The organism is Pedobacter sp. L105 (assembly GCF_009765875.1).
Classification (GTDB): domain Bacteria; phylum Bacteroidota; class Bacteroidia; order Sphingobacteriales; family Sphingobacteriaceae; genus Pedobacter.
In genome coordinates this window covers 1-461,373 of the sequence record NZ_LMUP01000014.1, presented here as the reverse complement: position 1 = coordinate 461,373, position 461,373 = coordinate 1, and the positions used below count along the sequence as shown (strand labels likewise).

408 protein-coding genes, 2 tRNA genes, 1 pseudogene and 3 riboswitches (1 of these 414 only partly in view) are annotated in these 461,373 nt (G+C 40.0%); of the genes and pseudogenes, 178 read left to right on the top strand and 233 right to left on the bottom strand.

The window, feature by feature from the left end; translation table 11 throughout:
• Both GSQ84_RS25100 and GSQ84_RS25095 read left to right on the top strand, forming a co-directional pair.
• Positions 1-284, top strand: partial view of an SDR family oxidoreductase gene (locus tag GSQ84_RS25100; RefSeq protein ID WP_158800116.1) — the 3' portion only. 451 nt of this gene lie to the left of the window's left edge; only the last 284 of its 735 coding nucleotides appear in the window; its start codon lies beyond the left edge, outside the window; its stop codon occupies positions 282-284.
• 106 nt (positions 285-390) lie between these two features.
• Positions 391-1,215: a siderophore-interacting protein gene (locus GSQ84_RS25095; RefSeq protein ID WP_158800115.1), complete on the top strand. Its 825-nt coding sequence runs from the start codon at positions 391-393 to the stop codon at positions 1,213-1,215.
• Positions 1,216-1,376: 161 nt separating this feature from the next.
• On the opposite strand, the gene GSQ84_RS25090 is transcribed toward GSQ84_RS25095, so the two are convergent.
• A complete protein-coding gene (locus GSQ84_RS25090; RefSeq protein WP_158800114.1) occupies positions 1,377-2,171 on the bottom strand; it encodes an SDR family oxidoreductase in 795 nt (264 codons plus the stop codon).
• A 308-nt stretch (positions 2,172-2,479) separates the two neighbouring features.
• On the opposite strand from GSQ84_RS25090, the gene GSQ84_RS25085 reads away from it, so the two are divergent.
• The 5 genes from GSQ84_RS25085 (at position 2,480) to GSQ84_RS25065 (ending at position 6,168) form a co-directional block, all read left to right on the top strand.
• Positions 2,480-2,845: a helix-turn-helix domain-containing protein gene (locus GSQ84_RS25085; protein WP_158800113.1), complete on the top strand. Its 366-nt coding sequence runs from the start codon at positions 2,480-2,482 to the stop codon at positions 2,843-2,845.
• Between the two features lie 68 nt (positions 2,846-2,913).
• On the top strand, positions 2,914-3,111 hold the full coding sequence (locus GSQ84_RS28135) for a helix-turn-helix domain-containing protein (protein WP_254070979.1): 198 nt from the start codon (positions 2,914-2,916) through the stop codon (positions 3,109-3,111).
• A gap of 167 nt (positions 3,112-3,278) precedes the next feature.
• On the top strand, positions 3,279-4,127 hold the full coding sequence (locus GSQ84_RS25075) for a helix-turn-helix domain-containing protein (protein ID WP_158800112.1): 849 nt from the start codon (positions 3,279-3,281) through the stop codon (positions 4,125-4,127).
• Between the two features lie 76 nt (positions 4,128-4,203).
• Positions 4,204-4,968: an SDR family NAD(P)-dependent oxidoreductase gene (locus GSQ84_RS25070; RefSeq protein WP_158800111.1), complete on the top strand. Its 765-nt coding sequence runs from the start codon at positions 4,204-4,206 to the stop codon at positions 4,966-4,968.
• Positions 4,969-4,989: 21 nt separating this feature from the next.
• Complete coding sequence (locus GSQ84_RS25065; protein WP_158800110.1) at positions 4,990-6,168, top strand: MFS transporter; 1,179 nt, start codon at positions 4,990-4,992, stop codon at positions 6,166-6,168.
• A 123-nt stretch (positions 6,169-6,291) separates the two neighbouring features.
• On the opposite strand, the gene GSQ84_RS28290 is transcribed toward GSQ84_RS25065, so the two are convergent.
• Positions 6,292-7,074, bottom strand: a complete 783-nt coding sequence (locus GSQ84_RS28290; protein ID WP_158800109.1) for a LuxR C-terminal-related transcriptional regulator — start codon at positions 7,072-7,074, stop codon at positions 6,292-6,294.
• A gap of 297 nt (positions 7,075-7,371) precedes the next feature.
• Here GSQ84_RS28290 and GSQ84_RS25055 point away from each other — a divergent pair, with 297 nt between their 5' ends.
• Positions 7,372-8,169: a hypothetical protein gene (locus tag GSQ84_RS25055; protein ID WP_158800108.1), complete on the top strand. Its 798-nt coding sequence runs from the start codon at positions 7,372-7,374 to the stop codon at positions 8,167-8,169.
• Between the two features lie 68 nt (positions 8,170-8,237).
• On the opposite strand, the gene GSQ84_RS25050 is transcribed toward GSQ84_RS25055, so the two are convergent.
• The 4 genes from GSQ84_RS25050 to GSQ84_RS25035 all read right to left on the bottom strand — a co-directional run bounded on the left by GSQ84_RS25050 (position 8,238) and on the right by GSQ84_RS25035 (position 11,782).
• On the bottom strand, positions 8,238-8,711 hold the full coding sequence (locus GSQ84_RS25050) for a Dps family protein (RefSeq protein ID WP_158800107.1): 474 nt from the start codon (positions 8,709-8,711) through the stop codon (positions 8,238-8,240).
• Between the two features lie 324 nt (positions 8,712-9,035).
• On the bottom strand, positions 9,036-9,617 hold the full coding sequence (locus GSQ84_RS25045; RefSeq protein WP_158800106.1) for a Crp/Fnr family transcriptional regulator: 582 nt from the start codon (positions 9,615-9,617) through the stop codon (positions 9,036-9,038).
• Between the two features lie 273 nt (positions 9,618-9,890).
• On the bottom strand, positions 9,891-10,265 hold the full coding sequence (locus GSQ84_RS25040; protein ID WP_158800105.1) for a tautomerase family protein: 375 nt from the start codon (positions 10,263-10,265) through the stop codon (positions 9,891-9,893).
• 248 nt (positions 10,266-10,513) lie between these two features.
• Positions 10,514-11,782, bottom strand: coding sequence for a hemolysin family protein (locus tag GSQ84_RS25035; protein WP_158800104.1), 1,269 nt, complete (start codon positions 11,780-11,782; stop codon positions 10,514-10,516).
• Positions 11,783-11,964: 182 nt separating this feature from the next.
• Here GSQ84_RS25035 and GSQ84_RS25030 point away from each other — a divergent pair, with 182 nt between their 5' ends.
• The 3 genes from GSQ84_RS25030 to GSQ84_RS25020 all read left to right on the top strand — a co-directional run bounded on the left by GSQ84_RS25030 (position 11,965) and on the right by GSQ84_RS25020 (position 14,483).
• Positions 11,965-12,582 carry a TetR/AcrR family transcriptional regulator gene (locus GSQ84_RS25030; protein ID WP_158800103.1) on the top strand — a complete coding sequence of 206 codons (618 nt, stop codon included), beginning with the start codon at positions 11,965-11,967 and terminating at the stop codon, positions 12,580-12,582.
• Positions 12,583-12,643: 61 nt separating this feature from the next.
• A complete protein-coding gene (locus GSQ84_RS25025) occupies positions 12,644-13,876 on the top strand; it encodes an MFS transporter (protein ID WP_158800102.1) in 1,233 nt (410 codons plus the stop codon).
• 40 nt (positions 13,877-13,916) lie between these two features.
• Positions 13,917-14,483 carry a cysteine hydrolase family protein gene (locus tag GSQ84_RS25020; RefSeq protein WP_158800101.1) on the top strand — a complete coding sequence of 189 codons (567 nt, stop codon included), beginning with the start codon at positions 13,917-13,919 and terminating at the stop codon, positions 14,481-14,483.
• 105 nt (positions 14,484-14,588) lie between these two features.
• Here GSQ84_RS25020 and GSQ84_RS25015 read toward each other — a convergent pair whose 3' ends face one another.
• A complete protein-coding gene (locus GSQ84_RS25015) occupies positions 14,589-15,428 on the bottom strand; it encodes an alpha/beta fold hydrolase (protein ID WP_158800100.1) in 840 nt (279 codons plus the stop codon).
• A gap of 110 nt (positions 15,429-15,538) precedes the next feature.
• Between GSQ84_RS25015 and GSQ84_RS25010 the strand changes: the two genes are divergently transcribed.
• Positions 15,539-16,375, top strand: a complete 837-nt coding sequence (locus GSQ84_RS25010) for an AraC family transcriptional regulator (protein ID WP_158800099.1) — start codon at positions 15,539-15,541, stop codon at positions 16,373-16,375.
• A gap of 204 nt (positions 16,376-16,579) precedes the next feature.
• Positions 16,580-17,755: an ATP-binding protein gene (locus tag GSQ84_RS25005; protein ID WP_158800098.1), complete on the top strand. Its 1,176-nt coding sequence runs from the start codon at positions 16,580-16,582 to the stop codon at positions 17,753-17,755.
• Here GSQ84_RS25005 and GSQ84_RS25000 read toward each other — a convergent pair.
• The 12 genes from GSQ84_RS25000 to GSQ84_RS24945 form a co-directional block, all read right to left on the bottom strand.
• On the bottom strand, positions 17,752-18,855 hold the full coding sequence (locus GSQ84_RS25000) for a PAS domain-containing protein (RefSeq protein ID WP_158800097.1): 1,104 nt from the start codon (positions 18,853-18,855) through the stop codon (positions 17,752-17,754). The genes GSQ84_RS25005 and GSQ84_RS25000 overlap by 4 nt on opposite strands.
• 118 nt (positions 18,856-18,973) lie before the next feature.
• Positions 18,974-19,495: an alpha-ribazole phosphatase gene (cobC, locus tag GSQ84_RS24995; protein WP_158800096.1), complete on the bottom strand. Its 522-nt coding sequence runs from the start codon at positions 19,493-19,495 to the stop codon at positions 18,974-18,976.
• Complete coding sequence (locus tag GSQ84_RS24990; RefSeq protein ID WP_158800095.1) at positions 19,480-20,277, bottom strand: adenosylcobinamide-GDP ribazoletransferase; 798 nt, start codon at positions 20,275-20,277, stop codon at positions 19,480-19,482. Before GSQ84_RS24990 ends, cobC begins: the two co-directional genes overlap by 16 nt.
• Entirely contained in the window at positions 20,274-20,780 is a 507-nt protein-coding gene (locus GSQ84_RS24985; RefSeq protein ID WP_174238693.1) for a bifunctional adenosylcobinamide kinase/adenosylcobinamide-phosphate guanylyltransferase, read from the bottom strand. Before GSQ84_RS24985 ends, GSQ84_RS24990 begins: the two co-directional genes overlap by 4 nt.
• A gap of 5 nt (positions 20,781-20,785) precedes the next feature.
• Positions 20,786-21,379, bottom strand: a complete 594-nt coding sequence (locus tag GSQ84_RS24980) for a cob(I)yrinic acid a,c-diamide adenosyltransferase (protein WP_158800094.1) — start codon at positions 21,377-21,379, stop codon at positions 20,786-20,788.
• Between the two features lie 14 nt (positions 21,380-21,393).
• Positions 21,394-22,422, bottom strand: a complete 1,029-nt coding sequence (locus GSQ84_RS24975; protein WP_158800093.1) for an ABC transporter ATP-binding protein — start codon at positions 22,420-22,422, stop codon at positions 21,394-21,396.
• A complete protein-coding gene (locus tag GSQ84_RS24970; RefSeq protein WP_158800092.1) occupies positions 22,422-23,450 on the bottom strand; it encodes an iron ABC transporter permease in 1,029 nt (342 codons plus the stop codon). Before GSQ84_RS24970 ends, GSQ84_RS24975 begins: the two co-directional genes overlap by 1 nt.
• 10 nt (positions 23,451-23,460) lie before the next feature.
• The gene (locus tag GSQ84_RS24965; RefSeq protein ID WP_158800398.1) at positions 23,461-24,624 is read right to left on the bottom strand and encodes an ABC transporter substrate-binding protein; all 1,164 of its coding nucleotides are present in this window, start codon (positions 24,622-24,624) and stop codon (positions 23,461-23,463) included.
• Positions 24,625-24,652: 28 nt separating this feature from the next.
• Positions 24,653-24,839, bottom strand: a riboswitch (cobalamin riboswitch).
• Between the two features lie 117 nt (positions 24,840-24,956).
• The gene (locus GSQ84_RS24960) at positions 24,957-25,493 is read right to left on the bottom strand and encodes an AAA family ATPase (RefSeq protein WP_158800091.1); all 537 of its coding nucleotides are present in this window, start codon (positions 25,491-25,493) and stop codon (positions 24,957-24,959) included.
• On the bottom strand, positions 25,493-26,428 hold the full coding sequence (cbiB, locus tag GSQ84_RS24955; RefSeq protein ID WP_158800090.1) for an adenosylcobinamide-phosphate synthase CbiB: 936 nt from the start codon (positions 26,426-26,428) through the stop codon (positions 25,493-25,495). Before cbiB ends, GSQ84_RS24960 begins: the two co-directional genes overlap by 1 nt.
• Positions 26,410-27,426, bottom strand: coding sequence for a histidinol-phosphate transaminase (locus GSQ84_RS24950; protein ID WP_158800089.1), 1,017 nt, complete (start codon positions 27,424-27,426; stop codon positions 26,410-26,412). The genes cbiB and GSQ84_RS24950 overlap by 19 nt, the downstream gene beginning before the upstream one ends.
• A gap of 4 nt (positions 27,427-27,430) precedes the next feature.
• A complete protein-coding gene (locus GSQ84_RS24945; RefSeq protein ID WP_216849030.1) occupies positions 27,431-28,909 on the bottom strand; it encodes a cobyric acid synthase in 1,479 nt (492 codons plus the stop codon).
• A 171-nt stretch (positions 28,910-29,080) separates the two neighbouring features.
• Between GSQ84_RS24945 and GSQ84_RS24940 the strand changes: the two genes are divergently transcribed.
• Both GSQ84_RS24940 and GSQ84_RS24935 read left to right on the top strand, forming a co-directional pair.
• Positions 29,081-30,313 carry a TlpA disulfide reductase family protein gene (locus GSQ84_RS24940; RefSeq protein WP_158800088.1) on the top strand — a complete coding sequence of 411 codons (1,233 nt, stop codon included), beginning with the start codon at positions 29,081-29,083 and terminating at the stop codon, positions 30,311-30,313.
• Positions 30,314-30,342: 29 nt separating this feature from the next.
• Entirely contained in the window at positions 30,343-30,507 is a 165-nt protein-coding gene (locus tag GSQ84_RS24935) for a hypothetical protein (protein ID WP_158800087.1), read from the top strand.
• Between the two features lie 67 nt (positions 30,508-30,574).
• Here GSQ84_RS24935 and GSQ84_RS24930 read toward each other — a convergent pair whose 3' ends face one another.
• A complete protein-coding gene (locus tag GSQ84_RS24930; protein ID WP_158800086.1) occupies positions 30,575-31,786 on the bottom strand; it encodes an inositol-3-phosphate synthase in 1,212 nt (403 codons plus the stop codon).
• A 299-nt stretch (positions 31,787-32,085) separates the two neighbouring features.
• On the opposite strand from GSQ84_RS24930, the gene GSQ84_RS24925 reads away from it, so the two are divergent.
• The gene (locus GSQ84_RS24925) at positions 32,086-32,805 is read left to right on the top strand and encodes a type 1 glutamine amidotransferase domain-containing protein (protein ID WP_158800085.1); all 720 of its coding nucleotides are present in this window, start codon (positions 32,086-32,088) and stop codon (positions 32,803-32,805) included.
• A 49-nt stretch (positions 32,806-32,854) separates the two neighbouring features.
• On the opposite strand, the gene GSQ84_RS24920 is transcribed toward GSQ84_RS24925, so the two are convergent.
• Entirely contained in the window at positions 32,855-33,739 is an 885-nt protein-coding gene (locus tag GSQ84_RS24920; protein WP_158800084.1) for an AraC family transcriptional regulator, read from the bottom strand.
• 341 nt (positions 33,740-34,080) lie between these two features.
• Positions 34,081-35,865, bottom strand: a complete 1,785-nt coding sequence (locus tag GSQ84_RS24915) for a DUF885 family protein (RefSeq protein ID WP_158800083.1) — start codon at positions 35,863-35,865, stop codon at positions 34,081-34,083.
• A 276-nt stretch (positions 35,866-36,141) separates the two neighbouring features.
• Between GSQ84_RS24915 and GSQ84_RS24910 the strand changes: the two genes are divergently transcribed.
• Complete coding sequence (locus GSQ84_RS24910; RefSeq protein ID WP_158800082.1) at positions 36,142-36,513, top strand: VOC family protein; 372 nt, start codon at positions 36,142-36,144, stop codon at positions 36,511-36,513.
• Positions 36,514-36,554: 41 nt separating this feature from the next.
• On the opposite strand, the gene GSQ84_RS24905 is transcribed toward GSQ84_RS24910, so the two are convergent.
• From GSQ84_RS24905 to GSQ84_RS24885, 5 genes are read right to left on the bottom strand one after another with little or no spacing between them, the layout of a single operon-like run.
• Positions 36,555-37,343 carry an SDR family oxidoreductase gene (locus tag GSQ84_RS24905; RefSeq protein WP_158800081.1) on the bottom strand — a complete coding sequence of 263 codons (789 nt, stop codon included), beginning with the start codon at positions 37,341-37,343 and terminating at the stop codon, positions 36,555-36,557.
• Between the two features lie 9 nt (positions 37,344-37,352).
• Positions 37,353-38,210, bottom strand: a complete 858-nt coding sequence (locus GSQ84_RS24900) for a fumarylacetoacetate hydrolase family protein (RefSeq protein WP_158800080.1) — start codon at positions 38,208-38,210, stop codon at positions 37,353-37,355.
• A gap of 8 nt (positions 38,211-38,218) precedes the next feature.
• Positions 38,219-38,983, bottom strand: coding sequence for an SDR family NAD(P)-dependent oxidoreductase (locus GSQ84_RS24895; protein ID WP_158800079.1), 765 nt, complete (start codon positions 38,981-38,983; stop codon positions 38,219-38,221).
• 8 nt (positions 38,984-38,991) lie between these two features.
• A complete protein-coding gene (locus GSQ84_RS24890) occupies positions 38,992-40,656 on the bottom strand; it encodes a UxaA family hydrolase (protein WP_158800078.1) in 1,665 nt (554 codons plus the stop codon).
• Positions 40,657-40,659: 3 nt separating this feature from the next.
• Positions 40,660-40,989, bottom strand: a complete 330-nt coding sequence (locus GSQ84_RS24885; RefSeq protein ID WP_158800077.1) for an L-rhamnose mutarotase — start codon at positions 40,987-40,989, stop codon at positions 40,660-40,662.
• Positions 40,990-41,181: 192 nt separating this feature from the next.
• Here GSQ84_RS24885 and GSQ84_RS24880 point away from each other — a divergent pair, with 192 nt between their 5' ends.
• The gene (locus GSQ84_RS24880) at positions 41,182-42,087 is read left to right on the top strand and encodes an AraC family transcriptional regulator (RefSeq protein WP_158800076.1); all 906 of its coding nucleotides are present in this window, start codon (positions 41,182-41,184) and stop codon (positions 42,085-42,087) included.
• Here the strand turns inward: GSQ84_RS24880 and GSQ84_RS27830 are convergent, their stop codons facing one another.
• Positions 42,088-42,261 carry a DUF6496 domain-containing protein gene (locus GSQ84_RS27830; RefSeq protein WP_174238692.1) on the bottom strand — a complete coding sequence of 58 codons (174 nt, stop codon included), beginning with the start codon at positions 42,259-42,261 and terminating at the stop codon, positions 42,088-42,090.
• Positions 42,262-42,454: 193 nt separating this feature from the next.
• On the opposite strand from GSQ84_RS27830, the gene GSQ84_RS24875 reads away from it, so the two are divergent.
• The 8 genes from GSQ84_RS24875 (at position 42,455) to GSQ84_RS24840 (ending at position 53,025) form a co-directional block, all read left to right on the top strand.
• Positions 42,455-43,321, top strand: a complete 867-nt coding sequence (locus GSQ84_RS24875) for an Rpn family recombination-promoting nuclease/putative transposase (RefSeq protein ID WP_158800075.1) — start codon at positions 42,455-42,457, stop codon at positions 43,319-43,321.
• A complete protein-coding gene (locus tag GSQ84_RS24870; RefSeq protein ID WP_158800074.1) occupies positions 43,318-43,518 on the top strand; it encodes a hypothetical protein in 201 nt (66 codons plus the stop codon). The genes GSQ84_RS24875 and GSQ84_RS24870 overlap by 4 nt, the downstream gene beginning before the upstream one ends.
• 206 nt (positions 43,519-43,724) lie before the next feature.
• A complete protein-coding gene (locus GSQ84_RS24865) occupies positions 43,725-44,306 on the top strand; it encodes an RNA polymerase sigma factor (RefSeq protein WP_158800073.1) in 582 nt (193 codons plus the stop codon).
• A 157-nt stretch (positions 44,307-44,463) separates the two neighbouring features.
• Entirely contained in the window at positions 44,464-45,645 is a 1,182-nt protein-coding gene (locus GSQ84_RS24860; protein WP_158800072.1) for a FecR family protein, read from the top strand.
• 244 nt (positions 45,646-45,889) lie between these two features.
• Entirely contained in the window at positions 45,890-49,246 is a 3,357-nt protein-coding gene (locus GSQ84_RS24855) for a SusC/RagA family TonB-linked outer membrane protein (RefSeq protein WP_254070978.1), read from the top strand.
• 11 nt (positions 49,247-49,257) lie between these two features.
• Positions 49,258-50,730 carry a RagB/SusD family nutrient uptake outer membrane protein gene (locus tag GSQ84_RS24850; protein WP_158800070.1) on the top strand — a complete coding sequence of 491 codons (1,473 nt, stop codon included), beginning with the start codon at positions 49,258-49,260 and terminating at the stop codon, positions 50,728-50,730.
• 10 nt (positions 50,731-50,740) lie between these two features.
• The gene (locus tag GSQ84_RS24845; RefSeq protein ID WP_158800069.1) at positions 50,741-51,589 is read left to right on the top strand and encodes a DUF4843 domain-containing protein; all 849 of its coding nucleotides are present in this window, start codon (positions 50,741-50,743) and stop codon (positions 51,587-51,589) included.
• Positions 51,590-51,609: 20 nt separating this feature from the next.
• On the top strand, positions 51,610-53,025 hold the full coding sequence (locus GSQ84_RS24840; RefSeq protein WP_158800068.1) for a PKD-like family lipoprotein: 1,416 nt from the start codon (positions 51,610-51,612) through the stop codon (positions 53,023-53,025).
• Positions 53,026-53,099: 74 nt separating this feature from the next.
• Here GSQ84_RS24840 and GSQ84_RS24835 read toward each other — a convergent pair whose 3' ends face one another.
• Entirely contained in the window at positions 53,100-53,774 is a 675-nt protein-coding gene (locus GSQ84_RS24835) for a lipid-binding SYLF domain-containing protein (RefSeq protein ID WP_158800067.1), read from the bottom strand.
• Positions 53,775-53,964: 190 nt separating this feature from the next.
• Entirely contained in the window at positions 53,965-54,117 is a 153-nt protein-coding gene (locus GSQ84_RS24830; protein ID WP_158800066.1) for a hypothetical protein, read from the bottom strand.
• A gap of 117 nt (positions 54,118-54,234) precedes the next feature.
• Between GSQ84_RS24830 and GSQ84_RS24825 the strand changes: the two genes are divergently transcribed.
• Positions 54,235-55,302 carry a sensor histidine kinase gene (locus tag GSQ84_RS24825; RefSeq protein WP_158800065.1) on the top strand — a complete coding sequence of 356 codons (1,068 nt, stop codon included), beginning with the start codon at positions 54,235-54,237 and terminating at the stop codon, positions 55,300-55,302.
• A gap of 4 nt (positions 55,303-55,306) precedes the next feature.
• On the top strand, positions 55,307-56,032 hold the full coding sequence (locus GSQ84_RS24820; RefSeq protein ID WP_158800064.1) for a LytTR family DNA-binding domain-containing protein: 726 nt from the start codon (positions 55,307-55,309) through the stop codon (positions 56,030-56,032).
• Here GSQ84_RS24820 and GSQ84_RS24815 read toward each other — a convergent pair.
• The 8 genes from GSQ84_RS24815 to sufB form a co-directional block, all read right to left on the bottom strand.
• Positions 56,013-59,000: a lantibiotic dehydratase gene (locus tag GSQ84_RS24815; protein ID WP_158800063.1), complete on the bottom strand. Its 2,988-nt coding sequence runs from the start codon at positions 58,998-59,000 to the stop codon at positions 56,013-56,015. The genes GSQ84_RS24820 and GSQ84_RS24815 overlap by 20 nt on opposite strands.
• Before the next feature lie 185 nt (positions 59,001-59,185).
• Positions 59,186-59,827, bottom strand: coding sequence for a metalloregulator ArsR/SmtB family transcription factor (locus GSQ84_RS24810; RefSeq protein ID WP_158800062.1), 642 nt, complete (start codon positions 59,825-59,827; stop codon positions 59,186-59,188).
• A complete protein-coding gene (locus tag GSQ84_RS24805; protein ID WP_158800061.1) occupies positions 59,827-60,138 on the bottom strand; it encodes a DUF59 domain-containing protein in 312 nt (103 codons plus the stop codon). The genes GSQ84_RS24810 and GSQ84_RS24805 overlap by 1 nt, the downstream gene beginning before the upstream one ends.
• 13 nt (positions 60,139-60,151) lie before the next feature.
• On the bottom strand, positions 60,152-60,571 hold the full coding sequence (locus tag GSQ84_RS24800; RefSeq protein ID WP_254070977.1) for a SufE family protein: 420 nt from the start codon (positions 60,569-60,571) through the stop codon (positions 60,152-60,154).
• 4 nt (positions 60,572-60,575) lie between these two features.
• On the bottom strand, positions 60,576-61,799 hold the full coding sequence (locus GSQ84_RS24795; protein WP_158800060.1) for an aminotransferase class V-fold PLP-dependent enzyme: 1,224 nt from the start codon (positions 61,797-61,799) through the stop codon (positions 60,576-60,578).
• 12 nt (positions 61,800-61,811) lie between these two features.
• Positions 61,812-63,143, bottom strand: a complete 1,332-nt coding sequence (gene sufD, locus GSQ84_RS24790; protein ID WP_158800059.1) for a Fe-S cluster assembly protein SufD — start codon at positions 63,141-63,143, stop codon at positions 61,812-61,814.
• A 2-nt stretch (positions 63,144-63,145) separates the two neighbouring features.
• Complete coding sequence (gene sufC, locus GSQ84_RS24785; protein ID WP_158800058.1) at positions 63,146-63,919, bottom strand: Fe-S cluster assembly ATPase SufC; 774 nt, start codon at positions 63,917-63,919, stop codon at positions 63,146-63,148.
• 20 nt (positions 63,920-63,939) lie between these two features.
• Complete coding sequence (gene sufB, locus GSQ84_RS24780; protein WP_216849028.1) at positions 63,940-65,388, bottom strand: Fe-S cluster assembly protein SufB; 1,449 nt, start codon at positions 65,386-65,388, stop codon at positions 63,940-63,942.
• A 228-nt stretch (positions 65,389-65,616) separates the two neighbouring features.
• Here sufB and GSQ84_RS24775 point away from each other — a divergent pair, with 228 nt between their 5' ends.
• On the top strand, positions 65,617-68,121 hold the full coding sequence (locus tag GSQ84_RS24775) for a M1 family aminopeptidase (protein WP_158800057.1): 2,505 nt from the start codon (positions 65,617-65,619) through the stop codon (positions 68,119-68,121).
• A gap of 396 nt (positions 68,122-68,517) precedes the next feature.
• Here GSQ84_RS24775 and GSQ84_RS24770 read toward each other — a convergent pair whose 3' ends face one another.
• The 4 genes from GSQ84_RS24770 to GSQ84_RS24755 all read right to left on the bottom strand — a co-directional run bounded on the left by GSQ84_RS24770 (position 68,518) and on the right by GSQ84_RS24755 (position 70,769).
• Positions 68,518-68,901, bottom strand: a complete 384-nt coding sequence (locus GSQ84_RS24770) for a DUF3037 domain-containing protein (RefSeq protein WP_158800056.1) — start codon at positions 68,899-68,901, stop codon at positions 68,518-68,520.
• Positions 68,879-69,676, bottom strand: a complete 798-nt coding sequence (locus tag GSQ84_RS24765; RefSeq protein WP_158800055.1) for a HipA family kinase — start codon at positions 69,674-69,676, stop codon at positions 68,879-68,881. The genes GSQ84_RS24770 and GSQ84_RS24765 overlap by 23 nt, the downstream gene beginning before the upstream one ends.
• Positions 69,677-69,821: 145 nt before the next feature.
• Complete coding sequence (locus GSQ84_RS24760; RefSeq protein WP_158800054.1) at positions 69,822-70,019, bottom strand: hypothetical protein; 198 nt, start codon at positions 70,017-70,019, stop codon at positions 69,822-69,824.
• 15 nt (positions 70,020-70,034) lie between these two features.
• The gene (locus GSQ84_RS24755; RefSeq protein WP_158800053.1) at positions 70,035-70,769 is read right to left on the bottom strand and encodes a hypothetical protein; all 735 of its coding nucleotides are present in this window, start codon (positions 70,767-70,769) and stop codon (positions 70,035-70,037) included.
• A 164-nt stretch (positions 70,770-70,933) separates the two neighbouring features.
• Between GSQ84_RS24755 and GSQ84_RS24750 the strand changes: the two genes are divergently transcribed.
• Genes GSQ84_RS24750 through GSQ84_RS24735 form a run of 4 tightly spaced genes read left to right on the top strand, consistent with a single transcriptional unit; the run spans position 70,934 to position 73,615 of the window.
• Positions 70,934-71,554: a hypothetical protein gene (locus GSQ84_RS24750; RefSeq protein WP_158800052.1), complete on the top strand. Its 621-nt coding sequence runs from the start codon at positions 70,934-70,936 to the stop codon at positions 71,552-71,554.
• Between the two features lies 1 nt (position 71,555).
• A complete protein-coding gene (locus GSQ84_RS24745; protein WP_158800051.1) occupies positions 71,556-72,197 on the top strand; it encodes a hypothetical protein in 642 nt (213 codons plus the stop codon).
• On the top strand, positions 72,173-72,958 hold the full coding sequence (locus tag GSQ84_RS24740) for a sensor histidine kinase (RefSeq protein WP_158800050.1): 786 nt from the start codon (positions 72,173-72,175) through the stop codon (positions 72,956-72,958). Before GSQ84_RS24745 ends, GSQ84_RS24740 begins: the two co-directional genes overlap by 25 nt.
• Before the next feature lie 3 nt (positions 72,959-72,961).
• Complete coding sequence (locus GSQ84_RS24735; RefSeq protein ID WP_158800049.1) at positions 72,962-73,615, top strand: response regulator transcription factor; 654 nt, start codon at positions 72,962-72,964, stop codon at positions 73,613-73,615.
• A 22-nt stretch (positions 73,616-73,637) separates the two neighbouring features.
• On the opposite strand, the gene GSQ84_RS24730 is transcribed toward GSQ84_RS24735, so the two are convergent.
• Both GSQ84_RS24730 and GSQ84_RS24725 read right to left on the bottom strand, forming a co-directional pair.
• Entirely contained in the window at positions 73,638-75,149 is a 1,512-nt protein-coding gene (locus GSQ84_RS24730; RefSeq protein ID WP_158800048.1) for a RagB/SusD family nutrient uptake outer membrane protein, read from the bottom strand.
• 16 nt (positions 75,150-75,165) lie between these two features.
• A complete protein-coding gene (locus GSQ84_RS24725) occupies positions 75,166-78,195 on the bottom strand; it encodes a SusC/RagA family TonB-linked outer membrane protein (RefSeq protein WP_158800047.1) in 3,030 nt (1,009 codons plus the stop codon).
• A 152-nt stretch (positions 78,196-78,347) separates the two neighbouring features.
• Between GSQ84_RS24725 and GSQ84_RS24720 the strand changes: the two genes are divergently transcribed.
• The 3 genes from GSQ84_RS24720 (at position 78,348) to GSQ84_RS24710 (ending at position 81,015) form a co-directional block, all read left to right on the top strand.
• Positions 78,348-79,175, top strand: a complete 828-nt coding sequence (locus GSQ84_RS24720; protein WP_158800046.1) for a DNA-binding response regulator — start codon at positions 78,348-78,350, stop codon at positions 79,173-79,175.
• A 64-nt stretch (positions 79,176-79,239) separates the two neighbouring features.
• Positions 79,240-80,139: a carbohydrate kinase gene (locus GSQ84_RS24715; protein WP_158800045.1), complete on the top strand. Its 900-nt coding sequence runs from the start codon at positions 79,240-79,242 to the stop codon at positions 80,137-80,139.
• A gap of 87 nt (positions 80,140-80,226) precedes the next feature.
• Positions 80,227-81,015 (top strand): DUF1080 domain-containing protein, encoded by a 789-nt coding sequence (locus GSQ84_RS24710; protein ID WP_158800044.1) that lies wholly within the window; start codon positions 80,227-80,229, stop codon positions 81,013-81,015.
• Positions 81,016-81,065: 50 nt separating this feature from the next.
• Here GSQ84_RS24710 and GSQ84_RS24705 read toward each other — a convergent pair whose 3' ends face one another.
• The 10 genes from GSQ84_RS24705 to GSQ84_RS24660 form a co-directional block, all read right to left on the bottom strand.
• A complete protein-coding gene (locus tag GSQ84_RS24705; RefSeq protein WP_158800043.1) occupies positions 81,066-82,175 on the bottom strand; it encodes a hypothetical protein in 1,110 nt (369 codons plus the stop codon).
• Positions 82,176-82,180: 5 nt separating this feature from the next.
• Positions 82,181-84,478 (bottom strand): family 20 glycosylhydrolase, encoded by a 2,298-nt coding sequence (locus GSQ84_RS24700; protein WP_158800042.1) that lies wholly within the window; start codon positions 84,476-84,478, stop codon positions 82,181-82,183.
• Positions 84,479-84,555: 77 nt separating this feature from the next.
• Positions 84,556-86,457: a beta-N-acetylhexosaminidase gene (locus tag GSQ84_RS24695; protein ID WP_158800041.1), complete on the bottom strand. Its 1,902-nt coding sequence runs from the start codon at positions 86,455-86,457 to the stop codon at positions 84,556-84,558.
• A gap of 261 nt (positions 86,458-86,718) precedes the next feature.
• A complete protein-coding gene (locus GSQ84_RS24690) occupies positions 86,719-86,943 on the bottom strand; it encodes a CDGSH iron-sulfur domain-containing protein (RefSeq protein WP_108157071.1) in 225 nt (74 codons plus the stop codon).
• 202 nt (positions 86,944-87,145) lie between these two features.
• Positions 87,146-87,331 (bottom strand): hypothetical protein, encoded by a 186-nt coding sequence (locus GSQ84_RS24685; protein ID WP_158800040.1) that lies wholly within the window; start codon positions 87,329-87,331, stop codon positions 87,146-87,148.
• A gap of 424 nt (positions 87,332-87,755) precedes the next feature.
• Positions 87,756-88,406 (bottom strand): HAD family hydrolase, encoded by a 651-nt coding sequence (locus GSQ84_RS24680; RefSeq protein ID WP_158800039.1) that lies wholly within the window; start codon positions 88,404-88,406, stop codon positions 87,756-87,758.
• Positions 88,407-88,475: 69 nt separating this feature from the next.
• Positions 88,476-91,373, bottom strand: a complete 2,898-nt coding sequence (locus tag GSQ84_RS24675; protein ID WP_158800038.1) for a tetratricopeptide repeat protein — start codon at positions 91,371-91,373, stop codon at positions 88,476-88,478.
• A 296-nt stretch (positions 91,374-91,669) separates the two neighbouring features.
• A complete protein-coding gene (locus GSQ84_RS24670; protein ID WP_158800037.1) occupies positions 91,670-92,848 on the bottom strand; it encodes a peroxiredoxin in 1,179 nt (392 codons plus the stop codon).
• 133 nt (positions 92,849-92,981) lie between these two features.
• On the bottom strand, positions 92,982-93,356 hold the full coding sequence (locus GSQ84_RS27950; protein WP_216849027.1) for a hypothetical protein: 375 nt from the start codon (positions 93,354-93,356) through the stop codon (positions 92,982-92,984).
• 232 nt (positions 93,357-93,588) lie between these two features.
• Positions 93,589-94,098: an RNA polymerase sigma factor gene (locus tag GSQ84_RS24660; protein WP_158800035.1), complete on the bottom strand. Its 510-nt coding sequence runs from the start codon at positions 94,096-94,098 to the stop codon at positions 93,589-93,591.
• Positions 94,099-94,457: 359 nt separating this feature from the next.
• Between GSQ84_RS24660 and GSQ84_RS24655 the strand changes: the two genes are divergently transcribed.
• From GSQ84_RS24655 to GSQ84_RS24630, 6 genes are all read left to right on the top strand, one after another.
• Entirely contained in the window at positions 94,458-94,907 is a 450-nt protein-coding gene (locus GSQ84_RS24655) for a VOC family protein (protein WP_158800034.1), read from the top strand.
• 262 nt (positions 94,908-95,169) lie between these two features.
• The gene (locus GSQ84_RS24650; RefSeq protein ID WP_158800033.1) at positions 95,170-96,219 is read left to right on the top strand and encodes a fatty acid desaturase; all 1,050 of its coding nucleotides are present in this window, start codon (positions 95,170-95,172) and stop codon (positions 96,217-96,219) included.
• 105 nt (positions 96,220-96,324) lie between these two features.
• Positions 96,325-97,308, top strand: a complete 984-nt coding sequence (locus GSQ84_RS24645; RefSeq protein ID WP_158800032.1) for a hypothetical protein — start codon at positions 96,325-96,327, stop codon at positions 97,306-97,308.
• Positions 97,309-97,444: 136 nt separating this feature from the next.
• Entirely contained in the window at positions 97,445-97,588 is a 144-nt protein-coding gene (locus tag GSQ84_RS24640) for a hypothetical protein (RefSeq protein WP_158800031.1), read from the top strand.
• 137 nt (positions 97,589-97,725) lie between these two features.
• Positions 97,726-98,163, top strand: a complete 438-nt coding sequence (locus GSQ84_RS24635; RefSeq protein ID WP_254070976.1) for an RNA polymerase sigma-70 factor — start codon at positions 97,726-97,728, stop codon at positions 98,161-98,163.
• Between the two features lie 8 nt (positions 98,164-98,171).
• Entirely contained in the window at positions 98,172-99,146 is a 975-nt protein-coding gene (locus tag GSQ84_RS24630; RefSeq protein ID WP_158800030.1) for a FecR family protein, read from the top strand.
• Here GSQ84_RS24630 and GSQ84_RS24625 read toward each other — a convergent pair.
• The 6 genes from GSQ84_RS24625 to GSQ84_RS24600 form a co-directional block, all read right to left on the bottom strand.
• Positions 99,090-99,956, bottom strand: coding sequence for a hypothetical protein (locus tag GSQ84_RS24625; RefSeq protein ID WP_158800029.1), 867 nt, complete (start codon positions 99,954-99,956; stop codon positions 99,090-99,092). The two genes, GSQ84_RS24630 and GSQ84_RS24625, sit on opposite strands and share 57 nt — an antisense overlap.
• A gap of 42 nt (positions 99,957-99,998) precedes the next feature.
• The gene (locus GSQ84_RS24620) at positions 99,999-100,508 is read right to left on the bottom strand and encodes a hypothetical protein (RefSeq protein WP_158800028.1); all 510 of its coding nucleotides are present in this window, start codon (positions 100,506-100,508) and stop codon (positions 99,999-100,001) included.
• A 25-nt stretch (positions 100,509-100,533) separates the two neighbouring features.
• A complete protein-coding gene (locus tag GSQ84_RS24615) occupies positions 100,534-100,806 on the bottom strand; it encodes a hypothetical protein (protein WP_158800027.1) in 273 nt (90 codons plus the stop codon).
• Between the two features lie 576 nt (positions 100,807-101,382).
• Complete coding sequence (locus tag GSQ84_RS24610; protein ID WP_158800026.1) at positions 101,383-101,685, bottom strand: hypothetical protein; 303 nt, start codon at positions 101,683-101,685, stop codon at positions 101,383-101,385.
• Positions 101,686-101,746: 61 nt separating this feature from the next.
• Positions 101,747-102,991: an NAD(P)/FAD-dependent oxidoreductase gene (locus tag GSQ84_RS24605; protein WP_158800025.1), complete on the bottom strand. Its 1,245-nt coding sequence runs from the start codon at positions 102,989-102,991 to the stop codon at positions 101,747-101,749.
• A 31-nt stretch (positions 102,992-103,022) separates the two neighbouring features.
• Positions 103,023-104,243 (bottom strand): hypothetical protein, encoded by a 1,221-nt coding sequence (locus GSQ84_RS24600; RefSeq protein ID WP_158800024.1) that lies wholly within the window; start codon positions 104,241-104,243, stop codon positions 103,023-103,025.
• 316 nt (positions 104,244-104,559) lie between these two features.
• On the opposite strand from GSQ84_RS24600, the gene GSQ84_RS24595 reads away from it, so the two are divergent.
• From GSQ84_RS24595 to GSQ84_RS24585, 3 genes are all read left to right on the top strand, one after another.
• Entirely contained in the window at positions 104,560-104,811 is a 252-nt protein-coding gene (locus GSQ84_RS24595) for a hypothetical protein (RefSeq protein WP_158800023.1), read from the top strand.
• A 137-nt stretch (positions 104,812-104,948) separates the two neighbouring features.
• The gene (locus GSQ84_RS24590; protein WP_158800022.1) at positions 104,949-105,863 is read left to right on the top strand and encodes an AraC family transcriptional regulator; all 915 of its coding nucleotides are present in this window, start codon (positions 104,949-104,951) and stop codon (positions 105,861-105,863) included.
• A 65-nt stretch (positions 105,864-105,928) separates the two neighbouring features.
• Positions 105,929-106,675 carry an SDR family NAD(P)-dependent oxidoreductase gene (locus tag GSQ84_RS24585; RefSeq protein ID WP_158800021.1) on the top strand — a complete coding sequence of 249 codons (747 nt, stop codon included), beginning with the start codon at positions 105,929-105,931 and terminating at the stop codon, positions 106,673-106,675.
• Positions 106,676-106,725: 50 nt separating this feature from the next.
• Here the strand turns inward: GSQ84_RS24585 and GSQ84_RS24580 are convergent, their stop codons facing one another.
• Together GSQ84_RS24580 and GSQ84_RS24575 are read right to left on the bottom strand one after the other, a co-directional pair.
• Positions 106,726-107,256, bottom strand: coding sequence for a DUF3347 domain-containing protein (locus tag GSQ84_RS24580; RefSeq protein ID WP_158800020.1), 531 nt, complete (start codon positions 107,254-107,256; stop codon positions 106,726-106,728).
• Between the two features lie 190 nt (positions 107,257-107,446).
• Entirely contained in the window at positions 107,447-108,283 is an 837-nt protein-coding gene (locus GSQ84_RS24575) for an aldo/keto reductase (RefSeq protein ID WP_158800019.1), read from the bottom strand.
• A gap of 274 nt (positions 108,284-108,557) precedes the next feature.
• Here GSQ84_RS24575 and GSQ84_RS24570 point away from each other — a divergent pair, with 274 nt between their 5' ends.
• The 6 genes from GSQ84_RS24570 (at position 108,558) to GSQ84_RS24545 (ending at position 115,239) form a co-directional block, all read left to right on the top strand.
• On the top strand, positions 108,558-109,493 hold the full coding sequence (locus GSQ84_RS24570; RefSeq protein ID WP_254070975.1) for an alpha/beta hydrolase: 936 nt from the start codon (positions 108,558-108,560) through the stop codon (positions 109,491-109,493).
• 99 nt (positions 109,494-109,592) lie between these two features.
• Complete coding sequence (locus tag GSQ84_RS24565; protein WP_158800018.1) at positions 109,593-110,279, top strand: RibD family protein; 687 nt, start codon at positions 109,593-109,595, stop codon at positions 110,277-110,279.
• Positions 110,280-110,698: 419 nt separating this feature from the next.
• Entirely contained in the window at positions 110,699-111,223 is a 525-nt protein-coding gene (locus tag GSQ84_RS24560; RefSeq protein ID WP_216849026.1) for a DUF4402 domain-containing protein, read from the top strand.
• 74 nt (positions 111,224-111,297) lie between these two features.
• Positions 111,298-112,170 carry a molecular chaperone gene (locus tag GSQ84_RS24555; protein WP_158800017.1) on the top strand — a complete coding sequence of 291 codons (873 nt, stop codon included), beginning with the start codon at positions 111,298-111,300 and terminating at the stop codon, positions 112,168-112,170.
• Between the two features lies 1 nt (position 112,171).
• Positions 112,172-112,648, top strand: a complete 477-nt coding sequence (locus GSQ84_RS24550; RefSeq protein WP_158800016.1) for a DUF4402 domain-containing protein — start codon at positions 112,172-112,174, stop codon at positions 112,646-112,648.
• Positions 112,648-115,239, top strand: coding sequence for a carboxypeptidase-like regulatory domain-containing protein (locus GSQ84_RS24545; RefSeq protein ID WP_158800015.1), 2,592 nt, complete (start codon positions 112,648-112,650; stop codon positions 115,237-115,239). The genes GSQ84_RS24550 and GSQ84_RS24545 overlap by 1 nt, the downstream gene beginning before the upstream one ends.
• On the opposite strand, the gene GSQ84_RS24540 is transcribed toward GSQ84_RS24545, so the two are convergent.
• The 3 genes from GSQ84_RS24540 to GSQ84_RS24530 all read right to left on the bottom strand — a co-directional run bounded on the left by GSQ84_RS24540 (position 115,225) and on the right by GSQ84_RS24530 (position 119,525).
• Positions 115,225-115,725 (bottom strand): hypothetical protein, encoded by a 501-nt coding sequence (locus GSQ84_RS24540; RefSeq protein WP_158800014.1) that lies wholly within the window; start codon positions 115,723-115,725, stop codon positions 115,225-115,227. The two genes, GSQ84_RS24545 and GSQ84_RS24540, sit on opposite strands and share 15 nt — an antisense overlap.
• Positions 115,726-116,003: 278 nt before the next feature.
• On the bottom strand, positions 116,004-116,162 hold the full coding sequence (locus tag GSQ84_RS24535; protein ID WP_158800013.1) for a hypothetical protein: 159 nt from the start codon (positions 116,160-116,162) through the stop codon (positions 116,004-116,006).
• A gap of 93 nt (positions 116,163-116,255) precedes the next feature.
• Positions 116,256-119,525 (bottom strand): hypothetical protein, encoded by a 3,270-nt coding sequence (locus GSQ84_RS24530; RefSeq protein ID WP_158800012.1) that lies wholly within the window; start codon positions 119,523-119,525, stop codon positions 116,256-116,258.
• A 306-nt stretch (positions 119,526-119,831) separates the two neighbouring features.
• On the opposite strand from GSQ84_RS24530, the gene GSQ84_RS24525 reads away from it, so the two are divergent.
• Positions 119,832-121,121 carry a DUF4010 domain-containing protein gene (locus tag GSQ84_RS24525; protein WP_158800011.1) on the top strand — a complete coding sequence of 430 codons (1,290 nt, stop codon included), beginning with the start codon at positions 119,832-119,834 and terminating at the stop codon, positions 121,119-121,121.
• A gap of 75 nt (positions 121,122-121,196) precedes the next feature.
• Here the strand turns inward: GSQ84_RS24525 and GSQ84_RS24520 are convergent, their stop codons facing one another.
• The 12 genes from GSQ84_RS24520 to GSQ84_RS24465 all read right to left on the bottom strand — a co-directional run bounded on the left by GSQ84_RS24520 (position 121,197) and on the right by GSQ84_RS24465 (position 133,902).
• On the bottom strand, positions 121,197-123,572 hold the full coding sequence (locus tag GSQ84_RS24520; protein ID WP_158800010.1) for an ABC transporter permease: 2,376 nt from the start codon (positions 123,570-123,572) through the stop codon (positions 121,197-121,199).
• Positions 123,573-123,722: 150 nt separating this feature from the next.
• Complete coding sequence (locus GSQ84_RS24515) at positions 123,723-124,184, bottom strand: RES family NAD+ phosphorylase (RefSeq protein WP_158800009.1); 462 nt, start codon at positions 124,182-124,184, stop codon at positions 123,723-123,725.
• Positions 124,181-124,672 (bottom strand): antitoxin Xre/MbcA/ParS toxin-binding domain-containing protein, encoded by a 492-nt coding sequence (locus GSQ84_RS24510; protein WP_158800008.1) that lies wholly within the window; start codon positions 124,670-124,672, stop codon positions 124,181-124,183. The genes GSQ84_RS24515 and GSQ84_RS24510 overlap by 4 nt, the downstream gene beginning before the upstream one ends.
• Positions 124,673-124,746: 74 nt before the next feature.
• Positions 124,747-125,535: a hypothetical protein gene (locus tag GSQ84_RS24505; RefSeq protein WP_158800007.1), complete on the bottom strand. Its 789-nt coding sequence runs from the start codon at positions 125,533-125,535 to the stop codon at positions 124,747-124,749.
• A gap of 155 nt (positions 125,536-125,690) precedes the next feature.
• Positions 125,691-126,464 carry a tetratricopeptide repeat protein gene (locus GSQ84_RS24500; RefSeq protein WP_254070974.1) on the bottom strand — a complete coding sequence of 258 codons (774 nt, stop codon included), beginning with the start codon at positions 126,462-126,464 and terminating at the stop codon, positions 125,691-125,693.
• Positions 126,454-128,262 (bottom strand): BatD family protein, encoded by a 1,809-nt coding sequence (locus GSQ84_RS24495; RefSeq protein ID WP_158800006.1) that lies wholly within the window; start codon positions 128,260-128,262, stop codon positions 126,454-126,456. The genes GSQ84_RS24500 and GSQ84_RS24495 overlap by 11 nt, the downstream gene beginning before the upstream one ends.
• Positions 128,263-128,282: 20 nt before the next feature.
• Positions 128,283-129,014 carry a tetratricopeptide repeat protein gene (locus GSQ84_RS24490; protein ID WP_158800005.1) on the bottom strand — a complete coding sequence of 244 codons (732 nt, stop codon included), beginning with the start codon at positions 129,012-129,014 and terminating at the stop codon, positions 128,283-128,285.
• Positions 129,011-130,051 (bottom strand): VWA domain-containing protein, encoded by a 1,041-nt coding sequence (locus GSQ84_RS24485; RefSeq protein ID WP_158800004.1) that lies wholly within the window; start codon positions 130,049-130,051, stop codon positions 129,011-129,013. Before GSQ84_RS24485 ends, GSQ84_RS24490 begins: the two co-directional genes overlap by 4 nt.
• A gap of 4 nt (positions 130,052-130,055) precedes the next feature.
• Entirely contained in the window at positions 130,056-131,054 is a 999-nt protein-coding gene (locus GSQ84_RS24480; RefSeq protein ID WP_216849025.1) for a VWA domain-containing protein, read from the bottom strand.
• Positions 131,047-131,991: a BatD family protein gene (locus tag GSQ84_RS24475; RefSeq protein ID WP_254070973.1), complete on the bottom strand. Its 945-nt coding sequence runs from the start codon at positions 131,989-131,991 to the stop codon at positions 131,047-131,049. The genes GSQ84_RS24480 and GSQ84_RS24475 overlap by 8 nt, the downstream gene beginning before the upstream one ends.
• Positions 131,992-132,034: 43 nt before the next feature.
• Positions 132,035-132,916, bottom strand: a complete 882-nt coding sequence (locus GSQ84_RS24470) for a DUF58 domain-containing protein (protein ID WP_158800003.1) — start codon at positions 132,914-132,916, stop codon at positions 132,035-132,037.
• Between the two features lie 23 nt (positions 132,917-132,939).
• The gene (locus tag GSQ84_RS24465) at positions 132,940-133,902 is read right to left on the bottom strand and encodes an AAA family ATPase (RefSeq protein ID WP_371416436.1); all 963 of its coding nucleotides are present in this window, start codon (positions 133,900-133,902) and stop codon (positions 132,940-132,942) included.
• A 315-nt stretch (positions 133,903-134,217) separates the two neighbouring features.
• Here GSQ84_RS24465 and GSQ84_RS24460 point away from each other — a divergent pair, with 315 nt between their 5' ends.
• Entirely contained in the window at positions 134,218-134,604 is a 387-nt protein-coding gene (locus tag GSQ84_RS24460; RefSeq protein WP_158800001.1) for a DoxX family protein, read from the top strand.
• A gap of 83 nt (positions 134,605-134,687) precedes the next feature.
• On the opposite strand, the gene GSQ84_RS24455 is transcribed toward GSQ84_RS24460, so the two are convergent.
• From GSQ84_RS24455 to GSQ84_RS24430, 6 genes are all read right to left on the bottom strand, one after another.
• Complete coding sequence (locus GSQ84_RS24455; protein WP_158800000.1) at positions 134,688-135,416, bottom strand: MlaD family protein; 729 nt, start codon at positions 135,414-135,416, stop codon at positions 134,688-134,690.
• A 5-nt stretch (positions 135,417-135,421) separates the two neighbouring features.
• A complete protein-coding gene (locus GSQ84_RS24450) occupies positions 135,422-136,201 on the bottom strand; it encodes an ABC transporter ATP-binding protein (RefSeq protein ID WP_158799999.1) in 780 nt (259 codons plus the stop codon).
• A 3-nt stretch (positions 136,202-136,204) separates the two neighbouring features.
• Positions 136,205-136,978 (bottom strand): ABC transporter permease, encoded by a 774-nt coding sequence (locus GSQ84_RS24445; RefSeq protein WP_158799998.1) that lies wholly within the window; start codon positions 136,976-136,978, stop codon positions 136,205-136,207.
• Positions 136,979-137,339: 361 nt separating this feature from the next.
• Positions 137,340-138,713, bottom strand: coding sequence for an NAD-dependent succinate-semialdehyde dehydrogenase (locus tag GSQ84_RS24440; RefSeq protein ID WP_158799997.1), 1,374 nt, complete (start codon positions 138,711-138,713; stop codon positions 137,340-137,342).
• Between the two features lie 12 nt (positions 138,714-138,725).
• A complete protein-coding gene (locus tag GSQ84_RS24435; protein WP_158799996.1) occupies positions 138,726-138,977 on the bottom strand; it encodes a hypothetical protein in 252 nt (83 codons plus the stop codon).
• Between the two features lie 63 nt (positions 138,978-139,040).
• Positions 139,041-141,479, bottom strand: a complete 2,439-nt coding sequence (locus tag GSQ84_RS24430; protein ID WP_158799995.1) for an outer membrane beta-barrel family protein — start codon at positions 141,477-141,479, stop codon at positions 139,041-139,043.
• Positions 141,480-141,705: 226 nt separating this feature from the next.
• Here GSQ84_RS24430 and GSQ84_RS24425 point away from each other — a divergent pair, with 226 nt between their 5' ends.
• Together GSQ84_RS24425 and GSQ84_RS24420 are read left to right on the top strand one after the other, a co-directional pair.
• The gene (locus GSQ84_RS24425) at positions 141,706-142,737 is read left to right on the top strand and encodes a sensor histidine kinase (protein WP_158799994.1); all 1,032 of its coding nucleotides are present in this window, start codon (positions 141,706-141,708) and stop codon (positions 142,735-142,737) included.
• Position 142,738: 1 nt separating this feature from the next.
• Complete coding sequence (locus GSQ84_RS24420; RefSeq protein ID WP_158799993.1) at positions 142,739-143,458, top strand: LytTR family DNA-binding domain-containing protein; 720 nt, start codon at positions 142,739-142,741, stop codon at positions 143,456-143,458.
• 94 nt (positions 143,459-143,552) lie between these two features.
• Here GSQ84_RS24420 and GSQ84_RS24415 read toward each other — a convergent pair whose 3' ends face one another.
• On the bottom strand, positions 143,553-144,800 hold the full coding sequence (locus tag GSQ84_RS24415; RefSeq protein WP_158799992.1) for a hypothetical protein: 1,248 nt from the start codon (positions 144,798-144,800) through the stop codon (positions 143,553-143,555).
• A gap of 198 nt (positions 144,801-144,998) precedes the next feature.
• Between GSQ84_RS24415 and GSQ84_RS24410 the strand changes: the two genes are divergently transcribed.
• On the top strand, positions 144,999-146,147 hold the full coding sequence (locus tag GSQ84_RS24410) for a hypothetical protein (protein WP_158799991.1): 1,149 nt from the start codon (positions 144,999-145,001) through the stop codon (positions 146,145-146,147).
• Between the two features lie 227 nt (positions 146,148-146,374).
• Here the strand turns inward: GSQ84_RS24410 and GSQ84_RS24405 are convergent, their stop codons facing one another.
• From GSQ84_RS24405 to GSQ84_RS24395, 3 genes are all read right to left on the bottom strand, one after another.
• Positions 146,375-147,148: an HAD-IIA family hydrolase gene (locus GSQ84_RS24405; RefSeq protein ID WP_158799990.1), complete on the bottom strand. Its 774-nt coding sequence runs from the start codon at positions 147,146-147,148 to the stop codon at positions 146,375-146,377.
• Between the two features lie 98 nt (positions 147,149-147,246).
• Complete coding sequence (locus tag GSQ84_RS24400; RefSeq protein WP_158799989.1) at positions 147,247-147,714, bottom strand: OmpA family protein; 468 nt, start codon at positions 147,712-147,714, stop codon at positions 147,247-147,249.
• 158 nt (positions 147,715-147,872) lie between these two features.
• Entirely contained in the window at positions 147,873-148,748 is an 876-nt protein-coding gene (locus tag GSQ84_RS24395) for a beta-1,6-N-acetylglucosaminyltransferase (protein WP_158799988.1), read from the bottom strand.
• 227 nt (positions 148,749-148,975) lie between these two features.
• Between GSQ84_RS24395 and GSQ84_RS24390 the strand changes: the two genes are divergently transcribed.
• Positions 148,976-150,034 (top strand): acyltransferase, encoded by a 1,059-nt coding sequence (locus GSQ84_RS24390; protein WP_158799987.1) that lies wholly within the window; start codon positions 148,976-148,978, stop codon positions 150,032-150,034.
• Positions 150,035-150,050: 16 nt separating this feature from the next.
• Here the strand turns inward: GSQ84_RS24390 and GSQ84_RS24385 are convergent, their stop codons facing one another.
• The gene (locus GSQ84_RS24385; RefSeq protein ID WP_158799986.1) at positions 150,051-151,637 is read right to left on the bottom strand and encodes a right-handed parallel beta-helix repeat-containing protein; all 1,587 of its coding nucleotides are present in this window, start codon (positions 151,635-151,637) and stop codon (positions 150,051-150,053) included.
• A 289-nt stretch (positions 151,638-151,926) separates the two neighbouring features.
• Here GSQ84_RS24385 and GSQ84_RS24380 point away from each other — a divergent pair, with 289 nt between their 5' ends.
• The 9 genes from GSQ84_RS24380 to GSQ84_RS24340 are packed head-to-tail and all read left to right on the top strand — an operon-like array spanning position 151,927 to position 162,725.
• Positions 151,927-152,727 carry a polysaccharide biosynthesis/export family protein gene (locus GSQ84_RS24380; protein WP_158799985.1) on the top strand — a complete coding sequence of 267 codons (801 nt, stop codon included), beginning with the start codon at positions 151,927-151,929 and terminating at the stop codon, positions 152,725-152,727.
• Between the two features lie 4 nt (positions 152,728-152,731).
• Positions 152,732-155,056, top strand: coding sequence for a tyrosine-protein kinase family protein (locus tag GSQ84_RS24375; protein WP_158799984.1), 2,325 nt, complete (start codon positions 152,732-152,734; stop codon positions 155,054-155,056).
• A complete protein-coding gene (locus GSQ84_RS24370; protein ID WP_158799983.1) occupies positions 155,056-156,603 on the top strand; it encodes a lipopolysaccharide biosynthesis protein in 1,548 nt (515 codons plus the stop codon). Before GSQ84_RS24375 ends, GSQ84_RS24370 begins: the two co-directional genes overlap by 1 nt.
• Positions 156,604-156,607: 4 nt before the next feature.
• A complete protein-coding gene (locus tag GSQ84_RS24365; RefSeq protein ID WP_158799982.1) occupies positions 156,608-157,369 on the top strand; it encodes a glycosyltransferase family 2 protein in 762 nt (253 codons plus the stop codon).
• Positions 157,369-158,694: an O-antigen ligase gene (locus GSQ84_RS24360; RefSeq protein WP_254070972.1), complete on the top strand. Its 1,326-nt coding sequence runs from the start codon at positions 157,369-157,371 to the stop codon at positions 158,692-158,694. Before GSQ84_RS24365 ends, GSQ84_RS24360 begins: the two co-directional genes overlap by 1 nt.
• Before the next feature lie 14 nt (positions 158,695-158,708).
• Entirely contained in the window at positions 158,709-159,764 is a 1,056-nt protein-coding gene (locus GSQ84_RS24355; protein WP_158799981.1) for a hypothetical protein, read from the top strand.
• The gene (locus GSQ84_RS24350; protein WP_158799980.1) at positions 159,764-160,609 is read left to right on the top strand and encodes a glycosyltransferase family 2 protein; all 846 of its coding nucleotides are present in this window, start codon (positions 159,764-159,766) and stop codon (positions 160,607-160,609) included. The genes GSQ84_RS24355 and GSQ84_RS24350 overlap by 1 nt, the downstream gene beginning before the upstream one ends.
• 17 nt (positions 160,610-160,626) lie before the next feature.
• Entirely contained in the window at positions 160,627-161,553 is a 927-nt protein-coding gene (locus tag GSQ84_RS24345; protein WP_158799979.1) for a glycosyltransferase, read from the top strand.
• On the top strand, positions 161,553-162,725 hold the full coding sequence (locus tag GSQ84_RS24340; RefSeq protein WP_158799978.1) for a glycosyltransferase: 1,173 nt from the start codon (positions 161,553-161,555) through the stop codon (positions 162,723-162,725). The genes GSQ84_RS24345 and GSQ84_RS24340 overlap by 1 nt, the downstream gene beginning before the upstream one ends.
• On the opposite strand, the gene GSQ84_RS24335 is transcribed toward GSQ84_RS24340, so the two are convergent.
• Together GSQ84_RS24335 and GSQ84_RS24330 are read right to left on the bottom strand one after the other, a co-directional pair.
• Positions 162,697-164,091 carry an undecaprenyl-phosphate glucose phosphotransferase gene (locus GSQ84_RS24335; RefSeq protein WP_158799977.1) on the bottom strand — a complete coding sequence of 465 codons (1,395 nt, stop codon included), beginning with the start codon at positions 164,089-164,091 and terminating at the stop codon, positions 162,697-162,699. The two genes, GSQ84_RS24340 and GSQ84_RS24335, sit on opposite strands and share 29 nt — an antisense overlap.
• A complete protein-coding gene (locus GSQ84_RS24330) occupies positions 164,088-164,873 on the bottom strand; it encodes a WecB/TagA/CpsF family glycosyltransferase (protein WP_158799976.1) in 786 nt (261 codons plus the stop codon). The genes GSQ84_RS24335 and GSQ84_RS24330 overlap by 4 nt, the downstream gene beginning before the upstream one ends.
• A 495-nt stretch (positions 164,874-165,368) precedes the next feature.
• On the opposite strand from GSQ84_RS24330, the gene GSQ84_RS24325 reads away from it, so the two are divergent.
• The 4 genes from GSQ84_RS24325 to GSQ84_RS24310 all read left to right on the top strand — a co-directional run bounded on the left by GSQ84_RS24325 (position 165,369) and on the right by GSQ84_RS24310 (position 167,872).
• A complete protein-coding gene (locus GSQ84_RS24325) occupies positions 165,369-165,707 on the top strand; it encodes a hypothetical protein (protein WP_158799975.1) in 339 nt (112 codons plus the stop codon).
• Positions 165,708-166,109: 402 nt separating this feature from the next.
• Complete coding sequence (locus tag GSQ84_RS24320; RefSeq protein WP_158799974.1) at positions 166,110-167,099, top strand: hypothetical protein; 990 nt, start codon at positions 166,110-166,112, stop codon at positions 167,097-167,099.
• Between the two features lie 212 nt (positions 167,100-167,311).
• Positions 167,312-167,545, top strand: a complete 234-nt coding sequence (locus GSQ84_RS24315) for a hypothetical protein (protein ID WP_254070971.1) — start codon at positions 167,312-167,314, stop codon at positions 167,543-167,545.
• Positions 167,546-167,557: 12 nt separating this feature from the next.
• On the top strand, positions 167,558-167,872 hold the full coding sequence (locus tag GSQ84_RS24310; protein WP_158799973.1) for a hypothetical protein: 315 nt from the start codon (positions 167,558-167,560) through the stop codon (positions 167,870-167,872).
• Between the two features lie 307 nt (positions 167,873-168,179).
• Here the strand turns inward: GSQ84_RS24310 and GSQ84_RS24305 are convergent, their stop codons facing one another.
• Both GSQ84_RS24305 and GSQ84_RS24300 read right to left on the bottom strand, forming a co-directional pair.
• Positions 168,180-168,950 carry an SDR family NAD(P)-dependent oxidoreductase gene (locus GSQ84_RS24305; RefSeq protein ID WP_158799972.1) on the bottom strand — a complete coding sequence of 257 codons (771 nt, stop codon included), beginning with the start codon at positions 168,948-168,950 and terminating at the stop codon, positions 168,180-168,182.
• A 64-nt stretch (positions 168,951-169,014) separates the two neighbouring features.
• Positions 169,015-169,536 carry a protease gene (locus GSQ84_RS24300; RefSeq protein WP_158799971.1) on the bottom strand — a complete coding sequence of 174 codons (522 nt, stop codon included), beginning with the start codon at positions 169,534-169,536 and terminating at the stop codon, positions 169,015-169,017.
• Positions 169,537-169,622: 86 nt separating this feature from the next.
• Between GSQ84_RS24300 and GSQ84_RS24295 the strand changes: the two genes are divergently transcribed.
• Positions 169,623-170,990, top strand: a complete 1,368-nt coding sequence (locus GSQ84_RS24295) for a BamA/TamA family outer membrane protein (protein ID WP_254070970.1) — start codon at positions 169,623-169,625, stop codon at positions 170,988-170,990.
• Positions 170,991-171,199: 209 nt separating this feature from the next.
• Here GSQ84_RS24295 and GSQ84_RS24290 read toward each other — a convergent pair whose 3' ends face one another.
• The 3 genes from GSQ84_RS24290 to GSQ84_RS24280 all read right to left on the bottom strand — a co-directional run bounded on the left by GSQ84_RS24290 (position 171,200) and on the right by GSQ84_RS24280 (position 173,339).
• Positions 171,200-172,045: a class I SAM-dependent methyltransferase gene (locus tag GSQ84_RS24290; RefSeq protein WP_158799970.1), complete on the bottom strand. Its 846-nt coding sequence runs from the start codon at positions 172,043-172,045 to the stop codon at positions 171,200-171,202.
• 194 nt (positions 172,046-172,239) lie between these two features.
• On the bottom strand, positions 172,240-172,698 hold the full coding sequence (locus GSQ84_RS24285; protein WP_158799969.1) for a GNAT family N-acetyltransferase: 459 nt from the start codon (positions 172,696-172,698) through the stop codon (positions 172,240-172,242).
• A 26-nt stretch (positions 172,699-172,724) separates the two neighbouring features.
• Entirely contained in the window at positions 172,725-173,339 is a 615-nt protein-coding gene (locus GSQ84_RS24280) for an alpha-ketoglutarate-dependent dioxygenase AlkB (protein WP_158799968.1), read from the bottom strand.
• A gap of 220 nt (positions 173,340-173,559) precedes the next feature.
• On the opposite strand from GSQ84_RS24280, the gene GSQ84_RS24275 reads away from it, so the two are divergent.
• From GSQ84_RS24275 to GSQ84_RS24265, 3 genes are all read left to right on the top strand, one after another.
• Positions 173,560-175,185 (top strand): amidase, encoded by a 1,626-nt coding sequence (locus GSQ84_RS24275; RefSeq protein ID WP_158799967.1) that lies wholly within the window; start codon positions 173,560-173,562, stop codon positions 175,183-175,185.
• 110 nt (positions 175,186-175,295) lie between these two features.
• Positions 175,296-176,111 (top strand): SDR family oxidoreductase, encoded by an 816-nt coding sequence (locus GSQ84_RS24270; protein WP_158799966.1) that lies wholly within the window; start codon positions 175,296-175,298, stop codon positions 176,109-176,111.
• Positions 176,112-176,190: 79 nt separating this feature from the next.
• Positions 176,191-177,081: an AraC family transcriptional regulator gene (locus tag GSQ84_RS24265; RefSeq protein ID WP_158799965.1), complete on the top strand. Its 891-nt coding sequence runs from the start codon at positions 176,191-176,193 to the stop codon at positions 177,079-177,081.
• A 65-nt stretch (positions 177,082-177,146) separates the two neighbouring features.
• Here GSQ84_RS24265 and GSQ84_RS24260 read toward each other — a convergent pair whose 3' ends face one another.
• Positions 177,147-177,746, bottom strand: coding sequence for a TMEM175 family protein (locus GSQ84_RS24260; protein ID WP_158799964.1), 600 nt, complete (start codon positions 177,744-177,746; stop codon positions 177,147-177,149).
• Between the two features lie 173 nt (positions 177,747-177,919).
• On the opposite strand from GSQ84_RS24260, the gene GSQ84_RS24255 reads away from it, so the two are divergent.
• Positions 177,920-179,758 carry a M61 family metallopeptidase gene (locus tag GSQ84_RS24255; RefSeq protein ID WP_158799963.1) on the top strand — a complete coding sequence of 613 codons (1,839 nt, stop codon included), beginning with the start codon at positions 177,920-177,922 and terminating at the stop codon, positions 179,756-179,758.
• 251 nt (positions 179,759-180,009) lie between these two features.
• Here the strand turns inward: GSQ84_RS24255 and bcp are convergent, their stop codons facing one another.
• On the bottom strand, positions 180,010-180,531 hold the full coding sequence (gene bcp, locus GSQ84_RS24250; protein WP_174238691.1) for a thioredoxin-dependent thiol peroxidase: 522 nt from the start codon (positions 180,529-180,531) through the stop codon (positions 180,010-180,012).
• A 319-nt stretch (positions 180,532-180,850) separates the two neighbouring features.
• Here bcp and GSQ84_RS24245 point away from each other — a divergent pair, with 319 nt between their 5' ends.
• From GSQ84_RS24245 to GSQ84_RS24225, 5 genes are all read left to right on the top strand, one after another.
• Positions 180,851-183,076 carry an ATP-binding protein gene (locus GSQ84_RS24245; RefSeq protein ID WP_158799962.1) on the top strand — a complete coding sequence of 742 codons (2,226 nt, stop codon included), beginning with the start codon at positions 180,851-180,853 and terminating at the stop codon, positions 183,074-183,076.
• A complete protein-coding gene (locus GSQ84_RS24240; protein WP_158799961.1) occupies positions 183,070-183,501 on the top strand; it encodes a response regulator in 432 nt (143 codons plus the stop codon). The genes GSQ84_RS24245 and GSQ84_RS24240 overlap by 7 nt, the downstream gene beginning before the upstream one ends.
• A gap of 4 nt (positions 183,502-183,505) precedes the next feature.
• Complete coding sequence (locus GSQ84_RS24235) at positions 183,506-183,871, top strand: response regulator (RefSeq protein WP_158799960.1); 366 nt, start codon at positions 183,506-183,508, stop codon at positions 183,869-183,871.
• Between the two features lie 67 nt (positions 183,872-183,938).
• Entirely contained in the window at positions 183,939-184,802 is an 864-nt protein-coding gene (locus GSQ84_RS24230; protein ID WP_158799959.1) for a DMT family transporter, read from the top strand.
• An 86-nt stretch (positions 184,803-184,888) separates the two neighbouring features.
• On the top strand, positions 184,889-186,505 hold the full coding sequence (locus GSQ84_RS24225) for a Na+/H+ antiporter (protein WP_158799958.1): 1,617 nt from the start codon (positions 184,889-184,891) through the stop codon (positions 186,503-186,505).
• A gap of 35 nt (positions 186,506-186,540) precedes the next feature.
• On the opposite strand, the gene GSQ84_RS24220 is transcribed toward GSQ84_RS24225, so the two are convergent.
• On the bottom strand, positions 186,541-189,063 hold the full coding sequence (locus tag GSQ84_RS24220) for a PAS domain S-box protein (RefSeq protein ID WP_158799957.1): 2,523 nt from the start codon (positions 189,061-189,063) through the stop codon (positions 186,541-186,543).
• A 372-nt stretch (positions 189,064-189,435) separates the two neighbouring features.
• Here GSQ84_RS24220 and GSQ84_RS24215 point away from each other — a divergent pair, with 372 nt between their 5' ends.
• A complete protein-coding gene (locus GSQ84_RS24215; RefSeq protein WP_254070969.1) occupies positions 189,436-190,620 on the top strand; it encodes a GAF domain-containing sensor histidine kinase in 1,185 nt (394 codons plus the stop codon).
• Between the two features lie 235 nt (positions 190,621-190,855).
• Here GSQ84_RS24215 and GSQ84_RS24210 read toward each other — a convergent pair whose 3' ends face one another.
• The 6 genes from GSQ84_RS24210 to GSQ84_RS24185 form a co-directional block, all read right to left on the bottom strand.
• Positions 190,856-193,981, bottom strand: coding sequence for an efflux RND transporter permease subunit (locus GSQ84_RS24210; RefSeq protein ID WP_158799956.1), 3,126 nt, complete (start codon positions 193,979-193,981; stop codon positions 190,856-190,858).
• Positions 193,982-193,992: 11 nt separating this feature from the next.
• The gene (locus GSQ84_RS24205; protein ID WP_158799955.1) at positions 193,993-195,051 is read right to left on the bottom strand and encodes an efflux RND transporter periplasmic adaptor subunit; all 1,059 of its coding nucleotides are present in this window, start codon (positions 195,049-195,051) and stop codon (positions 193,993-193,995) included.
• A 3-nt stretch (positions 195,052-195,054) separates the two neighbouring features.
• Positions 195,055-196,389: a TolC family protein gene (locus GSQ84_RS24200; RefSeq protein WP_158799954.1), complete on the bottom strand. Its 1,335-nt coding sequence runs from the start codon at positions 196,387-196,389 to the stop codon at positions 195,055-195,057.
• Between the two features lie 191 nt (positions 196,390-196,580).
• Positions 196,581-197,342, bottom strand: coding sequence for a LytTR family DNA-binding domain-containing protein (locus GSQ84_RS24195; protein ID WP_158799953.1), 762 nt, complete (start codon positions 197,340-197,342; stop codon positions 196,581-196,583).
• Positions 197,317-198,342, bottom strand: a complete 1,026-nt coding sequence (locus GSQ84_RS24190; RefSeq protein ID WP_158799952.1) for a sensor histidine kinase — start codon at positions 198,340-198,342, stop codon at positions 197,317-197,319. Before GSQ84_RS24190 ends, GSQ84_RS24195 begins: the two co-directional genes overlap by 26 nt.
• Positions 198,343-198,781: 439 nt before the next feature.
• Positions 198,782-198,955: a hypothetical protein gene (locus GSQ84_RS24185; protein WP_158799951.1), complete on the bottom strand. Its 174-nt coding sequence runs from the start codon at positions 198,953-198,955 to the stop codon at positions 198,782-198,784.
• A 100-nt stretch (positions 198,956-199,055) separates the two neighbouring features.
• Here GSQ84_RS24185 and GSQ84_RS28505 point away from each other — a divergent pair, with 100 nt between their 5' ends.
• Positions 199,056-199,172, top strand: coding sequence for a winged helix-turn-helix transcriptional regulator (locus GSQ84_RS28505; RefSeq protein ID WP_158799950.1), 117 nt, complete (start codon positions 199,056-199,058; stop codon positions 199,170-199,172).
• A gap of 21 nt (positions 199,173-199,193) precedes the next feature.
• On the opposite strand, the gene GSQ84_RS24175 is transcribed toward GSQ84_RS28505, so the two are convergent.
• The 4 genes from GSQ84_RS24175 to GSQ84_RS24160 form a co-directional block, all read right to left on the bottom strand.
• Positions 199,194-199,649 carry a DUF6326 family protein gene (locus GSQ84_RS24175; RefSeq protein WP_158799949.1) on the bottom strand — a complete coding sequence of 152 codons (456 nt, stop codon included), beginning with the start codon at positions 199,647-199,649 and terminating at the stop codon, positions 199,194-199,196.
• On the bottom strand, positions 199,630-200,364 hold the full coding sequence (locus GSQ84_RS24170; protein ID WP_158799948.1) for a DUF4386 domain-containing protein: 735 nt from the start codon (positions 200,362-200,364) through the stop codon (positions 199,630-199,632). The genes GSQ84_RS24175 and GSQ84_RS24170 overlap by 20 nt, the downstream gene beginning before the upstream one ends.
• Positions 200,365-201,347: 983 nt before the next feature.
• On the bottom strand, positions 201,348-204,671 hold the full coding sequence (locus GSQ84_RS24165; RefSeq protein WP_158799947.1) for a TonB-dependent receptor: 3,324 nt from the start codon (positions 204,669-204,671) through the stop codon (positions 201,348-201,350).
• Between the two features lie 589 nt (positions 204,672-205,260).
• Positions 205,261-205,914: a DUF4142 domain-containing protein gene (locus GSQ84_RS24160; protein WP_158799946.1), complete on the bottom strand. Its 654-nt coding sequence runs from the start codon at positions 205,912-205,914 to the stop codon at positions 205,261-205,263.
• Between the two features lie 185 nt (positions 205,915-206,099).
• Between GSQ84_RS24160 and GSQ84_RS24155 the strand changes: the two genes are divergently transcribed.
• A complete protein-coding gene (locus tag GSQ84_RS24155) occupies positions 206,100-206,603 on the top strand; it encodes a hypothetical protein (protein WP_158799945.1) in 504 nt (167 codons plus the stop codon).
• Positions 206,603-207,298, top strand: a complete 696-nt coding sequence (locus GSQ84_RS24150) for a hypothetical protein (RefSeq protein ID WP_158799944.1) — start codon at positions 206,603-206,605, stop codon at positions 207,296-207,298. Before GSQ84_RS24155 ends, GSQ84_RS24150 begins: the two co-directional genes overlap by 1 nt.
• On the opposite strand, the gene GSQ84_RS24145 is transcribed toward GSQ84_RS24150, so the two are convergent.
• The 3 genes from GSQ84_RS24145 to GSQ84_RS24135 form a co-directional block, all read right to left on the bottom strand.
• Positions 207,291-207,968, bottom strand: a complete 678-nt coding sequence (locus tag GSQ84_RS24145; RefSeq protein ID WP_216849024.1) for a DUF1345 domain-containing protein — start codon at positions 207,966-207,968, stop codon at positions 207,291-207,293. The two genes, GSQ84_RS24150 and GSQ84_RS24145, sit on opposite strands and share 8 nt — an antisense overlap.
• A gap of 87 nt (positions 207,969-208,055) precedes the next feature.
• A complete protein-coding gene (locus GSQ84_RS24140) occupies positions 208,056-208,583 on the bottom strand; it encodes an RNA polymerase sigma factor (RefSeq protein WP_158799943.1) in 528 nt (175 codons plus the stop codon).
• A gap of 689 nt (positions 208,584-209,272) precedes the next feature.
• Positions 209,273-209,343: transfer RNA gene (locus GSQ84_RS24135), tRNA-Cys, on the bottom strand.
• A gap of 141 nt (positions 209,344-209,484) precedes the next feature.
• Between GSQ84_RS24135 and GSQ84_RS24130 the strand changes: the two genes are divergently transcribed.
• On the top strand, positions 209,485-212,874 hold the full coding sequence (locus GSQ84_RS24130; RefSeq protein ID WP_158799942.1) for a DEAD/DEAH box helicase: 3,390 nt from the start codon (positions 209,485-209,487) through the stop codon (positions 212,872-212,874).
• Positions 212,875-212,909: 35 nt separating this feature from the next.
• On the opposite strand, the gene GSQ84_RS24125 is transcribed toward GSQ84_RS24130, so the two are convergent.
• From GSQ84_RS24125 to GSQ84_RS24090, 8 genes are all read right to left on the bottom strand, one after another.
• Complete coding sequence (locus GSQ84_RS24125) at positions 212,910-213,581, bottom strand: hypothetical protein (RefSeq protein ID WP_158799941.1); 672 nt, start codon at positions 213,579-213,581, stop codon at positions 212,910-212,912.
• A gap of 75 nt (positions 213,582-213,656) precedes the next feature.
• Positions 213,657-214,466 carry a DUF4249 family protein gene (locus tag GSQ84_RS24120; protein ID WP_158799940.1) on the bottom strand — a complete coding sequence of 270 codons (810 nt, stop codon included), beginning with the start codon at positions 214,464-214,466 and terminating at the stop codon, positions 213,657-213,659.
• Positions 214,467-214,470: 4 nt separating this feature from the next.
• Positions 214,471-216,795, bottom strand: coding sequence for a TonB-dependent receptor (locus tag GSQ84_RS24115; protein ID WP_158799939.1), 2,325 nt, complete (start codon positions 216,793-216,795; stop codon positions 214,471-214,473).
• Positions 216,796-216,855: 60 nt separating this feature from the next.
• Entirely contained in the window at positions 216,856-217,638 is a 783-nt protein-coding gene (locus tag GSQ84_RS24110) for an FHA domain-containing protein (RefSeq protein ID WP_158799938.1), read from the bottom strand.
• A gap of 17 nt (positions 217,639-217,655) precedes the next feature.
• A complete protein-coding gene (locus GSQ84_RS24105) occupies positions 217,656-221,609 on the bottom strand; it encodes an FtsW/RodA/SpoVE family cell cycle protein (protein WP_158799937.1) in 3,954 nt (1,317 codons plus the stop codon).
• On the bottom strand, positions 221,606-223,099 hold the full coding sequence (locus tag GSQ84_RS24100; protein ID WP_158799936.1) for a PP2C family serine/threonine-protein phosphatase: 1,494 nt from the start codon (positions 223,097-223,099) through the stop codon (positions 221,606-221,608). The genes GSQ84_RS24105 and GSQ84_RS24100 overlap by 4 nt, the downstream gene beginning before the upstream one ends.
• A gap of 94 nt (positions 223,100-223,193) precedes the next feature.
• On the bottom strand, positions 223,194-224,150 hold the full coding sequence (locus GSQ84_RS24095; protein WP_158799935.1) for a hypothetical protein: 957 nt from the start codon (positions 224,148-224,150) through the stop codon (positions 223,194-223,196).
• A 23-nt stretch (positions 224,151-224,173) separates the two neighbouring features.
• Positions 224,174-225,511 (bottom strand): serine/threonine-protein kinase, encoded by a 1,338-nt coding sequence (locus GSQ84_RS24090; RefSeq protein ID WP_158799934.1) that lies wholly within the window; start codon positions 225,509-225,511, stop codon positions 224,174-224,176.
• Between the two features lie 441 nt (positions 225,512-225,952).
• On the opposite strand from GSQ84_RS24090, the gene GSQ84_RS24085 reads away from it, so the two are divergent.
• Complete coding sequence (locus GSQ84_RS24085; RefSeq protein ID WP_158799933.1) at positions 225,953-226,912, top strand: bifunctional 2-polyprenyl-6-hydroxyphenol methylase/3-demethylubiquinol 3-O-methyltransferase UbiG; 960 nt, start codon at positions 225,953-225,955, stop codon at positions 226,910-226,912.
• 25 nt (positions 226,913-226,937) lie between these two features.
• Here GSQ84_RS24085 and GSQ84_RS24080 read toward each other — a convergent pair whose 3' ends face one another.
• From GSQ84_RS24080 to GSQ84_RS24070, 3 genes are all read right to left on the bottom strand, one after another.
• The gene (locus GSQ84_RS24080; RefSeq protein ID WP_158799932.1) at positions 226,938-227,285 is read right to left on the bottom strand and encodes a hypothetical protein; all 348 of its coding nucleotides are present in this window, start codon (positions 227,283-227,285) and stop codon (positions 226,938-226,940) included.
• A gap of 93 nt (positions 227,286-227,378) precedes the next feature.
• Positions 227,379-228,617: a glycosyltransferase family A protein gene (locus GSQ84_RS24075; protein ID WP_158799931.1), complete on the bottom strand. Its 1,239-nt coding sequence runs from the start codon at positions 228,615-228,617 to the stop codon at positions 227,379-227,381.
• Between the two features lie 61 nt (positions 228,618-228,678).
• Positions 228,679-229,926 carry a hypothetical protein gene (locus GSQ84_RS24070; protein WP_158799930.1) on the bottom strand — a complete coding sequence of 416 codons (1,248 nt, stop codon included), beginning with the start codon at positions 229,924-229,926 and terminating at the stop codon, positions 228,679-228,681.
• 299 nt (positions 229,927-230,225) lie between these two features.
• Between GSQ84_RS24070 and GSQ84_RS24065 the strand changes: the two genes are divergently transcribed.
• From GSQ84_RS24065 to GSQ84_RS24035, 7 genes are all read left to right on the top strand, one after another.
• Positions 230,226-231,818 (top strand): thioredoxin domain-containing protein, encoded by a 1,593-nt coding sequence (locus GSQ84_RS24065; RefSeq protein ID WP_158799929.1) that lies wholly within the window; start codon positions 230,226-230,228, stop codon positions 231,816-231,818.
• A 2-nt stretch (positions 231,819-231,820) separates the two neighbouring features.
• Positions 231,821-232,243, top strand: coding sequence for a cysteine peptidase family C39 domain-containing protein (locus tag GSQ84_RS24060; RefSeq protein WP_158799928.1), 423 nt, complete (start codon positions 231,821-231,823; stop codon positions 232,241-232,243).
• A 129-nt stretch (positions 232,244-232,372) separates the two neighbouring features.
• Positions 232,373-232,582 carry a hypothetical protein gene (locus GSQ84_RS24055; protein ID WP_158799927.1) on the top strand — a complete coding sequence of 70 codons (210 nt, stop codon included), beginning with the start codon at positions 232,373-232,375 and terminating at the stop codon, positions 232,580-232,582.
• Between the two features lie 209 nt (positions 232,583-232,791).
• Complete coding sequence (locus GSQ84_RS24050) at positions 232,792-235,200, top strand: carboxypeptidase-like regulatory domain-containing protein (RefSeq protein ID WP_254070966.1); 2,409 nt, start codon at positions 232,792-232,794, stop codon at positions 235,198-235,200.
• A 288-nt stretch (positions 235,201-235,488) separates the two neighbouring features.
• The gene (locus GSQ84_RS24045) at positions 235,489-235,860 is read left to right on the top strand and encodes a hypothetical protein (protein ID WP_158799925.1); all 372 of its coding nucleotides are present in this window, start codon (positions 235,489-235,491) and stop codon (positions 235,858-235,860) included.
• A 12-nt stretch (positions 235,861-235,872) separates the two neighbouring features.
• A complete protein-coding gene (locus GSQ84_RS24040) occupies positions 235,873-237,387 on the top strand; it encodes a S8 family serine peptidase (protein WP_158799924.1) in 1,515 nt (504 codons plus the stop codon).
• Positions 237,368-237,613, top strand: coding sequence for a hypothetical protein (locus GSQ84_RS24035; protein WP_158799923.1), 246 nt, complete (start codon positions 237,368-237,370; stop codon positions 237,611-237,613). The genes GSQ84_RS24040 and GSQ84_RS24035 overlap by 20 nt, the downstream gene beginning before the upstream one ends.
• An 8-nt stretch (positions 237,614-237,621) precedes the next feature.
• Here GSQ84_RS24035 and GSQ84_RS24030 read toward each other — a convergent pair whose 3' ends face one another.
• Positions 237,622-239,406: a glycoside hydrolase family 9 protein gene (locus tag GSQ84_RS24030; protein ID WP_158799922.1), complete on the bottom strand. Its 1,785-nt coding sequence runs from the start codon at positions 239,404-239,406 to the stop codon at positions 237,622-237,624.
• Between the two features lie 205 nt (positions 239,407-239,611).
• The gene (locus GSQ84_RS24025) at positions 239,612-239,998 is read right to left on the bottom strand and encodes a hypothetical protein (RefSeq protein ID WP_158799921.1); all 387 of its coding nucleotides are present in this window, start codon (positions 239,996-239,998) and stop codon (positions 239,612-239,614) included.
• A 188-nt stretch (positions 239,999-240,186) separates the two neighbouring features.
• On the opposite strand from GSQ84_RS24025, the gene GSQ84_RS24020 reads away from it, so the two are divergent.
• Positions 240,187-241,827, top strand: coding sequence for a carboxylesterase/lipase family protein (locus GSQ84_RS24020; protein ID WP_158799920.1), 1,641 nt, complete (start codon positions 240,187-240,189; stop codon positions 241,825-241,827).
• A gap of 84 nt (positions 241,828-241,911) precedes the next feature.
• Here GSQ84_RS24020 and GSQ84_RS24015 read toward each other — a convergent pair whose 3' ends face one another.
• Positions 241,912-242,400 (bottom strand): pyridoxamine 5'-phosphate oxidase family protein, encoded by a 489-nt coding sequence (locus tag GSQ84_RS24015; RefSeq protein WP_158799919.1) that lies wholly within the window; start codon positions 242,398-242,400, stop codon positions 241,912-241,914.
• A gap of 121 nt (positions 242,401-242,521) precedes the next feature.
• The gene (locus GSQ84_RS24010) at positions 242,522-242,998 is read right to left on the bottom strand and encodes a GAF domain-containing protein (protein WP_158799918.1); all 477 of its coding nucleotides are present in this window, start codon (positions 242,996-242,998) and stop codon (positions 242,522-242,524) included.
• A gap of 103 nt (positions 242,999-243,101) precedes the next feature.
• Here GSQ84_RS24010 and GSQ84_RS24005 point away from each other — a divergent pair, with 103 nt between their 5' ends.
• Entirely contained in the window at positions 243,102-243,353 is a 252-nt protein-coding gene (locus tag GSQ84_RS24005; RefSeq protein WP_158799917.1) for a hypothetical protein, read from the top strand.
• 350 nt (positions 243,354-243,703) lie between these two features.
• Positions 243,704-244,354: a hypothetical protein gene (locus GSQ84_RS24000; protein ID WP_158799916.1), complete on the top strand. Its 651-nt coding sequence runs from the start codon at positions 243,704-243,706 to the stop codon at positions 244,352-244,354.
• Here GSQ84_RS24000 and GSQ84_RS23995 read toward each other — a convergent pair.
• A complete protein-coding gene (locus tag GSQ84_RS23995; RefSeq protein ID WP_158799915.1) occupies positions 244,351-246,378 on the bottom strand; it encodes a sensor histidine kinase in 2,028 nt (675 codons plus the stop codon). The genes GSQ84_RS24000 and GSQ84_RS23995 overlap by 4 nt on opposite strands.
• Before the next feature lie 249 nt (positions 246,379-246,627).
• On the opposite strand from GSQ84_RS23995, the gene GSQ84_RS23990 reads away from it, so the two are divergent.
• Positions 246,628-246,927, top strand: a complete 300-nt coding sequence (locus GSQ84_RS23990) for a hypothetical protein (RefSeq protein WP_158799914.1) — start codon at positions 246,628-246,630, stop codon at positions 246,925-246,927.
• 27 nt (positions 246,928-246,954) lie between these two features.
• Here GSQ84_RS23990 and GSQ84_RS23985 read toward each other — a convergent pair whose 3' ends face one another.
• The 6 genes from GSQ84_RS23985 to GSQ84_RS23960 form a co-directional block, all read right to left on the bottom strand.
• Complete coding sequence (locus GSQ84_RS23985) at positions 246,955-247,821, bottom strand: hypothetical protein (RefSeq protein WP_158799913.1); 867 nt, start codon at positions 247,819-247,821, stop codon at positions 246,955-246,957.
• Between the two features lie 69 nt (positions 247,822-247,890).
• A complete protein-coding gene (locus tag GSQ84_RS23980; protein WP_158799912.1) occupies positions 247,891-248,628 on the bottom strand; it encodes a (Fe-S)-binding protein in 738 nt (245 codons plus the stop codon).
• 12 nt (positions 248,629-248,640) lie between these two features.
• The gene (locus GSQ84_RS23975) at positions 248,641-249,963 is read right to left on the bottom strand and encodes an MFS transporter (RefSeq protein ID WP_158799911.1); all 1,323 of its coding nucleotides are present in this window, start codon (positions 249,961-249,963) and stop codon (positions 248,641-248,643) included.
• A 22-nt stretch (positions 249,964-249,985) separates the two neighbouring features.
• Positions 249,986-250,693: a head GIN domain-containing protein gene (locus GSQ84_RS23970; protein WP_254070965.1), complete on the bottom strand. Its 708-nt coding sequence runs from the start codon at positions 250,691-250,693 to the stop codon at positions 249,986-249,988.
• Between the two features lie 21 nt (positions 250,694-250,714).
• Positions 250,715-252,607 (bottom strand): ATP-dependent DNA helicase RecQ, encoded by a 1,893-nt coding sequence (locus GSQ84_RS23965; RefSeq protein WP_158799910.1) that lies wholly within the window; start codon positions 252,605-252,607, stop codon positions 250,715-250,717.
• A gap of 3 nt (positions 252,608-252,610) precedes the next feature.
• The gene (locus GSQ84_RS23960) at positions 252,611-253,801 is read right to left on the bottom strand and encodes an aminoacetone oxidase family FAD-binding enzyme (RefSeq protein ID WP_158799909.1); all 1,191 of its coding nucleotides are present in this window, start codon (positions 253,799-253,801) and stop codon (positions 252,611-252,613) included.
• Positions 253,802-253,858: 57 nt separating this feature from the next.
• On the opposite strand from GSQ84_RS23960, the gene GSQ84_RS23955 reads away from it, so the two are divergent.
• A complete protein-coding gene (locus tag GSQ84_RS23955) occupies positions 253,859-254,998 on the top strand; it encodes a 5-(carboxyamino)imidazole ribonucleotide synthase (RefSeq protein ID WP_158799908.1) in 1,140 nt (379 codons plus the stop codon).
• Positions 254,998-255,489 (top strand): 5-(carboxyamino)imidazole ribonucleotide mutase, encoded by a 492-nt coding sequence (gene purE, locus GSQ84_RS23950; RefSeq protein ID WP_158799907.1) that lies wholly within the window; start codon positions 254,998-255,000, stop codon positions 255,487-255,489. The genes GSQ84_RS23955 and purE overlap by 1 nt, the downstream gene beginning before the upstream one ends.
• 35 nt (positions 255,490-255,524) lie before the next feature.
• On the opposite strand, the gene GSQ84_RS23945 is transcribed toward purE, so the two are convergent.
• Complete coding sequence (locus tag GSQ84_RS23945; protein WP_158799906.1) at positions 255,525-256,088, bottom strand: YqgE/AlgH family protein; 564 nt, start codon at positions 256,086-256,088, stop codon at positions 255,525-255,527.
• 49 nt (positions 256,089-256,137) lie between these two features.
• On the opposite strand from GSQ84_RS23945, the gene pdxH reads away from it, so the two are divergent.
• The 3 genes from pdxH to ruvB are packed head-to-tail and all read left to right on the top strand — an operon-like array spanning position 256,138 to position 258,729.
• Positions 256,138-256,788 (top strand): pyridoxamine 5'-phosphate oxidase, encoded by a 651-nt coding sequence (pdxH, locus tag GSQ84_RS23940; RefSeq protein ID WP_158800382.1) that lies wholly within the window; start codon positions 256,138-256,140, stop codon positions 256,786-256,788.
• An 18-nt stretch (positions 256,789-256,806) separates the two neighbouring features.
• Positions 256,807-257,697: a 3-hydroxybutyryl-CoA dehydrogenase gene (locus GSQ84_RS23935; RefSeq protein WP_158799905.1), complete on the top strand. Its 891-nt coding sequence runs from the start codon at positions 256,807-256,809 to the stop codon at positions 257,695-257,697.
• Positions 257,698-257,706: 9 nt separating this feature from the next.
• Positions 257,707-258,729 (top strand): Holliday junction branch migration DNA helicase RuvB, encoded by a 1,023-nt coding sequence (ruvB, locus tag GSQ84_RS23930; RefSeq protein WP_158799904.1) that lies wholly within the window; start codon positions 257,707-257,709, stop codon positions 258,727-258,729.
• A gap of 100 nt (positions 258,730-258,829) precedes the next feature.
• On the opposite strand, the gene GSQ84_RS23925 is transcribed toward ruvB, so the two are convergent.
• Positions 258,830-259,057 (bottom strand): hypothetical protein, encoded by a 228-nt coding sequence (locus tag GSQ84_RS23925; protein WP_158799903.1) that lies wholly within the window; start codon positions 259,055-259,057, stop codon positions 258,830-258,832.
• 81 nt (positions 259,058-259,138) lie between these two features.
• Between GSQ84_RS23925 and queG the strand changes: the two genes are divergently transcribed.
• The gene (gene queG, locus GSQ84_RS23920; RefSeq protein WP_158799902.1) at positions 259,139-260,095 is read left to right on the top strand and encodes a tRNA epoxyqueuosine(34) reductase QueG; all 957 of its coding nucleotides are present in this window, start codon (positions 259,139-259,141) and stop codon (positions 260,093-260,095) included.
• A gap of 39 nt (positions 260,096-260,134) precedes the next feature.
• On the top strand, positions 260,135-262,000 hold the full coding sequence (locus GSQ84_RS23915; RefSeq protein WP_158799901.1) for a mechanosensitive ion channel family protein: 1,866 nt from the start codon (positions 260,135-260,137) through the stop codon (positions 261,998-262,000).
• 82 nt (positions 262,001-262,082) lie between these two features.
• Here the strand turns inward: GSQ84_RS23915 and GSQ84_RS23910 are convergent, their stop codons facing one another.
• The 13 genes from GSQ84_RS23910 to GSQ84_RS23850 form a co-directional block, all read right to left on the bottom strand.
• Positions 262,083-263,948, bottom strand: a complete 1,866-nt coding sequence (locus GSQ84_RS23910; RefSeq protein WP_254070964.1) for a M1 family metallopeptidase — start codon at positions 263,946-263,948, stop codon at positions 262,083-262,085.
• Between the two features lie 9 nt (positions 263,949-263,957).
• Entirely contained in the window at positions 263,958-265,019 is a 1,062-nt protein-coding gene (locus GSQ84_RS23905; protein WP_158799900.1) for a 3'-5' exonuclease, read from the bottom strand.
• 213 nt (positions 265,020-265,232) lie between these two features.
• Positions 265,233-265,751, bottom strand: coding sequence for a C40 family peptidase (locus GSQ84_RS23900; protein ID WP_158799899.1), 519 nt, complete (start codon positions 265,749-265,751; stop codon positions 265,233-265,235).
• A 1-nt stretch (position 265,752) separates the two neighbouring features.
• Positions 265,753-268,362: a DNA mismatch repair protein MutS gene (mutS, locus tag GSQ84_RS23895; protein ID WP_158799898.1), complete on the bottom strand. Its 2,610-nt coding sequence runs from the start codon at positions 268,360-268,362 to the stop codon at positions 265,753-265,755.
• Between the two features lie 98 nt (positions 268,363-268,460).
• Positions 268,461-269,186 (bottom strand): menaquinone biosynthetic enzyme MqnA/MqnD family protein, encoded by a 726-nt coding sequence (locus GSQ84_RS23890; RefSeq protein WP_158799897.1) that lies wholly within the window; start codon positions 269,184-269,186, stop codon positions 268,461-268,463.
• A 5-nt stretch (positions 269,187-269,191) separates the two neighbouring features.
• Positions 269,192-269,803, bottom strand: coding sequence for a histidine phosphatase family protein (locus GSQ84_RS23885; protein WP_158799896.1), 612 nt, complete (start codon positions 269,801-269,803; stop codon positions 269,192-269,194).
• A complete protein-coding gene (gene mqnE, locus GSQ84_RS23880; RefSeq protein WP_158799895.1) occupies positions 269,803-270,996 on the bottom strand; it encodes an aminofutalosine synthase MqnE in 1,194 nt (397 codons plus the stop codon). Before mqnE ends, GSQ84_RS23885 begins: the two co-directional genes overlap by 1 nt.
• A 90-nt stretch (positions 270,997-271,086) precedes the next feature.
• Complete coding sequence (locus GSQ84_RS23875; protein WP_158799894.1) at positions 271,087-271,554, bottom strand: sterol desaturase family protein; 468 nt, start codon at positions 271,552-271,554, stop codon at positions 271,087-271,089.
• Positions 271,538-272,062, bottom strand: a complete 525-nt coding sequence (idi, locus tag GSQ84_RS23870; protein ID WP_158799893.1) for an isopentenyl-diphosphate Delta-isomerase — start codon at positions 272,060-272,062, stop codon at positions 271,538-271,540. The genes GSQ84_RS23875 and idi overlap by 17 nt, the downstream gene beginning before the upstream one ends.
• 1 nt (position 272,063) lies before the next feature.
• On the bottom strand, positions 272,064-272,570 hold the full coding sequence (locus GSQ84_RS23865) for a hypothetical protein (protein WP_158799892.1): 507 nt from the start codon (positions 272,568-272,570) through the stop codon (positions 272,064-272,066).
• Positions 272,567-273,403 (bottom strand): phytoene/squalene synthase family protein, encoded by an 837-nt coding sequence (locus tag GSQ84_RS23860; protein ID WP_158799891.1) that lies wholly within the window; start codon positions 273,401-273,403, stop codon positions 272,567-272,569. The genes GSQ84_RS23865 and GSQ84_RS23860 overlap by 4 nt, the downstream gene beginning before the upstream one ends.
• Complete coding sequence (locus GSQ84_RS23855; RefSeq protein ID WP_158799890.1) at positions 273,400-274,869, bottom strand: NAD(P)/FAD-dependent oxidoreductase; 1,470 nt, start codon at positions 274,867-274,869, stop codon at positions 273,400-273,402. Before GSQ84_RS23855 ends, GSQ84_RS23860 begins: the two co-directional genes overlap by 4 nt.
• 138 nt (positions 274,870-275,007) lie before the next feature.
• On the bottom strand, positions 275,008-275,502 hold the full coding sequence (locus tag GSQ84_RS23850) for a hypothetical protein (RefSeq protein WP_158799889.1): 495 nt from the start codon (positions 275,500-275,502) through the stop codon (positions 275,008-275,010).
• A 649-nt stretch (positions 275,503-276,151) separates the two neighbouring features.
• Positions 276,152-276,265, top strand: a riboswitch (SAM riboswitch).
• A gap of 198 nt (positions 276,266-276,463) precedes the next feature.
• Here GSQ84_RS23850 and GSQ84_RS23845 point away from each other — a divergent pair.
• Genes GSQ84_RS23845 through GSQ84_RS23835 form a run of 3 tightly spaced genes read left to right on the top strand, consistent with a single transcriptional unit; the run spans position 276,464 to position 280,100 of the window.
• Positions 276,464-277,774: an O-acetylhomoserine aminocarboxypropyltransferase/cysteine synthase family protein gene (locus tag GSQ84_RS23845; protein WP_158799888.1), complete on the top strand. Its 1,311-nt coding sequence runs from the start codon at positions 276,464-276,466 to the stop codon at positions 277,772-277,774.
• Positions 277,775-277,800: 26 nt separating this feature from the next.
• Positions 277,801-278,859: a homoserine O-acetyltransferase gene (metX, locus tag GSQ84_RS23840; protein WP_158799887.1), complete on the top strand. Its 1,059-nt coding sequence runs from the start codon at positions 277,801-277,803 to the stop codon at positions 278,857-278,859.
• Positions 278,859-280,100 (top strand): homoserine dehydrogenase, encoded by a 1,242-nt coding sequence (locus GSQ84_RS23835; RefSeq protein WP_158799886.1) that lies wholly within the window; start codon positions 278,859-278,861, stop codon positions 280,098-280,100. Before metX ends, GSQ84_RS23835 begins: the two co-directional genes overlap by 1 nt.
• A 116-nt stretch (positions 280,101-280,216) precedes the next feature.
• Here GSQ84_RS23835 and GSQ84_RS23830 read toward each other — a convergent pair whose 3' ends face one another.
• Genes GSQ84_RS23830 through GSQ84_RS23820 form a run of 3 tightly spaced genes read right to left on the bottom strand, consistent with a single transcriptional unit; the run spans position 280,217 to position 285,649 of the window.
• On the bottom strand, positions 280,217-281,614 hold the full coding sequence (locus GSQ84_RS23830; RefSeq protein ID WP_158799885.1) for a dihydrolipoamide acetyltransferase family protein: 1,398 nt from the start codon (positions 281,612-281,614) through the stop codon (positions 280,217-280,219).
• A 52-nt stretch (positions 281,615-281,666) separates the two neighbouring features.
• Positions 281,667-282,920 (bottom strand): competence/damage-inducible protein A, encoded by a 1,254-nt coding sequence (locus tag GSQ84_RS23825; protein WP_158799884.1) that lies wholly within the window; start codon positions 282,918-282,920, stop codon positions 281,667-281,669.
• 8 nt (positions 282,921-282,928) lie between these two features.
• Positions 282,929-285,649, bottom strand: coding sequence for a putative LPS assembly protein LptD (locus GSQ84_RS23820; protein WP_158799883.1), 2,721 nt, complete (start codon positions 285,647-285,649; stop codon positions 282,929-282,931).
• Between the two features lie 425 nt (positions 285,650-286,074).
• On the opposite strand from GSQ84_RS23820, the gene GSQ84_RS23815 reads away from it, so the two are divergent.
• Complete coding sequence (locus GSQ84_RS23815) at positions 286,075-286,917, top strand: N-acetylmuramoyl-L-alanine amidase (RefSeq protein WP_158799882.1); 843 nt, start codon at positions 286,075-286,077, stop codon at positions 286,915-286,917.
• Positions 286,918-286,934: 17 nt separating this feature from the next.
• Positions 286,935-287,885 carry an MlaD family protein gene (locus GSQ84_RS23810; protein WP_158799881.1) on the top strand — a complete coding sequence of 317 codons (951 nt, stop codon included), beginning with the start codon at positions 286,935-286,937 and terminating at the stop codon, positions 287,883-287,885.
• Between the two features lie 687 nt (positions 287,886-288,572).
• On the opposite strand, the gene GSQ84_RS23805 is transcribed toward GSQ84_RS23810, so the two are convergent.
• From GSQ84_RS23805 to GSQ84_RS23790, 4 genes are read right to left on the bottom strand one after another with little or no spacing between them, the layout of a single operon-like run.
• Positions 288,573-289,484 (bottom strand): ribonuclease Z, encoded by a 912-nt coding sequence (locus GSQ84_RS23805; protein ID WP_158799880.1) that lies wholly within the window; start codon positions 289,482-289,484, stop codon positions 288,573-288,575.
• Entirely contained in the window at positions 289,484-289,873 is a 390-nt protein-coding gene (locus GSQ84_RS23800) for an STAS domain-containing protein (protein ID WP_158799879.1), read from the bottom strand. Before GSQ84_RS23800 ends, GSQ84_RS23805 begins: the two co-directional genes overlap by 1 nt.
• 33 nt (positions 289,874-289,906) lie before the next feature.
• Positions 289,907-290,860: a phosphoribosylaminoimidazolesuccinocarboxamide synthase gene (locus GSQ84_RS23795; RefSeq protein ID WP_158799878.1), complete on the bottom strand. Its 954-nt coding sequence runs from the start codon at positions 290,858-290,860 to the stop codon at positions 289,907-289,909.
• A gap of 52 nt (positions 290,861-290,912) precedes the next feature.
• Positions 290,913-291,875 (bottom strand): PhoH family protein, encoded by a 963-nt coding sequence (locus GSQ84_RS23790; RefSeq protein WP_158799877.1) that lies wholly within the window; start codon positions 291,873-291,875, stop codon positions 290,913-290,915.
• A gap of 102 nt (positions 291,876-291,977) precedes the next feature.
• On the opposite strand from GSQ84_RS23790, the gene GSQ84_RS23785 reads away from it, so the two are divergent.
• Positions 291,978-292,757: an S-adenosyl-l-methionine hydroxide adenosyltransferase family protein gene (locus GSQ84_RS23785; protein WP_158799876.1), complete on the top strand. Its 780-nt coding sequence runs from the start codon at positions 291,978-291,980 to the stop codon at positions 292,755-292,757.
• 69 nt (positions 292,758-292,826) lie between these two features.
• Positions 292,827-293,336, top strand: a complete 510-nt coding sequence (locus GSQ84_RS23780; RefSeq protein ID WP_158799875.1) for a hypothetical protein — start codon at positions 292,827-292,829, stop codon at positions 293,334-293,336.
• Between the two features lie 37 nt (positions 293,337-293,373).
• Here GSQ84_RS23780 and GSQ84_RS23775 read toward each other — a convergent pair whose 3' ends face one another.
• The 6 genes from GSQ84_RS23775 to rpsO form a co-directional block, all read right to left on the bottom strand.
• The gene (locus tag GSQ84_RS23775) at positions 293,374-293,652 is read right to left on the bottom strand and encodes a hypothetical protein (RefSeq protein ID WP_158799874.1); all 279 of its coding nucleotides are present in this window, start codon (positions 293,650-293,652) and stop codon (positions 293,374-293,376) included.
• A gap of 246 nt (positions 293,653-293,898) precedes the next feature.
• Positions 293,899-294,849 carry a D-2-hydroxyacid dehydrogenase gene (locus tag GSQ84_RS23770; RefSeq protein ID WP_174238690.1) on the bottom strand — a complete coding sequence of 317 codons (951 nt, stop codon included), beginning with the start codon at positions 294,847-294,849 and terminating at the stop codon, positions 293,899-293,901.
• Between the two features lie 6 nt (positions 294,850-294,855).
• A complete protein-coding gene (gene serC / locus GSQ84_RS23765) occupies positions 294,856-295,923 on the bottom strand; it encodes a 3-phosphoserine/phosphohydroxythreonine transaminase (RefSeq protein WP_158799873.1) in 1,068 nt (355 codons plus the stop codon).
• Between the two features lie 88 nt (positions 295,924-296,011).
• A complete protein-coding gene (rpe, locus tag GSQ84_RS23760) occupies positions 296,012-296,686 on the bottom strand; it encodes a ribulose-phosphate 3-epimerase (protein WP_158799872.1) in 675 nt (224 codons plus the stop codon).
• A 124-nt stretch (positions 296,687-296,810) separates the two neighbouring features.
• Positions 296,811-298,958: a polyribonucleotide nucleotidyltransferase gene (gene pnp / locus GSQ84_RS23755; protein WP_158799871.1), complete on the bottom strand. Its 2,148-nt coding sequence runs from the start codon at positions 298,956-298,958 to the stop codon at positions 296,811-296,813.
• A gap of 116 nt (positions 298,959-299,074) precedes the next feature.
• A complete protein-coding gene (gene rpsO / locus GSQ84_RS23750; RefSeq protein ID WP_158799870.1) occupies positions 299,075-299,377 on the bottom strand; it encodes a 30S ribosomal protein S15 in 303 nt (100 codons plus the stop codon).
• Positions 299,378-299,476: 99 nt separating this feature from the next.
• Between rpsO and GSQ84_RS23745 the strand changes: the two genes are divergently transcribed.
• On the top strand, positions 299,477-299,896 hold the full coding sequence (locus tag GSQ84_RS23745) for an acyl-CoA thioesterase (RefSeq protein ID WP_158799869.1): 420 nt from the start codon (positions 299,477-299,479) through the stop codon (positions 299,894-299,896).
• A 7-nt stretch (positions 299,897-299,903) separates the two neighbouring features.
• Here GSQ84_RS23745 and GSQ84_RS23740 read toward each other — a convergent pair whose 3' ends face one another.
• Together GSQ84_RS23740 and GSQ84_RS23735 are read right to left on the bottom strand one after the other, a co-directional pair.
• Positions 299,904-300,350: a DUF983 domain-containing protein gene (locus tag GSQ84_RS23740; RefSeq protein ID WP_158799868.1), complete on the bottom strand. Its 447-nt coding sequence runs from the start codon at positions 300,348-300,350 to the stop codon at positions 299,904-299,906.
• Between the two features lie 70 nt (positions 300,351-300,420).
• Positions 300,421-300,984, bottom strand: coding sequence for a Crp/Fnr family transcriptional regulator (locus tag GSQ84_RS23735; protein WP_254070963.1), 564 nt, complete (start codon positions 300,982-300,984; stop codon positions 300,421-300,423).
• A gap of 144 nt (positions 300,985-301,128) precedes the next feature.
• Here GSQ84_RS23735 and GSQ84_RS23730 point away from each other — a divergent pair, with 144 nt between their 5' ends.
• A complete protein-coding gene (locus GSQ84_RS23730) occupies positions 301,129-301,911 on the top strand; it encodes a DUF3575 domain-containing protein (RefSeq protein ID WP_158799866.1) in 783 nt (260 codons plus the stop codon).
• A gap of 51 nt (positions 301,912-301,962) precedes the next feature.
• Here the strand turns inward: GSQ84_RS23730 and GSQ84_RS23725 are convergent, their stop codons facing one another.
• A complete protein-coding gene (locus GSQ84_RS23725) occupies positions 301,963-302,949 on the bottom strand; it encodes a D-alanine--D-alanine ligase (protein WP_158799865.1) in 987 nt (328 codons plus the stop codon).
• Between the two features lie 162 nt (positions 302,950-303,111).
• Here GSQ84_RS23725 and GSQ84_RS23720 point away from each other — a divergent pair, with 162 nt between their 5' ends.
• From GSQ84_RS23720 to GSQ84_RS23690, 7 genes are all read left to right on the top strand, one after another.
• On the top strand, positions 303,112-303,885 hold the full coding sequence (locus tag GSQ84_RS23720) for a PASTA domain-containing protein (protein WP_158799864.1): 774 nt from the start codon (positions 303,112-303,114) through the stop codon (positions 303,883-303,885).
• Between the two features lie 14 nt (positions 303,886-303,899).
• A complete protein-coding gene (gene mltG, locus GSQ84_RS23715) occupies positions 303,900-304,955 on the top strand; it encodes an endolytic transglycosylase MltG (RefSeq protein WP_158799863.1) in 1,056 nt (351 codons plus the stop codon).
• A gap of 1 nt (position 304,956) precedes the next feature.
• Positions 304,957-305,361 (top strand): thioesterase family protein, encoded by a 405-nt coding sequence (locus GSQ84_RS23710; protein WP_158799862.1) that lies wholly within the window; start codon positions 304,957-304,959, stop codon positions 305,359-305,361.
• Positions 305,362-305,370: 9 nt separating this feature from the next.
• A complete protein-coding gene (locus GSQ84_RS23705; RefSeq protein WP_158799861.1) occupies positions 305,371-306,339 on the top strand; it encodes a YihY/virulence factor BrkB family protein in 969 nt (322 codons plus the stop codon).
• Between the two features lie 117 nt (positions 306,340-306,456).
• Positions 306,457-306,546: transfer RNA gene (locus GSQ84_RS23700), tRNA-Ser, on the top strand.
• Between the two features lie 430 nt (positions 306,547-306,976).
• Positions 306,977-307,780 carry an SDR family oxidoreductase gene (locus tag GSQ84_RS23695; protein ID WP_158799860.1) on the top strand — a complete coding sequence of 268 codons (804 nt, stop codon included), beginning with the start codon at positions 306,977-306,979 and terminating at the stop codon, positions 307,778-307,780.
• A gap of 67 nt (positions 307,781-307,847) precedes the next feature.
• Entirely contained in the window at positions 307,848-308,762 is a 915-nt protein-coding gene (locus tag GSQ84_RS23690) for an AraC family transcriptional regulator (protein WP_158799859.1), read from the top strand.
• Between the two features lie 55 nt (positions 308,763-308,817).
• On the opposite strand, the gene GSQ84_RS23685 is transcribed toward GSQ84_RS23690, so the two are convergent.
• From GSQ84_RS23685 to GSQ84_RS23675, 3 genes are read right to left on the bottom strand one after another with little or no spacing between them, the layout of a single operon-like run.
• Positions 308,818-311,049 carry a PAS domain S-box protein gene (locus GSQ84_RS23685; protein ID WP_158799858.1) on the bottom strand — a complete coding sequence of 744 codons (2,232 nt, stop codon included), beginning with the start codon at positions 311,047-311,049 and terminating at the stop codon, positions 308,818-308,820.
• Between the two features lie 9 nt (positions 311,050-311,058).
• The gene (locus GSQ84_RS23680) at positions 311,059-311,502 is read right to left on the bottom strand and encodes a response regulator (protein ID WP_158799857.1); all 444 of its coding nucleotides are present in this window, start codon (positions 311,500-311,502) and stop codon (positions 311,059-311,061) included.
• 9 nt (positions 311,503-311,511) lie between these two features.
• Positions 311,512-313,122 carry an ATP-binding protein gene (locus GSQ84_RS23675; protein ID WP_158799856.1) on the bottom strand — a complete coding sequence of 537 codons (1,611 nt, stop codon included), beginning with the start codon at positions 313,120-313,122 and terminating at the stop codon, positions 311,512-311,514.
• Positions 313,123-314,325: 1,203 nt separating this feature from the next.
• Here GSQ84_RS23675 and GSQ84_RS23670 point away from each other — a divergent pair.
• From GSQ84_RS23670 to GSQ84_RS23650, 5 genes are all read left to right on the top strand, one after another.
• Complete coding sequence (locus GSQ84_RS23670) at positions 314,326-315,516, top strand: 4-hydroxybenzoate 3-monooxygenase (RefSeq protein WP_158799855.1); 1,191 nt, start codon at positions 314,326-314,328, stop codon at positions 315,514-315,516.
• A gap of 253 nt (positions 315,517-315,769) precedes the next feature.
• Positions 315,770-316,645, top strand: coding sequence for an AraC family transcriptional regulator (locus GSQ84_RS23665; RefSeq protein ID WP_158799854.1), 876 nt, complete (start codon positions 315,770-315,772; stop codon positions 316,643-316,645).
• Between the two features lie 367 nt (positions 316,646-317,012).
• Positions 317,013-317,981, top strand: coding sequence for an aldehyde reductase (locus tag GSQ84_RS23660; protein ID WP_158799853.1), 969 nt, complete (start codon positions 317,013-317,015; stop codon positions 317,979-317,981).
• 29 nt (positions 317,982-318,010) lie between these two features.
• Positions 318,011-318,799, top strand: coding sequence for an AraC family transcriptional regulator (locus GSQ84_RS23655; protein ID WP_158799852.1), 789 nt, complete (start codon positions 318,011-318,013; stop codon positions 318,797-318,799).
• Positions 318,800-318,853: 54 nt separating this feature from the next.
• The gene (locus tag GSQ84_RS23650) at positions 318,854-319,051 is read left to right on the top strand and encodes a KTSC domain-containing protein (protein WP_158799851.1); all 198 of its coding nucleotides are present in this window, start codon (positions 318,854-318,856) and stop codon (positions 319,049-319,051) included.
• Here GSQ84_RS23650 and GSQ84_RS23645 read toward each other — a convergent pair.
• Both GSQ84_RS23645 and GSQ84_RS23640 read right to left on the bottom strand, forming a co-directional pair.
• Positions 319,044-319,253 (bottom strand): hypothetical protein, encoded by a 210-nt coding sequence (locus GSQ84_RS23645; protein WP_158799850.1) that lies wholly within the window; start codon positions 319,251-319,253, stop codon positions 319,044-319,046. The two genes, GSQ84_RS23650 and GSQ84_RS23645, sit on opposite strands and share 8 nt — an antisense overlap.
• Before the next feature lie 123 nt (positions 319,254-319,376).
• On the bottom strand, positions 319,377-320,210 hold the full coding sequence (locus tag GSQ84_RS23640; protein WP_158799849.1) for an oxidoreductase: 834 nt from the start codon (positions 320,208-320,210) through the stop codon (positions 319,377-319,379).
• 302 nt (positions 320,211-320,512) lie between these two features.
• On the opposite strand from GSQ84_RS23640, the gene GSQ84_RS23635 reads away from it, so the two are divergent.
• Both GSQ84_RS23635 and GSQ84_RS23630 read left to right on the top strand, forming a co-directional pair.
• On the top strand, positions 320,513-320,731 hold the full coding sequence (locus GSQ84_RS23635) for a hypothetical protein (protein WP_158799848.1): 219 nt from the start codon (positions 320,513-320,515) through the stop codon (positions 320,729-320,731).
• Positions 320,732-321,165: 434 nt separating this feature from the next.
• Positions 321,166-322,494 carry a hypothetical protein gene (locus GSQ84_RS23630; protein WP_158799847.1) on the top strand — a complete coding sequence of 443 codons (1,329 nt, stop codon included), beginning with the start codon at positions 321,166-321,168 and terminating at the stop codon, positions 322,492-322,494.
• 7 nt (positions 322,495-322,501) lie between these two features.
• Here the strand turns inward: GSQ84_RS23630 and GSQ84_RS23625 are convergent.
• Positions 322,502-322,707 (bottom strand): annotated as a pseudogene (locus GSQ84_RS23625) (hypothetical protein).
• A gap of 166 nt (positions 322,708-322,873) precedes the next feature.
• Between GSQ84_RS23625 and GSQ84_RS23620 the strand changes: the two are divergent.
• Positions 322,874-323,332: a hypothetical protein gene (locus GSQ84_RS23620; protein ID WP_158799846.1), complete on the top strand. Its 459-nt coding sequence runs from the start codon at positions 322,874-322,876 to the stop codon at positions 323,330-323,332.
• 454 nt (positions 323,333-323,786) lie between these two features.
• On the top strand, positions 323,787-324,359 hold the full coding sequence (locus GSQ84_RS23615; protein WP_158799845.1) for a Crp/Fnr family transcriptional regulator: 573 nt from the start codon (positions 323,787-323,789) through the stop codon (positions 324,357-324,359).
• Positions 324,360-324,363: 4 nt separating this feature from the next.
• Here the strand turns inward: GSQ84_RS23615 and GSQ84_RS23610 are convergent, their stop codons facing one another.
• Both GSQ84_RS23610 and GSQ84_RS23605 read right to left on the bottom strand, forming a co-directional pair.
• Positions 324,364-324,609 (bottom strand): hypothetical protein, encoded by a 246-nt coding sequence (locus tag GSQ84_RS23610; protein ID WP_158799844.1) that lies wholly within the window; start codon positions 324,607-324,609, stop codon positions 324,364-324,366.
• A gap of 42 nt (positions 324,610-324,651) precedes the next feature.
• Positions 324,652-326,367: an alpha-amylase family glycosyl hydrolase gene (locus GSQ84_RS23605; protein WP_158799843.1), complete on the bottom strand. Its 1,716-nt coding sequence runs from the start codon at positions 326,365-326,367 to the stop codon at positions 324,652-324,654.
• Between the two features lie 99 nt (positions 326,368-326,466).
• On the opposite strand from GSQ84_RS23605, the gene GSQ84_RS23600 reads away from it, so the two are divergent.
• The gene (locus tag GSQ84_RS23600; protein WP_158799842.1) at positions 326,467-326,976 is read left to right on the top strand and encodes an NADPH-dependent FMN reductase; all 510 of its coding nucleotides are present in this window, start codon (positions 326,467-326,469) and stop codon (positions 326,974-326,976) included.
• Between the two features lie 16 nt (positions 326,977-326,992).
• Here GSQ84_RS23600 and GSQ84_RS23595 read toward each other — a convergent pair whose 3' ends face one another.
• Positions 326,993-327,862 (bottom strand): alpha/beta hydrolase, encoded by an 870-nt coding sequence (locus GSQ84_RS23595; RefSeq protein ID WP_158799841.1) that lies wholly within the window; start codon positions 327,860-327,862, stop codon positions 326,993-326,995.
• A gap of 193 nt (positions 327,863-328,055) precedes the next feature.
• On the opposite strand from GSQ84_RS23595, the gene GSQ84_RS23590 reads away from it, so the two are divergent.
• Positions 328,056-328,790, top strand: a complete 735-nt coding sequence (locus tag GSQ84_RS23590) for an SDR family oxidoreductase (RefSeq protein WP_158799840.1) — start codon at positions 328,056-328,058, stop codon at positions 328,788-328,790.
• A gap of 378 nt (positions 328,791-329,168) precedes the next feature.
• On the opposite strand, the gene GSQ84_RS23585 is transcribed toward GSQ84_RS23590, so the two are convergent.
• Positions 329,169-330,287, bottom strand: a complete 1,119-nt coding sequence (locus tag GSQ84_RS23585; protein WP_158799839.1) for a PAS domain-containing sensor histidine kinase — start codon at positions 330,285-330,287, stop codon at positions 329,169-329,171.
• Between the two features lie 552 nt (positions 330,288-330,839).
• On the opposite strand from GSQ84_RS23585, the gene GSQ84_RS23580 reads away from it, so the two are divergent.
• On the top strand, positions 330,840-331,601 hold the full coding sequence (locus GSQ84_RS23580; RefSeq protein ID WP_158799838.1) for a PRC-barrel domain-containing protein: 762 nt from the start codon (positions 330,840-330,842) through the stop codon (positions 331,599-331,601).
• Positions 331,602-331,627: 26 nt separating this feature from the next.
• On the top strand, positions 331,628-332,137 hold the full coding sequence (locus tag GSQ84_RS23575) for a molybdopterin-dependent oxidoreductase (protein WP_158799837.1): 510 nt from the start codon (positions 331,628-331,630) through the stop codon (positions 332,135-332,137).
• 70 nt (positions 332,138-332,207) lie between these two features.
• Here the strand turns inward: GSQ84_RS23575 and glgP are convergent, their stop codons facing one another.
• Positions 332,208-333,872 (bottom strand): alpha-glucan family phosphorylase, encoded by a 1,665-nt coding sequence (gene glgP, locus GSQ84_RS23570; RefSeq protein ID WP_158799836.1) that lies wholly within the window; start codon positions 333,870-333,872, stop codon positions 332,208-332,210.
• A gap of 564 nt (positions 333,873-334,436) precedes the next feature.
• Between glgP and GSQ84_RS23565 the strand changes: the two genes are divergently transcribed.
• Positions 334,437-334,889: an NUDIX domain-containing protein gene (locus GSQ84_RS23565; RefSeq protein WP_158799835.1), complete on the top strand. Its 453-nt coding sequence runs from the start codon at positions 334,437-334,439 to the stop codon at positions 334,887-334,889.
• Between the two features lie 43 nt (positions 334,890-334,932).
• Here the strand turns inward: GSQ84_RS23565 and GSQ84_RS23560 are convergent, their stop codons facing one another.
• Positions 334,933-335,676, bottom strand: a complete 744-nt coding sequence (locus GSQ84_RS23560; RefSeq protein ID WP_158799834.1) for an SDR family oxidoreductase — start codon at positions 335,674-335,676, stop codon at positions 334,933-334,935.
• 301 nt (positions 335,677-335,977) lie between these two features.
• Between GSQ84_RS23560 and GSQ84_RS23555 the strand changes: the two genes are divergently transcribed.
• The 6 genes from GSQ84_RS23555 to GSQ84_RS23530 are packed head-to-tail and all read left to right on the top strand — an operon-like array spanning position 335,978 to position 339,856.
• Positions 335,978-336,847: an STAS domain-containing protein gene (locus GSQ84_RS23555; RefSeq protein ID WP_158799833.1), complete on the top strand. Its 870-nt coding sequence runs from the start codon at positions 335,978-335,980 to the stop codon at positions 336,845-336,847.
• Between the two features lie 8 nt (positions 336,848-336,855).
• On the top strand, positions 336,856-337,254 hold the full coding sequence (locus GSQ84_RS23550) for an STAS domain-containing protein (RefSeq protein ID WP_158799832.1): 399 nt from the start codon (positions 336,856-336,858) through the stop codon (positions 337,252-337,254).
• Positions 337,232-337,648: an anti-sigma regulatory factor gene (locus GSQ84_RS23545; RefSeq protein ID WP_254070962.1), complete on the top strand. Its 417-nt coding sequence runs from the start codon at positions 337,232-337,234 to the stop codon at positions 337,646-337,648. The genes GSQ84_RS23550 and GSQ84_RS23545 overlap by 23 nt, the downstream gene beginning before the upstream one ends.
• Entirely contained in the window at positions 337,641-338,663 is a 1,023-nt protein-coding gene (locus GSQ84_RS23540) for a SpoIIE family protein phosphatase (protein ID WP_158799831.1), read from the top strand. The genes GSQ84_RS23545 and GSQ84_RS23540 overlap by 8 nt, the downstream gene beginning before the upstream one ends.
• Positions 338,664-338,690: 27 nt before the next feature.
• Positions 338,691-338,978 (top strand): 50S ribosomal protein L29, encoded by a 288-nt coding sequence (gene rpmC, locus GSQ84_RS28500; RefSeq protein ID WP_216849023.1) that lies wholly within the window; start codon positions 338,691-338,693, stop codon positions 338,976-338,978.
• Positions 338,909-339,856, top strand: coding sequence for a HAMP domain-containing sensor histidine kinase (locus GSQ84_RS23530; RefSeq protein WP_158799829.1), 948 nt, complete (start codon positions 338,909-338,911; stop codon positions 339,854-339,856). Before rpmC ends, GSQ84_RS23530 begins: the two co-directional genes overlap by 70 nt.
• A gap of 9 nt (positions 339,857-339,865) precedes the next feature.
• On the opposite strand, the gene GSQ84_RS23525 is transcribed toward GSQ84_RS23530, so the two are convergent.
• Positions 339,866-341,839, bottom strand: a complete 1,974-nt coding sequence (locus tag GSQ84_RS23525; protein WP_158799828.1) for a M1 family metallopeptidase — start codon at positions 341,837-341,839, stop codon at positions 339,866-339,868.
• Positions 341,840-341,906: 67 nt separating this feature from the next.
• Positions 341,907-342,131 (bottom strand): hypothetical protein, encoded by a 225-nt coding sequence (locus GSQ84_RS23520; RefSeq protein ID WP_158799827.1) that lies wholly within the window; start codon positions 342,129-342,131, stop codon positions 341,907-341,909.
• Between the two features lie 291 nt (positions 342,132-342,422).
• Here GSQ84_RS23520 and GSQ84_RS23515 point away from each other — a divergent pair, with 291 nt between their 5' ends.
• Both GSQ84_RS23515 and GSQ84_RS23510 read left to right on the top strand, forming a co-directional pair.
• Positions 342,423-345,038: a PAS domain-containing protein gene (locus GSQ84_RS23515; RefSeq protein WP_158799826.1), complete on the top strand. Its 2,616-nt coding sequence runs from the start codon at positions 342,423-342,425 to the stop codon at positions 345,036-345,038.
• Between the two features lie 37 nt (positions 345,039-345,075).
• A complete protein-coding gene (locus GSQ84_RS23510; protein ID WP_158799825.1) occupies positions 345,076-345,441 on the top strand; it encodes a PleD family two-component system response regulator in 366 nt (121 codons plus the stop codon).
• On the opposite strand, the gene GSQ84_RS23505 is transcribed toward GSQ84_RS23510, so the two are convergent.
• Complete coding sequence (locus tag GSQ84_RS23505) at positions 345,438-345,791, bottom strand: two-component system response regulator (protein WP_158799824.1); 354 nt, start codon at positions 345,789-345,791, stop codon at positions 345,438-345,440. The genes GSQ84_RS23510 and GSQ84_RS23505 overlap by 4 nt on opposite strands.
• 437 nt (positions 345,792-346,228) lie before the next feature.
• Between GSQ84_RS23505 and GSQ84_RS23500 the strand changes: the two genes are divergently transcribed.
• Positions 346,229-346,663, top strand: a complete 435-nt coding sequence (locus tag GSQ84_RS23500; RefSeq protein ID WP_158799823.1) for a hypothetical protein — start codon at positions 346,229-346,231, stop codon at positions 346,661-346,663.
• A gap of 6 nt (positions 346,664-346,669) precedes the next feature.
• On the opposite strand, the gene GSQ84_RS23495 is transcribed toward GSQ84_RS23500, so the two are convergent.
• Positions 346,670-347,344, bottom strand: coding sequence for a M48 family metallopeptidase (locus GSQ84_RS23495; protein WP_216849022.1), 675 nt, complete (start codon positions 347,342-347,344; stop codon positions 346,670-346,672).
• 69 nt (positions 347,345-347,413) lie between these two features.
• Here GSQ84_RS23495 and GSQ84_RS23490 point away from each other — a divergent pair, with 69 nt between their 5' ends.
• Positions 347,414-349,753 (top strand): S9 family peptidase, encoded by a 2,340-nt coding sequence (locus GSQ84_RS23490; RefSeq protein ID WP_158799822.1) that lies wholly within the window; start codon positions 347,414-347,416, stop codon positions 349,751-349,753.
• 146 nt (positions 349,754-349,899) lie between these two features.
• Here GSQ84_RS23490 and GSQ84_RS23485 read toward each other — a convergent pair whose 3' ends face one another.
• The 3 genes from GSQ84_RS23485 to GSQ84_RS23475 form a co-directional block, all read right to left on the bottom strand.
• Entirely contained in the window at positions 349,900-351,435 is a 1,536-nt protein-coding gene (locus tag GSQ84_RS23485) for a S8 family serine peptidase (RefSeq protein ID WP_158799821.1), read from the bottom strand.
• A 94-nt stretch (positions 351,436-351,529) separates the two neighbouring features.
• Entirely contained in the window at positions 351,530-352,411 is an 882-nt protein-coding gene (locus GSQ84_RS23480) for a beta-1,6-N-acetylglucosaminyltransferase (protein ID WP_158799820.1), read from the bottom strand.
• 143 nt (positions 352,412-352,554) lie between these two features.
• Entirely contained in the window at positions 352,555-355,476 is a 2,922-nt protein-coding gene (locus GSQ84_RS23475) for a sugar-binding domain-containing protein (RefSeq protein ID WP_254070960.1), read from the bottom strand.
• A gap of 268 nt (positions 355,477-355,744) precedes the next feature.
• On the opposite strand from GSQ84_RS23475, the gene GSQ84_RS23470 reads away from it, so the two are divergent.
• Entirely contained in the window at positions 355,745-357,145 is a 1,401-nt protein-coding gene (locus tag GSQ84_RS23470) for an FAD/NAD(P)-binding protein (protein WP_158799819.1), read from the top strand.
• A gap of 41 nt (positions 357,146-357,186) precedes the next feature.
• Here GSQ84_RS23470 and GSQ84_RS23465 read toward each other — a convergent pair whose 3' ends face one another.
• The 4 genes from GSQ84_RS23465 to GSQ84_RS23450 form a co-directional block, all read right to left on the bottom strand.
• A complete protein-coding gene (locus GSQ84_RS23465; protein ID WP_158799818.1) occupies positions 357,187-358,974 on the bottom strand; it encodes a DUF885 domain-containing protein in 1,788 nt (595 codons plus the stop codon).
• Positions 358,975-359,010: 36 nt separating this feature from the next.
• Positions 359,011-359,532 (bottom strand): GNAT family N-acetyltransferase, encoded by a 522-nt coding sequence (locus GSQ84_RS23460; protein WP_158799817.1) that lies wholly within the window; start codon positions 359,530-359,532, stop codon positions 359,011-359,013.
• Positions 359,533-359,550: 18 nt separating this feature from the next.
• A complete protein-coding gene (locus GSQ84_RS23455; protein WP_158799816.1) occupies positions 359,551-361,401 on the bottom strand; it encodes a hypothetical protein in 1,851 nt (616 codons plus the stop codon).
• Between the two features lie 141 nt (positions 361,402-361,542).
• Positions 361,543-363,408 carry a CocE/NonD family hydrolase gene (locus tag GSQ84_RS23450; protein ID WP_158799815.1) on the bottom strand — a complete coding sequence of 622 codons (1,866 nt, stop codon included), beginning with the start codon at positions 363,406-363,408 and terminating at the stop codon, positions 361,543-361,545.
• A gap of 208 nt (positions 363,409-363,616) precedes the next feature.
• Here GSQ84_RS23450 and GSQ84_RS23445 point away from each other — a divergent pair, with 208 nt between their 5' ends.
• Entirely contained in the window at positions 363,617-365,494 is a 1,878-nt protein-coding gene (locus GSQ84_RS23445; protein ID WP_158799814.1) for a CocE/NonD family hydrolase, read from the top strand.
• Positions 365,495-365,549: 55 nt separating this feature from the next.
• On the opposite strand, the gene GSQ84_RS23440 is transcribed toward GSQ84_RS23445, so the two are convergent.
• Positions 365,550-366,890 (bottom strand): hypothetical protein, encoded by a 1,341-nt coding sequence (locus GSQ84_RS23440; protein ID WP_158799813.1) that lies wholly within the window; start codon positions 366,888-366,890, stop codon positions 365,550-365,552.
• 175 nt (positions 366,891-367,065) lie between these two features.
• Here GSQ84_RS23440 and GSQ84_RS23435 point away from each other — a divergent pair, with 175 nt between their 5' ends.
• The 4 genes from GSQ84_RS23435 to GSQ84_RS23420 all read left to right on the top strand — a co-directional run bounded on the left by GSQ84_RS23435 (position 367,066) and on the right by GSQ84_RS23420 (position 371,118).
• Entirely contained in the window at positions 367,066-368,205 is a 1,140-nt protein-coding gene (locus GSQ84_RS23435; RefSeq protein ID WP_216849021.1) for a Gfo/Idh/MocA family protein, read from the top strand.
• 39 nt (positions 368,206-368,244) lie between these two features.
• Positions 368,245-369,021 (top strand): SDR family oxidoreductase, encoded by a 777-nt coding sequence (locus tag GSQ84_RS23430; RefSeq protein WP_158799812.1) that lies wholly within the window; start codon positions 368,245-368,247, stop codon positions 369,019-369,021.
• Positions 369,022-369,279: 258 nt separating this feature from the next.
• The gene (locus GSQ84_RS23425; protein WP_158799811.1) at positions 369,280-370,086 is read left to right on the top strand and encodes a phytanoyl-CoA dioxygenase family protein; all 807 of its coding nucleotides are present in this window, start codon (positions 369,280-369,282) and stop codon (positions 370,084-370,086) included.
• Between the two features lie 321 nt (positions 370,087-370,407).
• Positions 370,408-371,118 carry an SOS response-associated peptidase gene (locus GSQ84_RS23420; protein ID WP_158799810.1) on the top strand — a complete coding sequence of 237 codons (711 nt, stop codon included), beginning with the start codon at positions 370,408-370,410 and terminating at the stop codon, positions 371,116-371,118.
• A gap of 289 nt (positions 371,119-371,407) precedes the next feature.
• On the opposite strand, the gene GSQ84_RS23415 is transcribed toward GSQ84_RS23420, so the two are convergent.
• From GSQ84_RS23415 to GSQ84_RS23405, 3 genes are all read right to left on the bottom strand, one after another.
• Positions 371,408-371,992, bottom strand: a complete 585-nt coding sequence (locus GSQ84_RS23415; RefSeq protein WP_158799809.1) for a TetR/AcrR family transcriptional regulator — start codon at positions 371,990-371,992, stop codon at positions 371,408-371,410.
• A gap of 411 nt (positions 371,993-372,403) precedes the next feature.
• A complete protein-coding gene (locus tag GSQ84_RS23410) occupies positions 372,404-373,060 on the bottom strand; it encodes a DUF4468 domain-containing protein (protein WP_158799808.1) in 657 nt (218 codons plus the stop codon).
• Between the two features lie 150 nt (positions 373,061-373,210).
• Positions 373,211-373,456, bottom strand: coding sequence for a LytTR family transcriptional regulator DNA-binding domain-containing protein (locus tag GSQ84_RS23405; protein ID WP_158799807.1), 246 nt, complete (start codon positions 373,454-373,456; stop codon positions 373,211-373,213).
• 43 nt (positions 373,457-373,499) lie between these two features.
• Here GSQ84_RS23405 and GSQ84_RS23400 point away from each other — a divergent pair, with 43 nt between their 5' ends.
• A complete protein-coding gene (locus GSQ84_RS23400; protein ID WP_158799806.1) occupies positions 373,500-374,336 on the top strand; it encodes an alpha/beta hydrolase in 837 nt (278 codons plus the stop codon).
• A 65-nt stretch (positions 374,337-374,401) separates the two neighbouring features.
• Complete coding sequence (locus tag GSQ84_RS23395; RefSeq protein ID WP_158799805.1) at positions 374,402-374,788, top strand: isomerase; 387 nt, start codon at positions 374,402-374,404, stop codon at positions 374,786-374,788.
• 84 nt (positions 374,789-374,872) lie between these two features.
• Here GSQ84_RS23395 and GSQ84_RS23390 read toward each other — a convergent pair whose 3' ends face one another.
• The 8 genes from GSQ84_RS23390 to GSQ84_RS23355 all read right to left on the bottom strand — a co-directional run bounded on the left by GSQ84_RS23390 (position 374,873) and on the right by GSQ84_RS23355 (position 382,145).
• Positions 374,873-376,192, bottom strand: a complete 1,320-nt coding sequence (locus tag GSQ84_RS23390; protein WP_158799804.1) for a hypothetical protein — start codon at positions 376,190-376,192, stop codon at positions 374,873-374,875.
• Between the two features lie 228 nt (positions 376,193-376,420).
• Complete coding sequence (locus GSQ84_RS23385; protein ID WP_158799803.1) at positions 376,421-376,708, bottom strand: hypothetical protein; 288 nt, start codon at positions 376,706-376,708, stop codon at positions 376,421-376,423.
• A 144-nt stretch (positions 376,709-376,852) separates the two neighbouring features.
• A complete protein-coding gene (locus tag GSQ84_RS23380; RefSeq protein WP_158799802.1) occupies positions 376,853-377,428 on the bottom strand; it encodes a GrpB family protein in 576 nt (191 codons plus the stop codon).
• Positions 377,429-377,498: 70 nt separating this feature from the next.
• A complete protein-coding gene (locus GSQ84_RS28285; protein WP_158799801.1) occupies positions 377,499-378,146 on the bottom strand; it encodes a CatB-related O-acetyltransferase in 648 nt (215 codons plus the stop codon).
• A gap of 337 nt (positions 378,147-378,483) precedes the next feature.
• Positions 378,484-379,185, bottom strand: a complete 702-nt coding sequence (locus GSQ84_RS23370; RefSeq protein WP_158799800.1) for a hypothetical protein — start codon at positions 379,183-379,185, stop codon at positions 378,484-378,486.
• Between the two features lie 161 nt (positions 379,186-379,346).
• The gene (gene rhaM, locus GSQ84_RS23365) at positions 379,347-379,661 is read right to left on the bottom strand and encodes an L-rhamnose mutarotase (RefSeq protein WP_158799799.1); all 315 of its coding nucleotides are present in this window, start codon (positions 379,659-379,661) and stop codon (positions 379,347-379,349) included.
• Positions 379,649-380,809 (bottom strand): PLP-dependent aspartate aminotransferase family protein, encoded by a 1,161-nt coding sequence (locus tag GSQ84_RS23360; protein ID WP_158799798.1) that lies wholly within the window; start codon positions 380,807-380,809, stop codon positions 379,649-379,651. Before GSQ84_RS23360 ends, rhaM begins: the two co-directional genes overlap by 13 nt.
• Position 380,810: 1 nt before the next feature.
• The gene (locus GSQ84_RS23355; protein WP_158799797.1) at positions 380,811-382,145 is read right to left on the bottom strand and encodes an APC family permease; all 1,335 of its coding nucleotides are present in this window, start codon (positions 382,143-382,145) and stop codon (positions 380,811-380,813) included.
• Positions 382,146-382,871: 726 nt separating this feature from the next.
• On the opposite strand from GSQ84_RS23355, the gene GSQ84_RS23350 reads away from it, so the two are divergent.
• The 5 genes from GSQ84_RS23350 (at position 382,872) to GSQ84_RS23330 (ending at position 390,990) form a co-directional block, all read left to right on the top strand.
• Positions 382,872-383,492 carry an RNA polymerase sigma factor gene (locus GSQ84_RS23350; RefSeq protein WP_158799796.1) on the top strand — a complete coding sequence of 207 codons (621 nt, stop codon included), beginning with the start codon at positions 382,872-382,874 and terminating at the stop codon, positions 383,490-383,492.
• Between the two features lie 340 nt (positions 383,493-383,832).
• Positions 383,833-384,978, top strand: a complete 1,146-nt coding sequence (locus GSQ84_RS23345) for a FecR family protein (RefSeq protein WP_158799795.1) — start codon at positions 383,833-383,835, stop codon at positions 384,976-384,978.
• Between the two features lie 149 nt (positions 384,979-385,127).
• Positions 385,128-388,430 (top strand): SusC/RagA family TonB-linked outer membrane protein, encoded by a 3,303-nt coding sequence (locus GSQ84_RS23340; protein ID WP_158799794.1) that lies wholly within the window; start codon positions 385,128-385,130, stop codon positions 388,428-388,430.
• 10 nt (positions 388,431-388,440) lie between these two features.
• A complete protein-coding gene (locus tag GSQ84_RS23335) occupies positions 388,441-389,820 on the top strand; it encodes a RagB/SusD family nutrient uptake outer membrane protein (protein WP_158799793.1) in 1,380 nt (459 codons plus the stop codon).
• Between the two features lie 69 nt (positions 389,821-389,889).
• Positions 389,890-390,990, top strand: a complete 1,101-nt coding sequence (locus tag GSQ84_RS23330) for a TlpA disulfide reductase family protein (protein WP_158799792.1) — start codon at positions 389,890-389,892, stop codon at positions 390,988-390,990.
• A 45-nt stretch (positions 390,991-391,035) separates the two neighbouring features.
• Here the strand turns inward: GSQ84_RS23330 and GSQ84_RS23325 are convergent, their stop codons facing one another.
• From GSQ84_RS23325 to GSQ84_RS23305, 6 genes are all read right to left on the bottom strand, one after another.
• Complete coding sequence (locus GSQ84_RS23325; RefSeq protein WP_158799791.1) at positions 391,036-392,067, bottom strand: hypothetical protein; 1,032 nt, start codon at positions 392,065-392,067, stop codon at positions 391,036-391,038.
• Positions 392,068-392,544: 477 nt separating this feature from the next.
• Positions 392,545-392,766, bottom strand: a complete 222-nt coding sequence (locus GSQ84_RS23320) for a hypothetical protein (RefSeq protein ID WP_158799790.1) — start codon at positions 392,764-392,766, stop codon at positions 392,545-392,547.
• 274 nt (positions 392,767-393,040) lie between these two features.
• Positions 393,041-393,262: a hypothetical protein gene (locus GSQ84_RS23315; protein WP_158799789.1), complete on the bottom strand. Its 222-nt coding sequence runs from the start codon at positions 393,260-393,262 to the stop codon at positions 393,041-393,043.
• Between the two features lie 76 nt (positions 393,263-393,338).
• Positions 393,339-393,845: a MauE/DoxX family redox-associated membrane protein gene (locus tag GSQ84_RS28495; protein ID WP_371416429.1), complete on the bottom strand. Its 507-nt coding sequence runs from the start codon at positions 393,843-393,845 to the stop codon at positions 393,339-393,341.
• Between the two features lie 62 nt (positions 393,846-393,907).
• On the bottom strand, positions 393,908-395,218 hold the full coding sequence (locus GSQ84_RS23310) for a protein kinase (RefSeq protein ID WP_158799788.1): 1,311 nt from the start codon (positions 395,216-395,218) through the stop codon (positions 393,908-393,910).
• Between the two features lie 338 nt (positions 395,219-395,556).
• Positions 395,557-396,156 (bottom strand): Crp/Fnr family transcriptional regulator, encoded by a 600-nt coding sequence (locus tag GSQ84_RS23305; protein ID WP_158799787.1) that lies wholly within the window; start codon positions 396,154-396,156, stop codon positions 395,557-395,559.
• 519 nt (positions 396,157-396,675) lie between these two features.
• Between GSQ84_RS23305 and GSQ84_RS23300 the strand changes: the two genes are divergently transcribed.
• The gene (locus tag GSQ84_RS23300; protein WP_158799786.1) at positions 396,676-398,574 is read left to right on the top strand and encodes a DUF4153 domain-containing protein; all 1,899 of its coding nucleotides are present in this window, start codon (positions 396,676-396,678) and stop codon (positions 398,572-398,574) included.
• 668 nt (positions 398,575-399,242) lie between these two features.
• On the opposite strand, the gene GSQ84_RS23295 is transcribed toward GSQ84_RS23300, so the two are convergent.
• From GSQ84_RS23295 to GSQ84_RS23285, 3 genes are all read right to left on the bottom strand, one after another.
• Positions 399,243-399,551 (bottom strand): hypothetical protein, encoded by a 309-nt coding sequence (locus tag GSQ84_RS23295; protein ID WP_158799785.1) that lies wholly within the window; start codon positions 399,549-399,551, stop codon positions 399,243-399,245.
• A gap of 96 nt (positions 399,552-399,647) precedes the next feature.
• Entirely contained in the window at positions 399,648-400,757 is a 1,110-nt protein-coding gene (locus GSQ84_RS23290; RefSeq protein ID WP_158799784.1) for a GAF domain-containing protein, read from the bottom strand.
• Positions 400,757-401,827 carry a GAF domain-containing protein gene (locus tag GSQ84_RS23285; RefSeq protein WP_158799783.1) on the bottom strand — a complete coding sequence of 357 codons (1,071 nt, stop codon included), beginning with the start codon at positions 401,825-401,827 and terminating at the stop codon, positions 400,757-400,759. The genes GSQ84_RS23290 and GSQ84_RS23285 overlap by 1 nt, the downstream gene beginning before the upstream one ends.
• Before the next feature lie 364 nt (positions 401,828-402,191).
• Between GSQ84_RS23285 and GSQ84_RS23280 the strand changes: the two genes are divergently transcribed.
• The 4 genes from GSQ84_RS23280 to GSQ84_RS23265 all read left to right on the top strand — a co-directional run bounded on the left by GSQ84_RS23280 (position 402,192) and on the right by GSQ84_RS23265 (position 409,009).
• Entirely contained in the window at positions 402,192-402,764 is a 573-nt protein-coding gene (locus GSQ84_RS23280) for an RNA polymerase sigma factor (protein WP_158799782.1), read from the top strand.
• Positions 402,765-402,841: 77 nt separating this feature from the next.
• Complete coding sequence (locus GSQ84_RS23275; RefSeq protein WP_158799781.1) at positions 402,842-403,969, top strand: FecR family protein; 1,128 nt, start codon at positions 402,842-402,844, stop codon at positions 403,967-403,969.
• Positions 403,970-404,115: 146 nt separating this feature from the next.
• The gene (locus tag GSQ84_RS23270; protein WP_158799780.1) at positions 404,116-407,604 is read left to right on the top strand and encodes a SusC/RagA family TonB-linked outer membrane protein; all 3,489 of its coding nucleotides are present in this window, start codon (positions 404,116-404,118) and stop codon (positions 407,602-407,604) included.
• A gap of 10 nt (positions 407,605-407,614) precedes the next feature.
• A complete protein-coding gene (locus GSQ84_RS23265; RefSeq protein WP_158799779.1) occupies positions 407,615-409,009 on the top strand; it encodes a RagB/SusD family nutrient uptake outer membrane protein in 1,395 nt (464 codons plus the stop codon).
• A 65-nt stretch (positions 409,010-409,074) separates the two neighbouring features.
• On the opposite strand, the gene GSQ84_RS23260 is transcribed toward GSQ84_RS23265, so the two are convergent.
• From GSQ84_RS23260 to GSQ84_RS23245, 4 genes are all read right to left on the bottom strand, one after another.
• Positions 409,075-409,392: a hypothetical protein gene (locus GSQ84_RS23260; RefSeq protein ID WP_158799778.1), complete on the bottom strand. Its 318-nt coding sequence runs from the start codon at positions 409,390-409,392 to the stop codon at positions 409,075-409,077.
• Between the two features lie 3 nt (positions 409,393-409,395).
• Positions 409,396-409,713, bottom strand: coding sequence for a hypothetical protein (locus tag GSQ84_RS23255; RefSeq protein ID WP_158799777.1), 318 nt, complete (start codon positions 409,711-409,713; stop codon positions 409,396-409,398).
• Positions 409,714-409,806: 93 nt separating this feature from the next.
• Positions 409,807-410,127: a hypothetical protein gene (locus GSQ84_RS23250; RefSeq protein WP_158799776.1), complete on the bottom strand. Its 321-nt coding sequence runs from the start codon at positions 410,125-410,127 to the stop codon at positions 409,807-409,809.
• Positions 410,124-410,582 (bottom strand): MauE/DoxX family redox-associated membrane protein, encoded by a 459-nt coding sequence (locus tag GSQ84_RS23245; RefSeq protein WP_158799775.1) that lies wholly within the window; start codon positions 410,580-410,582, stop codon positions 410,124-410,126. Before GSQ84_RS23245 ends, GSQ84_RS23250 begins: the two co-directional genes overlap by 4 nt.
• A 369-nt stretch (positions 410,583-410,951) precedes the next feature.
• On the opposite strand from GSQ84_RS23245, the gene GSQ84_RS23240 reads away from it, so the two are divergent.
• Positions 410,952-411,554 (top strand): Crp/Fnr family transcriptional regulator, encoded by a 603-nt coding sequence (locus GSQ84_RS23240; protein ID WP_158799774.1) that lies wholly within the window; start codon positions 410,952-410,954, stop codon positions 411,552-411,554.
• Between the two features lie 42 nt (positions 411,555-411,596).
• On the opposite strand, the gene fumC is transcribed toward GSQ84_RS23240, so the two are convergent.
• The 6 genes from fumC to GSQ84_RS23210 are packed head-to-tail and all read right to left on the bottom strand — an operon-like array spanning position 411,597 to position 419,055.
• Positions 411,597-413,027, bottom strand: a complete 1,431-nt coding sequence (fumC, locus tag GSQ84_RS23235) for a class II fumarate hydratase (RefSeq protein WP_158799773.1) — start codon at positions 413,025-413,027, stop codon at positions 411,597-411,599.
• An 11-nt stretch (positions 413,028-413,038) separates the two neighbouring features.
• Entirely contained in the window at positions 413,039-413,785 is a 747-nt protein-coding gene (locus GSQ84_RS23230; RefSeq protein WP_158799772.1) for a succinate dehydrogenase/fumarate reductase iron-sulfur subunit, read from the bottom strand.
• A 5-nt stretch (positions 413,786-413,790) separates the two neighbouring features.
• Positions 413,791-415,707: a fumarate reductase/succinate dehydrogenase flavoprotein subunit gene (locus GSQ84_RS23225; protein WP_158799771.1), complete on the bottom strand. Its 1,917-nt coding sequence runs from the start codon at positions 415,705-415,707 to the stop codon at positions 413,791-413,793.
• Positions 415,704-416,381, bottom strand: a complete 678-nt coding sequence (locus GSQ84_RS23220; RefSeq protein WP_158799770.1) for a succinate dehydrogenase cytochrome b subunit — start codon at positions 416,379-416,381, stop codon at positions 415,704-415,706. Before GSQ84_RS23220 ends, GSQ84_RS23225 begins: the two co-directional genes overlap by 4 nt.
• Before the next feature lie 18 nt (positions 416,382-416,399).
• Positions 416,400-417,863: an anion permease gene (locus tag GSQ84_RS23215; protein WP_158799769.1), complete on the bottom strand. Its 1,464-nt coding sequence runs from the start codon at positions 417,861-417,863 to the stop codon at positions 416,400-416,402.
• Between the two features lie 40 nt (positions 417,864-417,903).
• The gene (locus tag GSQ84_RS23210) at positions 417,904-419,055 is read right to left on the bottom strand and encodes a porin (protein ID WP_158799768.1); all 1,152 of its coding nucleotides are present in this window, start codon (positions 419,053-419,055) and stop codon (positions 417,904-417,906) included.
• Positions 419,056-419,214: 159 nt separating this feature from the next.
• On the opposite strand from GSQ84_RS23210, the gene GSQ84_RS23205 reads away from it, so the two are divergent.
• From GSQ84_RS23205 to GSQ84_RS23190, 4 genes are all read left to right on the top strand, one after another.
• Entirely contained in the window at positions 419,215-419,604 is a 390-nt protein-coding gene (locus GSQ84_RS23205; RefSeq protein WP_158799767.1) for a tautomerase, read from the top strand.
• A gap of 89 nt (positions 419,605-419,693) precedes the next feature.
• On the top strand, positions 419,694-420,503 hold the full coding sequence (map, locus tag GSQ84_RS23200; protein WP_158799766.1) for a type I methionyl aminopeptidase: 810 nt from the start codon (positions 419,694-419,696) through the stop codon (positions 420,501-420,503).
• A gap of 198 nt (positions 420,504-420,701) precedes the next feature.
• Positions 420,702-422,183, top strand: a complete 1,482-nt coding sequence (locus GSQ84_RS23195; protein WP_158799765.1) for a PAS domain-containing protein — start codon at positions 420,702-420,704, stop codon at positions 422,181-422,183.
• 438 nt (positions 422,184-422,621) lie between these two features.
• Positions 422,622-423,629, top strand: a complete 1,008-nt coding sequence (locus GSQ84_RS23190; protein WP_174238689.1) for a glutamine synthetase beta-grasp domain-containing protein — start codon at positions 422,622-422,624, stop codon at positions 423,627-423,629.
• Positions 423,630-423,691: 62 nt separating this feature from the next.
• Here GSQ84_RS23190 and GSQ84_RS23185 read toward each other — a convergent pair whose 3' ends face one another.
• The gene (locus GSQ84_RS23185; protein WP_158799764.1) at positions 423,692-425,116 is read right to left on the bottom strand and encodes a DNA/RNA non-specific endonuclease; all 1,425 of its coding nucleotides are present in this window, start codon (positions 425,114-425,116) and stop codon (positions 423,692-423,694) included.
• A gap of 158 nt (positions 425,117-425,274) precedes the next feature.
• On the opposite strand from GSQ84_RS23185, the gene GSQ84_RS23180 reads away from it, so the two are divergent.
• Positions 425,275-426,531: a DUF2252 domain-containing protein gene (locus tag GSQ84_RS23180; protein ID WP_158799763.1), complete on the top strand. Its 1,257-nt coding sequence runs from the start codon at positions 425,275-425,277 to the stop codon at positions 426,529-426,531.
• On the opposite strand, the gene GSQ84_RS23175 is transcribed toward GSQ84_RS23180, so the two are convergent.
• Complete coding sequence (locus tag GSQ84_RS23175; RefSeq protein WP_158799762.1) at positions 426,528-427,685, bottom strand: cysteine desulfurase family protein; 1,158 nt, start codon at positions 427,683-427,685, stop codon at positions 426,528-426,530. The genes GSQ84_RS23180 and GSQ84_RS23175 overlap by 4 nt on opposite strands.
• 59 nt (positions 427,686-427,744) lie before the next feature.
• Positions 427,745-427,845, bottom strand: a riboswitch (SAM riboswitch).
• Between the two features lie 135 nt (positions 427,846-427,980).
• Here GSQ84_RS23175 and GSQ84_RS23170 point away from each other — a divergent pair.
• Positions 427,981-429,153 carry a DUF418 domain-containing protein gene (locus GSQ84_RS23170; RefSeq protein WP_158799761.1) on the top strand — a complete coding sequence of 391 codons (1,173 nt, stop codon included), beginning with the start codon at positions 427,981-427,983 and terminating at the stop codon, positions 429,151-429,153.
• On the opposite strand, the gene GSQ84_RS23165 is transcribed toward GSQ84_RS23170, so the two are convergent.
• Positions 429,150-431,321, bottom strand: coding sequence for an ATP-binding protein (locus GSQ84_RS23165; RefSeq protein WP_158799760.1), 2,172 nt, complete (start codon positions 431,319-431,321; stop codon positions 429,150-429,152). The genes GSQ84_RS23170 and GSQ84_RS23165 overlap by 4 nt on opposite strands.
• 290 nt (positions 431,322-431,611) lie before the next feature.
• Between GSQ84_RS23165 and GSQ84_RS23160 the strand changes: the two genes are divergently transcribed.
• A complete protein-coding gene (locus GSQ84_RS23160; RefSeq protein WP_158799759.1) occupies positions 431,612-434,602 on the top strand; it encodes a glycoside hydrolase domain-containing protein in 2,991 nt (996 codons plus the stop codon).
• A gap of 15 nt (positions 434,603-434,617) precedes the next feature.
• Here GSQ84_RS23160 and GSQ84_RS23155 read toward each other — a convergent pair whose 3' ends face one another.
• The gene (locus GSQ84_RS23155; protein ID WP_158799758.1) at positions 434,618-434,854 is read right to left on the bottom strand and encodes a hypothetical protein; all 237 of its coding nucleotides are present in this window, start codon (positions 434,852-434,854) and stop codon (positions 434,618-434,620) included.
• 162 nt (positions 434,855-435,016) lie between these two features.
• Between GSQ84_RS23155 and GSQ84_RS23150 the strand changes: the two genes are divergently transcribed.
• A complete protein-coding gene (locus GSQ84_RS23150; RefSeq protein WP_158799757.1) occupies positions 435,017-435,841 on the top strand; it encodes an alpha/beta fold hydrolase in 825 nt (274 codons plus the stop codon).
• A gap of 143 nt (positions 435,842-435,984) precedes the next feature.
• Complete coding sequence (locus tag GSQ84_RS23145) at positions 435,985-436,521, top strand: hypothetical protein (RefSeq protein WP_158799756.1); 537 nt, start codon at positions 435,985-435,987, stop codon at positions 436,519-436,521.
• Here the strand turns inward: GSQ84_RS23145 and GSQ84_RS23140 are convergent.
• On the bottom strand, positions 436,518-437,318 hold the full coding sequence (locus tag GSQ84_RS23140; RefSeq protein WP_158799755.1) for a response regulator transcription factor: 801 nt from the start codon (positions 437,316-437,318) through the stop codon (positions 436,518-436,520). The two genes, GSQ84_RS23145 and GSQ84_RS23140, sit on opposite strands and share 4 nt — an antisense overlap.
• Positions 437,319-437,513: 195 nt before the next feature.
• Between GSQ84_RS23140 and GSQ84_RS23135 the strand changes: the two genes are divergently transcribed.
• The 3 genes from GSQ84_RS23135 (at position 437,514) to GSQ84_RS23125 (ending at position 439,235) form a co-directional block, all read left to right on the top strand.
• Positions 437,514-437,897: a patatin gene (locus tag GSQ84_RS23135; protein ID WP_158799754.1), complete on the top strand. Its 384-nt coding sequence runs from the start codon at positions 437,514-437,516 to the stop codon at positions 437,895-437,897.
• Between the two features lie 113 nt (positions 437,898-438,010).
• Entirely contained in the window at positions 438,011-438,241 is a 231-nt protein-coding gene (locus tag GSQ84_RS23130; protein WP_158799753.1) for a hypothetical protein, read from the top strand.
• A gap of 298 nt (positions 438,242-438,539) precedes the next feature.
• Positions 438,540-439,235, top strand: a complete 696-nt coding sequence (locus GSQ84_RS23125; protein WP_158799752.1) for a hypothetical protein — start codon at positions 438,540-438,542, stop codon at positions 439,233-439,235.
• 28 nt (positions 439,236-439,263) lie between these two features.
• Here the strand turns inward: GSQ84_RS23125 and GSQ84_RS23120 are convergent, their stop codons facing one another.
• On the bottom strand, positions 439,264-440,754 hold the full coding sequence (locus tag GSQ84_RS23120; protein WP_158799751.1) for a gluconokinase: 1,491 nt from the start codon (positions 440,752-440,754) through the stop codon (positions 439,264-439,266).
• 23 nt (positions 440,755-440,777) lie between these two features.
• Positions 440,778-442,010 (bottom strand): MFS transporter, encoded by a 1,233-nt coding sequence (locus GSQ84_RS23115; protein WP_158799750.1) that lies wholly within the window; start codon positions 442,008-442,010, stop codon positions 440,778-440,780.
• A gap of 170 nt (positions 442,011-442,180) precedes the next feature.
• On the opposite strand from GSQ84_RS23115, the gene GSQ84_RS23110 reads away from it, so the two are divergent.
• Both GSQ84_RS23110 and GSQ84_RS23105 read left to right on the top strand, forming a co-directional pair.
• On the top strand, positions 442,181-443,923 hold the full coding sequence (locus tag GSQ84_RS23110) for a DNA integrity scanning protein DisA nucleotide-binding domain protein (RefSeq protein WP_216849020.1): 1,743 nt from the start codon (positions 442,181-442,183) through the stop codon (positions 443,921-443,923).
• Positions 443,924-443,984: 61 nt separating this feature from the next.
• The gene (locus GSQ84_RS23105) at positions 443,985-445,883 is read left to right on the top strand and encodes a CocE/NonD family hydrolase (protein WP_158799749.1); all 1,899 of its coding nucleotides are present in this window, start codon (positions 443,985-443,987) and stop codon (positions 445,881-445,883) included.
• On the opposite strand, the gene GSQ84_RS23100 is transcribed toward GSQ84_RS23105, so the two are convergent.
• From GSQ84_RS23100 to GSQ84_RS23085, 4 genes are all read right to left on the bottom strand, one after another.
• On the bottom strand, positions 445,880-446,746 hold the full coding sequence (locus tag GSQ84_RS23100; RefSeq protein ID WP_158799748.1) for an aldose 1-epimerase family protein: 867 nt from the start codon (positions 446,744-446,746) through the stop codon (positions 445,880-445,882). The two genes, GSQ84_RS23105 and GSQ84_RS23100, sit on opposite strands and share 4 nt — an antisense overlap.
• Before the next feature lie 21 nt (positions 446,747-446,767).
• On the bottom strand, positions 446,768-447,139 hold the full coding sequence (locus GSQ84_RS23095) for a response regulator transcription factor (protein WP_158799747.1): 372 nt from the start codon (positions 447,137-447,139) through the stop codon (positions 446,768-446,770).
• Between the two features lie 101 nt (positions 447,140-447,240).
• Positions 447,241-449,853, bottom strand: coding sequence for an ABC transporter permease (locus GSQ84_RS23090; protein ID WP_254070959.1), 2,613 nt, complete (start codon positions 449,851-449,853; stop codon positions 447,241-447,243).
• On the bottom strand, positions 449,825-450,520 hold the full coding sequence (locus tag GSQ84_RS23085) for an ABC transporter ATP-binding protein (RefSeq protein WP_158799746.1): 696 nt from the start codon (positions 450,518-450,520) through the stop codon (positions 449,825-449,827). Before GSQ84_RS23085 ends, GSQ84_RS23090 begins: the two co-directional genes overlap by 29 nt.
• Before the next feature lie 88 nt (positions 450,521-450,608).
• Between GSQ84_RS23085 and GSQ84_RS23080 the strand changes: the two genes are divergently transcribed.
• Entirely contained in the window at positions 450,609-451,307 is a 699-nt protein-coding gene (locus tag GSQ84_RS23080) for an arylesterase (RefSeq protein ID WP_158799745.1), read from the top strand.
• Positions 451,308-451,384: 77 nt separating this feature from the next.
• Here GSQ84_RS23080 and GSQ84_RS23075 read toward each other — a convergent pair whose 3' ends face one another.
• The 4 genes from GSQ84_RS23075 to GSQ84_RS23060 all read right to left on the bottom strand — a co-directional run.
• The gene (locus tag GSQ84_RS23075; protein ID WP_158799744.1) at positions 451,385-454,318 is read right to left on the bottom strand and encodes a TonB-dependent receptor; all 2,934 of its coding nucleotides are present in this window, start codon (positions 454,316-454,318) and stop codon (positions 451,385-451,387) included.
• A 397-nt stretch (positions 454,319-454,715) separates the two neighbouring features.
• Positions 454,716-455,738, bottom strand: coding sequence for a type IX secretion system membrane protein PorP/SprF (locus tag GSQ84_RS23070; RefSeq protein ID WP_254070958.1), 1,023 nt, complete (start codon positions 455,736-455,738; stop codon positions 454,716-454,718).
• Positions 455,739-455,743: 5 nt separating this feature from the next.
• A complete protein-coding gene (locus GSQ84_RS28120; RefSeq protein WP_254070957.1) occupies positions 455,744-460,306 on the bottom strand; it encodes a gliding motility-associated C-terminal domain-containing protein in 4,563 nt (1,520 codons plus the stop codon).
• A 659-nt stretch (positions 460,307-460,965) separates the two neighbouring features.
• On the bottom strand, positions 460,966-461,373 hold a 408-nt coding region (locus tag GSQ84_RS23060), incomplete at its 5' end, for a type IX secretion system membrane protein PorP/SprF (protein WP_158799743.1).

Here is a 461,373-nt window from a genome sequence, read left to right as displayed (position 1 = left end):
CTTCTGTTTCAGGTTATGATAATAAAATGGCTGTATACCAATCGAGTAAAGCGGCATTGAATATGTACACGGTCAATCTTGCTTACGATCTTCGTGATACCTCCTTCAAAGTGAATGCAGTTTGTCCTGGTTATACTAAAACCGATTTCACCAACCAACAAGGTACAAGTACTGTGGAAGAGGCAGGACAACGTATTGCAAAGTATGCGTTAATTGATCAGGATGGACCAACCGGAAAATTTTTCAGTGAGGAATATTTCCCTGAATCAAACTGTCCCTGGTAAACAACAACCGCGCGAACAATACCGCAAATAGTCCTATCATTCCGCCGATACCGCCATTTTATAGGCGTTGAAAAGCACGTTTCTTTGCTGTATTCAAATATACATTATGACACCATCAGATAAAATACAAAAACCACAATCAATCTGTATGAATGCTATTGTCTGTGCCATAAGAGATACAGCAACCCATTTAAGAAGAATTAGCGTTAAACATGAGCTGCTCAAAGAAATTGGACCTATAGCTCCTGGCACTCATTTTAAAGTTTTTATTCCATTAAATAAAAATTCGCGAGCTGTTCTGCCAGATGTATCATCAGGAAGAGCCATCTGGGCGGATGAAGAAGATAAGCCTTATATCCGTACGTATACGGTGCGAAATATAGACCGAGTAAACGGAATTTTAGATGTCGAATTTGTACTTCACGGTGATACCGGTCCTGCATCCGCATGGGCAGGAAATGCTTCTGTTGGCGATTATTTGGGGATTGGATTAAAAAAATCGGGGAAAACACAGGAGAAATCAGATTGTTATTTATTTGCAGGAGACGAGACAGCGATACCCGCTATTTCGGCAATGCTGGAAGTTCTGCCTGCTGAAACAATCGGTTTCGCCTTTTTAGAAGTGGAAACTGAGGCAGATAAATTTCACATTAGAACTGACAGCGCTATTGAAATACGCTGGTTGATCCGCAATGGCATACCACCAGAACAATCACAACTGATATTAAATGCGGTCAAAAAAATTGTACTGCCAAACCCCATGCTAAGATCAAGATATATCTGGATTGCCGGTGAAGATCAAATGGTAAAAGTGATGCGTAGATATGCGGCGGAGGAGCTTGAGTTAAACCGCGAAGAATTACACGCTACTGTTTACTGGAAAGCAGGGCTAAGCGAAGACAACTATTCCAAAATCAGGCTTGCTCAATAATTTATGGTTTAAATATGAGCAAAGGAACTTGTTGCAAAAGGTTTTATAGCAAATGCAGCGGCGTCGGGCTAGTTTATTAAAAATTCAGGTATACAAATCCTCATAGAAGATTAAAGAGGTTTTGTATACCTGATTTTCATCGCTGGGCTGCTTAGCGAACATTAAACAATCGGGAAATTTCCTCCATCAATAACATAATTTGCTCCGGTTATAAAAGAAGCCTTTGGAGAAACCAGGAAATAAACTAATTCTGCCGTCTCTTCAGGTTCTGCCATTCTTCCCATCGGTACTCCGCCAAGTCTTGCCATTAGGTTTTGGGTCATCTCCTCAACGGTAATGCCCGCATTTTTAGCTAAATCTTCCAGGAAGATAGCCATTGCCTGGGTTTTGTTTAATCCCGGGGAAACCGTTACTACCCTTACGCCCTGTGGAGCAACTTCGGTAGACAATGCTTTACTATAGGCATTCAGCGCAGCCTTAGCCGAGCTATAGGCCATGGTAGATTCCCATATTGGCAGCATTCCGCTGGTTGAGGAGATATGAATAATCACACCGCTTTTTTGTTGCAGCATCTTAGGCAATAAAGCCCTGTCCATACGTACTGAAGACAACAGGTTTACCTGCAGTGCCTGGTCCCAATGTTCATCTGTGAGCGTACTAAATCCTCCACCGGGAAAGGTATTTGCACCCATGTTATTGACCAGTATATCTACCCCTCCAAATTGTTCATTGATCTCTTTTACTACCCCGGCAACACTTTTAGCATCTGATGTGTCTGCCGCAATAAAATGATGTTGCATTTCTATTTCTCCGGGATGGTTTCTAGCCGTTACAATAACCCTGGCTCCGGCCAGCGCTAATCTATCTGCAATAGCTTTCCCAATACCTTTAGTTCCACCTGTTACAAGTGCAATTTTGCCTGCGAGATCTCTATTTAATTCTTGTTGATTTTCCATTTTAATATATTGTTTTAGAATTGATATTTATCGGTTATAAAGCAAGTTGTCATCAGCCTATTTTCATCGGTTTTATCATATTCAAGAGTTCCTAAAACCGGTTTATGATGACTTATCGATATTACGTTTGACAGTTTATTTATCATTTTAATTCATCCTGGTAAATTGGATCCGTATATCCATATTTATTTAATTTACTTTTGTTTCACAAAGGAACTAAAAGAAATAAACCCTCACTGGTAAGTTTAGTGAATTAGTGGTTTCAATAAGGTAACTAAAGGCGATTAGTGGTATCATAAATGTAACTAATGAGAAAAGAGAGAAATAACCCCCACAACTGCGCGGTAGTCCGTACTGTGGGATATATAGGTGGAAAATGGAAACCTATCATTTTAATCAGGTTAATTGGTGGCAGCGTCCGTTTTGGTAAATTAACGGTGCAGATGCCTGATATATCCAGAAAAATTTTGACCATGCAATTAAGAGAACTGGAAGAGGATGGGTTGATCATCCGCCACAGCTATAGCGAAAAGCCCCCACGGGTTGAGTATGAATTGAGCACCTTAGGAAAAACCCTTATACCAGTTTTAAAAGCAATGTTTGACTGGGGAGTTCAAATGGAAGATCCTTTGAAACGCTCGTCGTGGAATCCTGTTTTAACGGAAGACAAATAAATAAACGAACTTGTTACTGGAATAGTTTTGCAATAACTATCCAAATGGATAGGTTAAAAAATTGCAGGATGAAAACGGAATGTATTGGCGATTATGTAAAACTGAAAGGGGAAACTTATCCTTGTACGGTGAGCATGACTATGGATTTGGTGGGCGGAAAATGGAAAGCAGTCATTCTTTACCATCTAAAGGACGAGGCAAAAAGATATAACGAACTCCGCAAAGAAATGCCTTCTGTTACCGAAATGACGTTGAGTTTACTGTAACAGTTCCCCCTGTATTGGCAAAAATTAGTTTTAGAGGCCTTACTTCAACGTTTCAACCTGCGGCTAGCTAATTTACCGGAAATGGATCACTTTTGGGAAATGGGTTAGAGAAAACAATGTTTTTCACCATATTTGCATTTACAGCAACTAAATTATCAAGAAGTTCAATGAAAAGCTCTGCTATTATAGTACATAAGGACGAACTGAAATCCAGGGGCGTAGAAATCAAATCTTTCAGCGAGTTAAAACAAATACCGCAAACTCCTCACCGGGATGACCACTACATGTTCATTATCCAGCAAAAAGGCTTTTTTTTATGGGAATTGGATTTTAAAACAGTAAGCTTATCTGGTCCTTCTTTATGTTTTTTAGCACCTGGCCAGGTGCATCATTATCTAAATTACGACCAATGCGAGGGCTGGCTGGTGTTTGTTGATAACGAAGTGATATCCGGCCAATACCGTGATATATTTGATACTTATTTGAATACGCAACAATCGGTAAGCGTTCAAAATGATCATGCCTCTTTTAGCATGCTACCTATATTGGAAAATCTGCTTAAAAAGTCCTCCATCCCGTTGCAAAAAACAATCATCAATTCCCTGATAGAAAGTTTAACAGGACTGATTGCTTTACAAATTGTCCAGTCGAAACAATCCTTAAATCTAATAGGCGGACAAAAATACAATACTGTTATCCGCTTTAAGCGAACGGTAAGTGCAAAACGCAAACAAATAAAGCAGGTTAAAGCTTACGCATCATTGCTACACATCACTCCCCTTTATCTTAATCAGATCGTGAAAGAGATTACCGGATTTTCTGCCAGTTATTGGATCACCCAGGAGATTTTACTGGAAGCTAAGCGAATTTTGTATTATAGTACTCTTGACGTTAAGCAGGTCGCTTATGAGTTGGGTTATGACGACCATGCTTACTTTTCACGCTTTTTCAAAAAGAATACAGGGATGACAGCCCTGGACTTTCGAAACTCAAAACCATTGTTTGTCCAATCATAACCATTGAACAGCCATCTTTTCAGATTTCCTTCCTTCTAATTTTGTATTCGTAAAATAGTTAATCATACGAAACAAAATGACACAAAAAAACAAAATAGCCCTGGTTACTGGTGGGAGCCGTGGCTTAGGTAAAAACATCGCACTAAAGTTAGCTGACAAAGGTTTTGATGTAATCATCACCTACCACACTAAAAAACAGGAGGCTCTGCAAGTTGCTGAAGACGTAATAAAAGCGGGCGTCATGGCAGTAGTAATTCAGTTAAGTGCAGATAAAGTTGCAACATTCCCTGATTTTTTCGAAAGTCTCAAAGAAACTTTGAAAGAAAATTTTAATTCAAGCCATTTCGATTATCTGGTCAATAACGCAGGGTTTGGTTTCAATGCCCCCTTCGCGATCACTACTGAAGATCAGTTTGACCAGTTGATGAACATTCAATTCAAAGGTGTTTATTCTTTCACTCAATACGCCTTACCATACCTCAATGATCATGGTGGCATCGTCAACCTATCCAGCCGCTTATCGCAGGCTTATATGCCGGGATATTCAGCTTACGCAGCCGTGAAGGGCGCTGTTGAAACGCTGACGCGTTACGAGGCAAAAGAACTGGCAGTAAGAGGCATCAGGGTAAATGCGATTGCACCGGGTCCCATTGCAACCGACTTTGCAGGAGGTGTTATCAGGGATAATCCACAGTATAACGCTAATGTAACTGCTATGACTTCATTAGGACGTGTAGGCGTTCCCGAAGATATAGGTGGTGTGGTTGCATTTTTATGTTCTGACGATGCCCGCTGGATCACAGCACAGCGCATTGAGGTTTCAGGCGGCATGAATTTATAATTATCAAACAAGAAAAATTAAATGAATACGATCAATATTAACAGCCCTACCAATAGTTTTGCCAAAATCATAACGCCAATTATCATCTCAGTTTTCGGCGTTTACCTGACGATTGGGATGACATTGGGTGTACTACCGGGCTTTGTGAAAAACGATTTAAAATTTGGCACCCTTACCGTCGGGATCATTATCGGTTTGCAATCCATAGCCACTTTATTTACAAGAGCTTATTCCGGCAAGTTGACCGACACAAAAGGTGCAAAAAAAAGTAACCATAGCGGAATCTTGCTTATCATATTATCTGGTATTATATATATCGCAGCTGCATTTTCCAGCCACAGTGTTTTGCTGGCCCTGGGACTGACCATACTGGCGAGGATGATTCACGGTATATCAGAAAGCTTGTCCATTACCGGGGCATTAACTTGGGGTATAGGCTTGGTTGGGGCGCAAAAATCGGGCAAAGTAATGACCTGGAATGGCATTGCCATGTATGCAGGGATTGCTGTAGGTGCACCTTTAGCCATATGGATGGAAAGCATGTTTGGAATAACCTATGTATTTGCCTTGATTATCCTGCTGTCCGTCATCAGCTGGATTTCAACAGCTAAATTACCTGCCCTGCCAGTTGATACCTCACACGTCCTGACTCCATTTTACAAGGTGATACGTATGATTGCCGGGCAAGGTTTAGGATTGGCATTTTCTTCTATCGGATTTGCCTGCATATCTTCCTTTATCTCGTTGTTTTTTGCCGGAAGAAACTGGGGCAATCCCTCTATGGCCTTTATGGCTTTCGGAGGATTTTATATACTCACAAGGGTATTTTTCTCCTCATTTACGGATCGATTTGGCGGATATAAGATTGCACTGGTGTCACTGGTTATTGAGGTTGCCGGTCAATTGTTAATCGGCTTTTCTACAACAGCAACAATGGCGATTGTTGGGTGTGCGCTCACAGGAGTGGGATTTTCATTGATATTTCCTGCTTTGGGCGTATTGGCGATAAAAAAAGTACAGCCACAAATGCGTGGAACAGCATTAGGTGCCTTTGCAGCTTTTTTCGATCTTTCATTAGGACTTGCAGGACCAGCGGCAGGACTAATAGCAGGCTGGTATAGTTATCAAGCGGTTTATATATTTGGTGCCATCAGTTGTTCGCTGGCTGCTTTTATATTATTATATAATAAAAACCGATGATTTTGGAATGAAATAACTAATTCCAAGTTAAGAAAGTGACCACAAAACAGTGGTCATTTTTTTTAAATTTAGATGTATCAGATATGTTTGAGTATTCAGTCTTTTCCTACGTAGAAGAGATATTTAAATAAGACCAGTTTTACAGGCATATCTAACAAGGGCGAATCCATTTGGACAACCTGTTTTATCTTGCATATTACTCTTATGCGCTTTTACCGTTTTTTCCGAAATATAAAGTTTTTCACCAATTTGTTTATTGCTGAGCCCTGCACTGGTTAATAATAAGATTTCAATCTCCCTTTTTGAAAGCAGCTTATCTTCTTTATTCAAATAAAAAACCTTCCTTTCGAAATACTGATTTGCTGGTTGGTCTAATCGTTGTACAGTTTGGATGATCCGGTTGTCAAAGTGATGATCAGTAATATCTATTAGCATTCCCATACTATACAGTGGATTGCCAAAATCATCTGATATGAAGCAATTTCTTTGTAAGAATTTACTAAAACCTCCCTCACTGTTTTTTACTTGTAAAGTATATGAAAATACGTAATTGTTATGCTGATCAGGAGCCATACCCTTTAAAATAGTTAACCGCTCAGGGAAAATTTCTTTGTTGAATAGATTTAGATGCTGAGGATGAATGATTTCAAGCGTATGGTCCAAGCCAAGCTTTAGAAAACATTCAGATTTATATCCGGCAAAGTTCTCGGCCATCGTGATATATCTACTTTGAGTGTAATCTAAAATATATGTATAGGGCATATGGCTGCGAAAAAAAGGATTCATCATTACATCAGAACCAAAAAAACCATCGAAGCCCAACATTTTGCGTTTTTCAAGCTGAGTCGATTCAACATTTAAGTTGTTCAAATAGTTTAACCAGGTTCTGTTTTTATCGTCCCGCATTTTTTATTGGGGTGGTTTATTGATGTATAATATTTTGCAATAATAGGGCTAAAGTCCTATTGTAAGAAATAATCGGCTGAAATATTTTTGAAAGCATAAAACACTATCAATTAAACATTTAACACGCTCATACATATCTATAAACACAAGAATTAACAATGCAAAAAACATATAGCGATTAAGGTTTTTTTTAACGTTTTAGCACTACTTCAGGTATATCTCTTCTTTCAGCCAATCAATAGCATTCGAAAAAAAAATTAATAAATAAACAATCTCAATTCACAAAATCAATTAAACATGCACTCAAAAATTACCACTAAAAAATTTTATTCATTAACCTGCGTTATTCTGTTTACCGTCTTTCTATTTGACAATATGCAACTCCAGGCACAGGAAAGATCTGCTTACCGGGCTGGTTATATCCGGCTGGGATTCACTAGTCTGGGTAATTCCCTCGATAATAATTTATCACCCCTGCAAAACATTTTAAAAGGAAATTATGGTGCAAGCTCCGGCTTTGTTTTTGAAACTGGAAGAGTGTTTTATTTTATGAAAAAAGATAAAAGAAGATTGGTCAATTTGGGACTCGATTGGACGTATTCCTCCTTAAATTATAATAAAATGGACAAATGGGATGCCTATGGAAAGGCTTCAGGGTCTCCGGAGTACGCTGTAGAGGACACTAAAATAGCAGCCGCCATATCCTCTAAACTCGGTCCAGTAGTGTCCTTTAATCCAATTGAAAATCTGGTGATCGATATACGGGCACAGATTGCACCTACTATCAGGTATTTTGATTTGAACTATACTGAAGATAACGGCAATACAATCACCAGGTATTTTTCATTTGTGGATGATCAGGCTCAAAACGAGGATGAAGGTTTTAATGCTGAATCCATAAAAAACCGGATCGCATTTGGCTTCCAAAAGTCATTCGGCCTAACTATACGCAGAAAAGCGATCGGACTAGCTTTAGATTATATCTCAGGGAATGTCAAAAGCACTTATCAGTCTGAAGACATTTCTGGTTCGAGCCACGGAAAAGCAAATATTCCCGTAAGTAATCTACAAATAAAAGTAAGTCTCACGCTCTAAGTCTACTTCCAACAAATTAAAAAAGGCCTGAATTGGCCTTTTTTAATTTTAACCTGTAGTCATTTACATCACTTTAAATGTGATCTTAGCATCCAGGCCATTTTTTCGTGTGTTTCAAGCAATCCTGTGATAAAATCGCTGGTGCCATAATCCTTTAATCCATTTGCAAAATGATCAATGTTTTCTCTGAGGTGAATGATAAGACCCTCATGGTCTGATAAAAGTTCTTTTATAAAACCATCTGAATTGTTTAGTTCGTGCAAACGTTCTGAAAAATGAGTTAACTCCAGAAAGCTTTTAAGGGTGGCAGGCGCATAATGTCCTAAAGACCGGATACGTTCGGCTACGCTATCAACGATCTCATCCAGTTGTTTAAATTGTACTTCAAAAAACAAGTGTTTGCTATGAAAATCTATCCCTTCAACGTTCCAATGGGCGTTTTTGGTTTTAGTATACAATAAAAACTCATCTGCTAAAATAGCATTCAAAATGTGTGAAACTTCTAAACGATTTTCTGGTGTGATTCCAATGCCTGGTTCCATAATGTAATTGATTTAATTTTGTGTTGATTTTAAATTAGGTATCAGTTTTCTTATATTTTGAGTAAAGATAGAAATTATTATTTCTCAAAAATTAGATTTAATAACAATATCTATTATCTTGACGATAAGTACTATAAGCCAAACGATAGCATATTAATACCTTTTCATGTTAATTAGCAGAGGTTAATGATGCTTACGCAGCTTATGTGGGTTATGCTACCGGGCGGTTGAAAAGAGCCTTCGAATTATAATACAGTAGTATGTATACTTATCTATTAGCAGATATAAAAAAAAGCAGCGCTACTCATGATCAGCAGGTATTGCTTAATTTTGCCTGCTAAATTCTTTTCGTAATCTGCTGACAGTTTCCCTTGATACCCCTAGATAAGAGGCTACCATATGTAATGGCACCCTGTTAAAAACACCGGGATATGTTTTCTGAAATTCATTATATTTTTCTTCAGCGGATGAGCTGATGAGCGAATATATGCGGCGTTGGCTGGCTTCATAACTATTGGCCATCAGGGTTTCCTGGAACTCTTTTAAAGCCGGAATGGCCGTCATTAATTCCGTCCATTTCTGTTTCGTCCAAATGATCACAGTGCTTGCAGACAGTGCTTCGATAGTGAACATAGAAGGCTTCTCGTGATTATAACTTTCCACGTCAGTTACCCACCAATTATCTATACCAAACCTGAACGTATGTTCTTTACCGTCTTCCCCGATTGCGTAAATCCGTAAACATCCGCTGGCGATAAAACAATTGGTCAGCCAAATATCTCCGTCCTGCGCTAATGGCTGCCATTTACGCAAGTGCCTTTCAACACTACCCGCATGGATCAGCTCCAGATCTTCATCTGAAATTTCTATGTGGTTACGCAGGTATTTTGCAAAAACTTCAAACATCTAAGCAAATGTAATAAAAGCCATCGCATTTAATACAGGTGCCCCTATTCAATTTTGATGATCTCTTAAACATAGATACTCATTGCAATTTTTTTAACCTGACTATTCGTGTGCTATTATTGCGCTGTGATAGTAGTACCTGATCCGGATTTGCGTTACAGTTACTCCTGATAATTACCTGAACAGAATGATGATCCCCTTAACATTTACTATTGATAAAAGGAAGAATTACCTGTTAAGTAACTCTTCCGCATGATTGTTTTCAGGTGTTTATTACCAAGGTTCCCCGTTACCGAACGACCAATCCGAGCGGTCAACAAAAACCATGTTGATCATGACGTCATCAGGCCGTACAGATAGCTTACTCTTCAATTCATCAGCTATATAGCGGAAGAAGGCAAGCTTCGAATCTACATTATTTCCTACAGTACTGGTCACTTGGATCAGAATGAAATCAGGCGATCGATCCCAGCCAAGAAAGTTTTGGTCGTAGATTAAATTGTCGGGTGTATGCTCGTTAATGACTATGAAACGGTCGCCATCTGGCGCTTTCAGAACATCTACAATCCCTTTGTAAACGATGTCGGCTACAGTAGCGCGATATTCAGTGGTTTTTCCTTTAAGTAAATCGATACGTGCGAATGGCATAATGTTATCCTCCTAATTGTTTTTTAATACTATTATTTTTATTTTACTGCAATCGTATGACCGATTTGCTGAAACAAATTTGGGGATTTCATGGTTGCTGCAACGAAGGCATATGACACAATTTGAAATTGACATTTGTCACAGCTTTTATATTTTCAATTACCCGGACAGAGAAATTTCGACAGGTTGCTGGAAAATAAAAGCCAGAGATGATTAACCCCTGGCTTTTAGTAGTAGGATATACAGGTTTAACTTCCTGACTTAATTGCAGGCAGTTTGATTTGTATCGTTTGAGGATTATCTTTTGATCCAGCAATGATCTCGAAAGTTACTCCATTCAGGGTAATTGTCCCATCGTCGGTTAGTAAAGCAGTTTCACCGGCAAAAAGATCGGCTAAGCTTAGGTATTTCGCTTCATAATCCCTCAACCAGTTCAGGTTTAGTGTATTGCGGATACGTTGCAAATGAATGAAATTCTCGGCGATCCACACGTTATCAGATTTCTCATATAGATAGGCCTTGTAGTCTTCCAATTCCGGAATATCCCCGAAAACACCTTCCATAATATCCTGCATAGCAATAACACCCAAAAACTTCTTTCCTTCGTCAACAACCATCCCAAAATCAACCTTCTTTTCTTTGAAAATATTAAATACATCCCTTACCGCAGCGTTTTCAGGAACAGCGCAATTATAATTAATACTCTGATGCCATTCGGCAGTTTCATTTAGAAAAAATTCTTTGACATGAAGCACACCGATAATATGAGAAGGATCATCCTGATAAACGGGAAAATAAGAATAAGGGCGCTTCCTGATCGCTTCTATGACCTGTTCCCTTGTCCAGTCATTCGAAAGACAGATGACGATTCGTGCCGGTTTCATGATGTTTCTTGCTTTCAGGTCATCAAAAGCAAATAAATTCTCATGCATCCAGAGCTGTTGTTTACCCAGCAGACCTTGCTTGTAGGCTGTACCCAACATACCTTTTAAATCTTTTTCAGATATTTTTTTATGCCCAGCTTTCTTTATGGATAAGGCAGAGAGAATAAAACGTGTGCTTGCCGTAAGCAATTTTATAAATGGATATAATACTTTGGAGAAGATCACCAAAGACGGTGCAATGGCCAATGACACCCTAAGCGGCATCTGAAGCGCGATAGATTGAGGCACAAGTTCACCGAATACAAGGCTGAGATAAGTAACGGCACCGATGCCAATCACAAGACCTGCAATATGCGCCACAAAGCTGCTCATGCCGAGTAACAGAAACCAGTGATCCAATTGTGCTGCGACCATGCCACCGCCAAAAATCCCCTCCAGTAAGCCCAGTAATGTGGCACCAACCTGTATAGCGCTTAGAAACTCTTCAGGAACTTTGATCAGCTGTAATACCTGGAATGCCTTAGGATTATTTTTACTTTGCTCATCGGCAAGCTCTGCGTTTTTAACAGAGATCAGTGACATTTCTGCTAATGAAAAATAACCATTTAGGATAATGAGTATGATAATAATCATAAAAGCCATAAAGTGTAGATCAATAAATAATAATTAAATATAACAATCTCATGAAGCGGTTTTTATTTTGATTTATCTAAAAATGGGAATAAATCATATTCAAAACATTATCAGATTATCTTTTCGACACAATTTGTTTAAGTGTTTAAAATTACTATATTTGTACCACTATACAATTACCCATGACTGAAAACACCGCCACCAAAGAAGATCTGATCCAGGAGCAAATTCTGCAAGCTGCTAAACAGCTGTTCCTGATGTACGGTCTGGCCAAAGTAACAATGGACGATGTGGCTAAAGCCATTGGTAAAGGAAGGAGCTCACTTTACTATTATTATAAAAGTAAAGATGAAATCCTTGATGCAGTAGTTAATCTTGAACTCAAAGCCATACGTGCAACAATGGCGAAAGCAGTAGATCAGGCAACAACCACCGAAGAAAAAATCAATATTTTCTTTGTCAGTAAACTTAAACTGGTGCGTGAAAAAGGCCCTTTTTTTGATGCCCTGGAATCGGGTATGGATGCTGACGCCATATCAAGTTTCAATGAGGCTAAACTTGTTATTCACCAGGGAACAATCAAATGGGAAGGTACATTGCTGAACAAAATTTTAACTGATGGTATAGCGAATGGTGAATTAAAGGCCATTGAAAAAAACGATCTGGATATCCGGATATTTGTTATGCTTAGTACTTTACACGGTTTAAAACGTGAAATGCGGATGGAGAAAAACGTTCGTGATATTGAACCTGTCATTGATCAATTAACCCAGATGGTCATGCACGGATTATATAAATAAAAAATTTGTTCTGTTTTCGACAAAATAACAAAAAACGTCAAATTGCTTACCCCCATTTAAAATGAAGTCAAACCAAACAGCTGGTACCTTTCGCGCTTTCAGAAATTATAATTACGCTTTGTTTTTTACCGGTCAATCCATATCACAGATCGGCACCTGGATGCAGCGAACGGCTGTAGTTTGGGTAATTTATTCACTTACCCACTCTGCCACAATGATTGGGGTGGCTGTTTTTGCCCAGCAGTTTCCCTCGTTTTTATTATCCCTGTTTGGCGGCGTGGTTGCCGACAGGCACAGCAGGTATAAGATATTGATCATTACCCAAACGGCATCGATGATACAGGCCATATTATTGGCGGCATTGATTTTAACCAATCACTATGTGATCTGGGAAATATTGGCGCTAGGCTCAGTATTGGGAATTATCAATGCCTTTGATATACCTGCAAGACAACCTATGGTGCATGATATGGTTGATGATAAAGCTGATCTGACAAATGCGATTTCATTAAATTCGGCTATGGTGAACATGGCCAGACTGGTAGGCCCGGCTTTATCAGGTATTGTTTTGCAGCAATTTGGTGCAGGCATTTGTTTTATCATTAATGCGGTGAGTTTCATAGCCGTAATTATTTCTCTATTGCTGATGAAGTTCCCGGCATTTCAACCGCCTCTGGTTAAGAAAAAGGTTTTGTCAGAACTAGCAGAAGGTTTTAATTACCTGAAACAAACCCCGGCCATCAGTATGCTCATCCTCCTGCTGACCTGTTTAAGCCTATTGATTTTACCCTATGATACAATGGAAGCAGTTTTTGCTAAAGTCGTTTTCAAAGGAAATGCAGCTACCTACGGCTACATTAGTGGTTGCATTGGTTTTGGCGCATTAATAGGCAGCTTCTTACTGGCTTCGGCAAAAAAGGACATCAATTTAAGAATGGTTCTCCTGCTGAGCATTGCGGTATTGGGCACAGGTTTGATCTTGTTCTCCCGCATGAGCCATTTTGCCATGGCCCTCCCCTTTGCAGTGATATTAGGATTGGGATCAATCACCCCTATGTCTACCAGTATTACCATCATACAGATAGAGGCCGCTCCACAAATGAGGGGCCGGGTAATGAGTTACATGGCCATGGCCTATTTTGGAATGCTGCCCCTGGGAAGTTTAGTAATCGGTACCATCTCTCAAAAAATAGGCGCCCCGCTAACCATGCTTTGCCAGGGAATTATGGCATTATGTATCGCCGCGCTATTCTATAAACTCATATCAAAAGTAAAACCTAACCCAAATCATTAATAATATAACTTTGTCATTTCTTCAGTAAAACAATAAAAAAATGGAACAAAACACTTCAAACACCGCACTTTTAGTAATGGACATGCAGGCCGGTATCGTAGCAATGTTACCTGCAGGCACAACAATTCTTGATAATGTAACTAAAGCGATAGCTACCGCACGCACCAATAATATCCCTGTTATTTATGTAGTAGTAGGCTTCCGTAATGGTGCCCCGGAAATAAGCGAAAAAAGCAGCAAAAACTTTGCCGCCGGCAAAGAGCGTTTTTCAAACGTCGATATGGATGAATTTATGAAAGTGCATCCTGATCTGACACCAGCAGATGGTGAAGTAACTGTAGTTAAACGTCGTGTGAGTGCTTTTACAGGTAGCGATTTAGAAGTAATATTGCGGGCTTTTGGTATCCAGCATCTGGTATTAACGGGCATTGCTACCAGTGGCGTAGTACTGTCTACTTTACGCGAAGCAGCCGATAAGGATTATCAGTTAAGCGTTTTAGCAGACTGTTGTGCAGACCGTGATGAGGAAGTTCACCGCGTGCTGACCACCAAAATTTTCGCTAATCAGGCAGAGGTAATCAACGTTGACGAGTGGCTTACAAAATAGCTATCCTAAAAAAGACGGCAATTCCCGAATTGAGAATTGCCGTCTTTTCAAAATTATTCTTAGAAAAGGTGAGCCTGGATTGAATAAAAACTATTTGACAGACCTTTATATTGATGCAGGCTTAAGAAATGATTGAAGTATCTGCAATAACATCAAAGGTTGTTCCTCAGGTATGAAATGCCCACAATTTACTACGTTTTTAAAACTCCAGTTTTCTGATAAGGCAACTGCAACGTCTTTCATCAGATCACCCACCGCAAATTCGCCACCAATAGCCAACACTGGAAGAGGCAATTTCCGTAACAAGTTTTTATTAATTTGCACACTTTCGTTATAATTCCGGTAATAGCCAAACCCGCTGGAAAGTTTGTCTTTATATAATTGTGCATAATAATCGATATCACTTTCTGTAATAGCCGTTTTGATATGACTTTTGTTGGTGAAAAACCACGAAAAGTATTCTTTTTCGCGTCCTCGAATTAAGAACTCCGGAAGGTCTGCTACGGCATGAAAATAAAAATGCCATGCTTTTTTGTGATTTTGGAAAGAGAAAAATGCATCTGGCAGAATCCCCGGAATACCTGCATCAATCAATACTAAAGACCTTAAATCTTCTGGATACTTTAAAGCATAGGAAGTTGATACCCAGCTTCCAATATCGTGCGAAACCAAATTGAAATGAGAGACGCCCAGGGCTAGGACTATTTTACGGATCCACGCTGCAACAGAGCCCGTGTCACATTGGTCTAAACCATCACTTTCTCCAAGGCCAGGCAAGTCAATAGCCAAAATATAATAATCTTCTACTAAGCCGGGGATGATCTTTTCCCATATTTTAGACGTTTCGGGCCATCCGTGCAAAAACAAAATCGCGGGTTTATCTTTTTGGCCTTCTTTATAATAAGCAAACTGTTTTCCTTCCAGCTCTATATGTTGCATTTTCATATCCTTAACTCTTTTGGTAATTTTGTAAAATTGGGACAACTATTCTATAAAAACAGTGTAGATTTACTTCTTTATGATGTAGATATATTTCTTTGCCTATTCCCTAACCTATGAAACTTGTCCAATTTTTACCGCTGGTGATTGAAGATTATGAAGATGGTGTGCAGCACTTTCCTAAACACAGCCACACTTATTATGAATTGATATATATCCATAGTGGCGCAGGTACACATATCCTTAATGAAAAGCCATTTCTTTATAGTGCAGGAGATGTTTACCTCATCTCGCCGGCAGACCATCACGTTTTTGAAGTAGAGACAGTAACCCATTTCACCATCATAAAATTTACGTTTAATTATATTACCATGCACCCCGCTTTTAATGCCGACCTAAAACTACCCGACCGGATAAAAGAGATGATGCATAACGTTTGGATAAAATATAATAAAATTCAACTAAAAGGTCCCTATAGCCAGATTATTAAACGCACAATCATGAATATGATAGATGCACAGCGCATGCAACTTTCTCTTAACGATGCCTGGATATATCATCAATTTCTATCCCTGATAGACATTGTGCGCAGCAATATTTATCAAACTTTAGGAAAACAGCCGCCCTCTGCTCATATGGATCATCTTATCGATTACATCCATGAGAATATCTATCAGCCTGAATTGTTACTGATTAAGAACATTGCAAATCGGTTTCATATTTCAGAAAGCTATTTTAGCAATTTTTTCAAGAAAACATATGGTCAGTCGTACCGCGACTATAGCCAGAATTATAAAATAAACCTGATTGAAAACCGCTTGATGAACTCCAATACCAACATAAAGAAAATAGCCAAAGAATTTGGCTTTCACGATAGCAGCCATTTTCACCAGTTCTATAAGTCTATGAGGGGTGATAGTCCAATTAATTTCAGGAAAAAAAATTGCGACTAACTTCCGTCAAAAAAAAGCCCTTACCAGTTAATTGATAAGGGCTCAGTCATTTCACAGATAGACTGGAAAATGTGATTGTTCAAATCATTAGTAGAACAGGTGAGGACAGGAATTGTTTCCAAAAAAATAAACGATAAATTTCTACAGAAAAAAACTATAAGAGACCAATCTTGTTAAGCAACTTATTTTACCGGAACAAAGCTTATGAATATCATAGAAACTCTTAAAGCAAAAATAGATTTGCTCATTGATGAAAATAAGGAGTTGAATGAAATTTGTAAAACAGCAACAATCAATGATGCAGCTTCAAAGGCTTATGAAGAAAGCCAGGTCCGTTTTCAAACAGTTTTTGAATGCTCGAGTCTTGGAAATAAAATCATCTCTTCAGACCTGAAGATTATGGAAGTTAATGCAGCAATGCTCAAAGTATTGGGCTACAAAACCAAAGATGAGATTATAGGAACCAGGATATTTGATTATGTACCCGAAGAATATCAAAAAGATTGGAGAATACTACAGCAAAACTTATGGAATAAGAAAACACCCTCCTTCAGCCTGGAAACATGTTTAATGAAAAAAGATGGTACGGTAATCTGGTGCAGGGTAACTTCCATTTTATTTACCGACCAGGGGGAAACATTAGGATATACCATTATCGAAGATATTTCTGAACAACATAAGCTAAGACAACAGAAAGAAGAATTTATTAGTGTGGCAAGTCATGAGCTCAAAACACCAATCACCAGTTTATATGCGAGTTTACAGGTAATGAACAAGCTGTTGAGTAAAGCACCAGGGATTGACGAAAGAATTATTTCTATAGGTAAAAAGACAGAATTGCATACCATAAAATTAACTAACCTGGTGCACGACCTGCTAAATACCACAAAAATCGAACAAGGACAACTGGCATTGAACAAATCTATATTTAAGCTTTCTGATGTCATTGATGGATGCTGCAGCCATGTTGAACTGGAAGGGAAATATTACCTGACCTTTAAAGGCGACCATCACCTGGAGGTTTTTGCTGACGAACAGAAGATAAACCAGGTACTAATTAACCTGATCAATAACGCGATGAAATATGCACCCGATGTAAAAGAAATCATAGTACAAGTTCAAAAAATGGAAAAATGTGTTAAAGTAATGGTTATTGACCAGGGACCGGGAATTCCGGAGGATAGCCTTTCCAAACTTTTCGAGCGCTATTTCAGGGTGAAAAGTGAAGAAAGTACAACATCGGGCCTTGGACTTGGGTTGTATATCTCTGCTGAGATTATCAAAAGGCATGGGGGAAGTATGGGTGTAAAAAGTGAAATCGGAAAGGGATCTCAATTCTGGTTTACCCTCCCCGATGCCGCAGGCTCAGAATATTATTAGTCTTCCAGGATATATTTGCCTTTGGGTAATTCAACATAAAAAGTACTGCCTTTCCCCTCTTCACTTTCAAACCAGATCCTGCCATCATGGGCTTCTGTGAGCAGCTTAACAATCCACATCCCCAAGCCAACCGGAGACTGCCCGTCTATGGCGTCCCTGCCAGCTGTGGTGTATTTATTGAATAATACCGGCTGCAGGCTTTTTGGGATGCCAATTCCATTATCGCTTACAGTTACCAAAAAAGATTCCTCTAATTTTTCTATATGGATCTTGACCTCGCCATTTTCTGGGGTAAATTTGATTGCATTTGAAACCAAATTATTTAATATCTGAACAAATTGCATACTATCAATTTCTGCGTAGATTTTATCATGTGAATAAGTGAGCCTGATAGTTTTTTTAATTTCTGCCTGGGCTTTGATATAAACATCAAGCACTTCATGCACTTCCCATACTACATTTAATCTTTCTTTACTGAGCTGCACTTCGGCAGTTTCTAATATTTCTCTTTTCAGCAAGGATTGGATCAGCTCCATATTGCGGTTGGCCAGGTCGATGATCATGGTACTCAATTTGCGGATTTCATGATCATCCGGCTCAGGCAACCGGTTAGAAATAATGGAGGCCAGCATTTTAACCGTTCCCAAAGGGCCTCTTAAGTCATGGGACAAGATTTCGAGTGTTGAGTTTTTCCAGCCATTTATTCTCTGCATATTAAAAATGCTGTTTTTACGCATCGTATCATCTTCTGCAGAGCCACTCAGGTAACGCACCTTACCTTCTTCTATGATGGGATAAATTTTAGCACGGATCCATCGCTCTGTTTGATCAGGACGAATAATTCTGAAATTGAGCAGGCTGCTTCCTGTTCTGGTGAGCAGATATTTTAGGCTTTCCCTGATATAATCCAGGTCTTCCTGATGTACAATATCCAGCAGTTTATGCGGATCCTGAATGCAGGAATCCTTTTTTATTTTGGCAATGTATTCCAACGCATCATTAAAGTATAAAAAAACAAAATTATAAGGATCAAATATGAAAATCACTTCTTCAGAATGATCATTCATGTGCTTTAAGATTTCAAGTACTTTGTTTTCCATTTTGTATAATACGATATTGAAGGTGTAGAAACTAATAAAGATAAGTATATTATTGTATAATTACTGTGCCAGAATAATGAAACTATTGATGCAGGAAACCAGATTAGGGTTGCATGGTTTAAACAGATAGCCTGATTACTTCAGCCAGGGCTACAGGAATAGTAAAAGCATCTTTTAACTGGATAGAACGGTGCCTGGCCAGCAAGATGCGGATTACTCCGCCATGGGTAACTACTGCCACCCGCTGGTAAGGCTGTTGCAATACATGATTCCAGAAATCCAGAATGCGCTCTTCCATTTGCAGCATCGTTTCGCCATTTGGCGGGGAAAGATGAACAAAATCGTTCATCCACCGGTCGGAATCCTGACGGTTGATCGTATCCCATGTTTTTCCTTCCCAGTCGCCAAAGTTAAGTTCTTTCAAAGCTTCATCTTCCTGATAGGCAGGAGAAATAGCTGCTGCAAGGCGGGCACATCTGATAGAAGGACTTGAGTAAACCCCATCTATAACAGGCGGCAGCTGCCAGAGCACAGTTTCTTTTTCTTCTTCAAAAGTTTCGGCCAGTGGAACATCCAGGTGTCCATAGATCAATCCTTTTTGAATAAGCGGTGTAGTATGCCTGATCAGGTAAATTTCCATAACAGGATATAAGAAAGATAAATGGTTACTTCGGTGAGTTGCTGTACAGCACCCAGGCAATCGCCCGTGTAACCGCCAATCCATTTTTTAAAATAACCGCCCAGGTAAAAACTTAATAAAATAACAGGAACAATGACCAGCGCCATTAAAGGTCTGGATGTATAACAGATCAATGCGAACAAAGGCAATAAGGTAAAACAGCCTGCTAAAATCAAATTGACCGGCCTTCCCTTTTCTACGGCACCGCTGGCTTTGCTTTCGGCAATACGGGCATAACTGTGGTTAAAAACTACGGTAATCGCCGCAAACCTGCTCAGGGAATGTGCCACTACGAACAGCCCGGTAATGCAGATGAAATCCATTGGTTGTGTTGCTGCCCCCAGCAACTGCTGCAATGCCATAAATTTAATACCCAGCAATAAGATCAGCCCGGTTACCCCATAGGTTCCTAAACGGCTGTCTTTCATAATATCCAGGATCTTTTCTTTGGTCCATCCGCCTCCAAATCCATCACATACATCGGCAAATCCATCTTCGTGAAAAGCGCCGGTCATTAATATAGTAGCGGCCATGGATAAAAATACAGCAATGGAAAGTCCAAATAAATAACTTGAACAGAAAAAAACGGCAGCAGCCAACAAACCTGCTATCCAGCCAATTACTGGTAGGTACCTAATGGAATCAGGCAGCTGACCGGCGGGATCCTGATGTGCAGATGCTGGTGCAGGCAAACGGGAATAAAAGGTAAGTGCCGTAAAAAAAAGCCGTATTTCTTTTTTCATTGTTTCAAAAATAATGGAATTCCGGAGACAATAAATACAGCTTCTTTAGACTTTGCTGCAACATACTGATTTGCCCATCCCTGCAGATCGGCAAACTGACGCCCTAAGGCCGTTTCCGCGTGCATACCCATTCCCAATTCGTTCGAAATAATGATAAAAGTACCGGGCAAAATGGCGAGCTGATCTATCTCTTTTTTAAAATCTGACAGTGAAAGTTCGATGTCATTATCCCGCTCCATGAAAAAATTCGTGAGCCAAAGCGTTACGCAATCGATCACTACGGTACGGTTATCCAGCGGAAGCAGATGCAGGTCGCGATAAGCCTCGAAGGTTGTCCATTCCGGCCCTCGGTCATCCTGGTGACGCTTTACCCTGGCTTTAAAATCTTCATCCCAGATCTTCGCCGTAGCTACATAAACCGGATCGGCACAAATCTCCAGGGCACGCTGCTGCGCATAAGCACTTTTACCGCTCCTTACCCCTCCTGTTACAAAAATGAGCATACAGATTAAGGTTTAGTTGCCGGGTCTGTAGTTTTGTAACGCTTGTAAAGGAAAAGCTGCCATTTCTCTTCTGCTACGCCCGCCTTGTCCATTTCTGCACGTGATAAGGTAAAGAACAGGTCAGAAAGTCGGTTGATATAAGCCGGAATGGTTTCATTTACTTCATCAGTTTTGATCAGGCTGGTTAACCTGCGTTCACCTCTTCTCATTTGCGTTCTTACCATATGGCATAAAGCAGAGATTTCATTTCCTCCCGGCAGAATAAAATAATCTGAAGGGTGGGTCATGGCACTTTCCAGTTCATCGATCCAGGTCTCGCAGAACACAGGACCGTCTTCCGGCATAGGATTGGTATTGATCTTAGTGGTATCAGAAGGACGCGCAAGGTGAGACATCATGTCCATCATATCTTTCTGGATCTTATGCAGATTGGGTTGCCATTCATGTGTATTGCCCAGTTTTACCCTAAGCATACCGATAGTAGAATTTACTTCATCCAGCGTGCCAATACATTCTACACGTACATTATCTTTATCTACACGTTTGCCCCCGAAAAGTCCGGTTGTCCCTTTGTCGCCTTTTTTGGTATATATCTTCATTTTGTAGCTATTTTTTATTCTAAATTTTTATTCGATGAATCCTGCAACAGCAGTAGCAATTCAGTGATGGAATGACAAATGCCAGATTCATTATTTTGCATTACGATCCATAAAGTTTCACCAGTTTCGGTAGAAATGATGATGCTTTGCTCCTGATCAGCTAAAATACGATAACCCTTTCTGTTCAGTGCTTTTTTGGTCCAGAAAGCAGCTGCACCGGTTCCTTCTACAGTGATAGCTTTTGCCAGGGATTGATGTAATGGAAAAGTGCCGGTAGCGATATCAAACTCAATTCCGTCTTTATCAAAGGCCTGTTGAAAAGCCCCGTTTAAGATCAGTTCTTCAGGTAGTCCGGCAGCGAAATGGCTGCCGCTGCTCATGAGCCAGATAAAATCGGCCGACTGTAAGGCCAGGTCGAGCTCATGGGTAGAAATCAAAATAGCCTTCCCTGTTTCCTTCGCCAGCTGGTGGAGCAACCGCATTAGCTGGATACGGCTAGGCAGGTCAAGATGAGCTGTAGGTTCATCCAGCATGATCAACGGAGTGTCCTGTGCAATCGCGCGGGCCAGCATTACTTTCTGACATTCGCCGTCACTAAGGCTATCCATCTTCCTGTTCAGAAATTCACTTGTCCCGGTCACTTTGATGGCATAATCAATGGCTTGCTTATCCTCCTCACTTAATGTACCTAACCATCCGGAATGCGGGTAACGCCCCAGGGAAATTAAAGCATATACATCCAGGTTACCGGAACGAACATTATCTGTAAGGACAAGGCTGATTTTTTTGGCTATTTGCGTAGGTTTGAGCTGTGTAAGTTCTTCACCGTCCAATTTAACAGTCCCCTGCAGCGAAGGTTGTAAGCCTGCAATTGTCCGTAATAAGGTAGATTTACCAGATCCATTAGGCCCCAGCAAACAAACCAGCTCACCAGCATAAAGGTTGAGGTTTAAGGTGCCGGCCACACCCTTGGCATTTTTTTTTCCTGCCTGGTAACCAACAACAAGGTTATCGGTATGTAATATGGGCGTTTTTCCGGCCATCAGAACCCCCTTAACTTATTAGGCCCCGCAATGATCCAGATCACCACTGGCGAACCAATCAGCGCAGTGATCACGTTAATAGGCAATACGGTCTGGCTTCCGGGTAATTGTGCAATAATATCACAGCAGAGCATAAGTAATGTACCGATGAGGCAACAGGCCGGAATTAAGATCCGGTGGCTGGAAGTTTGAAAGATAGCACGTGCCAGATGCGGCACGGCAATACCGATAAAGCCTATTGGCCCGCAAAAGGCAGTGATGCCCCCGGCAAGAATACTGGTGCTGCCGATAATGAGGAGGCGGGCACGCTTGACGGTTAAACCCATACTGCGGGCGTAATTGTCGCCTAGTAACAAAGCATCCAGCAATTTGGACGACAAAAATGAAAGTAGCAATCCTGCCAGCACAACCACAGCCAGGATAAGCAGCTGGTTGCCTGTTACGCCGCCCAGCGAACCGAAAGTCCATATCAGGTAATCCTTAATTAGTTCCGGGGCACTAAAGTATTGCCAGATACTTATGACAGACAGGGTAATATTACCGATCATTACACCTACAATAAGCACAACTACATTGTCTTTTAAGGAAGAAGAGAGGGATACAATGAGCACCATTACTAAGGCTGCACCCAAAGAAGCAGCCAGGATAATTAACCAACTCCCAGAAATACCCAGTGCCTGGATGGTATAGATAGTGGTGATACTTCCCGCAGAAAGCATTACCAGTGCTACGCCAAGGCTTGCTCCGGCGGTAATACCCAGTACTGAAGGGTCTGCCAGCGGATTTCTGAACAGCGTTTGCATTTGCAGGCCGCTTACTGAAAGTCCGCAGCCCACAATGATAGCTGTTAATGCTTTGGGTAGCCTGATCTTTTCAATGATATAAGTCCAGGTGGCGTTATCTGAATGTGGCGTAAACAATACCCTTACCACTTCCTTTACAGGAATATGTACTGATCCCAGGGCCACATCCAGTAGAAATGCGGCCAGCAACAGGAAAAGTAACAGGGAAACTTTGAGTTTGTTCAATGCCGTAGAATTAGTTTAGTTTTTTATAATAAACCAGGTGATGGTTGGGCAGCAGATCGGGATGGAGGATAAAGATCAGATCGGCCAGAACCACATCCGGGTTAACCGCACCAGATTCCCAAAAGTCGTTTGCCCCCAGGCTGTTTACTTTTCCATTATTGTTAAACAGGTTGCCATTTTTAAAGGGCTTAAAATCTGCATAGCGAACATCAATGGCCTGTACGTCTTTTTTGGTATTCACCTCGCCCAGGTTAAGCCAAAAGTCGGCCTTTAATGCTACAGGGGCCACGGTCTCGAAATTGAGGGCTAAGCTCCCCTTTTCTTTGGTATTTGCCCACTGATAAGCGGCACCGGCATCTTTAAAAAATTGCACCATATAACTATCGCCATCAGGCACATACCAGGTTCCTTTGTAAGGCATTCCGCTAACCACAGACGGCTTGCTTACCGCTTTCTGTCCCATTGCTGCCAAACGGGTATAAGCGGTTTCTATGCGTTTAAATTTCGCATTTACCGAATCTTCTTTGTCCATCAGCGCAGCCATTAGTTTTACCCATTCGGCACGCCCTAGCGGGGTAGTTTCCAGCCATTCTGAGTTGAGCATCACAGGCACCCCCGCCCCGGTTAAGGTGGCATAAGCACTGAATTTTGCAGCCGGATTTCCAGTTACCATCACTAATCCCGGTTTCATGGTGATCAGCATTTCGTTGTTCATGGTACCCTCCGTTCCTACTTCTTTGATTTTGCCTGCGGCGATGTTTTTCCTGACTATAGCCGAGGTGATATATTGAAAACTACCTAAGCCGGTAATGGCATCAGCACTACCTGCAAATTCAGCAAGGGCCACATGCATTGAAGAAGTAGCAACGAGGCTTTTGACAGGGATTTCTATCAGCTGTGCTTTGTTGTAACCTTCGGGAGCTTTGGTCCCCCGGGGAACCAGCACATATCGGGTAGTATCTGTAGCAGTACCACTGCCGCTGTAAATGCTGACAAGCTTGTAATGATCGTAATAATCGATGCCAAAACCTTTGGCGTATTTGATAGTTGCACTGCCTGTTTTTGCTGCACGGTGTTGTTTAGCTGCCGGAGTACGTTTACAGGAAACAGTACAAAACAGCATAACCAGTAAACAGGAAAGTATTCCTGCCGGAGAAGAGTTTATTTTTTTCATCATCATCATTGGCCTTTCTTCCGAAAGCGTAATTAAACAATTATAAGGCAGGTCTTCTGACTTCCTCTAACCACAACCTTCCCCTCTTTGCAGAAAGTGGCATCACAGCGGTTTTTTAAATGAGGTTTACAGCAGCGGAGACTGTTCCGGATTTACACCGGCATTCCCTATTAAAGTGTTTCCTTAGAAACACTACCTAATGCTGCAAACCTAAAAGAAAAATTTCAACTCTGATTATATTTCGCAATTAAGTTCATCGATGAACCATATTTTCATAATTCATCGAACTCAATGAGTTTAATATACAAGATAATAAGCTACAATTGATCAGGTTACAAAAAAACAGCTTTTAAAACGAACGCTATCCGCTCCTGCAGCGAAACCTTGGGCACTTCAATCAGCTCGAAGCCAAAACCGGAATAGGTATCCCTGATAGCCGTATATATTAATGAGGCTTCTTCAAAACTTTGCCAGCGTTCATTATCATTGATATAAATCCCTTCCCAGGGAGGAAGTATAAATACCTTTTGCGCATAAGGATGCTGTGCTAAACTATCCAGGTAATTTACAGGTACAGGAAGCTTTGCGATATGCAGGTAGGCAATTACATCGGGTATGCCCCTGTCAAAAAAAGTAAGGGAATTAGCAGAAGCCTGCTGCCAGGCTTTGGCCATTTCCAGAATTACCTTATCAGAAAAACAGGCAATATCTTTCCATGGCAGGCAATCAGATCCCCTGGCTACCTCTGCCTGGATCATTTTCCGGGATATTTCTGCAGAACAGGCATAACCTTGCTCCTCTAATCCGGCAACTAAGGTAGATTTACCTGAACCCGGCCCACCGGTGATAATATATTTTTGAAATTCCATTAGCGGTGAAAAAAGTAGATCACGAGTGATAAAACCGTGATTAAACAGACGCCCTGGTTGATGCTGCTGACCACCTTAAATTCTTCATGTTTAATTTCACGGTCGTTGGTTCCGATATAAGGTTTATCTACCATCACGCCGTGATACACATTTGGGCCGCCAAAACGCACGTCCAGAATACCGGCCAGTGCCGCTTCAGGATAGCCGGAATTAGGACTCTTGTGGTGGTGACCGTAACGCAGAACAAACTTACATCCGCGCCAGCTAAATGAAACCAATACCATCAGCACTGCGGTGATCCGCGCAGGAATATAGTTTACCACATCATCCAGAAGGGCGGCAAACTTCCCAAAGTATTCATAACGGTCATTTCGGTAGCCAATCATGGAATCCAGTGTATTGATCATTTTATAAGTCAGCATTCCAGGTACCCCGGCCACAAAATAAAAAAATAAGGGTGCAATTACACCATCACTCAGATTCTCCGACATGGTTTCAAATACCGCTATCCGAATCTGCTGCGCACTCAATGCAGAAGTATCTCGTCCTACAATCCATGACAGCTGTTTTCTTCCCGCTTCAAGGCCCAGCAAATTTAAAGCATCAAAAACCTTTTTCCCTTCGGTGATGAGCCCTTTATTGGCCAGTGCGTAATACATAAAGATAGTGGCAAAGATAAAATACAGGGGTACACAGTAGGTGAGTAAAAAATGGATGGCAGCATAGAAAACAAGGTAAGTACCAGAACAAAGCACCAGGGTAACAGCCATTCCTTTCAGGAATTTCCATTTGCCCTGGTTTAAGTATTTTTCCGCTAAACCGATCAGCGTACCAAAAAAACGGACAGGATGGGGTAATTGCTGAAGATCACCAAAAATAAGGTCGAGCAGGTAACCTGCCAGTAAAGGAATAACAATTATACTATACGTTTCCATTCTGATAAAGCATTGATCAGTAAATTGTTCTTGACAGCACTTAACGTGGCGATACGCACAAACTGAGGGCTAAGCCCCCTGAAATTACTGGCATCCCTAATCAGCAGACTGAACTTTTCCAACAGGAACAATTTCAATTCAGCAGCAGTACCAGCCGTTAATTCTGCGAGGAAAAAATGGGTATGTCCGGGATGAATGAGTATCGGCATACCGGCCAGCGCAGCCATAAAACCTTCCTTATCCTGAAGCATTTGCCGGATAGGAAGCTGAATATTCTTGGAATGTTCAAAAATAAAGTGACCGGCTTCAAGGGCCAGTACATTGACCGACCAGGGTAGTTTCAACGCCTTGAAACGCTGGATCAAAGCAGGGTGTGCAATGATGTAACCCAGCCGTAAACCCGGAACAGCATAAGCCTTGGTCATAGAGCGCATTACTACCACATTATCGTATTTTTGGGTAAGTCCTATAATAGAAGTGATAGACAAAGTGAACTCTATAAATGCTTCATCTACAATAAATAATAATTCTTTATATTTTTTTACATACAGTTCCAGATCTGTTATCACAGCTCCTGTGGGATTGTTAGGATTACAGATAAACAGTAGGCCGTCTTTTGGTAAATTTCCTTCCTTAAATTCGTCCCAGTGAAGAAAACTGAGTTCATGATCATGCATCCTGCAGGCATCTTCATATTCTGCAAAAGCAGGAATAACTATTGCAGAACGGCTGGTTTTAAAAGCCTGGGCAATCAGGTAAATGCTTTCGGTGCTACCATTGGTCACCAGCACATTATCTTCGTCAAAATCATAATTTGCAGCTATTTTTTTAGTAAGACTTTCAGCCAGTACTTCAGGATAGCGGTGTACTTTATCCCATTGGCTAAATACATAATCTTTCAATCCGGCGGGTGAACCTCCCTCCCATACATTGGTACTAAAATCAGCCTTTAATGGCTGGTTAAAAAGATATCCGTCGTCTCCGTGTCCCTGAAACATAGTACTAATTTGCTAACTGCTGATAAACCTGTTCAATATCCAGGTTTTCTCTTAATAATGCGGCCAATTTATCATATTGTTCTTCCCTGAACTGCTCATAATCTACCGTATCTACTTGTTGTGTGGTATAAGGGGCTACCAGATCATTAATCACCACCTGGTTGTCCAGAATGCCATGGAGATAAGAGCCCCAGCATTTTTGTGACAAGAAATATCCATCGGTATGGCCATTGGCTAAACGGGCGGCGGGTTGAAAAGTTTCCGGGGTTTGGGTTTCTCCCATATGAATTTCGTATCCCTTACAACTTTCGGGGAAGTCCCTGTAAGTAAAAGTACACTGACTGGTTTTCTTATCGGCCAGCAAAACGGTGTTGACAGGCAAAATGCCCAGTCCCCGTATTTCTCCCTGGGTAGATTCTACCTGAAGCGGGTCCCTGATCCACTCTCCCAGCATCTGGTAGCCCCCGCAAATGCCGATCACGGTTTTACCAAGCTGGTAAGCAGATGCAATTACTGCTGCCAGTCCGTTATTTTTAAGGGCTTGCAGGTCTTCTATTGTATTTTTACTGCCTGGCAGGATCACAATGTCTGCAGATGAAATCCCTTCGGCGGTATGGGTATAATATAAATTGATGCGGGTATCTTTATCCAGCCGGTCAAAATCTGTAAAATTTGACATCCTTCCCAGCATCACCACTGCAATGTTTACTTTACCAGCTACGGGTTGGTTACGTTTGTAACGCAGCGATACCGCGTCTTCCTCTTCAATAAAAATATCACGGAAATAAGGAAGGATACCAATTACAGGCACTTTGCATAAATCTTCGATCATCTTTTTCCCTTCCAGGAATAAATCCGGATCACCACGGAACTTATTGATGATAATACCTTTTATGCAAGCTTTCTCTTCAGGTTCCAGCAGGGCCATGGTACCGTAAAGGCTGGCAAAAATACCACCACGGTCGATATCCGTTACAAGATAAGTTGCCGCTCCTGCGGCTATCGCCATCCTCATATTGGTGATATCACGCTGCTTAAGGTTGAGTTCAGAAATACTTCCGGCACCTTCCATCACAATGGGAGAATACCTGGAGGATAATCTTCCATAAGCAAGTTTTACTTCCTCAAAAAGCACGGTACGGTCGCCCGACATAAAATATTGCTTCGCCGTGTGGTTGCCTACCGATTTACCATGCAGGATTACTTGCGAAGACTGGTCGCTGGTAGGTTTTAGCAATACGGGATTCATATCGGTATGACAGGGAATACCGGCAGCTTCTGCCTGTACCGCTTGCGCACGGCCAATTTCCAAGCCCTCAGGCGTAGCATAACTGTTCAGCGACATATTTTGCGCTTTAAAAGGTGCAGGCTGATACCCATCCTGCTTAAATATCCGGCAAAATCCGGCTGTGATTACACTTTTACCCACATCAGATGAGGTACCTACGAACATAACGGGCCTGAGTTTCCTTTGCACTTCCATTTGGTGCAATCTTACACTTTTATCTTACAGCTTACAAGTAAGCCCGATGATTTCTTTAAAAACAAATTACGATTTTATTACTCTACATAATTACTAGATTTTATTGAAATATCGTATCTTTGCGTGTCTAACACCGATAGCGGTGAATGATGAAATTAGATCAGAATATATATGTATAAGAAAAGCTGGATTTTAAGTGTATTGACTTTATTTACCCTTTATGCCGCAGCGGCAACGCCTCCGCTTCAGCAGGGTAACTGGCGCGCCGCCCTGTTAAGGGAAGACGGTCAGAAAATCATATTTAATATCGACATACAACAGCAAAAGGGAAAAACAGTATGGTATGTTGTAAATGGCGAAGAAAAGATGCTCGTAAACGATTTAACTGTGGTGAAAGACTCCCTATTTATCAATATGCCGGTTTTTGAATCTTCCTTCAGGGTTAAGATCATTTCAAAAGATAGCCTGGCAGGTGTGTGGATCAAAAGAGGACCAACCAAAGACAATGTAATGCCTTTTAGCGCTACCACCAAAGAACAGTACCGGTTTAGTCCTGTGAACGGCGATGCCTCACAACAGGCGGCCGGAAAATGGAAAATAGATTTTATCAGGGGAAGTAACCATGAGCCAGCTTTAGGGAATTTCTCTCAGAACGGCAACGTAGTTACAGGCTCTATCCTTACTCCTTCCGGTGATTACCGGTTTCTTTCCGGTACAGTAACCGGCGATCTTTTACAGCTCTCTACCTTTGACGGGGTACATGCGATGTTGTTTACAGCGAAGATCAATAAAGATTCGCTAACTGACGCATCACTCTACAGCAGTAGAGCTCCGGTACAACAATGGGTAGGTGTTAAAGATGCCAACGCCCCGGTACCTGAAGGAGAAATTACAAAAGTAAAAGACGGTGAAAGCGGAAAACTGGATTTTAGTTTTAATGACCTGGACGGCAAACAGGTTTCCATCAATGATGCCCGCTATAAAAATAAAGTAGTGATTATCCAGCTGATGGGGTCATGGTGTCCTAACTGTATGGATGAAATGGCTTTTCTAAGCGAATATTATAAACATAACAAACAACGCGGTGTAGAGATCATTGCGTTGGCTTATGAATATACAACCGACGTTCAGCGTTCTACTCTTAGCCTGCGCAAATTCCAGAAGAAATTTGACGTTACTTACCCTATGCTGATTACGCCAACTACTGTTGGTGATCCCTTGCGTACTGAAAAAAGCTTACCACAGCTAACCAGCATCAAAGTTTTCCCTACCAGTTTGATCCTGGATAAAAGTGGAAAGGTCGTTGCCGTCCATACCGATTTTTATGGCCCCGGTACTGGTGAGTATTATACTCAATATGTACAAAACTTTGAAAAGACAATCAATGAGCTACTGAAAAAATAAAATTGTAATCACATAACAAAGCCGTTTGAATGTACAATCAAACGGCTTTGTTATGTAATTACTATTTTGGTGAGTTAGATTTACAGGATCTTTCGGAATTGAATGATCACCATATACAGAACTCTTTTGTACAATATAGAACCGACTGGCATCAGATAGACAACAGGCCCTATCACGCGGAAAAACACCCATAAAAAAAGCTGCCCTTTATGGGGCAGCTTTTTTTATGATCTCACCTGAATAAACAAGTTAATGATTTAATTATACTACAGCAGGCTGAGCTACTTTTAATTGTTTTCTGGTTGAAGCAGTTAACTCGCGTTTTGCCAATGCGTGGCATTCATAGATCGCGTCGCTGAACATCATCTGCTCTGGCGGGGTTTTCTGTGTTGAAGCAGAAGGGCCTCTTAAAGCGCCTACTAATCCTAATTCGCGGGCAACGTATACATACCTGATGGCATCAATTACTACACCTGCTGAATTTGGTGAATCCTGAACAGATAACTGTGCATCAAAGATTACCGGAGCACCCATAAAACCTTCTAATTCCAGACGGAAGTTAGCTACTTTATTGTCTCCGTAAAAAGCGATATACTCTGAAGGACCTGCATGAAGGAAACTGTCTTCAGTAGAGATACCCCTAATGTCATTCTGTGCGCGGATAACATTTTCTTTAGAGATCTTTTTAGATTTCAAACGGTTTTTATCTTCCATGTTCAGGAAGTCTGTATTTCCGCCTACATTTCTCTGAATGTGTGCTTTTACATGGTGGCCTCTTTCGAAAGCCAATTCCTGCAACATTTGAGAAACAATACTTGCACCAAACTGGCTGCGCATGTCGTCACCAATGATCGGGATACCGGCATCGATGAACCTTTGCTCCCATTCAGGATCTGAAGCAATGAACACAGGAATACAGTTTACAAGCGAGATACCTAATTCCAGGCAGATCTCTGCATAAAATTCTGTAGCCAGCTGTGAACCTACCGGAAGGTAGTTGATCAATACTTCTGCATCATGTTTGATAAGTGCTGCAACGATCTCTTTACGTAAATCAGCTACCTGATTTTTGTCGTAAGCAGCAGCATCAATTAAAATATCGGTATGTTTTAATTCGTCTTTGATCACAAACCGTTGTGCTTCAGGATAAGCAATCATTTGTGGAGACACACCATCAATAACAGGCGACCTGTAAATTGGTGCTTCTGACTTCACATCAGGGTTCAATATGATCGTGCAATTAGGTTTAGCTAAAATTGCATCTTTTAATGGTAATCCTATTTTTCTTTCATCAACATCAAATCCACAAACGAATTCAATATTTTCTGCTTTGTAACCACCAATATCATCAGCCATTAAACCTGATGTTCTATCAGTAAAATTAGTATAATATTCTACACCCTGAACGAGTGAACTAGCGCAGTTACCTACGCCTACGATTGCAACTCTGATTTTTTTTCCTTGGTTTTGCATTATTAAACTTGGGTTATTCTTAGTTTATCAAATGGAGAGCTTAAAAGGCAGGGTCATCCATTTAATATCCGCAAAAATAGAAATCTGATTTTTATTTCCAGCATAGTTCTCAACAATATCTACAGAATTAACCTTTCGGGATTAAATTTTACATTCTGACAACTTTAAATTCATACGCCACTTTTATATTTTACTCCATAAGATCGATTTGACTCTGCTAAAACATTGTTAGAAAGTAAACGTTAATAAACTAACGCCAGTTTTTTTTATAAAATGTTGAATTTACTAATAACAAACAAATGAAGATATTGATCGTACTCACTTCGCATAGTGAATTAGGTAATACAGGGAAAAAAACGGGATTCTGGATTGAAGAATTTGCTGCTCCCTACTATACCTTAAAAGACGCAGGGGCGGAAATCTCACTGGCTTCACCTAAAGGGGGGCAGCCTCCTATAGATCCGAAAAGTGCAGAACCAGACAGCCAGACAGCTGCTACACGCCGTTTTGACGGTGATGCAACACTAAAAAACCTGCTGGCACATACAGAAATACTTGCAGATGTAACAGCAGAAGATTATGATGCTGTATTTTATCCGGGTGGTCATGGACCATTGTGGGACCTCACTATTGATGATGATTCTATTGCGCTGATCAGCAACTTCCTGGCAGCCAAAAAACCAGTAGCGGCAGTTTGCCATGCACCAGCAGTTTTACTGAATGTTAACGATAAAAACGGTGATCCGATGGTTAAAGGCAAAAAAGTAACGGGTTTTACCAATAGCGAAGAAGCCGCTGTAGGCCTCACTGAGGTAGTTCCTTTTTTATTGGAAGATGAATTGAAAAATGAAGGTGCCGTGTATTCTAAAAAGGAGGACTGGGCATCTTACGTGGTACAGGATGGCTTACTAATCACCGGTCAGAATCCGGGTTCTTCGGAAGCTGTAGCAGAACATTTGCTGCTGCTCCTGAAACATGATAACAGCACCTTAAATTTTATAGAGAACATCATTTTATAAATATGTCTTGTAAGCCCGGATTAACAGGGCTTACAAGACATCTCGCATATTAATTCGTATTGGCCTGGTAACTGCTCAAATACTGACGCGGCGACTGTGATGTAAGGTTTTTGAATACCCTGTTAAAATTATTGATGCTGTTAAAACCGCAATCATATGCAATCGTGGAAATACTATCAAACTTACGCGAAGCCAGCTTACGGCAGGCCTCATTTACACGTGTCTGGTTTAAAAACTCCAAAAAAGTTTGTCCCGTTTTCTTCTTAAAATATCGGCAAAAAGCATGAACAGACATATTTGCCATATCTGCAATATCATCAAGGGAGATCACCTGGCTGTAATGCAGAATTACATAATTATATACATTTTTAAGACGGCTCTCTTCAAACTCTGCCGGGTTTAGGCGGCTGCCGCTCGACCTGATAAGGGGTTCAAGTGACTCATTCATGTTATACAAACGTTTTAACAGCAAAGAAAAATGGATCAGCTGCTCAATACCTGTAGCATATTGTATATTTAAGATTTCCCTGGAGATCAGATCCCGGTATTCGGTTGGCAATTTAAAACCTACCTGGCTCTGCTGAATAAAAGGCTGCAAGGCCATCATTTCCGGAAGCTGCAGTAAATTGGCCAGTTTTCCTTTTGGATTAAAGAAGATGTTTAATGTCTGTATACTCTTGCTGCTCCCCGGTACAAAATATTCGGGATCACTTTTAAAAAGGTGCTCCTGGTTGGCGCCAAGCAGGTAAATATCTCCTGAGGCAAAACGGTGCAGCTGATTATCCACAACCAGTGTTCCTTCTCCCCTGATGATCCAGGTGATCTGCATTTCCTGATGCTGGTGTAAATAGGGATAGAAAAAAGGCTGGTTATCCTCCTGAATAGTTAAGGTATGCTCTTGTGAACAGGGAACCTGAAATTGCAAAGTTTTCATAAATTACATTTTTACTGATGAACTTACAGACATTACATAAATAAAGCAGGTAGATCTTTATATACTATGATTTTACCAAAGATAATTACATTAGATTATTTGTTTACTCATATTCTCACTGGAATCAGCATGATTTTAACTCCAAAATCTAATTATTCGCACATTTCAACCACAAATAAGAGGAGTAATTGGTTTAAAAATAATTGAATACAGAAAATCTTAGAATAAAAACTACCTGATTTTATATTTAATTACCTTAAAATAGCTGATAATTTAAAATAAAAAAAATCTTAACCCTTATCTTGGGTTAAGATTTAATCACCAATCAGCAGAGTAATAAATTAGCGTGAGCTATAAAACCTCCAGCTTGTTTTAAAGTTTTTATCGATATTCTGATTGGTTAATATTGCACGTACCATTTCTACCGGCATGTTATTTTCCAGCATCACTTTATCATGGTATTCTTTGAGTGTCATTTTACCACTATCTACCAGTTCCTTTTTCAGGGCATAAAATTCCAGACCGCCAATGAGATAAGCTACCTGGTAAAGCGGGCTATATCCGCCTACAAACGAACGTCTCACTTCACCTTCGGCATTTGCTTTCTCGTGTCCTACCCTGTCTACCAGGAAGTCGATACACTGCTGAGGTGTCCATTTACCCAGGTGATAATTCAGGGAGAAGATAATCCTTGCACAGCGGTGCATTCTCCAGAAAAGCATCCCCACCCTTTCTTCGGGCGTAACGGCAAATCCTTTATCATACAACAACATTTCCCAGTATAAAGCCCAGCCTTCAGTCCAGAAAGGGGTATTAAAATCACGATAGTTTTTACTCCTGGAGTTCATGAAATATTGCAGGTTATGTCCCGGCAGCAATTCGTGCTGTACAGTAGGCGTTGAAAAATAAGGGTTATTTCCGCGCATGCTCATCATCTTATCATCATTGCTCATTGTATTGGTTGGATAAGAAATACTAATTTCCTTTCCTCCGGTAAAAAAGGGGTTTACCAGCTGACGCTCGGGAGTCATCATGATCATGCCCCAGGTTTCCTGTGCCAGTGCAGGGATAGTGATCATATCCCGGGAGGTGACAAAGTCTATGGATTTATTATACAGCTTCATGATCAGCTCAGGCTGCTGTCCGGCAGGTACGTAACTGTTCTTTACTTTCTCCAATGCCTTTTTCCAGTCGTTGCCATACCCCATCTCATTTGACGCCTTGAGCATTTCCTTGTCACACCAGGCAAACTCTTTATTGGCAATATCGATCAGTTCTTCTGGTGTATAGTTGATCATTTCTACTTTAAGCTGGCGTATCAGTTCATCATGTCCGATAGGGATACCCACAATTCCACTTTTGTCGTCCTTTTGGGAAGTCTCCACCTTTCCCTTCGTTTTTACAAGCGTTGCATAATTAGTCAGTTTTTCTACCAGTGCAGTATTTGGTTCAGGCACCCACCAGGTGAACAGCGGGTCATAACCATTATAAAAATCATAAACGCTTTTCAGCCTCAGTTTCAGGCCTTCTATACTTACCCGTAAGCGCTCTGCCAGTTTCATATCCAGGGAAGGAACTTTGCTCATGGCATCGGTTGCGGCCTGCACTTCGGTTACCATTGCAGTGAATAGTGCTGCCGTTTTTTGTCCGTCTACAGACACACCCCTTCTGCGTCCTTTTTCCAGCGCATAAATTTTATCAGCGAAAGGGATATACTGACTGATCTGCTGGTATTCTTTTTCATCTGCAGCGAGTAATCTCAATGCCGACTCAATATCACGTTGTGTAAGGATATAATCGGCTTTGCCATTGATACTCATGGAAGCAAAATCCTTACTTTTTAACTGTGTAAGATATAATTCATTGACCTCTGTAAGCCTACGGGACTGTTCTGGTGAATACTGAATAGTATTATAACCTCCGCGCGACCTGTAATCCGGCCTTTCAGGAGAATAAAAATCCTTTATGGCCCTGATGTCTTCTCTATAATTGATCATCAGTCCGGCAGTTTCGCTGGTTTGCGTGAACAGTTCTTTTTCTGTTGCCGACTGTGCTTTGAGTCCGCTTCCGGGAATAACCAGCAGACAACATACAATTATATAATTGCAGGGCTTTTTGATGCGCATGAACATAGTTTGGTTGGTTTTGTTGATCACCTAAATTAAATCTTTAAACCAGTAACCATTACTCTCAAATTGATATTATTTGTGTGAATATTAACCTCAAATTCTTTATAAGGAAAACCAATGCGCAGTTATTTTGTTAATATAACAAGATAGTTACACAAGATACATCATACAGGGGGCGTAAATTTCGTAATAAGTACAATTTATAAAAGTTGCTAAACGATTCCTGGATAAACAATTGAATAACAAGCTACCAAGGCTTATAAAAATAGTGAAATGAAAAACTACAAGGGTCAACAAACTATACTTCCCTATTTAATGCTGGTAAATGCAGCGGGATTTATTGAATTTATCCGGATGGTTTTTAATGCGGAGATACTTTTGCTTAACCTGGCAGAGGATAACAGGACGGTTTTAAATGCCGAATTAAAAATTGGTCATACTATGATATTACTTTCTGAAGCGTTAGACCAATATGGCAGAGCCGTAGGCAATTTCTTTATCTATGTAGGCAATGCCGATGAAACATTTAACAGGGCCGTTTATCATGGAGCTTCTGTTGTAAGCCAGGTTACAGAAATGGATTACGGAAGATGCGGAGGAATTGAAGATCCTTTTGGAAATACCTGGTGGTTAACTACAGCGTAAAATAAAGCCTGCTCTGAAGAGAACAGGCTTTATACATATCTTTATTGTGGACTGATAGAACGATCTAGATGCACATAACCGCCATCTATATAAACTAGCTGACCGGTAGTGTGACTGGATTTTGGAGACAATAGAAACACAACAGCATTTGCGATCTCCGCAGCGGTGGTCATCCGGTTTTCAAAAGGGATCTTTGCAATGATATCCTGTAGTTTCTTTTCCGGTTCTGGCAAAGAGCTGATCCAGGTATGGTATAGCGGGGTATAACATTCAGCAACGATAACTGAATTTACGCGGATACTATAAGGCAGCAATTCTACAGCCCATTCTCTTGTCAGCGCATTCCTTGCACCATTTGATGCCGCATAGGCCGAGGTGCCCCCCTGTCCCGTTTCTGCTACTTTAGAGCCGATATTAACAATTGCCCCTTTACTTTCTTTCAAAAATGGCAGGGCATGCTGGGCCATGAGGTAATAATGTACTACGTTTTTATGCAGACTAGCCATAAAAGCATCGTAACTCCCATTTTCCAGGCCTACTCCATCATTTACTCCCGCGTTGTTAATCAGTCCGTCAATGCGTCCAAATTGAGTGCTTACCGTACTTACGGCGTCAGCAACCTGCTGAGGCTCGGTGAGTTCTGCCACTACCTGGAATGCCTGCTGTCCTAGACCTTTGATTTCTTCTACCAGTGCCTGGTTATCAGCTTTGCTCCTGCCAATAATTACAGGAACAGCCCCTTCTTCTGCAAGCAACCTCACAATTCCTTCTCCTATTCCTTTTGCTCCGCCTGTAACAATAACGACTTTATCTTTTAATTGCAAATCCATTATAATTTATCAGTTTTTAACATAAGCTTTAAGCTCCTGTCTTGCTGTTCCCAATCCATCAATACCCAATTCAACTACGTCGCCTTCTTTCAGATAAACAGGCGGTTTAAAACCTAATCCTACTCCGGCAGGCGTACCTGTAGAGATCACATCTCCCGGCAGCAGTGTCATAAACTGGCTCACATAGGCTACAACAAAAGGAACGTTAAAAATAAAATTGGATGTATTTCCATCCTGCATGGTTTTGCCGTTTACGGTTAACCACAAACGGAGGTTATCAATATCACCCAGTTCATCCGGCGTAGCCAGAAACGGGCCTATTGGTGCAAAAGTATCACAGCCTTTACCTTTATCCCAGGTACCGCCACGTTCTATCTGGAACTCGCGCTCAGAAACATCATTATGCAGGGCGTATCCGGCTACATAGTCCAGCGCGTCGGCCTCTTCTACATAAGATGCTTTTTTACCAATAATAACAGCCAGCTCTACTTCCCAATCGGTCTTTACAGAATTCTTTGGAATAATGATCGTATCGTTCGGGCCTGCCAGTGAAGTAGTCGATTTCATAAAGATAATCGGCTCTGGCGGCAATGCTGCATTGGTTTCTTTAGCATGATCGGCATAATTTAAACCGATACATACAATTTTAGAAGGGCGGGCTACGGGAGATCCCAAACGTACTCCTGTTGGAATTTCAATTAATTTTCCCTTATTCGCTTTTACGAACTCCTCTAATCTTATCAGCCCGTTATTTTCAAAAAAATCTTCATTGTAATCGCCTCCAAATGCAGAGGTATCGTATTTTAGATCATTGATAATGACGCCTGTTTTTTCTTTACCGGCTTCGCCCCATCTAATTAGTTTCATAGCTATCTTTAATTATTTAATTTTATAAATCCTCCGTCAATTGGATAGTCATTTCCTGTAATAAATCCTGCTTCTTCAGCACATAGGTACAAAGCAAGTGCAGCCACTTCTTCTGGTTTACCCATCCTGCCAACAGGCTGGCTTTTAGAGAGCTTTTCAAAGATCTCTTTTTCCTGCCCGGCGTAATTTTTGGCAATAAACCCATCCACAAAAGGCGTGTGTACCCTGGCCGGGGAAATGCTGTTGCAGCGGATGCCGTCAGCCATATAATCCCTTGCTACGGATAGCGTCATTGCATAAATTGCACCCTTACTCATAGAATAAGCAAACCTGTCGGTGATACCTACCAGCGCTGCGATAGAAGCCATATTCAAAATCACCGGACTGGTACTTTTCTTTAAAAAGGGGATTGCTGCAAATAACGCATTGTAGGCGCCTTTAACATTTACTTCAAATACCCTTGTAAAATCCTCTTCACTAGTGGTATCTGCTTTCCCAATATGTGCTATTCCGGCATTATTGACCAGTATATCTATCTGTCCGATCTCCTTAAAAACTGTAAGAACTTCCTGCTGCTTACTCACATCACATCCATAGGCAAACGCTGTACCCTGATGTTGCTTAATTTCGGCAACTGTTTCTGCCGCCGCCGCTGCATTAAGCTCTATAATATGCACTTTTGCACCCTGTTTGGCAAATAACACGGCTATTGCTTTACCTATGCCGCTACCGCCTCCGGTAACTATTGCTGTTTTTCCTTCTAAACTAAACATAAATTAAATTATAATGAAACGCCTCTTTTCCATGGAATAAAATCATCCTGCCCCAGTCCTACAGCTTTGGGTTTGATATTTCCGCTGGCCACTTCGATGACATAATTAAGGAGTCTTTCCCCTGCCTGTTCAATGCTTTCCTTACCTTCAATGATGGTGCCGCAATTGATATCAATGATATCCGGCATTTTATTGAAGAGTGCAGTATTGGTAGATATTTTGATAACCGGTGCTACCGGGTTTCCCGTCGGGGTGCCCAAGCCAGTTGTAAAAAGGACGATATTTGCCCCTGAGGCTACTTCTGCCGTGGTGCTTTCTACATCACTTCCCGGGGTACATAGTAAATTAAGTCCCGGTTTGGTTACTTTCTCCGGGTAATCCAGCACAGCCGTAACCGGGGAATTGCCACCTTTTTTTGCTGCACCTGCAGATTTTATGGCATCAGTAATCAAACCGTCTTTGATATTACCGGGTGAAGGGTTGGCATAAAAGCCGGAACCTGTAGCTTCTGCCAGGGCATTATAGGTTCTCATCAGCCCCATAAACTGCTGTGCAGTGTCCACGTCAGCACAGCGGTCGCTCAATTCCTGCTCTACACCGCATAATTCGGGAAACTCTGCCAGGATCACACTTCCGCCAAGGGTAACCAGGATATCTGACAAATGGCCCAGTGCAGGGTTTGCAGAAATACCTGAAAAGCCATCAGAACCACCACATTCCAGTCCCACGCATAATTTAGATAACGGAGCGGGACTTCTCTCCTGCTGATTGGCCACCATGAGGCCGGTAAAAGTCTGTTTAAGGGCTTCTTCCAATAACTTACTTTCTGTACCTATTTTTTGCTGTTCGAGTATAAACAGTGGTTTTTTAAAATTGGGGTCACGTTTTTTAATTTCCTGTTCCAGGATACCTGCCTGTGCATGCTGGCAACCCAGGCTGAGTACCGTTGCACCCGCCACATTGGGATGGGTAATATATCCGGCCAGTAAACCGCAAAGCGTATCCGAATCCATTCTTGTTCCTCCGCATCCCATATCGTGGTTTAAAAATTTGATACCATCGATATTTGGGAATAGCTGATGTGTAGGCTGTGTCAAGGCCGAACGCTGTAAATCTGCCTGCAGTATTTCCTCTACCGATTTGCCGGTCTGGTATAACGCGATCAAGCTGTCTACTTCGCTCTCATAACTCTTAGGCTTTTTGAAACCTAATTTACCTATCAGTGCTTCTTTTAGCACTTCTACATTGTGGTTTTCACAAAACACAAGCGGGATCACGATCCAGTAATTGGAAGTACCTACACTTCCATCTTCACGATGAAATCCCATAAATATTTTCTCTGCAAAGGCAGTTACATCGGGCTGATGCCATGTAGTTTTTCTTTCCCCCAGCTGATAATCTCCTGCGGCATGGACCACATTATCTACTGTAATTGCACTGCCAAGAGGGATATCGCGACTGGCTTTACCCACCAATACACCATACATATAAATTTCCTGACCCGGTGAAAGGTCTTGTAAAGTAAATTTATGCTTTGCTGATACAGGTGTGACCAGGTCAAATGCTTTTCCGTTGAAATTAACAGGAAAACCAGCGCTCAGGTCCGTCAGCGCAACCAGCACATTGTCTTTGGGATGGATTTGTATATAATACGTAGTTTCTGTTACCGCCATGGTTTAAAGTGTAAATATTTGAGTCATTAACATCCATTTTTCTCCCGGTTTTGCACCTGGCAAAGCCTGCTGATATTTCCACATCAGTGTTTCCCACTCCTGCACTTTTTCGTTCTCTGCATCCATCAGTGATTTCTGCTGAAAACTAAAGCTGTCATTTACTTCCATGATCATCAACAAGCGGTTGGCGAAGCGGTAGATCTGCATCGCTTCAATGCCCGAATTGATAATACTGGAATGGATTTCCGGCCATATCTCTTTGTGCAGCTCTTCATATTCCCTTATCAGTTCGGGGTTATCTATTAAATCGAGTGTAAAACAGTACCTGTTCATATCTGGTTTTTAAAATATACATCACTTAAATTTTAATAGCCTATATGGCCTTAATTCATTTGGTGATGTAAATTTGGTTATTCAAAGAAAGGCAATTTTGATTTTATTTATTTTATCATTTAAACGAAACATTAAATGATTTTGGCATATTTACCATTTATCTGTATTCATTTGTAACAATTATCAACAACAATGAAACCACAACTGCTAAAAGTATCAACTAATCCAATTCATTCTTTCAGCGCCAGGCAGGACAATGTTCCCTATATCAATAACCGCTGGCACTACCATACTGAAGTAGAACTGATTCATTTTAAGCGGGGAAACGGTACGCAGTTTATTGGTGACAGCATTAAGCGGTTCCGCTCGGGAGATGTGGTGTTGATTGGCGCAAATCTTCCGCATTACTGGAGATTTGACGATGTCTATTTCGACGAACAGGTAAATACTACTGCCGATGTACGTGTAATTCACTTTAATGAGAATTTCTGGGGCGATACTTTTTTAAATCTACCTGAGAACAAGCTAATTAGGAGCACGCTGGAAAAAGCGAGAAGAGGTATACAGATAGGCGGACAGGTAAAAAATGATATCGGTGCGATCCTGGAACAGCTGTTACAGTCGGAAGGCACAAAAAAAATCATCCTCCTGATGGAAGCACTAACGAGTATAGGAAATTGCAGTCAGCTAAAGCTGCTTTCTTCTATGGGCTTTAAACATAATTTTGAAGAGACAGAGAACGACAGGATCCATGCGATTTATGAATTTTCACTGGCAAATTTTAAACGTAAGATCCAGACACAGGAAGTAGCTGATATAGCCAATGTGAGTGTCAATTACTTTTGCCGGTATTTTAAAACCAGAACTAGAAAAACCTATTCTCAGTTCATCAATGAAATAAGAATAGGTCATGCTTGTAAACTCCTGATTGAGAACAAGATCAATGTGAAGCAAATCTGTTATGAAAGCGGCTTTTATAATTTCGCCAGTTTCCATAAATACTTCAAGTCTATTACCCATAAAAGCCCGCTCAATTATCAGCGTGAATTTTTGAACGAGCGGAAAGATATCGCTTCTTATTCCCTGACGGGGATTTGATTATTTCTTTTTTGGAACCTTAGCACCTTCTTTCCTGGCTTCTGAAAGGCCAATAGCGATAGCCTGTTTTTTAGAGGTAACCTTTTTGCCGCTTCCTGATTTCAGCTTGCCATCTTTCATTTCATGCATGGTTTCTTCTACTTTTTCACCTGCTTTTTTCGAGTACTTAGCCATAATAGTATTTTTTAATTGATCTGCTGAAGAACAAACCAGCTAAGCACCGGTTTTGATTTTTTTAAATTTTCTGTGTAGTGGAATATGAAACATGATATTATTCCAAATCTTTATTAATATCTATTAAATTAATTATATTTAATTATAATGCAATTTAATTTGCTTATTAAAATACTACAACTTATTTTTGTTGATGTTATTACCTGTACCAGCAAAACCACCCCGTTACATTGACCCACTCTCTGATTTTGGGTTTAAGTATTTATTTGGAAATGAAAGACACAAAGAGATTATGATTGGTTTTTTGAATGCGTTGTTCAAAGGGCAGAAAATGATCACTGATATCTCCTATCAAACAACAGAGTATGGAGGGGATTATGTGGAATTGAGGAAAGTGTTTTTCGATTTAAGCTGTATCACACAGGACGGAGAATGTTTTATCCTGGAGATGCAACGCCGGGAGCAGGAATATTTTAAGGACAGATGTATTTATTATGTCTCCCGTAAGATCAACCAGCAGTTAAGAAGAGGGAAATCAAACTGGGATACGAAATTAAAGGGAGTATATCTTATTGGGCTGCTTGATTTCCGTTTTAAGGATAGTCAGGATGGTCAATATATAAGTGATCATTTGATTACCAATGCGGATACAGGAGCTATATTTTATCAAAAATTAGGATTTAAATTTTTGGAGCTGCCTAATTTCACGAAAAGTGAGAAAGAGATTATTACTCCATTGGATCAATGGGTTTATGTATTAAAAAACATGTCCCGTTTAAAGGAGATACCCTCTTTTTTGAACGAACCTGTTTTTGAGGAAATTTTTAAACTAGCAGAAATTAGTAATTTAACAAAGGAGGAACGTATGTTATATGAATCAGGTTTGAAGGCTAAATGGGATTATGATAACACTATAGCTTTTGCAAGGGAAGAAGGAATTGAAAAAGGCAAGTACGAGGAGAAAAAAAATACTGCTATGAAATTAAAAGAAATGGGGATGCCCATTGATAGCATTATAAAAATCACGGGGTTTACCGATAAAGAGATTGAACAATTATGAGTTTATACGAATCAGGTTTGAAGGCTAAATGGGATTATGATAACACTATAGCTTTTGCAAGGGAAGAAGGAATTGAAAAAGGAGTTGAAAAAGGCAAGTATGAAGAGAAAAAAAATACTGCTATAAAATTAAAAGAAATGGGGATGCCTATTGATAGGATTATAAAGATCACTGGCCTTACTGCTAAAGAAATTTAACTGTTCTAATTTTAATGAAATAAATATTAATCATCTGCTACATGTGGCAATAGTTAAAATAACAAGGAAAACATAGAATAAAAAAAAGGCCCTTTTATCTTGGTAAGATTCGTCAAACTACAAGTAATAGTAATATTATAAAATCAAATAGTTCAAAATTTATAATCTATTCATATTATTTATAGATTTGATCAATAAAGACCATAATGTATCAGAATATTTTCCATAATGCAGAAGATACAGAACTTTTGCTTCAACTAAGCAAGGGAAATAAGGGTGCATTTGATATTTTATATGACAAATACTGGAAACAAGTCTTCAATTCTGCCTATAAACGTTTGAATGATATAGATTATGCTAAAGACATCGCTCAAGATGTTTTTGTACAGTTATGGATAAGAGGTAACAAGTCTCCAATAGAAAATCTTCCCGCCTATCTGTTTGTAGTTGCCCGGAATAGTGTCTTCAAACATCTTGAAAAAGAAAGCCGTTATAGTGCAATACCAGATATGGCACAGCATATCGAAGACCCGCTCAACAGAGCAGATGCAGAGGTGCTTTACGACGAGTTCCTCACAGCTTTTAATCAGCTGATTGATCAGCTGCCAACCCAGCAGCGCATCATTTTCAAAATGCGTTTTGAAGAAGATTTGAGCAGTCAGCAAATTGCAGATATATTGCAGATCTCTCCAAAAACAGTCAGGAATCAATTGGGCAAAGCCCTTTCTACATTAAGAGCATCACTTTTAATGATTTATCTGATTTTATTCTTCTACCAGGGAAAATAGTTTATCTGGTCTACAAAGAAAAGTATATCACCTTAATTACCTAATGAATTTATTTTTAAACACCTCGATTTCCGGGCAATTTGAAAAGAAATAAAAATATTATTCATCCGGATGGGCTATTTCACATTTCAGCACTCATGTATATATAAAGCAAGCAATGGAAGATGTTCACAAACAATATTTTTTAACAATTTTAAAAAAATATAGGCAAGGAAACGCAACCAGGGAAGAGATAAAATTCCTGGAAACATACTATGACCTGTTTGAGGTCAATGAGGATTTGATCAATGAAATAAATGAAGAAGTATATATTACTTTAAAAGATCAGATTAAAAAATCAATTGACATAAATATCCAAAGCCAATCCAGACAAACCCGCATTAAAAAGCTAATGCCGGTATGGCTAAAATACAGTGCCGCTGCTTTGGTGCTGATTGTTTTTTCTCTTTCGGGTTATTTTATACTTCACTCTTCGGAAAAGCACAACCTGAGTGCCCGGAATATTTTACCAGGAGGCAATAAAGCTGTCCTCACCCTTTCCAATGGAAAAAAGATCATCCTGGATAATGCTGCCAGGGGCCAGATTGCCACCCAATCCGGAATAAATATTACAAAAACAGCCAGTGGACAGATTACTTACACCTTAACCGCCGATAATAACAAAAATGCTGATAGAGTTAATAATACCATTTCTACACCTAAAGGCGGACAATACCAGGTTATCCTTCCTGACGGAACCAGGGTGTGGCTCAATGCAGCTTCTTCCCTGAGTTATCCCGCTTCATTTCATGGGGATGAACGCATGGTTAAACTTAATGGTGAAGCTTATTTTGAAGTAACAAAGAATAAAAAAATGCCTTTTAAGGTACAATCGGGGCTACAGGTGATTGAGGTGCTGGGTACCCACTTTAATGTGAATGCTTACACTGACGAGAATGACATTAAGACTACCCTGCTGGAAGGTTCAGTGAAAGTTTCATCAGGAAACCGCACAGGACTCCTTATTCCGGGACAGCAGTCGCTGGTCAATAGAAAAGATCCCGGAAATATATTAACCAGGATGGTAAATACAGAAAAAGAGACAGCCTGGAAAAACGGGGTATTTTCTTTTGCCGGTGATGATCTAAAATCAATTATGCGCCAGGTTTCCCGTTGGTATGATGTAAATGTGATTTACACAGGACCATTGACCGATGAAAAATACTTTGGGGAAATTTCCAGAAAAAGCAATTTATCTGATGTCATTAAAATACTTGAACTCAATAATCTCCATTTTGAGATAGATGGAAAAACGATAAAGATATCCGCTAACCAGGGATATAGCCAAAAGCACAACTAAACAATTAACTGAATTTATAACCTAAAAATATTTTATGATTAGAAAGCTACGCTAAAGAAGACCAAAAAAATCTAGAAAAACCGGAGGTATCTCACTACCTCCGGCAAAAAAAGGTCGGCAGCAGTAGACGATGAAATCCGGCTGCCTTTATTTAACCCATTCCTATCCCAAAAGTATGAAATTAACTTTTCTTTACAACCCCGTATGCCTTATGCGGAGGGTAAAGTATAAACTCTTTTTAGTCATGAAGTTGACTGCTATTTTATTATTGATTGGCACCATGCACTTAGCTGCAGCCAGTTACGGTCAGCGTGTTACAATAACCAGAAGTAATACGACGCTTGAAACAGTCTTTAAAGACATCAAGCAACAAACCGGCTTTTTATTTTTTTATAACGGACAGGTAAATACCACCAGTCACCTCCTTTCTGTAGACCTGAAAAACGTTCCGATAGAAGAAGCATTGGACAAGTGTCTGATAGACCAGGAGCTTACCTATACGATTGTAAATAAAACCATCGTGATCAGAAACAAATTGCTTGCTTCCACCCCTGTAATGTCGGTAACTAACCAAAGCCAGACCACAGGTAAAGTAGTAGAAGGCGATACCAGAAACCCGGTCCCCGGTGTAAACATTGTGCTGAAGAACAATAAAACGATCCACACGCAATCCAATGACAAAGGTGAGTTCACTATTGCAGCTGCTCCGGGCGACATTCTTCAATTTACCTATATCGGTTTTAAACCCAAAGAGCTTAAGGTAATTGATACAAAATTCATTATCGTTAACCTTGAACCACAGGTAAATGCGATGAATGACGTAGTGGTTACCGGTTATCAGACCATAAAAAAAGAAACCTATACAGGAAATGCGATCACTATTACGGGAGATGAACTAAAACGTTTAAACCCGCAGGATATCATTAAAAGTATAGCCTCTTTTGATCCTTCATTTAAGATCCTCGACAATAACCTGCTGGGTTCTGATCCCAATGCTTTGCCTAAAATTAATGTGCGCGGGGCTACTACCCTTCCTCCCCTGCAAAATAATATTTTAGACAAGAACAATCTTTCCAGCTCCTATAACCTGCCCGCCTTTATACTGGACGGTTTTGAAGTTACGCTGGAAAAAGTAACAGACATGGATATCAACAGGATAGCCAGCATTACAATTTTAAAAGATGCTGCAGCTACCGCTGTTTACGGATCAAGGGCCGCCAATGGAGTGATTGTAATTACCACTAAAACCCCAATTCCCGGAAAATTACAGCTCTCTTATAATTATGAGCTCAACATTACGGCTCCCGATCTTTCCGGCTACCATATTCTAAATGCCTCGCAAAAACTGCAATATGAAAAACTTGCGGGCTTATATACAACCACTACAAATGATGCTTACAGTCAGGATCAGTTAGATGCAATATATTACAGTAAGCTAAAAAATGTAGTGAGTGGTGTAAATACCTACTGGCTATCACAGCCGCTGCAAAATACATTTGGCGAAAAACATTCACTTTCTGCACAGGGCGGCGACTCTACTTTTAGATATGGTGTGGATTTGCGCTATCAGACTTCTCCAGGCGTAATGAAAGGTTCTGCACGAAACCGCTATAGTACAGGTATAAATTTCAATTACAACCCCAACTCCAAGATCTTATTTAAAAATGAGATTACGGTAACCCAGGTGAATGCCAAAGTTTCAAATTACGGCGATTTCTCTACTTATGCAACGATGAACCCTTATTATCCAAAAACGGATAGCGTGGGAAATATCATCAGGGAAATTGCAAACTGGAAAGTAGACACCCACCAGTCGGGTAGTGACCAATACAAAAATCAGGCGGTTTATAATCCGCTGTTTGAAGCCAGTTTAGGAAATTTTAATAAATCTTCGAACCTGGAGCTGATTGATGCTTTCTCTGCTGACATGAAGATCACTCCTTCTTTAAGGCTAAAAGGCTTGATGAGCGTAACCAAAACCAAATATACTTCAGATGTTTTTGTTTCTCCACTCAGCAATACTTTTTATAATGACCCCGATGTAGAGATCCAGAATAGAGGAAGTTATACTTATGCCAGTAATGATAGTTTTGGCCTGGATGGAAACATCACCCTGTTATACAATAAGCAGATCAAAGATAATTACTTCAACCTTGCACTGGGGAGCAATATCATTTCCAGAAAAGACGACGACAAAGCATTTGAAGCCACAGGTTTTGCAAACGACAGATTTACAAACATTGGTTTTGCAAGAACTTATCTTCCTGATTCTGCACCTGCAGGTGATGTAATTTTAAACAGGTCCATTGGAAATTTTTTCTCAGGTAATTATTCTTATAAAAACAAATACCTGCTTGATGCTTCATTTAGGCTGGATGGCTCGTCGGCTTTTGGTGCCAACAGCAGATTTGCCCCTTTCTGGGCGACAGGTATAGGCTGGAACATGCATAAAGAAGATTTTATGAAAGAATTCCCTGTCATTTCTAAATTTAAACTGAGTGCCAGCGCCGGGGAAACAGGATCCGTTTCTTTTCCGGCCTACTTATCAAAATCTATTTATTCTTACCAGACTTCTAATTGGTATTCAACAGGTATAGGTGCTGTAGTAGATGGTTATGGCAATGAAAATCTGCAATGGCAAAAAACCACCAATTACGATGTGGGACTTGACCTGGGGTTATTTCACGATCGCTTTTTAATTACCCCACGGTATTATTATAAGCTCACCAAAGGGCTTTTAACGGACATTAACCTCGCTCCTTCCACAGGATTTACTACCTATAAAGATAACCTGGGCAACATCGCCAACAAAGGATATGAGATCTACCTCACCTGGAATGCATATCGTGCAAAAGACTGGAACATCAATATCACAGGAAATCTGGCACACAATACCAATAAACTGGTTAAAATAGCCAACTCTTTAAAAGCATATAACCAAAGTATAGACGATTTTCAGTCCAATCCGGATAATAATGTAGAGTCTAGCCCGCTATTGCGCTACAATGAAGGTCAATCACTCAATACCATCTATGCAGTAAAATCAATGGGAATAGACCCTCAAAATGGTAAAGAGATCTATGTAAAGAAAGATGGAAGCTTAACCTATGTATATGACATTAAAGATACCGAGCCCGTAGGAGATACGACTCCTAAAGCAGAAGGTTATTTTGGAACAAACATTACCTATAAACAATTCATGCTGAGCCTGAGCTTTTACTATCGCTTTGGTGGCGATTTGTACAATCAGACGCTGGTAGACCGCGTGGAAAATGCTGATCCGCGGGGTAATGTTGACAGCAGGGCGCTCGATCAGAAATGGATTAATCCGGGAGATATTACTTTTTATAAGAACATTGCCGACCTAAGCCCTACTTATGCTTCCTCACGTTTTGTACAGAAGGATAACCAGCTGAATCTGCAATCCGTTTATCTATCCTACGATTTCAAAAAGGCCACCGCAAAAAAATTCGGTTTTATGGGTCTCAGGGCTGCAGTCACCACAAATGATGTGCTCCACTTTTCCAGCATTGATATGGAAAGAGGAATTGATTATCCCTATGCAAGAAGCTGCACATTTTCTTTACAAGCCACATTTTAACTATTTAAAAGATGAAGAAGTTTATTTATATAATCGCACTGCTGACAGTTTTTACTTCCTGCAAAAAATTCCTGGATGTAAAACCGGAGTCCCAGATAGATAAAGACCAATTATTTAGTACGGAAGAAGGGTTTAAAGAAGCACTCAACGGCGTATATACCTTCTGTGCTTCACAAAATCTGTATGGAGGGAACCTTACTTTTAGCACGCTGGATATCATGGCGCAGAACTATGATTTTTCTACCAATGCCATCCTCCAGAAAGTTGCTAGTTTTGATTATACCGATCCTGGTACTATCGCTAAAAAGGATACGGTATGGGCAAATGCTTATCGCGGAATTGCCAATTGTAATAACATACTGGGAACCATTGACAGCAAGAAAGCACTGTTTACCGCTAATAATTATCAAATTATTAAGGCTGAAGCGTTAACGATAAGAGCATACCTTCATTTTGATATACTGCGTATGTTTGCCCCCTCCTATAAAAGCAACCCATCCGCCAAAGCGATCCCCTATGTGACTACTGTAATCAATAAAACTATACCCTTTTCTACCGTTACGCAAACGCTGGACCTGATTATTGCCGACCTGAACAATGCCAAAATTCTATTAAAGGAAACAGACCCTATCGTTTCTTCTTCTTACATTGTAGGTTATCCTGATGACCCGCTCAATACCGAAGTAACGAATCCTGATCTTTTCCTGCAAAACAGGCGCCACAGGATGAATTACTATTCTGTTTGCGGGGAGCTGGCCAGGGTATACTTATATAAAAACGATCTAACCAATAGCTTGTCAAATGCCCAGGAAGTAATTAATTCTACCAAATTTCCCTGGACGGCAGAGGCCGATTTCTTTCAAAAAGACAATACCAAGATTGACCGTATCTGTTATAAAGAACTGATCAGCGCATGGTACATTCCGCAGAGCAAAATTGAATTGGAAGGGTTGTTTACAAATGCTAATCCTGACTACAGTGCCACCACTTCTCAAATTGAAGATATTTATGAAAAGGCGCAATCCGGGGCAGACGACTGGAGATTTAAGCAATGGTTCCTGAAAACAACTTCCATAACCGGAGGACCGGAACGTTCCATGTTACAGAAATATGTAAATAACACGACTCCTGTAGTAAATCTTTATCCATTGGTTGCACCAGCCATCCGCCTTACAGAAATGTATTATATCGCCGCTGAAGCCAGCTTTGAGAGTAATCCGGAGATGGCCATGAATTATTACAATACGGTACGTTTGCATCGGGGTATTGGTGCTACGGTAACAGGCTTAACAGATAAACAGCAATTGATTGAGCTGCTGCTCATAGAGGCACGAAAAGAATTTTATGGTGAGAGTCAGATTCTTTTTATGTACAAACGCCTGAACCACGCTGTCAAGGTTTCTTCCACTCAGGTTATCCCTGCCTCTGATAACATATTTGTGTTCCCACTTCCAATTGATGAACAGGCTTACCGAAACAATTAACGCAATCTTTATGAAACGAAATTTATTTTTTATCCTTTTGGCCACTGCAATGCTGTTTGCCTGTAAAAAAGATACTAAACTCACTTATAACTCGCCCGATAATATCTATTTAAATTATCTGGATAAAAATGGAAACCAGGATACAACGAGTTTGACTTATTCTTTCGCCTATACACAGGGCGTGGTAAGGGACACCATATGGCTGCCTGTTATCCTTTCCGGAAAACATGCCGACCATGACAGAAAATTCGCTATCGATGTAGTGGATTTGGCGACAACAGCAATCAGCGGCTTGCATTATGAACCGTTAAAATCTTTTTATATCCTGCCAAAAGATTCAGGAACTGTTCGTGTACCGCTTATTCTTAAAAATACAGATGCAGCATTAATGAACAAATCTGTTTCACTTACAGTACGTGTATCCGGGGGAGAAGATTTTAAAACCAATTTACCGGTTAGTGTCAGAACAAAAGAGATCATCTTTTCTAATCGGCTGGAAGAACCCATCTGGTGGAAATTCTGGGCGCAGTTAGGTACCTATAGCCGGGTGAAACATCAGCTTTTCCTCATTTCATCAGGAACTACCGACTTGATAGATCCCAGTCAGCCTGATGCTTATCTGCAAATCCCGAGAGTCCTGTATTATCTGGAAAACACCCGAGTATTCCTTACCTATCCGTTCGACTGGGTGAAAGAAAACCCTCAAAAGGGCTATGTGCTAACCCAAAGAAACGATGGAACAGGAGATTATGATTTTTATAATACGAGCACCCCTACTGTTAAGTTTTATCTGAAATTTTTCAGCCAGGCCGGCGTATACGTTTTCATTGATGAAAACGGGAACCAGGTGACAATGTAAATCAATCTAAAACCAAGACCATGAAATGTAAACCTATATTTATCTGTGTATTTTTCTCCCTTTTCTTATATGCCTGTAAAAAAGATCTCGGTAATTACACGTATTCTCCCCCTTCACAACCAGTTGTTGCAAACTTTCAGGATTCAACCTTTAATGCTTTAGTGGGCGATTCACTGATTCTAAAACCTAAAGTGACACTTGCAGGGGCTAACCCTTTGACCGACCTGACCTTTTTATGGGCGATAGATGTAACAGAAGAAGCCAGAACTGCAACCTACACAGGTTATCCATTGAGGATGCTTTATAACTTAAGTCCTAAACTCAGGACAGCCAAACTGACCATTACGGATAAGAGAAACGGGATAAAGTACTTTATTCCGTTTAACATCCTGGGAAATACGCAATTTTCGGTTGGCACAACTGTGCTGAGTGTACAGAACGGGGTAACTAAATTATCGTTCGTTAAGCCCGACAATACAATCCTTCCTGATCTGTATTTCGCTTTGAATGGTACAACTTTACCATCCAATCCCATACAGCTATTTCCAAAACCACTGGCTTATCAGCCAGGCACAGCAGAAAATTACTGGGTGATCTGTAATGATCCCGCAAAAAGCAGTGTGGTTATTGATGGGAGTACAATGCTCAGAAAGAATTATTTTACCGATCAATTTTTTAGTCCTCCTACCTCGCTGGTTACTACTTATTTTGAAGCAGCATTAGGTTATCCAACCGGGGTGATCAATGATAAATTGTATGTCAGCATCACTTCTACTGCACCTTTTGCGCCCGACTTCGGTAAATTTGCCAACCCACAATCCGGAAATTATACTTTATCCAGATACTATGTACATACTGCTAATTTTTATTTCGGTTTTGATAACACAGCCAAAGCATTTATTTCTTTTGATTCTGGTGGCAATTATATGGGTACTGATTATACGGTTAGTGGAAATGCCTTTGACCCTAAAAATATTGGCACTGGTGATCTGATCTTTATGCAACCTGTATCGGGTATATCTTACGCATTTTTCAAAGATGCTACAGGCGTACTTAATGAACTGTCTTTCAACTTGAACATGGACGACTATAACAACAGGGCGATCAATCCATTATACAAACGTGTATTTGCAGGTGCCTCCCTGGTGCAGCCCGATACTAAATGGCAACAGTCGGTAGTAGACGTGTTTTATTTCACCTCCAATGATAAGATTTACCGCTATAATCCGCTTAACCAGGATCTGAAGCCACTGGATGCCAATTTCGGAGGTAAAAAGGTAACCATGATCAAACTTAGTGCTGATGGCAAAATGCTTACAGCCGGGGTAGATGGTGCATTGATAACCCTGGATGTTAGTGTAGGAAAAAATGGGACTGTTACTAAAACAGTAAATGGCATTCCCGGAACACCGATTGATATTTTTATTAATAAATAAACTACATTAAACTTGTAATAAAAAAGACCAGCGCTTCAGTAGGCGCTGGTCTTTTTTATTACAAGTTTAAATTTTTATTTCATACTAGTAAGCGTTTCTTTCAACTGTTTAACAGCCGGAGAAGAGCTTGGTGGAGAATTAAAGATCGCGTGTGCGCTCATTGCTTTTTTATAAAAATATTGATCTGCTTCTGCATCGAAATTCAAAGATGCACCATTTAGGGTAATACCAGCAAAAAGTCCTTTACTGCGTGAATACGAATACACTTCAGCTTCCAGTTTATAATCTGTATTTGCTGTAGAGCTTCTGCCTACAGGTCCTGCTGCAACGGATAAGTCACCACCAAGGGTAAAGCTGCTTTTCTTAATTTCTGTAAGTGTACTTCTATGTCTAAAGACCAATACAAGATCAACCGACTGAACACCGATCTGTGCACCTATACTCCCACCTGTCATGGTAACAAAAACGGGATTGCTCCAGCTTCCATCAGGCATTTTAACAACCGCAATACCTTTCCCTCTTTTTCCTCCTACTACAAAGCCTGCATTAATTAATTTAGGAATAACAATGATTCCCTGGGTCACGGCTAATAATTCTGAAGGTATGGATTCCTTCATTTTACTAAACTGGGTAAGCACCTCAGTTGATGACTCAATTTTCTTTTGTTCTTTGTCCTGGGCATTTACTGAAAGGCCAAGAAAAAGCCCGGCACAGATAAACAGGATTCCTTTAATTTTTGTGATTTTCATAGCTTGATTATTTAGTTCATTAACACTGAAGTATAACTTCTTGTTTTTCCAAACAAAATAAAAGCCAGAATTGACCGCTAAAAAACAAAAATTAATTTGATAATTCTGACAGACAATTCTGGCTCAACGGCTCTGATAAATTCATAACTGAACCAGGGGCACTTAACACCTCTTGTACCTGGTTAAAATCTTACCTGGCGTCAGGCTTTTGGAACACGCCGGTAGTTGTAGCTGTCGTGGTGGTAATAGGGTCGGAAAAATTTTGCCGACTATTTTCTGATTTTGAAAATTGGAACACTGGTTTAATTTCCAATTTTAATGATTTTTCTAGTGATTTTTTCATGATGTATAGTTTTGGTATACATCAAGTTTAAGTGTGGCTCAGCGTATTATAAAAGTTATTACACGAACTGCCATAACACCGTGGTAAATCAAGTTATTATCCCTTATATTTGAATATATGATTTTCGCAAAATCCATTAAAACTGCCAGATTCTATCGTATAAGTGCCTTAGTCTGGACGCTGTTTATCTTGTATGAAACGCTCATTACTTACTTTATTGCCAGAAAATTTGGTGCATTTGGTGACTATGTAAATTCATATATGGTAAACATTCTGATATTTTACGTTAACGCGAATATCGTATTACCATATTCTTATAAAAAACCAAAGTATATCCTGTTCTTGTTGATCTTGCTGGAATTTGTATTAAGCACGCTGTTTAAATTTGCTATGGTTGCAGGATTTCTTTATTTAGGGCTCACCCATGAAAATCCGTTTAACGACCTTGTTCTTTTAATTACCAAATCAACCTGGAGATTTATATACTTTATGGGTTTAAGTACAGGATACTGGTTTGCATTGAATATCATCGTTCAGCGGAAAGAGATTTCAGATTTGGAAAATAATAAATTGGTAAATGAGTTGAATAAGCAGCAACTGGAGAAAAAATTGGTGGATTCTGAAGTCGCTTATTTAAAGTCACAAATTAATCCACATTTTTTATTCAATACCCTTAATTTTCTATACAACTCATCAATTAGAACCTCTCCGGAGTTGTCTAAGCCCATTCTTCTCCTGGCAGACATCATGCGCTATGCATTAACCGAAACACCCCAGAACGGGAAGGTTGACCTGAGTGATGAAGTTGAGCAGATTATATCGTTCATTGCAATCAATCAATATAGATACGACCATAATTTAAATTTATCTTTTGATATATCAGGAGATTCAGGTGATTTTAAAATATTGCCTTTAATTCTCTTAACCCCGGTTGAAAATATATTTAAATATGCCGATCTTAAAAGTGCAGAGTATCCTGCAAAAATAAAACTGGAACTGATTAATAATCAACTCCAGTTCATGATCAGCAACAAAAAATTAAAGACCAGAAGGGCAGTAAAAAGTCACGGAATAGGGCTAAAAAATTTAAAATTACGTCTGGATACATATTATCCCAATACACATCATATTGATATATCAGAAAATGATGACCAATATATTTTTGAACTCCAATTAACTTTATAAGTTTATGTATAAATGTTATATAATTGACGATGAGTCACATGCTATCGATACCCTAAAAAGGTATGCCCTGGATTGCGGGCAATTGGAAATTGTAGGATTTTCACAGAATCCAATTGAAGCTGTTAAATTTATAAATGAACATAAAAACATAGACATCACTTTTCTGGATATTGACATGCCTGAAATATCTGGTTTGGATGTGGCAGATCTGATTTATAAAAATACGGCAATCATTTTTACCACAGGTCATGCTGGTTATGCCGTACAGGGATTTGAGAAGAATATTTCGGATTTCATGCTTAAACCAATTTCTTTTGAACGTTTTCTAAAATCGCTGACAAAAGTGATTGATAAACTGGAACACCAGGTGGCGATAGAAGAGCCAAAAGATGATGCTTACTTTTTCGTTAACCCTGGTATAAAAGGAAAAATGCTTAAGATCAACTTCGATGACGTAGAATATGTAGAAGGGCTTAACAACTACGTTGTTATCCATACGCCTCAAAATAACCAGATTATCTACCTGACGATGAAAGAGATAGAGTTAGGGCTCTACCCGGAAAGATTTGTCAGGATACACAAGTCCTACATCGTTAACATTGATAAAGTAACCATGATGGAGGGAAACAAAATCATGGTAGATAAAGCTATATTACCTATCGGATCTTCCTACAAGGATAAACTATTAAAGAAAATCGGTAATTACACCATTAAGACACATCGCTCGTAGTATAATTCAGATAAGCCTGGTGTTTTTTCATAAAATGATAGACCAAATATTCGTATTCTCTTGAATTGTGTTCAAATATCCGGTTGATATGCATATGGACCAGATTGATCAGCAAATTATAACGTTTAGTACTTCCCCAACCCAAAGTTCTTTCGTTTAGCTCTTCCAGGAGTTGCTCATAATAAAAAGAAGTTTTTTGTTTTTTATGTCCCGCCGCCAATAAGCCATAACTGATCAGCTCTTTTTGGAAATTCCTGTATTTCACGTCTAATTTGCGCACAACTTCCTTTTCCCTGCTAAATTCAGCAGAAACATTATTCAATACATCGTTCAAAAAATTGTTACGCCCAGTTTTATCCGGCACAAAATAATGAATTAATTGAAGACTGGTATGTACCGCAAAACTCAATTTAAAAGAGGAACTAAGCTCATGGTGTTTGAAAGCTGAAAGAATAAATTCACTGTCCCTGTAAAAAAAAGATTCCACTGCATCAATTAATACTGGCGAATATTTTTCCAGCTCTCTTTGATAAGTATCCAATATCACATCAGCTATTTTCCCTTCTTTGCTCCAGGGATGAAATTTGTGGATCAGCTCATTCTGTAGTGCATGGCAAGGCTTTCCTCCTGTAAAAAACCTTAGTCTAAGGTGATGCCCATGATCTTCATAACGAATAAAAAACCATTTAAAACCAGGATTATCTTTTTTGTATTTTTTTACAACAGGCAGCACAAGATTTATCAGAATCTCGTTAGTTAATGAATAATGGGCATATATTTTAATATATATCCATTCCTGGCCAGGCAAAAAGGAACGTTTTACCTTCAAAAGATCCCTCGTGGACTTCAGGATTTGGCTCATGGGTAGGTGATATGATTTTGTTTGGTTGATGGCACAGGCCAACAGCTGACTGGCATAGGGCCTACCTTCCGCGTCTTTCAGATTAGCATTTTTTGCATATACATGCTCCATCAAAGTAACTGTTTTTTTACCCTTTACAGATTTTTTGAAGATTTCAAAATCATCTTTACTGTGTTGATTGAAAACAAGGAAATTATCTCCCTCATGCAGGCTGAAATGTTCAGGGATATTCAATTCTAAGACTGAAAAGCCATCCTCTTCGACAATTTTTTTTAGTTGATTTTCATTTAAGATCCAGGTAGCCGGACTAACGACCGCATTTCCAAGCTGCACACGTGGATAATATTCCATGCCAGGAAAAAGATTAGCCAGAGAAAATGACAAATTTGATTTAGTCCCCTGAAATTGCAGATCACATAGAAAACGTATAATGGGAATGGTAGAAAGGCGATAGTTATAAGCTGATGAAAGCCTGGGTATTATATATTTATTAAGGCTAACTGATCTTAAAAAGATTCGATTGTCCCTGACAGAGATCACCAGGTCGTTTAGTTTAATGCTATATTTTTCAGTGAGTGTGGCATGTGTCAACACCGGGATTTCATAGGCATAAAAATGTCCCCTCTGGTTAATATTTGATGCCCTGTCATTAGGCGAATAAGCTATTTCAGCAAATAAGAAATCATTATTGATAGCTATTTCCTGCTCACAGATCTTTTTAAGACAGGACTCTGCTTCCGTTCCTGAAGCAGCGAATCTTCCGCTTAACTCAATTCCCGATACACCACCAATGTTGTCTAGCCAAATCTCTTCATCAATACTGCGAAACAAAATGAACATTCCCGGAGGTAAAGGCTGGCCATTTTTTGGAAGATCAGCCAGATCTTCAGGGTTAATCATAATTTTCTCAAAACCAGGCCGACGAAGACTATTCCATTTTTTAAACAGCATCTTTTCTACCGGGCCCCAGCTAGCACTGGTTTGTCTTTCCTCTTTACTTCTGATATCATCAATAAAATCTTCGCTCTGGTTATCAAAAGCAGTAGCCAGATTTTCATAGCCAATACCACATCCAGGATCAAGTACGATCATCAAAGGCATTTCCCGCTGGTCATATTTTTGAAGAAATTCAGTTTTAAATCTGCTCATGGTATCCAGTTCCTGATCCGCAGTTAACTGATTCATCTGATCAAGAAGGGATAGCAGCTCTGATTGCATGCCATGCCGTGCCCCTCCTGAAATATTACGCTGGTATAATGTGTAAGTAGCATTTTCAATATTCCTGTTTATTAACTGTCTGATATGTTCGTTCAAGTCCGGCAAAGATTGATCATGACTATTGAATTTAGCAGTAAAAGAATTTAATAGTTGATGATCAACTTCCGTATAATTATCCAGCATTGATTTGCAACGCACATTATACTGAGGCCCTGTAACGCTGGGCGTTAAGCCGGAAACGATTACCTGACCTTCTAGTAAACTTCTAAAATACTGATAAACGGGGGCCTGGTCACCGTATTCTTCCTTCAAAAAAACAAATATATCATGGAGGGTTTGCCCCTTACCGATAAATCTTAATAATTTATTTAATCCGGGAACTAGTTTCAACTCGACAATAGCAAACTTATTTTGTGCAGAATAGGCCTGGCTAATAAACCTTAGCTTGCTCGCCGTTTGATAAAGCGAATTGTTAGTATAATACTTAACAGATGGAAATTTTTCTGTTTGAAGACTGTTGATATAATTAAATAAGACCTTATAATCAGGATGGATAACCAATTCGTGATGATCATTAAAAGCGAGCCCATCTCCTTGATCTTCAGCCCACCCTGCAGCCGACCAGGAAGAAAAAGAACCATATGGCAGAGACCTGAAACACATACGATTCAAATATTTCCATAAAGTGACTTTAGCTTGAGGACTGATCTGGTGATAATCAAAATCTTTTTTTTTAAGTTCCACGAACAGACTTTGGCTGGCAAAGAAAATACTTGCCCTGAAAAAATCAGTTTTTAATACCTTTTCTAAGAATTGCTGGTTAAAGTTCCCATAGCTGTAAGCAGGTGCTCTGATGAGCAAAAAGGGATCAATAGAAAAATCAGACATGTGAATGGATATTTGACTGTTAATCATTAGAGTATAACAGGATCCGATTGTTGCCGAAATAAGAAATTAAAACCTCAAATATTTCACAAATTTCAGCAAACATGCCTGCTCATACTAAAATAATGACATAGCAATTTACAATCATTTTTTCACTCAGAATATCTGATTAAGACAAAAAATTTCGGTTATAACGATTTTTTCAAAGAATATATTCTGTACGCGCATCTTCTCCCGCCATCAACGATGTACTCTATACGTTTGATAGATACATGTTCACCAATTACTGTCTGTAATGTTTTAAATTCAGCAATGCAGATGCCGGGGTTGGCATGTGCTGCAGCACCTATCGGGCAGTGGTTTTCGATGAAGATAAATCCTTCTTCATCTTTAATAAATTGAGCCATATATCCTTCCCTGGTGCGGATGGCAACAAAAGTACCGATCCTTTGTTCCAGGTCGTCTATACCCACTAACTGTTCCAGATATTTACTCGTTCCTTTTTCTCCATTTGCAGTAATCACCTTCGATACAGCCACTTCTCCGAGGGTCTCTTTCATGATCTCCATTAGTTTTACGGTGAGTGCAGCATGGGTATCAGGAAAGCGCGACTGACCAGCATTGGTAAGCGACCATAATTGTTGTGGTCTGCCCCTTCCGGTGACAGTTTTATTAGAAGTCACTACACCTTCTTTTTCTAACCTGAGCATTTGAAAACGCGCACCTTCTACAGTCACCTGAAATTCCCGGGCAAGTGCAGATAATGACTGAGGCCCACTGGTTTTCAGCAGTTCCACAGCGCGTTCCCTAAATGGCAGCTTATGTTCCATTATAACCAACCCAACTCTAATTTCGCTTCATCACTCATCATATCCCTGTCCCATGGCGGATCAAAAGTAAGGCGTACCTCAACCTCGTTAAGTCCTTCAATAGCTTTAACTTTTGTTTCCACTTCAGTCAGGATCTCACCCGCAGCAGGACACGCCGGAGCAGTTAAGGTCATATAAATATGTACGTTATTGTCTTCCAACATCTGGATCTTGTAGATCAGTCCCAGTTCAAAAATATTTACAGGTATCTCCGGATCATAAATGGTCCGTATAGCCTCTTCAATTTTATCTCTTAATGATAGCTCATTCATCTTTATTCAATATTTAATTTGAAATAAAACCAGCTGCATACAATTTCATTTGTTGCAACATTGCCAGCAATCCATTAGAACGATTAGGTGACAAATGATTTTGCAGGCCGATAGTATTGATAAAATATAAGTCTGCATCCACAATTTCCTGTGGCGTATGACCCGATAGAACTTTAACCATCATACTAATCAGGCCTTTGGTAATAATTGCATCGCTATCGGCAGTAAACCATACCTTACCTTCTTTATATTCAGGTTGCAGCCAAACACTGGACTGGCAGCCTTTAATCAGTTTTTCAGGTATTTTATACTGAGGATCAATTAAAGGGAGTTCTTTACCGATATCGATAATATTTTCATATTTATCCATCCAGTCAGGGAATAACTCAAACTCCTCAATGATTTCATCCTGTTGTTCGTTAATCGTCATCATTTAATTAAATAAGTATAGCAGCGGCCCTTTTTATACCTGCAACCAATAGATCTACTTCTTCTTTGGTATTGTAAAAAGCAAAAGATGCACGACAGGTTCCAGGGATACCAAAGAAATCCATGATCGGCTCGGTACAATGGTGACCGGTACGTATAGCTATGCCCTGCTTATCCAATAATTCGCCCAGGTCATAAGGATGAATATCTTCAAGTAAAAAAGAGATTACACTGGCACGATCAGGAGCATTACCTATAAAACGAATGCCCTCTATCTTTGCCAGTTGTTCCAAGCCGTAGGTAAGCAATTCCTGTTCTGCATCGGCAATGGCGGTTAAACCAATCTGATTTACATAATCAATAGCAGCACCCAAACCTATCGCACCGGAAATATCTGGTGTACCTGCTTCAAATTTGTAAGGCAGCTCGTTATAAATGGTTTTTTCGAAGGTCACTGTTTTAATCATGTCCCCTCCTCCCTGATAAGGCGGTATCATATTCAGCCATTTGGCCTTACCATACAATACACCAATTCCTGTAGGGCCATATAATTTATGTCCGGAAAAAGATATAAAATCAACATCCAGTTCCTGCACATCTACAGGCATATGCTGAATAGCTTGTGCAGCATCAATTAATACAGGAATATTTTTTGCGTGCGCCTGTTTGATAATTTCTTTTACAGGATTAATCGTACCTAAAGAATTAGACACATAAGTTACTGAAACCAGTTTAACACCCTCATCCAATAAACCAGGCAGCAAATCCATTTGCAAAACGCCATCCTGATCCATTGGAATTACTTTCAGCGTAGCACCGCGTTCTTCGCAGATCATTTGCCATGGTACAATGTTGGAATGATGCTCCAGAGCAGAGATCAGGATACTATCGCCTTCATTTAGGAACTTACGTCCAAAAGAAGAAGCAACCAGGTTAATCCCGTCTGTAGTTCCTTTAGTAAAGATGATTTCATCACTACTTTCAGCATTGATAAAGGCAGCTACTTTTTTTCGTGCACCCTCATAAGCTGCTGTGGCTTGCTGACTCAGCAAATGTACACCACGATGTACATTACTGTTATAGGATGTATAATAGTTTTCCAGTACATTTAAAACCTGTACAGGCTTTTGTGTAGTCGCTGCATTATCAAAGTAAACCAGGTTTTTACCGTAAACTTTTGTATCCAGTATAGGAAAATCTTTCCTTATTTCTTCAATCACTAATTTCCCCATAGCCGTTTTCTTTTAAACGATGGTTGAGAACGAATTTTCCATCTTTTGATAAATCAAGGATTGCACGTGTTCTTTCACGGCTTCATTTTCGATCTTTTGTGTTACATCGAACATAAAGGCTTCTACCAGCAATTTACGGGCAGACTCTTCACTGATTCCTCTTGCACGCAGGTAAAACAACGATTCCGGATCAAACTGCCCTACAGTACAGCCATGACTGCATTTCACGTCATCTGCAAATATTTCCAGTTGCGGTTTAGCAAATACCTGTGCCTTGTTACTTAAGAGCAAGTTATTGTTTTGCTGAAAAGCATTTGTTTTTTGCGCCGGACGTTCAACAAAAACCTTTCCGTTAAATACAGCTTTACCATTTTCCAGCAATACACCTTTATAAATTTCATTGCTTTCGCTATTTGGAAATTTATGGTGTATAGCAGTATGATTATCCGTCAACTGCTGACCGCCTACCAGGTATAAGCCTAATAAATGTGTTTCTGTTGAAGGACCGTTCAATACGATCTCCAGGTTATTACGGATCAGCTCTGCACCGGGTAAATTAAAGGTGAAATTGTCATAGCGGCTATATTGCAGCTGACTCACCTGATTGTAATTAATTAACCTCTCATCAGCAGCATTATCCTGAATATTATATTGTATCAGTTGTGCATTTTCTTTCAGGCTTACTTGTGTAACACTGTTCAGCACTATACGCTGTGTATCCTTAATCCAAACACTTGCTTCAAGCAATTCTGCTTTGGCGTGTTCGTTTACCACGATTAAATGACGTGGCTGGTACCAGGTATTTTCATCGGCAGTATACAAATGAACAATCTGTACAGGTTTATCCAATACTACACTACGGGGTATTTCAATAAAATATCCGTCTGTAAACAGTGCCGTATTTAAAGCGAGTAAAGTGTTATTCTCATCCTGGCTAAATACCGCATTGTCTTTAAATACCTGTGTATCCAAAACACTCTCCAGTGGTAAAATAGTGGCCAGTTTTTCATCAGGAAGAACCGATAAAGCAAACTGGATCCGGCCGTTTAATAAAACCAAAAGATAGGCATCCAAACCAGGGATCACTGCTTTATTTACCGCAGCGATAATAGTCTCCTCTTCAAATCGCCCAGGGATAAAAGAGAAATCGTCATTTAAAAAAGGACTCAGGTTAGTGAATTTCCATTCCTCATTTTTTGTGGTAGGAAAACCTTTGGCCTTGAAAATTTCCAGTGCTTTTTTTCTTGTATTCGATAAATCACCATTATTATTACCTGCATTGTCTGTAATTTCAAACTCAGCAATTAATTTATTGTACAATGGAGCTGTTAACTGATCTACCATAATTATTTATTGTTGATTGATTCATTGCTGTGGAACTCTTCCTTCAGCCAGTCATACCCTTTTTCTTCCAACTCCAGTGCCAGTTCTTTAGTTCCTGAACGAACAATCTGTCCGTTATACAAAACGTGTACAAAATCAGGGACAATATATTCCAGCAAACGTTGATAGTGAGTGATTAGCACAAAAGCATTATCTGCTGAACGTAATTTGTTGATTCCGCTGGAAACGATTCTTAAAGCATCGATATCGAGTCCTGAATCCGTTTCATCCAGGATAGATAATTTTGGTTCCAGCATAGCCAGCTGAAATACTTCATTACGTTTTTTCTCTCCTCCAGAAAAACCCTGGTTTAGAGAGCGGTTGGCCAGTTTAGCCTCAAACTCTACTAACTCCTGTTTTTCTTTGGTCATCTTCAGAAATTCCTTAGCCGAAAGCGGCGGAAGATTACGGTGAATCCTGATCTCACTTAATGCTGTTCTCAGGAAATTGATATTCGATACACCGGGGATTTCCACAGGATACTGAAAAGCAAGAAAAACACCCTCACGGGCGCGTTCTTCGGGTTTCATATCCAGCAGGTTTTTTCCATCAAGCCACACTTCACCTTCGGTAACCTCGTAGTTCTCACGACCTGCCAAAACAGAGGCCAACGAGCTTTTACCAGATCCGTTAGGTCCCATAATAGCATGTACTTCACCTGCTTTAACCTCAAGATTAATACCTTTTAATATTTCTTTTCCTTCAATATTAGCATGAAGATTTTTTATTGATAACATATTATATTTATGATTTAAGATTATCCTACGCTACCTTCAAGCGTAAGAGATAGTAATTTCTGTGCTTCTACAGCAAATTCCATTGGCAATTGGTTCAATACATCTTTGGCATAACCATTTACAATTAAGGCAATGGCCTGCTCTGCATCGATACCGCGCTGATTTAAATAAAATACCTGGTCTTCTCCTATTTTTGATGTAGTGGCCTCATGTTCTACAGTTGCTGTATTATTTTTTGATTCGATATAAGGGAAAGTATGTGCACCACACTGATCACCAATCAGCAATGAATCACACTGGGTAAAGTTACGTGAGTTAGCAGCACGACTTCCCATTTGTACCAAACCTCTATAACTGTTCTGTCCTTCTCCTGCTGAAATACCTTTGGAAATGATCCTGCTTTTGGTATTGGCACCAATATGGTAAATTTTTGTTCCAGTATCAGCGATCTGTTTGTTATTCGTTACTGCAACAGAGTAAAACTCGCCTGAAGAATAATCACCCTGTAATAAAATACTGGGATACTTCCAGGTAATTGCAGACCCTGTTTCTACCTGTGTCCAGGAGATTTTTGCACGTTCACCACGGCATGCACCACGTTTGGTTACAAAATTAAAAATACCGCCTTTTCCATCTTTATCACCAGGATACCAATTTTGTACCGTAGAATATTTAATCTCAGCACCTTTCATCGCAATCAGTTCCACTACTGCAGCGTGCAGCTGGTTTTCATCACGCATAGGCGCTGTACATCCTTCAAGGTAACTTACATAACTATCTTCGTCAGCAATGATTAGTGTACGTTCAAACTGCCCTGTGTTTTCAGCATTGATCCTGAAATACGTAGATAGCTCCATTGGGCATCTCACTCCTTTGGGGATATAAACAAAAGATCCGTCAGAGAAAACCGCAGTGTTTAGCGACGCAAAAACGTTATCGGTATGGGGAACTACTGAACCCAGGTATTTCTGTATCAGTTCGGGGTGTTTTTGTACAGCTTCACTGATCGAGCAAAAGATAATCCCCATTTCGTTCAAGTGTGCTTTGTAAGTAGTAGATACCGAAACACTATCAAATACTACATCAACGGCAACCCCTGCCAGTTGTTTCTGTTCAGACATTGGGATACCCAATTTCTCAAATGTGCGCAGCAGCTCTGGATCTACTTCATCCAAAGAAGCATATTTAGCCTGTTGTTTTGGTGCTGCATAGTAAGAGATCGCCTGAAAATCAATTTCCGGCATTTTAAAATTCTGCCAGTGAGGCATATCCTGCTTTTCAAAAGCATGGAACCCTTTCATCCGCCAGTCAAGCAGCCATTGTGGTTCATTCTTCTTTGCAGATATAAAACGGACAGTATCTTCATTGAGTCCGGTTTCAGAAATATCCATATCAATTGCTGTGACAAAGCCATACTCATATTCGCGGTTTGCCAGCTGGTCGAGCATCATATCATCTTTTTCCATCATTATTCAGTTTAAGGCTTATTACGGCCAGCCGGAAGGCTATTTAATAAGCACGATACAAAGATAAGTAACAACCGTAATAAACAAAGCGATTACTTTGTTTATTACGGTCTAATTACAATAAAAGTAGAATTATTGTAAATATAAATGAATCTAAATCGATTATTCAAAAACAATACTTGTAGTTTATAATTTCTCCGCATAGATTTACCCCGTATTTAAAGATTTAAAATGAATATTAAACCCAAAATTTACCAGCGGGTATTAGCCAGTGCCCTGCTTATTACTGCTACCGCAGCTGCTTTCCCTGTCAGTGCACAGGAAAAAACAGCCGACCCCCTGATGAAGATTTACAGAGAAACACCAGCAAGGATCAATGACCTGATCCACACTAAACTGGATGTTCGTTTTGACTATAAAAAGCGTTACCTCTACGGAAAAGAATGGGTAACGATAAAACCGCATTTTTACCCAACAGATACCTTAAGGCTGGATGCCAAAGGAATGGATATCAAAACCGTTGCACTCGTAAAAAATGGTAAAAATACCCCCTTAAAGTACAAATACGACAATCTTTCCCTGGCTATTAAACTGGATAAAGTTTATGAAAACACGGAAAATTACACCATCTATATAGACTACACATCCAAGCCGGATGAATTAAAAATAGAAGCCGGAGCAGCGATCACTGATGCCAAAGGACTTTATTTTATCAATCCCGACAGCACAGAAAAAGGTAAACCTGTACAAATATGGACTCAGGGAGAGCTGGAAAGTTCATCCACATGGTTCCCTACTATTGATCAGACCAGTCAGAAAACCACAGACGAGATCAGCATGACCGTTCCCGGTAAATATGTTACGCTGTCTAACGGCAGACTGGATTTACAGAAAAAAAATGCCGATGGCACAAGAACAGATACCTGGAAGATGGAATTGCCCCACTCCCCTTACCTGTTCATGATGGCTGTTGGTGATTTCAAGATATACCATGATAAATGGCGCAATAAAGAAGTAAATTATTACCTGGAACCAAAATATGCACCTTATGCCAAAGAAATTTTCGGCTTTACACCGGAAGTTATAGAATTCTATTCAAAAATTCTTGGCGTAGACTATCCATGGAATAAATACTCACAAATTGTAGTGCGCGATTATGTTTCCGGCGCTATGGAAAACACAACAGCCACGTTGCACGGTACTTATGTTCAGGGTACTTCACGTGAACTGGCAGACAGATATTATGATGCAGGAAGAAGCACAATTGTTCACGAATTGTTCCACCAGTGGTTTGGCGATTATGTGACTGCAGAAAGCTGGAGCAACCTAACCGTCAATGAGTCTTTTGCCGACTTTAGCGAAACCCTTTGGGCTGAACATAAATACGGACAGGATACCGGCGATGACCATAATAACGAGGCGTTAGAAAGTTACCTGAGAAGTCCTGAAGCTGCGAAAAAAGATCTGGTACGCTTTCACTATCATGCCGGTATAGATGTTTTTGATGTAGTAACCTATCAAAAAGGCGGACGCATCTTAAATATGCTGCGCCATTACTTGGGTGGTCCGGCGTTCTTTAAAGGATTAAACATATACTTGAAAGCCAATGCTTTCAAAGCTGGTGAAGCACAGCAATTAAGACTGGCAATGGAAGAAGCCAGCGGAAGGGACTTAAACTGGTTCTTTAACCAATGGTATTACGGAGCGGGCCATCCCTTGTTAGATATCAATTATAAATGGGATGAAACTACCCACACAGAATCTGTTTACCTGAACCAAAACCAGGAAGGTAAAGCCTTTATATTGCCAATGGCGGTAGACGTTTATACCGGCGATAAAGCAGAACGCCGCCATGTATGGATGCGCAGCAAAGCTGATACCCTTACTTTTAAATTATCTACAAAACCTAACCTGGTAAACGTAGACGCAGAAAAAATTATTCTGAGCAAAAAGACTGATCATAAAACACTGGAAGAACTGTTATTCCAGTATCAGCACGCACCATTGTACATGGACAGGTATGAAGCCATAGATGCTGCTGCCGGTAAACAGTCAGACCCAACTGCACAGAAGATCCTGCTTGCCGCATTGAATGATAAATATTACGGCCTGCGTTTAAAAACGCTGAATACACTAGATTCCGCCAGTGCAACATTAAATGAAGCTGCCTTGCCTACTATTTTAAACCTTGCAAAAACAGACGATAATAACCTGGTAAAAGCCGCCGCTATTCATGTCATAGGAATTTCAAAAGGTGCCGAACAACAGGAATCATTATTTAGAGAAGGCCTGAAGAGCCAGTCGTACGCAGTAGCCGGCGCTTCACTAAGTGCAATGGCTAATTTAAAACCTGCAGACGCACTTCCTTTTGCCAAATCATTTGAAAAAGACAGCGAAGGAAATTTAACCAACGCCATTATTTCTGTTTACGCTAAAAGCGGAGGAGATGCCGAATGGCCTTATGTATACGGCAAATTCAATGAGGCTGGCCCGCAGGAAAAATTTGACATGGTAAAAGACGTCATCTTCATGACTGCACATATCCCTAATCCTGTTTACGCACAACAAGGAATCAATGCATTGAAAGACCTGGGTATTAAGTACAAAGCCAATGGTTTTGCACCACAATTAATTCAGGTGCTTAACCAGATTAAACAAGTCCGCCAGCAAATGAATGATACTGCATCGGCTAATTTAACTGATGAAGCTGTTAAACAAATTAATGATGCAAAATAACGGGTAAGAGATTATCAATCAGATCGTCTCCTTCAAAAGAGATGATCTGATATAAAAAAAATAGGTATACTGTATTCCGGCTGAAACCTTTGCGCCCTACACTTGCAAAATTTCGAGGCCGTCATACAGCATACCTATTTTTTTTTAAATAGATTTCCTAAACCACCGTGTTATCAAATCCTTACAATGGATGATCTTCAAAAAATTACCCTAAGCCAAACGGGTTTTAGCGGATAATCTTTCAACAGTTACTGTAATGCGCCCGGCAATGGAAGACCCTAAAAAAAATGAGTATGGTATATGACAGCCTAGCGTCTTGCAAGCGAAGCGCAGCATTATGCAGCTGTCATATACCATACTCATTTTTTCAGCGAAGCCAGATGATCTTCGATAAACTTACAAAACCTGCTCTTCCAGTAAAAACACCAGTTTGGCTGCAGGATCACTACAGAAACCAGGATGCACCCTTGAAGTTTGAATCACTGTACTGCGCATCGCTGTCAGCCAGCGAAAACGCGAAGCTAAATCCAGTTCAGCTATGGGGCCTCCCCGTTTCCCTCCGCTACAAATGTGGGTTAACGCATTTAAATGATCTTTCAGCTCCTCCACATCAAGCTTCACCGAAAAAGCTTTAAGTCTATCCTCATTCAACACAAAAACTACCTTAAGGAACTTTTGCCTGGCACAATACAGGATCACACCTACATTCAGAAACTCTTCACGTTCTACCCTGGGCACAACGCGAATAACCGCATACTCAAATAAGTGACGCTCTTGCATTTTTGGCTTCGTTTACAAAAATTTCTGAATTGGCTAACCTGATCTTTAAAAACTGTGCATAAGCTTCGCGGTTTGCTGCCGGGGAATCAAAAGTTGAATCCCTGCCCAGCCACTCTTCCGGGATCAGATCAACAATATTATGGATCAGCTCATCCGTTAACAAGGGCTTGAAAGTTTCATTTACTTCATCCAGCTCTGCTGCCCAGGGTAAAAGTACATGATCTTTAATCAAGGCAAAAGGGCGCTTAGCCTGTTCCTCCCAATTTTGCCAGGAATGATGAAAATAAAGGGAGGCACCATGATCTATTAGCCATAATTCCCTGTGCCATATCAACATATTGGTATTACGCGGAGTACGGTCCATATTAGTGAGCAGACAATCCAGCCAAACAATCTGGGAGGCAAGCTTCGAATCTATAGTGGTAACGGTTGGGTCGAAAGTAATAGCACCTGATAGATAATGCAGCGCTAGATTGAGCCCTATGCTGGCCTTCAGGAGGTCCTGTATTTCCTCGTCAGGTTCTGTCCGGCCAAACGCCTCATCCAGGTTAGCCAGTACAATTTCCGGGACTTTAAATCCCAGCGCACGCGCAATTTCACCACCAATAATTTCGGAGATCAGGGCTTTCACCCCTTGTCCTGCACCACTAAACTTCAGTACATAAAGAAAATCATCATCTGCCTCTGCAATGGCCGGCATGGACCCGCCTTCACGCAAAGGGGTTACATAACGGGTTACATTGACAGTCCTGAGTTGGAGTTGGTTTGTATTCATGATAAAGCAATCCCAGACTGGGACGGCACGAAATTTAGGCAAATAAGTGCAACTATCAGAATAATAATTAGCATTTCCTTCTAAATCAGATACGGCATACCCCTGTTAAAGAACATGCCGTATCGATTTAAACGCGGGATAAACCCTAAAACTTCACATTTAGACTGGCTACAAATGTAGTTCCCAGCTGACTAAACTGTGGACCAACATAAGTAGTGGTAGAATACCTGCCATCGAAGGTCAATAAGTTGGTATAATTAAAGGTAACGTTCTTTGCCAGCAAAATACTTGCACCAGGATCAGTTAATAGTGTTGCAGTAAAGAAATAAGGATGTAAGATCAATTCAATATTGATTTATTAAATGAACATCGATAATAGGTTATTTCTTGTACCGGAGGTATTATGACCGGCATAAATTTTAGATTTCCAGACGATAAAGGTATGGCTGCTCACCAACCTGGAGAAATCCGGATATCCATAATGATTAAGTCCCATACCCAGAACCAGAGTATAAGTTTCAAAACGTTCCAGTCTGCCGAGGATATTATTCATAATAATCTTTCCCGAATTTCTATGAGGATTAACTTTATTGATCGCGATAACATTACTCCCATCATACATACCGGATGTAAACGGTCCATTAAATAAAGCGATCCAGCTATCCGTCCGGCTTAATTTCCTGCAAAATAATACAGGTAGCTGCGCAATCAGAAAATCTGTACCTATTTCATCGGGAATCACCGTTATATTACTTAAAGTTACAAGGAGTTCATCTGTAACAGCAGCATGGGCAGGTAAAATTAAACTTGCACAAACCGCTTCCGTATTGGTATGCAGTCCAAGGCCAAAACCAATGATATAATCATGCCCTAAAGTAAGATCATCAAATACAACCTCACCTGCCTGCTGGTTTGAACCTATCCTGATCACTTGCTGCGATTCCGCAGCCGACAGAAAATCTTGTCCCTTCCAGATCGCAATAAAACACCCCAATTCATGCGGATCAGATCCTGGTAAAACAGAAAATGAAACTAAAAGCTGATTTTCGTTAATTAGCTTTCCGCTGATTTGGATGGTGTTTTGAGCAGACATAGTGAATATTGGTTAATTGATATTTCAAAGATCAATTAGACTTAAAAAAAAAGACAGGGTGAAAACAGCTTTTCTTCTGATTATAATTAGCTATTATAAAGGATAAATATCAGTTTGCTAAAATGATTTATTTACCTAGGTTAGCATAAAAAAAATAAACACTAATGAAGAAAATTTTTACCCTAATCTTTGTAGCTGTAACATTAATGAATTTAACAGCCTGCAAGCAAAACAAACAAGATGCTACCGTAAAAGGCACAACAACTGTTTCACCCGACCCTATCCCCGACTCTGTATTGGTTGACTACCCGACAGCAAAAAAGTATGTTGGCAATTATGCCTCGCATGCAGGTTTTGTAGACGACAAAGCTGGTTATCCTTCAGTTGCAAAAAGACCGGATACCCGCTGTATCTGGTTTAGTAAAGAAAGGTTAAAACAAATGGTGACCACTCTTGAAAGTGAAGGCGGCGATGGCGTTCGGTTTTACCTGATCACTTATGATAATCAGTACAATAAAACTGCAACAAAAAACTGCCCTGATAAACAATACTGGGGATATAATACCTTGCTGATGGTATCTACAAAAGACAGTATCATTAACAAAACTGCAGTGCACCCAGATACGCTGCACCAGGATTACTACACGAATGAAGTCGTAGCTGCTAAAAGAGGCTCAGTTAAAAAACCAGGATTTATTGTCGGTGCAACGCCATCAAATCGCGGAGAATTATGCCCGCCACCATCTGCCTGTCCTCCAACCGGCGCAACCTTATTAGCTGACTAACATGAGAATATTGACCATCAATACAGCCTCAGAATTTATCTGTTTTCTGATTAGCGTATTCTGTCTGCTAAAAGATAAAAACGCATACTGGAGAAGCTTTATGTTTTATATGCTGCTGGTTTGTCTGACTGAATTGGGTGGTCTGTTTTTAAGAAGTATCGCTGTATCAAATTCTATGCTCTACACAGGTTTTCTGATCATTGAATGTTCAATGATCAGTACCTTTTTTTACTATACATTTTACAAATACTATCCAAAAAGCAAATGGATCTACGCCTGGTTTGCCCTGTTTTTAATCGCCTATATCGCCGAACTGGTAGACAATCATTTCAGCATTTTTTCTTACAGAACAACCACATTCATGTCAGTCGCTTTTGTTATTGCCAGTCTGTATTATTATTTACTGATTACCAGGGATGAAAAATTTAGAAAACTGGGATCAGACCCGCAATTTTGGGTAATCAATGGTATCCTATTCTTTTATTTCGGCAGCACAGCATGTAATGTATTCTTTGATTACCTCATACATGAAGTTTCACCCATAAGCCAATCTATCAGATACATCACTTTTAATATACTCAACATACTCTTATACAGTTGTTGGTCTTATGCTTTTATATGCAGATATCGTCAAAGGATTTAATTTACCTGATCACCCTGATCACCTTTATTTTTCTAATTGCCCCATTATTTTTGATTATTTACATTTCCCTGTACAATCAAAAAAAAGCAAAACATGCAGAAGAAAAGGCGGCCTTAAAAAAAACATTCGAACTGGAACTGCTAAAAAGCCAGATTGAAGTTCAGGAGAATATCCTGCAGATGATTGCCAGTAACCTCCATGATAATATCGGACAGCTTTTAAGCCTAACCAGCATGACGCTCAGTTCTATCCAGATGGACAGCAAGCGCGAAGAAAAAATTAAGACGGCCGGGGAACTAACTTTGAGGGCCATACAGGAATTAAGACAGCTTTCTAAAAGAATGAACGGTCAGGAGCTGATCAAAAAAAACCTGGCCCATGCAATCACCTATGAGCTCGACTGGTTAAGAAGAGGCACTGAATATGAGATTAATTTCAGGGATAACACCACCCATTCCATTCCCGAAAACGCAGATATAGAATTGATATTATTCAGGTTATTTCAGGAAACAATCAGTAATATCATCAAACATGCCGAAGCAACAGTCATTGATATTACACTGGACCAGGTGCCCGGACTACTAACTTTACGTGTAAAGGATAATGGAAAAGGATTTGTACTGGCAGATAAATTAAAGACCAGCGAGGGAATGGGTCTTAGCAATTTGAGTAAAAGGGCTGCCATGATGAATGGTACTTTTAATGTTACCTCTTCAGAAGAGGTTGGAACAGAGATATTGGTTTCTATACCCTATATTTAGGCCATGGAAAACAGGAAAATTACCATTGCTGTCATTGACGACCATACATTATTCAGAAAGGGCGTATTGAGCCTATTGTCAGAATCCGACGAAGTCGATATCCTTTTCGACGCTTCAAATGGTTTAGAGATGAAGGAAGTGATCAATCCTGATCAACTGCCCGAGGTTATCCTAATGGATATAAACATGCCCAAAATGGATGGTTATGCGGCAACAAAATGGGTTACCACTACCTATCCTTCAGTAAGGGTATTGGCTTTAAGCATGTACGATGAAGATAAACCAATCATCGAAATGTTAAAAAATGGTGCTGGTGGTTACCTGCTCAAAGAATCTAAAACTACTGATTTAATTATTGCCATAAAAACAATTGCAGAACACGGATATTTCATGAACAATCTGGTATCGGGCAAACTGATCAGGTCATTACAGGACGATAAACCACAAAAGAATAATACTGCCGAACTTTCAGTTAACGAACTCAAATTTCTGCAATTCTGCTGCTCTGAGCTCACCTATAAAGAAATAGCGGACAAAATGATCTTAAGCCATCATACCATTGACAATTACAGGGAATCCCTTTTTCACAAACTGGGGATTAAATCCCGTACAGGTTTGGTACTGTTTGCTATCCGTAATGAATTGATCAAGCTATAGACAACAAACAGCACCCGAATATTTAGTACCCGGTATTCTGTACCAGGTTTGGATTAGCTAATTGATTATCAGGAATGGCAAACAGCAGATATTTAGGATTGTCGGTTGGTTTTTCCTGCCATGGCGTCAAGAACTTGCCAAACCGGATCAGGTCTTCCCTTCTCATCCCTTCCCAGAAAAATTCACGTCCGCGTTCATCCAGCAAATTATCTAGCGTTAAACTGCTCAGTGCACTTGCGCCCCTAACTCCTCTTAACGTATTAACGATAGTAAGTGCTTCTCCGCTCAATCCGGTTCTGAGCTGCGCTTCGGCCTTCATCATCAGCACATCTGCATAACGGTAATAAACCCAGTCGTTTTCTGCTAAATTGGTAGATACATTGGCATAGTCAATTGGATATTTGATTACCCTTACACCTGCTACTTCAAGGTGATTTGGATCACGTTCAATTAAGCTTACCTCCGGCGTAAAAATCAGGTTATTTCCCCTGCGGTCTTTTAGCAAAGCGCCGGTTTGATCTACTTGCTGACCAATCAAAAAACCGGCCTTAACGCCAGAAACATTGGTTACACCAGGATAGGCACCACCCAAGCGGGTATCAGTAGATTCAAATTTATTATAAAAATCAGACAGGGTAGAAAATCCATTATTACCCGGAGGGTTCTGGTTATAATGCAACGGTGCAATCCACATATCTTTTACTAATCCCGCATCTACCCCTCCAATATTTTGTGCAGTAAATATGTTTTCTGTAGACAGGGTATTATTTGCAGGGGCAAAATTATCGTAATAATTGGTTGTTAATTTATACTTGCCGCTATTGATAATTCCATCAGCCAGGGAAATCACTTTAGCCATATCTGCCGGATCAAAAGTAGGGCTCGCACGATTTAAAAAAACGCCCTTATTCAGGTAACACTTCATCAGCAGCACATTTGCCGCATCCTTTGTGGCGTTATAATTTGGCCCATCGGGTAAATCAGGAAGTATCGCTGTAAGTTCTGAAGTCAGGTAAGTCATTTCTTCAGGGCCCTTTCTCACCTTCGAAGGCTGGGTAATATCTTCTCCCGGATTCCGGTAAGGCACTTGCCCCCAGCCATTGAGAATAGAAAACTGCGCAAACGCACGAAGAAACCTTGCCTGTGCAGCCTGCATAGGACTCGGATTAAACTGCAAAACATTGGTACTTACATAACTTACGCTATTCAGATCGGTAAAGGTCTGGGCCATCCTGGCGTGGTCTGGCGCCCAAAGATGGAGAAAAAGCTCACGCCAGGCACCATTATCATCCCAGTCGCCCCCTCTGGTTGGAACGATAGCTTCATCAGAAGTAAATTCCTGAAGGGCCCACCATTCCCATGGTCCCTGGTAAGGGGCACGCATAGCGGTATAACTTGCATTCAAAAGAGAAGCAACATTACCTGAAGAAACTCCCTGGTTTCCAATCTGGCCATTGAGTTTCTCATCCAGTTTTGTACAGCCGGAAAAAGAAAGTATCAAAATAGCAAAAGCTATTGTATATCTGTTTTTCATATGTTTCTATATTAAATTAGAGAGAAAAGTTTACACCCACATTAAACGTTCTGGCCGTAGGATAAGGAACATATTCAATGCCCGCAGAAGGTACTCCGCTTATTCCTTTGTCTACATTTACCTCAGGGTCAAACCCGGTATATTTAGTGATCACAAACAAGTTCTGTCCGTTTACAAAAACATTCATTGCTTTGATTGACCTGCCCAGATTTCCTACGGTATAAGCTATAGTAGCATTCGCTAATTTCACATAACTGCCATTTTCAATATATCTTGATGAAGCTGCAATAGGATTGGCCAGAGACTCCTGCACAGATGAATTGAGCAGGTCTGCCGATACATTTTTTCCGGTTCCCAGATTGGCAATCGGCAGTACCGAATTGGCGGTATTGTTATATATTTTCTGCCCTAATGATCCGTTGAAATTTGCCGTGAAAGACACCTTTTTATAGCGTACATTGGCGTTAAAACCCAGAATTACACTCGGATTCGGATTACCTACATAATAATAAGTATATCCATCATTCGTATATTTGGAGAACCCGGTAGCATCCAATCCGTTATACTGCCTGGTTACCATAGCAAACAGAGGTAGTCCTGCCTGAATCACTTCCAGGGTTACATTACTTAAACCCTGACCGCTCAGCGCACCTGTTCTGATAATGCCCGGAACGTTGGTCACCCTGTTTTTAATGAAAGTAGCATTCCCTCCCAGCGAAAAAGACAGCTCTTTTTTATCGATGATATTGGCATTCAGGGTAATCTCTGCCCCCTTGTTGATAATTTGTCCGGGAAGGTTTACCCAGGTCACCGTTACCCCTGCATTGGCCGGCACCAGGGGTATCTGCGGAAAAAGCAGATCTGTAGTTGTCTTGTGAAAATAATCTACTGTTCCTGTAATCCGATTATGGAAAAAACCAAAATCGGCACCAATATTGGTTTGGGCATCAGATTGCCATTTCAGCTTTTTATTTTCATTGTTCACCCCCGTCAGTGCCTGCGCACCGTTGGAATAATTGATATCATATCTTGCCTGTGCAGACCCTGAGGGGAACTCCTGGTTACCTGTTTTTCCATAACCCGCCCTGATCTTCAGTTGGTCAAGCCAGGATACATCACGCAGAAAACTTTCATTTTTAATATTCCATGCCGCAGCGAAAGAAGGGAAATAACCATAACGGTTATCGGAACCGAACTTCGTAGAACCATCTGCCCTGAATGTTGCTGTCAATAGGTACTTACTGTCATAATTGAAGATGGCCCTGGCAAAATAAGACTGTAATTGTGTTTTGGGATCATTATAGGAAGCCATTGTACGGTTGGCCGGAGCAGTGGCCTGAAACGCATCCGTATAATCTACATCAATATCTCCAAATCCCTTGGCCGTGCTATTCTGTCCCTTGTTGATGTAATTGGTATACTCATATCCAACTACTGCATTCAGGTTTAGCTTATTAATAATCTCTTTATTGAAATTCAGCGTATTGGTGAACTGCTGGGTGATGAGTTCAGTATTCGAATAACTGGCGTAGCCACCCAGGAAATCACCATCTGCCTGTATACCCTGCAAATTGAGATAACTTCTGGTTGAAGACCTCCTGATACCAGTGCTATAGTTGATACTGGCCAGCATGCGGTATTCTAACCAGGGGGTGATCTTATAATAAGGAGAAACACTGCCCAGAATAGTGGATACGGTAGATTTATCACTTGATGCCTGCGACATCGCCACGGGATTGATGGTGGTAGATCCTTTTTCAATAAATACAGATCCATCTGCATTATAAAGGGGGCGCGTTGGGTTCCATGATAAGGCCTGACTGATCAAACTGCCTGTAAAACCTGCATCAGTGGTAATCGGTGGTATATTCTCTGTATACTGGTTACTGATCAGGCTTACATCCAATCCCAGTTTTTTACTATTCAGAAATTTAAAATTCCCATTAAAAGAACCGCTGTATTTCTTAAAATCGGTTTTAACGATAATGCCCTGCTGATCCTGGTAACCGAATGACGCCCTGTACGTATTTCCATTACTGCCACCGCTAATGCCCACTGAATAATTCTGGCTGTAGCCCGTGCGGGTTATGGCATCCATAGCATTCACATTACCGCCATAATCACCTGTTGTCAACCCGTACTTCTTTAAGGCTGCACGGTACTGATCACCATCCAGTACATCAATCTGTTTGGCAATATTACTTATACCGGCAGTTGCACTAAAATCTATTTTGGTATCTCCGCTTTGCCCTCTTTTAGTAGTGATCAGTACAACTCCGTAGGCTGCCCTCGACCCGTAAATTGCTGTAGCTGAAGCATCTTTTAATATCTCCATGCTGGCAATATCAGATGGGTTAATAAAATTCAAAGGATTTCCTGCCGGGGAAGTCCCAATACCACCACTATTGGATGGCCTGGCCGATCTGCCATCAAGGGCTACACCATCAACAATATATAAAGGCTGCCCGGTACCGGTCATGGCGGTGTTTCCTCTTATTCTTACCGTTGAAGCGCCGCCCGGCTGCCCGCTGTCATTGATCATTTGCACACCGGCAACCTTTCCCTGTATTAACTGGTCTGGGGCGGTGAGCGGCCCCTTATTAAAATCTTTTTCAGAGATGGTTACTGCAGCACCGGTTAGGTCGCTCTTTTTTACGGATGCATAACCTACAACATTCACTGCTTCCAGATCGGTCCCTGAATGTAAAACGATATTGATAGTTGTTCTGCCACCAATAGTTACAGTTTGTGATTGAAGCCCCACGTAACTAAACGTCAGCTCCTTTGCCGAAGGCGGAACAGTAATCGTATACTTTCCGTTAGCATCAGTAAGCGCTCTCACAGCAGTTCCTGTAACTGTTACCGTAACCCCGATAAGGGTATTATTTTCATTGTCTGATACCGTTCCGTGCACCGTAGACTGACCGTGGACTGATAAGTTAAAGAGCAATAAAGTGAAAAAAAAGGCAACTGATTTTTGCAACAGAAAGGCTTTAATCTTACACGAAAAGACAAGCCACTTTTTTTGTGGTAAAGACTCGTTCATAGGAATTTGGTTGGTAAAGCCAATTTAGAGTGAAATAACAATCCCGACTATTGATTTAGTACCAATAATCATCAATTAATTTTTGGGACATTTGTCCCTATTGCGACTTTATTTTTCACATAACTTGACAAACACATTGACAGGCTAATGATATGGAAAATGAAATCTATACCGGTAAACCAGATTATACCAAGTATGAACTGCAGCAAAAACCCCAGCATGAACTCTCCTTGCTGGTAATTAATCAGGATAAACACCTGATGGATTTTCTAAAAGAAAATCTTAAAATGAAATATGAGGTTTTTACGGCCAACAATACCAATGAAGGTAATGCTGCCGTTTTAGAAATGATACCTGACCTGATCATGATCTCTGCCGACTTCCCTGAAGGAGAAGGGTTTGAACTGACTTCCAGGCTTAAGGATGGCGATAAGACCGGCCATATTCCTATTATCATGACAGCGGTAGACGGAAATGAAAAACAACAGATCAAGGCCATGAAAAATTTAGCCGATGCTTTTCTCAGGCTGCCTGTTCACCCTATGGTTTTAAAAGAAAGCATCACCAGCCTGCTTTGGAACCGCCGCTTGTTAAAAAACAGGTATTCCAGTGATCTGCCCCTTAAAAAAAGGAGTACCAGCATCACCAGGGCAGATAAATTATTTATCAATGAGTTCACCAGTTATATTGAAAGAAATCTGGAAAATGAACATCTGTATGTGCAGGATATTGCTCACGACCTGGGAATTTCCAGAATGCAGTTGTTCCGGAAAACTAAGGAAATATTTAATTGCAGCATCAACAATTACATTCTGGACAGAAGGTTAAAAAAGGCTAAACATCTGCTGGCTAATGAAGACATGAGTATTTCACAAGTCACCTATAGCATTGGTTTCTCTACACCTACCTACTTTTCTGCTGTCTTCAAAGCTAAATACAATTGTACCCCTACCGATTTTAAGAAGAATATATGCCTTTAAAATTGGCTTTTGAGATCATCTTCTATACCTTGTGTATTCATTAATAGCAATAAACACATTGTATATGAATAAAGAACCTTCAGTGATTTGTTTTGGAGAAATTCTATGGGATAACCTTCCCGACGGCAGAACGGCCGGCGGTGCGCCAATGAATGTTGCCTATCACCTGAATACCATTGGAGCAACCAGCCAGTTGATTAGCCGCATAGGCCACGACCAGCCAGGGGCTCAGCTCAAAAACTTTTGTCATCAGATCAGCTTACCCACTGCACTGATACAAACCGATCAGCTTCATCCTACCAGTGAGGTAAATGCCAAAATTATGGCTAACCATGAAGTGGTCTATGATATTGTATTAAATGTAGCCTGGGATTATATCAGTTATGAACCCCACCTGGGCGATCTGGCAGGAACTGCCGATGCTTTTGTGTTTGGCAGCTTGTCTGCGAGAAATACAACCTCCAGAGAAACCCTGCTGCACATCCTGGACTCAGCAAAATTCAAAATCTTTGATGTCAATATCCGGGCACCACATTACTCAAAAGAAATACTAGCCCTGTTGCTGCAGCGGGCAAACGTTCTTAAACTCAATAATGATGAGCTGGAACTATTGACTGCACTATTTTATAAAAAAGGAGTGGCTGAATCTGAGGGTATAAAATTTATCCAGCAAGAATTTTACATTCCGGAAATTATCATTACCAAAGGCAGTGAAGGAGCAAGTTATTATGACATGGATACAGCCATACACCGCAAAGCCTACCCGGTAAAGGTTGCAGATACTATTGGGGCCGGAGACTCCTTTCTGGCGGCTTTTATCTATAAAAAACTAAAAGGAAAGGCTATAACTGAAGTACTGGATTATGCCCTTGGAATGGGTGCATTTATTGCCTCACAAAATGGTGCCTGCCCTGCTTATACCACCACCGATCTGGATAATTTCATTCACCAGCATAACAACTAATATAATTAAAATCCTATATTGAAAAAAAATTCCTGTCATCAATTATATTCAGGAACTCATAACTAAGTATAACCTAAATTTTTAAACATGTACCTACAGAAAGCAATCATGGCCTCCGTATTCATCGCAGGACTTGGATTTGTAAACGCAAATGCACAAGCTAAACATGAAGACACAGAGTTTTATACTCCAGTACCGATTAAAGTTACCCCGGGAAAAACATTTGCAGATGCACCTTCAGATGCAATTGTGCTGTTCAATGGAAAAAACCTTGATCAATGGGTAATGACGGACGACAGAACGCAGCCAGCTAAATGGATCGTATCAGATAACATACTCACCGTAGACAAAAAAACAGGCAACATTGAAACCAAACAATCTTTTGGTAACTATCAGTTGCACGTAGAATGGAGAGTGCCTCAAAACATTACGGGTGAAGGACAGGCAAGAGGAAACAGTGGTGTTTTCCTGGCTTCCATGGGTAAAGGCGATGCCGGTTATGAATTGCAGGTATTGGACAACTACGAGAACAAAACTTATACTAACGGTATGGCCGGCAGTATTTATAAACAAACTACCCCATTGGTAAACCCATCAAGAAAACAAGGAGAATGGCAAACTTATGACGTGATCTGGACCGCCCCAACTTTTAAGGCTGATAGTTCATTAAACACTCCAGCAAAAGTAACTGTATTCTTTAACGGAGTTTTGGTTCAGAACAACTTTATCCTGAAAGGCCCAACACAATATGTTGGTACCCCATCTTATACCAAAGCACATGGCCCGCTTCCAGTAAAACTGCAGGCACATGGTGATAAGAGCCAACCAGTAAGTTTCCGTAACATCTGGATCAGGGAACTTCCTTCCACCAACTAATTTAAGATATTGTCTCCTGATGATAGATCAGGAGACAATTATCAATCAGCTTAAAGCGCTGCCTGCTCTTGTATATTCTTTCTCAGATAAGTATTCCAATGACCATCTGGTACATGCAACTCCTTTTCAAATATTTCTTTTAAGGTAGTATATTGCATTAATCGTTTAAGACCGGTTAAACCTTCTTTTTTAAACACCATACTGCAAATCATCGCGTTGATAGCACCTCCGGGATTGGTATAAGTATCCGTATACCAGAAATCATCAAGTTTATTCAAATCAGCTTCAGGATGATGTTGTAAATACTCATTAACCCTCTTCAAGTGCCAGTTTAAGGGATGCCCCATACTGCCGGCCATAGTAACTACCAATCCCTCCTGTAAAGGAGAATTAGGATAAAGTGGATTTAAGTAAAGGTGTGCAACTTCATGAAAATAATTCTCTCCTAATCCACCGCAAAACACCTGGTTATCCCTGATATCAGACATACCGGATGGTTTATCCCGGTTACCCATCAGAATGTTATAATCGAATCCGCGTAATTTAATAAGCTCCTCATTGGTATCAGCAAAATAATACCTGACCTGAATTGGTTTTAACGACCAATCTTTTTCCAGTTTAGCAATCTGAAAACACAGGCTATCTGCCCTTATGGTATTGAAAGTATGATAAGCTGGATAATAAAAAGTGATATTACGTACCTTCTTCATCTTCCAGCTCGCAGAATTTATCTTTAAGGCACTTATAAAATATGGTTTTTTAAACTGATCAAAGGCTACATAGTGATTTGTAATACATATTGTGGATATATTCTTCAGGGAATCAACATAACCAAACTGGGTTTTTATCTGAATATATTTTGGGCCTGGCCTTACATATAATATAGTTGGGGTATAACCCAATCCATAAAGGGGATAATCATTGATACCATACATCAGCTGATCCGGAACTTTTCGTTGCTGAAGTTCCTCAGCCGACCAGTAGGCAGACATCTCCGGAAGTTTGCGATGCTTAAAAGCCGCGAAATAACTATTGTAAAATACTAATGCCTGCTTAACTTCCACTACGCTAGTATCTACTGCCCCCATATTTAAATAGATCTGGGCTTTGCTATTGATGGCAAATAGAAAAAAGAATAAAATCAATACATATCTTTTCATGAAGACTAGTGTTTTAACCAACTGGATGGAATATCCTGCGGCTGAGCGCCATTCAAACTATATTTCAACTTCAGGGTATAACCTCCCCCGCCTTCTATAAAATCAAGGCCGATGGGCTGTAATCCTTTTTTCAACGCTACCTGTCCGCTTTTCTCAAACGGCCCATGCGGTCCGTCATTATCAACCACTTCACGGCCGGCTATGTTTAATATACCGCCATCATCACAGTTCAAAAAGAAACTATAAATACCATCCTGGGGAATATCCAGATAACCCTGGTATTTTAAGCCAAAACTTGGTGCTTTAACCTGTTTAGGGACAGCAACGCTATCTACAGTAATCACTTCGCCGGCTTTACCAGCCATTAAACGCGAACTTTTGTAAGAACCCGGATAATAATTACACAATAAACCCGGTTTAGCGGTAAATGTGGCTACAGGCACAGCCAAGTCCTGTTGTTTATAATGCAGATCATACACATCACCTCTTCTGCCCATCGGCGTAAAAGCCGCCAGTTTAACAAAGGTATTCTTGCTAATTACCAGCGGGCCATTCAATACAGCAGAAGTGCTTTTCGGCAAACTTCCATCAGTAGTATAACGAAGTGTGAGGTTAGCTATTGGTTTTTGAGGGTTCAGTATCGCCTGATCGGTAAAAACATTCTGCTCTACCAAACCTGAAATATCTGCCAGGCGATAACTCACATTTAAGGCATCCAGACGGGGGAAATTCATCTTTAACCTTTCCATATAACCTTCATAATCCTTTTTGTTTGTCCATAACACCTCTGCCAAAGCAGTCATCCTTGGGAAAACCATATAATCGGCGCGGTTTTCTGTTGGAATCTTCTCCGACCAGGTATTGGCCTGTGCACCTACAATATTTCTGGCCTCTTTAGCCGTTAACTTTGCAGGAATAGGATTAAAATGATACACTGCATTGAGGGAATTACGATCAGGCTCATTGTCAAAATAAAGCGGGTCTCCGGGCGACATCACCACGAGGTTACCATTCTTACCGGCTTTTATCGGTGCATCAGGAACCCAGCTTCTCCAATACATCACCATGGCCGTAGGGCTGATGCCATCTTCCAGAATCTCGTCCCATCCAATCAGCTTTCTGCCTTTAGCATTGAAGAACTTCTCCATCCGGTTGATAAAATAACTTTGCAGCTGGGCAGTAGTTTTAATATTTTCTTTCTCCATTAGGGTTTTACAGCTATCTGCTATTGCCCATGAACTACGGTCTACTTCATCGCCACCAATATGAATATACTGACTTGGAAAAATAGCCATGATCTCTGTAAATACATTCTGGGCAAACTCAAAAGTAGTTTCCTTGCAGGGACAAATGGGTGTAGTAAATAACGGCCCCCATTTATTTTCTCCGTTACTGGTTAAAAAGGGATAACTATTTATCGCTGCCATCATGTGGCCGGGCATATCAATTTCCGGGATAATATCAATGTGTCTGGCCAGGGCATAAGCCACTACACCTTTCATCTCTACCTGGGTGTAAAACCCTCCATACAGTGTTTTTCCATTTTTATGAATGATATGTTTAGGATCAATTACAAAATCAGGATTTGTTTTTGACCTTTTCATACACACCGTATCCTGGTTGTTAAACGTGCGCCATGCTCCTTCCTCTGTTAATTTAGGATACTTTTTTATCTCTATTCTCCAGCCCTGATCATCTGTTAAATGTAAATGGAACTTATTGAACTTGTATAAGGCCATTAGATCAATAAACTTTTTCAAATAAGCTACAGAGAAGAAATGTCGTGAAACATCCAGGTGCATACCGCGCCAGGCATAGGCCGGCTGATCGGCAATGGAAACACCAGGAAGGGAAATCTTCTTCAACAACACGCGACTGTGTTCATCAGCGGGAAGTAGCTGTCTGATCGTTTCTACCCCTCTGAACATACCAGCTGGTTCTTTTGCCGCCAAAACTATTTTATTACTGGTGATAGTTAAGTTATAACCTTCTGGCGAGGTAACGGAAGCATCATATTTCAACACAATGTTATGCTCTTCTGTAACTCCTTTTTTCAGCGGTTTACCCAGATAACCCTGTAAAAGCAGGTTCAGTTGTACTGATTCATTATCAAAACGGCGACTGGCAGAAACAATTTTAGTATCAGCTGTCAATGCAAAAGCACCTTTCCCGGGTGTAAGGGAAGTAGGGTAAGGAATCAATGGAAATTTAGGATTTACTTCCTGGGCAAAAGTGGCGAAAGTAAGCCCGCAGCCCAATAACAAAACGAGGCCGCCAGATTTAAAATAGGGTTTTTTATTCATGTTGTGGTTATGCAAATGGCATAAGCCCATCTTTTGTCAATAAAGGATGAGCTTATGCCAATTTTTTTAAAGGTAATTTAGTACACGTGGCGCTCAGCAGCGCTTCTTTTGATCAACTCGTCTTTAGTGATATTAATTTGCTTGCCTATTTGTTTTCCATTACGGTAGGTTACAGCATAAATCTGCGTAGCCCCCGTTGGAAAATTCAACACTGATCCGTCGTATTTTGCAGCATGCAAATCGGGTACCGTACTGTCAAACGTATAATAAATATCAAGTCCTGCTACTTCGGTACTCATCGTCAGTGATAAATCCTCACTACCATGTTTCGATGGTTTAAAGGTTACGTTATAACAGCTTTTCGCATAATTGATATCCGCAGCATCCAGCCTCGCAAAATCATACTCCAGCCGGCTAAAGAAATCCGGCCAGTTCTTTTTGGTTTTAGGGCTCCAGTATACTTCAGCTAAAGCGATGGAACGCGGCCATATCATATATTCCATATGCCTGTAGGTGGGCACAGACTCTGTCCACAGGTTACCCTGCCCGCCAAGGATTAGCTTTTCATCAATACCTGTAGGTACAGGTTCAAAGTTATAACTGTCACTCAGCTTGCAAAGTCCGTAAGTATCCGGCTCGGCTGATGGTTCTCCCTGGTAGAGATCCAGGTACACATAATCCCAGGGCGTCATCACTACCTGATGTCCCTGTTTAGCGGCTTCAATCCCGCCGTTCATTCCCCTCCAGCTCATTACCGTTGCTGACGGGGCCAGTCCGCCTTGTAAAATTTCATCCCAGCCAATCAGCTTTTTACCTTTCGACTGCAGGATTTTTTCCAATCTTTTAACAAAATAACTTTGTAACTCTTCTACATTTTTAAGCCCTTTACTGGCCATTAATTTCTGGCAGGCAGGGTTCTTTTCCCAATAACCTTTATAAGCTTCGTCTCCTCCAATATGGATGTAGGGACAAGGGAACAGCTTAGCCACTTCTGTAAATATTTTATCGAGGGTTTTATATACTTCTTCATTAGAAGGATCAAGGGAATTATCGTCCTGGGGAGAAGTTCTCCAGCCAGAATTTACGCTGTACTGTTTTTTGGTACTGCTCAGGCCAGGATAAGTAGTAATCAAAGCCAAACTATGGCCGGGCACATCAATTTCGGGTAATACGGTGATATATCTGTCCTGTGCATATTTTACAATTTCTTTAATCTCTTCCTGGGTGTAAAAACCTCCGTAAGTTGATTTTTCATTGGCCAGTGCCGGAAGGAAAGTACCCCATCTGCCTGTTCTTTTTACGCTCCAGGCCCCTTTTTGAGTCAATTCAGGCAAACTCTTAATTTCAATTCTCCATCCCTGATCATCTGTCAGGTGCCAGTGAAAGGTGTTGTATTTATACTTCACCATCTCATCAATAAAACTTTCTACTTCCTGTTTGTTAAAAAAATGACGGCTTACATCCAGCATTAGCCCTCTCCAGCCGAAGCGGGGATAATCAGTAATTTCAACTGAAGGGATAGTCCAGTTTACATTGTTAACCGCAGTTTTAGCTGCTATATCCGGAGGAAGTAACTGGATAATGGTTTGTAATCCATAAAATGCGCCCGCAGCTGTATTGGCTGTCAAAGTGATGTTTTCCGGGCTAACACTCAATTTATACCCTTCTTTACCAATTGATGTATCTGCCCGTTGATTGATCACAACAGTCATCTTTTTAGTTCCGCCGGCATGGTTAAGGTCTATACCGGTAGTTTTTTGAATCTTCTGGCTAAACCACTTTAAACTCTGCTGTAATTGCTTGTCACCGGATTTAGTGGTAAGGGAAACATTTTTGTCCAGTAAAAATTCTCCGCTTTGTTCCTTAACAGAAACCGGTTCTGGAATAAGGTGGATCCTTCCGCCATCAGCAGCCATTGTTTGCAAAGCGATAGTGGAAACAAAAAGCAATAAGAGGATATTTTTTTTGATTTTTCTCATATCAAAATAGGTTGTTTGGTGTGGTTTAGGTAAAGATTTATAGATTAATCTCTCAATTGCCTAAGATAACACTTGTTTTTTTAGCAATCGCACATCAGAGGCAAGTAATATGTAGCATTATTGATAAAAATACAACCACTATTTTGAAATTATCATAAAACAGAAATGCCGGCAAGCCGGCATTTCTGTTTTATGATAAAAATTAAATTGTGATATAAAAAAAGAGACTATTCATCAAATGAGCAGTTACTTTTTAAATATTTAAACTTTTTTAGGAGGAAGATCAAACGCGATAGCTTCATGCTCAAAATGCCCGTTATGTGCACCATCGCAAAAAGGTTTATTTTTTGAAAGACCACAACGGCAGATAGAAAGTACTGTTCTTCCCTGAAGTCCGTATGTATCGCCATTTCTATCAACGATTTCAAAATCGCCTTCTATTTTCACTGATCCGTTATTATTGATAGTAAGTTTTGTTTTCGACATGTATTTGTTTTGTTTGACCACAAAATTATAACAATACTGTAAAAAGCCAGCATCTGATGTTTATTTAGAAACATTCCTTAAATCAGGATGCCGGGAAATTATCCCACAAAAAAAGGAGCATCTTTTGGAAACTCCCTTCTTTTTATTTCTCTATTATTTTTTTAAGAGAACTATAGTTAATTAGATAACTTGACAGTGATGTTTACAAGATCATTAATCTTGGATTAACTTTCTTTTGCATACCTGATGGCATAACTCCCTTCACCTGATCGGCATGCTTAAATGATGCTGATGCAGTACTGTCCTGATTTTGCAATTGGCCTCCAATAAATAAGGCTTCTTGAGGGAATTTTTCGCTGGTGCTCTGAACTTTGATCTGGTCTTTCATGATATACGGATTTTCATGTTTAGAACAATGGCAATGCCATAAAGTTTTCAAAAAATAAAAAATAATTACTAAATCGTTTATATACTTAAAATTAACCAAATATATTTTTCAGGTTATCTCTTTTAGTAAAGATTTCTTATTTTTAGCAGCTCATGAATCAGGATAAAAAGGACTTAAAAAAGGACATCTTTATCAAATGGATCAAACGAATCGGCGTTTGGGGGTTCCTTTTCTTTTTAGCGAAAGGACTCTTATGGCTTGCCCTGGGCTACTGGATTGTCAAATAGGTTAGAGAAAAAACGCCTATTGCAGACATCTCTTCTCTAACCGTTCCTATTAAAAATACCCTCGTTGGCTGGTCGGCCAAAATTGGTTTTGTTTAGCCTTAGTGGAAAAGGCTGGTAAAGGGTATCGTAGCAAAATATTACGCTTTAGCAGGTTTAACAGCTTTAGCACCAAAACATTCTTCTTTGATCTTTTCCAGAATGGCCTTTGTTTCTTCAAAACTGGTATGGTGATAACCATGCATTCCCATTCTTGTTGCGGTTTCTGCCTGGAATATCCTGTCATCGAAATAGTAACACTGGCTTGGGCTGGCCTGTGCGATACCCAAAGCTAAGGTGAATATATTTGGATCAGGTTTACGCATTTTCACATCACAGGAAGAAACGAAAGCATCAAAACACTCATGCAGTTTAAATTTCTTTACCCTATAGCTGTTCAGCTCCCTTCCTTCGTTGTTAATGGAAATAATCCTGAATCCTGAATCTTTTTTCCAGGCTTTAAGCCATTTTAACAAACCTGGTAACTCAATTGATCTGGAAAACATAAACTCTTTAAAATCTTCACGTGTAAACTCTCTCGGATGATTAAAGATTACCGTATCCAGGTACTGGTCTAAAGTAATCGTACCAATTTCAAAAACGTTAAACACATAACCATGCAATGTATTCAGTTCATCATAATCCAAACCAAATTTCTGTGCAGCCAATTTACGGGAATCGTTTCCCCATCCATTGGTTAATAAAACGCCACCGATATCAAAAAAAATAATTTTAGGTTCTGTATGTTCCATAGTATTTAATATATGCAGATTTAATAATCGTAAACATAGCTAATTACCGCCAAAATCCCCTTTTTTTTATTATTGCTTAGTCACGTGAGTGAAATTTTTCATCGCGGTCTCCAGGTCGGCCGCCTCTTTCGCCTTTCCCGCTACGGTATAATAGTTTAATAAACCTACATAAGCCTTTAGGTGATAAGGGTTTTGTGTAATGGCCATCCTATAACTTTCAGCACTTTGAACGGCTAAAGACTGGGCTTCCTGTAATTTAGCTTTTGTGTAAAAATAATCGGAAAGATAATAAGGATCACCGCTTGTTTTCAAGGTAGACAGCACCACTTTTGCCTGGTCATATTTTTGCACCTGGGTTAACAAACGGACATATCTTAGTTTATCACCTTCTCTAACCACTGTTTTACCAGATAAAAACGGCGCCAGGTAAAACTCTACGCTATCCTTCTGCCCTAAATCTTGAAATAACGCTGCAATCCTCAGGTTATAATCCGAGCGTGCATTCCCTGAAGCATTTAAAATACGCTGCGCTTCACTGATTGTTGCAATGGCTTCTTTGTATTTCCCCTCTCCTTCTAAAGCATCGGCATAATAATTCCGGTATTCATAATGCTGCGGTTTTTGCAACACCAAATGTTTTAATACAGTAACGGAGGCAGTATCTTTTAGTTCGGCCCTCAATACAGCTGCAAAGGCTGTTGCATCATCCCGCTGATCTCTCAGATAAGTTGATACCGTAGCCCCGGTTTTTCCATACTCATCAGCAGTTTTAATAGCTTCAGCAATCTGTCCGTTATCGCGGTAAGCATAACGCAGGGTACCGTTTAACGCCGCCAGTTCCTGGAAATCATTTTCCAGCCGGATAGATTTTTTAAGATAATCTGCCTGTAGCGTAACTGATGATGGTATACCGATATTGGTGGTTTGTGCACGTATGGCTTCCATAGCCGCGTAAGTAGCATAAATTGGCGCATAGGTAGAATCTACTGCCTTTGCTTTTTTCAGCCAGTTTTCAGCACCTTCAAAATTAAGCACCTGCAGTTTAAGGTTTGCTTCCTGCAGGTAAACGGGCAGGTATTTCTGGTCATAAACCAATGCCGTATCCAGGTAACTTGTTGCCAGTTTAATATCCTTTTGTGCTACACTCTGACTTTTATTCAAATAAACCTCAGACCAATTACTGGCCATCGCCTGCTGGTCTCCCGCCAGGTAAGCGCGTTCTTTAGTCACTAAACGATCTATAAAGGCATACATTTCAGGATCTTTAGTTTTCAGGTCGTTAGTGGTGTTCATCGACTTAAAATCCAGCGGATGCACCTTTACCGGTTCAAAATAGGCCGGGTAAGTTTGTGCAAAATATTCATGTTCATTGTTCTGCGAATAATAATCAAGCATTCTTTTTTCCTTCATCGCTTTATAATAATGCGCACGTATTTCCCTCTTTTCAGCATCGGTAAGTACGGTGGTATGAAAAAGGTGTGTATACTCATGAAGGATCACATTGCGTTCCTGAAAAGCACCACGTTCTACGTATTCTATAGCGGCGGCACCACTTCCTACACCTCTGATGTCCATCCACTGACGGTTATCAAAAGTAGTCATGTACCTGAAAGATGGAGAATTCATCACAATAGCCAGATCCAAATGCAACGGCGGGATACGAAAAGTATTTCCCTGTTTAGACAGGAAAGGAAAGTAAACCACAGAAGTAAACAACTGGTTCCAAACCATTGCCTTTACAGTAGACCCTGGATAATAACTTACATCAGGAAACACCTTGGTAAAGTTGTACATATCTGTGATCTTAGTAGTTGCCAGCCTGTTGGTAATCGAGTCAAAGGCTGCCAGATAAGGGATACGCCTGGATTTGATCACTGCCGACAGACCATTGTGTGCCGGGCCATAGTGTTTTTTAATGGCCAGTATTTTGATAAACAATGCCTGGGCAGAATCCAGTCTTGTTGTTCTGTTCATATCAAATGCTATATAATAGATCGAAGCCCTGTGCATCAGAGGTAAAACGGAATGCGGATATAACCTGCCTACCTGCCTTGTTACTTCAATCGCATCATTCACCTGGTTTTTACGGACAAGGTTGTCTGCTTTTTCCAATGCTTTCCTTACGTCATCATCATCCTTCTCGGCATAATCTGCATAAGTTAAGTTGGTATGTCCATTGCCCCAGTGCCAGTTGGTTTGAAAATGCAGCGGATTTACGGCCAGGGCAATTTCCCATTGTGCAGCCATGGCGTTCATCTGTGTGGCATCTATCCTTCTCCAGATGGCGTATCCATAACTAAAGCGGGCGTCAGCATTATAGGGATCTATCGTTAGTGATTTTTTAAGCGGCTCTTCTGCAAGTTCAGGATGCTGGTTCCAAAAATAAACGTCAGCTTCCAGTAAGTAAGCACCAGCGCTGTTAACATTTTGAGATTCTACCTCTTTAGCCAGCTTTAAGGCTTCGTTATATTTTTTCTGCAGCAGCAGTGAACGGCCCAAAAGCAGCCTTGCGGCTTCATTTCCGGGAGCTATTTTTATGATGTTATTGCAGATAGATTCTGCCAAAGGTAAACGCCAGGCCTGGATTTCCAGGGTGGCCTTTAACAGCATTGCCTCCTGATTGGAAGGCTGATCTTTGAGTACACCATTAACCAGCTGTTCTGCGGATTTAAATTCATTATGCAGGATGAGTTCTTCTGCTTTGAGCAGCTTATAATCTGCTTTTGGTTTTTTATTAGCTGCAATAATCCTTGCTGCGTCTGCCCACAAACCGAGCTGAAGCATCTTGTGTACTTTATTTGCTTCTACCCTTCCCTTTTTAGTGCTTTGAAGTAATTCAGCTTGTAGTTCTTTTAAATGCCTGGTTGCTGCCGCAGTGCTATCCGGAGATATAGTCTGCGCTTTTGAGCTTATAGTGGTTAGCAAGGCAAGGCCAAAAAAAGGTAGATAGAATTTATTCAATATCATATTTAATAAGAGGTATAATAAACGGTGAGGTAAATTTAACTTTACCCGGCTGTAATAATATACATTTATTGTTCAATACTTACCTAATATTATCAATATGGGCCTAAATTGAAGGGAATCACCTGTAAAAAAACTGTGGCAAAAAAAATGCGACCTTATCATATTTAAAAATACGAACGGCCAATTCTGTGTGATTGGTATGTTTGGTTGAAAATTCAAATAGTAGCTTTGTGATACAGATTCTTCACTAAATCATTCTGACTTAACAACATCTAAAGATAACGAAGGGAACCTGATTATGATTTTTTGATTAAGTTGTCGATGATGACAGACATCTTTTCTTCAAAATTATCCGCAACACCAATAAAGGCACTTGATATTTTTCCTTCCTGATCAATGAAGTAAAACGTAGGGCCGGCTGTCATATGGTACAATTTGGCTACATCACCTCCATTGGGATAAACTTGATTGCTGATATGTTGACTTTCTTTAAACTCTGTTACTAGTTTCTTACTATCTCTATCGCTGATACTTAAAATTACAAAGTTTTTATTTTTATACTTTTTGTCAAGTTTATCCAAAGGGGCTAAAGTTTGCATACAAGCGCCGCAGCCGACAAAGAAAAAATCCAGTAATACGATTTTACCCTTAAATTGTGATAATGAAGTTTTTTTACCATCAGAATCATATAATGTAAAATCAGGAGCAACTTTACCTGATGCTAATAAAACAACCTGCTCATTAGGTTTTTGTTTAGCCGGATGAAATTCTTCTGGAATAGCAAAATAAGCCAGGTTGACGTTATCCTGATCCATCTTGTAATTAAAATAAAATTCATCTGCATAGTAATTTGTCACTTCTTTTCCATAACCACTAGACCTTGCGCGGATCACTATTCCAACAGGTAAATCAGTCACCTTGTTGATAAAAAGATGCCTTCTAACGTACAAATGATCTTTGTTTACAATGGTATCCATCGTATTAAAAACCAAATGATAACAATTAATTGAATTAATGATGGTATCGGCTGATTGTATAAGTTTAGCTGGATGTTCCTTTGAAAAGGTTTTCATGTAATTTAATTCGCCTGGCAATGAACGGCTAAAATCCTCTGCCTGTGCATTTTTCCTTTGGCTGGTATAATAAGTACTATCTTTAGGATACAATGCGGTAAATTTTTTTCCATCATATTGTTCTATTGAAGGAACTTTCATGTCACCGAAGCTGCTCTCCAATCTAAAAACATACCCTAGTTCTTTTTCTTCGGGTGTTTTTAATAAAAGAAATTTACTATTGAATATTGAGGTATCACCAAATGCCTCTTTCAGTTTATAAACATATTGATAACTAAAATTTTTATAGCTTTCAAGTTTATCCACGGTGCTTTGAAGTATAACAACCTGAGCATTTGCATTTAAACTGGATAAAATAGATCCCAGGCAAATGAGTAACTTAATTAGTTTCTTTAAGTTCATTATAAGAGGTTTTATGTAATGGCTTCAGGAAGTTAAAAAAATATAACCGGATACAAGTGTTAAATTACGTTAAAGCTAATTTAAATGTGCTTTTTAAATTTCTTCATTTTTTTAGACGTACAGATGACGATGATCAAAAGGTGTTTTCTACGTCCTCATTTTCCAACAGCTTTTCTTTCATATATTCCAGATCAGCCATCAGATCATTTAGCTTTGACACTTCTTTCCTCAGTTTTTTAATCCAGAACCACCCGGTAATCCCAAAAATATAAACTGTGATTATGGCCAGAGCTGTGAATTTAAAAGTCGTAGTTCTATGACTGCTCCAGGTATACATCACCAGCGCCAACCAAATTAACACGGTATGTACCCAAATATATTTCATAATGATATTACGCTGCCAGTTCAGTTTTCTAATATGGTAGCTGATGAAGTGAATACTGGAAACCTCAAAGTTTTCTTTTTTAAAGGCATAACTCTTCCAGGATATAAGGCAAATAATAAACATTAAAAGGTTTAAGGAGCCAATACTAACCTTAAATGGCCACCCAAATTCATGATTATGGGAAATATATAACCACGTCAATGTAATCACTGCGGCCAAACAGCCGAGACTCAAAATGATATTAGATCTGAGCAACTTTCGCTGTCGAATTTGCCACTTGCTTTTCTGTTCAGATAGTTTATATGAATCAACATTTGCGTTAACAGGCTGGGCTTGCCAGCTTTCCTGTAGGTCTTTAAAATTCATATTCTGTATTTAATTGCATGAGTTTAAGCAAGCGTCCCTTGATACGATTTATCTTAACACCTACATGGTTGTTTCCCGTTATTTCGGCAATTTCTTTATAGCTCTTATCCTCTAGTACCAGCGAGATGATTAACCGGTCTTGTGGTTCTAACAGACTTATACAATATCTCATTTTATCCAATTGTTGTTCCTGCTCAATTTTTATGGAAAGTGTTTCCTCAAAGGGTGTATGAATAATGTCTGGTAGTGTTATGTGTTCCTTATTTTTGTTTTTTCTGTTAAAATTAATAGCTGAGTTAACTGCAATACGATATACCCAGGTACTCACTTTAGACTTGCCTTTAAAATTTTGGACATTTTTCCACAACTGGAACAAAATATCCTGGTAGAGATCGTCAGCATATGTAATATCATAAAGGTATGCCCGGCAGATCCGATAGATACTAGCATGATTATTCTTAATTAATTCGTTGAATTCCTCTTCGTGTTTATTGAGCATGAAAGATTTTAGTTCCGTAAAATTATTTTGTCATCTAGTCTTATTTATAACATTAGTCAAGACAATGTTCATTTTATTACATCTACAATTATTTTAGAGATGATGTCAGATTAATAATCTTTGACAAAGTACGGCTGGTTTGACAATTATCAATTTGTTTGTATTGATTTTAAAAATTAAACCGGACTATTTTTTTTGAGATTATTGACTTAGTTTATTACTTTCTGACTGTTATGCAGGAAGAAAGAGCGGCCATCAATCAGCAAAATGTATAGCCACAAATTGATTATAAATTTTAATGATGTAACTATCGAAAAACATGATTTCATGTACCGAGGTCTTATCTTTACATTTACGACATGATTAAAGGATTATTTGAAACACATATCGATGTTGAAGATTTAGAAAGATCAGTTGATTTCTATAAAAATGTAATGGGCTTAACCCCCTGTTATTATGAAGAAGGCAGAAGAATTGCTTTCTTTTGGGTTGGACCACCGAAAGGAGCCATGCTTGGCCTATGGGAGAAACCAAAAGATAAGGTTTGCGTCAGACATTTTGCATTTCGCTGCGAGGTGGATGATGTCTTAAATAAATCAATCGCTTTTTTGAAAGCAAACAACCTACAACCTTATAACTTTTTGAAGAGCGATGACTTAGCACCGATGGTTTTTGCATGGATGCCTGCCATAGCCATTTATTTTAACGACCCTGATGGAAATTCGTTGGAATATATCGCTATTTTAGACGGTGAAGCCAAACCTGAGTTAGGTGTTATCTCATACGACGACTGGCTGAATAGCATTTAGGAAAAGTCATTGAAGGCCGCAAAAAAGAATGTAAGAGCTGAGCTTATAATTATCATGGCCCGCATCCCGCCACCCCATTGAAACAGAAGTCTAATTCTGGTAAAACCCTTTAAACGTCATAGTTTAGAGGGTTTTTTATTATTGGAAGATCCTATCGATAACCTACACCATACGTTTCGTACCACACTCCATAAAATTATTTTTTTTCAAAATGAGTCAGGGTAAATGTTTTACAGCGTGTCATGACTGAAATAAAAACAATATGCAACCCATACCCAATACTTTCACAGATCCAGGTTTTGTAAAGCCTAAAAATTATAATCGCCTGGACAATTTCTTTATCCACCTTATCCGCGATGAAAGAGACTTGCCTTTCATTTATTTTACAATCAAGATTATCCTGTTCCTGGTTCCATACGCGGTGTTACTGTACAGCAACTTACTAATTGGGTGGTATTTGCTGGCTGCGGCCGTCATTTACATGATAATGAATGCCGCTTTTTTCATTGGCCGGTTTGCACTGATGTTTCATTGCACCGCTCACCGAACTTTATTTAAAAAGCAATATAATTATCTAAACTATCTGCTCCCCTACTTACTCGCTCCCTTTTTCGGGCATATGGCTGATACCTACTATGCGCATCATATCGGTATGCACCATGCCGAAAATAACCTTCGGGACGACGAAAGTTCCACCATGCCCTACCAACGTGATTCGCTAAAAAACTTCTTGTTGTACCTGGGAAAGTTTATGATTATGGGGATATATGACATTGCTGCCTATTTCAAAAAGAGAAACCGCAAAAAATTAATGTATAGTGCTGTACGCGGAGAAATCCTGTTTATAGTTGTTACTTTAGTTTTGTGCTGCTTTAACAGGCCGGCTACCCTCTGTGTATTTATTTTTCCCTATTTCTTTTACCGGCTGACTGCTATGCTCGGTAACTGGGCGCAACATGCGTTTATAGATCCTACAGATCCCGGCAATTCTTTTAAAAACAGCTTCACCTGTATCAACAGTACATACAACTGGCAATGCTGGAACGACGGATACCATATCTCGCATCATTTAAAACCAACAATGCACTGGACAGAACACCCGGCTAATTTCCAAATGACAGTAAACAGTTATATAGATAATAACGCGGTTGTCTTTATTAAGATAGATATCATGATGGTAGCAGTGTTCCTGCTCGCAAAGCGATATGATCTGCTGGCAAGAAATTTTGTGAACATCGGGAACCGATTTGCCTCAGACGAATATGTTATTGCGCTTTTAAAGGAAAGAACTGCGCGTTTTACTAATTACTAAAAGTTCAATACGCAAGCGGTATAAAAGGATAGGGTACCAAATCCTTCTTAACATCCTTTAAGAAGATTTTCTTTTCAAGGAAATCAAATTCAACACAAAAAAATCATGAAAAAGTATCTATATATTATCCTTTTGATGTTCCTTGCAACATCGCTGCATGCACAAAGTTCTGAATCCACTCCGGAGGAGAAGGTCGTTCCCAAATTGATCACTAATGAATTTCCAGCAACACGCACTTTGGATGTCCAGTTCGATCAATTTGGTGATACCCATTACAAATCTGAATATCGTGGTCAATCTTACGAAACGGGCGACCTAAAAAGTCAGAACAGGTTAAAAGTAGCGTTCAACTTACCGCTCATCGAGAAGAAAAATTGGACCCTAAGTACCTCTTTCCGTTATAAATATGAACAGGTATCTTTTGATAATATAAATGTCCCTTCCGGAGGCATGCCCGTTGTTGCACAACGTGACGAGTTGAGCTTTCATTATATTCTTGGGTCTTTAAACTACACGCGAAACGATCAATTATTCGGAACAACATTTACCTCCAACTTTAGTGGTTTTGGAGATGCCTCTTTCAAAAGCTTTGGTCGTTTTAACGCTACTTATATAGGATCGCTTGTCCTTAAAAATGATACCCAAACAAGAATGACAGCAGGGATTATTTTACAGACCAACCCGAATAGCATATCCCCAATATTACCAAGCTTTTCCTATGATCACAGATTTTCAGACTCTCTCTGGGAGTTGGATGTCATCTTACCTAAGCAGATTTACCTAAGGCGTAAGATATTGAAAAACGATCGTTTGTCTTTGGGGACAGAGTTCGTGGGAGAACAATATTATTTTAATTCTAATTTTCAAGGCCCCGAAAAGGTTTATAACTATAATCGAAATGAGTTAAAATCTGGGTTATTGTACGAGTACAGGATTACTCACCGCTTTACAGGTTTATTTAAAACCGGATGGAATAAACCACTTCATGGCACAATTCGTGAACGTGGGGAAACGGACAGGATCGTTGTTACGAAATATGATCCTAACTTTTATTTCAACTTTGGGATATCCTTTAACTTGATGAAATAGTGTTCTATTGAATAGAATAAAAATTTTGCAACAGGGCCAGGCAAATCATATTCTGTGTTCACAAGTTTCATGCTCATCAAAAACATTGAGTTAGTGGCGTAAGGAACAGAAATTATAAATAACAGATAACAATCATATGAAACTTTTAAGAAAAGTAAAAAATGAAGTCATTAGATTATTTTTAACAGTGGATTTAATTACAGCGGGGGTTGGCTTTGTACAACTGACAGCAAAAGACCTATTCATTTCCGGTGAATATGTTTATCTTGAAAACGTTTAATGAATAATAATGAAGTAATGAACGATTTGCTGTTCAGCAATGAGGCTATTTTTGAGCAACTATACAAAAAATATTTCCGGGAGCTGCGTGCCTATGCTTACTCTTTGTTGGGGGATTGGGATGTGGCGTAAGAAATTGTGCAGACTATATTTCTTAAACTTTGGAAAAAAAATGAAGACTTGAAGATCAGGACATCGGTTAAATCTTATTTATACAAATCAGTATACCACAGTAGCCTCAACTATATAAGGGGGCAAAAGGTTCAGTTGAAATATCAAGTTACTACTACTTCTTCCATAACAGATCATTCCGATGACGCCGATCAAAAATTAACCATGAAAGAGTTGGAACGGCTTCTACAAGACGCTTTAAGCAAATTGCCTGAAAAATGCCGGGCTATATTTCACCTGAGCCGTTTTGAAAAATTGAAATACCAACAGATCGCAGATCAATTGAATATTTCTATAAAAACAGTAGAAACACATATGGGAAAGGCCATAAGGATATTGAGAAAAGAAATGAAAGATTTTTTACCTATCATAGCATTAGTGCTATCTAATATTTTTCGACCATGAAACAACATATGAGCGAAGACCTACTGATCAAGTATTTGCTTGGTGAAGGCAGTAATGACGAAGCACTGAAAGTTGAAGCATGGGCGGCCGCCAGTAGCGCTAATACGAGGAAACTTGAAGAAATAAAGACCATACTTGAAACCAGCAACCGTTTGGCGCAGGTTAGTCCGATGGATGAAACTGAAGCATGGGAAAGATTTAAAAGCAAAAGGGACACGACAAGAAATGAAAAGGTCAGGATTACCCCAATGCGCGTTTATGCAAATTGGCTCAAAATAGCAGCCGTTATGTTCCTGTTGACAGCAGGCGGATGGATGGCTTCTTATTTGTATAGCAGTAAAAGTGGCGAATCTGCCGGCTGGATAACTTTACGAGCTAAAAGCGAGGTACGCGTAGATACTTTGCCAGATGGATCCATACTACATATCAATAAAAATTCCACGCTTACTTATTCGCGTAATTTTAAATCGAAAAGAACGGTCAAACTTACCGGTGAGGCTTTTTTCAATGTTAAGCATAATGATGCGTTACCATTTACTGCACAGGTGGAGGATGTAAATGTACGGGACGTAGGTACCGCGTTTAACATAAAAAGCAGGCAGCATAATACCGAGGTTATTGTGGAGAGCGGGACAGTGAAGGTAAGCAGGGACAAAGATGCCGTGCAGCTAAATGCGCAGCAAATGGTAAATATAAAAGCTGGGGATAAAGGATTTTCGGTCAAAAGGAACAGCGATGAACTATATAATTACTATATGAGCAATACCTTTGTCGCCAACAAAACGCCACTATGGCGATTAATTGACGTATTGAATGAAGCTTATGGCACTGATATTAGGATTGAGAACAGTGCACTCCGTAACGCACCGATTACGATTACCATCAGGCTTCAGGACTCGCTGAACAGTATATTGAACCTGATTAGTTTAACTACACCTGATCTGCATGTACAAAAAGCAGGCGGCACTTATATCATAAAATAGTGCAGATTTAAAACCAAAAAAAAAAGTACTTACGTGCTCATTGTTAAAAGACCTGCTCCATATCCAGCCATTAGTTTTTACCGCATCATCCTTATCGGCTGATGCAAAGTTGATAGCAGGGCCGGCGAATATCTCCCAGTGCTTGTTTAATTTATAGCCTGGAAGAATCATGGCGGAACTGGTTCGAAAACTTTTGTCGCTGAAGTCCACAAAGAACAATACTTCACATTCAGTATCTAAAAAGAACTTTTCGTAGTTCATTACATGGACTCCGATTCCCACGTTGAGCGCATATTGTATCTTTTCAGCGCCCGGCTGATAGCCAAAACCAATCAAACCATATAATACCTTGCCGCCCGACCGAAAATCTGCATGGGTGAAAAAAGATTGATCAGTACTTAAGCTTATACTTTTTTCTCCATTTTTAATGATATTGATAACTCCCACGGCATAATCACTGCTATCGGCCATATTAATAAGTCCTAGCTGGATACCTCTTACTTTTTCGGCAATATTTAAGCTGCTAAACTGTAGAAAAGAAGAATATCTACTTTTATTTATCAATCCGGCTATCTGAATCCTGCTACTGTCGCGGGCAATATTGGTGAGCCCGGCAATCGCTATTCCCTTACTGCCAACCGCACTATTCATCAACCCTGCAAGCTGAATGCCAGCAGCTTGTTGATCCATATTAGCCAGGGTGGCAAACTGTAATCCACCGATAAACCGGGTGGTTTTATTGGCCAGACCTGCAAACTGCAGTCCGGTAGCCTTATTTAAAACCCGGTTATACACACCGGCAAATTGCACTCCCTCAGTACTGCCGCCTACAAAATTAAAAATAGCCGCTGCCTATATAAAGCTCATATCCTTTCGGTTTATATTAAACAGACTTGCCAGTTCAACACCATCTATCCCTGCGGTATAACCGCCGAGTAAGTTTAACGAAAGATGATCAATTACCTGGCTGTTGTATAAGCCGTGTGTGCTTAGGCCGGGAACAAGTGAAATCTGATAAGGACTGGAAGCGAAAAAATTGCCGACATTTAATGCCTGCAACAATTGTTTCGAGCTGATAAAAAACCGTGCGAACCTGCTATGCTCGACATCGTTGCCTGTGGCATTATCGGGGTAATATTTATATTTTTTGTTGGGGCTTTTGTCGTTAACAATAACTTCAGGCAGTAAATTTACTGAAGTGGTACGATAATCTTCCTTACTTGCGGTAAGCGTTACTGATCCTGTAAAATTTTTTAGTTTCAACTCAAAATATCCGCGATCATCAGTAAGTGTAGACAACAGGAGATTTTTTTCGTAAACACTGGCCTGTACTACAGGTCTCTGATCGGAAATATCGCGCACATATCCTTTTAATACGGTCTGCCCCCTAGTCTTTATAACCTTCGGCCAAAATGAATAATTTTAGGGGTGCATATCTTAGTACAATATATCCCGGGACTTCTTTAAACTCGTAACTTTCCCCAAGCATTTTTTCCAGTAAACCCGATAGCGTTCCCCTATAGCCAGACACAGATACCAGGCTGTCTGCCGGGACCACTTTATTATTATAAGCGAAGGAAAAGTTTTGTTTACCCGAAATCTGTTCCAATAAGTGTGCTATCGGCTCCTTTGTTTGCGCCCCGATAGTTAGCTCTTTCATCAGGTTGTTTTGTGCTAACAAGGGGTTATATGAAATAATGAAAATAAAAAATGTATTCAATAATTGTTTTTTACTGATCATTATCAGGTATCTATATTTTATGATCCAAACCAAATTGCATTTAAAAAAGGCAAACTTTCGTTTAGGGAGACTGGTGTGTTCTGTAACCTTACTGTTAACACAATCTAACTGATCTTATGTCTTAGCAACTTCTCTAAAGTTGCCTGTTAGATACCAAAGAAATGTCATTTATTTTAAATATTCCAATTTTTTAGGGCCGAATGTCTGGAAAAGACAATTGATCATCAATTTAAAGTTAAAATGTTCATTACTATACCAAATAAAAGAATGCCGCCATTTGCATTAGCCCCCACGTTTAACAGCTTGTGGGCGAAATTCTCCCTTTTCCAGTTGACTTTGATCAATGGCTACTTAGCCTCTACCTGATGATGCCCCCCTTGCCTTAAGTTAATGCTTCCTACTATAAGGGGCGTTCGGGACTATAACCCCAGAGTTTGTGCACATGCCGGGCACACAACAAAATAGGGCTGTTTCAATGAAACAGCCCTATATAAATTATCTCCAGTGTCCTGGTATCCACATCGTACCCCTGCGGGTATCTTTCCAGTGTCCCTGTACGTAAATTGCTCCGTGACGCGGCGGCGCTGCCCAGTAACCGCCATGCCAAACATAAGTACCATTTTGAGGTACCCAGTCTTCCTCTACCCAAACGTGATCACGTGAGGGAGGCGGTGGCCTTCTGTTAATAACCCTTACAGGACGCTCCGGACGGATACGAACTACAAACTGAGCATAAGACTTTGCCCCTCCAAGAGACAATAGTAACAATAAAACCAGTGTTTTTGATAACTTCATCATAATGTTAAAAATTGGTATCTAACTCTATGACTATGGAAAAATGTGAAGGTTTAACGAAAATTTAGCTCAGCTTTTTAACTACTTGATTGGCAGAGACAATAGTTGCTTCTACTGTGCCCGGTGTATCACCAGCATAAAAGGCCTCGCCTGCAAAGAAAAGCGTTTGCTGTATGGGCTCATTTAATAATACAAGTGCCCCGGCTGTTGCAGGAGTAGCATAACTGTAAGCGCCTGAAAAAGATTTCTCCCTGTGCCAGTTGAAAACCTCTCCAGTGATGAGTTGTGCTTTAATTTCTTCCATTGGCAGATTAAAGATTGCAGAAAGGGAATTAAGGGCTTTTTCCAGCAATTCGTCGCTGCTGAAAGCACTCAATTCAATAGCTTTAGGGCCGCCTGCCCATCCGGTTAAGAATGGAGAATGCTCAGGAAATTGTGTCCACCAGGTAGGGATTTCTTCGCTGCTGTGAAAAAAGGCAGCATCATCTTTCCAGAATTTATGGCGGAATAATAAGATAAATTTAATTACACTTCCAAAACCAATTTGATGAAAAGCTTTGTTATACTCCGCTATTGGCGGCACAAAAACAAGGGACTGTTCTTCGCTTTGCAAGATACCCAATGGCAGGGTAATCAGGCAGCGATCAGCTTCATAAACAGTTTCATCTTCCGCAAATACCTGTACGTATCCTTCTTCCCATTGAACCTTTTTCACACGGGTATTAGTAATTAGCGCACAACCTTTTTTTTTACAATCCGCTACAAGGAATTTGATCAACTGACCATATCCACCGCTTACCCTGTAATCTTCGCCCTGATGCGCCCATTCCTGATAAAGAGACTTTACGCTTACTTTTGTGATATCGGCCAGGTCAAACCCCTGGGCAAAAGTAATCACCTGCTGTCGCAGTTTATCAAAGCCTGTCTTAAAGTGAAGATCCAGGAATTCTAATAGCGTAATATCCTGTTGTACAGTCGCCATTTTTTTGATAAGATCATCCCAGGAAGGGTCATGATGTCCTTCTTTCACCAGCTTCGTATTTTGCAGATGATAAGATTTACCACCTGTTTTCACAAAGCTAATGCCTGCTTCATTCAATAGTTTTATGCTCTCCTCGGCTTTGCCGTGTACAAATTCTGCACCGGCCTCTATAGCCCTCGGAAAGACTTCGTTATTGATAGTATATATTCTTCCGCCAAAGCGGGGTAAAGCCTCCAAAAGTATAATTTCATAAGTGGCGGCTAATTCCCTTGCAGCTACCAGTCCTGATATACCACCGCCTGCAATAATGAGTTTTTTCTTTTTCATGGTTTTATCAGGAGCACCACTTTATAATAGGCTAGAATGCTTCTCCAAGACTAAACATAATGGCGTTGTAGCCTTTACTAAATCCGTAGTCCATCCCAATATTGGTATTGGAACCTTTGTTAAACTTAAGTCTTAAACCGGTACCGGCGGCTGGATGCCAGGAAGTAAACAAGCTGCTGGAACCGCTCACTGAATTTACATTGGTAAAAACTACAAAACCTAACAAGCCATTCTCAGTAATATCCCTTCTGTATTCACCCTCAAAGTAAAACAGGGTTTTACCACGGTAGCGATTTTGGTCTATCCCCCTGCCAGAACGGTTATAAGGATCCCAGCCGATACTTGGCAAATCCAGATACGGTGCCTTACTGTCTAATACGGTCCATAAATAAGACCATACTGCAAAAGTGTTCTGCTGCGATGGTTTGCTTGTATTTAAAGGGAAGTATTTACGTACATCCACGTAAAGGGAATGCCAGTTATTGGAACTTCCCAAAAAAGTCGGGTTAATTCGATAAACTACATTTGCATAGGCACCGGGAAGCGGGTTAATTGAATTTCCACGGCTATCATATAATAAATTTAAACTAACCCCTGATGACACTGAGCTGCCACCTGTACCATAAGCATACCCGGTATAATCTTTCAGAGAAACTGTAGGATCGTCATTTTTAATACTGGTATGATAATCCAGATTATATCCAAAACCTGCAAACAGGTAAGGCTCTATTTTTTTTAACGCACTTTGATAAAAACGGACATAATTATAATCTACCAATGTTTTCTGATCATAACTGTGGTCGCTTCCTAACCCCCAGGTGTATTGCGGATAATGCAGGAACCTGATATCACCCTGGATCACCCAGGTATTATCGGGAAGCCAAACGCTTGAACGCAGCGGCAACCCAAAACGTTTGCCAAAATTCCAGTAAGGCGCAAAAGTTACACTTGAGATGTTAGTGGTACTGCGGTCTCCAAGATACATGCCTGCCGTAGTACTGGTAATTAAAGCACGTCCGTTACCACCTGGAGCAGAACCGCCGACAGGAAGGATAGAAAAATATACTCTTTTTCCTTTTTGTTCTCTAACTTTACCAGGCTTGATCCTGAAAAGATCTTTCGCAAGATCAATTAAATCCGTCTGATTGGCGGTATCTTTTACAATATTTCCCTGCGGCATCATGCCTGAAGTGCTCTGTGCAAACAAAGCTGCCGGTAATAGTAAGAATAAGAGTAGAATATATTTTATCATATGAAATCCTGTTGAGCGCGTTGTACAATAATTCAGCCAGTATTTATCTAACGTTATTGAACAAATAAAGTTTGCCGCCACAACCAATTTAAAGAAATATAATAAAAGAACCCCTTCAAACAATTTCGAATACTGTTTTTATACACTGAAAAACAGGTAATTACCTCAAACGAATCAGGTATTTTTTTTTAAGCTTTTCTAATTAAATTGATAGATCGACCACAACAAACAGCTCTCCTTTCCTGAAAACAAAAAATATATTTTACTTGTTTACATAGAATTCGAAGAGACTTGATAAAAATAGAGGAGAAATAGCATGAAAACGTTTTCAGTGAAATTTAAAGTCCGCAGTCTGGAACTGGATTTGATCATTACCGCATCCGATCAGAATGAAAAATTTAAAGTGGAACTGATTACCGGAGAACCTAACCCCATACGTTTGGAACGTTCTGCCTACGGAAAATGGGTAGTAATAAACCCTGGTTTGAGAAACCTTACCGATCAGGAATTTATCAGTTTACAGCAAGTAATCGACGAGAATTTAAAAAAACACAATATTTCAAAATAAAGCCTGCAACAAATCATTTCTTATCTTAATGAATGGTTTTATTTTCAGCACCTTTTAACCTATCTTTCGAAGAATAAGAGAACACAAATTGCGTTATTATTTGTTATAACACAGAACTCATATACTTCATATAACCAATGCATCACCAAATTATAGATTATAGTATCCGGGATATTATTGATTACAGGGAATTATCGTGGCCGGAGTCAGAAGAATTCCTCTTCCTCACCAAGGTACCTGATAAGTACGAACCCTTTTCTGTTAATCCAACTTACTATTGTTTTGGAATGATTACCCAGGGTAACCTGGAAATTGAAATCGACAAGCAGTATTATAAATTATCTCCTAACTCCCTGATGATCTACAGACCGGGACAGGTATTTAAGGTAATCAGTGTATCTGAAGATACAAAATGTGCGTTAGTATTGTTCACCAGAAAGTTCATTGATGAACTGAATGAAAATATTTTCTCTGTTCAAAGCCATTCTTTTTTAAGTCATGGCATAAAAACAGTAATTGAACTTATTGATAATGACAGGGACAAGATCCTGGGCACGTTTAAGGAGATTTTTGCTTTACTACAACACCTATCCAAACCTCACTGGGAGCTGATAGCGAGAAATCTGACCTCTGCACTGGTTTATGAAACCGATACCCTTTTAAGGGATTATATCGGGAGCGCTAAAGTTGCTGTAAATAAAGAGAATGAATTGTTTATCCGCTTTAAAAACTTGGTGGCAAACCATTTTAAAGAAAGCCGGCAATTAGCCTTTTATGCGTCAAAATTGTGTGTTAGCACCAATTACCTGTATGTGCTGGTCAAAAAGATTTCCGGCCACTATCCAACACAGCTCATTAGCAACCAGGTGATTAGCGAAGCAAAATACCAGATCTGTCAAACCGCCGGCAATTTTAGTGAAATTGCTTATTTGCTGAATTTCAGCGACCCTTTTGCCTTCAGCAAATTCTTTAAAAAACACACCGGCTATTCACCTTCACAGTTCCGTAAACAAGCAGCGACAATGGAGCTGATAGAGGAATTTGACATGTAATATCAGGTTTCTGACATGGCAGCATTAATCTGTTCCCCATAACTTTGATGTATCAATTTATAAATATGGAACGTTTAAAAGGTAAAGTAGCCATCATCACCGGAGCCGCCAGAGGCATGGGTGAATCGCATGCAAAAGAATTTATCGCTCAGGGAGCTAAAGTTATACTAACAGATTTATCAGAAGAAGCTGGTAAAGCCCTGGCCGGCCAGCTGGGTGAAAATGCAATATTTGTAAAACATGATGTAACCAATCCAGAACAATGGGCTCATGTAGTTGAAGAAGCAGAAAAGAAATTTGGCCCCGTTAACGTACTGGTAAACAACGCTGGCATTTTGGGTCCCCTGGCAAAAACAGCAGAACTAACTGAAGCCGATTATCTGAAAGTTTGCGCCATCAATCAACATTCTGTTTTTTATGGAATGCACGCTGTAGTCCCTTCAATGATTAAAGCTGGTATAGGATCTATTGTAAATATTTCTTCCATTGCCGGCATGGTAGCTAATTATGGATTTCCAAATCTTGCCTATGTAGCCAGTAAGTTTGCCGTAAGAGGAATGACTAAAGCAACAGCTGTGGAATATGGAAAAAATAATATCAGGGCCAATTCTGTACACCCTGGTTTTATCAACACCCCAATGATGGTTGAAGCTACCAATGAAGACGGAGGTGATGCGCTTGCTCAAATACCGCTGGGACGCTTAGCAGAAGCCAAAGAGGTATCAAATTTGGTACTATTCCTTGCTTCAGATGAATCATCTTACATCAGCGGTGCAGAACACGTTATAGATGCAGGAATGACTGCACAATAAAATATTTTAAACCCGTGTTTGCCATATAGGTGGGCACGGTTTTAAAATGATTAATTTAGCTCTTCTTTTACAGAACCGCAGTCGGGCATAGATTTACCTAAATAAGGATTCTGAATACCCTTTACTTCACTTAACCATTGCGCTCCTTTATTATTATTGTACATTGGGCAATTGTCATAATATAATTTTTGCCCGGCGCCTATTAATTTTACCATCGCATATACTTCTTTGCTTAACGCCTCAAAATGCTCACGCTGATGGTCAATATTACCCACACTTTTCCCAATATGTTCTGCATTTTCTTTAGCCTGCGCTTCAATGCTACTGTAGGTTTTGGCTTGCGCCGATGTTAATGAAGATTTATTAAAAGCTGTAAATGCTTTTACCATTTCTTTTCCCGCAGCTGCCGCAGCGATGTCATCGTTTTTTACAAAGGCATTTTTAATTTCCAGATATGTGCTCAAAATACCTTTCAACGGACTTGGTTTTGAATTTTCAGTAGCTTCTATTTTTATGGCACCATGAGCGCATACAGTAAATAACAGGATTAAAATACATATGCCCGACAGGAATTTTTTCATCTCTTTTAATTTTAAATGGTGAGTGCATTTATATTTAAAATGCCTGCCCAATTTACAACAAATAGGTTGTTTACGGAGAAAAACAGCTGAAAAAAAACGCCTGACTGACTAAGCACTGCTCCCAGAATTATCTAATTTTTTGGGAGCAGTGCAATCAACTGCCAAGCGTTTTTATTTCAGCAACCTTATGCTATTTGGATAACTCTGCAAATTCTTCCTCAGATAAAACGATATTAGCAGCTTTTAAGTTTTCTTCTAAATGCGTGATGGATTTGGTACCAGGGATCAGCAAAATGTTTGGTGAACGCTGCAGCAACCAGGCCAGTGCAATCTGAGAAGTTGTCGCATTATGTTTTGCAGCGATATGATTGATCTTATCCGCCATTTTAGATGGTCCGGAAGCCAGTGGAAACCATGGAATAAATGCCATTTTGCGTTCCGCTGTATAATCAACTAGAGCCTCCCATTTTCTTTCGCTTAAATTGTACATGTTTTGAACAGATACAATGGGCAATATTTTTAGCGCTTGCTCTACTTGCTCTATATTTACTTCAGATAAACCTACATGTTTTATCTTACCAGCTTTTACTGCTTCTACTACCGGTGCCAATGTATCTTCCAAAGGTACATTCGGATCTATACGGTGCAATTGCCAAAGATCAATCGTTTTTACTTTTAAACGCGAAAGGCTACCTTCTATATTCTCGTGAATAAATTCAGGAGTACCATTTGGTGTCCATGCACCTGGTCCTGAGCGGCTAAAACCACCTTTGGTAGCAATCACCAATCCTTCTTTATAAGGCGATAGCGCATCGGCAATCAGAGATTCGTTAAATTTTGGCCCGTATGCTTCAGCAGTATCAATAAAGTTAACCCCATCTTTTACAGCTGCCTGTAATACTTTGATCGCATTTTCACGGTCTTCTACTTCACCGAATACTCCTGTACCGGTTAACTGCATTCCGCCATAGCCCAGACGGTTAATTTCAAATTCGTTACCTAAGTTAAATGTTAATGAGTTTTTCATGTCAATATATTGGTTTATCAGTAGTAATTATTGTTTTCAAATTGCCCGCGGCGGTTTATCGCTATGAAACTATGATAATCTATTTTATATAACACCTGAAAGATCAGGATGTTTATTACATCTATTTTTATTGAAGGTAAAAATAAATCGAAACATATCAATACTTCTTCTTTTTATCATTAAAAATAAATAATTATTCAAACTATAAATAAAAATCCATAAATTACTGACAACTAACGCTTTATTTGACCTCTCAAAACAGCATAGCTTAAAAATGGCTAAGAAATCAGTTCGATTATTAAAAAAGGTTACACCAAAAGGACTTTCAACAGACCGGAAGAAAGGTGCTGAGGAGAAGTCAAATCATGTAAATAACAATTTATTTGCCAGTAAGCTTAAATCAAAACTTAAACAACATTATATGAAAATCGCAAAGACCAATACGATTGTATTCATTACTGGTGCTTTTGTAAGTAATAGCGGATGGAATGAATGGGAGACTTACTTTGAGCATAACGGATATACTACCCTTGCCCCTGCATGGCCATTTAAAGATGCCCCGGCTTCAGAACTGCGTGAAAGGCGGCCTAACGATACAGATCTGGCCAATCTTACCTTAGCAGAACTGGTAGAGCATTTTGCGGAAATTGTAAAGGCACTGCCGGAAAAACCAATTATCATTGGGCATTCCCTCGGCGGACTGATCACACAGATTTTGGTCAACCTAAACCTTGCAGCTGCCGGAGTAGCTATCCATTCGGTACCGCCTAAGGGCATTTTTCCGTATGAATTTTCCTTCATCAAAGCAGGATGGAAAGCGCTTGGGCTTTTCACTTCTCTTCGTAAAACTTATCTAATGTCTTTTAAAGACTGGCAATATGCATTTGTAAATCAAATGCCATTGGACGAACAAAAAGCAGCTTACGAAGCCAATACCATCCCAGAATCCAAAAGGGTGGCAAGGGGCGGTCTCACCAACGCAGCAAAAGTAGATTTTGAAAAAATGCATGTACCCTTATTACTTACTTCAGGTAGCATAGATCATATCATTCCCGCGCATTTAAATTTTCGCAACTACAAAAGATATAAACATAATGGCTCCATATTAGACTATAAGGAATTTCCCGGGCGGAATCATTTTGTATTGGGACAGCCAACCTGGAAAGAGGACGCTGATTTTATCCTGAAATGGATAAGCCGTTTGTTTTAGTCTCTTTCAATAAACATAGTTGACCAAACATAAATATAATTTCAGGGTTTTAATAATTGCCGGTATAGCTTTTATCGGTGTTTATTAAATGCTATAAAAATGAAAAGACCTTATGTTATTTGCCATATGATGAGTTCCGTAGATGGCAGGATCCTGACCGCTCAGTGGGGAAAGGTAAAGGGAATGAACAACTATGAAGAAACAGGAAGCTCGCACAAAGCTGATGCCTGGATGTGCGGCAGGATTACTATGGAGCGGGACTTTGCAGAAAAAACACAATTAAGACTGAAGAAAGCTGATCACCCGGTAAGCCGGGAAGATTACATTGCCAACCAGCAAGCCAAGACTTTTGCAATAGCCATTGATGCAGCTGGTAAACTAAACTGGCAGAAAGCCGAAATAGACAGCGATCATATCATTTCTGTACTCACAGAAGAAGTAACAGACCAATATCTGCATTACCTCCGGGAAACGGGTATATCTTATGTTTTCGGTGGAAAAAAAGATATTAATTTTTCCCTTGTTTTAGAAAAACTACGCGAATTGTTTTCCATTAAAACACTATTACTGGAAGGAGGCGGCCACCTTAATGGCTCTTTTTTAAACGAGGGGCTGATAGATGAACTGAGCTTTTTACATATGCCTGTAGCAGACGGCAGTCCTGATACCCCCACCCTGTTTGAGGTAACCAAAAATATAAAAAAATCACCCGCAAGCCATTTAAAATTGATAAGTATTAAGCAGCTGGAAAATGACATCGTATGGATGCGTTATAAAATAAAATGATTTAGGTCATTAAATTTCTAAAAAAAAGATAAAAGCCGGTGCAATTAAATTGTTCCGGCTTTTATCTTTTGCAGATATATTCGACAGTTAATATTTGAAATCGGGTCATTACGTAGAGAAATTTCTACATTTTACTAAAAATAAATCTTAATCAATTTTGGTACCATAAATTACTTTACAACTATAAGTTGTAAAGTAATAAAAATTATATTCTTTTATATGTAAATTAACAGCTACTAATACTATAATTATACATTATTATATTTCAATATTAAATATTTTTATAAAATCATATTAATATTTATTTTTAATAATAATATTTTTTATCAAAAAAAGCGTAATATTGCATCATATTTATTAGGGATAGTGATAAAGAATTATTATCATCTGATAAGTACAGAAAAAACCCTTATAAAAAAATGATGGAAAATCTACACAAACTTTTAATTCTGGCCGTAGCTATGACTGGAATTTCAACTGCTTCATTTGCACAAACTGATGTAAAAACTGCAACTGTAACTGCAAGCGCAACTATCATCACCCCTATCACTATTACTAAAACTCAGGATTTGAATTTTGGAAACGTGGTATCAACTACTGCAGGTGGTACAGTGGTTTTATCGCCCGCTGGTGTAAGAACTGAAGCTGGCGTTCAACTTCCAGCTGCAACAGGAACAGTAACAGCTGCCTCTTTTACCGTTACAGGTCAAGACGGTTATGCTTATGCGGTTACTCTACCAACTACGGCTTATTCAATCACTACAGGCACCGGATCAGCAACTGAAGTAATGAGCCTTACTGCTTTTACAAGTAATACTACCGGTACATTGACAGGTGGAACACAAACTTTAAATGTTGGCGCTACATTAAATGTAGTAGCTAACCAAAATGCTGGCACTTATATCGGTGCTACTCCTTTTAACGTAAGCGTTAATTATAACTAAAATTTCCGCAGAAGTACTGCTCAATGGGCAGTACTTCTGTTTTTTACCATCAGAACCACTTATCATCAAATCCCATGTTTATCAAACCTGGTTTCGATAAAAAAACAACAACCCTGCTCAGATATTTTATTTTTTTTGCGGTTATCTTAACCAGTATCTTTTATTCCTCCAATGTAAAAGCCCAGGGAGATCTGTTTATTAATCCCAAACGCATCATTTTTGAAGGCGAAAAGCGCTCGCAGGAAATTAGCCTGGCCAATATCGGTAACGACACGGCAACTTATATGGTAACTTTTGTACAGATCAGGTTAAAAAACGATGGCAACTTCGAACAAATAGAACAGCCCGATTCGGGGCAGCATTTTGCAGATAAAAACCTGAGGATCTTTCCCCGTACCATAACACTGGCGCCTAAAGAAACCCAGACTATAAAAATACAACTCTATCAGAAAGAAAAGCTACAGGCCGGCGAATACCGGTCACACTTATATTTTAGAGGAGTACCTCCAGAAAACCCTTCTGCAAAAAAACAACAAACAGAAAACACCAAAAATGTATCTGTAAAAATAACTCCGGTATTTGGAATCACTATCCCTGTAATTATCAGGATTGGAGAAAACACGACGACAGCTTCAATCACCGACTTAACACTCGGAAAATCCGAAAACCAGACTGATATACTAAAATTAACGGTCAACCGAAAAGGAAACATGTCGCTCTATGGTGATATTACCGTCAACTATATTTCAGCTGCCGGTAAAACTACCAGGGCCGGTTATATCAAAGGGATATCTGTTTACACACCCAATCAACTGCGCTATATCAATTTAACCCTCGATCCAAAAGCAGGTTTAAACTATCATTCTGGCAAACTAAGTGTAAGCTATACAGCTGTAAATGAAGGGAAGTCAGAAAAAATTGCCGCAGCAGAGCTGACTTTAAATTAACATGTCCTCACTCAAATCTTTTCTGTTTTTATGTGCAGTACTGCTCCTCACGTCTTTTAGCACCTATTCGCAAATCACCGTTTACACCATTCAGAATTTCAACTTCGGAACCTTTTACCAGGGAAGTTCTGGCGGAACGATTAATGTATCCACTACAGGAACACGCACGGCTACAGGAGATATTATTTTAATGAATACCTGGAATTCTGCCGCACAGGCTATCCTTGAAATTCAGGCTCCGGCAGGTTCCGTTATTTCGATTACCAATGGTGCCGATGCCGTGTTAACCGGAAGTAACGGAGGAACCGTAAGCCTTCACCTGGAAAGTTCAAACCTGGGATCCCCTTTTACTACAACAGCAGTACCACCTGCACGCACCACATTAAATATTGCAGGAAAATTAACCATCGGCAATAGTGCAACAAGTCCTCCCGGCACTTATCAGGGCACCTTCTCAATTACTTTTAACCAGGAATAATGCTGCAGCCTGTTGTAAATTTCACACAGCATATAAAGGCCCATTCTTTTCTATTTGTAATTTTCGCCTGCCTATTTTCTTCCTTTACTTTTCTTTTTCCCCTTACTGCATCTGCCGGTGACGAGCCGGCCTATGAAGAAATAACAGTTTATATGAACATTCCTGGTTTGGGAGGAACAGATCTCGATGTGGTGATTAAAGGCAAAGAAGCTTACCTCTCAGTTACAGAATTATTTGATTTCCTGAGTATTAAAAACAAGGTTTCTGCAAACCAGGATTCCATTAGCGGCTTCTTTATCACACAAAATAACAACTACCTCATCAATAAGACAACCAACAGCATTACTTTACAGCAAAAGGTATATACACTATCCACAGACGACCTGATCAAAACGCCAACAGGTCTGTACCTTAAATCCGGAATATTTGGTAAAATATTTGGATTAAACTGCGATTTCAATTTCCGAAGCCTTTCAATTAACCTGACTACAAAATTAGATCTTCCTGTGCTTCACGAAAAACGACAGGAAATGATGCGGCAAAACTTAGGTAAGCTTAAAAGTGAAATTATTGCCGATACCACCATACGCCGAAAATATCAGACCTTTAATTTAGGCACAGCCGATTGGGCAGTCTCCTCTACACAACAACAGGGCGGCAGCACCAGCACCCTAATGAACCTTAGATTAGGCGCAATTGTTTCCGGCGGAGAAACCACCATAGACCTTAGTTACAATACACAAGGAAACTTTGAGCTCAAACAGCAAAATTACTTGTGGCGCTATGTAAATAATGATAATCCTTTGGTAAGACAGGTATTGGCAGGAACAATTCCAGTACAATCCGTGTCCACACTGAGCGCTCCCGTTGTGGGGCTGCAGGTAACCAATGCCCCAACCACCATTAGAAAATCAATGGGAACCTATACCCTCTCTGACCATACCAATCCGGAGTGGACCGTAGAGCTATCTATGAATAACGTGCTCATAGATTATGTGAAGGCCGATGCTTCCGGATTCTTCAGTTTCCAGGTACCGATGGTTTATGGAAGTTCAGTTTTACAGTTGCGCTTTTTTGGCCCTTGGGGAGAAGAACAAACCAAGGAGGAAAATATCAGTGTTCCCTATAACTTTCTGCCTAAAAACGAATTTCAATATACGGCCAGCAGCGGAATTGTGGAGAATGGACAGCAAGGCCGTCTGGTGCGCTTTGAAGCAAATTATGGCCTGAGCCGTTTGGTTACTATTGGAAGCGGTACCGAATATCTGTCTTCTGTGAGTTTAAATCCCGTTATGCCTTTTGTAAATATTGCTTACAGACCGGTTTCTACTTTAGTCTTATCAGGAGACTACACGTTAAACGTAAGAACAAGGGCCATTGCTACTTACCAAATGAAGTCAGAACTGACATTTGAATTAGATTACACAAAATACAAAGAAGGACAGCAAGCAATTTTAAACAGCTTTATTGAAGAACGGAAAGCAGTTATATCCAAACAATTCAGGGGAATGAACTTTTCCGGGTTTGCAAGATTTTCAGTGGATGAAGTAATTTATCCAAATGCTAAGCAAACCCTGTCCGACCTGATGTTTTCCTATACCTGGAAAAATCTAAGCAGCAACATCACCACCTATACCATATTGATGGATAAAGATTTTCTGAATACCTATAGCAATCTTGCAGTTGCATGGGCGCTTCCACATCGTTATACGCTGCGTCCGCAATTGCAGTATATGTATACTTCCGGGCGGGTAAACAGTGCAACTATGGAGATAGAAAAACAGCTGTTTGGCAGCGGTTTTCTTAACCTGACGGTGAATAACAATTTAGTGTACCATACAATGAGCGCCACCCTGGGACTGCGTTTTGATCTCTCCTTTGCAAAGGCAGCATTTTCTGCAACGCAGGCCAATAAAAGAACATCCCTCACACAATCATTTAGCGGAGGAGCTGTTTATGACCAGAAAACAAAATATGCCAAACTAAATAACCGAAGTAATGTAGGAAGAGCCGGAATGGTGATTTATGCATTTCTCGATTTAAACGGCAACAACCGGCGGGATAAAAACGAGCCGAAAATCCCCGGGCTTCAGATCAGGGTAAGCGGCGGACGCATGCAGCCCAATGTAAAAGATTCTACGATACAGGTTTTTGACCTTGAACCTTATACCAGTTATCTGGTTGAACTGAACCGAAATAGCTTTGACAATATCGCCTGGCAGTTTAAAAATGCAACTTATAAAGTAGCCATAGATCCTAATCAGCTCAAGCTGATTGAAGTGCCTGTTCAGATAAGCGGGGAAGTATCGGGCACTGTCTATACTTCAAAAACAGACTCCACAGGACAGGGAAGAATAACAATTAATTTTTACCGCAATGGCTCTGTACTGGTTGGTCATGCGTTGACTGAAAATGATGGTTATTTTAATTTCCTGGGGCTTCCCCCGGGATCTTATACCGCTTGCCTGGATGAAGCACAGCTGAAAAAACTTCATCTAACTGCTTCCCTCATGAAAAAGAAATTTGAAATCAAAACCAGTGTAGAGGGAGATGTGGTGAGTAATATCAATTTTAAGCTATTTATTCTTTAGCTGGGCTAAAACAATTGTTGCTTCATCTGGTTTTTGCGTGCCGATCAATACCTTATCGCCATTTTTAAAAACAAGCTGTATCCCCTTGTTACCTGATATATTAAATGCAGCTCCATTCCCGAAAGATCCAAGTCTAATACCCCAGCCTCCGTATTCCATTAATGGATTATACTTTCTAACAAACGCCTCTGAAATAGTATACCATGAATACCGCTTCATTTTTAAATTAATTGGATAAAAACGAATATAAAGGCCGTCAGTTCTTATCTCAGTGTCCATCCTTATCATAAATATAAGTCCCGTAACCAACAAGAGAATAACGATGGTTGTTAACCGGCCACCCGTTAAAGGATTAAGCAAAGGTATTCCATTTGACATTTGCCTGAATGCACCAAAAATACTGATTAGGTTAGCACCAACTAAGATCACCCAAAGCCATACCTGCCTGAATTTCTGCGTTTCGGTAAAAAGGATTTCGTTATTCATGTAATTTAAATATTTGATGAAACCTTGTGGCTATACGTTTATAAATTAGATCGTTGTTACAATGATTTCCTCTTAGGGCAATCTATAAAGAATTCAGAAACATATCAAAGTATATTTTAGGAAAATTGAATAATCTGATTATATTGATAACAATTAACTCTTATAAATAATCTTATGAAACTAAAGCAAGAATTAACAAAAGATTCAAAAAATATCATTGCTACTATTTTTATATTGATGGTGATCATTAAGGTTGCCACCCTTGGTTACGAACTTGGTCAGTGGCTAAAAATACATTTGCTATAATTTCCCTTCCATTCTTCTTTGGTAATTTCAAACCAGTCGTGCGTTTCGCCTTTATAATCAAATTGTTCTATCAAACGCAGACCGCTTCTTTCCAGTGTATGCCTTGAAGCACTGTTTCTAATATTAGCCATAGCATAGATCTTATACTGTTTCAATTTTTCAAAACCATAAGTAAGACACTATACTGGGCATTCTAATCACAAACAACCTCTACGGAAGATGATTTAAGGATTTACAAATTTCCAGGTTCCCCATAAATTTGGCGTTAACTCTGCTTCTGAAGGTACATCTGATACAATTCCTGTAGCCTTGTTGTTCCAGTAGACCCTGGACAAAGTCCTCGTATTATCGCCACGCAAAATACCAATGTCACCCTTAATAGTCAAACCGGCTTTAGGTTTCAGGTCCAATACGGATAAAGGAATTGAAATCTCATAATCACCCGCACTGCTGGCAGCAAAACTCACCTGGGCACTTACATCCTGCACCTGATCAAAAGTGATGGTACGCCAGGGAGAAGAAAATGGCACTTTATCTGTTGGCTTAGCCCCGTTTGCCACTGCACGGTAAAGCAAAGCATAAGGTTTTCCTTTTAACAGGGTAATCAGTAACCGCAAATCACCAGCCACAGGAGCTGTGCGGTTTGGATTCGCTGTTCCATCTGTGCCAATCATTATATCCAATGCCCCACCCGTTTTAAAGGGTGCCATAGGTATCTCACCAGAATTTTTCAGTAATCCGGCATCACCGGTACGGTAAGCAGCATACAAATGATCTCCTGATACAGTGACTGCACCTGCTACATCATAAGGTTTAGAATAAGAATTAAAATATGCCTTGACGCCACGCTTGTCTATGCTTGCCCAATCTGCTCCCGTCCAGTCGTCCAGCTTACCATCTACTGTTACAGGCGTATTTATTAGGTTAACATTTAATGCCCCTGTTCCCTCAGCCTGCTGTCGTGCAGCTTCTGATTTTAGCTGAAAAGAACTGCTTTTTTGAAGGTCTTCTTTGCTTACAACTAACGGCAGGGGAGCTAATCTGCTAATACTTGGCAAACCATCAATCCTCACTATACTACTCCTGCCGCCATCAGTCAGGTAAATCTGTCCATCAGTAGTTTGAGTAATGCTGGGCCAGAAATTTTCTTCACTAAGGCTAAGCCCATTAAGGCTCATTCCTCTTTCTGCAACAGGCATTTTCCATCGTTTACCGGTCCGCATTGGTTCAAACAACGTAGTCACAAACAAGCCATCGGCAGTAAACAGATAAACCATTCCGTGGTTACTGTTAATTGCCCATAACGCTCCGGCATCAGATCCTTTAGGTTCTACCAGTCCGCCCAATAGCCGTGTAGGTGCAATTAATTCGCCCGGAAAAGAAGGAATGGGCGCTTCGTGTGAAGGATGTAATCCAGGCCACAGATTAGGATAGCTCCATACCGCTTTACCATCTTTGGCGCCGCTCAGCGAATACCGTTCAAAAGGAAGAATGCCCTGGGTAACTACCGTCCAGCCATTAGGTGCTGCAATTACCTGGTCACCCCCGTCAGATCCGGGAATTTGTACACCCTTAACCAGTACTTTTCCATGATCGAGCTGATAGACCGGGATACCGGCAGCAGTAAAACTAACCGGTGAAAACTGCATGGCGCTGCCATCCAGATTGGCCACATCAAAAGAAAGATCTGGCGCTATTGTTATCCCATTACCGCTCCCTTTAATAAAATTTACCTCATCAGGCTGTACTTTTGCATCTGCATTCAAATCAGTCCAACTAAAAAATGCAGTTGCTCCTTTTGCCGTTAGATCTACACCTGCCGGCCAACGTGATTTGAATGCTCCGCTTTTTAATATGGGCCAAAAATCTGCCCTTCCCATCGCTGCTGCTGGAAAAAGGGTACCGTTTCTCTCTGTAAAAAGGAAAGCGGCCAAATGGCCATTGGTAGGATTTGAGTTATAACAATCAGTAAAATAGCGTTTTCCTTTATAATAAAGCGGGGTTTCTGGTGAAGCACTGCGTACAGGCAAATCTAAATCTCCCGGCATTCTTCTGTATAATACACTATTTAATTTATAGGTTCCTGTTTTCCAATCTACATCAAATTCCAATGTTCCTTTTTCTTCCTCAGCGTAATAAAATTTGTTCTTGCCGGGATCTAAAGTTCCGCCACCGCCGTATTTAGAAGGGCCATAAAAAGCTTTGATCAGGTTTCCCTCAAGCGACCAAACACTTACCCGTTTAGGTAGGTAATCATGTTCTGTAACCCAGAGCTGCTGTTTGGAGTCGACAGTTATTCCCGCAGGACTATTCATATGTAAAGGATCATATAAACCACCTTTTGATGCACCTGCTTTACCTATTGCACGTACAAATTTTCCTTCAGCAGTAAATACTTTTACCTGGTTACTATTACCTCCATCACTGATGTAAAATTTTCCTTCTGTATCCGCAGCCAATCCTACAGGTGCCTCCAGCTGGGAGGTAACTAACGACTGTGGGGCCGGAAGCTGAGCATTTGTTATATGAGTATATTTTAAAAGATGGTTCCCGGAAAGTACCAGTAAATTACCTTTAGCGTCAAACACCAATCCACGAGGCGCATCTACAGGAGATGTACCAATTACTTTTGCCGTTTTAATATCTATAAAAAGAAGCTGTTTCTTTTTGGTCAGACTAACTACTGCGAGGCCATTATAAACAGCCAGGCCACCTATTTCACCAGCCCCGTCGCCATTGGCATCCAAAGGACCCATAGGGTAAAGTAACAGCGGTTTATTAGGTCTGGTTAGTACACTGAAACGTAATTCCAGCTGTCCGGATAATTTCCCTGTTTCCCATACCGAACCTGCGTAAACCGCAACGCCCGGCATTGGATGATCACCGGCATCCCTTGCGAGATAAGACGCAGCAGTCCACGCCCCACCAACTGCAACTATTCCTCCTTTTTTATGACCATCAAGGTCAACCCATGCCAGGCCGTCCTGCCCTTCACTAACAAAGCAACCTAAAAATACAGACGGCTGTTTAGTTAGAGATTGTTCTGCCGGAACATAAACCGCAGCCTGAGGCTGGGAATGATTGGCCAGCCAGCCACCGGTATGATCATCAGTATCCCAGGGCGGATTTCCGCTGGTATTAACGGCGAATTCGTAAGAAGCTTTAATTTCATCATGTACCAAACCGCGTACAGTATAAGTGCCCGGCGCAACCAGTCTGGATGGAATATGATAAAGCCCATGATGAGCAGCTTCTATATCACGGCCAAGGTCGTCAAGGCCATCCCACCATACTGTATTGGCACCGGCCTTAAACCATGTTTCAGAAATCAGGTTCCTCACCCGCACCCCGTCTTTATCTTCTATTACGAGTGTTACATAACCGGCTGTTTTTAAGTTGAAGGGCACTGCAATTGGCGGGTTATTCTGCTGAGCGCTAACAGAGAAACTTAATATACCGGCCAGGATTAGAATAAATGCTTTTAGCTTTATCATTATATATATTTATATGTTCCCGGGTTTGGCAGCACCCTTTAACATTACGCTATTTTTAGAAATTTGTTTTAATATACAGCAAAAAACAGCCAAAATAGATAATTCTCCAGGATGCAGGCATTGTTTTTGATACCTTTAAAAGTCAGCTTCCCGCATCATTTCTGACCCTGGTCTGTGATTTGGAGAGACAGTGTATTAAAAACGCCCTCATACCTCTCAAATTATCCTGCCAGGCGACGGGTCATTCCCTATTGAATCATTTGAAGTCTGTGAACCCGACTTTAAATAATAATATTAAATTAGCATATGATTAACCTGAATAACAATTTCCTCCACTACCCTGCTGAACCTATTGCATTAAAAATGGCTGTTTCTGTTGGGATAGGCATGCTAATCGGCATGGAGCGTAAGTGGTCTCACAAGGAAGCAGGGATCAGAACATTCTCTATTGTTGCCCTGTTGGGGATGCTTTCTTCTACCATAGGCCAGGATTTTGTAATTACATCCATGATTGGTGTTTTTATCCTTGTTGTTGCCATCAATACCCGCAGCCTGATGGCCGACAAATCGCTGGAAATAACTACTTCTGCTGCCCTGATTGTTAATTACCTGCTGGGCGTACTGGTCGGTCTCGGTCATATATTCACGCCTGTTGCAGGGGCAATTGTGATGACCATGCTGCTGGCCTGGAAAACAGAATTAAACCGCTTTGCCGGTGGTTTATTACCATCAGAGATCAGGAGTGCAATTTTATTGGGATTAATTGGTTTTGTAATCTATCCGATCCTGCCGAATACCTATATCGATCCCTGGCAATTATTTAACCCCAGTGACGCCTGGCTCAGTATCATCGCCATTGCCGGTATAGGTTTTGTCAATTATGTTTTTCTCCGCGTATTTCATACCAGCGGCCTTTACCTGGGTGCCATCTTTGGGGGACTGGTAAACAGCAGTGCCACCGTGGCAGAGATGAGCACAAGGGTACAAAGTTCAGGATTGACATCCAAAATGACCACCTTATGTTTACTCACTACCATCGCGATGTTTGCAAGGAACCTGCTAATCGCAACACTTTTTGTTCCTTTATCTCTCACAGCTACACTGATGCCATTACTGGCGATGTCTGTTGTGGCAGCCCTTTTTATTTTAAGGGATAAAATACTGGAGACCAAAATATCCGATGACTCCGGTCCGCTGGAACTGGATTCACCAATTTCACTTTCTAAAGTATTATGGTTTGGCTTATTGTTTATCATCATCCAGGTAAGTGGCACCCTGCTCACCAAATTCTTTGGCAGCGGCGGGATCATGGCCACTGGTATTATTGGAGGATTTGTAAGCAGCGCCAGTACCACTGCGGCGGCTGCAACAATGGCGATGCACGGAAAGATAACCCCTGCGCTGGCGGGAAGTGTTGCCATCGTATCTTCCCTGGCCAGTGCAATAGTTAATTTGCCTATTGTATGGAAAACCATAAAAGATAAAGCCATAGTCAAAAAATTAACCATAGAATTATCCGTAGTAATTGCCGTAGGTATAGCTGTGGTGGTACTTGACAGGGTCTTCCTGATTTCCGAAATGCTGTTAAGGAAATAGCCTCCTCAATGGAAATTACAACATCGAAAATCTGTTATTATCCTTTCGTTTATAAGAGCAAATAGTATCTAAAAATTATTCGTTCTTTAAGGCATCAACGGCATTGGCTTTAGCTACTTTAAAAGTTTGCAGGCTTACAGTAACTACAGCAATAAGCATAGATAATATCGCTGCAATCAGAAAAGGCCATATGGCTATAGAAACCTTGTAATCATATTTTTTTAACCAATTGTAAGCCAGAATATAGGCCAATGGAAAAGCAATAATGTTTGATAATATTACCAGCTTCATAAAGTCTTTATTCAGCAGCACGAGTATATCACCAAGTTGTGCGCCCAATACCTTCCTGATGCTGATCTCCTTATTGCGCTGCTCGGCCATAAAAAGGGCTAACCCCAGCAAGCCCAGACAAGAGATGAAAATGGCAAATCCACCAAACGAATAAGATAACACACTCAATATCTTTTCATCCTGTAATTTATCCTCCATGCTTTGACTCACAAATTGTAATTCAGCAGGAAAAGCAGGGTTAAGCTGCTCACTTACACTTTTTATGATCTCTATAGACTGACTGAGCGGCTGCGCCGGATTCAAACGCATCAGTAACGTCTTATTATAGGCGGTACTATAATTATAAATGGTTGGAGTAGCCCTTGCACCGCTTTTTTCATTGTAATAATCCTGCACCACACCAATAACCTTTAATTCCGGTAAACCATCCCAGGTAATCTCTGTTCCTATAGGGTTCTTCAATCCCATCATTTTTACTGCCGCTTCGTTAAGCATTACCGAATGGGATGTATCCGCAACAAAGGCCGGGGAAAAGTCTCTTCCCGCAATCATTTTTACCCCGGTTGTTTGGCTGAAATGATAACCTGTCTCTCTAAACGCAATAATGGATTTGTCATTAACCGCTTTACCCGGCCATTTCACATCACTGGTAATCTGCACCCCATCAGTAAAAGAATCCGAAAACTGTGTCGCTGTTGTAATAGCCCCCTGGTTTTCTAAAGTTGATGCTAAAACATCAATTTTTCCAGGCTTAACCATATCCCCTTCTATTTGCATCTGTACCAGATTGTTCTGATTAAAACCTAATGGTTTATTTTTTAAATATTGTATCTGTGTATAAATAATAATCGCGCAGATAATCATACAGATCGATAAGGTAAATTGAAAAACAACCAGGATCTTTCGGACAGGTAATGACCATCTGCCAGTTCCTGTAAATCCTTTTAATACTTTTACAGGAATAAAAGAGGACAGGTAAAATGCAGGATAACTTCCGGCAAGTAGCCCTGTTAATAAAATAAGGGCCAAAAGTACAGACCAGAAGAGGTAAGAACTGTAATCTATTTTTATATAAATATTAAGCAGGTGATTAAAATATGGCAGAGCTACTTCTAAAAGTACAAAAGCAAAAAGCATGGCAATAAAGGAAAGCAAAAGCGATTCTAAAATAAACTGGCTGATCAATGTTTGCCTCGAAGCACCCAATGCCTTACGTACGCCTACTTCCCTTGCCCTTTTTTCAGAGCGGGCAGTGGAAAGGTTCATGTAATTGATACAGGCAATAAGTAATACACATAAAGCCAGGAAAAAGAACAGTTGCACCTGATCTATCCTCCCACCAGAATTTTTACCATTTTCAAATTCGTTATAGAGATGGAGTTTGTGATATGGAAACAAAAATGCTTCTAATATAGTTGCTTTGTCCTTCGCTTTGATCAATTTCCTTAACGAAGCATCAGCCGCTGTTACGTCACTGTTAGCTTTTAACTTAAAATACGTTGAACAAATAATATTACCCCATGCAGAGGTTTTAACAGACGGATCATTTTGCTCATAAAATGCCCAGGGTTGTAAAACATCAAATTGCAGGGATTGATTTTCCGGAAGGTCCTCAATTACCCCCGTTACTTTTAATACCTTCTGATTATTCCATTTAATACTTTTACCTAGCGGGCTTCCTTCTCCAAACAATTTTTTTGAGGTTGAAGCCGTGATAACGGCAGAGTTAGGTTCCTTTAAGGCATTTTTTGAACTGCCATATATAAAATGGTAATCAAATATTTGAAGAAATGAGGGGTCGACGTTTACCGCATCAAATTTAAAATTGTTATTCTGGTAACTAAACAACCGTCTTGAATTGTCATTAGAAAGACGGGCTGCGATTTCTACACCTGGAATCTCCTGTTTTGCTGCCCATGCCATTCCTACTGGTGAAGCATCCGTAGTATATATTTTATTGTTAGCATGGAGATTTATTTTTCCCATATAAATTCGGTCGATGTCTTTGAATTGTTTATTATAACTCCATTCATAATTTACATACAGCAGCAACATTAAACAACACGATAGTCCAATAGCCAGTCCACCGATATTGATCAGTGTAAAACCCTTGTGTTTCCACAGATTTCTAAATGCGATTTTAAAGTTGACAGTATGCATACGATTAGTTTTCTAGCTTTAGGCTAATGTTATGCCAGCCTGTAACACATTGGCAGCTAGCTAATATACAGCGATTTAAAAAAACACACCTCACTAAACGTGTTCATAAACGAACAACAATGTACGTAAACGCACAGCCAATCACGCTGCTTATAATTTTCTTGTTAGCCTGCCATCAAAAGTAAAAGGTTCTACTTTGTCAATTTTAAGCTTCTCAGCTTCCGGATGGCCGGGATTGATCAATACATTCATGGCCAGCTGATCGATCACACTGGGAACAAATAATAGTAAAGAGCTTTTTTTGAGGAGCCATGCATTACCTATTCTTTGCAGTAAGGGAAGCGGAGGATAGGTATTCCATTGGCCAGGCAGGTCGCCTGGGTCCAATTCCAGGCTGCTGTACTGATCAGGAACAACAATACCCATGATCATCAGGTCATGATGGATTTCACTGGGCTTCAACTGAACCAGTTTCTCCAATATGGCCGTTGAGGAATGTACAGAAGTATAAATTACGGGCAAATGATTATGCCATCGGGCAGAAGAAATTGCACCGCCCTTTCCAGACAGATCTTTAGCATATATTTCCCTGGCAATACGGTAGAGGATCATGAATAAAAGCCAAATTCTATCTGGATCAATAAATCATCTACTGTTCTTATTCCTTCGCTGGTATCCATGAGCTCTAGCGGCACCTTTTCTCCAAGCACGATATGGGGACGTGTTAACCAGCTATCCACTGTGCGCGCATCACCCAAAATAGCCAAAGCCCGGGTATAGATCCGTCCAAATTCATATAAAAAGTTGGATTGTTCTGCAGGCAAGCGGTCTAATGCCTCGTAGCGATCCATCTGCCTGGTGCTAATGTGCAACACCCGGGCCAACTGCAACTTTGAGATACTTGTTTTATCAAGCACATTGTTAATTGCCTGTTTGGGAATACCCTCCCTAATCAAATCCATTACCTCAGGAGAGGAACTTTCTTTCTTGACAGCGGCATAGGCTACGCCGGGTTCGGCAAGTATAAAATCAAAAACCTGCTGGCTCTGGGAGTACCCAACATCCAGATCTTTAAGGTTTAATTTAGGACGTATATTCATTTCGATAACATTTGTCAACTAAGATACAGACAAATGCTTTCTATTACAAATTAATTTAAATATTTTTTACGATATTATTTAAACTGACTGATATCTATAATCCTGTTATCATCCGCATTGGCCTTCAAAAAGTAACTACCGGATTTATTGGCTTGCCAGCTATAGTGGCTTTGTATCCATTTTTCTATTTCTCCTGGTGCTTTTGGCATTTTTGGAGATAGAACTTCGGTATAAGATTCATCTGTCAGATAATTCACCTCATACAGGGAATTAGATACCAGGAATACCAGTGTATGTTTATCAGGAGAATTGATAAAATATAACCCCTGGATTCTTTCATCAGGCTTTTGCCTTTTAATCGGGTAAACCTTAGTGGCTACAGTAGCAATAAAAAAATCGTTATTGATCTCATAGCCCGAACGTCCAACCTTTTTAAGTCCTTTGGTAAACCTCCTGTCCTGAGCACCGTTAGAGGCCCTGTAAATACTCACCACATCGGGTTTGCCATCTTTCAGTGAGATCAGGTAAAATGGGGCCACCAAACCCGAGCTGTCTGCTGCCTGAACCAGCACTGTGCTTTTTTCTGTATTGACAAACTCAGCAAAAGCAAACTTTTTTGCAATGACGTTTTTATCTGTCAGGCTGGTTTGAATATCAACAGTGGTATCCTTGTATTTCACTTCAAACAGACTCTTAGGATCAGCAGCGTTTTCCGGAAGAATAGCCAGGGTATCTCCTGCACTCTGCGACACGTTAAAGTTTTCATGGGTAGTTAAGGCACGGGGAACATATGTCTTGGTCTTCTCTTTCTGACAGCTCACTAAAACAGCTGAAAACAGGAATAAATACAATATCGATTTCATAATTTCTTTTAACATTAACACAGGATAAGCGAATATATAAATTACTATTCTTATCAACAAAAATATTACTATAAGTAAAACATTTAATACAAAAATAATACTAAATCAATTTATCAAAACATCTGCTCAGGTTTGAATCACCCTCAAATAATCTTTTATATTTCTTTGAGTTCGACCCCTTTAACCCAGCCTACATTGCCGTTAGCCAGGCTGATCTTCATCCAGCCGTTATTACGCGCTAAAATATTTACTTTAGTTCCGTCATGGATTACAAATAACAGTTTAGCCCTTTCTGCCGGTTCACTTTTCACATTCACAGGACTACTAAATACAATAGCCTGCCGGTTTGCTTTAAAATAAGCTACCTGACTGCTGGTGATAAAAACCGTTACTAATCCCAAAAAGAACAACAGCACAGAAAAATAAAAGGAAAACTTTTTTACAGCTTTTACAGCAGAAAAAAAGTAAAGGATCAAAAAGGCAGATCCCAATAATATAAATACAATACTGAACACAGAAAATGTAGCTGCAGAAAAACTTAAAATAAAATCAGTCCACCACCTGCTCATAAAAAACTGAGGTACTTCATCAATTTTATCCACCGTTTTTAACCCCGCTAACTTCAGGTTAAAATTAATGTCTTCATCACCAGGACTAAGCCGGTTTGCCTTTTCATAATACAGCAAAGCCGATGGAATATCCCCCAGCTTATAGTTGGCATTGCCCATATTAAAATATACTGCAGCCGACTGCTGGTCGTCCTGTAATATTCCCTGATAAACACCTAACGCTTTTTTATACTGGGCTTTTGCATAAAATGCATTGCCTTTTGCAAATAAAACGTCCGATTGCTCATTACCAAATGACAACAATGGCAGCACAATGCCTATCAACAGGTATAACAGCTGCTTTAAGTGATTAAATTTCATTTTCAATCTCATTGATTATACTTTTCGCTTTTTCAAACACTTCTTGTTCTGACAGGGTTACTGGTGCATACCTACCCATTTCGCAAAGATCGAGCGTATCGAGCAATTTGCTGATTAACTGATCATTCACAGCCCTTAATTTCAAGTTCGAAGCAATGGTCTCCTTATTTAAATCCGCTGCTGAAAGATTGAGTTTATCACTTAAATACCCATACATGCCTTTAAAAATGGCATCATAAAACTCTTTTGTATTTTTCGAGGCCAGCTGTTTTTCTGCATTGGCCAGGTGTTTCGCCGCCTCTTTACCAGCCCTTCTGTTTTTAACCTTAACTACATCGCTGTTGTTCTTCCGGTTCCAGTTACGGTAAACAAAAGCCGCAACACATAAAAGAGGACCTGCAGCAAGCAGCAGCACATACCAAACCGATCCATAAAAAGGGTCGCCAGCTGTGCTCAAATCTGCGCGACCAGTTTTAATATACCTGATATCTTTAGCTAATAATTTAACATCACGCTGGTTATCTGCAGCTAGAGAGGTTACGTTTTTCTCCGCTAAACCTTTGTTCACTTTAACCTGAAATGATTTCGACGACACGCTCACGTACTTTTGTGTAACAGGATTAAAGTAAGAGAACTGAACCGGGTCTATGGTATAATTTCCCTGATGTCTCGGAATCAATAAGTAATTATAGATCCTGCTGCCTGTTACCCCATTTTCATTTTCCGTTACCGTATCTGTTACTTTTGGATCGTATTTTTCAAAGTCGGGCGGAAAATTAACGGTCAGCGCTTTCAGCAACTTTATATTGCCGGAACCAGAAATCTTAATCTGATAGTTTAAAGATTCATTGGCTTTCAGCTCTGTTTTATCCACTGTGGTCTCTATAGTAAAATGACCTACTGCGCCAGCAAAACCTGCAGGCTTTCCGGCTTCAGGCAGCGGCTTTACATGAATCACCAAGGGAATACTTTTAGCCTGGTATTTTACATCCTTATAATCGCCAAAAAACTGGTCCATGATATCCCTGGAAGGTGCTGCCAGCCTGGCAATAAAAGTCATTTCAAAAGGATCAATTTTGATATTACCAGAATGCTCGGCAAATAAGATGGTTTGTTTTACATCTGCAACATTATACTTTGACCCTTTGTAGGTTTCTGTACGCCATTGCACCCGTTGCTGCTGTGGGGTTTTAACATCTTCATTATAAAAACCATTCAGATCAGGCAGTTTATCTACGCGGCTGTCTACAATGCCAACACGTGTATATAACCGGTAGTTCAGGCTCAGTTGTTCTCCCTGGTATACTGTTGTTTTATTTGTTGCAGCTCTCAGAAACAATGATTTGGAGATATCAGCTGTGTTACCTTCCATTACACTGTTATCCTGTGTACTTTGACCCTGGTTATTCTGCTGCTGTACAGGTTGTCCTTTTACCACTTTAAGCCTGATGCCATTGGTAGCCAGACGACTGCCGTTAACAATCACAAAAGCAGGGCCGATGATGTAATCCCCTTCCTTTGCGGCCATCAGCACATAACTGATGGAATTACTTACCGTAGTGTTTCCATTGATGGACGTCATACTGGTAGATTGATTGGGTCCTGATAAAACCACAAACCTACTTAAATTAGGTGGTGAAAAATGATCGCCATTACCATTTACCGAAAAAGTAAGCTCAAACTGTTCACCCGTGCCCACTTCGTTTTTACTCACAGATGCCACAAATTTTATATCCTGCGCAAATAAACAATTTGCACAAAACAGTAAAACTGCCAGGATATAATACTTCGTCTTCATTATTTTAAACATAGTTCTGTTTACCAATCTTTGGAGATTCGTGTTTTTTCTCCTTTAAACTTCTTGTTCTTCAACTTATCCTGGGTTTGCTTTTCATCATTATTCAAAGCATCCAGCATTCTTTCGGCATCTTCCTTCGATAGCTTGGAAGGATCAGGCTGCTGCCCCTTCTGGTCGTCTTTTTTATTTGGATCGGGTTTAGACGGGTCTTTTTTATCCTTGTTCTGATCCTTGTCTTCTTTTTTCTGCTGATCCTTATTCTGGTCTTTATTTTGATCTTTATTGTTCCTGTTCTGCTGGTTCTTCTTATTTTGCTGCTGCTGTTTCTTTAGCATTTCCTGTGCATAGGCCAGGTTATAGCGCGTTTCGTCATCCTTAGGATTATTGATCAGCGCTTTTTTATAAGCATCAATCCCCTCTTCCAGCTTTTTGTTTTCTACCAGCGAATTACCCAGGTTATGATAGGCCTGCGCCATTACCGCCTTATTTTGTGCCGGGGATTCTGCCAGTTTATTAAACTGCTCTCCCGCTTCGGCAAATTTCTTTTGCTTGTACAGGGCATCACCTAAATTGAAATTACCTGCAACATTCTGTTTCTTCTTTTCTACAGCCTTACGGTAACTCGCTTCGGCCTCTGTATATTTTTTCTGCAGGTACAGGTCATTTCCCTTTTTCACATAGCCTTTCTCCTGCTGTGCGAAAAGCAGCGACCCCTGCATTACAAACAATGTGATTATGATTAACTGTTTCATGATGATTTTACTTCAAATAGTTTCACCTTACTTAACCGCATACTTTTGCGGCTGGAAAGGAAAAATTCAACAATTAACAGCAAAAAGGCAAAAGCAAAAAAGAATTGGAAACGATCTTCAAATTCCTTGAACGACTTATTATCGAATGTTTTCCTTTGCACCTTACTGATCTGGTCCATCACAATATCCAATCCGCTGTTTGCATTGGTAGCCCCCACAAAAGCGCCATTACCCGCAGCAGCAATTTCCTTACACATTGCTTCATTCATTTTGCTAACCACAGTTTTTCCAAGGCTATCCGTATGGAAACCCGCTTGCTTACCGTTTTGGTAAATAGGTACCGGGGCACCTTCAGCAGAGCCTATACCAATTACATTGACCATTACATCTTTACCTGCCGCATTCTTTGCTGCAGTGACAGCATTATCCTCGTGATTTTCACCATCCGTAATAATGATCATTGCCTTGCCCGTACCATTACTAAAGTCAAAAGACTTCATTCCCAAATCTATAGCAGCACCAATGGCCGTACCCTGTGTAGGCACCATATTAGGATTAATCGTATTTAAAAACAGCTTGGCCGCAGAATAATCTGTAGTTACAGGCAGCTGAACATAAGCCTCTCCGGCAAAAACAACAATACCGATCCTGTCGTTATGCAGGTTATCGATCAATTGCGAGATCGCACGTTTGGCATTCTCCAGACGGTTAGGTGCCATATCCTGTGCCAGCATACTGTTCGACACATCTAAGAGGATCATTAAATCGGCACCTTTCTGTTTTACCTCTTCTAGCTTTGAGCCAATCTTTGGGTCGGCTGTGCCAACAATCAGCAAACTGTATGCTACTATAAACAGGATAAACTTCAGCCATGGCCTTGAAAACGAAACCAGGGGTATCATTAAATTCACCACCTTTTGATCGCCGAAGGAAGCCATTGCTTTCTTTTTCCATCTGCTTACCATCAGGAAAAATATAATAAAGAAAGGGACAGCAGCTAATCCCCACAAAAATTCTATATGTGCAAATTTTAGCATCTGATTAAGTTAAAGCGCCTTTAAGTAATGTGTTTCTTACGATGAACTCTGATAATAAAAAGAATAAAGCGAGCACAGCAAAAGGCAGAAAGCACTCTGTCTTTTTGTGAAATGACGTGACATCAATCTTCGCTTTTTCCAGTTTATCAATCTGTTCATAAATACTTTTTAATTTCTCATTATCTGTAGCCCTGAAATACTTACCACCGGTGATATTGGCGATTTTACTCAGCGTTACTTCGTCCACATCTACAGGGATCTTCTGATACTGCACACCGGCCGGCGTTTGTACCGGATAGGGTGCGAAACCTTTGGTTCCAATCCCTACGGTATACACTCTGATGTTAAACTGTTTAGCAATTTCTGCCGCCGTAATTGGCGGGATGGATCCTCCGTTATTTGATCCGTCGGTCAGTAATATAATCACCTTACTTTTCGCTTCACTATCTTTCAATCGGTTCACCGCTGTGGCCAGCCCCATACCTATGGCCGTACCATCATTCACCATTCCGTTTTTGATATCCTTAAACAGATTGATCAGCACATCATGGTCGATGGTTAGAGGGCATTGCGTAAAACTTTCACCGCTAAAGATCACCAGGCCGATACGATCATCAGGGCGGTTCTTAATAAAATCAATCGCTATATTTTTCCCTGCTTCCAGCCTGTTGGGCTGAAAATCTTCAGCCAGCATACTGCCTGAAATATCTGAGGCAATTACAATATCAATACCTTCCGTCGTGCTGTTCTGCCAGCTTAATGCCGATTGCGGCCGCGCCAATGCAATGATCATAGCAATCAGTGCCAGCGACCTTAAAATAATCCCCAGGTGACGCAATTTCGGCAAGAGGCTCTTTTGTGAAACTGAAAATCCCCTCACCACAGATATACTCAGGCTTCCCTGAAGTTTTTGTGCCCTCCAGATATACCAGGCTATCATCAGCGGGATAAAGATCAGCAGCCAGAAAAATCCCGGATTGGCAAATTCTATTCCTTTAAACATGTTCACCGGTCTGCCCTCCTTCTCTTTTTTCTGGTCGTTCTGCAGGCTGTGTTTTTAACACAAAATCGACTGCATGTTCCATACTTTGCTCATTTTCCACAGGCAATGGTTTTTCCTTTGCAAATTTCACCAGATCTGAAAGTACCAATAGCTGATGCAACATATTTTTATTTTCTGCAGTGATATCGGCTTGTTTTAATGCAGCAAAAATTTCATCAGTTGTCTTTTCATGGGTTTTGATCACATACCTTTTTTCCAGGTACTCACGGATCACCTCACTCAATTCACTATAATATTGCTTCACCTCATTCTGCTGCCATAGTTTCTTATCATTCAGCTCCTTAAGCTGGTTCAACGCAATGGTATGAACAGGTATAATTTTCTTTACAACTTGTACAACAGGTTTCTTTTTAGGGTGTTTCCTAACGTACAGGATTCCCCATACAATCAGCACAATAGCCAATAGCGGAAATACTACCCAGTACCAGTTATCCCTCAACCAATCCGTCCATGAATAAGATACAGCCAAAGGCTGTTTAATATCATAAATGGACTTTGTGGTATCAACTTTAACTGCCTGTACCGTTAATACCAGTTCATTTGTTTTTAAAACACCAGCCTTGTTACCAAACGCAAAAGACGGGATCACATAAGCCCCGGCGTCAAAACTGGTAACAGTAAAACTTTGTGTAACTGTTATGCGGCTATGGTCATTCTGTGCATAAATTGTATCTGCTTTACCACTGCCAACAATCTGGATTTTGTGTGTTAACGTATCGGCCAGCTTTGGGAAATTCACCTGTTCCTTTGCAGGCTGTTCTACCGTAAGGTGCAGCCTGGTTTGGTCGCCAATCCTGATGGTAGTTTGATCCAGTTTGGCAAATACCTGTATATTTTGCGCCCCTGCTTTAAAACCAAAGCAGGATAAAAATATCATTAAAAGCAGGGTATAATTCAAAAACTTATTTATCATATCAAAATCAACGCTTATTCTCCCGTTTTTTAAACAATGTCATTAAAGGTTTTACGTAAGACTCATGCGTGCCTATGGAAGTTGTATCCACACCCGATTTACTAAAAACATCCTTTAACAAAGAATTTCGTTTCAGTGCATCGGCTTTAAACGCATCCCTTACTTTTTTATCGCCCGTATTTACCCACATCAGCTGTCCTGATTCTTCATCCGTTAGAGGAATCAAACCCAGATCAGGGAACTCTTCTTCATGTTTATCATACAACCTTAAAGCAATCACATCATGCTTTTTATTGGCCAGTTTTAATTCATGCTCAAACGAAGGGCTCATAAAATCAGAGATCACAAAAGCAGTGCATTTCTTTTTAATGGCGCGGGTAAAATACCGAAGTGCTTCGGCCACATCAGTGCCTTTATGCTGAGGTTTAAAATCAATCAGCTCCCTGATAATCATCAGGATATGGCTTCTTCCTTTTTTAGGCGGAATAAACTTCTCCATCTTATCGCTAAAAAATATCACGCCTACCTTATCATTGTTCTGTATGGCAGAAAATGCCAGTACGGCACATAATTCCGTTGCCAAATCCTGTTTCTGCTGTCCTACGGTACCAAAATTTCCAGAACCGCTTACATCCATCAGCAGCATCACGGTAAGTTCCCTTTCTTCATCAAACACCTTCACGTATGGATGATTAAAACGGGCCGTCACGTTCCAGTCGATGGTCCTGATTTCATCCCCCACCTGGTATTCACGGACTTCGCTAAAAGCCATCCCCCTGCCTTTAAATGCAGAGTGGTATTCTCCTGAAAATATATGATTACTTAACCCGCGGGTTTTAATCTCGATCTTTCTTACTTTTTTTAACAGTTCTTTGGTATCACGTGCCATCGTATAGTTTAAAAGAGTATGTATTAAGGTACTTCTACTGCGTTTAAGATTCCTGTAATGATATCTTCAGTAGTCATATTTTCGGCTTCAGCTTCATAAGTTAAGCCAATACGGTGTCTGAGTACATCATGACAGATTGCCCTCACATCTTCCGGAATCACATAACCTCTGCGTTTAATAAACGCATAAGCTTTTGAAGCCAGTGCCAGGTTGATACTTGCCCTTGGTGAAGCACCATAACTGATCAGGTTTTTGTAATTGGCTAATTTATACTGATCGGGAAAACGGGTGGCAAAAACGATATCAATAATATACTGCTCAATCTTTTCATCCATGTACACCTCTCTTACAACCTTACGTGCCCTCACAATCTCATCAGGGTGTACAATAGGATTAGGTTTTAACATGCCTCCCGGAGAGATATTTGCCTTGATGATCTTTTTCTCATCCTCTTTAGTTGGATAACCAATCACCACTTTCAGCATAAAACGGTCTACCTGTGCCTCTGGCAACGGATAGGTTCCTTCCTGCTCAATCGGGTTTTGAGTAGCCAGTACGAGGAATGGGTTAGGCAAAGGGAAAGTTTGGTCACCTATGGTTACCTGACGTTCCTGCATGGCTTCCAGCAAAGCACTCTGTACTTTTGCCGGCGCCCTGTTGATCTCATCGGCCAGGATAAAATTAGAAAAAATAGGACCCTGTCTAACAATGAATTCTTCCTTTTTCTGGTTGTAGATCATCGTTCCCACTAAATCGGCAGGCAGCAAATCCGGTGTAAACTGTATACGGCTAAAATCTGCCTGAATAGCTTTAGAAAGCGTATTGATGGCCAGCGTTTTAGCTAAACCAGGAACACCTTCAAGCAGGATATGTCCATCCGCCAGCAAACCGATAAGTAAGCGCTCCACCATGTATTTCTGACCTACAATCACCTTATCCATCTCCATTTTCAGCAGATCAACAAAGGCGCTTTCACGCTGGATCATTTCATTAATGGCTCTTATATCCGTTGAATACGAGGAATTAGCAGCCACAGCATCTGATGATTGATGCTCATTATTACTTTTCAATTCTTCCATTAAATGTTTTATATATTAGATAGGCAAACTTAAACAGTATATTCTTTTCGTACCAAAGAAATATAAGGTTTAAATGTTAAAAAGTGTTAAAATTAGGAAAAAGGGAAGCCGATCTTACTCATAATCAGATTTCGTCACGATTTAAATCCTATTGTTTTTTTGACAGAAATAGATTTTTACATATCTTGATTACGTAAATAACCAAATTAAACCTCTTACATCATGAGAAAAACAAAAGAAATTAAAATCGTCTATTGGGTTAGCACAGTTATACTTGCCCTATTCATCTTACCTGGAATTTTCTTCATCAAAAGTAAAATGGCTTTGGAGGGAACCGCACATCTGGGTTTACCAATGTGGTTCCACTGGGAATTGAGTATTGGAAAATTTATTGGCGGACTGATATTGATCCTTCCATTTTTTCCGGTACGGTTAAAGGAATGGGCTTATGTGGCCTTTGGCATTGACTGTATATCTGCTTTTATTGCAATTTTAGCGGTAGATGGCATCAAAGGAATGTGGTGGAGCCCGATCCTGGTTTTTGTCATCCTGGTCATCTCCTATATCAGCTTTCACAAATTACATCCGTCAAATCCAACTGATGAATAGCCAAATATGACATCCATCTAAAAATAATATTCAAAGAAAAAAGCTTCGCTATAACTCAATAGCGAAGCCTTTTCATGAACAGGTTAATTCTTTATTCTTTTCAGGGAATCGGCCGCCTTCTGCTGCTTTTTCTTTTTAAAGTATCCCCTCAATAAAAAATTATGCTGGGCGGCTTTCAGATCTTCATTTAAAGTAGCTGAAGTTTTATGGACACTGCCTACGGCTTTATTGGCTGATTTAATTGTATTCTGCAGATTGTCTGCCAACTGATCACTATTCAGCAGTCTGCCTAACGTACCTTTGCCTTTGTTCACCTTATCAAACATCTGGGCAAGACTATTTGTGATCCGTTCCGCATTATCTGATACCTTAGACATCTTAGTCATGATCTTATCGCCATCTACAGGGTTTACGGTAGCTAACGCAGTACCATCTTCGGCCTGTTCATGGCTTTTAATGCCGCCGGGGCCTATAGTGACCAGCTTATCTCCCATCAAACCGTCACTACCGATGGCTATACGGGAGTCTTTTTTAATAAACTTCTTTACTTTACTGTTCAGTTTAAGCGTTACCAGTACAGCACTGTCTGATACAATTTCAATACTTTTCACTACGCCCACGTTTATCCCCGCAAAGCGGACATTATTACCTTCCACTAAACCATTTACATTACTGAATGTGCCATGCACACTATAGGTAGCATTAAAGGCACCCTTCTGGCTGCCAATAAAATACACCACCATAAACAGCGCTGCCAATCCTAAAAGACTAAACAGGCCAATTTTTATTTTTTGAGAAGATGTAGATTTCATAAAATTTAAATAAAAAATGATTTTACCAATTCATTGTCTGACGACTGCAATTCGTCATAAGTGCCTTCAGCAATATATTCGCCTTCACTCATCACCAGTATCCTGTTGGCGGTGATCTTTGCACATTCCAGATCGTGAGTGATAATGATAGAAGACGTTTTATATTTCTTTTGTATGTCCACAATCAGGTGGCTGATCTCCCTGCCAGTGATCGGGTCAAGACCTGTAGTAGGTTCATCATATAACATGATTTCCGGTTTCACGATCAGGGTACGCGCCAGGCCAACTCTTTTGAGCATTCCCCCCGACAAATCTGAAGGCATTTTATCTATGGCATCACTAAGACCAACAGAATCCAGCATCTCCTCTATCCGCTGGTCAATCTCTTTCTGGTCTTTAATTTTCAGCACTTTAGTCAGCGGAAAGGAAAGATTATCCCTCACACTCATGGAATCATATAATGCGGCGCTCTGAAACAAAAAGCCAATTCGTTTTCTCAATTCTTTCAGTTCCTCATCATTTAATTCGAGCACTTCCTTTCCAAGTACCTTCACAGAGCCCGAATCAGGTTCCTGCATCCCTACAATACACTGTATCGTAATGGACTTCCCTTCGCCCGATTTGCCCATCACCACTATATTTTCTCCCTTTTTTAAAGTGAGGTTGATATCTTTTAATACTTGTTTATCACCAAAACTTTTACTCAGATGACTTACCGTAATTACTGCTTCAGCGGGAGTATCCTGTGGTGCAGACCGCTCTTCTTTTACTTTTATATCTTCCATCGATTAAAATAATAAGTTAGTGATCAGAACAACTACAATGTCAATAAAGAATATCCAGAGAGAAGCAGTTACTACAGCAGAATTTGCAGCTATACCTACGCTTGCTGTTCCGCGATTTGCGTTGTACCCTTTGTAACAGCCTACAAAACCAATGGCAAAACCAAATAATACGGTTTTAAGCATAGCTGGCAGGTAATCTGTAAAAGTTAAAGAATTAAAAGACTTACTGAAATACAGATAAAAGCTAACCTTATCTGTAAAATTCATGGCCAGATAACCTCCTAAAAGGCTTAACAGATTTCCAAGGATGGTTAGCAAGGGCAGCATTAAACAACAGGCAATGATGCGTGTGGCCACCAGATATTGCATTGGATTGGCACCTGAAACCTCCATAGAATCAATTTGCTCGGTTACTTTCATACTGCCTAGTTCGGCACCTATGCCGGAGGCGATTTTCCCGGCACAGATAATACCGGTAATCACAGGGCCTATTTCACGGAATATGGCAACGGTTAAAATTTTTGGCAGCATGCTTTCTGCACCAAAATCAACCATTGTGGGCCGCAATTGTATAATGAGCACTGTGCCCATAATAAACGAAGTAATTCCTACCAGGGTAAATGATTTATAGCCAATTTCATAACACTGACGTACAAATTCCGACCATTCGAATTCTATAGAGAAGGTATTACGCATAAACTTATAAAAGAAAATACACGTATCCCCTGCAGATTCCAGCCAGGTTTTAACAGCTAATTTATTCGTTTCTATATTCATTTTAACGTGATATTTATGTCTTGAAAAAAAGCTTATCTAAAGTAGTTATCGATTAAACGCATCAAATTGATTGTTAAATCGTGATTGCTTCAACCCAGTATCAGCAAACTAATATTAACCATATCGATTAATAATTGTATTCAACATTTATTTTGTTTAAAAGTTTTAACCTGTAAAACACAAATACTCTTCTGCCTGTCAATTAGAGCTTTAAAGAATATGACATAGATTAACCTGTATAACACATCAATACAAGGATATTATTCCTGCGTTAAAAAACAGATAACCTCAAAAATAAAAATGGAGGAACCTTTAAGATACCTCCATTTTTAACCGTACAACGGCTCCATAATACCTATATCTATTTGATATAAACAGTTTTAATATTTACAAACTCATGGATACCGAACATCCCTAGTTCACGGCCATAACCAGACTGGTTGACCCCTCCAAAAGGTAACGCCTGATCTGATTTTACCCCTTCATTAACAAAACATGATCCTGCATTTAACTTGTTCCTGGCAATATCTTCGGCTAGTGCAGCATTTTGCGTAAAAACAGCGGCGCCCAATCCAAAATTAGTATCATTTGCAATCCTTACCGCATCGTCAGAATTTTCTGCCGTAATGATCGCCGCTACAGGACCAAAAATTTCCTCATCGTAAACCAGCATTCCTTTTTTAATGCCAGTTAAAATAGTTGGCTGATAAAAGGCATGTTCACCCTCAGCTTCAGGAATCTTACCTCCTAAAATACAATTAGCGCCCTGCTCAATACATTTAAGCACCTGCTGATGCAGTTCGTCCCTTAAATCAGCTCTCGCCATTGGCCCCAGGTCTTTACCTTCTTTTAGCGGATCGCCGGTCGTTTTAAGTTCCATTTCTGCTTTAAACAACCGGGTAAATTCTTCTTCCACTTCTTTAACCACAATAAAACGCTTGGCTGCAATACAACTCTGCCCATTATTAATTAACCGCGCATCAGCACAAATTTTAGCTGCTGAAGGCAGATCGGCATCTGCCAGCACCAAATAAGGATCACTACCACCCAGTTCAAGTACAGTTTTCTTTATTAAACTTCCTGCCTGTTCTGCTACCTTTTTACCTGCATTGGTACTTCCCGTAATCGTAACTGCTTTCACTAAAGGATTTTCAATCACCTTAGCTATAGATTTACTGCTGCAGATCAATGCTTTAAACACATCACCTTCAAAACCCGCATCTTTGATCACCTCTTCTATCGCCAGTGCACAACCTGTAACTCCCGAAGAATGTTTTAACAGCCCACAATTCCCGGCCATTAAAGCCGGTGCTATAAACCGGAACACCTGCCAGAATGGAAAATTCCAGGGCATAATGGCTAGCACTACACCTATTGGCCTAAAGCTCACATAACTTTTGCTTGCTTTGGTCTCGATAGATTGATCGGTCAAAAAACCTTCGCCCTTTTCGGCATAGAACTCACATACCGCAGCGCATTTTAATACTTCTGCAACGCCATCTTTAAAGGGTTTCCCCATTTCCAGCGCCATCAATTTGGCTAGTTCTTCTTTCCTTCGGGTAAGCAGTTCGGACACCTTTAACAGCAGTTTTGCCCTTGATGAATAATCAGTATGCTGGTAAGTCAGCCAGGTTTGATGTACCTGCTCTATTTTAGTGTTAATTTCCTGTTCTGTATCTTCTTTATATTCTTTTACTTTTTCTCCGTTTAACGGATTTACAGATAATATGCTCATAAATTAAATTCGCTATTTTGTTTCGTTGTTTTTCTCATCTTCACTTTCATGAGAACCAGGGAAGTCTTTCGAAGAACTCACTGTACCATCTTCATGGCCACTGGTATCCTTTGTTGAAGATCCGGTGTAACCGTCATCCTTTAAAGAATCCTTACCCTGGGTTCCTGTGTTATCAAGGCCATCCCGCGGGCCTTTTGGCTGGAAGGCATCACTTGCTGGTTCTGCAGGTCTTTTAGGAGTTACTTCTTTCTGTTGCTCTTTCATGGTATCTTAATTAGGTTGATATAACAATTGGATAGGATACTGGTTTTAAATAACCCCATTATATTACATTCTTGACCTTTCTTCGCTCTGTGCATCATTCTCATGTTTGCTCTTGCTGGCGAAGGTATCTTTACCAAAACGGTAGGTAAAACCCAGGGAAAATCTTTGGCTATCAGATCTGGTGGTCTGTAAATAATTCGCCTGCGGCAAATCAACCGAACGGTTATGATATACCCAGGAATGAAAAATATCATCTGCCGCTAACCGGATACTGCCCATATTTTTGAATACCTTTTTTTGGATGCCAGCGTTCACAATATACATGCTGCCAGTAAAAGTTTGTCCGTTTAGATCCTTACTGTCAAAATGCCCTCCCAGTTCGGCGCTCCAGGATTGACCGATAGTAAACTGGTTCAATAAATTTAGCCTTGCTAAACTCGTCTGCGGATTTAAATTTACCCCATAAATACTCCCCTTTATTGCCAGCCTGGCAAGCATCAAATCGGTATTGAGTTTCCACCATTTTTCCGGGGCTAAAGACATCCCTGTATTCAGCATCCATATATGTCCCCCGGATACATTTTCAGGTTGGGTAATAAAGATATTATCCACCACCTGGGTAGTCTGAAAGATCAGGTTACTGAATTTATTGTAACTGAATCCTATCCTTAATAGTTGTTTATACTGATACTTGATTTCATAACGGTTTTGATATTCAGGGCCTAACAAAGAATTACCAGAGGTATAAGAATACTGGTCGCGGTACACCAGAAAATCATTCAATAATAGATAACCTGGACGGTAGAGCCTTCGGGTGATGGCGAAGCTAAATGTATTTTTACCCAAAGTATCCAGCTTGTAACTAGCCATCAAAGAAGGAAAAAACCCCGTATAATTCTTTTTAAAACTGGTCTCTGCAACTGTTGCATTTCCAAGCTGATCACCATGAGACACGGTATTCTCGGCACGCAGGCCCAACTGCAGGCTAAAGTAATTCCAGCTTTTCTGTGCATTCAGATAAGCTGCATTAATATTTTCACTGTACTTAAAATGATTGGATTGCCCGTTGTCTATACCCTGATCAGCACCGTCTACCCTGTAATAATCAGACAGATTATCATTGTTCACCCAGCTTGATTTAACACCGGCTTCCAGTTTTGCTTTGTTTTTTAGCGGATGGACATAATCTGCCTTGAAAGTATAAACATGGATGGTTGAAGGCAAATGATATAAGAAATCATTTTTGCCGGTTAATGTACCATCCGGCAGGTTCATCAAATTCTGCAGCGATTGTTCGTTTGTGTTATTGTAGTTCAGGTAATTCAGATCTGCCGACAGCTCCTTTCCGGAATCACCAAACTGGTGCAGCATATTGATATTACCGCCATAATTCGTCCTGTTGTTGGTGGTCTTTGTAGTTCCATTGCCTGTACTATCTAAAGCTCCGCTGTAATTAGCGCTATTGTAACCGAAGTTTCCCTTGTTCCTGCTTTCACTGTAATTAAACTGCATTCCAAAAGTAGTATGGGCGGTGGCTGCATAATCCATTCCTACGTTGGTATTTGCTGCATTATTTTTATTTTGCTGACGATTTTGTAAGGTCACAGTAGATGCAGGTGCACCCTCAGCATTAAAAAAATTCCTGGTCATATCATCATCCGCATAGGTCTTTTCATAACTATAACCCAGGTTCCCGAAAACATTGATCTTTTTATAATTGTAATTTAGGCTGAGGGAATTGTTGCTGCGATCATACTTTCCTTGTGAATAACCTGTAGCAAGACTGCCTGTAAATCCGCCCTGCCTGTTTTTCTTTAGTTTGATATTAATAATAGCGTTTCCGGCAGCATCATATTTTGCTGAAGGATTATCTATCAGTTCAATCTTGTCCAGCTGTGATCCGGGAATGGATTTCAGGTAAGCAGCCAGGTCTTGTCCCGACATATAGGTAGATCGTCCGTCAATCAGTACCAGTACCCCTGTCCTGCCACTTAACCCAATTTCCCCATTCGCACCTACTGTTACCCCGGGGGTTTTAGCCAGTACTTCCAGTGTATTGCTGGTGGTACTGCTGATCATCGCATCTACATTCACAACAGTTTTATCCATTTCCATTTGTATCAGCGGCTTTCTGCTTTGAATCACGACTTCAGCCAGATTATTTCGCTGATCAGCAGACAAGATCATCGCAGGAAGTTCAACTAAAGAATTTTTTCCATCCAGTTCAATAGGGTTGCTTTGAAATAACCTTTGTCCCAGTGCTTTTACCGTAATATAATAAGTACCATTACTGATGTGTACAAAGTGATATTTTCCTGTCTCATCGGTTTTTACTAAACTGATCAATACTGAATCTTTCAATTGTAATAAACGTATAGTTGCACCACTAACCATTTCATTTCTATCGTTTTTCACGATTGATGAAATACTGTTTGATTTGGACTGTGCGAAACCCGCCTGGAATAGGAATAAACTAAAAAGGAAAAGTATACCTGCTTTCATCTGTTGTTATTTAAATTAATGATGAAGCGAATATTGTCTGTTTCCGCTGCCAAAAAAAACAAATATGTTGTACCTTGGCTAACAGCGGACAGAACCAGGTTTTTGGGTGATGAACAGGTCGGAAACCGGAAATAAGGCTTTCGTCACTGATTACCTTCAGTTCGTCAACAGGAACCAAATTGCTCAGCTGTATTTACCAGATTTACGGCTAACCCAATAAAAAAAGATGATAACTAACCTTTTAAAAAACAATCCTTTAACCGGCTTCTTCGGGAGCTACCTCTACTTCCTGCTGTCGCTGTTGATCTGCATTCCGGTTTTTATAGGAATAGACACCTACTTACAGTCTGCGATAGAAGATGTAGACGCTTTATCATTTGCCGGAACAGTATGTTTTATCCTTTGCATTTTTTCGGGAAGATATTTTTCACAGTTCTGGGTTTCAACCTTAAAATCTTTACCAAAACCAGAAGTGTTCATCATGACTACTTTGATGACGATCTGCATCATTTGTATTCTGATTACAGGTAATCTACATGGGAATAAACGCATCCTGTTGTTCTTCCTGCCATGGATCATCTTTTGCCTTTTGCTGGGCATAATGATAAAAGTTATTCATACGGTTACACAAAACCAGCTGCAGGAAGCACAAAGTTTAGCGGCGCATAGCAAAAGTGAACTTCACTTATTGCAATCGCAATTAAGCCCTCATTTTCTTTTTAATACACTGAACAATCTGTACGGCATATCTATTTCCGATCACCAGAAAATCCCTGATCTTCTGTTAAAACTGGCAGAACTACTGCGTTATTCTGTTTACGAAGCCAATGAAATGTATGTACCGCTAAAGGATGAAATGGCTTATATTAATAATTACATAGCGTTTGAAAAGATACGTATTGGCGACAGATTAGTGCTGACCACAGATCTGGAAGATATTACCGATACCCAGATCAAAATAGCCCCGATGCTGCTGATCGTATTTATTGAAAATGCTTTTAAACATTCAAAAAACACCATGGAGGATCAGATTTTTGTCGATATTAAATTGAAAGTCTGGGGAAACTCCATTCTGTTCTCGATAAAAAATAGTTATCAAAAACAAGAACAGAAAAACAACCTGCTTGACAAAAGCAGTGGTTTTGGATTAGTGAGCGTAAACAAAAGATTGGCCCTCCTCTACCCCAGCGAACATCTAATGAACCTGCAGCAGAAAGAAATTGAGTATAGCGTAGACCTGCAGTTAAATACAAAATAAAATGGATAAAGTACTTTGCCTGATTGTGGACGACGAGCCTGTGGCACGTGATATTATCAAAACCTATTGCAGTCATTTAGATCAGCTTCAGATTGTAGCTTCCTGTGGAAATGCACTGGAAGCCAAAAGGGTATTAGACCAGCAAAAAATTGATATTGTCTTTCTGGATATTAACATGCCCATTATGGATGGTATATCCTTTGTAAAAACATTAAAATATCCCATCCAGGTGATATTCACTACGGCTTATAAAGAATATGCGCACAGCGCTTTTGACCTGGCAGCATGTGATTATTTACTCAAGCCCTTTTCCTTTGACAGGTTCATTGTAGCTGTAGATAAAGCCCTGGAGAAAATCGGCCCTGCGACGCAAAAAATTGTAGAAATTATGGAGACCAAAACTGAAGCTTTTGTTTTTATCAAAACAGATGGTAAGATCTACAAAATTCAATATGATGAACTGCTTTTTGCAGAAGCACAGGGAAACTATACAAAGATTACTACTACAAGTTATACCCTTTTACCCAAAATGCCCTTTTCAAACTTCGAAGAGCTATTGCCTAAATCTCTTTTCCTGCGTACCCACCGTTCCTTTATCATCAACAAATCCAAGATAAACCATATTGAAGGGAACCGCATTATGATCAATACAAATGAAATTCCAATCGGCAGTAATTACAGGGAAGTTTTAATGAATGAACTGGGTTTTTCAAAAGAATGAAAATGCTGAACAATTGGGAAATAAATCAAAAACAACGATATAAATTATAATGATCAGCAAGATCAAATTGTACCCCTGATCATTTCATCAGGGATTAAAATTGTTCCTGATAAACAGTTTTTTTGCTGCTGCTCAATTTAACATTCTGTATTTCCCCTGCTCCTTCAAAGCCAAAACACAAGCCTACCAGATCACCAATAGTTTGGGTGATGGGTTTTGACAGGATAATTTTTCCATTCAAAAACACGTTTAAGGTATGGTTGTATACATGGCAAATTAAATGCTGATCTTCACTAAAATCACATCCAAAACCTCTTAAATCATAATCTTTGCCATGTATCCATTCCGAAGAAGTGTAGAGATCTAAAGCTGAAGTACATCCCTTTTCTGCCAATGGAATAATGATTGTATTGCTCTTTCCAAAAATATAGATCATTGCTCTGCGACAGGAAGACTGCTCCATCAGGGAGGTATTTCTCAGTGTTGTTTCCAGTGAAAAATCTCCGCCATTCAATCCATTAAATTCCCTGACATTATAAAATTCAGTCCACAATTCATTAAAAACAGGAGAGCCTGTCATTTGCATCAGGTTTTTAGCCGTAATCCCCAATGCACCTTTCATGTGGATCTTCATTGTGTTCAGGTAAACAGGTACCGGCTTTTTATCTACCGTTCCAATCCAGCCTTTAGTTTTAATGTATACCGGTGTTTCTTTTTTCACTTTTCCGTTAACTACCAGTTTTGCATCAAAATAACCGGGGTAATAATAAATGGAAGTATGCTGCCTGCCGTTGGCGGCAAGCTTTTCTGTTCTTTCGGGATCCCAGCTTTGCTGTAGATAAACACTATCCGCAGATTTGCCTGCATCATAATCAAACACTACTGAATTAGGGAGTCCCTCGGTTACAACCCTGCTTACAAACTTTATTTTATCCTCGCTATGCAAGGCTTTACTGTCCGTTTTTCCAAAAAATATGACTGTGATAAGGGGTAATATCAGTACCAGGGAAACAATAATTTTTGCGGAATTACCTTTGTTTTTAGTAACTGGCTGCAAAACCTCTTCTGGCTGAGGGGCAGCCTTTTTAAAAGTACGCCAATCTTCAAAACCAGCAAATACTGCCAATGCATTTAAGGTAGAAACCGTAGGAGAACTTTCATAACGTACCCGTCCCCATATCCTCTTTAAAGTAGAAATGCTTAACCTCACGCCTGTTTGTGCAAGAATGAGCCCGGTTAATTTTTCAAAATCATAATCTGTCCATAAAGAACTGTCGCCCCATCCCAAAGATTGCTCGGTGAGGCTACGCCAATGGCTTAAATAAAGTGCTTCTTTTTCCATGAATGCATTTGAATGATTTTGAATCAGGTTTTTCCCAGTTGTCTTTACACTTTAGCAAAAACAAATATAAAAGTATGAAATCATCGCGATCTACACCCTCCGATAATATTAAAAGATCATGAAAGCTTTATCAATAATCATATACAAGCATGTAAGCACCTTAAAAATATTGAAAGATCACTGATAACTACATCACCCATGAATACAAATATGAAAAACGATTCCTTTTTAAAGAAAACACAATTGCTTTTGCAATTGATGATATCTGCATTATTCTGCTGTTCCGCTGCCGCACAAAACCCCATCCCAATGGAGGTCAGCCATTGGGAGTTTAAAGATAAAACAGCAGAATTTATCACTTACAAAGGTGTAAAAGCCATGAAAATCCTCTTGGCAGACAAACAGATTATTTTAAAGGGTCATCAATTTACAAATGGCACGATCGAATTTGATGTGGAATTAACAGATCCTGATCATTCTCCATTTGTATCCTTCTATTTCAGGCAGCAAAGTCCGCAGGAAACTGAATGTGTTTATTTACGGGCAGGTAAACCAAATAGTGAAAAGCGAAATGATGCCGTTCAATACGCCCCTTTTATCAAAGGAATTAATTTATGGAATATGCTCGGTCAATATCAGGGGCCCGCAAATATTCATATCATTGGATGGAACCATATCAAACTGGTAGTTTCAGGCTTACAGTTACGCGTATACATTAATTCTTTAGAACAGCCTACCCTTGAAATACCCCGTTTGGAAGGCAATACTATCAAAGGATCTATTGCTTTGGATGGATTGGCTATTTTTGCAAATCTCATGATCAAACCTGACAAAACTGAAAATTTACCTGCTGTTGCTGCTCCTGATTTAACCAACCACGATGCCAATTACTTACGCAACTGGTCTGTCAGCCGCCCGCACTGGTTAAATGATGGACAAGAACTCGCTAAAAAAGACCTCCCCGCGGATACAACCATTTGGGAACCCATCCATGCCGAAAGACGCGGTCTTATTAACATAACCAGACTTTATGGAGCTCCCAATGACAAAAAACGTTATGTATGGCTTAAAACAACTATCCATTCTGATAAAGAACAAAAAGTAAATATGCAGCTGGGCTTCTGTAATGATGTTTGGGTATATATCAATGGGGAACTACTCTATTTAGATAAAAATACCTACTGGTCGCCCATGCGCAAAAATCCCGATGGCAGGTGCGACCTGGCCAATTCATCTTTCAATATTCCGCTCAAAGCTGGTGAGAATCAACTGCTGATTGGCCTGGCGAATAATTATTACGGATGGGGCATCATCGCCAGGTTAGCCACTCTTGAAAGTATTGAATAATTTATTCATTCATGCCTGCTGATAATCTTTGCAGCCTGGCATAGATCTCAATCATATCACCCTAATCAAAAAGAAGGAATTTTGATATTATCATAAAATAAGCCTTCCGGCGATTGCAGATATTTATTAGTCCACGGGTAAAGTTCCAGCGCCTGAGTCAGATACTCCTGCTTTTTTAACCCTATAAAATAGCAGGGAAGATCTATTTTTCATCTGAGTATTTTAAGTTACCACCATTTTAATGGAAATTCCAATTTATTAACTGAACCTATGATCAGATCGGGTTTAAACGCATAACGGCTGATATCTTCTTTACTCGCTATTCCTGAAAGCACCAAAATGGTTTTATAACCCATTTGAACACCACCCTGAATATCTGTTTCCATGGTATCACCAATCACTGTTGTACCTGCTGTTTCCAGACCAAGAAATTTTCTTGCAGAACGCATCATTACCGGACCGGGTTTGCCAATCACAAAAGCTTTGATACCGGTAGCCTCTTCTATCATGGCTGTAGTGGCAGCAATCCCCAGGTTATTCCATCCCGGCTTTTTTGGAGAAGGGTCTCTGTTCGTGGTAATGAACTTGGCCCCTGCCAGGATCATATCAACGGCACGCTGAACCATTTCTAAAGTGAAATTCCTCCCTTCGCCTAAAACTACAAACTCAGGATCTGTATCAACAAGGGTAACTCCGTTCTCATGTAAACTGGTCAGCAAACCACCTTCACCAAGCACATAGGCCGTTCCGCTTTTTCCCTGGTCGCCCAGAAACTTCCCTGTAGCCATTGCACTCGTATATACATGCTCTTTAGTAACCTCAATCCCCAATCGTTTCAATTTCCTGGTTACTTCCAGGCTGGTACGCTGGCTATTGTTGGTCATAAATGCAAATGGAATATCTTTCTTAATCAAATTTGCAATAAAAGTATCGGCACCCTGGATAAGTGATTCTCCATTGTAGATCACGCCATCCATATCAATCAAAAGTCCTTGCAGCATAACTTTATATTATAATTTATCAGGGGAAAAATCCTCCTGTTATTACAAGAATACAAAAAGCTGCGAACTTAATCACCAATGATCGGTCAGATTATCAATTATTTATTGATCTTTTTCAGTTCAATTTCCACCCTTCTGTTTTTTTGACGTCCGGCTTCCGTTTTGTTAGATGCGATTGGTATGGTACTTCCAAAAGGGGTGGTTACAATTCTATCCTCCTTAACCCCTTTACTTACCAGGTATTTTTTTACGCTAATAGCCCTGTTATCAGAAAGCACCCAATTGTATTTGTAACGCCCGATAGAATCGGCATGGCCTCTTAATGATACCGCATAGTCATCCTGTTTAATCGTTTCGGCGAGCTTATCTAAATTTGAATAATAATTACTTCTGATAGCAGCTTTATCTGAACCATACTCCAGGTTTTTCGTTAGTGCTGCTAAAGCAGCTGCCTTACTTGATTTGCCTGGTACTTTAGGGTTCTTAGATTTCAGAGGACCACTTCCGGCGTTAACAGTAAAAAATAATAGGAGTGCAAAACTGGTAAAAATAATTTTCGTTTTCATAGTTTGATTTTTTGATGGTAGTTGATTCAATATACAATAGACTGATCTGCAAACTATTTACCGTCAAACATTCTGGTTTTACGATTTCAAAATTTCCAATACATACCTACTTAAAAAATCATAGAGACAAGGTTTTCACTTATCGACAGCCCCTAAATTTAACCCATTAAAATCCGTTCATCAATTAAATTGAGGATTTCTTTATCCTCTTTGGGGTCAAATTTCCTTGCGAATAAAGAGTGGGAAGCGTATAAATTAGGAAGATCATCCTTAGTCAATATTTCAGGATGTGGATTTTCGTATTTTAACCACTTCATATATCTTAAATTATCATTGGTAATACTCGCCTGTATTCTTTCATCTTTTGCATTTAATAAGATAATATGAAAAAATAACTCATCAGGTGCAAAAGTGAATTTATGAAACTTAGAATACTCAGGGTTTCTTTCAATATAGTCTAAAATATAATCAAGTGCATACCGATCAATTGTCCACCATTGAGAACCACAATACGGCCTGAGGTGGAATGGTAGCTTTCGTGAAAATAATGGAATCAGCGTGGATAATAAATTCAGTGTTTTGGAAAAGAAAAAAGCAACGCTGGTTGTACCAAAGAAATATTTCTTGTAGCGGTAAGTCCCTCCCGAATGCCACCTTCTGTAATTGGGCAATGGAAAATAATCCAGGAAAATACTGAATTTGGATGAAGAAAGAAACTGATCAATTTCCTTGTTGCTTTTAATAGGATAATCCTGACCACTCAGCAGGCTGATCGATTTGAAATCTATTGCTGATTCTCTAATCGCTTTCATCGCAATCAATGTCGCCTCTGCTAAACTAAATCCACCCCATTGGGTAGAAATCCTCTTAACAAGGGTAATATTAGGTTTGTATAATATGATATCGTCAGGTAAAAGTTCTGTTTTAAGATCTATATGAATAAAAAAATGTGAATTTCCATCATCCAGCCTTTCCAGCAATCTGGTTAGATGATCTAAATTCTTATGGGCAAGGATAATATACGCTTTTTTCATTTATAACGGCAAATAGGCAATAATGTACGGTCGAATAATCAATAAAAACGCAAAAAGTTTGAATTTCTTAATATAACATCCATTATCCGGCCATATAACACCCGTACAACTTATAGGAATTATAATGTTGTAAATCAAATACTTGGTACGATTTTTATCTGGAAAACAGATTTTAAAAAGCGAAGTGAAAGAATTTAATCTGGCTTAGTTTTTACCAATGATAGTTTATGGAAAAAAAAGTAAATGGAATGAACTATCCTTTTGTAGACTGGATAAGAATGTTTGCTATGATAGGAATTATCTGGGCACACACTCCCAATTTTGAAGGATCAAAAAACTTCCCTTCCCTGGATAACATTCCCCTGTACTTTTTCTTTATGAACTTCTTTAAATTTGGGGTGATTTGTTTTTTTATGATTTCAGGATTTCTGCTCGCCAGAAAAATAGAGGTCACTAGCCCTGTTAAATATTTTAAAAACAGGATCTATTCCACGCTCTTCCCCTATTTATTTGCCTTTGCACTAATTGTTTTGCTATTTATATTCAAGACACAAATTCTGCATCAGGTTAGTTCCTATACCGTTAGAAGTTATATCTTAAATATGCTTTTTGAATCCGCATTGTGGTTTCTGCCAAACTATTGGATCTCTTTATTAGTTTTTTTATGTTTTATCAGGTTTCTTGGAAAAACAAGTTTAGGATTAATTTTTCTAACCATTACATTGATTTATACCTATTTCTTTGTTTACTCTAAATATGAACAATCTCATGTGCATGCCTTGTTTGCTTTTATCTTTTACCTATGGCTGGGTTATATTATTGGAAAAAAGCATTTACAGCTTTATTTTCAGCAACTAAATGTATATGTATTACTAGCTCTTTGCGTTACATTTTATATCTTATCATCGTGGGAGTCAATTCTACTTTATCAGCATGGCTCTGCTGAGCCAATGAACATCCTGAGGATAAGTAATCAGATTTATTCTGTATTGATGTTTATTACAATGGTCAGGCTATTTAAAAAACCCTTGCAATCCAGGTTTGTTAATCCAAGGAAAGAGACTTTCGGCATTTACTTATACCACATGTTACCGCTGGCTTTACTGGCCTTTGTCATTAAAATCTTTACAAAATTTGGTGTCAACACCTATAGCGATCACACGCCAATTTTTATGGCTTGGTTTATCATTAAATTTATCGCGATCTATATCAGCACATTACTAATCGTAAAGGTCTTATTAAAATATAATATTGGCTTTTTAAATTATCGGGATAAAAAGAAATAAAATCTGTATGACCAGATTAAAAATTATTACCTGTTGATACATAATTTGTAAAACCTGTAAGGTCTGCAATAGCACCAACAACCTTATTATTGGTAAATTTTACGCCTATAGGTTTAGCACCAAAAGCTGTGATTCCATTAACAGCTACTTTAGCAGCAGATTTATTATTACTTCCTTGTATCTGCACATTGTTGATAGTTGCTTTGTCTGTTCTGATCACTAATCCTAAATCTACCCCGGCACCACCAGCAGCAGAAGTTGAATAAAGCAGTGTGTCAGTAGACAGATTAATAACTTGATTTGCAGTGCCCGGATTATACTTGGTATAGCTAAAAACCCCGTAACGGTCTGCTGCTGCAGGTACAGAAAAATTAAACTTATTGTTCGTGATATTTAAAGTATAAGTTGCCGCACCGCTTTCGATGCTGATACCTTTTGTAATGGTATTTGTAAATACATTGCCCTTTATCAGCGCATTAGCCTGATAATCACCAAAAACATGGATGCCAATATTGCTTACACCTATTTTATTACCGGTTATGGTTGCAACTGAACCCGCAGCCGCTTTAACAGGTACTGCAAAGGTATAATTAAGGATAATTCCGGTACTCAATGGATTATTTGTTAATACGTTATTGGTAACTGTAACACCATAATTCCCTCTTACTTCAATGGCATATTCTTTACTATCTGAAACAGTATTGCTGATCACCTTAACGTTAGTCCCTACAGCTGAAATAGCAATACCATCCACTGCCTGATTAGGATCCTTTCCGGTACCCGAAATCTTATTTCCCTGGATTACACTTCCATCTGTATTTCCCCAATCTTCAATACCCATCCTGCCTGAATTAGAGATCGTATTATTTAACACCTGGCATCCAATAGAATAATCTGTGGCGTTATTCCCGTTGGCCGTCAGCGCGTTTGAATAAGCATTGGTCAGCAGATTACTATCCACTATGGTTCCGTCTGCGCCATTTTCAGCATATTTAATCCCCAGTGAGGTGATCTTATTGTTTTTAATGCTATTGGCAGAAGACCCTGAACCACTTACCCATACCGCTTCCATTCCTGTTGCATTATAAGGCAAATGAAAATTGAAAGTGCTGTTCTCTACGGTAACACCCTTACTATTCAACAGGTAAATGCAGGCATTATTCCATGTACTCCAGGTAAAAGCTTTGTCCGACTGGCCAAAGGTTAACTGATGAATGAGCGCCTGATCAGCTGCACTTCCAAAAAAGTATCTGCCATTGGTCAGCAAAGTTCCCGACATCTGAGGGCCAGCCTTGATCACTGTTAAAGCTTCACCATAAATTTTTATACCTGCTTTAAGGTTAATCGTTTGGTTAATGATATAAGTACCTGCTTTTAAATAGATTACTGATGATGCATTAATCAGCTTTTGCAGGGCAGCAGTATTATCGGTAACACCATCCCCAACCAGCCCATAAGTCTGGTAAGTTTGAACACTGGCATTAGTGGCCACTGCAGCTGAAACAGGTACTTCTTCTACAGGATTCGTACTAATTTTACTACAGGCTAATAAAAAAAATGAGACAATAAAACTAAGCAAAACTGCTTTTAAAGTATTGATCATAGATGAAAATTTTAGGTAAAAAAAATTAAATCCTGCAATTCCGTGAAGAGACCTGGTAATATTTTGCTCAAATATACACACCTTGGGGAATGTATTAAAAATATTACTACTCCTATTTTGTTTATCACAAAAAAGAAATCCGTTATCGCCCAAAAAACGTATGATATCCTAAAATTTAGCTGTTTTTATTACCCTTTACAAGAATATTGTCTATCGCTAGCATATTTTTTGTGAACGGTGTTAAGCAGGCTTGATTATAGCATTGTATTTACCAAATCATCTCCACTCTATGTTTAAAACAATTAGGTTAACCTCCAAAAGAGTTTCTCTGGCATTAACTTTCTTTGCGCTCTCCGCACTGCTATTAGGTTCATGTGCAAGCTCAAAAAAAACCGTTTATTTTATTGACCAGCAGGATGCTGTTTTAAAATCGAACAACATACCGGTTAAAAATGTGATTCAGCCAAATGATATTTTAAGCATATCAGTAACAAGTTTAAATCCTGCAGCAACAGAGATTTTTAATAAACCTAATAACTCTTATGTAAGCAGCAGTGGTGCAAATGGATCAAACTTACAATCTCCTGGTTATCTCGTTAACGATGAAGGAAATATTCAATTCCCTGTTCTTGGAGACCTAAAGGTGACTGGCATGACCACCAATGAGTTGCGCATAAAAATCACTTCAGAGTTGATCAATAGAAAGTTATTGGTAGATCCAATAGTGATTATCAGACAGCTTAATTTTAAAGTCAGCGTACTGGGAGAAGTTTCACGCCCTACTGTAGTGAATGTTCCGAGTGAAAAAATATCCTTATTAGAAGCCTTAGGCCTGGCCGGAGACATTACTATTTATGGAAAAAAAGATAATGTGATGATCATCAGGGAAGAAGACGGTGTAAAGAAAATCAAACGTATCAACCTGAATAATAGTGAGATCTTCACTTCTGACTATTATTACCTCAAATCAAATGATATTGTTTATGTAGAAGCAAACCGTGCTAAAGTAGCAGGTTCTACAAAATCAGCCATATATGTTCCAATAATTCTGAGTATACTCTCTATTGTTGCCATCATTGCCACAAGATAATCTTATGAAACTGATCAGAAAAACTTCAGAGCCTACTACACCAGAAAAGTCAAGTGGAAACCTGATCTTCAAGTTAATACCCTACTGGCCGCTTTTTTTAAGCTTATTTATTCTTTCCATTGCCGGGGCATGGATTTACCTTCAGTTTACAGCTCCGCTTTATGAAGCAAATGCAAGGATCCTGATCAATGAAAAAAAGGGAGATGAAGAAGCTAAAACTGCCGAGCCAATGCAAACCGTTACCCCTAAACAAACGATTGATAATGAACGGGAGGTATTAACCTCAAATCCTATTCTCAATCGGGTAGTAGACGATCTGGCTTTGTATGCACCACTATATGAGCACAAAACGTTAGCTACGGTATCTGCTTATAAAACCTCTCCTATCCAGGTAGTGGCCAAAGATTCAAAGGGAATCACAGGAGCTGCCCGCGTAGATTTTTCCTACGAAAAATCGGGTGTAACCATAGATGGCAAAAAATATCCTATCGGCAGCTGGCAAAATACACCCTACGGCGTGCTGATGTTTATTCCAAATACCCAGAATAAAAACCCGCAGCAAGGCAATTTCTCGTTTTCATTAGTAGCACCCAAAAAGGCCGCAGCCTCACTTGCCGAGCGGTTAAAAGTAACAGAAGCGAATAAGTTATCAACCATTTTAAATATTGCATTGCTTGATGAAGATCCTTCACGTGCAGAAGCCATCCTGGATGATATACTTAAAGTTTACAGTAATGCAGCTATAGATGAACATAACCGCCTGGCAGCAAATACACAGGAATTTATTAACCAGCGGCTGGCCTCTGTACAGGGTGAACTGGTAGCTATTGAAGGTAATTTACAAAGTTATAAAGCAAACAAGGGAGCTGTAGATGTAAGCACTCAGGGTAAGTTGTTTCTGGAAAATGTGAGTACAAACGATCAGAAGGTTGGCGAGATCAATATGCAGTTATCGGTATTGAACCAGGTTGATAAATATGTAAAGTCAAAAGATCTTAGCGGGGGAATTGTACCTTCTACGGTAGGCATTAATGACCCCGGGTTGACCCAAATGGTAAAAGATGTTTACGATCTGCAGCTTCAGGCAGAAAACATGCGTAAAACTACGGGTGAGAATAATCCAATGTACTCTTCTGTAATTGGCCAGATTGAGAAAATAAGGCCTCAGATTGTTCAGAACCTGGCAAATCAGCGCAGCAGTTTAATGGCCAGCAGAAATAATTTATCTTCTACAACGAGTAACTATTCTACTCAGCTTCAGGCGATGCCGGAAACAGAGCGTAAATTAGTTGATATCAACAGACAGCAGCAGATAAAAAATGGCATCTACACCTTCCTGTTGCAAAAGAAAGAAGAAACGGCCCTTTCTGTGATCACCAATGGATCAGGGAGCAAAATAATAAGTAATGCTGAATCGTCAGAATTTCCCGTAAGCCCGAAAAGGAAAATGATATATCTCGCCTCCCTATTAGGCGCAGGAATCATTGGTGTTGGTTTTGTTTCCTTAAAGGAAGGTATGCGAAGAAATGTGATGTTCCAGAGTGACATTGAACAACTGACTTCCTTACCTGTAATTGCAGAAATCACTTCAGATACATCCAATAAATACATTGTTATCGGTTCACAGCAACGAACATTGATTGCAGAACAGTTCAGGGCTTTAAGGACTACCCTTCGTTATCTGGGCGTTAGTCCGCAGAAGAAAAGGGTAATGATCACCTCGGCCATCTCTGGTGAGGGGAAAAGTTTTATTGCTGCAAACCTGGCCATGTCATTGGCCATGACGGGCAAAAAAGTTGCTTTACTGGACTTTGACCTTAATAATCCTACTATTCACCGCAAGTTTAACATCAAACAATCTCTGGGCATTGCAGACTATTTACTTGGTAAAGCAGAGGCGAAAGACATCATCCTCCAGTCTAACGAAAATGAAAACCTTTTCCTTTTATTAACCGGTGAATTACCTATTGATCCGGCAGAGCTTATTATGAACGGCAAAGCAGAGGAACTCTTAAATTATCTGGATGGAACCTTCGACTATGTGATCCTGGATGTTCCTCCTGTAGGCCCTGTCTCAGACGCTTATACCCTGGCCCCTTTCTGCGATGCTACTTTATTTGTGATCAGGCATGCCTATACGCCCAAAATATTTGTGGAGAGAATTGATGAGAATATTAAATTAAACGATTTACCAAATCCGGCTATCATCTTTAACGCCGTAGCACCAAGAGGATTTGGCAAAAATAGCTATGGCTACGGATATGGATCAGGAATGGTTTATGGTGGCGCTTATGATCAGAAACGACTTAACATTGACAGCAAGAAGTAATGAATAAGAAAATCTTAAAGTGGAATTTTATTTTTCAATATGGTTATGTTATCACTAATATTATTAATTCTGTCATATTACTTCCTTTATACCTAAAAAAGATTGACTCCTCTACCCTGGGTTTATGGCTGGCCACGGGTAATATCCTGGCATGGATGACCCTTGCTGACCCTGGCGTTGGAGATGTATTACAACAAAAAATAGCACAGTTAAGAGGTAAAAACGAGAACAACGAAATCGGTTTAACCATCGGCTCCGGTTTTTCTGCCTCAGCATGTATCCTCCTGATTTCGGTATTGGCGGGTTTTATCTTCTATTTTTTAATCGGCACCATTATCAATAAAGATGTATCCAAATATGATGGTTTACAGGTGGCGCTGCTGATCTCTATTATTGCAACTGGAATGTCCCTGGTTTCCTTTAGTTTATCTGGCATTAACCAGGGCATGCAAAACTCTGCCCCGGTTGCCATCAGTTCGCTCACAGGAAACTTCTTATTTTTAATGACCAATGTATTATTATTATACTTCGGTTTTGGTGTAATTTCCATTGCCTTTTCTAATTTATGCCGCGCAGTATATATTAACATCTTCAATTTGGCAGCCCTCAAAAAAGTGCTTAACAAAGAAAAAATGCATATTATTTTCAATGCCAGCCATTTTAAAAAATTCATCAAGATCTTTTCGTTTACTTCTGTATCCAGGATTATCGGTGGCTTTTCAGCCAGTATGGATATGATTGTGCTGGCCAGGTTTGTTGCCCCCTCTATGATCACCATATTTGAGATCAACAAGCGACCTATACAAATGACGCAATCATTGATCGGCAGGCACTCTGTGGCACTCATGCCTGTGATTTCCCATGCACATGGAAAAGGCGAAGATGAGGGTATCAAATCAATGATCAATACACAATTCAAGTACTTTGTATATGCTGCCCTATTCATAGCATTGTGTTTTTGCTTCAATTATCAAAGCCTTATCACAGCCTGGACGGGAGCCGGTAAGTATGCTGGTAACCTCATCGTTTTTCTGCTGATTGGTAATTTCTTCTTTGACCTGCTGGGTTATTTTATGGCCAATATGGGGTATGCACTTGGAGATATCAAAATGAATAGCTTTATCAATATCTTTAAAGGGATAGTTTCCGGTATATTATACTACGTAGTGACCAAACCCTATGGCATCATAGGGCTGCTCATCGTGATGATCACGCTTAATATATTAATAGACTTTATATTTTTTACGTACCGGCTGTATAAGCTGGGCTATCTCAATATGAAATTTATGCGCCACTCTCTGCAACTTTGGGCCATGATCATCCCTTTGGTTGCTTTAGCAGGCCTGGGCTTCAATTATTTATATAACCTGGTTATTCCAGTACAAATGTACATTATCAAAATCCTGTTAAATGGGTTCAGCTTTACCATATTTTTCATTGGAATCGTACTGCTGCTGGATAAATCATTAAGAACAGATATTACAGAAATGTTATCCTCAGTTTTCAAGCTCAACACCAACAAACAAACTGTATTAAACGAACAATAAACCTATGGCTAAATTAGTTGTTATGCTCCGTGTAAAAGACGGAATGTTCTTCGCCAAAGAATGGCTGGATTGCTTTGAAAAATTAGCAGATGAGATCGTAGTACTCGATAACGGATCTACTGATGGAACTTACGAAGCTTTAAAAGCACATCCTAAAGTAGTTGATATTGTTCGCACAGAAGGATATAATGAAGGACGCGATAAAAACCTGCTATATGATCACGTGCGCCTGCGCAAACCAGACTGGTGTTTATGGCTGGATATTGATGAGATTTTTGAACCCGGCTTAACCAGGGCACATTTTGATCAATTAATGAGCAGCAAATACTACAATAAATTTGCTTTCAGAAGATTTCATTTTACCGACAGGGAACATTTCGCTGGTTCCTGGTACCGTTTAAATTATTCATCCGGACATGACCGCATGATGTGGCGGGAAAACCCTGCGGGTCATTTCCAGGACCTGATCATCGATTCACCAAACGTGAAGGGAATTACAGGTTTAAAAAAGAATACCAACTTCAGGCTAAAACACCTGGGTTATATCAATAAAGAACTGGTTGATAAAAAAGCAGAAATCTACAGGGCTATCATTCCGGAAAAAGAAGAAATTTTTCAAAGTATGTACCTGCAGGGAGAGCGGGAAATTAAGTGGGTAGATGACCGAAAAAGTATGAAGGTGATTCTGCTCAACAATTTGTTAAATGCCATTCAGCTCACACATATTTTTCCAAAAATCATCAGGAGGGTTAAAAAACTAATTTAATGAACCGTATTATAAAAATATTCAACTATCAATTTTATGTGAAGGAATTCCTTGTGGTCTTCTTCACCTTTTTATTGATGGAAAATATTTTTTCATGGCTGTTATTACCTGTTTCCGTAATCGTTCTGCTTTATGAAAAGATAATGAGCCTGATCATTTTTGCATTCGTACTTTACAATTTCAATAACCTGAAGAGGAATGAGAAAATATATATTGGGCTGATGACTTTCATGTTAGTGAGGCTGATATTTATATCTATGGTAGAATACGGAACCATCTTTCAGCAGCTCACCCTCTTTTCTGTACTATTTCCTGTTGCTTTTACCATTTACATTAAATGTATCAGCCGATCGCTGGAGCTCGATCTTTTAGAGTTTTTAGCTAAGTTCTACCTATTCGTCTATATCATATTTATGGTAGTTTACGGACGCGGTTTTTCATTTAGCCTGGATACGGTAACGATGGATGATTATGGACCATTTTCTGGCGACAGCAGGATCATCCACGCTAGGTCTATCTTTATGATGATCATTCCTTTGTTATGGTATCTCAACCAGTTTTTGAAATTCGGCAAAGCAAAATTTCTGATCCCCTTTCTATTTTGTTTCGTGGTCATACTGATTCACCAGCACCGTTCTGTATGGGCCAGCGCCATTTTCGCGCTGGGCGTTTATATATTTATGAGTTTAAGGAACAACATTGTTCCCTTATCTAAAGTTACCCGGCTCATCCTGGGCAGTATAGTGGTTCTGGCACTGATCACGTTTGTTATTTCACAAGTTTACCCTTCCGCACTTACCTTTTTTGGGGAACGTTTCAGCGAGATCTTTGACCCCGCCAGGGAAGATGGAACCGGCAAGTTCAGAGATGACCAGCGGCGTGTATATTTCCCTATGGTGCTGGAACGTCCGTTTTTCGGATGGACCTTTGACGGTTTTGAAATGAAAAATCCATTGGTAGACTGGTGGCCCGAAAAATCCGGACAACACTTTCATGAAGGTTATATGGAAATGTTATTTTACCATGGCTTTTTTGGCCTGATTTTAAAATATTTTTATCTTGTTTATTTAGGTTTTAAGGCCTTTAGCAAAAAACTGAATCAGGAATCAGTGATCCTTATTGCATTTTTATTAGCCGGTCTGGTCTTCTCCTTTAGTTATGTGCTTCCCTTTGTTTTTTGGGGCGTGGTGGGCGTATGCCTGTATTACGTAGAAAAACAACCGGTACCAGAACCGGACGAAGAAATCACGACCGAAGAAGACCGGCCAAGAGAAACTGTCATTATTACCAAAAGAAAACAATACCAATTATCTAATCTTAAATAGATCAATCTACGACTATGAATTATATATGTACCTGGTTATGTGCAGATGTTAAAGGGGAAGAAAGTATATACCCGCAAACCGGAGAAAAATCATCCGGACAAAAACACCAGAACATTTACTGGCGCTGCCTGGTATTGTTCTATGCTACCAGTAAGCGGTTTAACAAAACACAAAAACACCTGCTTTTCACCAATGTGAATGTGCTGCCGGTAGTAGATGGCAAAAGTGTAAAAGACATGCTTGCCGACATGGATGTTGAAGTGATCTTTACAGATTTTAAATACAAAACACCCAAAGGATACTTCAACCTTTTTCAAAACCAGTTTTATGAATTTTCTATACTGGAATATATTGTACACCATAACAAAAACAATGAAGATCAGTACCTGATCCTCGATTCTGACTGTATCTTTACCAGGCCGGCAGAGGAGCTGTTTGAAGAAGCAAAACCTGCAGGGTTTATCTCTTTTGAAGATGCCTGTACCACTGAACTGGTGATCCATGGATTAAGCCGTGTGGATATGAAACACCTTTATGAAGATTTGTCGGGAAAAGCTGTTCCGGAAATTCCCGGTTATCATTTGGGCGAATTCTTTTTGGCCAGCGTCAAAAACATCAATACCATATTCCAGGGTTTCCTTGAATTATGGCCGGAGCTGATGAGAAGATATGAAGCCGGGCTGCCAAAATTTAACGAGGAAGCGCAAACCCTTAGTTATTTGTATTACAAAAATAATTTTAAGGCCAGCCCCAAAACAACATACCTCAAAAGGATCTGGACAAACCCTGTTTTTTACAGAAACGTTGAAGAGTCTGACATCAATGTTGCCATCTGGCATCTGCCTTCTGAAAAAACTTATGGGCTGGCACGTTTATATGAAACGCTGGTTAACAAAACCTCCGACTATGGTTTGAGCCTCAGTAACGAATCATTTCTAAGCACAATAAAAACCACCTTAGGTATCCCCCATCTCACTTTGCAGATGCGTCTGGAATATTACATCCTAAGTTATTACAGGGCCCTCAGAAAAAGGGCAAAAAAAATCCGTTTGATCCCTAAAGCTGCATAATGAAACTAGCCGTATTACTCGCCACCTTTAACCGCAGAGAAAAAACGCTCTCCTGTTTAGCCAGCCTTTATGCCCAGGAATTGCCCCCGGGAACGGAAATCGTTGTGTTCCTAACCGATGACAATTCATCCGATGGAACACGTTCAGCTGTAGCTGAGCAATATCCGGATGTAAATATTTTCAAAGGCAGCGGCAACCTGTTCTGGGCAGGTGGTATGAGAAATTCATGGACAGAAGCGTTAAAAGCAGACCCTGATTATTTCCTGCTTTTAAATGACGATACCTTGCTTTTAGACCAGGCAATTCATCGGCTTTTAGGCTATTATGCGACAGATGGTGCGTCTCCAAATGCACTGGCTATAGGCAGCACACTCGATGTAGCGAATAACGAAATCTCTTATGGTGGCCGAAAGTTATACCATCAGAAAAAAGTACAGAGTTACAGTGCCTATAGTGAAACAGAATATATAGAATGCGACCTGGCCAATGCAAATATCATGCTGGTGCCCAGAAAAGTGGTGCAGCAGATTGGTATTCTTTCAGATCGGTATACCCATAGCATTGCCGATTTTGATTATACATTAATGGCGAAAAAAGCCGGCTTTAAAGCCGTGGTGATGCCGGGTGTATTAGGCAACTGCGTGGACGATCACGGAAACAACTGGAAATCTTCCGAAGTATCGCTAAAAGAGAGAATAAAATATTTAAAAAGTCCTAAGGGACTGGCTTATAAAGAATACATGGAATTTATTAAAATACACTTTCCATCACACGTTCCCGAAGCCATGATAAAATTGTGGATGAAGACCTTGTTTCCGGTATTGTGGGACAAGTTTAAAAAATAAAATAGAGTATAATCAGCATGGAAAGATCAATTATTATAGGGGTGTTCTGTTACAACAGGGCAGCTAAATTAAAAAGCTGTATTGAGGCGCTATTAAAAAACCCCGAATGTTCATCAATGGATATAGTTTTTTTTAGCGATGGTTATAAACGCGAAGAAGATGCACCTGCTATTTTGGAAGTAAGGGCATATATTGATTCGATTACAGGGTTCAGAAATGTGATTAAACATTACCGTGAACGCAACTTTAGCACCGGGCCTAACTTCCAGGAAGGCTTAACATTTCTAAGTGATAATTACGATGAATTCATTATTGTTGAAGATGATCTGATCGTGTCTCCTAACTATATCAAATACCTGATGGACGGACTTGATTTCTATAGGAAAGATAACACCGTATTTTGTATAACAGCTTATGTTTTCCCCATTAATCATAAACAGTATCCTTATGATACCATTGTTTACAAACGTTTTTGCTCTTATGGATGGGCGGGATGGGCTAACCGCTTTAAAACCGTAATCTGGGACAAAGATGAACTGAATGAATTAATGCATACTTCCCCGGGTTTCAAAAAGAGGCTCAATGCTGAAGGTTATGACCTGGTAAGAATGCTTAAAAAGCAAATCTCAGGAGTAATCTCCACCTGGGACATTCAGCTTCAGGCACATGTTGCAGAAAACAGGCTGAAGGTGATCTACCCTATTTTATCAAAAGTAAGCAACATCGGTTTTGATGAAGAATCTACCAATACCTTCGGCATCAACTACCTGGTTACCCCCATCGACAAGGGAGTTAAAAGAAGTTTTAAATACTGTACCTCAGATTATATCGTCCCTGAATTACAGGCACAGATTAAAAAACCTTACGGATTAAAATCCCTGGTTACCCGCAAACTCATCAATGAATTTATAAAAGCCACTAACAAGGTCAAAAAAGCAGGTTAATGAAAGTTTTAATCATCCATACTTATTACAAACTCCGGGGCGGTGAAGACAGCGTGGTGGAAAATGAGATGGAATTACTTCGTTCCAATGGCATCGACGTCGAGTTGCTGAGTTTCAGTAATGACGGAAATACTTTATCAAAGCTGATAAAGATGCCATTTAACTATGGCTCCTACCAAAAGACAAAGGCAAAAATCAAATCTTTTAAACCTGATTTAATTCATATCCACAACCTCCATTTCAGTGGGTCTGCAGCGGTGATCTATGCGGCCAGGAATACTAAGGTTCCGGTAGTGATGACACTGCACAATTACAGGCTCATCTGTCCTTCCGGAAGCCTTTATCACCACAATAAACTGTTCCTAAGTTCAATTGCCAGCGGTTTCCCCTGGAAAGCAGTAAAGGAAGGGGTGTATCAAAATTCATCGTTAATTACTTTTTGGGTAGCACTATCAATGTATATCCATGAACAATCAGGCACATGGAATTCCGTTGACAGATTTATTGTATTAGGCGAACATTCCAAAGATCTTTTTTCCTATTCCAGGTTGAGCGCACATGCAGATCGAATGGTTGTAAAACCTAATTTCTGCTATCCTTCACCAAACAGCACAGCCGTTACGAATGATTCATTTTATTTATATGTAGGACGGTTAACCGAAGAAAAGGGAGTACCTGTTCTGCTGGATGCCTTTGCCAAAAGCAAGTTACCGCTCATCATGGTAGGTACCGGGCCATTAGAAAAACTAGTCACCGAATTTACTTCCCGTCATCCCAACATCAGTTTTCTTGGTGAGCAGAAAAAAGAAAAAGTTTTTAAATTATTAGACAAAGCAGCCGCATTGATATTCCCATCGGTATGGTATGAAACATTTGGAATGGTAATTATTGAGGCTTTCTCTAAAGGGATTCCCGTCATCACTTCTGACCTGGGCAATATGAAAAATCTGGTTACCCATCAATTCAATGGTTTAACCTTTAAAGCAGGTAATAGTAATGATCTCATAGCTAAAGTCGATTACTATCAAGCGCTTGTTATAGAAGATAAGCAGAATTACAGCAGGAATGCAAAAAGCACATATATGAAAAATTATGCGCCTGAAAGAAATTTAGAACAGTTACTTAAAATTTACCATTCTGCTATTAATAGGCGTTCTTATCACCCTTTATAGTCACATAAATCGTTAAAAAGACAATCTTTATATCCAGTAAAACATTCCAGTTTTCGATATACCAGATATCGTGCTCTACCCTGTTTTTGAGCTGTCCCGGTTTCTTAATCTCTCCTCTGTATCCATTAATTTGTGCCCAGCCGGTAACACCTGGTTTTGATAGATGACGTACCATATAACTGTCTTCGAGATTCGCAAAATCCAGGGTATGTTTTAGCATATGCGGACGGGCGCCAACAATTGACATTTGCCCTATCAGCACATTAATAAACTGTGGTAACTCATCCAGGTTCGTCTTGCGCAAAAAGCGGCCTACCTTTGTGGTACGGTCGTCATTTTGGGTCACCTGAACAGATGCTCCGTCTGCGTTGTTATGCGCCCTAAGACTTCTTAATTTCAGACAGGAAAATTCCCTGTTGTTCTTCCCGCTTCTTTTCTGAGAAAAGAAAACCGGGCCTTTGGAATCCAGTTTAATTAAAATGGCCAAAATTGGCAGCAACCAGGAAAGTATAAACACCAGGATAAAACTGCTCATAATAATATCAAAAGCTCTTTTTTTCAGTTTCGCAGTGATGTATTCCATTGGCTCGTTACGCAGGGAAAGCACAGGCATATGGTCTATGAAATCAACATGAACTTTCCGGTTAATGAATTTACGCATGTCCGGTACAAATCTAAACCTGATAAAATGTTTCTCTGCTTCTTCAGCTAACTGATAAAGCTCTTCAGAGTTCTCTGGTGATAACGTGCAGTAGATCTCAGAGATTTGGTTGTGAATAGAAAAATCCAGACAATCCTTGATGTCGCCCAGGTAAGGATAATCCTGATGGCTAAAATCTGCAGATGCATCATCAAAGTAACCTTGTATACGGGTATTGGTATGACCCGCATAAAATGATTCTGCTAAAGATTTGGATATCTCGTTATATCCTATGATCACTGCATTGCTATAAAACTTACTATTAGTTCTCGTGTATAACACATAAGAAACTAAGATCAGCCTGGAAATCATTAAAAAAGTTCCAAAACCTGCAATCATACATCCAAGGAAAAAATGATTAAACTGATAGGAGCTTAAAGTGGCAAATGACACCACAGCCACGCAAAAAATCAACAAAGAAATCGCTGTTCGTTTTGACAACAACCTCAGGTTAACATCTTTATAGATCAAATAAGCTGCTGTTGAGTAAGAACCCGCTAGCCAGGCTATATTACCGATCAGGTTCAGAACAATATAATTTTTTAATCCCACATCCAAAATATGGGCAAGTCCGGACAGTAAAAGCAAAAATACCAGGTTTAGTGCAATCAGATCAAACAACAAAAAGAAAACCCGGTATAGATTAGTATACCTGTTATTCATCATGATGCCTTCCTTTCTTTCAAATGTGTAACTAAGATTTGGCTTTCAGCATCTTCAATATTAAAGTTGAGTTTCTTCTTAACAATCAGGTATAAATATATTGGCCCAAAATAAAAGTAACGGCGCCACATTCTTTTTGGCTCGCTTAGAAACCTTCCAAACCATTCCAAACGCAAATCTACCCAAACCTTACCGGGCCGTTTTACTGTACCTGCATAAAAGTCGAATACAGCACCTATTGCACAGATAATTTTAGCATCAATGGCCATTTTATGCTCGTGCGACCATTTTTCCTGTTTAGGAGCAGTTAAACCAATAAACAAAACATCAGGTTTAAACGAATTGATCGCATTGATCATTTCCTGATTATCCTCTTCTGTAAATTTCAGCTTAAAAGGTGGAGAATAAAATCCGGCTTCCACATCAGGATATTCCTGAGCAAGTTTTAATTTAATTTTTTGAAGTGTTGATGGGGATGATCCCAGATAAAAGCATCTTCCTTTTTTCTTACTCAACGTAGACAACAGGTGCAAATGTAAATCTGTACCCGATATTTTCTTGATCTTTTTTCCCGTCAATAACCTCTCCGCTAACACAATTCCCTCTCCGTCGGGGAGCAAAACTTCAGATTCCAACAAGGCCTGCTTAAATTTCGCATCCTCTTCTGCAATACAGAAAGAATATTGATTGATTGTATTGATTACCGTTTTTGGCGCTTCCGGCAAGTCATTAAGGATGCCTGTAAATAGATTATAGTCTATTCCCTGGTTTTTTAAATTGCTCATTTTAATCATTGGTAGATGGTTTAATGAAAAGTAAATCCATCTAAAAATTGGGCCTTATGTCCTTGTTTCTCAGTTGAATTTGACTTATGAACAGAAAGGTACGAAATTTGTTTCCCCCGGGGTTTCCAGAATATCGTAGGAGAAACAGGTGCGGTAACATGAAGAAAATTGGCACAACACTTAAATAAACCTAATAAAATTAGTTGGGAATTAATTTCCCCAAATATAGGTTTTCGAGAAAAATTTGCACTATTAAATTTGTTAACCCCAAAATGGCCGTAATTAAATAATAATATAATTTTTCAAAACTATTTCTTGGAATTGATGTTCAATAGCCATATCTTAGAGCATAAGAATTGTTATACTTAACCCGCAAACAATAAAAATCGGGGAAAATGATACCCAATTCTCATTTTAATCCCTTAAACTTACCAGTTGTGGGAATTTTTATTTTATTTTGTATACAACCAGCTTTCATTCAAACAATAGCTCATTATGTCACATTACAAAGAACACAGATTAAGTTACCTTTCTTCAAGATTATTGTCCGTTCCAGCTTTTGTAAAAATTGCAACTGTGATGCATAATGTCTATTCCAGGATTACAGGAACCATCTTAAGTCCTATTCAAAGACCAATTGTACAATTGGAAATGAGCAAGTCAAAAGTTTCCAGACACGAAGCAATTATTAATTTACTCAATCGTGGTAAAAATTATGACTCCGCCGAAAGGATTGTTGATGTGACAACAGATTGGGATTTAAACCTTGACTTTTTGGATGCATCATCTATCGATGTTAAAGGGAAATCAGTTTGGATTAATTTAGAAGATTAAATTTTTAGACAAGCATTCATTTCAACATAAAGCTCCATATTCATGGAGCTTATTTTTGATTATTTAACCAATTACCGCCTGATAATGGAGTAATCGCTCCATTCCTTTAATACTCCTCCATTAATTTTCAAAAAAACATTCTGTAATCTTTCTGCTTTGATTCAGGATTTGGAGCATATTGTGCTAACATTCCACTAGCCTTGCTAAGCATTCCATTAGCATTCCTTTAGTCAGGGGGTAAAGCAACCCCTATTCGATACCTATCTGATGTCAAGGAAAACCAAAGCCGATCCCGATCGAAATTTCAAAGCGTTATTATCATACATAGGATATTAAATTGTCTCACAAACTCATCATATTACAACAATTCATACAGAAGAATTATGCTTTAGCCAATGGCCTTTGAAGCGACATAATCTAAACGTTTATGATAAAACAATAGAATTTAATACCTTCGATGTATTGTTTTGCCAGGGGTTTAAAAAACAACCTGGAACTAAATATATGGGAATTGGAGATGATATTTTAAAAGACTTTTTAAAGCAGCATCCGGAAGCTGCTGAAGGTAATCTTTCCGAGGATGATCTTCGCATCCTGATAGGAAATTATCAGCAACGTAAGAATGAGAGTTCTGATAATGATTTCGATGGATTAAGTCCCGAACAAATGCATGAGCTCGTCTATTTCCCGATGGCTATGCCAGGTTCAATATCAATCCGTGAAAATTGCGAGGATGAAATTATTGATCAGGTACCGTTATATGCTTTATCATCATTACTATTAAACCATATCGTATCTGCTGGTAAAATTAAACTTACGCCAAAAGGAAATCTGCCTGTTACAGTTTGCGAAATTTTGTATAGTAGCAATAACCTTTATTTTCCATACAAAGTTTTTGTAAAAAAAATAGTCGAAGATGATATACCCTATATATGGGTAATTAAAGATTATTTACTTTTCGAAGGAATTGTAAAAAAGCGAAATAACATATTAACTCTTACAGTCAAAGGAGAAAAATACCTGCTAAAAACCAAAAAAGAGCAGCTAAAGCAGTTATTGTTTTTCTTTACCCAACGTTTAAACTGGATGAATTTTTTCGATAATAACGAAGATGTTTCCGGAAAATTAGGATGGGCTTATTCCCTGTACCTCTTAAAGAAATATGGCAGTGAATCACAAAGTAATTATTTTTACAGCGGAAAACTATATCTTGCTTTCGGTCATCTCAATAAGATAGGTAACTCAAAATTTGATCAGGCATATCAAACTCGTTTTTTCGATTATTTCTGTGAATGGTTCGGCTTCACTAAAATAGACAGAGGGAAAGGTCAATTTTCCAGCGGTAATTACCAAATAATAAAGTCAGATCTATTTGATAAATTATTTTCTTGATGTCATCTAAATACTAATAAGATATGTTCGGGAAACTTAACAGCTCTATATTTCCTGTATTGGTTATCAAAAAACATATTGCCCCCCCCTTGCCCGACATTTTCCCGTCGAATCCCATTGTGTTTTCAATCCATTGAAAAATAATTCGGGCCAGCTTAAACAAACCGCTGAACAAAAACATAACTAAAGTGTTTATCTACTAAATATTTCAGATGATGAATCAGTTTAGAATTGAAGTAGCGGTAGATGGCCTGGGTCATGACTATAATATCAAACCTCTGGGAGACCATGTTTATGAAATTTACAGCGACGAAGATAAAATCGGCAGCATTGAGCTGGATGGTAAAAACCATGAACATTGTATCACTTCAGATTGTGAATTAGATATACACGCCATCAGTGCCATCAGGGAAGCGATACAAGCTTATCAGCAAACACATATTTAACAAAACATATATATGGGAACAAACCAATACCACGAGCCGGCCGACGAACTGTCTGAAGAAACCAGAACATTTGCACGTATGTGTACTTCATTAACTGAAGAAGCAGAAGCTATCGGCTGGTATGAGCAACGCATATCTTTAGAAAAAGATCCGCAGGCAAAGGCAATCATGCAAAATGCACAACAGGAAGAAATGAAACATTTTGGAATGGATCTTGAATTTCTGCTGAGAAAGAAAGACAAATGGAGAGAAACTTTACAAGCCATTCTATTCCAAAAAGGTGATATCGTTGAATTGGGAGAAAAAGGCGAAAAAGCCGCTGAATAATAGCCTCTTATAAACTACATTAAACAGGGACAGTCATAAATTGGCTTTCCCTGTTTTTATAATGGCCCTATGCCAGGGGATTGTACCATGCAACCCTGCCGCTCCATAAGGTAAAAGCATAAAAAAAGAACCCGTATTCAATAAAGAATACGGGTTCATGTTTTTCATAAATAAAAGGTTCTCGCTTCCTTTTATTATGAGGGTAACCTAATTTACTTGTTTTAAACCAAATGCATAACACGGTAAATAATTGATTGTTCTGCCATTATCAAGCATTAACACAACTTGACGTTGTCATTAGGTTAATTTACTGTTCTTCATAATGATAAGTTAACCCGCCATCTACAAAATAAGTAGAACCGGTCACATATCCGGCATCATCAGAAGCTAAAAACGCAACTACTGCGGCTACATCTTTAGGCTGCCCCAGTTTTTTGAGCGGTATGTTCTTTAACACATTTGCCAACAATTCAGGATTATCAATCAGCGTATGATTGATGGGCGTGGAGATTGCTCCCGGGGCAACATTGTTGATGCGGATATTTAAAGGTGCCAGTTCAGTTGCCAGGTTTCTCGTTAACATTTTCAGTGCCCCTTTGCTGGCGCAATAAGCTGCGAAATGCGGAAAAATGATCTCCTCATGTACCGAACTCATATTGATTACCACACCTGGCCTATTTGAGTTTCTGCAATAGTTCACAAATGCCTGCGTTAGAAAAAACACGCCTTTAAGATTGGTATTCATCACCAGATCATACTCCTCTTCGGTTACTTCCCAAAAACTATGATTTTTTTCTACACCGGCATTGTTTACCAGGATATCAAGCTGGCCATATACAGCTACACCTTTTGTAATCAGACTGGTCACATCGTCCTGCCGGCTCATGTCTGATTCTATAAACGAAGCCTTTCTACCCATGGCATTGATCTGACGAATAGCATCCTCCGCCCTTTCATCATATTTGCGCCCATTTAAAATAATGTCGGCACCTTCACTGGCTAATCTCAACGCACAAGCCAATCCTATGCCCTGCGTACTGCCGGTGATCAGTGCAATTTTGTTTTCAAAACGATCCATATATATCTTTTTTTAATTACCTAAACTCAGGCTCTTAGCCAGAGGCTGTGATTTTCTTAATTTATTACTTAGCAGCGTAAACAAAAGTTACGCTGTCTTTTAATACCAGACCACTCATGGATTGTCCATTATAACTGATCGTATATTTTGCAGGTTGTGTGATCGCATAAGCCTTTAGCATGTCTACATCAACTGAAAGGCTGTCACCTGCTTTAACCTGTATATAACTGCTTGCCGGAGGAGGCATCATTCTTTTAGCCATTGCGCCTTTATAAGAAACCTCTTCACCCTTTTCGTCTTTAACGTCAAGATATTTGCTCATTAAAGGTTCAAAAGGCGTATGCCATTTACAAAATTGCATTACGCTATCTGTTGGATTATAAACAGTAAATCTCAGCTTTATCGAATCCCCAACTTTAATATTGTCCCTAATTTTCATTGTTGCGAACAGTACTTTCGTCACGGATTGTCCCTTAGAAGGGGAACTGACCGTATCGGTCTTGCTATCTTTAGCGTTTCGGGTACTTTGACTGCATGCCGTTAAAAATAGAACGGGCAAGATTAGTATCGGAATAATGTGCTTCATAAAACTTAATGGTTTAATATCAAACATTTTTAATACTGTTTGGTTTACTATATACTCTTATATTTGCACCCTGAAATATTTATAACTTGAAATCCAACTCAATATTACGCCTTAAAGAGGTGTATCATACTAACGCTGGCAAACTATCTTTATCCTTAAAGGTCTTAGCCCTTCTCCTATTTGCAGGTTTTAATAGTAACGTACAGGCTCAGAATACCGATTCCTTAAAAAAGGCGGCCCAGGCAGATTCTTTACGTTTGCTGGCAAAAAAACAAAATGATAAACTCAACGCACAGTATGATATTTCCGATGCGATCCATCATATCCTCTATCCAAATAAACCAGAAACACCTGTTCAGCAAAAATCAGGTATCACTGTTATCCCCAACTTTGCCTACAACCCTACTATTGGCGCACAAATAGGGATAAAAGCAGTAGCAGGGAGAAAATTAGGAACCGATCCCAGCACATTGATGTCGGTTGCTTCGACCTCTGCTTCTATTACCACCAAGGGGATTCTTTATTTTTATATCAATCATAATATTTACACGCCTGGTAACGACTGGAACTTCCAGGGTAGTTTGGTGGCCGCCAAAACGGTTACGCCAGATTTTGGATTGGGTATTGGAAACGGTTCCAATGCAAGTGTAGCAGATCATATACTGTCTGACCCGGAACGTAAAGGATATGTGCTGCATGCCCAGTATTATAGTTTCAGAGAAAAAGCATATAAAGAAGTTGCCGATCATCTCTTTGTTGGTGGCGGTTTAGCATTTGATATCAGACGAAATATTGAAGATAAAGCGCATACTGATCCAACAGACCTCACCCCTTACAACATTTACAGCGATGAGCATGGTTTCCCCCGCGATCATTATATGGCAAATGGTGCTCTGGTAAACGTAGAATACACAACGCGTGATAACCAAAACCGTGCTTATAAAGGCATATATGCTGATCTGGGTGTAAGGCAAAATGAAACATGGCTGGGAAGTACCAAGAACTCTACTCAGATCACTACAGATTTCAGGAAATACTGGAGCCTTTCTTCTGTCAATCCTGAGCATGTACTTGCTTTCTGGAACTGGGGATCTTACCTGGTTAACGGCGCTGTTCCTTACCTGGAATTACCGGGAACCGGTAGAGATGCAGGATTACGTAGCGGAAGGGCCTATACCGTTCAATATTTCAAATCTACACAATACTTCTACTCAGAATTGGAATACCGCTTCCCAATCACCCGAAACAAATTTTTAAGCGGGGTTACCTTCTTTAATGTGCAAACTGCCAATGATATGCTGGGCACAGCGATCTTCGAGAAATGGCAGCCCGGAGGCGGTGGAGGTTTACGTGTGCTCTTTAATAAAGCTACACGCACCAATTTGTGTTTGGATTATGCATATGGGGTTGACCACAACAGAGGGTTCTTCCTGGGCTTAAATGAAGCTTTTTAAGGTTAAGTAGTACGCCAATCACAGAATATTTTTTCTGTTAAAACAAACAAGTATAGGGATCGTTCGTATAATAAATTCAATGATCCCTATGAGTAATTCTATAGAAGAAATTGTTTGTGGTTTACCTGCTTTTAAGCGTTTTGATTTAAAACGATCATGAAATGTAAGCAGTATGAACAATTGTCAAAGCTTAGTTATGCATAACAATCTTATTTTTCAGCCGAAATTATCGTAGCAGCATATTGCAAAAGCGCTTCATTTTCTTTATTTCTTGAGCTGAATAAAACAGATATCTCTTTCTTAATGATCGCTATCGTCGCTTCATCTGCACCTGATAAGGCGGCAACAATCGGCGCGCCTACATCCATCATCATTTCCCAATAACGGTCAAAACTTTGATAATTTACATTCCCTTTAATTTCCTTTTCAGTTATACGTATAAAACCTGTTTCCTTAAATATTGTCATCATTAAACCGGGCGCAGCACAGCGAAACATACCCGGTGCCCCGGGAACCGGAGCCGGAAGATCAACATATTTCTGTATGATGCTCATCATGGTAGTTACCCAATTATTTAAGCCCGGATCTGCCCACACGGAGATCGCAATTCTCCCGCCCGATTTTAAAACACGGTGCATTTCTCCCGCTGCCTGCTGCATATCAGAAAAGAACATAAAGCCCATTCGACAGCTCACTGCATCAAAAATCTCTTTATCAAAAGGTAACTCACATGCATCGCCAACAAGAGTTGTATAGTTCTTCAATCCTTTTCCAGCAGCGTTTTCGGCGGCAATAACCAGCATATCTTCTGCAAGGTCCAGGCCTGTTACTTCTCCTTTTGTAACCAGGCCGGCCATTGTAATTCCCGGCTCTCCCGTGCCTGCTGCAATATCTAAAACATGGTCATTGTCCTTTAAATTCAGGCTGCTGATAATGGTTTCGCCCATAGGTAGCAGAAAATGCATGTTAAAATCATCCCATTTTTTCCATCCTGAGGAAAAACTGTTCCAGGATTGCTTTTGCTGTTCGCGGATTTGTTCAAAACGGGTTTCCATTTTTCAGACATTAAAGATTAATAATCACGCGGATGATGGAAAAGGATCGGCCTGCTACTATTTCCATTAAACTCAATTCAGCATCCTTTTTTCAAACCATCTTTTAGCAGAATAGGATTATTCAGATGAAGATAAAAATTAAAATCTGCTTAGTCAAGATGAGATCAAATCAATTTTGAAAAACACAAAAACCTTTAAGCAAGTGTTTTACCAAAACAAATACTGTTTTCGAGCCCAACGTAAGGGCCATACTTTGGTATTTCCACATAACCGGCTTTCTGATACAATGCCTGTGCTTCCATTTGTCTTACCCCGGTTTCCAACACAGTATACCGGAAACCCAACTCCTGCGCCCATATTTCTAATTCCCTGAGAACCATTTTACTGATTCCCTTGCCGCGGGCAACTTCTTGCACAAACATTCTTTTCAATTCTACAGATTCCTGATCAAAAGACTTAAAACAGCCGCTACCTACTGCTACACCATCCAAATAAGCAATCACCACTGTATCCAATTTTGCAATAAGGTTATGCTGCTCATAAATATCCATGATATCTCCATTGCGCTTACGCAGGTCGTCATTTAACTCAGCAATCAGGGATTGGAAATCTGTATCGGCGCTTGTTGTACGTTGAAGGGTTACTTTGTTCATATGGCTAAATAAAATGCAAATCTAAATTATTTACCCAAAATCACCCTGAATGTTAGATTAATTCTGGCCTTCATAGATTTTTTCGATTTAGCTATGCGGTGTTGCCATTTATCCTGGAAATCCCCCTTCATAAAAAAATAAGAACCATCCTCTAATAATACTTTAAATTTATCCTGAGGATTAATCTTACTTCTGATATCAAACTCACGTTCCTGGCCAAAACTAACGGAAACAACAAACATATTTTTGCCGGGCACCCCGTCACCATCACTATGCCAGCTTACAGAGTCGTTTCCATCCCGGTAATAATTGAGCAGCACACTGTTGAATGACATGCCTGCCAGCTTTTCTACCCGCGATTTGATTTCCAGCAGTTCTTTTGTCCAGGGAAAAGCGCCCGACTTCTCTCCTTGAATAGCATCATCTGTTCCTTCATCGCCAAACCAGGCAGTTAACCTTGGTGTGAGTACTTCTTTCCCATACATCAATGCTGACTTCTGGCTCCAGGATGTTTCGCGAATTAGCTTTTCCCTAAAAAATTCACTTTCTTCCTTACTGAAAACCCCTGGTCTATAGTCAAATATAGGTGTAGACAGGTTTTTCTCAGCGCCCATCTCCTCCATAAAATTCAATTGTTCCATTCCTTATGTTAATCGCATTCAATCACAAATTGAAACGTCAGTGACCGGTTTTTGTTTTTTAACAGAATAGGAATTATTTCCATGGACAGTAAAAAAACATTTCTAGCCAAGTACCTGTACCGAATCAAAAAATTCGATACGTAACATTAAAGTCCCTGACTAAATATTTCTTTTATATCTGCCTCATTTTTCGTTAATTGAGTTTTATTTACCGCTCAATATGGAAAGAAGAAACTTCATCAAAACAGGTACTATCGCCAGCCTTAGCCTGGGTTCATTACTCAACAGCTCCTGTAAGGAGGTACCTTCAAAAAGTACAACCGCAGAAGGAGATCATCCGCAGCAGGATAATTTTGAACTGAATGAAATCTCAATTGCTGCACTCCAGCGAAAAATGAAGGATAAGACACATACTTCCCGTTCTATCACAGAACTTTACCTGAAAAGGATTGATGCGATGGATAAACAAGGGCCAATGATCAATGCGGTTATAGAACTGAACAAAGATGCACTGGAAATAGCAGATATGCTGGATAAAGAACGTGCAGCAGGTAAAGTGCGTGGGCCTATGCATGGTATCCCGGTACTGATCAAAGATAATATTGACACCGGCGACCACATGCACACCACTGCAGGGTCTATAGCTTTGCAGGATAATGTTGCTGCTAAAGATGCCTTTATTATTAACTTATTGCGTGCGTCGGGAGCCGTCATTTTAGGTAAAACCAATTTAAGCGAATGGGCAAATTTTCGCTCCACCAGTTCTACCAGTGCATGGAGCAGCCGCGGCGGGCAAACTAAAAACCCGTATATCCTCGACCGTAATCCGAGTGGCTCCAGTGCTGGATCGGGCGCGGCAGTGGCAGCAAATTTTTGTACAGTAGCCATTGGAACAGAAACTGATGGCTCGGTAGTTTCTCCCTCTTCCGTTAATGGATTGGTAGGGATTAAACCCACTGTCGGTTTGTTGAGCCGTACGGGTATCATTCCCATTTCAAAAACACAGGACACAGCCGGACCAATGGCAAGAACAGTGGAGGATGCTGCCATCTTATTGGGTATCCTTGCTGGAATAGATCCAGCAGATCCATCTACCCTGCTAAGTAAAGGAAAAGCCGAAAAAGATTATACTCAGTTTTTGACGCCCGATGGCCTGAAGGGCAAACGCCTTGGCCTGGAGAAATCTGCACTAAAAGGCAATGCTGCAATGGAAAGCCTGCTGCAGGATGCACTTAAAACATTGCGCAGCAAAGGGGCCATAATTGTAGAAATTGAGCTTAACAAAGTATTGGAAAGTACAGGGAAGGCAGAATTTGAAGTCCTGCTTTATGAATTTAAAGATGGCTTAAACCAATACCTGCAAAAAGCCAATTCCAAAATCAAAACCCTTGCAGACCTCATTTCTTACAACAAACAAAACGAGACCAAAGCGATGCCTTTCTTTAAACAGGAAACCCTGGAACTCGCCCAGCAAAAAGACGGGTTGGATACACCAGCCTATCTGGAAGCGTTAAAAAAGTCAAACAGCTTTACGCAGCAAACCATTGATACGCTGATGAAAAAAGAAAAGCTGGATGCTTTTATTGGGCCAACCAATGGTTTTGCGGTATGCATCGATCTGGTAAATGGTGATTATGATAACGGATTTTCGTTTTCCACTCCCGCAGCCCGGGCCGGTTATCCGCATATTACCGTACCAATGGGCAGCTGGCATGAACTGCCGATGGGATTATCATTTTTTGGTACCGCCTATAGTGAGCCTGAACTGATAAAAATGGCTTATGCCTATGAACAGGCCAGTAAAAAAAGAACACCACCTCAATTTATGCCGGCCTTGGTAGGATAATGTGATCTTGTTTAGCGAACAGTAATCTGTACTATTAATTCTTAATTCTGTACAAATTTTTGTCTTCTGTGCAAAATACCTTTGACATATAATAATTAACACAGAAGAAGATGTCAAAAACAATTTTAATTACCGGTGCATCACGTGGATTCGGTAAATTATGGGCAGAAGCGTTTTTAAAACGCGGCGACAGGGTTGCTGCAACTGCCAGAGATTTAAATGCGCTGAACGACCTGGTTGAAAAATATGGAGATGCTATTCTCCCCATCCAGCTGGACGTAAACGATCACGATGCTTGTTTTGCAGCAGTAAACAAGGTGAAAGAAAAATTTGGAACCATAGATGTAGTGATCAATAATGCAGGATACGGATTATTCGGAGCAATTGAAGAAACTACTGAAGAGCAGGCACGAAACCAGATGGAAACGAATTTCTTTGGCGTACTTTGGATCACACAGGCTGTTCTGCCGATCATGAGGGAACAAAAAAGCGGACATATTATCCAGGTATCCAGTTTCCTTGGTTTAATTACCTTACCCATACTAGGATTATACAATGCTTCAAAATTTGCAGTGGAAGGATTTAGTGAAACTTTAGCCACAGAAGTAAAAGGTTTTGGTATCAACATTACACTGGTAGAACCGAATGGCTTCTCTACAGATTGGAGCGGCGCCTCAGCAAATCAAACTACACCAAAAGAGATTTATGCCCCCTTGAAAAAGGCCTTTATGGAAGCTGCAACGCCAGACTCATGGGGCAAACCCGAAGCTACCGTTGATCCGATTTTAAAAATTGTAGATAGCGAGAATCCTCCTTTACGTGTATTGTTTGGTAAAGTAGCTTATCCTGCTGTTAAACAGGTTTATGAGCAACGTTTGGCCAGTTTTGAGGAATGGAAAGAAGTTTCTGCTGCTGCACACGGTTAAGCTGAACCAAAGAACAATTATGACATTTACCCACACAATCTACACTCAAAAATGTGTAGATTGTGTTAATTTTTAAGCCATGAAACATTATAAAAGCCTGACTACACTCCACCGGGAAAATGCGTTTCCGCCACCTGAAAATCCGCTGATCAGTTTATATCAATGCAGAGGCATTTGCAGTATGGGCGACCGGGAATTTACCAGCGATTTTTATATGATCGGATTTAAAAAATTAAAGTCGGGCATTGTTTTGTACGGCAGGACTAAATATGACCACGAATCCGGTTCTATGATGTTTGTGAGACCACATCAGATCATTGAATTAAAATTCCTCGAATTTGATGAAGATGGTTTCCTTATTTTCTTTCACGAAGACTTTTTAAATGGACACAGTTTACATGACGAAATAAAAAAATACAACTTCTTTGATTACGAAACAAATGAGGCGCTCCATCTTTCCCCAAAAGAAGAGCAAATTACATGGGATTTATTTCATAAAATTGAAAACGAATATTTAAATAACCAGGATGAATATAGTAAGGAGATTATGTTGAGCACGCTTGATACCTTACTCAAATATTCCCAGCGTTTTTATAAACGGCAATTCATAAACCGCGCTGAGAGTTCAGGTAAAACAGTAACGAAATTCAATAAGGCCATTAATACCTATGTGGAAAGCGGCCTCTTGTCAACCAAAGGATTACCATCCGTTAATCATATCGCCTCCCAGCTTAACATATCTCCGAGTTATCTGAGCGACCTCCTCAAACAGGAAAGTGGTAAAACAGCTTTGGAACATATCCATATTTATCTGGTATCGGAAGCTAAAAACCTGCTTATTGTTGATGATCAGTCTGTATCAGAAATCGCTTATCGACTTGGGTTCGACAGTATTTCTTACTTCTCCAGATTATTTAAAAAGGAAGTAGGCCTAAGTCCGCTGCAATTTAAAAAACAGGTTTTCAACTGAGTTTTTTTTAAAAGAATCAGGTAGAATTAAATTCCAGCATTGCCCCTTATACGCCATTAAGCTCATTACAATTTCTTTTTCGCCCTTTCGTTTATGATCAGCTTGTTCTCGATACGCTTATCTGGAATAAACCAGATACCGGCCACAAGCGCATAAACTGCCAGTCCCAGCCAGGGACTTAAAAAACAGAGCCCCAAAGCCGCAGCGTAAAGTACAACACTTACCTTTCCTTTGGTATCATTTCCAAAAGCTTCGGCCAGTAAAGAATTTTCATCATGGCCCCGGATCAGCGTTTTAACTAAAATAGCATAGGCGATTGCATTGAGAACTAATACGATACCATAAAAGATTACCGGCCATTTGGCAAAGTGGTTCTCCCCCATCCAGTCGGTCACAAATGGAATCAGCGACAACCAAAAAAGCAAATGAAGGTTAGCCCATAATACTTTACCGTTTACAGATTCTACTGCCTGAAACATATGGTGATGATTATTCCAGTAAATCCCCACATAAATAAAGCTGAGTACGTAACTTACAAACACAGGAATCATAGGCTGTAAGCTCTCTATACTGGCATCATAAGGCAGCTTCAGCGTCAATACCATAATAGTGATAATGATGGCTATCACTCCATCGCTAAAAGCTTCCAGACGTCCTTTTTCCATATTTTATTGGGGTTGATGATCAAAATTTACAGCAATATAGGCTTTCTTTCTAATCCTGTGCGGCTGCAACAGCAAAAATTTCGGTAAACATCAATGTACAGCTTAACCGATAAATGATTAAATTAACACCATTCCAACGTCTGCTCTGTCTAATCCACAACTAACCATCGCTCATGAAACGCATTTTCCCAGGTCTCGATAAATTCTTGCTGTTAACAGTTATCGCTATTGGCTTCAGCAATTACTTATCTGCCCAAATAGCCAAAACAGATCTTTCATTTGTTGTATCAATGGAAAATCCTCAAAACCACCTCTATCATGTAACTGTAACTTATACGCACAATACAAAAGAAAACCTCGACTTTAAAATGAGCGCCTGGACACCGGGTTTTTATGAGATCGTTGATTTTGCCGGTGCAGTAGCTAATTTTCATGCGGCAACTGCCGATGGAAAAGAACTCACCTGGAAAAAAACCGATGCCAATACCTGGGAAGTAGACAGCCACAAAGCAAACACAGTTTCTATTACTTACGATGTAAAAGCCATAGAGAAATTTATTGGTAATGTTTATCTCGATGAAAATTATGGATATATTATTCCAGGGGCACTCCTGGTTTACCTGGATGAAGCTTTAAGAAAACCTGTCACACTGCAGATCAAACCTTATAGCCAATGGAATGATTTTGTGGCTACCGGGCTTAATGCAGTAGCAGGAGAAAAAAACACTTTTCGTGCTACCAATTTTGATGAACTGTTTGACAGTCCTTTACTGATGGGTAAACTACAACTGCTGCCTGTCTTTAATGTAAAAAACATTCCCCACCAGTTTATAGGTTACGACCTGGGGGATTTTAACCGTGATCAATTTACTGCCGATCTGCAAAAGATCGTGACCAGCGCCACCAGCCTGATGGGCGATATCCCCTATTTACATTATACTTTTTTAGCGGTTGGTATCAAAGGTGGTGGCGGATTTGGTGGAATTGAGCATTTAAATTCTGCTTCCTTACTGGTTGGCACTAAAAATCTGTTTACCAATCCCAACTCAAAAAACTCATTTTACAGCTTCCTGGCACATGAGTTTTTTCATCTCTACAATGTAAAACGTATCCGTCCTATTGCTTTGGGCCCATTTGATTACAGCAAGGAGAATTATACCAATATGATCTGGGTATCAGAAGGATTTACGGATTACTATCAAAACCTGATCTTAAAAAGTGCAGGCCTCGTTAATAAAGAATATGTATTAAATGGTTACCAGAATGCCATCAGCAGTTATGAAAACAGCACTGGCCATCTATATCAGTCGGCCACACAGGCAAGCCACGATATCTGGGCCATCCGTGGCAGGCCAACCATGCGAACACCCGAAGAAATATCTAAAACGGTTAATGTTTATGATAAAGGATCTGCTTTGGGTTTATTGCTGGACCTAAAAATCAGGCATGAATCGCAAAACAAACATTCCCTTGATGATGTGATGCGCGCTCTGTATAAAGACTATTATCAGGTTAAAAAAAGAGGTTTCACAGATCAGGAATTTCAGCAGGAATGCGAACGTATGGCCGGTGTGCCCCTCACAGAAATATTTGACTATGCGTCAACCGTAAAACCAATCAATTATCCAAAATACTTTGCCTACGCTGGTCTCGCTATTGACACCGTTAACAAAGCCTTACCGGGCGGCTCCATGGGGGCAATTGTGGGTTACAGGGATAGCACTGTGATTGTAAGAGAAGTAACCTGGCAATTACCTGCATCAAATGCCGGGTTACAGGCAGGAGATAAAATACTAACAGTGAACGGCGTAAAAATAACCAGGGATTTTGATGAAATGCTCGGTAAAATGCAAAACGGACAAGAGTTAAAACTCAGCATCAAACGCGGAGATCAGACACAGGAGCTAACCGTAAAGCTAGTCACCGGTTATAAAAAAAGCTTTGCGATTACAATGCTTCCCCATCCTACTGCGCTCGAAACCAGTATCTATAAAAGCTGGTTGAGGGAATAACAAGTAAACCAAAATAACTTAAAGCAAATGTATAAAAGTAAGATCCTTTGTACTGGATAAATCTTCACTGGAAGTACTTGGCAATGATGGTGAAAAGGTGATATGGTTTACCCTGATAAAGATACTACTGGTGTTGCAGTATTTGCTGAAGGAAAAGCAGTAATTGAGCACCTGCATCTATGGGATCTCAGTAAATAAAAAATGCCCGGCATTCATCTCAAAAGATAAATACCGGGCATCATATACTGTTACTAGTTGGTTGCTAAAATCTGTGAAGCATGGTTTTTAGTATCAACTTTTTCAATCACCTTGGTAATATATCCTTTTTGATCGATCAGGAAAGTGGTGCGGGTGGTGCTGAAAGCTTTTACACCTAATCTTTCTTTTTCAGTCCATACGCCGTATTTCATGTGAATAGACTTATCTACGTCGGCCAGTAAAGAAAAAGGCAGCTTGTTGTTTTCTTTAAACCCCCTGTGCGACGCTTCGTCGTCAGTGCTTACACCCAAAACAGTATATCCTTGTTTGGTCAGCTCAGTAAAATTATCACGTAGACTGCAGGCTTCAGCTGTACAACCAGAACTATTATCCTTAGGATAGAAATACAGTACTACTTTTTTGCCTTTAAACTGCTTCAGAGAAACAGTCTTACCATCCTGGTCTTTAGAAACAAAATCTGGCGCTTTATCACCGGGTTTCAAGCTGGTTTGTGCATAATTCACTGCTGGAACAGCCAGCATGAAAAATAAGAATATGGAAGCTAGTGGTTTCATAAAATTAAAGTTTTTTGTTAAAAATACCTAATTAACAAATTGAAATCCTTTTGTTTCCGGGATGTTACAAACTAGGTGCAGTATCTGCACAGACAGTTTCATATGATGACAATTTATAAGACAAACCAGACAAAAAGCCGTTTTATCACAGCTTCGCACTTAAATCAAATAAATAATAATTAATATTCTTGTTTTATGTTTAAACAGCATTAATTGAATATTAATGACCATCTTTATAGCACCCTCTGCAATTTGAGCTTTCCTACGCTTAACGGTTTAGCACCGTAATAAATTTTACCCCGATTTTGTTCCTTAATTTATGAATGAATTTAAAGTTGATCTTACAAATTGCGATATTGAACCTATACATATATTAGGAAGGATACAGTCCCACGGTTTTTTGGTAGCCGTAAACAATAAAACACAATTGATCTCCTACATCAGTGAAAACGTCCAATTATTTATTCATGAACCAGCCGCAAACTATATTGGTGAGCGTTTTGCAGTTTTAGAAAAAAAGATTGATTTCAACGTATCTGGCGCAGGTTTAACGATTAGCCAGCTGGTCACTGTTGGCGATAATGGCAAAGAGCCGGAGATTAACAATCCTATTTATCTCGAAATTGGCAAAATCCCCTATTTCCTAATTGTTACCCTTTCAGGGGATGACAAATTCCTGGAATTTGAACCTATTACCTCTGATGCACAAGCAGACTTGCAGCAAACTATCGGACGCTCTATGTCTGGCATTTTATCCGCCAGGGACCTGGATTCCATGTTTCAGAAAACAGCCGTAGAGATCAAAAAAATTATCAAATACGACAGGGTAATGGTCTATCAGTTTAGCGAAGAAGGGCATGGTAAAATCATAGCGGAGGCCAAAATTGAGATTCTGAATCCCTTTTTAGGATTGCACTACCCTGCCTCCGATATACCAAAACAGGCAAGAGAACTTTATAAAGTTAACTTAACACGTATCATTGCAGATGTAAATAGTGATGACTCCCCCCTGCTGTCTACCGCTGGACAACAGCCACTTAATCTCACACATGCCGGCTTAAGGGCGGTATCACCTATTCATATCCAATATTTAAAAAACATGGGCGTAGTGTCCAGTTTCAGTATTTCGCTGATTGCGGGCGATCAGCTATGGGGTTTAATTGTTTGCCATAACTATTCGCCGCGTTTCATTAATTACAAAGCCCGTGAAGCCGCTAAATTACTGGGACAGGTACTTTCTTCAGCGCTTGAATACCGCCAGGGAGAAGAAGATAGCGAACTATTTTTAGCGCTCAATAAAGGAGTAACCGATATCATCGAGCACCTGGAAAAAGAAGATGATCTAACCACTGCTTTAACCGGAAACGAGGTGTCTTTAAGAGATATCGCCAATGCCTCTGGTGTGGCTTTAGTATTTGATCAAAAAATCACCACCCTGGGCCTAACGCCAACTGAAGAACAAATTAAGGAAATTGCTGTGTGGCTTAAAACCAACATGCCCGATTCTTTATATTATACTCATCGGTTTCCGCAAATATTTTTTCCTGCAATGCATTATAGCGAAATAGCGAGTGGTTTACTCGCCTGTATGCTTTCAAGGGAACTGGGAGAATTTATCATCTGGTTTAAACCAGAGCAGATCAACCATATCACCTGGGCAGGTAATCCAGAAAAACCTGTGGAAATGAATGCAAATGGACTCCTGCAAATGAGCCCAAGAAAATCATTTGAGAAGTGGACCGATATTGTGAGAAATACCTCACAAAAATGGAACAGGGCCGAGATAACAGCAGTGGTTTCCCTGCGTGAGCATATCGTTTATGTCATTAAACGTAAAGCCAATGAAATCAGAAGATTAAATGAATTGCTAAAACAGTCTTACGAAGAGCTGAACATCTTCAGTTATACCGTCACTCATGATCTGCGTACCCCTTTATCTGCCATCAAATCTTATGCTGAACTGTTGTTGATCAACAATAAGAGTTTGGATGATCAGGCTAAAAAAGTATTGGAAAGAATTAATGCCTGCGCAGATAAAATGGCTTTATTGATCAAAGAAATCCTTAATTATTCCAGCCTGGGCAAGGCCGATATTATTATGGTGCCTATAGAAATGGGCGACATGATAAATACCATCAAAACCGATGTCATTGAAGGCTTACAGCCTGAGAACTTACAATTTGAAATTGGAGATACCCCCTCAATTACTGGCGATGCTGTACTGATCAACCAGGTTTTCACGAACCTGATCAGCAACGCAGTAAAATATTCTTCCAAATCAAACCCTTCCAAAGTTTCGGTAAGCGGCATTAAAAAAGATAAAGAAGTGGTCTATATCATTACAGACAACGGCATAGGTATCGATGATAAATATTACAATTTAGTATTTGAGCTATTTAAGCGTATGGATAATGTGAAAGGGTTTGAAGGAACCGGGGTTGGATTGGCAATTGTAAAACGTGTGATGGAAAAGCATAATGGAAAAGTGTGGTTTGAAAGCAAACTGGGAATGGGAACAACGTTTTATTTATCTTTTGAATGTTAGAAACAGTAACGAATACCGACATATTTTTTGTTGAAGATGATACTGATTTTGCCTTTATCATGGAAACTGCAGTACTGGAGCTTAGCAAGCCCGCCACCATACAAATATTAGACAATGGGAAAGAAGCCATTTTAAAATTGAAGCGCCTGGCAGAAGATAAACTGAAGCCTAAGCTGATCTTATTGGACCTCAACCTTCCAGGAATTTCAGGGATTGAAATACTGAAACAAATAAGGGATATCACTTACTTAAGGTATGTACCTGTAGTGCTGTTCTCCACTTCCGAGGAGGCGACAGATATTAGGACATCGCTGGAATTTGGCGCCAATGCTTATGTAACCAAACCATCAAGTTATTCAGACCTGATCATTTGTTTGCAGTCTTTCGCCGATTTCTGGTTACATCAAAATGCATTTGTTAGTTAACGATATGAAAAAAATAGTCTATATAGAAGATGATCCCGATATTGCCACGGTGATTGAAATGGCCCTCGGAGACATTTATCAGTTGATGGTGTTGATGGATGCGCATGAAATAGCTGAAAAAATTTCGCATTTTATGCCAGACCTTATCCTCATTGACAATTATATCGGTTTAAAAAAAGCTGCTGATGTAATCAAAGAGATTAAACAAGCTGATAAACTTAAGGATGTACCATTCATTCTATGCTCAGGCAGTTCAGATATACATACTTTAGCACAGGAAATGTCTGCCAATGCCTATTTAGAAAAACCCTTTGAACTGGCAGATTTGTATACGATCATTAAAAAGGTATTTGATGGACATATAAGCTAAGGGCATCATTTTTTTCCGAAAAATAACATCGTTGATCGTGGTGAAAGATTTGTAAATTCGAAGACCAATGAATCCAAAACAGCGTAAATTAACTCTCCCGCCCCTTCCTGCGGTATTAGGATCTATTCTCAGCGTTCAAATTGGTGCAGCACTGGCCAAAGGCTTGTTCCCTGCATTAGGAGCAGCCGGCACCACTACCTTAAGGATCGGTTTATCTGCCTTGATGCTCATCCTGGTAAACAGGCCAAACTTCAGTAAACTCAGCAGGCAGCAGTGGAATGCAGTGATCTCCTATGGCATTTGCCTTGGGGCGATGAATGGCATTTATTATCTCGCTTTGTCGCGCATCCCTCTGGGGATGGCAGTCACACTTGAATTTATTGGTCCGCTCATGCTTGCCGTAGTGGGCTCAAAACGTAAAATAGAATTTTTATGGGTACTGCTCGCCGCAGCAGGAATAGCGTTTATAGCCCCATGGAATGGTAAAGGGATAGATCTTTTTGGAGCGGGCATGGCACTATTGGCAGGGGTTTTCTGGGCGGGTTATATCCTTTTAGGCAGGCGTACTTCAGCCGTTTTAGAAGGAAAACAAGCAGTTACTATAGGCATGATCTTCGCCACACTAGTTATTCTGCCATTTGGCATTTCCAGCGGTGGCCTGTTGCATTTTACACCACTCATGATCCTTCCGGCGGTGGCCCTCGCTTTATTTTCCAGTGCTATTCCCTTTTCTCTGGAGATTTATGCCCTCAAACATATCCCGGCAAAAACATTCAGCATCCTGATGAGCCTTGAGCCTGCTGTGGCCGCAATTTGCGGAATGATATTCTTAAAAGAATTCCTTTCCCTTACAGAATGGGCTGCTGTATCGCTGGTTGTGATTGCCAGTGCAGGGGCTACACTCACTAAAGAGCAAACAGATATCAAATAAGTCTTCACACCGTTCACAGTTTATAAACAAATTCAAAACCAGGCGCTTGTAATTGTGTTCTATTAATTTACATCCAGCGCTCTGATATGCATCATTTAATTATTCAATATACTTTCCTGCTGGCTGTCATTGTTTTTGTGGTTATGCTGGCCAGGAAAATCAACATCTCTTACCCCATATTACTGGTAGTATCCGGGCTATTTTTGGGTTTTGTGCCGGCATTAAGGGGAATTGAAATTGAGCCGGAAATGATTTTCGTGATTTTCCTGCCACCGCTGTTATACGAATCTGCCTGGAGCACCTCCTGGAAGGATTTCTGGAAATGGAGAAGAATGATCATCAGCTTTGCATCTCTCATCGTTATCGTCACTTCATGTGTCATTGCAGAGGTATCAAGCCATTTGATCCCTGAATTTACCCTTGCGTCAGGATTTTTATTAGGTGCCATCATTTCGCCGCCTGATGCGGTGTCGGCTACCAGCGTTTTAAAAAATGTAAAAATACCCAAACGGCTGGTTACGATATTGGAGGGCGAAAGTCTTATGAACGATGCTGCCAGTCTAATTGTTTTTAGCTTTGCCATGAAAGCTGTTACCAGTGGCAAATTCGTTTTTACAGCCGCTGCTTCCAGTTTTGTGATCGTCATTGTGATGGGGATTGCCACAGGTGTAGCTGTAGCGATAATCTTTTATGCGATACATCGTTATTTGCCTACAACCACCAATATTGATATTATCCTCACTTTCATTACTCCCTATGCCATGTATATCATTGCCGAAGAATTCCATTTTTCCGGTGTACTGGCAGTGGTAAGCGGCGGCTTGTTTCTTTCTGTAAGGCGGCATTCTTTTTTAAGCCATCAAAGCCGGCTGCAGGGCATTAATGTGTGGGAGGCTATTTCTTTTGTACTGAATGGATTTGTATTTATGCTGATAGGGTTGGAATTTCCTGTGATCATCAAAAATCTTGGTCCCAGTGGTTTAAAAACAGCTGTTACCTATAGCGCCATTATTGCAGGTGTATTGATTATCACCCGTTTGGTGAGCACCTTTGGCGCCTTCTGGTTTACGATATTCATGAGGAAGTTTATCAAAACCGCAGATGACAGCCGCGACTGGAAAGCTCCGGTTATATTAGGCTGGGCAGGTATGCGCGGCGTGGTATCCTTAGCGGCAGCCTTGAGTATACCGGTAGCCTTTCATTCAGGCGAAGCCTTCCCCAACCGTAACCTCATCCTCTTTATTACTTTCTCGGTGATCCTGGTCACGCTGATCCTCCAGGGCTTAACCTTACCCTTTCTGATCAAATGGCTAAACATGCAGGATCCCGACCATACCGTTTCTTATGAAGAGCAGCAAAACCGGGTCAGGAAAAAACTTTCTATGCTGTCCCTAAATATTTTGAACACCAAATACCAGAAAGAGCTGGAAGAAAATGAAATGGTAATGGCCATTAAAACAAGATTGGATGCCGATATTGAATTGCTGAATGATTGGGACAAACAGGATAACCGGCACCAGGTTGATGATTATTTTGATGATTATAAAATCATCATGGAAGAATTATTAGATGAGCAGCGCAAAATGCTCAAGAACTTAAATAAAAAAGAGAATATCAATAACGAACTCATCCGGCAGCAGCTCACCCTGCTCGATCTGGAAGAGGAGAAAATGCGCCAGCATTTTATCAATGATGTCGAATAAGATATAACTAGTTAATCATCACCCTGATTACATCGTTAACCATTTACAGGAAGAACAAAATAGAATGTGGCACCCTGACCAGGTTCACTTTCTACCCAAATTTTTCCATTATGGCGTGCAGCAATTTCTGCACTCAAATACAGCCCGATTCCAAAACCAGATATATTATTGTTGTGTTCTACCCTGTAGTACCGTTCAAATAGTTTTTCTATATCTTTTGCTTCTATACCTATTCCCTGATCTGTGACAGTAATCTGAGCCATTCCATCGGTCAAACTGCAGCTGATTTTGATTTCACTGTTTGAAGGAGAATACTTAACGGCATTACTTAACAGGTTTGAAATTACATTACCTATTTTGTCTTCATCTGCAATAATTTCAATTTCTGCAGAAGGCAGATAAGTAAAATGGTGACTCGAATCTACCAAACGGGCTTCTTCAATCAGATTTCCCAGCAATTGATCCAGCCTGAAAGCACTTTTGTCTAACACAATCTTTCCTGATTCTAACCTCGAAATATTTAGGAAACCATTGATCATACTGGTCATTTTTTGAACCTGTCTGCTTGCTTTGTCCAATACCTCTGCTGTAAAAACATTCTGTTCCTTTTTTACTTTCATCTGAAGGATTTGAACATATCCTTTTAATGAGGTTAGCGGTGTCTTTAACTCATGGCTTACCATGCCAATAAAAGCATTTTTACGTTCATCATCTTTTCTCATCTCTGATATATCCATCACCACGCCTGTAAAAGCAGAAAACTCACCGGATGGATCTGCTTTTAAATTGCCCATTGCCCTCAGCCAGCGTATTTTTTGATCATGGAAACCCAATACAGGATAAGACACATCGTAATTCCCATTACCGGCAATAGCAGCTTCCAATATAGTTGAAACATATTCACGGTACTCTTCGGTAATCTGACCAACTGCATCTTCAATAGTAATATCTTCTTCGGGGTAAAAACCGAACAATTCTTTGAGCCTGGCTGAAGTTATAAATTTACGGGTTACAGAATGTATATGCCAGGTTCCAAAATTAGCAGCTTCAATTGCTAATCTTAGGGCTACTTCTGCCTCTTCCACCTTCTGGCGGGAAAGTACCTGTTCTGTCACATCGGTGGCAGTGATAATGATAGAATCCACCTTTCCCAACGCATTTGTCAGGGGTTGAAATATAACATTGAAATACAGGTCTTTTTGCACCCCATTATGAGTTACTTTCGCCTGTGATTCATTGCTGTAATAAGCTTTACCATTGGCAAACAAGGCTTCTAAAATAGGAAGCACCCTTTCATTTTCGGCTGTTAAGACCCCGCCTAAAGGACTGCCAATAACAGCGCTGTCTTTCCCCCAAATTTCCAGCATTTTCTCATTCACAGATTCTACAATGAGGTCCTGTCCATTTAATACCGCAATTCCAATCGGTGCAGCAGTGATCAGCTGGCGAACCCTGTTTTCACTAATTGCCAATTTAGAATAGGTAGCGTTCAAATACTCCTGTGCGCTGATCAGCTCTTCATTAGCAGCATGTAACTCTTCATTTGAAGCCGTTAACTCTTCGTTAATTGCCGCCAAATCACCCGCGAGCCTGGTTTTTTCTAATTCATCATTTTTGCGATCGGTAATATCCACGCAAGAGCTGATATAACCTGCAAATGATTGATCAGAACGAAAACGGGGTGGTGCTTTAATCAGCATCCACCGGTACTCACCGGTTTTACTCTTTATTCTTAATTCCCCTTCAAAAGGAATACGTAACTCAAATGCAGTTAAATAGGCCTTTATCCAGCCTCTTTTATCGTCGGGATGGATGAGTTCTGTCCAGCCAAAATTCAGCAACTGATCTGTAGATAATCCGGTTAATTCATACCAGGCCTGATTTAAATAGGTAATAGCGCTGCTTTCATCTGATACTGAAATCAATATGTCTGTTCCCTCGGCCATTGTTTTAAAACGTGCTTCGCTTTCAGCTAGCTCCTTGATACGGTTTTCAACACGCTGCTCTAACTGCTCGTTAGTGCTGCTTAGCTCTTCCTGGCTTTGGGCAAGTTCTTCATTGATTGCGCTAAGTTCTTCATTGGCTGTAGCAAGCTCTTCATTGATGGCCTGCTCCTGCATCAGCAATTGTTCTTTTAAATAAGCATCTTTTAAAACTTCCCGGTTCAAAAACTGTTCAGTAACATCAACTGCCGTATGCAATACACAAATCGTATTGCCTTCTTCATCTTTTATCGCCCGGTACTCAAAATCGAAATAAAAGGTTTTTATCTCTCCATCCACTTGAATACTGGCCGCAGTATCATTACCTGATAAAGTTAAACCTTCACGCCAAACCCTGGCAAACATCTCAATAAAGGGCTGTCCAACCAATTCAGGAAGGGCTCCGGCAAGAGACTTCCCAATAATACTTCTATCCTTTCCCCAAATATTGAGCATGGCATCATTTGCCATCTGGATGACTGCTTCTTCTCCTATATGCACTGCTGTAGCAGTTTTTGTAGCATTTAGCACTTCTAACAATTGGTGTTCACTTAACAAAGCAGGCATGGTGTTCATCAGCAGATTTATATTACAGCGGGATTAAACATAATATTCATGCCAATCTATCAACAAATCAAAATTTTTATATACAATCTGCTTTTTTGCCTCTCCAGTTTAAACTCCTTAATATCTGGTATCCCGGATCATTGCGGGATGCTGAATGCATTCAACTCCACGTTAGCTAAAGGTTAGGTAAACAGTTAACATACGTCCTGGTTACATATACTGGCTAGTCACCCTTTAGCTACGGTTTAGGAAGCCTGTAGGTAAATGCGTCTTGCATGGGGCAATAAAGCATCCGGGAATCACTAAAGATATTCCAATGCACCAATTTGTGTAATCTATTTATATCCTTATCTTTAACGCCGTTTACCTAATCAAATACCCTTGGACGAAAACGCATTAGATATTTCCAGCGAGTTAGACCGCATTAACTCTATACCGGTTATCACTACCATATTAGAGGTCATTAGTGGTTACACAGGTATGGGTTTCGTGGCGGTAGCACGCGTTACCAAAAAACAGTGGCTTGCCTGTGCGGTTAGCGACAAGATTAACTTTGGCTTGTTACCTGGCCAGCAGCTGGCCCTGGAAACAACCATTTGTAAGGAAATTGAAATTCATCATGAGCAGGTAGTAATAGAGCATGTGGATAACGATCCAACTTATAGTAAACACCATACTCCTGCCACTTATGGTTTTCAGAGTTATATTTCTACACCTATTTTTTTAACTGATGGTAGTTTTTATGGAACACTGTGTGCTATTGACCCTAATCCTGCACAATTAAAGTCGCCCAAAACCATTGGCATGTTTACCCTGTTTGCCAATTTGATTGCCACACATTTAAGTGCCATGAACCAACTGGCGATTACAAAAACAGAATTACTGGAAGAAAAAGAAACCGCAGTATTACGGGAACAGTTTATAGCCGTTTTGGGACATGACTTGCGGAACCCGGTAAGTGCCATCGGTAACAGCGCACAATTATTGATGCGGACACTAAAAGACGAGCGCTCTTTAAGGCTCGCTACCATTATAAAGGATAGCACCTATCGTGTTACAGGCTTAATCGATAATGTGATGGATTTTGCCCGCGGCCGGTTAAGCCAGGGGCTCAATGTAGATTCAAAACCTATTAAGGATATTGAAAAGGTTTTGCAGCATGTGATTTCAGAATTAAGATTGATCTATCCTGGTACAACTATTACTACCCAATTTAAATTAAATGAACCTGTCACAGGAGACAGCAAAAGAATTGCCCAGCTATTTTCTAATCTTTTAGGTAATGCCATATCACATGGTGATGCTGGTATGCCTATCCATGTTAGTGCACAGATTGACAACAGGGAATTTATTTTATGTGTTTCCAATTCAGGTAAAGATATTCCTGAGGAAGTGATTAAAAAGCTATTTATGCCTTTTACGCGCGGCGTCGCCGGGCGTTATAAGGAAGGTTTAGGCTTAGGTTTATACATATGTTCTGAAATCGTAAAAGCACATCAGGGAAAAATTGCAGTTACCTCCAAAGACGGGGCTACCTGTTTTAAAGTTAGCTTCCCTATATCATAAAGTCATTGACTTAATCCCTTCATGATAAGAATTATAAATGCTTGATGAAGGGCAGGAACGAAATAGAAAAACGCAACAACCAGGGTAACGGCAAGCAGAAATTGGTATTTCATATCGTGAATTTTTAAAATGAAGCGGGCAATTATTGGCACGAGACATCCTGCTCCCTCCAAAAAGGGAAAAAAATGGGTTTCAAAATGTCTGATGTTATTGAACGCTGATTTGTTATCTATACTTAATTATGTGCCTCTAAGAGTAATGGAGGTTCTTCTTTTTTTGTCTTGAATTTTGCGATCAGGTGGTCAATGATCAGATACATCGAAGGCACTACAAAAAGCGTCAGGATCATGGAACTGGTTAAGCCTCCTATAATCACCCATGCCATACCGTTCTTGATTTCTGCACCGGCACCACTTGCCAAAGCGATGGGCAACATCCCAAGGATCATAGCCAGGGTAGTCATCAGGATGGGTCTTAACCTTTCCTTTCCTGCTTCAATCAGGGCTTCTTCAACCGGACGCCCTTCAGCTTTTAAATGGTTGGTAAAATCCACAATCAGAATAGCATTTTTTGATACCAGTCCAAGCAGCATGATCATACCTATGATGGAGAAAATATTGAGGGTTTGCATGGTCAGCGCCAGCGCCAGTAAGGCTCCAACCAGGGCAACAGGGATTGAAAAAAGCACTACAAAAGGATAAACTGCATTTTCATATAAGGCTACCATAATCAGGTAAACCAGTACAATGGCAACCATTAAGGCAAATCCGAGACTACCAAAAGCATCACCCTGATTTTTCAGGTCTCCCAAATATTCTACCGTTATCCCCGGAGGTAACTTAATACCGCTTACTTTCGCCTTAATATCATCACCTACAGACCCTGATGGCCTTCCTATTACATTAGACTTCACCGTAATGGAGCCTAATCGGTCACTACGTTCCAAAACGGTTTCCCCAAGTCCTTGCGTAACATCGGCAAACTGGCTCAAAACAAAGGTCTGTCCGTTGGTATTGGCAAAAGATAAATTTCTTACATTATTAATATCGGTCCGGTCAAATCTGTCCAGGGCGATACGTATATCATATTCGTTTCCAGACTGCTTAAACTTGCTCTTATCATTTCCGCTAAAGGCATTTTGCAGTGCCGCCCCTACCTGGCTGGCATCTATACCCAACAAGGTCATCTTCTCCCTGTTCAGGTTCACCTCTACCTCTGGCTTCTGATTTTTCACAGAGAGTTCTACAAACTGGGTACCGGCTACTGTGGTCACGGCTTTCTTATACTCCTCTGCAACTTTCCTTACGGCTACCAGGTCAACGCCTTTAATGGCGATCTGGATTGGTGCCTGGTTAGCCCCTCCCGTAATGGAGGTTGGAGAAGACGTAATCTTCACCCCGGGAATAACTTTACTTAATTTCTTTTGCAGCAGCGAGCCAAAATCTTCTGCAGTAATATTTCTTTTGTTCTTATCTACCATGGTCACAGTAATCTCGGCAAGGTTGGCATTATTGGTAGTCCCCGCAACGCTTCCGGTGATAAAACCGATACTGGAGAAGACCCGTGTCACCTCGGGCTGTTTCATGATCAGCTTTTCTGTCTGCTGAGTGATCATATTGGTTTGATAGAGTGACGCAGAAGGCGCCAGTTCAAGGTTAATTAACAACTCACCCTGATCGGCCGAAGGAATAAAGGCAGCACCTACAAAACCAAAACCAACTAAAGAAATACTGCCAATGATCAATAAGATCACAGCGGTTAACAAATATCTTTTTTTATGGATAGCTATGGCCAGTAACTTTCCATAATCATCTGAAAGTGTATGCAGAAAACGTTCAAAGCCCAGGTTCAGCTTTCCCCATAAACTTTTTTCATTCAGTTTTTCAATCTTACCAAATTTACTTGCCAGCATGGGAGTAACCGTAAAGGACACAAATAAGCTCATAATGGTTGAAAAAACTACCACCAGGGAAAACTCCTGCAGCAATGAGCCGATGATACCACCAGAAAAAGCAATCGGCAGGAACACCACAATGTCTACCAGGGTAATTGCCAGTGCGGTAAAACCGATCTCGCTTCTTCCTTCTAAAGCTGCTGTCTCTTTGTCTGACCCCATTTCCAGGTGCCGGTAGATATTTTCCAGTACCACGATCGAATCATCTACCAGGATACCTACTACCAGCGACATGGCCATTAATGTCATCAGGTTGAGCGAAAATCCTAAAGCATACATGGCAATAAATGTAGGAATGATGGAAGATGGAAGTGCCACCAGTACAAACATAGAACTCCTGAAGCTGTGCAAAAAGGCCAGCATCACTATACCTACAATCACCACGGCAAGCCCCAAATCTTCCATCACCCCGTCGGCCGATTTCAGCGTATAGATACTCTGATCAGAAGACACGCTAAATTTTAAATTACTGGATTGATACTGGGTTTCTATAGCTGCAAACTTTTTCTTTACCTGCTCACTTACATCTACCGCATTGGCATCACTTTGTTTGATGATCTGTATCCCGATGGAAGGAACACCGTTAATGTGGTTAATAGCGGTTGTTTTTGCTGTGGCATCTACCACCTCTGCAATATCTTTGAGGTAAACACTGCCACCTCCCGGCCTCTGCTGAACAATCAGGCCGCGAATTTGATTCATGGAAGTAACGTTCGCATCAAAATGGATGGACATCTGCTGGTTGCGGGTTTCAATATTACCGGCAGGAAAAGATTGATTGGCTTTACTTAAAGCCTCTGTTACCTGCCCTATCCCTAAGCCATAGGCGATGAGTTTATCCTGATCGATATTCACCTGGATTTCGCGTTTATCACCGCCAATGATATTCACCTGCCCTACCCCGGCAACATTTTGCAGGATCGGAAGCAGCTGTTTGTCTACAAAATCATAAAGGTCACGCGGAGATAATTTTGACGTTACCCCGGCCTTGATTACGGGGGCATCCTCCAGATTTACTTTATTTACGATTGGTTTATCGATATTATCAGGCAGGTCATTTTGCGCCTGGTCTGCTTTCCGCTGAATATCGCGCTCTGCCTGGTCAATATTTGTACCCGTTTTAAGCTGTACAACAACGCTTGATATACCTTCCTGCGAGGAAGAAGTAATCTTGTCTAAACCTTCAACAGAAGAAAATGCATCTTCCAGTTTTTTCGTTACCGACGTCTCTACTTCTGCTGCTGCAGCACCGGCATATACCGTACTTACAGTTACGGTAGGTACTTCTAACTTAGGCAGCAGGTTATAATTTAAACTAAAATAAGACCGGGCACCAAAAATAAAGAGCACGGTAAATACTACAATTATAAGTAAGGGCCGCTTAACGGCAATTTCTGTGATTGACATGTTAGCTTGTTTTATTTAGACACACTTACCTGGGCACCTTCTTTTAAATTGATCTGACCCGAGGTCACCACCACTTCACCGGCCTTTAAACCGCCGATTACCTGAATAAAATCATTCATTTCAATTCCCGTTTTGATTGGTTTCTGATGAACTTTTCCATTTTCCACCACATATACGCTGGCATCCTTAATACTCTCTGTTAGCGCTTCCCGCGGGATGAGCAACACGTTTTGTTTGGTTTTCCTGGTAAAGTCGGCATACACAAAAGTTCCTGAGCGCAGCAATGAACTCTCTTTATTCTCTGCTAAAATCTCCACCTTATAATTATGTGTTTCATCGGCCTGTGGACTAATAAATGTAATTTTCCCGTTAAACACCTGGCCAGGATATACGTCGGTAGTAATTTTTACCTGCTGACCATTTTTCACCTGGTAAACCTCATTTTCAGTCAGGTTAAGCTGAACTTTTGCCTCCGATAAATTGACAATTGTGGTGATCTCAGCTCCTGCATTGGCAAATACACGCTGCTCCAAAGGTTTTTCAGCAATGATACCACTGGTTGGTGCTTTTACCGCTGCATCAGAGATTTGCTTTTTAACCTGGCTCACCTGGTTGGCAGCATCCAGATAATTCTGACGGATCTCATTCACCTTTTCCTGTGTGGCAGCCTGTCCCGCCAGTAATTCCGTGTAATTTTCCAGATCACGTTTTAATTTAGCGGCGTTGGTTTCGGCCTTTTGCAAGTCAAGCTGCATCAGGCGTGTATCCATTACCGCCAGGATCTGGCCCTCATGTACATGGTCGCCAAGGTTAAACCGCAGCTGCTGAATGGTACCTCCTACGGTAGACAATACTTTAGCCTCTTTAAATGGTGCCAGGCTTCCGGTTTTGATCAGGCTGATTTCCTGAAGCTCTTCTTTAACCGCAGCAACTTTCACCGGTATGCGTACCAGGCTATCCTGGGCAGGTTTCTTCTTTTCATTTAAGGTATGCTTATTTGAAGCCAGCCTAAAAACGATCAATGCCAGGAGTACCAGAATGATTAATCCTATGATGTATTTACGTTTCATATGTTAAAGTGAGGTATAAAATGTTTTAAGACTGCCGCCAGCTTTCTCCAGGTCTAATTTGGCCTGTAAAAAAGTATAGAGCGAATTGAGATAATTATTTTGTGCTTCCTTAATGGAATTTTGGGCAGTGAGCCAATCGGTGAGATCAGTAACCCCCTTTTTGTATTGCAGATCTGTGGTCCTGAATACAGATTGGGCCAATTGAATATTGCGCTTATCATTTTCCAGGTTGCTTTGGGCTTTAGCCAGTTTTGTTTTGTTATTTTCAAATTCCAGCTCATACTTATCTGCGTCGATTTTGAGGTTCTCTATCGCATTCAAGCTTTTATATTTGGCCTGCGCATACTGTGCATTCCGCTTAAAGAAATCAAAAAGCGGTATGCTTAATTTTAACCCAATGGCAGAATAAGGACTCAGATCTCTAAATGAAGGGCCTACAGAATTTCCGAAACCTACCGCGCCATAACGGGCATAACCGGTTAACTTAGGAAGCCCGCCGGCTTTGATCCTGCTCTGGTCTATATCCAGAAGTTTAGAATTAACACCAGAAAGCTGGTAATCTGTACGGTTACCTGCGGCAAAAGTATTGTCGGCCGTCCTGGCTTCTGCCATAAACGTCACTTTCTGCTGCGCTACCGTGTCAATTGGCAATTCAGTATTAATGGGATAACCCATTCCATACTTAAGCTGGTTTTGGGCCAATGTTAAATTACTCTCTGCAACATGAATTTGCGAAACCGCATTGTTGTAGTCAACCGTAACTTTATCGAGGTCTTTTTGCAAGGTAACACCTTTCTGCACCTGCAATCTGGATATCTCCATCTGTTTATGGTAAGTTGCCAGGTTCTCTTTAATCAGGCGCAGCTGCTCACGGTAGACATAAATCTGATAATAAGAATTGCTGATGTTGTAGATAATTGTTTCCTGGTTCTGCCTGATGTTCAGTTCCGCTTCCTGCTTGTTATATTTATTTGCTTTGAGACCATTTAGCAGCGACTGGTCATATATAGTCTGGTCTAACTGAACTATCCCATTGGTATTGTATTGCTGACTGAAAGCGATCTTTAGCGGTTCATTACCAAAAATTCCGGCAGGGATAACAGACTCCTGGACTTTCAGGTTATCGTCAAAAGTCCCGGTAATACTTACCTTCGGCAGGTAATCGGCAAGGGCCTCCTTTGCCCTGGCATCAGCTGCTTTCTTTTCGTTTTCATAAACCACATTACTGCGGTTATTTTTTAAGCCATAATCTATACATTCCTTTAAATCCCAATGTTGCTGTGCAAACAATTGAAATGGAAGAAAATAGATTAAAGCAAACAACATGTTTTTTTTCATGGGCTTAGTCTATATTGTTGCCTCAACGTGTAAATGGTTGTGCAATAAAATACTATACTACAAAAGTATTCTCAAAGAACTATAATTTTGTTGATCTGAAAATGAAAAGGACAAAATGAACAATGAAACGGACAGGAATTTGGGATTTTTTTTGAGTTTCAAAATAAAGATGTGCGTATCAGGCAAGGTTATTACTGTTCAATCCATTTTAAAAAAGGCTGGGCTTTGATTTTACTTACAATTACCTTTTCAGGAAGATCAATTTTAGTAATCACGAAAAGCTTTCTGTTAAAGTAATGCTCAATATCACTGATATGATCACGGTTAACAATAAATTTGCGGTTAGCCCTAAAGAACTGATAGGGATTGAGCATCAGCTCCAATTGTTCGATAGTATATTGGATGGGATAGGTTTTTACACTTGAAAGGTAAATATGTACCAGGCCTTCTGAAGCATAAATAACCTGTATATCTGACACACGAACGGGGATGATCTTTTCGCGGTAATGAACAAGGATATTTTGCTTGTAACTGGTATCCATCTGAAGAATAACTTTGTCCAGATTAATTGCCCGCTGATTAGTAGTCAGCAGATAGTCTTTGTAACGCAGATATTTTTCCAGGCTTTTTTGCAGCATGTCTTCTTCAATCGGCTTTAATAGATAATCTATACTATTGGATTCAAACGCCTTGATGGCATAAGAATCGAATGCAGTACAGAATATAACAGAGGTTTCAATTTTAACTTCCTTAAATATCTCAAAACTCAAACCGTCACCTAACTGGATGTCTGAGAAAATGAGCTCAGGTGCCGGATTGTTTGTTAACCACTTGACTGCCGAAGCTACTGAAAGCAAAATTGCCTCTACCTGTATCTCACTATCGAGCCCCATCAGCATATCCTGCAACTCTTTTGCTGTATTTAATTCATCTTCTATTATGATTACTCTCATCTTTTATTAGCGGTAAAGTGACTGAAAATTTTCCTGCAGCGTTTGAAATATTGATTGGTTTATCGATTAATAGCCTATATCGCTCACCTATATTTTTAAGACCTGTGCCCGTTCCATCTTCCACATGTTTTTTAAGCTGAAGATTATTTTCAACAATCAGCGCCGGAGAATTATCTGTCTTGATCAGTATATGTAAAGGCTGCTCCCTTGAAATAATATTATGTTTTATTGCGTTTTCAATCAGCAGCTGTAAAGAAAGAGGTGGAATAACAAAATTCAGGTATTCATCTGATATCTCTATGGAAATCTGAAGTGATTCCTGAAACCTCTGGTCCATGATATAAAGATAAGATTTTATAAAAACCAGTTCTTCCTGAAGTGGTGTTAAATAGTGTTCATTATAATTCAATACATAACGATACACTGTACCCAGTTGTACAATATAGTTTTTGGTTAAACGATCTGTAGCAATTGTTTTTAATGTACTTAAAGCATTAAATAAGAAATGCGGGCTAATTTGCTGCTGTAAGGATAACAATTGGGCACGGAGATGTTCCTGCTCCAGGATTTGATTTTCAAGTTTAGAATTCTGCAAAGCAACGTTTGCATGTATGCTGTAAAAAGCAGAATAACAGATAATACTAAAAAAACAGCCTGCAGAAATTGAACTGATGATATTTTTGGTTGGGTTTGTATTAGTAATTAAATGTGAAGAAGGCAGTATTTCATACAGTAAACAAGCCATACAATATATAGCAAAAATTGCTGTAAGATTACTTACAAAAAATTTGGTTATACCACGTAGAAATGGGATTTTATGCAAAAGGAAATAAGCGTGAACAAACCATCCGGCAAAGATCAGGGAGAAAATACGCAGGAAATAATCTAAACAATCCCATATACCTATCTCTTTAAAACCCTGCTGCCGAATAAACAGCGTGCTTATAGTAAACATCCCTGCCATTACTATATACCATTTGATTTGATAGGCTTTAAACATATACAAATGTATTTCTAAAATTTAAACAGTTTGATGATTCCACATTGCCGGTTATTCATTAAACCGTTATATTGCTGAGGTGACAGCGGAAGTAAAACAATATGACTAATCTAACACCAAATGTAGTGACTTAGTTATAAGTTATTTTAGCATTGGACTACAACTGTACAAAAGCGGCAATGAAACGGGCTTTTTCAATAATGAACTGTATGAGCTGCCAGCGCGATTCTTCAAAATAAATACATAAGCATCCATTTTAGCGAATTTTTTTCCTGATGAAATGTTCAATTTTGCTAAAGAAAGTCCCATTTAGTCTTTCTCTTAAAGTGAATATCAGCAATAACATTTTAGGACAAAATGCCTGCAAATGTACAGGCCTGGCTCGGGTCCAGCCAGGCCTGTACATTAATTTGGTAAAATAAACAGTACTGAATAAGTTTTAAAGTGCTATCGTTTTTTCTTCCGCAGCACTTTTAATAATATTGTCCAGTAGTTTGTGCATAAGAACGCCTTTTTCAAAATCCGGAACAAGCTGCGTATTATTCTTAATATCATTTAACACCGCTTTATAGGTATAGTATAAACCTCGCAGCGGCTGTTCAGGAGCCGTCAATCCTTCTGGTAAAAATTCAGCAGGGATTTCCAGGTCTTGCAGTTTTTGCCCTGTTGGTGCATACCGTACTTTAACCGGTGCTAGTTGGTAATGCCCTATAGTGATTTCCTATAATTTAACGGATTATGCATCGTCTTTAAAGCCAATCATCACCGCATTAAAAGACTGGGGAAAAAACCATAAAAATGTATTATTCAGAGACAAACCAGGCGTTTAGGAGCATTCAGTCTGACCTACTTCATTTTTTATTTATTTCTGATTTCTCTTTGGGCCAAAGCCACGCATAATATACTATTAACGAAGTAATAATAATTTCAATAACGCCTAAATAACAATAAAAAATCATCCATTTTTCAATAGAAGTGCCAACCACTAATAACATCACTATCGTAAAGAATATCCCGAAGATTATATGACTAAGGCGGTTTATTTCTGGCTTAAGCACCAAAGATAAAACGATCATTAAAGGTGGTATTGACAGTAGCACGGCATATGCCAGTAATACCCAGGGCGTGATAGGCCCGGCCCCGGATTGGCCATTTACGAGTCCTTGAATGCGCCCCGGAACAAACAATGAAAAAAAATCGCCATAAATATAACAGAACATCACGGAGATCCACAATGCCGAAAGTTTAATTTTTATATTAATTTTGAAATCCTGAAGCTGATTAGTTTTAGTATCGCTGGGGTTCATTTGATAGCTGTTCTAAGTTTAATGAAGGTATTTGTTTGTCTTTTATTCCTATGATCATTAACCACAGGCAAATTCCTATTTCGCCCAGGCTTGCGGGTAATGTAATGTAGTTGGAAATTATGGTTTTGTCATATCCTGGAAATAGGAAAATTCCTAAAAAATCCAATAAATATCCAACACATCCTGCCATCAAAAGAATGCCTAAAGTTTTCGGCAGGAAACCTGACTTAAATACCAGATAGCCAGAAGGATATAACCAAAGACCCCAAAATATCTGATTGATAAAATTACCTTGCTGGTATAAATTAAGATAAAATAATATTTGAGCAGATAAATGGTCTGCCGGGAATACTTTTAGATAGGTAGCACCCCCTGCAAGAGAAAGAACAGCGAATTTGTTTAACAAATTTATAAAGGATATCGGCACCTGTACCACTGCAAAAACAACCATTAACTTAGCTGCAATGTCATGAACAGGTTTAAACAATTTGTATAAAATAATTGGTAATATTAAAAAGGCCACCCAGCAGATTAATTCACAAAGAATGCCAATTTTAAACAATAATTCTGCATTCGTCAAGTGATGGATAATGATTGAAGGCTCTCCTTTTAGTTTAATGGCTGAAGGCACATATTGAAGGTAAACTGTTCCGCACAGCACCACGATTAAATATATAAAGCCGGCTAATCTTGCCGTACCCTGTCTTCCATTCATTGATTTTTAATTTCTAATTTTGACGAACATCAGATTAAATTGTTACAACAATAATAACTTAAAGCAAAAAAAATACTCAGTAAAATAAGAAGTATAGATATTAAGCAGAAATTTATATTTCACATCGGGAATTTTAAAAATGAAGCGGGCAATTATCGGCACAACACATTCTGTTCTCTCCAAAAAGGGAAAAAAAACATGTTGTAAAATGTCTGATGTTATTGAACGCTGATCTGTTTTCTAAAATAATTATGCGTCTCTAAGCGTAATGGGGGTTCTTCTTTTTCTGTCTTGAATTTTGCGATCAGGTGATCAATGATCAGGTACATTGCAGGCTGTTCTCCAGTTGTAATATCGTAGGTGCTTTTGTATTCAAACCTATAGTACGTTCTACCAATTGCTCCTTTAAAGGATAGATAACTTTATCTCCAACCTTCCCTGTAAAACCATTTTTGTTTATTTTTTGATCTTTCCATTTTTAAGTATTTATATGTTCATAGTTTATTTTTAAGGTTAGACTCCAAACACTTGGATTCTTACAACTTATTTGGTTATATTCTGGTTAATATTAAGTTTGCCTTGAACAAGCCTTGGATCGGCTAATTTTCGGGGTTGGTTCGGCAATTACCCGAACCAACCCCCTATCAACCCCCTACCAACCCCCTACCAACACCCTACCAACCCAAACCGAAGTCAAACCGAAGTCAAAACCATCTCATTTGTGTCTTATCCTGTCTTATACTTGACATAAGTTTACATTAAGAAAGTAAATTACTGATATGGGTTTACAATGAAATTTGTTTTTACTGCCTGTGGTTTACAATGATAAATTTAATTACTGAATACAGATTACACTCGGCTAGTTATTTTACTAAAACAGGTTTACACTCCCCCATTCTTTATCAATACCAAAAAAAATTGCTTGTACAAAAAAACGGGCTGCCTTTATGGGGCAACCCGTTTTTTAATAAATGAATTTGAAATTAGTTAAAGATATATCTTACACCAATTTGTGCCTGCCATCTTGAAATCTGGTCAGTATTGGTTTTATAAGAAGTTGTTAATGGTACTAAGTTAGTAGCATCCAGGTAAGGGAATGCATATTTAGCTTTTCCTGTTGTAGGATCAGTACCCATATATTTCAGGACAGTAGATGATCCATTGTTAAATCCACTGAATGAATTCTGGTACAATCCCCAGTTACGGTTCAGGAAGTTACCCAAGTTGATGATGTTAAATTCAACACGGATAGTATTTTTTGTAGTTCTGTTTTTACCGGCCTTAACAAAGAAATCCTGAGTGATGTTTAAGTCAGCACGTTGGAAGTAAGGTAAAATCACCCCATTTCTTTGTGCAAATTCACCTCTGTGCGAGCTTAGGTATTTATCCTGATTGATAAAGTTATTTAACTGAGCCCAGATCTGATCTGGAGTTCTTAAATCTTTAGCATCAGCAGCAACTAAAGTAATGTCTCCTTTATTTTTAGGGATATACATCAAGTCATTCGTAGCTCCATCACCATTAGGGTCTCCACTGGTAATGTAAGAAACAGCTCCATTATTAGCCCTTTCGAAGAATAAGCCAATGGAAGTAGCATAATTTTTAGCATATTCTTTTCTGTAAGCCAATGAAGCGATGAAACGGTTTGGCATAACGAATGAGCTATTTGACAGATTATCTCCATTTGGATTACCTGCAACTTGTCTGCTGCTCCAGATGGTGCTGGCAGTAGAACCACCATCATTTACATCTTTAGAAACGGTGTGCGTGTAAGCAACATTAGCATAGAAACCGCTTGCGAAACTTTTTTGTAACTGAAAGGTACCAAAGTATGAATAACCTTTATTGGTATTGGTCATATAATACAGACCACTTATAGTTGGATTGGTAGCACTAACAGGTGAGCTGTTAATTGTTGTATTTGCACTGTTGTAACGAATTTGTCCTTCGGCACCTGGTAAAGTAGCATAGCCATCAGAAACTACTAAATTCTCTGTATAAATTGCATTGATGTCTTTTGTGTATGATCCTTCAATAGTTGCAATCACACCACCTGGCAATTGCTGATCTATAGCTAAATTAGACCTCCAGATTTTAGGTAATTTTAATTTGGGGTTAGTTACATCCAATTCATAAGAATTATTGGCTGCAACCGCACCTGTAGGACGGTTAGCATCAACATTAGGATTATAGATCAAACGTGGGTCATTAGGAGTACCTGCTTTAGTAACAGTTCCTGAACTGAACAATGTTCCTCCATTAGAAGCCTGATTAGAGATCCATACAAATGGAGTTAAACCAGCGAATAATCCAGAACCTCCGCGGATTTGTGTAGAGTGGTCTCCGTTAACATCCCAATTAAAACCAATACGTGGCGACATTTGTACTTTGCTTTTAGGCAGGACTGAAGGGTCAACATGTATTCCTTGCTGAAAAGTTATTGCTTCTGCATTAGGATTAGAAGCAAGATCTGTAGGATAATAATTGTAATCTAATCTTAAACCATAAGTCAATACAAAATTATCTGCTGCACGGTATTTATCCTGTCCATATAAACTAAAATTATAAGATTTGATCTTCGCTAATGGTAAAGCACCACCGGCAGCTGAATTACGATAAGTATATGCAGCAGCAGGTAAACCATTCAGGAAATCTGAAGCTGAATTGTAAGTATATAAACCATTATAATCTGGTGCAAATCCATTGGTAAAACTTTGTGACTGATTACTTGTACCAAAGGTAAGCTCATGTTTACCTGCAAAAATGGTCAAATCATCAGATAATTGTCCAATATTAGATGATAATAAGTTACCAGCAGTGTACAATTCATAACCAAAACTGGTCATTGTAGCAGTAGCCGCTGTAGTTACATTGCCTAAATTATCTGAAGTACCATTACCTATATCCACCATAGGTGTGTTTGTGCCTGATAATGAAGTACGGTAATCGCGCAATGCAGAATAACCAACGGTTAATTTATTGGATATGGTATTGCTGATTTTACTGTTCAGCTCTAACATACCAATGTTAAAGTTATTATTGATCTCATAACCTGAACCATAAAAAGGAAGTGTAGTTGTTCCAGGAGCACGGGTTGTACCGTAACCAACTTTATTATTGGTAATTCCCGAATTACTTGCAGGCTGATCTTTGTAAGATTTCAGATAAAAATACTTTGCACTTAAAGTGTTGTTTTTATCAATGTTCCAGTCTAACTTAACTGTAACCTTATCACTTGATGTTTTATAGCTGTAATTTTCATATGGCCCCGGATCATATCCTAAGGTTTTCAGTTTAGCAGAAATTGCATCCAATGTAGATGCGTTGGCTTGTGAAACTGTTCCACTAGCTAAAGCAGATCCTGTGGCTGTATAACTTGTTGCAGGATTGCTTATTCTTTCCTGTTCACCAGAAACAAAGAAGAATAATTTATTTTTAATGATTGGTCCGCCTAAACTAAAACCCCTTGAATTATAATCAAATGGAGTTTTAGTAATATCAGTTGTTCCGGCATGATAACCAGTTAAACCTGTACCACGGCCATAATAATATACTGTACCTTTAATATCATTTGTACCTGATTTAATAACAGTGTTTACACCAGCACCAGTAAAGAAACCCTGACGAACATCATAAGGAGCCAAATCAACCTGGATCTGATCAATCGCATCCAGAGAGATAGGCTGTGAGTTTGTCTGACCACCTAATGAACCTGATAAACCAAAAGAGTTGTTAAATAAAGCACCGTCAACAGTAATATTATTATAGGTACTACTTCTTCCACCAAAACTCAAAGCACTGGTAGAACTTGCAGATGGAGTCAATTTAGTGAAGTCTGATAAAGATCTATTGATGGTTGGCAAAGCATCGATCTGTGCTCTTGTAATCGTTTCCCTTGCACCTGTACGGGAAGAGTTCATTACTTTATTTCCATTACCGGCAATTTTGACTTCGTTCAAGTCTGTAGCACCATCGCTTAGTTTTACATTGATGGCCTGATCCTGTCCGATAGAAAGGGTTAGGTTTTCCTGAATGTAAGCGTTAAAGCCGATATAAGTAATTTTAAGGGTGTAAGGTCCGCCAACTTTAACATTGATTAAGTTGTAACGGCCATTTCCACGGGTGATAACCGAATAAACGGTTCCTGAAGGAATGTGTGTAAGTACTACAGTAGCACCGGGAACCGGGGCTTTTCCGTCTGTTACGACCCCATTGATGGATGCTGTAGTTACGCCCTGCGCGAAGACGGAGCTTCCCGTCCAGACAGTCATAATAAGCAATAAAATTAATAGTAATTGTTTTTTCATACTTGTCGTTAATGTAACCTTTCTGCATTGAAAGAGCACGAAGGTAAAGGTCGTGCATTAAGTTAATGTTAACAAGGGATTAAAGCTAAAATGATTTAATAATTCACATTATTATCTAAAATGCATCAAAAAATTCCATAATTTATATTTTACACAAAAAAAAGTAGCATTTTAAAACAATATTTTAAAATAAACGCCCTAAAAAAGATGAATAAAATGAATAAATCACTGATTTTAACATTATTACTTATTCTTATTTTAACAAAACCAATAAGATAACAAATTAATCTTAAATCTCCAAATTTTTATCAGAATACCTTAAATACTCATTATTATGAAATAAACAATGAAAAAGATGAGAATAAACTTTTTAAAAACACACCCTTAAGTTAAAAACAGTTATTTTTTACTTCATTAGAGAAAACAAATGGGAATACTATCCAGAAAAGTGGTTCGGATTTCCCAAATTTCTCGATACAATTCAAATGTTCTAGATTATACATAAAAAAATCCGGCAGGTGATTGCCGGATCAGTTTAACATTTAAAGAAGTCTGTATGGATATACTTCTGTCTAAAAGACTATAAAACTTAGTTTTTGTGGTTCTTATCTACGTTAGGCAGGTCATCTCCCTTACCAGCAGGTTTCACTTTGGTTAAAGAATCTATTGCAATAGCCATTTTATTGCGCATCAATAATACCGATAATGTTTTCGTTGCAAATGCACTCAACTGAGGATTCTTAAATTTACTGGCGGCGTTAAACAGGTCGATGGTTTTTGCGTGGTCCTGTACCATCATATCCATATAATTCTGATCGTACTCCTGGTTCTGCATTTGTCTCATAGCTGCCAGGTTACTTTGCTCTTTGGCAGGCAATGCGCCCGGCAGTTTGATTCCCAGGTCTACAGCTATTGACTGCAATTCAGTATTGGCTTTGGTATGATCGGTAATCATTTGCTGTGCGAAACTTTTGATCTTCGGATTTTTTGTTTTTTGTGTAGTCAGGTTTCCCAACTCCACTTCCATCATTCCCCCTACTGCTGCCTGCTGTATGAAAGCTGTTTCTTCAGGTTTTAAACGCCCGGTAGCGCTCCTGGCCCGAACCTTTGATGTGCTATCAGTTATCGTAGTATCTCCAGCTACGGTAGTTGTTCCTGTTTGCTGTTTACTGGACGATGAATGACAAGCTTCCAGCGATATTGCTATACCAGCCATTAAGGCTAAATTTTTTATCGTATTCATAGATGACTGTTTATTTACCTTCATTTAACACCTTTAAACCCTAATGGTTTGCCATAATTCAAAAAAGCATCCGGCAAAATCACCTGCTGGTCGATAAAAATTATCCATCTACCGATACATTAAATTTATTTAAAAGCACCACCTTACATTTGGTCAGGAAATTAATTCATCTCCTATCAAAATTAATGTCTAAACGTATTATTACTCTTTGTTACAGAAAAATCATTGATGTAAATTCTACAGGTTTGTGGGAGAGATTAGTTTTTAATGATACCTATACAGAATTTTTGACGCAGGTAAAAAAGTACAATCCGGAGGAGAGGTACAGTAATTTTGCCCAATTGATGCAGTACAATCCGGAAGCAGCCAAACTGCACTTTCTGGTCAGTTCTGCCTGTACAGGTTATTTAAATCAGCTCAATGAACAAATGCCAGACATTTATAATATACTGGGACAGCCATTTCTAACTTTTAAAAGTTTCCATTTTGAAATTATAAATTCTGATATCCATAATAGTTCTTTTCACGAGGTGGCCATAAACTTTTATACCGATTCTTTAGTGTGGCATGAAGCCATTGGCCATTATTTGCTCCTATCAGATAAAAACGCAGGGAATTACAATTTAACAAACCTCGTTCAACTGGTTCCTTATCTAAGCATACATTCACTAAAAACATTACACATCTGATGAGACCATCACCTACAAAAATATTTCTTTCCGACAACCGAAAAGTTCGTCAGTCGGATGTATGTCAGTCATTAAGCACATTTAGTTCGGGGGATGAAAAAAATACACACGCAAATGCTTCCTCCGGGCTTTACGTGCTGGATGACGAAGAACTTGCCGGTAACGCATCCATAGCAATAAAAATTGAAAAAGCCTCTTATATGATCCTGCTTCCGCTTACCGGGAATTTGATTTTTACCAGCCCTGAAGGAGAAAAAATAAGGATCAGGATCGGAGAGCTGAAAGTGCTCAGCCTAACTGCCGGATCTTCGGTTTGGTTAACCAATCCTTTTACACAAGATACAATCAATTATTTAAGGATCTGCATTAGTGCCGACCAACGGTTAAACCCTAATATATCAGCTCTTTTTAGTTTTAACCTGAACAGAAAGCAGAATGAACTGATAGATTTTTACACCCTGTTTTCACCATTTTCTATCAGTATAGGACGTTTTAAAAGCAGGCAGGAAGGTGTTTATTACAAACGGGACCAGCAAAGCAGGTTATTTACCTTTGTTATTGATGGTGCATTCGAATTTGAAAACCGCTTGCTGCTTACACGCGATGGAATGGAAGTGTCCGGTATTGACGAGGTACATTTTGAACCCCTTAGTGAAGGTTCTGTGGTGTTACTGATTGAACGTTTTGTTATTTAGCCATTAAGCTGGAAATGATATTGATGCTTAAGGCTACGATAACCGTGTTAAAAGCAAAAGATACCAAACTGTGCGCTAATGCCAGGTGACGGATCCGTTTTGAATTGATCACCACATCAGAAACCTGAAAAGTCATCCCGATCACAAAAGAGAAATAAGCGAAATCGAGATAGTCGGGCTCTTTTTCCTGAGGGAAATCGAGGCCTTCTAAATAGTCGGACGGAGTTACATCCTCTGTATCTGCCTCATAATAAATATGGGCGTACTTAAATATAAATATAGTATGAACCAGGGTCCAGGAACAGATCACTGCTACCACAGAAAGTAAAACATGCAGGGTAAGCATATTACCCTTTAGATGCTGGTCGGCCCTTAATAAAAGGATAACTACAAAAAGGCTAACCAGTGCAGCAGTCAGCACAAAGAAGAAGATCAGCGATCCGCTGCTGTCCTGCCCTTTGGCAATCTTTTTCATTTCGATAGGATGAACATTGAACACCGTTAACCAGGATAGAAATAAGGTGGTGAGGGCATAACCCAGCCAGCTAATAATAATTTCGGAAGAAGTAGATATTCTTCCGTAACTACATCCAAAAATGATCAGTGCTACAAAAAGGGAAATGAACAATTTATGATGAGCACTCAGCCTCTTGATATTTGAAAATAACATACCTTAATTTAAAATGAATGCGCAATTGTAATCAATTTAAATTAAAATGCAGCACTGACCTATATAGATGTAATTATAGCCCGAATACTAGGCTACTTTAGGCATAAAGTTTTGATAATGCATCTTTAAGCTCTTTTTAAGCAACTGTCTGGCTACATGAATCCTGGTTTTAACAGTTCCAATAGGAATATCCAATTGCTCTGCGATCTCGTGATATTTAAACCCTTCAAAGTATTTTAAAAAAGGGGTATAATATTCTGGTTGAAGTTTAGCTAAGGCTTTGTAGATATCTTCCATCACAAACTTCCCATCGCTCCCGTTTACACTTGCACTAAAATGTAATTTATCTGATGTGATTTCATCAGTAACGGTCATGATAGAATTGGTTTTTGTAGATCTGCGGTAATTGTTGATAAATGTATTTTTCATTATCGTATACAGCCAGGCTTTGAAATTTGTGCCCTCTTTAAAATGAGCTGAATAATTGATGGCTTTTAACATGGTGTCCTGCACCAAATCATTTGCATCTTCAACATCACGGGTAAATGAGATGGCAAAAGACTGTAAAGAATCTTTATAACTGTAAAGCTGATAGTTGAAATCGTTGCTACTCATAATTTTTAGTTTTTCAAGTTAGATACCAGAAGATTTACAATTCACATACCAAAAACAAGGAGCTATAAAATATAATATCTAAAAATTAAACAAAAACTGACAATCATTAAATATACACACCAATAGGTGGCTTTTTGAACAACTAACAAAGAAAACGTGTACATAAAAATAGACACAACCCAACACAAATTGATTCTGAAGAGAATTATTTACGATTTTTAAAACTTTCGGTAACGGTATTACTTTGAATTCGTTTCAATTAACCTTAAAAAATTTGAAATGTTTATTTTTGATTTTCGGCATCTGCCGGATCGGCTTATCCGGACTGGAGAACATATAACTGGAGGGAAGTTAAACTTCCCTCCAGTATATCAAACACACCAATTTGAGAGCGTAATTTAACACAAGTACCAAAGTTTAAACTTGCTTAAACCTAGCTTGACAGTAAAACTATTAAAGAGAAATTTAATATAAAACATTATTACACCAATTGGCTCTTTCCTTACGTGAACAGCTCTTTTCGACCCCTTTTTCGTATGAACCTATTGGTAAATAACCCAAATAATTCGATTTAGTAATGGCGAAAGGCAAAAAAAATGCTTCAGACCATCCGGACTGAAGCATTAACAAAACAAAACTCGATCTAACCAAAATCAAATTATCTTACGCAGGCCTTCATCCCCGCTCTGACGTCAAGGGCGGATTCGAACCGCCGTAAAGGGTTTTGCAGACCCATACCTAACCACTCGGCCACATGACTATTTTAGAAAAAGAGTCAATCTGATTTCTTCTTCATGCAGCAAATATAATAATGTCTACTTAAATAGTAGTATTTATTATATCTTTTTTATTTTCTTATTTTAAGGCATTCGGCAGAAAGGTTTATCTTTATCAATTGCAAATGTCAAACACACCGAACCTATCTGAAACGCCAAAAAATACACAGGACACTTATGTACTGAGCAATTTTAAAATCGCAGACCTCAGTGCTGTATTGATCATGAAACATAGTGCCGGCCCGGCCGATACAGGTGCTACCGGTTATTTAGATCTTTTTCCACAGCACATCTCCATTAACTTCGCCTCTTTTACCGATACCAACAGCCAGATCCATTTTCCTCAGGTGAGCCTGAGAAAAGATCAGGACAACCTGATCCTCTCCTGCCGCTGCGATATGCCAAAAACCAGGTTATGCGATCATCAGGCACGCACGTTATATAACCTGTTGAACAGGCAGGAGCTGCTTATATTTTTTGATGAAAAACTCAGGCATCAAAAGATCAGGACTTTTGCAGCAGCTTATGGATTAGAAAATGAAACCAATCCTGATAATTTCTTCCTGCTGGAATATGAAAACAGGAAAACACAAATCGTTCCTTTAATTAAAGATCTTTTACCGGTTACCAAAGAAAAGAATACGGTACTTCAGGAAATACTGCTGCCCAAAGCCTTGGTTATCCCTAAAAACCATATTGATGAAGAGGAAAACATCAGGAAAATACTGGTGCTCAAACAGCACCGTTATTATTCCCATTTTCAGGTAGACCTGTTATCCTGTGCAGCCAGCGCCAGCGGTAAGCTAAAAAACCCGCTGAAACAGCTCAACGCGATGGATTACCTTTGGGTAACAGAAGATATCAATGCGCTTAAATTTTACACGGCAGTTTCTAAATTTCAGCATAGTTATGAAGCAGAAAAATCAGATCCTGAGATAGAAGGATTAAAAGCACTGGTAAAAAACCCGCTTCAGCTGGAAACCTATTACCATGATTCTACCCTTTCCCCAAATCTAACTACCAGTTCCCTGGTTCCGGTTAAACTTAAAAATCTGGCTATAGAACTCAGTTTAGCCGTACACCTGAAAAATGAATTTTACACTGTCTCTGCAGAACTAATCCTGGGTAATAAAAACCACGACCTGCAGCTGGTCAACATCAAATACAAGTATTTTATATTTTATGATGGTGCCATGCACCTGATTGATGATCCCGACCTGCAACGGGTAATCGATTTTTTCAGGCAGAATAACAATCACCTGGTGATCCATGAATCAAAGTTCGGCAGTTTCCAGGAAGATATCCTGTCGAAACTGGAAAACAAGATCCGTATTAACTATTCTTATGTTAAACCAGCCACGAAAGAACAGCTGATAGAACTTGATTTTGACCAGTCGACAGAACAGATCATTTACCTTTCAGATTCAGAAAACTATGTATTGATCACGCCAGTAATGAAATACGGCAATGTGGAGGTACCTGTACTTTCCAGGAAACAAATCCACACCAAAGACCACCTGGGAAATGTTTTTACTGTTACCCGCAACCAGGAGAATGAATTAAAATTTATTACTGCACTGGTACGTCAGCATCCACATTTTGAAGAGCAGCTGGACAAAGATTGCTTCTATCTGCATAAAAAACGTTTTTTAGACCAGGGATGGTTCTTAACGGCCTTTGAAGAATGGGAACAACAGCAAATTACGGTACTGGGCTTTAGCGATCTTAAAGGCAATACGGTTAACCCTAATAAAGTTAAAATAGCCATAACGGTAAAAAGCGGGCTCAACTGGTTTGACACTTCTTTTGAGGTGAAGTTTGGCCTGCAGAAAGTTTCCCTTAAACACCTGCACCGGTCTATCCGCAACAAAAGCAAATTTGTTAAACTGGGCGATGGAACCCTGGGACTGCTTCCGCAGGAATGGATAGATAAATTCACCAAATATTTCAATTCAGGTGAAATTGAGGAAGAAACTATCCGCACCCCAAAGGTAAACTTTTCCGAAATCCACGACCTCTATGAAAACGAAGTACTTTCTGCAGAAGTAAAAATGGAACTTTCTACCTATAAAGCTAAAATAGCAGGTTTTAAAAATATTGAAAAGGTTGAAGTTCCGCAAGCCCTGAATGCCACCCTTCGTGATTACCAGAAAGAAGGACTCAACTGGCTCAATTTTCTGGATGAATTTAGTTTTGGCGGCTGCCTTGCAGATGATATGGGATTGGGAAAAACCATTCAGATTATTGCTTTTATCCTCTCACAAAGGGAAAAAGGACATCATAACACTAACCTGATCGTGGTGCCCACTACATTGATCTTTAACTGGCAGTCGGAAATTGCCAAATTTGCACCCGACCTTAAATTACACACGATTTATGGTGCAGACCGGTTAAAAGAAACAAATGAGTTTGATGCTTATGAAGTAATCCTGACTTCCTATGGTACCCTGCTCTATGATATTGGCTGGTTGAAAAAATACCATTTTAATTATATCTTTCTGGATGAATCTCAGACGATAAAAAACCCTGAGTCGTTGCGTTATCATGCAGCACGCCTGTTACAGTCGCGCAACAAGATCACCATTACCGGTACCCCGATAGAGAACAATACTTTTGACCTCTACGGACAACTCTCCTTTGCCTGCCCCGGATTATTAGGCAGTAAACAGTTCTTCCGCGATCATTATTCTACGCCTATTGATAAGTTTAAAGATAACCGAAGGGCTATTGCTTTGAAAAAGAAGGTGAGCCCTTTTATCCTGCGCAGGACAAAAAAAGATGTAGCTAAAGAACTGCCCGATAAAACGGAGATGGTTATTTACTGTGAAATGGGTGCAGAACAAAAAAGCGCCTATGATGCCTGTAAAAATGAATACAGAAAATTCCTGCTCGAAGAAAAGGAAGAAGATATGGCCAAACATACCTTACATGTTTTAAAAGGTTTAACCCAGCTGCGCCAGATCTGTAATTCCCCGGCATTACTCAATGACCAGCTGCTGCATGGCGATCATTCATCCAAGATCAGTACGCTGATGGAAGAAATAGGGAACCACTCCCCTCAGCATAAGATATTGGTTTTTTCGCAATTCGTGTCAATGCTCGACCTGATTAAAAAGGAATTGGAAACCAGAAATATCCCTTTTGAATACCTGACAGGAAAAACCAGGAACAGGGAAAAAAGGGTTGAAAACTTTCAGGACAATGCTGACATAAGGGTTTTCCTGATCAGCCTGAAAGCTGGCGGAACAGGTCTCAATTTAACGCAGGCGGATTATGTTTATCTCGTAGATCCATGGTGGAACCCGGCAGTAGAGAACCAGGCCATAGACCGCAGTTACCGCATCGGCCAGAAAAAGAATGTCGTGGCGGTAAGGTTAATCTGTCCGGATACCATCGAAGAAAAGATCATGAAACTTCAGGAACACAAAAAGGAATTGGTTAATGACCTGATCCAAACAGATGCATCCCTGTTCAGGTCGCTTTCCAAAAACGACCTGCTGGGATTGTTTAGTTAAACCTAAGCTGCATGAAATAATTCAGCCTTGATTGTTTAGTTAAATTTATATGTTACAGACTGCTCATTGATCTCAAAAACAAGTTCATGCTGAAGTCCTGAAATATCTGTGTAATATTTGCCCTTTGCAAAAGAAGGCAGGTCTTTTTTGCTGACCTGTGCAAAATAACTTTGAAAAGCTTTGTTGAGATCTTCATCGGCCTCTGGCGCATCAACCAATGTTTCTTCCGGTAGCGCATCTGATTGCATATTGTCTAAGGCCATAATCACAATATCAAAATACCAGGGATTGGTCAGTTTCATCGCTTCAATCGCAAATCCATCTACAAAACCCAGTAAATTATGCCTGAAGCTCGTTCCTTCATCCATAAAAAAGCGAAGACCTGTAGATTTGGTCCATTCTGCCCTTTCACCGGTATCTTCGTTACTGCTGATCCCGTAAAAAGCGACCAGATATTCCAGGGAACCTGTTTTTATCTCTTCTTCATGGTTTATATTTTCATCCAGTATTTGTTGCGAAACACTTTGCATCAGCTGGTCAAAATAGGTGGTGCTCCCGGTTAAGCTCATTCCCGAAATCCCTACGCCAGGTAAACCGGCACATCCCCTTCTGGCAATAGTTCCATTCTTGTAGATTTTGATGTTCAGCGCTTCATCAGCACCCGATTTTACCGAAATTAATATATGTTCGACTTCAGATTTGTCCATTCTGTTTTTTTTATCTGCTAACGCAGGATATCCCTGCGATGCAAAATTAACTCAAATTCGTCAGAAATACTTATTTTAAAATTTAGCCTTACCGCTGATCTTGCTGGACTGGCAGGCGTTAAATACCCCTAAAGCACCATTGGAAATATTACTGATCGGATTAGCTGGCGTAGCGGCATCCTGGGCAATGGTAGTACTCAGTGTTCTGAAGTACGTGTATACCCCTTCATCTACACACTGCAGTTCTGCAGTTAATGTATCACCGCTATGGATGATAGGGTTGCCTGAATCGCTGGAAGTATCATAATATAAGGATGTATTATAGGTCCAGCCATCTGTAGCCTGGTCATCTTTTACATAAGATCCTTTAATGAGCGTACCGTTTACCGACTGCCTGATGCGGTAATAATTTCCTTTACCCACCGGATCTGTAAATACGGGCACCATATAGATCTTGGTGGCATCCAGTGCCGAAGGCTCAGTAAGCAGCCCTGTTAGTTTCACCGCTTTTGTAGGGATAGTAGAGGTAGAAGTATAAGTTTTACCGGCCAGCGTTACCGTAAGCAAATACGCATGCCCGCCGGTACCTTTGGTGGAAGAAGTTAAGTATAATCCGGAGCCAATATTATTCAGCGTTTCAGCAGTTCCTGCAGTAAGGTCGCTGATCATTACCTTCGCATCGTCGCGCACAGTGAAAGTATTGTTATCTGTAAAATTTGCAGATTCTGTAATGGAAACCTGATAAGGTCCTTCGGCCGTGGTGATCTCCCCTTCTATAACGATCCGTGCCGTTGTATCGTCCAGTTTAACATCGATCACCTTATCACAGGAACAGCAGCAAATAGTGAGTATGGAGATATATAATAGGCTTATCCTGCGTACCATAAGATTAGAATTTGAAATTGTAAGACACCGATGGAACATATTTAAACAGCGAAGTTTGAACCGCTTCGGTTCGGGTAGCGTCATTAGGATTTTGCTTAAAGGTGATCACATAAGCATTGGCCCTTCCGTAAGCGTTGTATACCCCAAAATTAAGTTCTGAAGAGAAGTTCTTACGCTGTGCCAGTTTCCAGGTTGCACTCAGGTCCAGACGGTTATAATCGGGCATCCTGTAGGCGTTCCGCTTGGTATACAAAAATACCACCTGGTTATCTACATAATATTTACCGCTTGGAAAGGAAACTGCATTACCGGTATAATAAACAAAAGTTGCCGAGAGCGACCATTTCTGATTAAGCTGATACATGCCCACTACAGAAATATCATGGGTCCGGTCCTGCCTGGCATTGTACCATTCGCCATCATTGATCCCATCGATCTTTAATTGTGTGCGGGATAATGTATAACCTATCCACCCGGTTAAACGACCGGTTTTTTTGCGGATCAGCAGTTCCAGCCCATAAGCCCTGCCGCGGCCAAACAATAACTGCGGTTCAATGGGGTCGTTACTTCTCACATTTGCCCCGTCTTTGTAATCCACTTCATGCTGCATGATCTTATAATACGTTTCAGCACTGAACTCATAGGCATTATCACTCAAGTTTTTGAAATACCCTACCGATGCCTGATCGGAAATCTCTGGCTTAATGTAATTATTGGTTGCAATCCATTTATCTGTAGGGCTATCCGCAGCCGAATTACTTAGCTGATGGATAGATTGTGTGTTCCTTGCATAAGACAATTTTAGGGAAGAAGAATTATTGAGCTGGTAAGCCATTGAAAACCTTGGTTCGAGGTACAAATACGTTTTAACAATCTTTCCCTTTGCGTAATGCAGGGTATCCGTAATGTCTCCCGCGTTGTCAAGATTATAAAAATTAGTTTCGCCGCCCAGTACAGAAAAAGCACTTAAACGCAATCCATAATCGATCTTTAATTTGTCGGATGCTTTCCATTCATCATTGATATAAGCTGCGTTTTCCAGGCTATAGGTATAAGGCTGATTGGTCAGCGTGAGGTCGCCACTGTATTCTCCCGGCCGGATGGTATGGTAAATAGAGCTGACACCCATTTTCCAGGTATTGTTTGAATTGGGATAAAAGCTAAACTCTTCCTTAAGGCTCCAGTCTTTGATCTGGGAAGCGATGTGCCCGGAATAGGTATCTGAATTGTTCAGGTCGATATTGTACTTGTAATCACTGTAGATCAGGGAAGTATTGGAGAACAATTTAGGACTAAACTGGTGGTTCCATCTTAGCGTTCCGGTTTTATTGCCCCATTGCAGACCAAAAAGACCACCTAATCCCAAATTATCCTGACCTACATAACCAGATAAATAAACTTTATCATCTTCCCCAAACTGGTAATCGGCTTTCAGGTTGATATCATAAAAATACAGGGAGCTTTTTTTAGCCACTGAATCGCTGCTGGCTTTTAAAAAAAGATCGATATAGGTACGTCGGGCGCTGATCAGGAATGAACCTTTGTTTTTCACGATAGGCCCTTCTACTGTTAAACGCGAAGCTATAATTCCAATACCACCATTTACACTGAATTTCTGATTATTACCATCGTTCATTTTCACATCCATTACAGAAGACAAGCGTCCGCCAAATTCTGCAGGCGTGTTACCTTTATAAAGGGTTACATCTTTTATCGCATCAGAATTGAAGGTTGAGAAGAAACCCAGTAAATGGGAAGGATTATACAAAACCGCATCATCCAGCAGGATCAGGTTCTGGTCTGCTGCGCCGCCCCTCACATAAAAACCACTGCCGCCTTCACCAGCAGACTTTACACCTGGAAGCAGTTGTATGACCTTAACCAGGTCTTTTTCTCCAAAAATTACCGGCACCTGTGAAATTTCTTTCATGCTGAGCCTTTCCACACCCATTTTTGCGTTGCTTACATGCTCGTTTTTCGGCGCATTGGAGATTACCACTTCGTTCAGGTTATTATCCTGCGAAGCTAGTGTTACTGTATATTTAATATTTTTTGTAAGGGAAACATGCTGCTCATCAAGGATATAACCTACCGATCCAATCTGCATCTGGTACTCTCCTTCCACTGCAGTTAAAGAAAAGAAACCATACTCATTGGAATTTGTACTGCGGCTTGCAGGACCTTCTAAATGAATAGTTGCACCAATAAGTGGCTCTCCTGTAGCTTTATCTTTAACATATCCGCTAATGGTATGTTTTTTCTGAGCACTAACCTGAAAAACAGCAAAAAAAAACAACAAAGGTGTCAGGCACAGTACTCTTATAATCATAGGTAAACAGGAGAATCGGAAGATATGTGCGAACGTACCAAAAATTAAGCCACAAAAAGCCTAAAAAAGGTTAAATTCCAACACTATAACGTCTCCAAGTACAATCTGATCGCCTTTAGATAAGGAATATCCTATTTGTGTAGAATTAAGTTTAAACATCGATTCATCCTTGGCCGTTCTGATTTTTGTTTTGTTTCCCGGAGGCACCCCGCCTTCATCAGCGTATAGTTTATAGGAACCTGATTTTTCATCCCATTCAATATGGGCATGCTGCCTGCTGATAAATTTATTATGTTCATCATCCGGAAAAGCAATGGTATTGATCCTGAAAGAACCATCATTGGCCTGGATATGATTTTCCCGGCCAATATTTATCCTACCCTGCCGGGGATCGAGCATATATTGTTCTTCTTCTGCCCTGCCTTTGATTACAGTAATGCGGGCCTGGCTATCGGTTCTTTCCGCTGTTACCGAGGCTTTTGCGGTTTTGGCTTTAAAGATCAGCCCCGCCTTTAGCCCTTTTCTGCGGAGGGCATTTTCAGGCAGCTGATCAGTAAATAATACTTCCAGCGCCCATCCCTTGGGCAGGTCAAGGGCAAAGTTATCAGCTATCCGCTGCACCTCTTCCTTCAATTTTTCAGGCGTTGTAGTATATAAGGCCGTTTGATAAAGGAAATGTTCATCTGCACCGGCATCCACATATAACTCCATTACTGATAAGGCATACCCTTCGGCACCATCCAGCTTTTGTAGTTCTTCTTTTACCAGCTGCAAAATGGAATCGCGCAGTCCCTTAGCATCCTGGTTATTATTCTCTGTATTCTTTTTAAAAAAATCAAACATCTCTTTTTTTTAAGCTATCAATTAATACTTTTCAGGTATCCCTTTTCTACAAGAATTGGAATGATCTTTTCTCCGGCCAGCCTTACCGCATCAGATGAACCACGGGTAGCTTCTATCCGGATACATACTACCGTATAACCAGACCCGTTACCATTTGGGGCAAAAAACACATACCAGCCGTCATTCACCTTTTTCATCTTCACCATCCGCTCTGGTGTTCCCGTTTTCCCTGCAACCGACAGGCCAAAAAGCCCTGCTTTACCCGCACTTTGTTCTATCATATATTGCTTCAGCAAATCTGCCGCCGCAGGATCTTTTGCCAGCACAGTCCCCTCTTTTACATTAATGGTAGAGTCATTCAGTTTCAGCACATAACGGTTAGGCACCAATGTTCCACGGTTGGCAATGGCCGATGCCAGTCGCGCTACCGAAGCCGGTGTGGCAATCAGCTCTCCCTGTCCCCAGGCCATTCCGGAAACACCTGAAGCCCTGTTCCTGTAAATATTATCCGGGTCATATGCACTTTTAAATTCCGTTCTTCTCCAAAGATCAAACCAGCGCTGCTCCTGATCAGTGTGAACAGATTTCCTGCCATAATAATAACCGCCAACCCCATGTAAAAACATCCCTGTTTTGAGGTAAAGCTCTCCCATAGGTTCCTGCAAATGCTGCTGGTTGGCCAGTTTGATAAAGTATACGTTATTTGATTTCACAATAGCGCGTTCCATATCAATATTACCCGTTTCATCAGGTTCGGGTCCACCAGTACGAATGCGCTCATTGGCCTTCACCTGGTAAGTCTGCTGTGCTGCACTGATGCCCAGTTTGTTAAATGCGGCCATGGCCGTTAAGAGCTTTGCAGTAGAACCTGGCTGAGTGGCGGTGGTAAAACCGGGGTCAGCAAGGGTGGTCCAGGTAGCCAGCTTATTCTGATCTGAGGTGCTCATCGTAAGTTCCTCCCAATTTTTTAACGGCGGCAAGGGATACATGGCCGAAGCCAGTACATCGCCTGTATTGGAAGCCATCACCACAACAGAAACCCTGTTATGCTGCAAATCAGGATCTGCGGCAAGCGCGCGCTGGATATGCGTTTGCAGATCTGCATCCACGCTCAGTTTCACATCGCGGTTACGCTTTTTAAAAGCTGCAATTTCTGTCGTATCCAATCCGGAGATCAGTAATGGTGCCAAGGCAGAATAATCCTTTTTCAGTACCGTCATTTCCTTTGGTCCCCGCGGCAGAAAACGGTCTTCCTGGTAATGGGAGGCCGTCATGGCATAACTGGTTACAGGCATTTTAAAGCCTCTGAGTTCCGCAGCATGTTCATACTCTGCGAAATAACCATTAATGCCTCCGCTAAATACACCTGTATTGGCATCTCCTGTCCAGAAGAAAAGTTGTTCTTCAAAAGGATAATAACGGTTTACCCGTTTGTGGACTGCCGAATCCAGGTCGTAAGCCAGTACGCCGGCATCCCTCAATTTTTGCTCCTGCTGCTTAACCAGTAAAGGGTCGCTGGTAGCCAGGATCAGTCCTGAGCGGTCATAGACATTGCCTGCTGCCAGTTTCTTCATTAAAATTCCGATCCGAGGATTATAGCTAAACATACGGCCGCCACTTTTGTCGGCTACCAAAGCAGGTTTCACAATCCAGGATTGATTGTTAAAGCTATATCTGGAAACATTGATGATCAATAAAAGGATAGCTGCACAGGCAGCCAGCAAAGCCGGCACCAGATTTTTGTCCTGCTGCTGCTTTAAATATTTCATTTGCACTTCTGTTCCCCTGATGGAAGAAACAGACAGTAAAAATCCCGCCGCTACAAAATTGATCACCAGCGAAGAACCGCCATAACTTTCAAAAGGAAGTGATACGCCCGACAAAGGCAGTGCACCGATAGAACCTCCAGCAATCAGTAAGAACTGGATAAATGTACAGATACCAATACCCGCACTGACATAAAACAGGAAAGGTGTACCGGTTTGCCGGCCGATGATCATTGCCCGATGGAGGTAAATCAGAAAGACAATAAAAATACAGGAGATACCTGTCCAGCCAAACTCTTCACCCATGGCGGGCAGGATCATATCGGTATGTGCCTCCGGAATAGTTTTAGCAAAACCTTCTCCCGTTCCCTGCCCTGTAATTCCGCCGCTGGAAATTGCCCAGAGCCCATTGGCTACCTGATCACCACCATACACCTCGTTGTTCCATGCATCCTGCCAAATGGCTTTCCTGTCGGACAACCTTGCTACCGGACCAGGAATAACTTTATCCAGGTAAGGGATTTTATCTATGGTTAAAAATGCGGTGATCACTATCAGCGCCATGACTGCCGATTCACTGACGGGTTTACGCCTCACAGAATGAATAATGAAGAGCACTACAAAAGTAACCAGTGCATCCAGCCATACGTTATGTAATAACCAGGCGACCAGCACATATAAAATAACCGCTACAGCCATCTCCATAAAATCGCCCCTGGAGAAAGAGAAGAGCATAATAAATGTAAAACAGATCACAATGGCGGGGCCAAGATCACCCAGCATTAAAAACAGGAACAGCGTAAATAAAATCGCTGCCAATGCAAAGGAAAAAAATTGCCAGCGTTTTTTCCAGCTGGAATAAGCAGAAATAAATTGCTCGTTCAGCGCAAAAAAACCTGCTAAAAATAACACAACGATATATTTTACCAGCTCGCTGGGCTGTATACCTAATAAATTTACTTTTACCCCACTACCTTCTGGCCCGGCTCCAAACAATAAGGTTGCAGCCAGCAGCACAGCAGCCAACGCTATCCATGGCCATCCATTAGCAGCCGATCTGTCCTGAAACACAAACAAGCGGTATAATTTTGAATCCGCGGTAAAGCGTCTCAGATTAACAAATAATAATATAGCTACCGCAGCAATACCCAGGTATAAAAACAGCAGGGAATCAATGGCCAGGAATCTATCGCGCACCGGGTCTTGTAAACTCAGCAGCGTGAGAAAAGATAAACCTGTCAGCAGCATCAGCAAAGGCAATATGAGCTGGTCGGCTTCGGGAAAGCGGATAGATAACAACAGGTGCAGCAATAAAAATGCTACGAGTAACCCTCCTGCAATCATCCAGTAACGCAAATTGAATTGAGCCGGTGTACGTACAATTAAGGCACCGTCATTTTTAAGCAGCGTAAAATCTTTGGAAGAAAGCAACCTGATGGTATGCGGTGCTTCAGTGAAGTTCAGCGTTTTAGTGCCATTCAGTTCCTGCACTCCTTTCACCTGTCCAAATTCATAACCGGGTTTTAACGGAATAACTTCATAGGCTTTCCCTTTTGGTAAACCGGTAAAGCGGTATTTTCCATCGGCATCGGTACGGGCATAAGCTGTAAACGGTTTACTGTCTACGCTATCGAAAGGTAATACCGTATTTAGCCGGATCAGCACACCTTGTACTGCGTCTCCTTTATAGTTGATACCGCCTTTAACTACCCCTTCGCCCAGGCCCATATCTTTTACAGCCGATAAATTTGGAGGCGAGGTCAGCTCCTGCTGAAACCGCTTTTCATCGTTACCTGTAAAACCGAGTAATTCGCGTGACAATGCCACCCTCTTTTTGAAAGAAACACCGCCTTGTCTGTCTGCATCTTCAGCCAGTATATTAAATTTCCGCTTATTCAGGTCGCCGATGTTGGTGAATGTTTCTCCCGGCAAGTGCTGTGCAGCGATCACCGAAGCAATTAATGCCCTATCCTGCTGATCTTCAAAATAAAATCCCTTGGCCAGCAGCAGCTGCACTGCTTTCGCAGGATCGGCTGCATTCAAATTGACGATTGTTCCATCGGTAAGCCCCTGGTCTACAGCTTTCATCCTTTCCTGTAACAGACCAAAAAGCCTGACAAACAAAATGATGAATAAAATTGTGATGAGGCCTAAAAATATCCTTTCCTGTTTTCTCCCAGGTTTTCCCTGCCGTTGATCTGTCATAATTTTCTAAGCAGCGAATCTGCCAGGTATGGTCTTTTAGACATCCGGCCGTTAATAAATGAATGGTCAGGAAATTGAAATGATACCTGCAAAGGATATTTACAATTGTTAAACCGCACGTTCTTTAGCTCGGCTGCATTTTTATAAGATACGATACCTGTTTCAAAATTTTCCAGCACCAGCTGATTGATGACTATATATTTGCAATTGGAAGACAGTGTAACTGCCGGTCCTTTATAAGCTGAATCCGGCTGAAAAATGATCGGGCCTTTTGTTTTGATCACCAATGTATCTTTATCAATAGTAAGCGACTGACTTAATTTAACAGGGTTTTTAAATTGATCTGCTGAAAGCAGTAGAGTATCGCCCTTTAGTTTTAACAGCATATCCCGGATCAGTTTTTCTTCCGGATTGGATCCTGGCTGATGAACAGCCACCACTGCCGCTGCTGGTTTAACACTACCTGGCGGTTTTAATAATAACCAGATCGAAGTAGCCAGAAACAGTACACACAATATTGATAACAATAGCAGTAACCCATTGTGGTTTGCTGTTTTACCTCTCGTTTCCTCTTGTTTAATTGCAGCTGAAGATGGATAGTTTATCACCGAAGCAGGGCTTTCCTTTACTGGAGCTAAAGGTTCATTTACACGGGTTTTAGCTTCCTGCACTGGAATTAGGGTTTTCTCCGCAGGAGCGGTAGCTTCCGTTAGGGGGCGCGAAATATCATGTAACACTGGTGCTTTGTCATTCATGGCAAGTACTACCGTTACATTATCTTTACCACCGGCGTCATTTGCCGCTTCAATCAGTTGTTTTCCTTTTACAGTAAGCGCAGCATCTGTACCGAGAATAGTGATGATGCCCGATTGAGGTACCATATCCGTTAAACCATCACTGCAGATCAGGATCAAATCAGCAGGAAGAAAAGGCGAAGACCCTGTTTCACAATAAGCATCTGAAATTTCTTCAGTACTGCTTAATCCGAGGGCCTGATTGATCTGGTTTCTCCTGGGGTGCTGCATGGCAGCTTCTTCGGTTAAACGCCCGGAATCTTCCAGGAAGCCAACAAAAGACTGATCTTTTGATAGCTTAACCAGGGAGTTATCCCTAAACAGGTAAAGCCTGGTGTCACCAACATGAATATAATGCAACAGATTGTTTTCACGGTCGATTACAGCCAATGTGGCTACACAGGCCATATCTTCCAGTTTTGGGTCCAGCAGTTTCCTGGCCAGGATCTCTTCATTGGCCAGGCTAAAAGCGAGGGACAGCTGGGTGATCACATCTGTTCCAATGGAAGTTAGTTCTGTAAGGATCACCTCTTTTGTAATGGCTGCCGCTACCTCCCCCCCCTCATATCCGCCTACGCCATCAATTACACCGGCAATCAAAAACTGCCCGTTCATTACTTCCTGTGCGATAAATACATCTTCGTTATTGTCCCTCACCTTACCGGTGTCAGTAATTCCAAATAGATGATCAGCCATTATCTTGATGATTTTTTAATATCCGCAAAATGCCATACCAGCAGCAAAAGGCCTAACGCCAGTAAAGCGATTGATAAATAGTTTGTCATGCCACTTAGGGTTTAAAAATGTTTACACCAATAATTCCGTTCAGTAAAATACGGGAGTTAAAGGGCAATTCTACCCATTCCGGCTGACTGACCTCACTCCTGGGTACTTCTTTTTCGTTCACAATCGTTTTTTCCCCGTAGGAAGCCAGGTAGATTTTTCCGTCAGGCTGGTTGTAGCGGATACTTAAATGCGGGCTGTTTACCCAGTCTGAAGGGATACTAAAAATTTCCTGCTCCTTTCTGGTTTCATCTTTTCCTGAGATCAGAATTTCATTTGACCTCATCAGGTATTCCACTTTCTTACCCCTGAAATTCTGGTCGGGCATAATCGTTTCCAGTCGCGCATAGGTTTTTCCTCCCATTGATTGCCCCGCATCAGGTGCCGCAGCGCCGCCTTCCAGTGCATAAGGCAATTCATAGTAACCTTCGCTGTAATAAGTAAAACCATTCAGGATATCCTGGTTTACGTCCAGCGTTTGTGCAATTCCCGTTTGGCGGGGAATAAAAGTAACCCTTAGGTTTTCATCTTTTTTGGTACTCCCAGGCAGGAGTTTACCAATAAACCCTTTATCGCCCCTTTCATAATCGGGATGTGACACCAGGCGAAATACCCATTTGGAACTGGAAGGTTCTACAGTTTTCCCTGCTGCACGGTATTCTTCCAGCAGCTGATAGAATTGCTTTACAGATTCATGGACAATAATGCCAAAAAGCCCTTGTTTATGGGCAAGGAACTCTTTATAATCTTCCTCGTTAAAACAAATGATATATTCATGATAGAAAACAATGCGGTTGGCAAAAGAAAGCTGGCCTACTGATTCTTTAAATTTTTCAATGATATATTTATATACTTCATCAGGCGTAAGGCCTTTGGCCACCTCTTGTTTCGTCTTTGTTTTTTCCGAAGGCAGGAACAAATCCTGAAGTCCTGATTTCTTCCAAAAAGTTGATTTTTCTGACATTTAATTCTTTTTATATGAAGCGATTAAAAATGTACTGTTGTATCCAGGTTCAGCGTAGAATCCCGTTGCGGTTGCGGCTGAACAGGTTTTAACTGTATAGGCTGTTCTTCCGTTACCGCTGTATCCTGCACAGTAGAATCCCTATTGTTATCCCAGGCATAACCTTTGCGCCGGGAATTGACGTCCGATGTATCGGGTGTTGTAATATTCCCTTTAACGGTTTCTTTTTTAACGGGTTTAGCAGGATGGCTGAACAATAAGAAATAACAAAGCAGGGCAGCCATAAAGGCAATGCCCATGATTAACACAGCGAACACTGGTTTCGAAATAACCACTACCCCTGTTTGCTGCTCCTTTGCCGCTCCCTCATATCCAGACAGCAAATTCTGCAAACGGTCATTTTCCATTTGCAGCAAAGAAGTGCCTGAAACATCAGCAATGCGGTTTCCAGTATCCGCGATACTGCTCTGTGTGATTGCCTGCTGCAATACCATTCCATTGGCATATCTATCCTGCGGTGCTTTCTGCAAACACTTGCTGATCACGCTTAACAGCCACTGCGGAACCTGCATTTCGTGTTCTTTTTTCAGTTCCGACCAGCTTTCCGGGAAGTGTCCTTTACGCAGTTCCAGCAAATCCGGAACCGGTTGCTCCAGGTGACCAACCAATACATCATTGCGCGATTTCTGGCCGTTGTCCAGCAGTGGAAAAGGAACCTGTCCCGCCAGCAATTCGTAGAGGATCACCCCATAACTATAAACATCAGTTTCAAAAAGAACCTCTCCTTCGCTTTGCTCAGGTGCCATAAACTCTATCGCACCGGCATGCCTGATGCTGGTTCTCCGCTGCTCGTCAGACATCGCTGCCAGACCAAAATCCAGCAATACATAATTGCCGGTATCCACGTTAAACTTCACGTTATTGCTTTTGATATCCCCGTGTTTTACCGCTACTTTATGGCAGTGCGCCAAAGCATTGGCCAGGTGATCGGCTACTTTAATCACTTCCTTTACCTCAAAGATCTGGTCGTGCGGTTCCTTCAGCAACTCTTCCAGGTCGGGCCCTTCAATAAATTCCATTTCTATAAAAGGGAAGGAACCACTTTCGGTAATACCTGAGTTTAATATCTTAACCACATTTGGGTTAGGCTCTTCGTTAACCTTTTTTAATTTCTCTACCTCATTCTGAAAACTCCTGAAGTTTTTATCCTCATCACTTTCGGTATGAACGGGTGTAGGCAATAACTTTACTGCGGAAAGGATCGGGCCGAAACGCCGTCCTTTATAAACTGAACCCTGGCCTCCGGTACGCAACGCGCCCATATTCTCCAGACCTTCAGTAATCGTAAATACTTTACTCATTTAGTTCAATCAACAATATATGTCTGTTAGGGTACTGCAATTATAGTTCCAATGTCTGTTTCAACTAGTACCATACTAATTTACAAAAATTCAGCTGATAATTGGTTTATAGTCCAATTGTCGTGAAAATTTACATTGCTTTAAGGATCAGTTTGATAAGATATTGTTTAAGATATAACTATTCTTGCACCCGATTTTTCTTCGGGCCCGGGATGAAATGCTGAGGTTCTACTGTCACGAAAGATGTCCTTTTAGCAGTAATGGACGAACTAAATTTCTGTAAGATTTGTTAAAAATAACTCGGCACAATAAAAAAAATTAAGCAAATTTGTAGCGTTAAATATTATTTAGCCGTTTCCCCTCGTAAATACGCAAAGCCTGATTACCCGGAATGTCTCTTGGGTATTGATAGACAATAGGTTAGCGAAAACCATAATTGAAATGACCAAAGAAAATCAAAACTATTATGCTGAAAATTGCAGAATATGTAAATCACCCTTCAAAAAAGAGCACCGTTTCAGGGAAATGATGTTTGGCTTCCGGGATGAATTTCGTTATCAGGAATGTTCATCCTGCGGCTGTTTGCAAATAGCAGAACTGCCCCTCAACATTACCAGCTATTATCCCCCATATTATTACTCATTTAACCAGGTCATTCCAGCATTAAAAAGGTTCCCAATCATCAAACGGTTATTTAGCGGTTTCAGATTGAAAAATAAGTATAAGCAGAACCTTGAGCCCCTAAAGTATTTAAAACCAATTAACTCAGGAATAAATGATAAAATTTTAGATGTTGGCTGCGGAAGAGGACAACTGATATGTGAATTGTTCAACCAGGGATTTGAAAATGTAGAAGGTATAGATAAATTCTTACCCCAGGAAGTTGACCACGGACACGGTGTTAAAGTAATGAAAAAAGATCTGTCCGAGCTGCAATCCGGTTCTTATGACCTGATCATGATGCACCATGTTTTAGAACATGTTGACCAGCAGAAAGAAGTTTTGGTAGATTGCAACAAATTATTGAGGCGAGATGGCTGTTTGATGATTAGAATCCCACTTCTGGGAGAGGTTTGGGAGAAATATCAAAGGGATTGGATACAGCTGGATGCCCCAAGACACTATTTTCTTCATACTTTAAAAAGTATGGAAATTCTTGCCAAACAAGCCGGATTTGAGATCAGGCAAACCATATTTGATTCCACAGGTTTTCAATTTTGGGGAAGTGAGTTATACAAAAAAGACATTCCTTTATTTTCCGTTGGCAACGCAAGTAGTATTTACCCTATAGAAAAAGTATTTAGTCAAACAGAATTACAAACTTTTGAGCGTGATGCTGAGCGGCTTAATTTAACTGATAGAGGAGATTCAGCTGCGTTCTATCTCTATAAAATTAATTAGGCCAAATCAAAAATTCTTTCCGGGCTTAGAATTTATAGGTTAAACTATCTAAGCCCTTCACTTCCTTCTGATTGTTATTAACGATTACCCTGGCATTTTTCCATGCCTTTAAGTTGTTTTTCTTCCTGTAAACGGAGATCACCTCTGCCCGGATAGTCGTATCTGCGTAAGATACTATAGCGTCTCCATAAAAAGTAACGATAGAATCTCCACGATATTTAGTAGAATCTGCACAGGAAAATTGCATTTTAGGTAAATGAGACGGGAAATCCCCATGATTTATGGGTTGGTAAACTCCTTTTAATTCTTTTTTAGGACTAAAAACGGAAACCGCAACTGAGGTAATGATAACAGATGCCAAAAGTAATTTCATAACGACTGATTAGGAGATACAATTCAATAATGTAAATTAGTAAATAAATATTTAATAAGACTATACTATTTACTTCTATAAAGTAAATAGTTATTATATTTTTTCTGACTTAAATTTAAATAGGGGCGCATGATAATTCAGACTAGAATTCTCCAATTCTAATAACCCAGATTTTACTAGTTCAAAGTCCCCTATCCAATCATATAATAATTGTTCCCTGGCAGGAGATCCTATCATTGTGTCAGGAAAAGTTGTTAGAGACTCTGCATGCCTCCTTCTGATGTATAGAAAATCATCAATATTTCGTATGTTATCTAATACAAAAAAACTATGTAACAAAAACTTAGTATCGTTTCCAAAAGTTCTTTCTTCAGATAATTTCCCACACAGATAGAAAGCTTCTCTGGTAATAGCTGAAGTAGGATGAAAAAGCGGATGACCTCCTACTTTTTGCAATGCTGAAATAACATTTGTTGGAAATCGGTGTGCCCGTACAGTTCTCTCCAAATAATCAAGTCTAAGTTCATGTGACCCGCACAGCTGACATCCAGTTGAATCCATATAAGCAGCTATCCTTTCAAACCGATCTGCACAGGGAACATCATCTGAATCCTGATAAAATATAAGATGATTACTACTTCTATCAATTAAATTATTGCGTATGATATAGGGACCAACGGGATCAGGATTAAATTTATAAAATGAAAAACCGGAATATTCATCTTTCAGTTTAACTATTTCTTGGGATAAGGGCTGATCTATTCCTACATAGACGTGTATATGCTTTAATTGATTTAAAAAAAATAATGTGTTTTTTAAAAAAGCGTCCTTTCCTCTGTGGGGAATAATTACATCGCAATTATTCATAGTCAATGCATGGCTGCTTTGAATAGGGATTTGTTTTACTAAAATATTTTTAAAATCTGAATTACCTTTAAAGATCTGATTTAACAGCTCAAACAGCAGGTCATTCTGCAAAAATTTATCTCTGCCGTACTTATCTGCTATATTTTTGAAGTGAATAAAACTACTGCTAAAAGAGTGGATAAATTCATCGGCACTCTCAGAAAACAAGGGAGGGTCCTTTCTAGTAGTCAATACGACAAAAGTATGTTCGTTAAGAGCATAAATCGATTCTAGTGCTATCGTGATCTCTTTAATATTTAAATTAACAAAGGCGTCCGGGAAATCGAATTTTAAGAATAAAATATAATCAAAGTCCTCTTCAAAAAACTCAAAGCTTAAGAAATACATTGCATAATGCCTGATAACCCCATTCTTTTTCCAAAGAATAACATTATAATAACTATAATAATCATTAATGAGTCCCATAATAATAGCTTTAAATAGTTATTTAGATTGAGGCAACCAGATAAAAAAGTTCTGAGCAACGTTAAATAAGAATGCGAGGCTCTTTGTTTAATAAGCTACGTGCATGATAACGGCAAATCTGTTTACGTCGTTCAACTCCTAAATGCTGGATTAATTGATATTGAGCTGGTGTAAAAAAAATATCATCAGTCAAAATTTGGATTTGATGATTGTCTTTAAACAGGCCATTTACTTTAGAAAAGTGTTCTTTTTGGACAATAATATAATATTTATCTACAAAGTTCACCAATTGGAAGTAGGTAATCAACGTGATCAACCGGGAATTGCTTGCATCACCTAAGTGTAAGACGACACTAGCAGGAAGAGAAATATGATTTCTGATCGTGTCAAAATCTGGATTCCTAAACAATGAAAGATAAAACTGACATTCTTTATAAAAAGAAAAATTTGAAAGTAAGCTATTTTCAATCGACGCAATAGATACACGATATTTATTTTCGAAATAGCTATTCAGCCATGCACAAATAATCGGTCCGTATAGATGGTCATCAACATATCCGCTAGTTTGAAATCCATAACCAAATTCTGGATGAAACCCGGTAAAATTGGCTTCTATCACGTAATATTTATTGTTATTTGTTAATCCAATATCCCATCCTATTAGAGTTCCCTGTAAAATTTGATCCGGTAATTTTTCTAAAACGCCTTTTACAAATTCCTCAGCATCAGAATTATCAATTGAATTTAGCCCCTGTATTTTAAACGTAAGACCATATATTATATCCTTGTTAAAAGTGTGCACTCTAAATTCAGTATCAAGGGTCAATTTCTTCTGTAAAATCCATTTTTCGTTATAGAAATATGTTTCCTGGTGGGAACTTAGTATATCTTCAAATTCCGCTGTCTTATCAAAATCATGGGTAGTAAAAGAACCATATCCTAAAGTTTTCTTAAGAAAAAAACCTTTTTTAAACAATTCCCGGGTTTTTGAAACCCCATTGGGGCTATACAATAATTTAGATAAACTAATGGTTCTCGGCATACAGCCTGGAGCATAGTTGTTCAGGACCAGATATTGTATGTACTTATTTTCCAATCTCCACCTAAACACATGATGTTCATTAATATTTAATTCGCGGAGAATAGCCCTGATAAATAACGCTCCAAACCACCCCGATATATTTGACAGCAAAAGCGGATCTGCCCACAGTTCGATAGTTTTACTTTCGGTGTTTTTTTTTACAGCCCGTAAACTAAAGCCATCGATATCCCGTATGAGTATATCGAATATACCATCGCGTCTTTCCATTAGGTCTATAAATTACTTTGTTTAATCCCCGTAGCGATCTTAATCGTGCGAAATTCATTCAGTCAATTTCATCTCAACTACATTTATCCGGTATCAATTTCTGAAAGATTATAAACTAATTTACAGACAATAACCAATTTAAAAACAGCCATAGGTAACATAGTCTACAAGAGCTGTATATGGGTAATCTGTCACACGGAGCCCTTTATATATTTTGTAATTTTAATAACCAAAAAGTATATAATCCAATCATCTAATTTGTGCCTTTTTAAGGGATTAACCTGTATTTAATCAAAACGATGATGAACATCTTTAAATCTAAAATTAGCAACAGCGCAGCTGTAACTTACCAGTTACTTGACCAGCTACACGTCAAAGTAAATAAAAGTACACTTTCAGTAAATTTGGAATCCCATCCTGAATTTTCAAGTCTATTAGCTATCAGTGATTGTTTGACGGACCTGAATGTGGATAACCTGATATACAAGGTTGATGTAAAAAGTTACGATCAGTCTGATTTATCCTTTCCTTTCATTACACATTTTTCCAGGGGACGTGGCAAATTTCTTTTGGTACGAGGGATTTATAATCATGTATTTAGCCTTTCTGATGAGAGAAACAAAGATCTGAGGCTTTCTGAAAAAGAATTTCTGGCATCCTGGGATGGTATAATATTACATGCAAAATCTAATGAAAAAAGCGGTGAAAAAAATTTTTATCAAAATAAAATACAGATTTCTCTTCAGCAGGCGACTATACCTGCCTTTTTGATTACGCTATTGAGTGTTTTCGTCTTCTTATTCAATTTAAATACTTTTCACTGGTCAGCTTTACTCCTTTGTTTGATTAAACTATTAGGAGTAACTATCGGTATATTCTTATTGATGCAAAGTATAAACGCTAATCACGCATTGATTAGAAGTTTATGCAATGTAACAGGCAAAAATGATTGTAATGCTATTCTTAATTCAAAGGCAGCAAAGTTAACCTCTTGGCTAAGCTGGAGTGAGGTTGGCTTTTTTTATTTTTCAGGTTCTTTTTTAGCCGCTTTAATTTTTCCAATATCCCTCCCTGCCTTGTCCTGGATAAATCTCCTGGCTTTACCTTATACGGTTTATTCTATAAGTTATCAGTATAGGATGAAAAACTGGTGTGTTTTATGTTGTGTTGTTCAGGTATTATTAATTACAGAGGCTATTATTTTTAGTTTACGACCCGATTCATGGAGTTTTAGTTCTTTTTTTCCATCAAACCTGCTTATCCCATTTTTCCTTTGTTTTCTATTACCAATTTTAACATGGGCCTTATTAAAACCATTTTTTTTAAAAGCATTCAAAATAGCAATTGTACAGCAGCAGCTAAAATATATTAAATACAACAACCATGTGTTTATGAGTTTTTTGACAAATCAAACTTATTATAAGGTGGATAATGAGATGATGCCTATCATTATCGGCAATTCAAACGCCGAAACTGTAATTACTGTGGTTAGTAATCTATTTTGCAGTCCCTGCGCAGATGCACATCATTTCCTCGACCAGCTTCTTAAACAAAGGGATGAATTGCAACTGAAAATCATATTCTTTAATGGTAACAAGCATGATAATTCCCATAAAAATATAGTTCAGCATATCATGGCCTTGAGTGTACTGGAAGATAGAAGTGTTGTTCAGGAGGCGTTAAACGATTGGTATAGTCAACATGATAAGAAACAGGAAAGCTGGATCGAAAATTATCCTATAAAAATAACTGAAGCAGTTGAAACAGCTTTTATTAAACAGAAAATATGGTGTGAAATGGCAGAAATCACCTTTACACCGACCATTTTAGTCAATGGTTATAAATTACCCGAACCTTATCGTTTAGAAGATCTTAAATATTTAATTAATTAACATTGAAACCATTTCCCTACTATCAGCAATTGTATCAAAAGGATTGTGGGCCTACATGCTTAAGAATGATTGCACAGTTTTATGGCAAAACTTTTAGTTCCAGGCAAATGAAAAATATTTCCAGGATCAGGCATAAAGGCACCACTCTACTGGGGATCAGTGAGGCTGCTGAAAAATTAGGATTTATTACCTCGGGCAGGAAAATCAATTTAGAAATACTCCGGGAAATAAGCCTTCCCATAATTTTACATTGGAACCAAAATCATTTTGTCGTTTTATTTGAAATAGAAAAAGCTACTTATCAGGTTGCAGATCCTGCCCAGGGAATCTTAAAACTTTCTGAATCAGAATTTTTAAATCATTGGCAAACTGCCGATCATTCTGAAGGTGTTGTATTGATTATTCAACTTTCTCCCAGCTTTTAACCTGGTGAATTAAATAATCACAGACTGATGCTTATCAGAGCAAATTCCATAAAGAATATATAATTATTATATATAGCATAGACTATCGTGCGTGATGAGATAGATTAAAAATCTAATAAATTTTGTGTTATGAAAATAGAAGGAGTTAATAAAGGACAGATTTTTAGCCGTAAGGAACTAAAGAACATCAGGGGTGGTGACGGTGGTATCCCACCTGCCGTACCTACTGGTACTGCCTGTGTGAACCGCAAATGTTGCCTTACACCTGGAAATTGCAGTGCTTGCGTTTGTCTTTGTTCTGCCGGTACTTGTGCCACAGGTACTGTAACCACATGCTAATTTAAGCTACTTACAACTAACATAAAATCTATGTTAGTTGTAAGTTTATAAATAAACTGTTAATAAAATATTTTCATTTTCATAGGACAATGAGCTGAATTTATAGACTATACCTATATACCTTTACTAAGCTCTTATTTATGAAATTTAAAAATCTAACCTTAAAATTTTTATTTCCAGTTCTATTGTTGTCAGGGGCCCTTATCGCAATGGCCTACCGATCAGATGATGACCCTTTTACAGCGATGCTGCAAAAGTTAAAAGCTTATACCGATAAATATCCCCAGGAAAAAATCCATTTACATCTCGACAAGCCTTATTACGCAGCTGGTGATGACATCTGGTTTAAAGCCTATGTTGTCAATGCTATGAGCTCCAATTTGACGTCAATTAGTGGTGTGCTGTATGTAGAACTGATCGATGAATCTGACGCTGTCAGAAACCAAGTAAAATTACCCCTCGTTTCCGGGCTTTCATGGGGGAGCTTTAAGCTACCTGATTCATTTGCTGCAGGGAATTACAGGATCAGGGCATATACGCAATGGATGAGAAATGCAGGTCCGGATTTCTTTTTTGATAAGATCATAAAGATAGGAAGTCGACGGAAAAATATAGTTTCAGCGAGTACAGATCATAAAAATATAGCTGTTCAGGAAGTTGCCGGTAAAACCACCTTAAATCCTGTCGATGTTCAATTTTTTCCGGAGGGTGGAAATTTTGTAGAAGGACAGCCAAATAAATTGGGGATAAAAGCCGTAAATACTTCTGGTTTAGGAGAAGATATAAGCGGTAGCATCGTGGACAATGCAGGAGTGTCAATTGCGACGTTTAGTACGAAACACCTGGGTATGGGTAATGTAACGTTTACACCAAAAAAAGGGAAAACCTATACCGCAAAAATAAAGTATAAAGATGGCGCAGAGCATACCGTCAATCTACCGAAACTAGTGAAATCCGGATATGTATTATCGATTGACCAAAACGCAGAAAACATCCTGGTTAAAGTGCTGATCAGCGACAGTTTGCTCAACAATGGGGTGATTAAATTGGCCGGCCTGCATAACAACACGGAGATTTTTGTCTTAAAATCAGGCGACTCTAAACAGATTATATCTACCTCTATACCTAAAAAAGACCTGCCATTAGGCATTATGCAGCTTACCCTCTTCTCTCCTAGTAACCAACCGGTTTGCGAGCGACTCCTATTTATCAATAATAGCAATGGTAAAATCACAACCGGCGTTTCATCCGTTAAAAAGAGCTATGCGCCAAAAGAGGAAACAGAAGTCAACCTGGATGCCAGTTTAAACGGTAAACCTGTTCAGGGCAGCTTTTCAGTCGCCGTTACCAATATCTCTGCAATTAAACCTGATGAAGAAAATGAAAGTAACATCTTCACCACCTTATTGCTTACTTCAGATCTTACAGGTTATATAGAAAAGCCCAATTATTATTTTCTGGACGAGAGTGAAAAAACACAGCAGGACCTGGATAACCTGATGCTTACTCAGGGATGGAGAAGGGTACTATGGAAAAATATCATCAATAATGAAAATCCAAATATAGTTTTTCAGCCAGAAAAGTCATTGAAGATTAGCGGGACCCTTATCGCCAGCGATGGCTCACCAATAGCTGAAGGCAAAGTTTCTGTACTGGCTACCTCAGGAAGTATTTTTAAGGCAGACACAGTAACTGATGCGCAGGGCCGGTTTAATTTTGAGGGATTAAACTTTGGGGATAATGCCAAGTTCCTGGTACAGGCCAGTTCAGAAAAAAATAAAAAAAATATAGAAATCAAATTGGATGCTGACAATAGCCAACCCCAGCTGGTTACTAAAAATCAGCATACCGGAGACTTAGTTGTGAATGTGAATGAGGCTATCGCCAGTTATCTTCAACAAAATGAAAGTTATTTTGTTGAACAGGCAAAACGCAGCCCCTTAGACGGAGGAAGTGTTTTAAATGAAAAAGACGCCCTGAATAAAGTGAATTACACCAAAAATTCAGCGAATCTGAATGGTGCGGGCAATGCCGATGTGGTGATTTCTTCAGATGAATTGTTAAAGCGTAGTGATCTTGGAAGTACTATCGAACAAAAAGTATCAGGTCTGTCCGTAACCAACGGAACGGCTTATATGCTTAAAAACCGGCCTTATGCGATGATGATTGTTGTGGATGGGTTCAATGTAGATTCTACTTATTTAGGTCAGTTAAAGCCTTTTAATGTCCAGGCTGTAGAAATATTGACGAGTTTATCCAAAACAGCAATTTATGGCAGAAAAGCCGCATTGTCAGGTGTTTTAGTGATTACCACCAAAAAAGCCGGTGATGATAGCAATACAGCTAAATCTATCCCCGGAGTGATGACAATATCTCCCAAAGGTTATAATTTTTCTAAAGAGTTTTATTCACCCGTTTATAAACCATCAGGATCTGACAATGTTCCTGACCACCGCAGCACCATTTTCTGGACGCCCAATGTAATTACTTCGGTAGAGGGAAAAGCAAAGATCAATTATTTTAATGCCGATGATCCCGGAACTTACCGGGTAGTGGTTGAAGGAATTGACATGCAGGGAAATCTGTCACACTTTGTCTACACTTATGAGGTTAAGTAGGCGTTAGTTCCTTTTCAAAATAGCATTAATTTCTTTTAATAAATTAGTAGCCCGCTTATTCAGCCGTAATGATGACTGAATAAGCGGGCTGTCTTATTGTTATCTTCTTTCTCTCTTCAGCGATATCGCATCAGACGAAATGGAGTCATGTAAATACCTCGTCAGTAATTTGTTTCATAACCCCACAATTGCTATTGTATTTTTCTATAGTTTTTCTTAACTTAAATGTATATACCTAATATTTAGAAAACTCAAACCAAACCCTTTTTCTCATTTAATCCTCCTGTTATGCAAGATATTAATGCTGTTACCGCTATCCCCGGAGATTTTTTTACTACTGCTTCACTCGGTACACTCGCCGGGGCTACCGGTGCTGTTTATATTATTTGCGGAACCCTGCAAAAAGTATTTAATTTTAATCCCAAATGGCTGGCCTTACTTGTTTCCGTGATCATATCCTATGTGGGTGCTTATCTCACCCAATCAATGAATGACGCTGTAACGAAATATTTTGTTGCCCTGCTCAATGGCTTCCTTATTTATGCTACTGCTACCGGAACTAACCAGATTACTGGCACAACCCCCATAAAAGACTCGCAGCAGGCGGGATTCAGGCTACAATTAAAACACAGGAGGAACTTTAGTACAAGGTGGTGGTAAATTATACGCCCTATGAAAAAGCAACATACAGATAACTATATTTTATTACCGGTTACCCAAACCCGCATTAGCCCTGTAGATAGCCCGAGGGTGGCAGATTTTCTAAGCAAGCTCCAGCCCACCAATCAGCGACCTGCATTCGTCAATTTAAATGTGAGAAGCAAACTCAAACAGCCGGAAGACGAAATTTTGGTTGAGGTACTGGATTCTATCCATGATGAAGGCGCTAAGCTGATCAGGATCAGCAAAGAGGAATTGCCCACTTTCCGTTTTTCCTATCCGGGATTAAGGATCATTCCCGAAAAGTTTTACAGGCCGGCAGTGTGTTCAAAGGAAAAAATTAAAATACAGGTGCAGACTAAACAAACGCGCTTAAGCACTCCCCTTTGCATTAAGGTAACAGACCAAAAAAATCAGGGGATAGCTGATATTAGCGTGGTCGTTTTTACTGATTTCTTTTCTGGTAAGGGTGCTTCAGGAATTACTGATAAAAACGGTGTGGTGAACTTAAAAATGAACAGCATGCAGGCTGAACGGATTTATATTTATCCCGATCACAGCTACTGGGGCTATTTTAAGAAAAACATAAAGCTAAACAGTAATATGCAGATCAAACTGCAGCCTATTGCATTGAATTATAAGGATGCTCTGAGGTATTTCTATGATACAGCCAAGCTTCCGCCAATAAACCATAAGGTAAAAATAGGCGTTATAGACACCGGAATCGGACCGCATAAGGACTTGAAGGTTAGCGGTGGAAAAAACCTGGTGAGAGGTGAAAATGAAGCAGATTATTACGACAACGGTGAAGGCCATGGAACACATGTTGGAGGGATCATCAGTGCCGCAGGCAATATTTATGGTGTAGCTGCTGGTGCGGAAATCATGAGCTACCGTGTTTTTCCAAAAGGTGAAGGTGCTTCCAATTTTGACATTATGAAAGCCATTAACCAGGCCATAGAAGATCAATGCGACCTGCTCAATATGAGCCTGGGCGAAGCCCTGGATGATGAAGCAATTACCAGTTATATCAGGGAAGCCTTTAACACCGGTATACTTTGTTTTGCTGCCAACGGCAATGACAATAGAAGTCCTGTTAATTTCCCTGCTGCCTATAGTTTATCTATCGGTGTATCCGCCATGGGAAGAAAAGGTACCTTTCCCACAAATAGTATAGAAACGAGCACCATAGATGCACCTTATGGTACAGATAAAAATAATTTTATTGCTGATTTTTCAAATGTAGGCACAGAGACAGACCTTACCGCACCCGGCGTAGGAATTATTTCTACCTATCCAAATGATAAATATGCGGTGATGGATGGCACCAGTATGGCCTGCCCCGCAGCAGCAGGCATGGCAGCCAGGATATTAGCTTCTTACCCCGAAATCCTTGATTTACCAAGAAATCAGGCAAGATCTGAAGAAATGGTAAAAATTCTATCTATGCATATAAAAATATTGGGATTTGGTGCTAACTTTGAAGGTAAAGGAATGTTATACCAAAATGACGAAATTCATTCTTAAATATACAGGAACCAATCAGCCAGACCTTAAAAAGATGACTGCAATTCTTGATGAAAATCAGGCATGCATACTGGATAATAGTTTATTGCCGGCAACTGCACTGATTGAAATTGAGGATTCCAGATTACCACACCTTAAAGGAGGCCTGGATGGGGAATGGAGCATCCATCCCGAAAAAAGCTATCGCATACCTGGTACCAGGAAGTTTATCAAGAAAAGTCTATAGGATAACATTTAAGGATGCCTTTCGGATTGTTCTCCTATGGCTGTTAATGCTTGCAGAAACCAGGCAGCGTGTGGAATCCATTGTTCCGTCCAGCGCCATTCATTTCCGTTGTCTTCCAGTTTAAAATCTATACCGCTGCCATCTCCGTTTTCTTTTTTTCCTGTAATCCCATTAGAAATTCCCCCTTTTTGAGAACCATGACCAAATAACGCATGCATGTAAGGCACGTTATTTTTTCCGAATTGATACATAAAACACATTTCATAAGGATTGCAGCCTAAGATCCATGACAATTGATGTGAAGCATAACTGGCGAGTTCTGGTTTAACACCGTACCCATCTTTAGCAGGATAAACCAATCTTCCGCCTACCAATGCCGCAGTAGCCAGCGACCCCAGGCGTGCATTTTCTCCCTGCCACCACCAGCCGGTTTCATTTTCATGCGGTATAAAAAAACCTGCTGTTATTTTACCCTTGTATTTAAAAGACTGACGGGCATAACCAAAAGGATTGCTTACTGCGCTGGTCACTTTAAGATCATAATCCAGTGCTTTTTTTATAGTACTTAGTGCTTGGGCACGAAGGACCGGGTCAGCCTCTTTTTTTAAATATCTCGATAAGGCAACAATGGGTAACCCCGCATCAGAAGCATGCCAGAATGGACGGTCCTTATCATCAGCAATGAAATAACCTGCCGGTGTCATTCTATGAGATAGATTGGATGCTCTTTTTCTGGCTTCATCCCGATAATATAAGCTGTCAGTGCTTATCCATAACTCTGTAGCTGCCATCAGCGCGCAATAATCATCAATGATATTCTCTTTGCCGTCGTCATCGTATTTTGTATTATTAATCACTAAATGCGCGTAGGCACGCTTTGCTGCGTTTAAATATTGGCTGGAACTGAAAGCCCCATTCTTTTTCCAGGCTGAGATTCGTGCCAGTGCAGCAATCCCCATTCCGCCCCCTTCACGAAAAGCACATTGATAATCGGCAGTAGTTACACTATTGGCTTGCAGGCCTACAATTCTGCGGGCACTGGCATCAGGTTTAAAATAGCTAAAAACAGTCATATAAAAATACCCCTCATCAGATAAAGAGCGCATCAGGTAATCCGCCCCCCAAAGGGCTTCGCTCTCTAAAGAATCTTTAATGCCCAGTTGAGTCAGTAATTTAGGAATCGCCTGGTCTGCATTGACCATCGACCAGGTAACCAACGGAATTTGCTGGGGCGACATAAAGTTGGCATAGGCCAGGTGAGAAAAATATTTACTGATATCTCCTGAAGCGTCTGCCCATCCTCCTCTGACATCAACTCTTTTGTTACTTCCAAAAAGCAGCATATGCTGATCGGCTTCCAGTTCCTGCGGTGTATTTGCCCTTTGCTGATGATAATAGTGCAAAATGGAAGGCAAGGTACTGAGCAGCAACGCATTGTTTCCAATAGTAAATTCTTCGGATATGAATTGCCTGTTTTTATAGAAAATGTGCAGGCGGTATTTCCCTGCTTTGACAAAGGAAGAAAAATCTGCTGAATAGTAATATTTACCAGGCGTCCACTGGTCTATGGTGCCAGAATTCTTTAATACACTTTTAAAATCCTCCTGCCGGCTAGCGCTATTGACCAGACTGAAATGGATTAAACCAGTAAGAGGAACATCCATTTTTACGACTGCCTGCTTCGGCGCCTGACTATCATAGGCTACCTGGTTCACGTAAATGACAGGATCTCCCAAAGCAACTACCGATAAAAACAGAAAAAAACAGGATAAGGCAGACTTTAAGTACTCCATTAAAAAATGTTAAAGGTGATCAATTGATGTTGATGCACCTAAAGTAGCCTAATTCAAAGAATATAACAATTAGCGCTGCACTACATTACTACTACATCCTGTTCCATCATTATGATACATTACCCTCGTTGATAACACGGCTTTAGCCTAACGCTGATATTATCCCTGCTGGAGAAAATTACAGATCTGCCCTCTAATCTATCCATTAAGACAACATATCTTGTACTAGCGTAAAAAAATTGCTGTTATTGGAAGTGAAATAATTATAGTCAATGATCAGATAGACTGCCAGATTCTCTCCATAGATGATTCTTAAGGGACGCCATAACATGCCGAAAGTTTTAACTGATGCTGCAGTAAACACATCATCAAAACCTATATAAAGCTGGGTAATATCTTTTAAAGGGATAACCACTTCCTCATCGGCTTCCAGCAAGATGTAATTGCTGAATAAATAGATCTGCCCCTTATGCCTTGACAATGGCGGCGCAAAAGAAAATTGCCTACCTATATATTTTTCCGAAATGCCCATGGCCTCAATTTCTTCGGCATGTGCCCAGTATACATTTCCTTGATAGATCAATTCAGACATCGGTGAACATTTATAGAGTTAATGCGGCAAAGGTACGAAAGTATATAAAAAATCATATTTAAAGTTAACAATTATACATCTACAGAAATAAAGCGATAAATATTTATTGGTAGCTCAGGCATTAAATTGTTACCTTAATCAGACCATTATTCAATGAATTTATAGCATTTTTAATTAAATTTAAATATATGAAGCATCGCCTTGTCTTGTTATTAACAGCCACCTTATACACTAGTTTCGCTGCTAAAGCCCAAACCACTGCACCGGCAGGGAACAACAGCCGCGTTCAGATTCAAAATGGGATTTTAGAAGGAACCACCGAAGGTTCCGGGATCAGAAGCTTTAAAGGTATTCCTTTTGCACAGCCTCCCGTTGGAGAACTAAGGTGGAAAGCGCCACAACCCGTAAAAGGCTGGAAAGGCATCCGTAAAGCCGACCGCTTTGGGAACAGGGGGATGCAGAAACCAGTATTTGGCGATATGGGGTTCAGGGCAGACAGCCTTAGTGAAGATTGCCTTTACCTGAATGTGTGGACCCCTGCAAAGTCTGCAAAAGAACATTTACCGGTACTGGTATATTTTTACGGCGGCGGATTTATGGCCGGCGATGGCTCTGAACCACGTTACGATGGAGAAAGCATGTCTAAAAAAGGAATTGTAGTACTAACGGTAAACTATCGCCTGGGAATCTTTGGCTTTATGGCCCATCCGGAGCTCACTAAAGAATCTCCGCACCATTCTTCGGGTAATTATGGCCTGATGGATCAAACTGCTGCCCTGAAGTGGGTAAAACAAAATATTGCTGCTTTTGGCGGAGATCCGTCACGTGTTACTATTGGAGGAGAATCTGCAGGATCAATAGCAGTATATGCACAAATGGCTTCGCCTTTATCCAAAGACCTGATTTCGGCAGCGATGGGTGAAAGCGGCGCCATGATTAACCCTACACTGGCCCCGATTACCTTAGCCGAAGGAGAACAAAGAGGCGCTGCCTTTGCGGCTAAAGCCGGCGCAGCTACGCTGGCAGACCTGCGTAAGATACCGGCTGCACAGCTACTGGATGAATCATTTAAATATGGAATGGCCTCAGTGCCCGCAACAGTTGACGGATATTTTTTCCCTGAGCCTCCGGTAAAGATCTTCGCCGAAGGAAAACAGGCACATGTGCCCCTTTTGGTTGGATGGAATTCAGCAGAGGTAACTTATCAGACAATTTTAAAGGCAGAGACTCCTACGCCAGAGAATTACGCCAAAGTACTGAAAACCTTATATGGTGATCAGGACCAGGAAGTATTAAAGTTATATCCTGCTGCCACCACAGAAGAGGTGATTAACGCCGCAACAGCATTAGCCAGCGACCGCTTCATTGTATACAGCACATGGAAGTGGGCAGATCAGCAGGTAGCCACTGGCGGAAAACCAGTTTACCGGTACCGCTTTTCTAAATCTAAACCGCCCATGACCGCAGAAATGAAAGGTGCAGTTGCGGGTTTAGCAGGAGGATTTACCAAAGGATCTGATACCACTAAAAAACCAATTGCCCCTAAAGGCGCCCCGCATGCTTTTGAAATTGAGTATGCGATGGGAAACCTGCATTACAATAAAGTTTATGCATGGACTCCTGATGATTATAAAATATCTGAAACGATGGAAAGCTATTTTGCCAATTTTATCAAAACCGGGAACCCAAATGGAAATGGTTTACCCCAGTGGCCGGTTATTAAAAACAATGAAGATGTCAGTTACATCAATCTCGATTTAGTCACACAGGCAGAAAAAGAAACCACCCGCCCACGTTACCTGTTTCTGGATAAACAATATCAGAAATAAACCACTTATACAAAATCCGGTTATCCTATAAGATCATGCTTTTTGAACTTACAGGATAACCGGATTTTCTATTTTATACGATGATTAAAAATTAATCTTGTCGTGTTGGCCACCTTCATATTGTTCGCCGGTAACGATAGCTTTGAGCAGGTTAAATGCTAAGACAACCTTAGACGAACTGCCATCCCAATATTCGGCGGTATCAGGCGTAACCTTAACCAGGATCAATCTTGGATCCTCAATCCCATCAGGAAACCATGCCTTAACCGGAGCAGAAAAATAAGCTTCTTTCCTTACCCTGTCGTCCACAAGCTCTGCTTTACCATTAACTGTAATATAGGTATTATCCGAAGGACTGCTGTAACCAAGGGTAACCTGGTTTTCTTTGGATATCTCTTTAGATTTTAACGAGTATTCATTGGTAAAGAACCAGATACTACCATCTTCTTCAACCTTAGCTGTAGCCATTGGGCGACTTGAAAATTCATCTTTTTCAGAAATCGTAGTAAATAAACAGATACGCACTTCCTCTATTTTCGTTTTTAATATTGCTATGTTTTTCTCGTTTTTCATTGGATGCTGTTTTTAGGTGAACAGAACAGTTATGAATAGCACTAAATAAAATCATATGCCATCATCGTCCCATTCGATGTCTTATTTAAACAGCGGTATAGTGAATTTGTTTTTAAGCAGTTTACAGCTTGATATAAGTAATGATTTGGTTGAGATAAGTTTCATCTGTTTCATCGAAGTGTGCAAGGTCGGCACTATCGGCATCCAGCACCCCTACCACTATACCATCTTTTATCAATGGCAATACAATCTCAGATCTTGATGCGGAACTACAAGCGATATGCCCTGGAAACTGATCTACATCATCCACAATAAGCGTTTTTATATCTGCCCATGCCTTACCACATACACCTTTACCTTTTTTAATCCTTGTACAAGCCACAGGCCCCTGAAACGGGCCTAATACCAACTCATCCTTTTTGACCAGATAAAAGCCCACCCACAACCAACCAAACTGTTCTTTTAACGCAGCGCTTATGTTGGCAAGATTTGCAGTAAGGTCCTCTTCTCCGCTAATCAGGGCTTCAATTTGAGGTAACAGCGACTGATATTGCTGCATTTTGCTTTCACTTTGTATAATGATTAAATCTTCTGCCATAAGGGTGGTGATATTAAAAGTTTAAAAATAGGGAATTGCCAGCACAAGGATGTAAACAACGGGTAATATTCTTAGATTTGAAATTCAACAATTTTAAATAATTATGAGAGTAATCGCAGAGTTGCCCCACCCGGAATGCAAGATCACTTTGTTCAATATGAACCAAAAATATATTGTAAAATTTGAACAGGGAACACTGGAACAAAGTTACAAATTATCAGAACTGGACTTAAGCGGCGGAGGTGCGAACGAGATCTTTCAACTACTGGATGAAGACTTTATCACTACCGTTATTGAAAGATTTAAGACGATGCGCAAAGATTTTTCCGAAGCATACAAAAGGCAGCAGTATTAGTAGATATAAACTACATAACTACCTGTAATATAGTTAATTTAATTTAAAATAAGAATATAATATTGTATTTTGAAGGCAATAAAACAACAGTCACAGATATAAATCGACACCATCACTTTAACAAAAAACCATTAAAAGCTCTGAATAACAACACTTTATACTCCTACACATTATTATATTTGGTTCATTAAAAGTGCCAAATATAATTTTGTTTGAGAACAGAGTGCCTGGAAATTAAGAAAATCTGGCTTCTGGTAGTACCCATTAAATATAAGCTTTAAATTGATAAAATAAATACAGTTTAAACATTAACCAGTATTAGATGTTGTGTTCAAACACACATCATACAAATGAAATTCATCTTCAATACTACCCTGGCGATGGTCATCTTATTGACCTTCCCTACCTCCTCTTTTTCTCAGGACACCAGCTTCAGAACTGACAAATTTTACACCATGAGCGGCTTTGGATTTTCCGTTCCAGTTGGGGGAAGCAGCGAATTTATGACACCAAAGTTTTCCACTACTTTAGGAGCAAATATAGGTATTGGCCATGAGGGACTTTTTCTATATCCGCATGTAAGCCTTCATGCCTTTGGATACGATAACAGGATTATAAATGAGAAGTATAACTTCGAACTGCAGAATGGCAGATCTACGAGTTACCTGTTAAGCCTTGCCTTAGGGTACAGAAAGATCATTCATAAATTTGGTTTTTATGGTTTTCTTGGAAGCGGTGCCGGATTTATTCTTACACCAAGGGTAGCAGTAGATGCAGCATCAGGCGTAGCCGTATTGAACAACAGAACGAATCACATGGCTACTATAGAACCCGGAGCTGGTATTGAATATAATCTTGGCGGCATCAGCTTATTTACAGAAAGCAGCTATATGCATGGCTTAAGTGATGTTGGCGGTAAGCCTTTTGATGCTGTACCCATTACCATCGGGATTAAACCCAATTTGAGCAAGCTGTTTAATAAGAAAAAAACAAATCTTTAATTTTTTTCTTCAGCAAGCGGTAAGGACTGGGCAGCTTCAATTACATTTTTCGGAAGGTTAAATCGGAGCACTACACATTCGTCTTCCTTACTGACTTTTAGATATCCATTATTTTTTTCAATAAAATCGCGGCATAAATGTAAGCCTAACCCTACTCCTCTTTCATTGGAAGTACCATAGGAAGGCTCAGCGCCCTCTTTTGAAGTAAATTGACTCATATTAAGGTTTCCTGCTACAGGATTGCACACATCAACATATACATGATCTTCATCCCCCCATATCTTAATGCGGATATCCCTGTGATGCGGCGTAAATTTAATCGCATTATCAATCAGATTTCTAATTACCAGGCTAATCTGATTGAAATCGGCAAAAACATCAGTATCCTCACTAGTCACAAATTCTATTTTAATATTCTTTTTAATGACCAGAGGCTGATAAACCAGCATCAGGTCTCCCACCAAACTCCGCAGATTAAAACGTGATGGAGCTGTTTTAATTCCCTTCATCTGACTTTGCGCCCAGTACAACAGGTTATTCAGCGTATTATGAATGTTATCTATATTCCTTCGGCTATCGTTCAACAACGTCTTCACATCATCAAAAGTGAGCAGATCCATATCATTCAGGGAAAAAAGACTGATCAAACTATTAAAAGGACTTCTCAAATCATGAGCGATAATGGAAAAAAGCCTGTTCTTATCCGCATTTGCTGCTTCCAGTGAATGAACGAGCTTTTTTAGTGCCCTGGTACGTGCTTCAACTACTTTTTCAAGCCTTTCATTCTGGCTGCTGACCAGATAAAGATTTTCTTCATGAAGAGTTAAAGTATCAAGCTGCACTTTTAACCTTACTTTTTCCATCTCTTTAAGCCTATTTCCTAATGCCAGGGAGATAAACAACAATTCAAAAATAAAGCCTATTGGAGCTAACCTAAAGGACAATTCACTATATGGAATGATGTTAGAAAAGCATAATAAAATAAATATAGCCATTGCACATAAAAACAGCTTTGCAATTACATAATAAAGAGCGGGCCGGTAGCCTTGCAGATAAACTTTCACTCCCACTATCACCAGGGAGAGGGTAGTAAAAGTAGATAATACCTCAGAAAGACTGGCACTTAAAGATTTATAATCCAGTAAACATACCAGCATGTTGAGTAACCACCCACCTATTAATAGCTGAACCAGCCGTTTAGACCAGGGTAGTACAACAGGCAGATTCAGAAAATTATAACAAAATGCTATTCCGGCAATACTTGCTGTTCCTAAAAAAATGTAAGGGTAAAAATTGATAAAATAACGGAACTCATTTCCCAGCAGATAGCCATACCCGCGGTAATACAAAACGATAAAGGAAAAGAGTGAAAGGATATAGACGCTGTAATAAAAATAAGTAACGTCCCTGGAACTAAAGAAAACAAATACATTAAAAAAGAAAAGCGCCAGCAAAATACCGATATAAATAGCCTCCAGTCGTCCAGAAGAATTAATTCCCGCAAGCAAGTTTTCAGAGACAGCCATTTTTAATGGCACCACCAAAACATTATGTGTCCTTAAACGGATATAAATAGTCTGTTTATTAAGTCCATAAGTAAAATCAGGTAAATTAAAGATGTAATTATTTGAAGTGATTACAGATGGGTTTTCGGGGGCAATACTACCTGAATGAACATGATGATAGCTTCCCTCGGCATTTTGAGTATAGTAATCGATCTCTTCAATATTAGAGATATCGAGAATGAGATATGCCTTTTCTCTCTCAGGGCGGGTATAATTGATTTTCAACCAATAGGCAGCACTGGAGTTTCCAAAATTAAGAACCTCAGCTTGAGAAGCCAGGAATTGGCCATTTTGATCTGCATGAATAACCTGATCTAAACCTAAGCTTCCATTCTTATCCTTAAAGTAACTAACAGATTTCCCCTGGTCTTTGTATGGCAACCGTTTGTCAACAACTATAATACTAGCGTTTGCTGCAATTGAAAACAAGAAAAATACGATAGAGATTAAGAAGCGCATCCGATCATTACATGAAATTCAAATGTAAGCTAATTACCCTAATATTAAAATGGGTCATTTGTCCCGAAATAATGGATTTAACGAGGCTTTTATATGGTATTGATTGAATATTTTTAGTCAAGCGACTAATCATAATATTTCAATTTTCAATTCATTGATTAATTTATAAAAATTTAATTAAATAAAAAAGAAAATATATTTCCGTATATTAATCATAACAACTAATTTTGTTTCATAAAGAAAAGTCACATGGAAAGAATTGAAGAATTATTTATGAGAATCGAAGAAGGATTCGCAAAACTAGGCGAAGGGATAGCAAGGCTGGAAATTCGCATAGAAAGGCTGGAGCAGAAAATGGACAAAATTGAGGCTAGATTAGATAAAAGCGAAGCCAGATTGGACAGCATTGAAACCAGAGCAGACAAGTTGGAAAATTGTGCAGATCAGGTAGACATCAAGATTGTGAACATTAACGGAGAATTGGTAAAAATAAACGAGGTTACCGGCTACGGAGAGAAATACCAGCAAATGACATCTTCTGATCTGTAGTACAGTTAAAAAAGGGAATAACAGGTGCTAGTTTATCGTGATCGCACGCACCTGCCCTTTTGCATTATTTCTGTTCGCACGCATCAGCTTTCTGCGCTGTTCCATTTTCTCATGAAACTCATCCTGAGTGATGACAGTTCCTTTTTTAGGGAGGCTTACATCCTTAAGACTCACTTTACGGTATTCGATGCTTTTGGCAAACATATGGGTCGCTTTTCCTTCGATAGCCAGTACAGCGCCTGACGACCATAATGCCGGATTTGGAGAAAAGTCGAATCCCAGATCATCAGTATACCATACAGTAGTTTGATCTGTAATTTCTTTATCCTCATCCATTATCCTGCGCTTAACCTTAGTTTTAACAACCACCTTATTACAGGTAAAACCCAGGATTTTTCTTACTTCATCAGATTTGATATATTCTACTTCGGGTACTCCCTGATCAGGGCCGAAAGCTACCCGGGGAAATTCACCCAGTTTATCCTGCATAAAAAAAGTAGTATCATTCAGGTCGAACACTTCAGTGAGCTTGTGATCGGCAAAGCTGTAATAATATTCTTTATTTCCACCGCCAAAACCACCAAAGCGCATTCCGCCGCCCATACCGGGTCCGGGACCAGCGCCATTTCCACCACCGCTGTTATTACTGTCTTCCTGCTCATCTACCGGTACATAACTTGCATTGGTTGCGTTAAACAGCAATTCAAAATTGGTTACCGAACTTTTGGGCATTCTTGCCAGCGCTTCATCGCTTAGTTTTATTCCATTAGCAGCAGCCATAGCAGCGGGGTCGAAAGTGCTTTCAAACTGTATAGCTCCCGATTTTTTAGGCTGTGCCTTTAACTGAGCTGAAAAAAAACATAAACATAACGAGGCGATAAATAGCTGTTTCATTTTCCTTTGCATTGATATGCAAAATTAAGAGAATTCGGGACTGCTAAAATGTTAAAAAAGGTTAAATAATCAATATTCTGTACTTTCAAGCCAGCCATTTGCAAGCACATCCGCAAGGTGTATGGTCTTTAAGGATATGTTATTTTTATCGATATATCCCTGCAGGTGCATCAGGCAGGAAAGATCAGTAGAAATGATATAATCTGCATCCTGTGCCAGTGCGTGGTTTACTTTCTGCTCTGCCATGGCCGATGAAATGGCATCAAACTTAACCGCAAAGGTTCCCCCAAACCCACAGCACATATCTGTATCCTTCATTTCCAGCATCTCCAGCCCGTGTACTTTTGACAATAGCTGTCTGGGTTCATCTTTGATCTTACATTCTCTTAAACCACTGCATGAATCATGGTAAACAGCTTTTCCTTCCAGCTCCGCACCAAAATAGTCTTTGTTTAAAACGTTGATCAGAAAGTCTGACAGTTCAAAAATATTTCCCTGCATTGTTCTGCATTTGTTATGCACGTTACTATTGGTAAAAAGATCATTATATCCGTTTTTCACCATACCAACACAAGATGCTGAAGGTGCAACAATATAATTGGCTTCAGAAAAGTCATTCAGGAACTTGGTACCCGTTTCTTTGGCCTCTTCCCAATAACCTGCATTATAAGCAGGCTGCCCGCAGCAGGTTTGGTTAGGGTTATATATCACATCGCATCCGGCCTTTTCTAACAGTTTAATGGTACTGAAAGCAGTTTCAGGATAAAGCTGATCGACAAAACAAGGAATAAATAATTCTACTTTCATGGTGTTTTGTTATTAATTTGTTGATACTTCCATCTGCTGAGGTTCAACCTTCCTCAGTAAAAGCAAAAATATCAGGCCCACAATAAAAAATGCAGTCAGGGCGATCAAGGAGCTGCGCATACTTCCGGTAAACTCTTCGATATAACCAAAACTAAACATTCCTATTACCAGTGCCACTTTCTCCGTTACATCATAAAAACTGAAGAAAGAAGTGTGATCAGGACTGTCCTGAGGTAAAAACTTGGAATAGGTAGAGCGGGAAAGAGATTGTATCCCTCCCATAATCAGGCCAACTGTGGCGGCAAGATAATAAAACTGCATCTCTGTATGAACAAAATAAGCACCCACACAGCACAAGATCCAAATAATGACTACGCCAATCAGCACTTTTACGTTTCCAAACATGTTACGTGATAGCCATGACATGCCCATTGCTCCCGGAATAGCCACAATTTGCAACAGCAGAATGGTAGCTATCAATTTTGAAGTGGGGAGGTGCAATTGTTTCTCCCCAAAAATAGTGGCCACCAGCATTACAGTCTGTACGCCCATAGAATAAAAAAAGAAAGCACTTAGAAACCGCTTTAAATAAGGCATATGTTTCAACTGGTCCCATACTTTCTTTAGTTCTTTAAACCCGCCGGTAAGCCAGCTGGAATTTGCTTTCAGCAAATCAGGATTTCCTTTGGGCATATTCCTGAAGGTGATCTGGGCAAAGGCCATCCACCAGATGCCTACCATCAGGAAAGACAATCTGGAAGCCTGCGCGCCACCTGATAAACCAAAAGTTGAAGGAAAGAACACAAAAACAAAACAAATGAGCTGTAAGATGATACTGCCTACATAACCATAGGTATAACCTTTGGCACTTACCCTGTCCTGCTGATCTGGTGTAGCAATTTCAGGAAGATAGGCATTATAGAAAACCAGGCTTCCCCAGAAACCGATTGCAGCCAGGACAAAAAGGACGATGCTCAGTTGCAGGGTATCGATCTCGAAAAAGTAAAGTCCGCAGCAGGATAAACCGCCCAGGTAAGTAAAGATCTGCATAAACAGCTTTTTGTTCCCTCGTGAATCGGCGATGGAAGATAACACAGGTGACAACACAGCGATTACTAAAAAAGCAAAGGCCAGTGCGTAATTATACAGTGCAGAGTTGATAAACCTTCTGCCCATAAAGGTTACATAATCAATTGTATTATCATTCTTATCTGAAGTAATAATGGTATAATAGGCAGGAAATATCGTAGAGGTGATAACGAGGTTATACGCTGAATTTGCCCAGTCGAAAAATGCCCATGAGCGGATAACTTTTTTATTATTTTTTTCTTCCATAGATGATTGCAAACCGAGGTTCCTAATTTACTTTTTCCAGTTTATAAGTACCCGATTTCTTTTCCTCTATATTTTTGGGATTCCCTTTATACCGAATATCCGCAGCGCCTGAGGTTTTAATTTTCAGCTCATTTAATGCGTTGATCTTTAAATCTGATACCCCGTTAAGGTCAAGATTATAAATACCTGCTACAAAAGCAAAAGCGTTTAACCTGATACTGCCAGTGCTTTTCACTTCGTGTACCCCTGCCTGTCCAAGTAGATTAATCACTGCAGCCCCGTCTGTGGTAGTAGTTAATTTCATCGCACTCACATCCATATTGAGTTTTACGGCTCCTGACAAAACTACATCCAGTGTGTTTACAATAATTCCTGAAGCCGTATACACTTTACTTGCGCCACCGGCATTCAGCTTTTTAAGGTCGCCAATGCCGGCGTTTACAATTACAGAATCTTTACCGCAGTAGTTCCCATCCAGTTTCACTGTCAGCTGATCTCCGCTTACCTCTGCTTTAACCAGTCCTATGGCATTAGAATCTGCCAGCACATTTATTTTAAAACTACTGTCCTGACGCATAATCAGCTTAATTGGTCCACTTACCTTTACCTCATCAAAAGGTTTAACGGTAAAATCCCTGGAAGAATGAATTCCCAGATCTTCTACACATTTAGGTTTACAGGCGGCAAAAAGTATAGGGAGGGCCAGTAGGCAGAGGGCTTTTTTCTTCATCATCATTAATTGAACATTCGATCAAAGATAATAGTTTTTGCCATCTGTTTTAATTTTACCTGCATCGAGCAGTTCACGGATCTGAGTCAGCTTATCCTGGTCGGAGCCGGTTTTAATTTCACTAATCAGATCATCCAGTGTACGCCCGTCTGTCTGCAACAGCGTAGCTATTTCAAAATCTATTTTATCCGTGAGTTCCGCAAGGTCTTCATTCTTTTTCTCTGCCAGGCAAATATCGCATACCCCGCATTTGGCGGCATTGGGCTCATCAAAATAAGTAAGTAACTGGATACTACGACAAACTTCTGTCCCGGCATAGGCCAGTACAGCACTGATCTGTTCTGCCTGGATCTTTCTTCTCAGTTCTATATATTTAACGTCTGTATCCAGATGAAGGAGGTCTACCCTTGCCAGGATAAACTGCAGTTGAGGCTGATCGCTTTGCGGAAGATAAGACAATAGCCCCTGCTCCTGAAGATTAGTTAACTGCCTGACCACATCATTAAAAGAAATACCCAACCTTTTGGCGATATCGCTTTCGCTGATATTGGCATAATGGTCGAACATCCCTCCATAAGATCTTAAAACAGTTTTAATCAGGGGATCATAACCGGAGTTCTCAATCTGAAAACGGTAAACATCTTCATTACCTGCGGTAAACAATACCCGGGATGGTAAAAATATGTTTTCTGATAGCGTGATATAACCATCATGTTCCAGGAATTTCAGGGCACCAATGGTTTTGATCACCCCTAGTTTAAAACGTTTACAGAAATCGGCAAGGTCGAAACTAAAATTAACGCCAGCTCCGGCACCATAGGCCAGCTGAAAATAACTGCCCAGATAGTGATACGTTTTTTTGATCTCTTCAACACTGGGGAAACTATCGGTATACTTGGCTTTTAAGGCCATTTGATCAGAATGATTGGCCAACAGCACAGCAAAAGACCTTCTTCCGTCCCTTCCCCCGCGTCCTGCCTCCTGGTAATAGGCTTCCAGGCTTTCCGGCAGGTCCAGGTGGACCACAAAACGAACATCGGGCTTATCTATCCCCATTCCAAAAGCATTGGTTGCCACCATTACCCTGATCTTGTTATTTTTCCAGTCTTCCTGCTTCTTTGATCTTTCGCCGCGTTCCAAACCCGCATGATAGAAATCAGCCGCAATATTGTTTCTTTTTAAAAAATGTGCCACCTCTGCGGTTTCCCTTCTGTTTCTCACGTAAACCAGTCCGCTTCCCTTTACATTTTTTATAATATCGATCAGCTTTTTATATTTATCCTCCAGATCGAACACCACATAACTTAAATTCTTACGGGCAAAACTCTGTACAAAAACCTTTGGATCTTTCATCTCCAGTTTAGCTACGATATCTTCCCTTACAAAAGCAGTTGCTGTAGCCGTCAGGGCGATAAAAGGCACATCAGGATGAATTTCCCGCAGCGAACTAAGCTGCAGGTAAGGTGGCCTGAAATCATATCCCCACTGGGAGATACAGTGGGCTTCATCCACAGCAATCAGGTTCACATTCATATAAGAGATCCTGGTTCTAACCAGATCGGATAAAAGCCGCTCAGGAGAAAGGTACAGAAACTTGATGGGCCCATAAACACAATTGTCCAGCAGGATGTCAATTTCCCGTTTTCCCATCCCGGCATAGATTGCTACCGCCTGAATGCCTTTAGCCTTTAAATTCTCTACCTGATCTTTCATCAGGGCAATGAGCGGAGAAACTACGATACAGATTCCTTCTTTTACCAGGGCAGGAACCTGGAAACACAGCGATTTACCTCCGCCAGTAGGCAGTAAAGCCAGCGTATCCTCTCCATTCAGCACAGCCCGGATAATATCTTCCTGCACAGGCCTGAAAGAGCTGAATCCCCAGTAATGTTTTAAAACCTCTGTTTCGTTCATCGTTTATATCCCCTGTGCAATCACAAAACCACAGGCCCAGGCCCATTGAAAATTATATCCCCCAAGCCATCCCGTTACATCCACACATTCGCCGCCGAAATATAAACCCGGCAACTTTTTACATTCCAGGGTTTTGGATGATAACTCGGCGGTGTCTATCCCGCCACGCATCACCTCAGCTTTATCATATCCTTTATCACCTGCAGGTTTCATTTTAAAATAATGTATCGTTTGATGAACCAGCTCCAGTTCTGCTTTAGTGAGTGATGCGACCGTTTTTTCGAGCGGCAGAAATTTACCCAGGGCTTCGCTGAACTTCCTGGCATAATACCTGTTCAACAAAGTAGATAATAAGGTTTTACCATTATATTTTCTCTCTTCTTCAATAATTTCACTGATATTCTCATGAGGGAGCAAATTGATATTGATACTTTCTCCGGGGCGCCAGTAAGAGGAGATCTGCAATACGGCAGGGCCGCTTAAACCCCAGTGTGTAAAAAGGATATTCTCTTCAAAGGAGATCCGCTCATTGCTCAGTTCACAGAAAACCGAATTTCCGGAAAGCTGTACGTACCAGTCCTCATCCTTCCCCGTAATGGTTAAGGGTACCAATGCCGGAGCAGTTTCAACAATGTTTAACCCATTTTGCCGGGCGTAGCGCAAAGCAAAATCTGTAGCGCCCATTTTTGGAATAGGTAGCCCACCCGTGGCGATCACCAGCTTTGGCGCCTTTACTATATAACTCTTGCCAGAACGCTGATAGGTTACAGAGTAACTATCTTCATGTTTAGTGATATCTGTAATATCCGCGTCACACCTGATCTCCTGACCAAAGTCATCACAGATCCCTGTAAATACTTCTACAATATCTTTTGCGTTTTTATCTTCAGGAAATAATTGTCCAAGTGTTTTTTCTTTTCCCTGTATACCGTAAGTTTCAAAAAAACTAATGGTATCTGCTACTGTCCATTGTGTGAAAGCAGATTTACTAAAATGTTTATTGGCCGAAATAAATTGTTCGTCCGTGGCAAAAAGGTTGGTATAATTACATCTTCCGCCTCCGGAAATCAGTATTTTAGCCCCAGCCTTACTCCCTTTCTCCAAAACAATCACCTTCTTCCCCAGGTATCCTGCCTGTACCGCACACATCAATCCGCAGGCACCTGCACCAATTATTATAGCATCAGCATCCATCAAATCCGTTTATATTGTTATTTTTGTGCAAAATAAGCATTACTTTTTCATATCGATATGGCAAAACAAATAAGTGATTTAAAATTAGGTATTTTAGGTGGCGGACAATTAGGCAGAATGTTAATTCAGGAAGCTATTAACTATAACCTGACTACACTGGTTCTCGATCCTGATGCAGATGCGCCCTGTAAACACATTGCCAATTACTTTGAATGCGGTTCCATTACAGATTACGACACCGTTTATAAATTTGGTAAAAAGGCAGATGTGATCACTATTGAAATTGAAAAGGTGAACATTGAAGCGCTTGATCAGTTGGAGAAAGAAGGTAAAATGGTTTACCCACAAGCCAGGGTGATCAGGCTGATACAGGATAAAGGTATCCAAAAGCAATTCTTCAAAGAAAATGATATTCCTACCTCCCACTTCCAATTGGTGAATACCAAAGAAGATATGCTGCATTCCACCATCCCTTTCCCTTATATGCTGAAACAGCGTAAAGACGGCTACGATGGTAAAGGGGTGATGCGGATCAATGATGCGGAGGATTTGGAGCATGCCTTCGACAGCCATTGCCTGATTGAAGAACTGGTAGATTTTGAAAAGGAGATTGCCGTAATCGTTTCCAGAAACTCAAACGGGGATGTAAAAACCTTCCCCATGGTAGAGATGGAATTTAACGCCGAGGCTAACCTGGTAGAATTTCTGATCTCTCCATCTACTTACCCTGATCATATTCAGGAAAGGGCAGAAACTATCGCTAAAAATATTGCAGCAGCTTTAAACGTAACCGGATTACTGGCTGTTGAAATGTTTATTACCAGGGACGGACAGATACTGGTAAATGAACTGGCGCCAAGGCCACACAATAGCGGTCACCATACGATAGAAGGAAATTACGTATCCCAATTTGATCAGCAGTTACGCTCTATATTTAACCTTCCATTGGGGGATACCCGTGCCATCAGCAATGCAGTAATGATTAATCTGCTGGGTGAAAAAGGACACGACGGAGTGGCCAAATATCAGGGTATGGAAAAAGTGATGGCCATTGATGGGGTATATGTTCATCTATACGGTAAAAAATACACCAAACCGTTCCGAAAAATGGGCCACATCACTATTGTAGACCAGAACCGTGAGGGAGCGATTGAAAAAGCAAATTATATTAAAGAAACACTAAAAGTAATATCTTAATGAGCGTTAAAGTAGGCATAATTATGGGCAGCAAGTCGGATTTAAATATCATGAGCGACGCCGCCAATATTTTAAAAGAATTTGGAGTAGAATTTGAGATGACAGTTGTTTCTGCACACCGCACACCAGAGCGCATGTTCAGCTATGCTAAGGATGCAGCTTCCAGGGGATTAAAGGTGATCATTGCCGGAGCAGGCGGTGCGGCGCATTTACCAGGAATGGTTGCCTCTATCACCGTTTTACCCGTAATTGGTGTACCCGTAAAATCCTCAAATTCTATAGACGGATGGGATTCAATTCTTTCCATCCTGCAAATGCCCAATGGCATTCCGGTAGCTACTGTAGCATTAAATGCAGCTAAAAATGCAGGTTTGCTAGCCGTACAGATACTGTCTACAGCAGACACTGTTTTGGCAGAAAAAATGCAGTCTTATAAAGACCAGCTTAGAAAAACGGTAGAAGAATCTGCTGCAGAAATGGAGAACAGCTAATTTTTGGTGAAGAAAGAATCAGTTAAAGAAAATAGCTAATTTAAGTTAGGATTTTGTGGAAAGTTGCTGATGTGGGCATATTTAGGACCGAGGTGAATGATCACATCCCGCCACAGCTTTTCCTCATCAGCAGAAAATATCATATCTGAATCGTATTGATCTGATACGATCCAGGTATTTGATTTCATTTCTCCTGCCAGTTGTTCCGCGCCCCAGCCCGAATAACCTACAAAGAGTTTCACCTCCGCTTCGGTCACACTTCCCTGCCCAATTAACGCCTTTAGCGATTCAAAGTTCCCTCCCCAGTAAATATCTTTGGCGATTAACCCGCCTCCAGGAATCAGGTCCGGACAGCGGTGTATAAAATGCAACGTATCTGTTGCTACCGGCCCGCCATAATACACCGGAAATTCAGGTCCTCCAACATCATGGATCAGATCTTCCAGAATCATCAGGCTCGGCTGGTTCAATACAAAACCCAGAGTCCCCTCTTCTCCATGATCTGCCAGTAATACAACCGCCCTTTTAAAATTCGGATCATTCATAAATGGCTCAGAAATAAGCAGTTTACCTGCTGCAGGGGTGAGTTGACTTATCATGCTTAAAATTACTGATAATTTTGAAAAAACTAAAACCTATTTTTGTAATATGGAGCTGACCAAAGAGAATATTCAAAATTTAAGACAGGATTACCGCGCTGCTGAACTGGCAGAGCAGGATGTTGACAAAGATCCCATTATACAGTTTGGGAAATGGTTTAAGGATGCCCTTGATGCCAAGTTGTATGAACCTAATGTGATGACGCTGGCTACTGCCGATCTTTCTGGCAGGCCCTCGGCGCGCATTTTATTACTCAAAGGATTTGATGAAAATGGTTTTGTATTTTTCACCAATTATGCCAGTCAGAAAGGCATCCAGCTGGAAGAAAACCCACAGGCTGCAATGGTATTTTTCTGGGCAGAGCTGGAACGTCAGGTACGTATAGAAGGTACCATAACGAGGGTTACGGAAGAAGAATCTACTACTTATTTCCATTCCCGCCCTAAGGGAAGCCAGATCGGTGCTTCGGCTTCGCCGCAAAGTAAAATGATCCCTAACCGTGAGGTATTGGAAGAACGTGTACAGGAGCTTAGCGCAGCTTATGCGGAAAAAGAAGTTCCACGTCCTGAACAATGGGGAGGATACCTGTTGAAAGCCGATCATATCGAATTCTGGCAGGGTCGCCCGAGTCGTTTGCACGACAGGATTACCTATACCAGTGTAAACGGCGTATGGACTATTAACCGCCTTGCCCCTTAATATTTTAACAAACCAAATATGGATAAAATAGCAGTTATCGGCTCTGGCACTATGGGTAATGGCATAACACATACCTTTGCACAGTTCGGATATCAGGTAAACCTGATCGATATCAATCAGGAAGCCTTAAATAAAGGAGTACAAACCATTTCTAAAAACATTGACCGCCAGGTAGCAAAAGGCACAGTGACGGAAGTGGAGAAAACGAATATCTTAGGTCGCATCACTACTTTTACAGATTTAAAGGATGGTGTTTCGGCAGCCGACCTGGTGATTGAAGCAGCGACAGAAAACCTGGAACTTAAATTAAAGATCTTCCGCGAGCTGGATGCCTGCAGTAAACCGGAAGCTATCCTGGCCAGCAACACTTCTTCGATCTCCATCACACAGATTGCAGCGGTAACCGGCAGAGGGGATAAAGTGATCGGGATGCATTTCATGAACCCTGTTCCGGTAATGAAACTGGTAGAGGTGATCCGTGGGTATGCTACTTCGGATGCTACTACTGCGCTGATCATGAACCTTTCTGAGAAACTGGACAAGGTTCCTGTAGAAGTAAATGATTACCCGGGATTTGTGGCCAACCGCATCCTGATGCCGATGATCAACGAAGCCATTTATACCTTATTTGAGGGGGTAGCGGGTGTCCAGGAGATAGACACGGTGATGAAGCTGGGCATGGCCCACCCTATGGGCCCGCTGCAGCTGGCAGATTTTATCGGGCTGGATGTTTGCCTGGCTATACTTAACGTATTACATCAGGGTTTTGGCAATCCAAAATATGCACCCTGTCCTTTATTGGTGAATATGGCCATGGCTGGTAAAAAGGGTGTAAAATCCGGAGAAGGATTTTACGATTATAGCAATGGCGTGAAAGATGCCCGGCCAGCAGCTAAGTTTTTATCTTAACTTTACAACATGAATGAAAACCTCGATCCTTCTTCAGAAAGCCTAAGCCCCATTGAAAGGGATATAGAGAAAGTTTTACGCCCCCAGGCTTTCGAAGATTTTACCGGTCAGGAAAAGATAATGGAGAACCTGAAGATCTTTGTAAAGGCAGCTAAGCAGCGTGGCGAACCTTTAGATCACGTGTTACTTCACGGCCCTCCGGGATTAGGGAAAACTACCCTCTCTTATATTATTGCCAATGAAATGGGTGTTGGCATAAAGGTAACTTCCGGTCCGGTGCTGGATAAGCCAGGCGATCTGGCAGGTTTGCTGACCAACCTGGAAACCGGAGATATCCTCTTTATTGACGAGATCCATCGTTTAAGTCCGCTGGTAGAAGAATATTTGTATTCTGCTATGGAAGACTTTAAAATTGACATTATGCTGGAGAGCGGGCCCAATGCACGTTCTGTACAGATCACTTTAAATCCTTTTACTTTAGTTGGGGCAACAACCCGTTCCGGTTTGCTCACTGCACCTTTGCGTGCCCGTTTTGGAATTAATTCCAGACTGGCCTATTATGACGCTAAACTGCTCACTACCATCGTTCTGCGTTCTTCACAGATCCTGAAAACACCGATCACTGAAGAAGGGGCTTATGAAATTGCCAGGCGAAGCCGCGGTACGCCGCGGATAGCCAATGCATTGCTTAGACGCACGCGCGATTTTGCACAGATCAAGGGCAATGGCACGATTGATACAGCCATTGCGAAGTATGCTCTGACGGCCTTAAATGTAGATGAACATGGTTTGGATGAAATGGACAATAAAATCCTGTCTACCATCATCGATAAATTTAAAGGCGGCCCTGTGGGGTTAAAAACCATTGCTACCGCAGTTGGAGAAGATGAAGGGACAATAGAGGAAGTTTATGAGCCTTTCCTGATACAGGAAGGTTATATGATGCGAACCTCCAGGGGAAGAGAAGTTACTGAAGCTGCCTATAAACACCTGAAAAGATCCTATCAGGCGCAATCGGGTAAATTGTTTTAACAACACAAATGATGCTGATCATTTATGAATTGGAATGAGCAGCATCATTTCGGTAAGGCTATATAAACCTTTGTAATTAAGGTTAGTGAATCAGGTTTTCCTATTTGGCTGGCGAATGTCTAAAGTATATCCAATAAATAATAGCTAAAACTATTACTATAATAGGAATAATCCATTTCATTACTGGTCCGGCTCCTTTATCGTTTTTTTCTTTTACAGCCTGCGGCGAAGGGCCAGGATCATTTTCATGTTTAGCATAGTTGTGCTCTACAGGTTGTGCACTGTTATTTTCGTCTTCGGTAAATCTGGGATCTATGTTATTTTCCATGAGGCTATAATTTGGTTTACCATTGAATAACAAAAGATTACCTAAAAGGTTTTCTGACTAAAGCTTACCTTTGTATCACCCATGTATAATAACACCGACACATATACTCAAATGATCAAAGATGAAGCCCTGCGTTTAGGCTTTATGCAATGCGGTGTGGCGAAAGCAGTTTTTCTGGAAGAGGAGGCTCCGCGACTGGAAAAATGGCTTCGGGATAACCATCACGGGCAAATGGCTTACATGGAAAATCACTTCGATAAAAGACTTGATCCCCGCCTTTTGGTAGAAGATGCGAAATCGGTGATTTCTTTAACGCTCAACTACTTTCCTAAAGAGCAGCAGACAGATCCCAATGCGCCAAAGATCTCTAAATATGCCTATGGTACAGACTATCACCTGGTGATCAAAGATAAATTATTCCAGCTGCTCAGTTTTATTGAGGAAAATATAGGTGCCGTAAGCGGCAGGGCCTTTGTTGATTCGGCACCGGTAATGGACCGTGCCTGGGCAAAACGTGCGGGAATTGGATGGGTAGGCAAAAACAGCAACATCATCAATAAAAAAAGTGGTTCTTTCTTTTTCCTCGCAGAGCTGATTATTGATCTGGAGCTAATTGAAGATGCTCCCTTTGTTACCGATCATTGCGGTACTTGTACACGTTGTATCGACGCCTGTCCTACAGATGCCATCCTCTCTCCTTTTATCATTGACAGCAATAAATGTATCTCCTATCTTACTATTGAGTTAAAAGAAGAAATTCCAAAAAGTTTTGATCAGCAAATGGACAACTGGATGTTTGGCTGTGATATCTGCCAGGATGTATGCCCCTGGAACAGGTTTTCTGTTCCCCACTCGGAACCTGCTTTCCAGCCTAAAGAAAACCTGCTGCAAATGAAACGGGAAGACTGGATGGATATTACCGAGGATGTATTTAAGCAGATCTTTAAAAATTCGGCAGTAAAGCGGACTAAGTTTAAAGGCTTAACCCGCAATATTGATTTCATCAGGTATCTTCCCGATGAAGGTTCTTTTATCTAACATAAATAAAGTATAAACTTTATTACACCTAACCCCGCTATGAAAAAAATATACTTTTTTATATTTTCTCTTCTACTTTATCACCCGGCATCTGTCCATGCCCAGAAGGATAGCATAGCAAAAAAGAACGACTCTGCTCAAACGGTGTTATTCAACAACGGACTTAACCGTGTCAATCAACTATCTGCAGAGAGATTGTCAGACTCCCTGAAACGTGGCGACCTGCAAAGGCAGGTATCCCTGCTGAAGGACAACGACAAATTAAAGAAGAACGAACTTGTCACGGAGCTTAGCATCTTAAAAGAAAGAGATTCAATCCATCTGATACGTCAGCAGCACCAGGTAGATTCCTTAAGGAAATTTGTAAAGGGTTTTCCTGTTGTCTTTGCCCAGGATACCTTGTTTTATATTTATACAAAGCAAGGTAGTTTCACGGCTGCTGAACGTGCTGAAGCCGTGAGCAACAGGATATCTAAAATAAGTCAGGATCTCAGCTTTAAAACAGACTCTTTAAAACAGCTGGCTGCGGAACAAACCACAGACCTTTATTTTAAAAATATACTACTAATTTCTCTGAGCGAGCAGGATGCGCTATGGGCAAGTACCGATAAGGAGAAACTTGCCGCCAACATCAAACAATTGATTGGAAAACACATCATTAAACATCAGCAGGAAACCAGCTGGGAGGTATTATTAAAGGAGGTATTACTAACCATGCTAGTTATTGGGATCGTAATTTCCATGATCATATTCATCAATAAGCTCTTCAAATGGTTTTCCACTAAGATTCACTCAAATGACAGTGCATTTAAACAAGGAATACAAATTAAAAACTATGAGCTTTTAAATGCTGAAAGTCAACTGAGGCTGATTGGCATCATCATTAACTTTTTTAGATGGGCAATCATCATTTTGATAGTCTACCTCGCACTCCCGGTATTATTTGGGATTTTTCCTTTTACAAAAGATCTTTCGGTTAGTCTGTTAAATTATACTTTAAGTCCCGTGAAAAAGATCGGACTTGCCATTTGGAATTACGTACCTAATATGATCACTATCCTGGTGTTAGTCATCGTGTTTCGGTATGTATTGCGATTTTTCAGGTTTGTAAAAATAGAGATAGAAAAAGGGAAGCTTACTGTTCCCGGTTTTTACAAAGACTGGGCAAATCCCACCTATCAGATAATCAGGGTATTGGTAATGGCTTTTATGCTCATTGTAATTTTTCCTTACTTACCGGGATCCGATTCTGGAGTGTTTAAAGGGGTATCTGTATTTATGGGTGTGCTGTTTACCTTTGGATCCGCAGGTGCCTTGGGAAATATAGTAGCGGGACTGGTCTTAACGTACATGCGGGCTTTTACAATTGGCGACCGCGTTAAAATTGGAGAAGTGACAGGTGATATCATAGAAAAAACTTTGTTGGTTACCCGTATCCGCACTATACAAAATGAAGTAGTTTCCATTCCCAATTCAACAGTCATGGGAAACCACACCATCAACTATAGCGTTGAAGCAAACGGCCAGGGATTAATTGTACATACTACAGTTACTATAGGTTATGATGTGCCCTGGAGACAGGTGCATCAATTGCTCATTGCTGCCGCATCTGAAACTGAAATGATCGATCAAAAATCAACACCTTATGTGCTGCAGACGAGTCTTGACGATTATTATGTAAGTTATCGGATCAATGCTTTTACAAAAATGCCTAACAAACAAGCGCTGATCTATTCCAGCCTTCACGCGAAAATCCAGGATCACTTTAATGAGGCAGGAGTAGAAATTATGTCACCTCATTACAAGGCAATCAGAGATGGAAATGCAACGACCGTTCCACCTTCCTATTTGCCAGACAACTACAGCCCTCCCGTCTTTCGTACACAACAAAAGAAAGCAGAGTAACGTTTCTCCAGGGTTACATAGAAATAAAAAAAGCACGCAGATAGAATCTAACTGCATGCTTTTTAATGGAAAGAATTAAGGACTATTTTACATTAAAAAAATTATTAAAGTCGTTTTTATCCGGCACATAAGTGCTGCCTACAACCACCCTCTTTAACTGTTTACTGGTTTTTAGCGGAAGAACGATCTCCCGATCGCCTTTCTCCCAAACCCCAATATTATTGTGCATTTTTTCTGTAGAACCATCAGCATAGCTCAGGGTAAGATCAACAGGTAATGGTTTCTGGCTTCTGTTTTCAACTTTAATGGTATATCCATCAGCCGTTTTAGTCACGCCGAGAATCCCCAGGTCGGTCTCCCCTTCCCCAAAAAACCAGCGTTTCCAAAACCAATTCATATTTTTTCCTGCACCTTCATTCATGCTGTTAAAGAAGTCAAAAGGTGTAGGATGTTTGCCATGCCATTGTTCGATGTAATGATGAAGTGCTTTTGTAAACAATTCATCACCCAGGTAGTCCCGGATAAACAAATAACCTAAACCTGGTTTTGGATAAGAGTTCGTAAAAGAACCTGCCCCTTTAAGATCTGGCGTAAGTGTCATGATCGGGGTATCGTTTTTAGTACCCGAAGAAGCAGCGGTTGCAGATACACCATACTCATCAACCATAGAAGGTTCAATCATAGGTGAGATCAGCCATTCGCCAATCGTTGCCCAGCCTTCATCCATCCAGCCATATTTGGTTTCATTGATGCCCATGTAAAAAGGGAACATAGTATGAAAGATCTCATGGTCTGTCAGCGTAATTGCGTCTTCCCTTTTACCAACGGGATTATCGTTTACCATCATTGGATATTCCATCTGGTCTAAACCGTCAAAAACAGTTTCATGATCATAAGGGAAAGGCCATTTAGGAAATTTGTAACTCATCGCTTCTACAGATTTCCTGGCAAAGTCGATCACTTCAAAATAATCTTTATGAATTGGATTAAAAGCAGCATCTACACGGGTTCTTCTGCCATCCTTAGGATCTACCACCAGACTACTTGATTTCCATAAATAGTGGTTACTGTTGGCAAATACAAAATCAGTGACATTGTTTGCTTCAAATTTCCAGGTGTTAAAATCTTTACCCTTAGTGACAGCATTATTCTTCAGGTCATCTGCAGTAATTATATTGACCACACTGTCTTCCTTTCCTGCCAGACTGATTCTGTCTGCAACCTGCCTGGTAAAAACAGTAGAAGCATTGGTCAGATCTCCGGTAGCCCAGATCACGTAATCTTTAGGAATAGTAATTGCGGCCTTAAAATTGCAAAAATCATTATAAAATTCAGCATCTCCCATGTAGGGGTACTTATTCCAGCCGTCAACATCGTCATATACTGCTATCCGGGGGAAAAAATAAGCTACAAAATCGGAACCTTCATCTACCTCACCTGTTCTGGTATGCGAACCCTTATTCAGTATGTATTGATAAGAGATTTTTAATTTCATACTTGCACCAGGCGCTAAAGAATTGATAGCGGTATGCATATTGGTTCCTTCAGTTTGCATCGCTGCAGCAGGAACCGTTTTCCCGTTGATATCCATAGAATGGATTTGAACACCTTCCCCTAAATCACGGTCGGCAATTTTTGAAGCACGCGGGATACCAGTTTTAAACAGATTAGGATACAGCTTAAACCAGATCTCCTTCAATGTATCCGGACTCAGATTTTTATAAATGATCTCTTCCTCCCCTTTTAACAACCTGGAAGCAGGATCAAAATCTACTTTCAAATCATAATCCGCTGTGTTCTGCCAGTATTTAGGCCCCGGTTTTCCATCCATTGCCCTTGTTCCATGATGATATGCACGCTGGATTTCAGCAGTTAAAGGCAATGTTTGCTGTGCAGAAACAGTCAGCCCCAACATACTGAATAGGCTGATTAAAGTGAGTTTATTCATTAACAGGAATTATTTGCCAAATTTCATTTTCAGCTGTTCCAGCATATCATTGGTTACATCTACTGCAGGTTTTTCTTTTTTAGGCGGTTGTTGCTGAAAAGATTTTCTAGGTTGTCCGGGGTTTTGATCTGGTCTGGCTGGGTTAGCTGGTTTTGAAGCAGCAGGAACTGTATTGGCCGGTTTTGCATCAGGAGCTGTATTTACCGGTCTTGCTGGTTCAGCAGAACGCGGGGCGGCAGCTACTTTAGCTGCCCTGTTCTGATCCTTTTTCTTGTTCCATCTGATCCAGATTTCTTCCAGTTTCTTTTTGGTATACAAAGGAAAATCACCCTGTTTCATCCAGGCATAATAGCTTGGTTCGTTATCAAAGACATGTTCAACAGTTTTGTTCTTATGTTTTCCAAAGTTAAATACTTCTTCTCCATCCTCATTAAACACCATTCTGCCAGCAAAGTCAACAGGCTTGTTCATGTTCGTAAATGCATGTAATGCATCGATGTCATTTTTAACCGGCTGACTGATATTGCCTTGTTTATCTTCAAAATCTGAATTTTCATATCTTTCTAGCTGTGCCAGTAATACATGATAGGTTGCGGTAATATCAGCTTCAGCAGAGTGTGCATTGATAATATCTTTATCGCAATAGAACTTATAAGCGGCACGTAAAGTACGCTGTTCCATTTGATGAAATATATTTTGTACATCTACAAACTTTCTGTCCGTCATATCGAAGTCTACACCTGCACGCAGGAATTCTTCCAATAATACAGGAATATCAAAACGGTTGGAATTGTATCCGGCAAGATCTGCATCGCCAATAAATTCGGCTACTTCAGCCGCTACTTCCTTAAACTTTGGTGAATCGGCAATGTGCTCATCATAGATTCCGTGAATCAGGGAAGATTGCAATGGAATAGCCATTTCAGGATGGATACGCAAGGTTTTGATCAGCTCGGATCCATCTGGCATAGCTTTTAAGATCGCAATTTCAACAATACGATCAGCACCAACATTTACGCCGGTAGTTTCCAGATCAAAAAAAGCAAGAGGGCGGATTAAATTTAATTTCATCAGTATTTTATAATTTTTTTATTAAATGGCTCTTAAGGGAGCTTACACTATATCATTTACAAGGAAAAAGAAACAATTCTCAATTAACTAAGAAAAATAATCCCCAGTCCTATACCTATTATCATTATAAGATACATCAATATTTCTGTTGTAGCGAATTTTTTATATTTCGTCCAGAAAGAGACATCATTTTTCGGTTCCATATCTATTTTTTTAATCTCTTACCGGCCCGGCTTTAATCAGCGCATGCTGAAAGGCAGGCAGGTTTAAGTCGTCAACAATTACGCCACGTGTGATAGAAGCATGAACAAAAAAACCATGGTTCAGGTAAACACCCACGTGATCGATATCCCTACCCCCGAAAGAAAAGAAAACGAGATCACCTTCTTTGAGCTTTGACGGGTCTTTTTCTTCGATTACTTCTGCCTGATCTTTCGATCTTCTGGGTATATCCAGCCCATAAATTTCCTTATTCAAAAGTAAAGCAAATCCAGAACAATCTATGCCACTTTTGTCCATTCCTCCCAATTTGTACTTTACTCCCGTCCAGTTGGTTATAAATCTATACAAAGCTTTACTATTCAAATCGGCCATCGCATCTGCTGCCCGCGCCGCTTTTGTATCTGTATGGACCAGTTTTTTCCTGCTGCTGCAGGAAGAAAAAGAAACCACCGCAGCCAGTAAAATTACCATAGGAAGAGAGCGGAGGCTGCAAAGGCTGTTTCTGTTCATCTTAATTTTTGATTAACCGCTGTATTTCATCCAGTTTCAGCAGGGCTTCAACCGGTGTAAGCACATTAACATCGAGGTTATTTAACATATCCCTGATCTGTACCAGTACAGGGTCTTCAACGGAAAACATATGTAACTGGTATGCCTGGTTCTGTACTTTTTTAATACTATCCTTAATACTTTGTCCTTCAGTCCTATCGATCTCCAGTTTTTTTAAGATCTCATTGGCGCGGCTGATCAGTTTTGGAGGCATTCCCGCCATTTTAGCTACGTGAATACCAAAACTATGTTCGCTGCCACCCGGAACCAGTTTACGTAAGAAGATCACTTTGTTGGCCATCTCTTTAACAGAAACATTAAAATTCTTGATCCTGCCCATGGTATTAGCAAGTTCATTCAGCTCGTGGTAATGCGTGGCAAATAGTGTTTTTGGCTTTGCTGCGGGATGGGTATGGAGAAATTCTGCAATTGCCCAGGCAATAGAAATACCATCATAAGTACTTGTTCCACGCCCGATCTCGTCCAGCAAGATTAAACTCCTGTCGGATATATTATTCAGGATACTGGCCGTCTCATTCATTTCCACCATAAAAGTACTTTCTCCTGAAGACAGGTTATCTGAAGCACCTACACGGGTAAATATCTTGTCTACAATTCCGAAAGACGCGGCTTTAGCAGGTACAAACGAACCCATCTGTCCCATCAGGACAATTAAACCGGTTTGCCGTAAAATGGCCGACTTACCAGACATATTGGGACCGGTGATGATGATGATCTGCTGGCTGTCATTGTCCAGGAAAACATCATTGGTAATATATTCCTCTCCCGGCGGCAACCGTTTTTCAATTACAGGATGCCTTCCGCCTTTAATATCCAATAGTTTGGTATTGTCCAGTATAGGTTTCACATAGTGGTTAGTTATAGCCAGCTGTGCAAAACAAAGCAATACATCCAACTGTGCTATCAGAAATGCATTTTTCTGGATCGGCCTGATATATGCCGCCACCTGCTGCATCAAAGACTCATACAAACGTACTTCTATCAGCTGTATTTTATCTTCTGCGCCCAGGATCTGCTCTTCATATTCCTTCAGCTCTGGGGTAATATATCTTTCAGCATTTACCAGTGTTTGCTTGCGGCTCCATTCTGGCGGTACTTTATCTTTATGGGTATGCGTAACTTCTAAATAATAGCCAAAAACATTATTAAAGGAAATTTTCAACGAAGGTATGCCAGTTTTAGCCGCTTCACGTTTTTGGATCTCTACCAGGAAATCTTTCCCGCCTGTAGAGATGGCCCGCAGCTTGTCCAGTTCTTCATTGACCCCATTGGCTATCACATTTCCTTTGGCCAGTACAGCCGGAGGATCTTGCTGCAGCTCTGTTTCCAGCAGTTCACGAATACTGAGGCAGGGATCCAGCTGGTCGGCCAGCTGGGTTAGATAAGGATTATTGGTTTTTAAAGCGATCTCTTTGACTGATTCAATATGGTATAACGATTTCTTCAGCTGGCATAGTTCCCTGGGGCCGCATTTCTGTAAGCCTACTTTAGAGATCAGCCTTTCCAAATCGCCTATCTGTTTAATGTGTGTAAGGAATTCTGCCAGCAGTTCTTCGTGGCCAACCATAAACTCTACGGTACCCAAACGCTCCTGAATAGGCTTCAGTTCCTTTAACGGCATGACAATCCATTTATGGAGCATCCTTGCCCCCATGGGTGTAGAAGTTTGGTCGAGCACATTGAAAAGCGTGGTCGCATTTTCATTGGCAGAATTTACCAGTTCCAGGTTGCGGACCGTAAAACGGTCAAGCCACATGTAATTGTCTTCTTCCAACCTCGAAATGGAGGTGATATGTTTTAAATTACGGTGTTCTGTTTCGTTCAGGTAATACAGCACCACACCTGCGGCTATAATACCGGACTGCAATTTATCCACTCCAAAACCTTTGAGGGAATTTACTTCAAAATGTTTGTTTAAAATCTCATTGGCGTAATCTGTGGTAAAAGCCCAATCGTCTATTGGAAAAGTATAAAACTTATCCCCAAACAATTCCAGTAATTCTTTACGTTTACTTTTTTGAAAAACAACCTCTGTAGGTTTAAAGCCTTGTAAAAGCTTATCTATATATTCTGCATTACCTTGTGCCACATGGAATTCACCAGTAGAAATATCTACAAAAGACACCCCTAACTGGTTCTTATCAAAGAAAATGGCTCCCAGATAATTATTGGATTTCTGGCTTAGAATATTGTCGCTGTGGGCTACACCGGGAGTAACCAGTTCAGTAACACCACGTTTAACCAGTGTTTTAGTGCTTTTAGGATCTTCAAGCTGGTCGCAGATCGCTACACGCTGGCCTGCGCGCACCAATTTGGACAAATGGTTATCCAGTGAATGATGCGGAAAACCGGCAAGTTCAATATCCCCGGCAGGTCCATGGCCCCTGCTGGTTAAAACAATGCCCAGTATCTGGGAAGTTTTGATGGCATCCTCGCCAAAAGTTTCATAAAAATCACCTACCCTGAATAATAATAACGCACCAGGGTATTTCGCCTTGATGGTATTAAACTGCTGCATTAATGGTGATTCCTTCGTCTTATCTTTAGCCAAAATATATGTTACGTTACAAAAATGTAAATATACTATCTAAGGATTAGCTTTAGGCTTTTTTTTGAAAAATAGACGGTAAACCAGGCTACCGGGATGAATTATAACTGTTCTATATACGACAGGAACAACGCCAATGCCTCACGTTTTTTATCCGTCAGTTCAAAATCCAGCTTGTTCATCAGGTAATCCTCCAAATCAAACAAGGGATTTGGCGCCAAGGTTTTTAACACTTCCGCACGTTCTGCTAAACCCATTTTCAGCGCTGCATTAAAATCTTTTATAAAAGCTTCAGGCAGTTCCTTATTGGCTACCCACGCCGCATAAACAAAAGGAAGCCCGGTGAAATTCATCCACTCCTCTCCCATATCATATACAAAAGCATAATCCCCTTTTTTTCCAAATGTTCTGTCGCCAATCAATACAATTGCATCAGTAAGGGCTTCCGGGTCTGTGGTATAAGTTACTTCCTGTTTAAAGTGAAATTTAAGTAACACCTTTGCCAGATTATTGGAAGTTCTGGAATGACTATCCAGTTTAAGCGTTTTGATCTGCTCTGCAGGTACATTACTAAAAATGAACACAGAATTTACCGCACCAATGGAACCTATACAGTAGTCGGCAATGATATTTGCATTGGGTACATGCGGAATAGCTGCAACGGGGATCAAGCCCAGGTCGACAGTTCCATCTATCACCTTTCCTGCACAATCTGAAGGAATATCTAAACTTAAATCTATTTGATCTATTACTGTGGAATGTTCGATGCCGTAAATAAATGCTTTGGTATTCGTATAAGCTACAGCAGAAATCTTAATCTTATTCAAGGGGATTATTTTAAATGATCGGTATTATTGGTCTCGGTAATAGTGAAAGTATCACCTGTAAGGCTTACCTTATAGAGACCGGTATTTTGATGAGGGAAATCGTACATATCAGACATTGGTTTGTTACTGATGAGGCATAACAGCAGGCGCAATGCCCTGCCATGCATACAAACCAGCACCAGCTTTTCAGCAGGCCTGCTTTCCATCAGGGATATAAAATCCTTTAACCTGATGGCTACATCATTTGGGCTTTCGCCACCGTTAAAATGAGCGTCATAGTCGCCCGCCTGCCACTTTTCTGTGATATCTTTAAAAGCACCAACAGTTTTTTCACTGGTATGTTTGCCTTCGCATTCTCCCCAGGCCAGCTCGTCTATTTCAGGGAGTTTTTCCCAGGGAAGACCGGCATCGATAAAACCCTGAACAGTTTGCTGTGTACGTTTTAAAGCCGACGTATATACTTTATCGAAAGGAACATCTTTATACATCGCATAAAAAGCTGCGCCCTGTGCACGTCCTGTATCATTAAGATCGCTATCTATTCCTCTTCCCTGTATAATTCCCTTTTTGTTCAGCTCCGTCTCACCGTGACGGATGATATATAGTTCTTTGTCCATTAATTGATTACAGGCAGTTTATAATACTGAGGTTTGGCTTGTTCTTCAAACACGAAATCTGTGTAATCTGTAACGACATTATAGAGTGTATCTCTTTCAATTGGTGCGCGGCCAACCTGTTTAATGAGGTCTACCAGGTCTTTGGTACTCATACCAGGTGTCTGCTCTTCGGCCCCCGCCATAGAATAAATCTTTGTGGTATCATCCAGCGTACCGTCAATATCGTCTACACCAAAATTCAGGGAAAGCTGCGAAGTCTGGCGGCCTATCATTGCCCAGTAAGACTTGATATGGTCAAAATTATCCAGATAAATCCTGGCAATAGCGTAATTTCTTAAATCTTCTACCACAGAAGACTCGGCAACATTATTCATCTGGTTATTCTGGTTCCTGAACTTCAGCGGAATGAATGCCTGGAAACCACCGGTTTTATCCTGCAACTGACGCAAGCGCTCCATATGGTCCACACGGTGCCAGAATTTCTCAATATGTCCGTAAAGCATGGTGGCATTGGAACGCATTCCAAGTTTATGGGCTTGTTCGTGTATATCCAGCCATTGTTCTGCATTACATTTATCATGGGCAATCTGTTCCCTGATTTCCGGATGAAAGATCTCCGCACCGCCGCCTGGCATAGAATCCAGACCGGCTTCCTTGAAATACTTCATTCCATCATAATGGCTTAATTTGGCCTTCTTTAAGATATAATAATATTCAACAGGGGTTAATGCTTTAATATGGAGGTCGGGACGGTGCGCTTTTGCCTTTCTGAAAAAATCGGCATAAAATTCAAGATTTTGTTTAGGCACCACTCCTCCGGTAATATGTACCTCTGTTACAGGCTCATTGTCATACTTTTTCAGTACATCCATCATGGCGTCTACACTCATTTCCCATCCATCTTCCCTGTTTTTAATTAAACGGGAGTAAGAGCAGAAATTGCAGGTATATACACAAAGGTTGGTAGGTTCAATATGAAAATTACGGTTAAAATAGGTTTTGTCACCGTGTTTTTCTTCTCTGATATAGTTGGCTAAAACACCGAGAAACCCAAGTTCAGCATGTTCATATAAATAAACACCTTCATCGAATGTGATTCTCTCTTTTTGCTGGACTTTTAATGCTATATCTTTTAACTGCTGATCCAGATCGGCATCATTCAGTATAAAAGCAAGTTTTGAAGTAATATCCATTGATAGATTGATTATAGCTCAAAAGTAAGATAAAATCAACAGAATGCGGCGTAACAATGGTTTTAAGCTGTCAGACTTATGTCAAAGCAGCTATCTGGCGGAGCTTCTCGCTTCTCTAAAATATCTCATGGGTACAAACAGCATTCCGAAACATTCACCTTCCTCTTTGTTTAAATGTTTATGGTGTACTTTATGTGCTTTGCGCAGGGCACGGAAATAAATATTATTGGTTCTGCTGAACAATTTAAAACGCTGATGGATCAGGATATCATGGACCATAAAATAGGCAAAGCCATATAAAGTAATGCCAATGCCGATAAAAAACATAAAGCCAAAATCTGCAACAAAGGTACCTACTATATAAAAAGCCATAGAAATACAGGCAAAGATCACAAAGAAGTAATCGTTCTTTTCAAAGAAACTATGAGACTTATTGTGATGGTCTTCATGCAGGTTCCAAAACAGGCCGTGCATAATGTATTTATGCGTTAACCAGGTTACACATTCCATTAAACAAAAGGTAACCAATACAATTCCAATATTAATCAGTAGGTTCATTACGGACAATCTTTATTTTTTCCAACATCAATTTAAACCAGGTGGTATACGTCCCAGGATTTTCAGCCATGTCTTTATCGATAGCTTCAAAGCTCATATACTTCCAATCGGCCACCTCTTCAGGATTAGGTATAGGTAAGCTATTACTAAGCCCAAAAAAAACATGGTCAAACTCATACTCTGTTAATCCTTTATCTAAAACCGCCTTATAGGTAAAGCTAAATTCATATGTCAAATTACAGGCCATCTTCATTTCTTCCGTTAATCTTCTGTTGGCCGCATCAATTAATATTTCTCCCGGCCGGGGATGCGAACAGCAGGTATTGGTCCAGAGTAAAGGAGAATGATATTTCACCGCAGCCCTTTTTTGCAGCAGTAATTCATCTTTGTCGTTAAAAATAAAGATAGAAATTGCCCGGTGCAGCAGGGCCTCCTCATGGGCCTGCATTTTTTCCATTACCCCTATTTCATTGTCGTCTTCATCTACAAGCAATACGTATTCTATCATGTTACAGGGTTTTTATCAACGCTTTCTCTGCTATGCTGCAATATTGGTTTTTTAGTAAATAAGCCTTAATCCGTTTATTTAGCACATTATCTTCATCCGGATGTGTAGCAGCTGATTTCAGGTAACTGATCAGCGCCAGTTTATCCGTATCGATATTGCTGTTATATCCTAAAAAAGATGGAATATTACTTTGTGTGCTTAATCTGAAATAAAGTAGTTCAGGATTATTTTTATCTCTTTTAATGGCCATTTCCAGTAGCCTTTTACCTTTATTGAAATGACTTATACGATTAAAAGGATTAAACAGATGTTTACAGATCATAAATTCTGACATTGCCCTGAAACCTACCAAAACCGGCGTATCACTTTCTTTCACCGTTTTTAAGCGGGTATATAATTCATTTGCTACTTCTTTATTGTCTACAGCACCATCCAGTAGTTTACGGTAAGCCGAAAGATCGGAATTAAATGGATTTAGACAAACAAATAGAAGCAAAATTAATTTCATATCATTCGGAAACTGTGTTTAACATAGGAGCCGGCTAAAAGACCTAATTTATGGGAATTGGCAATTCTGATGCGCTGTGAAAGAATTTTTACAGGAGAAACCGACTTAATTTTATTGAACAGGCTTTTGTAATAGATATAAGCAACGTAAACACCAAAACGTGAGCTGCGCGGAAGCAATTTAATTCCTGTAAGCGCTTCCTCAAAATCCCGTTCTATATCCTGTTCTATTTCTTTTTTTTCCTTTTCAGAAAAAACACTCATGTCTATCTGCGGGAAATAAACCCTGCCTAATATATAGTAATCGTCTTTCAGATCTCTTAGAAAATTCACTTTTTGAAAAGCTGAGCCCAATTTCATTGCCGCAGGCTTAAGCTGCTGATATAACGCATCATTATTTTCGGTAAATACACGCAGGCACATTAGCCCAACTACTTCAGCAGAACCTAATATATAGGACTGATATGAATTTGTGGAATGTACTGTCTGGCACAAATCCATTTCCATACTGGCAAGAAAAATAGTGACCAGATCCTGCTCAATAGCATAGTCGTGAACCACGTGCTGAAAACTATTCAGAATGGGGTTCAGGCTAATTTTCTTTTCAATGGATTGGTAAGTACCGGCTTTAAATTCTTCCAGCAGATCGTGCTTATTAAAATCATGAAAGGAATCTACAATTTCATCTGCTAAACGGACAAAGCCATATATACTGTAAATGGCGTTATGGAATTTTTTATTCAAACATTTGATGCCCAATGAAAAACTTGTACTGTAAGTTTTGGTTACAATAGTACTGGAAGCAATGGAAATGCGGTCGAAGAGAGCTTTCATTTTTTAAAATATAAGTTTAGCTGGGCTGCTGCGACCTGACCTGATATCAGTGCCGGGGGCACTCCTGGTCCGGGAACGGTAAGCTGACCCGCATAGAACATATTTTTCAACTTCTTGTTTTTTAATGAAGGTTTTAATACTGCAGTTTGCATCAATGTGTTTGCCAGTCCATAGGCATTTCCCTTAAAAGCATTATAATCTTCTACAAAATTACTGACACAATAGGTCCTTTTATAAATCACCTGATCTTTAAAACGCTCTCCGCTATAAACCTCCATCCGGCTGATCAGTCCGTCGAAATACTGCTCACGCGTGGCTTCATCATCTGTTAACCCTGTCGCCACCGGCACCAGGATAAATATGTTCTCCATACCTTCGGGCGCAACACCTGCATCCGTTTTTGAAGGACAGCACACATAAAACAATGGTCGCTCAGGCCATTGCGGATGACTATAAATATCGTTGGCATGCTGTTTAAAATCAGCATCAAAAAATAAATTATGATGCAGCAGCCTCTTTACCTTTTTGCTTACGCCAATGTAGTAAATCAAACAGGAAGGAGCAAAAGTTTTCTTGTTCCAGTAGCCTTCTACATAATTTCGGTATTTTTCTTCCAGCAGTTGTTCGGCATGGTGATAATCAGCCGCTGCGATCAGTCCCTCAGTAGCATAATACCCCTTGCCCGTATGCAGACCAGTAACCAGTCCGTCTTTAACTTCTATTTTAGTAATGACAGTATCGGTATGCACCACCACGCCCAAAGAGACAGCCAGCGATTCCATAGCTGTTATGATCCTGCACATTCCGCCCATCGGGTAAAAGGTTCCCTGTACCAGGGCAGAATAATTCATCATCGTATATAAAGCTGGTATTTTATTGGCCATAGCCCCTAAAAATAGCACTGGAAATTCCATTAAAGCAATCAGCCGTTCATCTTCAAAATACGTTTTAACATATGAGCTTACAGAACTGAACAAATTTGCTTTAAGCATTCCTTTAACTACGTCGATATTGGCGTATTCCAGCCAGGAAAAAGCAGGTTTATATACCAGGTCGCGCATCCCAACTTCGTATTTAAAAGCTGCTTCTTCCAGAAATTTCTGCAAGGCGGCCGCACTGCCGGGCTCTATATTTTCAAAAATAGCTTCCAGCTCTGCCATGGCTGCTGGTATTTCAATCACATCTTTTTCACCAAAAATCACCTGAAACCCGGGATCAAGCTGTTTCAGCTCATAATAGTCTGCAACCGACTTTCCGAATTGAGCAAAGAAATTCTCAAACACGTCTGGCATCCAGTACCAGCTTGGACCCATATCAAATGTAAAACCTTCGGCCTGGTATACCCTTGCCCTGCCACCTATAGTTGCATTTTTCTCAAATAAAGTTACTTCATGCCCTTCCTTTGCAGCAAAACAGGATGCAGCCAAACCGGAAAAACCGCTGCCAATAATTGAAATTTTAGCCATAAAATAAATGCTGGGTAATCGATGAATTTGAGGATATTAAACTAGTAAATATTCATGACAAAATATCTCTGCCAGGAAAAAGAAACAGCCTTCAGTTTAAACTGAAGGCTGCAGGTACAATTGCTATAAATTTGGTAATTATTTAGCATTTTTAATAAATGTCATTACGATATAGGCTGGTTTATTTCCATAATCTACAGGCGATCTTAAAACCAGTTGATCTCTTGATGCTGAAGAAAGGATCAGCCGGTAACCGTCAGTTATGTTTTTAGCTTTTTCACCTTCATTTAGTTTTTTAAACTGGAAAGTTTCATCGGCTGTACTTGCCGACCAGAAAATATCCTGCGTTCTCGTAGGGCAGTCGGCAGTTCCAGGCAGCATATAAGTTCCGTTACCGCTATTTGTCAGGTTCCAGGTACTTCCAATAAAACATTTGTATGAAGCCTCATTAAACATAGATTTTACATTTTCAGCTGGCACACCTTCAAATGAGATATCATTCAACACCCAATAACCCACTACATTCGCTCTCCTTAAACTTGCATTTCCTGCAGCATTTTTAGGGGTAGAGCAGCTTTGTAAAAGCATTATTGAACTGCATAAAATGGCAGCCATAACTAATATTCTTTTCATAAATTTTCAATTTTGATACAACTTACATAAATCCTGCCAAAACGATAAAAAATTGAATATTATGGGTTGTTGTTGGTTATATACGATGATTACAGCGCAAATAGATTTAAATTACCCTACTTTAATTTAATAAAAACACAGCATATCGAAACGAAAATTTAGGCTAAAAAAAGCTTTCAAGCTGAGATTAACCAGAGAGAGCCTAAGTTAAGACTAGGTAGAGCCCGGAGTGATACCATAATGCTTAAAGACTTCCTCTAGTCTGACTATAGTATTTTTGAGAAAAGCACTATAGTCAGACTAGAGGGAGACTGGAGGGAGACCGGATTCATTCCGAGCTCTACCTAAGCATAACCCGAGCAAACCCCTCTAAAATCTAAATAAAACTTATTTTAAAAATTACACAAAATTTAATTCTGTCAACCCAAAAAACAGCTTAACCAGCTCACCCTACAGTCCTTTACAAGAAGTATTTAGATTTTAAGCAGCAAAACTTGGAGAAGCCCAACAACAATATAACTTTTTAACTATCTTAATTTCAACTGATTGTTATTTTTTCAGAACAATATTTTGGAAATAAAACCTATTTCACTACATTTGTAAACATAAAGCGAAAGCTTAATTCAAGTCATACCCTTCAAACCGGTTTGATTTATTAAGAAGTGGCGAGAGACAGGCTCTTTGACCCACTGGCAACCCTCCCAAAATGGAGAAGGTGCCAATTCCTGACCAGACGGCCTATTGCTTTCTGGAAAGATAAATTTAAACAAATGAAAACGAAATCAAATCTGTCAAAACCAGGCGAAAGCCTCTTGCATACTACCGCACAAGTTCTTGCCTGTATGTGTTGTTGTATAGGTTAACAATTTCCAATTGTCTCCTATCCATCCTTATACGCTTCTGCCCTGGCAGCATTCGTATTTGTCTGTAAAAATCAATCAAAATTTTAACTCAGCACATCATGTCAGCTTCCTATAAATTCGAAACTTTACAAATTCACGCAGGACAGGAAATTGATCCTACAACAGGATCAAGGGCGGTTCCTATCTATCAAACCGCTTCTTATGGATTTCACAATGCAGCGCACAGCGCCAATTTGTTTGCCTTAAAAGAGTTTGGAAATATTTACACCCGTATCATGAACCCCACAACAGACGTGTTTGAAAAGCGCGTTGCCGCACTTGAAGGCGGTGTTGCGGGGCTTGCCGTATCATCAGGACAAGCAGCTCAGTTCATTGCACTGAACAACATCCTTCAGGCAGGCGATAATTTTGTTTCTTCACCGCATTTGTATGGTGGTACTTATAACCAGTTTAAAGTATCATTTAAACGTTTGGGTATAGAAGCCAGATTTGCCGACAGTGATGATACCAAAGATTTTGAAGCTAAAATAGATAAACAAACCAAAGCTATTTATCTGGAAAGCATTGGAAATCCATCTTTCAGTATTCCTGATTTTGAAAAACTAGCCTTAATTGCAGAAAAATATGATTTGCCCCTTATCGTAGACAATACGTTTGGTGCAGCAGGCTACCTCTTCAAACCCCTTGAGCATGGTGCGCATATCGTAGTACAGTCTGCTACAAAATGGATCGGCGGACATGGAACAAGTGTTGGCGGTGTTATTGTTGATGGAGGAAATTATAACTGGGGCAATGGAAAATTTCCGCAGTTCACTACGCCTTCCGAAAGTTATCAGGGATTAATCTTCAATGACGTCTTCGGACAGGATAGCAATTTTGGAAATATTCAGTTCATTATCCGTGCACGTGTAGAAGGCCTGAGGGATTTTGGCCCTTCTATTTCTCCTTTTAATTCTTTCCTGCTGATACAGGGATTGGAAACCTTATCCCTTCGTGTACAGCGCCATGTAGATAACAGCCTTGCACTGGCTACCTGGCTGGAAAAACATGAGGCGGTCAGCAAAGTTTATTATCCCGGTCTGGAAAGCAGTCCCTATCATACCAATGCGAAAAAATACCTGAAGAACGGCTTTGGCGCGGTACTCGCTTTTGAATTAAAACAGGTAAAAGCTGAGGAATTTATTGACGCCCTTCAACTGGTAAGTCACCTGGCCAATGTAGGCGATGCAAAAACACTCATTATTCAGCCTTCGGCTACTACCCATCAGCAGCTCACTGTAGCAGAACAGCTCAGTGCAGGAATAACACCGCAATTGCTTAGGGTTTCTGTAGGCATAGAACATATAGATGATATTAAAGCAGATTTTGAACAGGCTTTTGAAAAATTAACCGGATCAGCTGTGCTTTAAGCAACAAAATAAGAATAACCACTAGAATGTCTTCAACTCATATATATCATTACAATAAACAGTTTAAACTGGAAAGCGGTAAAAAATTACGCGAACTTGAAATTGCTTATCACACCTACGGAAAGCTAAATGCAAAAAAAGACAATGTGATCTGGGCATGTCATGCGTTAACTGCAAATGCAGATGTCGCCGACTGGTGGAAAGGTTTATTCGGGGATAAATATCTCTTCAACCCGGAAGACCACTTTATTATCTGTGCAAACGTACTGGGTTCCCATTATGGAACAACCAACCCGCTGAGCATTGATCCTGTAACAGGAAACCCCTATTACCTATCCTTTCCTGAAGTTACGATCAGGGATATGGTGAATGCCCATCAGTTGCTGGCAGATCACCTGGGAATTACACAAATAAGGGTATTAATTGGCGGATCATTAGGCGGACAACAGGCTGTTGAATGGGCCATTGCGGGGACCATAAAAATTGAGAACCTGATCCTTGTTGCTACTAATGCCTCTCATTCCCCATGGGGGATTGCTTTCAATGAAAGTCAGCGTATGGCTATCACTACCGACCGTAGTTTTTTTGCACAGCAGCCTAACGGCGGAAGTAAAGGATTAAAAACCGCCCGCAGTATTGCCCTGCTTTCTTATCGTACCTATGATGCCTATGGCGCTACTCAGGTAGAAAGTGTAAATAACAAAACCGGTGATTTCCGTGCTTCTTCCTATCAGAATTACCAGGGAGAAAAATTGTGTAAAAGATTTAATGCCTACAGCTACTGGCATCTAACCAAAGCTATGGACAGCCATAATGTTGGCAGGGGCCGAAAAAGTGTTGCTGATGCCCTGGCTGGCATAAAATGTAATACACTGGTGATCGGTATTGAAAACGACTTCCTGTTTCCCGTTTCAGAACAGGAATACCTGGGTAAACACATCCCCGGAGCAGCATTTCACAGCATAAAATCTGCATATGGACACGATGGATTTTTAATAGAAACTGACATATTAACGAATATCATAGGCAACTTTTTAAAAGAAAGTGCAAATAAAAAAATTGTAAAACTGCATAAAATAGCGTAATGAGTATAAAGCTTAAAATTGGAATATTTGGTTTTGGAGTAGTAGGACAGGGACTGCACGACATTATCCGCGGACAGGACCTCAACCTGGAGATCATCAAAATTGCCATCAAAAACCCTGATAAAAAACGAAGCCTGGATGCCGGATTGTTCACTACAGACCACAACGAGATCCTGGATAACGAAGAAATAAATACCATAGTAGAGCTGATCGATGATGCCGATGCTGCTTTTAACATTGTTAAAAAAGCATTGATTAACGGTAAACACGTGGTTTCTGCCAATAAAAAAATGATTGCCAACCACCTGGAGGAACTGGTAGAATTGCAGGCAAAATACGGTACGTCATTATTATATGAGGGGGCCGTATGTGGCAGTATCCCTATCATCAGGAACCTGGAAGAATATTACGACAACGAATTGCTGCATGGAATAAGCGGTATTTTCAACGGATCATCCAATTACATCCTGTCGAAGATTTTTAATGAAAACATGCCTTATCAGGAAGCTTTAAAACAAGCACAAGACCTTGGTTTTGCAGAAACTGATCCGATCATGGATGTGGGTGGTTTTGATCCTAAGTTTAAGCTGGCTATCGCCACCGCACATGCTTACGGTTTATTTATCAACCCTGAAAAGATCCTGAATGTAGGCATACAGAATTTATCTGAGCACGATATACAATATGCAAGGGAAAAGAACTTTAAGATCAAACTGGTTCCTACAGCACGTAAGATCAGTACCAAACAGGTGATCACCTACGTATTGCCCAAATTTGTAAAGTCAGACGATTTCCTTTACAATGTGGAGAATGAATATAATGGGGTTACCGTACAGGCTGCCTTTGCCGATAAACAGTTCTTTTTTGGAAAAGGTGCCGGAGGGCATCCAACAGGTGCAGCTGTACTCTCTGATATTGCAGCACTAAGATATGGTTACCGCTATGAATACAAAAAATACAATCAGCATAACGGGTTAATCCATACAGATAACGTGAATATTGAAGTTTATCTGAGATATACGCATGAATATACCATTGATAAGCTTAAGATTGAAAACATCTCAGAACGCTTTTCAAGAAATGACTACAAATACGTGATTGGAAGTGTGAACCTTAAATCTTTACTGGCCAATAAAGACCTCCTATTTCAAAAGGATATATTTATTGCACACACCGGCCGTCTTACCTATACTGAACAGCAAATCCAGGTGATTGCTGGGGAAGAGGTCGTATTTAACTAAACAGCCCATTTTTATAATTTGTTTTTGATAGAAAAAGGCCGGGATTCCGGCCTTTTTCATAAGATTATTTTTTTTTCAGCGGTTATGAAACTTACATCACATTTTCCATGAAAGGATTAGATCTCCCTGTTGATATCCCAGTTCTCCAGATAATCTGCCACCCTGCGCACAAAAGTTCCGCCTAAAGCTCCATTCACTACCCTGTGGTCATACGATAAAGATAGGAACATCATATGACGAATAGCAATCACATCACCAAATTCAGTTTCCAGTACAGCAGGTTTCTTTTTAATCGTACCTACTGCCAGAATAGCTACCTGTGGCTGATTGATAATAGGTGTTCCCATTACATTCCCGAAAGAACCCACATTTGTTAAGGTGAAAGTTCCATTCTGGGTTTCATCAGGCTTCAGCTTAGAAGCCCTGGCACGGCTGGCCAGGTCGTTCACCGACCTCGTTATACCTACCAGATTGAGCAGATCTGCGTTTTTGATCACAGGAACAATCAGGTTTCCGTTGGGAAGTGCTGCTGCCATACCTATATTAATATCTTTCTTCTTAATGATTTTGGTTCCATTAACAGAAACATTGATCATTGGAAAATCTTTGATAGCCTTGGCTACAGCCTCAATAAAGATCGGCGTAAAAGTTATCTTTTCATTTTCCCTCTTTTCAAAATTCTTCTTTATTTTCTCACGCCACAACACCATATTGGTTACATCCGCTTCTACAAATGAAGTGACATGAGCCGAAGTCTGCGTGCTCATCACCATATGTTCGGCAATCAACTTACCCATACGGTCCATTTCAATGATCTCGTCCCCCCCGCTCACACTGATGGCCGGCGGTACAAAATCACGCTCAGGTGATGAAGCAGTTTCATTTAAAGGTGCGGCAGTTTCATTGCTGGCAGCAGTAGTACTGACAACAGGTGCAGCAGAAAAAGCCCCTGTACTAGCTGTATTCCTGCGTCCATTCTGAATATAATTTAGGAGATCATCTTTAGTTAGCCTGCCATCCGTGCCGCTCCCGGTGATGGTATCCAGTTCGGCAGTCCCTATTTGTTCCTGTGTGGCTATATTTTTAACCAAAGGAGAATAAAAACGATCTGATTCTATAATACTGCCTGTATGAACAGGTGGTGTAACAGCGGTAGTCAGTTGTTCCGTACCGGGAATATTTTCAACAGTTTCTTCTGCTGGTTCCGGCTCTGATATTACAGGTAAGGGAGCTGCTTTTTCTTCAACAGCAGCTGCTGGTTTGACCTCAACTTCGTCAGTTTCAATCAATGCAATGACTGCACCAACCTGAACCACATCGTCTTCTTTATATAATTGACTAATCAATTTTCCGGCTACAGGAGAAGGAACATCTGAGTCCACCTTATCTGTAGCGATTTCTAACAGGGTATCATCTAAACTGATCATATCTCCTGGTTGTTTCAACCATTTGATAACCGTTGCTTCAGCAACGCTTTCTCCCATTTTAGGTAATAATAATTCGTATTGAGCCATTTAGTTTACAGTAAATTTGGTATTACTAATCAATTGCAAAAGTAAGGCTTTTTTACAGCAAATCAGAATCTTCTTTCAACTGGTTCAGGATCATGCTCAACGCAGCACTGGCAGAACGTTCAATATTCTGTAATCTTTTATTCCCGAAATGAAATAATTTAGCGGTTACTTTTTCTTTGCTGGCCACTGCTATCCAGACAGTTCCAACAGGCTTTTCGGCTGTTCCACCGTCTGGTCCGGCAATGCCGCTAACGGCAACACTATAGTCTGTATTAAAATGTGAAATTGCACCCGAAGCCATTTCTTTTACTGTCTGTTCACTTACTGCACCATAGGTAGCCAGGGTTTTTTCCTGAACACCTAAAATCGACTCTTTAAGTTCATAAGAATAGGCTACTGCACCACCTGCAAAAACTGAAGAGCTGCCGGCATGTTTCGTGATCAGGTGGGCAATATAACCACCAGTACAACTTTCAGCGGTAGAAAGGGTTAATCCCTTTTTATCCATTACATCCAGAATAGCTTTCTCCAAAGCAATATCATCTTCTGCTACTACATATTCTTTCAGACGGGTGATGATCTGCTGTGCATAAACTGCTACTTCTTCTTTCAGCTTTGCCTCATCAGTCCCGCTTGTACTTAGGCGTAAACGTACCTGCCCAAGCTTAGGTAAATAAGCCAGTTTAATAGAAGAAGGTAAACTATCTTCGATATCAGCGATCTTTTCAGCAAGGAAAGATTCACCCAGATTGGCTGTTAAGATCGTTTTATGATAGATAAATGGAAGTTCAAATGATTTTTTAAGCCTTGGCAGGATCTCATCCTCCATCAGGTACATCATTTCAAATGGCACCCCGGGCATGGAAACAATAATATTTTCATCGTGGTCAAACCACATACACGGAGCTGTTCCATTTTTATTCTGGATCACCGTGCAACCATCAGGTACATCGGCCTGTTTGATATTTGACTCAATCATCGGACGGTTATAACGTTTAAAAAACGATTCTACCTGTTCCAGTACCGCGGCATCCCTTCGCATTCCCATATTAAAATAACGGGCAAGGGTAAACTTAGTGATATCATCCTTTGTTGGTCCGAGCCCACCTGTAATCAGGATGATACGGGCCCTTTTCTCCGCCTGAGTTAAGGCTTCAATAATATGATCAGCATCATCAGAAACAGAAGTGATTTGCTTGACTTTAACGCCAATCTCATTCAGCTTTTTGGCCATCCAGGCAGAATTAGTGTCTACAATCTGGCCAATTAATATTTCATCCCCTATCGTTATAATTTCAGCTAACATAAAAATCTTTAAAAACGTGTATAATAAGCCTGTTGCTTGCTCAGTTTCAAATCCTGCAGGATAGATGCCTTCACCCTGATGGTTAGGTTATAACTTCTGTAGGTACCAATCGGAATCCAGTTGATACTCATATCCCAGCAGTGCATATCCCTGTATATCGCAAATGAAGTTGGCGATAATCCATTCGTTTGAAAGTCATATCCAGATGTAAACTGCACCTTCCACTTGGGGGTCATATTTAAATCCCCGTTAAAGTTCAGCGTATTGGTTAAGGTTGGTGTAAGCCCCGCATCCGTTCGTGTATAATCTAAACGATAAGAAAAAGTAAAGTTCCAAGGAATTTTAAAATCCACAAAAGCATTGGGATCTGCATTTACTTCTCTCAGCTGTTCGGCCTGTTCCGGTGTCATCCCGCTTGATGTACTTTTATTATTTACAGCATCCAGCTTGTCATTCCTAGCCTTAAATGCTGCAGCATTTAAACTATATCCAAACGAGAAACCAAAACTGGTTAACCTTGGTATCGCTAATCTGTCTTTCAATACCTTTGTTGGGTCTGTGGCACCATTATAAAGGGTATCTTTTGTTTTGTAAGGATTAAACGACCCATTATAAGTAAAACCCAGTTTATCCGTAAATTGTGACCTTCCGCTAAAAGCGATATCAGAAAGTTTATAACTTGGCGCCAGGAAGTTATAGGAACCGCTAAAACTTAAACCTTGGATAATAGGAATTTTTTTAGTCCCTGTACCCGTAGTATCTTTGGCAGAGGCCACCTTTGCTTCTACCGTATTGTCTAACCCAAAACTGATACTTCCTGCCTGTCCTTCACCGGGACCGCCATATAAAGTATTATCGTGTATTGAATAGCGTTTTTGTCTGCCATAGATAGGATCATAAACCGCGGAACCATCCTGGTAGAATAAATTTTTATAGTTACCCAAAGATAAAGCAGAGAAATCCGGGTGGTAACTCATATTGATATTTGGGGTCATTACCCAGCGCAGTGCTTTCAATTTAGCACCATTGAACTGCGCAGTATTATATATTTTGGTAGAAACACCCATATTCAGCGTATACTCTCCGGAACGGTTAAATCCGTTTACCGTATCTATCGCCGTAGTGTAAGGCTGTACCTGGCCATTTTTCAGCACCCCTTTTATCGCGGTTTCCCTTACCGACTGGAACTGCCATTTCTCCAGGTAGGTACCTCCCATGGTAAAGTTGAAATAATGTAGCGCGGTAAAGTTAAGGCTGACTGGAATAGTCTGGCTAACGCCATTTCTAAGCTGGTTTAAACTATGCTTGGTAAACAACAAACTATCTACAGTTGATATAGAGTTAGCCGCCACCATACTATATCCAACAGTAAGCTTTTGATACCATTTTTGCGGCCCTATCCTGGTTTTAGAATCAAAAGGACTAAAAGAAGTCATGTTTAAGGTAAGGTTAGGCAAGGTGATATCCACCGATTTTGTATTTGTATTTTGTGATGTAAGTCCCGAAGCAGTAAAATTGAACATCCCATCCCCAAATACTTTTCCATAGTTAACACTTGAAGACAATGCATTTTCTGTAATCGCATTAAAGTTGTTGGTTCCTCCGCCCGCTGTATTGGTGTTATATGCACTGGTTTTGATGTTTACACTTGAACTAAAAGTAGTTCCCGGATTGGCATTTGCATTCTGCGTATGCACCCACTGGATACTATAATCTTTTCTTGGTGTATATTCTGGAGTCCCCTCTACCCCGTAACGGTTACTTTCATAATCGATTTTAATACTTCCATTATATTTGTAACGCGTGGTATAATTTGAGGTGATAGAGGTACCATAAGAACCCCTGGTATAATAGGTACCTAACACTTTAGCATCCCAGTAATCATTGAGGATCAGGTAATACCCACCATTCTGAAAATAAAATCCTCTGGTTGCATCATCACCTACTGAAGGAATAATGACTCCTGAAGTCCGCTTATTGGGTTTTGGAAAAAAGGCAAAAGGCAAACCAAGTGGAAGAGGAATATCCTCTATTTTCAAATAAACCGGGCCTGTAATAATTTGTTTATTGGTAACGATACCTTTGGTGATAAAAAGGCCATAGTGAGGATGCGGCAGGTTACAGGTACTGTAAGTTACCCCCTTGATATCAATATCATTATCTGGCTGCCTCTTACTTTGCCCGCCAGAGAAAAACCCTCCTTCCTGTTCAGAAAAAGTATTAAATACCCTTCCCTTGCCCGACTTAATATTGTAATACAATGAATCAGCTACGGATGTCCCCTCCTTACCCATCTTAAAGATTGGCTTTCCTACATATTTATTTCTATTATCTTTCCTGCCACTAGAAAACATAATATTGGTTTTCGAGTTATATTCTATATAATCGGCATCCAGCTCAAAAGTCTGATAGGTCACCCTTGCCTTACCGTACAAATAGATAATACTATGATCTTTACTGTATTTGGTAGAATCCTCGGCAGAATATTCTATTTTTTCATCTGCTGGTTTTACGATTTTCTTTTTAGTGGTATCAGAGGCGCCTTTCTTAGTAGTATCAGTAACTCCTTTTAGCTTGGAATCCTTTAGTTTTTTAGTCTTGATCTTTGTGGTGTCCTGCTGCTGTATCATCTGCATTTTGTAAAATACAGATGAGGCAAATGCAGAATTACCCGCAGATACCAGTAAAACGATAAAACTTAGAAAAATAGCAGTCCTTAAATATTTCAAATTCGTGTGTGAATGTAACAAAGGTGTCGTCTTTAACCCAAAACGCTCAAAATTAATGAAAAATATAGCATTGCCGGGAGCAAATTCAGTTTTAACATAATATATTTAACACTCTTACCGTAAGATACAGATTAACAATATATTATATGTAATAAATAATTTTTACAGGTCTTTATTTTAACATATCTGGCCGGCTTTCTTTCTATAGATCTGACTGTCAAAGTTAAAGCGCTTCAATGATTTCAAGCAATTCATTAAAAAAATTTTATTATACTATCTTTGTGGTCAAATAAGCACGCTGATTAGAAGAATATTACCGGTAAAGAGTAATATTTGACAGATTAAAAGCGGCTTTGAATAAAAGATTTTGTTCAGCTAAGCCGGCAAAAAAATCAATATATGATCAACAATAAAAACAAAAATTAATGAACCTCAAAAGATTTGTATTCCTATGTTCTATTTTATTGACATTCAGTTCAAGGAGCGTTTTCTCTCAGGGGTATAAAGTAAAAACTATTGTTATTGATGCCGGTCATGGCGGTGATAAGCCAGGAGCGGCGGGATCTTACTCTCTTGAAAAAAATATAGCCTTGCAGGTTGCACTTAAACTAGGCAGGAAATTTGAAGAGGACATGCCGGATGTAAAGATCCTTTACACCCGTAAAACGGATACAGATGTTTCCTTATACAGACGTGCAGAAATTGCCAATAATGCCAAAGCCGACCTGTTTATTGCTATCCATTGCAATTCTATGCCTGATACAAGGGCCGTTACGGGATATTCAAAAAAACATGGCAAAAAAATTCCTAAGTATAGTTATGTAAAAGATAAGTCTACCAGCGGTACGGAAACCTTCGTTGCAGGAAGCCACAGGCTGAATGAGCAGGATGGTGCCATCAGGGAAAACGCCGATATCAGCCTTGAAAAGGACTATAAAAAGAATTATGATGGATATGATCCGAAGGATCCTGAAACATTTATTATATTATCTTTGTTTAAGAACACATACAGGGATAAAAGCCTTAAATTAGCCAGGCTGATCCAGAACAACTACACCCATGATAACCATCGCGGAAACAGGGGTGTAAAAGAACAGGGAATTTTGGTATTGCAAAGATGCGGACTACCTTCTGTACTGACTGAAATAGGATTTATATCTAATCCCGTTGAAGAAGATTACATGAATTCGGCAAGCGGACAGGCAGAAATTGTGAACGCAATTTTTAAGGCCGTAAAAACATACAAGAGAGAAACAGAAGTAAATTAAGTAAAACCACAGCATAAGTGAAAATAACAAACGAAACCAAAGTAGGCATATTAGCATCCTGTTCTATCGCCTTATTAATTATAGGATACAACTTCCTGAAAGGTAATGCCATATTTTCAAGTGAAACCGTCTTGTATGCAAGATATACGCATGTTGATGGTCTTGCAGTCTCCAAACCAGTGCTGATTAATGGTTTCCAGATTGGCCGTGTAGATAAATTGGTGCTGCAGCCAAATGGTGAAATTGTGGCCACCCTAAAAATTAAAGGTAAGTATGACATTCCAAAAAGCAGTGTCGCCAGACTGGAAAGTACCGACCTTCTTGGAAGTAAAGCGATAGTAATGTCTTTGGGTACCGGAAAGGATTACGCCCAGGATGGTGATACGCTAAATTCCAATGTAGAGAAAAACCTGATGGAGGCCGTTCAGCCCGTACAGAAAAAAGCGGAACTGATCATCGGTAAAATGGATTCTATCCTAACCAGTGTAAACACCATATTGAATCCCAACTTCCAGAATAATGTCAACAAGAGTTTCAATAGTATCGCTGCTACTTTAGCTTCACTGGAAGGTACTTCCAAAAAAGTTGACGGCCTGGTTGGCACCGAAGGCAAAAGAATTTCTGCAATTCTTGCCAATGCCGAATCTATATCCGGTAACCTGAAAAACAACAATGAAAAGATCAATGCGATCTTAAATAATATCAATACGATCACCGATCAGGTTGCTGCAGCGAATTTTAAACAGACAATAGACAACGCCAATAAAGCAGTTGCTGATTTACAAAGTATAGTTACTAAAGTAAATGATGGCAAAGGAAGTTTAGGTTTACTGATTAACGACACAAAAATGTATGACAACCTGAATAACGCTTCAAAAAATCTGGATAACCTGCTGATTGACCTGAAAGCTAATCCGAAACGTTATGTACACTTCTCTGTATTTGGAGGAGGAGGGAAAGATAAGTAATATGCAGGTTGCTTAATCTTTTAGAGAAATAAAAAAAGGGGTGTGTTATATTCTTGCTGAAACCTTTGCTACGCAAAATTTCTAGGCAAGAATATAACACACCCCTTTTTTTATAGACCATCCCCGGGATTAATCATCCAGCATATAGGAAAGGGAAAACCAGCAGGGCGCATACCTGGCTGATGTAAAAAAAAGAATAAGAGAGTTATAAATAATATAGCTCTACAATATTATTTTGAATTCAAAAGAGATAGGCTATAGGCAAGCAGAATAACATTTTGTATTATGCCTGAAAAGTGAATCTTTAGATTTTATGGGTTGCAGGTAAGTTATACATCATGCAAGTACGCATCATGCTGGAGGATGTGAACCTTTAAACTTTATGGATTGTAAGTAAGTTGTACATCATGCAAGTATGCACCATGCTGGAGGAGTGAACCTTTAAACTTTATGAATTGTACGTAAGTTGTACATCATGCAAGTATGCACCATGCTGAAGAAGTGAACCTTTAAACTTTATGGATTGTATGTAAGTTGTACATCATGCAGGTATGCATCATGCTGGAGGAGTGAACCCTTAGATTTTCCTGGATTAAAATTATAATGTACCTGTTTTCTGACATGCATTCTTTTTTTCAAAGAATGAGGAAGAAAACAGGTACATTATAATTTTCCCCAGACAAACTCCTATATCGTGAACGTAACCCCTTCTAGAGCGAGCTCCGTATTCGGAAAAACACTTTCTGCTTCTTCCAGCAAAGGTATCAGCGTTTTGTAACGGGAAGAAAAATGCCCGATAACCAATTTATCTGCATTTACCGTTTTAGCCACCTCACCGGCCTGTAAAGCGGTTGTATGATGAGTCATATTGGCTCTTTCCAGCAACTCATGCAAAAAAGTTGCCTCGTGATATAACAAGGTACAATTGGTAAGACTATTCAGGTAACTGCCATCAGCCAGTGTGTCTGAACAATAGCAGTAACTTTTTGGGGTATCGGAATCAATGGTATAATCTGCGTTCAGGATGATCCTGCCGCCTGGCAAAGTTAAATCAAGGCCTTTTTTCAACAACTGATAATACTCCTGTGGAATGTGGTCTGCTTCCAGTTTCTCCACCAGGACTTTCCTTAAACGTTTTTTCTCTGTGAACTTAAATCCGGTAGTGGGGATACGATGGTTTAAAACAATGGTTTCTACACTCATGTCCTGGTTTTCAAAGATCACCCGGGAAACATCGGCTTCAATTGCTGTAAAAGCTATATCAAACCTTAGGTGGGTATCAGAATACTTAAACTGCATCTCCAGAATTTCGAGCAGAGGTGCCGGTGCAAAAAGCTGAAAAGGTTTGATACGTCCGTTCAGGTGCATGGTAGACAGCATACCTATCAGACCAAAATAGTGGTCGCCATGGAGATGGCTGATAAAAGCTGCATCTATCTTACTGGCCTTAATGCCAAATCTGATCATTTGCTGCTGGGTACCTTCCCCGCAGTCGATCAGGTAAAACTTCTCATTACAATTTAAAAGCTGTGCTGTTGGATTTCTGTTAAACACAGGAGTAGCGGAACTACTCCCTAAAATGGTAACCTCAAATTTCATTAATTTTCCTGATCAAAACTCCCTAACAACTCTTTCTCTATTTCTTCCATGAAAATCAGGTCCTCAGCCTCACTCAGGTTATTTACAATATTCAGCGACTGATCAAAAACAGACATGTCCAGTAATTCGGCAATGCAGGCTGCTACATTGGTCACCACAAACAAACCATTTGCCTGCTTACAGATTCTGTTCCCTACCAGTAAGCAGCTCAGATCCTGAGAATCATCACACGCTGTTACCAATGAAAGGTCAAGAACAATATTACAATACCCTTCAGTATTCAATAAAATGAATTCAGATTTCAGGCCTGGGGCATTATCTGCGGTCAGACGGCTTTCGTCAAGCCTGATGACAACATACTTCTCGTGTTTATCTACTGAAAATTTCATAAATTTATTGTTTGAGGATAACAAATTAAGAAATTAATTTGACAAAAGAGTATGCAGACTAGTTAAAACATTTTGTTCTACCCTATTCAAAATATCATCCTGATTATTCTTTATAAACTGGTCACCGGTTATCTGCTCATAGAGTTCAATATAACGCTCAGAAATAGAATCTACGATCTCGGGGGTCATTACAGGGATAGTTTGTCCATCTTTACCCTGAAAGCCATTCTCGATTAGCCATTTGCGGACAAACTCTTTTGAAAGCTGTTTTTGTGGTTCATTTTCTGCCTGGCGCTCTGCGTAACCTTCGGCATAAAAATAACGTGAAGAATCAGGTGTATGGATCTCGTCGATCAGGAAGATCTCCTCTCCCACCTTACCAAACTCATACTTTGTATCTACCAGGATCAGTCCGCGTTCTGCAGCCATTTCTGTTCCTCTTTTGTACAAGGCATAGGTATAATTTTCCAGTTTATCATAATCCAGGATGGAAACGATACCCTTTGCCAAAATATCTTCTCTTGAAATATCTTCATCATGCCCAACGCTTGCTTTAGTAGTTGGTGTGATGATTGGATGAGGTAATTGATCGTTTTCCTTTAAGCCTTCAGGAAGTGTTACACCGCAAACGCTGCGTTTACCTTCACTGTATTCTCTCCAGGCATGTCCGGCCAGGTAACCCCTGATCACCATTTCTACTTTGAACGGCTCACAGATCCTGCCTATGGTAACCATTTCATCGGGCACAGCAATCACCCAGTTGGGAACAATATCGGCTGTGGCTTTCAAAAACTTGGCTCCAATCTGATTTAACACTTGTCCCTTATAAGGAATGGCCTCAGGCAATACTACGTCAAACGCAGAAATTCTGTCTGTTACCACCATCGCCATCAGGCGATGATCAATCGTATATACATCACGTACTTTCCCTTTATAAAAACTGCTCTGTTTTGGAAATTTAAAATTGGTTTCTTTTATTGCTCTCATGTTGCTGATGGATCACATCAATTGTTGTTTATAAATCACTGTATTGCGGAGGTTACTGTATATCTCCATATGCTTTTAAAATCCTTTTCACCAGCTGATGTCTTAACACATCTTCTCCGGTAAGATATATAATTTCTATACCAGGAATATCATCCAGAATGCGCAGGGCATTGTGTAAACCCGACATAGATTTTTTTGGTAAATCTATCTGTGTTACATCTCCTGTTACAATAAACTTTGCTGTTGGCCCCATACGGGTCAGGAACATTTTCAGCTGCAAATCTGTGGAATTTTGCGCTTCATCCAAAATTACGAAGCAGTTATCTAATGTCCGGCCACGCATAAATGCAAGAGGGGCAATTTCAATTGTTCTGTTCTCCAGGTACAATTTCAGTTTCTCAGCAGGTATCATGTCATCCAGGGCATCATATAGCGGACGAAGGTAAGGATCTACCTTTTCCTTCAAATCTCCTGGCAGGAAGCCTAAACTCTCTCCGGCTTCTACAGCGGGCCTGGTTAAGATGATCCTTTTAATTTCTTTATTCTTCAATGCCCTTACAGCCAGCGCTACTGCGGTGTAGGTTTTCCCCGTTCCGGCAGGACCAATGGCGAATATCACATCGTTTTTTACAATACTGTCAACCATCCGGCGCTGATTAGCTGTTCTGGCTTTGATCATTGCACCGTTATTCCCAAAAACGATCACCTCTCCACCGCCGCCATTCACCTTTTCAGGAGCTGCACCATTAGATTCGGCAATATTTTTTATGGCTAAGATCGACTCTATATCACTTGATTTAAGTGAACCATATTGCTCCAGCTGCGCAACCAGTTTTCCAAACTTCTTATCGAAGAGTTTTTGCTCTGCTTCGTCACCTAACACTTTAACCTCGTTGCCTCTGGCAACAATTTTAAGCTTGGGAAATGCACGTTTGATCAACTCATAATGTTCATTATTTGAACCCCAGAATTGTGCCGGATCTACTGTTTCTAATGTTAGTTTAAGTTCGTTCAAAATATTGTTTTTTAGATAGAAGTGTATATTTTGATATAAAAATTGAATATTTGTAGGCGCTAAGCCACTTACGCAAGAATAAGAATAAATATTCAATTTTTAATGGCCATTATCACTTTAACCACAGATTTAGGTTCTAAAGATTTTTATCAGGCTGCACTAAAAGGCAGTATCCTGACGATCTTACCTACGGCCACTATTGTTGACATTACCCACGAAGTTCCCTCCTTCAATATCTCTTATGCAGCCTTCGTTTTGAAGAATGTATACCATTATTTTCCTAAAGGTACTGTGCACCTGATAGGTATAGATTCTGTGTTCAGCGAAAACACAAAATATGTGGGATTAAAATATCACGACCATTATTTTGTAGGCGCAGACAATGGGATATTTTCCCTCCTGTTTGATGGCAAACCTGATGAAATTGTAGAACTAAATATTATGCAGGATTTGAAATATCTTCACTTTCCGCTGGTAGATATTTTTGTCAAAGCAGCCATTCACCTGGCCAAAGGCGGAAAGCTAAAAGACATTGGTATCCCTACCGATGGTATTGAAGAAAGAATGCTGCTTAACCCGGTTATTGAACCAGACATGATCCGCGGTAGTGTGATCTATATCGATACTTTTTGTAACGTCATCACCAATATCACCAAAGAACTTTTCACCAAGGTACAGCGCAACAGGGACTTTACCCTTTTTTTTAGAAAAAGTGAAACCATTACTCAGCTCAGCTGGCATTATAATGAAGTGCCCGAAGGGGAAAAGCTATGTCTGTTTGGCATCAGTAACCACCTGGAAATTGCGATTAATAAAGGAAAAGCCAGTGGACTGCTCGGTTTACACCTGAGTGATATCGTCCGGATACAGTTTCATTCCTGATCCAGCTTCTAATTTATCAATGAAACAGGATAAGGCATACAATTTGCTTCACCTCAAAAAAGAATTACAATGATTAGATTTTTGCTCTTATTGATAGGTCTGGGTTATGGGTTTAACACCATGGCTGCACAAACCGATACTTCAGCTTATCAAACACAACGTTTCAAAATAAATGGCCTGCTCGCAGAACGAAGTGCCAAATTCGGGCAATATGAACTAAGCCTGGCTGCTAGAACAGGGATATTCGGCTTACAGACCAAAAGTGATATCAGAAATTCGAGTGAAATATTAAGACAGGTTATCCTCAGTGACAACAATATCTTCCGCGAACTGAAGATCCTGATGGATTACAAAGACCAGGAAGTACAGCAGGTGCAGAATAATGCTAGCAACACCAGCAAAAGAATGGAGGGTTACATGCTGACCATCAAAAGGCTGCAGGCACAAAATGATGAACTCAAAGCGAAGGAAGCTCAGGTAAACATTAAAACAGATACCAGCACCTATATCATCATCGTTTTAATCCTGATTATTGTCATAGGTGGTATTTTCTTCTTCAATAAACTGAAAAAGAAATAGTAGCGCCTTTCACCTGAGCCAATTTAGTCATTCAATATTAGTTCTCCAGTAAATCTGCTGTAATCAAACTCCCCTGCTTAAACCAATCTGCTCCCGTTACAAAGACAATGCTCTCGTTAGGATACACATCATTAAAAGAGAACAAAATATCTGCAAGAAACTCTTTTAAAGCAGGCTCGTGAAAACATTCTTCAGGATTTATTTCAACATACCACGCGTCAGACAGTTGATGAAATTCAATCCGGCACCAAATATGACTAAATGATAAAATCAATTCTGCCATTTTTTCCTCTATAAATTCTTTAGGAGTTTTCATAAGATTTAAATTCTCTTCTATAATTACTTTAATGCAATAATACGCATACTTTATGTAAATGCAAATTTTTATATAATTTATTTTCTTTAAAAAACAACATAAGTTCTCTTAAAGAATTTTATCATACATTATAAAGGGCTTTATATAAAAAAAGGTTTAAGGACATTTAAATCCTTAAACCTTTTTGTGGTTTCAATACAATTTTTTAAGCAAATACAGCTTCGCTGACTCTATTGAATGGTATATCTATTTCTTAAAATGAGCAATGATCAATGAAGCTAATTCTTCACCAATACGCTCTTGCGCTTCGTTTGTAGCTGCACCAATATGCGGTGTTAAAGATATTTTAGCATGCTCTAAAATAGCCTTCAAAGGTGTCGGCTCATTATCAAACACGTCCAGACCTGCAAAGGCCAGTTTGCCGCTATCTAAGGCATTAATTAACGCCTGCTCATCAATCGTACCACCTCTTGAACAATTCACTACACCTACTCCTGGTTTCATCTGATCAAATTCAGCTGCACCCAAAATAGGTTTGTCTGCAAAAGGAGTATGCAAAGTAATAAAATCACAATTTGAAATTACTTCTTCCAGAGAGACAGTTTTAACCGGGATATCCAGGCTCAGGTCCCCCTGAAATTTCAACGTAATAGCACCTTCAAAAGGATAAAGGTCATAAGCTAATACATTCATACCTAAACCCAAAGCTACAGAAGCTGTAGCACGTCCAATTCTGCCGAAACCGATAATACCTAAAGTTTTGCCTTTCAGCTCTATACCTTTAGCATAATCTTTTTTTAGTTTATTGAATTTGGTATCACCTTCAACAGGCATTTTACGGTTGGAATCCTGTAAAAAACGGACACCGGTAAATAAATGTGCAAATACCAGTTCTGCAACCGATAAGGACGATGCTGCAGGGGTATTTACTACAGCAAGACCTTTTTCACGGGCATACTCCACATCAATATTATCCATTCCTACGCCGCCTCTGCCAATCAATTTTAAATTAGGACAGGCATCAATCACATCCTGACGTACTTTTGTCGCACTTCTAACCGTGATGGCATCATAGTTTTGCAGGGCTTCAATTAATTTATCCTGAGCAACAGTTTCTGTATCTACAATAAAACCGGCTTCTTCTAATAATCGTTTTCCGATAGGGTCTATCCCATCGTTTGCAAGTATCTTAATCATTAAATTTTATTTTTGGTGTTTCTCTGCAAAAATCTGCATCAATTCCACTAAGGTATGTACACTTGTAATTGGCAATGCATTGTAGATAGAGGCTCTGAACCCACCTACACTTCTGTGTCCCTTAATTCCTTCTATTCCGTTTTCTTCTGCAAATTTCAGGAATGGTTTTTCCAATTCAGGATTTTCCATTACAAAACATACATTCATTCTTGAACGGTCTTCAACCGCACAGGTACCTTTAAACAAGGGGTTTCTGTCGATCTCAGCATATAAAGCTCTCGCTTTAGCAATATTTTCTTTTTCGATTTCCGCTACGCCGCCTTTAGATTTTAACCATCTCAGGTTCAGCATGGCTACATAAATAGCAAATACTGGAGGTGTATTGTACATTGATCCGCCGTCGATATGCTCTTTGTAATTCAGCATCGAAGGGATCTTGTTGGTAGTTTTACCTAAGATCTCATCTTTAATGATCACCACAGTAGAACCGGCAGGGCCGATATTTTTCTGTGCACCGGCATAGATCAGGTCATATTTGGAAACATCAATCACCCTGCTCATGATATCAGAAGACATGTCGCAAACTACAGGGATTTTAGTTTCAGGAAGGTTGAATACTTCAGTTCCGTAAATGGTATTGTTTGATGTAAAATGGAAATAAGCACTATCCTCAGGAATAGCATAATCCTTAGGGATATAAGTAAAGTTAGCATCCTTTGAAGAAGCTACAATTTGAGCCGTTCCAAAGTTTTTTACTTCCTTAATTGCCTTATTGGCCCACACTCCGGTTTCCAGGTAACTTGCAGTTTTTCCTTCGCTCAATAAATTCATTGGAACCATGGCAAACTGCAAACTTGCACCACCCTGTAAAAACAATACAGAGTAACCTTCAGGTACATTTAACAATTCTTTAACTAGTTTAACAGCCTCCGCTACAACTGCCTCAAACTCAGGGGTACGATGTGAAATTTCCAGTATCGATAAGCCGTCTTTAAAATCTAAAACAGCCTGTGATGCCTGTTTAAATACTTCCTGAGGTAGAATGCAGGGACCTGCTCCAAAATTGTGTCTCATTTTTTATGGTTATTTATTGGTTGTAAATCTAATTGTTTTATCGAATTATTAGCCGGTTTTTTGAAATTATCTACTGAATGAATAGAGCTTATATACTATTGATCGCAGAGGCAGAAAGATTTTTCATAGAAGAAATCATTTCCTTTGGTGATGGTGCAGCAAACACGGCATTTCCTGCTACCAGAACATTGGCACCGGCACTGCTCAAAGCAGCGGTATTGTGCAGTCCTACCCCGCCGTCAACTTCTATTAACAATTCGGGATTAACCTGATGGGCCATGGCCCGCAGGCGTGCTATTTTAGACAGGGTGTTATGAATAAACTGCTGACCGCCAAAACCGGGGTTAACAGACATTACCAGCACCATATCCAGATCGGAAAGAATATCGGTAAGCAATTCTACAGGTGTATGCGGGTTGAGCGCCACACAAGCTTTAGCGCCGGCTTCGTGGATAGACTGTATCGTTTTATGTAAATGCGGACAAGCTTCGTAATGTACCGTAATTGAATAGGCGCCAGCTGCTGCAAAACGTTCTATATAACGCTCCGGCTCAACGATCATCAGATGAACGTCCAGGGGTTTGGTGGCGTATTTCTTTATCGCTTCCATTACCGGAAAACCAAATGAAATATTAGGTACAAATACACCGTCCATAATATCTACATGAAACCAATCCGCTTCGCTGGAATTTAACATTTCTACGTCGCGTTGTAAATTGGCAAAATCTGCAGAGAGTACTGAAGGGGCAATCAGGTGTTTCATGTGTTTGAGTTATATTTTCAAATAGACAGGCCTTTCGGTCATGCGCTGTTGAGAGAGTAAATATAAAAAAATAACCTATTTTAAAACAAAAAACCCCGCATAATGCGGGGTTTGTGACAATTAATTAAGCAGGTTTGTTTTCCTGGGCACCTTCCGGTTTAGCGGGGCGGGGCAGTAAAGCTTTTCTTGAAAGCTTCATTTTACCTTGCTTATCTATATCTAATAATTTAACCTGGATCTTGTCGCCTTCTTTAAGCACGCCATCCATAGTCTCTAAACGTTCCCATGCAATCTCAGAGATGTGCAGCAAACCATCTTTACCTGGCATGATCTCAACAAATGCACCAAATGGCATAATTGATTTCACTTTACCATCATAAGTTGCACCTATGTCTGGTTTTGCAGCGATAGCGTTGATACGTTTAACAGCAGCATCAATAGCAGCTTTGTTATCAGCGAAGATCTCAACGATACCCTTGTTACCTACCTCTTCAATAGAGATCGATGCGCCGGTTTCACGTTGCATTTCCTGGATAATTTTACCGCCTGGGCCAATTACAGCACCTATGAATTCCTTGTCAATACTTAAAGATACGATACGCGGAGCGTGATCTTTGTAATCTTCACGTGGAGCAGCAATCGTTTTCTTCATCTCGTTTAAGATGTGTAAACGTGCTTCATTAGCTTGTTTCAGGGCAGCAGTTAATACTTCCCATTTCAAACCATTGATTTTTAAGTCCATCTGACAAGCTACGATACCTTTTTCAGTACCTGTAACCTTGAAGTCCATATCACCTAAGTGATCTTCATCACCTAAGATATCGGTAAGGATAGCATATTTACCAGTTTTCTCATCAGTAATTAATCCCATTGCAATTCCTGATACAGGAGCTTTGATTTTAATACCAGCATCCATTAGTGCCAGTGTACCAGCACAAACAGTAGCCATTGAAGAAGAACCGTTAGATTCAAGGATATCAGAAACGATACGGATAGTATATGGATTTTCTTCCAGTCCTGGTAAAACTTTACGTAAGGAACGCATAGCTAAGTTACCATGACCAATTTCACGACGGCCAGCACCTCTGTTAGGACGAACCTCACCAGTAGAGAAACCAGGGAAGTTATAATGTAACAGGAATTTGTTGTATCCATTGATGAAAGCACCATCAATCATTTGCTCATCATCTTTAGAACCTAAAGTAACGGTAGTTAAAGATTGAGTTTCACCACGGGTGAATACTGCAGAACCGTGTGCAGAAGGTAAATAACCCACTTCACTCCAGATCGGACGAACAGTACGTACATCACGGCCGTCTAAACGCATACCTTCATCTAATACCAGATTACGGATAGCATCATACTGCACATCGTGGAAATATTTTTTAGCTAAGAAACCAGTAACGTCATCAACGTTTTCACCTAGTGTAGCGATGTAATCCATTAAGATCTCACCGAATTTATCACCACGTTCGCTTTTTGACGTCTGGCTTTTTGCTACAGCATATACTTTATCATAAGTAGCAGCAAAAACAGATTCTCTCAACTCAAGATCACTGTTTTCATGAGAATACTCACGTTTTTTAGTTTTACCAACCGCTTCAGCAAGTTCTTTCTGAACTTTAACCTGAACAACGATTGCTTTGTGTGCAAATTCAATTGCTTCAACCATTTCTTCTTCAGAAATCTCGTCAGCTTCGCCTTCCACCATCACGATATCATTTTCAGTACCGGCAACAAGGAATTCTAAAGTAGCACGTTCTAAATCGCTTACATAAGGATTAATGACTAATTTACCATCAATTTTTGCTACACGAACTTCAGAGATCGGACCATTAAAAGGAATATCAGAAACAGCGATAGCAGCTGAAGCAGCTAAACCAGCCAGTGAATCTGGAGTGATATTCTTATCAGAAGAGATCAACGTGATCATTACCTGAGTATCAGAGTGATAATCTTCAGGGAACATTGGGCGTAAAGCACGGTCAACCAAACGTGAAATTAAAACTTCATAATCTGATAATCTAGCTTCACGACGTAAAAAACCTCCAGGGATACGGCCTGCGGCAGCATATTTCTCCTGGTAATCTACAGATAATGGTAAAAAGTCAACACCAGATTTAGCACCTACTGTAGATACTACAGTTGCCAATAACATGGTATCTCCCATTCTTACCACAACAGCGCCATCAGCTTGTTTAGCTAATTTGCCTGTTTCAATTTCAATTGTTCTTCCATCGCCCAGATCGAACGATTTTTTTATTACATTCATTTACAATAATTTGCGGTGTGTTTTCCTCTTTCTCCACACCAGATTTATATAGACTTATTTATTTCTCAAAGTAAAAAAGCCATCCTTAAGAATGGCTTTTCCTGATATTATTACGCTTATTTACTGTCTCTCGAACCTAATGGTTTGATAATATCTCTCAAGCCTAAAGCTTTGATGATAGCACGGTAGCGGTTGATATCTGTTTTAAATAGATATGCCAGGATACCGCGGCGTTTACCTACTAATTTTTGAAGAGATAACTGAGTAGAGAAATCTTTACGATTTTTCTTTAAGTGTTCTGTTAAGTGTGCGATGCGGTATGTGAATAACGCTACCTGACCTTCTGCAGAACCTGTGTTAGTTTCTACTTCGCCGTGTTTTTTGAAAATGTCGGCTTTTACTTCTTTACTTAAATACATTGCTTGAATTATACTAAAGTGTATATGGATTAATTAATTGAGCGCAAAGATAGTTTAAGTTTTACTGATAAACAAATATCAAAACTTTACTTTTGCAGAATGGAAAAGAACCAGTATAGCATATTTGAAACCGAATTACGGGTAAGGCCAGACGATATAGACATGTTCCATCATGTCCATAACAGCAAATATTTCGATTATGTGCTGGCGGCACGTTACGAGCAGATGGATAAGTTTTATAATATGTCGATGGAATCCTTCCTGGAAAGCGGTTTTGGCTGGGTAGTGCGCACAGCTTATGTTGATTATAAAAGGCCGCTCATAATGGGCGACCTGATCAGGATTCGTACCGGCATACTCACCATAAATGAAAAAGGATGCCGCGTTCAGTTTGAAATAGAAAACGTCCGTACTCGTAAAATAGCGGCAGACGGGTGGTTTGATTATGTAATGATAGACACTAATACTGGTAAGGGATGTAAAGTGAATGAAACCATGATCACTGCCTACAGTATATAAAAATGGATTAAACTTTTTCTGCCAGTCCGTGTGGATCTGCTATTCCCTGCGGATCACTGTCACCGCTTCCGGGAACATAACCCAGTCCAGGAGTTAACCAATGTAAAAGGATAACCCTTGAGTAACGGTAATTAACAGGTGTAAGCACCAGAACAATACCTAAAAGTATACCTACATAATACCAAAGGTTATCATATACCAGTGCAAGTCCAAGAATATAAGCACCTACACTTGCGCTGATCATTTCTGCGCAGCTCATGGCATAACTCACAAACATAGAAACGTAGAAATACCCAGGTTCTCTTTCAAAACGAAGATTGCAATGCGGACAATATTCATTGGTTGTCTGTCCCTTAAAAGACAAGGCATACATTTTACCGGAAAAAATATCTCCCTGTCTGCATCTTGGGCATTTGCAATGGATAACAGCTTCAAACTTTGAAATAGGCTTCATTTTAATAGAATTTAATTACCACACAAATGTAGTTAATCTTTATTTTAATTTTTATGACCTATGTCATATATTAAGGTTTAAACATCTTACCTTTCAGCAGCCTCAGTTCACCTGATTTCGCTAGTCTTTTGACAGCCCTGATCACTGTTTCCACCCTTAGGCCGCTCATATCGGCTAAAGCCTGCCGTGTTACCTTTAATGCGGCCCCGCTTTCCAGGTCCCGAGACAAATAACTGATCAGCGTAGACAACCTGTGTTCCGCCTGCTCATTGGCTACTTCCTCCAGCATCATAGATTTATAAAACAAACGGTCGCTTAAGGTTTCAATCAGGTTCATACTGAAAGCCCTGTCTTCTTCCAGGAAGTTTAAAAAAGCCGGGCGGTCTACCAGCACCAGTATTGTATCCTGATAGGCAATGGTATAGGCGAGATAAGGCCGCTGCAGCAATAAAGCCGGTTCCCCGAAGTATTCATTTGCTTTAAACACCCCCTGTATAAATTGATCATTGTCACTGTTAACAGTAATCATCCTGACCTCACCGCTTTGAATAAAGTATACATACCTGGGCTGCTGTCCGGGTTCATATATCGTCTCTCCCTTTTTCACGGAGATCACCTTAAAGTGATGTGCCATTAAATAATCGTTAAACATGTCCAAAAGTAATTAAGAACATCCAGTAAATATTCATCTTTACAAAAAAGCAATAATTGGTTTGATAATTGTAAACGACTAAAATAAAGGATAGGTTTACAACTTTAAACATTTAATTAATTATTTATGGAGAGCAGTTTTACGAAAAAATTATTTGCAGTAGCTATTGTTGCCCTGATTTGCTTTACACAGCAAATAAAAGCGCAAACCACCGTCTCAAAAGACAGTCTTTCAAATGAGGGAAAAAACATCATCAAAATGAATCTGGGCGCTTTAATCTTAAAAACGTACTCTTTCGAATATGAGCGTGCCCTAAATAGTAGAATATCTTTCGCCATGGATTTCAGGATCATGCCAAAATCTAATATTCCATTTAAAAAACAAGTGGAAAATGCAGTAGATGATCAGGAAACCAAACAAACCATCAGCACTTTTAGAACTTCTAACTTTGCTATTACCCCAGAAGTGAAATTCTATCTGGGAGAAAAAGGTGTGTTCAGAGGTTTTTACCTGGCACCGTTCGTAAGTTATGCTAAATACAATGGCGACGGACCTTTCAGTTATGATGTGACCCAGTTACATTATACCGAAACCCTGAATTTTAAAGGTAGCCTCAATACGTATACCGCTGGTGTAATGGTTGGTGCACAATGGAAGCTGACCAAACTGCTTTATTTTGACTGGTGGATAGCCGGACCAAACTACGGTACTTCAAAAGGAAGCCTGGTGAGTGATAAAAACTTCATTCCAATAGAAGAACAATATGTAAGACAACAGCTTGCGCAATTTGTGAGCGACCTTCCCCTGGTTAAAGCTACGTCAACTGTTACTTCTGATAAAGCAACTATCGATATCAAAGGCCCCTGGGCCGGTGTTAGAGGTGGTCTTAGTTTAGGCTTCAGGTTATAATAACAAAATTTTTTGAACAGCAATGCTGTGTAAGCATTGCTGTTTTAACAATTATCCAATCGTTTCCTTGATCAGTTTAGTATAAAAATCATTGAGCGACAGACCAAAAGCAGCAACCTGCTGAGGAATAAAACTGGTGGCCGTCTGACCAGGAATAGTATTGATCTCAATAAAATAGAAATCACCTTCATCTCCTGTCAGGATAAAATCAATCCTTACCACTCCCCTGCAATTTAACTTCATATAGATTGCAGTAGCAATTTCTTCTACTCTTTTACGTGTTTCAGCCCTGATCGGCGCAGGAGTTGTTTCTGTTGCCACACCAGGAGTATATTTCGCTTCAAAATCAAAAAACTCTTTAGCTGTTTCCACTTCAGTAGCTGGCAATACTACAATTTTACCATCCAGTTTCACTACACCTATGGTAAATTCTCTGCCTTCAATAAATTCTTCAATCAAAATCTGGCTGTCTTCCTTAAAAGCCTTATCAATCGCAGTCTGCAGATCATATTGATTTTTCACTTTGGTCATGCCAATACTGCTTCCGCCATTGTTTGGCTTTACAAAATATGGAAGTTTCAACTCCTTTTTTATATCATTGAGATTATACGGAGAGTTATTAAATACCTGTGCTGATTTAGCTACATGTAACAATGGGATATCCTGCACAATAGCCTTAGTATATCCTTTGTTCATGGTAACGGCTGAAGTCAGTGCATCACAGGTAGTATACTTCAAACCCAGCATATCAAAATATCCCTGCAATTTACCGTCTTCACCTGGCGCACCGTGGATAGCAATAAATACACCATCAAAAGTAACCTTGCGACCTTTTATCGTCAATGAGAAATCATTTCGGTCTACTTCTACTTTTACAGAATCAGAAGGTTCATAGAACCACCCCTGTTGGGTAAGCATAATTTTATACACCTCAAATTTTTCCAGGTCAAGGTGATGAGCTATGGTAGCTGCACTTTTTACAGATATTACCCACTCCCCTGTAGTACCTCCGGTAAGTAGTGCTATTGTTTTTTTCATTAGTTTATGTATTTATGCATTTCTTTAGCTGTGCAAAAATTAAATCCAGCCAGGATAATGTCTCAAAAATATTAAATACTTTATTCACATCTCATTTAAATTCCCATAAAATATATTTTTAGCCTAAATTTGAACCAAATATAATGCACACTAAAAAACTAAATGGCCAAATTCGTCTCCTATTTACAAACCAAGTCTTTCAGAAACAATTTACTCGCAGCTATCGCTACCGTAGTAATTCTCCTTACAGCTGCCTTTTATAGCCTGCGTTATTACACCAAACATGGTCAGGGCTTAAATGTACCTGCCGTAAAAGGGTTATCCTTTGATCAGGCGGTGAGTAAACTGGAAGAAATGGGCCTACGCTATCAGGTAGATTCCGTTTATATGATGGATATGCCAAAAGGTACAGTGATAGACCAGGATCCAGAGGCCAATACATTTGTAAAAGATAACCGGACTATTTATCTGACCATCAATACTGCCCAGGCACCCAATGTAAAATTTCCTGATGTAAAGTTCAAGTCATTCATAGAAGCCCAGTCTATTATAGGCAGTTTTGGCCTGAAAGTTGGAGATACGGTTTACAAAGCTGATGTAAGCAGGGATGTAGTGCTGGATGTTTCCTTCGGAGGGCAGGCCATCAAACCAGGCGATATCATCCCTAAAGGATCAAAGATTGATATGCTGCTGGGCGACGGAAGAGGAAATGAGGATGTAGATATCCCTACCCTGCTGGGCTTTACTAAAGGCGAAGCCGCTTTCTCCCTGAGAGGTTCAAACCTGAAGTTGGGTACAATAACTTATGAAGGTAATATCACTGACAGTGCAAATGCCGTTATAACTGCTCAGAGTCCTGTCCTTTCCGATACCCTGACGAAAGTTAAGATCGGTACTGCAGTAAACATTACCTTGTCCAATAAGAAAACAAATTAGCATACAACTCTTCTATGACTACCGAAAATCCAAAAGAAAAAAACAATACTTCTAAAATTATACTTGCCGTTATACTGATCGTTTTAATTGGCGGTGGTATTTACGCATCCAAATTCTATAAAATATATTTTGCACCTAACGTTTCTGGAAATAGCGCCTATCTGTATATTAAAACAGGCTCTAACTTGGACAGTTTATATAAAGAGATCAAAAGAAAAGACCTGTTAACTGATGCGGAAACCTTTAGTGAAGCAGCAGTAAAGATGGATCTGGCACAGCACCTTAAACCAGGCCGTTACCGGTTAACCAAAAAACTGAATAACAGAACGCTGATCAACATGATCAAAGCTGGCAACCAGGACCCTGTGAAACTTAAATTCCATAACATCAGGAAAAAAGAAGATTTTGCAGGTTATGTAGCCAAAAATCTCGAAGCAGATTCAGCTTCCTTTTTAAAGGTGATCGATTCAGCAGCATTGGCCCAAAAATATGGCTTTACTTCAGATAATATCTATACGATGTTTATTCCGAACACTTATGATATGTATTGGAATACCAGTCCTGTGGAATTCTTTACCAGAATGGAAAAGGAATATGATAAATTCTGGACCGCAGCACGCAAACAAAAAGCAGCAGCATTAAATATGAGTCCACAACAGGTAACAATTCTGGCTTCTATTGTGGATGGAGAAGCCTTGTACGACAAAGAAATGCCGATCATAGCCGGTCTTTACCTGAACCGCCTGAACAGGGGGATTCTTTTACAAGCCGATCCGACAGTAATTTTTGCTAATAACGATTTCGGTGTAAAACGCGTTACCAATGCCCTCTTACGCATAGATTCCAAATACAATACTTATAAATACCTGGGATTGCCTCCCGGACCTATCATGATGCCAAGTATCAATGCTATTGACGCGGTGCTCAACCATGATAAAAACAATTATATTTACATGTGTGCCAAAGCTGATTTCTCTGGTTATCATGCTTTTGCTGAGACTAAAGCGCAGCATGAGATCAATGCTAACCTTTACAGGGCTGCGCTAAACAAACGAAAAATCTTCAAGTAAGATGTACACAGATACGACCAAAATCAGGGTAAGATATAGTGAGACAGATAAGATGGGTTACGTTTATAATGGTAACTACGCTACTTATTATGAGATTGGAAGAACAGAAATGATGCGCAGCCTGGGTATGGATTATGGCAAAATGGAAGAAACAGGGATTATGCTGCCGCTCCTTGACCTGAAATGCAAATTCATCAAACCAGCCTTTTACGACCAGGAGATCACCATTAAAACTACTGTGAAAGACCTGCCGGGCATACGTATGTTATTTGATTATGAATTATTCAATGAAGCGGAAGAGCTGATCAATATTGGCTCTACTACCCTCGTATTCTTTGACATGGCTAAACAACGTCCTTGCCCTCCGCCAGATTATTTTATGGAAAGGATTGCACAATTTTTTTAATTTTAATGAATGATTTGGGTACACCGACAACTGTTAAAAATACACCTCTATGCCTTATTTATAGAATGGACCAAAGGCTGTATATTACCCGGTTTTAGCCCACTTCCACTATATACTATCGGCGCCTTTTTTTTTAAAGAGATTGCTAAAGATTCGCTGGTCAACAAAGCCTCTTCTTTAGCTTACAATTTCATGCTGGCTATCTTTCCCGGAATTATCGTTTTGTTTACCCTGATCCCCTTTATTCCAAAGCGTGTTGGTTTCCAGGATCAACTCATGGTGCTTTTGAAACTGATCCTGCCCAGCCAGGCTTATCTGGCCTTTGAAAACACCTTATTTGAAATCGTTAAGATTCAGAATGGGAAATTACTCTCCTTCGGTATTGTCCTCTCCGTTTTTTTCGCTACTAACGGCATGCATAACCTAATGAAAGCCTTTAATAAGTCGTCTATCATCATGGAAACCCGAAGCTGGCTTAAACAACGCCTAATGGCATTAATCTTGACGTTTGCAATCGCCTTTTCTCTCATCATCACTATTGCAGCTATGACTGCCGGTGAAATCGCTATCCATTACATCAACCGGCAACTACATATTACCGGGAATTTTACTATCTATATCATTGAATTATCCAGATGGACACTGCTGGGTATTCTTTATTTTGTTACTATTTCCATCATCTATCGTTACGGACCTGCCAATACCAAAAAGTGGCGATTGTTCAGCGCTGGTTCCTGGCTAGCCACTATCCTGGCTTTTCTAACAATCTGGGGATTCTCTTTTTATATCAATCACTTTGGTTCTTACAATAAAGTATATGGCTCGATTGGTACTTTGATCGTGATGATGATCTGGTTATATCTCAATTCCCTGATACTTTTACTCGGCTTTGAGCTGAATGCGAGCATTGACTTAACCAAACGCAGTGTTAAAATCATCAAACAGCCTTTCAATTTATTCAAAAAAAGCCCTTTATAAGGCTTTAAACGGGCTCTTAAAAAATATTTCTACCTCTGTTTTAACCAGTTATCAATTTTACGTTAAAAAATCAACGTCATTGTTTGCAGAACCGGGCAGTATTTGTACTTTTGTCGCGGAGAGTTGGCAGAGTGGTCGATTGCGGCAGTCTTGAAAACTGTTGACCTGTCATAGGGTCCGCGGGTTCGAATCCCCCACTCTCCGCCAAGGTATCAAAGCCTACATAAATCCTGCAAATCGAAAGATTAGCGGGATTTTTTGTTTTAGACAAGGTCATATCGTCCACGAAATCGAATCAATGTCAAATGATATTAATTTTAAAGCGCCCCTGCGTTATTCTACCAAAACAATAATAGTCTGGTTTAACAAAATCAGGCTAGAAAAGAACTGGAATCTGAGTTAGAGATAAAAAGTCTTTTGACCCAGGCCAGCTTGCGGCAATTATTGGTTCAATTGTAAAGGGCTAAACAGCTAGCATATTTTATAGACCTGAAAATAATTCAATAACCACCTGATAATAGCAGTATGGCAATTGATAAATAAAATTACCCCGATATGGAAACAACTAAATCCATTTTGGAAACACGAGGATATATTTTTTGCCTGACTTTTGTTTTTTAAATTTAACTATATAACAATGCAAAAAACCATATTCATTACCGGTACATCGACAGGTTTGGGAAAAGCTGCTGTCAAATTATTTCAGCAGAAAAGATGGAATGTGATAGCAACCATGAGAAATCCTGAAAAGGAAACGGAGCTTAGCCTATTAGAAAACGTAACGCTTTTACCGCTTGATGTTACCAACTTAGAACAAATTAAAAACACCGTGGCGAAAGCTATTTCTTTACACCCTATTGATGTAGTGTTCAATAACGCCGGTTACGGATTGATGGGCGCGATGGAAGCGTTCAGCGATGAGCAAATTTTAAAAGAGATCAACACCAATCTACTGGGTGTTTTACGTGTTACACAGGCATTTATCCCACATTTCAGAGAACAGAAAAGCGGATTGTTCATCAGTACAACATCAATAGGCGGACTTTCTGCATTTCCCTTGAATTCTATTTATTGTGCTACAAAATTTGCTTTAGAAGGCTGGTCAGAAAGCATGTCATTTGAATTGGGGACGCATAATATAGGTATCAAAACGGTTGCACCCGGCGTTTTCAAGACCGACTTCTCAGGCAGGTCACTTGATAAAAGCACAAAGCCTGAATACCATGAAATACAAGATAAGTTTTTCGCTGCTTTGGATGGCATGCGGCAATCAACCACAACTGCGGCGCAAATTGCTGAAGTGGTTTACGAAGCAGCAACAGACGGCAAGGATCAGGTACGTTATGTAGCTGGCGAAGATGCAAAAGCAATGTATGCACACCGTTTGGAAGTAGGTACCGAAGAATTTAGAAAAGAGATCAGAAAGCAAATTCTTGGATAAAAAATTATAACAGGCAGCTGTCTGAAAAGATTGTTGCCTGTTGTAGATTTGTAAAAACCAACTTATCATGGGAATCATTAACTCAATATCAGAATTTCATCAGCTACTACATTTACCGGAGCCATTACATCCACTGGTAAGTGTAATTCGCGTGGCCGATATGCGGTTCAAGGATAATGTCATCTGGGAGCATTTCAGCTTTAATTTTTATTGTGTGTCCGCCAAAAAGACTATCTGGGCGAAAGTGAAATACGGCCAGCAATATTATGATTATAATAAGGGCGTAATGAGTTTTGTTTCGCCTAATCAGTTCCAATCGCTTGATATTCCGCAAACTGATCTATTGAATCCTGAATTCGGAACAGGTTACGTATTGGTCGTTCATCCGGATTTCCTGTACAAACATTCGCTTGCTGCAACGATCAAGGACTATGGGTTCTTTTCCTATAGCGTAAACGAAGCCCTTCACCTTTCAGAAAAAGAAGAAAAAAACGTTTTGGAGCTCTTCCAAAAAATAGAAGAAGAATACCAGTATATAGATAAGCATACACAGGATATTATACTTTCTCAAATTGAAATGTTATTAAGCTACAGTAACCGTTTTTATGAAAGGCAATTTATTACGCGGAAAGCGGTTAATCACGATGTACTGACCAGGATGGACCAGTTATTAAATGAGTATTTCAATCAGGAAGAATCCTTAAAAAAGGGGCTTCCCACGGTCGAATCTATTGCCAGTCAACTCAATCTGTCACCACATTACCTGAGCGATCTGTTACGGTCATTTGACGGACAAAATGCCCAACAGCATATTCACGAGAAGTTAATTCAAAAAGCTAAAGAATACCTTACCGCAACCAATTTGTCCGTTGCCCAAATAGCCTATCAGTTAGGGTTCGAATATCCGCAATCATTTAACAAGCTGTTTAAAAAAAAAATGAATATTTCTCCCCTCGAATTCAGGCAGACTTTTAATCATTAATCAAGCGGACCTGTAACCTGCGTGCCTCCAATATTATAATGGTTGATACGTCCGGTTATACGGTTGGATCCATATTTAATTCTATCCTGAACTGTGTTCCATGGTTTACTTTGCTTTCTACCGATATAGTGCCGCCTAGTGTTTCTACCTGTGTTTTTACCATAAATAACCCCATACCTTTCCCTTCAACATGGCTATGGAATCGTTTATACAATCCAAATACCTCACCTTTATTCTTTACGAGGTCAATACCGATACCATTGTCTATAAAGATCAGAATGAATTTGTTTCCTGATCTTTCACTTTTAATTTCAATGATTGGATTTACACCTGGCTGGCGGTATTTTATACTGTTTGAAATCAGGTTGTAAAATATACTGTGCATAAAACTTTTTAAAGTCCAAAGTTCGTCCCCGGCACTAAAGTCGATGACGAACTTAACTTTCTGCTCTCTGATCAGATTTGGTATATAGGTTAGAACCTCTTCGAGCAATCGGGAAAGAATGATGATGTCCTTATTATCGATAATTTCCCGTTTAACCTGGAGAACAGCATTCAAATCGATAATGACGGTATCCAGTTTTTTTGTCGAGGCCACCAGGTAATCCATTAATAGGCTGTCTTCCCCTTTTACAGCCTGGTCTCTAATCAACTCCTCGGTCAGACCAATAATATTCGCTACCGGCGCCCTGAGGTTATGCGATATGATATATGAAAATTGTTCCAGGTCATTATTACGTTTTAATATATCAGACACCATTTTTGCCCGCTCCATCTCACCAAACTTGCGTTCTGTAATATCTTTAAAGAAAATTGACAACCCTTTAGCTGATGGATAGACAGTAATATCAACCCAGCAATTCAGGCCTTCCATAAACCACTCATAGTTTTGCACCTTATTTTCTTTGGCTGCTTTAAGCATATTCAGATAGCTTAGGTTGCCTACCGACATGTGAAATAAATCCCAAATATTCCTGCCAATAACCTCTTCTCTTTTTTTCTGAAGAATGTTCTCCGCTTCTTTATTCCAGTAAGTAACCATCCAATTTACATCAAGGGTATAGAAACCATCACCTATACTTTCCAGGATCATATTTTTCTCTTCAGCTACTTTCAGCAGTTCGAGTTCAGCTCGTTTTCGAACATCTATATCCTGAAAACTTCCTCTTACTTTAACACATTTACCGTGGATAAAATCAGGCTCACTGATGATACGGACCCAGCGCTCATTTCCTTTAGCTGTAATGATCTGAAGTTCCAAATCCAGCGTCTTCCCACTTATAATCGCCATATTCAACTGATTGCTAATCATTTCTCTATTGAGTCCCGCCTTATAAAAATCGATAGCAGATGCAATCGTAGGGATAAAAGTGTCATCCACTTCATGAATTTGTTTGGTGATACCAGACCAGTAAAGTTTATCATTTTCCAGATCTATCTCATAACTCCCAATACGGGCCAGACTGGTTGCTTTATCCAATAAAACCTCCAGCGCCTTTTTTTCTTCCTCGTCTTTTATCTTTTTTGTATTGTCCCGGTAGTTGATCACCAGGGCATTTACATTTTTATCGTGTAACAGGTTGGTAATAGTTCCGTCGGTATAAATATAATTCAGGTTCTTTTGGAGGAACCTGAATTTATTGGGGACCGCAATTCCGGGTAACTGCAATACCTGTTCAAAAAACAGGTGATAATCTTCCAAATCATCAGGATGTACAAAATCAAATAATTTTTTGCCCGCTAAATCGTTGAAATTGAAACCTGTCAGCCTTTCAACGGCCGGACTTTGATAGATGAATTCTACCTTTTCATTGATAACGATAATCGCGTCTGCACTATTTTCTATCAAAGCACGAAATAGCGTTTCGTTTTTAACCAGATCATCCTGGATACTTTGATGGGCCTTTAAAAGTTGAAATTTTTCTAATGCCTTGATTAAAGCGCTGGGTAATCTCTCTAGTCTGTCTTTTAAAATATAATCTTCCGCCCCTCTTTTAATCACATCAACAGCAAACTCTTCCGAAACTGTAGCCGTGATCAGAATAAAAGGAATGTTTAATCCCATCGTCTTAAAAATAGATAGGGCTTCGTGGGAATTAAATGAAGGTAGAGAATGGTCAGAAAGAATGATATCCGGAGCAAATTCAGTTAAAGCTTTAATAAAGTTTTCCCTGTTATCTACTACCAGCCTCTCGAAGTCGAACTTTGCTTTTTTCAATGCCCTGTTTACCAATTCGGCATCACTAAACAGATCTTCGAGATGTAATATTCTTAATTTAGCGTTCATCCCTAAAAATTAGAATTCCGGTGAATTATTAATTGCCAGCCAGTAAAATCCTAGATCAGCAATGGTTTTAGAGAAGTTTTCAAATCCCACTGGTTTCACTACGTAACTATTTGCACCCAGTTGATGACTTTCCAGGATATCTTTTTCCTGCTTAGATGAAGTCATCATCACCACGGGTATTAGTTTAGTTCTTTCATCATTTTTAATGATACGGAGCACTTCCAATCCGCTTACTTTTGGCATTTTTATATCCAGGAATATTACTTTTGGTTTATTCTCAATATCCCTTCCATCAAACTCACCTTTTCCAAAAATAAAATCCAATGCTTGTGCACCGTCGATTAAATGGATTAGGTTATTGGCCAGATTATGTTTCTTTAATGCCCTAATGGTAAGCATCGCGTCTGATTTATTGTCTTCTACCAGAAGAATTTGGATATCTGTATGGGTCATTTTTATTGTTTAAATTTTAATCAATGCTGGTAAGGAAATATAAAAGCATGCCCCTTGATCCACAACACCCTCTGCCCATGCTAATCCACTATGTTTGTTAATGATACGCTGAATGATAGCCAGGCCAACCCCTGTTCCTTCAAACTCGTTTGAGCTGTGGAGTCGCTGAAAAACGCCATATAATTTATCGTAATACTTCATGTCAAAACCTGCTCCATTATCTTTTACATAGTATACAAACTGTTTATCTTTTTCGTAAGATCCGATTTCTATAATGGCTACTTCTTTTTTGCCGGTATACTTAAAGGCATTTGAAATCAGGTTAATGAAAACCTGTTTTAGCATATTTTTATCGCCTGTAATATTTTCGAGGGGATGGATGGTAATCTTCACTTGCCTGTCGGAGTTCTCTTTTTGTAGCCCTGCAACAATAGATTCCACCATTTCCGTGATATTGATATTCACCATAGAAAGGTTCTGTTTGCCGAAACGTGAAAATTCCAGTAAGTTATCTATCAATTGTCCCATTCTATTGGAGTTGCCCACAATTTCGTTTAGAATATCTACCGCATCAGGATCCAGCTGACCCTGATAATCTTCCACAAGAATTTGAGTAAACCCATTAATAGCGCGAAGAGGAGCTCTTAAATCGTGCGAAACAGAGTAAGAAAAAGATTCCAATTCTTTATTGGCAGCTTCCAGCTGTGCTGTACGTTCTATGATTTTCTGCTCTAAACCGATGTTTAATTCAGCAATTTGATACTCTGCCTTTTTTAAGTGCTCATTAGCAATAAAGAGTTCAGCAGCCCTATTTTCCTTTTCTTCATTTTGAAAGGCCAGTTCTTTATTGGCAATAATAAGCTCTGCAGCCCTGTTTTCCTTTTCTTCGTTTTGAAAAGCCAATTCTTTATTGGCAATAATGAGTTCCGCGGCCCTGTTTTCTTTCTCTTCATTTTGAAAAGCCAGCTCTTTATTGGCAATAATGAGTTCCGCAGCCCTGTTTTCTTTCTCTTCATTTTGAAAGGCCAGTTCTTTATTGGCAATGATCAGCTCAGCAGCCCTATTTTCTTTTTCTTCATTTTGAAAGGCCAGTTCTTTGTTGGCGATAACCAGCTCCGCTGCCCTGTTCTCTTTTTCTTCGTTTTGAAATATAAGTTCCTTGTTGGCGATGATCAGTTCAGCTGCCCTGTCTTCTTTCTCCTCAGTTTGGAACGCCAGCTCTTTGTTGGCAATGACCAGTTCGGCAGCCCGGTTCCCCTTTTCTTCATTTTGGAAGGCCAGTTCTTTGTTGGCAATAATCAGTTCGGCAGCCCTATCTTCTTTTTCTTCAGTTTGAAAGGCCAGTTCTTTGTTGGCGATAACCAGTTCAGCAGCACGGTTTCCTTTCTCCTCGTTCTGGAAGGCCAGCTCTCTGTTGGCGATGACCAGCTCAGCAGCACGCTTCTTTTTCTCCTCTTTCTGAAAGGCCAGTTCTTTATTGGCAATAATCAGTTCAGCAGCCCTGTCTTTTTTCTCTCCATTTTGAAAAGCTAATTCCTTATTGGCAATGATCAATTCAGCTGCCCGATTTTCTTTTTCTTCATGTTGAAAAGCAAGTTCCTCGGTGGGTACACTAGACATGTCCTTCTTTTTTATTTTATACATCTGAATAATTTGAGAACTTTAATGGTACTTATATGATTATAATGAGGAGTTGCGAAGCACTTGACGGTAACGATTAAAAAGATACATTGCACTAAGATATCATTTAATTAACCGTTTAACCTGATAAACAATTACTATATTTTCGCAATGACATTTTACCATCCAGCGTACTATATTAACAAAAAGACAATTTTTTCTGCAATAAATCTATATTCTCTCTAATGATTATACTACGGCTAATATCTGCTATAGCATAGAACTTTTTTATCATTGATAGAGATTTATGATTGATTTGCTTTTGGAAACGAACAGCGTATATAAATTGAACGAACACATAAACACTGTTGCTCATTGTTACCCTCACATCGTAACTATACGATACAACACATGATAATGATAGTAAGCAAATGCTTTGTGCCTCTTAAGAATTCATGGTGCTCGCAAAAGAGTAACAAATTACAGAAAAATATATATCGTGTAATGTAGATGAGTTTTTTATATCCCTCTATAATATTGTGTCAATTTAACTTCAAAAAAAAGCCCTCATTTTCATGAGGGCTAATAAATAGCGTGCCAAAAATTAACTATTTGAGTTATTCATGACCGTTTTTCTGTAGTCTTGCCAAGATAATGCTTCCAGCTATTGATGAAAGTACAATTGTAATCATATGTTTTTTGCTATACTTGAATAGTGTAATAAAATTAATACATTATTATCAATAAAAAAGGAATTTGAAAATAAACAATACTCCCAATTAGAGTAAAATTGGGGAATTATTTCTACATATAAACAAAGTTTATTAAAGAAAATTTTTATACCAAAGACTGCTCCCGGACATTCATCACCTACTGACTGATTAAATATTTTACCATATAATTAGCCTCAATAAATTCCGTCCAGCCCTAATCTAATTAGAAAGAATAAGGATAAAACTCTAACCACTACAATTGGCTCTTCATTATCCATTTTCCACAAGAAACCTCCCCTATTTTTCCTTATTAATGGATCTAACCTAATTTTTTTTCACAGCTTTCAAGGGCGTTTTTTAAAAATAAGCGAATCGTCCAAGTATAACCGCCACCTGTTAAACAATCGGGTCTTCCGTTCGGCGACCTTTGTCACATGCTAAAATAAAGCAATAGCAATCTCAAATTGCTACAAATTCAAAATCAAGCAATATGAAAACAGATCAGAACAATACAATTGAAGAGACTACAATTGCCATTATTGGCGCCGGTGTATCAGGACTTACGCTGGCAACTTTCTTGCGAAAATCGGGTGTGGCTTGCGTTGTGGTGGAACGGCGTGATCGGGCTTACACGGAAACACGGCAGCGCGCTGGCGTTGTTGACGCACGCGCAGTAAAAATGTTTGAACATTGGGGTTTGGCAGAGAAGTTGCTCAGCGGCCCTGTTGCCCAGACGATTGACTATCGGCTCAACGATTCTAGTCACATTTTCGAGATCGTAGGAGAAGATGGCAGCCCAGCTCGGTTCTGTACCCAACAGATGCTCATAGTCAACCTTCTAAAGGAACTCATCGATGTGATGGCCGGTGATGTCCGCTTCGATGTCACTGATGTAATCATTCAAAACGAAGAGAATCAACGGCCACAGATTACCTATTCCAATGCAAGTGGCTCACACGAACTTATTTGTGATTATATCATAGGATGCGATGGTGACCGAGGTGTTAGCAGATCGTCGATTCCCGATAGCATCCTAACCAAATACAGCCATGAATTCGGTTATGCGTGGCTGGCCGCACTCGTCGAAGCGCCAGTTACCGGACACCCGATAATGGGTATAAGTGATCACGGTTGTGTTGCACAGCTTCCACGTGGTCCACACAGGAGCCGTTATTACCTGCAGTGTGAACTAAGTGATGGCTCCGAAGATTGGTCAGATGAGCGGCTCTGGAATGAAATCCGGTTGCGACTTAATGATGAGACTATCAAAAACGCCATGGTTCATGACAAATTCTTCGTTCCGCTGCGTTGCGTAGTCTACTCACCAATGCAATACCGTAATCTTTTTCTTGCTGGTGATGCCGCACACCTTGTACCTCCTGCAAGCGCTAAAGGAATGAATCTTGCGCTTTACGACATAGACATTTTAGCACAGGCACTCCTGAGCGCTTTGCAAAACCAGGATACAGCTGCACTGGAAAACTATTCAGACACGATCCTTCCTCACATCTGGAACTACCAGGATTTCAGTGTTTGGATGACAGATATGATGCATGACGCAGGTGATCCGACGCAACATGGTACATTTCGTCAAATGACTGCGCGCGCGCGTCTTGATAATTTATTCCACTCACCAACAGCAGCTCGTTTGCATAGCGAGTATCAACGAGGAACAAACTAGGAGTAGCTACACTCATCTTACTGCCGGGGGGATGATCAGAAGATTGTCCACATATGTCCTTATAAAAGTCTTACCTGCCACTATCGTTAACTTAGGGGTTAGGTAAGACTTTTAAAACCAATTAAAGGAAATAATTTTGTGAACTCAGACGATTTCTCCACTCCTTCCTACCTTTTAGCAGATAAAACTTTGTTTTTTTCTGCCGATCTTTATGATTTAGCTACAGCCTGCAAATACGATAGAAACCAAGTAAATGAGTAAGAAAAGAAAAATACCGGTGCACCGTATGGATGATTGGTTTGCTGGTGTCTATATCAAACCATTTACAGCTGAGCAATCATCTAATAAGGTTTATGAAATTTCCCAGCCTCACCGGCATGATTTTTATTATTGTGTGTTATTGGACAAAGGTAAAATGGAATTGGAGATTGACTTTGAAAAGGTTCAGCTAACTGACCAAACTCTTTTTCTTTCCTATCCTGGCCAAATCCATCAGATCAATTCTGCACGAATGGAGCGGGGCTGGTTTGTGGCCTTTGATCCTTCTATTCTCGATGAACAGCTTAAGAACATACTTGACCAGTGCCTATCGGAAGTAATCCTCCTGCCCTTATCCCCAAAACAGTCTACAGACTTTTTCTCTTTCATTTATCACTTATACACAATTTATGATGACCAGACACAGCTATTTCGCCAGACTATCACACAATCCATGGTAACGGCACTGGTTTATCAAATCGCATCAGCCTATCTGTCAATGGAAAAATTCAACCTGATCAGGCATTCCGCCCGAAGCATCGAAATCACGAAAACTTTCAAGCAACTTCTTCGCCGTAATTTTAAATCAATGAAAAAACCGTCAGAATTTTCCGCCAAAATGAATATTACGGTAAGCTACCTAAATGATACAGTTAGATCTGTTACCGGATTTTCGGTCACCTATTATATTCAACAGGAATTGATGCGGGAAGCGCAGCGGTTATTATATCATTCAGATCTTACGGTAAAAGAAATAGCCGACACATTGGGTTTTGAAGATGCGAAATATTTCAACCGCTTATTTAGCAAGGTGATAGGAGTTTCTCCGGGATCATTCAGAAAAAAAGGTGAAACAGTTATTCATTTATAAATTCCGTCTAATGATCTTCATTTGAATATCTTCTGGCTGCCTGCGGCGATTATCGGTTATGAAGTTATCATCAGCATATTTTTCATTAGCTCTTATTGCCTTTATTTGCATCCAAGAGCTCGCACAGCTCGGTTCATTACTGTTTGTAAGCCATATGCTGATGATGGTTTCATCACACTAAACTTGATATCTGATTACATATAATTATATCCATATTAATCCTGATTACTTGCTATTTGAAGATGACAAGTATATTTAAAGTATCAAAATCCATAAAAAAAATGACCTTTTAAACAAAGTAAACTTGGACTTTTAAACAAACTAATGAGTTCATTTTTACAAGATCTTTGTCTTAAGAAATTGAACTATGGAAAGCTTAGCAAAAAAACAAACAGTATTAGTAACTGGCGGTACAGGATTCATTGGCATTTATTGTATCCTCCAATTACTAAACGAAGGTTATACAGTAAAAACAACACTGCGTTCCTTAAGCAGAAAAGATGAAATAACCGATCTGCTTCAAGAATCAGGAATCACCTCTTTAGAAAACTTGTCCTTCGTGGAAGCAGATCTGACCAAAGATGAGAATTGGGACAAAGCAGCAGCGGGTTGTACGTATGTGCTTCATGTAGCTTCCCCATTTCCTGCAGCACAGCCCGAAGATGCAAACGAACTCATCATACCAGCAAGAGACGGCGCATTGAGGGTACTAAAAGCAGCCCAGGATGCCGGTGTAAAACGTGTGGTATTAACTTCATCCTTTGCAGCAATAGGTTATAGTAAAGACCCAAAAAATCATGTCTTTACCGAGCTTGACTGGACAGATCCGGAGCTAACCGACCACGCTTATGTAAAGTCTAAAACCATAGCGGAAAAGGCTGCCTGGGATTTTATCAGCAGCGGAGGCTCTGCTATGGAACTAACGGTGGTCAATCCAGTCGGCGTTTTCGGCCCTGCCTTGGGAAAAGATTATTCTACCTCAATAGGAATGATCAAAGCATTGCTGGATGGCCAGATGAAAGAAACTCCCGGTTTTACCTTTGGTATAGTGGATGTACGTGATGTGGCCGATATTCATCTATCAGCGATGACACATCCGGCGGCAAAGGGCGAACGTTTCCTGGCAACAGCAACAGGTACGATGAGCCTTTATGATATCGCACAGCTCATCAGGAAAGAACGACCTGAAAAGGCCGCGAACATTGCTGACCTGCAACCGCTTGATCCCTCTGTTTATATCAACATGTCCAATCAAAAAGCACAGGATCTACTGGGCTGGAAACCGCGAAGTAAAGAAGATGCGATCCTGGCCAGCGTGGATAGTTTAACAGAATGAGTATTTTTGCTTAAAACAAAGCTTAATTGATGATGCATAGCTTATTACAATCCTGCCATTTAGGTCCTGGAATATCTCCGGAACAGGTGATACAAGAGCATTTCTTCATGTACCTTTTAAAAGGTTCGATGAAGAATTATAACGGCGATAAACATTATCATTTAAAAGCCGGAGATTGCTGCATCGCCCGCAAGAACCATTTGCTACGTTACAATAAACAACAAGAGGACGGTGACTTTAAAAAAATCGTTATCGTCCTTGATGAAGCTTTTTTAAAAAGATTTTTAGCAAAACACCCCATCGAAATCGGTATCGCTGAGCAGGATGACTCCATTCTATCCGTTGAAAATAACGAGGTGTTAAATAGCTTCATCTTGTCACTGGAGCCCTATTATAAGGGTGAGGCACAAATAGAGGAAGCTTTTTCAGACCTTAAACGGGAGGAACTGCTATTGATCTTACTGCAAAAGGATCCTGCTCTTGCAGCTGTGTTCTTTAATTTTGGCGCTCCGCAAAAAATAGATCTGAAGGCATTTATGAGCCGGAACTTTCGGTTCAATGTAAGTTTAGCACATTTTGCCTTTTTAACAGGCAGAAGCCTTTCTGCCTTTAAACGTGATTTTCAGCAAACATTTAACGATACCCCTGGCCATTGGCTTACCAAAAAGCGATTGGAAGAAGCCCACTTTCTCATTCATCAACAGAACCAGAAACCAAAAGACATTTATCTTGACCTGGGCTTCGAGGATTTGTCACATTTTTCTTTTGCCTTTAAAAAGCAATTTGGACATTCTCCAAGCGAATTACCTGCAACATAAATAATAAACAATTGGCCGTAATTTACTGTTGATATCGCCAATCAAATATAAATTATGCCTTCGTCTGTTGTCGCCCACTTTGAATACAATACCGATACCAAAACACTAACCGTAAGTTTTGTTTCAGGCAAGGTATACGACTACCTGCACGTGCCTGAAAAGATTTACAAAGAAATGCGTGCTACAATCAGCAAAGGCACTTACCTCAACCGCCGGATTAAAGGAAAATACCCATTCGAAGAAATTAAGTAGCTCGATTGCCATTTTTATCTGCATCACTGCCTTTTATATCCTGCTCAGGATCTGCGGTAGTTTTACCATTGAACTTCCCTATATTCTGGTCAGTGTCAGCATCGCTCCCCCGCATTTCTTTTTGCTCTTTGGCAGTCTCATTGGAATTGGACTCAGCAGGACTGTTTTTTAAATTACCGTCATTGTTTTCTAAATTATTCATAACATCTTTTTTCCTTACAAGGATAATTAACCTTAAATGTTTTGATTTCGCTGCTAAAGATCATTTTTAACTATTGAAATAGCCCAATAAATAAGCCATTTCAATATTCATGGTAATCAAAAATTAACGCGCAAAATCTGTTGATACACTTAAATGACGCCATTTTCTATCAGCCTCTATTTTCATCAGGTCATTTTTTTCAATTGCATTGGCGGCATCAATGCCCAATAATAATCTTAAAGGAGGTTCTTCCATATCGGCTATCTGAATCACCACTGCAGCACCCTTAGCAGGGTCACCTGGCTGCTTGCCATCATATTCCTGTTGAAAGCGGGCCGTTGCCCCAACCGTTGCCTCATACTCAGGACGTCCTTTTTTTATCACTGTAGAAGCTCCTGCAAAATCTGTGCGGAAACCTCCCGGTTCAATAACAGTAACTTTGATACCAAGCGGGCCAACTTCTTTAACAAGCACTTCTGAAAACCCTTCTACTCCCCATTTTGCGGCTGCATAAGGTGCACGGCCTATTGGACCTAACCTTCCACCTACAGAAGAAAATTGGATGATATGTCCAAAGCCCTGCTGACGCATCAACGGAATAGCCGCCTTGGTGACGATGATCGTACCGAATAAATTTGTCTCTATCTGATCACGAAATTCCTGTATGCTAGTATCTTCAATCGCGTTGACATAACCATAACCTGCATTATTTACCAGGACATCCAGTCTGCCGAATCTATCTACAGCAATCTGTACCGCATTTAACGCTGCATCTTCATCAGTTACATCCAGTGCAATTAGTTTCACCTGGTCGCCATATCGATCGGCTAAATCGCGTAATTGCCCAGGATCGCGCGCTGTTGCAACCAACTGATCACCTCCGGCAAGAACTGCCTCTGCAAGTGCACGTCCAAATCCGCGCGAACTGCCTGTTATTAACCAAACTTTCTTTTTCATAGTCATATTTTAATAATGAATCCATTAATTACCTCACAAATTTAGGCCCTGATGAATAGAACTGAATTGTTTAAACGTTCAATTCACTTTGCTTAAAAGTTCATAATTGCTGCAATCTTTTTTATGCTTTTGTTGTGAGAAAATCTAGCTTGTCATATGGCCGTCATGCTCACAATGCATAATCATTATGTATTAGGTGTAAATCAAAATTATTTGATTATCAGACTTTTAAAGGGAAACAAAAGCGTAAATTTAAACAGTCGATCTTACCGTTCAAAAATTTCATTTTAAAACAAATTCATATGAAAAGTAAAAATTTAATAATAGTTGTGTTGGCTGTTGTACTCATTATTGTAGGCGTCATCCAGGCAATTAAACCAGATACACTTAACGTTGTTGATTCAAACTTCCCTTTAGGAAATGTAGCCGGCACCATACCAGCTAAGTTCTCTCTGTTTTTTGGGGTAATATTACTAGGCATAGCGGGTTTATTTATTATGGTCACCCCTAAAGAATCTTAATCTGGCCAGTCGGCCAATTTCTCCCATCAACCGATACAAAACCCGTTTCAGATCAACTTGAAACGGGTTTTTACGTATTCTATACTTACAATTTCCAGAACCTCCCACCAATTGCCCCTACCTATAAAAATAATGGGTAATAAGACCCTCGTTTTTATTTAAATAAATTATAAATTTAACTTATAACTATTTATTACTTTAAATCCAAATCACATGCCGCATTATTACCGTGTAACTAACGATATAAGCAAAGCTCCACTTTATGATGTATTGGATGATGATGCTTCGCTTATCAATTTAAAATCAAGAACTTTTGGTCCATGTTCAACCGGGCAAATCAATTTGCAGACTGCTGTGTTTGTAGCAAAACAGAGTTTTCACTGCACCGCCCCACCTGCTGACATTCAGACCATCATTTATCAACTTCCCTGATTATGAAACGCATTCTCATTTTACTGCCAGTTCTTTCGCTATTCAGCGCATGTTCTGCCTATCGGAATACGCCTCAGAAAGCTCCTCTCATGGCGAGATATGGAACAATGGTAGACCCTATTCGTAAAGATGGGAACAATGCACCTATCGCATTGACTACTCTGGCCAATATTAACGCAGAAACTCCTGATCGCACCGAACCAAAAACAATCCTAAATTTTCAGGGTGAAGGACAAAAGGAACTTATTGCAGCTTATGCCAAAATGAGTAAAACACCGGAAGCTCTTAAAGCATCCATCAATTCCGTTTACTTTTCAAAATCTGACGATAACTCTGCAACAGACTATACCAATGCAAATATTACCCTCACCATATCAGTAGCTCCAAAAGATCCCGACAAAATCACGCAGCAGAATTTGGCACTAGGAGACCGGCTGGAAAAAATAAAAATGGATTTTACACTTAACGAAAATCAGGATGGTGTATATTTTAAAACCTGGGACCAGTTCAAAACCCAATATGGCCACTTTTACATCGGCAGCCGTTCCTTTACGGGAAGCCAGGAAGTGAATATTAATCCTTCTGTTACACTGGCAAGCGGAGCAGTTTTTGCCCTGGGAAATCATGACAGCAACAGCCAATATGTAGAACAGGATACGATCAGTCAGCAAATTGTTGTGTCCAATGGAATACTGAAAGACAATAACTTTTCAATCATGCAAACGGGTACGCCGAAAACTACGCTGTTAGGAAACACCATCATCAATTTAACCATTGGCAATACTCAGCCTAAACCAGCTTATATCAGCTCATTTGAAAACATGACAGGGAATAATATTATTCCAGGCCCCGAAGCAGTAAAACTACGTCTAAAAGAAATTATCATTCCCATTATAAATAGAGATATCAAAGGAAAATTAACGGTGACCTATCTTTACAGGCACATTAGAAAGGGAGACCGCACCTATAGTGAGGCAGACGATGAAGTAGAATATGCTTATGGAACGGTTACCAGTGATAACGTTTTATTAATCAAACAAAAGGATCTGCACCCTATCTTTTATGAACTCATTGATCCTAGTTCTCAACGCAACCTTGTTTTCCAGCTGCAGGATATCAATGAAACAGGGAAACATCCATTTGATCTGTATTTCTCCTCACAGGAGGAAGCTGCTAATTTCCTAACCTGGCTAAAATTAATTATTAACAAAAGATCTAGTGACATTCTTTTTGATAAGCAATACAGGTTAGTGGTAAAAGATGTAAATGGTATTCATCCGGTGAAAGCATCTTTTGACATCAGTTCATTTTTACCTAAAGATGTGGATTAAAGTTTTTTTAAAGCTTATTAACACTTCTCGGCATATAAATAATACAAGCTCCTATCAATGCTATTGTAGCGCCTATGATTTCATAACGATCTGGCTTAAAGCCATCCACTTTCCAGGCTTATCTTCTTTAAGCCATAACCAGATCAGGTAACTGCCGCCTATCTCAAAAACACCTGCCAGTATGAAAATAAGTAAAGATTTAAGTACGGCCATATGATGAGAGTTAAACTATTCACCGGCAATATTACCATTCCTATTTGGCAAGCCGGGTAAAGAAAAATAAGGATATTCTATTTTTTAAAAAGTAATGCAGATAATTCATAAATTGCACCAATAATTGGCTTCAAGCATAAAAGAAGCTATTCATCATAAAACAACTATGAAAAGATATATTATAATTCTCTCAATGATCTTTGGCTTGATTTCTTTCGTCAACGCACAACCTAAAACCCCTACTGCTGTAGAGCTTGCTACAAAAAGCATAACGGCAATGGAAAAAAAGGTGAAGCTAAACCCTACTCAAAGAAGTATCATTTATAATTATACATTGGATATGTATACGCAGCAGCTGGAACTTTCTAAAAAACAACAGGCTGGAAATGGCTCTGAAGACGATACGGCTAAGTTTTACAAACTGCAGAATCAAACTGTGCAGAATATAAGAAACTTGCTGAAAGGCGATCAACAAACTGATTATGATGCGTTTTTAGAAGAGCAGCTGCGTGGCGGTGATAAGAAAAAGAAAAAAGGAAAACATTCAAAAGATGACGACGATGAAGTAGTTACTGGTATTTCAGGTTTGAAATTACCTGCAGGTACCCCTCCGGCAAATCAATAATAGACTCTATTCCAACTCAAAAAGCCTGCAAATCTGATGACTGCAGGCTTTTTGACTTTAAAGGGGAACCCTATCGATAGTGGGTTCCCTATTACAATTAAACATCAGGCTATAACTACTATTCACCGGGAACGACTCAGAGACTACTTATTTAACAGGTTTTTAAGAACTCTTGCTTTAATCCTAAAGCAGCCCATTTGTATCCTTTCCAAATATACCCAATCTGTACTGTATCCGTATTTCGGGTATGCTTAGGGTACACATAGTAGGCTTTCAAAAGGACTACATTAGAACTGCCGGAGGCTTTCCTTTGCATCTGTTTTCTGAACAATCTACCGCCAGTAAATAATCACCTAGTTATTACTTGAGATATATAATAACCTGAAAACGGCAAATTAAATAGACGGGCAATTTGTTATTATTTTATTTAAAGAGGTTTACAGATATTTACCAGATGGAGAGCCAGCTTATCAATTATTTAAAATCATTAAAACCCATATCAGACACAGACGAAAATATCATTACGGAACACTTCACATCTAAAACTTTTAAAGAAGGTGATTTTCTAATATTACCCAACAAGATTGCTAAAGAAATGTTTTTTGTTTGTAGCGGAGTACTGCGTATTGGATCAACTAACGACAAAGGGATAGAGCTAACCCATTATTTTTACAATGAAGATCGGTTTGCTTCTATTTTGCAAAGCTTTAATGAAGAAACACCCACTTCAGCATTCATACAGGCATCCTGTCCTACAGAAGTTTTGAGTATTACCAGGAACAGGCTTTTGGAGCTATATGAAAAACTTCCTTACATGAAAGAATTGATAGACCAGCAAAATCAGCTTCGTTTAATAGAAAAAGTTAATATCCGTAACACCTACCTGGGTGAAGACGCCGAAGGCAAATACAAACTATTTATGACACAGCATCCGGATATCATTTTACGTATTCCATTAAAGGACATTGCTTCTTACCTGGGCATCACGCCTCAATCACTCAGTCGCATCCGAAGAAATATCAAATAATTAGTTACCTGACATCCACATCCGACTGTTCTAAAAACGCCCCCAGCTCAGCGGCCATTAATGTCAAAGATGGCGTTGATCCCTGCCACATCGGACAGTTTTTATCAGTATCCAGATCAGCATAGAATAAATAGCCTAAAAGATTTCCTTCCAGCTCTACAGCGTATCTCCCTTCCTGATCAACAGGCGTGTAAATCACCAGATCCTGAAGCTTACCCCCATTATTAATGGTATAGTGATATTGTTTCATATTTAAATAACACTATACCTATACTTTGGTTTGTAAACTTTATCAATTCATAGGAGCAACTTTATAAATCCCAAAACTTACCCCCTGCATTTGCAGTCTGAGATCTCCATGTCTATACTTAATACTGCAATTCTGAGTCAACACAGGCGTTAGCTTTTTATCTTTAAAACCATTCAGGTTTAGTTGTACTGCTTCCCCTTTGGGGTTAACAGTAATGATAAAACGGTCGGCAGCATCACTTCTTTCATAAACGAGCGGGTATTTCTTATCCTTCGCATATAAAATCTGCAAACCTCCGGTATTCCCTAAAGCCATATTTTCCGAACGCAGCTTGATCAGCGACCTGACAAAATTCAGCAGCGAGTTTGGTACCTTTTCCTCATTTTCAACCGTTGGCCTTTTACTGTCTACATCAACCGGAAGATATAAAGAGGTAGAATCTGCAGTTGAAAAACCCGCGTTCTTTGCTGAAGACCATTGCATAGGTGTTCTGCTGCCAGCGCGGTTTGCCACATAGTGAAAAATATCAAAGGGAAACACACTACCCTCTTTATCCGGGAGAGGGTTACTTACAAACTTCATCCCGATCTCATCACCATAGTAGATAAAAGGAACAGACTGCCAGGTTAATAAAAAAGCAAGTGCTACCTTCAATTCATCATCGTTATTCCTTCCGCCGCTCCTCAACCGCTGGAAATCATGGTTAGCTGTAGGCACAGCAATTAAACCAGCATCTCCTACCTGTTTCTTTTGAAAAAGATAGCTGTTTACGAACTCCATTGGGCTGCCTTTACCTGCCTTAGCAAAAAATGGATCTTTAGCCTTTAATACCACCGCAGTATCATCAAAAAATAAAGAAGGATAACCTTTAGCGTTAAAGTGAATCAGAAAATCGAGCATAAAACCGGCCTTTATTGCTTGTGCCGGATAACTCCACTCAGCAACCAATACACCATCCGGATATTTTGATGTAAACCAGCTTCGGATGCCTCCCCAAAGTTTATTAGTCTCTGTAAACTTAGGGTCATTCTTGATCAGGGAGGAAGCCATATCTACCCTGAAACCATCTGCTCCCATATCCATCCAGTAAGCCATAATTTTTTTCAGCTCTTCCCTGGTGCTTACTGGCCCGGGGGCATTGATTGATTGCTCCCATGGATGATTGGGATTTGGATTGGCATAACCATAATTCAGGGCAGGCTGTGTTTCGAAAAAGTTTTTCTGATAGTTCCCCGCTCTTTCGTAACTGCCGCTAACGAATTTTTCCGGCTTAATATCTTTAGAACTCGTCCAGATGTACCGGTCTGTATAAACATTAGGTTTTGCCTGTGCCGATTTGATAAACCAGGGATGATCAATAGAAGTATGTCCGGCTACCAGGTCCAGACATACTTTTAGGCCCAGCTGGTGGGCTTTGGACATAAATTGCCTGAGATCATCATTATTTCCATATCGTGGTGCAACTTTATAAAAATCAGTCACATCATACCCCGCATCCCTGAAAGTAGATTCAAATACAGGGTTCAGCCAGATGGCAGTAACACCCAATGATTTAACATAAGGCAGTTTTTCGGTCATGCCTTTAATATCTCCAATTCCATCTCCGTTACCGTCTTTAAAACTTTGCGGATAGATCTGATAAAACACTGCTTTATTTAACCACTCAGGATAATAGCTTTTTTGTTTAACAGATGTGCAACCCGCAATTAATAAGATACAGATTGATTTCAGTAAATTTTGCTTCAATATTTGGTTCATGAGCTTTCTGGAAATTTACCGAAAGTACGTTTCATGATTTTATTAACTATCCTCTACTGTCTAGCGAAAGTTAAAGAATGAATAACTTATATTTAGCCCGTGAAAAAAATATTAGCCATTTCTGGCAGCACCCGGAAAAATTCTGTGAATAAAGCCATTCTGGAAAGCATAACCAGTGTTTATGCAGAGCAATATGATATAGAAATTTACGAGCAAATCTCCTCTTTTCCTCATTTCAACCCCGATATTACGGAGAATTTACCTGCAGTTATCAGCGACTTTATTCAGCGCATTGAACAGGCCGATGCCGTAATCATTTGTTCACCTGAATACGTTTTTAGTATCCCGGGAACCTTAAAAAATGCGCTGGAATGGACCGTTGCTACGGTTGTATTTACAGATAAACCAGTAGGAATCATTGTAGCCGCCGCGGGAGGAGAAAAAGCATTTGAATCGCTGGAGCTAGTCTTAACCACTTTGGGTGCAAAAATTCCTGAACAGGGAAAATTGCTGATCAGCGGTGCCTCTGGTAAATATGATAAAATCACCAATAAATTTGATGAAAATACCCTTCAGAAAATTCTACAGGTTGTTGTAGCAATTGCTTAACAGATCAGTGTAACTATTAAACGAATAAAACAGATTCTACCTGTGCACGAACCCTGGCTATAACTTCAGGATCTCTCAACAATTTTTCATGACCCAGGTTTTGATAAGGCTGCGCATCGATGGAAGGGTGATCAATTAAAAAATCCTTCAGATAAGCATAGGGTGCTATGTGATCTTTTTCGTCATAAGCCAGCCAGTGTTTCAGCTGGCCATCCAGATTATAAATATGGTTCATGTTAAGATCGGAAGGAGGCCTGTTGAAATGGGTCATAAACTTGTCCATAAAAGCTTTCTTTCCATCAGTCCCGGCATCAACGGCATCCATGCTGGCAATAAAATTTTCCTGAAGCCTGATCAGCGGTGCCAGGCTAATCAGCAAGGGAAGCGCAATACCTTCAAATTCTTTAAGCAGCATTACATTCGCAATTACCCCTAAAGAATGGCCTATCAGCACATCAGGAGTGCCATAAGTTTTAATAATTGCCTTCAGTGATTCAATGTATAAAAGCAGATGTGATAAATCGCCTTCAGAGCTTCCGTTTCCCGGCGCATCAAAAGCAATAACAGTTACCTCTTCTAATTGAAGTAAAGCGGTAATCAATTCAGAAAAATCTGCTGCTTTAGAAGCCCATCCATGCGTAAGCAAAATAAGCCGACTACCTCTACCCCACTTAAAACCATTAAAAGTTAGCACTTTATAACTTAGATGCCGATCTTCAACTTTCAGGCTAAATTTAACTGCTTCATCCAGCAGTTGCTGCTGATGCAGCCGAACCGGTACTTTCGGAGAATACAGAACCAATTCCCAAAGTACTTCCCGTAGTTCTTCATTGACTTTCCCGTTTAATGATTTTGCCCTTGCAATAAGTTGTTTGATTTTTTTCATAAAGAAATGATCTTACACGCCTGAAAGTGATATCTTAAAGATAAAAATATTTATGCTAATAAATTATGTCCACAGTTTCTCTTTTTAACATTTGTTAAGCCAGCCTAAGCCTAAGCATCGTTACTTTGTATCAGCAAATTAATCACCTGGAGGCTGGTATTTCATCATGGTCTCCTACATAAAACAAATGAATATGAACAACCAATATGGATCTCTATCCGGAAAAAAAGTAATTTTATTAGGTGGTACATCGGGACTCGGACTGGCAACCGCTAAAGCCGCAGCTGCTGAAGGTGCAAATGTAATTCTTGTGTCCAGTAACCTGCAGCGGGTGCAGGAAGTTTTAAAAGAACTTCCCGAAGGAAGCGAAGGCTATGCTGTAGACCTTGGTCTGGAAGAAAACATTAAAAACTTCTTTGAGCGCATCGGTAATTTTGATCATCTTGTATATACGGCAGGGGAAAACATTCACCTGGCAACATTAAAAGATACTGAAATTGAGTATGCACGTAAATACTGGAACCTGCGTTACTGGGGAGCGGTAACAGCTGTAAAGTATGCTACTCCCTACTTAAATGCGGGAGGATCAATCAATCTAACAGGTGGAACAGCTAGCCGCCGTCCGGGATCAGGCTGGTCACTGGGATCAAGTATCTGCGCAGCTATGGAAGGGTTTATGAGGACGATGGCCGTAGAGCTTGCCCCCTTAAGAGTCAACATGATAGCACCGGGCATGATAAAAACAGAGCTATGGGGCGCTATACCGGAAGCTGACAGACAGGCAATGTATAACACTGTTGGCAATCAATTGTTATTGAAACGCATTGGTGATGCAGAAGATGTTGCACAGGCCTTTTTATATACGATGAAACAAAAATTCGGTACCGGACAGATCATCTTTGTTGATGGCGGAACTTTACTGGTATAAGTGCATAAAAAAGCTGCAGTGCATCCAGCAAAAGCTGGCTGTGCTGCAGCCGATTTAATCCGGTATAATCCGGATTTAGTGATGAGGATGTCTGATCGTGCGGTGTCTTACCACATGATGTTTTTTGTGATGTCTTTTGTGTGGTCTATGTTGTGCAGACGCAATCGTGTTAAAGCTGAACACGGCTAATAATACAATTAATAATACTTTTAAACTTTTCATAATGTTTGTTTAGTGTGAATTAAACCGGTCATATATTATATTATTACCGCTTCTTCTTTTTAACGCAAATTTAATACCATTATTACATAAATCAGAACAATCTCTTGAATTAACAGCCTTGATAAATGCATAACTCTGGATATCAGTACAGGAAGATTATTTAGTTCTTTTAAAGGAAATCGTGAATGTAGTTCCTTCATTCACTTTACTGTTTATACTAATATGCCCGCCCATAGCATTAACATGTGTATAAACCAGGTGTAATCCAATTCCTTTACTATCTGACCGGTTATGAAATACCTGGTAGAGACCAAATACCCTGTCCCTTACCTTATCGAGATCAAAACCCAAACCATTATCAGCAATAATCAGCTGGCAGGTGTCGTTTACCACCCTTGTAGCAATACTAATTTTAGGATATTGATCCGGATGGGAATACTTAATTGAATTGGTAATCAGGTTCAGAAAAATACTTTCCAGATAAAATCTATTAAATAAGATGTCCTCAAAAGCAGAAAAATCTACTGCAATTGCGGTATGCGATTCTGCAATCAACGACTTGATAGACTCCGTCACGCCATCCAGGCAGACAGCTAAATTTAAATCTTCAACCGGCACTTTTAACTTGTCGTTCTCTATCAGTACATCAACAAAATTATTCACTGTTTTATGAAGATGTTCGCTGGTTTTCTTAATCAGGCTTACCAATTCCAGGGTTTCAGGGTCGGCAATTTTGGAAACATCAAGCAGCGAAAACAGAGACATTAAATTACTTACGGGCGACCGCATATCGTGGGATGTCATGCGTGTAAATTGTTTTAGGTCTTCATTTATTTTAGAAAGATTGGCGGTAAAAATATTTCGCTCCTCTTCCTGCCGCTTTTTCCCGGTCACATTTTTTGCAATAGCAAAAACAACCTCGCGCTCTATATCTGGTATAGATGTCCATGATAGCCAGACCACTTCTCCGCTTTTTGTTTGGTAACGGTTTTCAAAATTAACTAAAGGCTTGCCCTTATGTATATTACTTCTTGAAGAAGAAGTGATCGTTTGATCGTCTGTATGGATAAAATCGTTGATTGGCCTGGACATTAACTCTGCTGTTGTATACCCCAACAAATCAGAAACAGCCGGATTTATTTTTTTAAAATAGCCGTCAAATCCCGCGATACAAATCCAATCGGCCGACAATTCGAAAAATTTATTTAACTGTTCGTACTCGAAATATTGATCTTTTAGAATATTTATATACTTCGGCCTCTTCCCTTGTTCCATAATTATCGAGCAGTTTAAAACAATTACTGTATATCATCCTCAATCCACCAGATGATAACTTAAGGTAATTGTTTTAATTGATAGAATTAAAGAAGTCTAAACATTTATTAACGCAGGCTTTTGTCTATCGTCTTTTTGATAATATATAACAATCTTATTATCGGTAAAGTCTTGTTCATCAGGCTATATAAAATGATAAAATGTTATCCAAACGCTTTACGTATTTTTTATTCCCATTCAATTTTATCAAGACATCCGCTAAAATCATGTATCATTTAGTCATATCCTGAATTTCAATCTTACTCTTTATGAGTAACGACCATTTTCTGCACGAACCGGGTTATTTCATTTAAAGAAACAGCCTGTTCACTGTGGACGGATCTGCGCTATCAGCGGGAAAGCATCTTTAAAAAACTGCCTTCTTTTACTGCTCAAAGATTTTCATGCAGCTAACGGAATGATGTTATAATATAATTTCATACCAGCAATGGCATGGTTTTAAAACAATTAAAATACAGGATTGTTAACATAACGAATATAAACAGAGGAGTTATGCAACGCAACGTAAAAAGTTTAATTGGTTTCACTATGGGTGCTACCGATGGTGAATTTGGAAAGGTTGAAGAGTTTTATTTTGATGATGAAACCTGGACTGTACGTTACCTCATTGTAAAAACAGGAGGCTGGTTATCTGAACGTAAGGTTTTGATTTCGCCCTGGGCTGTAGAAAAACCCGACTGGGACCACAAAGTATTTCCAGTTAACCTTACACAGGAACAGATTAAAAACAGTCCTGATATAGATACACAAAAACCGGTTTCCCGTCAGCAGGAAATTGAGTTGTATACTTATTATGCGTGGCCTCATCTTGATGATGTTGGCATAGGCTTTTATGGCGGAATAGGAATGATGGGAATGTCTGATTCGAGGATACCATTTGAAGATGTTATTGCAGATAAATTTGCCAACGACCGGCCAGCCGATCCCCACCTGCGCAGTACGCATGAAGTTAAAGGTTATTTTATCCATGCTACCGATGGAAATATTGGCGAAGTGGAGGACTTTATCATTGATGACAGGACATGGAACCTTCGTTACCTGGTTGTGGATACTGGAAACTGGTTCTCCGGAAAAAAAGTATTGATATCACCGAAATGGATAAAAAGTCTGGAATGGAAAAACTCTGCCGTACATGTTGATATTTCTATTGATGCCGTAAAAAACAGCCCTGAATATGATCCTTCCCAACCAATTAATGAGCTGTATGAAAACAATCTTCATGAGCATTACTATGGCAAACCTAAGGATGAATAATTATATTTAGCTATAATTTTATTTATATGATGAAAAGAAACTTCTTATTTCCCTTTGCAGGCATCTTATTGTTTATCGTCTCCTTTCACCTGGAGGTGAAGGCACAGCAGGCAGAAGTAACTGTTAGCGGAGATATTACCAATCCATATCAAATTAATACGGGCACTTTTGCTGCGATGAAACAAATTACAGTAACTGCAAAAGCAAAGGATGGATCAGCGCATCAGTATAGTGGCGTTTCTCTTTTTGATATCCTCACAAAAGCAGGATCAGTTCCCAACAATCAGTTAAGAGGTAAAGCATTATCAAAATATGTATTGATTACCGCAGCTGATCATTATCAGGTAGTAATTGCATTGCCCGAATTTGATCCTGCTTTTAGTGATCAGATCATTATTCTGGCTAACCAGGAGGACGGGCATAGTTTGCCGGTAGCTTCCGGCCCCTATCGTTTAATTGTACCACAGGATAAAAAACCGGCGAGATCTGTGATGCAGGTAACAGGTATTAACGTGCAAACAGCAAAAATTCAGTAAAAATTTATCGCCGCTCCCACCATTTTAAACTGCCTGCCGTATAGCACAATCCATATATTCCCTTTGCAGCCTATAACGGTGCAGAGGGAGTATACATCTTTTCATAATATTCATCAGCCATCCTTTGCGCCTCAAAAGCGGGCTCTACATCAGCTGCTGCTTTTGTAACCAGATTGAACCATGCTTCCTGATTGTGGTAATACATAGGCAATACAATATCTTCAATCGTATCCATTAAACTTTTATTTTCAGCAACATCAATTTCCACTTCAGAATGCCTGTTTAAAGCAGGATTGATCAGGAAGCAATTTTCTTTATCAATAGCAAACTCAGGTACCCATCCGTCAGGTAAAGAAAGGTTTAGGCTACCGTTCATCGCAGCGGTCATACCGCTGGTGCCTGAAGCCTCTCTATACATTTTCGGGTTATTCAGCCAAACATCTGATCCTTTCTTCAACAAGGCAGAAAGCTCCAGTTCATAACCGGTCAGCACGGCACAATTGGCAAAAGGTTTTGCCCGCGTCAGGATCTGGTTAAACAGGTCGGTTGCACCATGATCTTCAGGATAAGGCTTGCCCGCCCAGATGAACTGTATAGGTAACTCCGGATTGTCCAGCAGTTTTAAAAACCGGTTCCAGTCGTACATCACCAGATCGGCACGTTTATAACCCGCAAAACGCCTGGACCATACAATGGTCAATACATTTTCATCGAACAGTTTTCCGCATTGATCAGCTACCACTTTAAATAATTCCTTCTTCATCGCTTTTTTTCTATTCTGGAATGCCTGGTCGTCATGAGCCTGGATTGCCGCTGCAATTTCCTGATCTTTCCAGTAAGCAGCGTTCTGGGCATTAGTAATAGAAATGATATCACATACTCCAGGATTAGCTCCCCACATTTCACGGGCTACTTCGCAATGCAGTTTAGAAACGCCATTCGCTGTATGTGCAAACTTAAGCGCTGCAAGCGTATAGCTAAACTGGTCGCCTTCCATATTCAGGATATATTTTACCTCATGTTCCTGCAAATGGTAAAAAAAAGACATTTCTTTGAGCAGGCTATAATGATGTTCTTCGTTGCCTGCCATTTCTGGCGTATGCGTAGTAAAAACAACACGTTTTTTCACTTCTTCTACACTTTTATACTTGGCATACAAATAAAAATTAAGGGAAACAGCATGCCCTTCGTTCATATGATAAACAGCAGGTTCTATCTTTAAAAGATCAAGTAATATTGCCCCTCCTATTCCTAAGACAATACTCTGGGCGATACGGGTAGTTTCATTTGGATCGTATAAGCGGTGCGTAATAGTACGCGATACTTCATCATTTTCCGGAATATCTGTACTCAGCAGAAATAAAGGGGCAGATCCAAATGTTTGTGGTTTTAACAAATAGGCTTTGACATATACGGGCGAATCGTGAACAGGAACGGTAAATACAATACCGCTATCTACAAGAAAGGAATAGTCCTTTGTTACAAATACAGGTGTCATCAGTGCATTAATATCCCTCGACTGATCATAATAACCATATTTCCAAAGCATCCCGATACCCAATAGATTTTGCTTTAACTGATAAGCGCTTCTAAAATGAGAACCGGCCAGGAAGCCCAATCCCCCGCTATAAATTTTTAGTGACTGGTCAATAGCAAACTCCATAGAGAAGTAAGCTACTAATGGGGTGTATTTAGGATCGGGTGTATAGCCAAAAATTTCTTCTCTTGTTAACATAGCAATGGTTTGAACTAGATATAGTATATGACAATCTACTCGTCAGGATGTTTGCCCTTATCCATTAAGTTTATGTGAAATAACAAATTTGTCTCTTCTTTCCTGTTATTAATCCCTGCAGGTTAATCATTAAAAAAGTAATGTTTTCGATACAATAGATCCTTTGCCGTTGCATTTGAGTGTTAGAACATCAATTAAACGTACATTCGCGTAAGTCAACTGATTATTCACGTAGGGCATATGGCCGTTGGCGTAAAAAAGAATATAGAAAGATAAAAGCTGCTTAGATTTGTGGTGCTTTAATCGATCATTGCAAAGTATAAATCATCAAAAAATAAGTTTTGAAATACACACCATTATTTATCATCAGGATTACCGCATTACTTTTTTTGTTACTGTTGTCTTGCGTGCAACACTTTGACAAAGAGGGACAGCCCTGGGCAATTAACAGTGAATTGCCAATGATACTCATTTCCTTTTCTTTGCTGGCCCTATGTTTTTACTTCGATTACAAGGAGCGAAAAAAACTATAAACGATGTGGGTTGTTTGATCTTCAGCAGATCATGAAACAAAGCGCAGGCATACTCCTTTTCAGAAAATTAGAAAACGAAACACAAATCTTTCTGGTACATCCTGGCGGGCCTTTTTTTGCCAGGAAAGATGCAGGGTGGTGGACCGTCCCCAAAGGTGAGCTATTGCCTGATGAAGATCCTCTGGATGCAGCAATAAGGGAATTTGAAGAAGAAACAGGTTACAGGCCATCTGGAGATTTCATTTCCTTACAGCCGGTAGTACAAAAAGGAGGAAAACAGGTGTTATGCTGGGCCGTGTCGGGAGATCTGGATGCAGAGGGTATCGCGAGTAATACTTTTGAACTGGAATGGCCCCCGCGTTCTGGAAAAATGAAAATCTTCCCCGAAATAGATCAGGGGAAATGGTTCAGTTTTGAAGAGGCAAGCAAAATGATCAACAACAAACAGGCCGCATTCCTTCAGGAACTTTTTGGTCAGTTATAATGTAAATGCCTTCCGGTAAGAAAAGCATTTACAAAAAAACAAACTAAACTTCGCGGCTATTTACAGCAGCCAAAGCCGACTCTGGTGAGTTGCGCAGTAGTTCATATACTTGCGCCGTTGCACCTACATGAATTTCATAAATATCATTTTCAAATGCATTGATCAGATCTTCTGCAACCTGTACAGGGGAAATACCATTTTCGCCCCCTATTTCTTTTGAAAAGTCAGTATTTACCAAAGGTGGCATCAATTCAAATACTTTTACACTGGTTTCTTCTAATGCCAGGCGTATCACTTGTGTATAAGAATGAACTGCAGCTTTACTTACACTGTAAGTAGGAATACGCAGTCCCGGAGCGAAGGCAACAATAGAACTTACATTCACTAATGCAGCAGTTTCCTGTGCACGCAATTGTGGAAGTAATTTCTGAGTGAGACGCATGAGAGAGAAATAGTTAGTCTGCATTTCTTCCTCCGCTTTTTCCCATGCCCGCTCTTCGGAGAGGATATCATAGTAATAAGCATAACCGGCATTATTAATTAGGATATTAAGATTTGGAAATTCCAATTTTAGGTTGCTGATCAGCTGGTCAACTTCTTCTTCTTTTGTAACATCAAATAGAATAGCAGTTACATTATTTAATCTGGCCGCCGCTGCATCAAGCCTGGCCTGATCACGCCCTGTTATAATTACATGATTGCCTTTTTCGGTCAGTAATTTGGCAATTTCAAACCCTATACCGGCACTCCCGCCGGATATTAATACAGTATTATTAGTCAAGTTCATTTTCTTCATTTTCACATATACCACATGGTATATGATAATCAAATATATATACCATGTGGTATACGAGAAGAATAAATAATTTTAGATGTCTTTATCCTGACATTTTTGTATATAAACATTAACCTTTCCAATTGAACTATTATACTATTTATTATAACTTATTTTTAATCCTGTTAACTACATCTAAATCGCTTAAATATTTATAGGTATAAGATTTTATTTATCATAAAATAAATCCCTATGATATGAATGTTTCGACTGATATTTTAACTATCATTACAGTAAAAATAAAACTCCAAAAATGTTTATAAACATTATCAAAACCCTGAAAAATAATAAAGGTGAAATCCTTGAATTATGGATGAAAAATCAGCTGGCAGATTCAGTCCTGACAGAGGAACTGATTAGCCATCAGGAGTTAAGAAAACAATCTGAAGAACTGGTGAACGCGTTGGTGAACAACCTCAACGAGAACAACATCAACGATAGCCAATCCCCGGATTTTGATCAAGTAACTGAATTATTGGGCGGTATTTCCATATCAAGAGCAAGGTTGGGCTTTAGTCCGAGGGAAACCGGCTCATTTATTTTAAGCCTGAAAGAAGCACTGCTGGAAATATTAAAACAGGAATCTTCCAATGTGAAAGAACTATTTGAGGAAACACTTAAATTAAGCCGGCTGCTGGATAACTTCACCATCCTTACTTTTGAAACTTTTATCAAAGGACGTGAAGAACTGATCATGCGTCAAACAGATGAAATCACAGACATTTCTACGCCTGTGATTAAAGTATGGGACGGTATCCTGGCGCTTCCAATCATAGGCACATTAGATAGCGCACGTACGCAGGTAGTAATGGAAAATCTTTTGCAGGAAATTGTAAAAACAGGCAGCGGTATTGCTATCCTTGATATTTCCGGTGTACCTACCGTAGATTCACTGGTGGCACAAAATTTACTGAAAGCAGTAAGTGCAACCCGTTTAATGGGTGCAGATTGTATCATCAGCGGAATCAGACCTGAAATTGCCCAGACAATTGTACATCTTGGAATAGACCTGTCGCAGGTGATCACTAAAGCTACTTTAGCCAGTGCTTTACAATATGCATTTAAATCATTACGCCTGGAAGTTAGAAAAACAGCTTCAGAACCAACAGGTATCAATAAATAATAGAACCGATGGAAAGAATTCCTATCTTAAAAATGGGGGCATTCCTGCTGGTGACCATACAAATAGACCTGTATGACCGCCTGGCGCTGGACCTTGAAGAGGATTTGGTAAAAATGGTAGAACAAACTTCCGTTAAAGGCGTACTGATTGATATTTCGGCAGTAAGCATTGTTGATTCCTTTATGGGCAGGATCCTTGGGAATATTGCCAGCATGTCTAAACTGCTTGATGCCCAAACTGTAGTAGTAGGTATGCAGCCTGCAGTAGCCATCACACTGGTAGAACTTGGGCTTCCTTTAAATGGGGTATCAACAGCATTGAATGTTGAAAAAGGCATGCATTTATTAAGGTCCATGATGGACTTTAATGGTACAGATCAAGAAGATGGCTATAGTTCTTATGACTAGAGACACCATAATGGTGTTAAAAGAACAAGACGTGGTTCCCTTCAGGAACCGGGTAAAGGAATATGCCGTAAAAATCAAAATGGGCCTGGTTAACCAGACCAAGTTAATTACGGCAGCCAGTGAACTGGTAAGAAATATGCTGCGTTATGGAAACGGAGGGGAGGCGATTATAGAAGTTATTTCTAAAGGCCCCTACACTGGTATCCGGTTAACCTTTAAAGATGAAGGACCCGGTATCGCTGATATCCCAAAAGCCATGCAGGACGGATTTTCTACGGGGAAGAGCCTGGGACTGGGATTGCCTGGTACCAACCGGCTGGTTAATGAGTTTGATATTAAAAGCGAGCTGGGTATCGGTACTACCGTTACGATTATAAAATGGGCTAATGGTTGATGCTACGCATATTCGTTTTTTAGCCAGCGACAGAAGTTATTTTCAGGTCATCAAAAAAGATGTTCATCTAAGAGCGAAGACAGCCGGTTTCGACGAGAAGAAATTAGCTGAAATTGACCTTATTATAGCCGAGTTGACTTCTAATTTACATAAATACGCGGCAGATGGGGAAATTTTAGCGGGATTTTCTGAAGAATCCGGAAACGGTTATCTCGAATTGATCAGTATCGATCGCGGTGAGGGGATGAACAATCCTCATAAAATGATTGAAGACGGTATTTCCACTTCTAATACTTTAGGTACAGGTTTAGGCTGCATTAAACGCCTGTCTGATAAATTTGATATTTATTCGCTGAAAGGATGGGGAACCATCGTGCTCAGCCGAATTTATCAGAAAAAACCCGAGCCGCGTACAGGGGTAGCAGCGCTGCTGGATATTCGCCCTTTGGTGGTGGCCATGCCCGGACAGGATAAAAGTGGCGACGGCAGTTTTTATAAGATAACAGATCAATATTTCAAACTGCTGGTAGCAGATGGACTAGGCCACGGGCCGGAAGCAAACCATGCCGTAAATGAAGCAGTAAATGCCTTCAGATCTTGTCCATACCACTCCCCTGCAGAGATTTTAAAACATTTGCACCTGTCTATTAAACATACAAGGGGCATAGTAGCTACCGTAGTAGTTTTTGATTTTTTGGCCAAAAAATGGAAGATAGCCGGAGTAGGAAATATTACTACACGCTTATCAAATTTCCTCGATATCAAAAACCAAATGTCTTATAATGGCATTATAGGCCATAACATGCCCCGCTTCATTGATGATCAGGAAGTAGCCCTTGAAGATTATCATCAGATTACCCTTTGTTCTGATGGTATGAACTCCCGGTGGGAATGGAACAAATTTCCGGGTATTAACCGCTGCGACCTCAGTATACAGGCAGCAGCAATATATAAAGACTTTGCCCGGCAAACAGACGATATGTCTGTCGTTATGGCTAAAATTAGTTTAAGATGATGAAATTGGTTCACATTGCCCTGGAAAATGAAATGGACCTTACCCTGGCCTATAAAAAATCCATTAAGGCAGCAGAGTTATTGGGATTGTCACTCTCTACGCAAACAGCTTTTGCTACTGCGGTTTCAGAGGTGTGCAGGGAAATTATCGACAAAACCCATGAAGGCGTGGCCTCTATTGAAGCTCATAGCCAGGGTGAACGTTTTAACCTGGCTGCCATCATCACCTATAGAGAAAGTGCAGAAATGCCAAGTTTACATGCAGGCCTGCAATACGCAAAAAAACTGGTGCCCATATTTAACTTTTCCGTATTGAACAGTATAGGTACCATTGAACTAAAACTGGCTATTCCAAGTTCTGCACATATCAATAGGGCGAAACTGGTGACCATTAAAAATTACTTTCAAAATGTAGAGCCCACTACCCCTTATGAAGAGGTAAGACAACGAAACCAGGAATTGTTCCAGATCAATGAGCAATCCGAATTAGCACGCAAACAGGCAGAATATCTGAACGAACAGAAAAGTGAATTTCTTTCTGTTGCCGGCCACGAATTAAAAACCCCTTTAACCATATTAAGGGCTTATGCCCAGATGGCCCTAAGAAGCAATTCCAATCCGGAAACCTTGTCGCACCTTAAAAAAGTAGATACACAGACTTTAAAACTGCAGACTATGATCCTGCAATTGCTGGATATTTCGAGAATTGAAAAAGGTAAGGCAGATTATAATATGGAAACGGTGGACTGTAATACCTACCTGGACAGTATGATCGACTTGATAAGACAGCTCATCCCTTCACATGACTTACTGATCAATTTGTGTAACAGCATTCCTATTTATATTGATAAATTAAGAATGGAGCAGGTGATCATGAATATTGTTGGAAATGCTGCTAAGTACTCAGCTGCAGGAAGCCAGATCAAATTGAGCACAAAACTACAGCCCAATGGCTCGCTATTATTCTCCGTTCAGGATCATGGCATAGGAATGTCTGAGAGTGAGGTACAAAAGATATTTGAAAAGTTCTACCGTGTAGAAGATGTGATTAAAATGTACAATGGCCTGGGTATGGGATTATACATTTCCTCCAAGATCTTACATGATCATGGAGGAAAGATATGGGTGGAAAGTAACCTGGGAAAGGGCTCGACCTTCTATTTTGTAATCACAGCTGATCACCCTGCCCCATAATCGAAGCCTTTATTTCATTGTAAATACGTTATTCTTTCTGTTCACATCAGGCAGTTTGTGTTCCGGGTCCAAAACTACTGATTTCACCTTTTTTACCGATGCAATTTTAAGGGTATAAGTTTTATTAACCATCCATGTTTCTACAGGCAATACCTGGTCATATTTGGTACCATCGGTAAAAGTAAGCTCAACCTTTACCGGCATGACCATCTTTTGAAGATTGGCGATCTCAATTTCAACTTTTCCGTTTGCGCCGCTACCCGAATAACTTACATTTTCAATAGCCTGGTCCAGTTTCCAGTTATTGTAATACCAGCCTTTCCAGAACCAGGAAAGATCTTCCCCTGCCCCATTTTCCATCGCATGGAAGAAATCATAAGGTGTTGGGTGTTTATAAGCCCAGTTGGCTACATACTGACGGAAGGCATAATCAAACCTTTCAGGACCAAGGATCTGTTCCCTTAACAGGGTTAATCCGAAAGCAGGTTTAAAATAAGCATAGGGATGTCTGTATTTCTCGGCTATAGCATCTGCCGCAGTCATAATCACCGGTGCTTCGGGATCTGTAATAAAGGGAATAATTTCATCTGCCGGGTTACCGCCGTTCTCTGCGTATTCGCTATCCCGCTTTGGTGCGTACTCTCCTTTATTAAATTCATCCGAAGCATACACATCAATAAAAGTATTGAACCCTTCATCCATCCAGGCAAACCTGCGCTCATTTGATCCTACAATCATTGGGAACCAGTTATGTCCGATTTCATGCGCGGTAACCCAGAACAACGTTTTTCCTTTATCATCGATTCCGTCAAATACAATTCCCGGATACTCCATCCCTCCGGCAGTTCCGGCTTCGTTGATCGCTACAGGATATGGATAAGGGAACCATTTGGCAGAAAAATGTTCTATAGAGCCTTTCAGATATTCAGTGGCACGTCCCCATGCATCATTTCCAGCACTTTCCACCGGATAAACAGACATAGCCAGAGATTTTTTTCCTTCAGGAAGATTAACCCTTGCCGCATCCCATATATAAGACCTGGATGCACCAATAGCTACGTCCCTTGTGTTTTTCATGATAAAATGCCAGGTAAGCGTTCCTTTTTGAACCGGGCGCGATGAAGCTTTATTCACTTCTTGCGCCGTTCTGATCATTACCGTCTGGTCGCTGTTACGTGCTTTATTCAGCCTTTCGTTCTGCGCAGCAGTTAACACTTCTTTAGGATTCTGCAGTTCTCCGGAACCGGCAACGATCATATCCCAGGGCACAGTGATCTTGTAGTCAAAATCGCCATATTCCAGATAAAACTCGCCTGCTCCCAAAAAGGGAAGTGTATCCCATCCTACAGCATTGTCATATACGCACATCCGGGGATACCATTGTGCAATTTCATAGATATCGCCGTTTTTTGTTTTGGTGTAATCGGTACGGTTTCCGAAAGCGCCGGGAATGGTATAACTGTACTCAATAATGATGTTCATTTTAGCCCCGTTGGCAGCTAATGCTTCCGGTAAACGGATCTGCATACGGGTATCATTGATTACATAGTCTGCCGTTTGTTTTTTCCCATTGATCACAATCTGCACTGATTTGAACTGGTTACCGGCCGTATGCTGATCGGCAGTGTAATTCCCTGCTATAAATTGCGACCTCGCATCTTTGCGATAGATCTGCTCATCGAGGTGCAACCACAACTCAGTAAGCTGGTTAGGGCTATTATTAGTATAAGTAAGGTTTTCTGTTGCTGTTAATGTTTTCGCAGCTGTATCCAATGCCGCATTAATCTGATAATCGGCATGGTTTTGCCAATATTTAGGGCCTGGCTTTCCGTCTGCCGTACGGTATTCACTTCCTTCATGGGTATAAAATACAGGGGAGAATGCTTCTGCCGGATTATATACACTAACAGATTTGTTTTGTGACTTACCCGGGGTGATAAATAAAATACTGCTGACGGCTAATAATAGGAATTGTTTTTTCATACGTTGAATTAGAATGCTAAAAATACAGAATGGCAGTTCTAATTCAAATGCTTATTTAACAATTCGCCTATTTGATTGCTGAATCGTCTTTAGCATATTTCTTAATCGCATTATAAACATTGGTAAAAACCATAATTCCCGTCATCAAAATGATAAAACTTGTTCCTTTTATCGTCTCCCAATTTTTTCCATGTAATAAAATGACAGCAGAGGCGATCCACAGGACAATACTCAATGCCAGTTTGAACAGCACTTGTTTTGGAATTTTCTGATAGGTACTTGCTTTTAACATGGTGATAGAATTTGCACCAAAAATACGGTTATTAAATTATAAAAGATTTGATTGGTCAGTATTCTATTGAATTAAAAGCAATCTTAAAAAATGGAGCTACTTTTTACTCTGTCAGGGCCACAATAGCGCGGATCTTTAGATCCAGTTCCGTAGCAGCTTTACCCAGCATGATTAGTTCTTCCCGGGTGGAAGAGTGAAATAGAAGTCTAAAAAAACATTACCCTATTTATTATGTTGTGCTAATTTAGATTTTGGCGGCAAAATTATATATTAGCCACAATTACAATGATTATGGCAGGCTTATATTCAGAGGAGGATTTATTTATTTCATTTGCTGAGGCATCGCCAACACCAACAGCCTTGTATACCGGGAAGGATCTCATCATCGCCATGGCCAATCCAGGGATGCTCGCCATCTGGGGGAAAGACGCGGATATTATAGGTAAGCCACTGATAGATGCTGTTCCGGAACTTAAAGGGCAGCCCTTTATTGGCCTGCTTAAAGAGGTGTATACCAACGGCATTACTTATCACGCCAAAGAAGACAAAGCTGATTTGCTGGTTGACGGAAAACTCCAGCCATTTTATTTTAACTATACCTATAAGCCCCTAAAAAACACCGATGACCAGATCTATGCGATTATCCATACCGCAATTGATGTTACAGAACTGGTATTAGCCCGCCTGGAGATTACGAAAACCCAGGAGCAGTTAACCTTTGCACTTTCAGCTGCAGGAATCGGAACCTGGGATCTGGATCCGATACACAATAAAGTAATATGGAATGCCAGGTGCCGTGAACTATTTGGTTTTCCCGGAGATGGAATGATAGCTTATCAGGATGTGTTAAGCTGCATACATCCACAAGATGTAGCATCGGTTAATCATGCTGTAATGGCAGCCATAGAGCTAAAAAACGGAGGCCAATATGATATCAGGTACCGTACAGTTAGTAAAGTGGGTCAGCATTTACGCTGGGTACATTGTAAAGGCAAAGCTTACTTTAATGAAAATGGAATAGCTTACCGCTTTGCTGGTACAGCACAGGATATTACGGAAGAAGTAAAATCCCGTCAGCGTGAACAGCAGCTGTTATCCTTAATCAATCAAAATACAGACCACATGTCTGTTGCCGACATGAAAGGAAACCTGATCTATATGAACAGGGCCGGCCGCCAAATGCTCGGGGTAAATGCCGATACAGACGTTACCACCTTGAGTGCGCACGACTTTTATACTACTTCAGAACTAAAGCGGGTTCAACAGTACGTAATCAATGAAATTGATACAGAAAAAGGCTGGCAAGGGACTATACGCCTGATGAACCGCATTACGAAGGAAGTTATTCCCTGCCATGTAAGTTATATACTGATCAAAGACCTGGAAACAGGAGAAATAATTGGCCGTGGTGCCAGCGCACGTGACCTGCGTGGCGAAATTAAAGCTAAGGCAGAATTACAGCGGCTCGCTACCATTGTAGATATCAGTGAGGATTTCTGCAATTACTGCGATATCAATGGAAATACTATCTATATTAATGACGCTGGAATTAACCTGATCGGTATCGATAAAAACGAGGTATCATCATCCAATATGTTTGCTTACCACTCAAAAGCTTCTGCCACAGCGATGAAAGAAGTGATCATACCAGAACTGTTGAGAAGTGGCAAATGGTCGGGTACACTGGAACTGCTACACCAGCAAAGTGGCGCAATTATTCCCATCCACAAACAGCTGTTTATCATCCGGCAGGATATCACTAACGAACCGATCGCTATTGCAGGTATTGCGCGCGACCTACGTCCCGAGATCAATGCAAGGAAGGCGATGGATTACAAAAACGTACAATTGCACATTGCTATAAAAGAATTGGAATTTCTGGCCAATTCAGTACCAGCAGTGGTATGGTCAAGCACCCCCTCCGGAAAACTGGACTATATCAACCAGCGCTGGTACGAAAAAGCACCAATTGGTATTGGACAGGCACTGGGTAACGGCTGGGCAGATACCCTGCACCCCGATGATGAGCAGCGCGCCTGGAAAGCATGGAAGGAAAGTTTAACTACCGGTAATCCCTATAAAATAGAGTTCCGGCTAAAAGATAAGCAGGGCAACTACCGCTGGTGGCTGGTACAGGCACTCGCCTTAACCGATGAAAAAGGACGTATCATTAAATGGTATGGTACCAATACTGATATCAATGACCAAAAGGAACTGGAACGGCAAAAAGATAATTTCCTTGGCGTAGCCAGTCACGAACTTAAAACACCAGTAACCAGTATCAAGGCTTATGTTCAGGTGATGGAAAAGATGTTCATGAAAGCTGGCGACGATAAAAATGCTCTGCTGCTTTCAAAAATGGGCACCCAGGTAAACAGGCTCAACAACCTGATCGAAGATCTGCTGGATGTAACCAAGATCAATACCGGCCGTTTAAAGTTTAATGATGAGTTATTCGATTTTACAGCAATGGTAGAAGACGTGATTGATGAACTCAAACACATTTCCGGCAAACACGAGTTTACTACGCACTTTAACTTTAAAGGAGCAATATCCGGAGATAAAGAACGGATTTACCAGGTAGTAACCAACCTGCTCACTAATGCCGTTAAATATTCCCCGGATGCCAGCAGTATTATGGTGTATACAGAAGACCATGGAAATGAAGTACAGTTTTGTGTACAGGACTTTGGAATTGGCATTAGCAGAAATGTGCAGGACAAGGTTTTTGAACAATTTTACAGGGTAAGCGGAACAAGGGAACACACCTTCCCAGGGCTTGGACTGGGACTTTACATCTCTTCAGAGATTGTTAAACACCTGGGTGGCAGGATCTGGGTAAGCTCAGTAAAAGGGAAAGGATCGATCTTTTGCTTTGCGGTGCCTGTAAAAAAACATATCTCATAGAAATAAGGCTTGATATTTGTACCAGGCCTCCCATATAATGGAGACAAAAAATAAGAAAATATTCATTGCCGACGATGATGAAGCCATTGTTGATGCGACTTCGATGATGCTGGAAATGGTGGGTTATGAAGTAAGTTCTACCCTGAATGGTGCTGCTGTTCAAGCTGAAATACGTGTAAAACCCGACTTGATATTACTGGACATATGGATGTCCGGAACTGATGGAAGAGATGTTTGCAGAAAGATCAAAGCAGACCCCGAAACCAGGGATATACCTGTATTGATGATTTCTGCCAGCCGGGATATACGTGAATCGGCTTTGGCCAGCGGAGCTAATGATTTCCTCGCAAAACCTTTTGACATGGATATATTACTCCTTAAAATTGATGAACTGATCAATTAAGCATATTTGATAATTGTTTGATTTAAGTCGGCAAGGTCAAATGGCTTTCTGATAAACCCATCCGCCCCTGCCTGCCGGGCAAATTGTTCAATAGAGATAGTTGCCGATAAAAGAACAACTGGGAATCGGGCTGTAGATGGGTCAGACTTCAGTTTCCTGCACAGATCACTTCCCTTTTCATTACACAACCATTCGTCTAAAAAGATCAAATCAGGCTTAATTTCATGAATATCAGCTAAAATAGAACCATCTTTAGCGATAACCAATTCATAAGAATCATATTTCGATACCAGGTTGAGCATCTCCCTAATCCCATCATCATCTTCTATAACCAATAATTTTAAAGCCATAATAACAAAAAGAAAATTTCTTATCAATAAGTTGTAACATTTATTTTCTAAATATAAATTAAACCACTTCGCTTAATGTCATCTCAAAATCATCTAAATTTATACTTATAGATTTTATTTATTAGATGTTGAATATCAGCCGTCAATTTTCCCTGCTTCATTAAAATAAAAAAAAGCCAAATCAAACCTGAAAACTGCATATATGATAATCTTTCCAAAACATAAAAGGCTGTAAATGTTTCATCCCCCTCAAAAAATCAAATATTTAACAATGAAAATAAATACCCCATATTACCCCAAATAAAATTTATTTAAATAAAATTTTTCATATTTTAATATTATCCATAACTTAGAGGTAAATAAACCAAAAACATCAATCCTTATTATATAAGAGGTATCGAATTAAAACCGAAAGAAAATGAAAAACACATTAAACTGTGAACATCTGCAGATTACGCTGGAAATTAAAGAAAATAACTACTAAGGTGATTGCAGGCAGAAATATGGATTACTCAGTAAAATTAAAGCAGTCGCATAAAACGGCATTTAGTTCCATCACCGTATGGCTTAGTGATATTGGCGATGACGAATTTGAATTTGACGTGAACAGCAGAGGGCACCGCTCCACTACACTGGCCACCATCTGTAATAATGAGGCGATCAAAAAAAAACTGGAAGAAGCTGCCGGTGATACGGGCAAAGTTTGCAGGGAAATGATCGGTGAATTTAAAGCAGATTTTAACGATACAATTTGTTATCTGATAAAATTGAGCAACATTGACCGTGTAAACAATATGGTGCAGATGGTAGAAGCATTTATTAAGGAATGTGTGAGTTACAATAAGGATCACTACATCAATATCAGAAATTAGTCCAGCTTATGGCTTCATTCCCATAATTACTTTTCTCACCTGCGGATCCACAGCTTTCGGGTTCAGTTGATCAGTAATTTTTAAGTACTTACCAGCACTGTCCTTCTGATTAAAATAGCTGTAGGCAGCCGTTATTTCTGCATATAACCTTGGGCTTTTTGCATCCAGCTTAACGGCACCCTTTAAAAAATCGATGCTTTTATTCAAATTGCCTACGTCTTTGGTTTGAAAAAATAATTGGGCATATGCTATAGCCGTAGCTTCCCATACTTTTGGGTTGGATGCATTGAGCCGTAAAGAATGGTTATACAAGACCAGCGATTCTTTATATTTTTTTTGCAGTCCCAGTAAGTTTCCAAACCCCCAGAATACATCTGCATTCAAGCTATCCAGCAACCAGGCCTGGTTAAACCTCATCATGGATGTATCGGGCTTTTGGCTATAAAAATAACTCCAGGCCCTTTCTGTATAATAGGCTGATGCTTTCTTCCTGTCACTATTGAAATTTTTATCGCATTCTTTTAGAAATTCACGGTCACTTTGAAGTTGTGCACTGCACTTTTTCACCTTGCCATACAGCGGTAAAAGGTTAATTCCGGGAGGGCAATCAGTAGAGGAAACACAGCTTGTAAACAGCATTACCACCAGCATAAATGCGGAGGTTTTTATATAGGGTATCATTTAAGTTATATTTTAATTAAAAGTAATTAAAATAATATATTAGACAAAATAAAGCGCCAACCCATCAAAATGAATAAACTCTTACTCCCTGTAGTCTTTTGTGCAGCGTCATTTTCGGCCTATGCACAGCAGACCAGCTCTTTAACTGCAAAAGATTATGTCCATGCAGAAAGTTTTCTGAATTACAATACCGAACAACTGGTAGATCACGGCGCTGTAAGCCCTGCCTGGATAACCGGAGATCTGTTCTGGTACCGCGTATTAACGTCCACCGGCAGTGAATTTATACTCGTTAATCCCGCTAAAGGCACACGGTCGGCGGCCTTTGATCAGCAGCAACTGGCTGCTGCGCTTTCTGCTGCAACAGGCAAAAAATATGAAGCCAACCTTCTGCCATTTCATACACTTGTCTTTTCACCTGATTTAAAATCCATCACTTTTGATGCAGATGATAAACAATGGAATTACGACCTTAGCAATCATACCTGTACGGTGAATACCCATCCTGTACGCATCGCTGCTACCAGAAGAACTAATAGTACCGAGGTAGTATCGCCCGATGGCAAAAAAGCTGCTTACATCCAGGATTACAATTTATGGATAAGAGACCTGGCCACCAAAGAAAAAACCCAGCTCACTACAGATGGCATAAAGGATTTTGGTTATGCTACAGACAATGCCGGCTGGAAACATAGCGATAAAGCTGTCATTAGATGGTCGCCCGATTCCAGAAAAATAGCCACGTTTAAACAGGATCAGCGTAAGGTAAGCGATATGTACCTCGTTACTACCAATGTTGGTAAACCCACCTTGAAGGCATGGAAATATCCCCTGCCGGGAGATCCTGTAATAGCCACCATTCAGCGTGTGGTAATTGACACTGAACATCCAAAAGTAATCGTAATGCAGGTTGATCCTGATGCACACCGGGCTACTCTTTCTGATGATATTTCATCCGGTGAAAATGGCCTGGACGACGTGGATTGGAATGAAGATGCTTCTGTACTCGCTTTTGTCTCTACATCGCGTGATCATAAACAGGAAAAATTCCGCATTGCGGATGCAGCGACAGGCACTGTACGTAATGTATTTGAAGAAACCGCAGCTACACAATTCGAATCAGGCCAGGGAAGTATCAACTGGAGATACCTGCAGCGCTCGAACGAAATTATCTGGTACTCTGAACGTGATGACCATGGGCATCTTTATCTGTATGATGCTGTAACCGGAAAAGTTAAAAACCAGATCACTAAAGGCAGCTGGACAGTGACTAAACTGCTTAAGGTTGATGAAAAAAAACGTGTCCTTTATTTTCTTGCAGATGGCCGCGAACCCGGAAATCCGTATTTCAGCCATTTGTATAAAATTGGATTTGATGGTAAACACTTAGTTTCACTTACTCCTGAAAATGGCAATCACCAGGTTACGCTCTCCCCTTCTGCAAATTATTTTGTAGATAGCTATTCCCAGCATAATGTACCGCCGGTTAGTGTATTACGTAACCTGGATGGTAAACTCGTGACCAGTTTAGAAAAGACAGATATTTCAAGGCTGAAAGCTTCAGGATGGAAAGCACCCACGCCAATTATCGTTAAAGCGCATGACGGGCAGACTGATCTTTACGGTGTGATGTTTAGCCCTACCAACCTGGACTCCACAAAAAAATATCCTATCATCAATCATATTTACCCTGGCCCTCAGGGAGGAAGTGTTGGCAGCTGGTCCTTCTCTGCTTCAAAAGGTGATGACCAGGCACTTGCCGAACTGGGATTTATTGTAGTAGAAATTGAAGGTTCTTCCAATCCATTACGTTCAAAGAGCTATCATGATATGAACTATGGAAACATCGCAGACAATACACTTCCTGACCAGATTACTGGTATGCAACAGCTTGCGAAGCGTTATCCTTATATAGATATTGAACTTGCGGGCATTTGGGGACATTCTGGCGGAGGTTTTGCCACTGCAGCAGCGATGTTCCGTTACCCTGATTTCTTTAAAGTAGGTATTTCGGAATCAGGAAACCACGACAACAGGAATTATGAAGACGATTGGGGAGAACGTTATATCGGCCTGCTTACCCAGCAACCGGATGGCACCTCTAATTACGAAGCACAGGCAAATGAAAATTATGCAAAAAACCTGAAAGGTAAACTGATGCTTGCCCATGGCATGCTGGATGATAATGTTCCTCCATACAATACCCTGCTGGTAGTGGAAGCACTTGAAAAAGCAAATAAGGATTATGACCTGGTTATCTTTCCAAACAGCCCGCATGGATATGGTGCCTACTCGCCTTATATGATGCGCCGTCGCTGGGACTATTTTGTACGTTATTTAAAGGGGGTAGAACCACCGCATGAGTACGAATTAAAAACTACAGTTGATCCAAGAAATGCTGTGAAATAAAAAAGCGGGGTCCAAAAACGGACTGAGCCCAAATTTTAGACTAAATTTAAAAGGAATGAGCCCGATGTTATATCGGGCTCATTCCTTTTAAATTCTTCTTAACCCCTTCGAATATCCAATTTTCAGCGTTAAAATTTATTACCTGTTTAAAGACTTGATAAAACTCCTAAACCTGTGCAGGGATCCCAGCCATCACCAGCAATGTACCCTGTTCCTCCCGAGGTTGTTTTATTATCACCAGCTGTAATATCACGGCAACCTGATGGATCAGCGTAGATCTGTGAATGGATATATCCGGCAGGCTTTTTGTTTTTTTCATTCAGCAGGGCAATTAAACCGGCCATCAGCGGTGCTACGGCGCTGGTACCTCCAATTACCATTTGCTCACCATCTACCAATACCTTATAACCAGTATCGGGATCAGCATCTGCTGCCACATCCGGTACTCCCCTTCCTTTAAACTTTGTGTTTAATGATACGGGCACCCCCGCATTTTGCTGGTAATCCGGCAAAGGGAAATAATCACTTACGCCACCTCCTGAAGCAGAATCACTGGATTCATGCCATACCGTTTCTGAAGAGATCTGGTTATTGTTCACCACCAGTTTAGTACCGCCACAGCCTAGTACATAAGGACTGGAAGCAGGAAAATCAACATGGACCTTTCCATCTGTTTCCCCATCCCTCGAACCACTGTCACCGGCGGCAGCACAGATCGTTACCCCCAATGCTGCTGCTGTCTTAAATGCTTCGTTAAAGTTATCCAGCGACTGGTCTGTCCAATTTACTTCTGCCGCTCCCCAGCTGATAGAAATAACTGATGGTTTATTCGTTGTATCGTGTATGGCCTGGGTAATGGCGTCTAAAAATCCCTGATCTGTATTGGGTGCAAAATAGACTGCAATCTGGGCACCCGGGGCCACAGCACCGGCTACTTCAATATCCAGCATTACCTCACCATCTGCACCGTCTGCTGTAGAAGGATCATTTTTACCTCCGTCTACAGCAATTGCTTTCACTACCGGAGTGGTCATTCCCAGGCCCTTAAAATAATTGGTCAGGTCTGTTTTACGAAATCCTCCACCCAACTCAATGATCCCTATGCACTGGCCCTTTCCACTTACACCGGTTGGGAATCCATAGATTCCAGCCAGCTGATCGGCCGTAAAAGCTTGTGGAGCCGCTGCATGGGAAATAAATTTAACGTTTTTTTTTGCCACCTGGAACATAGGCCTGGCTATAGGACGGTTATCCAGTCCGAATACCCCTGTAATAATATTTTCCAGGTCTGCCGAGACAGAAACTTCCCTCGTAAGCACCCGGAAATGTGCCGATTTGATTTTACAGCTTTTCAGGTCTGCACCAAATGCTTTTTCCAGATCACTGATCTTTCCGCTTAACTGTACACTTCTCCTTGCCAGATCTACATTTACCGTAGTCAGCAAATGTTCATGTCCAAAAGCTTCAACCTTTTCCGCATCTTCCTGCGAAGCACCATACTCTTTTTCATAGGTTTCCCTGCTGAGCGGCTTCCCTTTAAAAGCCTCCGCAGGCAGTTCTTTTTTTCTGCGTAACCGGACGGTTACCGTAATAGTCTCTTCTTTATCTAATTCCTGCAGTTTTTCTGCCGGTATACTCGCCTTATAACTTCCCGATAATTTAATGCTGGTTTTCCGTGTCATAACCCAAAATAATTAAATGTAATTATTTAACAAATAGCCAATTGACACAAAAGGTTTGACCTTCGGCAATATTATTTTTCCGAATACGGAAAGGCTAATTAATACTTTCCTGTGAATTGGAAATTATGAGTTCATTCCCGGAGATAAAATCAAGATAATCTAAGATCTCAGTATCAGTATCCGCACTAAACTTGCGGGCAAAGAATTGGTTCGAATCTACCAGGATCTGGGCGTCTTCCATGGTTAAGGTTTTAGGGCGCGAGCCTCCCTTTTCAAATTTGATATACCTTAGGTGATCATTGACGATGGTATGTTTCAGATCTGAATTTAATAAGACGGTTTGAAAAACCAATTCATCTACTCCCCAGGTCATTTTGAAAAACCTTCTTACAGCGGTATTTTTTTTCAGGTAATTGATTACATAACTGGCACAAACCGGGGTAATGGCCATCCATTGCGAAAATCCAAATGGCTTTAAACCCATCGGAAGCTTCCTTTTGGGCAAAATGCGATTGATCAGGGACTGGATTGGAAATTTAAGCGGAAAATTATAATCACCTAAACTGTAGAGGTTAAATCTCGACATCGATTCCTGCCATTCTATATCTACCTGCCGCGACCGCATAAAAGTTTTATCTGCATTGGCCAGCATGAATTTCTGAATAGCAGCGGCACTTTTTAAAGGATAATCCTGCCCGCTGAGTAAATTGATATGGCTGTAAACAATATTCTTTTTTAAAATCTCCTCAAAACTGCCCAGCGTAGCTGTTACCATACTATAATTAGCCCAGGTAATTGCTGTACGCTTGCCAATAAAGAAAACGTTCTCTAAACGTTCCAGATGTATAAATTCTTCGATATTACTTTTTCCGTCCAGATGAATGTAAACATCTGTTTGCGTATAGATTAGCCGCTTCACCAGCCGTTCCAGCTGTAAAGGGTTACTATGTGCAAGAATTAGATGTGCCAGTCTCATTGAGGTAAAGTTACAGAACAAATATATCTTATTTAAACAATCAAAAGGAGCCCGAATTGCACAGAAAAAAAATAAATTACAGACAAGCGCTGAGAGTTCCGGTTACTTTAACAACAAAAATTTCACAAAGTTCTGATTTAAGCTCATTTAATTGGCTTAGGCCTCAATTCATCAGGACTGCCTTTGGTAAAAGGCTGATAGATTTCTTTTGAAGGTGATAGGAAAAGATCCTTTATGGTATCAAAATTAATACTGTAGGATGGATTAAATTGAGGCGACTGCATGTACTGCTGCAGGCTAAAGAACAATTGTTTTGCCGCTGGCCTGTCGTCATTCTGGCTGGGTGTAAGATCGGCACTGGAAACAAGCAGTTTTCCCTTCCCTACTTTACACTCAAAGATCAGCGCCAAACGACGGTTTAAAAACCAGGTATCGATAGGCTGTACCAATGGCCTGAATCCTTTGGGAAAATCTTCCAGGTTCATTACCTGTGCATTGTTGACAATTTCCCACCATTGCAGGTCGCTATGTCCCGCAGTAGGAAAACTGGCAAAAGCAGGATTTACAGGATTGCACACAAAACCAAGCGTATGCGGCGGACGCATTTTAAACCAGGAGGTATTCCAGAAAACAGGAAGAAAGGTTTGCACTACTTCTTTTCCCTTAACTACTTTACCTGAAGCATTTAGAAATACGCTGCCTCCCTTATCGAGCACGTCTTTAGCTTTGGCGTCCAGGCTGCTGCAATAATAAAATGAGCTTTGGGTTTTAGGCAGCACTGCAGGATAAACCCAGAAATCCCAGTCGTTGGCAAAATCAGTACCATCAACCGTTACTTCCAGCTTTAACTGTGCAGCCACTGAAATGTCAGCCAGGGGAACCCTGAGCGTTCCCACCTGTATACAGTTGGATAAAGGAAGCGTTTTCGGATCGAAACTTCCTTTGGTGATTGATTTCCCTGTTACATCTTTTATCGTCCAGGAAATACGGGCATTCTCCATCGGGCTTTTGCCAAAATGGGCAATTTCTATAGCTGCCTTAAAATCTTCATTGTTCTGGTACACAAATTTAGGGATACGCGCCAGGGGAACTGTGCTGTTGCAAAAACGACTGAACTCCTTGGCTGAGACATATCCTTTTTCGTCCCAGAAAGCATCTAATATCCCTACCAGTGCTGTTCCCTGCCCTGGGTAATCAGTTAATGAAAGCAGCTGAAAACCACTATATCCCGGTGTACGAAGGGCCTTTTCTATCTCATTTTTATAACAGAGCACTTGTAATTTACCTGAAGCCATTAAAAATGAATTGGACTGATCTCCCATATCGTGATCTTTCAGGTCTTCCTGGAACAATTCAAAGTTCTTAGCCCGATAAACACCGGTATATTTTTTAATTTCCTTAAAATTCGGGAACACGCAATACTGTCCCATTTCATGGGCTACAAAAGGCACAGAGAACTGGGCGATTTGCTGTGCATAATCGGATTCACTTTCAGGACGCTTGCCCCAGTTTAGGCCCCTGGCCCCTGCACGTACCATATATTGGTTATTGGAAATTACCGGCCAGCTTCCTCCTACCGAAGCTCCGGTGTAGATACGCCTGGAATCTTTGGCTTTCCAATAGTCGTTGAATGCAGTCAGGTATTCTACCTGTTTCCCCCTTGGCTCATTACCATAGGCCATCATACAAAACGAAGCATAATTTCCATAATTTCTGGCCATGCGGTTTGTTTCATCATAAATAAACTGGTCGATTGGTTTTCCCTCACCAATAGAAGTACCGTGATTGGCCCAGCTAGGGCCTTCGGGCTGCAGGTAAAAGCCAACTTCATCAGCAGCAATAAACGCCGCTTCAGGCGGGCACCAGGAATGGAAACGCATATGGTTTAACCCATGGGCACGGGCAATCCTGAATATCCTTTCCCAGGAAGGGACATCCATTGCCGGATATCCTGTCAGCGGAAACTCACAGTTATTTACTGTCCCGCGTAAAAAAACAGGCCTTCCGTTAATTTCAAAATGTTTGTCTACCGCCTTAAACTCCCGCATACCAAACTGCAGCTGCTTCTGATCTTTTAAACCCTCATTGGTTACCAGCGATGCTGTTAAACGGTACAATGCCGGATCAAACTCATCCCAGGTAAGCGGATGATTACCCATTGGCAGGTCGACCTCCAATTCTCCTTCCCCATGGTCAATAAGGAAACCAGCAATAACCGGGCTGATATGCTGAACAATACTGGTATTAAAACTATTGGCAGAAAGCGTTATACTGCCTCTGGTAGATATTGATTGTTTCGCTTTCAAATGGATTTTAACCCTTGCCAGCTTATTTTTAAGATCCGGATAAACCTGGATATCATCAAAATAAACCGGAGGTCCTGCACTAAGCTGGATCTTACCGACAATGCCGTTCCAGTTACCCTGCGTATGGTCTGTCAGACTATTTGAATCCTGCCCAACATTGATGGCCTTGATCCTGTTGTCAACCAATATGGTTAACCTGTGTTTGCCGGCTTTTAAATTGGGCGGCAATTCATAACGCTGTGCCGCTACAAATGTATATTGTGTTCCTATTTCTATCTCATCTATCCAAACCCTGGTCTCCGAATGGGCGTATTCCAGAGAAAGTAAAACATGCTGCCCGCTCCATCCCGCAGGGATAACAATATCCTTCTGGTACCAGGCAGCACCGGTATAATGTTTTGAGGGAGTAAGCCAGAACGGGATTTTAAGATCTCCGGCTTTACGGTATTTGGCCAAACGCGGACTGAAGTAATAGGTACTATCGTAAATACTGGCCGTCCATTTGGTTTTTAAAGTGATGGCATCCCCCTTAAGATTTTCGGCCATAGAGCCGGGGAGATTAACCGATTCGGGCAATAGGGTATTAAACCATTTATCTCTGATTCCAGTATCTGCCGAATCAATCGCAAACCTCCATTTTCCGTTAAGGGATATGGTTTGCGCCTGTAAAATTCCTGAGCAGCATAATAAAGCGCACAAGCTCAATGTAAATTTTAGAATCCTATTCACCTCTGCCAATTGGTTTTTCTGGTTTGGCAACAGGGGATTTTAAATAGTGTTTCATTTGATGTATTAATTTTAAAGGTGATAAAGCTTGCATATTCTTTTAAGGAGCTGTAAGCTTACGCAAGTTTCGATAGTTTAGCCCTAAATAAATGAATTAGGTGTATAACCTATAAGTGTCTCAATAGATACATTACCCCTAAAAGAAATAAATTAAATTTAACATTATTTAACGCGAAAATTCTATTTATTGCATAATAATTTTAGACATATACAGTTATCAACGTAACCATAGATAAAAAAATTGCCAGATACAAACTTAAAGAACAATCCTGTACAGGTAACCATTATAGGCGGAGGATTTTGCGGCATCATGACGGCCGTTAACCTCATGCGCCTTAACGCATCCGTGCACATTCATTTAATTAATAAAGGTTATCCCCTGGCAAAGGGTGTCGCCTATGCACCACATACATCTTCCTTGTTGCTCAATGTGCCCAACGGCAAAATGAGTGCCTATACCGATATCCCTGACCATTATATACAATGGCTTAGGAAAACTGAGCACATGGAACATATCCCGGCAGATGAGCTCGCAACTGCATTTTCAACAAGGGAAACCTATGGAAAATATCTCGGCCATTTATGGGAGGATATGCTCAACGGAAAAAAACAGACCCGGATAACCGTATACGATGACTTCGCTTTTGATATCATAGAGGAAGCTGACCATTTTCAGGTACATCTTAAAGAACATCCTGTTTTAACTACCGATTATGTGGTACTGGCTACCGGCAACGCAAAGCCAGGGCTTCCATCGGGTATACCCGACTCTTTCAGCAGCAGCAAATACTATTTTGCAGATCCATGGAATAAAAAATGTATGGAGCAGCTCCATTCAGGAGTGCCTGTATTATTGATTGGCAATGGTTTAACCATGGCAGATAGTGTTATTGGCCTTACGGAAAATGGGTTTACCGGACAAATACATACCATTTCTCCGCATGGCTATCAGCTAAAACCCTGGAAAGAAACAAAACCCGCTTATCCGGCACCTCCCTATCCGGCGCTATTGAGACAGAAAACAAGCTTACCAGGATTACTGAACACTTTAAATAAACACCGCAAAATCGCCGATCAGCTTAACCAATCCATTTTTCCTGCTGTCGACGCTCTAAGGCCACATACGCAAACCGTATGGCAGGCATTCAGCGGCAGAGAAAAACAGCATTTCATCAAACACCTAAGCCATCTCTGGGGAAGCCTGCGCCATAGAATCCCTGCCGGGATACATGAATTTATACAGGACAGGTATAGTCAGGGAAAATTGGTTACCCATAAGGGATGTGTTAAGACAATCAGGGAAACTGACAACCATATAGAAGTTACGATCCGCTGCAGCGGAAGTTTGAAACAGCTGGCTGTACAAAGGGTAATCAATTGCACCGGCCCTGACACTAAACTAACTGCCAGTGAATTGTTAAGCAATCTGGAAAAGAGAGGGCTGATCTGTCCGGATGAATTTCAGCTGGGCATAAAAGCCAGCCCGGAGAATGGCTGTGTGATCAACGCCAAAGGGCAGAGGAAAAATCTATTTGTTATCGGTGCCAACTTAAAAGGTACACTCTGGGAAAGCACGGCAGTTCCTGAACTAAGGATGCAGGCGCAACGACTGGCAGAACAGCTAGCCGCAGCTAAGGGTTAAAATCCAGCATTTACCGGTTACAGTAAATGCTGGTTTCCTATTTAAAGTTTTTTCTCTGCCGGTACAAACTCATTGATCACTGCATCATGGATCAGCGCTGGCGGCAGCAAACCTTGTGACAAGATAAAATCATGAAAGCGGAGCGCATTAAATTTGGCACCCAATGCCTCTTCAGTTTCTTTTCTTAAAGCGAGCATCCTGGTAAAACCATAAAAATAACTATTGGCCTGACCTGGGGCTTTCAGTGAATAACGGTCGACCTCCTGCTGGGCAAAAGCACGGGATTGTACCACATCTTTCATCAGCAGATCCAGGGCCTGCTGCTGGGTAACTGTACCAGCCTGCAATTCAGGATCGAGAAATGCGCGGGCAGCTCTCAACAACCTGTAATCGAGGGAAACCAGCTGTCCTTCCAATGGCATATAAGGCCTGGTAATGTATTCCGAATACAAACCCCAGCCTTCAGCATTGGTTGAATTAAAGGCATATAATGAACGTGCCTGTGATACGCCTTCTTCTACCATTTTATCGAACTGAAGTTCATGTCCCGGGCGCGCTTCATGCGCAATAATAGTCCATGAAGCTGCATCAAAAGTAAAATCATCAAACTTACTTCCTGTTTTTTCTCCGGCAACCGGAGGCATATTTAAGGGCAGCACAAAAACTCCCCGCTGACCCGTATTATTAAGGAAAGGCGGTGGTACCATATGTGGTGCCGGGCCCTGGGCAGTTTCTGCAGCCGTAGCTAAACGGATAATTGCAGGGCGGTTAGGCAAAGTAACCAGCTGGTGCTCGCGGATAATCGCTTCAATATCTTTTAAATGGTGTTCATATAAAGGAATGATAGAATCGCCATGAATCTGTTCCTTCTTCAATTCGTGGATCACATCCCTGTAATCACTTGATGGTAAATGACGCTGACGGGCAACTTCTGCCGCTATTGGTTTCATCTCATTTTGAATACTGATAAAAGCTGCATGGGCCATTTTAGCCAGTTCTGCAGGAGGAATATCTACGCCATAAGCTTCCAGTGCCAGGGCATATTCTTCAGGCGGCAGCCTAAAATCTACACGTGCTTTGGTCAGCACCTGCTGCCGAATCCACAGATCATAATCCTCTACCTGTTTTTTTAACTTTGCATAAGGTTCTTCCCATCCGCTAAGCTTATATTTCTTGCAAAGTTCTGCAATACCGTTAATGATACTCGCATTGCGTGATAAATCCAGCTCCATCTGTTGTTTAGAAGGATAGATCATATTACCGCCTGCCAGCTGGTGGGCAACACGTTCCTGCAGGATAGTGGTTAAGGGGCGATGGCCTTTTTCAAGACCTGCATATTTGCGCATCCGCACAATAGCCGCAGCGTGACGGGCAGCTGGTGTCTGGTCATCCAGTAAAATATCCAGTCCGTCGTAAATGACAGATGTTGCATTTAAAAAAGGAACCTGTCTTTGCTGTGCAAAATCCTGCTGGCGAAAGCCCAGTTTCAAATGGCTGATCAGGATATTCAAATCCTGTAAAACCAGCGCTTCCTTTTCAGTTTTTAAAGCAGCAGTATATTGGAGCAATAATCCTTCTTCATCTTTTCTCTCAGCCAGCTGATTGGCCAGCGTAGGTATCGAAATCTGGGTATCGTATTCTGCCAGCCCCTGTGAAGATCCATATTCTGGTGAATATTTCTTATCCAGGTCGATCAGCATTTGCGTATAATGATTGGACCTCACTATCCAGTCCTTATCTGCCGTTGTTTTGGTCTGCAGCTTAGCCGAAAATGGTGACAGACAAATCACCAGGGCAGCTGAGGCGCTAAAAATAGAGCGTGGTTTCATAAATAATAGTTAGAATACTAAGGTAAAATTATTCAGTTAAAGTTTTGGTATCTGGTCAATATCATTAGCTACGATCCTGTATAACACAAGGGTTTTACCTTCAACTTCGATTTTCTCCTTAAAAGTTAAACCTAATTTTTCCAGTAACTGAATAGAATTGATATTATCCGGCGCAGCCGTAGCCATAATTGTAGCAAACAATGGATCTTCTAAGAAAGTGTGCAGCACGATGTTCGTTGCTTCAAAAGCATATCCTTTTTTACCATACTCGGGCAAAAAGGCAAAGCCGATATCAGGATGCGGCAAATAATCCCTTTGAATCAGGGTAATCGTTCCAATTGGAATTTCCTGATCTTTTAGTTTAACTACCCAATAGCGTATTGCAGGGTTTCCCAGGATTTTTTGGATATAAGCTTCAGCATCTTTTACAGCCCCCACCTTACGGTCGCCAATAAATTGCAGCCAGGTGGCTGTATTAACAAGCTGAAAGATAAAACCTGCATCGGCTAATTTCAGCGGTTGCAGGCTTAATCTTTCGGTTGTAAAATGTGTATTCATCAACATCATCAGTTAAATTTATAAAACTTTCACCTGTACATCATCTACATAAAAAATAGTTGGTGTAATGGGTTCATCAGCTCCCGGCAATGGTGGTTCTTTTGTTTCATTAGGTGTCTGACGGTTAGGCAGGTTCCTGTAAGGGCCGGTACGTAAAGAAAGTCGCTCTATAGATTTAACTGCCTCTGCCAGCTGCGCATGACTGACTACCTTTTTTCCATCGATAAGAATTGAGTATTGTCCATGCAAATTCGCTTCGGTCAGGATTTCTATTTTATACCATTTATCTTTCTGATAAGGCTGAAGAACCTTTTCTGTACTGCCATCTGTCGCGATGATCTGTCCGCTTTCGTCAAAACGGATCCTTACCGGGCGGTTTCCAAACTGGTCGGTCAAATCAATTTCCAATCTTCCTGTATTGGCACCATCAGCCCGCACATTCATCATTGTACTTACTTTAGTTCCTTCTTCAAAAACCCGTATTGCCCGGGCGTAATCATATTTATCCCTGTCCACCAGCTGCAAAGATTTACCGCTTTTTTCAGGGCTTTTCACTATAGATACCGGTGCCCATGCCGGAGAATAGACATTCCATTTTGGAATAACACCATCAACTTCCAGCTGATCAAAATTGTCACTCACTGGGCCTTTTACAGCGTAGGTAATAGGTGTGGGAATCCTGGCTATCCAGATATCTTCCTTATTCATGCTGTAACTTAACCACATATCTGTGCCTGGCGGTTTGCCGTTCCCTTCTTCTATACCCCGCATATAACAGGGGCCAAAATCTTTAAACTTACCCGTAAAACGGCGTAAAGGCAGTTCGCCCTGTACCAGGAGTAAATGGTCATAAAGGATGCCGTCATCTCCTGTAACAATGGCCAGAGGAAAACGGTATTGGGTTTGCTCAATTGGATTATAGGCAATGGCGTACCTCCCATCAGGGGTGCGCTGGCCCCACTGCTTACCACCCGACATCAAAAAAGTAGGCACCTTAACCGGTGCCGAAAATGTTTTTCCTTCATCAGATGAAATGGCGGCGAACGATTTCTTCCAGAGCGCTACCACTTTTCCGTCTTTACGGTGGTAGTAAGAAAGTGCCTTCTGCCCTTCCCTGCCTTTAAAGAATCCATCTATTCCCTTATCTTCCTCAAACCATTGGAAGGTCATCAGCGGATCTTTCAGCAAAGTTTCACAGGCAGTCACGAATCCTGCGTCTTTAGATTTGCGGAAAAATGGGTAACTGGTATTGGTTTCATTCCATTGTGCCTGACTGGTGTAACGTATAAAATAAATAGGACCATAAGATCCATCTTTATAGATTTCCCGCACTACACGTCCAATTCCACCTTTTTCAAAGGGATCTTCTGCATGTCCGTAAAAACCCAATACGAGTAAACGTCCATCAGGGGCAACATAAAATCCCATCCGCTGATGCATGGTATAACCATTGTATCCGGCAGGGATCTTTACTCCCGCAGGTGCTTTATAAGGCGGAAAAACAACATTGGGTTTATTCCAGTGCCGGCCATCTTTAGAAGTCATTACCAGGGTTTCTCCCGGATCAGATTGTTCATCGATCACATTACTTAGAAAATGCTGGTAAAAAGTTCCGTTCCAGTAACACAGGTTTGAGCCATGGTTATAGGTCCAGGTATGTCCACCGGTATACTCGGGCTGTGTCCGGTTGGCCCGCATGGTTTGAATATTTTCTGTTCCGATGGCATAACGTAAACGGCCTTCGTGCACACTGGGGTCGACAGTTTCCCCGCCAACATAACGGACAGGTTCCTCCGGACTTCCTGTCTGGGCAGATCCTGCCATTGGATAAAAAAAAGTTAGAGGGATCAGGAAAAATAGGTATTTCATGTAAATAATAGCTTCGGTATGGAGCCTGTAAGTTAACAAGAAACGCTGTTATCTGGAATAGAATAAACGTTTGAGCCAAATTAAATGACTGTAATTCAATAAGGCAACAAACAATTTAGCCGTCCAATTCACTCTTTTTACCTATAACACCCTCACTTTTAAATAACTAGGATGTTCTTTTGAAGTATAAATCTTATGCGTTGCCTTTTTAAAAGCGCTTTCGTCAGCTTTCATGATATCCACAAAAGTCTGGGGGTTACGGTCAATTAATGGGAACCAGGTACTTTGCACCTGCACCAAAATCCGGTGGCCTTTTCTGAAGGTATGTAATACATCCTGAAGCTCAAAGTTTACCGGTGTTACTTTTCCCGGAACAAAAGCTTCAGGTTTATCAAAACCATTGCGGTACTTTCCGCGCATGGCCTCACTTCTTACCATTTGCTGGTAGCCTGCCATCTGTATATCCTTTCCTGTCCATTGGTTATTTATTGCTGTATCCGGGTAAACGTCCATCACTTTAACTACCCAGTCGGCATCAGTGCCCGAAGTAGCAACTTTAAGGTCGGCCCATATATTACCGGCCAGCGTTACATCATGGTCCAGAACATCGGTCTGATAGCTGAGCACATCTTTACGGTCTGCCAGGAAGCGCTGATCAGCAGTCATATAAGTACGTTCCATATCCATGGTTTTCCCATTGAAAAAAGGCACTGGATTGGCGGGATCAGATTCGTACTCATCAAAGCTATCTTCACTGGCTACCGGTTTTGTAAAAGACAGCTTATGGCCGGGCAGCAGATACAATTCTTTCTCCTCGGCTTCTTTTGGCGGCCATGTTTTATAGTTTTTCCATTGGTTAAGTCCGGTTTCAAAAGTATTTACCGGCGGCAGGTCGAGATCTGTACCTTTCAGGTAATGGCTAAAAAACTTAAACTCTATGTTATCACGATAGGTGGCACCAGTGGCGCTGCCAAAATCTACATCCCCAAGGTGGTCGCCTGCACCACGTGCCCAGCCGCCATGTACCCATGGGCCCATCGCAAAATAGACCGGCGTTTTCGGGTTTTTCTTTACCAGTGTTTTATAGGTATTCACTGCACCATACAAATCTTCTGCATCGTACCATCCGCCGGTTACCAGTACAGCAGTTTTAATATCATGTAAATGAGACAATACGTTACGGTCTTTCCAATGCTGATCATAATCAGGATGGTCAAGCATCTCGTTCCATAACCTGATCGTATCCTGGTAATACTTCGCATTGGTATTCTTCATCGGGCCCATTTTCATAAAAAAATCATAACCGTCATCTGTTCCCAAATCTTTATGTGCAGCACGGCGCTGTGTAGGTTTATCATCCTGACGGTTAGTAAAACCGGGGTAAAAATCAAAATTCGCAACCAGCATAAAAGCCCCGTTATGAAAAGCATCATCGCGGTAAAGATCGGCTATAGGTGCCTGTGGCGATGCGGCAACCAACGCCGGGTGACGACTTAGCAAAGCGGTAGTGGTATAAAAACCGGGATAAGAAATGCCCCATACCCCTACTTTTCCATTGTTATTGGATACGTTTGCCAGCAGCCAGTCGATGGTATCATACGTATCTGTCCCTTCGTCCACATCCTTTTTACTTTTATGTTCTTCCAGCTCCGGGGTCATCTCCTCATAGATCCCTTCACTCATCCACCTTCCGCGTACATCCTGATAAACAAAAATATAGCCGTCATGCAGAAACTGTGTTGAAGGGCCCAAAGCAGTTTTGTAAAGATCTGGTCCATAAGGGGCCACACTGTAACAGGTACGGTCCATCATAAACGGATATTTCTTCGATTGATCTTTTGGCACATAAACCGAGGTAAATAACTTTTTACCATCCCGCATAGGAATCTGATACTCAAACTTGGTATAATTAGCTTTTACATAATCAGCATCTGCACCGTTCATACCATTTTGGGCAAAACCGCTAAAAGTACACAGGCAAAGGATAAAAAAGATCAATTGTTTCATCAGGATTATATTGTATTTTTAAATATTAAGGAGATTGCAGGAAATCATAGCTGTTTTCACAAAAACACCTTACAAAGATTTCTTTTAAAATTGCAATTAAACATCAATTATCAAAAATAATAATCACTAATTATAAAATAAACGCAATATTGTTACAACAATTTATGTCATTATCACTTATTTTCGCTCCTTAAAATTATAATCGCTCATGAGAAAGAAAACCCATATACTATTATTATCCCTGTTGCTGATTTGCTGCAATACTTTTGCGCAAAGAATGGCAGATCCCTATGCTAAGGATCATTTCACCAAGAAAGACGTTTATATCACAATGAGAGATGGCACAAAGCTATTTACCTCGATCTACACCCCGAAAGACGCTTCTGCCAAAAACAAATATCCGATGCTGATGCAACGTACCTGTTATAGCATAGCACCCTATGGCGAGGACAAATATCCAGCCCGCTTAGGCCCTTCAGAAACGATGATGAAAGAAGGTTATATTTTTGTTTATCAAGACGTTCGCGGAAGATACAAAAGCGAAGGCACCTGGACCAATATGACACCTGAGCTGGATCAGCATAAAACAAAAAAAGATGTTGACGAAGGGACAGACACTTACGATACGATAGACTGGCTGGTAAAAAACGTAACCGATAACAATGGCCGTGTAGGTCAGTATGGAACTTCTTACCCTGGTTTTTATACTGCTGCCGGTATCTTATCCAATCACCCTGCATTAAAAGCTTCTTCGCCACAGGCTCCTATCTCCGATTTCTTTTTTGATGATTTTCATCATAACGGGTCATTCCTGGAGAGCTACATCTTTACTTACCCTGTATTTGGTGTTCAGAAAACAGACACTACCAGCAAAGCCTGGTATGGCGGACATGACATCAAAAAAACTTCCACTGACGGTTACCAGTTTTTATTGGATGTAGGTGCACTGCCTAATTTCAACCAGTGGTATAAAGACAACTTCTTCTGGCAGGAAACCATGAACCATCCAAACTATGATGAATTCTGGCAGAAACGTTCTTTACCAAAACATTTCGGCAAGGTAAAACCTGCTGTGATGCTGGTTGGCGGATGGTATGACGCAGAAGACCTGACCGGTCCATTGGCTATCCACAGGGCTATTGAGAAATCAGATCCCAATGCTTATAATACCATCGTGATGGGACCTTTCGGGCATGGCCGATGGGGACGCGAAACCGGACACACTTTACACAGCAATGTTTACTTTGGTGATAGCATTGCAACATTTTATCAGAAAAACATTGAGGCTAAATTCTTTAACCACTTCCTGAAAGGATCTGGTGATAAAAATTCTGGATTACCTAATGCCTACATGTATGATACCGGTAAAAAGAAATGGGAAACCTACGATAAATGGCCTGCACCTGCTGCAGTACATGAAAAACTTTATCTGGGAAATGATGGAAAGATCACCTTTAGCCAGCCTTCAGCTACCGGATCTGTTTCGTTTATCAGTGACCCGATGAAACCAGTTCCTTACACTGAAGATAATACGACTACTGAAGGTTTCACGCCGCATAACTACATGAGCGAAGATCAGCGTTTTGCAGGTCGCCGTCCGGATGTACTGGTTTTCCAGACAGACACATTAACCAGCGACATTACGCTTGGCGGTGAGTTAATGTCTCATTTAAAAGTTGCCATTACAGGTACCGATGCAGATTTTATCGTAAAACTGATTGATGTATATCCGGGTAATGAACCAAACCACCCTTACATGCCTAATAAGAACATCCTGCTGGCTAATTATCAGCAAATGGTACGTTCTGAAATTATGCCGGGCCGGTTCCGCAACAGTTTTGAGAAACCGGAAGCTTTTGTTCCCAATCAAAAGACTGATGTGAACTTCCGTTTGCAGGATGTGCTGCATACCTTTAAAAAAGGTCACCGTATCATGATACAGGTACAAAGTACTGCTTTCCCATTGTTTGCACGTAACCCCCAAAAGTTTGTGCCTAATCCTTACAAAGCAGAACAAAGCGATTATATCACTTCTACCCACACTGTTTTCAACGACAGTTTCCTGGATGTTGAAGTGCTGAAATAAACAAGGTTAACCATTAAATAAAAAAGATCCTGCAATCTGGTTTGCAGGATCTTTTTTATTTAAGCGTAAGTTTGTAAACCCCATCGGCCCTGATAGAAATGACACTTCCATCTTTCATTTGGTAATCTTCAATTACGTAGGGACTACTATCAGCCTGAACCAGCTTCAGTTCTTTTGTTTTTAAGTCGAGTATGTAATAACCATCAATATTTACTTTGGTATCGTATCCAAAGCCCTGATGAAAAGTGACTACATCGTTTTTGATATTATAAATGATTGGAAAGTCTATACTTCTCAAAGCTACAGTATCAGAGCGGTAGACTAATGTATTTCCTTTATATACGCTGTAACCGTTTAAAAAGTCATGAGCCGCGTTTTCTACTGTTGTTGCTGTAAAGATATAACCTGTGGAATGATCTATATTTACTAAACCAGAATTATCATCCAGCGTCACTGGTGTTGAAAACTGTCCGTTAGCGGGATTAACAATCATATTATCATAAAGGATATCATTAAAACTATAAAAACTGATAAACCTGAAATCGAAATTACTTAGTGGATATTCTACTTTTGAGAGATCAATGAGATTGATCAGTGAGGCAGTTTTCCTGGTATATATAGGGTTAGTAACCAGTACATGATTATCTACTATCCGCGAGGTCCTGCCATAACCAGAAGATACATAATCCACAAAAACAGACCTTTGGTTAAGCATACTGTAGCGGGCTAAAATTTCCGCATCATCTCCAGGGTCTGGCGTTGCAGGCAGGTTTTGTGTAGTCTTATCACCATAAACTAAAATATCATCATCCGAAACCGCCCTGATCAGGAGTCCGCTTAAGCTATTGCTCACATTTTCGGCAGCAAGCGTTTGTAAATTAACCCGTTTAATTTGGGAGATGTTATTGATATAGTCGGTAATAAAAAGATAATTACGCGATGGGGAAAGGTCAAATGAATTGATCCCGAGGCCCTGCGTCAATGGCAATATTTTTTGATAAGCATACTCGCTCACATACTGATGTATATATTCAGGAATACGGTATTGCTTAATTGTTTTAGATGAAGCTGCCGACTGCACCAGGAAATTATATTTTTTACCGGCCTGAAAGGCATAGGTAAAAGTAGCTGTAAACATTCCGGGAGAAGTATCAACAATCGTGGTAGCAAGCACAGTACTATCTTCTCTTAATATCACTTTTGCTAATGGCTGATCTGGGTTGGTATTTGCAAAAGCAACATTTACCTGGTTAGCTGATAAGGGAATCATTTTAAATGCGATTAAACCGGCGTCCTTTACCGTTCCTTCAGAAGCTTTAACAGGGTCGAAATCACTATCTTTTGTGCATGAAGCGAACAATAAGATAAGGGCTAGCAGGTAACGATATTTTCCCATGAGAGTTAACTGTAATCATTGAGATACTAATTTAAAAACTCCGCCATATTAATGTGTACAAAACAGGTAAAATAATCTTTACGATTAGGTTAAAATAATATGCTTGTTACAATCGGATAATCAACCCATTAAAATTATAAATTGCGCTCAGTTAAAGCATTAATACGAATCAAATATGAAACCGCATTCTACATCTCCGTTGTCCACCCAGCTAGCGGCAAGTGCCAAAAAGCTGCTGGTATTAATTTTCCTTTTCATCTGTATGCAGACTGCTGCATCTGCCCAGCAAAAACTGCGTGTAGTAGTTGCAGGCCTAAACCATGACCACATTTTCAATATTTTAAATGCCTATAAAAATGGCCAGGTTGATATCGTAGGTATCGTTGAAACCAATAAACACCTGCAGGAGAAATATGGTAAGCAGTTTCACTTGTCTGATGATCTGTTTTTTGACGATCTGAAAAAAGCAGTGCAGTCAAAAAAACCTGATGCTGTACTGGGTTATAACGCAGTAGGAGATCACTTATCCATTGTTGAAGTTTGTGCTCCCCTGGGCGTACCTGTGATGGTAGAAAAACCATTGGCAGCAACCCTGGATCAGGCAAAACAAATTGAAGCCTTGTCCATGAAGTATCATGTTAAAGTATTAGTCAACTTTGAAACTACCTGGTATGCTTCTTATCATGATGTCTATAACACGGTTGGCAAAGATAGTATCGGGCAAATCAGAAAAATGATAGTGCACGATGGGCATCAGGGACCAAAAGAAATTAACTGCAGTCCTGAATTTTTAAGCTGGCTGACAGATCCCATTAAAAACGGAGCCGGTGCCATGAATGATTTCGGCTGTTACGGAGCTGATCTAATGACCTGGTTTATGAAAGGACAGCGCCCAATTGCAGTAACAGCTATTGCCAGACATTATAAACCTGAGGTTTACCCTAAAGTTGAAGATGATGCCACGATCATGGTAGAATACCCTGGTGCAACCGGTTTGATCGAAGCTTCGTGGAGCTGGCCTTTTTCTATCAAAGACCTGGAAGTATTTGGAGAAACCGGCTACCTGCATGCACTGGATGCAAACAGTATAACCAGCCGGATGCGTGAAAATAGAAAAGGCAGTAAAACAGCAGAACCGCTGGCAGCTTCCATCAGTGATCCTATTTCCTATTTGACAGCAGTGCTGAACAATAAGCTTTCAGGTACCAGCGACCTGTCTTCATTATCCTATAACATGATCGTCATGGAAATACTGGATGCAGCGAAACGATCGGTAAACACCGGCAAAAGAATAGTTTTAGAAAACAAAAAATAGCCTTATTTTACAGCTCTTAACCCAGCTTAAAATAATCCTATGAATGAATATGCGTTAATAACAGGTGCGAGCAGGGGTATAGGAAAGTCTATGGCCCTGCTCCTTGCAAAAGCTGGTTATCACTTATTACTGGTATCCCGCTCGGAAAACGAGCTTCAGGAGCTTGCTGAACTCATTCGTAAGCAGTATCAGGTTAAGGTTAGTTATTTAGCTGCCGACCTTTCTGCCAGTAATACCACTCAACAGGTTGCAGAATGGTGTAATAAAGAGACCTCAACTCTATCTGTTTTGATTAACAATGCTGGTTATGGCATATGGGGTAATTTTGATCAGCTCCAACTCAGCGATCAGCTAGACATGCTGCAGTTAAATATAAATGCCGTATTAGCACTTACCCACCACTTGCTGCCGTTTTTAAAACAGCAAAAACACGCTTATATATTAAATATATCAAGTACAGCTGCTTACCAGGCGGTACCTACCCTGGCTTTATATTCCGCAAGCAAATCATTTATACTCCAATATAGCCGGGCGCTGCGCTACGAATTAAAAGGCTCGTCTGTTTCTGTGAGCTGCCTTTGCCCTGGCCCTACAGCCACAGGTTTTGCCAGCCGTGCAGGTATGCAGGCACTGGATCATCTTGCAGAAAAATTCAACATGACGCCAGAGATAGTGGCTAAAGCCGGATTAAAAGGAATGTTCAATAAAAAAGCTGAAATCATCCCTGGTTTGATGAACCTGCTGTCTGTGTACGGCGTTCGGTTCATTCCCAAATCGCTTACTGAGCGAATTGCTGCCAACCTCTACAAGTTTTAAATTTTATTGAAAATAAATTTGTAGCACAAAATATTTTACTACATTTGTAATGTCTACTGAATTAGTAGACATTACTGATATGGCAACCCTACAAAACATCCACATCTCGCTGACTATGCGAATGCCCCTTTCCCAAAGGGCAATGGATTGCTGTTGCTGTTAATCTCTGATCAATATTATTGATTAATCCACGCTCCCGCTCTGCCACAGGCAGCAGCAGGTAATTTCTCTTATTTCTTCAATTTAAAACTTATTGTTATGGAAAACTTATCTGTAAAATTCACCCTAGGTGATAAAATCACTGCCGAACAACTTGATTTTTTTAATCAGCATGGATTTATTCACTTCAAGAACTTCATAAAACCAGAAACTGTAGCAGCTATCACCCAGGCTTCTTTAAAAGTACAGGAAGACTGGATCAGCAACCAAAAGGTAAAGGTGAATGGGATCCCCATCAAATATGGTAAAGACCTGGATGGTTCGCCTATTGTACAGCGGTTTGCCTTTATTAATAAACACCATCCTGTATTTACGGAACTTGCCCGTGATCCAAGGCTTGATATACTGCTGGAATTAATTGGCCCCGGTGCACGTTTAGGCACAGAAGAAAAAGATGGGATGGTACTCAACCATTATGTAAATGGCGAACATAGCCAGTTTACTCAAATGGGCTGGCATACCGACGGCCTTCGGGATATCTTTCATGGCCAAAGATTAAATCCTATGCTCAATATAGGCATTCACTTAAGCAGCCTGAAGCCCGAAAACGGAGGGTTAAGAATTCTGCCCGGAACCCACAAACAGAGTTTGTACCAGATGTTATTCCGCAAAAAGTACTTTTTAGATAACCATGCTGATGCCCATGAATTGGCTATTGTACCTCAGGCAGGAGACCTCACGATACATGACGGCCGTTTATGGCACCGCGTTGCACAATCTTCAGTAATAGGTGAAGAAAGCCGTCGGAGAGTGATCTACCTCCCTATCATTGCCGGTAAATATGAACCTAAAAACGAGAATAGCCCTACCGCATTCTATCAGCGTTTTGCAAAATTAGTTAAATAACAATTATGATTATCGCTTTCGTTATTACCTGGCTGATCAGATCAGGCAGGTTAAATTCACTGCATAAAAGATTATACCAGCTTAAACAATACCGATGGAAACAGCTGTTCATCAGCTAACAGCTTAAAGGTGATCACAATTAGTGATTACCTGCAGCCATTGAAGCAGGTAAAGCATTGGCCGGTACCTACACGATTAAGGACATTATAGGGTATGAAGACGTAGCGCCCGGCAGAAAAGTAGATCCGGGACCGGCATTTCCGATGGATAGTTTTCGCACCGCAATTCTGGGAACTCATTAAATATTGTTACCTTTCTCCTATGTGCGCCCGATACACACTCACTAAAAAAGAAAAAGAACTGCTCGAAGCCTATCAGGTCAAGCTGCCTAAGGTATTCCATCCGAATTATAATTTAGCCCCTACACAGGCTGGGTTGGTGATCACGGCAGATGAACCGGATATTGCCCAGGAAATGCATTTCGGACTGGTACCGCACTGGGCAGAGAGCACCAAGCTTGATTTTTCTACGCTGAATGCCAGAAGCGAAGGTGCGGCCGATACCAAAACATATGCCCCTTTGCTTAGCCATCATAAAACCTGTCTGGTGCTGGCCGATGGTTTTTATGAATGGGACAAAAAAAGCGGCAAACCACTTCCCTACCGGTTTATCCTGACAGACAGGGAAATATTTGCTTTTGCGGGTTTATGGAGCCAGTGGAAGGACAAATTTTCGGGCGAAACCTACCGCTCGTTTACCATCATGACCACCAAAGCAAATGAAACCGTAGGTAAAGTTCATGATCCCAAATTCAGGATGCCAGTTATCCTGGACAAACAGGAAGAAGCGCTATGGTTAAGTAAAGACATTACTGTACAGGACCTGCTCAGTTTATGTGATACATATCCTGATGAGCAAATGCAAAGCTTCAGGGTATCCACCGCAGTTAACGCTACGGTAGTTAATAAAGTGCATAACAATAAACCGGAGCTGATGCTGCCTGTAGCGCACCTAAATCCGCTGATGTTCTAATCGCCCTATCCAGAAAACGAAATTATTTCTTCGTGTTTCCAAATACAAACATGACAAAAAAACAAATCCCAATTATCAGTATCAGTGACATAATAGCTAGACGATATAATAGATCTACAATTAACCCAAAACTCCTAACAACAAGATATTTTCAATTAGACGCTCTAATTTAAGAAAATTTTGATAAATAAAACAATTTAATAAGGCATTCAACACTTATTAATGTATTTTGTTTCCAATAAGAATTAAGAATTAATGATCGATACGATCGCAGCGCGCTTTAATGCAATTAGCAGATAGCCTCTATAGCCTGCTTAGCGATACCAAATACCGTGTCAAAATAAGCACGGTTTTTAGTTGTCCTGCCTAAAAGGATAGCTCCCTCAACCAAAGCAATAAACATCAGTGCTGTTTTCTCGGTATCAGTATCCGCTTTAAATTCTTTAGCTTCAATGCCCGCGTTAATCAGTTCTGTTAAGTCATTTTTCCAGCTTAACAAACCATCAGCAGCCCGTTGCCTTAAAACTTCATGCGTATCATCAGCTTCTACACCAGTGTTCTGCATAGGGCAGCCGCCGTAGTTTTGTAAAGTGGAATAAGTGGTCAGGTACGATAATATCTTCGCTTTATAACCCGAACTTTTTGCAACTCCTTCCTTTACGATTTGACGTACCCGGTTTAAATTGTAATCAAATGCAGCTAAAGCAACCTGTTCTTTATTTTCAAAATTGCCGTAAATACTGCCTTTGGTCAGTTTGGTAGCTTTTTCCAAATCTGCAATAGATGTACCCGCATAACCCTTTTTATTAAAGATTTCTGCTGTAGTTTCTATAATAAAACTACGTGTTGATTCTGACCTTGGGACAAATTCCATAAACAAATATACCAATTGTTATATATTCTAAAGAATTAAGGGTTAAGGCTGTTGTAACTTTTATGTCAATAAAAAAGCGGCGCTTATAAATTGAAAGACTATCCTATAGAAAGTTATGGGTTTTCATACAGGATAGTCTTGAATTTGGAAAGGTCATTTGTTGACGCGAAAATCAGGTAACGAAACCGGTATTTATACCTCGCATTCAGGGGGACGGCTTTGTATAAGTCCGTGAAAGTCCGTGTAGGTACGGTGTAAGTTCGTCTATTTGACTAGTTAAATAGACGAACTTACTATTCAGGCAAACGGACTTTCCCCGGAGTAGATCAAAGCAAGCTCCGGTTCGTCACCGGGTCGTGACCGATGATATGGTATCAAATACCGCCAGGGGTTCCAGATCAAAAGATCCGATTAAAAATCTGTATCCAGTTTTTTATACATCTCGGTCCTTACCAGATTGAAGGTGGTTAACATCTTTTCATTTAATGTTTTCAATACCCGCATTCTTTGTCTTTTCATATTTTGCCTTTGGTTGGCTAAGGTAGAAATCGGCAAACTGCCCGACTTAAAATCTGCGTAAGACTTATACTTTGAAAGCTGTCCATAAGAATAATCAGGAATCTCCATTTTAATTTTATACTTTCCTTCTTTAACAATAATGGAAAGCATCGCGTTAAAGTAATACGTATCCTTGGCAGGATTTGACGACAATATGTTCAATGCTGTCATATCTGAAATATCATAAAAATTGTTCACACTTACTATTCCCGATTCCGGATCATAATTAGAGCTTCCCAGTTTATTGCCGGTAAAGGTTTTTTGTACTGCCAGTTTAGCCCTGGAATATAATTCCTGTTTCGTCACTCCGGGCAATTCAATGACTACATCTTCGTAAACTATCCCGCCGCTAACCGGCAAATAATCTTCTAAGGCAACTGTATCTGCCACTTTGGATCCGTTGTTACGAACTGTCCAGGAAATAGCATCCTGCGCGTTAACAGCAAGACTGGAAAAGAAAAGAAACAGTAGAATTACTCCTTGTTTTTGTAATAGAGCGCGTTTGTTCATCGTTGTTTTTGTTAATTAAAAAATTACTAAATTCAGAATGGGCAATAATAATTTATATAACGCAATTTAAGTGTTTCGATTCAATTGGTATAATTTTTCAATAAAATAATTGTTATAGAACAGCAACAACGATTTAGTATATCTCAAACATCAATCATTAGGAACATTAAATGAATCATACCATTTTTTAAAAGCCCTGGAATTATTGCGGCTTACCTTGATATCAAAATCAGCAACAACATCTGGTTTCAGTTTTATGATATATTGTTTTTTTACCAGCTGTATAGATTCAATCACTTCAATAGAGATCAGATCAGACCGGTTAATTTGAAAAAATCTCGACAAATCAAACTTCTTCCTGAGCCAGGGGAACGTATGGCTAACATTTGAAAACAAATATTCGTTAAATACTTTAATTTAGTAACCCTAAGCCCATCCTATGAAAATCGTTTTTATCCTGCTCATCAATGTTTTTTTGCTGCCAATTTTGGACGCAAAAGCCCAGTCTGGTCAGAAAGACCTATTGCATCTGCAATATGCACCTGAAAAACAAAACACATTAGATCTTTTTCTTCCGGATAGCTATTCAGAAACTACTCCTGTAATTGTGCTTCTACATGGAGGCGCCTGGATGATGGGCGGCAATGAGTATACCAACAAGACCGCAAAAGACCTGCGCAAACGCGGTTTTATAGTGGCCAATGTAGATTATCGCTATGTGAGCACAACAGTGCATGGCAGCGATCTGCTGATGGATATTGATAAAGCCTTTACGTTTATACAGCAAAAATCCAAAGAATACCATTTTAAACATAATGGTTACCATATGGCGGGTATCAGTGCTGGTGCGCACCTGGCTTTATTGTATGGATACACCAGCCACAAAAATATTAAATCGATAACGGCATTGTGCCCCCCCACACGTCTTGATGATGAGGAAACGTTAACGGCACTTCAAAAAAGTTCCTTGATAAAAAATGTAGAGCTTCTGGCTAATGCAAGCTACACACCAGGTGATAAAATCAGCGCCAGCTTTACCGCTGTAAGTCCTTATGCTCATGTAAAGGCAATACCAACCTTACTGTTTCATGGCGATAAAGATACTGTTGTGCCTGATAGCCAGTCCAAATTCCTATACCAGCTGCTAACGCAGAAAAAAATTGCTGCGAAATTTGTCCCCATGGAGGGTAAAGGTCACGATTGCGGCATGAACCAACCAGATAGTGAAAAGAAGGTTTTGGATGAAATTGTAAAATGGATAATTGAATTCAACTAATTCATTTCTTAAACTACTTTAACTATTTTCCAGCTTAATAATCGTTGTTTTGTTAACACTAATGTGTGGTATGGTGCCATTCATTATCAGCTAATAATTATGCAAACAATAGAAGAATCAATAGAGCAATATGGAAAAGCCAGGAACATTCAGGGATTGGAAAATATAAAAGCTGCTGGACGCAGGAAAGTACTTATGTTGATTCGCAAAACGGCCCAGTAAAGGGATTAGATGGTCTGGCTGGGTTGATCAACGGTTTCCACGAACAGATGCCCGGACAGCAAATACAACAGCGTTCCAAAGTTGATGCTCACCATAACGGTGGACGTTTCAGCTGGGAAAATATTCAGGATAACGGTGAGAAAATAGAAGGCATGGATTATTTCGAATATAACGACCAAAATAAAATCACTCGTATTATCGGTTTTTTCGGACCTTTCATTGATCTGTAAAACCTCCGAAAGTGGCACCCAGATAGATTGAAGCTTAATTTAACTATCCCAGGTATCAATTCTATGTGGCGAAAATCAGATCTTTCATCTTCTAACAAGGAAATTAACAATATAAGCTGCACATAGCAATCCTAAAAGATACTGGAAAATAATATAGATATATATTCTAATTTTCTTTACTGTAAATTCTTGCATGTCCAATCTAAGTCCCCAAAATATGAATGACGTATAGATGAACGCAACCTTTACATGTTTTAGTTTGTGTAAGTTCTTAATTTTACGCTGACGCTCATTAACGATTTCTTCCAGCATGATACCTCCATCATCCCTCAGGCCTCCAAGATATTTCTTCAACGAACTTGGATAATATGTAGACAATAATTCCGTCATCCAATAACAGTTTATTAAGGTAAAGAGTAAAAATAGCCACAGGGATATCTTTATAGGTTGACTCTTCTTATATCCTTTATCCCACCAGAAAGTACTTGCAACATTATAAAAATGGCTATGCTCTTTACTATCAATTATTTCCTTATAAATCTGATTATACCATTCATACTTTGCACTTAAACCCTGTGCATTTAGGTGCCTAAGTAGTTTTTCATAAATCCATCGAATCCTGGCTTCATCCTGTAAAGAATCAATATGAAAATTTAGTCTGTCATAAGGCAATCTAAATTTATCCAGATCGACATTACTAAACCTAATAGTTCGCTCCAGTTCGAAAGTCCCCTTTGGATTTCTTGATTTTAGATCACGTAATGTTGTAAGATCTATGATTCCTGAATACGTTAGGTCCAAATAATTGAATATCATGTAGCCCGGCAATGAGGCACAATAAAAATTTGAACTGTCTAACCTGATTTTATTTAAATTAAACTCGTCAATAACCCTAGATCCATTAAGATTCAGATACCTAATGATGCTGTTATTCAAATAAATTCTGTTAACAACTGAATATGGCAAATTGACCTCTTTAACATCAGAGTTAGCGATTTGAATAGAGTGAATTAAAGATTCTGATGTGGCTCCAATATGTTGTTTAACAATAGATAAGCTAGTTTTAAAATTTCCGACAATTTTCAGCGTATCTACATGTTGTATTAAAATTTTAATCTTTTTTAAAGAACAATATTTATTGACGCTGATGGATACATTCTTATTGCAGTTCACAGCTAGAATTAAACTGTCTCCTCTATTGCTGCTATTGTAAGATAGCTCTTCTCCCGTGAATTCATCAATTTCGCTCACTTTATTAAATAAAAGAAATACATTTCTATTGGTATTCTCTATCTTTTTTAAATTTGTAGTATTACCTATAATAGGAATCTGAGCCTTTGTAAGGCAGGTTAAAAGTAAGAGATATAAGATAATCAATACCTTTTTAAGATCAGGAAAGAGCATTTTTAAATGTAAAAACAAAGCATATATATTGCAAGTTTAAACGCATTATTGCTAATACATCATTTTTTTTAACATCTATTTAATTTAAAACAAAGAAGAATATCGTGATTTAACACATTAATGAAATGTAATTTTAAGATCCAAAATATATTATTAATGCCCTTCTTTTGAATTGCTGGATATTATAAACTCACAAAAACTTGATATACTTCGAATGGTGAAAGCTCTCTATAAATACATTGTAACCAACTGCTCCCACTCCTCGCCTAGCGTAAGATCTGGACGGGATTGCTTTGCCTTGCGGTACCAGTAGTCGGCATTCCAGATATCTCCTTCTTTGCGGTGCAGGTAAGCATGGATATGTGCCGACAACTGATCACTCAAATGATCTACCAGGTGATGTGCTTTATCCCAATCTCCTTTACCGTCATACCAAAGGGCTTTTAATTGCACAGATAAACCGTCACCAGGGATTTCGTTTTTTAAAGAGTCTTTAAATTCTTTTAAACTTTTCATGTAGGTTTTCAATTTTATTGGTAAATAAAGGAAATGTATTCCATAAATTTTATTGTCAAAATCAGTAATTGATTATCAGGCAAAGGTCAATAGTTAAACGGGGTCAAAGGTATACTGATATGGCTTAACCTCTTAAAAGAATACCTAAAGCTCCAGTAAACTTTGATTCGTAATTTCCGTTATAAATTCCGTTTTAGCAATCCTATATTCTACTCTTTGATGCTTGTATTTAATGGCCAGGGATTTTTTAAGTTCTTCATAAGCCTGAGCTACTTCAGGATGTGCGATTAAATAATTCCTGAAGTGGATTCTGTTCCACAAGCTATGGTTTCTGGGAGCAGCATGTATATGATAGGTTTGTTGCTTAGGTTCTTCAGGATCATATCCTTTAATAAACACCATATGGGGAGTTGTACCTTCATTTTGCCAGTTGAACTCATACCCTATTTTTTTCATCTGTTCGATAATCTCATCGTTTGAAGTGTCATTGAACTCTACAGCCATTAATATGTCTATCGTATTTTTAGCAGCGAGTCCAGGTACAGATGTACTGCCAAAATGTTCAATTTTGGAAAACAATGCGGAGTTTATATTCATTTCAATAACCTGCTTCTCCTGTTCGTAGAGTTTAGGCCAATTAGGCTCGTATTGACTCATTTCGATAGGAAAGAGATGCCCAATTTCTTCTTTTGTTAAATCGCTGAGTGTTTTCTTTTTCATATTGGAATGAGTTTTAAAATGTTCGTCTATTGAAACATAGAGTACTGAATACCCTTTTATAAGCGACAGACTAGATAGTCTCGGAATCTTCTTTTAGGGCATTTAAAAATGAGTTTACATCACCCGTAAGATAGCGGGCGTATTTGGTGATTTTTTCCTGCGGCCAATCCCACCACGAAGTTTCCAAGAGCCTTGCAATGGTTATGTCATCAAATCGTTTACGTATCAGCTGGGCAGGATTTCCTCCGACGATTGTATAAGGCGGGACGTCCCGGCTAACTACAGCAAGGGAACCGATGATAGCTCCATCACCAATAGTAACACCAGGTAATATGGTAGCGCGGTAACCTATCCACACATCATTGCCAATAATTGTATCACCTTTGGTAGGATACGACTTTCCCTCCATCGCATTGCTCCAATCATCACCAAAAATGGCGAATGGGTATGCACTTACTGCCTTCGAGAGATGATTAGCTCCATTCATGATGAACTCAACACCAGATGCAATCATGCAGAATTTTCCAATCTTAAGATGATCCTGACTAAAATCAAAAAGATAACGAACGTTTTTTTGAAAGTTCTCTACTGTATCAAAGTCATCGTAATAGGTATAATCACCAATTGTTATTTGAGGATGGTTGATGACGTTTTTTAAGAAACATAACCGATCATAACCAGCCAAAGGGAAAACAGTTGAAGAATTTATTGGAGTCATAAAAAGGGATTAAAACTTACAATTATACTTTTTTTTTATATTGATCAGCTCTATTGAGAAGCACGAGTGATCCTGCCCCCTACAGGCGAGAATGACAAATCTTCGTTTATTGAGATTTTGCTTTACTACTTTTCAGTTTTCTCAAAAACAGCGGGCAATTTTCCCTCTGGAATTGGAGCTGGCAAATTATATTGATAATTTAGCCCAGTCTTGGAGGGCAATAGTACAGGATTACCGTGGGAAAGCGCCACTACGTATATCAAAAGGCATACAATTTTCCTTGGATAATTAGCAAAGCGAGGAACAAACGAGGCAAAGCATATCACTTTTGATTCTGCTAACGAAAATCGTCATCGGAGATTTTTTCGTTAGCCAGTAATTCTACTATAGTGGCTTTTTGCATTTTTTCGCCCTCTCCAAAAACCAGATCGGTGTAGTAGGTTAGTTTTCCGTATTTTTTGTAGCCTGAGAAATAGGTGGTACTGAAACCTCCTTTTTCCGTAGTGAACTTATCCTCGCGTAACATTAAGAATGTTTTTTTGCTATAATATAATATCCTTACCGCTCCGTTGATACAGGTGGCCTTAACTTTGTGGCAGTCTTCTTTATCAACCTTTTCGGTGCCTAATACAGTTAGGGTATATAAGGTTGAATCCAGGTAGTCTAGTTCGTTGAAGATATTCCTGCGAATTTTTTTGTCGCTGAATTCTGCCTGGTCGGCGAGTTGTTTTTTTCCTCCTGTCACTTCATAACCATTTTCGCCATCGTAAAAGTTTGCGAACACGATTCTATCCTGATACACTATTTGAAATGAGCCTTTGTTCGGCAGCATCTCCTTAGTGATCCAGTTGACTTTTCGCGCTTCCATTTCGGTGGCCATATTAGTGTAAAGCGTTCTGATAGACTGCAGGTACTGTTGTCCTCCTGTGGCTTCGATCGATTTATCGATGATCTGCCGGGCAGTCAGCGAAATTTGTGCGGAGCTTTTGGTCAGGTTTAAAGTGAAAAGAAGGAAAAGTGAAAGGAGCGTCGGCTTCATGTTAAAAATTTATCTAGAATGGTAGCAAAATTAAGACTTTATATCAATAATAAGGGCTTTATCTAAAATTAGGGTCGTTTAATCGCATAGTAATGATCCCCCCGAAAGCAAACCGCGGGACATTTCTTCATTTATTGAGATTTTTTAATCCCGTTATTAAATCAACCCAGATAAAATACCTCTTTCAGCGCCTTACTAACCGGCGACTTATCCATATTGGTTTCCATCAGATCATGCATATACGACCACCATTTCAGCATAACCGGTTCCTCAGCGAGCCTGTCAAAAAGCGCTCGGTTACTTACTTTGAGCACGCCAAACAGCATATGCGTTTCCTCGTCAAAAAAGATAGAATAGTCACTTACTCCTGTTTTTTTTAACAGCGCACTTAGCTCTGGCCAAAGCTCATCATGGCGCTTTCTATATTCGCTTTCCCTACCGGGATACAATTTCATTTTAAAAGCTATACGTTCCATAATGCCTGTTCTAAATCTTTGATCAAATAATCGGCATCCTCTAAACCCACGTACATCCGGATTAGCTGATGTCGATGGTTGTTCGTATCATAATCCCCCGCTACCAGAGTGGCAAGAACCGGGATGAGCAGGCTCTCATGTCCTCCCCAGGAAACAGCCATCAGCACATGCCGGAGACCATTGCAAAACGTCTCGATTTTCTCTGCGGACGAGTCCTTTAATGTAAAACTGAACAATCCGCCGCATCCCTGCATTTGACGCTGCGCCAGTTCACTTTGCTTAAAACCCGGTAAAAAAGGCCAAATTACCTGCTCTACTTTCGGATGATCAGCCAACCATGCAGTGATAATTTTAGTGGTTTCAAAGCTACGCTGCATCCGTAATGGCAAGGTACGCAAGCCACGGATCAGCAGCCAGGCAGCATGCGGCGACAAGGCCGCGCCGATATTTAGAAATTCATGCGAAAAGATCCGTTTGATCAGTTCACTACTGCCAGTGATCACCCCTCCCATCACATCCGAATGTCCGCCCAGATACTTGGTAGCCGATTGCGCAACCAGGTCGATCCCCAGCTTAATGGGTCGCTGGAACAACGGACCACAGTACGTATTGTCGATCATAGTAAGTATCCCCCGTTCTTTAGCGATCCCGGCTATTGTGCTCAGATCCTGCAGATCATAACTAAACGTATTCGGACTTTCCAGGTAAATCAGCCTGGTCTCAGCACCAATAGCATTTTGGATATTTTCTACTTCAGAACCATCCACAAAAGTAGTACAGATACCAAATTTGGGTAATACATCTTTAAATAACTTCACCGTCCAGCTATAAGGGTTTTCAACGGCGATCACATGATCACCCTGAGCCAGTAAAGCCATGATGGGCACACTGATTGCCGCGATACCACTACTGAACACCAATGCATCTTCAGCTCCATCCAGTGCGGCTAGCTTTTGCCGAAGAATATTGAGCGTAGGGTTCTGACCTCGCGAATACAGCAGGTGATCATACTCATTGTCCAAAGCGCTTCTCAAGTCGCTGACTGTTTTAAAGGCAAAATTACTGGACTGCACAATAGGTGGCGAGACTGCACCATAATAGTTGTCGCGGTCTTCACCCAATTCATTCAATATATAAGACAAATTCATATTAAGAAATTTCAGTTTTCTCGCCCGGGTTACAGACGTAATAGATCAACAGTCCAAGGGCATACGCAGCCAGGCAACAAAGTGCCGCATAGGGATTTTCTTTAAAAGTGATAAAGATGTTTACCGTGACAAAGCAATAAGTGATGATAAAGATTAGTGGTACCAGCGGGAAACATTTAATAGAATAAACCCCGATGCTGTCCAGGTGTTTCGTCTTCCTGCGCAGGGGAAAAATGGCTAAGGAGGCCATTGCTAAACCGATCGTATCAAAGAACATCACATATTTAAGTAATCCGCTAAATGTGTGCACAAAAAACAGGACCAGGATCACTACCACAACAAAAAAGCTCATACCGAATTCCTGCACCTGGGTCTTAGCATTTACTTTTTTAAATATACCTGGCAATATTCCATCCTCAGCCATGGCATAATACACCCGTGGATTAGATAGAATATTCACATTGACAAAGGCCAGTACAGAAAGAAAGATCATGACCGAAGTCAATTTATAACCGGTATCCCCGAAAACTACACCGATCATCCTGGCCGCCAATGCCGGCGTCTGTTGCAGGCCCCCGATTCCCAGGACACGGACATAAGCAAAGTTAATCGCCAAATACAGCAAAATCACCGTGATGATCCCAAAGGTTATGGCTTTAGGAATATTAGATTTAGCATTAATAATATCGCCACCAAAATTAATGGTTTGCTGGTAACCGCTATAAGTAAAGAAGACCGCCACCAGGCTCAATCCAAATGCACTGACGATGCTGCCTGAATAAGGCACAGCAGCTACGGGGGTCGGTAAGCCCGTATTTTTAAACACCGCCGTAAAGATCAACAAGATCATCACGATTTTAAAAAGGGTCAATGCATTTTGTGCCAAGACGCTCATTTTTACCCCACGTAAATTGATTAGATATAAAATAGCCACCGCGGTAATTGTAATCAGCTTCGTGCCCATGTCATTTTGCAAGTTAGCAGGCAATAGAAAAGGCTTGATATAATCCGCACCGATCAGTGCTACCGCGGCCACCGCAGCTGCATTGCTAATTACCAGCACCCAGTTGATCATAAAAGCCACCGCAGGGTGGTAGCTATAACTGAACACCTTATAAAAACCACCTGTTACCGGAAACCTTGCCCCAATCTCCGCGAAAGTCAACGCACCACACCAACTTACCAGCCCCCCAAATATCCAGGCCGCGAAAAACAGCTCCACACTGCCTGCCCTTACAGCAACCTCACTAGGCGCGGCAAAGATTCCCATGCCAATGCACAGGCTGATAACGATCATCGTCAGCTCAAAGCGGTTTAATTCTGGTGTAATACCCATACAAGCCTAATTATTAGACTTCGAATTTACAAGTGTTCCTTCGTTTAACTCTCCTCTACTGTCTCTTCTTCTAAAAGGCAGTTAGTCCTCATAATCGCATCCCCCTTAAGTTACCCTTTGTCAAATCGGTTGTCTCCGAACCAAACAATACCCCCCTTTTACAAATTGCAGATCAAACAAGGTGATCATATCAAAATCAATTTTGATACCCTTAAGAAATTGACTACTCTCGTAATTTTAAGAGAATTGGAGGCTGAATGCATAAACCAAATACAAATCCTTTTTAGCACTTTAAGGAGTATAATTAAAAGTTTATCTATCAAACGATGATACAACTCTGTGTTGTTTAATACTTAAATATGAAATACATATTGATTTTTCTACCCAACTCTAGTACTGCCACACTGATTTGTGTAAATATTCAAAATTACACTCGATAACGAGAAATCGATTTATAATTATACAGAGATTAATGGAATTTCAAATGTAGCTACAACACTAATGTTCAGCACAATATTTTATAAAGTTAATCTATCTCCGATTAATTCTACACCACTAAAAACTAATTTCACAAGAAACCATCCATTCTTATAAGTTGTAAATTAAATAAAAACAATTTCAAATAACTAGTTGCACTTTGATCATGTATTTTTTTTTGTATGTTTCACTTTGACTAAGAGTAACATAGGCTCCATTATATATTTACATTAATTTTTTTAACTAAAAATGTCATTAGAAACGCTCAAAGACGAAGAATTATTTAAGCTCATTAAAGAGGACAACCGGCTTGCGTTTAATATTTTATATAAACGTTACTGGAAAAAACTCCTGTTTAAAACTTTAGTCAAGATCGGTTCCCATCAGGATGCAGAAGAAATTGTCCAGGATACCCTATTCCGTATTTGGAAATATAGGAAGACAATCGAACTACGTTATAAATTCAGCACCTATCTGGCAGCTATTTTAGCCTATATCATTATGGACAAGATAGCAGACCTTAAAAAAATTGTGGGAACACCCACAGAAGACATTTTAGAATTAGACATAGAGGATAATTCTACTCAAAATAACCTTGATTACTCCGACTTGCTCAGAGAGTTGGAAGTATTAATGGGCGCACTACCCGAAAAGTGCAAACTCATCTATCGCATGAGCCGAATTGACGGAAAAAGTCATAAGGAAATTTCAGAAGAACTTAATATTTCTGTCCATACTATTAAGAAACATATCAACAGAGCATTAAAGGATTTAAAATTAAAATTTTCGACAGTCAAATCAAACTTAAGAAGACTGGTTCAAGAAGTTTGTTGCCCATTCAACTTCTTAAATTCTGTCTTGAAAGCCTAAGCCGTTCCACAGATTAAACACAATGTTACCACCTATCATTGCTGTTTTTATCGATGTCAAAAATTAAAAGATTGCACTCCCCAAAGCTCTATTTTTAATTGACTAATACCGACAAGTGTATACAGTGGATCTATAGTGTTGAGAGGTAACATAAGATGCAACAACAAGAAAACCATATTGGTAACGATAAAGGTATAAGCTCCCGCTTAGGAGCCCCTTCCATCCTGCAAAATTGTTTTATTACATATGTTACCACTGCTCATTTCATATTTTACCTAAAATCACCCTTGATTCTGAAGTTCATATGTCATGTTAAAAATCTAAACCAAATTGACGCGCTATGAACCTTCCATCTAGAGATATCATCAAACAGTTAGCCGGAAAATGGCTAAAAAATACGATAACGGATCAGGAGAAAGAAGTGTATGTCAATTGGTATAATAAAGACGGACAGGAATCTCATCCCTGGGAAGACGGATCAGACCTCTCCGATCAGGAACTGGAAAATCGTTTACTGAAAGCGATGAATGCGAGGCTAGATAAGGAAGGTAAATCTTATAGATTGATCAGGATTATTAGTGCAGCGGCCTTACTGATTTTAATTTCCACTGTCGCTATTATTCTTGTGTCAAAACAAAGTAGCACCAGTATAGAAAGTACGGCGAGAAGCGTCATTAAACCAGGCATCAAAAAAGCCACGCTAACTTTATCAAACGGATCTACCATCAGCCTTGCTGATTTTAAAAAAGGAACCATAAAAGATCAGACAGGCTCCAGGATCAGCAGGGACTCAACCGGCCAATTGAAATATGAGACAGCCCAGGCCAAAACGATAGCAAATTATACCGTATCCACTCCAGAAGGAACTGAATATCAATTCAGGTTGCCCGACGGAAGCGATATTTGGTTAAACTCCGGATCATCCATTACCTACCCTAACAATTTTGCACCTAAACATGAAAGGCGCATAGAACTAACCGGAGAAGCTTATTTCGAAATCAAAAAAGATAAGAAATCACCATTCAAAGTCATCACCAAATCACAGGAGATAAGGGTATTAGGCACACACTTCAATGTAAACAGTTATGCTGATCAATCCTTTACTAAAACTACTTTATTGGAAGGCTCCGTCATTGTAAATCCAACCTTAAAAGATAAAACCTCCAGTACAGTAGTACTCAAACCCGGTGAACAACTCACCTTAACCGAAAAAAGTCTGAAAGTAGAAGAAGCTGATACCACACAAGCAGTAGGCTGGAAAAATGGAAGATTCATTTTTCGGCAGGAAGATTTCAAGACCGCACTCAACAGGATAGCAAAGTGGTATAACGTCTCTATTAGCTACAAAAACATAAAACCGATAGATTTTAAACCCTGGGCCAGCATTTCCAGGCAAAACAGTTTAACATCGGTTTTAAAAATGCTGGAATCAACAGATCAGGTACACTTTAAAATTGAAGGGAGGACAATTATCGTAACAAACTGACATAACCAAATAATTCGGACTAAAAAAGCCAGGAAAGCTGATCACGATCCTGGCTAATAAGTTCAATTCAACTGAAATTAATCAATCACTCATCCAAGTGCCTAACCAGTTCAAAGACAAGACACTTAGGATCTAAACTTACTTCACAAATGTATAAATATTTATGCAAATATGGTGTGCTGTTTCCACATGCCAGTAAATTTTTTCTAATAATGCGGCTAACCACCATAATTATTCTCAGCGCAATCATGCAGGTAAGTGCAAGCACTTATGCCCAGCGTATCACGCTGAATGAATCCAATGCATCCATAAGTAATGTATTGGATAAAATCATTCAGCAAAGTGGATATCAAGTTGTGGCTGATGGAAATTCTCTTGCCAAATCAATTCCAGTTAATATATCTGTAAAGAATGTGTCACTGGAAGAAGCCTTAGCCATTAGTTTTAAAAATCAACCATTTACCTATGAGGTCAAAGATAAAATGGTCATCATAAAAACTAAGGAGCCTTCTTTACTTGACAAGTTTCTAAATCGATTATCCAATATTGATGTTACAGGGCGTTTGGTAGATCCTGAAGGAAACCCTATATCACGCGCAACAATAACGATTAAAGGTACCAGCAGATCAGCGCTTTCTAATACCGCTGGTGAGTTTACTTTAAAAAACGTTGATGAAAACGCACACCTTCAAATCAGTTATGTTGGATACCAGTCTTTAGAAATTGCAGCGAGAGCTAATCTTGGAAATATTATTCTACATGTGACCAATAGCAACTTAGACGAAGTGACAATAAATGCCGGTTATTATATGGTAAGTGACAAAGAGCGCACTGGTGCAATTTCAAAAATTACTGCTATAGATATAGAAAAACAACCTGTAAACAATGTTTTGCAAGCCATGGAAGCAAATATTCCCGGAGTAGAGGTAACACAAACTACAGGTGTTCCGGGGGGCGGATTTACCGTCCGCGTTAGGGGCCAAAATAGCTTAACTCAAGGAAATGATCCCCTTTATATTATAGATGGTGTTCAATTTCCTTCCCAAAGCCTATCTCATGGAGTAAGTATAACCACAAATGCAAGTCCAATGGCTAGTATTAACCCTGCCGATATTGAAAGCATTGAAGTATTAAAAGACGCTGATGCAACAGCTATTTACGGATCTAGAGGAGCAAATGGAGTAGTACTGATTACTACCAAGAGAGGTAAAGCAGGAAAGACAAGGAGTTCATTTTCTCTAAATCAAGGAATTTCCAAAGTTAATGAGAAGTTAGACCTCATGAATACTACTCAATATATTGCAATGAGAAAAAAGGCTTTAGTGAACGATAATGTTCAAATTGCACCAACAGATTACGATATAAATGGTACTTGGGATCCAAATAGAAACTTAGATTGGCAAAAAGAGCTAATTGGAAAAGCTGCACCTACAACTAATATGTCTACCTCACTTTCTGGCGGTACCGCTAATGTCACTTACCTGGTTGGAGCAAACTACTATAGAGAGGGGACAGTATTTCCTGGTGACAATTCATTTAAAAGAACCTCAGGTAATTTTAGTCTGCAATATACTTCAGATAATAAAAAGCTTACCGCTTCATTCGATGCAAACTATAGCCAAATTAATAGCAATTTATTCCTATATGACCTAACAGGCGAAATATTTCTACCTCCAAATTATCCGGCTTTAGTTGATGCCCAAGGAAACCTAAACTGGGGAAATGGTACAATGCACTCCAATCCGATTGCCCTAACACAACAACCATTCAACGCAAAAACTAACAATTTTATAGCAAATACCGCAGTGAGCTACGCAATAATTCCAGATTTGAAAATTAAAGCAAGTATCGGATATAACCAGTTAGATCGTAATGAGTTCAATACCCAACCGCTCATTACTTATGATCCCTCACAAAATCCAGGGCCTTCTGATAGGATTTCTGTTTTTACAAATAATTCAACTAACAACTGGGTTATAGAAAGCCAAGCAAATTATGAAAAAAAAATTGGTGGAAATAAAATTAGTGCGTTAATAGGCACAACCCTTCAACAGGGAATAACTGAAGCACAATCGGTTACTGGATCAGGATATAATAGTGATGCCTTACTAGAAAACATCGCTGCAGCGTCACTATATAGTGCGAACGCATCCTATGCAAAATATCGCTATATAAGCGTTTATGGTCGCCTTAATTATATTTTAAACGATAAATATATATTTAATGCAACTGCCAGAAGAGACGGGAGCAGTCGTTTTGGTACACAGAATCAATTTGCGAACTTTGGAGCGATAGGCGCGGCATGGCTGATCAGTGATGAGAAATTTATAAAAGAAAAACTGGGGTTTGTTAACTTCATTAAATTGCGCGGCAGCTATGGTATAACTGGGAACGATCAAATACCAGACTATGGCTACCTTGATTTATGGAGAACTAACGCGCCCTATCAAGGTGTATCTACTACATATCCTGGAACTTTACAAAACTCTCAATATGCCTGGGAAGTAAATAAAAAAACCGAAGCTGCGCTGGACTTTGGGTTATTAAAAAGCCGCATAAATGTTTCCATTGATTATTATACAAATAAATCATCAAATCAATTAGTATCTATACCGCTTCCTTTGAGTACCGGTTTTAGCGGAATAACTAACAATTTAGGGGCAACAGTAGGTAATAGAGGATGGGAATTAGAATTGCGTACTATCAACATACAAACTAAATCGTTTACCTATTCATCGACCTTTAATTTAACTGTTCCGAAAAATAAATTAATCAATTTTCCCGGATTAGCCAACTCGGCTTATGCAAGTATATATGTGGTTGGTCAGCCCATTTCAATTCAAAAATTGTATAATACTAGTGTTGATCCTATTTCAGGGGTATATATCGAACAAGATTATGATAAGAATGGCATTATCGATGATAACGATAGATACATAGTTGCATTTATTGGAAGGAAATTTTATGGAGGGCTGAATAATTCAATTTACTATAAAGGCTTTTCGTTAGACGTGTTAATGCAATTTGTTAAACAATCTGCTAATGGTTATTTAACTCAGCTTAAAACTCCAGGCAGTTTTCAACCAGGTATTCCAGAAGTGAATCAACCATCTCTTTTAAAAAATAATTATTGGCAAAATCCAGGAGATAATTCATTATACCAGAAATATAGCGGTTCATCTGAAGCGGTAACAAGCTTTTCGGATGCAACTTTTAATGGAAAATTCGCAGTTGTAGATGCTTCCTTTATTCGATTAAAAAACGTGTCTCTATCCTATAATTTACCACTTAAGATGATGCAAAAATTAAACCTTAATAGTGCAAAAATTTACATTCAAGGACAGAATTTACTGACAATAACCAAATATAAGGGCCTTGATCCAGAAACTCAATCAGTATTAGTTTTGCCAATGCTTCGAGTTTTTTCTCTTGGAGCCCAATTTACACTTTAATCTATTTACAATGAAAGTCATAAAAAAAAAATTAGTGCTTTTCATTTTAATGATAGCTACTAGCAATTATTCCTGCAAAAAATTTCTTGAAGTTGGCCCCCCAAAAGATCAGGCTACCTCTACTGAATTATTTTCCAATGATGCTTCGGCCACATCTGCAATAACCGGTGTTTATAGCAGAATGGTTACCAGTGGTGCATTTTCTGGAAATCAAAATTCGATATCAGCTTTATGTGGATTATCTGCAGATGATTTCAACAGCTACAATTCATCGTTGGCTCTTTTCGATAATAATGATATACCAACTACCAATTTTGTCCTTCAAACATTTTTATGGCAAGAACCATACGCTTATATATATACATCAAATGCAGTTTTAAAAGGTTTAAAAACTGCAACGGGAGTTTCAGCAAGTACGAATAAGCAACTGCAGGGAGAAGCAAAATTTATCAGGGCATTTTGTTATTTTTATCTGGTAAATTTATTTGGGGATGTTCCATTAAATTTATCTAGTGATTATACGATAAGTGAACTTACCCCGAGGTCCTCAACAGCTGAGATTTACAATCAAATCATAGCAGACTTGACTGATGCAGAAAACCTCCTTTCTGAAAACTATATCACTTCTGAACGTGTAAGACCAAACAAGTGGACTGCAGAGGCACTATTGTCCAGGGTTTATCTATATACCGGAAAATGGGATCTTGCTATTCAAGCCGCCACAGATGTGATTAACCAAACATCCACCTATGCACTTGTAGATAATTTGAATGGTGTATTTTTAAAAAACAGCACTGAGGCTATCTGGCAGTTGTTACCAACGGCAGGACGTAATACAAGAGAGGGGACGTTATTTATTTTAACGTCAACACCAATTTTCGTGTCTTTATCACCAAGTTTTGTCAGCCAATTTGCCCCGAATGATAATAGAAAAACACAATGGATTAATCAATTTACAAATTCTACAGGAACCTATTATTATCCCTACAAATATAAAGTTAGGACAACCATTAACGGCAGTATAGTAGAGTATTCTATGGTCATACGATTAGCTGAACTATACCTTATCAGAGCAGAGGCTCAAACAGAACTTGGTCAATCCAACCTTGCTTTGAACGACATTAATATCATCAGAAAACGAGCAGGTTTAATTACACCTCTTCTTAATTTGAACTCTGAAGAATGCTTAACTGAAATTGAGAAACAGCGACACCTCGAACTTTTTTCAGAATGGGGACACCGTTGGTTAGATTTAAAACGAACAAATAGGGCATCGGCTGTACTCAGTCTGTTAAAGGGAAGTAGCTGGAAGGAAACTGATGCATTATATCCTATTCCTGAAGTAGATATATCTCGTAATCCAAAAATTACACAAAATCCAGGTTATTAATAGACCTTCCGTAAAGAACTAATAATCGTGTCTATTGAAGCAAATATCATCATATTAATTATATATAGAATGAAACACTTATTCAAATACATCATATCGTCTTTTATCTTAATATCAGTATCGTGTATCGCGCAGGAAAAGTTTACTATTAAAGGGAAAATAACAGGACTGCCCGACGGCACAAAATTAAAAGTACTTTATAGTGATGTTAAACCAGCTGATACAGTAACTGTTTACAATGGAACGTTTAAAATATCTGGATTTCTTAAAGAACCAATATTTGCCTCAATAATGACTGAATCAGATTGGGATATTGTTGATCGTAAACTTAATATATCTTACCAAAACTTCATTATTGATAAAGGCGAAACTACAATCGAAGGCCCCAGCATTGAAGATGCTAACATTTTAGGTGGACCCGTCCAAACGGAGTTTGCTGAATCTGGACTGGGAATTTTTGCTATATGGATGTATCAGGCTGCCTTGCCAAATTATTGGGCAACTATTCATAAGGATTCGTTGCTTTTAAAACTTTGGACTCCAATAGTTCCAATACGAGTTAATAAATTTAAAGTAACTCAAAGAGCCTATGTATTGGCGCATCCTGATTCTTTTGTCAGTCTTTGGGCAGTATCTCAGACCGGGAATCCAGAATCAAAAAGATCATTATATACTGTTTTAAGTTCTAAAATGAAGAACACAGATCTAGGAAAATTAATGGCAACGCAACTTAAGTTAGACACGGAAGTTGGCATTGGTAAAGTTGCTCCAAATTTTACACAAGCTGACGTGTCAGGTAAACTAATAAGTTTGGCTAGTTTCAAAGGAAAATACATACTGGTCGATTTTTGGGCATCATGGTGTGGACCATGCAGGCTCGAAAACCCAAACTTAGTAAAGGCTTATAAACGATTCAAAAAGAAAAATTTTGAAATAATAGGGATTTCGTTAGACTACAACCGAAGTTTATGGACAGACGCTATAAAAAAAGACGAACTTTCTTGGATCAATTTAAGTGATCTCCAGTTCCATGAAAATGTAATTGCGAAGGCTTGGGGTGTGGTAGGAGTACCTAGCAACTTCTTGATAGATCCAAATGGATTCATTATAGCAAAGAACTTACGAGGCGATAAACTCGAATTAAAGTTGAGGGAGATTTTTCAAGAATAAGCATGCTTATATATAAATAGTTGGCAAATCAACGCACTATATATGCTAAAAATCAGGAATTTTAAAAACAGCTAACTTGTTTGCATATAACGCGATTAAGCTATGTTCGTAGATTCTAAATTCAGTTAGTTTCTGTCTCTCCAAGTATGGGAGATAGAAACTACTTTTATATTTACCACTTTGCAAATTATATATGTCTATTATTGCTCCATGATTTGGATTACTTGAGGGTTCATTATCAGCTTTCAAAGCAGATTGGATATAAACACTGTTGTCAGCAATACAAAATCTTTTATTGACAATGGGGGGCGGAGTAGACTGAGTAATACTTGAGTCTGAAATTTTAAGTTGAATTTTTGCAAGTGTAATAGTATCAATCGTTTTAGCTTTATACAAAACTTTTAAATTAGAATTTAAACAAACGAAAGATCCTCTATAATAAAACATATACACCAACTTTCGCGATTTACTATCATATTTAAATAAACCATCTGTGCAAAAATATCCATCTATTTGTTTTTCAGGAATATAGTAATTTAGCTCATTTCCTCTGAAGTTTAACTTTTTGATCTTTCTTCTTTTTGTTCCTCCAAGCTGGACTTCACTCATTAAAATAAAGGAATCTGAATTCACAACTTCAGATTGGTTAAATACTAAGCTGTCCAGCTTTTTTCTCTTCGTAACACTGTAACCAGAAGTCAACTGATATGCTGTAGAAGTTCCACCGCTTAAAACGATTGTTGAGTCCTTAATAAACGCGACAGTATTAAGGCCAGGAAATTGCTCATTTTTTGATCTTAAAGGTAACTGATAGTATTGTCTATGCGCTAAATCAATTGTTACTTTTAGTAAATCATAGGGCTTTCTAAATTTATACAAGGTTATAAATTTTGGATCAATATCAGCTATTGAATATAGATCATTATCCAGTAGAATAGTGTTTTCTAATATTGCCGTTTTTTTTGATATAGATCGATTAAATCCATTTTTTTTATTGGCTGATTTATTAGAATATATGTAAAGTAATGTTACGCTGACTATGCCAAAGCATAACATTAGAAGTAGTTTTCTGATCATAACTTATATTTTAAGGAGTAAATTAGTCCAGATCTATAAATTGTTGATCAAGACCTAATTCAGGGCTTCCAAAATCATCTCTATAGCAGAAACATTAGATCTGGAAGTCGAACTTTAGTTGTACCATTGGGATATAAATAAGCCCCACTAGCACCTAACGACCTACAAGTTGGCGCAACTGCAACAGTGCAGTCGAAAATCATCCCTTATCCAGAAGGCCCTGTTGAATAAGTTTGTGAATAAGCACCTCTGATGGCAACTGTAACTAAAATGGAGGCAAAAAGTAATTTTTTCATTCTGTAAAGCATTTAATTAATACCTACTTTATTTCAGGTTTTCAGATTCTCCTATTTCTATAGTAAAAGATAATTATGAAGTCCATCACATAAGATTGATACTTTTAACTAAGGATTCCATAAAACACTGTAATCTACAGCAGTAAATTGCTGTTCTAATTATAATTGAAACTTTTAAGCATTAAATTGGAGAATAGAATAGGTCTGGAAGAAGGACTTTGATAGTTCCATTTGGATATGGATAGCCTTGGCTACCTGGAACTACTGTTCGACAAGTCGGTGAATGTTCAGTCGTAAATTCGAATACTGTACCTGTACCAGAAGGCCCAGTTGAAAATGTTTGCGAATAAGCACCTCCCAAAGCAGCTATCGTTAAACAAAGCGCAAAAATTAATTTTTTCATTTTATAAAATATTTGATTAAAAACCTACTCTATTCCAGGTTTTCGGTTTCTCCTGATATAATTAAGAGAATTCTTTCACCATAAAACGTTTGTATACCAAACGAAAGATCCTAATCAATAATAATTTAGAATTTGGATTTGTCTCAAAAACGTCTAAATCAGTTTTCAAGAAGAATACTATTCTAACAAGGACTCTTTCATTAATAGTATTTATGATATTATGTATACTCTGGACCAACTAATGTTGATCCAAAGTATACATAATATTAATACATTATTGTGGTACATAATGTAAATCTGGAAGTTGAACTTTAGTGGTTCCAGTTGGAAAAGGATAAGCGGTGCCACCAGGAACGGTTGAACGACAGGTTGGCGTAGTTGCAGTTGTACAACTAAATATTGTACCAGTTCCAGAAGGTCCAGTTGAAAATGTCTGTGCATAAGCACCTCCAATAGCTAGTATGGCTAAAATGGAGGCAAAAAATAATTTTTTCATTCTATAAAACATTTAATTAAAGACCTACTCTATTCCAGGTTTTCGGTATCCCCTGATTTATTGCGCATAAAATATTTTAGTTTATCAATAGATGATTTGTTGGTTTAAATTTGGTTTTAATGAAAATAGCGATAATAGCCAGTACAATAAATACTGTGTTAAAGATCAAATGCTGACTCCACGTCAATGAAGAAATTACCCCACCACAACTACAGGGAACAAATGAGCTATAATACAAAATGCAAATGATATAGCAAGTAAACATAACCATAAGCGTAAAAAATGCATATAACCCTATTAACACTGTTTTAGGAACCAATAATAAAATTGATATAACAATTTCAATAGTGGGTACCATCCACACTAAAATGGGAGCAAATTCGGTAATTATTGGCGATTTAGACATACTCAATTCAGTATTTTGGTATACCAATAATTTGCTTGATGCTGTATAGAGAAATAACAATGCAAACAGATTGACTAAAATATTTAAGTATGTCTCACCTTTAGAAAAGAGTCCAAAAATTTTATCCAAAACAGGTTTCAGATTCAGTCCATTGGTTTGATTTAAATTCGCTTTCATTTTAAAATCAATTTATTTGTATTCCTTATTCTTTTAACATTCTAGCATACAGAGAGCATAATCTATCCAACCCCTCTACTTGAATTTTCAAGTATTGACTGCAATACGCTATTTATCTCATGCAGTTCTGGCCTAATAACTAATGACTCATTTAAGCATCTAACTATAAGCTCAGCGATATGCTGGTCCCTTGTGTAAGAAAAAATGGATTTGAATATCTCATTTGGATTTTGAAGATCAAATTCCTCTGGTCTTATATTAGTAAAAAAAATAATCATTAAAGCACCAATCGCATAGATATCCTCTTTATAGGTTGGCTTGTCTCTCCTTATTTGTTCAGGCGACATATATCCAGGTGTACCTAATTGAAATGGAGGTGAAGGATATCCAAAATTTACCCCATACGCCAGTTCCAGATCGATAGCATAAATACGCAGTTTTTTAGTAATCATGAAGTTATCCGATGATAGATCACGATGGATATACCCCTTTTTATGTATGCTTTCTATTATTTTTAATATTTTAAGTAATAGGTTTAATAGCTTATTTTTCTCAGTAAGAGACAGCTGCATCCAGTTCCTCCCCATGTATGTCCGATTAATTACACTAGTCAGAGCTATCCCTTTGATATATTCCATAACCAAGTAAGTATTCCCATTTTCTTCGAACAAATCCAGTATTTTAGGAATATCTATTATATCGGATAAATCTTGATGGATTTTTTTTTGCCATTCTAACCTATCTTTGATATCTCTACCCTCATGATCAGACCACATGGATTTTTTACCTTCTTTTATGATACAGAACCCCATATTAAAGATTCCTTTCATATAGAAGCATTTATAAACATTCCCTTTGATGTGTCTTTTTATGATAGACAATACCAAATAGTTGTCCTGGAAAACCTGGAGCTTGTTTTTACTTTTTGCTTCATCTAGTTTCAAATTTGAATCGGTATATACAAGTTCTCCTAAATGAATTTTACCAGGTATTTCAGGACCTTTAAATCCTTGGGTTAACATTACCAGCTTCTGGGTTATGGAAAGAAATTCACGATCTTTTGGAATAAAAACTGCAATGACTTTCCCAATTTCATCTACCCCAAATACTCCAGTTAATAAGTCCTCGGCAGTTTTCATATCTTTTATCACAACCATAGATAATGCTTCAGTGTATATTTCTCGTATAATAATTTTTAATATTTGTTTTAGTTGCGATAAGACAACAGATATATATAGCACGTAATCATTAAAAGAGGGACCTATACCTATCAAAAGGTAGTTACCATCTATTTTATACACTAAACCCAACTCATCCACAATATCAGCGAGGTCTTGTTCACTTAGGTTGATTTGACTATATGTATTTTCCATCTATTTTATTTTAATCAAATATTCTTATTATTCAATTCCTTAAGACCTCACTCCTTTATAATCCAATCTGTTGCGCTGGTCATTCTCAATTACTATTAGTAACCTAATTGCGATTTAAATAGCTCTAAATTTGGTTTTATAAATTTAGTATTTACAATAACCGATATCGAATTTAATTCAATCATTCAACACAATGTTTGTCGTATAACTACTATACTAAGATAAGCATATCACTCCTTTTAGGAGTATAAATACTAGACAAAATGACGTACAATACTGTACAAAATGATGTTGAATTGTGTGCAGTACAGTGTATATAAAGAGACAAGAAAAATGTATTATCGTGATCCTTTATGGTAGAAAGTATTAAGAGACGAACGGGAGACACCTAAAAGAGAAGCTATGTCACTTTTAGAAAAAGTCATATCAATCATTTTTCTTGTAGAAATTAGTTTCTCGAATCGTTCAAAACTATTTAATTCTAGCATATCAAAGTGGTTTTCCTCATGATAGGAATAACAATGTAATACAATTGAAGTAAGGAAAACCCAAGACTCTGGAAACTCTGAAATCACACTATTCAGTGCTTCTTTTTCAAGCATCAATAATGAAGCATCTTTTACAACCTGGATGTACAGATCAGATGGTTTCTCATCAAAAAAACTCCTAGCATCTCCTACAATGGACTGACTATCCCATAAATAAAATACCTGTTGTTTGACAAATTTATGTCGATACCCTTTAATAGCTCCCCTCTCTAGGTAATAAATGGCATCTGGCTTTTTTCCCGCTACGGTTAGCATTTGGCCACGGGTCACCAGAATAGGTTTCAACTTTTCTTCCAGCGCCTCTATCCACTTTTGGTGTCCAGGTTGTGACAACAATTGTTTAGTGCGCTCATCGCCTGGGAGAAATTTAAATAAATCCTGATGTGCCATAATACTCAATTTTAAATTCGAAAGCCGTTTTATTTTAAATGACTATGCCGCCTATCAGCATATCAAATTTAGATATTACTATTATAAACAGAGATACAGGAAAGGCATATTAGAGGAGCTATTAGCACAAACGACTATTATATTATCTCATTACTACAAATTTAATAGTTTAGCGGAATTTAACAAATAATATTATAGAAAATTTTAGTACAACAGTGAAAATGGTTACCATTGACCCTGATCAAGGTATTTCATCATTAATTGTACAAACTAGTAATTATCCATTTATCTGGGAAGGACAAATCTGCAGGCGAGAATCTTTGATTTACCACTCCTCAGTTATAACCCAGATTCGACTCATCTTTTTCAATAATATTTTAGAGAATGATAAAACCTTCCTCAAATCTTTGAAGCCCCATAAAAGTTCTGTTCGCAATTACGACAAACAAGCAAATACCAACCCTTTATTTCAAATACCGAATCAATCAACTAAATTACCCGAAAATAAGAACTCAAATTATGGCGCTCCCATCCATTCAGAACTTAATAGAAAACATCAAATATGTGATCAGGCGTTTCCCTCTGGAAATAATCTTTGCTGTGATCGGTACAACCGCGGCAATTGTTGGTATCGAAACACCATCCCAGGATTCTAAAATAATGGATTGGTGTATCAGAATTGTCATGATTGCCAATTTAGGATTAGTGGTTAGCCTTTCGACAAGTTTATATCTAGAGCACAAAGCCGTAAAAGGCATGCAATTGTACATATACAAAGCGCTTATCGCCTTATTTGTTATTAACCTGATTTGGTTTATCAATCCTTTTGAGCGGAGTGCCGATACGATCAGGTTCACATTAATGAGCCTCGCTGCACATCTTTTGGTCTCATTTTCAGCCTATATTCACGCCGATTCTATCCAGGGCTTCTGGCAATTTAACAAAACAATATTTATCCGTTTTTTAACAGGCGCACTCTACAGTGCTGTACTTTTTCTGGGCCTGGCCGGTGCAATAGGTGCCACTAAATTTCTGTTTAACATTGACCTGGGTTCAAACATTTACGCCAAATTATGGATATTCACTGCTGGAATATTCAACACAGTATTTTTTCTCGCAGGCATCCCAAAAGACTTGGATACCCTGAACAATGATTTCACCTATCCTAAAGGACTAAAAGTATTTACGCAATATGTTTTAATTCCGTTAGCCACAGTTTATGTGATCATACTATTGGCCTACGAGGCTAAAATTCTTGTACAATGGAATCTTCCTAAAGGACTCGTAGCCAACTTAATATTGGGATATGCAGTATTTGGCATCCTCTCCCTCCTTTTAGTATTTCCCATTCGTGAACAGGCAGAAAATGGATGGATAAAAACTTATGCCCGTAGCTTTTATTTTCTGATGCTCCCGCTGATCGTCCTGTTATTCTTGGCCGTAGGTGCCAGGGTTTTCAGCTATGGGATTACAGAGAAAAGGTATTTCCTGATCATGCTCGCTTTCTGGTTGTTATTTATCACAGTTTATTTCCTGCTATCCCGCAAACAGAACATTAAGCTTGTCCCTATTTCACTTTGCATATTCACTATCGTTTGTATATATGGACCACAAAGTGCATTTTCTGTGTCTTCTTACTCACAAGTAAAGATTCTGACTAACATCTTCAAAAGGAACCATGCTTATAAAGATCACAAAATAACAGCAATAAAAAATATCCCGCTAAAGGATGGTAACTATGCTGCAAGTACACTGAGGTATATTATTGAACAGTATGGTTACGGTGCCCTCCAGCCGTATATCAATAAAGAGCTGGATCAGGTTACAGATTCCTTATCGAACAGCTTAAAAAAAGGCAAACCTAATCGTTATAGCCTAAGGTATGACCTGGACAATCTAAAAATAAACTGGCTTCAGAATTACCTTGGTCTGGGTGATTTCAGTACTCATGATATAGAAGATTATAGTTCATATAAACATCGTTCCAGGGTTGATAGTTATTTTATTAAAGATATTGAAATAGGCCTGGTAGAAATCAAGGGATATGATTACATCCTGCAGGAAAGCAGCTTTGAGCAGGATACAAATATTAATGCAACACGCAAAATCACTGTTAAAGAAAGCATGACCGAAAATGGAGTATTATCACTTCGGCTGAACAACGACACTGCCCTGTTCGATTTAAAAGAGTTTTTAAATCAGCTGCTCAAAAGCCCTGAAAAATTAAAAACCTATAAGGTATCCAATAATGCGGAATATACATATAGCCTTCCTGCAGCTATGCTAGGTGTTATTGGAGAAACCAAAAATTTCAAGGTCGTCTATAAAATAAATTCTATCAGGTTTAACCGGGACAAAAACAAAACGATAAAAAAGATTACCTATAACAATGGCGTATTCCTGATTAAAGCGAAATAATCACGATTACTCTTCCATAAAAAACCCCGTCTTCTCCTAATCTCGGTATAGGATAGTAGTAGTGAAGGTTGAAATTGTCAGAATATCCATACGAGGTTAACATAGGGTTGACATACCCCCTACCTATGTCAACCCTATGTTAACCCTCTTTGAAACCTATGTGAAAGGTGTGTTAACTTGCCACTTGACTCGAACACTGACATAAGTTTACATTAAGAAAGTAAATTACTAATTTGGGTTTACAATAAAATTTGTTTTTACTGCCTGTGGTTTACAATGATAAATTTAATTACTGAATAGAGTTTACGGTTGATGGTCCTTTTGATCCCATCTGTAAAATCAGATCTTAACCCTCAAAAAAACAAACTAACTACAAACCCGAACGCAAAATAAAAGCGCCCACCTCAGCCGTTTAAGCATGCAGGTCATTTATAATCTCCTCCCACTCCGGCAAACCGGTATTTTCATTGATTGACTTCATATAAATATACCCTAGATTTACTCCATGAGATTCAATTAAATAACTCTTTGAGCCATCTATAAGAGAATGTATAAAAACATCCCTGAGATCAAGTTTATACTATAACTTTTTCATCTCCAATAAACATTTCAGGAATAAATTGATTTAAGCCAATCATCGGTTTAAGCACATTCACTCAACATATCTCCTACTCCAAAGCAGATACCTCAAATTGATTACCAACAGCTGCATGAATAAACCTAATGAGGCTGTCCATTATCAAATCGAAGGCCAGCACATCTTCATAAACCTTTTCTACCCTGATGTCAGCGTAATTTACCAGTACACAGGCAATATTTCTATCCATCGACCTGATCGTTACTAAATCCTCTGCAATGATATAATTAAATATATAATCAGTACCTAGTGTCTCATTAACAAAATCCCCAAAAGAAGATTCCAATGTTTCAAAGAAGATCTCGCTCAATATTCTCTTTTGATTAGCAATAATAATCATAATTTTTTTCGGTTAGTAAACGCTTTAAACACCAGAAATTATTTTTTAATCCTTACAGATTGCCATACAACCACCAGTAAACGCTTTTAGCAACTTTTAATTATTAATTTTATTAATTGTTTTCGCTGTGTAATTTACAATAAGTGCAATTATTTCATCAAGATTAACAACGGCTTCCTGCATTTGTTTCAGCTCAGGGATAACTTCCAAATATTCTTCCATTTCCAAAAGCAGCAAGAGCCCCTTAATATTCGCTACAGGTTTACGCAATTCGTGCGACTGTATATAAGCGATCTTGTCTAAAATCGACTGACTTTCCTTAAAAGTATCCCGGTTCCTCATAATTTCTGAAATATCTATTGAATTATAAGATACCCCTATGATTTCTCCTTCATCATTGTAAGCTGGATTAAACGTAAGATCACAAAAAATAGAAAAGTTCTCAAACTTGAAATATTTCTCAATACGGGATGTTTCTCCAGCTAATGCCTTCTCATAATATTTGATTAGATCTTTAAAATGATCTATAGGCATAAAGTCCCTAATGTTCATCCCTGCGCAAAGATCCAATCCAGAATTCTGCTTCACATTTTCTCTACACATCTTGTTAAAGGCTAAAACATGATAATCTTTATCAAGCAGTAAATAAACGGAAGCTATACTATCAAAAAATGCCCGCATCTTAATTTCTGCATTTTTTGCTTCCTCAAACTGCTCTTTTAGCAAGGCAAGGCTCTCGTCAAACTCAATGAGCTGGATCACCTGTTTTGACAAAATATACAGCATCTTTTGTTGGGTTTCAGTGAGTGAGTTTGCCAGGGTATCGATTACACAGAGACTACCCAGGTAATGTCCGTCGGGTGTGGTCAATGGTATACCGGCAAAAAATCTGATATGGGGTTCAGCTGTAACCAGGGGGTGATGTGCAAATCTTTCGTCGGCAGCAGTATCCGGTAACATAAACACTTGATAATCTTCAATCATGAGCTTGCAAAAAGAATTTTCTCTTGCCGTACTCAGCAAATCAACGCCTGTATTAAATTTAATTGCCTCTACATCCTTGTCAGTAAAAGTGACCAGGGCACTTGACGTACCGCAGATCTCTGCAGCAAAACTGACAATCTGCTGTAACTCCCTATATTTGCCGCTTTCAAGATTTAAAAAACGATTTAGGCCTTTCAGCCGGTCTGATTCTATTTGTTCCATTAAACCCTCCTGCTTTTGTCAGTCAGCTCTTTCACTGATTCCTTCATTAACTGAATCTCTCCGATTTGTTTTGCACTTTCGTTATCTAAAATATTGTCCATTAACACATTAATTAGTCGTACACAAATTTTTAGCTCATTCTCTTCCAAATGGGCTATTTTTTGAAGTGACTCATTTTGTTGCCTTAACAGGATTTCAGCTTCTACACTTTTAGTAATGTTTGTCACGTTAAAGGATATACCAATAATTTTACCATAGGGATCACGTGCGGGATCGAAGGTGGAATACCAGTGAATATCTCCGATGGGATAACTCAGTGTAATCTCCTCTATCAGAGACTCTCCCCTTAGCGCAGCATGGCAATTTGACTCAAATTTCTTTAGAAAATCGGGATGAATAAAATCTTTAATTTCCAAACTTTCCGAAAAATGTATATTGGAACTGCTAAGCATAAAATCTACCGTAGCTTTATTATAGGAGATTACTTTTAGCGCGGGATCAAAAAGCAGGTGACAGGAACTTGAACTTTCAAAAAAAGCACGAAGTTTTGTTTCTGATTTTTTTGAGTTGATAAACTGGTCTTTTATCAGGGATAAATTGGCATCAAAATCCAGTAAATAAGTAACCTGCCTGGATAAACTTTGTAACATCCGGAGCTGCAGGCCGCTTAATTTTTTGGCGGTAAGATCAAACACACAGATCGTTCCTATATTTTCACCGCCATCTGTAGTTAAGGGCGAGCCCGCGTAAAATCTGATATGTGGAGCATTTACTACAAAGGGATGGTGTTGAAAACGCGGATCTTTTGTGGTATCAGCTACTTCAAGTATATCATACTGCTCAACTGTTTGCTTGCAGAAACTATTTTCATATCCATTTTCTACTATTGGAGTACCTACACTAAATTTAACATACTGGATCCCATGATCTAAAAAACTAATCATGCCATAAGGGGTTTCACAGATGTTAGCCGCTAGCTCTACAATTTCCTGTAATTCTTTCTCTTTGCTGATATGGAGCTTTAGAAAACGGTTAACCTTCACTAATTTTTCAGATTCTTTCTCACCCATAAATAGTCGTGTTCCACTAACGATTTTAAAGGCTAAAAAGATTTCAGCTCAATGAAAGAAATTGAAATTTTCCTAAAAAACCGTATGAATTAATCAATATTTATAGATCTGCAATAACCGTGCAAATAGAAGGGTAAAATTTGAAAAAATAGGTGACATTTTAGTGACAATTAAGGGCTGAAAATTTGAAAAACATACTTAACGCCTTTGAAAAATCAATTTAGTAATTAACAAATCGTCCTTTAAAACATCATAAAGGCCGATATTTAGAAATCTTAAAAAATTCAAAAAATATTTGTTTTCGCCTCAAATTCTTTCAAGATAAAAAAAAGTAATTACCTTTTGCCACCAAATATCATGTTGCATGGCTTCCTACACCGACTTTTCTGATGACGAATTAGTAAAATTATTGAAGTGCAACGACCGCGCGGCATATACAGAAATCTACACCCGTTATGCCACAGTTCTCATTATTCACGCTTATAATAAGATCCGTAACCGTGATGAAGCGAGAGATGTGCTGCACGACGTCTTCGCCATTTTGTGGGATAAAAGAGAAGTACTGGAAATTACCACTAACCTATCCGGGTTTTTATATACCTCTGTCAAAAACCGCCTTAAGAATCAATTATCTCGTGAAGTGGTCAAAGACAAATACATTAATTATCACCTACTACATTATAACGATAAATTTGAACAAGCGGATCATTTGATCCGCGAAAATCAGCTCAAAGAACAAATTGAACAAGGAACTTTAGACATGACGCCAAAAACGCGCGAAGCATTTTTATTGAGCCGTTATGAAAATTTGAGTCACAAAGAAATTGCGGTTATCCTTGGAATAGAGGAGTCTACAGTTAGCAGGCACATCTCCAATGCCCTGCAAATCCTGCGGCTTAAGCTTCGCTTTTTCCTCTTTCTTTCCTTGCTTTTATAAATTATAATTTTCTTTTACATGTTCTGCCTTAGCTTCTTGTCTTACTCTTATAAATAGGAAATATTCCCTTCCAAGAGATGACCAGAGAAGAATTAAACGAAATCATAGAAAGATATGCAGCAGGCATGACTTCTGAAGAAGAAGATGCCTTTCTGGATAACCTCTATCTTCAATACTATGATGATCAACCGATGGATGTAAGCTACTCTGATCGTTCAGATGATTTAAACCGGGTGAAGGCGTCCCTTGATGAGCAATATAAAGAATACAAAAAAAGCAAGGTAAAATTATGGCCGAGTATTGCCATTGCAGCTACTGCACTATGCATCATCAGTATTAGCTTATACTGTTACAATAAACAGATTGAACGGCAACGATATAATGATTTCACTATTCTTAACGACATCGCCCCGGGCTCCGGCAAAGCTGTTTTAACTTTGTCCAATGGTAAAAAAATAGGCTTATCAGCTATTCAAAAAAGTAAAGTGGTAAAACAAGCAGGTATAGAGATTGCCAGAACAGCAGCAGATGAACTGATTTATACCACGGCAAGTATAATACCCCATTCCGAAATCACATACAATAAGATCGAAATTCCTAAAGGCGGCAAATATCAGCTGCGCCTGCCCGATGGTACCAGAGTATGGCTTAACGCCGCTTCTTCTTTAAAATATCCAACATCTTTTTTATCTCTCAAAGAACGAAAGGTAAAGTTGAGCGGCGAAGCCTACTTTGAAGTAACACACCAGAGTGGGGTTCCTTTCGTAGTAGAAACAGATAATCAACGCGTAGAAGTATTTGGTACACACTTTAACATCAATGCCTACCCGGATGAGCAGCTGATTAAAACTACCCTTTTGGAAGGAAGTGTTGGCATCAATAAAAAGGTTATGCTTAAACCTGGTCAGCAAGCTTTAAATTCTGGTTCGGTCATATCTGTTAAAAATGTAGATACCGCAACAGAGGTGGACTGGAAAAATGGCGATTTCAGCTTTAATAAAGGAGATGATTTTAAATCCGATATGCGGGAAATTGGCCGTTGGTACAACGTAGAATTTGTGTATAGCTCTTCCGCCTCACCTAAAATGGAACTCGGAGGCTGGGTAGCACGTAAAAATAAACTCTCAACTGTTTTAAACAGAATAGAATCAACCGGAAAAGTTCACTTTAAAATTGATGGAAGGAGGATAATGGTAATAAACTAGAGATAATTATAAATGCCAACGCCAGGAGTGTTAGTCGCAATCCTGGCGATTTTTTTGGCTTCTGTTAACTAAAGAAAAAAACTTATTAACTGAATTACAGGTGCCCTGTCTCTCAAAACTCAGGCACCCTAAACCAAATATATAAAATGATTTATAAAAAAAGACGCAAAATGCGCCTGAAGATCACATTACCACTCATGGCTCTGCTATTCTTTGGAAACCATCTATTTGCCCAGCAAATCACGATCAGTGAACAAAAAGCACCCTTAGAAAAAATACTCAAAATGATCCGCTCGCAAAGCGGATATGATTTCATCTTTGACCGCGGTGATCTTTCGGGAACACAACCCGTTAGTATAGACGTCAGAAATGCATCTGTTGATGAGGCTCTAAAGGTTGTTCTCACTGGCCAGCCATTAACTTACAATATTAAAAACAGAGTGGTAAGCATATTCAGGCTAAGAGATAAGGCACCGCCTTCTAAACCGGTAAACAAAATATCAAAGGTAAATGTAGTAGGCCTGATCACTGATGAAGATGGTATTGGACTGGATGGCGCCGTGATCCATATCAAGAACACGGACATTTCTACAGTAACCGGTAAAACCGGATTTTTTGTACTGAGGGATGTGGATGATAAAGCAGAGATTTCTGTAACTTACCTGGGTTATGAGCCAGCTGAAGTTTTAGCGAGCAAAAAACCGGTCAACTTAAAGATGATCCGTTATGTGCAATACCTGGATACCGTAAATATCGTATCCACAGGTTATCAGTATATTCCAAAAGAAAGGGCTACTGGAAGTTTTGTATTGATAGACAGCGCTTTACTAAACCGAAAGGTAGGTAAAAATATACTGGACAGGCTGGATGGGGTAACCAGCGGCTTGTTATTCAATAAAAACACGATGGGCAATACGCCTGTCATCAGTATAAGGGATAGGAGCACAATTTCTGCCAATGCAAACCCGCTGATTATTTTAGATAATTTTCCCTATGACGGAGATGTGGCGAACATCAATCCTCAGGATGTAAAGTCTATTACCATTTTGAAAGATGCTGCCGCAGCATCCATCTGGGGAGCACGTTCTGGCAACGGCGTAATTGTGATCACCACCAAAACAGGTGCTTTTAATCAAAAACCAGTCATCAGTTTCAATACAAATATCACTTTCGGAAGTAAGCCCAATCAGTATTATATGCCGCAGCTCACTAATCAGGAATACATAGGTGTGGAACAATTTCTGTTTAGTAAAGGAAAGTATAACCCGAAGATCAATTCGGGTTATATGGCCCTCTCTCCTGCTGTGGAAGTGATGTTGCTGCGCAGAAACAATCAAATCACGGATGCAAGACAAACGCAAATGCTGGATTCTATTGCAGGTCATGATAATAGGGCTGATTTGAATAAATATTTTTACAGGACAAGCCTTAACCAGCAGTACCAGCTTAGTGCCACAGGTGGCGGAGTTTACAATAAGTATTATGTTGCACTGGGTTATGACAATGATCTGGGGAATAACGTGACCAACAGCGATGACCGCTTTACTGTTAATGCGAATAATACTTTGTCTTTATTGAAAAACAAACTCCGGTTTTTAACAGGACTGATGTTTACTTCCAGCAATACTAAAATTAGAGGAGCCGGTTACCAACCACTATATCCTTATGAAAATGTTGCGGGTGCCAATGGAAACCCACTGGCCGTTACCGATGGGACTTTAAGGTTAGCTTATGTGGATACAGTTGGCAAGGGAAAATTGCTCGATTGGCATAAACGGCCGCTGGACGAACTGAACCCGGCTTATTATCATTCTGATATGCGATTGACAGATTACAAAATCAACCTGGGCGTAAATTATCAAGTGATACCCAATTTAACCTTATCTGTAAATTACACTTATGATAAGGGAATTACTGAATACAGTGATAACAATAGTCTCGAATCTTATTACACCAGGAATTTAATCAATTCATTCACACAAATTGATCCGGTAACCGGTGCTGCTACAAGACCTGTACCACTGGGAGATATCGTAGATAATAACAATAGTTCCTACTATTCTCATTATGGCAGAGGGCAGATAAATTATGAAAACGAATTTGCCAGTAAACATGCTATCAATGTGATCGCTGGGTATGAGTTCAAAGATTATCAAAGTTCGCAGGATTATACCACCTTGTATGGTTATGACCCCGCGACGGCTACTAACCTGAATGCAACGATCAATCAATTACAGGATTATCCAAGTTATTATAATGGTCTTATAAACAGGATTCCATTAAACATTGGTAATGCTGGAACAATTGATAGGTATGTTTCTTATTATACCAACGGTTCATACATCTATGACCAAAAATATATCCTGTCTGCAAGTTCACGAAGAGATGAATCGAATATCTTCGGAGTAAAAACCAACCAAAAAGGAGTTCCACTTTGGTCGACAGGCTTGGCATGGAATTTAAGTAAAGAAGATTTTTATCATTTTAGCAGCTTACCCTATTTAAAATTAAGGGCAACTTATGGAACCAGCGGCAATGTAGACAAAACCACATCGGCCTTTTTAACTACTCAAACTATAAATGCACCAAATCTCTGGGGAGCCTCCTACTTGCAAATAAGTAATCCTCCAAATCCTTCTTTACGATGGGAGAAGGTTCAAAATACAAATTTTGGGATTGACTTTGGAATGAAAAACAATAGGCTAACTGGAAGTTTAGAGTACTGGATAAAAAATGGAACTGATCTGATTGGACAAAGTCCTATTGCCCCACAAACCGGAGTTTCAATTTTTAAAGGAAACTCGGCTAATACTCTTTCTAAAGGGATCGATCTCACACTGAATTCGACAAACATTAAAACGGCTAATTTTAAATGGTTTAGTACTTTTTTGTTTAATTACAACACCGATAAGATTACCAATTACAAAGTGAAACAAGGTAGTAACGGGAATATTGTATCCCAAAATTACATCAATCCACTGGAAGGTTACTCCTATTATTCCATCTTTAGTTACAAATGGATGGGCCTGGATAATGCAGGAAATCCGCAAAGTATATTGAATGGAAAAGTAAGTGAAGATTATGCTGGCATTGCGAATTCTACGAACTCGTCAGAATTGGTCTATAGCGGAACCTCCACTCCTAAATATTTTGGTTCCTTCAGAAACTCTTTTTTATACAAATCATGGGAATTGTCATTTAACATTATCTATAAATTAGGCTACGTATTCAGAAGATCGTCCTTAAGTAATTATAACCTTTACCAGGGTTATGGTTCAATGGATTCCTATCAGCAGTCCGATTATGACTCAAGATGGCAAAAACCAGGCGATGAACTGATCACAAATGTACCATCACTCATTTACCCGGCAAAAATGTCCAGGGATAATATCTATAACTACTCCAATATATTGGTTGAAAAAGCTGATCATATCAGACTGCAGGATATTCAGCTAAATTACCAACTGGCTAAAGAAAAATATAAAAAATTGCCTTTTTCAAATCTTAGTCTATATCTCTATGCATCAAATCTACTGATCCTTTGGAAGGCTACTCATTATAAAATAGATCCTGATTATCCAAATAGCGTACCTATCCCAACAACCATCTCATTAGGTGTTAAAGCCAATTTCTAAAATCCATAATATGAAATTTTTATACCCTTTTATCTTCCTCATTGTTATAACAATATTCTATGGTTGCAAAAAAGATTTTCTCGATGCCAAACCTGGTACCAATATGGTTTCGCCAAATACATTGGCTGATGAACAAGCATTACTGGAAAATATTAATTGCTTAAATAGAACAACACCCGGTCTTTTACAAATGTCATCAGATGACTATAATTTTGTTGATTATGAATCCTGGCTTGGAACCTACTTTAATGCGGAAAGAAATAGTTATATCTGGGCAAAGGATTTATACGAAGGACAATTAGGAATTAAAGATTGGAATGTTGGATATTCTTCTATATTTACCTGTAATAATGTTTTAGAAGGATTAAATCAAATTCCCATTGTAGATCTTAACCGTGGGCAGTGGAATAATATTAAAGGATGGGCACTATTTATGAGAGCCTATGCATTCTATGATCTGGTAAGAAGTTTTTCCCCGGCTTATGATAGCCAGACAGCGACAACTGATCTGGGAATACCTATCCGCCTAAAACCTGGAATAGATGAAATTGAACCTCGTTCATCAGTTGAACAAACATATAACCAAATACTTTCAGATTTATCTGCGTCAAGTAATTTACTTTATCCGGGTATTCAGGTCAACAACAAAGAAAGACCATCTAAAGTAGCAACAATGGCTTTATTTTCACGTATTTATTTAAGTATGCGCAAATATGATAAGGCAGAACAATATGCAGACAGCACCTTAAATTTATATCCAACATTGATTGATTATAATACCATTGATACTTTACAAGCTGTTCCATTTTCGATCAATAGTACAGAAACAATTTTGAATACAACAGTAGTAGCTAACTATTATAATATACTTTTAACAGCCGATTACAACACAGCTGTGACCATCAACCCATCGCTATATCAATTATATGATGCAAATGATCTTAGACGATCTATCTTCTTTGGCACCAATATACAAACAGGACTTTTATATATGAAATATGGTTATGCAGGTGCATATCCAAGTCCTTTCACAGGTCTGGCAACTGACGAGGTTTATTTGATCAAAGCAGAATGTCTGGCCAGAAGAAATCAGATAACTGATGCCATGTCTACGATGAATACCTTATTAATTAATAGGTATAAAACAGGTCATTTTATTCCAATGAGTGCTTCAAATTCTCAGAATGCACTCAATCAAATATTAGTAGAAAGACGTAAAGAATTAATATGGCGCAGCCTGCGATGGACCGATCTAAAACGGTTGAATAAAGAAGGTGCTGATATTACCTTGCAAAGGGTTGCCAATGGAATAACTTATACCTTGCCACCAAACGACCCTCGTTATGTTTTCCCAATTCCAGACGATGAAATTGCCCTAAGTGGTATTCAGCAAAATATTCGATAATTAATATCAAAAAAAACGGGTTATATGTACAAAGACATACAACCCGTTTTTTAATTCATCCCCTTTTAGGGAACAGCATGATAAATGCCCGGACCTACTCCATCGATAGGTTCCAGATAATCATTATCCAGATAATCCTGTATATTGGCGCTGGTATAAGAAGATTGTGCTGGTATATACAATCTTCCAAAAGCCGTAACCGCATATTCGCAATTTAAACCAGAGCTGGAAGTACAACCACCAGGTGCAGTGGCCTGCCGGATAAAGAAGCCGGATGCCGTCTGTAAAATATAATTTTCTGTGATCGCTTTTCTTGCATTGGTAAATGCACTACCCCCAACCGCTATCGCTGTCAGTAAAAGGCCTAATAATAATTTCTTCATCAGTTAAATAATAATATAAAGGCCATGATTTGAATACGGTACTTCATCCAGCCAGCCTTCAGCAATAAAATCATTAACATCATCAGCACTGTACCATGCCTGTGCAGGAATATTTATTTTACCGGCTGCATTTACTGAATATGCACAGCTGAGCGTACTCAATAAATTAAAACATCCTCCATTCGCATTACTTGCCCTCAGAAATATTCCTGACAATGGTTGAATCAGATAACCTTCATTAATCGCTTTTTTTGCATTCGTAAATGCACTGCCCCCAACAGCAATCGCTGTCAGCATAAGGCCTAATACTACTTTTTTCATATTTATTGTTTTTTATATGATTACAGCCGCATTTCTTTAAACAGGCTACAGCTTTCCCTGTTAGTGTGCTATTTGATGACTATATAATAACTTTTATTCAATGATGTAAAGACCATTGTTAGAAGTAGGCACTTCATCCAGCCATCCTTGAGCTATAAAATTATTCACATCATTATCACTGTAATATGTCTGTGAAGGAATATTTATTTTGCTCGTTGGGTTGACTGCATATACACAGCTTTGAATACTTAATAGATTGAAACAGACTCCAGTTGCGTTTGCTGATCTAAAAAATATACCTGATAATGGCTGAATCAGATACCCCTCATTAATTGCTTTTTTTGCATTCGTAAATGCGCTGCCCCCAACAGCTATTGCCGTCAGCATAAGGCCTAATACTACTTTTTTCATCATTGTTTTTTATTTAGGTTTGTTAAGATTCCAAAGGATGCAAGCACAATCAAACCAGCATTCAGCCAGATATGATTTTGCCAGGACAGGTGAGAAATAATCCCTCCGCAGCTGCATGGCAGCCTGTGCATAGAGAGCACCATATAACTCAGATAAATTGTAAAAATCACCATCAAAATCAGCGAAGCATAAAGGCCGATTTTCCTGGTTACGGGAACGATCAAAAGCGCCCCGATAATGATCTCTAAAGAAGGGATCATAACTGCAATTGCAGTATGAAAAGAACCAAACATCGGCACCTCGCTCAGTACTTTGTCAAAGCTTTTAAACGTGAATATTTTGCTGGTTGCCGTGTGCATAAATAGAAGGATGAAAAAGGAGATAATCACCTCTCTAATGATCATTTTACGCTTTTCGCCTATAAAAAAAGGCGATCTTTTTTTCAGTGTTGTTTCCATAAGTAAATAATTAGTAGTACTAAGTTAAGACGGTACATTCCTTAAAGGAGTGCCTTTGATTTCAGAAATCACTTAATCTGAGATTCAAAAATTACTTAACTTTAGTTTCAGAAACAGCTTAACCTCAGTTTCAGAAATGACTTAATCTCAGGTTCAAAAAACGTTTTATATTTCCCTGTAAAAAGGTTGTTTTACGCCAGTGCTTTACAGGTAATAACACACAAGCAATACTACATCTGTTAGTGTTATTATTCCATAATAAATTTTAGATTTGTTTTGAGAGATAATGCTAAATAATAAGCTGTGATAATTATATCATAGTAACAATGCCTGTAGTGTAACAGCTAAAAAACCTATAACTGTAAAAACATGATAAAGCAAAATTTAACAGATTATCTCCTGGACCTGGACCCTATGCCAGAAGAATTAAAAAACGGAATGATAAGAAGCGAATTGATCCAATATGTCAATTCCCGGATCAGTACCAGTCACCACAATCACCGGGTGCTGATCCTAACGGCCGGCATGATTCCCGACCGCATTTATTTCATTGTGAAGGGCGTAGTACGCGGTTATAAAACCGATGAAAAAGGAAAAGAAAAAACAACCTTTTTATGGGATGACCATTCTATCATGACCGATGTGAATAGCTTTATTCACAGAACACCAACTGATATCTACCTCGAAGTAATGCCAAATAGTACGCTGAACTCAATTTCCTATCAGCAGCTAATTGATATTTTTGAGCGCTTCCCTTTTATCAACAGATTTATGAGTAAACTGGTCGTGTACAGTAATAAATATAGCCACAAAAGCTTTTATAACTATGCGAAGCCATCTGCATGGGAAAGGTACCAGGAATTACTAGACCGCTATCCCTATGTAGAACAGAAAGTATCAAAGGAAATTATCGCCTCATTTTTGGAAGTTACCCCCCAATACTTATCTAAAATGATCAAAGAAAACAGATAGAGGAACAGGTTTCCTCTATCTGTTTTCTTCATCAAATCAGGGCTATATTGTTCCTACCATATCTTCTGGTTTAACCCACTGATCAAAATCCTCGCTGGTTAATAAACCCAGGCTTACGGCGGCCTGACGCAACGTGATGTTTTCTTTCAGCGCTTTCTTTGCGATTTTGGCCGAATTTTCATAACCAATATGAGGGCTCAAAGCGGTAACCAGCATTAAGGATTCTTCCAGGTGTTTTTTTATCCCCTCATAGTTTGGCTCAATACCTGCCGCACAATGTTTATTAAAGGAAGCGCAGGCATCACCTATCAACCTGGCCGACTGTAAAAAGTTAGCTGCAATAACCGGTTTGAATACGTTGAGCTGATACTGCCCGTTTGATCCGCCTATGCTGATAGCCACATCATTGCCCATTACCTGCGCTGCGATCATGGTAACCGCTTCATTCTGGGTAGGGTTTACCTTACCCGGCATGATGGAAGATCCGGGTTCGTTTTCAGGCAAATGCAGTTCACCGATACTGCAGCGCGGCCCTGAAGCCAGCATCCGTATATCATTGGCGATCTTCATTAAGGATACCGCAATTTGTTTTAAGGCGCCATGGCTCTCTACCATAGCATCATGGGCCGATAAAGCTTCAAATTTGTTATCCGCCGTGCGGAAAGGAAAGTTGGTAAATTTAGCAATGTATTCAGCAACCTTAACCGCATACCCTTTTGGGGTATTCATCCCTGTACCTACAGCCGTACCGCCAAGGGCAAGCTCAGAAAGATGGTCGAGCGTGTTTCTCAATGCCCGAAGCCCATGGTCCAGCTGTGATACATAACCAGATATTTCCTGCCCCAGGGTCAGCGGAACAGCATCCATTAAATGGGTGCGCCCAATTTTCACTACATGCTTAAATTCCTCGGATTTTGCTTTCAGTGTATCACGTAAACCCTCTATACCGGGTATGGTTACATCGATCAGAATTTTGTAAGCCGCAATATGCATCGCCGTAGGAAAAGTATCATTGGAAGATTGCGACATATTCACATCATCATTCGGATGAATAAAAGGTTTGCCCTCTCCCAGTTGATGACCTTGTATAACATTTACCCGGTTAGAAATTACTTCGTTTACATTCATATTGGATTGCGTGCCCGATCCTGTCTGCCAGATAACCAGTGGAAATTCACCGGCCAGTTTTCCTTCCAGGATCTCTTCACATACCTGAACAATCAGATCTCTTTTCTCCTCGCTTAGCACTTTTAAATCAGTATTAGCATAAGCCGCAGCTTTTTTAAGATAGGCAAAGGCCGTGATGATCTCCTCTGGCATAGAAGCCTTCGGGCCAATCTCAAAGTTATTGCGCGACCTTTCGGTTTGCGGTCCCCAGTATTGAGTGGCCGGAACCTGCACTTCGCCCATGGTATCCTTTTCAGTTCTGAAATTGACTGGGGGAATGGTTATTGGTTTGATTTCGTTTGACATGATCTGTTTTATTAATCTTTAAATATTGCTGCTTTTAGATGTTCCCAATTCATCCGGGCTATGTTTAATACGGATATGCCCTGCGGGCATTTCGCTTCGCAGGCTTCTGTGTTACTGCAATGGCCAAAGCCTTCTGCATCCATTTGTGCAACCATCTTGAGTACCCTTTTAGCGGCTTCCTGTTTTCCCTGGGGTAATTTTACCAGATGGGAAATCTTAGCTGAAGTAAACAATGCTGCACTTGAATTTTTACAGGTAGCTACGCAGGCACCACAGCCGATACAGGCGGCAGAATCAAAAGCAGCTTCGGCGATCTCATGGGTGATCAGCTGCGCATTCGCTTCCTGTGGCTGCCCGGTATTAGCAGTGATGTAACCACCCGACTGGATGATCCTGTCGAAAGAAGAACGGTCCACTTTCAGGTCGCGCTTAACCGGAAAAGCCAAAGCCCTGAAGGGTTCTACATAGATCGTTTCATTTGCTGCAAACTCACGCATGTGCAGCTGGCATACCGTTAATCCGGGTACCGGGCCATGCGCCTGACCGTTGATCATCATGCCGCAGCTTCCGCAAATGCCTTCCCTGCAGTCGTGGTCAAACTCTACCGGTGTATCACCTTTAAGAATCAACTGTTTATTCAGTGTATCTATCATTTCCAGAAAAGACATATTCTGGTCTACCTGATCCAGGTCGTAATCAACCAGTTTACCTTTTGTGGAGGCATCTTTCTGACGCCATATTTTAAGATGTATTTTCATGATTTCTAGCTATAACTTCTAACAGATAATTTAACAAACTCGAATACCAGCGGTTCCGGATGAAGGACAGGTTCGATATCCTTTCCTGCCCATTCCCAGGCAGAAACGTAACAGAACTTTTCGTCGTTACGGAGTGCTTCGCCATCAGGGGTTTGGTATTCTTCCCTGAAATGCGCCCCGCAAGATTCTTCACGGCTCAGTGCATCATGGCACATCAGCTCCGAGATCTCCAGATAATCGGCCACCCTGCCCGCTTTTTCCAGCTCGGCATTGATCTCTCCGGGCTCGCCCGAAACGATCAGTTCTTTGTAAAATGCAGCCCGCAACACTTGAATACCGGCTATGGCTTCTTTTAAGCCGGCAGCAGAACGTGATAAACCACATTTATCATATAATAACTTCCCTAGTTCCTTGTGAAAATCATCTGCCGTTTTGGTGCCTTTAATCTTTATCAGCTTTGCCAGCTGTTCCTTCACTTCTTTTTCTGCCAGATCAAACTGAGGATGTTTAGTGGTGATCTTTTCTGCCTTCAGTTCTCCGGCCAGATAATTGGCCAGCGTATAAGGAAGGATAAAGTAGCCGTCTACAGAAGCCTGCAACAATGAATTTGCCCCCAGCCGGTTAGCACCATGGTCGGCAAAATTGGCTTCACCTACCGCAAAAAGCCCCGGGATGGTAGTCATCAGTTCATAATCTACCCAGAGCCCGCCCATAGAAAAGTGGGCTGCCGGAGAGATCTTCATCGGTGCCGCATAAGCATCATCAGCGGTAATCTTTTTATACATAGAAAACAGGTTGCCATACTTTTCTTTCACCTTATCTATGCCTTGTTCTTTGATCACTTTAGAGAAATCCAGGTAAACTGCATTGCGCTGTTTACCTACGCCAAAACCGGCATCAATCCTCTCTTTCGCTGCTCTGGAAGCAATATCACGTGGTGCCAGGTTACCAAAAGACGGATAACGCCTTTCCAGGTAATAATCCCTTTCCTCTTCTGGAATAGCATTGGCCTCTCTCTTTTCGTCCTTTAATTTGGGTACCCAGATCCGTCCGTCGTTACGCAGGGATTCTGACATCAGTGTTAACTTAGACTGATAATCTCCTGCCTGCGGCAGACAGGTGGGATGGATCTGCGTCCAGCTGGGACAGGCCATCAAAGCCCCTCTTTTGTGCGCCCGCCAGATGGCCGAAGCATTACAGCCCATGGCCAGCGTAGACAAATAGTAGATCTTTCCGAAACCACCGGTAGCAATCACAACGGCCGGAGCTGCATAACGCTCAATTTCACCAGAATCCAGGTTACGAACAATCACACCTTTTGCTTTGCCGTCTACCACCACCAGGTCGAGCATTTCATGCCGGGTATGGAGGGTTACTTTTTTCAGGTCTACCTGTTTCATCAATGCCTGATAAGCACCCAGCAACAGCTGCTGCCCGGTTTGTCCGCGTGCATAAAATGTACGGCTTACCTGCACACCGCCAAAAGAGCGGTTGCTCAAATAGCCGCCATACTCCCTGGCAAAGGGAACACCCTGCGCCACAGCCTGGTCAATCAGGTTCAATGAACATTCTGCCAGGCGGTAAACATTGGCTTCCCGCGACCTGAAGTCGCCACCTTTTAACGTATCATAAAACATCCGGTAAACCGAATCGCCGTCATTCTGATAATTTTTTGCAGCATTTACCCCTCCTTGTGCGGCTACGGAATGTGCCCTTCGGGCAGAATCCTGGAAGCAAAAAGAAGTTACAGGATAACCCTGCTCTGCCAGCGATGCCGCCGCAGAGGCACCCGATAAACCAGTTCCGATAATGATTACCGGCAGTTTCTTCCGGTTGGCAGGGTTTACTAATTTTGCATGTTCTTTATAAGAGCTCCACTTATCCGCTAAGGGGCCTGCCGGAATTTTGGCATCTAATTTCATAATCCGAATTGAGTAAGGTGAACATAAATGGGAATGATGGCAAAGCCGATGCTAAGCGCATAACTGTAGAAGATGCCGAAGACCTGCACATAACCCGCATAACGGGGATGGTACAATCCAAGTGTCCTTACTGCACTTTTAAAACCATGCAGTAAATGGTAGCCCAGAGCAATCATCGCCAACACATAGATCAATACGTACCACCAGGATTTAAAAGCATTCACTACAATGGCGTACAAGTCTTTGTGCCCGTTTCTGTCATAAGGCAGGGCACCGAATTTATAGACGTACCAGAAATCTTTAAAGTGGATCACCAGGAAGATCAATAATAAGCTGCCCAGTATCCCCATATTCCGGGAATACCATTTACTTACCTGCTTACGGTCGTCATACACGTACTTTGCCGCTGTCTTTTTGTTTTTAAGCGTGATCACCAGAGCGTCTACAGCATGTGCGATGAGGCAGAAATAAAGCACATAGGAGATCATCATAATAAAGATATTGGTAGACAGCAGATCGGAATACCAGTTGAACATCTCCGAGGCTTTAGCCGCCGGGAGCAATAATTGCAGGTTACCCAGTAAATGGATCAGCAGGAAAAAACAGAGGAACAATCCGGTAAGGGCCATCAGGTTCTTACGCGACAAAGTGCTGGTTAATAAGTTGATTTTCATATTTTTCTTTTATATTCCTTAATAAATTCCTGTTACTTTCCACCATAAACCGCCTAAGCCCATCCAGATAGCTAAAAAGACAATACCGATGAGTAAACCGATGGTCCACCATTGTTTGATCTCTACATAACCGCTCCCAAAAAATACCGGTGCCGGGCCATGTGCATAATGTGTAAGTGTGCCATACAATGAACCGGTAAAACCCAGCATCAGTGCCAGCAGCATTGGCGGTACGCCCATGGCCACGCCTACTGCCAGTAAAGCGGCATACATGGCGGCCACATGTGCTGTTGCACTGGCAAACAGGTAATGGCTGAAAAAATAAACAAGCACGATAATGGGAAAAGCGATCGTCCAGGATAGGCCCAGCAGCTGCACCTGAATCAGATGTCCGAACCAGGGGATAAAACCCAGTGAGTTTAACTGTCCGGCCATCATCACTAAAGTGGCAAACCACACGATGGTATCCCAGGCGCCCTTTTCTGATTTCACATCATCCCAGGTCAATACCTGTGTGAGCAAAAGAATAGTTAAGCCTATAAAAGCGGTGGTAGTAGCATCTATTTTAAAGATATCGCCGGTTACCCACAGTACCAGTAAAATGGCAAAAGCGAGCAGCATCAGCCATTCATTTTTTGTGATCGCCCCCATCTCTTTCAGCTTTTGTACAGCCATAGCGGGTGCCTCGGGTGTTGTCTTTAGTTCGGGAGGAAAAATTTTGTACAATAAATAGGGAATAATAACTACCGAGGCCATGCCTGGAACGATAGCGGCCCAGAACCACGACATCCAGGTGAAGTGTATGCCCATGCCGGCAGCAAACTTCTGCGCCATAGGGTTACTAGCCGTACCGGTAAGGAACATGGCAGAACCAATCAGGTTCATATAATAACTGTTCAATGTAAGGTAAGCGCCAACCTTGCGGTGTGTTTCTGGTTTATCGGGCATAGAGCCCAGGCTCATTGACATGGACTTCATGATCGGATAAATGATACCGCCACCCCTGGCCGTATTGCTTGGAATAGCGGGTGCAAGGATCAGATCTGCTGCACCCAGGCTATAGGCCAGGCCTAAAGGGCTTTTACCAAAAAACTTGATAAAAATATAAGCAATCCTGCTGCCCAGTCCTGTTTTGATAAAACCGCGGGCAATAAAAAAACTAATGCCGATGAGCCAGATCACTTTATCGCCAAAACTGCTCAGCGCAAGGGTTACAGACTTGGCAGGGTCGCCCGGTGCCAGAACACCCGTAATGGCAACCACCGCAATGGCCATCATACAGAGCGTTCCCATTGGGGAAGCCTTTAGGATAATGCCCAGTATGGTAGCCAGGAATATAGCCAGCAAATGCCAGGCCTGTGGTTTCACTCCTTCCGGAGCGGGGATAAACCAGATAACCAGGCCAACCACTACCGTGATCAGCAGGGGAATAAGCTGGATTTCTTTGGGCAGCACGATGGCTGCTACTGAAGGTTTTGTCATTGGATAGATTGTATGGTTGGTTTAAAAAAATAATTGATCGTTATAACCTCGACTGCACCTGTACCACGAAGAGCGAGTTATTATACTGGGTAGTGAGCGGAACGTTCTTACTGTAATGATCTATATTCACCCCAAGCTGTATCCTGGCACTATAGGCTTTCAGGAACTCGGCACTGATCATTGGTGTATAGGTTTGACGCGGATTACTGGCATGTTTAAAATCTTCATCGAAGTATTCATACCTGCAGGAGAATTCCAGTGAGCTTAACCGGTGGTAATTAATAGCATACCTGATATTTGGCAGGAAGTACATGCCCCGCATCTGGTATTGCGAAACGGTACCTACCCTTTTGGCAGAATCCATGGCATAATACAGTGCATGGTTATTTCCCTGCTTAAATTCAGTTTCCATTTCCAGCGACCATTTTTTTACAATAGGTACTGTTGCGGATAGATCTGCGCCGGAAGCATACACATGGCTGCCATACACACTGGCCAGTCCTCCGTTCAGTCCGAGTTTAATCTGAAGCTTTTTCTCCAGTTCAAATTCTACACGCGTAGAAAAACTCTTGCCGTTATTGTTGTCGGTTAGCTGGTTCCTGTTGTTTCCATTAACCATTGAGACTTCATATTTAATCGGTATTGCACCGCCAACACCACCGAAAATACTGGCCCCTAACTGAAAGCTCTGCCATCCGTTATTACCAAAGGCGGTATATTGATTGGAATAATCCAGGGATTTGATCACATCTACGGGATACATATCCTCCAGTCCGAAAGCCGGCCTGAACTGTCCCATTTTTAAATGGATATAGGGGTTAAGCCGATAAGTGATATAGGCATTTTCCAGCACCTTATTAGATGGGTTTCCTTCAAAATCTGCCAGGTTTAAGAGCATGACAACCGTTGTACGATCGGATATTTCTGAGGTAAACTGCAACCTTGCCCTTTTGATACTATAGTTATTGTCTACAGCTTTACCATCCATATGCTGCAAACCGGTTACGTCAACATTTTTATTTCCGCTAAACGCATACCGGGCCTGGAACAACCCTTGTATGGTAATCTTCGCTTTACTGGAAGCCGTGGTATCGGGCTTGGTAATTTCCGGGACATTGATGGTTATTCCCTGGGCATTCGCAGTTAAAATACGGCAGGATGCCAGCAGCAATAAAAGGAAAAATTTGTTCATAAAATGATTAAAATCAGAGGGATAGAATTAAACCTCTTTGTTTAATCAAAGGTCAACTAACCAGAATAGTGACGGATGTCACAGGTCAGTATAAAATATGATGTTCATCACATATTATGTCAGTCATTGATTGATCTTTGTATATTAAATCATAAAAACATGCCTTATATACAGCTCGATGTTACTAAAACATATCCCGTAGCCACTAAACAGATACTGGCTAAACGCGTAGGAGACATATTCTCTGCAATTATGCAGGCGAATTTGAACCGGGTAACCTTTACGATCAGGGAATTAGGTGAAGGGGCAGTGTGGCGCTGCACCAATGAAGAGCCCAGACCAGGGGCACTCCTAATGTGTGATATCCGCAGCGGCCGCACACCAGAAACCCGTACAGAACTGGCCAAAGCATTGATCGCCGCCTGTGTGGAAATCCTCGGATTAGCAACCAATGAATTGAATGTGGAATTTACCCAGCATGCAGGCAATGAAATGTACCATCCCTTGATGGGCGGTTTGAGCGAAGACTGGTCGCCAGAGGAGCAATAATGCATCATTTATTGCTATTTGACAAAATAAATAAAATTCATTTCCGAGTTAATCTTAAATTTGTACTTTTTATAGATTAAAATAACAAAATGAGTTTATATAAAACGAATGAAGAAGTAGAGATACAGCGCGAAAGTTGTTTGCTGGTCAACGCTTCGATCACCGAAATTGCTAAGATCCTTAAACCAGGCCTTACTACCCTATCACTGGATACACTGGCAGAAACTTTTATCAGGGACAATGGCGGTACGCCTTCCTGTAAAGGTTACCATGGATTTCCATATGCCTTATGTATATCTGTAAATGACCAGGTAGTTCATGGTTTTCCGGGCAGTCATGTGCTTAAAGAAGGCGATATCATTACGATAGACACAGTAGTTTCTAAAAATGGATTTAATGGCGACAGTGCTTATACCTTCATTTTAGGAGAAACTACCCCCGAGATACTTCAATTGGTAAAAGTGACCAAGGAAGCCTTATATATTGGTATTGCGCAAGCGGTGACCGGCAACCGTACCGGCGATATTGGATATGCCATTGAAAACTATACCTACGGCCAGCACGGTTATGGTGTGATCAGGGAAATGGTTGGACATGGTGTTGGCCGGGAAATGCACGAAGATCCGCAGGTACCCAATTACGGAAGAAGGGGCAGCGGAAAAAAACTACAGGAAAATATGGTACTGGCTATTGAGCCGATGATCACTATGGGAAGCCGTGAGATCCATTTCCTTGATGATGGCTGGACTATTGTTGCAGCAGACGGCTCACCAGCTGTCCATTTTGAACACAACGTTTGCGTAAAAAAAGGCAAGCCCGAGATCCTTACAGATTTTAGCGGAATTGAACAGGCAGAGAAATTGAATAGCAACCTGAATAGCAGTTATTATTCGATTTAGCGGTAACATCCATCAAGATATCCAATAGTAGAACGAAATAAATTTCTTCACAGATTGAGAACGTTTTCGATTTCATTTAAATGAAGAGATTTATTCGTTTTAGCAAATAAATGATATGTACCTTTTAGAGTTGCAAGACAAAAATAGCTGGCAATTTAGCCAGGTGTGAAATAAAGGGTTATGGAAAAAATGGTTGTCATGGATAACATCCCAGCTAACGAACAGCAGCGGCTGGAAACTCTTCAGCGTTATCAGATTATTGATACTCCTCCGGAACAGTCTTTTGACAATATAGGCAAAGTGGCCACGCAATTTTTCGATTTACCGGTAGCGATGATTTCATTCATCGACACAGAAAATGTATTTATCAAAACAAAGGTAGGAATCGATGTTGTCAGCAAGATTCCCAGAAGTAATAGCCTGTGCTCTATTACGCTGCTGAACAATGAGCTCACGGTATTTGAAAATATACCTGAAATAGATCATTGTTTCCCTGTTGATGGGCCCTCGGCTGCTGATTATGGATTTAAATTCTATGCGGGAACGCCCATCGTTTCAGCTAATGGATTAAGTATAGGCGTAATCTGCCTGATGGGTATGGAAGTAAGGGGCTTTTCAGAAAAAGAAGAGGAGCTGCTTAAAAAACTGGCCGTCATTGTGATGGATGAAATTGAATTACTCCTGCAGGGTAAACTCGAAGCTGAAAAAGATCTGCTTACTGCCATTCATCACGCACAATTGAACTTCAATAACCAGTCGCTGATAGCACATGCACCTGTGGCCATTGCCATTTTAACCGGTCGCGAACTAACCATTGAAATAGCCAATATAAAAATACTCGAAGTTTGGGGTAAAACCGATAGTGTGATCGGTAAATCCATGAAAGATGCCCTGCCAGAATTGGAAGGACAACCTTATTTACAGATTTTTGATGATGTATTTACTTCCGGAAAGCCGTTCTACGGAAATGAGCTGTCGGCCACACTGGTCCGGAACGGGGTTATAGAGGATGTTTACTTTAATTTTGTCTACCAGCCACTGAAAGATGTTTCAGGATCAACGGTAAGCATTATGATCGTAGCCACTGAAGTTACAGAGCACATCAAAGCCAGAAAACTGCTGGAAGAAAGTGAAAAACAACTGGAAAACATGGTGATGAGTTCCACCGCGGGAATGGTTATCTATAAGGGAAGAAACTTAATCATAGAAACAGTGAACCAGCGCATTCTGGATATCTGGGAGAAAAATGCAGAGGAAGTAGTAGGAATGTCATTGTTTGATTTGTTTCCAGGCCACGTGACTGAAGCTTATCCTGGTCCGATGTTAAACGTTTTTGACAGCCGCGAGCCCGTTTCATTTACTGAAATTGAAGTCGTATTTCCAGCTTTGCCCGAAGACCGTTCTTTCTTCCTTAACGTTTCTTACTTTCCGCTAATTGACGAGGCCGGCGAGGTAAACCATATCATGGTTTCGTTGCAGGATGTTACTGAGATCGTCAAAGCACGTAAATTGTCAGAACAAACTGCAATTGAACAAAAGGCAGCGAATGAAGCACTGATCAAAGCCATAGAAGAATTTGCAAAAGCAAATAAAGAATTACTCGCTAATAACAAGGATCTCAAACAAACTCATGAAATTTTAAAAAATACATTGAGTGAACTTCCTTCCAGCAGCCGCTGATAAATGATATACCGACCGGGACATTGAACATTTCCATACCGGTATTATAATTTCATATCCAACAATAATTCTGATAAACCATACAAATTAATCAAATCCCAAATATGGGATTTGATTAATTTGTATGCCCTGAAATAAAAAACACTATTTTATTTCAATATTTCCATGAATATGGACGTAATTCTAAACGAATTCATATAATTATTGAATATTTCTTGCTAAAAAACCAATTTTCAATTGAATTTTTAACAAAAAGATTCGATATTAGCGCCATGGATTTAGCTTCCTTCTTTTCAGGAGTGTTTCACCCCTATTATCGGCGATATAAATCTAAAATTCAATTGACATCCTTACTTTGTTATAAAATAGCAGATTTTACAGTGTTATTTTAAAGGGAAGGCAAAAATTATTTACATTAAAAAAAATGAAACAATAAAAATGGCAAAACTGGAGTATATCTGGCTGGATGGCTACAAACCAACACAAAGCCTGCGCAGCAAAACAAAAATTGAGAAAGATTTCAGCGGGAAATTAGAAGACCTGTCAAACTGGAGTTTTGATGGTTCATCTACAGAGCAGGCCCCCGGAGGTTCATCTGACTGTGTGTTAAAACCAGTTTATATCGTTAAGGATCCGCAGCGAAGAGATGCTTACCTGGTGATGTGTGAAGTATTGGATTCTAAAGGTGTTGCGCATGAGTCAAATGGGCGTGCACATATTGAAGATGACGATAACGATTTTTGGTTTGGTTTTGAACAGGAATACTTTTTATGGGATCCCGCTACCAATAAACCACTTGGTTTCCCTGCTTCAGGGTATCCTGCCCCGCAAGGACCATATTATTGTTCAGTAGGTGCTAACAATGCATTTGGAAGAGAGATTGTTGAAGAACATTTAGATGCTTGTCTGGATGCAGGATTAAATGTTGAAGGGATCAATGCAGAAGTTGCCGCAGGACAATGGGAATTCCAGATTTTTGCCAAAGGCGCTAAAGAAGCTGGCGACCAGATCTGGTTAGCCCGTTATTTACTGGAAAGAATAGGTGAAAAATACGGGATTGCAATTAATTATCATTGTAAACCATTAGGTACGCTGGATTGGAACGGTTCAGGTATGCATGCTAACTTCTCTAATACAACTTTGCGTACTGCAGGTAAAAAAGAAGTTTATGATGCGATTTGTGAAGCTTTCCGCCCGGTAATCAAAGAACACGTTGAAGTTTACGGTGCTGATAACCATTTGCGTTTAACAGGCAAACATGAAACTGCTTCTATTCACGATTTCAGCTATGGTGTCTCAGATCGTGGTGCTTCTATCCGTATTCCTTTGTACACGGTAGAAAAAGGATGGAACGGTTACCTGGAAGATCGTCGTCCTAACTCAGCTGCAGATCCTTATAAAGTAGCTGCACGTATTATTAAAACAGTTAAATCTGCAAATATATAGTCTTTGATAGGGTGTCCAATGGGCACCCTATCTTTTGTACCGATGCCCCCGCCTTTCAGCCATTAGTTTCCGCCGCTGAATTTCCTGGTTTCCAGCACATCCTGTACAGACCGAGGCAATGCCGACAGCAGCTGGTAACCTGTAGCCTTTTCAATATCCCTTACTGTACATAAGTAATTCATCCAATTGGGAGTAATATTGTTATCATTAGGTGTATTAATGGCGATCACCAATGTATTGCTGTTTATCCGTTGCAAGTCGTTATCACCCTCTGGCAAAATCACGACTACCTTCCAGATATGGGATGGCACATTGATCTTCCCCTCATCAATACTGGTTGCATATCCATTTTTCCCTGTGCCCCCGCTTCCGTAACTGCCCATGATCACATACACTTCATATCCGGTTTTAACCTTATCCCTGCAATAGCTTTCCAGATGCTCCCAGGTATGCTGGTTGTTGTTTGGTGCCTGCGGAATCATGTTATCCATTAAAAAAGTGGAAGAGTTAGCGGCTGTTGAACTGGTACGGTCTCCACTCGGGCAATTGTGCCCCTTATCAAAACCAGATCCCCTGTAACTGGTGTTATCGGCCTCATACCATCCACCCGGCAAATCGGTATCCGGCCTGAAATTATTGAGCCTGTCGGTACTCCCAAGGTCTTCGGAACCAATATGCCAGCTTACCCAATTGGGTTCTGTTTTAGTTTTGTTATAACTTTCCACATAATACTGATGATCGATCAGGTAGTTATCTGCATTTGCAGTACTGCTGGTGGCGCCGCTTGGATTACCCAGCAGTAAGCTGCTGTTGTTAACTGTACGATTGTTGTCCAGAGGTTTCGCCACTGTCACTGAACTAACAGGTGCAGCAGCAGTCATATGGTCAGCTCTGTACAAAACAAAATCATCAATATTGATCCGGTTTTTACCACCGCTGATCTTCCTGATCTCAAAACGTACTTTATGGCTGCCATTTAATTTAAAAGAAGCCAGCTGCAGTTCATGATCTGTACTGATCACCGTTTCGCCAACCTGTTCATAAGTTTTGCCCTCATCTTCAGAAGCCCATAATTGCCATGAAGAAGTTCCATCACTGGCATAAACGGCATGGTTAATACTTAGGCCTGTAACTCCCTGAATATCAAAATCCATACTAAGCCTTCCAGCGTTACGTATACGTATAGCATGTCCATCATGCTGCGCATCTGTTTTTCCTGAAGCCAGGAGTGCATCGTCCAGAATCCAACGTCCGCTGCCAAAGGTAACCGCAGCAGCGGCATAAGACGGTTTAGCTGCCTGTGCCTGCTCAAAATTTTCAGTAATAGGCCTAACTTGTTTATTCACCGAAGCTACATGGCGTGTTTCGGTAATCACCGACTGAACTGAAGTATTTACTATATGTTGAGGTGCTGTCTGCTGACAACTGCTATGATAAAGAACCGAGGCAACTAAAGTAATTTGTACCAGTAGTGTTTTAGAATTCATGAATAATTGAAGTTTAGCGCAAAGCTAACAGATTAAAAATAATTTGTAAATCATACTGATAAAATCCGACACCGCTGTTTATGCGTAATAAATCCATATTTTAAAACTATTTGATTTATTAACGCTTATAAGGCTAATATTTACACCACCCCTAACCTATGTCTAAATTATCAGATCGTCTTATCGCTTCCAACCAGGGATTACTGGCAGAAACCCTGCCCTATAAATATGAAGCAATGACTGAAAACGCTTTTCGTTTTTACCGCGGCACGTGCGACCTTTTTTATGAAGACCTGCAATGCAGCAGTGCAGATTTACCTCCCTCGCCCCTGGCCTGGATCTGCGGCGACCTCCATCTGGAGAATTTCGGCAGTTACCGCGGAGAAAATAAACTGGTATATTTCGATCTTAATGATTTTGATGAAGCCTTACTGGCACCGGCATCCTATGAGCTGGTGAGATTACTGTCCAGCATTTTTATCGCTTTTGAAACCCTGAAAATAGAACCCGAAAAAGCCAGGAACATGGCGCAGGTATTCCTTAAAACCTATTCGGCCACTTTAGCGAAAGGGAAATCGGTGAGTATTGAGCCCAGAACAGCTAAAGGAATAGTACGCGACTTCCTGATTGCAGCAGAAAAAAGTAAAGCCAGGGACCTGCTGGAAAAACGAACTGAGAAAAAACAGCGAAAACTGGTTTTATCCCTGAAAGACGAACGTCACCTAAAAGTAGAGAAAGAATTAAAAAAAGAATTGAAGGAACATATTGCGAATTGGATTGAAAACAGTAGCGACGGTCCTTACAATTACAAAGTAAAAAGCTGTGTGTTCCGGTTGGCAGGCACGGGCAGTATCGGTGTAAAACGCTATTTGTTTTTACTAAAAAGCACCAATACCAATAATCAATACCTGCTGATCGATATGAAACAATCGCTGGATTCTTCCCTCAGCCCTTTTATAACTGTCAAACAACCAGCCTGGAATACTAACGCAGAAAGGATTGCAACCATCCAGCACCGCATGCAAAACGTAACCCCTTCCCTGCTCAGTACTACAGTTTTTAGAGGGGATGCCTACGTGATCCAGGAACTACAGCCGGTTAAAGACTCTATTGAATTTAAAATGATTCGCGATCAATACCGCGACCTTTACCAGGTAATTGATGATATGGCCACTTTAACGGCATCTTCACAATTAAGAAGCGGCGGCATCCAGGGCTCTGCTATTATTGATGACCTTTCAGCATTTGGAAAAGATACCTCCTGGCAGGAACCACTGATCAATTATGCGCAAAAATATAGCAATACGGTAACCAGGGATTATTTCCGGTATTTATTAGATTACAGGGAAGGTAAATTTGCCATTAAAGAAACCTCCCCCGAAGTGCTGGAAAAAAAAGTTCCTGCATCAGTTTAAGACGCCAGGGTAAACAACCTGTCCTTTACATAAAGGTCGCCAAGTTTTTCTGCAGCAAAGTCAATTTCTTCGGCAGTATTGTACCTGCTGAACGAGAACCTTACTGTACTGCGGTCAAAATCAGTACCCAAGGCACTTAATACATGAGAACCTGAAGTTGAACGGCTATTACAGGCGCTACCGCCAGAGGCACACACCTCATGTTCATCCAGGTAATCCAGTAAGGAGATTCCGGTTCCCAAACCAGGAAGGGAAACACTCAGTACAGTGGACAGGCTCAGCGTAGGATGTGCTGAATTTCCGTTAAATTTTACTCCTGGAATTTGATGGGCTAACTGATTGATCATTCTTTCTTTCAACCGGCTGATGTGGTGATGATAGTTGTCCCTATTGGTATAGGCCAGTTCCATGGCTTTAGCAAGCCCTACGATACCGGTTAAATTTTCTGTTCCGCTGCGCTGGCTTCTTTCCTGTGAACCACCACTGATATGAGGTTTGATCACTTCTGCCGAACGTTTATATAAAAAGCCAACTCCTTTAGGCCCGTGGAACTTATGTGCAGAACCGACTAAAAAATCGGCTTTAAGTTCTTTTGTATTGTATTGGTATTGTCCCATGGTTTGTACGGTGTCTGAATGAAAAACAGCACCGTACCTGCTACAGACTTCTGCAATCTCGTGAATATCATTTAAGTTTCCCACCTCATTATTTCCGTGCATTACAGAAACAAAAGTCTTTTCTCCTGCAGAAAGCAGTTGATCCAAATGCGGAAGAGAAAGATTACCCTTTTCATCATGTTTCAGGTATACCAGTTTGATCTCACCATTTCTTTCCAGTGTTTTCAAAGTATTTAATACCGCATGATGTTCAAAAGGCGTAGTGATGGCGAGTTTAATCCTGTCCGTTCTTATCGCAGATAAAATAGCAGTATTGTCTGCTTCGGTGCCTCCGGAAGTAAAAATAATATGATCAGGAGAGGTATTCAATAAGCCAGCAATTGTTTCGCGCGATTCTTCTAAAGCCCTCTTAGCTTCCCTCCCGTAATGATGTACGGATGAAGGATTACCAAAATGTTCAAAAAAGTAGGGCTGCATAGCCTGAAAAACATCTATACTTAAAGGAGTGGTAGCAGCATTGTCAAGATAAATTCTCATTTCCATCAATTTAAAGGGTGATTAAAAAAAAACTTATTCAGAGAGAACGGGGATGGAAGATCTTATCTATCCGCTAATTAGCGGAAGGATTTAGCACCTTATAATATTATAGGTTGCTAAGACGTCGCAGGGCCTTTCCCTCAGTCTTTCTGGATAAGTAAATAAGTGTAAGAACTATTTAATAAGACAAATATACAAAAAGACTACAAAACTAGTATACATTATTTTAAAATAATTTATTCTGCAACATTTTAGGTAAACTAGAGTCTTGTAAAAGAAAAAGAAAAACTTATTTATGGATACAATTATTGTACAACCTATTCAGGCAAATCAGCGAACAGTTATAGTAGATATTTTACGTGGATGGGCGCTTCTCGGTGTAGTATTGGGCAACTATAGCGACTTTTTTGGTTTTGGTAAAACCTTTGTTCATCCTCCGGAATTGATATCAACGGTATTAGAATATTTTAATTTTTATTTTTTTGCTGCAAAATCCTGGACCCTGCTCAGTGTTTTGTTTGGTTACGGCTTTGCCATTGTAATGAATAATGTTGCTACAAAAGGCAACAATCCAGTCTTATTTTTTTTAAAACGGATGTTCTGGCTCTTTGTAATTGCTTTTATCAACTCTTCCTTTTGGTTTGGCGATATCCTGAAAGACTATGCATTGCTGGGGCTCCTGCTATTATTTTTTCATCGCTGCACAGCCAAAACTGCCTTTAGGCTGAGCATAATCCTGATAGTGATCGTACCTTTTTTAGCAGCTTATCTTACTTATCTGAATCTATATGACGTTGAAAAGGCTTTTAACAGCCATGTCTTGCCCCTCTTTTATAGCCATAACTGGTTAGACGTTTTTTTGATGAACCTGAAAGGCACTTATTACACAGAGATGTTGAGTCCATCATATGCCATCATTGCCAGAATGGTCATGTTTGCCTGTATGTTATTGGGCTTTAGCGCACAGCGTATCAATTTCTTTGACAGGCTGGCTGAGTTTAAAAAACAGCTAAAAACAATATTCTGGCTTTGCCTGGCTCTTGCTATTTTGTTAAACGCAGGATTACTTTATGCGCTGAGCTTAAAGTTTCAGTTTACTTATTTCAAACCCCGCTACCTGATTATTTTAAGTACCATGCTAACCATTGCTTCGGGCATATGCCTGTTATATATTAACGGGAAGCTAAAAGGATTTTTTCATAACCTTCAAGCCATGGGAAAAATGACACTGACCAATTATATCGTACAAAATGTAATTGCAGCTTTCCTGTTTTTAAATATCGGCCTGGGGATTTTTAATACCATGCCTTTTTGGTTTTACATAGGTATTGCCCTTGTGATTTACATCCTTCAGCTGTTCTTTAGCAAATGGTGGCTCACCTATTACAACTATGGCCCTATAGAATGGATATGGAGACAATTGACTTATGGCAAACGCCTGCCTATCAAAAAGAAGGTTCCCTCCTAACAGACGGTCCTGCTTTTTAATACTGCCGTTATATTATCAAGCAGGTTCTTTTCAGAAAAAGGTTTTAATACGACCCCATTCATACCGGCCTGAAGATACTTATCCCTGTCTTCTTTTAAAACATTAGCCGTTAGCGCCAGTATAGGAATATCGGCTTTTTCCCTTTCGTGATATAACCTGATCAGCATAGACAATTCAACACCATTCATTTCGGGCATTTCAACATCACTGAGTACCAGGTCATAATTATTATTTTCAAAAAGCAGGTAGGCCTCTTTCCCATCACTGGCAGTATCAAAAGTGATCTTCCACTTTTTGAGAATCGTGGTTAACAACAATATGTTCAAGCTATTATCTTCAGCAATTAAAATGTGTTTTCCATTAAGATCGTGATGCAAAAGTGTATGATCTGCCTGTTCATTTTTTCTGCAACTATCTTCATCACTGATCTCAAAAGGCAAATGGAAACTAAAAAGGGAACCTTTACCAAGTTCACTGGACACACTAATAGTCCCTCCCTGCAGTTCAACAATTTTTTTGGAGATCGCCAGGCCTAAACCTGTGCCTTTTTGAGACGAAACCTGCTGCGCAGAGGCCACCTGTGCAAATTCACTGAATACCAATGGAATGTTTTCTTTGGTGATACCTATCCCACTATCCCGAACCTGTACATGCAACACTTTGAATCCGTCCTCACCTGCAGTAACTGAAGCCGTCAGTTTTACTTTACCTTTTGCCGTAAATTTTACCGCATTACTCAACAAGTTAAGCACTACCTGTTTTAACCTGAAGCAATCACCGCTCAAACAAAGACCTTTATCCAGATTTAATTCCATCTCCAGCTGAATACCTTTCTTTTCTGCTTGTGGGCTTAAGCTGTTACAAACTTCTTCCAAAGTGGCATATACGAGAAATGGAACGGGATCAAAATTCATCTTACCTGTCTCAAATTTTGAGAAATCCAATATTTCATTGACCACCTCCAGCAACAATTTAGAGGAACTGCTGATGGCATTCATTTGTTCTTTTTGACTTTCATTCAGCGGACTTTGACTAAGCTGTTCTGAAAAACCGATGACAGAATTTAAAGGCGTACGGATCTCATGGCTCATACTAGCCAGAAAAGCACTCTTGGAAAGGGCATATTGTTCAGCATTTTCACCATAGCTGATAATATGCTGTTCATTCCTGAAAATTTTCCAGACGTTATATAAAATAATCAACACCATAGCCAATAAAAAAAGGAAAATCAAACTGGATAATCTTCTAAATTTGAATACCACATCCTGCAGACCATTGTTCAACTCACTTTTCCTCGTATTAATCTGGATTTGTTCTGTGAGTTTATGCTGGTTTAAGCCGGCAATAATTTGAGTGATCAGCCTGTTATTGATCTTTAACATTTCCTGCTCAGCCAATTTGAGATCATTATTCACCTTAAGTAACTGCTGATAATTTTTTTGATAGCTGCTTGCTACCGCAGGAACAGCAGGTACGGTCTCTACCCTGGTGATGATATGTTTTTCAACAACCGTAGGAGATTTTTTTCGCTCCAATTCACTTCGATGCAGGGAATCAGATTTTTTAGAAGAAAAGGCAGCAAAAATTCTTCCGAAAAACTTTTTCTTGGGTGCAGGTTTAATCACAGATTTAACCGTATCAATCTTAACTTCAGTGCTCACCCTGCTACGAATACGTGCCGTCAGGGGTTGTTTACGCTTTTCAACAACAATGTTTATTCTTCCTGCGGAGGTTAATAAACTGTCTGATAAGAGCTTAAGCTTGGTATAGTTTTCAGTTTGCCGGGTTTTTTCAACGATTAAATGGTTGACTTTAATTTCTTTTAATGCAGACCTGTTATTATCATCCAATCTATTGATGGCACGGTCCACAAACTTTATCTCGTTAGCAAATTGGTTGAAATATTTATCATCGGCAGTCAGGGTATATAAACGGCTGCTATTATCGGCGCTATAAAGATTAATCAAACAACTGTCAATCATTGCTGTGCTTTCCCTGGCCAGGATCATCTGATCAACATTATAGCGCACGCGTTCTGTTTTCCTATAATATAAGTACAAACTAAAAGCAGTAGTGAATAAAATAACGATCAGGGAAACAATTAATGCGTAACGTATGATTGGAGTCTTTCTAACAGCTGAATTCATATAAGCACCTGGTTTTAAATACGGAACGCCCTTTTTTGGGGAAATAGGTATAATATTACTCAAATTACCACACCACAAAAGGATCAAGGAAAATGCCAGTAAACAGCGAGGCTCTAAAAAATAAGAGTTTAAACGATTATTTTAATTAAGACAGTGTTTTACGATAACATATATAAATAAGATATGTTTTAAAAAGAAGGTAACATGATGTGCAATTTAATCAGCACTTTAGTTCCCACATCATAAAAATTTAGCTGAACCTTTAGCCTAAAATATAATATCTTTATAAAATGACTAACATCAGGATATTTCTCTTTGCGGCCATATTTTTCAATTTATACCTGGGCACAACCAATGCCCAGCAATTATATAAAGATGGGAATAACAGCTGGAACCCAGATTCACTAGGCAATCAGCGTGCAGTAGTACAGGTATTGAAAAGCAGTGGAGCAGCAAGGATTACACTCAACTGGCGCAGACATGATCTTCACAGTGATGATGAGATTATTATCATCGCAGCCAAAGATAACCACCGCATTTTCAACATAAAAACAGAAAAGCTATCCCGGGAAACAGCTACCCTTTTATTTGAACCCAGCTCCGGACCGGGATTATATTATATCTATTATCTGCCTTATCAGCTAAAGGCAAGCGCAAATTATCCCCAGGCAGTATATCTTAAAAAACAGGAAACAGCATCAAAAACCTGGCTGGACCACATCAGCCATCCTACAAGCGCACAATTCAGGTATTTTGAATCCGTTAATGCCATGAACAGCGTTTATCCGATGGAGGTAATTGCTACCCAGGCTGAAGTAAAAAACCTGCTGAACAGTCATAAAGGTAAGACTTATCTGGTTTTCCCTGAAGACCGTATGCACCCCGTAAAAATGAAACACGACCTTCCGCAGCGCTGGATAAAAAAAGGGCTTTTATTATCCTTTAGCGACGCAGCAGACAGAGGAGAAAATTTTAGCTTTCAGCTGGGCATTTATCCTTTTGTTAATGACCTGCAGCAAGTAAGTGTAACATTCAGTGATTTAAAAGATCAGGCGGGCCATACAATTTCTTCCAGATTGATATCCTGCCTCAACACCACAGGCACAGGCTACGATCAATCTCCTTTAAACAAGGTGGTGAACATCAAAAAAGAAGACGTCCAACCACTCTGGTGCCTTGTGAATATCCCCAAAGAAACTAAAGCGGCAATATACACAGGCACAGCAACCGTTCATTCCGCAAATGCCGCTTCGACAACAGTGAAAATTTCATTGCGCATCAATCAGCAACAGAAAAAAAATGGAGGAATCGATGAACCATGGAAACAAACCCGCTTAACCTGGCTGAACTCCAAACTGGCACAGCAGAACGATGTAATTAAACCTTATCTGCCGCTGGAATTAAACGACCACACCATCAGCCTGCTGGGTAGAAAGATCCTCATCAATCCAAGCGGATTTCCTGATCAGATCCAGACGTTCTTTAGCCCTGAAATGACCAGCCTTTCGGCCACTCCCAAGAATATTTTAGTGGAGGCAATCCATTTTCACGTGATCAGCTCCGCTACCCATAAGGACATCCGCTTTACCAATACCGGTATCACGTTTACAGAGAAACAACCGGGAACAATGAAATGGAGCGCAGTGAATACCTCCGATGCATTAACAATGAAGATTGACGCCGCACTGGAATTTGATGGTTTCATGTCTTATACTGTCAAAATAATAGCCCTGCAGGATGTGAAACTGGATGATATTAAATTACATATCCCCTTTACCAAAGCAGCATCCAAATACCTGATGGGCCTTGGTTATAAAGGCGGCTATCGTGCAGATACCGTAAACTGGAAATGGAATGTAGCTAAAAAGAACCAGGACGGCGCATGGATAGGCGACGTAAATGCCGGCCTTCAATATTCCCTGAGGGATGAAAAATATGTACGCCCGCTGAACACCAATTTTTATCTTCAAAAACCGCTGGTACTGCCCACGTCATGGGGCAATAATGGCAAAGGAGGCATCACGATTATGGAAAAAGGAAAGTCCATCCTTTCCGAGAACTATAGCGGGGAACGGGAAATGAAAAAGGGAGATACCTTATATTATAACTTTAATCTACTGATCACACCTTTTCATACCATCAACACCGATTTTCAATGGTCAAACCGTTTTTACCATAAATACAATAACCTGGATACCATTAAAGCCACAGGAGCAACGATAGTGAACATTCACCATGCCACTCCTATCAATCCTTATATCAATTATCCTTTTATTACCCATCGTGAAATGAAAGCTTATATTGACGAAGCACACCAAAAAGGCCTGAAGGTTAAAATTTACAATACCGTACGTGAGGTATCAAACAGCGCCTATGAAACTTTCCCGCTACGCAGCCTGGGACATGAGATTTATTCGACCGGCAAAGGCGGCGGTTATTCCTGGTTACAGGAACACTTGGAAGACGATTATATTGCCGCATGGTATGTCCCGGAAATTAAAGACGCTGCTATTGTAAACAGCGGCATGAGCCGCTGGCATAATTATTATGTGGAAGGAATGAACTGGCTGGTACAAAATGTAGGTATTGACGGTATCTATCTCGATGATGTAGCCTTCGACCGGATAACCATGAAACGCATTAAAAGAATACTTACACAGGATGGTCACCCGGGAATCATTGATTTGCATTCTGCCAACCAATACAATAAGAATGATGGTTTTAACAACAGTGCAAACCTTTACATGGAACACTTCCCCTACCTGAACCGTTTATGGTTTGGTGAAGAGTTTGATTACGAAAAGAACGGCCCCGATTTCTTCTTAACTGAAATATCAGGCATTCCATTTGGCCTGATGGGAGAAATGTTGCAAAACGGAGGTAATCCATGGCGCGGTATGCTCTATGGCATGACCAACCGTATGCCCTGGAGCGATAATGCAGATCCAAGGCCTATCTGGAAAACCTGGGATAATTTTGGTATCCAGGGTAGCCATATGATTGGCTATTGGGTAGATAATAATCCGGTAAAAACAGACAACCCGGCTGTATTGGCAACAATTTATAAAAAAGACAAAAAGGTATTGGTTTCTATAGCCAGCTGGGCAAAAGAAGATACAGACATTAAATTATCGATTGACTGGCTGGCGCTTGGGATCAATAAAGAAAAAGCGCTGATCACCGCACCAGAAATAAAAAATTTCCAGTCGGCTGCAGTTTTTAAAGACGGACAGGAAATTAATGTACCTGCAGGAAAAGGCTGGTTACTGATTATTCAGTAACCAGTAATAGTATTTTTAATTCTTTTTAGGCCTTACATTACCTATAACCAATTCATCTTCAAAAATATAAATTGTACGGGAATTAAATGGCCATTCAGGTTTTGCTTTTGCATTTTCCAGTTTAATAAAATCCTTCGCTTCATCCAATGTACTGATCGTATTCAGCTTACCAAAAGGCAGCAATACATAGTCATCATACATTCCGCTAAATTGCTCTTCATGTCCCGGTTCAACGTAGCCTATTGTTATCATAATCTTATTTTCTTAATTGTTTGGTAATATACCGATTCAAAAAGCAACAAACGATGTTATACATAATAATACCATAGTCATACCATACCCAATTTGAGTCAAATAATACCCAATAAATTCCCATATTAATTGCTTTTAAAAGAATTATCACTACATTTAAACATGCAACGCAAGACGATCACCGTTTCTAATATAAAAATTTCTTACCTGATTAAAAATGAAACAGCGTTAAACACTATATTTTTTATACATGGCAACTCTATTTCCTCCAGAACATGGATGAAACAGCTTGAAAGCCCTTTATTTAAAGATTACCGGTTAATTGCTTTTGATCTTCCTGCTCATGGAGATTCACAGGCTTCTCCACAGCCGGAAGATGATTATTCCATGCCAGGCCTGGCCATTGTAATGACACTTGCCGTAGCCGCTTTAGTTGGCGATTCACCTTATATTTTGTCGGGGGTTTCTTTAGGATCAAACATCGTTGCAGAGATGCTCCATTTTAATATTGAGCCTGATGGCATTGTGCTTGCCGGAACCAGTGTAATTGGCAGAAAGTACACGATCGATAAATTTGCCAAACCAGATACCCACACTTTCGTTGCGTTAACTGATCAATCTAAGGAAGATGACGTCCGGACTTTCGCTGCCCAGGAGATGCTAACTAATAATGAAAATGATGTAGAAGAATTTGTTGAAGATTATTACCGGGTAAAATTCCCTTTCAGATCTTACCTGAACAGCAGTATTAAGCAAAAACATTATAGTGATGAAATTTTACTGTTACAGCATGTAAAAAACCCCATTCTAATGATTTTTGGTAAAGACGAACAAATAGTTGACCCAAATTATCTGGACAATGCCATATTGAATATATGGAATGACCATATCATTAAAATACCCGGCGCCAGCCACCTGGTAAATGTAGATCAGCCAGATGCATTTAATTCTGTGATGGCAGATTACGCCGAGGAAATGTTTAAATAAGCTTATATTTTTGCAATTATCCCTTACCCTCCAATCCTTTTAAAGAAATATTCCGTATATAACACAAATATTTGACACAAAGACATTTACAATTTAGGAATATCTTTATTTTTATAATAAAATTTATACGCAATACATTCAATATGGAAGAAATTACCATCCGGGAGGTTGACTTAAAAGAAAGAGAATGTATGTTTCAGATTTTTAACCTCAGGGTAACCTGCAGACAGGATAAGGGCATCATTACACGAGAGAAGTACCCCTTTGGCTGGATGGATGAAATGGATGCCTATTCCAGGCATTTTGCCGCTTTTCATGGAGAAGATATTATTGCCGCAGGAAGGCTTACTTTATTTGACAACATCTCATTTCATCCATACTACCCTATCATTGAACACCTGGTTCCACCGTCTTTAAAAAACAAACCTATAGCCCACCTTTCCAGAGATCAGGTTTGTTCCAATTACCGCGGAAATGGCTTAAGAAAAGACCTGCTTTTTACCAGGGAAATGATTTGCCGTGAACGTCAGATAGAAGATCTGGTGATTGATATCGAGGCCCCGGGAAATCAGCAAGCCAACTTTTGCAAAAACGGCTATAAAGATCTCGGGCCATTTACCATCGATAAAATCCACTGGGGCATCAGTTCAGGACTGCTCATGCATAAAATACTGCACTAAATAATCTCACTGCGGATAGCGAAACTAACCAGTGCAGTGGCGTTGGGCATATTGCTTTTATCCTGCATACTGCGGCGATGGTTAACAACGGTATTTTCACTGATATTGAGTTTATTGGCAATCATTTTACTACTCAACCCATCAGCCATCCATAATAAAACCTCCTTTTCCCTTTTAGAGAATAACTTATCTTCTTCATTCAGGTAAAAAATCTGTTTAAATACAGCCTTATTTTCAATTAAGCCATAAGCATCTACTTTATCTACGGTTTGCACCACAGAATTTCCATTTTTATGGTGATCAATATTCATTAGTATCCCCATGCTAAAAAGAGGGTTCCCTATCTCATCCGAAAGGAAACAATTGCGCTGTAAGAAGTTTTCAAATTTCCCCTCTTTATTTTTAATACAGAGGTTATAAGTAAACACATAATTCTGATGCTCCTGGGGTTTGATATTTTTTAAGATCTGCAGCCTGCCAGGGAAAATTTCACTGTCGAACACCTGAAAATGATCAGGATGATAGATTTCCAACAGGTGATGGATACCTCCTTTTAAGAAGAGATCTGCCTTATAACCAGCGAAATTTTCAGACATATTGATGTACGTTCCCCGCTGATAATCCAATAAATAAACAAAGGGAATACTATGCAGCAAAAACGAATGAGCAAAATCGTTTGCATTAAAAAAATCATCAAAACCGGTGAGTTCCAATTTTTCCTTTTCCCCCGTTTTGTCCTTTAACCTATGGAGGTAGTTTAACCAGCTGTTTTTGTTTTTTGAGAGCGTTTTAGTCATGATAGTCAGACGTTTACACATAAATATAACAAAAATGTTATATAAAAAATGACAACAAATAACTATTTTATTTTTAAGAAATACTGGTTAGATAACACGAAATATTGTTCGTGCAAACATTTATTTGACTCAAATACATCTTTTTAATAGGCAATTGAGTATATTACTGTATTACTGGAACTAAAAGATAATCTTATGAAAAATCTAATTCATCCGATCATTATTCTCATTTCTATTGTAACATTAATCACCGGCGTAACCCAGATCCTGGCCCCTGCATTTTTACTTAGATTATTAGGCGCCGAGGTCAGTTTAGCGACCATACAAATTTTTGGTATTATCGGTATGTTCATTGCCATATTTGGGGGCATGCTCATACACGCCAATTTGACTTCTTCCTTTGATTCGAGGGCCATATTATGGTCGTCTTTTCAAAAATTCGGCGCTTCGATAGCTATTTTTGCCAGTATCTGTACCGGTCTGTTTGCACCAATAGCCGCATTAGCTGGTGCATTTGAGCTGATATCCGGGCTTTTTTTCCTGTATTACCTTGGGCTGCATAAAAAAGGCCTGGCCTGAACAGCGGATCTGAAGTATTTATCGACTGCTGTTGTTTTTTCGATAAATCTTTCCTAGCTTCATTTAAAACAATTTAGGACCACATGAAATTGTTAAAAAACAAAAATAACCATATGAAAAAACTATTGATCATGATGTTGCTGGCTGTAATGGCCTTCACTACTACAGGAACTTTCGCGCAAACTAAAAAAGACGGCACTAAAGACATGCGGTATAAAGCGAACAAGCAGGTACTGAAAAAAGATGGTACGCCTGATATGCGCTATAAAGCCAATAAGACGGTAACAAAGTCCACTGCAAAAACTACGGTAGTGAAGAAAACCGCACCGGTTAAGAAAAAATAATTCAACTAACACTATCAATTAAGAAGCCCCGGTTATGCGGGGCTTTTTTTGTTTAACCGCTTTATTTTGGCCTCTTCCCTTTTAAAATGTTAAATCTGTTAAATTAGCAGAATATGTGAGCCAGGTATAACAACATATAGGCAAGTATTTACGTTATTTGCTCAGAAATAAATATCAGGATGGAATTAAACCATTATGAGCTTTAACCCTCCAATAGAATGAAAATCGTCATCGTTTAATCATCAAAGATAAGCCTGATGGCTGGAAACAACACACATAAAAAAGACACACCACACAAATGAAATCATTAAAATATCTCGCCGTTTTTTTATTCTTCTCTATCATTACCTTAACCGCCGCTGCACAGGATGCCGTTGTCATTGAAGATGGCAATTTCATTAGAGGAACTATACAGGGGACGGATTTTATTTCTGTAAGCATCAAAACCGATGACGGTGAGGTGAAGCTGTTTAATGCGAAGGATATCAAGCAGTTTTTATGGAATGGAGAAACGTATTATAGCATGCCCTTCGTGATTCATAAAAAACAGGATTTCCGTTTTTTTAAACTGGTAGAAGGCGGTGCCATTAATTTATATTCTATGGGCGGACATGCCGGGCCTGAACAGCCAAAACGCAGCCGCGTACGCGTAATGCCCTCTATAGGTCTGGGTATTGGCACAGGAGGTTTTGGAAGCGGCATTGGTTTTGGCGGAGGCCTCAGTTTTGTAACCGGAGGGGGAAGAAGGAATGATCAGCCACAACAGGACAGACATGCCTTATATTATATTGAAAAACCAGGTTTCGGCGATATGCAGGAAATTACTCCTGATCCTTATAATTCTGACGCCAACTATAACTACATTAAAACTACCCTGTTAGACAAAATGTCTGACGATAATGACCTGGTAAACCGTATTCAGCATATGGACAACTTTGACGTTAAAGCCATTCAATCACTTATTGAGGCGTATAACGGTGTACACCAGCAATAAGTTCAGGTTATGATCTGCAAAACGAGGTTTATTCTTTGCTTTGCAGATCAAACACTTCATGCATCAATCCCTTTAAATTCTGATATAACCTTTGATACAGGCCAAAATAGGTCTGATAGTGCTGATGATTTTCTTCATCTGGCAGGATAGTAGTTTCTTCCCCCTTGACTGGTAAAGGATAAACGGCCGAAAGACCAATAGCTTTAACCGCAAGATAAGCTGCACCTACTGCCGAAGCATCTTCTGCTGTGGCTAATACAAGCTTTTTCCCTGTAATATCTGCCATGATCTGCAGCCATGGTTTAGAAGAAACAAATCCCCCGCTTACATTTAACTGTGTGACAGGCTGCCCGGAGGCTGTCAGCGCTTGTAATACATCATTTAGGGCAAAACAGATACCTTCTATTACAGCCCTGGTAAAGTGAGGCTGATGGTGGGTTAACCTGAGGCCAAAAAAAGTACCGCAGCTCCCTGAATCCCATATCGGCGCCCGCTCCCCCTGCAAATAAGGCAGAAATATCAAACCCTCAGCCCCGGGCGTAATCGTTTCTATACGGCTTAGGGCAGCGGAGAAATCCTCTCCGGTCAGTTCTTCTTTTCCCAGCATGTTCTTCAAATGCCATTTCAGCGCAATACCTCCATTATTTACAGGTCCTCCGTTGATAAAAATATCTTCATCCAGACGGTAACTGAAGGTCATTGCTTTTTCGTTAAAAACAGCCTTATCACTGGCCACACGTAATGCGCCGCTGGTGCCAATGGTCAATGCGGCTATGCCCGGTGTGATTGCCCCGGTACCCAGATTGGCCATACAGCCATCGCTCGCACCTATTACAAAAGGGGTTCCCTGTTCCAGGAAAGGAAGGGACGAACCCGAATATTTTTTGACATAAGCTGTAGACACTAAAGTTGATAGCTGAGCAGCAGTAATTCCTGCGGCAGTTAATGCTTCGAGACTCCAGTTTAAAGTTTCTACTTCCATCAATCCGGTACAGGAAGCGATGGAATGATCAATTTCAAAAGTACCGAACAGACGGTACCAGATATATTCTTTAATAGAGATGAACTTGTGTACCGTTTTAAAAAATTCAGGCTGGTTTTCCCTGATCCAGATGATTTTGCACAAAGGCGACATCGAATGGACAGGCGTACCTGTAGTTTTGTACAGGTCCATACCCAATGAACCAGCAAGTAACCGGTCGGCTATGCCCGAACTCCGGCTGTCTGCCCAGGTCATCATCGGTGCCAGGGCATTACAGTATTCATCCACGGGAATCACGCTGTGCATAGCACTGCTTAAACCAATGGCCTGCGGGTTTGATTGCAGCTTCAGCACGATCGCCTGTATACATTGCTGAAAGGCCAGCCAGATCAGTTCAGGATTTTGTTCACTATAACCAGGATGCGGGATATCAGTGGGATAAAAATTCTGGCTGCTATCAAAAGCCAGGTGATCTGCGCCAACGGCTACTGCCTTGGTGCTTCCGGTACCGATATCAATTCCAAGGATATAATTCATCTTTATGCTGTTAGTCAAGTTGATTAAAATTCTTCCACGTAATCCAGGTCTTTGGAGAAGGTGTCTTTCATCCTGCTCAGCGCCAGATAGGCAACGGTAAAACAGATCATTGCAACGGTAGCTCCTGAGTAAATTACGGAGCCATTAAATCCATGTTTAAGCAACTGGAAAAGTAAGGTTAAAGGTACTACGGCCCCACGTACAAAGTTTGGAACGGTGGTGGTTACGGTAGCCCTGATATTGGTACCAAATTGTTCGGTGGCAATGGTCATAAAAATTACCCAGTATCCGCAGGTAACCCCTATGATACCACACAGCCAGTAAAAATGCTGCAAGCTCAGGCCATGCAGGGTAAAATAAACAACTACAGCAATAGCTGAAATGGTAAGGTACAGGTACATCACTTTGACACGGCTTTTTAACCACTGGCTTAACAGCCCGCCCAGGATATCGCCTGTTGCGATTCCGCCATAAGCCCAGGCAATTGCTGCCCCCGCACTTACATCTCCCTGTACGCCCAATGCTTTACCAAACTCTGGTGAAAAAGTAATCAGCACCCCTACTACAAACCACAGTGGAATGCCGATCAGGATACACCGTAAATATCTGTTTAAAGTAACTTTATTTTTAAACAGGGCAAGGAAATTACCCCTGTTGGAAGCATCTTTAGATTCGCTGAACATGCCGGATTCGGCAACACCTATACGCAGTAAAAGCAAAACCAGTCCTAAACCACCCCCAATATAAAACGAAGTACGCCATTCAAAAGCTTCGGCAACGTTGTAGGCCACCAATGCCCCAAATACACCTATACCGGTGATCATTGTAGTAGCATAACCTCTTTTATTCTTTGGCATCAGCTCTGCTACCAGAGTAACACCTGCCCCAAGCTCCCCTGCAAGGCCCAGGCCGGCTATAAAACGCCACAGGGAATAAGCCCCTACAGAATGCACAAAACCATTGGCAATATTAGCAATAGAATAGATAAATATAGAGCCGAATAATACAGATAGACGGCCTTTTTTATCGCCCAGCATTCCCCAGAATATACCGCCGATCAGTAAGCCCATCATTTGAATGTTGAGCAGCATAATGCCCGTATCGGTAAGCTGTGTACCGGTAAGGCCTAGTGATTTTAAACTCGGAACACGAACGATACTGAATAACAGTAGATCGTAAATGTCTACAAAATAGCCTAAGGATGCAACCAGGATAGCTGCGGCCAGTGCTGATTTGGAATATTTGGATGGTGCCATTAATTGATATTTGAATTTTTGAAGCCGCAAATGTAGTAAAGTTAAATTTTCTTAATTAACCTTCTTTAACATTTCTGTTTGAAAACTTCAAATATCTTTGTTACATAGTCATTCTCCTAAAAAACAGAAAATATAGCAAAATATCTACTAGAACAAATACGATAGCAGCTATGAATGTTAATGATCATTTAATTTGGGAACATCAGCAGCATTGCCAGATCTCTTTACAGCTGGCTGCAGAAGAACTTTTTAATTCCCTGGACGAAAGACTCTCCCCAAAGATTTTCCTGATTGGGATATTGGTTAAACCAGACAGGGAACGCCCGGCAATTGTACTGGAATGCCCGGACGATGAATATACAGTTAAGGATTTTATTTCCGTTAAGGCCCTTTCCCTGCAGTACAACCTCCAGATCCAGCAGGAACAGCCGCCTGCCGACAATGATAATATGGGTCATTTAAATATGACCTATACTACTGAAGTACAAAAAACACTGCGCAGCCATGTAAATGGAAAAGACAATGAGAATTTCATCTCTTTCCCGGTATATATTGAGGGTTACCTGGTCTATGTAGTGACAGAATTGAATAAAAGGGTTCTGAATACCTATTATTACCTGACCAAAGACAGGCATTCGTCCGGGCAAAAGCTAAGCCGCTCTTTTATAGAAAGTGTGATCAACGTTTTTCTGGATGCCAGTGCAAATGCGCTGACCGCAAAATCACAATCGGACTTTAATGTTCTGAACAAGAGCAGGGATGAACTGGTGAGTAAGGCAGGGCATCATTTTATGACCACCATTTCTATGGCCGGACAGAACCCGAATGGACTACACGTTTTATTTGATGCCTGTAATACCATTTCTTCGTTAAAGTATGAAGGTGCCGAAGGATTTGGAAAAATGGTGATTGCCCATAAAGACCATCAAAACGTGAAAATTACGATGGAACTGGAAAAGCCTATTCATATCAAAGATTTCAGAAAAGTACGTAAGTTCCTGGAACTGGCAGATAACAAACAGCTGATCCTTTGCGATTCGGCACTGATCTATGGCCTTTGCCAGCTGACAGGTAAATATAACCACCATGATGAGTCGCTCTTTATTGTTAATTTCACTAAACATTTTCATTGGGAAGTAGTGCACCATGAGAACATCATGATCGCCGTGGCTTTCAGGATGCCCGACCTTTACAATGAGAAAATCAGCAGGGAAAAGTTCTATTCCAACCTGAAAAGATTATTCACCGGAATTGATAAGAGCAGGCTGAATACGCTGTGGGATATTACCATAGAAGCCACCAAACAAAAACATGGGACTATCCTGGCTATCTCTTCTGAAGCCAACAAAGAGGCAGTGAGATTAAGCAGCCAGTGTTTTAAAATTAAACCGATCAGGATTAATAAGGATATTATTCACCAGATCACATCTATCGACGGTGCTGTATTGATTGATACCGACTGCACCTGCCACGCTATAGGGGTAATCCTGGATGGTATCGCAACAGAAAACGGGGATTCTTCTAGGGGTGCAAGGTATAATTCTGCCGTAAGATATTATGAGTATATGGAGAATAAAGCCCAGACCGTGCTGGTGGTTATTTCTGAAGATGGCATTATCGATCTGATCCCCGATCTTAAACCACAGGTGAAACACTCTGTAATCATACGCCATATCAGGGCTTTAACCAGCCTTTCTCAGGCAGATAAGTTTTTAAGAAGAAACTTTAACCGCCTGATGGAATTTTTTCAGGAGAACGATTTCTATTTGACACCGAAAGAATGCGCCAGTGTGAATAAGCTCCGCAGGACGCTTGAGTTTAAGTATAAAGATGATGATGACGGCGTAAAAATGATCTGGAATAACCTGGTGCCCGACAGAAATATGCATTCAGGATATTACCTGAAAGAATGATAGGCTAAGAAATATTTTTCCGGGGATTAAATATACTAAAACAATATGTTTATTTTGCCCTATGAAATCTTCAGCCGGAAAAACTTATATTTTATCTGCAGCGATATCCATGCTGTCTTTTGGTGCTTTTGCACAACGCTCTGCGACACAAAAAGCAGATTCAGCATATGTGCGCGACCACTATACCAAGATGGAAAAAATGATCCCTATGCGGGATGGGATAAAATTATCTACGATCATCTATATACCGAAGGATGATACTAAAAAATATCCGATCCTGTTTGACCGTACGCCTTACAGTGCCGGGCCATATGGAGAAAACGAGTATAAACTGAGCTTAGGCCCCTCCATGCTTTTTGCAAGGGAAGGTTATATTTTTGTTTACCAGGATGTGAGGGGAAGGTATCTTTCTGAAGGAAAGTTTGTTGCAACCCGCCCCTATATCCCCCATAAAAAGAATAAAACTGATATCGATGAAAGCTCTGACAGTTATGATACCATCGACTGGCTGGTCAAAAATATTCCGCATAACAATGGAAATGTAGGTACATGGGGCATCTCTGCTCCTGGTTTCTATACCACCATGACAACAATTGACGCCCATCCTGCTTTAAAAGCAGCTTCACCGCAAGCACCGGTTACAGATTGGTTTATGGGCGATGACAGACACCATAACGGTGCATTTTTTCTGATGGGAACGTTCTCTTTTTTGTCTTATTATGGTGCACCGAGGCCAGTGCCTACACCAGAAAGCTCCCCTTCTTTTTCTGCTTATGGTACACCCAATGCTTATGAGTTCTATAAAAATCTGGGACCACTGAAGAATGCGAATGAAAAATACTTTAAAGGCGAAAATGAGATCTGGAATGAAATGATGGACAATGAGTCTTACAGTTCTTTCTGGCAATCCCGTACCCCTGTTCCTTATCTCAAAAATATTAAGCCGGCAGTAATGACCGTAGGCGGGTTATTTGATCAGGAAGATCTCTATGGGCCGTTAAAAACCTTTGGTGCCATTGAAAAGAATAAGCCAAAATCCCCGAATTACCTGGTGATGGGCCCATGGATACATGGCGGCTGGACAAGGGGAGATAATGATGCCCTGGGGAATATTCGTTTTCATTCTGCTACAGGACCTTATTTCCGCGAGCAGATTGAACTTGCCTTTTTTAACCATTATCTGAAAGGTACTACAGACCCTCAATTGCCTAAAGCTACCATATTTGAAACAGGTTCCAACCAGTGGAAGAAATATTCTGCCTGGCCACCCGTGGAAGCACAGGAGAAAAATCTGTATTTCCATGCCAATGGAAAGCTGTCTTTTGAAGCCCCAGCAGCAGCAGGAGATAGCTTTGATGAATTTATCAGTGACCCGAACAAACCCGTTCCCTATACCAAGGAGATCAGGATAGACAGGGGCAGTGATTTTATGTATGAGGATCAGCGTTTTGCCGCTACAAGACCTGATGTTTTGGTCTACCAGACTGAAGTGCTGGATAATGATGTAACCATCGCAGGTAACCTGCTGGCAGATCTTTTTGTATCCACTACGGGTACGGATGCTGATTTTGTGGTGAAGCTGATTGACGTTTATCCTGGTGATGCACCAAATGACAGCCCTATAGCGGGTACAAAGATGGGTGGTTTCCAACTGATGGTACGCGGAGAAGTGATGCGTTCAAAATTCAGAAAAAGCTTTTCCGCTCCCGAAGCGATGGTTCCGGGAGAAGTGACAGAAGTTAAATTTGATATGCAGGATGCCTCACATTGTTTTAAGAAAGGCCATAAGATCATGGTGCAGGTACAAAGCTCATGGTTTCCACTGGTAGACCGCAACCCACAAAAGTTTGTAGATATTTATAAAGCTACAGAAGCCGATTTCCAAAAAGCTACCCACAGGGTATATTTTAAGACCAATGAGGCCTCACACCTTAAACTCAGTGTAATTAAAGCCGATTAAAATACTTCGGCTTCCCAGCTACGCTCCCAGCTCTGGCCTGGCGATAAAGAATTTATTCCCTCTTTATCGCTAAGCTGCTGATCGTGAAAAATACCATCAGCTATGCCGCACCAGGGTTCCAGACATACAAAGTCTGCATCTTTAGCTGCCCATATCCCAAAAAACGGAAATCCGCTGAAGCGGAATTGTAATCCATGCTCGTTTTTGGTATTCCTTAACGTAATGGATTCACTTTTCAGTTGCTTAAATACCAGGGCATCGTTATAAAAAAGCGAATGTTTTAAAGGTAATTTACCCTGGTCCAGATGCAGGCTATCAGTTTGATCGCTGATCAGGTTATTATCAATTTTATGGTAAATTACCGATTGGTCTACCGCGAAATCCAGATAACAGTCTTCATAGGTAGTATCAGGAGTTAGCGGAGCTGCAAAAGCCGGATGGCCGCCTATAGAAAATAAAAGATCTTTATTTCCGGGATTCCCCACTTCATAGGTGCAGGATACTGAAGCGCCAAATATTTTGTAGCGCAAACTCAGCTTAAACTCAAAAGGATAAACCTTTAAAGTATCAGGACTGCTCCAAAGCGTGAATAACAATTCTTCTTCACTCACCTGCTGAACCTCAAAATCATGGTCCCTGGCAAAACCATGGCGGGAAAGATGGTATTCTTTTCCCTCCACATAGTAAGTATCGTCTTTAAGTCCGCCTACAATAGGAAAAAGTACAGGGCTGTGTTTACCCCAGATTGCCGGATCGCCTTTCCATAGATAATCGAGCCCTGTGCTTTTACTTTTAATACTTGTTAATTCAGCACCTTTCTCTGCAAAAGTTACGCTGATATGTTCGTTTTCCAGTGAGATCATGTGCTGAATCCAGGATTAAAATTATACGGCTTGTTTGTTTAATAACCTGTCTATTCTTTTTACTACATAGTCCAGGTCGAAAGGTTTACTGATATAATCATCAGCAGAAGCTATTACACTTTTTTCTTTACTGCCAGGATTGGCCGACATTACGATAACCGGGATATGTTTGGTAAACATATCGGATTTTAAATCATCACAGATTTCAATTCCATTACCATCAGGCAGCATTACATCAATGATAAACAAGTCAGGCAAAGCATCATTCAGCTTACTTTTCAGTTCTGCAAAAGTAGAAGAGAGTTGTAATTCGTATCCTTCGTCCTTTAACAAAAATTCAATGATGTATCTAATATCCTGATCGTCTTCTAAAACATGTATTCTTTTCTTCATAATTATTTTATGGTGAATATTAAAATCTCATTGTGTGTGCAAACATTGTTCCGAATTTAAGTTTTTTGTGACATTTTACCCTAAATATTTCGCTTGTTATCCTAACTATCTTTCCTTAAGACTTCTAGTGGTGGATATTTTAGCACATTTCTGCTGCTTAGCATTCCTGTGATCACGACAAGCAGTGTAATTCCTATAAATATGAGTACGGATGGAAGTAAAGGAACAGTAAAATCACTTCCAAAACTATAAACTGCCAGGGCCCAGCTTGCAGCCATTGCCATAACCACTCCTGCCGCCGCAGAGAGCACACCCAGAAAAAAATATTCTATAGCAGTAATGGAAAGTATCTGTTTACCCTTAGCCCCTAACGTTCTTAACAATACAATTTCACGCAGCCGCTGATTTTTACTGCTTCTCACTGCAGAAACCAAAACGATCCAACCTGTGATCATACTAAACGAAGCCATGAAACGAATTACAAAGCTTATTTTGCCTAGTAGTTCATCCAATACCTGAAGCACCAGCCCTAAATCGATCATAGAAATATTAGGGAAATTGCGTACCACAGCCGATTGAAAACCAGCAGATACTTTTGGACCTGGCACCCTGGTCATGAGCACATGGAACTGTGGGGCATCTTCCAATACCCCGGCAGGAAATACTACACGGAAATTGGTCTGCATTCTTCCCCAGTCTATTTTCCTGAAGCTGCTCACTTTTGTCGGGATCATCATGCCTTGCACGTTAAAAAGCATTTTGTCGCCTATTTTAACATGGATCCATTCTGCATATCTTTCATCCAGAGATATAGGTACCGTATCTGCAGGTGAGCTCACCTGCCCTACCCATTTTCCTTCGCTGATCTTTTCTGCACTAGTTAATTTACTTTGAAACGTAGCCCTGATTTCACTTTTAAACAGCCGGCTGGAAGATTCCCTCCTTTTGTTTTCGTCACCTTCAGGTTTTCCTTTCAGGCTATCGGCACGGGCCAGCTGCGTAGCGGTTTTACCATTAATTTCTTCCAGGCGCATGGTTACTACCGGAACCTGGCTCATTAAAGGCAAATGATAGTTTTTCGTTAAACTGTTGACTGATTTTGTCTGGTTGGTTTGTATATCAAACAATACCATGTTGGGCTGCGATTTACCCGATGATAAAGTGACCCTGCTAATCAGGATTCCCTGTACAAAGTATAAAGTAGCGATCAGTGTAGTAGCTAAGCCAATAGAAACGATCAGCATGAGTGTTTGGTTATTGGGTCTGTATAAATTGGAAAAACCCTGTCTCCAGGCATAACTTAAACCCGAAGGGAGTGCTTTTCTCACCAGTCCTAAAAGCAAGAGCGAAAGTCCATAAAATATGATGATAGCCAGGATAATACTTCCAACAAAGATCAGTGCCTGCATCCAGCTATCCATTTGCAGGTAGGTAAAACCAAGGATAAACAAAAATATCAACAGGTAAACCAGGTATTTTAAAGGTTCTGCTGTTGCCTTGGAGGGCTCGAAGGATAATCTTATCGCATTCAGCGGAGAAATACGTCTCACAGAAAGCAGGGAAGGCAAAGCAAAGAGTACCGCAATCACTAGACCGGTGATGATTCCCTGGAAAATAGCGATCCAGGAAATCTGCATGGTAAATTCTACCGGCAGAAAATCTTTGAGCACGAGAGGAAGTAAAAATTGTATGCCGGTTCCGATCAGTGCACCGGCTACAGCGCCGGCCAGTCCGATAAAGGTGATCTGGATCAGGTAGATAAAAAAGGAATCCCAGGCTTTAACACCCAGGCAGCGTAAAGTAGAAATTGCCACTATTTTTTCATTGACATACACATGAATGGCGCTTCCGACACCAATGCAGCCTAATAACAAAGCTATGAAACCTGCCAATGCCAAAAAGCGGGTAAGGTCCTGAAAGGAACGGCCGGTATCCTGTTTTTTAGTTTCCACCGTTTGTGCATCCATTCCCTCTTTGTCCAGTACCGGTTGAATTTTCTTCGCTAAGCGGGAAACCGTTTGCTGGTCATTGATCTGATAAAAGTAGGAATAGTGTATCCTGCTGCCAAATTGCACCAACCCTGTTTCATTCAGATATTTCAGCGGTATATAGACCACCGGGGAAACTGTCGCGGAAAGACCGGTTTGCCCCGGTGCGTTGTCCAAAAATCCGGCAATGGCAAAGCTGAGTTTTCCAACTTTAATAGAATCGCCTGGTGTGGCATTGAATTGCAGCATTACTGTTTTATCGACCAGCGCATTTCTGCCTTTGCTCAATGCCGATACAGCACTGACTGGCCTCGTTTCTATCGTTCCATAAAAGGGGTAATTGCCTTCCAGGGCTTTAACCTGGACGAGCCTGCTGCCCTGCCCTTTTACAAAATACAGCATTGAAGCGAAGTCGAGTTGTTTTGCCCTTTTATTTCCCAGGGTATCCAACATCGCCATAATAGGTTTACTGATCGGTTTTCTGCTGTCTATGATCAGATCTGCACCTGTTAATGTCTTCGCCTGTTCGTCTATATCACGCTGTAAGTTATCCCTGAAGGAATATACAGCGACTAAAGCGGCTATCCCCAATATGATGGAAGACGTAAAAAGAAATAATCTGGAGCGATTTTTCCGGCTATCCCGCCAGGCCATTTTAAACAACCAGGCCACCGGTGCCGATTGCTGAAAGTTTTGCTTATTCTCCGGCATATACTTTTTGTTCATCAGCTATAATTACTCCGCCTTTTAACCGAATGGTCCTGTCTGTACGGGAGGCCAGTTCCAGATCGTGCGTAACGATCACGAGCGTTGTTCCGGCTTCCTTATTCAGGTCGAACAGAAGTTTGATTACTTTTTCACTGGTTTCTCCATCCAGGTTTCCCGTAGGTTCATCGGCAAACAGGATAGCCGGTGTATTTGAAAAAGCCCTTGCCAGGGATATCCGCTGCTGCTCACCTCCCGAAAGCTGTACAGGATAATGGTCTGCACGTGCAGACAAACCAACTTTATCCAGCAGTTCCATGGCCCTGGGGCGGATGTTCTTTTCTCCTCTCAGTTCCAGTGGAACCATGATGTTTTCCAATGCGGTAAGCGTAGGTAACAATTGGAAGTTCTGAAAGATGAAACCTACATAACGGTTTCTTACGCCCGCCCTTTCGTCTTCGGAGAGTTGGTCCAGCACCACCTGGTTTAGTTCCACAGAGCCCGACGTGGCCCTGTCTAAGCCGGCACATAAACCCAAAAGTGTAGTTTTTCCGCTGCCGGAAGGCCCTGTAATGGAAACAGTAGAACCCTTCTGAATGGAAAAACTGATTTTGTCCAGTATGGTTAATGCAGAACCTGAACTATGATAATGTTTACTGACTTCTTTAATATTCAAGATGGCTTCCAAAGCAATAGGATTAAAAATGTTGATATTTGACCTAACATTTAGGTATTTGTTACTGTTAAATATAGAGCTAAAACAATTAATTCATCAGATGAGCGCAATTAAGTTACGTTACTATTACATCGTTATTATCCTGTTTACAGGGATATTTTCAAGCTGCAGTCACCAGCAGCCCGCGACAACAGACCAATCTGATGCTGCGAAACCTCATACAGCAATCAAGCCAGAAAAAGGCCCTGCACTTAAAAACATACTTTTTTTTGGCACCAGTCTTACTGCCGGCCTGGGTGTAGATCCTGAACAAGCTTTTCCGGCTTTGATCCAGCAAAAAATAGATTCGTTAAAATTACCCTATAAAGTGATCAATGCAGGCTTGAGCGGAGAAACGTCTGCAGCCGGAAAAAGCCGGATTGACTGGCTGCTAAAACAGCCTGTTGATATCTTCGTTTTAGAATTGGGTGCCAACGACGGGCTAAGAGGAATCCCTGTAAAGGAAACACAGGAAAATTTACAGGCGGTAATTGATAAAGTTAAACAGAAATACCCTAAAGCGAAACTGGTACTTGCCGGCATGCAGATGCCGCCAAGTATGGGAGAGAAATATATGGTTCCTTTTAAAGAGCTGTTTCCAGCGATGGCAAAGAAAAACCACATGGATTTTATTCCCTTTTTGTTAAAAGGTGTGGGCGGTGTTCCACGTTTGATCCAGGGCGACGGGTTGCACCCTACACCCGAAGGGCATAAAATATTGGCTAATAATGTTTGGGTGATCTTACAACCTGATTTGTAATTTATCCTGTTTGAATTAAACCCAACCAGGATCTGGCTGGGTTTAATTGTAGCGAAATTATTGAAAGGAAGTTGGGATTATTTACTCAATAAACCTTCAAAACTAACCGATGCATAAACGAGGGCACCAATAGTTGGTCCGCCGGCATATTGGATATAGGCCTTATTAAAAATATCTGTTCCTCCAATTTTGATAGTGGCATTAGATGCGGGCAGTCTATAAGTTACCTGGGCATCAAAAGTATTGATTGAAGCAATTCTGCCGGTAACCAACGGGCTTTCCCATAAGAAAGAGTTCTGCCATTTGTAGACTACACTAAAGCCAAAGTTTTTTAGTACTTCCCTGTTGCCGATAGTAAGATTAGTCGCGAAATCAGGTGTGTTAAAACCTGTTACAAAGATATCATCAGTTGCATTTGATTTCAGTTTGTTGTAGCTCACATTTCCGGCAACCGTATACTTTTGATAGAAATTATAAGTAACACCTAAAGCAGAACCATAATTGGTGTATTTGTTCTTGGCATTGGTATATACTCTGTAACGGTCTTGTCCGGCATCCCTGTTTGCGTCCAGTTCATCTAACACTGCTGCATCAGAACCTATCTTAGCACCTTTCGGTACATCCACCTGCACCTGCCCTAAAAATCCGGTATAGGTATTCGTGTAGGCATCAATATCTAAAGACAGGGTATTTTCCAGCAGCACACTTTTATAACCGATCTCAAATGAATTGATCTTCTCCGGATTTGCCGTTGGCAGATCTGCTTTTACCAATAAACTGCGGTTATTCAGCGCTGCTGTATTTCTGTCTGCACCTGCCGCCACAGCTGCATTAACAGCTGAGTTAAAGGCCACGGCCGAATTGCGGGTATAACTGTTATCCAGGTAACCTAAACCATCATTGATAAAAGGAAGACTGCCTACCCTTCTAACCCGTCCATTATTCACATAAGATAGGGCTTCAAATAAACCCGGAAAACGATACCCCTGCTGATAGGTAGCCCTGAAGTTGTTTTCTTTGTCAGGCGAGTAAACTGCTGCTATCCGTGGAGTGATCTTAGGATCAAAGTAAGGGTTATAATCGATACGTCCTGAACCAAAAATCTTTAGTTTGTCATCAAAAAAAGTTTTGGTAACCTGTGCGAAACCACCTACTTTTTTGTAATAAATGTTTTTCCCATAAGTTCCGTCAGGCAGTTCAACATTGCGCTGATCTATAGGACGGCTAAAATCTACAAAGCTATTTCCATCAGGGGTAATCTGATATACCCTTCCATCGGCACCTAATAACAGATCGAAATATTTCACAGCTTTTGATAGGTCCCATTGTCCTTCGAGGTTGTACATATGGCTGCTCTGTACCAGGGCCGCCCCGCCAGTAGCAGGTGCATTTGGAATCAGGGAAGATTTAATATCCCAGTTATTGATGCCAATGATTGTATTTTTCAAAGTTTCAAAAGCCTGTGTTCCTGGTTCTACCCTACCGGCATCTGCGATCTGCCTGGCATAAGCTGTAGCAGCAGCCAGATTTGCATTGGTTAGTGAACCTCCATTATTGGTAGCAAAAGCGCCCAGGGCATTTTTATATTTTGTTCCCCAGACACTGTTACTTCCGCCACTGGCGAGATCGAGATTATCTGCCAGTGGTTTTACATTATAAGAATCGCCAGAGTTTTCTACCGACATATAAGCACGTACCAGGAAGTTACTTCCTTTTAGTTCCAGTTTATGGTTTTGGATAATGACATTGTCCAGCTGTATTTTATTCCCGCGCTGAAATACACCATCCATTTTTCCCATGCGGTAATCGTATGATAATTCAACGGACTGTCCCAGGCGGTAATTCAATCCTGCATCAAATTTAAGGTTATCTACATTTGGCTTAACCAGGTCTTTTTCCCAATAACCTGTTCTGGCAACATTTAATGTTTGGTTTGTTTTTCCATTGATGGTTAAACCACTAACGGAAACAGTATTACTACCGGCAAGTACATCATCACCATATTTGTTCCATCCGTCATAAGCCACATTGTTTGCTCCATTTAGCGCAGTGAAAGAAGGATTTGCAGTTTTCAGGTTATTAGGGTTCTGATCCTGATGACTGTCGGACAGCCAGTCTGTTCCCCGCAAATAACTCAGATTAACTTTAAAAGCGAATTTATTGTTAAATGCTTTGGCATAACGAACGGCAGTTTCGGTAAGGTTACTCAGATCACGTCCTGTACCGCCAAGATGGTTCAGTCCTGTTTTCTGGTAAAAACTAAATCCCTGGTAAAGAAAAGGACTTTTGGTGATTAGGTTTGACATTCCATTAATGGCATTCATTCCATACAATGCGGAAGAAGCACCCGGAGTAATTTCTATGCTGGCAATATCCAGTTCGGTTGGCCCGATGGCGTTTCCAAGAGGTACGCCAAGAGTTGCGGCCTGCATATCTACCCCATCTACCAATTGCATAAAACGGTAATTGCTGGGGATATTGAATCCTCTGGTATTCGGGATTTTAAAAGTAAGACTGGCAGTAGTCATCTGCACACCTTTTACATTTTCTAAAGCATCATAAAAACTTGGTGCAGGAGATTCACGAAGCGCACGTAGGTCTAGTTTTTCAATCGCCACCGGCGATTTTAATATACTTTCCGGCACGCGGGATGCGGTGATTACCACTTCATTACCGATCACTGCCTGTGTGGCCATGCTAATGTTGATCTGCGAACCGGCTTCTTTTACCACAAATTCCTGTGTCTGGTACCCGATGCTGGTAAATACCAGATTATAAGGAAATTTAGATTTAGAGAGGAGTTTGAACTTTCCGTTCTGATCGGTTATGGTACCAGCAATGGTACCTTTGATCGTAACACTTACGCCGATTAAAGGAGTTTTTGAATCCTGGTCGTTAACAACTCCGGTTACTTCGACCGGCTGATTTTCCTGCGCCATCAATGGCTGAAAATGCAGTAAAGAGAGAAAAAAAATAAACGTAATAATACGCTTTGGGTAGAATGATTTCATAGGATGGGTTTAATGTTGACATCTGTAGTTAAATTGGAGTTCTTTAAAAACAAAAATGACAACAACAACCCTCAGCAGCCTTGATGTAGTGCTGTTGAAAGGAGAGAGAGGAGAGCGTTAATTTAGTGAACAACATAATATCTATAGATTTAGTATACAAACATACTATGTAACACTCATATTACAAAATATTTTTTTTAAAATACTCCTGGACAGCTAGATGTTTTTGGTGCTTTCCCGAAGGCGATACCTACAGTGACTTCATGTGTACCGCTCTTATAGCTTGGCAGTTTAGCTTTAAAAAACCCTTGGACAGCTAGATGCTTTTGGTGCTTTTCCAAAGGCGATACCGACGGTGAGTTCATGTGTGTTACTCTGATAATCTTACAGTTTAGCCTTAAAACACCCTTGGGCAAATAGATGCTTTTGGCGCTTTTCCGAAGGCGATACCGACGGTGAGTTCATGTGTACCACTCTGATAACCTTGTAGTTTAGAAACCGCGTAATCATAGGAATAACCTATCCGAAAACGTTCGTTCACGTAAAACTGGGCGATTCCGATAATGGCAGCCTGACTGCTCACATCGGTGTTCTCATATTCTTTCTTGAATAATTTTAAACTGGTACGGTAACCTGCACCAAACCAGATCCTGTCGCTAAATATGGCCATCAAATTGAAATCTGCATTGGTTGGACCCAGGAAATCTTCCCGGATCATTATGCTTGGACGCAATCTCAGGTCGGGCGACACATTAGCCAATGCTCCGGCGATGAAGTACACATGACGCGTTTGTACAATATCATCTGAATAGGCTGAGTTGTTTAACCGGTAATCATTCACTGCATTGGAATTGTTGAGCAGGTTTAGCGCCGAAAGGCCGATATACCAGTATGGCGTAGTGTAATATATTCCGGCACGGAAATCAGGAACCAGATTACTGGAATTACCGGCAGGAACCGCCTGGTCACTTCCATCTACGGTAGTCAGTTCACTCCCGTTAATACTGTACTGCGCTACCCCCACTCCTAGTCCAAAGCTCAGTCTCCGGGTATCGGCTGCATCCAGCTGCAGGCGGTAGGCATAATTCAGTGTAATGGAGGTGGAAGATTGTGCACCTAATTGATCGGAAGTGATCTGCAGCCCTACCCCATGTTTGGTAGTCTGCGGATCCAGTATCCCATCGATGGAAACCTGACCTGTTTTTGGTGCCCCCGGTAACCCTACCCATTGGTTTCGCAAGGCCATCTGCGCAAACCACTCTTCCTTATAACCCGCATAAGCAGGATTAACACTCATCGTGTTAAAGATGTATTGGGAAAACTGGATATTCTGCTGCGCTTTTACCTGGCTTCTGCCAGCAAAGAACAGACAGCTAAACATCACCATCTTATACCAATTACTCCCCTTTAAAAAATTCATCAATCTCATCGTTTTAATAATATCCAGCCTTTTTTAACAGTTTGAGTAGCGCCTTTTTTAAACACGATTATATAGTAATAAGTACCTTCACTTAAGCCCGAACCATCCCACTGGTTCAGGTAATTTTTGTTGACATACACCTCATTGCCCCATCGGTTAACAATCACCATGCTTACACTGTCAAAATCTTCAATTCCTATAATCTGGAAGGTATCATTCTTACCATCTCCATTTGGTGTGAATGTGTTAGGAATAAAAAGGTCGATCAGCGAAACGTTGATACTCACCAGGGCTTTGTTGCTTACTTTTCCTTTTAAGTCAGTTACGGTATAAGTGAAATCATCAGGACCGGCAAATCCTTTATCCGGAGTATAAGTTACTGTGCCATCCGGGAATACCTGCACCTGTCCGTGAAGAGGATAACGGGTAATCACTACACTTCCGGCATCCAGTCCGTTGAAAGAAGGAATGTCGTTTCCGGTAATCGTAAACGTAACCGGCTGGTCAATTTTGGTGTCCGCATGGTCGTTGACTGCCACTGGTTTATCATCAATATTGACCACTGTAGGCGTATCGTTGTCTTGCTGCGTACCTGAAATGTCGGTAACCACATCACCCGCAGGGGTAGTTCCGGTTATAGTTGCCGTATTGGTAACCAGTCCATCACGTTTTTCCTGGTCGGAAACGGTGTAGGTCACTGTAGCCGTAATAGATGCACCGACATCAATTGCATCGGCACTTAGCGTTACCTTTCCACCGGTTTTCAGATCTTCTAAGTCCAGGTTGTGTAATCTTACATTTCCTGTATTGGTTAGAATAAAGGTATAAGTGATTGTAGAAAAATCTTTGGAGATCACTCCGGTTTTTACAAGGGCAATGGAACCTGTAGTTACAATATTCACCGTTGCACTTGCAGTTTCCGGATTGGCTTGTTCTGCCGTAGTTACTGTGGCAGTATTGATGATCGTACCTGTTCCTGCTGCAGGTTTTCCATTGTTATCCAGATCGGCCTGGGTAACGGTATAGGTACCTGTGTATACCCATGATTCATCTGCTTCCAGGATGCCATTGCCATTGTCTCCTGAAATTGGCCCTGTCAGCAAACCTCCCAGGAACGGATCTGTCACCTGCACATGGGTATGATTAGCAGAAGCTGTGTTTTTTACCGTAATGGTGTATCTGATCTTGTCCCCCACTTTTGAGACCACGCTGACATCGGCAGTTTTTGTAATGGAAATACCACTGCATACAGGCACAGTGACAACCAGGGTAAATGGCTGCCCAGGACAACCGCCCAGTACTGAAGTAGGTGTAATAGTGTAAGTTGCAGGTTGTATCGTATGACTGGTATTCGTTAATGTAGCACTGATGGTATTTCCTGAACCACCTTCCATTCCAAGGATGTTGTTATTTGGCGTTACCGTCCAGGTGAAAGTGGCAGGAATTGAGTTCCCCCCCTGACCGGTATTGTTAATATTGTCCTGAAGGTTGTAATTGAAACTTGTACTGCCACAGGTTAAAGTATTGATCACATCATTAAATCCTATAGGATGTGGATAGACGGTGATTGTTCCGGTTAGTTGGGTGGTAGTACAGGTGCCGCTTGCTGTAACGATATAGGTGTAGGTTCCAGGCTCTGACGAGGTTCCACTGATAGTAAATATTCCATTTGTCAATTGTCCGGTTACCCCTTGCGGCAAACCAGATACTGAAGCTGTTGTAGCGTTTGTGGTTTGATAAGTGATTGGGGTGAGCTCTGTATTAACGCAAAGGGATTGATTAGCAGTACCAGCTCCGGAAGTGAGTTGCAGGTTGGTGTTTGGGTTGACGGTTATCGTACCTCCTGAACTTGCAGGGCTGCAAAGGCCTGTTGCCGATACCGTATAACTAAAAGCGCCCGATACCGTTGGCGTTCCGCTGATCGTAAATTCGTGGGTAGCGGGCGCATAGTCACCCCTTAAACCCGCTGGTAAACCGGAAACCGTTACCCCGGTTTCATTGGCCACGGTATAAATGATCGACTGGATCGGCTGATTGATACAAACCGTCTGGCCTGCTGTGGAAGTAGCAGAAGTCAGCGCAATCGTCACATCAGGGTTCACTGTTACCGTCCCCACTGAACTGGCAGGTACACAAAGACCGGTCGCTGCTACCGTATAACTGAAAGGACCTGATACCGTTGGCGTTCCGCTGATCGTAAATTCGTGGGTAGCGGGTGCATAGTCACCCCTTAAACCGGCCGGTAACCCGGAAACCGTTACCCCGGTTTCATTGGCCACGGTATAAATAATCGACTGGATCGGCTGATTGATACAAACCGTCTGGCCTGCTGTGGAAGTGACCGAAGTCAGCGCAATCGTCACATCAGGGTTCACTGTTACCGTCCCCACTGAGCTGGCAGGTACACAAAGACCGGTCGCTGCTACCGTATAACTGAAAGGACCTGATACCGTTGGCGTTCCGCTGATCGTAAATTCATGGGTAGCGGGTGCATAGTCACCCCTTAAACCCGCTGGTAAACCGGAAACCGTTACCCCGGTTTCATTGGCCACGGTATAAATGATCGACTGGATCGGCTGATTGATACAAACCGTCTGGCCTGCTGTGGAAGTGACCGAAGTTAGCGCAATCGTCACATCAGGGTTCACCGTTACCGTACCCACTGAACTGGCAGGTACACAAAGACCGGTCGCTGCTACCGTATAACTGAAAGGACCTGATACCGTTGGCGTTCCGCTGATCGTAAATTCATGGGTAGCGGGTGCATAGTCACCCCTTAAACCCGCTGGTAAACCAGAAACCGTTACCCCGGTTTCATTGGCCACGGTATAAATAATCGACTGGATCGGATGATTGATACAAACCGTCTGGTTTGCCGTAGAAGTGGCTGAGGTCAGCGAAATCGTCACTTTAGGATTAACCGTTAAAGTTGCCGTATTAGACACAGCAGAGCAGCTACCAGTTGAAGAAGTAACCAAAACTCTATATTGTCTGCCACTAATATCAGTTGTTACGCTTGGTACAGTAAGCATGCTTGCTGTTGCTCCATTAATAGGAGTCCATGTGCCAGCTGTGGGATCACTTAAATATTGCCATTGGTAACTTAGATTACCAGTATTTGCATCAGTCGTAATTCCAACGGAAGTGGTAAAATCAGATCCTTCACAAACTGTATTGCTCTGCGGCTGGGTTGTAATTTTAGGAAAAACAGTATTAAATGTAGCTGTAGTGGTGGTTGATAAAGCTCCATAAATATCCATAAAGTTATACTTAATACTCGCCGTACCATTAAAACCTGGTTCAGGTATAAAAGTTAAAATTTGAGCCGACAGGGAAGGATCTGCGCTATTTGGAAGAAACTTAAATTCTCCCATACCAGCTATAGTTATATCTTGTTTTTTTGTATCATTAATAGTTGGACTTGCAGGAGGATTCAAATTTACATTCAGTGGATTTGGGGCACCGTTAGCATTTGGCCTTGTATCGTTACTTAAAATATCAATACTTTGTTGCTGACCCTGACAGCCACTCATAACATCAGGCATTGCTGTAGGCTGAACCAATGCATTTGGATTTACTGCGATTGATAGACCTCTGATTTCATGATAATTATTATTCCCTCCCGTTGAAGAGGAAATCCCGTATTTTAAGCCACTGGCAGGAATTGTTTTATTGTAAAAATAATTTGTAATAACCGGCGTTGGGGGAGTTACGGCATCATGTTGAATGCTCACATTAATTATTAAACCACCTGAAGAGCCTGGAGTAAGGCTAATAAATGCCTTTCTATAACCCGACGATGGACTTGTAGCAGTTCTGCTTTCACCGGCAATACCAAAAGAAGGGGACAATGCTGTAGTTTGAGCGGTAGTCAAAAACTGATAATTACCTGTAACAGCAGCGTTTCCATCTCCTGCACCACGTAAGGTTACACTATTTTCTGTACGGACAGTTCCACCCTGCCTGTCTTCACTCGGATCAGAAAAATTCCCAAACTCATCCAAACCAATCCCCAAATACCCTTTAGAAACGCCGGGGCCGCCATTGATCTGAGCATATCCCAGAGACCCACCGAATCCGCCAATGTTAAAAGTAGCATCAGTAATGGCAGCATCAAACAGGAAAAAGCAAATCCCATCAGCGCCATTTCCTCCATAAGTATAATATTCAAATGATATATTTAACCCATAGGTTCCAGGAAAAACATTATTAGAATAGATGAACGCTTTTTGATTACCCGTATTATCTGTCAATCGCAAATATCCGCTGCCATTTGCATCTATAGCAGCTCCGCCTGCCGGATTAGGGCCTGCGGTTAAAAATGCCGCTTTATCTCCACCAACAACAACATCATTAAGTTTAAACGTAGAATTTTTGAAAGTTTCATTATATGGAAACTGAGCGAAACATAAAAATGGAAGGAGTAAAAAAATAAGAAAAATCCCGAGGGATTTTAATCCTTTAAAGGAATATCCCTTAGAAAAGATTGCGCGCGAAAAAATCGCCTTAAAAAAGCATTTAGCAGACCCATAACTCAATAATACCTTATCAGGTAAAGGTTTATCCATATAGAGTGTTAGTACCAGTTACCAAAATATGCTGTTAATCATAAATCCAAAAGGCCTTAACATGATTTGTAACTGACATTAAAATAAACCTTGCAGTGAAATTTCACCACAGATTGCATTAATAGTTTCAAATCAGTTAATAATTCAATTTCCCCCTACAAAGTACCAACAAATATAAATATTATCCAGATTTAAACGCTTAATTCCAATCAATAATAAATTTTATACCAAAATTTATTTTGGACGTCAATCAAATCTCAAAAAAGCTTTTTTTGTAATTATTCAAAATAGGTTAACAAAGGTAAAACGTATTAATAAATAGCTACAGGACGAATTATAAAACATATTCCTACAGGTTCTGATCAAAAAAAATAAATATATATATTTCAGACGCCTTAAATATCAGGTAAAACTTAGTGTATTAAATACACATAACGAGAAATTAATTACACATTAAAAATCATGAATCAGAAAATATAAACAACATTAAGACCAGTGAATGTCTTTGTTTAACACTAATAATTTACTTATAAAATCCTAAATAATTTAAATAATTAATATCAGGTTACAAATTCAAATAAAAAACTCAATTATATATAATCAAATAATATTTGTATTAAAATATTTGCATCACAGTGCAATAATCAAATTTAACCGGATTAAAATACTCTTGGGCAAATAGATGCTTTTGGTGCTTTTCCAAAGGCGATACCGACGGTGAGTTCATGTGTACCACTCTGATAACCTTGCAGTTTAGAAACCGCGTAATCATAGGAATAACCGATCCGGAAACGTTCGTTCACGTAAAACTGGGCAATCCCGATAATGGCAGCCTGACTGCTTACATCTGTGTTCTCATATTCTTTCTTGAATAATTTTAAACTGGTACGGTACCCTGCACCAAACCAGATCCTGTCGCTAAATATGGCCATCAAATTGAAATCTGCATTGGTTGGACCCAGGAAATCTTCCCGGATCATCATGCTTGGACGCAATCTCAGGTCGGGCGACACATTAGCCAATGCTCCGGCGATGAAGTACACATGACGCGTTTGTACAATATCATC

Coding starts and splice junctions, on each gene's coding strand:
- GSQ84_RS25095 (WP_158800115.1), top strand. CDS start 391: ATGACACCATCAGATAAAATACAAAAACCACAATCAATCTGTATGAAT.
- GSQ84_RS25090 (WP_158800114.1), bottom strand. CDS start 2,171: ATGGAAAATCAACAAGAATTAAATAGAGATCTCGCAGGCAAAATTGCA.
- GSQ84_RS25085 (WP_158800113.1), top strand. CDS start 2,480: ATGAGAAAAGAGAGAAATAACCCCCACAACTGCGCGGTAGTCCGTACT.
- GSQ84_RS28135 (WP_254070979.1), top strand. CDS start 2,914: ATGAAAACGGAATGTATTGGCGATTATGTAAAACTGAAAGGGGAAACT.
- GSQ84_RS25075 (WP_158800112.1), top strand. CDS start 3,279: ATGAAAAGCTCTGCTATTATAGTACATAAGGACGAACTGAAATCCAGG.
- GSQ84_RS25070 (WP_158800111.1), top strand. CDS start 4,204: ATGACACAAAAAAACAAAATAGCCCTGGTTACTGGTGGGAGCCGTGGC.
- GSQ84_RS25065 (WP_158800110.1), top strand. CDS start 4,990: ATGAATACGATCAATATTAACAGCCCTACCAATAGTTTTGCCAAAATC.
- GSQ84_RS28290 (WP_158800109.1), bottom strand. CDS start 7,074: ATGCGGGACGATAAAAACAGAACCTGGTTAAACTATTTGAACAACTTA.
- GSQ84_RS25055 (WP_158800108.1), top strand. CDS start 7,372: ATGCACTCAAAAATTACCACTAAAAAATTTTATTCATTAACCTGCGTT.
- GSQ84_RS25050 (WP_158800107.1), bottom strand. CDS start 8,711: ATGGAACCAGGCATTGGAATCACACCAGAAAATCGTTTAGAAGTTTCA.
- GSQ84_RS25045 (WP_158800106.1), bottom strand. CDS start 9,617: ATGTTTGAAGTTTTTGCAAAATACCTGCGTAACCACATAGAAATTTCA.
- GSQ84_RS25040 (WP_158800105.1), bottom strand. CDS start 10,265: ATGCCATTCGCACGTATCGATTTACTTAAAGGAAAAACCACTGAATAT.
- GSQ84_RS25035 (WP_158800104.1), bottom strand. CDS start 11,782: ATGATTATTATCATACTCATTATCCTAAATGGTTATTTTTCATTAGCA.
- GSQ84_RS25030 (WP_158800103.1), top strand. CDS start 11,965: ATGACTGAAAACACCGCCACCAAAGAAGATCTGATCCAGGAGCAAATT.
- GSQ84_RS25025 (WP_158800102.1), top strand. CDS start 12,644: ATGAAGTCAAACCAAACAGCTGGTACCTTTCGCGCTTTCAGAAATTAT.
- GSQ84_RS25020 (WP_158800101.1), top strand. CDS start 13,917: ATGGAACAAAACACTTCAAACACCGCACTTTTAGTAATGGACATGCAG.
- GSQ84_RS25015 (WP_158800100.1), bottom strand. CDS start 15,428: ATGAAAATGCAACATATAGAGCTGGAAGGAAAACAGTTTGCTTATTAT.
- GSQ84_RS25010 (WP_158800099.1), top strand. CDS start 15,539: ATGAAACTTGTCCAATTTTTACCGCTGGTGATTGAAGATTATGAAGAT.
- GSQ84_RS25005 (WP_158800098.1), top strand. CDS start 16,580: ATGAATATCATAGAAACTCTTAAAGCAAAAATAGATTTGCTCATTGAT.
- GSQ84_RS25000 (WP_158800097.1), bottom strand. CDS start 18,855: ATGGAAAACAAAGTACTTGAAATCTTAAAGCACATGAATGATCATTCT.
- cobC (WP_158800096.1), bottom strand. CDS start 19,495: ATGGAAATTTACCTGATCAGGCATACTACACCGCTTATTCAAAAAGGA.
- GSQ84_RS24990 (WP_158800095.1), bottom strand. CDS start 20,277: ATGAAAAAAGAAATACGGCTTTTTTTTACGGCACTTACCTTTTATTCC.
- GSQ84_RS24985 (WP_174238693.1), bottom strand. CDS start 20,780: ATGCTCATTTTTGTAACAGGAGGGGTAAGGAGCGGTAAAAGTGCTTAT.
- GSQ84_RS24980 (WP_158800094.1), bottom strand. CDS start 21,379: ATGAAGATATATACCAAAAAAGGCGACAAAGGGACAACCGGACTTTTC.
- GSQ84_RS24975 (WP_158800093.1), bottom strand. CDS start 22,422: ATGGCCGGAAAAACGCCCATATTACATACCGATAACCTTGTTGTTGGT.
- GSQ84_RS24965 (WP_158800398.1), bottom strand. CDS start 24,624: ATGAAAAAAATAAACTCTTCTCCGGCAGGAATACTTTCCTGTTTACTG.
- GSQ84_RS24960 (WP_158800091.1), bottom strand. CDS start 25,493: ATGGAATTTCAAAAATATATTATCACCGGTGGGCCGGGTTCAGGTAAA.
- cbiB (WP_158800090.1), bottom strand. CDS start 26,428: ATGGAAACGTATAGTATAATTGTTATTCCTTTACTGGCAGGTTACCTG.
- GSQ84_RS24950 (WP_158800089.1), bottom strand. CDS start 27,426: ATGTTTCAGGGACACGGAGACGACGGATATCTTTTTAACCAGCCATTA.
- GSQ84_RS24945 (WP_216849030.1), bottom strand. CDS start 28,909: ATGGAAGTGCAAAGGAAACTCAGGCCCGTTATGTTCGTAGGTACCTCA.
- GSQ84_RS24940 (WP_158800088.1), top strand. CDS start 29,081: ATGTATAAGAAAAGCTGGATTTTAAGTGTATTGACTTTATTTACCCTT.
- GSQ84_RS24935 (WP_158800087.1), top strand. CDS start 30,343: ATGTACAATCAAACGGCTTTGTTATGTAATTACTATTTTGGTGAGTTA.
- GSQ84_RS24930 (WP_158800086.1), bottom strand. CDS start 31,786: ATGCAAAACCAAGGAAAAAAAATCAGAGTTGCAATCGTAGGCGTAGGT.
- GSQ84_RS24925 (WP_158800085.1), top strand. CDS start 32,086: ATGAAGATATTGATCGTACTCACTTCGCATAGTGAATTAGGTAATACA.
- GSQ84_RS24920 (WP_158800084.1), bottom strand. CDS start 33,739: ATGAAAACTTTGCAATTTCAGGTTCCCTGTTCACAAGAGCATACCTTA.
- GSQ84_RS24915 (WP_158800083.1), bottom strand. CDS start 35,865: ATGCGCATCAAAAAGCCCTGCAATTATATAATTGTATGTTGTCTGCTG.
- GSQ84_RS24910 (WP_158800082.1), top strand. CDS start 36,142: ATGAAAAACTACAAGGGTCAACAAACTATACTTCCCTATTTAATGCTG.
- GSQ84_RS24905 (WP_158800081.1), bottom strand. CDS start 37,343: ATGGATTTGCAATTAAAAGATAAAGTCGTTATTGTTACAGGCGGAGCA.
- GSQ84_RS24900 (WP_158800080.1), bottom strand. CDS start 38,210: ATGAAACTAATTAGATGGGGCGAAGCCGGTAAAGAAAAAACAGGCGTC.
- GSQ84_RS24895 (WP_158800079.1), bottom strand. CDS start 38,983: ATGTTTAGTTTAGAAGGAAAAACAGCAATAGTTACCGGAGGCGGTAGC.
- GSQ84_RS24890 (WP_158800078.1), bottom strand. CDS start 40,656: ATGGCGGTAACAGAAACTACGTATTATATACAAATCCATCCCAAAGAC.
- GSQ84_RS24885 (WP_158800077.1), bottom strand. CDS start 40,989: ATGAACAGGTACTGTTTTACACTCGATTTAATAGATAACCCCGAACTG.
- GSQ84_RS24880 (WP_158800076.1), top strand. CDS start 41,182: ATGAAACCACAACTGCTAAAAGTATCAACTAATCCAATTCATTCTTTC.
- GSQ84_RS27830 (WP_174238692.1), bottom strand. CDS start 42,261: ATGGCTAAGTACTCGAAAAAAGCAGGTGAAAAAGTAGAAGAAACCATG.
- GSQ84_RS24875 (WP_158800075.1), top strand. CDS start 42,455: ATGTTATTACCTGTACCAGCAAAACCACCCCGTTACATTGACCCACTC.
- GSQ84_RS24870 (WP_158800074.1), top strand. CDS start 43,318: ATGAGTTTATACGAATCAGGTTTGAAGGCTAAATGGGATTATGATAAC.
- GSQ84_RS24865 (WP_158800073.1), top strand. CDS start 43,725: ATGTATCAGAATATTTTCCATAATGCAGAAGATACAGAACTTTTGCTT.
- GSQ84_RS24860 (WP_158800072.1), top strand. CDS start 44,464: ATGGAAGATGTTCACAAACAATATTTTTTAACAATTTTAAAAAAATAT.
- GSQ84_RS24855 (WP_254070978.1), top strand. CDS start 45,890: ATGAAGTTGACTGCTATTTTATTATTGATTGGCACCATGCACTTAGCT.
- GSQ84_RS24850 (WP_158800070.1), top strand. CDS start 49,258: ATGAAGAAGTTTATTTATATAATCGCACTGCTGACAGTTTTTACTTCC.
- GSQ84_RS24845 (WP_158800069.1), top strand. CDS start 50,741: ATGAAACGAAATTTATTTTTTATCCTTTTGGCCACTGCAATGCTGTTT.
- GSQ84_RS24840 (WP_158800068.1), top strand. CDS start 51,610: ATGAAATGTAAACCTATATTTATCTGTGTATTTTTCTCCCTTTTCTTA.
- GSQ84_RS24835 (WP_158800067.1), bottom strand. CDS start 53,774: ATGAAAATCACAAAAATTAAAGGAATCCTGTTTATCTGTGCCGGGCTT.
- GSQ84_RS24830 (WP_158800066.1), bottom strand. CDS start 54,117: ATGAAAAAATCACTAGAAAAATCATTAAAATTGGAAATTAAACCAGTG.
- GSQ84_RS24825 (WP_158800065.1), top strand. CDS start 54,235: ATGATTTTCGCAAAATCCATTAAAACTGCCAGATTCTATCGTATAAGT.
- GSQ84_RS24820 (WP_158800064.1), top strand. CDS start 55,307: ATGTATAAATGTTATATAATTGACGATGAGTCACATGCTATCGATACC.
- GSQ84_RS24815 (WP_158800063.1), bottom strand. CDS start 59,000: ATGTCTGATTTTTCTATTGATCCCTTTTTGCTCATCAGAGCACCTGCT.
- GSQ84_RS24810 (WP_158800062.1), bottom strand. CDS start 59,827: ATGGAACATAAGCTGCCATTTAGGGAACGCGCTGTGGAACTGCTGAAA.
- GSQ84_RS24805 (WP_158800061.1), bottom strand. CDS start 60,138: ATGAATGAGCTATCATTAAGAGATAAAATTGAAGAGGCTATACGGACC.
- GSQ84_RS24800 (WP_254070977.1), bottom strand. CDS start 60,571: ATGATGACGATTAACGAACAACAGGATGAAATCATTGAGGAGTTTGAG.
- GSQ84_RS24795 (WP_158800060.1), bottom strand. CDS start 61,799: ATGGGGAAATTAGTGATTGAAGAAATAAGGAAAGATTTTCCTATACTG.
- sufD (WP_158800059.1), bottom strand. CDS start 63,143: ATGGTAGATCAGTTAACAGCTCCATTGTACAATAAATTAATTGCTGAG.
- sufC (WP_158800058.1), bottom strand. CDS start 63,919: ATGTTATCAATAAAAAATCTTCATGCTAATATTGAAGGAAAAGAAATA.
- sufB (WP_216849028.1), bottom strand. CDS start 65,388: ATGATGGAAAAAGATGATATGATGCTCGACCAGCTGGCAAACCGCGAA.
- GSQ84_RS24775 (WP_158800057.1), top strand. CDS start 65,617: ATGAATATTAAACCCAAAATTTACCAGCGGGTATTAGCCAGTGCCCTG.
- GSQ84_RS24770 (WP_158800056.1), bottom strand. CDS start 68,901: ATGCAAGAGCGTCACTTATTTGAGTATGCGGTTATTCGCGTTGTGCCC.
- GSQ84_RS24765 (WP_158800055.1), bottom strand. CDS start 69,676: ATGAATACAAACCAACTCCAACTCAGGACTGTCAATGTAACCCGTTAT.
- GSQ84_RS24755 (WP_158800053.1), bottom strand. CDS start 70,769: ATGTCTGCTCAAAACACCATCCAAATCAGCGGAAAGCTAATTAACGAA.
- GSQ84_RS24750 (WP_158800052.1), top strand. CDS start 70,934: ATGAAGAAAATTTTTACCCTAATCTTTGTAGCTGTAACATTAATGAAT.
- GSQ84_RS24745 (WP_158800051.1), top strand. CDS start 71,556: ATGAGAATATTGACCATCAATACAGCCTCAGAATTTATCTGTTTTCTG.
- GSQ84_RS24740 (WP_158800050.1), top strand. CDS start 72,173: ATGCAGATATCGTCAAAGGATTTAATTTACCTGATCACCCTGATCACC.
- GSQ84_RS24735 (WP_158800049.1), top strand. CDS start 72,962: ATGGAAAACAGGAAAATTACCATTGCTGTCATTGACGACCATACATTA.
- GSQ84_RS24730 (WP_158800048.1), bottom strand. CDS start 75,149: ATGAAAAACAGATATACAATAGCTTTTGCTATTTTGATACTTTCTTTT.
- GSQ84_RS24725 (WP_158800047.1), bottom strand. CDS start 78,195: ATGAACGAGTCTTTACCACAAAAAAAGTGGCTTGTCTTTTCGTGTAAG.
- GSQ84_RS24720 (WP_158800046.1), top strand. CDS start 78,348: ATGGAAAATGAAATCTATACCGGTAAACCAGATTATACCAAGTATGAA.
- GSQ84_RS24715 (WP_158800045.1), top strand. CDS start 79,240: ATGAATAAAGAACCTTCAGTGATTTGTTTTGGAGAAATTCTATGGGAT.
- GSQ84_RS24710 (WP_158800044.1), top strand. CDS start 80,227: ATGTACCTACAGAAAGCAATCATGGCCTCCGTATTCATCGCAGGACTT.
- GSQ84_RS24705 (WP_158800043.1), bottom strand. CDS start 82,175: ATGAAAAGATATGTATTGATTTTATTCTTTTTTCTATTTGCCATCAAT.
- GSQ84_RS24700 (WP_158800042.1), bottom strand. CDS start 84,478: ATGAATAAAAAACCCTATTTTAAATCTGGCGGCCTCGTTTTGTTATTG.
- GSQ84_RS24695 (WP_158800041.1), bottom strand. CDS start 86,457: ATGAGAAAAATCAAAAAAAATATCCTCTTATTGCTTTTTGTTTCCACT.
- GSQ84_RS24690 (WP_108157071.1), bottom strand. CDS start 86,943: ATGTCGAAAACAAAACTTACTATCAATAATAACGGATCAGTGAAAATA.
- GSQ84_RS24685 (WP_158800040.1), bottom strand. CDS start 87,331: ATGAAAGACCAGATCAAAGTTCAGAGCACCAGCGAAAAATTCCCTCAA.
- GSQ84_RS24680 (WP_158800039.1), bottom strand. CDS start 88,406: ATGGAACATACAGAACCTAAAATTATTTTTTTTGATATCGGTGGCGTT.
- GSQ84_RS24675 (WP_158800038.1), bottom strand. CDS start 91,373: ATGATATTGAATAAATTCTATCTACCTTTTTTTGGCCTTGCCTTGCTA.
- GSQ84_RS24670 (WP_158800037.1), bottom strand. CDS start 92,848: ATGAACTTAAAGAAACTAATTAAGTTACTCATTTGCCTGGGATCTATT.
- GSQ84_RS27950 (WP_216849027.1), bottom strand. CDS start 93,356: ATGTTTATTATTTGCCTTATATCCTGGAAGAGTTATGCCTTTAAAAAA.
- GSQ84_RS24660 (WP_158800035.1), bottom strand. CDS start 94,098: ATGCTCAATAAACACGAAGAGGAATTCAACGAATTAATTAAGAATAAT.
- GSQ84_RS24655 (WP_158800034.1), top strand. CDS start 94,458: ATGATTAAAGGATTATTTGAAACACATATCGATGTTGAAGATTTAGAA.
- GSQ84_RS24650 (WP_158800033.1), top strand. CDS start 95,170: ATGCAACCCATACCCAATACTTTCACAGATCCAGGTTTTGTAAAGCCT.
- GSQ84_RS24645 (WP_158800032.1), top strand. CDS start 96,325: ATGAAAAAGTATCTATATATTATCCTTTTGATGTTCCTTGCAACATCG.
- GSQ84_RS24640 (WP_158800031.1), top strand. CDS start 97,445: ATGAAACTTTTAAGAAAAGTAAAAAATGAAGTCATTAGATTATTTTTA.
- GSQ84_RS24630 (WP_158800030.1), top strand. CDS start 98,172: ATGAGCGAAGACCTACTGATCAAGTATTTGCTTGGTGAAGGCAGTAAT.
- GSQ84_RS24615 (WP_158800027.1), bottom strand. CDS start 100,806: ATGAAAGAGCTAACTATCGGGGCGCAAACAAAGGAGCCGATAGCACAC.
- GSQ84_RS24610 (WP_158800026.1), bottom strand. CDS start 101,685: ATGATGAAGTTATCAAAAACACTGGTTTTATTGTTACTATTGTCTCTT.
- GSQ84_RS24605 (WP_158800025.1), bottom strand. CDS start 102,991: ATGAAAAAGAAAAAACTCATTATTGCAGGCGGTGGTATATCAGGACTG.
- GSQ84_RS24600 (WP_158800024.1), bottom strand. CDS start 104,243: ATGATAAAATATATTCTACTCTTATTCTTACTATTACCGGCAGCTTTG.
- GSQ84_RS24595 (WP_158800023.1), top strand. CDS start 104,560: ATGAAAACGTTTTCAGTGAAATTTAAAGTCCGCAGTCTGGAACTGGAT.
- GSQ84_RS24590 (WP_158800022.1), top strand. CDS start 104,949: ATGCATCACCAAATTATAGATTATAGTATCCGGGATATTATTGATTAC.
- GSQ84_RS24585 (WP_158800021.1), top strand. CDS start 105,929: ATGGAACGTTTAAAAGGTAAAGTAGCCATCATCACCGGAGCCGCCAGA.
- GSQ84_RS24580 (WP_158800020.1), bottom strand. CDS start 107,256: ATGAAAAAATTCCTGTCGGGCATATGTATTTTAATCCTGTTATTTACT.
- GSQ84_RS24575 (WP_158800019.1), bottom strand. CDS start 108,283: ATGAAAAACTCATTAACATTTAACTTAGGTAACGAATTTGAAATTAAC.
- GSQ84_RS24570 (WP_254070975.1), top strand. CDS start 108,558: ATGGCTAAGAAATCAGTTCGATTATTAAAAAAGGTTACACCAAAAGGA.
- GSQ84_RS24565 (WP_158800018.1), top strand. CDS start 109,593: ATGAAAAGACCTTATGTTATTTGCCATATGATGAGTTCCGTAGATGGC.
- GSQ84_RS24560 (WP_216849026.1), top strand. CDS start 110,699: ATGATGGAAAATCTACACAAACTTTTAATTCTGGCCGTAGCTATGACT.
- GSQ84_RS24555 (WP_158800017.1), top strand. CDS start 111,298: ATGTTTATCAAACCTGGTTTCGATAAAAAAACAACAACCCTGCTCAGA.
- GSQ84_RS24550 (WP_158800016.1), top strand. CDS start 112,172: ATGTCCTCACTCAAATCTTTTCTGTTTTTATGTGCAGTACTGCTCCTC.
- GSQ84_RS24545 (WP_158800015.1), top strand. CDS start 112,648: ATGCTGCAGCCTGTTGTAAATTTCACACAGCATATAAAGGCCCATTCT.
- GSQ84_RS24540 (WP_158800014.1), bottom strand. CDS start 115,725: ATGAATAACGAAATCCTTTTTACCGAAACGCAGAAATTCAGGCAGGTA.
- GSQ84_RS24535 (WP_158800013.1), bottom strand. CDS start 116,162: ATGGCTAATATTAGAAACAGTGCTTCAAGGCATACACTGGAAAGAAGC.
- GSQ84_RS24530 (WP_158800012.1), bottom strand. CDS start 119,525: ATGATAAAGCTAAAAGCATTTATTCTAATCCTGGCCGGTATATTAAGT.
- GSQ84_RS24525 (WP_158800011.1), top strand. CDS start 119,832: ATGATTAACCTGAATAACAATTTCCTCCACTACCCTGCTGAACCTATT.
- GSQ84_RS24520 (WP_158800010.1), bottom strand. CDS start 123,572: ATGCATACTGTCAACTTTAAAATCGCATTTAGAAATCTGTGGAAACAC.
- GSQ84_RS24515 (WP_158800009.1), bottom strand. CDS start 124,184: ATGATCCTCTACCGTATTGCCAGGGAAATATATGCTAAAGATCTGTCT.
- GSQ84_RS24510 (WP_158800008.1), bottom strand. CDS start 124,672: ATGAATATACGTCCTAAATTAAACCTTAAAGATCTGGATGTTGGGTAC.
- GSQ84_RS24505 (WP_158800007.1), bottom strand. CDS start 125,535: ATGAAATCGATATTGTATTTATTCCTGTTTTCAGCTGTTTTAGTGAGC.
- GSQ84_RS24500 (WP_254070974.1), bottom strand. CDS start 126,464: ATGAAATTTAATCACTTAAAGCAGCTGTTATACCTGTTGATAGGCATT.
- GSQ84_RS24495 (WP_158800006.1), bottom strand. CDS start 128,262: ATGAAGACGAAGTATTATATCCTGGCAGTTTTACTGTTTTGTGCAAAT.
- GSQ84_RS24490 (WP_158800005.1), bottom strand. CDS start 129,014: ATGAAACAGTTAATCATAATCACATTGTTTGTAATGCAGGGGTCGCTG.
- GSQ84_RS24485 (WP_158800004.1), bottom strand. CDS start 130,051: ATGCTAAAATTTGCACATATAGAATTTTTGTGGGGATTAGCTGCTGTC.
- GSQ84_RS24480 (WP_216849025.1), bottom strand. CDS start 131,054: ATGTTTAAAGGAATAGAATTTGCCAATCCGGGATTTTTCTGGCTGCTG.
- GSQ84_RS24475 (WP_254070973.1), bottom strand. CDS start 131,991: ATGATATTTTTATCCTGCTTTGGTTTTAAAGCAGGGGCGCAAAATATA.
- GSQ84_RS24470 (WP_158800003.1), bottom strand. CDS start 132,916: ATGGCACGTGATACCAAAGAACTGTTAAAAAAAGTAAGAAAGATCGAG.
- GSQ84_RS24465 (WP_371416436.1), bottom strand. CDS start 133,902: ATGATCCAGCGTGAAAGCGCCTTTGTTGATCTGCTGAAAATGGAGATG.
- GSQ84_RS24460 (WP_158800001.1), top strand. CDS start 134,218: ATGAGAAAAACAAAAGAAATTAAAATCGTCTATTGGGTTAGCACAGTT.
- GSQ84_RS24455 (WP_158800000.1), bottom strand. CDS start 135,416: ATGAAATCTACATCTTCTCAAAAAATAAAAATTGGCCTGTTTAGTCTT.
- GSQ84_RS24450 (WP_158799999.1), bottom strand. CDS start 136,201: ATGGAAGATATAAAAGTAAAAGAAGAGCGGTCTGCACCACAGGATACT.
- GSQ84_RS24445 (WP_158799998.1), bottom strand. CDS start 136,978: ATGAATATAGAAACGAATAAATTAGCTGTTAAAACCTGGCTGGAATCT.
- GSQ84_RS24440 (WP_158799997.1), bottom strand. CDS start 138,713: ATGAGCATATTATCTGTAAATCCGTTAAACGGAGAAAAAGTAAAAGAA.
- GSQ84_RS24435 (WP_158799996.1), bottom strand. CDS start 138,977: ATGAAAGAGCAACAGAAAGAAGTAACTCCTAAAAGACCTGCAGAACCA.
- GSQ84_RS24430 (WP_158799995.1), bottom strand. CDS start 141,479: ATGAAAGCAGGTATACTTTTCCTTTTTAGTTTATTCCTATTCCAGGCG.
- GSQ84_RS24425 (WP_158799994.1), top strand. CDS start 141,706: ATGATAACTAACCTTTTAAAAAACAATCCTTTAACCGGCTTCTTCGGG.
- GSQ84_RS24420 (WP_158799993.1), top strand. CDS start 142,739: ATGGATAAAGTACTTTGCCTGATTGTGGACGACGAGCCTGTGGCACGT.
- GSQ84_RS24415 (WP_158799992.1), bottom strand. CDS start 144,800: ATGGAAAAAGAAGCACTTTATTTAAGCCATTGGCGTAGCCTCACCGAG.
- GSQ84_RS24410 (WP_158799991.1), top strand. CDS start 144,999: ATGAATACAAATATGAAAAACGATTCCTTTTTAAAGAAAACACAATTG.
- GSQ84_RS24405 (WP_158799990.1), bottom strand. CDS start 147,148: ATGCTGCAAGGACTTTTGATTGATATGGATGGCGTGATCTACAATGGA.
- GSQ84_RS24400 (WP_158799989.1), bottom strand. CDS start 147,714: ATGAAAACGAAAATTATTTTTACCAGTTTTGCACTCCTATTATTTTTT.
- GSQ84_RS24395 (WP_158799988.1), bottom strand. CDS start 148,748: ATGAAAAAAGCGTATATTATCCTTGCCCATAAGAATTTAGATCATCTA.
- GSQ84_RS24390 (WP_158799987.1), top strand. CDS start 148,976: ATGGAAAAAAAAGTAAATGGAATGAACTATCCTTTTGTAGACTGGATA.
- GSQ84_RS24385 (WP_158799986.1), bottom strand. CDS start 151,637: ATGATCAATACTTTAAAAGCAGTTTTGCTTAGTTTTATTGTCTCATTT.
- GSQ84_RS24380 (WP_158799985.1), top strand. CDS start 151,927: ATGTTTAAAACAATTAGGTTAACCTCCAAAAGAGTTTCTCTGGCATTA.
- GSQ84_RS24375 (WP_158799984.1), top strand. CDS start 152,732: ATGAAACTGATCAGAAAAACTTCAGAGCCTACTACACCAGAAAAGTCA.
- GSQ84_RS24370 (WP_158799983.1), top strand. CDS start 155,056: ATGAATAAGAAAATCTTAAAGTGGAATTTTATTTTTCAATATGGTTAT.
- GSQ84_RS24365 (WP_158799982.1), top strand. CDS start 156,608: ATGGCTAAATTAGTTGTTATGCTCCGTGTAAAAGACGGAATGTTCTTC.
- GSQ84_RS24360 (WP_254070972.1), top strand. CDS start 157,369: ATGAACCGTATTATAAAAATATTCAACTATCAATTTTATGTGAAGGAA.
- GSQ84_RS24355 (WP_158799981.1), top strand. CDS start 158,709: ATGAATTATATATGTACCTGGTTATGTGCAGATGTTAAAGGGGAAGAA.
- GSQ84_RS24350 (WP_158799980.1), top strand. CDS start 159,764: ATGAAACTAGCCGTATTACTCGCCACCTTTAACCGCAGAGAAAAAACG.
- GSQ84_RS24345 (WP_158799979.1), top strand. CDS start 160,627: ATGGAAAGATCAATTATTATAGGGGTGTTCTGTTACAACAGGGCAGCT.
- GSQ84_RS24340 (WP_158799978.1), top strand. CDS start 161,553: ATGAAAGTTTTAATCATCCATACTTATTACAAACTCCGGGGCGGTGAA.
- GSQ84_RS24335 (WP_158799977.1), bottom strand. CDS start 164,091: ATGATGAATAACAGGTATACTAATCTATACCGGGTTTTCTTTTTGTTG.
- GSQ84_RS24330 (WP_158799976.1), bottom strand. CDS start 164,873: ATGAGCAATTTAAAAAACCAGGGAATAGACTATAATCTATTTACAGGC.
- GSQ84_RS24325 (WP_158799975.1), top strand. CDS start 165,369: ATGTCACATTACAAAGAACACAGATTAAGTTACCTTTCTTCAAGATTA.
- GSQ84_RS24315 (WP_254070971.1), top strand. CDS start 167,312: ATGATGAATCAGTTTAGAATTGAAGTAGCGGTAGATGGCCTGGGTCAT.
- GSQ84_RS24310 (WP_158799973.1), top strand. CDS start 167,558: ATGGGAACAAACCAATACCACGAGCCGGCCGACGAACTGTCTGAAGAA.
- GSQ84_RS24305 (WP_158799972.1), bottom strand. CDS start 168,950: ATGGATCGTTTTGAAAACAAAATTGCACTGATCACCGGCAGTACGCAG.
- GSQ84_RS24300 (WP_158799971.1), bottom strand. CDS start 169,536: ATGAAGCACATTATTCCGATACTAATCTTGCCCGTTCTATTTTTAACG.
- GSQ84_RS24290 (WP_158799970.1), bottom strand. CDS start 172,045: ATGGAAACCCGTTTTGAACAAATCCGCGAACAGCAAAAGCAATCCTGG.
- GSQ84_RS24285 (WP_158799969.1), bottom strand. CDS start 172,698: ATGAACAAAGTAACCCTTCAACGTACAACAAGCGCCGATACAGATTTC.
- GSQ84_RS24280 (WP_158799968.1), bottom strand. CDS start 173,339: ATGGAACAATTGAATTTTATGGAGGAGATGGGCGCTGAGAAAAACCTG.
- GSQ84_RS24275 (WP_158799967.1), top strand. CDS start 173,560: ATGGAAAGAAGAAACTTCATCAAAACAGGTACTATCGCCAGCCTTAGC.
- GSQ84_RS24270 (WP_158799966.1), top strand. CDS start 175,296: ATGTCAAAAACAATTTTAATTACCGGTGCATCACGTGGATTCGGTAAA.
- GSQ84_RS24265 (WP_158799965.1), top strand. CDS start 176,191: ATGAAACATTATAAAAGCCTGACTACACTCCACCGGGAAAATGCGTTT.
- GSQ84_RS24260 (WP_158799964.1), bottom strand. CDS start 177,746: ATGGAAAAAGGACGTCTGGAAGCTTTTAGCGATGGAGTGATAGCCATC.
- GSQ84_RS24255 (WP_158799963.1), top strand. CDS start 177,920: ATGAAACGCATTTTCCCAGGTCTCGATAAATTCTTGCTGTTAACAGTT.
- bcp (WP_174238691.1), bottom strand. CDS start 180,531: ATGAAACCACTAGCTTCCATATTCTTATTTTTCATGCTGGCTGTTCCA.
- GSQ84_RS24245 (WP_158799962.1), top strand. CDS start 180,851: ATGAATGAATTTAAAGTTGATCTTACAAATTGCGATATTGAACCTATA.
- GSQ84_RS24240 (WP_158799961.1), top strand. CDS start 183,070: ATGTTAGAAACAGTAACGAATACCGACATATTTTTTGTTGAAGATGAT.
- GSQ84_RS24235 (WP_158799960.1), top strand. CDS start 183,506: ATGAAAAAAATAGTCTATATAGAAGATGATCCCGATATTGCCACGGTG.
- GSQ84_RS24230 (WP_158799959.1), top strand. CDS start 183,939: ATGAATCCAAAACAGCGTAAATTAACTCTCCCGCCCCTTCCTGCGGTA.
- GSQ84_RS24225 (WP_158799958.1), top strand. CDS start 184,889: ATGCATCATTTAATTATTCAATATACTTTCCTGCTGGCTGTCATTGTT.
- GSQ84_RS24220 (WP_158799957.1), bottom strand. CDS start 189,063: ATGAACACCATGCCTGCTTTGTTAAGTGAACACCAATTGTTAGAAGTG.
- GSQ84_RS24210 (WP_158799956.1), bottom strand. CDS start 193,981: ATGTCAATCACAGAAATTGCCGTTAAGCGGCCCTTACTTATAATTGTA.
- GSQ84_RS24205 (WP_158799955.1), bottom strand. CDS start 195,051: ATGAAACGTAAATACATCATAGGATTAATCATTCTGGTACTCCTGGCA.
- GSQ84_RS24200 (WP_158799954.1), bottom strand. CDS start 196,389: ATGAAAAAAAACATGTTGTTTGCTTTAATCTATTTTCTTCCATTTCAA.
- GSQ84_RS24195 (WP_158799953.1), bottom strand. CDS start 197,342: ATGAGAGTAATCATAATAGAAGATGAATTAAATACAGCAAAAGAGTTG.
- GSQ84_RS24190 (WP_158799952.1), bottom strand. CDS start 198,342: ATGTTTAAAGCCTATCAAATCAAATGGTATATAGTAATGGCAGGGATG.
- GSQ84_RS24175 (WP_158799949.1), bottom strand. CDS start 199,649: ATGAACCCCAGCGATACTAAAACTAATCAGCTTCAGGATTTCAAAATT.
- GSQ84_RS24170 (WP_158799948.1), bottom strand. CDS start 200,364: ATGAATGGAAGACAGGGTACGGCAAGATTAGCCGGCTTTATATATTTA.
- GSQ84_RS24165 (WP_158799947.1), bottom strand. CDS start 204,671: ATGAAAAAACAATTACTATTAATTTTATTGCTTATTATGACTGTCTGG.
- GSQ84_RS24160 (WP_158799946.1), bottom strand. CDS start 205,914: ATGAATACGATAAAAAATTTAGCCTTAATGGCTGGTATAGCAATATCG.
- GSQ84_RS24155 (WP_158799945.1), top strand. CDS start 206,100: ATGTCTAAACGTATTATTACTCTTTGTTACAGAAAAATCATTGATGTA.
- GSQ84_RS24150 (WP_158799944.1), top strand. CDS start 206,603: ATGAGACCATCACCTACAAAAATATTTCTTTCCGACAACCGAAAAGTT.
- GSQ84_RS24145 (WP_216849024.1), bottom strand. CDS start 207,968: ATGTTATTTTCAAATATCAAGAGGCTGAGTGCTCATCATAAATTGTTC.
- GSQ84_RS24140 (WP_158799943.1), bottom strand. CDS start 208,583: ATGAGTAGCAACGATTTCAACTATCAGCTTTACAGTTATAAAGATTCT.
- GSQ84_RS24130 (WP_158799942.1), top strand. CDS start 209,485: ATGTCAAACACACCGAACCTATCTGAAACGCCAAAAAATACACAGGAC.
- GSQ84_RS24125 (WP_158799941.1), bottom strand. CDS start 213,581: ATGGACAAATCTGAAGTCGAACATATATTAATTTCGGTAAAATCGGGT.
- GSQ84_RS24120 (WP_158799940.1), bottom strand. CDS start 214,466: ATGGTACGCAGGATAAGCCTATTATATATCTCCATACTCACTATTTGC.
- GSQ84_RS24115 (WP_158799939.1), bottom strand. CDS start 216,795: ATGATTATAAGAGTACTGTGCCTGACACCTTTGTTGTTTTTTTTTGCT.
- GSQ84_RS24110 (WP_158799938.1), bottom strand. CDS start 217,638: ATGTTTGATTTTTTTAAAAAGAATACAGAGAATAATAACCAGGATGCT.
- GSQ84_RS24105 (WP_158799937.1), bottom strand. CDS start 221,609: ATGACAGATCAACGGCAGGGAAAACCTGGGAGAAAACAGGAAAGGATA.
- GSQ84_RS24100 (WP_158799936.1), bottom strand. CDS start 223,099: ATGGCTGATCATCTATTTGGAATTACTGACACCGGTAAGGTGAGGGAC.
- GSQ84_RS24095 (WP_158799935.1), bottom strand. CDS start 224,150: ATGTCAGAAAAATCAACTTTTTGGAAGAAATCAGGACTTCAGGATTTG.
- GSQ84_RS24090 (WP_158799934.1), bottom strand. CDS start 225,511: ATGAGTAAAGTATTTACGATTACTGAAGGTCTGGAGAATATGGGCGCG.
- GSQ84_RS24085 (WP_158799933.1), top strand. CDS start 225,953: ATGACCAAAGAAAATCAAAACTATTATGCTGAAAATTGCAGAATATGT.
- GSQ84_RS24080 (WP_158799932.1), bottom strand. CDS start 227,285: ATGAAATTACTTTTGGCATCTGTTATCATTACCTCAGTTGCGGTTTCC.
- GSQ84_RS24075 (WP_158799931.1), bottom strand. CDS start 228,617: ATGGGACTCATTAATGATTATTATAGTTATTATAATGTTATTCTTTGG.
- GSQ84_RS24070 (WP_158799930.1), bottom strand. CDS start 229,926: ATGGAAAGACGCGATGGTATATTCGATATACTCATACGGGATATCGAT.
- GSQ84_RS24065 (WP_158799929.1), top strand. CDS start 230,226: ATGATGAACATCTTTAAATCTAAAATTAGCAACAGCGCAGCTGTAACT.
- GSQ84_RS24055 (WP_158799927.1), top strand. CDS start 232,373: ATGAAAATAGAAGGAGTTAATAAAGGACAGATTTTTAGCCGTAAGGAA.
- GSQ84_RS24050 (WP_254070966.1), top strand. CDS start 232,792: ATGGCCTACCGATCAGATGATGACCCTTTTACAGCGATGCTGCAAAAG.
- GSQ84_RS24045 (WP_158799925.1), top strand. CDS start 235,489: ATGCAAGATATTAATGCTGTTACCGCTATCCCCGGAGATTTTTTTACT.
- GSQ84_RS24040 (WP_158799924.1), top strand. CDS start 235,873: ATGAAAAAGCAACATACAGATAACTATATTTTATTACCGGTTACCCAA.
- GSQ84_RS24035 (WP_158799923.1), top strand. CDS start 237,368: ATGACGAAATTCATTCTTAAATATACAGGAACCAATCAGCCAGACCTT.
- GSQ84_RS24030 (WP_158799922.1), bottom strand. CDS start 239,406: ATGGAGTACTTAAAGTCTGCCTTATCCTGTTTTTTTCTGTTTTTATCG.
- GSQ84_RS24025 (WP_158799921.1), bottom strand. CDS start 239,998: ATGTCTGAATTGATCTATCAAGGAAATGTATACTGGGCACATGCCGAA.
- GSQ84_RS24020 (WP_158799920.1), top strand. CDS start 240,187: ATGAAGCATCGCCTTGTCTTGTTATTAACAGCCACCTTATACACTAGT.
- GSQ84_RS24015 (WP_158799919.1), bottom strand. CDS start 242,400: ATGAAAAACGAGAAAAACATAGCAATATTAAAAACGAAAATAGAGGAA.
- GSQ84_RS24010 (WP_158799918.1), bottom strand. CDS start 242,998: ATGGCAGAAGATTTAATCATTATACAAAGTGAAAGCAAAATGCAGCAA.
- GSQ84_RS24005 (WP_158799917.1), top strand. CDS start 243,102: ATGAGAGTAATCGCAGAGTTGCCCCACCCGGAATGCAAGATCACTTTG.
- GSQ84_RS24000 (WP_158799916.1), top strand. CDS start 243,704: ATGAAATTCATCTTCAATACTACCCTGGCGATGGTCATCTTATTGACC.
- GSQ84_RS23995 (WP_158799915.1), bottom strand. CDS start 246,378: ATGCGCTTCTTAATCTCTATCGTATTTTTCTTGTTTTCAATTGCAGCA.
- GSQ84_RS23990 (WP_158799914.1), top strand. CDS start 246,628: ATGGAAAGAATTGAAGAATTATTTATGAGAATCGAAGAAGGATTCGCA.
- GSQ84_RS23985 (WP_158799913.1), bottom strand. CDS start 247,821: ATGAAACAGCTATTTATCGCCTCGTTATGTTTATGTTTTTTTTCAGCT.
- GSQ84_RS23980 (WP_158799912.1), bottom strand. CDS start 248,628: ATGAAAGTAGAATTATTTATTCCTTGTTTTGTCGATCAGCTTTATCCT.
- GSQ84_RS23975 (WP_158799911.1), bottom strand. CDS start 249,963: ATGGAAGAAAAAAATAATAAAAAAGTTATCCGCTCATGGGCATTTTTC.
- GSQ84_RS23970 (WP_254070965.1), bottom strand. CDS start 250,693: ATGAAGAAAAAAGCCCTCTGCCTACTGGCCCTCCCTATACTTTTTGCC.
- GSQ84_RS23965 (WP_158799910.1), bottom strand. CDS start 252,607: ATGAACGAAACAGAGGTTTTAAAACATTACTGGGGATTCAGCTCTTTC.
- GSQ84_RS23960 (WP_158799909.1), bottom strand. CDS start 253,801: ATGGATGCTGATGCTATAATAATTGGTGCAGGTGCCTGCGGATTGATG.
- GSQ84_RS23955 (WP_158799908.1), top strand. CDS start 253,859: ATGGCAAAACAAATAAGTGATTTAAAATTAGGTATTTTAGGTGGCGGA.
- purE (WP_158799907.1), top strand. CDS start 254,998: ATGAGCGTTAAAGTAGGCATAATTATGGGCAGCAAGTCGGATTTAAAT.
- GSQ84_RS23945 (WP_158799906.1), bottom strand. CDS start 256,088: ATGATAAGTCAACTCACCCCTGCAGCAGGTAAACTGCTTATTTCTGAG.
- pdxH (WP_158800382.1), top strand. CDS start 256,138: ATGGAGCTGACCAAAGAGAATATTCAAAATTTAAGACAGGATTACCGC.
- GSQ84_RS23935 (WP_158799905.1), top strand. CDS start 256,807: ATGGATAAAATAGCAGTTATCGGCTCTGGCACTATGGGTAATGGCATA.
- ruvB (WP_158799904.1), top strand. CDS start 257,707: ATGAATGAAAACCTCGATCCTTCTTCAGAAAGCCTAAGCCCCATTGAA.
- GSQ84_RS23925 (WP_158799903.1), bottom strand. CDS start 259,057: ATGGAAAATAACATAGATCCCAGATTTACCGAAGACGAAAATAACAGT.
- queG (WP_158799902.1), top strand. CDS start 259,139: ATGTATAATAACACCGACACATATACTCAAATGATCAAAGATGAAGCC.
- GSQ84_RS23915 (WP_158799901.1), top strand. CDS start 260,135: ATGAAAAAAATATACTTTTTTATATTTTCTCTTCTACTTTATCACCCG.
- GSQ84_RS23910 (WP_254070964.1), bottom strand. CDS start 263,948: ATGAATAAACTCACTTTAATCAGCCTATTCAGTATGTTGGGGCTGACT.
- GSQ84_RS23905 (WP_158799900.1), bottom strand. CDS start 265,019: ATGAAATTAAATTTAATCCGCCCTCTTGCTTTTTTTGATCTGGAAACT.
- GSQ84_RS23900 (WP_158799899.1), bottom strand. CDS start 265,751: ATGAACAGAAACAGCCTTTGCAGCCTCCGCTCTCTTCCTATGGTAATT.
- GSQ84_RS23885 (WP_158799896.1), bottom strand. CDS start 269,803: ATGGACAAAGAACTATATATCATCCGTCACGGTGAGACGGAGCTGAAC.
- mqnE (WP_158799895.1), bottom strand. CDS start 270,996: ATGGATATTACTTCAAAACTTGCTTTTATACTGAATGATGCCGATCTG.
- GSQ84_RS23875 (WP_158799894.1), bottom strand. CDS start 271,554: ATGAACCTACTGATTAATATTGGAATTGTATTGGTTACCTTTTGTTTA.
- idi (WP_158799893.1), bottom strand. CDS start 272,062: ATGATAGAATACGTATTGCTTGTAGATGAAGACGACAATGAAATAGGG.
- GSQ84_RS23865 (WP_158799892.1), bottom strand. CDS start 272,570: ATGAAATTAATTTTGCTTCTATTTGTTTGTCTAAATCCATTTAATTCC.
- GSQ84_RS23860 (WP_158799891.1), bottom strand. CDS start 273,403: ATGAAAGCTCTCTTCGACCGCATTTCCATTGCTTCCAGTACTATTGTA.
- GSQ84_RS23855 (WP_158799890.1), bottom strand. CDS start 274,869: ATGGCTAAAATTTCAATTATTGGCAGCGGTTTTTCCGGTTTGGCTGCA.
- GSQ84_RS23850 (WP_158799889.1), bottom strand. CDS start 275,502: ATGAAAAGAATATTAGTTATGGCTGCCATTTTATGCAGTTCAATAATG.
- GSQ84_RS23845 (WP_158799888.1), top strand. CDS start 276,464: ATGTCAGCTTCCTATAAATTCGAAACTTTACAAATTCACGCAGGACAG.
- metX (WP_158799887.1), top strand. CDS start 277,801: ATGTCTTCAACTCATATATATCATTACAATAAACAGTTTAAACTGGAA.
- GSQ84_RS23835 (WP_158799886.1), top strand. CDS start 278,859: ATGAGTATAAAGCTTAAAATTGGAATATTTGGTTTTGGAGTAGTAGGA.
- GSQ84_RS23830 (WP_158799885.1), bottom strand. CDS start 281,614: ATGGCTCAATACGAATTATTATTACCTAAAATGGGAGAAAGCGTTGCT.
- GSQ84_RS23825 (WP_158799884.1), bottom strand. CDS start 282,920: ATGTTAGCTGAAATTATAACGATAGGGGATGAAATATTAATTGGCCAG.
- GSQ84_RS23815 (WP_158799882.1), top strand. CDS start 286,075: ATGAACCTCAAAAGATTTGTATTCCTATGTTCTATTTTATTGACATTC.
- GSQ84_RS23805 (WP_158799880.1), bottom strand. CDS start 289,484: ATGAAATTTGAGGTTACCATTTTAGGGAGTAGTTCCGCTACTCCTGTG.
- GSQ84_RS23800 (WP_158799879.1), bottom strand. CDS start 289,873: ATGAAATTTTCAGTAGATAAACACGAGAAGTATGTTGTCATCAGGCTT.
- GSQ84_RS23795 (WP_158799878.1), bottom strand. CDS start 290,860: ATGAGAGCAATAAAAGAAACCAATTTTAAATTTCCAAAACAGAGCAGT.
- GSQ84_RS23785 (WP_158799876.1), top strand. CDS start 291,978: ATGGCCATTATCACTTTAACCACAGATTTAGGTTCTAAAGATTTTTAT.
- GSQ84_RS23780 (WP_158799875.1), top strand. CDS start 292,827: ATGATTAGATTTTTGCTCTTATTGATAGGTCTGGGTTATGGGTTTAAC.
- GSQ84_RS23775 (WP_158799874.1), bottom strand. CDS start 293,652: ATGAAAACTCCTAAAGAATTTATAGAGGAAAAAATGGCAGAATTGATT.
- GSQ84_RS23770 (WP_174238690.1), bottom strand. CDS start 294,849: ATGATTAAGATACTTGCAAACGATGGGATAGACCCTATCGGAAAACGA.
- serC (WP_158799873.1), bottom strand. CDS start 295,923: ATGAGACACAATTTTGGAGCAGGTCCCTGCATTCTACCTCAGGAAGTA.
- rpe (WP_158799872.1), bottom strand. CDS start 296,686: ATGAAACACCTGATTGCCCCTTCAGTACTCTCTGCAGATTTTGCCAAT.
- pnp (WP_158799871.1), bottom strand. CDS start 298,958: ATGAATGTAATAAAAAAATCGTTCGATCTGGGCGATGGAAGAACAATT.
- rpsO (WP_158799870.1), bottom strand. CDS start 299,377: ATGTATTTAAGTAAAGAAGTAAAAGCCGACATTTTCAAAAAACACGGC.
- GSQ84_RS23745 (WP_158799869.1), top strand. CDS start 299,477: ATGGAAAAGAACCAGTATAGCATATTTGAAACCGAATTACGGGTAAGG.
- GSQ84_RS23740 (WP_158799868.1), bottom strand. CDS start 300,350: ATGAAGCCTATTTCAAAGTTTGAAGCTGTTATCCATTGCAAATGCCCA.
- GSQ84_RS23735 (WP_254070963.1), bottom strand. CDS start 300,984: ATGGCACATCACTTTAAGGTGATCTCCGTGAAAAAGGGAGAGACGATA.
- GSQ84_RS23730 (WP_158799866.1), top strand. CDS start 301,129: ATGGAGAGCAGTTTTACGAAAAAATTATTTGCAGTAGCTATTGTTGCC.
- GSQ84_RS23725 (WP_158799865.1), bottom strand. CDS start 302,949: ATGAAAAAAACAATAGCACTACTTACCGGAGGTACTACAGGGGAGTGG.
- GSQ84_RS23720 (WP_158799864.1), top strand. CDS start 303,112: ATGGCCAAATTCGTCTCCTATTTACAAACCAAGTCTTTCAGAAACAAT.
- mltG (WP_158799863.1), top strand. CDS start 303,900: ATGACTACCGAAAATCCAAAAGAAAAAAACAATACTTCTAAAATTATA.
- GSQ84_RS23710 (WP_158799862.1), top strand. CDS start 304,957: ATGTACACAGATACGACCAAAATCAGGGTAAGATATAGTGAGACAGAT.
- GSQ84_RS23705 (WP_158799861.1), top strand. CDS start 305,371: ATGATTTGGGTACACCGACAACTGTTAAAAATACACCTCTATGCCTTA.
- GSQ84_RS23695 (WP_158799860.1), top strand. CDS start 306,977: ATGCAAAAAACCATATTCATTACCGGTACATCGACAGGTTTGGGAAAA.
- GSQ84_RS23690 (WP_158799859.1), top strand. CDS start 307,848: ATGGGAATCATTAACTCAATATCAGAATTTCATCAGCTACTACATTTA.
- GSQ84_RS23685 (WP_158799858.1), bottom strand. CDS start 311,049: ATGAACGCTAAATTAAGAATATTACATCTCGAAGATCTGTTTAGTGAT.
- GSQ84_RS23680 (WP_158799857.1), bottom strand. CDS start 311,502: ATGACCCATACAGATATCCAAATTCTTCTGGTAGAAGACAATAAATCA.
- GSQ84_RS23675 (WP_158799856.1), bottom strand. CDS start 313,122: ATGTCTAGTGTACCCACCGAGGAACTTGCTTTTCAACATGAAGAAAAA.
- GSQ84_RS23670 (WP_158799855.1), top strand. CDS start 314,326: ATGAAAACAGATCAGAACAATACAATTGAAGAGACTACAATTGCCATT.
- GSQ84_RS23665 (WP_158799854.1), top strand. CDS start 315,770: ATGAGTAAGAAAAGAAAAATACCGGTGCACCGTATGGATGATTGGTTT.
- GSQ84_RS23660 (WP_158799853.1), top strand. CDS start 317,013: ATGGAAAGCTTAGCAAAAAAACAAACAGTATTAGTAACTGGCGGTACA.
- GSQ84_RS23655 (WP_158799852.1), top strand. CDS start 318,011: ATGATGCATAGCTTATTACAATCCTGCCATTTAGGTCCTGGAATATCT.
- GSQ84_RS23650 (WP_158799851.1), top strand. CDS start 318,854: ATGCCTTCGTCTGTTGTCGCCCACTTTGAATACAATACCGATACCAAA.
- GSQ84_RS23645 (WP_158799850.1), bottom strand. CDS start 319,253: ATGAATAATTTAGAAAACAATGACGGTAATTTAAAAAACAGTCCTGCT.
- GSQ84_RS23640 (WP_158799849.1), bottom strand. CDS start 320,210: ATGAAAAAGAAAGTTTGGTTAATAACAGGCAGTTCGCGCGGATTTGGA.
- GSQ84_RS23635 (WP_158799848.1), top strand. CDS start 320,513: ATGAAAAGTAAAAATTTAATAATAGTTGTGTTGGCTGTTGTACTCATT.
- GSQ84_RS23630 (WP_158799847.1), top strand. CDS start 321,166: ATGAAACGCATTCTCATTTTACTGCCAGTTCTTTCGCTATTCAGCGCA.
- GSQ84_RS23620 (WP_158799846.1), top strand. CDS start 322,874: ATGAAAAGATATATTATAATTCTCTCAATGATCTTTGGCTTGATTTCT.
- GSQ84_RS23615 (WP_158799845.1), top strand. CDS start 323,787: ATGGAGAGCCAGCTTATCAATTATTTAAAATCATTAAAACCCATATCA.
- GSQ84_RS23610 (WP_158799844.1), bottom strand. CDS start 324,609: ATGAAACAATATCACTATACCATTAATAATGGGGGTAAGCTTCAGGAT.
- GSQ84_RS23605 (WP_158799843.1), bottom strand. CDS start 326,367: ATGAACCAAATATTGAAGCAAAATTTACTGAAATCAATCTGTATCTTA.
- GSQ84_RS23595 (WP_158799841.1), bottom strand. CDS start 327,862: ATGAAAAAAATCAAACAACTTATTGCAAGGGCAAAATCATTAAACGGG.
- GSQ84_RS23590 (WP_158799840.1), top strand. CDS start 328,056: ATGAACAACCAATATGGATCTCTATCCGGAAAAAAAGTAATTTTATTA.
- GSQ84_RS23585 (WP_158799839.1), bottom strand. CDS start 330,287: ATGGAACAAGGGAAGAGGCCGAAGTATATAAATATTCTAAAAGATCAA.
- GSQ84_RS23580 (WP_158799838.1), top strand. CDS start 330,840: ATGCAACGCAACGTAAAAAGTTTAATTGGTTTCACTATGGGTGCTACC.
- GSQ84_RS23575 (WP_158799837.1), top strand. CDS start 331,628: ATGATGAAAAGAAACTTCTTATTTCCCTTTGCAGGCATCTTATTGTTT.
- glgP (WP_158799836.1), bottom strand. CDS start 333,872: ATGTTAACAAGAGAAGAAATTTTTGGCTATACACCCGATCCTAAATAC.
- GSQ84_RS23565 (WP_158799835.1), top strand. CDS start 334,437: ATGAAACAAAGCGCAGGCATACTCCTTTTCAGAAAATTAGAAAACGAA.
- GSQ84_RS23560 (WP_158799834.1), bottom strand. CDS start 335,676: ATGAACTTGACTAATAATACTGTATTAATATCCGGCGGGAGTGCCGGT.
- GSQ84_RS23555 (WP_158799833.1), top strand. CDS start 335,978: ATGTTTATAAACATTATCAAAACCCTGAAAAATAATAAAGGTGAAATC.
- GSQ84_RS23550 (WP_158799832.1), top strand. CDS start 336,856: ATGGAAAGAATTCCTATCTTAAAAATGGGGGCATTCCTGCTGGTGACC.
- GSQ84_RS23545 (WP_254070962.1), top strand. CDS start 337,232: ATGGCTATAGTTCTTATGACTAGAGACACCATAATGGTGTTAAAAGAA.
- GSQ84_RS23540 (WP_158799831.1), top strand. CDS start 337,641: ATGGTTGATGCTACGCATATTCGTTTTTTAGCCAGCGACAGAAGTTAT.
- rpmC (WP_216849023.1), top strand. CDS start 338,691: ATGAAATGGACCTTACCCTGGCCTATAAAAAATCCATTAAGGCAGCAG.
- GSQ84_RS23530 (WP_158799829.1), top strand. CDS start 338,909: ATGCCAAGTTTACATGCAGGCCTGCAATACGCAAAAAAACTGGTGCCC.
- GSQ84_RS23525 (WP_158799828.1), bottom strand. CDS start 341,839: ATGAAAAAACAATTCCTATTATTAGCCGTCAGCAGTATTTTATTTATC.
- GSQ84_RS23520 (WP_158799827.1), bottom strand. CDS start 342,131: ATGTTAAAAGCAAGTACCTATCAGAAAATTCCAAAACAAGTGCTGTTC.
- GSQ84_RS23515 (WP_158799826.1), top strand. CDS start 342,423: ATGGCAGGCTTATATTCAGAGGAGGATTTATTTATTTCATTTGCTGAG.
- GSQ84_RS23510 (WP_158799825.1), top strand. CDS start 345,076: ATGGAGACAAAAAATAAGAAAATATTCATTGCCGACGATGATGAAGCC.
- GSQ84_RS23505 (WP_158799824.1), bottom strand. CDS start 345,791: ATGGCTTTAAAATTATTGGTTATAGAAGATGATGATGGGATTAGGGAG.
- GSQ84_RS23495 (WP_216849022.1), bottom strand. CDS start 347,344: ATGATACCCTATATAAAAACCTCCGCATTTATGCTGGTGGTAATGCTG.
- GSQ84_RS23490 (WP_158799822.1), top strand. CDS start 347,414: ATGAATAAACTCTTACTCCCTGTAGTCTTTTGTGCAGCGTCATTTTCG.
- GSQ84_RS23485 (WP_158799821.1), bottom strand. CDS start 351,435: ATGACACGGAAAACCAGCATTAAATTATCGGGAAGTTATAAGGCGAGT.
- GSQ84_RS23480 (WP_158799820.1), bottom strand. CDS start 352,411: ATGAGACTGGCACATCTAATTCTTGCACATAGTAACCCTTTACAGCTG.
- GSQ84_RS23465 (WP_158799818.1), bottom strand. CDS start 358,974: ATGAAACCACGCTCTATTTTTAGCGCCTCAGCTGCCCTGGTGATTTGT.
- GSQ84_RS23460 (WP_158799817.1), bottom strand. CDS start 359,532: ATGAATACACATTTTACAACCGAAAGATTAAGCCTGCAACCGCTGAAA.
- GSQ84_RS23455 (WP_158799816.1), bottom strand. CDS start 361,401: ATGAAATACCTATTTTTCCTGATCCCTCTAACTTTTTTTTATCCAATG.
- GSQ84_RS23450 (WP_158799815.1), bottom strand. CDS start 363,408: ATGAAACAATTGATCTTTTTTATCCTTTGCCTGTGTACTTTTAGCGGT.
- GSQ84_RS23445 (WP_158799814.1), top strand. CDS start 363,617: ATGAGAAAGAAAACCCATATACTATTATTATCCCTGTTGCTGATTTGC.
- GSQ84_RS23440 (WP_158799813.1), bottom strand. CDS start 366,890: ATGGGAAAATATCGTTACCTGCTAGCCCTTATCTTATTGTTCGCTTCA.
- GSQ84_RS23435 (WP_216849021.1), top strand. CDS start 367,066: ATGAAACCGCATTCTACATCTCCGTTGTCCACCCAGCTAGCGGCAAGT.
- GSQ84_RS23430 (WP_158799812.1), top strand. CDS start 368,245: ATGAATGAATATGCGTTAATAACAGGTGCGAGCAGGGGTATAGGAAAG.
- GSQ84_RS23425 (WP_158799811.1), top strand. CDS start 369,280: ATGGAAAACTTATCTGTAAAATTCACCCTAGGTGATAAAATCACTGCC.
- GSQ84_RS23420 (WP_158799810.1), top strand. CDS start 370,408: ATGTGCGCCCGATACACACTCACTAAAAAAGAAAAAGAACTGCTCGAA.
- GSQ84_RS23415 (WP_158799809.1), bottom strand. CDS start 371,992: ATGGAATTTGTCCCAAGGTCAGAATCAACACGTAGTTTTATTATAGAA.
- GSQ84_RS23410 (WP_158799808.1), bottom strand. CDS start 373,060: ATGAACAAACGCGCTCTATTACAAAAACAAGGAGTAATTCTACTGTTT.
- GSQ84_RS23400 (WP_158799806.1), top strand. CDS start 373,500: ATGAAAATCGTTTTTATCCTGCTCATCAATGTTTTTTTGCTGCCAATT.
- GSQ84_RS23390 (WP_158799804.1), bottom strand. CDS start 376,192: ATGCTCTTTCCTGATCTTAAAAAGGTATTGATTATCTTATATCTCTTA.
- GSQ84_RS23385 (WP_158799803.1), bottom strand. CDS start 376,708: ATGAAAAGTTTAAAAGAATTTAAAGACTCTTTAAAAAACGAAATCCCT.
- GSQ84_RS23380 (WP_158799802.1), bottom strand. CDS start 377,428: ATGAAAAAGAAAACACTCAGCGATTTAACAAAAGAAGAAATTGGGCAT.
- GSQ84_RS28285 (WP_158799801.1), bottom strand. CDS start 378,146: ATGACTCCAATAAATTCTTCAACTGTTTTCCCTTTGGCTGGTTATGAT.
- GSQ84_RS23370 (WP_158799800.1), bottom strand. CDS start 379,185: ATGAAGCCGACGCTCCTTTCACTTTTCCTTCTTTTCACTTTAAACCTG.
- rhaM (WP_158799799.1), bottom strand. CDS start 379,661: ATGGAACGTATAGCTTTTAAAATGAAATTGTATCCCGGTAGGGAAAGC.
- GSQ84_RS23360 (WP_158799798.1), bottom strand. CDS start 380,809: ATGAATTTGTCTTATATATTGAATGAATTGGGTGAAGACCGCGACAAC.
- GSQ84_RS23355 (WP_158799797.1), bottom strand. CDS start 382,145: ATGGGTATTACACCAGAATTAAACCGCTTTGAGCTGACGATGATCGTT.
- GSQ84_RS23350 (WP_158799796.1), top strand. CDS start 382,872: ATGTCATTAGAAACGCTCAAAGACGAAGAATTATTTAAGCTCATTAAA.
- GSQ84_RS23345 (WP_158799795.1), top strand. CDS start 383,833: ATGAACCTTCCATCTAGAGATATCATCAAACAGTTAGCCGGAAAATGG.
- GSQ84_RS23340 (WP_158799794.1), top strand. CDS start 385,128: ATGTATAAATATTTATGCAAATATGGTGTGCTGTTTCCACATGCCAGT.
- GSQ84_RS23335 (WP_158799793.1), top strand. CDS start 388,441: ATGAAAGTCATAAAAAAAAAATTAGTGCTTTTCATTTTAATGATAGCT.
- GSQ84_RS23330 (WP_158799792.1), top strand. CDS start 389,890: ATGAAACACTTATTCAAATACATCATATCGTCTTTTATCTTAATATCA.
- GSQ84_RS23325 (WP_158799791.1), bottom strand. CDS start 392,067: ATGATCAGAAAACTACTTCTAATGTTATGCTTTGGCATAGTCAGCGTA.
- GSQ84_RS23320 (WP_158799790.1), bottom strand. CDS start 392,766: ATGAAAAAATTAATTTTTGCGCTTTGTTTAACGATAGCTGCTTTGGGA.
- GSQ84_RS23315 (WP_158799789.1), bottom strand. CDS start 393,262: ATGAAAAAATTATTTTTTGCCTCCATTTTAGCCATACTAGCTATTGGA.
- GSQ84_RS28495 (WP_371416429.1), bottom strand. CDS start 393,845: ATGAAAGCGAATTTAAATCAAACCAATGGACTGAATCTGAAACCTGTT.
- GSQ84_RS23310 (WP_158799788.1), bottom strand. CDS start 395,218: ATGGAAAATACATATAGTCAAATCAACCTAAGTGAACAAGACCTCGCT.
- GSQ84_RS23305 (WP_158799787.1), bottom strand. CDS start 396,156: ATGGCACATCAGGATTTATTTAAATTTCTCCCAGGCGATGAGCGCACT.
- GSQ84_RS23300 (WP_158799786.1), top strand. CDS start 396,676: ATGGCGCTCCCATCCATTCAGAACTTAATAGAAAACATCAAATATGTG.
- GSQ84_RS23295 (WP_158799785.1), bottom strand. CDS start 399,551: ATGATTATTATTGCTAATCAAAAGAGAATATTGAGCGAGATCTTCTTT.
- GSQ84_RS23290 (WP_158799784.1), bottom strand. CDS start 400,757: ATGGAACAAATAGAATCAGACCGGCTGAAAGGCCTAAATCGTTTTTTA.
- GSQ84_RS23285 (WP_158799783.1), bottom strand. CDS start 401,827: ATGGGTGAGAAAGAATCTGAAAAATTAGTGAAGGTTAACCGTTTTCTA.
- GSQ84_RS23280 (WP_158799782.1), top strand. CDS start 402,192: ATGGCTTCCTACACCGACTTTTCTGATGACGAATTAGTAAAATTATTG.
- GSQ84_RS23275 (WP_158799781.1), top strand. CDS start 402,842: ATGACCAGAGAAGAATTAAACGAAATCATAGAAAGATATGCAGCAGGC.
- GSQ84_RS23270 (WP_158799780.1), top strand. CDS start 404,116: ATGATTTATAAAAAAAGACGCAAAATGCGCCTGAAGATCACATTACCA.
- GSQ84_RS23265 (WP_158799779.1), top strand. CDS start 407,615: ATGAAATTTTTATACCCTTTTATCTTCCTCATTGTTATAACAATATTC.
- GSQ84_RS23260 (WP_158799778.1), bottom strand. CDS start 409,392: ATGAAGAAATTATTATTAGGCCTTTTACTGACAGCGATAGCGGTTGGG.
- GSQ84_RS23255 (WP_158799777.1), bottom strand. CDS start 409,713: ATGAAAAAAGTAGTATTAGGCCTTATGCTGACAGCGATTGCTGTTGGG.
- GSQ84_RS23250 (WP_158799776.1), bottom strand. CDS start 410,127: ATGATGAAAAAAGTAGTATTAGGCCTTATGCTGACGGCAATAGCTGTT.
- GSQ84_RS23245 (WP_158799775.1), bottom strand. CDS start 410,582: ATGGAAACAACACTGAAAAAAAGATCGCCTTTTTTTATAGGCGAAAAG.
- GSQ84_RS23240 (WP_158799774.1), top strand. CDS start 410,952: ATGATAAAGCAAAATTTAACAGATTATCTCCTGGACCTGGACCCTATG.
- fumC (WP_158799773.1), bottom strand. CDS start 413,027: ATGTCAAACGAAATCAAACCAATAACCATTCCCCCAGTCAATTTCAGA.
- GSQ84_RS23230 (WP_158799772.1), bottom strand. CDS start 413,785: ATGAAAATACATCTTAAAATATGGCGTCAGAAAGATGCCTCCACAAAA.
- GSQ84_RS23225 (WP_158799771.1), bottom strand. CDS start 415,707: ATGAAATTAGATGCCAAAATTCCGGCAGGCCCCTTAGCGGATAAGTGG.
- GSQ84_RS23220 (WP_158799770.1), bottom strand. CDS start 416,381: ATGAAAATCAACTTATTAACCAGCACTTTGTCGCGTAAGAACCTGATG.
- GSQ84_RS23215 (WP_158799769.1), bottom strand. CDS start 417,863: ATGACAAAACCTTCAGTAGCAGCCATCGTGCTGCCCAAAGAAATCCAG.
- GSQ84_RS23210 (WP_158799768.1), bottom strand. CDS start 419,055: ATGAACAAATTTTTCCTTTTATTGCTGCTGGCATCCTGCCGTATTTTA.
- GSQ84_RS23205 (WP_158799767.1), top strand. CDS start 419,215: ATGCCTTATATACAGCTCGATGTTACTAAAACATATCCCGTAGCCACT.
- map (WP_158799766.1), top strand. CDS start 419,694: ATGAGTTTATATAAAACGAATGAAGAAGTAGAGATACAGCGCGAAAGT.
- GSQ84_RS23195 (WP_158799765.1), top strand. CDS start 420,702: ATGGATAACATCCCAGCTAACGAACAGCAGCGGCTGGAAACTCTTCAG.
- GSQ84_RS23190 (WP_174238689.1), top strand. CDS start 422,622: ATGGCAAAACTGGAGTATATCTGGCTGGATGGCTACAAACCAACACAA.
- GSQ84_RS23185 (WP_158799764.1), bottom strand. CDS start 425,116: ATGAATTCTAAAACACTACTGGTACAAATTACTTTAGTTGCCTCGGTT.
- GSQ84_RS23180 (WP_158799763.1), top strand. CDS start 425,275: ATGTCTAAATTATCAGATCGTCTTATCGCTTCCAACCAGGGATTACTG.
- GSQ84_RS23175 (WP_158799762.1), bottom strand. CDS start 427,685: ATGAGAATTTATCTTGACAATGCTGCTACCACTCCTTTAAGTATAGAT.
- GSQ84_RS23170 (WP_158799761.1), top strand. CDS start 427,981: ATGGATACAATTATTGTACAACCTATTCAGGCAAATCAGCGAACAGTT.
- GSQ84_RS23165 (WP_158799760.1), bottom strand. CDS start 431,321: ATGAATTCAGCTGTTAGAAAGACTCCAATCATACGTTACGCATTAATT.
- GSQ84_RS23160 (WP_158799759.1), top strand. CDS start 431,612: ATGACTAACATCAGGATATTTCTCTTTGCGGCCATATTTTTCAATTTA.
- GSQ84_RS23155 (WP_158799758.1), bottom strand. CDS start 434,854: ATGATAACAATAGGCTACGTTGAACCGGGACATGAAGAGCAATTTAGC.
- GSQ84_RS23150 (WP_158799757.1), top strand. CDS start 435,017: ATGCAACGCAAGACGATCACCGTTTCTAATATAAAAATTTCTTACCTG.
- GSQ84_RS23145 (WP_158799756.1), top strand. CDS start 435,985: ATGGAAGAAATTACCATCCGGGAGGTTGACTTAAAAGAAAGAGAATGT.
- GSQ84_RS23140 (WP_158799755.1), bottom strand. CDS start 437,318: ATGACTAAAACGCTCTCAAAAAACAAAAACAGCTGGTTAAACTACCTC.
- GSQ84_RS23135 (WP_158799754.1), top strand. CDS start 437,514: ATGAAAAATCTAATTCATCCGATCATTATTCTCATTTCTATTGTAACA.
- GSQ84_RS23130 (WP_158799753.1), top strand. CDS start 438,011: ATGAAAAAACTATTGATCATGATGTTGCTGGCTGTAATGGCCTTCACT.
- GSQ84_RS23125 (WP_158799752.1), top strand. CDS start 438,540: ATGAAATCATTAAAATATCTCGCCGTTTTTTTATTCTTCTCTATCATT.
- GSQ84_RS23120 (WP_158799751.1), bottom strand. CDS start 440,754: ATGAATTATATCCTTGGAATTGATATCGGTACCGGAAGCACCAAGGCA.
- GSQ84_RS23115 (WP_158799750.1), bottom strand. CDS start 442,010: ATGGCACCATCCAAATATTCCAAATCAGCACTGGCCGCAGCTATCCTG.
- GSQ84_RS23110 (WP_216849020.1), top strand. CDS start 442,181: ATGAATGTTAATGATCATTTAATTTGGGAACATCAGCAGCATTGCCAG.
- GSQ84_RS23105 (WP_158799749.1), top strand. CDS start 443,985: ATGAAATCTTCAGCCGGAAAAACTTATATTTTATCTGCAGCGATATCC.
- GSQ84_RS23100 (WP_158799748.1), bottom strand. CDS start 446,746: ATGATCTCACTGGAAAACGAACATATCAGCGTAACTTTTGCAGAGAAA.
- GSQ84_RS23095 (WP_158799747.1), bottom strand. CDS start 447,139: ATGAAGAAAAGAATACATGTTTTAGAAGACGATCAGGATATTAGATAC.
- GSQ84_RS23090 (WP_254070959.1), bottom strand. CDS start 449,853: ATGAACAAAAAGTATATGCCGGAGAATAAGCAAAACTTTCAGCAATCG.
- GSQ84_RS23080 (WP_158799745.1), top strand. CDS start 450,609: ATGAGCGCAATTAAGTTACGTTACTATTACATCGTTATTATCCTGTTT.
- GSQ84_RS23075 (WP_158799744.1), bottom strand. CDS start 454,318: ATGAAATCATTCTACCCAAAGCGTATTATTACGTTTATTTTTTTTCTC.
- GSQ84_RS23070 (WP_254070958.1), bottom strand. CDS start 455,738: ATGAATTTTTTAAAGGGGAGTAATTGGTATAAGATGGTGATGTTTAGC.
- GSQ84_RS28120 (WP_254070957.1), bottom strand. CDS start 460,306: ATGGATAAACCTTTACCTGATAAGGTATTATTGAGTTATGGGTCTGCT.